Genomic DNA, 458,785 nt, shown 5'->3' on the forward strand with positions numbered 1-458,785 from the left:
GGCCCGTCTGGAAGCTGGAGAGCGTTTCCGCCCAAGGCAAGAACTACTTTCATGAGCACTAATCTCCCATTAACAAGGCCAAAATGGCTTTATGTGCATGCAATCTGTTTTCTGCTTCATCGAAAATGGCAGACTGAGGGCTGTCGGCTACTTCATCCACTACTTCTTCACCGCGATGGGCAGGCAAGCAATGAAGGAAGATGGCATTTTTGTCAGCATGACTCATCAGTTCTGGGTTAACTTGATACGGTTTAAAAATCTTAAGTCGCTCCTCGTGCTCTGCTTCTTGGCCCATGGAAGCCCAAACATCAGTGTAAACAGCGTTGGCTCCGGTAACCGCCTCTACAGGATCTCTTAGCACTTGTACAGAGCTACCATGCCTCGCAGCTAATTCCTTTGCTTTTTCCACATAGAAGGACTTTGGTTCATAACCCTGTGGTGTGGCAACCGCAATATCCATACCCACTAAACCTGCAGCCAGCAGTAACGAATGGGCGACATTATTGCCATCACCCACGTATGCCAACTTAAGCCCCTTCAAAGTGCCGAATTTTTCCCAGATGGTTAAGAAGTCTGCCAAAACTTGGCTGGGGTGCTCCTCATCCGACAAACCATTGATGACTGGTACACTTCCGTACTTTGCCAAATCCACTACATCTTGATGATCAAATACTCTTGCCATGATGCCGTCTACAAACCTGCTCAAAACTCGAGCCGTGTCAGCAATGGTTTCACCACGTCTGAGCTGCATATCGTTGGAAGACAGATAAAGCGCGTAGCCACCAAGCTGGTACATACCCACTTCAAAAGCCACACGCGTTCTTGTGGAAGGTTTCTGGAATATCATGGCAAGTGTTTTCCCCTTCAAGTACTCGTGCCTCTTCCCTGCTAAGGTCTCCAACTTCAGCAATTTAGCGAATTCCAAAAGCTCCCAAAACTCTTCCTCAGTGAGATCAGCAATGGAGAGTAAATCCCTTCCCTTAAGTTTTACAGACACGTTACCACCTCATTTTCTCCATGATAACGTCTTTGAGTGTGGGCTTCCCAATTTCTTCAAGCTCGTACATGACACGTACGATGGGTTTGTTTACCTTAACCAATCTGCTTATGTTTATGGGAGTGCCAGAAACGATGACATCAGCAGGAACTCTGTTCAAAGTCTCCTCAAGATCTTTGATTTGTCGTTCACTGTAACCCATGGCAGGTAGAACCTCTTCCACTTGTCCGTACTTTGCATAGGTTTCAGCAATGGTCCCCACAGCATATGGTTTTGGTGAAACAATCTCAGCTGCACCATACTTTATAGCAGCAATGTATCCGGCTCCATAGGACATGCCACCGTGGGTCAGCGTGGGTCCATCTTCTACTACTACGACACGCTTATTTGCAATTTGGGAGATGTCCTCAACAAAAAGTGGGGAAGCTGCATCGATAAAGATGGCTTGTGGATTGACGTGCCTTACATTTTCCCTGACTTCTTCAATATCTTCAAAGTTTGCCGTGTCTTCCTTGTTTATGACCACCACATCAGCCATGCGCACATTCACTTCACCTGGGTGATAAGCGATTTCGTGTCCAGGTCTGTGAGGATCAACAACGGTAATCATGAGATCCGGCTTATAGAATGGAAAGTCGTTGTTGCCTCCATCCCATATAACAACGTCCGCCTCTTGCTCAGCTTGTCTGAGTATGGCTTCATAGTCCACTCCCGCATAAACTATTGCGCCGCGGTCAATATGTGGCTCATACTCTTCGCGCTCTTCAATGGTGCACTTATGATAATCAAGATCATCATAGGTGGCAAAACGCTGCACCTTCTGAGCCACCAAGTCACCGTAGGGCATGGGATGCCTTACCACAACGACCTTTTTACCCAGATCACGAAGTATTTCAACAACGCGGCGGGTAGTCTGGCTCTTTCCAGACCCGGTTCTGCCAGCGCATACGGCAATTACGGGCTTGCTGGATTCAACCATGGTCTGCTTAGGCCCGAGAAGCATGAAAGAAGCTCCTGCAACCATGGCTTGCGAAGCCTTGTGCATAACGTATTCGTGTGCAACGTCAGAGTAGCTAAACACTACCAAGTCCACATTGAATTTCTTAATAAGCTCATCCAACTGAGACTCTGGATAAATGTCGATACCATTTGGATAAAGAGAGCCTGCCAATTCTGCAGGGTACTTCCTGCCTTCAATGTTGGGAATCTGAGTAGCTGTGAAAGCGACTACTTCGTATTCTTCGTTGTCCCTGAAAAACACGTTAAAGTTGTGAAAATCGCGTCCAGCAGCCCCCATGATAATGACTTTCTTCTTCATGTGAACACCTCCTATGTAGTTACTACGGACTCAATGATGAAGTTTATTCCGATGTTAAAATTATATACAATGAAGAGCTTTTTTTTCTGCGGTATTCGCGTGGACAAAGTGGACTTTTCGGAGATATACGACAGTATACAAGATGATGCTTCAGTATACGTAGTTAAACAAGTAATCACATTAAATCCTGAAATCGCCTATGACAGCTGGCATAATGAAGAACTACATAAAGCACTTTTTGATGCCTCTTTCGTTATTCCCGATGGAACGGGGATTGTGATGGCAGCAAAAAGAAAAGGCTATTATCTACAAAGGCAACCCGGTATTGAGCTTGCGGAATACCTCCTCTCTAAAGGCGAAAACCTGTCTTTCTTTTTCTATGGAGCTCAGCCAGGTGTGGCTCACAAAGCTGTGGAAAACCTAAAAAAACGCTACAAGTTCAAGTTGGCTGGCATTGAACACGGCTATTCAAGTGAAGCCGAAGCCCTAAAAAAGATACAAGAAAGCGGTGCAGATGTACTGCTGGTGGCCACGGGCGCCCCGAAGCAAGATCTGTTTATATATAGGAATAAAGAAAAACTTGGAGTAAAATTGGCATTGGGAATTGGCGGTAGTTTTGACGTATGGGCAGGAATAAAAAAGAGAGCACCCAAATGGATGAGAAAACTCCATCTGGAATGGCTATGGAGAGCAGGATTAAACCCGAACCGCTGGAAACGGCTGGCAAAGGCATTTCGGTTTACTCTGATATGCAGATAGGGTTCCTGTGCACTACGCCATTCCACTACTATTTATTTGAGCCTGTTAAGAAACTCTTGAGCAATAGTAACTACGTTTTGGTAGAATCCAATCCTCGTCAATACAGATCTGCACGAGAATTCTTTAGAGACAGGCATGTGTTTGACGCAGTGGAAAACCCGCAAGTGATAAAAGATTTTGACGTATTGGTTTGCCCTTTTCTGATGCCTCTGGTTTACAAAGAAAATCAAGAAAAAATATTTGTGCGCATGGTTTATGGTTTGAGTAAAGCCACTTGGAACTACGGTTGGTGGAATATGTTGTTTGACGAATTTCTAGTTTATGGTAACTACGATGCAAAGATTCTGTCTTTTTATGGACCAACGGTGAAAATTGGCAATCCGAAATTTGACGATTGGTTCAATGGCAACGTTGAACCATACCCAGTAGAGCCAAACAAGAAAACCATATTGTACTTACCCACTTATGATGATTTGTCCACATTGTCTTGGGTGCTACCTGTTTTAAGCAAGATGGCAGAAAACTTCAATGTGATACTCAAGACCCACCATGGGACAAACGCCTCAGAACTAAAGAAAGTCTTTTCAAGAGTGGAAATACTGGGAGGCGACGTGGACATCTTGCCCCTACTAGCTTCGGCCGATGTGGTAGTCTCCGATTACTCTGGCGCCATTTTCGATGCTATCTTGGCCGAAAAGCCCTTGGTTTTAGCTGATATACCGGGAGCTGAAACGTTCCCAAGTACCACGCCTAGCAGCTTGGAGCACGTAGTGCGTAACTACGCACTGCACACCAGCGACCAAGCTTTACTACGTGATTACATAGTGCAGGCGCTGGAGGAAGATCCTTACTTGGAAAAGCGTAAGGAAGTAGCTCAAGAATGGTTTGCTGTACGTGACGGAACGAGCGGGCAAAGAGCCGCTCAAGCCATAGTCAATGCACAGAAAGATCAGCGTGAAGAAAAACGTTTTGTACAAAAGGCTTTGCTGACATCAACTGAGTTCAACAAGGACCTTTATAAGAAAAAAGCTGAGCGCTTCCTGGGAAAATATTTTTCTTGGCTATAATGTTAAAATGAAAGCGTGTTTTCTTAAGTTAAGGAAACTGAGGAGGTGCAAAACAAACTATGGTAAGAGTGATTATAAAGAACGAACTGCAGAAAGAAGAAGATTTTAAAGGCGCTTGCCAAACAGCCTGCAAAACGTCAGCAACTGTGAGCAACGTCACCTTCGAACCTGAGCAGTGAGTCTTTACCCATTTTCTCTTTTAGGCCGTTTCTTCGTCGTCCACGAAGAAACGGGCTCTTTTTTTGAAGTTGACCAGGAAGTTTTTGAAAACGTTCAGCAAGGCGAATGCCCTGATGAGCTCACAGCTGTGTTACCTGAGCAGCCCACCTTGGAATGGCTCAGAAACCAACTTGAACAGAGACCAAGGCAGCTTAGTGCGTTGTGTCTGAACGTAACTCATACTTGCAACATGGCTTGCAAATACTGTTTTGCTCAGCAGGGAAACTACGGTGGTCAGCAGGCTGTCATGGACTTTGCCGTTGCAAAGGATGCTGTGGACTTACTCATGAAAAGCTCTTCTTCCTGGGCAGATATTGATTTTTTTGGTGGTGAGCCGCTTATTGCTTGGGACACCGTTGAGCAAACCCTAGCTTATGCCACAGAAAGAGCCATGGCAAAGAACAAGAAAGTAAGGTTTTCTCTGACCACTAATGGACTGCTACTAACCCCGGATAAGCTGGATGTACTTGATCGGTACAATGTAAATCTGACATTGTCACTGGATGGTCCAAGGGTGGTTCATGACAAGTTTCGCGTTGACAGAGCAGGAGATGGCACCTTCGACAAGGTCATTGAAGCTTTCAAAGAGGTAGAGCGGAGACGCCAAGGGAAAAACTACTACGTACGAGGCACTTTCACCCATGACACACTGAATTTCTCAGAGTCTGTCACGTTTTTGGTGGATCAGGGTTTCAAGACCATTTCTATGGAGCCAGTAACAGGCGAAGGGCTACCATGGAGCATAAAATGGTCTGATTTGCCCATAATTGAGCAGCAGTACGAAAAGTTAGCAAATTTCTATTTGATGCGCGCTAAGGAAGGAAATGATAAGAGATTTTACTTTTACCACTTTGAGCTCAACCCAATGAATCCACCCTCAGTGTTAAGGCGTTTTACTGGTTGTGGAGCTGGTGTGGAATACCTCGCGGTAAACCCAAAGGGAGATATCTTCCCCTGTCACCAATTTGACAACGTCCTGTCATACAAAATGGGTAACGTTGGACAAGCTGCGGTAAAGCCACATCCTGATTTTGTGAAAGCCCACGCACTCAACAAAAAACATTGTCAAGGATGCTGGGCAAGAGCTTTGTGCGGTGGCGGTTGCCATGCAGATAGCTTTTTCACCACGGGGAACATATGGGGCCAGAACCCCCTAAGCTGTGAAATTGTAAGAATGAGGCTTCGGTACGCCTTGGCAGTTAATGCTGTCTTGCAGGACTTTACCTAGAATGAGCGATTGTCACTAAGTGACAGCGTCGTTATCCACAGTTAGTAAAGCTGAAACCACAGCATTCTTTAGCTCATCCAGATTAGTTCCCTTTAGGGCAGAAACGGAAATACCGTCTTGTAATACGGGGCCCTTGTACAGGTCTAGCTTGTTATACACCTTAATCACGGGTCTGTCGCCCGCACCTAGTTCTTCGAGAATGCGCATGACTGTTCTTTCCTGCTCATCCATGATGGGGCTGCTAAGGTCAATAACATGGAGTATGAGGTCGCTGTAACGAATCACTTCTAAGGTGGACTTAAAAGCGTCTAATACTTTTTCAGGCATGAAATTGACAAAACCAACAGTGTCTACCAAGATTACTGGTTTGCCTTCCAGGTTAAGAAACCGTCGGTGTCGAGTGTCCAGCGTGGCAAAAACTTTATCATCAGCGTAACTAGGCTTTGACGTTTTCGAAAAGGCGTTAAGCAAGGTGGACTTACCAGCATTGGTGTAACCCACAATCGATACTTGCATGGTATTACGAACTCTTTGTTTGCTCGTAGTGACTCTACGAGCCTCAGCTTCCTTGAGCTCTTTTTCCAGTTTCCTTATGCGTCCTCTGATTACACGTTTTAGGATCTCCAGCTTGGTTTCACCAGGTCCTCTGGTACCAATTCCTCCACCCAAACGAGACATGACTCCACCTAATCCGTAAATCCTTGGATACAAGTAATTCAACCCAGCCAATTCCACCTGAAGTTTACTTTCTTTTGTCACAGCACGCCTTCGGAAGATTTCCAAAATGACCTGTGTTCTGTCCCACACCTGAGCAGGTTCAAGCATTGCCTCCAATGCCCTTACTTGCCTTGGGGAGAGTTCTTCATTAAATATGACCGCATCCACACCCAAATCCTTAACCATGGCAGAGAGCTCCTTTACCTTGCCCTCCCCCATAAAGTACTTAACATCAGGCTCCCTCTTTTGAATGACTACTGACTCAACCTCAAATCCGATAACTTTTGCAAGTTCTTTGATCTCCTGAATGTCGTAATCCAGAAGGGCGCTGTCTATGTGGTTATGTAGCAAATAAGCAATAACCGCTTTCATCTGTTAAACAACCTCTCTATGAGTGCTTCATCCAGTTTGACCACCGCAGGTCTGCCATGTGGATCATAGCTCACGTCCAGTACTTTCAAACCCTCAACAACCAGTGCTTCTATTTCCATGGGTGAAAGCTTCTGCCCGGCTTTCACAGCTGATTTGCATGCTAGATCAGCTCTTGTCTTCTCAATGTTGCCCTTTATGCTTTCCAAATCGTCAATTATTACGTCTAAAGAACGGCTCAAAAGGAGTAGAGAAGGCACAGCTTTAATAAGATAACCTCCCCTAACCTGCTGAAGTTCAAAGCCCATCTCTGTTAAAGCTTGCGCTGTTTCCTCATCCACGCTACAAAACAAAGGTTCCAGCAAAAACTGCACTCCATAAAGGCTGGATAACCTCCAGTAATTTATCTTTTCGTTTACTGCATGCTGATCCCAAAGTTCGTAAACACCATCTCTTTTAATAAGAATGTATGTATCATACAGATAATCCTTGATTTCAAAACCTTTTGAAACTGCAGAGCCCACGTCCTTCTGGTTTTGCAACACTTCTTTTTGGAACAGCATGTAGTTCTCACGCATTGTTTCACTAACTACGGTAGGCGCGTCATTTGGCGTGGTAGTCCACGCTTCTGATTGATAATGCGGCATTCCACCATTAGTCTTAAAATCAATGCCAAGCCCTCCAGCTTCACCCCTAACTTGAGTGATAAGCTCTTGAAGTGCCTGCCTAAGCCATACTTGAGATTTAAACCTAATATCCAGTTTTTGAGGATGCACGTTCACATCCACCTGATCTGGTTCAACGTTAAGACGAAGAACCATTACGGGCAGATTAGCTCCTCCCCACATGTCTTTGAGTATGCGAAGCACTTGGAAGTAGGCAGAACCTTTAATGAGTCGGCCATTCACAGACAAAATCAGTTCTCCAACTATGTTGGGGTTTAAATAAATGTCCAATTCGCCCTGCGAAGCTGTGAAAGCACGAAATTGGGCTTTTTGACCAAATAAGCTGTAGAACCGCTCCTCCGCAGATAACTGCGGTGGGACATGCCAAATGACGCCTTTTTCGCTGGTGAAAGTCCACTGAACATTTGGGTAAATGAGTACCATGGACTGCAGGAACTTCTGGATATGGGAAAATTCTGTGGAAGCAGACCGAAGAAATTTCTTACGGGCTGGCAGATTAAAGAACAGATCACGAACGATGACACGAGTACCTTTAGGAGATGCCACAGGCTTGCATAGTAAGAGTTCGCCGCCTCTTATGCGTAGCTGACCTGAAGTTTCCCCGTCACAGCTGAAAATGGTCAAATCAGCCACATCAGCAATACTTGCCAAAGCTTCACCCCGGAACCCAAGTGTAGCAATGCTATCTAAATCCTCAACTGAGCCAATCTTACTTGTGGTAAAACGCTTTACAGCCAATGGCAACTCTTCAAAAGGCATGCCACAGCCGTTATCGCTGACCATGATTTCATCCAAGCCGCCGTTAATCACTGAGACCCTTATGTCAGTGGCACCTGCATCCAGCGCGTTTTCTACCAATTCCTTGACCACAGATACTGGACGTTCTATGACTTCTCCAGCTGCAATCTTTGATCTGACTTCCAATGGCAGTTCTCTAATCATTAAAACAACCTCATCTGTTTCGCCTCAGGTTTTTGAAATAGATCCTGACTACTTAGTTTTTGAAACACCTTACTTGCCTCGCTTAGGACATTAGGAGGTACGCCAGCTAAAGCTGCCACCTCCAGACCGTAGGCTTTATCTGAGACGCCTTGTTCGATTCTGTAAAGGAATGTGAGTCCCTCTTCAGTCTCAGCCACTTGTGCTGCCAAAAAGAGCACTGGCAGGTCAGCAGAGAGCTCAGCTATTTCAGGGTAATGTGTGGAGATAAGCGCGAAAGGCTTATGCTTCCTCATGGAAAGCTCCTTTATGACAGCCCACGCGATGGCTAATCCGTCAGCCACAGCAGTGCCTCTACCTACTTCATCCATGACCACCAAGGAATACTCGTCGCTCTCACGCAAAATGCGTGCTATTTGCGTCATTTCCACCATGAAAGTACTACGGCCGTAGATAATTTCGTCAGCAGCACCCATGCGAGCAAATATTTTCTTGGTTAAGGGAACAACAGCTTCCTGAGCTGGCACAAAACTTCCCATGTGCGCCAACAAAACGATTATGGCAGTTTGCCTCAGGAACGTGGACTTCCCAGCCATATTAGGGCCGGTTACCAAAGCCGTACGCACACTTCCATCAAGCTCCACACTGTTCGGCACAAAAGGAACATCGCTGTACCATTCCACCACGGGATGTTTGCCATTCTTTATCCTTAGTATCCTCTCTGGGACAATTTGCGGCTTTGTCCAACCCATTTTTCTCGCTGCCAGACTCAGCGACGCAGCAACGTCCACGTAAGCTATCCACTCCGCCGCACGGCGCAAATACGAAAGGCTATCAGCCAGTTTTTTTACTAATTCAGCAAACAGTTCTTTTTCTTTTTCCTCAATACGGCTGTAAGCGTCTTGTACTCGAGATTCAAATTCTAAAAGCTCCTTGGTTACAAAGCGTTCTGCATTTACCAAGGTTTGCCTCTTCATGTAATAGGGAGGTACATCCTTAGATCTGGATTTTGGCACCTCAATGTAGTAGCCAAAAGTGTCATTGTATCCAACCTTGAGATTCTTTATACCCGTTCTTTCTTTTTCAGTGCTTTCAAACTCTGCTAACCACTTTTGACTTTCCCTAGCAAATGATAGCAATTCCCCAAAATCTGCGTCCCAATCAGGCTTTATTACATCGCCAGAACCTATTTCTGCATCTACGCCGGTCAAGCTCTCATTCAAAAGCTCTAGAACATTGCTAACATCGGACACCGATTTGCTCACTAAATCCCGTACCTGAGAAGATAAAAGCTGCTCATACCGCTGCAAGCCCTCTTTGATGTCCAGAAGATGTTTCACCTTAACGTTGCTGCCTTCCTGAATAACACTGCAGATCCTCTCAAGGTCGGCAATCCCTCTAAGCTTCACGCGAACGTCCTCTAAAACCGAAGGATGCATCACAAAAAACTCTACCAAATCAAGGTGACTATTGATTTTTTCAATGTTTGACCAAGGTGCTATGAGGCGCCTGTAGAGTTCACGGTGCCCCATGGCGGTTAACGTACTATCGAGCAGTTCAAGAAGCGACCCTTTTTTCGAGTTAGTCACAGGATTGTAAACCAGCTCCAAAGCTCTAACCGCTTCAGGTGGAATTTGAATATGATCCTGCTCTTCACTTCTTAAATGCAGTTCGGGACTGGCTTTTAGCTCCATTAGGTAGCGCTTGCCTATTTCCTCTAAGCTTGGAGCATCATCCACTACCGTGACCACCAAGTTATATAGCTTCTCTAGAAGTTTCTTGATTAATGGGTGGTCAGCTGATGTGTTGGGTACTAGTAGTTCCCTGGGCATGAACGTATAAAAGTAGTCCTCCACTGTATTGGTGCCTTCAGTAACGGGGATCTTCTCCAACATGAAATCGCCAGTACTGACGTCCAAGAACAAAAGTTCAAACATTTGATGTTTTACCCGTAGTATGGCTAACCAAACATGTTCTTGTGTCCCTTCCACAAAGGTGCTAGGCGTGTAAATGCGTATGATGTCTCGTTTCACCAAACCCTTGGCTTTTCGGGGATCTTCCATTTGCTCACAAACGGCCACTTTAAACCCTTCACTCACCAACCTGCTCACATAGGATTCAAAAGCATGGTGAGGCACACCGCACATGGGCACTTTGTTGCCCTTGCCAAACTCTCTGGATGTTAAGACAATCTGCAATACTTCTGATGCTTTCACAGCATCGTCGTAGAAAAACTCGTAGAAATCACCCAGGCGGAAGGCTAAAAGTATGTCATTACCCACTTCCCGCTTCAGTTCCCAGTACTGAGCGGCCATGGGTGTAAGTTCTCTATCCTTCATAATCGTCTGTTTATATTCTAAACGTTTTTCCTCCCTTTACTGGCACTTTCCAATACCACGTATGATGCTCTTGTTTTCCCTTTCTCCTTTCAAGTAGTTGCCACTTTTCACTTACACTTTTTATTACCTACACCTATTAGATTATTAGAATAAATTCGCTAATAGGCTATCTCCAAGATTTTCTCTACATCTTCTTGGGCAAGCTCTTTCACGGTACCCAATTTACCCAGCTGCGTAGCGTTTTGAGCAATTGCCGGAATTTCAGATTTTTCAAGATTCAATTCCCTAAGACTGATTGGTAGCCCCCACCTCTTGTAGGTTGATTTTAGTCTTTCTACAGCCGTCAATACATCGTCAGTGTCCCAAACGTTTCTTGCCCAGCGTCTAAAAGTGGGCTCATTTTCTTTCCAAACATGGGTTATCCACGCAGGAAAAACCACAGCTAAACCGGCACCATGCGCCACCTCAGGATGCAAGGCACTTATGGCATGTTCAATATCGTGGCTAGCCCAGTCGCCTTTAAGCTGAGCAGCACTCACACCATTTAAAGCCAGCGTGGCTGCCCAAGCTAAGTTTGCTCTTGCCTCCAAATCATCCTCATTGAGCATGAGTTTGTCAGTGGCATCGATGATGGCTTTGGTCAGTGCCTCATCCACGTAGAGTGTGGTTTCATTGCCGCCACCACTGAAATAGCTTTCCATGATGTGAGACAAAGCATCGCAAGCACCGTTAGCTGTTTGGTTCCAAGGAAGGGTTCGCTGCACAGAAGGGTCAATAATGCTCACTTTGGGATAAACCAGTGGACTGTGATTACCTAATTTTTGCTTGGTCTCCTCGTTCGTTATGACAAAGTTACCGTTGCATTCAGACCCCGTAGCAGAAATAGTTAACACAACAAAAAGGGGAAGTGCTTGCTTGATTTTCTCTTTTCCCAAGAAGGATGCCCATACATCATCCAAGTAAATGCCAGAAGCGATAGCTTTTGCAGTGTCAATAACACTACCACCACCTACAGCCAGGACTCCATCGACTCCACTTTCTTTAGCCAAAGATATACCTTCCATGACCTTACTGAGCACTGGATTTGGGACTACACCCCAAAGCTCAACCCAATCAATACCTTGTTCCTGAAGAGATGCTATGACGGTGTCGTAAACCCCATTTTTCTTTATGGAACCACCACCAGCAACGAGTAGCACTTTCTTTACATTGGACTTTTTAATCTCAGATCCGACTTCTTTTATCCTACCCACACCAAAGAGAACTCTTGTTGGGGTATAAAACGTAAAATTGATCATGTAAGTGTTCACCTCCAACAGTGATATACCTTACAAAGCTTAAGTATATTCAATTAAAACAGTTGATTGCGTGTGTGTTTCTTTTCAGAAAGCCACATGGTAAACTGAGCTTATGAAGACTAAGGTTGTCGCTCTTTTGTGTTTAGTTGTGTTCTTTTTGGCAGGATGCAGCCCCGCTGCAAATGGTAATGTCACCAGTTCTAGTAGTGCAAGAGCTGAGGGTGGAAAATACGAAGGGCAACCACCATTACCCGAAACGCCCCAGCAAACGTTAGAGCGGTACATCATCAACACCTATAAACGCAACTATGAAACTTTTTACCAAGTGGACAGCGTTTCTTTGACCTTCGTGAGCGAAAACACAAACAAAAATACCTATACAGCTACTGTTTTAATGAAAGCAGTGAAAACGCTAAAGTACAAGACAGTGGATGAGCTTCCCTTCATAAAAGGTGCTCTAGGTGCTTTAGGTCTGCAAAGCTACCCATACTTAGAGGAGCAGAACCAAAAAGTGGAACTTATAAAGCAAAAGAACAAGAATCTTTCAGCCTCGACACTGACAAATGTGGTTACTTACCTGGATAGAACATATGATGAACTCGCTCGGTACATAGGCAAGAAATACGACAGTTATATGTTTCTGTACGTGACCGCATCTCTGACCGCATCAAATACCTTGAGCGAAAACAACCTTAAGGTACTGGTGGAACAACCACAATACCAGCGAATAGAACTTAAAGACTTCAAACCACTATCTGCTCAAACCATGTACGACCTTGGAAAACAGAGCATGCAAAGAGTCCTAAACGGAACGACCATACCTCTAAAGAACATGTACTACGACCCTTGGAAAGTGGTTGAGTACGCTGATAAATACACCAGCAACGCTACCACAGTGTGCCCAGGAACCGTCATCGCTAACGATAAGACAAAGTGGAATAACGAGCAGTGGCCTTACTACGATTTCTTGTGCAGCACCGATTGCGCAGATTTCGCTTCTCAAGCTTTGAACTATGCAGGATTGCCGGTAGAGCCTGGTAAATGGCAGCGGCTAAAAGACGCTGCAAACGGCTGGGCGTGGACAAGTTCTTCAGGGCTTAGACGTTACTTACTTCAACAAAAGAAGGTAGTTCGCTCAGTAAAAAGCTGGGAAATAAGAGCGGGTGGCCTTATGATGGCTGACCAAGGACACACCATGATAGTAGTCAGGAATGATACCATTGAGATACTCACTAACGCTCACACCAATGATCGCTATCATGAACCTGTTTTGCCGCAAGATAACTGGTATTACTTAAACAGTTGGTAGTGCAGTACAACACAGTAGCTATTCAAACAGAGATACCAAACACACGTCGTGCCAGTTCTCCTATGCCAAAGGAAATTAGAGAAACTCCAAATACGACTAAAAGCATCTGCAGAAAAGTGCCCTCAAAAGATTTTTCATGTATTACGGAAGCGAAACCAGCATAGTAAACTACTACAAGTAGTCCGATGCCCACTGTAAACACAAAAGCGGTAACAGCGTCACCTATAAAGAAGTATGGTAGCACAAGAGCCAACACCACCACGAAGTAGGCAATTAAAGTGTAAATGGCAGCCTTCATTGGGTTAGGCTTTCCATCAGCAACTTGAGACAAATACTCCGATGCTGCCATGGAAAGTGAAGCAGCAACCCCAGTAATTAATCCCGCAATGCCAACAGTTTGAGATACCCGCAAAGCGAAACTCAGCCCTGCCAGTGTACCTGTAATTTCCACCAGTGCATCGTTCAAACCCAAAACAATGGAACCTAAGTAGGACAGTTTCTCTTCCTCGATAAGCTTATACAGGGTTTCTTCATGCTTCTCTTCGTCTTTATAAATGGCTTCTGCTTGAGTATATTGGGAAGCAATACCTTTGTAGGCGAGCTCTGCGCTTTCCTCTCCCTTTTCCATGAGTTTTATGGTAAAGGTGACACCAAATATGAGTGCCAGCAAGGAGTAGTAAAACACTTTTAGCCAGTTTATGTTCACATCTTGACCGCTGATTTCACGCCACATTTGGTAGTGCTTAAGTTCGTCATTTCTGATTCTGTTTAAAATCTCTTTGTTCTTCCCCTTCGCCAATTTACTTAAAAAACCGTAAACCTGCGCCTCAGTAATCTCATTGCGTTGAAAATTCAAAACCACATCTAAGCCCTCTTTCATAGCCTATAAAGCACCTCCTGTCTTTGGATATATTCTCGCATGCATAGTAAAGAATAAGTGTGCAGGATTTTGGGTATTCCCTTTTTAGAGGTGATAAAAATATGTTAACAGTGGGAAGTTCAGCACCAGACTTTGAATTAACCGATCATAATCTAAAAAGAGTTAGACTGTCCTCGCTCAAAGGAAAAGTTGTTCTGGCTTTTTACCCTGGAGCATTTACTGGCGTATGCACTAAGGAAATGTGCACCTTCCGAGACATGATGGCTAGATTCAACGAACTTGAGGCAACAGTCTTAGGAATAAGCGTAGATACACCTTTTGCTAACAAAGCCTTTGCAGAGCACAACGGCATTGAGTTCTCCTTACTATCGGATTTTGGCGGAGAAGTAGCAAAACAATACGGTGGAGTTCACACTGATTTTGCCGGTGTTCCTAACTATACTGCGGCGAAAAGAGCAGTGTTTATTGTGGAAGACGGAAAAGTGACTTACGCATGGGTGAGCGAAGACCCAGGTAAGGAACCACCTTACGAAGAAATTGTGAAAGCCTTAGAATAGGCAGGGAGGTAGATTAGCTTGCTTACAGAAACAGTAGAAAAAGCTTTAAACGAACAGATTAATAAGGAACTCTTCTCAGCTTACTTGTATTTATCCATGGCTGCTGACTTTGAGTCTAAGAATTTGGCTGGGTTTGCTAAATGGATGAAAGCACAATCCGCGGAAGAGCTCAACCATGCCATGAAACTTTTTAACTACGTGCTGGAACGTGGGGGGCACGTGGAGCTTATGGCCATCGAGAAGCCTCAGCAAACATGGGAGTCGCCTTTGAAGGTTTTCCAAGACGCCTATGACCATGAAAGGTTTATCACCCAGTCCATCTACAGCCTTCTTGAAATAGCACAGTCGGCGAAAGACTATGGCACCATGGAGTTTTTGCAGTGGTATGTGAAAGAACAAGTGGAAGAGGAAGCTCAGGCTGAGCATGTAATGAAAAAGCTTGAAATGATAAACGATGCACCAGCAGGTTTGCTCATGCTGGACCATGAACTTGGCCAAAGAGAATAAACCACTCGCACCCAATAAACGTTATGACAAAGAGCCCCCAAATCAACGGGGGCTCTTTGTTTTTCACATGACAAAATAAAAATGGCTCCGGAGGCAGGACTCGAACCTGCAACCAACGGATTAACAGTCCGCTGCTCTGCCGATTGAGCTACTCCGGAACCGACTGTTATTATTATAGCATTGACACGGAGCTTGTCAATAGAGGCTGACAAACCAACGCTTGAAGTACAAAGAACCTATTGACTTAAGCATGCAGCTTCTTCACAAAATGAGGTTCGCAATGCTAATAAAAGCTCTGTAAACCAAGTTAAAGTAGCCGTTGAAGAAGTTCAGCGCGAGCAATAAGAATACGATGAAAAACCCGTACCGATCAAATGCCATTGCTCTTGCTCTGGTTTCAAAAGAGAAGAAGCTGAGAAGAATCTTGCTGCCATCCAATGGTGGCAAAGGAATTAAGTTAAAAGCCATAAGCCAAAAGTTGACCAACGATAACTGCAGTAGCACCGACCACGGAATAAACTTGTACAGTACCAACAAAAGCAAGCTTAGGACAAAATTCGTAAAAACACCAGCAACACTTACTAAGAAAAGACCCTTCGAGTCAAGCTTATACAAATTTATGGGCACAGGTTTTGCCCAACCAAACAACACTGGAGACCCCATGATGTACAGAAGGAGCGGCAAAACAACAGTTCCCATCAGGTCGATATGAGCTAGCGGATCAAGCGTTAATCTTCCGCTCAGGTACGCAGTGTCATCACCAGAGATACGTGCTGCGTAGCCATGAGCAACTTCATGCAAGATTACACAGTACATGAACAGAACAAAAAACAAGATTTGATTTAACAGGTTCATTCCATCACTCCCGCAGTACCAGCCATGAGCTGGGTGGTGTAAAGTTCATAGTAAAATCCTTTCTTCGCTATTAATTCTTGATGAGTTCCCGATTCTATCACCCTTCCATGGTTAATTACGATTATTTTATCAGCTTCTTGAATGGTGCTCAGCCTGTGAGCAATGACCACAGTTGTGCGCCCGGCCATTAGCCGCGGCAATGCGTTCTGAATTAAACGTTCTGTATCGGTATCGATGTTTGCAGTCGCTTCATCTAGCAAAAGAAGCTTTGGTTTGTGGTACAGAGCCCTGGCAAAAGCTATAAGCTGCCTTTGGCCCTGAGAAAGGTTGGCGCCTTCAGGAGCCAACATGTAGTCCAAACCGCCCGGTAAGTTCATAACGAAGTCAGCATTCACTATTCTTAGTATTTCTTCCAGTTCCTCATCGGTGGCGTTGTCCCATAGCGTTATATTGTTCCTTACGGTATCGTGGAAAAGCTGTACTTCCTGAAGTACCAAAGCCAAATTATGACGGTACTCCTCGATATTCCATTCCCTTAGTTCTACATCGTCCACGAAAACATTTCCGTCATAGTTATCATAGAAACCAATAAGTAAATTCAAAATGGTTGATTTGCCAGCACCTGTTGGCCCAACAATGGCTAACGTTTGCCCCTGCCCAAGATCAAAGGAAACATCTTTAAGAACCGGTTCTTCACCATAGGCAAAACTCACTGAATCGAAAGCAACGTCCCCATGGAGTGGTCCAGCATAGTCTTTTCCTTTGTACTCCACTTCCTTGACTTCCATGACGTCCATGATCTTTTCTAGAGACGCGAAGGCTGTTTGGAAAAGCGTAAACTTATCGGAAAAATCTGCAATGGGGTCGAACATCATAGGCAGGAGCTGGAAGAAAGAAACCAGTGTGCCCACGGTAACCAGTCCCCTTGAGATGAGGTAACCGCCATACAATAGAACCAGTGCACGACTGAGCTCTCTGAGAAAACTCACTGAGGGGTAAAAGAAAACTCTTAATCGAGCTGCTTGCAACTGGTATTTGTAGTGTTCCTGGTTTATGACATCATATTCCTCTTCACACAGCGGCTCTCTGGTAAAAGCCTTTACTACCACAAAGCCCGAAAGCATTTCCTGAGTATATACATTCATACGCGAGACCACACGTCGAATAACACGCCACACACGCCTAAGAGCAAAACCCAGTACTTGCAGCATGATGCCCACAGGTACCACAGCTAATAACACCACCAAAGTAAGGCGCCAGTTCATAAGCAGCATCATGATAAAAATGCTGACCAACAGGAAAACGTCTGCAATTAAAGACACGAAACCGGCACTTATCATTTCGTTGAGGTTTGCTACGTCATTAGTTACACGCGTTACCAACTTTCCAACAGGATTTCTGCTGAAGAAATCTACTTTCAAAGACATGAGGTATTTCATTAAATCCACACGAAGCTGCCAAGTAATCTTCTGACCAAAAACACTGCTAAGATACATCTGAGTCCAGCTGAAAGCAAAGTAAGCGCCCAATAGTACGAGGTAAATAATTAGTAAAGTGCCTAAGCCGTTGAAGTTCATAACTTTTATGTGATCGTCAATGATGATTTTAAAGATATAAGGCTGGAGTACAGAACTTATTGCCGAACCGAGGGTAGCTAGCAGTGTAACAATTATAACTGCCAAATGTGGTCTTATGTAAGGCCACAGAAACGCTAACAGTTCCTTGTCGTTGTGGTGCCGCGTCTGTTCTTCTTGTTCTAAAACATCATCCATGGACTAACCCCTCCAGCACTTGAATTCTATAAAGGTGAGCCAGATACCCCTGTTGTTTTATGAGCTCAGCAGGAGGACCAAATTCTTTGGTGCTACCGCTTATTAGCACGTAAACTCTGTCCGTGGGTAGCAGAGCGCTAATTCTGTGGCTAACTAAGATTACACTCTTATTGTTTAAACGAGCATAGTCCACCAGATTCTTGACCAACTGTTCCTCAGTAACCGTATCTAGAGCAGAAAAAGCATCGTCCAGCATGAGAACAGGCCTGTCAGCTAACAAGGCACGTGCTATTGCCATGCGCTGTTTTTGACCACCGGACAAAGTGAGTCCTCTTTCACCAATGAGGGTGTCCAGACCTTGCGGTAGCAGCCTAATATCCTCTGCCAAGCAAGCTACTTCAAGGGCCTCCCAGATTTGCTCATCTGTGGCTAACGGATTCCCAAACTTTAGGTTGTCACGAACCGTCATGGAGAACAGGTAAATACTCTGAGGTACGTAGGTTACCAAAGATCTGAGTTCCTTGAGTGGTATGTGCCTGACGTCTACGCCATTTACAAAAACCGTATTTTCCGGTGGTTCCAGCACTCTTATAAGAAGTTTTGTAAGGGTGGATTTTCCACTACCAATAGGACCAGCAATACCAATTAACTCACCAGCATTTACCTCTAAATGCACGTTCTCAAGAACTTTGCGATCACCATAAGAAAAATGCAAGTTTTTGACTTCCAGCTTTTCAAACTTATCAACATGGTGACAGGGTTCAAAACAAGGAACCTCTTTGGGCGCCAATATGATGTCCTCTATCCTCTTCATAGAGGCGTTGGCGCGTTGCAGGTTCGACAAACCAAATCCAATCGCCATCATGGGCCACAAGAGCAATCCAATGTAGTTAACATAAGAAACCAATGTTCCTAACTCCAGGCGTCCCGTCTGAAGCTCCCTAATGCCTACCCAGATTACCAAAAGCGTGGAAATACCTGCAAAAAGGCCTGTTATGGGCCCAAACAGAGCATCTAGACGCACTTCTCTTAAGTAATACTTGTAGTAATCAGCATTCACTGATTCAAAAATACCTATGGCTTTGTGGCCTTTTCCAAAAGCACGCAGCACTCTAATATTAGTAAGAAACTCTTGGACACGCTCGGTAAGAGAGCCAAAAGTATCTTGAATTTTCTTGAAGAAAACAAAAATATACCGGCTAAAGAAAATAGTGAAAATGGTCACACCAATTAGAGGAACAACTGCATACCAAAACAGCATCCTATCTAGTAAGAGCATCATCACAATGGTGCTAACACCTAATACTAAAACGTCTATTAAGCTTATAAGGCCCATTTGCATAAATTGTCTAATCGCATGCAAGTCGTTGGTGAGTCTGCTCATAAGGTCTCCAATATCGTAATCATAAAGGAACTCATTAGGTACCTTCAAAAGTTCGCTGAAAGTCTTCTTTCTTAGGTCATAGTCAAATACTAGTGCCATGCGCTGAAGTATGTAGCGATACGCATAACGCATAAGCGTCATGCACACTACAAGCGCCAGGTATATGTAAGCATAACGAGCCACATTAGATTCAAGGGCCGTAACAGCATTAACGAAGTCACCCAAGATCAAAGGAAGATAGACCTGCACTGCATCAACGCCGATAAGCAAACCTAAAGCAATTACATAAAACCAGACATGCTCTTTGACAAATCGCAAAATTCTTCTCATATACTAATATTACATTAACATGGCTTGCGAATATATAGGTACTTGTCCTAGATTTATGGACAAAACATCAGTGAAAAAGATATGGAGATCAGCAGGAAGATTCCTTTCCTATGACCACCAATGCTGGCCTCAGCAGTGTATCGCCAATTTTGTAACCCTTTCGCACCACTTTTATGATTTTATTTTCTGGCCCTTCTGCATACCCAAGGAATTCATGCCAATTAGGATCAAAAACTTCGCCTTCCTTACCCACTTCAACGACGCCGTACTTTTCTAAAACTGAAACAAGCTGGCTTCTAATCAACCTTAACCCGTTGTTTTCGCCATCATGCTCCAAGGCGTGATCTAAGGTATCAAGTATGGGAAATAGATCTCGAGCCATGGATTCTGCTAAGAGTCTCTCCTTTTTCTCTTGGTCGCGCTTAAGGGCTTCTTTTGCCAATGCAAATTCATGTTTCATTTTCAGGAGAAATTCCTCAAGCTCCCTATGCTGCTGCTCCAAAACTGCAATCTTCTCTTGAAGTGTCAACCTTTCAGTTTCAAGTTGCTCCAGTTTTTTAGAAAGCTCATTGTTATTCGTGTTGGTTTGGTCCTTGCTTGCCTCTTTAGCCTCACTGTTTTGTTTTTGCGCGGGATTAGATCCATTATCATGTTGAACGTTCTGAAAACCTTCAGCAGGTTCTTCAGTGTTTTCGAATGCCTGATTCTTACTACTCTTCTCTGAGTCAAAAGAAGAAGCTTTTACTTCCTCGTTTGTTTTCTGCTTATCGTCCAATGTAGTTCACCTCCGCGAAGGGTGCCTTCAAAATACCTTGTTCTGTGATGTACCCATCAATCAAAGACGCTGGCGTAACGTCAAAAGCGTAGTTCAATGCCCGACTGCCTTTAGGAGCAATCCTTACACCGTGAATCTGTAAAACCTCTTCAGGGTCTCTTTCTTCCACTACGATGCCATTACCATTAGCTATGGTCATGTCAAAACTGCTGGTAGGAGCAGCAACGTAAAAATCTATGCCATAATGCTTGGCAGCAATAGCGAGCATAAGCGTTCCTACTTTATTGGCGGTATCCCCATTTCTAACCACACGATCTGCACCAACCACCACAGCGTCCACCTTACCCAAAGACATTAAATAGGTTGCTGCATTGTCAGTGATTATGTAGTGGGGAACGTTCTCTTTAAGAAGTTCCCACGCAGATAATCTTGCCCCCTGAAGAACAGGTCTGGTTTCGCACAGGTAAGCTACATCCAGATCACCTTTAGAATGTTTCACTTTTATGATGCCCAAGGCAGTGCCTATGCCCCCAGTTGCCAGTGTTCCAGTATTACATATGGTCAGTATGCGGCGCTTACCCTTAAGCAGGTCTGCCCCATGCATAGCTAGGCTTAAATCATCGTTTCTTAACCTGCTTTCCAAAGAGAGTACCTTCTCGTAAACTATGGCAGCCACTTCATAAGGCTCGGCTGTCATGGGGATATCCTCCAAAATGGATTCCACTTCTTTTTTTAGGTTCACGGCAGTAGGCCTTGCGTTAACCAGTAAGTCTACCCTTCTCTGCAGTTCTTCCCAGAAGAGTGCAGACTTTTCACTTTCAAGAACTGCAAAGAGTAGACCATATGCGCCTGCTAAACCCAATAGTGGAGCTCCTCTGACCCTCAAAGCCTTTATAGCTTCGATAAGTTCGTCCAATGTTTTTACTTGAACATAACGCTCCTCATCGGGTAATAATGTTTGATCCAGCAAGAAAAGTGTTCCAGTTTCCCTATCGTATTGCAAAGGTTGAATCACTTTAGTACCCTCCCTTTTATGGTCCTAATAAGTGGTATACCCAAAAAAGCTACAACGCAAAACTCCTCTATGAAAATGGTTGCAGCGTAGGACCAGTAAATACTACTTACAAACACTCCGCCGATGCTTGAAGAACTTAACCCCATAGCTCCAATTAGAATGATAAACGGAACGGCAAGTGCATTTACCACCGACACTGCCAAAGCAGCTATCCACTCAGAATAGCCTTTCTTACCTATCCATCTAACCGCACTTAAGGCAACAAAGCTGGCCAACGTGCCAAATACCCAGTCAATGATGCCGTAGGGACTACCAAGATTGCTGAGTAATGTGCCCACCGTCAATCCAAAAACGGTTTCACCCCAAATGAGAGGTAGTAACGTTAAACTTTCTGAGACTCTGAATTGCAATGGGCCAAAAGCTAAATTGAAAACACTGGAAAGATAAGTAAGAACGACATAAAGTGCAGCCACAAGCCCTGTTCTAGCTACTTTAATTAGCCAACTTTCTTGACGCACCAGCGGCTTTTCGGACTCGCTCATTGTAGGCAATACCAATACCCTCCTCGTCCATGAGCTGTACATAAGCAGTTCGGCCAAATTGTTCGGCTTGCCGTAAGGCCATGTAAATACGGGCAGCAGCGGAATGCTGATCAGAGCCCAGACTGATGAATATGATGTTGGGTTTTCCAGACAAAATGGAAGCCAGACCATCTAAAGCGATCACTGTTATGTCTTGGTTTGGCGGGAGTTCGTCAACGTCACGGAAAAGAAAAACTGGTACGTTTGGGGCATAGTGCCTGTATTTCATGCCAGGAGAGGGCACTGCGCCATTTTCCTCAATTTTTCCTACGTATTCAACTGAAACATGGCCATGTGCTTCAAGCATTTCGCGAGTTACCGCACCGGGGCGGTATATTTTCCAAGGTTCCTCCCTTACATCAACCACCGTAGATTCAAGACCAACTAAGGTTGGACCAGCATCCAAGATGAGCACATCGTCACCAAAATCTTGGTAAACATGCTCAGCGGTTGTAGGTGAAGGCCTACCACTCTTGTTTGCGCTGGGCGCCGCAATTGGACCGGCACATCTTATGAGTGATAAAGCCACAGGATGAGCAGGCATTCTAATTGCCACGCTTTCCAATCCTCCTCGCGTAACCAAAGGCACGCTCTCTTTTGCTTGCAGAATGACACTAAGAGGGCCGGGCCAAAAAACTTCCATAACTTTTCTTGCCTTTTCAGGAACCTCCGTCACTAAGTCGTAAACTTGGCTTAAGTCAGAAACGTGCACAATTAGGGGATTATCCGTAGGGCGTCCTTTCAAGTGAAAAATCTTTCTTACTGCCTCCTCATTGGTGGCAATAGCACCTAAGCCATAAACGGTCTCGGTGGGAAATGCCACCACAAAGCCATCAAGCAGAACTTGACATGCCTTTCTAATTAAGCTTTGCTCTGGTTTCAAAGGATCGACTTTCAAGACCACGCAAATACACCACTCTCTTTAATGGCGCGCCCGAGAGGACTCGAACCTCCAACCTTCGGCTCCGGAGGCCGACGCTCTATCCGTTGAGCTACGGGCGCGTTTAATTCGCAGTGCTACACAATACGTTGTTCGTACAAAAAACCTCTTACGCGCCAAACTAGAAAAGTCAAAAGACTTAAATGCGTAAGCTTCTCTGCCCGTTCATCCTTATTATATTAAAAACTCAATACTGTTACAAAGTTACCTGCTTAATCTAGCTGTCGCCAGCGCCAATAAACAATAGTGAACCACACGGGGCTTTGCGGCCATTTGCGGCAGCAGAGCCTTACTTCCAAGACAGGTGCTACTGATCAAGCTCCGTGATTTCTACCACGGCTTCCGTGGACTTCGGCCTTAACGTGGGGAACCAAATCACGTCTTTTATGTTCTCTGCCTCTGTTAGTAGCATGACTAACCTATCTATGCCCACGCCAAGTCCTCCTGTGGGCGGCAGACCATATTCCAGTGCTACTACGAAATCCTCATCCATGAGTATGACTTCTTCTTCACCTTGTTCCTTTAGTTTCATCTGCTCCTCAAAACGTGCCTTTTGGTCAAATGGGTCTTGAAGCTCTGAAAAAGCGTTCGCCATTTCCATGCCAGCCACAAAAAGCTCAAAACGATACACAAATCGCGGATCGTCTGGCTTTCTCTTAGCAAGCGGGCTTATCTCCACAGGATAATCGAGAACAAATGTGGGATCAACCAAATGAGGCTGAACAAGTTCATCAAACAGCTTTTGTATGATATTCTCCCAGGTTGGCGTTTTCGTCATTTCTATGCCATTTGCCTTCATAACGGCCGTGGCCTTTTCCAGTGTATCCAGATCGCTCCAGTCCAAATTAGCAATGTGTTTAAAAGCTTCTTTAAACGTAAGACGCTTAAAAGGACGGCTTAAGTTGACCGTCATTCCCTTAAAACTCACGCACTCGGCCGCACCGCTAACCTGAGCTGCAGCGCTGAATATGTCCTCAGTTATTCGCATCATGTCTTCGTAGTCACCCGGGGTTTGATAAAGCTCCAGCATGGTGAATTCAGGATTGTGATTCTGGTCAATGCCCTCATTTCGGAAGTTTTTGCCCAGCTCGAAGACCTTATGAACACCACCCACTACAAGACGTTTCAGATAAAGTTCCGGAGCAATGCGCAAGTAAAGATCTATGTCCAAAGCATTGTGGTGCGTGACGAATGGCTTAGCACTGGCACCGCTGGGTATGGGTTGAAGAATGGGCGTCTCCACTTCTACAAAACCTTTGGACCACAGCAGCTCACGAATGGCTTTTATGATATCAGCTCTTTTACGAAAACGTTCACGAGAATCATCGTCGATGATAAGGTCCAAATACCTCTGACGATAACGCACTTCTGGGTCCTTTACACCATGCCATTTTTCTGGTAAAGGCCTAAGGCATTTGCTCTGCAGCCTGAAGTCTTCTACATCCAACGTGAGCTCTCCACGGCCCGTATGATAAACACTACCCCTAACGTAGATGACGTCTCCCACATCAATAAACTTCTTGAAAAAGTCGTATTTGTCACCCAACACGTCTTTTCGGAAGCTAATCTGCAACCTTCCAGTGAAGTCCTTGAGGTCAGCGAAGGTGAGTTTGCCATGCTGACGTATGCTGGTAACACGAGCCATAACGCTGAAATTATCACCATCTGACGCCTGTCGCACCTTGGAAATAGGCACAACATCTCTGATCACGACGCCAAAGGGATCAATACCTAACTGTTTTAGTTGCTCAAGCTTACTAAGTCTGACCTCACGTTCTTCCATGGCTACGGCACCACTATGTCCAGGATTTCATAAACTGCCTTGCTTCCATTACGAAGCTTAATTTCAACACGGTCGCCTCTTTTGCGGCCAAGAAGTCTGCTACCCAGAGGGGACTTTGAGGAAATCTTCCCCGAGAAGGGATCGACTTCTTCAGAATTACCCACAATGATGAACGATTCTTCTCGACCAGCACTTTCATCAAGCACCAACACTTTAGTGCCAACAGAAACTTGATCCAACGCCAAATCCTCCGCCTTCACTACTCTGGCATTGTAAACGAGCGTCTCAAGGCGAGCTATGCGCTCTTCCAACAAAGCCTGCTCTTCCTTAGCCGCCTCGAACTCGGAATTCTCTGAGAGATCGCCCAAAGCTCTCGCTTCCTGAATCTTTTCAGCAACTTCTTTTCTCTTTACTTCCTTGAGGTATTTTAATTCCTCTAAAATCTTCTTGTATCCTTCCTCGGTCAAAATTGCTTCTTCTTCTACTCTTCTCATGTCAAGAAACCCTCCTAATAGCCCTTATTCTATCTAATTGTGCTTCTGTCACTGGACGGTCAAATGACCGCATCCAAATAACCTCAAATCCGTGCTTTTTTGCCCACTGACCAGTCAACATTACTTGCTCTTCCTTCAAGTCTCTACCCAGACTGAAGTCCGTTGTCCAGTCCTCCAAAGCAAGCATCATGGTTTCGCTCATGCAAGCATAAGCTGTTTTGGGCTCAAACCCGAAATTAAAGTTAAATTCTACATCACCGGGCACGCGAACTACGCCGCCGTCCAAGACCAGCACGTCAGATCGCTTCTTCGCAACAGACTCCGCAACATTCCGAGGCCTAGACACGTCCACAACAATGGCACCTGGCTGCAAATCCTCAGCATCGATTATGGCTTCTGGAGCCGAAGAGACAGTTATCAAGAGATCAGCCTTCCTAACTCCTTCACTGACGTTGCTGGTGTAGTCCACATCGTAGTTTTTCAAAACCTCAGCCAATGACTGCAAACGGTCCATATTTCGTGCAACCAGGATGACTCTGCCTACCTGGGGAGCCAATACTTTAGTAAGTACGCTCCCAATGGAGCCTGTGGCTCCCACCACTGTCAACGTACAACTCTTGGGATCAATGCCTACTTCTTTAGCTGCCAGAAGTAATGCTTCCCCAGCAGTGTAAGCTGTATAACTGTTACCGGTAGTCACACCTATATCCAGTGCTTTTGCAATGGAAATGCCGGCATCTTTTACTACTGAGGTATAGGCACCTAAGCCCATGATCTGAGCACCTTCCTTTTCAAGTAGCTTGCCGGCTTTTATTATCTGCTTTACTGCATACTCTTGGTCCTGCATCATCATTTTTGGTGTCATGGGAACTACTGCAAACCAACCATCTACTTCTTTACCAGTAAGAGACCTTACTCCAGTAACATGAGAAGCTATGTACGGACTGGCATACTTGCCTGCCCATTCCACGACGCTGTCTGGTAGGTATCTAGTAAATCCTATATGACTCTTTATGTCCTCGATGGACAATGGATGCAACACAAAACCAAATTTAGCCATGCAACTATTCCACCTCCGGCGCTATGGCCACAGCAAAAATAACTTTGCCGCGATTCATTCTTCATCTTTTCCATTGTTAATTCTTTTACCATATCTGCGATATTTTAATACTTTAATCTTCGTTAAGAACTCGAATAGTGGGACCTAAGTTAAGTTGGGCTATCAGTTTTTCGTATTCTGGATAATGAGGAGGGGTACCAGGTTTGCCCAGCAGAGCAGTGAAAACGCCCTCCAGAACATTGGTTCCAAAACTTCTTCCCTCGATAACAGGCGTGGTAGTTATAAGAAGCGAAACACCACGCTTTTTAAGTTCCTCCACGTTCTCAGAAGTGGTTGTATTTGTCAAAATGATCTTGCCCCGCAAGTCCTCCGGCATGTACTTGTCAATGTAAAGATAGTCGCCTGCTATGACATCAGCTTGTTTAAAGTATTGTACAAACTTCGGAGTGCGCTCCAGTTGTTTTGATCCGGTAGGGTATAACACAGTAAAAGGTAGATTTGCAGCTATGGGGAGTATGACAGATCCAAGAGCACGCAGGCTGCCAATGGAATGAAGTGGTATGGCTATGTTTAAGGCGAACATGAGGTCACCGATTATTAGCTTTCCGCCATTCTTACTAATGGCTTCCACCATACCCCAGCGGTCCACACCACTGGTTATGAAAAAGGTCATTCCAGGACGGAAAATTCCTCTGAAAAAAAGATCATCCACTACTTTCCTTTCCAAGGTATGTTTTAGCCCTGAGCCGTCTACCACGGGAGTTATCTTAGCTGCTTGTTTTAACTTCTTTGCATCCCTGATAACGTAGCGCTTCTCACCCAACCACAGGTAAAGATCTATACCCCCCAAACCAATGGCGTCGACCTTCCCGTCGAGCTCTCCAATCTTCTGAACAGCTTTTTGCATGTCACCATCGGTTCCCACACGCTCCAATATAAACTCTTCTCCCAAGAACACGGCTTGCGCTGTGCTATCTCTTTTGGAAGAACCCAAACTAACCGAAACCACATGCTTCACAGCAGTAGCCTCCTTTTGTTTAAAAGAAATAGGCTTAAGTATTATAAACCCTAAAGAGCCTGCTACAATTGTTTTATGGAAAACAATCAAATGAAGTTTGCAGACCTTCACCTTCATGCGTGGACTTACAGCGCACTTAACCTGTTTCCAGACCTTTCCAAGTGTACTAGCTTCGAAGAAATAGAAGAAACGCTGAGAGCACATCCTTTGAACAATTGGTACGTTGGAGTCAGGTTTAATCAAGAGTTCCTAAAAGAGAAACAAATCCCGTCAAAAGCCATGCTCGATTCATGGTTCCCAGACCATCCTGCCCTTTTGGTGAGGACATGCCTTCACTTAGCAGTACTGAACACAAAAGCCATGGAACAGCTTGGGTTTAATGCACCTTCAGGCGTGCTCTTAGAGGAAGAAGTCTTTAATCTTATGGAGAAGTTTATTGAAGTAAATGCTATTCCAAAGCAGGAAGTGCTGGAAAAAGGTGTTCGTAGGCTCAGTGAATTTGGCATAACAAAGTTCGTTGACATGCATGTAACCAAAGAAAACGTGAGTCTTTTAGCTGGATTCCCCTTCTACACCTCAGATCCCGAGCTGTTAAGTGATGCTTTGGGACTAAAGGTATTTTTAGACGGTTCACTAGGAGCACGTACAGCTGCTTTAACAAAGGAATACAGTGATGATCCACGAAATTATGGCAAGCTAAACCACACTGATGAAGAGCTTTTTTCCTTGGTGGAGCTAGCCCACAAGAAGGACAAACCAGTAGCACTACATGCCATCGGAGATAGAGCCATAGATCAAGCCTTAAGTGTACTAAAGAAATCAAGACACCCATTAGATAGAATAGAACACCTGCAAATAACACGTTTAGATCAGATAGAAGAGCTGGCCAAACTCGAGATAGCAGCATGCATACAACCCATTTTCTCAAAGGAACTCCCTTGGGCTACTGAGCGTGTGGGCAATCGGATTGAAACAAGCTATGCGTGGGGACTTATGAAGGATTATGGCGTAAAACTACTAGTGGGCAGTGACGCTCCTGTGGACGACGTGAGCCCTTTCGAAGCTGCTAAAGTGGTAGACGAACTTCAAGGCCCTCACCACTTGGATAAGGATTTTGTGCTGAAACTCTATTCGTCAGATAACTTCGATTTCTATGGGTGGGAAAGACAAACCTAACCCAAAGGTACAGCTTCTAATCTTCATAGTAAAGGCACTAACTTTAGCAATCTGGTTTGCTACATTGGTTAGCTTTCTTTTAGCAAAACCAGGTGCACAAAACAAGAATGTACTTACTTACTTGCTTACAGGTAGTACTCAGCTAAAGCTCACCGAAATGGAAATGCTTCACATGCAAGATGTAAGAACCTGGTTTTTGGTGCTCGAGCTTGCATCATTTGTGTGGGTCATACCACAAGATGTCTACCCTGGACGAAGAACAAGCGTGATCATTTTATTGCTTACGCTGGGCTTTGTCACTATTACCCTGCTACGTTTTGACACTGTCTGGAACTATATACATCATGTCCTATTTAGAAATCAGCTTTGGATTCTTCCTATCGATTCCTATCTTATTGAACATTTTTTTGACACATTTTTTCCAGCCGTGGTCTCAGGCTTTGGCATTTGGATTCTTCTTTGGTTAAAAACACTTCTACCTATCTCTGGCAATAGTAGAATGTAATCACCATGCCGGTGCAGGGGTGAGGAAACTGAAAAAACAATTCGCTTCGCGCTTTATGATCTCTTTTGCTGCTTTGCTAGTATTCTTCTTGTTTATTGTGGCTAAACCCGCTTTTGGTATAACCATAGGCGTTCCTGACGAACTTTTAACAGGCTTACCGTTGGCCGAGCTGCACACTTTTGGCAAAGGCGTTCTAACGTTGTTTGCCGGGTATACGGGCGTTGAACCAAACATAGTTGAAGAACCACTAGATCAGTTAATGCAACAGCTCATACAGGGTGATATTGATGCAGTACTGAGCAGGCCCCGAACAGGTATTACAGAATCCGATGCTTATTTTGAAGGTTCCCCACTGGCTACAGTCTCTACAACCCTACCTGCTCACGGCGGCTTTATTTGCTTGCCAACAACTTCAGAAAACTTAAGAATAGCCAAAAGCTTACAACTGGGGCTTTCAGCTACCTCTGCGTGCACAGCATCAATGGATGTGGAATTAACTCTGGTCCCAGTTTACGCAAAGACTCAGCAAGGGATTCTCTTCCAAAACAAATTTGAAGAGTTCCTTGTTCGCAATTACGATGCTGTTTCATTGGTTGCCAAATCGGCGGGATTTACGCCTTTAAAACCTACTCTGGCAAACCTGTTCTGGAGCAGTCCGTGGTCATGGCTTCTTTTGTTTTTATCAGTGCTTCTTTTGTTCATACTGGGAGTCCTGCTTTTTGAGCTCAGGAAAGAAAACCGACATTACAAAGATGAAAATCGTTTGCAGCTTGAAAAACTGTCAACCGTGCAATCACGACTACTTGATTTACAACATCAAATGAGAATCCTGGTTGATGATAATACTTTACTTACGGAACAGAAAGAAAAGTGGGCACAGGCACAAAAAGGCTTGGAGATTTACATAAGTGCGTTCAAAGAATTGCTTAAGCAGTTGGAAGTTTTAGGAAACATTGGAAAAGCAGATTCCTTATCTGCTGAATTCATTGATCAGATGTGTAATAGGATGAAAACTTCCTTTTCAGCGAAAGAAGTAGCTCTTTACCTCTACAACCCAAAGGAATACAAGTACATTCTCGCTGGCGGACACGTAGAGGGCATCGAGCCAGTTTTAGCCATGACTGATCCCATGGTTTATGTTTCCTCCCAGCCAGGCAATGTGGTTGAGAAAAATGTTGCAGAAGAGAAAGTACTCATAGGTACTTTGGGAAGTTTCGAAACCGAGAATGGCTTTGTCATAGTAAAGGATCCAGCCATTCCTAATCCAAATCAGCTACTTTCAGCGCTATGTAACACATTGTACTTGGTTATAGCCCTCCATAGGAGCAACTCCAGAGTCTCCAACATGGAACAAGCACTATCGCAGCTGGAGAAACTTGAAGGAGCAAGGGCACGTGAAGATTTCATCGCTACGCTTAACCATGCTGGATTCACCATAATTGAAGATTTATCAGATACAAACGTGGGCAACTTCAAGGGGCGCCTAATACATTTGGATAGTGCCAAAATAGCATTGGTTGCCCCGGAGAATTGGCCAAATGAACTCGACTTCATACTACTGCACCTGGTAGAAGAGGCTTTATCGAATACAGCTGAGTAGTTATGAAGATTAACTTTAAACTCTTTTCAGTTTTTCCACAACTGGTATTAGAAGGTTATAATAGGTGTTAATGTTTACAGAACAGTGGAATGAGTGTTGATGTTGTCAACATTTAATTCATTCGGAGATGCGAGAACAAGGAATAGAACGTATGCCAAGAAGGTATTACCTCTGCTGCAAAGCCACTGGTGGGTAAGCCCATAAACACTCAGAGGCATACGTGTGGTGCACAGCAATGCAAGGAAGAGAGGAAAAAAATAATGCCCGAAATTATAAAAAGGTGGTGCCATGTCCATACTGATTGTTACTGAAAAACCTTCTGTGGCGCGTCAAATCGCGGCTGCACTGGGAAAACCTAAAAAAGAAGGAAATCATTTGGTAGTGGGTGAGTATGTCATAGCCCATGCCATGGGACATTTGCTTCAGTTCGCATACCCGGAACATTATGGCGAGCGATATAAAAAGTGGCGCTTGGAAGATTTACCCATAATGCCAAAGGAAGATGAATGGCAACTAGTGCCCATCAGCAAAACAGCTGTTAAACAACTCGAAGAAATAAAGACGCTGTGGGCGAAAGCCGATATGGTTATAAGTGCAACTGACGCCGGACGGGAAGGAGAACTCATATTTCGCCTGATCCAGCAGTATGTGGGTATAGAAAAACCCATAAAGAGGCTATGGCTTCAATCCTTAACCAAAGAAACCATTAGAGAACAGATAAAGCAACTTCTGGATTTATCTGAACTTGATAATCTTTACGCCTCTGCTTTGGCTAGAGCAAAAGCCGACTGGCTCGTAGGTATAAATGCTTCAAGAGCTTTCACGGTGGTCTCCAAAAAAGAAGTGTTTTCCATTGGCAGGGTGCAAACGCCTACTTTGGCCATTCTAGTAGACAGGGAAAAAGAAATACAGAGCTTTGTACCCCGTATTTACTACAAGGTAAAAGTTCGTTTTGAAGTAGAAGGGAAAAGCTTCTGGGCAGAGAGTGTTAAGGAGTACGATCAAGAAGAAGCCGAAAAGCTTGCTGAAGAGCTAATAGGAAAAACTCTCATTGTTACTGAACAAACTGAAGAACAAGCAAAGATTAATCCACCTTTACTGCCTGATTTAGGCGATTTACAAAAATTCACTTCCAGATCGTTCAAATGGTCGGCTCAAAAAACGCTCAAAATATTGCAGAAGCTATACGAAAACGCTCTCATCACCTACCCTAGAACTGACTCACGCTACCTGCCTACGGACATGAAAAAGCAAGTGATAGGAACAGCGAATCAGCTGGAACCGTTATTTGCAAAAGGCAACTGGGAATACGTTAAAAAACTAAACAACCGTGGACGCATTTTTAACAACGCTCGAGTCACAGACCACTTCGCTATCATACCCACAGGAAAAATCAAAGAACTAAAAGGTGACGATGAAAAAATGTTTAACTACGTGGTAGATCGTTTCCTAGCTGCATTTTATCCACCAGCTCTAGAAACTCATCAAAAAACCGTATTTAGCTATGGAAACCACCTCTTTGAATATGCAGCCGTCAGGGTCGATGACCCTTCTTGGTACACAATACTGGGTGGTAAAGAAAGTCAAGAACTGCTACCAAAAATCGCCGAAGTTATGGTTTTGGAAACATCAGCAGAAAAAAGACAAACAAGGCCGGCACCCAGGTTTACAGACGGTATGCTCATAGCAGCCATGGAAACAGCTGGAAAACTAGTGGAATCAGAAGAATTGGCAGAAATACTAAAGGAAAAAGGCATCGGAACACCAGCCACACGCGCAGAAATCATAGAACGGCTCATAGAAATGGGTTATGTGCAAAGAAATGGACCTCAACTAATTCCCACCTCCAAGGGGATTATGTTAATCGATGCCCTGCGCGAAGTAAAACTTCAGAGCTTAACTGAACCTGAGTTAACTGGCGAGTGGGAACGGCGACTGGGTCTCATCGAAAAAGGAAAAGAGACACCTGAAAGCTTCATGTGGTCCATTGAAGAATATGTCAAGGACGTTGTGCAAACCTTGTCTAAGGAAGAAAGCTCAAAAACCTTGAAAAGCAAACAGAACATGCCCATTGCCAAGTGTCCCTTCTGTGATGGCTATATCTTGGAAGGCCAAAAATCGTATTATTGCAGCAACTGGAAAGAAGGCTGCAAATTCAGGGTGTGGAAGAACATGAACGGAGGAGTCATTACTGCTGACGATGTTAGACGCTTAGTCGCAGAAGGTAGGACAAGACTAAAACGGTTCAGGTCAAAAGCTGGTAAAGCCTATAGAGCTTTTGTTGTGCTAAAGGACGGAGAAGTGGTAATTGAATTCCCAACTAGGAAGAAAAAAGATGGTGAGTGATGAGATGGTAAAGGTGAAATTCTTTGGGAAATTTGCTGATTCACATGGAACGGAGCTACTGCTAGAAAATGCTAAAGGGAAAACGATTCAGGAATTACTTATAGAATTAAATGTGGAAGGTGCTTATATGCTAGCCGTGAATGGAGCACTGGTTTCTTGCAATGTTACACTTGAAGACGGCGATGAATTGGCAGTTATGCCACCTGTGGGAGGTGGATAGATTGGAAAAAGCCATCATAACCAAGGACCCATTAGCAGTGCCAACTATGGAAGATACAAACATGGGCTCTTTCATAGTTTTTCAAGGAAAGGTAAGAAACCATTCTGAGAATGGTGAAGTTCAAGCCATAGAGTATTCAGCATACGAAGAGTTAGCGCTTTCGCAACTGCGAAAAATTGTGCAGGAGACTGAAGAAAAATACAGCGTTACAGTGTACGCCGCGCACAGAATTGGTAGATTGAATGTTGGAGAAACGGCTTTGGTTGTTGCAACACTTTCGTCCCACAGACAAGAGGGCTTCTTGGCAACCATGGAGATCATCGACCGTATAAAAAAAGAGGTACCTATTTGGAAAAAAGAAATATTAACAGATGGGAGGGCGGTTTGGCTTTGATAACAAGGGAAGAAGCACTTCAAGAGGTAAGAAAACATATCAAGAACGAGAACATGATCAGACACATGCTAGCTACGGAAGCTGCCATGAAGAAGCTTGCTCAGTACTTTAATGAGGATGTAGAGTTGTGGGGACTGACAGGCTTGCTTCACGACATCGATACTGAAATCACCAACGAAGACCCCGTTGAACACAGTAAAGTGGGATACGACATGGCAAAAAATCTAGGCTTACCAGAAGAAGCCGCAAGAGCCATTTTAACTCACAACGAGGCACATGGTATTGAGCCCGATAGTTTGATGGGCAAGGTGTTAAAAGCCGTAGACCCATTGACAGGCCTGATCACGGCGGTAGCCTTAGTAATGCCTGACAAGAAGCTATCCAGTGTTACACCCGAAAGAGTGCTTAAAAGATTTAAAGAGAAACGTTTCGCTGCTGGGGCAAATCGAGAACAAATTGCCACATGCGAGGAGTTTGGCCTTAGTTTGGGAGAATTTGTGAGTCTGGTATTACAAGCAATGCAAGAAATATCTGAAGACCTGGGTTTGTAGAGGGAGGTAATTATGAAGTCTAGAAGAACAATCATTGTCGTGATTTTGCTGGTTGCAATTGCCGTAACGTTAACAGTAGGCATCATTTTGCACCAGAGCAAGAACGTTGTCACTGCTCAAGACCAAGAGAAAATCCTTAGCTCTTTGAAAGGGAATCTAACAGCAACGGTACCCATCAATGCTGTTACTGACCCAGACAAATCGGTGGTCCTAAAGGTAAGAGATGTTCTCTCCGAAGGAACTTCAACATCCTCTCTGGAAGAACTCACTGGCAGCCTAACAGTGGATGACATCTTGAATGGTCACCTGTATTTCTACAGCGCTATGATCACACCTTCAGCTGACAAAACCAGCCTGCAGAAAGAACTATCCAGCATGACTCTGAAAACACTTAAAGAGCCTACCTCAGCTGACAAAAACACATTGATGGCTTACTTAGTGGCACAAGAACGCCTGAGCAACCTTTATTACGCAATGCAGATACCCTACCCTTCAGACGTGTTGCAGTTCCTAAGTACGGCAACTGCTTCCACCGACATTCAGACCGCAGCAAGCGCTGTTGCAGTCATAAAAGCATATAACCAAGTGGTTGACATTTATGAAGAAGTCCTAGAAGGTATGGCAAAGCCAGGTGAAGCACTAGAAAAGATGGCCCAAACTGCAAGCAAAACCATCGCGTCACTTACCGATACTTACCCGCCTTCAGCTAACACCACAGAGTTGCAGACTTCCATGCAGAATGAGATCATTAGCGACCCTTCAAAAGCCGTAAACATTCCTTGGCTTTTTAAGGCTGAACGGCAGTTTGTTTCCACAAACTTACATAGCGGCGGCAATATTTCCACTCTTCAGAAGATATTAGTAGCCGCAAAGTTCGATGCGGATGCTGAACTATCCAAAGAGCTGGGAGATATGAGTGTCTTTACTGACCTTTCTTACACTGACCAAAATAGCGCGACGGTTTTAGTCACACTGAACGAACGAGACTTAACTACCTTTGTTGAAAAGGTTCGCTCCGATATAGAGTCTTTAGCAAACGTGTCAAAAGACACACCTGTTTCTTCTATATCACATGATCTGTCTTTAAGATACATGAATGACATGGACACAATTACATCGAGCACAGGTTATGCGAACGCGATGACAGATCTCATGGTAATGATGGAAAACGCCCGTAAATGGAATACACTAATGGAGTGGTTAAGCAGTTTGTAATAATAGTAGAAGTTTCTTACTCTAACAAGCCAACCAACAAAAAAGGAGCCGCCAAAAAAAGTCGGCTCCTTTTTTACAAACTTGGTCACCCCTTACATGGCTTCGTCAACTAAAGCACCCATGAATTGGCTCATATAAAGGTTGTAATAGAACCCTTTCTTTTCCATGAGCTGTTTGTGATTACCTTGCTCCACTATCCTGCCATGATCCATAACCACAATGTTATCAGCCTCTCTAATAGTCGATAGTCTATGTGCAATGACAAAGCTGGTACGTCCTTTCATCAGGTTCTGCATAGCTTTCTGAATGAGCATTTCAGTTCTGGTGTCCACAGAGCTTGTAGCTTCATCCAAAATTAGAATTTTAGGATCAGCTAAGAAGGCTCTTGCAATGGTTATGAGCTGCCTCTGCCCCTGAGAAATATTTGTAGCATCACCCGTTAGAACCGTATCATAACCATCAGGCAATGTCCTAACAAAATGGTCCACGTACGCCGCTTTTGCTGCAGCAATTATCTCTTCTTCGGTTGCATTCTCTTTGCCATAGGCAATGTTATCCCTTATGGTGCCACTGAACAGCCACGTATCCTGGAGCACCATGCCAAAAATCTTGCGCAAGTCCCTTCGACGCATTTGCTTTATGTCCACCCCATCAATGGTGATCCTCCCACTATTAACGTCATAGAATCTCATGAGAAGGTTCACCAATGTGGTCTTTCCAGCTCCGGTGGGCCCAACAATGGCTATCATATCTCCTGCTGGAACATCCAAATTGAAGTCTTCAATCAATGGAACATTTGGATCATAGCTAAAATAGACGTGCTCGAAACGTACATTACCCTTTACGTCCTCTAAAACCACTGGATTGTCCACATCAGGCACTTCTTCCTCCTCATCAAGTAGTTCAAAAACCCTTTCGGCTGAAGCTACTGTGGATTGAAGCACATTCATAATACTGGCAACTTGCACTATGGGCTGAGTAAACTGTCTGGAGTACTGTATGAATGCTTGTACGTCACCCAAAGAGATTACTCCGTTTGCGACGTTAACTCCGCCCAAGACTGCAATAGCTACGTAGTTCAGGTTATTAACAAAGTTGATCACAGGATGAATCAAACCTGATATGAATTGCGCTTTAAAACTTGATTCATATAGTTTTTCATTCTGCTGACGAAACCTTTCAAGAACATCTTTTTCTCGGTTAAAAGCTTTGACAAGGTTATGACCCGTAAACATTTCTTCCACATGAGCGTTAACTGCACCCGTACTATTCCATTGTCTAATGAATTGTTTCTGAGACTGTCGAGCAATTAGAAGCGTTATTACTAGCGATACAGGTATGACTGCCAAAGATATCCAAGAAAGCAATGTACTGATCTTGAACATCATAATAAGTACTCCTATTACGGTAACAATGGAGCTTAGCATTTGGGTTATTGTTTGCTGAAGCGTATGTGCAATGTTATCTACATCGTTGGTAACTCTACTTAGGATGTCTCCATGAGGATGACTGTCATAGTATTTGAGCGGTAGCCTTTGTAGTTTTTGGTCCACATCGCGACGTAGCCTATAAACTGTACGTTGAGAGACGCCAGCCATAATGTACTGCTGAAGCCATTGAAAGAGAGCAGCTAAAAGGTAAATCACAGCCAGGGTAAGCAAAATCTTACCGATGGCTGCGAAATCTACACCAGCACCTGGAACCAAATCCATGTTGGATATCATTTCAGCGAACTGATCTTGGCCACGAGCCTTAAGCATGGCAATTACTTGATCTTTGGTTACTCCAGCAGGAAGTTGTTTGCTTATGATCCCTTTGAACAACTCATTGGTGGCATTGCCGAGAATCCTTGGAGCATAAACGGTAAAAACCACACTGGTTATGGTCAATATAACTACGATAATAAGTCTAATCATTTCGGGCTTAAAGTAGGCTAGTAAACGCTTAACTGTACCTGAAAAGTCCTTAGGCTTTTCTCCAGGCATCATACCACGCCTACCGCCTTGGCCCATCATACCGCGCGGTTGTGTGTCACTTGTAGGACGTTTTTCGTCGCTCATGCTATTTCCTCCTTTGAAAGCTGTGAGTAAACAATTTCCTGGTATACCCTACAGGTCTTTAACAGTTCATCATGGGTTCCAATACCAGCGATGGTACCATCGTCGTTTAGGACAACAATCTTATCGGCATCCATGATACTGCTCACCCTCTGGGCAACTATTATCACTGTGGCATCTTTGAGTTCTTCTCGAAGAGCTGAACGGACTAGCGATTCGGTTTTGAAGTCTAAAGCGGAGAAACAATCATCAAATACATAAACGTCGGCTTTTTTAACCAAAGCTCTGGCAATGGAGAGCCTTTGACGTTGACCGCCGGAAACGTTGGCACCAGCTTGATCAATGAAAGCTTGAAGCTGGCCAGGCATGTCCATGACGAATTCCTTAGCCTGAGCTATTTCCAAAGCATGCCAAAGCTCCTCGGTAGTTGCGTTTTCATTTCCCCATTTTAGGTTCTCTTCGACAGTACCTCTAAATAGGAAAGCTTTTTGTGGAACCAAGGATATTCTTGCTCGTAGGTCTTCCACAGGTATGTCGCGTATGTCAACGCCATCTAGCAAGATCTGACCATCAGTAACATCGTAAAAACGCGGAATCAAGTTGACTAGGGTACTCTTACCAGCACCCGTACTTCCAACAATCGCAGTAAACTGACCTGGCTCTGCACTGAAACTTATATCCCTCAACACCGGTCTCTCTGCCCCTGGGTAGCGAAACTCCACGTCTTTGAACTCCAGTAGACCTTTGGAAAGTGGAACTTGGCTCACCTTCACATCTGGACCAGACTCAATAGAAGGGTTAGTTTCAAGCACAGACAGTATTCTTTCAGCGGAAGCCTCGGCACGTGGCACCATGATAAACATTCCCATGGCGACCATCACAGAAATCACGATTTGCATGACGTATGTCAGAAAAGCGGTCAAGTTGCCAATGGGCATAGCTCCGCTGTCAATGCGTATGCTACCGAACCAGACTATGGCAACCATGGCCAAATTCATGATGGCCATTAATGATGGAATACCAAAAGCCATCAATCGGTTCACCTTTAATGTGGTCTGCATAAGGTCCTTATTTGCCTGATCAAACCGCCTCGCTTCGTAATCGTCTTTGACAAATGCCCGTATGACTCGTACACCCATGAGCTTTTCACGAAGTACTTGGTTAACACGATCTATTTTCTTCTGCACTGACCTAAAAAGAGGAGTAGCTATCCATAGCATTATGCCGACTACAGCTCCCATCAGCGGAACAATGATAAGTATTGAATAAGAAAGTACTACGTCTTGCCTCAGAGCCATTATGATACTTCCAGCAGCCATAATCGGTGCAGTCACAATCATTGTGAGCCCGATCTGGACCATCATTTGAATTTGATGTACGTCGTTAGTATTCCGGGTTATGAGCGTTGGCACCCCGAATTTCTCTAGCTCAGCCTGTGAAAAACTTAAAACCTTTTCAAAAACTGCATTCCTTAAGTCACGGCCAAAACTCATAGCAGTTTTAGATGCAAAATAAGTGGATATAACGGATACAATGATGACCAAGAATGTTGCTGCCAGCATTAATCCTCCTGTTTTCCATATGTAGTCCACATCCCCTTTAACAACGCCATTGTTTATAATGTCAGCATTTAAGTTTGGTAAATACAGGTTCATGACTGCTTGAAACGTAAGTAACAACACCACTAGCAGAACATATTTCCAATAGGGTTTCAAATACTCACTGAGCAGTTTTATCATCTTTACTTGCACCTCCTAAATTGTTCAAGTGCCGCATCATGTTTTCAGTTATCTTGCTAAGCAGATCTATCAAAACTTGTTTTTTCTCATCATCCAATCCTTCCAAGCTCACTTCACAGATTTCAGAGAAGATTTTATCGACATTTTCAGCTGCATTGACACCCTTTTCTGTGAGCTGGAGGCGCACAAACCGCTGATCTACCGAGTCAATCTTTTTTTCAACAAAACCAGCTTTTTCAAGACTTTTTAACATGTTAGCCACGGTGGGAGGAGCCACATGCAAACAATCAGCCAACTCTCGCTGACTTATTCCTGGCTTACGTGCAATAGCAGATACCGCCACGGCTTGTCCCGGGAAAAAGCCCTTCTGGGCTGTCATTCTAAAAACAAGCTGACCGTGAACTCTTATCAGTCTGAACAGGGCTCTGAAAACCTCCATAGAAGCGCTGTCTGTGCAAGCTAACAGCTCATTAGTCGACTTAGATGTCAAGTCGTTATTATCTTCCAACACTTTCCAACCTCCTTTTCGTATAAAATATGCCTTTATTAGTTAGCAAGCTAATAATTAGGTTGCTAACGTACGCCAAAGAATTATACATTAGCGTGGTCACGTAATCAAACACGCTACTTAAACAGCTCTTAAAACAGTTGGGATTACTTGAGGCTGTCCAACTTGATCTACGCCCATATGTTTCAGAGACGCGGTAATGATAATATGTTATTAACATGACTGAGTCGTTCAAAAGGACACGTAGCATTACTGTTGCTGCCGGATTATCGGCTTATTTCTTTGTGTTCTTCGTACGGACTGCGTTAACCGTAGTTCAACCTGATTTGCAGTCTAGTTTTGGCTTGACTGCTTCTCAGTTTTCTCTCCTAGCCTCTTTGTACTTCTACACATATGCACTCATGCAAGTTCCTGCTGGTGTACTCATAGACTATTGGGGACCAAGAAAGTCTATTTCCTTGGCAATGATTTTAGCTTCCGTCGGATCTTGGATTTTTGCTTCTGCACCCAGTTTCTTGGTCTTGCTATGGGGTAGGTTTATTTCCGCCCTTGGAGTGTCGCCCGTCTACATAGCCGTTCTAAAACTAAACAGTTCATGGTTCTTACCTGTGGAATTCATAGCACTAACAGGCATTACTACTTTCATAGGCAACTTGGGAGCGCTGGTTTCTTCAGGTCCTCTGGCAGTACTTGTTTCCAAGGTAGGTTGGAGGAACTCCTTCTATGCTGTGGGCGTGATAACAGCCATCATAAGCGTGGCAGCTTTTTTCCTTATTAAAGACAAACCTTCATTAGTTGGTTTTGAAGACTTAAAAGAAGAGACACAGCTTACTTGGAAAGAGACCTTGGAAGGCCTAAAAAAGGTTCTGCGAAACCGCCAAATTTGGTTTCCAACACTCATTTATTTCTTTTCTTTGGCGCCCATAATGACATTGCAGGCAGCTTGGGGTGTGCCCATGGTCCAAAACTTGGCACACGCAGGCAAGATAAGCGCAAGCTATTCTGTAATGCTAATAGCGATTGGGTTCATGACCGCCGCTCTGCTTTCAGGCTTGTTGACAGCTAGAATGGGTGAATTCAAGTTCGCGAAAATCTTTTTAGGAATGAACATGATATTAATGTTTTCATTACTCACCGCCAGCATGTGGCCTTTTTGGTGCTATCCCCTATGGTTTTTCTTATCGGGATTCACTTCTGCTGGTTACATGCCCGTATGGAATTGGGGTAAGGAAATAGCCGGTACCAAGTTCTCTGGTATAGGTATGGCCTTAGTAAACGGAGGCGGCTTCTTAGGAGCAGCTTTTGGCCAGCTCTTTTATGGTGTTGTCCTTGATCTGCTAGCGTGGGAACAACAACCCGTATTAGCTTTCAATATGAGCAATTTGCTGCTGGCACTTTCATCGGTTCTGGCTTTTATGTCGCTTGTCCTGTTTGAAAGTGCTCAACGTTCAAAAAGGAGGCTATAGAATAGAATTATGGCTGGTCCAAATCACATCGGATTCATAGTAGATGGAAACAGACGCTGGGCAAAAGAACATGGATTGCCCACGTTTCAAGGTCATGAAGTTGGTTTCAATAAGGTGCTCCTTGTAACTGACTGTTTGTTAAATACTGACGTCAAGCAAGTCACTTACTACCTTTTCAGCACAGAAAACTGGAAACGAACACAGGAAGAAGTTAGTTATTTGATGAACTTAGGAGTCAGAATGGTAGAAGCCATTCTGGAACCATGGGCCAAGAAAAACATAAGAGTGCGCCACATCGGCGAAAAGGATGGGCTTCCACTTAGTGTTCAAAAAGCTGTTCAAAGAATGGAAGAAAGAACCAAAAGTAACACTGGCCTCTTAGTGAATCTGGCCATAAACTATGGCGGTAAGCTAGAAATAGTTCAGGCGGTAAACGCCTTATTGCAGCAAAAGGAAGGTTTACATCAGATCAGTGAAAAAGACATTGATGAACATTTGTATAACCCTGATTCCAACCCAGTGGATGTGATTGTACGTACCAGCGGTGAACAGAGAATATCTAATTTCCTACTTTGGCAATCAGCATATGCCGAACTGATCTTCCTGAGTAAATACTGGCCTGACATAGAAGAAAGTGATGTGCATTATGTGCTCGAAGAGTTCAATAGGAGGCAAAGAAGGTTCGGCGCGTGATGATTATATCCGTAGCTAACCAAAAAGGTGGAGTGGGCAAAACCACCACCGCATTGAACTTGGCTTTTGTTTATTCCCAAAACAGAAAAATTTTGCTGGTGGACATGGATGCACAAGGTAATGCCACCACTGGCTTAGGAGTAACAAAAAACGAACTCAAAACAACCACCTATGACGTTCTCATAAACGATGCGTCTCCCAGAGAAGCTGCTATGATGGTTCGAAAAAACCTCTACTTGCTTCCAGCAAACCTGGATCTAGCAGGTGCTGAGGTAGAGCTAGTAAACGTTTTGAGTAGAGAAACCAGGTTAAAGGGCGCACTGGAACCTTTAAAAGAAGACTTCGACATGATAATAATAGATACACCACCTTCTCTGGGACTATTAACGGTGAACGCGTTGGTTTCTTCTGATTGGGTATTGGTACCCATTCAGTGTGAATTTTTCGCTTTAGAAGGTGTGGGTCAGCTACTGAAGACGGTTAACCTCGTCAAGAAGTACTTAAATGCAAATCTGGATGTTTTGGGATTCTTGCTAACCATGTATGACAGGAGAACTAGACTGAGTCAGGAAGTAGAAGCTGAACTCAGAGCCTATTTTAAGGATAAAGTCTTCAAAACAGTTATACCGAGAAGTACTCGAGTGGCGGAAGCCCCAAGTTACGGCCAAAGCATTCTGGAATACGACAGGCGTTCTCCGGCAGCAAGAGCATATAATGACTTAGTAGAGGAGATAGAGGAGCGTGTCCAAAAACAAACTTGGTAAGGGGCTAAATGCACTTCTTGGGGACAATTTACTGGGTGAAGAAATACTCCAGCTGGATCCTAGCTTAATTACAACATCTCCATTCCAGCCCCGATCCGCGGTTGACGATGACGATATTGACGATTTAGCAGAATCTTTGAAGAAAACTGGTGTCCTGCAACCCATCTTGGTACGAGGTTCTGGGGACAAATACGAACTCATAGCAGGTGAAAGGCGCTGGAGAGCAGCCATAAAAGCCGGATTGGAAAAAGTCCCAGTTATAGTAAAGAACGTTGCCGATGAGCAAGCCATGATTATGGCCTTGGTTGAAAACCTTCAAAGAAAGGATCTCAATCCTATTGAGGTGGCGCGTGCTTGCAAGCAGATTATTGACAGTACTGGTATGACCCAAGAAGAACTAGCCGAAGTGCTGGGCATGAGCAGATCAAATTTTACAAACCTACTAAGGCTTTTGGATCTGCCAGAAGAGGTTCAAACTCTCATACAAAAAGGCGACATCACAGTAGGACATGCTAAAGTTTTACTTAGTTTGAAAGACGGAGATGAAACTCTTAAGCTAGCAAAAGTCGTGGCTCAAAGGAATTTATCAGTCAGAGAGCTGGAGCAACTTTGCAAAACTTCTAAGAAAGACAACACTTCCAAGAATAGTATGGACCCCCATGTAAAGAAGCTTAAGCAGGTTTTTGCCGAAATAAAGAGCATACCAGTTAAGGTGTCCAAGAATAAAAGTGGCTATTCTGTAACCATTAGCTTTTCGAACCCTGATAAAGCTGTCCAGCTGGCTGAATATTTGAAGCAATGGGAAACGTTACAGTAGTATTGGTTGACATTGGTAACACCAGAACAAAACTAGCCTTCAGCGATGGTGAGAGCCTATTAAGCGTGACAGAGCTTCCCACAGGCGAATTTGACTCACATTTACTTAGTAAACCCATGGACGCATGGGTGCTTAGTTCTGTGGTACCTGCTGTGGGAACAATGTGGACAGAACTGCTTTCAAGAAAAGCTCCAGGACTGACCCTAAAAGAAGTTGATAATTTCGATATTATCTTCGACGTAAGGAGGAAAGCAGAAGTTGGTGAAGATCGCCTAGCAGACATTGAAGGCGCTTTCTACTTAGGATTAAAACCTCCTTTTATTACTATTGACTTTGGTACTGCCAGCGTTATAAACTTGGTCACGCCACAACATGAGTTTGTCGGGGGTGTAATTGGACCAGGCGTCATGTCATCATATGAATGCCTAACTTCTAAAGCGGCTTTGTTAAAAGAGGTGCCTCTGGATGTGCCGGAAGACCTTATCGGCCGTGACACAAAGACAAATCTGGAATCCGGGTTTATTCTTGGTTTCGCCTTCTGGGCAGAAGGTTTTTATGCCAGGCTTAAAAAGCAATACCCTGATTTATCAGCGGTGCTAACAGGTGGCGCAGCTAAAATCATTCACCAAGTGATTGATTTCCCTGCACAGTACGAACCGCATTTGAGCCTATTGGGATTACTCCGTGTCCTTGAACTGAACAAACACTTGTTATAGAATAGAAATATGGAGGCTTTTGGATTCATATTTGCTCATGATTGGATTCATTCTTTAGACCCCTTAACCTTAGTACGGCCAGCCGCCTCTTTGCCAGTACTCGGGAAATACAGAGCTATTGATTTTTCCTTGTCCAGCTTTGTGAGAGCGGGTATTGTGCGTATTGGTGTTAGTTTAGATACTGAAGCAGTATCTCTGCTGGATCATCTTCGCATTGCTTCCCAATGGGACTTGGATAAAAAAGAAGGCGGTCTTTTCATTTTGCCTGGCAAGTACTTAGGTACATTGGATGCCCTGTTCAAGAACACTACTTTTCTAAGAAGAGCTAATGAAGAACTTGCCATAATTGCATGGGGAGATTGTGTTTATAATATCGATTTTCATGAGCTCATGCGTTATCACATTGATAAGGCTGCTGATATAACATTCATTGGAGACCCCGAAGACCCCTACATATTTGTCATAAACAAGTTTCTTCTCCTGGAAATACTCTTTGCTTACAAAGACCTTAGAGACTTCTGGCGTGATGCTGTGGCAAGCATAAGGAGCGATTTACGGATTGAACAGTTTGCAACTGATATTCCCATGTACAAATTATCTGATGGCTTAGAAACCTTCTACAGACTTCACATGGATGCTCTCGATCTTAATGTATACAAAGCTTTAACTCAGAACATGATCTTGACAAAACTTCGTGATTTTCCCCCAGCAAAGTTTTCCACTACATGCCGTATTACTGACAGTATCGTTTCTGATGGCTGCATTATTGGAGGGCATGTGATTCACAGCGTAGTTGGTAGAAACTCCATCATACGTGCTGGAGCTTATGTTGAGAACTCCATACTCATGCAGGACGTCGTGGTGGAAGAAGGAGCACGTTTGATCAACGTAATCGCTGACAGATATACGGTGTTTAGGGCTAATCGCGAGGTTATAAGTAGCGAATTAACGGTAATACCCAGGGAGCATGTCATATGAAAGTATTAGCACTCATACTTGCAGGAGGAACAGGTACAAGATTAGGCGTACTTACTGAAACCTTGGCAAAACCATCGGTATATTTCGGCGGCAAGTATAGAATCATCGATTTCGCTTTATCAAACTGCGCCCACTCTCAACTGGAAGGCATAGCAATTCTTCCACAGTACAGGCCTGTGGAACTGATTAGCCACGTAGCCATGGGCAGACCGTGGGATTTTGTTAGAAGAACGTCTTACTTCGCAGTGCTTCCCCCTCACAAAGAGTGGTATCAAGGTACAGCGGATGCAGTTTTTCAGAACATTGAATACATTGATTACCTCAAACCTGATACGGTACTCGTATTGTCAGCGGATCATGTGTATTTGATGGATTACAGACCTTTGCTCAAATATATGGATTTGAAGAACGCTCGTGCAGTTTTAGCAGCAACGACGGTTCCTTGGGAAGAAGCAAGCAGATACGGTACTGTGATTACCGATGAACACGAGCGCATCATGGAGTTTCAGGAAAAACCAGCAGAACCAAAATCGAATTTAGTGAATATGGGTATATACGCCTTCAAGTGGCATTACCTTAGAGACCTTTTACTAGAAGACAGTGTTAGAGAAGAATCCAGCCATGATTTTGGGGCTGACATATGGCCACGCGTTGTTGGCTCAGGCGAACCAGCCTATGCCTATAGGTTCGATGGGTATTGGCTTGATGTAGGTACAATAAAGTCTTTCTGGGAAGGTCACATGGATTTAGTTGCTCCATTCCCCAGGCTTAATTTGTACGATCCGCGATGGAAGATTTACACCAATCCGGCGGACCTTCCTTCCCCCATTTTCCTCGGATCTGGGAGTGCTAGAAGTGCATTGGTAAGCGAAGGCAGCGTTGTAAAAGGCAACCTTTTACGCTCTGTAGTGGGACTTCAAACTTTCATAGATGACGATGCCGAAGTAGTGGAAAGTGTCATAGGTCCAAGAAGTTACGTTGGTAAAGGTGCTAAGTTGTATAGAGTGATTACTGGAGAATCTGTTTGCATCGAAGAGGGCGTTGTTATTGGAGAAGGAGAAGATCTGCCAAACGAAGTAGCTCCCCAGATTTACACAGATGGAATAACAGTAATTGGCAGGAACGCCAGTATTGTAAAAGGCAGTCATTTGGGAAGACAAGTAGCAGTTCAGGAAGGCGCTGTGGTCAATGGAGTCTATGGCAGCGGGGCATTCATCTACCGGCAATGAAAACAGCGGCACACAATTGATAAATTTCTCATCAGACGACCGCTGGTTCATGGATGGAGATATTTTCTTTGCTTTTACCGGCGCACACTTTGATGCTCGCACCCTCATACCAGAGCTTAAAAACAAGGCAAAACTCATCATAACGGAGAAAGAAGCCACAGGATCTAACGTCATATATCGTCCTGATGCTCGTCAAATCTACAAGAAATTCATAAAGGCAGGAGCAAAAGTTTATCCTTTGCATGTTCTTGGCATTACAGGTACCAAAGGTAAGAGCACCATTGCATGGTGGTTATCCTCTTTGCTGGGATTTGGCTATATGGGAACACTTGGCATAAGAGCTAAGGATGTTAAATTTGTCTTGCCTACCACGACTACGGGTGCTGATGCTTTGTTTAACACTTATCGAAGGACTGGAGAAGATCACTGGGTAGTGGAACTCTCTTCCATTGGTTTGGCAGAAGACAGGCTTCCACTGCCGCTGGAGGGTCTAGTATGGACCACATTTGAACCAGAACACATGGACTATCACAAAACCACATACGCATACTTCTTGGCTAAGAAAAAAGCCTTTTCTTACCTAAAAAAAGGTACTTTCGCGTTACTAGGACAAAACGTGCCACAAGCTGACATTGGTACACCTTACTTAACTCTGAGGTATGGTGATACTGGCAACTTCTACATTTTGGACAGAAGAGAATACGAATGGGAACAAGAAGTGAAAATTTACACACCTCAAGGACCCTCTGTGGTACATATCCCCATGCCTGGGAAAGTTTTTGCTCACGACGCTGTGGGCACCGTGGCAGCGGCTTTTCTTTGGAAAGGTACTAAACTAGAAGGTGAATTTCCTTCCGTTCCGGTTCGTATGAACCACGTCATCATAAATGGTATCGAAATGGTCATAGATTTTGCTCACACGCCAGAGAGCATAGATGCATGTTTGCAAACAGTTGCCCAGCGCTGGGGTAATGATTTTGTGGTCATACACGGAGCTACCGGTTACGAACCGCAAAACAAGAGCTACGAAATCATAAAAGTTATAAACCGGTATGGCATCCCAGGAGCAGCTTCCATCATAAAGTCCCTTGACCAGCGCCAATCTGAAGAAACGCTGAGAAGGTATGAAAACGCTGGTTTCATAACAGGAAGTAGCACCGAAGTATTTCAGCTCTGCAGTAAGAAGTTCAAGAAATGGGTCATCGTGGGAATGAGAGATGCCTACGACAGGCTAAAGGAGGCTGGTATTTATGGAACTTGAGAAAGCCATTAGTGCAGTTCAGTATGCCCTGGAGATGGAAAAAGAAGGCGTACGTTTCTATGGTGAAAAAGCAGATGAAGCAACTACTCCTTCTGTAAAAGACCTGTTCACTGGACTAAAACGCATGGAGGAAAATCATGTTGATTATTTGTCCAAGGTATTGGGACATCTGAAAGATGAGAATACCTTCCTCGACGAAATGCCCCCTGAAGAAACACCTTTCGAAAGATTGAAAGCAGAAGAATCAGAGTTTAACTTTGGCGAAATAGCGGCATTGAGAATGGCTATGCTGCTGGAACATGACTTTGCTCAGTTTTACAAGAAAGCTGCCGAGCATACCGATGATGACATAGGCAAACAGATTTACTTGAAGCTAGCAAAGTGGGAAGAGGAACATGAGGCAGCTATCCGTAATGAGCTGGATAACCTGATGAAGGAGCATTGGTATGATATGGGTTTTTCTCCCCTTCTATGATGAAGACGTGCCCAAAAATCTACTAAGGATGCGATAGGAAAACAACCCCAGCAGTGCAGTAATAAGTGCTGCCATCAAGAACCACATCTTATGAGGAGTCGAAAGCACCAAAGTAAGGTAGAAGAGTGTTTCTAGAAAAGAGGAAACCATGAAGTGTGCAGTTACGAAGTACGGTTTGCCAAAATCTGCTAAAGCAGCTATGTAAAGCAAAACGAAAACAACCTGTATAACAAGGTCAATCCAATTTCCAGCTAAGAACCACAGTGATGCCACACTTACTATTAGGCAAACAATAAGTAAGACAGGTAGTAAGCCCCAATGCTGACTAGGTACGCCACTATTAGCTGAACTAGTAGCTGAACTACGGTCCATTTCACTCCTACCTCCTTTCTTAGAGCTGCCAGAGTGGCAATACAGGGTACATAAAGCACAAAAAACACCATAAAAGCGATCCCTGAAGGTACACTAAAAGCACCTGAAAGCGTAGAAACCAATGCAGAGCCACTAGCTTGATACAATTGGCCTAATGATGAAAGCACCGCTTCCTTCGCTGCTAAGCCCATGAGCAACGCCGACGACATTTGCCAGTTGAAACCGAGCGGCTTAAAAACTGTCTGGCTTAAAAACATCCCGATACGAGCAACGTAACTTTGGGACAAGTCTTCTCCCAAAGGAAAAGTAAGCAATATCCAGAATACAACGGTTGCCAGTAGAACAACGGTAAACGCTTTATGGAGAAAATCCTTTGTTCGAAACCAAGCCAGTTTAGTAGTCATCTTTAAGGATGGCATCCTATAGGGCGGCATCTCTAAGGCGAAAAACGTGGGCATGCGCTTGAAGGCCACACTTCTAAATGCAAATGCCAGTAGCAAACTGAAGAAAACAGACAATACGTAGCAGAAAAGCACAACGCCTAATGCACGAGGTCCAAAAAGAGCAGCCCCGAGAACCGTAAGGACTGGTAGACGTGCATTACAGGGAATCAGCGGTATAACCATGGACGCAATCTTTCGCTCTACTGGATCATCTATGGCTCGAGTAGAAAGTATGGCGGGCACATTGCAGCCAAACCCAAGTATGAGAGAAATGAAGGATTTGCCGCTTAATCCGAAGCGGGACAATGGCCTGTCCATGATTAGTGAAGCACGCGCCATGTAACCAGAATTCTCTAGTAACCCAACCGTAAAAAACATTACGAATACCAAAGGAACAAAAGAAATAACGTTCCCCACTCCACCGAACAAAGCATTTTGTATGAAGTCTTTTATCAACCCAGAGGGCAAATAAGCTGTTACCACGGCTGATAGCCAAGAAATGGCTTCTGCTACTAAATCTGTTAGTGGTTGCCCCACAGCAAAGATTATCTTGAAGAGCAGGTAAAGGATAATAACAAACGTGGGTATACCAACCAAGGGATGAAGTAACACATGATCTAGCATATCGGACCATTTCCACTTTTCGGGTAATTTTTTCATAACAACCGTAGCGATTTGATGAGCTTTTCGATAGCGTTCCATGGCGATATGTTCTTGAGGATGAAGCCCGTCCAGATGACCCATTATCTCGTCCATGTCAGTTTGCTCATTGGAAATAGTGCTTATAGCTTCGAAACGTCCTAAACTATCTTTGTTCTGCAAGGTAGCTATGAGGTTCTCCAAAGAACGATTAAATGGAACTAGCTTTGGGACACGTGCGTTTTTCAAAGCCTGCTTCAATCCGTCAATGTTGATCCCCTTTAGTGCGGAAATCAGCACAACTGGGAGTCCCAGCTCTTCGGACAACTTCTCGGCATCAACAGTTGCTCCAGACTTCTCCAACTCATCAATGAAGTTCAAAGCAACCACTAAAGGCTTCTGTAAGTCCAAAAGTTCCAAGGTAAGCATGAGGGAACGCTCCAAAGACGTTGAATCCACCACATTTAAGATGACATCGTATTCTTGTGATAACAAAAAACTACTGGTGACTTGTTCGTCAGCGTTTTTGCCCAATAAAGAATAACTACCAGGTAAGTCTACTACTTCCCATATTTCACCGTTCACTTTCCACTGAGCCATTTTCACATCCACGGTAACTCCTGGCCAATTTCCCACATGAACGCTCATGCCCGTGATCAAATTGAACAGCGTGGATTTTCCACAATTGGGGTTGCCAACAAGTACAATCCTTTTTATACCTGAACTTACCTTAGCATCGGCATTCAGCGTATCGTCACCAGAGGCATCATGACAAGACATCGACATGAATCCAATGAGCCTCCTTACGTGAAAGTGCAAGCCTTTGAGTTAGGAACTCCACAACTACGGGTCCTCCAAGAGGAGTCTTTTTTACAACTGTGACCGTAATGCCTGGTAGCAGGCCAAGCTCTAAGATGCGCTCTCTGAACCACTTAGGACCAACTATGGACCTGACTTTCGCCGTAGTTCCTTCCCTTAGATCACTAAGGTGAACATTCAATGTTTGCACAGTAAAACTATAGCATGTCTCTGTTTTACCTGTCAATAAGGTAAAATTGTGTTCATGGAGAAAACAAACGTCCGCCTATTCGGTAGAAGGCACAACGAGGTGTGCAAAAGTGCGTAAAATCCTTTCTATATTGCTGATACTTGTTTTACTTTCAGTGGGTACGGTGCAAGGAGAAACCTGGTCTTCCGCCCTGATTGTAACTCAAATCAATGCGAAACAACTTTACATAGTAACCAACAGTTTCACATCATACAAGTTGGATGGAAATACTGTCACATTCTCCAGTAAATGGAACGGTGGCTCTATGGAAACTGGAGTTTTCCAAGTCACAGCAAACCCGTGGCTTTCTGTAAAGAGCTCCACTCCATTTACTATTAAGATGCTTTCACCAAGAGAGTTCTTGATTAGTGCCATAGATGAAAGCGCTGTTGTTTTACCAAATGTGGACGTGGACGTCCACACAACCACCGAAGTAATCACTCCTACCTTACCTGAAACACCAACCTTGCCTGAAACTCCTACCTTACCTGAGACCCCGACTTTACCGGAAACCCCGACGGAGGTAGTCCCCACGCCATCAGTAGTTACACCTTCCATTCAACCCGGGACAGGGCTATATGATCCCCAAACCCTTCAGCTTGCCATTCAGTTTCGACTCGATAAAATCAACAGACAAGTGCCAGCTGCTACAGTAGTTGAGATTAGCACAGCAGTGAGTCGTTGGGCAAATTACTTCAACTTAGATCCTTTCTTGGTTATTGGCCTAATAGAAATGGAAAGCGGTTTCAATCCCAACGTAGTTAGTACTTCCTCTGCAGTGGGGCTGATGCAAATTCTGGAATCCAATTTTTACAACTATGCCGCTCAATTAGGTGTTAAGAGTGACCCATTTGATGTAGACAGCAATGTTGCTGTAGGCTGTAAGATGCTTTCTAACAGCATGACCATATGGCAACGACCTTTCATGGCGTTAAGATCATATTTGTTAGGCTCCACGGGTCTTATGAACAGTATTCTTGCCGGTAATGACGCTGCTGACAGTAACGGCACTCGGTCAATAAACTATGCCAATGTGGTTCTCAACATACGTAACTCGATTTACCAGTACTTCAACTTGACTCCTCCAAAAGAGCAGTATGTGGTGGTTTTGGATCCAGGACATGGCGGATACAACCCTGGTAATGGTATGTACAACATGGGCGCTATAGGGCTTAACGGCATATATGAAAGTGAAGTTGTACTGGACATATCCCTAAAAGTTGCTGACATTCTCAGGAGTAATGGCGTTACGGTCCAACTTACCAGAACAAGAGAAAGGGATAAATCGAATCCGTACGATTTGGAGGATCGCTTAAGATTAGCAGAGAATTTCAAACCCAACCTTCTTTTGAGCATTCATGCTAACTCGTTTACCTCCTCCACCGCTAATGGTGTGGAGACCTATTGGCGCACTTGGCAGTCTAAATGGTTTGCCACAACCGTTCATAATGCTTACTTGAAGCAGGCTCAACTCAGAGACAGAGGAGTAAAACAGGATACCACACTGTTTATCCTGAAAGGCACATCGTATCCATCAGCCATGATAGAAGTTGGGTTCATAACTAATCCGGTAGACTACGCCCTTTTGTCAACGCCAGAAGGCAGAACAAAAGCCGCTCAAGGAATTGCAAAAGGCATTTTGGAATTTATGGGAATCGATGTTAAACCACTAGATCGCTAAAGGGATTCCAATAGCCCTTTACCACTAAGAAAAACTCCTTGTCAGCACTGATCTGCTGAATCGGTTGAGCTACTACATTGGAGATGGGTGGTACAGCATATTCTGACCAAAAAACATGTTCAAGTTCCCACTGGAACCCCTTTTCTGAAAGCACCGCAGCCCCAGTAGGCAGCACTGAGATGACCCTGCCAACCGGCAGATGCAAAGTAAAATTCCTGCCGAACACAATTGTTTCGTTAATACCATAGGCTACTGCAGGTTTATTAAATGAATACGCGATTTTTAACAAAGCTAAATTCCCAAGCAGGTGGTCTATTTCCTTTCCCCAAGTACCGATGAAAACAACAGGCACGCTTTCACTAAGCTGCAACGCTCTCTCGCCATCTGTAAAATCTTTATCGGGGTAACTTATCAGCATAGGGACTTTTAGAGCGAAGACCTCTCCAAGGTAAGGACCGATGGAATCTAGATCGCCAATTACCATGTTTGGTTTTATACCAGCCTTAAGAAGGTGCCGGGTGCCACCATCCACACCCAGCACCTGACTAAAGCCAAAGTTTTCATGAAGAAATTCGAATAATTCAGGCTCCACGCATCCGTTTAGGCTAATCAGAGTTGACATTCGCAGCCTTCTCCAGAGGTGGCCAAATAATCAGAATAACTACCAAAGCCAGTAACGTAGAAGGAGCAACTACCAAGAAATTAACTATTAAGGAATAAACCCACGGATTCATTCCTTCGGGAGCATACTGGCTAAAGAACACGTAGCCACTTAAAAAGTGGCTTAGGAAGCGTCCTGCACCCCCTAACAACGCACCAAGCTCCACTGGTATGGCATAAGTTCTTTTCCATGAACCATAACCAATCGCAAGAAATGCAATCACACTAGAAGCAAGAACTACATAACCACCAACGGGAAAAAACTGTGCCTTGCTCTTTAAATCTTGAAGTTCTTCTTCTAGTTGTGGTTTTTCATCAGGGCTGGCTACTAAGAGCTGCTGCTCCAATTGCGCTATCTGCGTCTTAACTTCTGCGGTGCTCACCATGGTGTAGTGGAAAATTATCACTCCACTCACTAAAACGGCAATGGCCAAAAGAATACTAACAACGCGATTCACACGTAAATTCTTTACCAAACCAGCAAGCCCGATCAAACCGAATGCAATGGGATAATCCAGCAAATACTGAAGTGGATGAAGCACGAACATGTCTTGTAAGCTGTGAAGAAAACCATAAGCCATGCCTACTACAATACCTGGACCTACTCCCCATCTAAGAGCAAAGACGAGAAGTGGAAGCATCTGCAGGGAAATCGAACCACCTTGTGGCAACTGGCCCACATTAAAGTACCACAATGCCAATGCTAAACCAACCATGATGCCGGCTTCCGCCAGCATGCGAGTGTTTTTAAACATTCAAACCAAACCTCCCTCCGCCGGTATTACCCGGATCAGGTTCCTAGGGTCGGCAGCTCACAGCTACCCTCTCAGCCCCTCGCCGACAGGGACTCCCCTGGTCCTGTACAACCCCTATTGTACTACTAATAAGGCGTATTAGAGAAAATACATCACCAGTAACAGCGCCCCAAGCACTACACGATAGATGATGAAAGGCTTATAACTCCTTTTGCTAACAAACTGCAAGAATGGTTTAACTACTAAGTACGCACTCAAAAAGGAAAATAAACAGCCCACTAATAGCACAGCCCACTCCTGCATGGTGAAAGAGAATCCTGATTTTAACAGCTCATACCCACCAGCAGCTAGCAAAGTTGGTGCACCAAGCAAGAAGGAAAACTGAGCAGCTGTTTCCCTTGTAAGACCAGAAAGCATGCCACCACCGATACTTGCTGCCGACCTGCTAAAACCGGGAAAATAGGAAAGCAGCTGGAATAAACCGATTTTTAGCGCCGTAAGAGCATTTATGCTCCCCACTTTATGCACTGTTCCTGAGCTGTTCCTCTCTGCATACCAAAGGAACAGAGCACCCAAGATAAGTGCAATTGACACAGTCAAGACGGAAAAAAGATACGTCTGAATAACATCACCAAAGGTAGCCCCAACAATGATGGCAGGGATTATGGCTACAATGATGTTTCTGTAGTTTATAAGCACATGCTGTTTTTCCTTTGAATTAAAAACATTGTACTCATTCCAAAAAAGCATTACCACTGCCAAAATAGCTCCCATCTGCACGATGACATCGAAAGACGCATTGAATGGTTCGGGAAAACGAATCCATTGATTGACAATGATGAGATGACCTGTTGATGATACAGGTAAAAACTCAGTCACACCTTCAACTACACCTAGCGCTGCAGCTTTCAAAAGAGACAAATAAAACATTAAACAAACACCTCCTACAAAGGCCTTTTTTCTGGGATCCCTGCTTTACGTGGAAAACCATGTGGAGTTGGAGCTTCTTTACTAAGCACTACAAGAGTTCTAAAACGGTCATCCAAAAAATAATCATGATTTTCTTTGAAGGCCAATCTCAACTTAGCCAAGGCATTCTGTGCAGTGCGTAGCTCCTCAACCCAAGACGGACCCTTCCAAAGCACTGCCATGCCGCCAACCTTCAAAGGTGCAGCCACGTATTCTGCCAAAATTCTGATCTCTGCCACAGCCCTGCTAATGGCAAAGTCGTACTCCTCACGATGAACTTTTCCGAAATCTTCTATGCGCTCATGCAAGACCTGTACATTTGTTAATCCGAGAGCAGATGTGATTTCCGTCAAGAATTTACAAGATTTTTGCGAGCTGTCCACCAAAGTGAATTGCACATCTCTTAATACGATTGCCAATACGATTCCGGGTAAACCGCCTCCTGGTCCAATGTCTAGAACCCTACCACGAAGCTCCACGTGATTTAACACAGCTAAACTGTCTTCGATACCGAAAGTCCACAAATCCTCTGGAGTCCGGTAACCATGTAAATAATCTGTTAACCAAAGCTTTGAAGCAAACTGTTTAAGGTGTTCCTCCTGACTCATCCACCAAAGCTCCGGAACGATACATTCATGGGGTTGAAAAGGCTAAAAAGTGCTTCTTGAAGTTCAGCAGTGAAAGAAACCCAATAGCTGTTTGGTAACAAAACACGGTAAATGGATCCATCCAAATGGACTGTAAATTCAACGGGGGTCGGTCCTTTATGCTGCTTCAAAAGAACCTTTAGTTTCTTAAGTTTTTCCACCGACACTTGTTCCGACCTCAGGACAATGCGCAAAACACCTTTACCATCGAGCTCTTTGAGTTTATCATCTAGTTCACTAAGCGGAGAAAACGAGATCAGTGACTCAGCGATGAGGCGACTCTTCTCGTCTTCAGATTCTACGCGGGCACTTAATGTAATAATGCCAGGTTTTGAAATGATTGGCTTAAAAGCATCGAATTTTTGTGGCAACACTGTTACTTCTACTTGCGACGTTAAGTCCTCCAGGGTGAATGTCATGTATTGATTGTTGTTTCTACTCTTTCTCACCCTGGTGCTGGAAACGAAGCCTCCAACTTGTACCAAGCCATCTATTTCTCCCACTGAATCCAGAGCAGTCAAGTTTTGATTACTCAGAATAGCCATGTACCGCTCTAAAGGATGCGTAGTGATATAAAGCCCCAAATATTCACGCTCGTCTTCCATGGGATCTAAGGATAAGTCGTCGTTCGAAGTGTCCTCAATTTGGAAAAGAGTTTGAGTAGTTATCCCGGTAGAAAGCTGACGCAGTAAACTTTTCCGATCGCCCAAACTATCAAAAGCCCCAGCCCTAATAAGGCTTTCGGTTACCTTCTTATTTACCACACGATCATTCACACGGAGCAAAAAATCTTGAAAAGAGCTAAATGGTCCTCCTGTTGCTCTGGTCTTCAGAATTTCTTCCACCGCTGCTAAGCCCACGTTTTTAATACCAAGCAAACCAAAACGTATTTCGTTTTCACCTTCCGGAATGAAGTAATGCTCCGATTTGTTCACATCAGGAGGTAGTATTTTTATGCCTAACCTCCGTGCTTCAGATATGTAAACTTTGAGCTTTTCCGTGTTGTCCACAAAACTTGCCAGAAGAGCTGCAAAGTACTCTGTAGGATAGTAAGACTTTAACCAAGCTGTGTAGTAAGTCACATGGGCATAGGCTGCTGAATGGGACTTATTGAATCCGTATTCGGCAAAATGTACTATGGTCTCGTAAATCTTTTCAACAGTTTCTCTGGCATATCCTCGTTGCACACCGCGGCTTACGAAATCTTCTCGTAACTTAAGTATTTCTTCTTCTTTTTTCTTACTAATAGCTCTACGCAGGACGTCAGCTTCGCCTAAAGAATAACCTGCTATGACTGAAGCAATTTGCATTATTTGTTCCTGATAGACGATAATACCGTATGTCTCTTCCAAAATGGGCTTCAGGTCGTCGTGAAAGTAGTCCACGGGTTCCCTGCCGTGTTTCCTATCCACATAAGACTTAACCCCACCACTGCCCAATGTACCTGGCCTGTATAAAGCCTCAGCAGCTATGATCTCTTCAAATCTCGTGGGTTTAAGATCTTTTAGGAAGGAACGGAATCCAGAACTTTCCAGCTGAAACACTGCCACTGTTTCTCCAGCTGAAAGCATCTCGTAAACTTTCGAATCATCTTTGGAAAGTTTATTAAGGTCTACATCTATGCCATAGCGCTCCTTTATCCACCTAAGTGCGTCGCTAATCACAGTCATGTTCCTAAGACCAAGGAAATCCATCTTAAGCAAGCCCAGTTTCTCCACATCGTCTTTTGCTAGTTGAGTGGTCACATTGATGCCAGCTTCATCTGAGGAAGCCTGCAAAGCCACGTATTCGTAAAGGGGCTTGTCAGCGATCACCACACCAGCAGCATGAGTGGAAGCATGTCTTGGAAGACCTTCTACCTGTTTTGCAATCTCTAAAACTCTTGCTAGGTCTGGGTTTTGACTTATGAGATTTTTAACATCGTCTAGTTTCTCTGCGTGCGCCAATTCCATGTTTTGAGGAATACTTTTTGAAAGCCGGTCCACCAATGCTAGAGGCACACCAAGAACTCTCCCCACATCTCTTATGGCGGCACGGGCAGCCAAGGTACCAAACGTCGCTATCTGTGCCACGTTCTCCTCACCGTATTTATTCCTGACATACCTAAGGACTTCATCGCGCCTGCGAGCGCAGAAGTCTACGTCAATATCAGGCATGGAGATGCGCTCTGGGTTCAAGAATCTTTCAAAAAGAAGACCATACTGCAGGGGATCCACATCAGTTATACCGGTCAGGTAAGCTACTAAGGAACCTGCAGCACTGCCTCGTCCAGGCCCCACTGGAATACCTTGGGATTTTGCCCAGTTTATGTAATCCTGCACGATGAGGAAATAGCCAGCAAATCCCATTTTTTCAATAACTGAAAGCTCATATTCCATCCGATCCAAAACTTCTTTACTGGGGTTATCGCCGTACCTCTTGAGCAGTCCATCTTGAGTAAGCTTTCTTAAATAGGAATTCTCCGTATAACCTTCAGGCACGGAGAATTTTGGTAAATGTTGCTCGCCTAGCGGCAACATGAAATCCACCATCTCAGCAATGGCAAGCGAATTAAGCAGTGCTTCAGGAGTTTCAGAAAAACGTTCCCACATCTCGTCGGCTGACTTTAAGTACATTTGGTCAGTCTCATACTTGAATCTGTTAGGATCGTTTAAAGTGGCACCAGTGGCAATTGCCATGAGCACATCTTGTATGGAGTACTCTTCAGGTCTACCATAGTGCACATCATTTGTAACCAGGAGCGGAATACCGGTTCGCTTTGAAAGCTCGACAATGGCCTTGTTAACTCGCTGCTGATCTGCCAAATTGTGGTCCATTATTTCCAAATAAAAGTTGCCTTTGCCGAAAATGTCTTGGTAGCGCCCCGCTAGCTCCAGAGCTTTTTTCTCGTCACCCTCAAGTAGAGCACGGGGTATTGCTCCAGCTAAACAAGCAGAGGAAGCTATAAGACCTTCATGGTATTGCTCTAAAAGCTCCCAATCAAATCTGGGTCTGTAGTAAAAGCCTTCTAAATAGGCTTTCGTAAGCAATATGTTCAAGTTTCTAAAGCCAAGGGCGTTTTTAACAAGTAAAACGAGGTGAAATGGTTCTTTATCCTTATTGCCTTCTCGTTTCTTTCTATCCCGTTGCGCTTGATAACCTTCAACCCCAACGATCGGCTTTATTCCCAACCTTTGAGCTTCACTGACGAACTCTACCAACCCATAAGTAACTCCATGGTCAGTTATGGCTATCGCTGGCATGCCAAGATCTTTAGCCCTCTGCACTAACTTTTTAGGCAGAGTAACACCATCCAGAAGAGAATAAGCACTGTGAACATGCAAGTGTACAAACTGATTTGCCATACCAACGTTTATTATAATAGAGTTATGGGTGGGAAGCTTAAAATTATCCTTGTAGAAGACGATGTTTCTTTTGCTGAGCTGCTTGCCAACCGTTTAGAAGAATTCGGCTTCCAAGTCGAACATTATGAAGATGGGGCCTCTTTTTTGGATTTGAAACCATCGGGACATTTGATTCTTCTTGATCTCATGCTTCCGAATCTAGACGGATTCAGAGTTCTAGAAGTTTTGAGACACCGAAAAGACAGAACACCGGTCATTGTAGTTTCTGCTCGCAGCGCAGAAGAAGATGTGGTAAAAGCGTTGGAGCTTGGAGCTGCTGATTACGTATTTAAACCAATTAGAATGAAAGAGCTAATCGCACGTATAAACCGACTATTAATGGAAGAAGCCAAAGATGCTCCAGAGGCTAAGGTGGAAAACCACTTTCTTATCACTACAGAGGGACAACGTGTTGAGCTTACAGCAACCGAAGCGCGTTTGCTGCAGCTCCTTCTTGAAAACCCCGGCCAAGTTTTTAGTCGCGAGGAACTGCTCGAAGGCATAAGTGAGAAGGCTGAAACCCCCAAGGCTGTTGACGTACACATACACAACCTTAAGAAGAAAGCACCCTGGCTAAAAGAGAAAATCAGGGCCATAAGGGCATTAGGATATGTTTACCAGCCGTGACATACAAATACTCGAACGCTTAGGTATGGCAGCTTTTGTTATTGACAGCGACAATGTGGTATTGGCCACTAAGCAAATATCAGAACTTCCTTTTTTTTCTTTTGTGCCTGATGCTCCAATTTCTGTAAACGTTAGGCGCACTGACATTAGAGAAGCTCTTCTAACGCGTGATTCATTTGCTATCATGAGCCCCACCAGAGAACGCAACTTTCAAGTAGATCGCTTCACAGAAGAAAACACCCTAATCGTGGTGCGTGAAACAACGTCTAAAGTTGAGCAAACGGAGCAAGTAAACATACTCATATACCATGTGGTGCATGAAATCAGAAATGCTCTGAACAATCTTTCATTATCGCTGGACTATCTTAATGAACCATACATGTCAAAGGTTGAAGAAAGTATTGATAGGTTGGATAGGCTTTCTCAGCAGCTTACAGATTTCGCAAGTCTGAGTCAGTTAGAGCCAGAAGATGTTCACCTTGATGAAGTAGCAGAATACATAAAGGGAGTATTTGATGTCCCAGTAATTATGCAGCGTGAAGGAACGTGGACAGTAAACAAGAAATTGCTTCTCATGGCTATTAAAAATCTCCTTGACAACGCAGTTACCTACGGAGAAGATCCCGTGGTCTTCATCGATGAGCACCAGATAAGCGTAGAAGACCATGGGCCCGGATTACCACCACAGGTACTGGATAGGCTTTTCACACCTTTTAACACCACTAAGAGTGTTGGGCTGGGTTTGTTTATAGCTAAGAAAGCATGCGAATTAAACAACTTAACCCTTGATTACAAGCCGAACGTACCCCACGGTGCCATCTTTACCATTTCTTTACCAATGGTTCCTAGAATGTAGTTAGTTACACAAATAAAGGAGGGAAATACATGAGAAGAAGGTACGTTAGCGTTGTAGGGTTTATACTTGTAGCAGCGCTGCTTTTAGCAGGATGTACTACACAACCTGAGAATGCTGGGAATACAGAAAGTAAAAGCATCGTGATAAAGGGCTCAGACACAGAGGTAAACATGGTGCAAGCGCTCGCAGAAGAATTTCGTAATCAACATCCAGACATAACCATTTCTGTTTCCGGAGGTGGAAGCGGCTCAGGTATAGCTGCTTTAATCAACGGTGAAATAGACATTGCAAATTCCTCTAGAGAGATTTCTCAGGAAGAACTAGATCAGGCAAAAGCAAATAACATTGAAATAGGAACATTCATTGACGCAAGAGATGGCATAACTGTTATTGTCCACCAGAATAACCCTGTTGAGAAACTCACTTTGGATCAAATTGGGAAAATATATCGTGGAGAAATAACGAACTGGAAAGAAGTCGGTGGAAAAGATATGCCGATAACATTGTATGGACGCCAGAGCAACAGTGGTACATTCACATTTTTCAGGGATGTAGCTGTCAAAGGAGATTATGCCTCTAGCATGAGATCCATGAACGGTAACAGCGATATTATAAATGCCGTAGCTCAGGATGAAACGGCCATAGGATACGTAGGTGTGGGATATTTCAAACAGGCTCAGAACCAAGTAAAACAAGTTTTGGTTTCCACTGATGGCAACAACTACTACAGCTCCACTGACCTTCAAGCTATTGATCAAAAACTATATCCGTTGGCCAGACCATTGTACCAGTATGTTAAAATGCCCCTAACACAGGCTGTAAAAGATTTCCTATCCTTTGAAATTAGCGAGGAAGGTCAAGCCATTGTGGAAGAAAACGGATTCTACCCCATTGGACCTGAGGAGAGAGCTATCAGTGAGGCATTACTCAACCAATAGTCGTGCGGAAAAAGTATTCAGATTTGCCAGCACCGCAGCTGCGGTGCTGGCAAGTTTTACTGTGGCCCTCATAATCTTCTTTATGTGCATGCCAGCACTTAAGGCGTTAAGCCAAGTTCCTTTAAGCGCTTTTTTTAGTACTACATGGAATCCCAGAGGTTATTCAGGAAGCAGCTGGGGCATTCTTCCCTTCATAGCCGGGTCCCTTTGGACCACCGTAATTGCCTTGGTAATATCCGTGCCACTCTCATTCTTGGCAGCTGTTTTTTCCAGCCAGTTCATGTCGAAAGCACTACGTTCTGCTACAGATGTCTTCTTTAGCCTATTGGCTGGAATCCCGTCTGTAATCATGGGATTTCTCGCACTGACCGCTATTGCCCCACTAATCGCTAAGGTATTCCACCTTAGTAGCGGTTTAACCATGCTCAACGGTGGAATAACATTGGCCATTATGGTCTTACCTACCATGGTAAGCGTATTAAGCGATGCTTTCCAAAACATCCCTGAGATTTACAAAGAAGGAGCGTTAGCGCTTGGAGCTTCTAAATGGCAGGCTGCCATAGGAGTTTTGTTTCAATTTGTTAAACCCGCTTTTATTTCCAGCGTCTTACTTAGTTTTGGCAGAGCCATTGGTGAAACAATGGCAGTGATTATGGCTGTTGGGAACGTCGCAATGGTACCTAAAAGTCCCCTACAGCCTGGCGAGACAATGACAGGTGTCCTAGCCATAGAAATGCCTGAAACCGTAGCTGGCTCAACACACTACAATGTTTTGTTTTTAATTGGTTTGATACTTCTCTTGATTGCACTTCTGGTAAACTATCTTTCTGGCCTCATAACGTCTAAAGTTAGGGTGAAGATCCAATGAGGAAGACATCAGATTCAGCCTGGGTTGTAGTTAGCGGAGTTGCATATTTTTCTGCAGTCATTTTTGTTATTTGGGTCGCTGTTCACCTTTACATACTCTCAGAAGGAAAGCTGTCTTTAGAGTTTCTGTTTACCAACCCCACTAATGGTATGACAGCTGGCGGTGTATTTGCACCACTCTTCGGTTCTCTTTACTTGGCCCTTTGGGTTTTAGTTATATCAACTCCCTTAGGTGTGCTTGCTGGTGTCTATTTCGCCGAATTTGCACCTGATAACACTTTGACTCGCTTGCTTAGAAGTTCAATAAGGACATTAAGCGGCGTACCTGCCATTGTATTTGGTTTGTTCGGCCTAGCTTTCTTCGTCCGTCTTATGAACTTAAGACTTTCTCTTTTATCTTCAGCGCTTACACTTTCTGTGATGAATCTACCTGTAATCATTACCACAACCGAAGAAGCACTACGCCTGGTTCCCAATGCCCAGAAAGAGGCAGCAATAGCGTTGGGTGCAAATGCTTGGGAGGTTTGGAGAGACGTTTCATTTAAGTACGCCTCAGGTGGTATGCTTTCTGGTCTCTTTTTAGCATTGAGTAGAGCACTCGGCGAAACAGCGCCCATACTTTTAACTGGAGTGGTGTTTTACCAACCCACTGTGACTCTTGACCCGAGCAAGAGTTTTATGGCACTGCCGTATCACATCTTTATTTTGGCAACACAGCACAGCAAATTTGCTGAAGTTTTGCCTATTGCTGCTGCTTCCGGGTTTATTTTGCTCATCATAGTTTTGCTGATTAGAATACTTGCTTACATTTACAGTAGGAGGATTCAACGATGGCTTTGAAAATTGAAGCGCGCGACGTGAGTGTTTATTTCGGAAACGCCCAAATACTGCACAACGTAAACTTGGGCATAGAGGAAAAAACAGTAACTGCCATCATAGGCCCCTCAGGATGCGGGAAAACCACGTTCCTTAGAACACTTAATAGGTTAAACGACCTATCTCCGGACTTTAGGATGGAAGGTGAAATCCTTTTAGGCGGTGAAAACATCTACCAGATGGACCCCATTATTCTGAGACGCCGCGTGGGTATGGTTTTTCAAAAACCAAACCCCTTCCCTATGAGCATTTTCGACAACGTGGCTTATGGTCTTCGCTTACAGGGCATAAAGGATAAGCGCCTCCTGCAAGAGAAGGTCAAAACAGCCTTAATAGCAGCTGGATTGTGGGAGGAAGTACAAAACAGACTAAGCAGTAACGCCTTCGACTTGTCAGGAGGACAGCAACAACGACTGTGTATTGCAAGAGCCATTGCTGTGGATCCTGAGGTCTTACTGATGGACGAACCAACCAGCGCTCTGGATCCTGCAGCTACATCACGAGTAGAAGAACTCATTCTGGAATTAAAGAAGAACTATACCATAGTCTTAGTTACTCATAACATGTACCAAGCAGCTCGCGTTTCCGACTTTACGGCCTTTTTCCTAAGTGGTTATCTAGTAGAATTCAACAAGACAGACATCATTTTCACAAATCCTAAAGACGAGAGAACTCAAAGGTACGTAACAGGTAAATTCGGCTAGGAGGCTGATTGCCATGCTAAATGAAAGAGTATCAGAGATAAACAGCTTACTTTCTGAAATGGGAGGATTAGTTGAAGACGCCATAGTAAAAGCAATAAGAACTATGGTGGAGAAAGATCCTACCGATGCTGATCAAATTATAGAGGACTTGGAGCCACGGATAAACGAACTCGAAAAGCGCATAGATGAAGAATGTTTGATAACCTTAGCCAGATATCAGCCTGTCGCCCACGACCTTAGACGCGTCGTAGCAGTACTGAAAATTGACAAAGATCTAGAGCGCATGGGAGATCATTGTGAGAACATTGCTCGGCGGGCAAAAGAGATCATAAAAGAGCCCCTACTGAAGCCTCTCATCGATTTACCACGCATGGCTGAAACAGCTCAGGAAATCACTAAGGAAGCTCTGGATAGCTTCTTTAAAGAAGACACGCATCTTGCAAGACAAGCCATCGAGAAAGATGTCTTGGTGGATCAGCTCCAGGAGCAGATAATTAGGGAGCTCATGTCATACATATTGGCAGACCCGAGGAACATAAACAAAGCACTAGACCTCATATTCACTAGCAAGGATCTAGAACGCATTTCCGATTTGGCCACCAACATTGCTGAAGAAACCTTCTTCCTAGTAGAAGGCAGTGACATAAGGCACATGGGGCCAAAAGACCAAAGAAAAGAATGAGAATTTGTAGAACTGATCATTTTTAGAGAATGACTATCTCCGGCTCCAGCCAAATGCCAAAACGGTTGTAAACCCGTGCTTGTCCCAATTTAATGAGACCTAGAACGTCCTCTCGGGTAGCACTTCCTAAGTTTATTATGAAGTTGGCATGTTTCGTAGAAAACATGGCATCGCCTATGCGGTAGCCAGCCAACCCAACTTCTGTCAGCAGTTCCCAAGCTTTGTATTCCTTGGAATTCTTGAATGTACTGCCTAAGCTTGGATATTCAACTGGATGTCTTCTCTTTCTGTATTCAATATTGCTTAGAATCTGCGATCTAACATCTTGCTTATCTTGAAGTTTGTAGTAGAGAAAAGCATCAACAACAAACTTTACACCAAGCTTATCCAAATGGCTGTTACGGTATTCAGCATCCACATCCCCAGGCTTTAACCATATTACTTCTCCTGTGGAGGTAATAGCTCTAATTTGGTAAATCTGGTTCCAGACATGCCTGCCAAAGGCACCTCCATTCATCCATACCAGCCCACCTAAGGTGCCCGGAATACCTGCCATAAAATCCAGTCCACCTAAGCCTTCTTCCATGGCATACTGAAGCAAATCACTGAGCCTTGTTCCACTAGATACATGAACTAGTCCTTCACTGTGCTCGATAACTGGTTCGTGGTCAACATTTAAGAACGCTTCTTCGAGCTTATTTGGAAGAAGTAGCTTTGAGCAATTGCCTAAAATCACCTTGTTTACCACGAAGGTGGGGTTATCCAGAATCTCGAGGGAGTTGTCTACGGACCAAACCCATGATTCTGGACCAATCTTTATGTGTGAAAACTCTTTAAGGTTTATCTCAGTTCTTGTTATGGCCATGTAGAATATTCTACATGGTTCCGAGTGTATCTAATGTTAGAATTATTTTATGAAGAAAATCCTTATTTCGTTTTTTTTCGTGTTTTTGCTGATGGTGCAACCTGTTAAAGCGCAGCCACTGGTTCACTTGGCCTTTTTGATCATACCAGAGACTACTACTGCTACTACGAATATGAATATGAACAATACTCCTCCACCATCGTCCTCGGGCGTGATATTCGTCGATCAGAGCAAGCCTTTCACCATTACTGTAGATGATGGATACTCCCGTCCAGCCTTAAAGAAGCTAATCACCCTTAAGAAACAATATGGCGCGTCTTTTACATGTTTGTTATTCCCGTATGGAGCGGCTCTGAAAGACAACGAAGATCTCTTTGCGCAACTGATTAACTTAGGGTGCGAGGTACACAACCACACATATCATCATATTTACTTCAGAAACACCACTGCTGAGCAGCAAAAAGAAGAGATCCTCTCTACTGACCAAGCAATAGAACATGTTTATAAACTTGCTAAACAAAAAAGACCTAACATCAAGTATTTCAGACCACCGGGCGGTTTCTATGACCTAAACACTATAAGGATTTGCAAGGAAAACGGTTATAGGATCATGCTTTGGAACGTCATAACAGAACCTAACGGTAAAAACTTGTCAGTTGATGAACGAGCAAGGTATATTTACAGCGCCCCAAAGGGGAGTATCATACTACTACACTCCAAAGAGCGGGACATGGACGCCTTAAGCAAAGCATTGCCCGTATTACTTAAACACTATGGAATACCAGCCCACTGATAGCACTGATCTGCTTATTGTTGGTGCCAGCTTTAGCGGGTTAACCTTGGCTTACTCAGTGCACAACCCAGGCCTAAGGTCGCTCATAGTCGAGAGGAAACGTCGTCTATGGAGCCCATCCACGGGTCTAATTACACCTCCCACCCTAAAGCTGCTTGAACAAGTGTTTCCCTTTGGCATACCCATTATAAGGGCTTTCACCTCTATGAAAGTGATTTTCAAAGATGTTGGAGAAGTGCTGCTGAGTTCAAGAGAACCTTTCTTATTCTTGCTAGATAAGGATTCTTTCTTTTCGGCAGCCGAGGAGCATCTGCCTTCTTCTTTTACATTGGCTTTGGGATGCTCTTTTGTGAAAACCGAAAACAAGACTGCCAAAGTCCAAACACATTATACAGAGACGACCATACGCTATGATCTGTTGGTCGGTGCAGATGGCGCGCTATCCAAGGTAGCAAAATCGTCTGGATTACCGCTAGTTAAAGAGTGGTTATACGGCTATGAATGGAAGATTAGCCGACCAGCAGAGGATGATTTTATAACCTTCGTAGTCGACCCTACCGTTTCGAGAGCTTATGGTATATGGATGTTTCCAGTAAATGGGGGTGTAAGGATAGGCTTAGCATCCAAAAAACCTCTTAGAAAAATAGATGTTCAAAGCATAATGAAACAGTACTTTTCCTTTGACGGACCTCTGCTCGATTACAAAGGAGGGGCAATTCCTATCTCCGGGCCAGTTAGAGCACCTTTCAAAGAGGATGTCATCCTATTGGGTGATGCTGCAGGATTATGTGGACCATTCCTTGGCGATGGCATACAAACAGCTGTAAAATCTGGGATTGCAGCTGCTAGGGCTGTGGAGCAGCCAAATGTAGGACCTTCTTACGTGGAACTGCTTAAAAAGACCGAAGTAACTAAATATCTAAAACAACAAGCCTTGCTGAGAAGTATTTGGGATAGATTTGTGTCCAAGAACACTTTGAAACGCTTATACAAGTTTACCTTGCGAAATCAAGATCATCTATTGGACGATCTGACAACTATCAAAGAAGACCCCTCGAGCTTTCTCCAGATAGCAAGAAAATTCTTTGGTTAGTTTTTTTATGTTTTTCGGTTAAGCAGCTTTGCCATAATACAACATCATTGCAGCAACTGCAATAAGAACAAAAACAACGTATTCACAATTGATTGAATTCCACTTAGCGCATGTAAAGTCGCTTAGTCTGCCCTGCTGCCAGTGGTTAATTTGTTAGAATAAAAACAACCATGATAAACATAATTTTGTTTCTACTTTGTTTTTGGTGCGGTGCAGTACCTTTCTCTTACCTTATAGGATTACTGTTCGGCAAAGACGTGAGAGATTTTGGCCAAGATCACAACCCAGGGCCTACCAACAGTTTCAAAGCGGGAGGGGTCGCATTAGGAATTCCGTCTTTAGTATTGGACTTCTTAAAGGGAGCTATTCCTGTATTCATGTTAACCAGCACATATGATCTTTCGCCTGTCGCATTTGTCCTTGTGTGTATCGCTCCTGTAGTTGGACACATATTTACTCCACTGCTTAAGTTTAAGGGCGGAAAAGGCATAACAACTACTTTCGGGATATGGTCTGGTTTGATGCTGTGGGAAGTACCTGTTTTCTTGGGCTCTTTCTTTACTCTTTCCATAATTCTAAAACACTTCTCCAAAGGCTCTACTAATAACGACAAACTAACTGTGGTTATTGCCTCTCTCATGTTACCCCTCGTTGTTTTTCTTACATTTCACAACCACAAGCTTTTTGCCCTAGCTGTGATCAATTCTATATTGCTTATTGCAGCTCAGTTCAGAGAAGTGTTTGGTATATGATGAGAGGCCTTTTCATATTTGTTTTGTATCAGTTCCTAAACAGCATAGTAAACGGTTTCCTAATTAGAATCCCAAGACAGCAGGAAGACACCGTTGGCACACCAAGAGTTTCGGTTCTGGTCCCGGCTAGAAACGAAGAAGAAAACATTGGTCAATGTGTGCAATCGCTTTTAATGCAGGATTACCCTAACTATGAAATCGTGGTATTGAATGACAGCTCAGAGGACGGAACAACCACAGTGCTAAAAAACATAAACAGCGAAAAGCTTAAGGTCATAGAATCAAAAGATGTTCTCCCAGAGGGTTGGACTGGAAAGAATTGGGCTTGTTACAGGTTGTTTCTGAATTCTACGGGAGAAATCGTCATCTTTACCGACGCTGACACTATTCACTCTTCGAACATGATCAGTACAATGGTACAAGAGATGGAACGACGGAATCTGAGCTTCGCATCAGGGATACCAAGAGAACTCATCACGACCTTTGGTGAACGAATTACCGTACCGTTCATGAACTACAGTATAGTTTCCATTTTCCCTATTTTTCTTAGCTACTTGTCACCAGTTTTCAACATGTTTAGTGTGGCTAATGGCCAGTTTATGACGTTCAAAAGATGCGCTTACGAGCAGATAGGCGGCCATGCTGCCGTAAAGGAAGAGATCGTAGAAGACATCGAGTTATCCAAACTTGTCTGCAAGCATGGGATGAAGGTAGGCATGTATAACCTGTCAAACTTAGTTTCTTGCCGTATGTACCGAGGCTTTAGAGAAGCATTCAAAGGCCTGTCCAATAGTTATTTCGCTTTGTCTGGAATGAGGATAATTCCTTCACTGTTTGTGTGGACATGGATGTTAATAGTTGGAATTTACCCTTTGTTCTCATTGTTAGAGCCAGCACACAGGCTTTTAGCCTTGGAGACAATTTGCATGACCATGCTCATCTGGTATGAAACATCTCTCAACTACAAACTCCCAAGGCACATCGTTTTTTATTATCCTTTGATTAGCTTAGTCAATTCTCTTATAGGATTTCACTCAATAATCGAAGGGCTCCGAAGAAACACCTCTTGGAAAGGAAGAACAATAAGCGTGAAAAAGCCTAGGTGGTTCTGAGGATAATGCAGTTGTAAATGGTCCCCTCTTACTTACCAATAAAGAAGCCCCACACCGAAGTATGTGGGGCTTCTTCTTAGGTTGCTCAGACTATCTCGATGTCTACTTTTTTACGACTTTGGCTGCCTGAGGACCTTTTGGACCATTAACGATTTCAAATTCGACCTTATCGCCTTGGTCCAGTGACTTGAATCCGTTTCCTTCAATTGCTGAGAAGTGAACGAAAACGTCTCCTTCACCATCATCGCGGGTAATGAACCCGTAGCCCTTCTTCGCGTCAAACCACTTAACTGTTCCTGTGTACATCTTTGTACCTCCTGTAACGTTTACCCCTTCATACGTAGGGGCTGAGCATATTATATAACAACACATAATAAAAAAACAAGGGCGGCCTACGCCGCCCTTTCGAGCTTCTATCGTTGCAAATGTTTATTTCTTTACAACGTGAGCTGCTTGAGGCCCCTTAGCGCCTCTGGAAACTTCGAATTCAACCTTTTCGCCTTCATTAAGCGTCTTAAAGCCATCGCCTTCAATTGCTGAGAAGTGAACAAAAACGTCTCCTTCACCATCGTCGCGGGTAATGAACCCATAACCTTTCTGAGCATCAAACCACTTAACTGTTCCTGCGTACATTTTCTTACCTCTTCTTTCTTCCCCTATTTTAGGGGCAATCTCATTATACACCTCGCAGACATTAAAGCAAGAGTATTTGCTAAAATGTATTTAACATGGTGGAAGACACAGCACCCACACAACGAGAAGAAGATATCATAGAAGCTATTTATCGCAACCCACACAGGGACCAAGGTGTTACTGTTTCCGAACTATGTAAAGCTTTGGTGTTGGCAAAACCAACGGTTAGCTTAATGGTAAAAAAGCTGCAGGAAAAAGGGCTAGTTACAAGAGAACCTTACAAAAAGATTTTCCTAACTAAGCAGGGTACTGAAAAGGCAAAAGCCATCTTAAGGAGACATGAAGCAATAAAAGAAATACTCATTAAGAGCGGTACCCCTGAGGATATTGCAGAACTGGATGCCTGCAAAATGGAACATTTTCTACACACTGAAACGCTAGAAGCTCTTATGAACTCCCTTTTCGATCCCAAGGAGAAAGAAAGACATAATAAAAAACAGCCGATATAAAATACAGAACCATGGCTGCATAGAAAGAGTAGGAATACCCTCTGTATTGAATTATGTAACCAGCGATTAGCGAACCCTAACGCACGTGATAGATTGTCCCCCATGCTCATAAGCCCGTTGGTTATAGTTCTAAAATGCACAGGCGTTATTCTCCATATTAAACTGCTGAGAAACCGGTGTAGACATGTTCATGAGGGCTTGCCTAATAAGAAAAGATGGTATAGCGTATGCCAGAGAACCGGCTTTTGCGAGAATAAACATGAACGGCAAAGAGAAAAGCTCTGTGATTACTACTGTACGTACCTTGCCGAGGCGTCTCACTACTAGTGGAACTAATAACATTCCAGCCGCCGTGGCCAACTGACCAAGAGTGTAGATGAGCCCAATCTGAGGACCGGGTAAAGTGAAAATATCCTTAAAGTAGAGATTCATGAATGGAATAATCAAACTTGCGCCGAGACCAACTAAAGTTCTTGGTACAATGAGCACGATAAGTAAAGGCGTAAACCCACGAAGGCTCCCAAGTCGCTCTCTGGTGAAAGGATTGCTCAGTGATATTCGCAATGAAGTATGCACCTTTAAGGTTACGATCACCATGCCCAAGGAAGCACACAAAACACCAGTCCACATGATTCCCCTATAAAGGGCAATAGGATCTCTTACACCCAGGAAACCAGAGATAAATGTGAGAAAAGAACCACCAGCAAAAGCAAAGGTGTGTAATGCATTGTTCAAGGAAAAAAGTTCATTCCTGTACTCCTCTTTGGTGTGGTCCATAATAAAAGGGGAAATTCCTATCATGAACAAAGCATCTGCCGTCCCCAAAAGCCCCCCTAATAATACCAACATGGGAACTGACTTTGTTAGGAGGATTAAAACCTGGACTGCGACAGCAAGGCCCATGGCAGTTAGAAAGTTATAGCGGTAACCTATTCTGTTTATTATCAGGGCAGCTGGTATGGTCATTAACACGGACCCAAATGAACGTGCACTTAGCACCGTGCCAATCACAGACTGAGTAAAACCAATTTCAGATAAGTACAAGTTAAAAACTGTGAAGTAAAACGAAAAACCCATGAAATACAAAAAACTAGCAACAGAAAACCATAGCAGCGGCGCAGGATTCTCTGTTAGCGCTGTTCTGTATCTTCTTAGGGCGGCGATAATTTGCATTAACCTTATTATACATTTCATATTTGATCAACCATGGTGTAAAATGTAAAAGTGAATGTATAAATATTCCTAATATAGGAGGTACACCATGGAACGGAGCAAGAGAACTACAGCGGAAAGACTTAAGACGCTTCGAGAGATCATCAAGACAGAACCTACATCTACCCAGCAGGAGTTAGTGGAGAAATTAAAGCAAGCTGGGTTTAAAGTCACCCAAAGTACAGTATCAAGGGACCTCAAAAAAATAGGAGCAATGAAAGTATTCTTACCTGATGGTACCTACGAGTATACCTTGCCTGAGGCAACCTCACTGACTATTGACGAACGCATTGTAACCATTGTAAAGAAAAGTATTTTGGACATGCAGTACCGCTCCCCCATATTGGTTATAAAAACGGTACCCGGTACAGCAAGAAGCGTAGCGCGTGCTATAGATTCCTTGCAGCTAAAGAAAGCCATTGGGAGCATAGCTGGTGATGATACGGTCTTTGTTCTTGCTCAAGATGATGTAGGAGCGTTCGAGATAAAGGAGAAATTGCATGATATAATGGAAAAGTAGAATGTGTTAACAAAGCCTTAAAAAATGGAGGTTTTCCGGTATGGGGTTATCTGAAAAAACGATTACTGTTGCTGTAGTGGGGTCAGTAAAGAGTGGTAAAACAACTCTTGTAGAGAACCTATTAGCAAAGGCAGGGGTGATCGACAAACCAGGCAAGGTCGAGTCGAAAAACACTGTGAGCGACTTTGATCCCTTTGAACAGGAGAGACAGATTTCCATCAACCTGACAGTGGAACCACTAGTTTGGAAAAATGTAAAAATCAATTTTTTAGATACACCAGGTTTCTTGGACTTCAAAATGGATTCCATGTCAGCAATCAAGTTTTCTGACGCAGTCCTATTCGTGGTGGACGGTTCATCTGACATCGGTGTTACTACAGAAATGCTTTGGGATTATTACCTAAACCTTGAACAAAAGAAACCGGCATTATTTTTCCTAAATAAGATGGATAAGGCCGAGGCAGATCAAAGTAGAGTAGTTGATCAAATACGTTCACTACTCTCCAATAGAGCTGCACCTTTATCTGTACACGCTAATGATAAAGTTGTTAGCGTCTTCGACGACTTATCAGGCTTACCAGAGGAATTGAGAAACGCTGCAGCTGAGTACAAAGAAATGGTTCTAGATGCAGTGGCAGAAGCTGATGATGTTGTATTAGAAAAGTACTTGTCCGGAGAAGAGATTACCCAGGAGGAGCTTAGCAGGTGCTTCAAGAGTGCCATGGCAAACGGAAATTTCTTCCCAATAATGGCAGGCTCATGCATCAATGATAGCGGCCTAGAGAATGTTCTGGATTTCCTTTCAGAGAATGTATCTCCTCTACCTGTGTCTGATTTTCCTAATGCTGACACCGTGGGCATAGTCCTGAAAACTTATATGGACCCTTATGTGGGTCGCATAAGCGTTATAAAGATGCTGAAGGGATCACTAACTACGGGATCTCAGCTCTGGAATCCAGACACAGAACAGTTGATAACCATACCCAAGGTTTCATTCATCGTGGGTAAGAAAATAGTCGATGCAGAAACAGTTGCGGCTCCCGACATCGGCGCCATAGTTAAGGTAGAGGAATTGGCAACTAACTCTGTACTCTGTACACCCAACGTGAAAGTGGATGTACCACGCCTTGATGTACCACAACCACTTCTTCCAAAAGCCATTGAACCTAAAACAAAATCAGACCAGGAGAAGTTGCTAAGTAGCTTACATAAGATACAAACAGAAGATCCTTCCTTCATAGTTTTCTACGATCGCGAAATGAAGCAAACAGTTATCGAAGTTCAAGGAGAAATGCAGTTGAACGCAATATTAGGAAAACTACATGATCGCTATCACGTTGAAGTGACTTTGGCACCACGAGAAGTACCTTATAGAGAAACCATAAAAGGGCGAGCGCAAGCCCAGGGTAGATACGTAAAGCAAACGGGCGGTCACGGCCAGTACGGAGTAGTGTTCATAGAAATTTGGCCTACTGAAAGATCAGCTGGCTACGAATTTGAAGATGCCATTTTTGGAGGAGCCATACCCAACAACTACATACCTTCGGTAGATAAAGGCATACGTGAGCGTATGAGCAAAGGCGTTATTGCCGGATACCCCGTTGTTGATGTACACGTAAAGTTGTTCGACGGAAAGTACCACCCAGTAGATTCTTCAGATATGGCTTTCCAAATTGCTGGATCTTTAGCATTCCAAGAAGCTTTCATGAACGCAAAGCCCATTCTTCTGGAACCCATTTACAAAATCACCATTAAAGTTCCAGAGGAATTGGTAGGTGACATAATGGGTGACATAAATGCTCGCAGAGGTAGAGTCCTTGGAATCAGTGCTGAAGGAAAATGGCAAGTCATCACCGCTGAAGTGCCTTACGCAGAGATTATTGAGTATGCTAAAGATTTTATGTCCATTACCGGAGGGCGTGGCATCTACAACACGGAATTTGTACGTTACGAAGAAGTACCACCCAACATTGCTGAACAAATCATCGAAAAGCGGAAAGCCATATTAGAAAAAGAAAAAGCAGAATAAAAGGTTTTTCACCAAAAAAGTAAACCCGTACCCGTATACCCCGTGGGGTATACGGGTATAATAATTTACGGAGTTATTAAAGTAGGAGGTGCCTGCATGGCAATTTTGAAAGAATCTGACAAAAAAGAGGTCCAAAAAAGACTCGCTGTCATGAACAAAACAGTAAAGGTAATTACATTTTTACCTGAAAGTGATATTATCGTGCCCGGACGTCGTGAATGTATGTACTGCAACGAAGTAAAAGAACTTATGTCAGATCTTGTGGCTACAACTGATAAACTTTCCTTAGTTTTGATCGACCCACTAAAGCAACCTGAAACTGCTCAAGAATACGGCCTAAAGAAAGATTCGCTCGGTTTCATGTACCCAGCGATAACATTCTCTGTCTTGGAAGATGATGGACAAGAAAAACACTACAACATTTGGTTCTATGGCATTCCTGCCGGATACGAGTTTGCAACACTTCTGGACGACATCATACTGCTTTCAACAGGTAATGTGAAACTTAATAAAGCTTTGCTACCTCAACTGGCTGCCATAAACACTAAGGTTACAATGGATGTGTTCGTAACACCTACGTGCCCCTATTGCCCCAAAGCAGTCTTCACAGCTCACCAGTTTGCTTATTTCAACCCAAATTTCACAGGAAATATGATAGAAGCCAGCGAGTTTGAAGAACTTACAAACCGCTGGAACGTCTACGGTGTTCCAAAGACTGTCATAAACGAAAAAATAGAGGTGGAAGGTGCCGTACCAGAGAACCTGATGCTTGACTACGTCAAAAACGCACTACTCTGAATAACAACAAGAAACATTAAGAATATAAGAAGGCTCCCAGTTTGCTTCTGGGAGCCTTTTTATATTCCTGTGATCATTAGCACTGACGAGCTATTTCTTTTATGCGGTTAGATAATGTCCAAACCTTCTCGGTGTCTACATTGTCCACTGAATGAGGATCCTCACCCATGATTTGAAACAGTTCTTGAATATTTGACTTTTCTTCTTCGGTAAGCTGATCTAGATCTACAGCCCCTGGGAAATTGGCAAGAGCCAAAGGAGGCCTATCAAATAGACCCAAGTACTGTCGGACATAGATGGGTCCGCCTATTTTTCCACCATTCCATGTTCTCTCGTCTTCGATGAGACTGATAGCCACACCGGCCCACATTCTTCCATAAAGATCACTTCTGTGTGTCTGTATAAACTCCAACATGTCTGGATTTAATTTGTGATTGTACACCCCGGCAACGAAGACAATGGCATCTCCCCAAAAAGACTCCACTTGTTCCACCGATTGAGCTTCACCATCAAGTGCTTCAGCAATGGCTTCAGCATAACGCTTTGAAGCTCCATGCCTGCTAACATAAATCACCTGTACCTGCATCTCTAAAGATCACCCCTTCCCTGATTTACTACTTCAATGTCTTTTACTCCGGGCAAGTCAGAGACTTTTTCTTTTATCTCATCGATAATTTCCTGCAAATAGGGATCATCGTGAGCAAAGGAGATTTCTATTCTGACTTTCCCATCGTCAACTCCAATGTATTTTACACGCTTCAAAGACACTATGTCCAAACCCTGAGGCGGGTAAATCACATGGTAAAGTTCCTCCCGCACTAAATCGGAGCTAAGTTCTTCTTCAGGAAGACGACCCGTTTTTCTAAGATAGTCCTTGATAGCCGCTCTTAAACCGTCCACAGCAAGCACTGAACAATGGTACTTAACAGGAGGAAGTCCTCCAAGTTCCTGGACTGCCTCTGTCCACTTGATGGACAGTGCTTCTTCTAAGGTCTTCCCTTTCGCCAAATCAGTAACAATGGAAGCTGTAGCTATGTTGCTGGCACAACCGTAAGATTCAAATTTTATGTCCTCGATGACATCGTTGTTTATCTTCAAATAAATGGCTATCTGATCCCCACATGCGGGGCTTCCCACAAGAGCTTCCGCATCAGGATTTTCTATAACCCCTTGGTTATGTGGGTTTTTAAAATGTTCAATTACTTTAGGATTGTATTTTATCGACATGCTCAAATCACTCCTTATAAACCTTTGGTGCTAACGGACTAATCTTGCGAAGCTTTGCCACAATACCTGGAATTACTTCCAAGAATTTGTCTACTTCTTCATCAGTGGTGGTCCACGTAAAGGTCATCCTGATGGCACCGTGAGCCCTTTCATAGTCTCCGTACATGGCAAGTATGACGTGGTTTGCCTCTAAGAATGGATTTGCACAGGCGGAGCCAGTATCCACCGTTATATCTTCCATATCCAGGTACATCTCCACTGATTCGCCTTCCACATATCTAAAGGTGAGACAGACATTGCTAGGCGACCTTAAGTCCCCCTCAGGACCGTTTAGCAATGTTTCTGGAACCAGTTCCATGGTTTCATTGATCAAACGATTGCGTATGTGTTTCATGTGTTCTATCTTCTGTTCCAATCCGTCTTGCATAAGCTCCAATGCTTTTGCAGCACCCACAATGGATGGCACGTCAGGGGTACCAGGGACAATTCTCGAATAAGCCTGACTACCGTATATGGGACCTTTTACAGGTACGCCTTTTTTCACCCACAAGGCCGTGACACCTTTTGGACCATGTATTCTTTCTATGCTGGCCGTAATAATGTCAGCATAGGGTGCTAAAGCAAGATCTGCCAATCTTCCCAAAGCCCAGGTCAAATCATAATGAATAAGCACTTCTGGGTTTACGTCCCTAATAATCTTACTAATATCCTTAACCGGTTGAATAGTACCTACCATGTAGTTCACAGCAGCCATGGTTACAAGCACTGTGTCTTTTCCAAGACTCTCACTTAGCGCATCTAAATCCACTAAGCCGTTTGAATCCACCGGTAAGTAAGTAACCTTGATTTTCCCGAGCTTCTCAAGTTGCTTCACCAAATCCATGGTAGTTCCGTGTTCAATAGACGTTGTTATGACGTGGGGAACCGTACCACTTTCAACGTTATTAAGTACACCCTGGATGGCAATGTTATTGGCCACAGCGTGGCTGGGTGCAAAGTGAACCTCGTCAGGTTTTCCTCCAAAGAACTTTGCGTAAGCCATCTGGCTGTTCTCAATAGCTTCTGCTGCCGTAGTTCCGGTATAGGTAAAGGAAGACGGGGCCCAGTACTTCTCGGTCCACCATGGTATCATTTCATCAATAACACTTTTATCCACATAAGTGGATCTGCAGTGGTCAAAATAAGCTCTCACCTGCTCATACACTCCTCTCTGATTTACATACACATTGTTTTACTTACTTGTTTTTTCAATCAGGACCTGCAAAGCTTTTGATAGTTCTTCGCTGCCCTTCTCGGGTAAGCATTTAGCCATACGGTCTCGGACCATAAGAGAAACTATTTTCTTCATAAGCCCCTGCACAGCAGCAATTTGAGTAGCGACCTCAGTGCAGCAAACACCATCAGAAAGCATGCGTTCCACCGCAGAAAGTTGCCCTACAGCTGTTTTAACCATTTGAAGTACTTCATCTCCATAAGCAGGTCCGTCATTTGTTTTCATAGAAGCATCACCAAAAATATTATACCCCCCATGGAGGGGGGTATATACAACAGATGAGCGCTGTTTAAACTCCAGATTACTAACTAACTTGGTAGCCTAAATCAAAAGCCTTTAAGTTGTTTTCGAGGTCTCTTGGCAGCACTTCTTCAAGCGCTTTTTCAATGACTTCTTTGGGAAGTAAGAATGACAGTACAGAAGCAGACTTTCCCAGCATGACACTGTTCACGTAAATGGTACTTCCCAGGCTCTTTGCCAAGGCCGTAGCATCAAACATATGACAAGGCCCAAACTCCTCTAGGTTTTTGCGAATCTCTTCTAACGACGGATAGACAGTGCTACCCAGGTTTGCCGATACAGGAACCATCTTAGCCTCGTTCACTATGAATGTGGTACCTTTTTTAGCATAGTTTATGTAGCGAATGGCTTCTAGTGGCTCAAAAGAGAGAAGCAAATCTGCAGTACCCTCTGGTACTGTGGAGGCAACAGGATTTTCCGAAATACGAACAAAACCAATAACTGAGCCCCCTCTTTGAGCTAAACCGTGAATTTCACCCACTGCGGCATAGTAGCCTGCCATCATTGCGGCTTTTCCCAAAACCTTCGCGGCAGTAAGTATGCCTTGACCACCTACGCCAGTTAAAACAATGTTGTATACCACTGCTGCCACCTCGCTCTCGATTCGTCACTCACAACATCAAAGTTCTTCTCCCCTTCAATGCTCTTCTCGTAAATGGCATTGTAAGGGCACACTTGTGCGCAGGCAGAACAACCCGCACAAAGATCTTCGTCAATGGAAACTTTCTTTTTGTCTCGGTCGAAAACCAAGGCTGGGCAACCCAGCAGGTTCACACACACCCTACACCCAGTACATTTTTCTTCTTCTACTGCGTACAGAGGAGCACGTTCTCCTCTTCTTTGAAGTTGCCTCTGCCTTAGCAGTGCACATGGCTGTTTAGCCACAATAACAGCCACGGTATATTCGTTTGCTTCCTTAATAGCCTCTTCCAAAGCCTGTAAATCGTATGGATCCACAGATTTTACATAATCAACACCCAGCCCACGAGCTACCTGCTCTATATCCAAGTGAGCACCAATGTCACCAGAAGCTGTTATACCCGTAGATGGGTTAGGTTGATGGCCTGTCATAGCTGTGATACGGTTATCCAATACGATGAGTGTGAGTTTGCTCCTGTTATATACTGCGTTCACCAAAGCAGGCAAACCCGTATGGAAAAATGTGCTGTCACCTATGGTAGAAATGACCCTTTCCTCCTGAGCCTTTGCCATACCGCTCCCCAAGCCTACCGATGCGCCCATAGCAATACATGTATCAATAGCTTTTAATGGATCCAATGCACCTAAGGTATAACAACCAATGTCTGAGGGTTTAACAGATTTCCTTTCCGTTTTCTTAACCATGTAAAAAACGTTTCTATGCGCACAGCCTGGACAAAGCACTGGAGGTCGAGGAGGAAGTGAAGGCACCTGAGCTATTTGTGGCTCTGTCACTGGTAGGTTCAGAATCCTTTCTAGAGCATTGCGGACTTTCCAGTAATTAAGCTCGTCAACTCTGGGGAGCACGTCTTTCCCATGCACCGGCACGCTCAACCCTGCTTCGTAAAGTATTGCTTTGATCATTTCTTCCAAAAATGGTTCTAGCTCCTCTACCACCAGCAAGACATCCAACTGTTTGGCAAACTCAACTATCAATTCTTTATCCAGCGGATAAACCATGCCCAGTTTAAGTATGTTTAACTGGGTGCCTAAGTCACGTTCCGCTTCCTTTACATAGAGATACTCCACGCCCTGTGTGATTACGCCAACTTTACCTGACCCTTCTAACCTATTGAGCTCATGGTTACGTGAAAAACTGATAGCTTGGTCCAACCGCTGCAGCACTTTAGGATGATTTTTCTTGGCGTTGGCTGGTAAACTTACGAACCTGACAATGTCGGGCTTAAAAGTTCCCTTCCTCCGGTTTCCTTGCCTAACGTTTTCACCTAACGAGGAAAACGTTACAGGACTTCGCGTATGACTAACTCGGGTTGTACTCCTTAGAAGAACCGGTGCACCAATCGATTCACTAAGTTCGAAAGCTATCTTAGTAAAATCTTTAGCCTCCTGAGGATCTGAAGGAACAAGTACAGGAACTCCTGCGAATTTGCCGAAAATTCGGTTATCTTGCTCGTTTTGTGAACTCCACATTCCTGGATCGTCAGCGGTCAAAATCACTAAGCCTGCTACCGCTCCCTGATAGGCAAGCGACATGAACGTATCTGCTGCAACATTAAGCCCTACATGTTTCATGGTTGCCATGGCTCTTAGGTTTGACCACGAAAAAGCCGTAGCCACTTCCAGGGCAACCTTTTCATTTGTAGAGTATTCCACATATACACCCGTCTCCTTCGCATATTTGCTCAACGTCTCGGTGACCTCTGTGGAAGGAGTTCCCGGATAAGCGGCTACGCATGCTACATCCGCTTCCAAAGCCCCCCTAGCAATGGCTTCATTACCTAACAAAAGATCAGAGCCCGTTTCATCTAGAAATGACATTAAGTTCACCTCCACTTAACATTGTACTACCCTTTCTTCGGCGTGTTAGAATCTAAAGTAGTTAATATAACCACCAATCAAAATAAGGAGGTACTAATGCAGCCACTGCAATATATTGGGCTCGCTCTTGGTGGCCTTTCTGTTTTCTTGTATGGTTTGCTTGCCTTCAGCGACTATTTAAAAGAATTAGCAGGCATTCGCCTAAGAACCATCATCACTCGAATTAGCGGAACAACTTGGAAAGCACTATTAACGGGTTTGATCGTAACCGCTCTCTGGCAGTCTTCTTCGGTAACAACAGTAGTTGCAGTTGCGTTGGTAAATGCGGGTATGCTACCATTTGAAGCCGCTCTAGGTTTGATTTTTGGGGCCAATATCGGAACTACTATTACTGCTCAAATAGTTGCCTTCAACATAACACAGTGGGGTTTGTTCATTCTTCCCATAGGTTTGATAACGTATTTGGTTGGCAAGAAGAAAAGAGCAAAGACTATTGGTCTATCGATTTTTTCTTTTGGACTCCTTTTATCAGGTCTATGGTTAATGGAACTAGGGCTTAGCCCATTAAAGGAATCTGCTTATCTGCAAAGTCTTTTAGTAGCGTTTAGTACTAAACCTTGGCTGGGTATATTAGCTGGTGCAGTATTTACTGGCATCATACAATCATCATCTGCGACAACATCACTAGTTGTGGCGATGGCACGTCAAGGATTAATGACGTTCGGCGCAGCAGTACCATTAGTACTGGGCGCAAATGTCGGTACCACCGTAACCGCTCTTTTGGCTTCTATTGGAACCAAACTAAGTGCTAGAAGAACGGCTGTGGCTCACCTGCTCTTCAACCTTGTCGGTGTCATCTTGATATATCCTTTTCTTGTTACAGGAATTTACCAAAACGCCGTAATAAGCATTTCTGAAATTTTCGGCGATGTTTCCTTACCACGCCTCATAGCAAATTCCCATACTTTGTTCAACGTCGTCTGGGCTTTGTTTTGGGCTTTCCAGGTAAATAACTTCGCTAAGCTCGTAAAGTGGCTAGTTAAAGGTGAGGAAAAGATTTTCACAAAGCCCGAGTATTTGCACGCAAACTTGTTGTCTGCTCCTTCTTTGGCTTTAGATGCTCTTAGAAGTACCTTAAAATACATGGCTGATGTGAGTATTAGCATGCTGAACTCTGTTGTCGAAATGATTCTCAAGGAAGAAAAGTATAATGGTGAAGAAATTTGGAATATGGAGAACTTAGTTGACGACCTTTACAGTGATGGCCTGCAGTATGCAAACAAACTAGCACAGACATCCTTGTCAGAAGAAGAAGTGGCATACTTAGCTGCCATTGTTCACAGCATGGACGATGTGGAAAGATGGGGCGACCACGCGACTAACTTGATAGAGTTCGCTGAATTCGTGTACGAAAATGATGTGCACTTTAGCCCCAAAGGTCAAGAATCCTTAAAACAGCTTTTTGGTCTAGTAAAGGCTAATTTGGACAGAGCACAACAGGTAATTGACAACGGTTTCTCAGAAAGCATTTTAGAACTTACGGTCCTTACCGAAGAACAGATTGATGCTTTAGTCAAGGAACTCAGAAACGAAAGAACCGAGCGCTTAATTCAAGGCGAAGTTTCTGTAAGTGCTGCAGTTATTTACGTGGACATTTTAACCAACTTAGAGCGTGTGGCTGACCATTGCCTTAATGTAGTGCAGAATTTTTCACGTATCCATGGAGAGAAGGTGAGCGATGAACGACGTCAATAAAGAACTTCGGAAGCAAGCCGCACTTCTGCTCAAGGTTCTTGGAATAATGATTGTATTCCCAGGATTTCTGATAACAGCGGCGCTAGCCATATTTGTGCCGCCAACGAACGAAGGCAAATATGCTAACGCTTTTGTAAGCTTAATACTATTTGTAATACTCTTCGCCCTGTTACAAGATGAAATATTCGCTTTTATCCGTAAGCTATTTGGGAAGAAGAGCTAGTAAAGCTGGAAGATTGAACGGTAAATCATCGGGAACTCGGCTACTAACAATGTTCTTATCCACCACCACTGGTTGGTTAACCCAGATGGCACCTGCGTTTTCCAAGTCGTCTTTTATGGCAGATACTGAAGTCATAGTTACTCCCTCAACTACTTTCGCTGAGATGAGCACTTGAGGTCCATGACAAATAGTTCCAATAGGTCTACCCAACTTGTAGAATGCTGAAACGAATTCCTTGACCTCGTCAAAGCGGCGAAGGCGATCGGGGGCATGCCCGCCCGGAATATAAAGCCCAACAAATTCTTCTGGCTTGTGTTTTGCCAAAGTTTCAGTTATCTGAAAATACAAGCCATTCTTTCCCTTCGCTAATTTGGGCTCAACACCTAGCACTACTGGCTCAAAGTTGTCTTCCTGCACCCTGAAATAAGGATAAAAGAACTCCAGGTCCTCAAAACCATCATCCAGCAATATGGCTATTTTCCCTGCCATGTGTGAACCTCCTTTCTTCTCAACTTAAGTTACTCACTTCTCTGCGCAACTAGCTCCATCTCAAAAAAAGCATTCATGGGCAATCCTGCTACCTGTATCATACTCCTAGCTGGTAAATCATTTCCAAAAAAGGCTGCATAGCGCTCATTAAGCTTTGCAGCATACGACATGTCTTTCATAAAAACCGTGGTTTTCACAACTGCATCTTTCGCAATACCTAAGGCCTTCAGCAATTCATTAACGTTAGCAAACATTTGTGAAAGTTGCAAATCAGGATCTTCTGGTAACGTTCCATCAGGTTTTGCACCCAACAGACCACTAACAAAAACAAGATTGCCACTTTCTACAGCATGGACATAGGGGCCTGTAGGTTTGAAAATCCCATCTACTACGTACCTTTTCACAAGCATCACCCCTTTACTAAACTTTAAAATCCAAACTTACTGTCGTGACTCGGCCAATAGCCTATATAAATGCAAACTGAACCACATCAACACTGACGAAAGCAAGAACAAGACTATTGGTCCTGTATTATAAATGTACCCACCTACAGCCGAAGCTAAACTGTTAAAGGCAGCAATAGTGGCCGTAAGGAGAGCAAAACCAATGTATGAGTAATCCTTAGGAACACGATGCGACACACCGCTGGTTATCAGCGAATACGTGTTCATGAAAGCGCCTCTAAAGAAAAACGCTACCCACAAAAACCACCTATTACTGATGAGAAGCATCGTTCCCAAGATGCCGCACCAAACGGATATCCTAAGTATGATGGAACGATGGGACACACGCACAGCCAAATAGGCTAGAAGTACCGCTCCAATGGCAGAAATACTTCCCAAAAGCCCAAGCATGGTACCTGAAAGAGCAAAACGTTCCTTCGCATACAATGGGGCATAAGGTACAGTGATCATCATGGCAAAACTCATCACAGCCGCCCATAGCAAAGCTTGATAATATGAACGATCTTTTGGAAGCATCAGACTTTTCTTCTTTGGCTCATCCTTTTTCAGAAAAGCCAGAGGAACCGCAGAAAAAACAAAAGAGATCGCTGTTACAATCATCAATAATTCATATCCACCAATATCTTTAAGCACACCTCCCACAAAAGGGCCTACCATCATCCCAATACTGTAAGTACTTGATGTATACATGCTTCCTTTCATAAACTCATCACCAAGTTCGTCTAGAAAGTATGAGTTTATCAGTGGACTGGAATAACTGCTTATGAACCCAAAAAGCGCACAACCGAGGTAAATAGTCCAATCGCTGCTGCCAAAAGCCCAGAGCAGTGGAGCAATAGCACTACCACCCCAACTGAGCATAAACAAAGGTTTCTTAGGGAAATGGTTACCCATCCAAGCACCTATAAAATAGCTAAGCACCGCAGTAGCACTTATGAGCCCGTTAGCCAAACCAACTTGCCCAGGATCACCCAACTTATACAGCAGAAATACTGGCCACTGAGTAGTGTACAGCCCAATGGAAAACCCCCAAAGCAAGTATCCCATCCCAAGGGCTTTTAGTTCTCTACTCATGTTTGAATAGCGCAACTCCGTCGGTTTGAAGTGTATCCAAAACTGCGGTTCCCACACACAGTAAGGGTGCTTCCGTATAACTTATGGGTTTTTCCGTGTTGTTCCATACAAACATTGCACCTTTGTGTTTCACCATTAATGGTTCGTTGCTACAGATTTTAGCCATGGCATCGTAATGTGTAACCCTGAGTCTGTTAAGTTTACCAATTATGTACGTTAGATCCTTCTCGCTATCCCAGTGAAGTGCGTAGTGGTCAAAAAAACTAAGCTTACCGTAGAATTCGTCATCTCTTGGAAGCACCCACTTATCGTCGAAGGTTGCATCCAAACCTAAATTCATGGGCTGTTTCTCCAAGAGTTCCAACCCGGCGTTTACAACAAAATAGCTGTTGGGGAGAAAGGCAGACATTACCAAACGCTGCAGTGCTTCATGATACGGCAGTCTACCAAAAATCCTTGGTGTGTCAGGTGTCTCCACAGCTGCCCACAAAGGCAAAACCCTTCTTGTACTATCAGTAAAAAGTTCTACGATCTTTTCTCGACGTGGCAACATCCACCAACTATTACCTATAATTGCTCCATAATTTGACTCTTTAGCCCTAACATCACCCTCAGGATTAAGTTCTTCAGCAATGAGCATGAAATCAGCCTTCATCTTAAGGGCTTTTTCCATCATTCGCTGCTCTAGTTCTTTGGGCAAAGCATGACCCATATCAATGCGTGCACCGTCAATGTCAAATCTCTCAATGTAGTACGCAATAATGCCTGATAAATAGTCCCAAAGTTCGCCGTTTGGTTTCGAACCAGGGAAGCGACTTGCTTTAATAACGTCAAAAAGCACGTAAGGTGGCTGATCATCCCCCACAAAGGGTTTTGCTACATCGGGATGGTCCAAGAATAGACGATAGAACGTTACATCGTCCCACGTTGGCTGAGGATCATTAAGCCAATCGCTAAACCCTGGAGGAGTTATGACGCCGAAGGTTTTCACCAGCTCGGGAAGAAAATCCTTTCCCCTGTTAGCTTTAACAAAGTTATCCCATTTTTCCGGCTCAGTATAGGAAGGGGACCACCGAAAACAGCTAAGAAAGTTCCTTACATCCTGGCGCTGATACAAGTAGGCCATATCCTCATCGGATAACTGCCTAAAACCCAGTTCAGGCGCTTTGGGTGGAGCATATTTCCCTACACTGGCAACATCAACCCAGTAGAACCACTCGGGATGCTCCAAGATAAGATCGCTGTCACGGGCACCAGTTCTTGGAACAAAATCCAAGATTACTTTCATCCCTATGCGGTGGCAGAACTCGACGAAAGCACCAAAAAGCTCTTCTGCACTCAAATCCAGTAATGGATCTGCTAAGTAATCAGCTATGCGCAGTGGATCACTCACAGCATACGGAGACCCCACAGTTCCTTTCTTGAACCTATCACTGTGCATACTAACCGGTAATAAATACATAGTGTCAAAATGCATTCGTTTAGCATGAAGAGCAACAGCCATCATCTTTAGGAATGTACCTGATTCCCTATATCCTAGAGGATCTTCCGGTTCAAAAAGACCAAAGCCTTTATGGTTGTAAGCACTTGTGGTTCGTGGAAATGCAACGTAAATACTATCTGACTTCACGGAAAAGCTGTACGCATCAAGGTCGTTAAGCATTTCCTCAAAGAACTCATATGGGTCAACTTTGAACCTTACACCATCAAAACAAACACGCCCTTTGTAACCACAAGGCATCCAATGCTTGGGTATGTGGTAGTTTACTCCCGCTCTTTTGTCCCTTAACTCATTTTTGACTTTTTCCAAGTACACGCCCTATTCTCCTTTCTCAATGTTCACAAAAGTCCACATAATCTGTGATCCCCCACTATATTCTTGCAGAGTAGGTTCTACTAAGTCATTCACATTTGGCTTCTCCGCATCAGCCCAGAACCCATGCTCCAAACGCACAACTCCAGGTGGCACTTTGTCTGTCACTTTACACACTACCTCAAGAGATCCCCTATTGTTTTTAATGTTAACTTGTTCTTTGTTGCTTATGGACAACTTTTGAGCATCTTTAGGATTTATCTCCAGTAGCGGCACTTCCTTAAGCACATTAGCGTACTGACTATGAATCCTTAACCTGCCAACTGGAGTCAGTAACATATAGCTTCCCTCTGCTGTCTTATATGAAGAGTGCCTGATCTGGGCAATTTCAGGCCAATTTACCGGACCTGGTTTTGCTGGATCAGGGAGTCTGTAAATTTTGTGCTCTTTCATAAATTCGTAGTCGATGCCCAGATTTCTCAAAGCACCGTTAATGACTTCCCTATCAGTTTCATAAAGTTCACTTTGCTCCAGCTTTAATTGACGTGCCAATTCTCTTGCAAGCTCCATATTGCTCATAGCATCTGGAGGAGGCTCCAAACCCTTTTCGTTAAACGCCAAGAACCGATGACCGTAGGAAGCAACCAGATCTTCAAACTCCAAGTAATGCTTCGCTGGCAAAACTACATCCGCTACTTGAGCTGATTCTGTCATAAACATGTCGTGCACTATGACCGTATTCCTGCTGTTTTGAAATGTTTCTACGAGTTGTCGACGACCTGGAAGCGTGTTTACAGGATTGGCATTCAAAACCAAAAATGTGGCATCTGTTACATCTTTTAATTGCTTGCTTAACAGTGTCCAGTTTAGGGTTTCTTTGCTTGGTTCCTGACCTTTAAGCCTTATATAATCAACATCTATCCCATGATAAGGCCTATCAAAGTAGAAGCGGTCAGATTGATCAATTACGCTGAGAATAGAAGCTACAAGACGCACTGCCATGGCACCGTTCCACTGCCGCTGAAAGCCATAGCCTATAAAAACAAATGGACGACTGCTATTCGCAAGCTTAGAAGCTAACAAGTGAGCCGTTTCGCTACTAACACCTGATATGTGCTCCAAATTGCCAAAGTCATCAACACAAAAAGGTACCTCGTATCCCATAGCGTCCAGTTCTCTGAGTATTTGAAGTGATAACGCTACGTCACCTCCAGGGTTTACTGGAACATGGAAAAATGATTCTGCTGTTGGTGTTTTGACTGGATCGATGACAAAGACTTCACCAGCCTGTTTAGCCCAGGTGTAAGCATGAATGGAAGAGTACGCCACATTGGCTCCCCAGATGATCACAAAATCACTGTCCTTTATAGCATCTATGTCACAACCCCATATGGAACCAACACCATCCATCAGAGCAACATCGCCGGCAGTGGAGCAAATGTCCCAAACCAGCTCAGGTGCGCCCAGCCTTCTTAGCAGACGCTGGTGGAAAAACCTTGAAAGTAAGCCCATATGTCCTGAATAGTCAATTCGATAAACTTTGTTCGAAGAGAGTTTCTCAGCTGCTATGCTTATAGCCTTATCGATGGAAATCTTTTCAAACCCTTTCTTCGTTCTTACCAGCGCCTTTGTAATCCTCTCCGGATAACTTACTTGCCTCAAACTAAGAGCGGCTTTGCCGCAAGTGAATCCCGAGGTAAAAGGATGATTTGAGTCACCGACTAATCTTCCGTATTGAAGAACCATGCCGCAGGAATCATAGCAGTCTCGCGGACAGACATGATAGCTCATACCACATATGATAGCAAAAGACCGCACCGAACAAAGCCACCGCTCGCAGCGAATATTCGCCCCTTGATAGCGGCTTTTCCATATATCTCTGTGCATAGAGAACGAACAGTATTAAAATGTAAACAAGATAGGGAGGTGTTTATCGGTATGTTGAGGGGCATCATAGTGCCGTTAGTAAGTTCATTTAATGAGGATTTCTCTCTGGATTTGCAGAGTATGAGAGCCCATATACAATATCTTCTCAGCCAAGGAGTGAATGGTATTTTCGTGAACGCATCGACTTCAGAGTTTTTTTCCATGTCTCCTGACGAACAAATACAGATAATGAGATTGGCGGCAGAGGAGTTGGAAGACGCTTCAAGTGCTTTGGTTACGGGTGTAACGAGCAACAATACTGAACATTCAGTTAAACTGGCAAAAATAGCTCAAGAAATGAACTTTGATGCAGTAGTTGCAGCTCCTCCATATTACGGTGCGTTCGGTGAAGAAGCCCTGTATCAACACTTTAAAGCCATTGCAGAAGGAAGTCGGCTACCCTTAATTTTGTACGATATTCCAAGTGCTACTGGCAACCCCTTGCCTCCCAGTCTGGTAGAAAAGCTCGCTAAAGAAAACCTGGCAGCCGGCATAAAGGTTACCAGAGATAGCCTTACCTATTTACTGGACATCCTTGCTATTAAGGAAAAGTACCCTTCTTTTTCGGTACTGGTGGGTTTTGACCATTATTTGCCCACGAATCTACTACTCGGGGGAGATGGCGGCATTGTAGCCGGTGCAAACGTAATTCCATCAGTTTATTTAGCACTCATGAGAGCTTACGAGCAAGGAGACATGGAAGCCTTCGCTGGCTTTGCCAAACAAATAGCTGTTTTTAGCATGATATACAGCCGTTGTAACTCATTTGCGGGAGCTATTAAAGCTGCTGCGCAGTGGTTTCAACTTCCTGTAAATCTTCCGTGCAGACCACCCTTACTAACAGACGAGCCAGCTAAAGTGGAAGAAATTCTTTTGCGTGCGGAGCTGATTAAGTAAGCAGTATCTCCCGCTCTAGCAACATTCAGCAATAATTAGCTTGAATAGCTAGACAAAAGCTTCTGCAGCTCTATTAAAGAAAAGCCAGTTCTTCACTGTGATTTTATTTGGTTCTATATTCAAAAAAGCGTTACCTTCAGCTTGGCTGAGTATTATGCCCCACGCCCTTTCACCAAAACGTTTTTCCACATCCTCTTTTCTAATACCTTCACTAAGAAGCCTTAGGTTCATGATGGCATATTCTGAAAGCTGCTCTTCCCAAGATAAGGCCACATACTCCTCATATGTGGGTTCACCAAGCTTAGCACTTTCCACATAAAGCCTTAGATTTGACACCCATTTATACCTTACACCATTTACGTACCCTGCAGCCGAAGGTCCTAAAGCGTAGTACTCCTCGTCGTGCCAGTAGATTTTGTTGTGAAGACATTGGTGCCCCGGTCTGGCATAGTTTGAAATCTCGTAGTGTTCATAACCGTGCTCCGTAAGGAATTTCTCCACCATGAGTAACAAGTCAGCATCGTCCCAATCCCACCCGCGGTAATACCCCCAAAATGGGGTTCCCTCATGCACTTCCAAAGGATATACAGAAATATGCGGTACACCAAGCGCAACCACAGAAATCAAATCCCGCAAGACCTCGTCACGGGTTTGACCTGGTACACCCACCATAAGATCCACACTTACATCCCAATGACTTAGTAAATCCAGCAGTTTTTCATAATCAAGCTTGTCACGCCCCAGTGTCTTAAGTACAGAGTCTGAAAAAGACTGCACACCCACTGAAAGGCGTGTAAAGTGCGCAAGCAAAGGAAAATTCTCCTTCTTCACGTCTTCTGGGTTGAGTTCGATGGTCCTTTCCCTTGCTTCGGGTAAGTTTTGGAGTATTCTTTCCCACCTGGACTGCCCTAAAACCAAAGGCGTTCCTCCACCAACATAAAGCGTATCCAGTTTTGTCGGGAGTTGCCTAAGCTGATAGACTATCACATCAGTGAATGTGTCCAGCCACGTTTCTGGAGCATTGGAAATACTGTAATAATCACAGAATGGGCATTTTCTGTAGCAGAAAGGAATATGAAGATAGAGGCCTTTGTTCATTACTCAGTATCAGCCTTAAGCACCGACAAGAATGCTTCTTGTGGTATGTCCACCTGATTGAACTGTCTCATGCGCTTCTTTCCAGCCTTCTGTTTTTCTAGAAGTTTCTTCTTTCTACTAACATCTCCTCCGTAGCACTTTGCTAAAACGTCCTTACGAAGCGGTTTTATGGTCTCACGGGCAACTATTCTGCCCCCTGCTTTTACCTGAATTACAACTTCCACCAGCTGCTTTGGTATGGTATGTTTCAAGTTTGACGCTACTTGCCTAGCAACCCTTAGTACTTCACTCTTTGGAGCAAGCAACGTAAGGGCATCTAGTTTTTTACCGTTAATAAAAACCTCTATTTTGTCGACATCGGCTTCCTTGAAACCAATGTGCTCATAGTCAAAAGACGCATATCCACGTGTTACGCTCTTTAGTTGATCGTAAAAATCAGTTATGATTTCTGCAAAGGGTAAATCGTATTCGAGTAAAACACGCTGCTGCGATATGTACTCCATGTGAAGCATTTTTCCACGTCTGCCCTCACAAAGTTGAATAACAGAGCCCACATACTCTGATGGAACTACTACGGTCCCCCTCACATAAGGCTCCTCCACCAGCTCCACTTCAGAAAAGTCTGGGAACTGCGAAGGATTGCGCACCTCAATGTACTCACCACTCCGTGTTAGCACATGATATTCCACGTTGGGTGAGGTTAATATGAGATCCAAATCAAATTCTCTTTCAAGCCTTTCTCTAATGATGTCCATATGAAGAAGCCCCAAGAACCCACACCTAAAACCTGGGCCAAAAGCTTCGCTACTTTCCGGTTCAAACACCAAAGCTGCATCATTGAGCTGAAGCTTCTTCAAAGACTCGCGAAGTCTTTCAAAATCCTCGTTCTCAGTAGGATAAATGGACGCGAAAACCATGGGTTTCATTGCAGAAAAGCCCGGTATGGGAGCATCGGCAGGTCTCACCGCTGATGTCATTGTATCTCCCACCGGAACTTCGCGGATGTCTCTTATGTTGGCAGCCACATATCCCACGTCTCCTGCCTCTAAACTCTCCGTGGGCACCATCTTCAAGGAAAAAACACCAACCTCAGTCACTTCAGATTCCAAACCGCTTGCCCAGAATCTAATGCGATCTCCTACTCTAACCTGTCCATTGAAAATGCGAACAACGGAAACTACTCCTTTATAAGTATCGTAAAAGGAATCGAACACAAGAGCCTGTAAAGGAGCATTTTCATCCCCATTCGGAGCAGGGATTTCTTTTACGAGCCTATCGATAAGCTCTTCAATGCCAATTCCTTCTTTAGCTGAAACCAACACTGGATCAATATCGTCCTTTCCTAGAAGTTGGGACATGGCTCTCTTAGTACCTTCCACGTCAGCAGAAGGTAAATCGATTTTGTTAATGACGGGGACAATGGCTAAGTTGTGCTCCATGGCTTTGTAAGCATGTGCTACTGTTTGTGCTTCCACTCCCTGAGTTGCATCCACTAAAAGAATTGCACCTTCACAAGCAGCTAAGGACCTAGAAACTTCGTAGGAAAAATCAACATGCCCAGGCGTATCTATGAGGTTGAACACGTAATCACCAATATGCAATCTAACTGGATGGCTTTTAATGGTGATCCCACGTTCGCGTTCCAGATCCATACTATCAAGCATCTGTTTCTGTAGTTTATCTCGTCTCACTAACCCAGAAAGCTCCAAGAAACGGTCAGCTAACGTGGACTTGCCGTGGTCAATGTGTGCTATTATGGAGAAGTTTCTGATTTTGCTTCTATCAGCCATACAATTCTCTCACTGAGCCACCATGCCAAATCAACTTTGGACTGCAAAGGTGCTTCTTCCACACCTCTTTCTTTGCTTATGAACCAACCACTGTTGGTGTCTACAGCAAATCCCGTCTGGGAAGTGTCAATACGGTTGGCAAATATGGCATCCACGTGTTTACGTTTTAGCTTTTCCTCAGCATCTTTGATAACATCGGCACCCCCAGCTGCAAAAGCAACGTAAACAGGCTTCGCGTATTTCGCTGCAAAGGAACCTACAACATCTGGTGTGGCTTTCAAAGTCAACGCTAGTTCCCCTTGTCGTCTTAATTTACCTTCTCTCCTCTCAGTGGTGAAGTCACCTACTGCAGCTGCCATTACAACTGCGTCCGCCTCCGGCAGGAAGTGTTCCATAAGCTGCATAAGCTCGCTAACAGATTCAAACTGCAGCAGACGAACACCTTGAGGTACATCTAAGGTTACAGGGCCACTTAGCAAAGTAACATCAGCACCTCTGAGTGCTAAAGCTTGAGCCAAGGCATAGCCCATTTTGCCGCTGGATGGATTCGATATGAACCTAACATCATCAATATACTCTCTGGTAGGTCCAGCGGTCACTACTATGTTCTTTCCTGTTAGATCCTGGGGCACAATGGTTTTCGCAACGTGAAACAAAATCGTATCGATCTCAGGGAAACGGCCCTTACCCACTTCTCCATCAGCCAGATGTCCCACCTCGGGTTCTACTACAATGTACCCCAGGTTCTTAAGCGTTTTTAGATTCTCCTGAGTGATCTTGTTTTCATACATGCGCACATTCATAGCCGGGACCAATACTAGGGGCTTATCAGAGCCCAATATGGTGCTGGTTAAAAGATTATCAGCCAATCCATTGGCTATTTTTGCGAGCGTGTTTGCCGTGGCTGGAGCAACAACCAACACATCAGCCCAACGACCAAGTTCAATGTGTAAACTGCGTATATTTGATGACCAGTAATCCTGATCGGTGTAAACCGCATCATTGGTAAGTGAAACGAAGCTCGCTGACCCCACGAAATTCAAGGCCGATGGCGTCAAAACCGTTCGAACGTGTGCCTCATATTTGGACAGTGTAGAAGCCAAAGCGCAAGCCTTAAAAGCTGCAATAGAACCAGTAACTCCCAAGAGAATGTTCTTTCTTCGAAATACGTTACCTGAAATCCACATAGAATTCACTATATGCGTAGAGCGACTGTGACCTTTCTCTCTGCTATGTCTCGAATGGCTCGTTCTACAGGGACCTCATAGGTGGGAGATTGAGATAATATTTCTTTCTGTATTTTCTTAGCCGTTAAGCCTACTGCAACCACCACGGCATACCTAGGGAGTCCAGTAATTCTCTCCAGCTCTTCTAATGTCACCTGCTTCATCAAAAATACCTCCTTTTCTTAGAGATTCCACCATGGTGCGTGCCCTGTCCTCAGTAACTACGAAGTCCACCAAGGACAGAATCTTCATTATGTTTTCCACGGCTTGATTTACCTCCACATTGACCACGAAAAAATGGTATTCCCTGAGGTAATCAAGCTCTTGTAAGCTACGAAGCAGCCTAAGCTGCTGCTCGTCCATCTCTTCAGTGCCGCGCTTCATCAAACGATGCTTAAGCTCGTCCAAAGAAGGAGGCAACAGAAATATCAGAATAGCATCTGGGAACCTCCTTCGAACTTGCATGGCTCCCTGCATGTCAATTTCCAAGATCACCTTTCTGCCTTGCTCCAAGTGCTGCATCACAAAGTCTTTAGGAGTTCCATAGTAGGAACCATGAACATAGGCCCACTCGAGCAATCTATCCGTGGCAACCATCTTCTTGAATGTGGAGTAATCGACAAAATAATAATCTTTGCCGTCAACCTCACCAGGCCTAGGGCTGCGAGTGGTCACAGAAATAGAGAGCACAAGTTCTTTATCTCTGTTTAGAAGCTCGCTTACCACGGTTCCCTTCCCTACACCGGAAGGGCCACTGATGACGATGAGTCTACCGCCCACTTAAACGTCCTCTCCTGATTCCTCTTCCAGCTCTGCTTCTTGCTCAGTGATGGGCTCTGTTCTTTCTTCTTCTTCCTCCTCTTCCTCCAGACGACTCACCAAAGTATCTGGAAGCACAGCAGAAAGCACGATAAAGCCGCCCTCTGTCAAAATGGCCGCCCTGGTTCTGCGCCCAAAGGTGGCGTCCACAAGTCGTCCTTGCTCCTTAGCAAGCCTTATCATACGCCTTATGGGAGCAGAATCAGGGCTGACGATACCAATTATTTTCGATACAGATATGTATGAACTAAAACCAATATTAAGAAAACCGCTCTCCACTTTTCAATTATAGCATTTACAGGCTACTTATCACGAGGGCCAAGCGCCGCCTATTGACTTATGTTCAGAACCACCTTCCCAGAATTACCAGACATCATAGTAGAAAATGCCTCTTCATAGTCCTTGAAGTCAAATTGGTGCGTGATCACCTTTTTTAAGTCCACTTTGCCACTGCTAACCAATGACACCCCTAAGTCCCATGTCTCCCATAACCGGCGTCCGGTTATACCTTTAATGGTTATGCCCTTGGAGACCACATCGTTTGCCAAATCCAAGGAAACTCGGTTATCAGGAAGACCTAATATGGCCATTTCTCCTCCAGGTATGATCATCTCAAGCCCCTGATTCAAAGCTTTTTCACTACCACTCATTTCTAGAACTACATCCGCACCACCTAAGTCTTGCACAACCTTAACCGGATCCTGTTCCTTGACATTAATGACAACGTCTGCTCCCACCTCAGAAGCCAACTTTAGCCTGTAATCAGACAGATCCGTGGCAACAATCTGTACAGCACCCAGCGCTTTAGCCACAGGTATGGCCATAACCCCTATGGGCCCCACTCCAGTAACCACAACCCTCTTTCCCCTGACATCTACGGCTTGTACCGTGTGCACAGCATTGCCAAAAGGTTCTAATACTGAACCTGCTTCTAAAGGAACACTCGGTGGTAGCTTCACCAAGTTTTCTTCAGGAATGGCAATGTACTCAGCAAAAGCTCCATCCATATGAACTCCTATGATCTTTGTATTCTCGCAAGCATGGTACATGTTTCGTCTGCACATCCGACATACGTGGCATACCACATGAGATTCAGCCGAAACGATGTCTCCTTCGTGAACTCTACCAGAACCTTTGTTGACCTTAAGAACTTCACCCACAAACTCGTGACCTATGGTCACAGGCGGTTTCATTCGCTTTTGGGACCATTCATTCCACTGGTAAATATGAACGTCAGTCCCACAAATTGAAGCCTTTAGGACTTTAACTAGAGCCCAACCTTCAGGTGGCTCAGGCTCGTCAATTTCATACATGGCAACACCCTTAGTAGCTGAACCTTTCCTTATCGCTAACATATGCACACTCCCTTCATATCGCTTTAATTATAACTTAAAGTGCCAAAAGGTTATTGAGAAATTTTTAGCCAATAAATTATGGTAAAATGCAGCCAAGAAGCTCTAAGGAGGTGTTTCCTCGGTGAAACTTGGCATAATTGGTGCAGGACCCGGTGGTTACGAAGCAGCACTGTATGCAGCACAGCGCGGCATAGATGTAACCTTGTTTGAAAAACAGTTTGTGGGTGGTACTTGCTTAAACTTGGGATGCATACCCACAAAAACCATACTTGCAAGTACCGAGCTGTATTCCCATATTAAAGAAGCATCTCAGTTTGGCGTAACAGTAGAAGGCGCACAGATTAGCTGGCAACAAGTTCAACAACGCATGCTAAAGACTGTTGCTCAACTTAGAAGAGGAGTAGAATTCTTGCTAAAGAAACGTGGAGTCCATTTGGTTCAAGGTGAAGCGTTCTATCGAGGCAATCACCAAGTAGAAGTCGCTGGAGAAACATATGAATTCGACTATGTAATTATTGCCACCGGTTCACGACCAGCAGAATTGCCTGGTCTCTCCACAGATAAGAAATGGATCATAAACAGCAATCACTTCTTTACACGAAAAGAGCTGCCCAAAAGAGCTTTGGTCGTAGGTACAGGGGCAATTGGTTTAGAGCTGAGCGATATTTTAAGAGCTTTCGGTACCGAAGTAACTGTGGTGGAATTAGTGCCACAAGTAATGCCACTGCTAGACAGTGATGCCTCCACTAACTATGCCAAAATACTTTCTAAGAAAGGTATAAAGTTCATTGTGGGTAATTCAGTGAAAAACATTGACCATGAGGACAGTCATTTGAAAGTGACTTTAACAAACGATCAAGAACTGGAAGTAGACCAAATCGTTGTAGGAGTAGGACGTACAGCGAACGTCGAGGTTATCAAAACAGACAGAATTCAGGTGGAAAAAGGAAAGGTCAAAGTAGACAAGAGCTTACTCACTTCCGAGGAAGGCGTCTATGCCATTGGAGATGTAGCCATGCCCCCTATTGCCAGAGGGGCCTTAGCTCATGTAGCCTCTCATGAAGGCATTTTCGCCGTTAAGCACATCTTAGGGGAGGCAAAGGAAATGGATTGGCATGCAGTCCCCTGGGTGGTATTCACTGATCCACCACTGGCAGCCATAGGACAAACGGAAAAGGAAGCCACTCAAGCCGGAACAGCGGTAAAGACCTATACATTACCTTATCGTGCCTTGGGAGCCGCCGTGGCAAAGAACAGAACAGAAGGCTTCTGCAAATTCATCGTGGCAGCAGACACAGGAAAAGTGCGTGGCGTACAGATGGCGGGCGTGGGTGCCGATCTCATAATCAACGAAATGGCCGTAGTCCTTCAACAAAACATGACGGTTAAAGAACTATCTGAGGTCATTCATGCACACCCCACCTTATCAGAAGTAGCAAAAGAGTCTGCTTTCGCATTACTTGGCTACCCTATCAATACAATGTGAACCCATTAACAAAGATATTAAAAAAGGGCCCCCGTTGCGGGGGCCCTTTTTGCTAATTCCTCCATGGTACTAATGTTATCTACTTCACCAGTTTCGGTAGGTACTTCTCCAGTTGATCTAGACCATGTCTACCATTGCTAACTCGATTTAACTTTCACACACCTAAGCTCTTGACAAGTTTGCTGTATACTTCGTAAACCATATCGTTATTATTCTTTGGGACGGCTTCTGTGTTAGGCGAAGCGAAAATATTCAAATCGAAGCTCTTACCCTCTAACATCTTAGCAGTTTCACACAGCAGGGACATAGAGATAAAAACTGTTGCGAGTGTAGAAGTTGCACCAACTTTAGGCTTCCCATCCTCTACGGTGACCACGGCGTCTTCCAAAGGACAACAATTGTCAATCACCACGTCAGCTAAGTCAGCAAGTTTTCTTCCACTGGAGTGCATGGGTTTACTATGCCTGTAATTGTCCATGGAGGTAATAGCCACTACTTTCATCCCAAAGTCCTTTGCGTACATAGCAGCCTCTACTGGAGCAGCGTTCACGCCTCCATGCGAGTAAACTACAAAGGTGTCTTCTTTATAGAAGGTAAAGCTTTGAAGAAAGTTTCGAACGTACCCTTCTTGGCGTTCAATCCAAAGCAGTTCTCTTGCTCCACCTGGTCCAATCACATTGAACCAAACTAGTCTAGGATCAATCAAAGGGTGAAACCCCACGTAACTACCGTATCTTGGGAAGATGTCTAATGCTGGCAAAGCAGAATGACCACTGCCAAACAAATGGACTAAATGACCTCCACTTATGCTTTCAGCCATTAAGGTACTCGCTTTTTCAATGTTTTCTTTTTCCTTAGCTGAGATATTTCTCAATATCTCTAGTGCTTCATCCTGATACGTTTTTTGTGACAAATCAAACACCTTCTTTCTCTAAAAAATATGCAAAAGAACACCCACAAAACTCAGGACAACTAGGAAGCCCATCACCCACAACGGAGATTTTTTCTTAGCAGAAAGCAAGTACCAAACCAAGCCTACAACGCCTAAGGAGAGCAGCCCAGGAAATATGTTGTCCAATATATTCTGTAGCTCTATAACCATTTCTCCTGAAGTGAACTTTAAGGGAGTGCTGAGACTAACATAGCTTGCAGAGAGAGCCCCCATAACTAGCAGCCCTAACATCTTCAAGGCGTCTGTTAACGTTTCTATTTGTCCACTTTGCAAAATCTCTTGAAATCCACCAAGCCCAGCATTGTATCCCAGCCTAAATAAGTACCAGGAAAGCAATGCTATGACTGGTATATAAACAACAGCGTAGAATAGTGGGCCTGCAACCCCAGCCACGTTAGTGATACCGATAGCAATAGCCAAAAGAATAGGTATCAACGTCCCAGGAACAAGAGTATCACCGATGGCTGAAAGAGGGCCCATAAGAGCAACTTTCACAGCATTTATGGCGTCATCGGAGATATCAGCGCCGTTAGCTTTTTGTTCTTCCATAGCAGCTGTTATACCGTGAATTACAGTGCCTACTTGAGGCTCAACGTTGAATAGAACCATGTGCCTCTGTAGGGCCTCAACTTTTTCCTCTTTAGTTTCCCAAAGTTCATCAATTATGGGTAACATAGAATGGCAAAAAGCTATACCCTGCATACGTTCACCACTCTGAGAAGAACCGTTAAAAAAGAACCATGTTAGCCAAGACTTAAACAGTGCTTTTGGACTTAACTTCTTAACCTCATCAGTCCCGTTAGACATGCTGCCCACCTCCCTGGAACCTAAACAACAGCAGTGAGAACACTATTCCCATAACAGCCACCGCGATTATGGGTAAGTGGAGGTAAGTAACTAACATAAAACCTAGTACAAAAATACCAAGATATATCTTGTCTGTGACTATCATGTTTAGCAAAAGACCAATGCCCAACGCAGGTAACATCCCGCTAAGCACGTTAAGAAAACTTGTAACAAACGGTGGGATGATTGTGGAGAGGTTTTGAAGGAAGCCTTGACCATAATACAAGATTAGAAAAGCTGGTACAAACCTCATTAGAAAATTCACGACTTGAGCTCCAATATTCATAGCTTTTATACCGTCACCATTGCCTTCAGCAGCGTATTTATCAGCTCTGTGAGCAAAATAAACATTCACTACCCATATAATGTTCCAGATTGTTACACCGATCAGTCCAACTGTTACAGCAAGTGCTGAAGAAATCCCGGCTTCGGCACCGGAAAGTATTATCAAAGCTGGTGTCAAATATCCAATGTAGTCAACGTCAAAAGGCATGACAGCACCAGGAGTAATTACTCCAATGTACATTGCCTGAATTACTGTTCCAATTTCTAAAGCAGTTTTCATGTCGCCTAAAATCAGACCAACAAGAGCCGAAGCAACTAGCGGCCTACCAAGAGTGTAAAAGCCACCAGTTGTTCCGAAAAACCAAGGTGCTCCAATGGCACCCAGGTAAGACAGCAAAGCAATCAAACTTATCTTCCAAAGCACGGCTTTATCCCCCTTTTACGCCATTCAAACTGGCTTTTACATTTTTCCACGAGTACAAAGGTGTCTCGGGTAAAAGTTGGAAATCTACATCGATACCAGCATTTTCAATCTCCAACAAGCTCTCTATGTCTGAACGAGTTATGAATATGGTGTGAGTAACCTCGAATACCCCTTGAGATACGTCCCTCTTCTTAGCTACATTCCCGATGTTTACCCTCGCCGGTTTAAGGCCAGACCTAACAAGCTCCCAGGCCGCTGGAATGTACCTTACAATCACCATTATCTTCTCTTTCTCTCCGTCCATGGCCTCAACTACAGAAACAGCCTCTTCTAGACTACAAACTGCACATTTTACGCCTTTTGGTACTGCCATCGCCGCAATTGACTTAAGAGCTGGGTTCTTGGCTGTTTCATCATCCACCGCTACTACTGAAGTTGCATCTGTGTACCTTATCCACTTAGTTATAACCTGGCCATGGATAAGCCTATCATCTACCCTGATAAGTTTAACCAACCTTCCCCTCCTCCCTCGGACTAAGATCCACAGAGATAGAATACTTGTCACCCCTCAGAATTGAAACAGCGTATTCGAAAGCTATACCAGCTTGATCATAAGTTGTCCTCTTGACTAAAAAAGCTGCTGCATTAAGTTCTACTCCAAGCTTTTCAGCAGTAGTTTTACTTTTGATGTTTATCGCGCTATAAACTTCTGATGCCCTGTGAGGAGTAACACCGTACTTATCGCTTAGAATGGCGTACAACGACTGGCTATCGTCGAAAAAAGCTGGATTGAAATCGCTGAACAGTTTAGAAGGCAAATAGCTGGTTTGTAGTGCAATCGGTTCACCGTCGCCATACCTAAGCCTTTCTAGAACCCACACACTTTCACCTTCAGCCAGCCGTAGTCTTTCAGCTATTTCTCCAGACGCACTCTGTTGCTCTGATGTCAGCAATTCTGTCGTAAGTTTTATTCCCTTCTGCTTCATCTCTTCCGTAAAGCTTAAGAGAGTTAAAGTCCGTTGAATCTTAGGTCTTGCGACAAAAGTCCCTTTACCCTGAACGCGATACAAAACATCTTTTTGCACTAGATCAGATAAAGCCTTTTTTATTGTAGTAATACTGACGCCGAAAATCTTCTGCAACTCTGCCTCGCTGGGTAACCTGTCGCCTTCCTTGTACACTCCCTTCCTAATCGCATCTAGGATTTGAGATTCTACCTGGTAATAGAGTGGAACCGGCTGACTTCTGTTGATTACCAGTTGACCCACCTCCTTCTTCTGGGTTATCATGTCATAGTGTCAACGTGTTAACACTATGACTTCAACCTCATTTTACTCCATATCGGACTCTTTGTCAACAAAGAAAGTGTTTTTCTTTAAAGAAACGTACCCTAGAAGAGGGCCACAAAAGACAGTAAGCAGCAAAAAGTCTAGATTGTTTTATAAAAAAGAGCCCCCGCACTGGGGGCCCTTTTTACTAATTCCTCCATGGTACTAATGTTATCTACTTCACCAGTTTCGGTAGGTACTTCTCCAGTTGATCTAAACCGTACTTGATATCTTCCATGGATGCTGCATAGGACATACGCAGGTAGCCTTCTCCGGACTCTCCGAAAGAGGTGCCTGTTAGCACAGCTACCCCCGCTTCGTTAAGCAAGTACTCAGCTACTTCGTTTGAAGGCCTATTCAGTTTCTTTATGTTCAACCAAGCATAGAAAGCACCCTGAGGTTCTACGCAGTGCACCAAATCCATGGAATTCACTCTGGGGACTATGTAGTCTCTTCTTCTCTTAAACTCCTCTACCATGGCTTTTGGAGCATCCTGAGGGCCGTTGTAGGCTTCAATACCAGCTACCTGCACAAAAGCCGGAGCATGGCTATAAACATTTGTCTGGAGTTTGCTAAACCATGGAACTAAATCAGGGGGAAGTACACCATAACCCAGCCTCCAGCCAGTCATGGCATAAATCTTTGAAAAGCCTTCCATGAGGATGACTTTTTCTTTTGCTTCAGGGAATTCATACATGGAAGGAGCCATTTCACCGTTGTAGTAAATGCGGTGATATAACTCGTCACACAAAATGAACAGGTGCTCCCCATCAGCCAAATCAAGGATGGCTTTGAGCTCTTCCTTGTTGAGTACACTGCCTGTTGGGTTATGAGGGCTGTTTACGATTATGACCTTAGTCTTAGGTGTTACCATCCTTTTAAGTTCATCCACATCGAGTCTGAAATTGTTCTCTTCTCTAAGCACGATAGGCTTTGGTACACCACCAGCAAACCTCACTGCCGACGAATAAATGGGATAACCAGGATCAGGATAAATTACTTCGTCACCTGGGTTTACAAGAGCCATCATGGTGTAGAAAATGAGAGGCTTTGCACCTGCTGTCACAATGATCTGTCCTGGGTCCACTTCCACATTTCTGGTTTTGGAAACATATTTTGCATAGGCTTCTCTGGCTTCAGGAACGCCCAAAGAAGGAACATAGTGAGTATAGCCTTTCTCCAAAGCTTCATAGGCAGCCTTCTTTATGTTTTCCGGTGTGTCAAAATCAGGCTCGCCTATTTCAAAGTGCGCTATCTTTTTCCCCTGAGCCTCAAGTACCTTCGTTTTCGCTAAAACCTCAAAAGCTCCTTCACTACCCAGATTATTAAGCCTTTCCGCTAAGTGTGCCATGTGCGTCTCCTCCTGTTTGTGTTAAGATTACTTTAAGCTGACAATATTATTCTAACACTTATGAAGGGAGAATTGCATACACTCATAAGCCTTCTTCTGGCGTTTCAACCGGACCCAAACTGGTGGCCCGGAAGTTCATCATTTGAGATAGCTGTATCAGCTGTGCTTACTCAGAACACCAGTTGGAACAACGTGTCAAAAGCCATGGAACGCCTCGCAAAGTCGGGCATCAACAATTGGGAACAAATTCTTAAGGCAAAAGACTTGGAAACCATAATAAATCCTGCCGGCTTTTACAGAAGAAAAGCTACCACCTTAAGAGAGTTAGCGATGCTGATGCAAAAAGATCCCATACCATCACGGGAGGAGCTTTTGAACGTGAAGGGCATCGGACCAGAAACAGCAGATAGTATCTTGCTCTACGCACTTGGGAAGCCAGAAATGGTTGTTGACTCATACACGTACCGTGTTTTAAGAAACTGTGGCTTAGTGAATGGTCCATTTAACTACGAGCAGATAAAACAGTTACTGATAACTACTTTGGGCCAAGATTCTACCAACGTAGATATTCTTAAAAGGCTTCACGCTGCGTTCGTGGAAGTAGCTAAGAACTATTGCAAGAAAAAACCCCATTGTGTGGAGTGTCCACTCAATAAAAAGGAGGGGCTTCCTAAAGAGTCCCCTCCTTTCAACTGCTAAAGCCTTAATTTCAACGGTACTACAAAGTCTTACTAAACTCTTCTTTCTTTTGTAACAGTTCCCACTTGCTATTAACCCAATCTTGAAGTTCTTTAACTCTGTCTTGATTTCCAGGTTTCATCAGATGCGAGAAACGTCCCTGAAGCTTTAGCCATTCCTCGATGGGCTGGGGCTTACGAGGCCTGTAGGTTATTCTGTATTTGCCCTCTTCAATCTCATACAGTGGCCAATAGTTTGTTTCCACAGCCATTCTAGCTACCTTTATGGAAAGAGCCGTGTCATTTCTGTGTCCCCTGTTGCAGTTAGAGTACACAGCCAAGAACGTGGGACCATCATAACTTAGAGCTTTCTGAACCTTGGTCATTAAATCCACGTAGTGGCTTGGAGATGCAGTGGCCACATAAGGTACACCATGAGCAGCAACAATTTCCACAATGTTCTTCTTAGGCTGCGTTTTTCCAGGACTTACCTCACCCACGGGAGATGTGGTTGTCCAAGCAAACTTGGGTGTTGAAGAAGATCTCTGAATTCCTGTGTTCATGTAGGCTTCGTTATCTAGAAGTACATAAAGGAAGCTGTGACCTCTTTCCAAAGCGCCTGACAAAGCTTGAAGACCAATATCGTAGGTCCCTCCGTCACCAGCAAAAGCAATGAACTTTATCTGCTTATCTTCAGGAATTTCCCCAAAACGTTTCAGCGCTTTGTAAGCAGCCTCTGCACCACTGGCTGCCGCAGCTACATTCTCAAAAGCTTCGTGAAGCCAAGGCACGTTCCACGAGGTGTAAGGATAAACCGAAGTGGTTACTTCCAAACAACCAGTAGCATTTAATACAACCACTTCGTATTCGTGTGCCGCTAGCAAAACCTGACGAACAATGGTTCCCTCATTGCAGCCAGCGCACAGACGATGGCCACCTACGAAACGCGGCTCCAAATCAGTGAGGTTCTTTATATTTATCACCGCCATGCTCTCATCACTCCCTTACTCCGACCCAGCTGACCAAAGGCTCAAAGTTACCTTTCTCCAAAGCCTTGAAGCCAAGGTCGAAAACGTGTTCAATGTCTTCCATGGTGATATCTCTTCCGCCCAACCCGGCAATCACATTACCAAGCAATGGCTTATTCGTCTCATTAACCAGAGCAGTTGCTATCTCCTCGAATAATGGACCCGATGGGCCGCCGTAAGTGTACGCTCTGTCCATGACGACAACAGATTTAGCATTGCCCAAGGCACAGCGAATTTCTTCTACGGGGAATGGCCTGAATAGTCTTATCTTCAAAACTCCCACTTTCTTGCCTTGTTTACGCAGCAAATCCACAGTCTCCTTGGCCGTACCGGCAGCACTGTTCATGGCGACCAGAACAACATCTGCATCGTCCAGCTTGTACTCCTCCAGTATGCCGTACTTACGACCCGTTAGCTTAGCATAATCCTCTGCCACTTCCAGGACCACATCCTTCACGTTTTTGTAAGCTTCCGCTTGTGCTCTCCTAAACTCCATGTAGTAGTCCTGCAATGCCAATACACCAAAACTGACAGGGTTTTCAGTATCTAGCAAGCTGTATTTCGGCTTAGGAGCAGCACCCAAGAAACTCCTCACCTGTTCATCTTCAAGTATTTCCACGGTTTCTACTGCGTGGGACGTGGTGAAACCATCGTAGTTCACTAACATGGGAAAACGAACCCTGGGATCCTCAGCAATCTTTATGGCTTGGATGGTATTATCGTAAGCTTCCTGAGCAGTTTCAGCCCAAAGCTGTAACCATCCGGTGTCCCTGGCGCCCATAGCATCAGCATGGTCACCATGAATGTTAATAGGCGCACTAAGTGCACGGTTAGCCACTATGGTAACAATGGGAGCCCTGGAAGCTGCAGCGATGTGAAGCATTTCCCACATGAAAGCCAGTCCTTGAGATGCTGTTGCCGTCATGACACGAGCACCAGAAAGCGACGCAGCTAAACATGCAGACATTGCAGAGTGTTCACTCTCTACGGGTACAAATTCAGTCTTAACGTCACCATTAGCTACGTACTGAGAAAACTCTTGAACAACTTCAGTGGAAGGAGTGATAGGATATGCCGCAACCACATGTGGCTCGATCTGTTTCATTGCCAAGGCAATGAGTTGGTTGGTTTCTAAAGCTACCTTCATGGTTATCGCTCCTCCTTCACCATCTCGATTACCTTCACTGGACATACCTCTGCGCAAACACCGCAGCCCTTGCAAGCCAGGTAATCGAATCCAAGCATTTTTCCACCCTTCACGTTCACTGCATTGTCTGGGCACATAACCCAGCAAGTCATGCAATGCGTGCATTTCTCGAGATTAACGACAGGCTTAAACGTTCTCCACCCCTCAACTATGTAAACATCCTGAGAATTTCCGCCTTCAGGAACAATCACACCTTCTGGAAGTTCATTCCACTTCTGCTCATTCACAGTATTTTCACCTCCTCGTAACCTCGCTTCAGTGCTTTTACGTTCCCCTCCACTACCTGCTCGCTGAACTTTGCACTGAATTTATGGCGAAGCCTGGGTTCCAAATCTTCCAAAGAAACGATTCCGGAAGCTCTTATGAGAGCACCCATGATGGGAATGTTTGGTATGGGTCTGCCGATGCAGTCCAATGCTATTTGCGTTGCATCTACGGTAGCAATCTTCCCATGAAATGAAGGGAGTTTCTGTCTGTAGATCTCCGGAGATTGGTTGCTGTTCACGAGTAAAATCCCATTTTCTTTCAAGCCAGAAGTCACATCCATGGCGCCTATGAGTGATTCGTCCACTACTACCACAACATCTGGAGTTCTAATACCATAATGAATTCTGATGGGCTCATCGCCAATTCTGGTAAATGCAGCAATGGGAGCACCTGATCTTTCAGCACCGTATTCTGGAAAAGCTTGTATGTACTTACCTGTATCCATGGCAGCTTCTGCTAGCAAATATGCGGCAGTCTTCACACCTTGTCCCGCACGTCCGTGCCATCTAATCTCTAACAACACAGTCACCTCCTAAACAAATTTGAAAAACTTCCTTTTACCTACCCGAAGCACACTTCCAGGTGTGAGCTGCAGGGGAGCCATGGGATCATCAACTCTGGTGTCATTGAGCTGTACGCCTCCTCCTGCTACTAATCTTTTTGCCTCACTTCTGCTGGACGCGGCACCGATGAATACCAAAAGGTCTGTTATTGTTCTCACTCCTTCATTATATAACGTTTCAATTTCATATGCATCCATGTATTCAGGAAGCTCACGACGCGAGAAAACTCTTAGGAATTCTTCTTGCTCGTATGAGGCTTCTTCTTCACCATAAAAGAATGAAGTTATGGTCCATGCAAGTTTTAACTTTGCATCTCGTGGATGTCCAGACAGTATTCTCTTAATCTCGTTTTCAGAATAGTCAGTAAGTAAATTAAAGTAGCTGGGCATGAGATCATCCGGAATGCTCATTAGCTTGCCAAACATGTCCTTGGGCGGATCGTTAAATGCCACATAATTTCCCAAGGATTTTGACATCTTCTTTTCCCCATCAAGTCCAACAAGTAGTGGCAGCGTCATCACAACTTGAGGCTCCTGCCCATGGCTTTGCTGGAGATCCCGTCCAACCAGTAGGTTAAAAACTTGATCCGTACCGCCTAGTTCCACATCGGCTCTGATGGCAACAGAATCATAAGCCTGGAACAGGGGGTACAGAAGTTCGTGCACATAAATGGGGATACCGCTTTTGTACCTCATGTTGAAGTCGTCTCTTTCTAAAAGCTTAGCCACTGTGTAACGCGAAGCCAAATTTAGTATGACATCGCGCGCGCTCAATGGTGCGTTCCATTCACTGTTGAACTTTATGTCCACCAATTCTGGGTCAAGAACTTTGAAGACTTGCTCCTGGTATGTTTCAGCGTTCTTCCTTACTTCCTCCTCAGTAAGAGGCGGTCTGGTCTTGTTTCTACCTGTGGGATCACCTATGCAGGCAGTGAAATCACCGATAATAAAAACAATGCGATGCCCGAATTCCTGGAACTGTCGAAGTTTCCGTAAGACCACTAAATGACCCAAATGCAGATCAGGGGCCGAAGGATCTGCACCCAACTTTACCCTCAAAGGTCGTCCTTCTGCTTTTGTCTTTTCCAGCTTGCTTTTTAGGTCTTCTTCAGTGATAAGATCAACCACATTCTTCTTAAGGATTTCAACCTGCTTTGATATGTCCAATTTGAGAAAACCTCCTGTTGTGAAGTGCGTTATAATGTTATTCTACTATGGCTAAATCAAAGAATAAGCGCCGTATTAGGTGGGCAAGGGTTTTTGGAGTAATTCTTCTTATCTTCGCCATAATCGCGTCAGCGATAGCAGTTTATGCAGTGAACATAATTAGAACTTTAGCAGCTGATTTGCCCCAACCTGACGAAGTAAAGCTCGACATACAGGAACCCAGCACAGTATACGATCGTAATGGCATAGTACTAGGCTATTTAGGTAGTAGCGCTCCATACAAATATGTTTCCTTAGAAGAAATGGGTCCCCTGGTAAAGACCGTATTTGTGGGGTCGGAAGACCACAGGTTCTACAATCACGGCCCAGTAGACTGGGTAGGTATCGTAAGAGCAACCTTGACCAACCTCATGCATGGATCTATACAGCAAGGTGGAAGCACTATAACCCAGCAGTTAGCTCGTGTCATGTTCAACCTGGGCATGGAGACATCCATGGATAGAAAACTAAAGGAATTTGTACTTGCTTACAGATTGGAACAAAGGTACACCAAAGATCAAATACTGGAACTTTACCTGAACATGGTTTATTTTGGCGATGGATGCCATGGTGTTGAGACTGCTGCTCAGCACTATTTTGGCAAGCACACTAGTGAGCTAACATTGTCAGAAGTTGCGTTACTTGCAGGAATTCTACCTGCGCCATCTGTACGGGCCCCTACAAGTAATTTGGAGGCTGCCATAAATGGCAGAAATGTTGTCCTAAATAAACTGTTATCCCAAGAAGCCATATCTGAGGAGGAATACGAAGAAGCAAAGAACCAAACAATTGAGCTTTCCCAGACTTCTCTGGTGGAACTTGATGCTAAAGGTTACGCAATGGATTTCATTAGGAGCTTTTTAGTTGAGAATTTTGGGGCGGATCTCACATTTAGCGGTGGATTGTCTGTATACACCACCTTTGACGTAAAACTCATTGAAGGACTGCAAAGTTCCATAGAACAATACTTAGACGAACGTGATAAATCCATAACTGGGACAGTAGTCTTGGATGACAAGGGCGTTAGGCAACCCCAACCAGGAGCAATCATAATAGATCCGCGAAATGGTGAAATACTCGCCATGGTAGGTGGAAGAAAATACTCAGAAACCCAATACAACAGAGCGATGGCACCACGATCAACGGGTTCCTCATTTAAACCCATTGAGTATGCGGCAGCAGTTCAAATGAACATGCTTACACCATTCGACACATGGGTTTCTGAACCGATTAAGGTGCCCATACCAGGTGACACCTGGAGTCCCCACGAATTCAACAACACTTGGTGGGGGCAAATTACCGTGAGAGAAGCTATCGTTAGATCATCAAACATAGCCGCTGTTAAAACAGCACTGTTGGTGGGCATCGACGCAGTACAGTACTATGCAAAGAAATTCGGCATCACTGAAGAGGTCAGGCCGGTTCCAAGCACTGCCATTGGGGTAAATGAAATTACCCCCCTTAACCTGGCACTGTCCTATGCACCCTTCGCCAACGGTGGATACGCCGTGGAACCTGTTTTCATAAAGGAAGTGAAGAACAGCGTAGGAGTAACAATTTACAAACAAACACCCTGGAAATACAAAGTTATTGACGAATCCACAGCGTATGTGATGAGTGACATGCTTCACAGCATGTTTATGGGCAATGCCTATACGCCTAAAGCTGCTGTTGACGGCAGGTTCTTAGCTGGTAAGAGCGGTACAACGAGTTCGTGGAAAGACTCGTGGTATGTGGGTTATTCCACCAACTTTGTGTACGCTCTCACAGTGGGCATAGATGCTGACATACCAGAAGTCAAGGGAGCCTATAAAAACATGACCACAAAACATCCTGGTATGTGGCTATGGGGATACACTGCACGAGATCTGTTCAAGGCAAAACTTATCCCAGTTGGACCAGCTTTGAGTAAACCCAAAAACATAGTAAGCGTAACGGTGAACCTTAAGGATTCAGAGCTACTAGGTGGAGGTAGCCAGAAACCCGTTAGCAGCATCACAAAACCAGAAGCAGTTCCCTTACAAACGTCTCCTGTGAGTTGGGAGACGTTGTCGCTTAGTGCAGATCTAACAGTGACTTACAATGCAGACTGCTCCACATTTCAGCCTGTAAGAGTTTTATGGCCAGTACCCACGAAACAGGAACCACCTTTGGAAGAGTGTGAATTCATACCTGAACCGCTCCCAGAAGAAGAAGAACAGCAAGAACAGGAGATACCAACTTCACCAGTTACTCCGAACCAAACCCCTCAGTCTAAGAAACCAGAAAAGAAAGACCAAAAGAAAAACTCAACTTAATTCTGGAATATTCGCGGGGCTCAAAGTAGACGCTACAGTAGTACTACTCAAAAGCCCCGCCCTTTTGCTCCTTAATCTATGTTGTAAACGGTTCTAAGCTTAGCTGCTAAGTAATCCACAAAATACTGAGGGTTAAGTGGCTCCCCTGTAACCATTTCTACTAGCTCAGAAGGTGTGTAGACAGCACCATGTTTGTGCACTTTGTCTTTTAGCCACTGGTGAATGGGTTCTAAATTCCCTTCTCTAAGCAGCTCTTCCACATCCATATCCTTCTTCATTGTATTAAGGAACTGTGCCGCATAGAGGTTGCCTAGTGCATAGGATGGGAAGTATCCTACCATGCCACCAGACCAATGTGTATCTTGAAGTATGCCGCTACTGTAGTCTTTTGGACGTATGCCTAAATACTTTTCATACTTTTCATTCCACACTTCGGGAGCTTCATCTACAGTGATTTCGTCATTTATGAACGCCTTCTCCATTTCATACCGAATTATGATATGCATGGCATAGGTCAGCTCATCTGCTTCTGTGCGTATGAGCGAAGGCTCCACAGTGTTCACTGCCTTGTACATGTCTTCAGGTCTGGCACCAGAAAGATTCGGAAACTCTTTAACCACCGTTGGGAAGAAATACTCCCAGAAGCCCTTACTCCGACCAATCATGTTCTCGTAGAACCTGCTCTGCGATTCATGAATACCCATAGAAACTCCAGTAGCGAGTCCCGTACCATAAAGTTCGTCAGAAATGTCTTGTTCGTACAGAGCATGACCTCCCTCGTGCATGGCACTAAAGAATGAAGACAAGAAATACTCTTCATCGTAGCGGTTAGTTATACGCACATCCCCGTTGAAGAAAGACGTGGTGAACGGATGAGCGCTTATGTCTACTCTGCCTCGATTAAAATCGAATCCCATAAGCTTTAGGACTTCCCTATTCAATGCCTTTTGTTTGTCTGCTGGATAATGTCCTTTCAAGAAATCGTTATTGGGCGCTTTACCCTGTTCCCTTAGCCCAGTAAGCAGCTCTACCAATTTATCCCTGAGGTCGCCAAAAACCTTGTCCAAGACAGCTGTAGTCATGTCCGGCTCATATTGATCCAGTAATGTGTCGTATTTGTTCTGTTTGTATCCCAGGTAACCGACAAATTCCTTTTCAAAATCCATAATTTGCTTAAGGTATGGCTTGAACATTTCGTAGTCATTTCTTCTTCTAGACTCAGCCCACACTGCTTGCGCTTCTGAAGTGAGTCGTGAGAAAGCTACGAACCTGTCAGCAGGGATCTTTACCAGACGCTCGTAACTTTTCTTCATTTCGCGCAACATGCCCTTATGAACTGGATCGGTAAGATTTTGCTGCTCAAGCCACGCAATATACTCTCCAGCTTCGGGTGCAGTTATTAATTTGTACATCTCTCCTGATAAGTAGCCTAGGACTTCTGCCCTACCCTTCACTCCTCCAGGAGGAACATTAACTTCGAGATCCCAGTTTAAGACCCCCATAGCGTTGCCCAAAAGTTCGATGCGCCTCAGATAACCTTTGATCTCCTGCATCTTCTCTTCAAAACCCACGTGTATCCCTCCCATTATTTGATACCAATGAACGGTCTTGGGTCCATTGGTTTGCCACCAATCCTTACCTCGAAGTGCAAATGGGGACCAGTAACAAAACCTGATGCTCCTGTATATGCAAAAACCTCTCCTTGAGTGTATTCCTGTTTTTGCGGTAGTCTAAGCAAGTGAGCATATACGGTAGCACACCCTGAATGCTTGAGCACAGCAAAATACCCCCATTGACTTCTGTAGCCCGTGTAAACCACCTGGCCATCGGCAGCTGCTCGGGCAGGGTAGCCAGCCATGGCTAATATGTCGATACCACTGTGAAGCACAGTGGTACCTAATAGAGGATGCTCTCGTTCGCCAAAATAGGATGTGACAATGGGGTTCGGAATGGGTGAGATAAGGTCGCATGACCTATCATTTGGAGAAACAAATTGAGCTAAGAGCGCCTCCGTATCCTCTCGGTCTTTAAGCCAGACTTGAGAAAAATCTTTGCTCAATTCCTCTATTTCTAATTTCAATGTATTCACATGCGCGTAAACTTCACGAGCACGAGCGTCTTTGTCAAAAGTAGCTTTGTCCAGAAGATAGATGCCAAACTTATCGATGTACTCGAAGATTTGTACTGGACTATCTTCAACGGTAAAATATCCGCGATGTAAAACAAGACCAACTTGAGGAAATGTCCTAGCTCCAAGAGCCGAAGTAACCTGCTCTGGCAGGGGTATAACTACTCCTTCTCCTTTAACAGCTCCATTCTTGTTTATTTCAAAAGTTCCACTCAGTGGTAAGGCGTAATACAAATCATTATATTTTCTTGATGAAAAACGAATTTGCCTTGCTTGAACATCCAAAGTAACTTTTATCTGTGAATCCAAATCCCAAGAAATGGAAGTTGCGTCCCCTTGCACTTCAAAACCATAATTCTTTAAAATGGTAAGCGGAATAAAGCCATCCTCTGCTGTGGCAGTTCCCACTACTTTGAATGTGGGATACCCTTCGGGCCTCTCATACAGGTTTACTTTTCCCTGATAGTAGGAGCCCATCACGTAAACATCCTTCAAGGACACACCCAGTCCCACATCAATTATCGTGCTAGTACGCAAAAAAGCCACGTTAGCTTTTAACGTGCTTGGTTTATCAACGGTAAAAGGAACGGTAACATCCTTATGATTCCAAACGAAGAACACATCACGACTCACCGTAGCAGTGGAACTCGTACTTTGATCAATTAGGGTTACGCTTACCAAGCCTGGCTTGTTCACACCGATTCTGAGAGAAGCCTGGTAGTTCTTCTGTACCCCTTCTACAACAGGCACCACAACAAGTTCGTTTAATACGTTAACCTTCCATGGGCTGAGGAAATAAAGAGCTACAACGGCTAAAAGCAAAATCCATAACAAAAACCAAGGAAATTTGGCTTTATTCTTCTTGCGAGGCAAGTAATGGTACTGTGTCATCATACATGTATTATTGTATTATGGAAAAACCAATATGGTATCACTCAGAATACAGTTTCGAGCTTTTAGAGAACATTGCCATCTTTAGGTTGAAACCTATTTTGTGTATTGGTTTGGATCACGTGCTATTTCTTAAAAAAGGTGACAGCCTTGTCATCATTACACCAAAGAGCCAACAGCGCTTAGTAGCTAGATCTATTATGGAGCTTGCAAACGCGAAAGAACTGCAACTTTACTTGGAGGACTTATCGTTTAGTCATTCGTGCGTAAGGAAGACAGTCAAAAGTAGCGAAAACGACATAATTTATCCTTGGGATCTCATTCCCAACAGTGCGTTAGAAGGGCTACCCATTTCCAAAAGACTAAATGGAGAAATAGTTATTCAGTAACAAAAAGAAGAATTAACCTGCCGTCAGCCGCGAGCACTGATGATTCTCCGCAGTAGCAGCTCAATACCCTTTTCTGCTAAAAAAAAGGCTCTATGTAGCGACCAAGAGTATATCACTTTAAACCAAGTGTTTCCCTTACCTTATTGACTTTATCTTCTGTCAAAGGTATGAAGCCCTCCGAATTGTATGGCCAGTATAGAGGTCTATCCACAGACGTATTGTCCAGAATCTTTTGCAGCTCACTTTTTTCCACATAACCTATCCACAGAGCCAGCAAATGGTCTTCCCCATCAGTAAGAACCACTACGGGGGTAGGAGCACTGCAATCTCCAGCAGCTAAAACTGACCCAAGTATGCAAAACTTTTGCAGATTGGCTTCCGTTCCAGTAATGGCAGGGTTAATCTCCGCAAAAATGGTATTGGTTGCACCAAACATTTCGATGGATAAATCTTTCATTCGCTGGCAATAAGGGCACGACTCGGTCCCGTAAATCCTCATCTTATAGGTAACCTGGGCATTGCCATTGTCACCTTGGCTGCTGTTAGTGCAGCCAGCCAATGGAACTGCCACAGCTATAACTAAAACCAATATGGCGACTAGTTTTCGCACTTTACTAAACACCTCCGCGTCTTGAAGTTCGCTCAACACAAAACGACTGCTTTAGATTATACAACGCTACAAAAAACAGCCAATAGGACACAGATAAACCACCTATAACGTAGCAGCCTTCCTAAAAGACAAAAAAAACTCACTGCTTAGTCCAGAGTCAGACGTAACCTATTGATTGGTTAAATGTGTTTCATTCATCCAACCACTGCAGGTTCCACAACAAGAGCGCCTTTCTTAAAGCGTCCAGGAGCCAAAGGCGTTAGGTCAATATCCATGGAGCTACCAGTCATCCATTTGCTAAGCTGCTCCGCCATGACAGGACCGAACATGAATCCATGACCAGATCCACCTGCTGCAACCCAAAGTCCTTCAACCTCATCAACGGGACCAATTGCATGATGGTGATCTGGAGTCATCTCATAGAGCCCAGCCCATTGCCTTACTATGTTCACACCCTGAAGGAAAGGAAGAACATGCGTTGCCTCCTTGGCCATCCGCATCAAGAAATCCATGCTACTTGAGAAATCAAACGCTTCTGGCTCATACCAATGCTCTGGATCTACTGGAGGAAGTCCCATAATAAATGACCCATGGGGACGTTGCTGTATGTAAAAACCTCTGGAGAAAGATATGACCATGGGACCGAGTACTCGTTCCCAGGGTTCTGTTATCAGAATCTCGTGTTTTTCACCCCACAGAGGCAAGTCTACACCAGCCGTCTTAAGCAGCGCTGTAGTCCAGGCACCAGCGGTTACTAGAACTCTATCAGCGTACTCTTCAGAACCGTCTTGAAGTTTCACGCCACGCACTTTACCATTCTCCACGAGAATCTCTGAAACAGGAGTCCATTCCCTTATCTCCACTCCCAGCTTTCGTGCAGCTTCTGCGTAGGCAAACGTAACACGAAACGGATCTGCATGACCATCCCGGCTGTGATACGTGGCTCCAACTACACCATCTATGTTGACACGTGGGAAATCTTTCTGAACTTCTTCAGGAGACAGTATGGCTGTATCCAGGCCGAATCTATGCTGAACCTCTGCATTACGTTTCAGTCCTTCAAATTCTTTTTCCGAGTAAGCCAACACTAAATACCCACCTTGCCACAGCTCAAGATATTCTTTGCTGTAACCGAGTTCTTCATCCATGTGTTCAAATATTTCCAAACTTCGTGCCATGAGGCGCACATTGAATTCGGAGCCGAACTGGGCTCTTATACCAGCCGCACACGAACCCGTTGACCCACCAGTTAGAATTGTTTTCTCCAGAAGCAAAATCTTACCAGCACCTCTTTTTGCTAGCTCATACGCTGTCGCTACACCTTGTATGCCACCACCTACTATGATCACGTCATAAGTCATAAGCTCGCCTCCTTCTCCAGGGCATTGAAAGGTACACTTCTTATGGGAGGCCTAACTACGGTTTTTCGCACGTAAAGCTTGGATATAGGCACATTTTTCACCATGGCCAATTCTCGAAACACTAGAAGTCTGCAAGTCTTGCCGCCACAAGGGCCCATACCGATTCTTAAATAACGTTTTAGTTTATCCCAAGAGTCATAACCTTCCTTTATGGCTTCTCTAAGTTCTCTGAGGGTGATATCCTCACATCTGCAAACTACAATGTTTTCTTCATTCATCCTTAATCATCTCCTTCTAAAGGAGCGCACGACAGGCAACAGTTCTCTTGGAATCTCCAGCGTCACCAAAGTAGTTTTGCTAGTTTTATCCAGAGAAGGGAGTTTAACTACGCGAACCACCTGGGCATCACAAACTTTCTTTCCATATCGATCAAGACCGTCCACTTTTTCTCCTTTTTCGGGAACGTTAATCATCTCGTAAGGTATGGTTACCTGTGCGTCGCCATTCTTCAAAGAAAGTAAGAATATGGCTAGCCCTGGGCAAGAAGCCACACAGTTGCCACAGCCAGTGCATTTATCAAAATCGATCACCGGCGGTGAGGTAAGTTTTTCCATGGAAATTGCGTGCACGGGACAAGATTCTACACATGGATTGCAAGGGATATCTTGATAGCATTCATGTACAGCCACAAATCCCTTAAGAAGGCGTTCTTCACTAGGGAAATTCCCCATGACATCATCTAAAGTGGGGACACCGTCCATCTCAAGCATTGCTATCACCTCTCATGCGTTCAATCCCCTCAAGCACTTTTCTACTTAGGGAGCTTTCCCTGAAACTACTAAGAGCCTGTAGGTATTCGTCAATCCAGTTTTCATTAATTGGAAAACCAAGCTCCTTTGCAGCTACTAAACCAGCGATACTTCCCGCTAAACTTGCAGTGGTAGCTTCCTCAATACCTCCTGCATCTCCAGCAACATAAATGCTTGGATTAGTAGTGTGACCCAACTCGTCATGCCACGGTACAAAGCCACCCAGCTCAGGAATATAAACTGTCTCAACCTGGAGCATTTGGAACAAATCCGCCATAGGCATTAATCCCACCGCCAGTGCCACTACATCAACCTTGTGATGCATTTCGCTGCCAGGAATTGGTTCCATGTTCTCACCAACTTCAACAGTAACGGCTTCTTCGACATGCTCACGGCCATAGACACCAAGTACCGTACGCTTTAACAAAAGGGGTACCCCTAACCTTTGAACCTTAGCAGCGTGTACCCAGTATGCACCGCCAAGCTTGGGTAATACGTCAATGATGGCATCCACATTAGCTCCTGCCTGAAGCAACTGGTAGGCTAATATGACGCCAACATTTCCACTGCCAACGATGAGAAAATTTTCACCTGGAAGCACACCATACTCGTTCATAAGGGTTTGGACCGCACCTGCACCCATTACTCCAGGCACGTCATTGTTTTCAAATAATATCATCCGCTCAGCAGCACCCGTGCAGACAACAACTTTTTTGGCAGATATCTTTACGTGATCCTCCCAAGAAGCAGCCAAGTACGTCTGATCTGGGTATGCACCTACTACTTCGTACCCCAACAAAGTCCTAATATTTGGTTGGGCATTCACCTGAGCTGCAAGCTGTTTCGCCAAGTTAAACCCACGGGTACCGGCACCTCGCTGGGCCCAACCAAAAAACTTGTGTGTCTGCTTGACCAATTGACCACCAAGTTTCTGAAATTTATCAACCAATAGGACCTGCGCCCCGCTCTCAGCTGCCGCCAATGCTGCGTTCATACCCGCTGGACCACCGCCTATTACCATGACGTCTGTTTGAATCATGGCATCATCCCCTTATCTCGTTGACGCTGCACAGTCATGCCTTCGGTAACAGGGGTAACACAAGCCCTCGTGTTGGGAACTCCGTTGATAACCATTAGACAACTACTGCAGTTTCCAATAGCACAAAAGAGTCCTCTGGGTCTATGTAGGTTCATACTCTCTCGTAAAACGTCAATACCGTTTGCAATCAGCGCTGAAGCAACAGTGTCTCCCTCATGCGCGATTATCTGGCGCCCTTCAAAGAAGATGGTAACCTCTTTAGTACTGGGGAATTCGAGAATAGGATGTTCTTGAATGCGACGCGACAAAATTTTCGCCTCCCCTTTCTTCCCTTAGTATTAATATTCTTATGGTAATAATTTAACACAAGCCTGGGCTAAGATGAGCTTCAATTTCCCAAACACATTAGTAAAGGCCAAGCAGATACGTGCAAGATTGAAAAAGAAAGTGACAAGCAGAGCACTACGTAAAAGATAAAGGAAGAAAGCGGGGCCTGTACTTAGCTAGGATAGCTTTCTTCCTTTGACAAGTCCACCCTAAGATGTCGTGTCATACGCAAACATACTGAGATCAGTCTACTCGTAACGCAATGCCTCTACGGGGTTCAACAGGCTTGCCCTGTAAGCTGGGTAAATACCGAAGAACAATCCTACTAGGAGCGCAAACGAGACTGAGAGTAACAAATTCTGCCAAGTTACCAGCATGGGTATCGATGCAGCACTACTAGCTGCAGAGCTGAGTGCCCAGCCCAATGCTATGCCGATCACACCACCACTGAGTGTCAGAATAAGGCTCTCGATAAGAAACTGAATTAAAATGTCCCTTCTTCTAGCTCCCAACGCTTTACGTATGCCTATCTCACGAGTCCTCTCAGTAACTGAAACCAACATAATGTTCATGACACCGATACCACCTACTACTAGAGAAATGCCCGCTATGACTGACAAAACTAGGCTAATTACATTAAGAATGTTATTAACAGCATCCAAAGCTGATACCAAAGACGTTGCTTGGAATCCTCCACGGACGTGATGAATGTTGTTTAACAAGTTCACTGCCAACTTACCGAAAGGCTCAACTTCTTCTTGAGAGGATAGCGAAACAGCCAAACTGGTAATTTCAGTGGATAAACCAGCATTCTTTAGTGCAGTATAGGGTACATAAACGGTAATAGGAATATTCCTTTCATCAATACCTACACTAACCATTGACCCATTGCCTCCTCCAATGCTAACCCCACTCTTTACCACACCTAGCACTCGAAGAGAAAAAGTACTTCCACCAACATTTACCTGGAGCCTTTTGCCCACTATATCAGAAGGCAGGATGCCTTGTTGTAAAGCCATTTTATCAACCACTGCCACGAGGTCACCGTTTCGAACGTTTGCATCAGTAAATAACTGCCCCTGATCCAATGTTAAGCCGAATGAACCAAAGTACTCTGAGTTAGTGCCAAAAACCATGGCGATACCACTGCGGCCTGCAACGCTGTAATAACCAGTCACATTCTGTATGGGCACAATGGATTTCACAGACGGTGATGCGTTTCTTAGCGCCAGCATGTCCAGCTCAGTGAAACTTGCATTCCCTGCAGCTGGACTGACTGTCAGCTGAAGTACACCGCTTCCCAATCGTCCAAGTTCGCTGTTCACAGTACTTGTCACACCGGCGCTCAATGTCAGAATAGTGAACACAGATGCAATGCCAATGACAACACCAAGAACCGTTAAAAACGAACGTAATCGGCCTCTTAATATGCTCAACCACGCTTCTTTAACCTGCCTAAGCAACAAGTTCATGCTTTCGACTCCTCATATTCGATTAAGCCATCCTTCAAATGGACAATTCGCTTGGCTCTGGATGCTACATCTATTTCGTGTGTAACTAACACTACGGTGCTGCCACTCTTGTTTAGCTCCTGAAAAATATCCATCACTTGATCTGATGTAGCTGTATCCAAATTGCCTGTTGGCTCATCAGCAAGTAAGAGTCCTGGATCCATGACAATTGCTCTAGCAATGGCGACTCTCTGCATTTCTCCTCCTGAGATCTGTGTAGCATGCCGATGCCATTTACTGGATAGACCTACCCGGTCCAAAGCTTCCATGGCTTTGTTCTTTGCCTTGTTGCCGGTAATGCCAGCGTAGTACATGGGAACCATGACCTGTTCCAAGAGATTCAAATGAGGTAAAAGGTTAAAAGCCTGAAAAACAAAACCTATCTTTCTGTTCCTGATCCTTGCTAGATCGTCGTCAGACAGCTTCGATACGTCTTGGCCCTCCAAATAGTACTTTCCATCAGTAAGTGAGTCCAGACAGCCAATGACATGCATGAGTGTAGATTTACCCGAACCAGACCGCCCTGTTATAGCAATGTACTCGCCTTTCTGCACTTCAAGATCAATACCTTTGAGGGCCTCAAAAGCCGCTTCTCCTTTTCCATAGACTTTTCGTACACCCTTCAGTTGTATTTCTACGTCTGCCATCTTCTTACCTCGTTACAACCTTCTGGCCCTCGGTTAAATCTAGATGATCCATTAAAACTTTTTCTCCTTCGGAAAGCCCAGACTCAACAAGAACTTGGCTCGCATTTTGTGCACTTATCTTTATGGCTTTTTGCTTCACTGTGCCATCTTCAGCAACCTTTACATAAGCCGTCCCATCTTCTGCATAAATGACAGCCGACAATGGAATAATGAGACCGCTTTGTTGAGCAGTTTTTATTTCCACATCTACAGAAGAGCCTATTGGGATTTCAGTACCATCACCTAAAGTGACTTCTAAACTAACGGCATTGTTCATACTGACAGGGCTCACAAAAGACACCTCGGCATCGAATGTTTGATCACCAAAATAAACGCTAGCGGTCTGACCAACGCTTACGGACATTGCATCTACAGGATTCAGCATCATGGAAACTTTCCTCTGAGAAACGTCATATACAACTGCAGCAGGTTGCCCCATGGGAGAAGGCATACCAGGACTAACCAGTAGCTGACCTACAATGCCAGCTACTGGTGCTTTTACCGTAAATGATTTTAATTTGCTCTGTAGTGATGTTATGTTCAGTTTTTGATTTTTGATTTGGATTTCCTGCATCGCAATTTGATCATCCAAAGACGTACCAGCACTCTGAGTTCCCCCCAAGCTACCACCGCTGTCTTTCATCTTCTTATAGCTGTCAAGTTGAATCTGCAATATGTCAAGCTGGTTTTGCGCTACGGAAATCTGCGTTTTTATATCACTATCATCAAAGGTTACTAAGGTCTGTCCTTGTTCAACACGATCTCCTAACTCTACTCCAACGTCCTTTACGCTAACTCCAGATGGTCCATAAAGGGGATACTCGCGTTTAGCCATAACTGTACCACTGGCATAAGCAGTTTGTTCCAAAGTACCATTTTGAACCAGAGCTGTCTTTACTTCCACCGGCCCCGTGGAGCAACCAGCTAGAACAACCAGCGCTCCTAAAGCCAGAGCTACAAAAGGCAGAATTCTCTTAAAAATCCTATTGCTCACATTAACCTCCCTAAGACCATGCAAAACTGAGCTCCCTAAAAAAGCTTTGACCTAGATAGACTTATTACCACTCTTGCTCCACCACGCGGGGCGAGTAATTCATTAACATAAACCATACCATGCTCAGCATCAATTCAACCATCCACAATGTCCATATTCCGCTCATCTAATCACCTCATTCTTTCAAAATAATTCTTTCCTACTATTCATATACCCAAAATGAGCTTGTTTAGTTGCTATGCATAGATCGTTTTTGTTTGTGGTAATATTTCTTTAGATTCACTTAAAAAGGAGGGGTCGTCTGTGAAGACGTATGAAGTTCAAAATGACACCAGTAAAACAGAAAAACACACTCCTTACATTGAAATTCCATCTGAAGTAAAACCAAACGAACCATTTCAGGTAACAGTACAAGTAGGGAAAGACATTCCACATCCGAATCTGGTGGAACACCACATTAAGTGGATCCAAGTGTTTTTCGAAGAAGAAGGACGAGCTTTTAACCCCATTCACATTGCCACCTTTGACCTCGGTCCTACCTACGCTGAACCAAAGGTCACTTTCACTATGAAAGTGCCGAAGAATGGAAAGCTTATCGCACTAGAGTATTGCAACATTCACGGACTTTGGGAAAATTCGGCAGACGTTAAAGTAAGTGAGTAAAAAAGGAGGTAGATACACATGGGTGAGTATGCAAGGAAGTACACAAAAGGAAATGTGGACGAACTGATTGACCTCCTAAACAAGGCTTATGCAGATGAGTGGATAGCTTACTACTATTACGAGGTAGGCGCAGAGCTTGTAAAGACACTAGATGGAAAAATAACCGCTGACCAGCTTAAAGAAATGGCTGAAGACGAAGAGGAACACAGAAAGGAATTAGCCGAACGTATTGTGGAACTGGGCGGAGAACCTATTCATGATTGGGAAGAGATACTAAAACAAGCAAATTATCCTAAGATAACTTATCCTGCTGATAGATCAGATTGGCAAGGCTTCCTAAAATCAGTTTTGGAGGCCGAGCGTGGAGCCATCGAAGTTTACGAGAAACTTGTTGATTTCTTGCATGCGGGTAATGGCGACCCTGTCACTTTCCACGTTATAAGGCACATCCTGCAGGAAGAAATGGAGCACGAAGAAGAAGTAGAAACCCTTCTAGGACTCTAATCATAACGCCATTAAGAAAACGCCCCGCGACGACGGGGCGTTTTCTATTGAATGATTCAATCTATTAGGCAAGCCTTTCTAATCCTCATCACTAAACCAAGTTGGGTCAAACCATTCATTTACTCGCGGTCCTCCTGATTTCATTCGTTGGAGCACCAAATTGCTTATAGGAGTCCCTAAATTCGCCAAACGAATTTCTGTATCCCCTGAGCCTTGCAACACTTTTAGGGCATCGCTCATGATGTTTTCAAAATCTCCCAGCCATGGAGCATCATCGGGAACAGACAAAATAAGCTCATCCCATATATCCAGTTTTATACTAACAGCTATTAGTTGTTTCAGAATGAGCAGAGTGTCTCCGGAGTATGTCTTGAGTCTGTCAAGCACATGCTCCATGGTAGCTATGGCCACATCCAGGTCTTTTGTTCCCGATAGAATCCCGAGCAACGCATAAAGTCCGTTTTCACCAGGCAATTCTTTTAGCAGTTCCAAAGCTGCCTTTGGATATTTTGACCCGAGTTCTCGTCCCAAAGCCTGAGCCTGCTTCACAGTAAGCGTGTGTCCCTCTTTCTCCCAAAGCACCTCTTTAGCAAAATCAAAGTCTTTCCTTTTAACAACCTCGGAGATCAAAACAACAAAGAGGTTAAATCTGCCAGGACTCTTGACACTCTCTAGGTCGCTATAGACACTTCTAAGGTCGTCGCTAACGGAGAGTAGCTCTTTAAAAACCTCTAAAGCCTTTTCCTCATCTACACCTAGGTAAACCCTAAATGCTTTCTTCAAGTAGCTTATATCAGAGGTCCTTTTGTATAAAACCACATATAGATTCGCCAAATCCTTCGCAGAGATTAAGTCCTTAGTAGTAGCAAAATCCACCAATTCTCCTAATCTCGTAACTGGAAGGAATTGTGCTAATGCAATTACAAGTGGACCGATTTTCATTTTCCAATCGTACTTCTGTATGGCCGAAAAAATCTTTCCAGCCTCGTGCCGCCTTCTACTAAGAACATCCATCAATGAATAAAGCAGAACCAGATCCGAGCTTTCACCAAAAATGGCATCAGCGTCATTTTTGGCTCGTATAAGCCTTAGGTCTTCCACCAAAGAGTGAATATAAGCAACTCCAGCAGTCATACCGAGCACGGCTTGACGCTTCCAAATTTGCTTTATCAGTTCCACTATTCTATTGAGGATGGCATCAGGTATGTCCACTAAGCCGTAGTTAGCAAGCAGAGACAGCAATGCCTCAAAACGTGCCTCTAAATCTCTGTCGCCAACAGCTTCGCCAAGGCGTAATGCACTTATGTAGTCATCCTTTGGTTTTACAAAGGATTTCCTAAACTCATCCTTACGATTCTTCCAACTGTTTAGTAAAGATTCAATCGATACTTCCATATATTAAGTCTATCATAAAAACTCGACCTGAAAATAGAGGGGGTTACCAAATTACCAAGTTACGGGTGGGTAAAAAGCGATCTCATCACCGTCCTCGAAAACAAAACTAAGGTCCGAAATAACTCTCCCCCGGCAAAAAGCAAGAAAATCAGACTTAATACCTTCAGGCTCATCTAGAAGATATTTTGACAGACCTGGACAATTATGAGCCACCTTTAAAACCAAATCAGCGTAGTTAGAAGCTTCTAACTCTAAATCACCACAACCAAGCTCAGCAAAACCGCCCATAAAATGGACCTTCACTAAAGCCATCAAGACCCACCTCCTTGACAGAGATAGATCTTTTTAGCTCTTCAAACAAAGAGACATTTGTCTCTCCAATGGCTTCCGTGCTAACGCTACTGCTAGCAGCTGCTGAGCTCACTAACAATGCTTTTTTCCAGTCTTTCTCTGCCCAGTAAACATGTAGCAGATAGGCAAGAAAAATGTCTCCAGCGCCCACCGAATTAACGCAAGGTACCTGTGGTACTTCTGCCTTGAGTGCAAAACCATTTTCACTCTTAAAAAAAGCACCAGATTTCTCACACGTTATTCCCAAATTCCCTCGAAATTGCTGTACATTCAAGCCGCGAGCTTCAAACTGGTTCACCTTTATGAGCCATGCATAAGGCAGAGAAACTTGTAGGAAGCTTGGCTTAGCATCTACAATGACCTTTGCCCCCGCTTCCTTTGCAGTTCTTACCATGTTCTCGTAGTCGTCCAAACCTACACCTTTAGCCACAGAACCAGCAAAGATAACAAACGGAAAATCATTTACTATGTGACCGTAATGCTCCTGTAAGACGTGCAACTCGTGATCGGTGACTTCTTGCCACCTGTCAGAAATAACATACTCTTTGCCCGCTCCAATTATGGTAACGTTAATTCTGTTGTCATCATCACAATGAATGGGAAGCACACTCACACCCTCGGCGCGACATTGACTCAATAACCACTGACCAATGTAATCGCCAAAGAAACCAATTAGATGAACTTCATGCCCTAACCTGGCTAAGAACCTTGCTACATTCAAGGACTTGCTACCCGCACTTCTGTATCGCCTATCAGGTCTGAATATTTTTTCCTCTTCAACCGATTCGCCCAAGACCAGCACCTGATCCAGAGCCGGACTCAAGCCTACTACTAAAACCTTCATGGTAGTGTTACTTCCACCTTTCTAAGATTCGGATCCCATAACACGTTTAAGCCCATGGACTCGACAATGAACCTAACAGGGACCAACATCGTACCCTGCACAATCGTGGGTGGAGCGTCAATTTCCATGGGAGCTCCATCAACAAATGCAGTTGGTTTCCCGTTGAACAGCTCAATGCTGTGACCAAGGCCTGTAATGGTTACTTTCTTTTGGCTATCATCCCATTGCACGCTGTAGCCAAAAGCTTCCGATATTACCCTTATGGGTACCATCGTTCGGCTGTTAATAATAGTAGCCGAGACGTCCATGGTCTTTTCGACGCCGTTTATAGTGTATGTGTTCTTTCCAACATGTAACACAACATGAACCTGTGGAAGCAATGTGTAAATGCCATCACCAGTAAGTAAGAAAACACGATCCCCCTCCGTAGCCACATCGAGCACTTTACCCGCAGGATAGTTGGGAAATACTTGGCCCAGATCCTTTACATCACTCGATACCAGATACAACGAGGAAGCTGTAACGACCAGAACACCATTTTCTGATGGTACAATCTCTGTTATTGCGTCTGAGAATTTATAAACCAAAGGGCCCACCAGATATTCTCCATAGCTGTAGTACACAGACCCGTTCCATTGAACCACATCTTGGGGTGGTACCTTAGCTTCGAAACTCGTAATGGTTCCTAAAGAAAGGAGCTTGATTTCACTGGATGTTGACACGTAATAACCTTCACCCGTGTAACCATAAGATAGGATTGGTTTTACACCCATACCAGCAAGTGGTTTACCTGTAACAGCATCTACCACTAAGAGATTCTTACGCCCCATATGGTCGCCACTGACCACCAGCAGATATCCTTCCTGATCGTCCCCAAAACCATCGATGATGGTACCTCTAATTGTTCTAGAAGTCTCTCCCCACGAGTAACTCTGACCACCAGCTTCCCACATCAAGAGACCATTCACTTTTAAACCATTAGCGTCTTGAATTTCCTCAGTCCAACCTTTATCAGTGAACACCAACCGGTAATTATCCGAAATGAACGTAGGACCAGGACTTATACTACCCAAAAGTGGCAATCTGACCTTACTAGAAACCTTTTGTAGAGTCTGCCCTTTTAGTTGGAATGTACCGGCCGGAGTGATCAAAAAATCACCACTGAGTACGGAATTAGCAGCAACTTTGGATATTTGTGTAGCAGAAGACTCTAACGCATACAGTTTGTCTCCTTGTAGGAAATACAGTAAACCGTTGGAAAAAGATGCACCTGATACGTTGTCGAAAAACTGCTGTCCCAAACTTAGCACGTTTCCTTTTAAGCAGGCAACATCACCATTCTTTAGTTCCCAAGCTTTATCACATGAGCGCAGGTCAACCCGCTCACAGGAATTCTCAGTGCACTTGAAAGCACCAAAATTAGTAGAAACCAGCGCATTAGCGGGCAAACCACTAACATATGTAACCTCGTTAGGTACTGAAGCAAAAACTCTTATATTTTTAGGATCTTTAGTTATTAGGCTAACAGTATTGCCCTTCCATAGCCAAAGGTTATCCTCATAGGAAGCCATACCGTTGTAAATACCTACATTCGTCCATTGACCATTTGCAAAATACTTAACATTCCCAGACACATCTTGGACAAAGAAAGTAGATGCTGTGAAATAAAAAGAAACCATATCCGTAGAAAGCTGTACAGTAGCTCCCGTCGGCAATACGCCAACAAAATCGGTGGTTACATAGCCGAGTTTATCCCCTGTGGAGAAAGCTGAGTAGACGTAATCAGAAGGAAGAAAGTTAAACCATCTTTGTTCCACAGGAGCTTGCCCTTGGACAGCGCTCGCTAGTAGCACTAGAAACATCAGAACAGACGCCAAAAACTTCTTCATGGGTTAAATTTTACCCCACATCTTCGGGATGTAGTGCTCTGTACAGCTGCTGTGCAACTTTAGGTGGTAAACCGCCTTTTACCGTAAGCTCTTCAATGCTAGCAGCTTGCAGGCCTACCATACCACCGAAAGTCTCTATAAGTTTGCGTCGTCTAGCTTTGCCTATGCCAGGTACACCGAGCAGAATGTCGCCAAAATCTTCGCGTAACTTCCTATGATAGGAATTAACCCATCGGTGAGCCTCATTTCTTATAGTTTGAAGTACTTGTTTCCCGACATCCTCGGGCGGCAAATATATGGGGTCTTCTTTCCAACTCACGAATAGTCTATCATCAGGTTTAGCTATGGCAACTGCAGGTACAGTAACACCAAGCTGCTCCATGGCTTTCTCAACAACCGCGAGATGTTGCCTACCCCCATCAATAAGCATGAGGTCAGGCAGTCCCGTTTTCTCGTCCTGCAAACGCCTAATTAACACCTCGTACATGAAGGAAAAATCGTCTTTGTAAGAACCTTTTATGCGGTAGTGCCTGTACCAGGGTGTATAGAATTGACCATTAACGTAAGCCACTTTTCCACCGACGCGTTCAGAACCAAAGAGTTGAGCCATATCGAATCCCTCAATACGCGTAGGGATATGCTCTAAGCGTAGCACTTCCTTTATTCTGAGTAGTCCACGTTTAATCCTCTCAGTCCCTTCATCTCTTTCTAAGATGCTCTCAGCATTCTCTTCAGCAACCCTTAGCAAAGCCTTCCAGTGATCCGGAACAGCTTCCACCTGAACACCATGCAACGATCCTAATGGTTTTAGCGTTTCAGCTACAGCGCCATTCACGTAGGCAAGTACGCCTTGCTCGTGATAGAGTCGCACATAGTCTCTAAAAAAGCTCTCCATGACTTCCGAAGGCTCAATAGTGGCTCCTGAAGAATACTTTAGGCCAAACACATTGGTTATCATGCCATCTCGAACAGAGACCACAAAACCAGAGGCCTGATCTTCTTTCAATGCAAAGGCAATAAGGTCAGCGCTGCCATCGACGTTGGCTTCTCTCTGCATACCAATCCTCTTCACCGTGTAAAGAAGATCGCGAAGTTCGGCAGCTCTCTCAAAGTTCAAATTCTCAGCTTCTTCCTTCATCATCTTAGTTAAGCGATTCTCAACCTCTTTCGTATCCCCTTTTAGAAACTTGATGAACAACTGAACGCGATCTTTGTACTCCTCAGGACTTATCTTGCCTATGCATGGGCCAGAGCACCTGCCGATCTCGTAATAGACACAGGGACGCATCCTTCGCTTGAGCGGACCCTTACAGGACCTAATACCGAAAACCTCTTCAGCTATCTGTATTAAGTTCTTCAAGTCACCCCTTACTTTGCCAGGCATGTCAGGCACACGAAGTGGAACAAACGGGCCAAAGAGTAATTGTCCAGGCTTTGGTTTTCTCTGCTTTATGCGTACAATCTCTACAGCAGGATATTCCTGGCTTAAGTCAATGCGTAAATAGCTATAGCCCTTACCATCCTTGAGAAGAACGTTATAAGGTGGAGCATATTTTTTTATAAGTGTTTCTTCCAGTTCAAGAGATTGCCTTTCGTTGGCAACTATGATCCAACTCACCTTAGAAGCATTGCTCATTATAAGGTGTTCTTTCTGGCCTGGCTGGCTACGAGCGTAGTCAGCCAGGCGATTGTGCAAGTCACTAGCTTTACCTACATAAATAACCTGTCCAGAATTCCCATAAAATAGGTAAACACCCGGACTGTGCGGTGCTTGCTCAATGGATTCTCTCAACGTCATCTTGCTGTTACTTGCATGGCACTCCTTGCGTAAGTTTTAACCTTATTCAGGTAGTTGCTCACATAGTTGTTCCCATCGTAAATTCTACCGCTGTAACCAGAATTCTTAAGCTTGGTAACACCAGTAAGGTAAGAGGCAACTGCTAGATCAATGGCTTTGGACCTGTCCTTTACATGCCCGACCCATGCCTCATAGTTGTCATTCAGGTAGAGTAAACCAGCACACGCATTTTCATAAGGGTCAAAAATGTCTCCTTTACTAAAAAGGGAAGGGTATGCCTTTAGATAAATTCTAAATGTGCTTGGTAATAGCTGCATGATCCCCTTTGCTCCAGCATATGAAACATCTTTGGGATTGAAATTGCTTTCTGTCTTTATCACACCGATAAACACTTCAGCTGGCAACTCGTTCGGATTACAGTCCCTGTAAGCATTTCCAAGTGCTAAAGCTACAGTTGCACTAGCTCCAGCTTGGATTGCCATCTTTTCTACTAGGAAAGGAGCACTTCGAGAAGGTTCTCCAGTCCATACTCCGGCATTCAGACTTATTTCACAATACTTTGCTGGCTTACTCATGATAATTGTTTCAGCCGCTACGGGATCCACACTCACCGTAACCGGCAGAACTACCCAAAGGATCAAAATGAGAATTGTCAAGAGAACCAAGAGCGACCACATTTGCAACGACATAGTGCTAACACCTCCTCAGCGATAAATCAAGCTAAAGGATTATAGCACACAGTAGTTTGAGAATTGTTAAATTGCTGACAAGTTTTTATTTGTTTTCCTACCTAGATAGGAAAAACTCTACCTTGCTCGCAGGCTAATATGCTGTATGGTCTGCCCAAATCAGCCTTCTCCCAGGTTTTCGTAGTAGCAGCAATGATATGCCTTTCAGGCAGAAGTTCGAGAACTTTTTTCCAATGAAGTTCATCAATGTTCGCATTGAAGTCATCCATAAGAAGAAGAACGTAACCCTGCTTTTCATGAATGAGTTCTGCCGTTCTTACAAAGACAAAGGTAAGCAGAATCTTCAAGAAACCTCTAGATGCGACAGTACTTACTTCCTTGTTATTAACATCCAACAAGATTTTGTCACGCTGAAAACCAAATAACGTCGTCTTCTTCAACATCTCCAAAGAGAGGTTTTTGATGTCAGAAGTCTCCACGGAAAACTTAAAACTGTAACTACTATCAAATACTTGAGGAAAGCGTAAATTCAAAGATGCTTGTACCAGCTGTAAAAACGCTTGTCGCTTTTCTCTCCATTTCTGAGAAATCTTGTCAATACGATCAGAAAGTACTTCATCAAGCGGCTCATTGTAAAAACCTGATGACAGCATGGAGTTTCTCTCAGAGACTAGTTTCCTGTACTGCGCAGCCAACCGCATATTTTCTCTGTCACTAAGTTCAAGCAGTCGATCAAAAAGACGTCTGGTCCCTGAAGGAGTGGATACTAGATCTAAATACTCATCACTGTAGTAAAGTACCTTTCCCGCTAAAGGACTTTCAAAGCTGGAGATGCGTTCACCGTTGAGGAGTAGACTTCTTGCCTTGGGCTCCAAAGAGACGCTAAAAACGACATTTGCCCCATCTACCGAAAGCTCAATTTGGGCTTGGTTCTCACCCCATCTCACTATGTCACCAATGTTTCTTGTCCTGAAGGATCTTCCAGTAGAAACTATAAACAGAGATTCCAGAAGCGATGTCTTTCCCTGCATGTTCTCCCCCATTAGAACTGTTAATCCATCAGGAATTTCTATTTCTTGGTTCAATAAGTTGCGAAAATTATAAAGCTTAATCGAGCGAACTCTCTCCACGTACCACAACCGATAGATCCTCACCAAGCAGATTGCTTACTTCTTCATAAAGAGCAAAAAACCGACGCGCTACCTCTCCATTATCAAACTTAAGTTCAACGTCCCTTATAAACTCCTCCTTAGTTATGAGCTCATCTCCTGAAGCCAAATTGTCCACTGCAGCTAGTATCTTTTCTTCAAGCGCTTCCGGCATGTAAGACCTCTCTGGCAGTCCGAAACTACGAGCTTCCTCCAGGGTAAGGCCAGCACCCAAATGACGCTCGATCAACAAGCAAACTCTTTCTGAGAACCCTTCTTCTCTGGCAATGGTCGAACCAATAACCCCATGAGAGATGTCATGAGTCACACTGCGACCAATGTCATGCAGAAGGGCTCCCAGTATGAGTGAATTAACGTCTACTGTTACATCCCGCTTCTGCAGTTTTTCTACAACCCGGGCAACACCTAAAGTAACAGCCTCAATGTGATGCCTTACGTTTTCTGGTAAATTGTATTTCTCGTATATTTGTTCGATCTTCTTCCAGTCAACAGAAGCCCCAACGTCTTCCAGCATCTGGCTTACCGATTGGCTTTTCAGAAAGAAACCTCCCGGCCCAATAAATTGCCCAGCACATCAGAAAGAGTGAACTTGTCTTCACCCTGTTGAGACAGAAAATCTTGCAGTTCTTCCCTTTCCTTATCTACGTGAATGGCTTTTACAGACAATGAAATGCGACGTCTCTCTTCATCAATACCAATGACTTTTGCAACAATCTCATCACCCTCAGACACGGCATCCCGAGGATCGTCAACTCTCCTAATGGATAGCTGAGAGATGTGTATGAAGCCCTCAACGCCATCAGCAATTTCCACAAACACCCCTTGAGGAATTATGGTAACAACCTTACCTCGCACAAGCTGTCCTGGCTGTATGTTTTTAACCACTTCTTCCCAAGGGTCTGGCCTTGTGTCACGCATTGACAACGTAATCTTTCTGTCAACTATGTTGATACCCAGAACCACTACTTCCACCTGATCACCTATGTTTACAACCTCGTTTATGTCCTTAAACCGCTTCCAACTGACATACCTTCGCGGAACTAAGCCCTCTATTCCAGGTGCTAATTCCACAAAAACGCCAAAGTCCGTTATATTTACTACAGTTCCCTCAGCTTTCGAACCAACTGGGAAGTCCCTTTCCACGTTTTCCCATGGATCTCCAAGAGCTTCTTTGACACTCAAAATGAGGTCCTGTGCTTCAGGGTCAAACCTCAAGATTTTCGCTTTTACGTGATCACCTATTTTATACAGGTCTTCCACCTTTGCCCCACGTTTCCACGATACTTCCTGGGCAGGCACCAGTCCGGTAACACGATCCACCAACAGTAAAAGCCCTCCTCTGAGGTACCGCAGTACGCGCCCACTAACTACGTCTCCCACATTGTGCTTCTCGGCAAAGAGTTGCCATGGATTGGGTGTTGCAAGCCTGATGCTGAGCACCATTTCCTTCTTTTCTTCATCCACAGAAAGCACCTTTGCCCTAACCACATCGCCACGTCTGAAAACCTTGGCAATATTCTTGATTGGTCTCCAGTCAAGTTCGTCTTTGGGTACGAAACCCTCAATTCCGTCGCCCAAATCCACAAAAATGCCTTCATCAGTAATCCGACTGACATGACCACGTACGATGTCACTGTCTTTAAGCCTTAACCAAGCTTTCTCTGCTCGTTCTTTTTGCTCCTCTTCAAGCACCTGTCGTTGTGTAAGTATGATCTGATTTCGCTTCCGGTTAACACGAAGTATTTTTACTCGCAATGAGCGTCCCACGTACTTCTTCGTATCGCGTACAAACCTTATTTCCAATTGAGATGCGGGTACGTAACCAAGAATTCCAGCGCCAAGGTCCACGAATACACCTTTATCATCAGCGCCCACGGCTTTTACCTTTCTAGACTCTCCGCTCTTTTCCCATTCTTCTACATCTTTCCAAAGTTTTCTGTAGGCAGCTCTCTTCTGAGAAACTGAGATATATCCCTTATCGTCATTTGTTCTGGTAACAACAACCTCCACGCTGGTCGGCACGTTACCTTCCTGCACCTGACGTGCTAACTCACTAGTACACTCGTCCAGTGGGAGAAAAGCATCATACTTACTAGCAATGTCCAACCACAATCCATCTACGTCAGCGCGCAAAACTGTACCTTCTACGAGATCCCCTCTTTCAGCCATTTCTACGTCGAATTCTTGATTGAAATTCTCTTCACGGGGTTCCACCTTTCATTACCTCCTCAAACTATGCATAGAATTTTTGTTCTAACTCGAACGAAGTAAAACTTCGAAAAACACACAACATTACATTTTAACATTTAAACCTCATTCTCCTATTTCTTTAAACTGCACATCCCTAACTACATACCCGTCACCTTCACGTACTGTGTCGAATGTAGCATCTACTATGGCAACGTCACTAGTAAGAGATGATGTCCCACCTATGCCAACTCTGGTGTAACTTACGTGAACCTTTCCTGCCCCGTCTGCATCATACAAGGCCGGAAGGAGAAAGAGCCCCCTAGTGGCATAACCTCTGGTAAACTCAAGACCCATACTGGCTAAAAAGTTCGCTAAACCTTCATCAGGCTCGTTCGCTACAGTTTTTTCCACATAGAACATGTTCCTTGACATGAGAGCATCCATGAAGGTCCAAACTGCCTCCATGGGATTATCTGCAATGATCTTCACACCACTAACTAAATAATCCGAGCCTTCTTTCGTGGTACTGACGATCCAGTGTATGTTCCTTGAAACAGTGGTGGTCTCCTCATACGCATTGTATACGTAGTTGACGGTTCCTTTTACCTCCACTACCCCATCATCCACCACACTGTAATTAAGCTTCCAATTCTCCCACCTAAGCGGATACTCCACAGAGGCAACAGGTATTCCTTCAACATCAGCAGTAATCTGTCTCATACTTTCTAAAGAGTTCAAGAATGATCGAAAGTAAGCATTCACCATACCTTCGCTCATTTCCTTTGTACTCACTGACTTCATACCTGAAAGATCATAGTTTGCCCAAGCCTCTACAAATTTTCTAGCCGCCTTCTGAGGAGTCTTTTGTCCAGAGAAAAACCATGTAGTTAAAACAATTACCAAAACAACTATGACAGCAATGACAATGTAAAGTAAGCCTAAATTTCTTTTCCTGCTACTCCGACTTTTCAACTTCTGCACCTCCTAGTTTAACTTCCCACCAACCAAGGTCGTTTCCAAGTCTTATCAAAGCTTCCCAGTAATCTTTACCTCCTCGTATTCCTTGTTTTTCTATGTTTCTAAGTTCCTCCACTAACTTTGAAAAGCTAGTCTCCGAGCTTATTCTCTCTTTTACACGCTGAATATCTAATTCAGGGACAACGAAGTCATATTCTTTTATACGTGCCGTAGGTACCATTTTCATCTTGCTGGAGTCAACAATTTCAACCAGCCCTCTCTTTTCTAAGTCCTTGACCAACGCCTTGAAATTGGGATAACCCCAATCATGTTCAGTAAAGTCAGGCATAACCATGGTAAGCAGTTCCTTTAGAATGGACGGAGAAAGTTCATAGTTCATAAAATCAACAAACTTGATGATGCCACCAATGGTCTTGAAGAATTTCTCAAAGTCCTTTCCAGCCCTGTTCTTGCTTAAACTCTTTAATCCACCCGCAAGTTCGTTGAGTGACACAAAAGCGTCGGCCGTATTCTTTAACGCTTCCGACGTTATTTGTTCGTCTCCTATGACTACTACTTCTTTACCCAGCCCCTGAAGAGCCTTAATAACCGGTATGAAATCACGATCAGCGGACACAAACACAAAGGCATCAATACTGTCCCGCTCATACCCTAACTTTAGAGCATCCACTGTTATCTGCATGTCTGCCATGTTCTTTACAACGCTACCACTTCTGTGAGCGTATACAAATACCACTTCATACCCCATATCCACAGCAAAAGGTATGAGTGATGCAAAAACACCCCAACCTGTATAAACTCTTGCCACATCGATCTTACCCATACTAACAAAAGTATCTAAGATCTTTTGTAGAAGCTCTTGGGGGGTCTTATCATATTTCTCCAAACTTTTAGCCAGATTCTCTAGATCCAGGAAAATTGCGAAATGTTTGCAAGGTTGCACTTTTTACCTCCTTAACTTTGTATGACAACTAAGCAGCAATTACTTTATTAATAATAACATCAGCCAATGCCCACAGGGTTATAATAGCTCACGTATGAGTAGATTAATGCCCTGGATAAAGCGGATAATTGCCATAGTTTTAATTGTACTTCTTTGGCAAGCGCCATCTTTTAGTATGTCAGGATCCATCACCGGAGATGAGCAACAAGAAGCTTTCTACAGGGGCTCTGTGGAAGCGGTTGAACAAGTACTTCCACAGGAATCCAGTACAATACAACTTGTTTCGGTAAAAATCTCCGAGGGACCTTTAAAGGGGCAGGTTATATATGCGCAGAACATTTACGAAAGCTCCATGTACGGATCATTCTTAGTCTCGCCAGGAGATAAGGTCTTTGTTTACGTAATCATGGACAACGGAAAGGTAACTGATGCATACATTCAAGACCTAGACAGACTTTCTGGAACCATCTCAACCGTATTGATCTTTTCCTTGATAGTGCTCTTAATTGCTCATCTTAAAGGCCTGGATGCTTTGCTAGGGTTGTTTTTAACTGGATTGTTTATGTGGAAAATGTCTATTCCAATGATTGCTCACGGCGAAAACCCATTAGCAGTTGGAATCCTAACAGTCATTGTAGGCACAGTGGCTACTATAACCTTGGTTATGGACAGCTTGGATAAAATCATGCTCTCCAGTGCTGGTACAGTTTTAGGCGTAGTAAGTGCTTATGTGTTTGGGCTTGTGGCAGCAAAGATGACTTCCATTCACGGTATTACATCCGAGATCTTCTCTTTCTTTCAGTTTTCTGCACTGAAAAATGTTAACGCTTTAACTCTGTTTTTTAGTGCGATCATGATAGCAGCACTCGGCGCAGTCATGGATGTAGCAGTTTCTATTGTTTCCGCTGCTAGAGAACTTAAACTGCAAAATCCTGATATAAAATTCTTGGCACTTTTCTCCAGCTTGACCCGTATAGGACGAGACATGATCGGTACGATGGTCAACACACTCATCTTCGCATATGCCGGTTCTGAGTTAGGGCTCCTGGTGTATTTATACAGTTCTGGAGAGAATACCGCTTTTAAGTACATTACAGGAGAGTTTTTTGTGGGAGATGTAGTTAGAGCACTTTCAGCTTCAGCTGGCCTCATTCTGACGATACCTTTAACAGCTCTCATGGCAAGCCTTTTTTATGCAAAACACAAAGGCGTAGGCCGTGAAAAGTTTAAACACGTAGATTAGCCGTTCTACACGGTGGTACCCGAAAATACACACGAGTATTTCTGAAGAGTCCAATAAGAATTGTTCTGCTTTTTTCTTAGAGCAAGTACATTGTCGACATTGTTATACTATTTCACAACGCATACGACGGGAGCATGATCTGAAGGCTTCGGGTTACGTCTCTTCCTTATCTCTTCAACCACGTAGACATCCTCAATTGAGGGCATAAGTGTTTCACTAGAAAACACATAGTCGATACGCATACCCTGGTTTTTCCACATCCTACCTTGCCTGTAATCCCACCACGTAAATTGTACTTTTTCTGGATAAATCGCCCTAAAGACATCAACAAAGCCCACTGACAAAAGAGCTTTTAAGGCTTCCCTTTCTTCAGGAAAAGTTCCTACTGTATCTTTCAAGAGAATGGGGTCCCATACATCATTATCCTTCAGAGCAATATTAAAATCCCCTACAATTAGAACCTTCGGATATCTGCGTAAAAGCTCTTCCATACGCTTTGAGAACGCTTTGTACCACTGGATTTTTTGGAAAAACCTGGGGGAGCCACGAAGGTCACCATGGGGTGCGTAAACATTCACTATTAAGGTGTCGCCTAAAACTAGACCCAACGTTCGGCTTTCTACCTCTTCAAGAACAACCACAGGGACGCCTTCCTTGCGGGAACAAATAGATACTCCGTTGTAAGCCTTTTGTCCATTAACATAGCACTGATAATCCTTGAAAAAATCGTACGGGAAGAGGTCGTTTTCGCACTTTATCTCCTGCAAGCACAACACATCAGGAGCTTCCATCTGCATAAGCTCCGAGATAGAATCTAGACGCGCTCTTATACCATTTACATTAAAAGTGGCAACCTTCATACCTTCATACAAGTACTCTGGGTACTCTTGGATTAATGCTTGTCAAAACCTCATAGGGAATAGTCCCAACAAGCTGCGCCATCTCATCGGCCCAAAAATGCCCTCCTTCCCACTCCCCCATGAGAACAATCTCATCACCTACTGTAACATTCTTCGGAGCTTCAAACATTGTAAAATCCATTGTCACTGTCCCTATCTGCTGAAGGTTACCAGCTTTCGAACCGGCAATTGCCTTATTGCTTAGTTTTCTGTTATATCCATCGCCGTAGCCCACAGGAACAGTAACAACGTGAGTGGGCTCTGTTGCTCTCCAAGTCCAACCGTACGAGAGTCCTTCACCAGGTTCCAAGATATGCTCGTGAATGACACGAGCCTTTAGAGATAGCACAGGTTTTAAACCAGGATAACCATAGCCGTAAAGCGATATGCCAGGTCTGAAATGAGTGGCATAAGGAAACTTAGCGTTATAAAGTGATGCAGAATTGGACAAATGCACCATCAATCCCTCTGGTGCAATACTTAAAACCTCTCTAAACCTTTCTTCTTCGGTAGCCAACGCCTGCGAATCGGACAGCCCGTTTGATAGATGCGAACAAATGCCTTCCAACCTATTGCCAACCACCTTACATATTTCTCTTATCGTATTTGTCTCATACCACGGTACACCTTCACGGTGCATCCCAACGTCCACAAAAAGATGAAACTTAATAGGCAATTCCAGTAATCCGTCGCTAAGCCATTTTGAATCTGTTATGCAGAATCTAATACCTCTCTTCTCATATTCAGAGCACATGTTGGACAGAGGTGGATCGTCTAACACTAATATCCATTCTGCTCCAAACTCGGACAACATGAGTGCATCTTTTGCATAAACCACTGCAAACTTTGTTATACCATTTTTCAAAAGCTCTGGAACAACAACAGCAGCATCATGACCGTAAGCGTCGTCCTTGACCACCGCAATTGGTTCCAAGTCAGGTAGTTTTTGCCTTATGAGCTCCACATTGTTCTTCAAGTTCATTCTGGATACTTCAGCCCATTTATTCCACACTTCTAAATCCTCCTTCATTGACCAAACAAGAATTACAAAAAGTAGCGTTTCAAGAAATGCGTAAACTGTGTAGCTAAATAAGGATCAAACTGTGTACCGCTGCACCTTAGAATCTCTTCGATAGATTCTTGAATATTCTTACCTTTACGGTAAGGTCTATCAGTACTCATAGCGTCGAAGGAATCAGCGAGGGACAAGATCCTACCTTCCAATGGAATCTCTTCTCCCATAAGACCTTTGGGATATCCTTTACCGTCCCACCGTTCATGATGTGATTCTACCCACTTGGCGTATTTTCTAAGGGTTTCACTACCTTCCAAAATTTCTTCAGAAAACACGGGGTGTTTCTTCATCTCGGCGTATTCCTCAGGCGTCAAACTCCCCGGTTTCTTCAAAACAAAGTCAGGTATGCCCACCTTCCCAATATCGTGCAGGATACCAGCCCAGTAAATATCTTCGGAGGTGCTTCCTGTGTAACCAATAAAAGAAGCAAAATCAGAAGCTATCTTTGCTACCCTTTCAGAATGACCAGCCGTGTATGGATCCCTGTATTCCAAAGCCTTCACCAAAATGAGAATAATCTCCTTTAAGAACCTGTTTGCTGTTCGTTCGTGAACTTTCAAAGCTGTAAACGCACTAGCTAAACTGGTTAAAGATTCAAATAACTCAATGGATTGTTCATTGAAATCTACTTCCTCAAAACTATCGACAAAAACTGAACCATACCACTGCTTATTCACAATTAAGGGCGCAGCCAAAGATACTACAATGGGCGAAGGTCTAGCACTGCTAAATACTGCAGCAATCTCTGGGGGCATAGCACTGTCTCGAAGTTCTCTAACCACCTCCACTCCCTGAGGTCTGTAGACCCATTCAGGTCTAAGGTCCAGAGTGCTTAACAAGGAGCTATAGCCCCTGATTGCTCGGAACCGCACATAACCATCATCATCTCTTACCAATATCGAACCAGCTTGAGCCTCAGGAACCAGAGACAAAGCCAATTCCAGAAGGTAACTGTAAAAAGACTCGTCCTCAACATCTGGTCGCAGCTGCCCCATAAGTCCTAAAAGGCTTTTTTCTTTGGCTCTCATATCTTCCAGTTCTTTGTTCGCGTTCAAGATTTCCTCATAAGACGCCAAAAGCTGTTGATTTTCTGCAGCCAGCTGCTCATACGCAGCTGCAAGTTCTCTTCTGTTGGATCGAAGCATTTTTAATACCCAATAGAAAACTAAAGCAACAACAATGGCACCAATAGCAGCTCCTATGGCAATATTCCGTACCAACGTATTAACGAAAGCTGGGCTGAGCTCGTTTTTTCCAAGCCAGCGTTCTACAAGCTGATCGTATACTCCAGAAACTTGGAGCTGCCTAATCGCATCGTTCAGCCGAACGCGAAGGATACTGTTTTTTTCGCTAACGCCAATGGCATACTGGGCTAACTGAACCTTTTCCGGCAGAAGTATGGTGTCACTAATCTCAAGCTTCTCGGTTAAGTAGCCATAAGACTGCTCTACCATGAAAGCACCGTCAACTTGTCCGCTTTCAAGTGCTTCTAAGACTTCTTCATGACTCGCAAGCGACACGACATTTTTAAACCCATTGGAAATCAAGTACGACTCAAGTGCACTCCCTCCAACCACTGCCACCGATTTTTGTTTCAAGTCATCTAGTTTGAGGTTGGATCCCTTCCTTACAGCCATCACATAATACGGATAGAAGTAAGGATCAGTTGGCACCAAGGAGTTACCTGCACCTTCGTAGAATCCCATAACAAGTACAGCATCTGCTCTTCCATCTTTCACTGCTTCAATCGCTTCGCTCTGATACGAGGTAGGTAGAAAATCCACCTTTTCGTTTAGCACCTTTCCAATTTCTTTGGCCAGATCCACCGCAAATCCCTTTAGTTCTTTGCCTTCAACATACACAAAAGGTGGATTGTTGGCGTGCACAGAGAAAACAATATCCGCTTTTGCCTGCAACGGCAAAAGGAGTAGAAAGACTAATAAGACGCAGATTTTTTTAAACGTATGTTGCACCTTTACATTTTACAGCGATAATATAGAAATATGCATGATAAGAATATGAAAGAGCTTGCTTACTTCGGGGAACAATTGGTTAAAGCCACCCGTCAAAGTGCAGGATTTGACGTTCCTTTAGCACAGGAGGAATACATTCCAGCACGCGGCATCGTAGTAGCCTCCACAGGGTTAAGAGTAGCATTGCCAGAGGGCTCTTTTGGACTAGTTGTACCGCGCTCAAGTACTCCCATAAGATGGGGCATTACCTTAGCTAACTCCCCTGGAATCATAGACGAGGATTATAGGGGAGAAATAAAACTCATACTCCTCAACCTTAAAGACGAAGACGTGAAAATACCCAAAGGAACAAAGATTGCACAGCTCATAGTACTGCCTTTTATGAACTTAGAGCCCACACCATTTCAGGGAACACTAGAAGAATTTGAACAGTCTTCAGAACGAGGGACTAGAGGGCTTGGAAGCTCAGGAGTTTAACCTAGATGGCATGCATTGAAATACCTTAAAACAGGACCAGCTAAGTAGAAAGAGCCTGCTACTAAAGTCGGCGTTGGTTCCTCTAAAGCTTCGTAAAGATTAGGCAGCGTAGGTATTCCAGGCAACTCAGTTAAAGCGCGGTCAGAAAACGGTGGGTAGTAAAAGATCTGACCACCAAGCCTTTTCAAATAACTCAACGCCACTTCATGGTCTTTCCCCTTAACCAAACCCAGAATGATACGCATTGGGTTTACTCCAAGATCGTTGATCGTTTCAACCAGACTCTTGAAAGCAGGTGCATTATGCCCACCGTCAACAATGAGAAGTGGATCTTTCCTGACTACTTGTATCCGTGCAGGCAACACAACATCACTCAATAATGAAAACTCAGGTTCTTTACCGGTAGCTGCTCTATAAGCTTCTCCAGCGAGCAGGGCGTTCCATATTTGATGCAAACCAAGCATCCGTGTCCGAACTGTCCCCATTCCAGTCACGTATGCTTGTGTGCCATCCAGCGTAATTTGAGAATCTTCAATGCCGTATTTTGCCTGAACCACAACGTCAGCATCCACACCTGGCAAAGGTTCCAACGAGATTACTGGACCTGATAGACTATTGAGAAGTTCCCTTAAGTAGAAATCATAATCAGGAAACAGGTCAAAGTGATCCATACCTAAGGCTGTTACCACACTTATATCGTGTTTTTTTACGTTTGTTGCGTCGTGCTGTGATTCAATACCTGTTTCAACCACGGCCCACTCTTTTTTCGCCTTTTCGAAAGCCAAGTAAGCCGCACCAGTAAGCACTTCAAACGGGGTCAGTTCCACATTAAGATCTTTAGCCACGGAGAGAACTTGCTGCTTGAAACTGCTTAGGTCTGCTTGCTTTCCGTCGATCATAACCATCTCCGCCGACGTACAAACAAAGGGAGACAAGAAAAGACCTACATTATTGTTAAAAAGCGCTGCAACCATGGCGGCTACTGAACCTTTTCCAGAAGAACCTGTAACATATATGGTTTTTACTTTTTCGTGGGGATTGCCCAGAGCCCCTAAAACTCTCCGCAAATTTTCGTTCTTAAAACTTGTTGGCATGCGCGTGGTTAAGTCGTCGAGTAGTTCACAAGCGTTTTTCTTAAGTACTGGATGAGACCACTCAGGAAAAAACTGACAGAGAAGCTTCAAAAGAAAATCTCTGTTGTGAAGATCAGGATGAGGCACAGTCAAAACTTCGCTGTGCAAAACAAGATTATCATAGGTTAATATGTCGAGGTCTATTATGCGAGGCCCCCAGCGAATTTCTCTTGTTCTACCAAGCTTTTTCTCCACATCCAAGAGCGCCCTCAAGAGTTCTTCAGGCGTCAGTCCTGTATCACCTTTTCCTACAGCGTTCAGAAAAGTAGGCTGATCAACTTTGCCATATGGTGCTGTCTCTACCATCGGTGTTATGAACTGCCAACTTATAAATTCAGAGGTTAAATCAATTGCATTTCTTATGTGAGAAGCTCTATCCCCTAAGTTAGAACCAAAAGAAACATAAACGGTTGCCATGACGGTTAAATTCCTTCTCTTATAGCCTCGACAGCCTTGACGGCATCCACATTAGGCTTTGTATCATGGACACGAACGATGTGGACGCCTTTCCACGTCAGGTAGGAGGTCCAAGCTACAGTTCCGAAAAGCCTTTCCTCAGCAGGTACTCCTCCAAGGATTTTACCCATTGTACTTTTCCGGCTGTGTCCCACAAGCACTGGAAAACCCAGTGTGAATAGCTCCTCGATGCGACGCAAAACTTCTAAGTTATGTTCAGGCAACTTTGCAAACCCAATGCCTGGGTCAAGGATTATTTGATTTTCCTTAATCCCCTTACTCAGCGCGTATTCAACCCGTTCAACAAAATACGTATGTAATTCCTTCATCAGATCATCGTAAGAAGCGTACTCCTGCATAGTAGCTGGAGTCCCTCTCATGTGCATTATTACCACCGGCACACCGTAATCAGCAATGACGTTGGCCATTTCTTTGTCAAACTGCAACCCGTAAATGTCATTGATTAGGTCTGCACCGTTCTCCAAAGCTTGTTTTGCTACTTCTGCACGGTACGTATCAACAGAAATGAAAAGCTTCACGCGTTCTCGTACTTGACGGAGCAACGGGATTACACGTCTTAGCTCCTCATCTTCGCCAATCTCTGCAGCACCAGGTCTTGTGCTTGCTCCTCCTATGTCAATGAAAGCCGCCCCATTTTCCTCAGCATCTACGGCGCGCTCCAGTCCTGTGTGAAGATCCACTCGAGAACCAGGGAAGAAAGAGTCAGGTGTAGCGTTCAATATGGTCATTACTTTAGTTCTTCTAAGCTCTAGAGTCCCATTTGGCATTGTCAAAACAAAAGTCCTAGCCTCTCTGTCCTCGAGGACAGACTTAATTTCGTCGGCAATTTGATTAAGACCCCAGTATGGCATCCTTCTAAGTTTGTCAACTAGGCATTTGAGCTGCCGCACATTTGCCAATATGAGCACCGAAGATTTTTCAACCTTTCCAGTGATGACATGTTTATGGACAGCGGCATCAGCTCCACAGGAAAGACACTCTTGTTTTATCACCGAAGCCGCTGGATAATACACTTCGTCAATCCACACTCGAAGGTGACTATCTTTATCAAGGAAGATGCCATAGCTGGCAGGATCGCTGCCAATCTGATTTAAGAGCTCCCTAAGGTCAACATCCTTGGAAATCAATCGAACCATGGCTACTATTATATACAAGACCGCTGATAAAATAAGAACATATGGTGATCAATTTTCTAGGTAGGATTTTGGATTTTTTCGGTTTCAAACGCAAAGCCATGGCACTTTTCTCATGGGATCCAGGTAATGATTACACTAGCTTCTGGGGAGCGATTTACCTTGTTTTGAACAATCGGTCCGACTTGGCAATGGAAATATTGGAAAAGAAAGTCCAGAGGAACAACTATTACAGATGCAAGAGGCTTTTAGCCACACTATATCTAAGAGAAAACCCAAAAAAGGCAGAAGCTTTATACCAAAGACCGTCAAATATGTGGGAAGAAATTTACTTAGGAGATATTAGATATTACTTTCTAAATGATGTTGGCGGTGCTCTGGATGCATGGCAAAGCGCTTTTGAAAAAGTAGATTGGAATACTGCCCGAGAATGGGACAACCCAGCGAGGAATCTTCTTAAACGACTGTACATGGTAACGAAAGACGCAGAATTCTTAGAAAAATGGGCTGAGCTGGATGTGGATAATTTTAGGCAATCACAAATGGCCGACTACATAAAACTTCTTTACAAGAAGGGCGAAAAAGAAAGAGCTCAAGAAACGCTCAACGTGTGCATGTATCTGTACCGAGAAGATCCTATTTTGACCAGAGTAGCCGAAGAACTGAACTTAGAAGTTCCTTACTACAAAAAGAAGAAACCTCAGGTAGAAAACGCCGTTAGAAAACCATTAAACGCAGGGCTTCTAAAAGAAGATACTGACCCTGAAACCTTAATAAAGGCTATCCATGAGCTTCATCCAGATGCGATTATTACATTGGCTTCTTCAGTTCTGACTATTATGCAAGGAACCCTCCTTTGGGCAGGCACGTTTAAACCTTGCTGGCTTGCACGAACTCTGGGCCCATTTACGGAGCACGCGAAAGGTCCATTGATCCACTTCTATACATATCCCATAGTTGCCGATTGGAAATTGCAAGCATATTTGGAGCTCAGTGGTACCATTCCTGTACTGTTTGGCACCTTGATAGCTGCTATTGGAAAGCTTTTCGGGCAATCTGGATGGTTTTACAGAGTCATAGGACCAGTAGCCAAAGCAGTAGACAGCGACAAAATAGCACCTTACGATAGCTGCTTGGTACCTGGCCCATTGAATGCAAAGGTCTTCACATCGCAGCTATGTAGCCAAAACATACCTTTTGCCATTGTTGATGTTAACTCAGTATTCGGAGCTGAAGTAGTAGAATGCTGCAAAGGGTTAGACAAAAGATGGATTGAAGGTGCCTTATCGGACAACCCTGCGGGTAACGATGAATCCATGACCCCCGTAGTACTGCTCTGGCAGAAAGACCACGTAGAGGAATTGGAACATGAAAGCTTTTAGGGCCATTGTAAGAGGTTATGTACAAGGGGTTGGTTTTAGATACTCTGCCGTAAGAATGGCCGATAAAATCGGCAACATAACAGGTTATATAAGAAATTTACCCAATGGCACTATTGAAGTAGTCGCAGAGGGGCCAGAAGAAGAACTCAAGGAGTTTCTAAACTGGTTACACCACGGACCAAGCAGTGCTATTGTAGAACGTGTGGACGTTGAATACCAACCTTATACAGGGCAATACAAAAGTTTTATAGTGAAATTTTAATATGTGGGAGGGGTGTATGTGAACGGTAATCTTATGATTCTCGTAAGTTTGTTAGTTGGATTAGCGTTTGGCTTATTGTTAGGGTTTTTGATTTGGAAACAAAGAGTACCGAAAGACATTTCCACTTATTTCAACTACCTTGGTAATCTGGATTTAACTCTGCACAAGCCAGTAACTACCACGTTTTGGAGTCGTTTCTTGGACTCCCTTGACAAACTAGTCCAAAAAATCAGATTGTTTGTGAGAGATACATTCTTCGCCTTCAGAGATGCCACGTCCAACGTTCACCAGGCACAGTTTCTGCTGGAGGATTCTATGAAGCTCGCTTATGGAAATATGGAAGCGGCAGAAGAGATAGCAGACAAAGTACAAGCGCTGGCAGCAAGTGGGGAAGAGTTAAGTGCTAGTACTGAGGAACTGGCAGCTTCAAGCAGTAATGTGTACGATAGCACTGTTCAACTGGACGGGCTATCTCAAAGAATAAAGGAACACGTAGAAGAACAAATCAAGAACATTTCTAATACCATTGAAAGTTTCGATCAAGTTTTTTCCAAAGTTACTTCGGTACAGCAGGAAATTGATCAATTGGAAAATCTCTCCCAACATATTTCTGGCATAGTTGAAGCTATTTCAGATATTTCGGAACAAACAAACCTTTTGGCACTAAATGCCGCTATTGAGGCGGCAAGAGCTGGAGAAGCTGGAAAAGGCTTTGCAGTAGTTGCTGATGAAGTAAGAAAACTGGCAGAAAAAAGTAAGGACGCAGCTGAAGAAATCGCAACTCAGCTAAAGAACTTTTCAAATACTGTTGGCTCAGCAGTAGAATCCGTGCAAACCGTATTAGAGTTAATCACCAACATGGGCGATACCACAAGAGTTCTTTCTAACAGCCTCAACGTCATACTCTCTAGCGTGCAGGAAATTTCAAGTTCTGTGGCTGAAGTGAGTAATAACGTAAAAGAACAGGATAGAGCAACTTCCCAAGCTGCCATAACTGTTCAATCGTTAGCGGAAGACACGGCCAAAGTTGCCGAGCTTTCGGAAGCTCTGAAGAATGCCATGACACAACTGCAAAGGCACTTGCAGACTGTGTACAAACAGAATTCCACTGCGGCAACCCGGCTCAGAGATGGCATGTTAAGTTGCCTTGATTTCAAGGCTCTTACCGAGGAAGAAACCAAGCAAATGTTTGCCGAAGCCGTCCAATACCACAAAGATTGGCTAAACCAAATCCTAGACACAATAACATCTGGGAAAGTATGGACCTCCATTGTTGACCCTCATTTCTGCATATTCGGGCTATTTTATGACGTGGCCACACCGAGATCTCAATACGAAGATCTATGGCCACGCATCGGTGAAGCACATGAAAAACTACACAGCACGGCTGCTCAACTGAAAAAAGCGTACGAAGATGGGAACAAGGAAATGGCCTTGTCGCTTCGCAAACAACTTGAAAAGGAGTCCGAAGAACTTACAAGACTTCTTAATGAGGTCCTTAAGCGTTTCTAGCTAGAAGATTCTTATGCCTGAAATAAACTGGCAGCATTTGTTCTCAGATGAGGTCTTGTATCAACGTATAAAGTTTTTTCTCCTTGGGTCTGTCAAGAATATGGATGTTGCAGAAGAGCTCACACAGGAGACCATGGCAAAGGCATGGGAAAAGCGACTCACTCTAAAGAATATCGAAAAAATGGAAGCCTGGCTGTTTGCAATTGCTAGGAATGTGCTCATGGACTACTACCGTCATAAAGGCCTACTTATCGAGGAAGAAGATGAACAATGGGAAAGCAACGTTGCAGCTTGCTCATCTCAAAATCAAGAAGAATTCATGGATCTGCATGATGCTCTAGATAAGTTACCAGCGCCTCAAAAACTAGTCATCGAACTGAGGTTTTTTAAGAACTATACTGTGCAGGAAACGGCACAGATAATGGGAAAAACTCCTCAGGCGGTGAAAATGCTTCAATACAGAGCCCTAAGAGCACTTAGGGACTATGTGAAACCTTTTGATGAGTTGGAGCGTCTTAACAATGATGGAGAATATTAAGGCATTTCTACTCAACACAATCTTAGAATCCATAGAAAAACACCAGCAAATCGTATTGCCCTGGTGGTGGGTATTCTTACCCACTTCATGGAAAAAAGAATTCAGCGAGCTCCTAATAGTAGCTATTCCTCTAATAAAAACTAGCCCAGAGCAAAGTTACGGTAGAACAGTTCAATACAGCACAGGAGTACTTGGGACAATTATTGCCACAACGCTTGCATTGTTTCTCTTCACCAATACCTTCGCTCATATGACCCCACTGACCATGGTTTACAAAACAGCAGGGAACGGACAACAGCGGCTAGAAAGCACTTTCGAATCGCCCTTTGAAACTTCCGGACTTGGCTTACAGGAAGTAGTAATACCCTCAACCTTATATCAAATAAATGCACCTACAAACGAACTTCAAGCATTACTCGAGGAACTGAATGCTATCCCAGTTCCAGATTACCTTAACCATGAGGGATGGATCGTAGATCAAAAAAGGTTACTTGGGGCATTACAGTACCGCACCTTAAGTCCAGGCTGGTATTTCTCAGCGACGTCAACTTCCATAGACAGTGTTTTCAACTCGTTCTTAACAAACACTGGATTTGAGGATCCTGTTTTAGTAGTTGAAACAAAAAGGCCTTAATCTATGTATACAAAAACAACTTTTAGTTATTTAGAATAAGGACTATTCAGCAGTTCTTTGCAATCAACGTGAATAACTAACATATTTAAGGGTATATAATCCATAAGAGAGGTGGTGAAGAGTATGTCATTGAAAACATCAGCTATGGGTACTGCTTTGAAATATACATTAAGGTATGTGAAGCAGAACCCAGAGGAGAATTTAACGAAGATCCTTAACCTGGCGGAATCACTTTTCCCAGAGAGGTATAAGGAGAATTTGCGGGTTGCAAGAACTTATCTCGAACCAGGTGGAGTATACCACCCTCTCATTATGAGAGTGTTCAATGAGGTCGATCCTGTTTTCTTGGAACGTCTTGCTTACAATTTCTTTATTAACCAATTAGCTATCGGCGTACAAAAGCAAATTGACACCGAAAAGAAATATGGTTTTCCTGGCCCTTTCACGATTTTGATAAGCCCTACTATGAGATGTAATTTGTCTTGTGTAGGCTGTTATGCCGGCTTGTATACCCGCGAGGACGACATGCCCCCTGAATTATTTGACCGCATAATCAGGGAAGGCGAAGAACTTGGCACTTACCTGTATACCATTTTGGGTGGAGAGCCATTTGTTTACCCTCACTTGTTTGAAGTGGCCAAGAACCATCCAGATGTGGTATTTCACACGTTCACTAACGGTACTTTGCTTACGAACCCCAAAATGATCGAACAACTTAAGGAAGTTGGCAACATTGTTCCCGTTATATCCATAGAAGGTTGGGAAAAAGAAACTGATCAGCGCCGAGGTGCTGGCATGTTTGCTAACATTGTTAAGGTTATGGACACACTTAAAGCCAATGGTATCCCCTTTGGTGTATCGATTACTTATACCCGCCTCAATGCTGACACAGTTACCTCCGATGAGTTTTATGATTTTCTTATCGACAAGGGAGCCTTGTTTGGATGGTATTTCCTGTTCATGCCCGTAGGCAAAGACCCAGATACCAGCTTGATGCCCACGCCTGAGCAACGTAAGAAACTTTACGAAACTGTTCAGCGCGTTAGATTGGAAAAACCTTTGTTCATGATGGACTTCTGGGGCGACGCACCTTACGTTGGCGGTTGTATCGCAGGAGGACGCCGCTACATTCATATTAACTCTAAGGGGGATGTGGAGCCGTGTATCTTTGTTCACTTCTCCACTGACAACATCAAAGAAAAATCACTCAAAGAGGCACTAAGTAGCGATTTCATGAAAGCCATAAGAGCACACCAACCCTTCGACGACAACCTACTTCTACCGTGCCAGATCATCGACAACCCGGACAAACTCAGAGAAATTGTTGAGAAAACACATCCAAAGCCAACTCACGAGGGTGCAGAAGTTATAGTAGTTGACGACAGTATAAAGAGTTTCCTTGACGACTACAGCAAGCAGGTAAAAGAAGTCTTTGACGGAATTTGGAAGGAACGCTATCTAACTAACCCTGCTATTAAGGGTTACGCGGAGAAACTTTATCAAGAACGAGAGCAAAAGCTAAAGAAGTTTGAGGAAGAGCACAAAGAAGATACATAGTTCAAGCAATGTGTTTGGCGAAGCCACCCAAAAAGAGGGTGGCTTCTTTTTTGGATGTCCCTGCTTAGCAATTCATTCAATCGAATGCTTCGCGTAGAACCATAAATGCTAAAATAGGCAATGAACGTGAAACCGATTTCACATATACGGAGGCTCATGCATGTACGAATTAGTTGATAAGGAACTCGTAGCACCAGACATATGGAAGATAAAAGTAAGAGCACCCCATATTGCAAAAGCATATAAACCAGGCAATTTTGTTATCGTGTTACCCCATGAGCGAGGCGAACGCATACCTTTGACGGTGTTTGACACCGATGAAGAAAACATACACATCGTGTTCCAAGAGGTGGGTAAGAGTACAAAATTGCTGGGTAAGATGAAAGTCGGTGACCAAATTCAAGACATCATGGGGCCAACTGGTCATGCCTTCCCCAGTCAAAAGTTCGGAAATGTTGTTCTCATAGCAGGCGGCGTAGGTGCTGCCACTGCAGTCCCTCTGGGAAAACACCTGCATGCCTGCGGCAATAACATTACCATCATACTGGGTGCCCGCAGCAAGAATCTGGTGCTCTTCGAAAAAGAACTCCAAGACATATCGGAAAAGCTCATCATCACAACAGATGACGGTTCCTACGGTGTAAAAGGTTTTGTTACCGATGCCTTGAAAGAAATATTATCCAATGAAGTTGTAGACTTGGTCCTTGCCATCGGCCCGGCCGTAATGATGAAAGCAGTATCAGATCTTACCAGACCACTTAAAGTCAAGACGTTGGTTTCACTAAACAGTATCATGGTTTGCGGAACAGGAATGTGTGGAGCTTGCCGTGTAGGTTACAAAGACGGAACCGTACTCACTTGTATTGAGGGGCCCGAACTTGATGGCCATATGGTAGACTGGAACACGCTTCTCCCCCGCTTAAGCATGTACAAGGAAGAAGAAGCTATAAGTCTATCCTTGCTGGACAACGAAAGTCGGTGAGATTATTATGCCCTTAAAAGATAGGATTCCCATGCCAGAGCAAGACCCAAAACTAAGGATCACCAATTTTGATGAAGTGGCACTGGGCTACACAGAGGAACAAGCTCTTATGGAGGCCTCTCGTTGCTTGCAGTGCCCCAATCCGACCTGCATACAAGGATGTCCTGTAAACATTGATATAAAAGCTTTCATTGGGTTGATACAAGAAGGGAAATTCACAGAGGGGTATTACAAGATAAAAGAAAAGAATAACTTCCCTGCCATGACTGGGCGAGTCTGCCCTCAGGAGACCCAGTGTGAAGCCTCCTGCGTCTTGGCTAAAATGGGAAAACCTATTGCCATAGGTAGACTTGAAAGATTTCTAGCAGACCACGAAATGTACAAGCCACAGCAAATAGAAACAGAAAAAAAGAACCACATTCCAGTAGCTTGCGTAGGTACGGGACCTGCCAGCTTAGCTGCAGCAGCTAATCTAGCCAAAAAAGGCTATGAGGTACATTTGTTCGAAGCACTCCATTTACCAGGTGGCGTACTTAGTTATGGCATACCAGAATTCAGACTACCAAAGAAAATAGTCAATCATGAAATCATGCTTCTTAGCGACTTAGGCGTCTTTATACATACAGACGTTATCGTAGGAAAGACTTATACCTTACAGCAGCTGCGACGAGAATTCAAAAGCATTTTTTTGGGAACCGGTGCTGGTGCACCATTGCTTTTGGGAGTACCTGGTGAGAACCTTAATGGCATTTTTACAGCCAATGAATTCCTAATCAGGGTCAACCTCATGAAAGCTTACCGATTCCCAGAATTTGACACACCCATAAAAAAGGGTAAGGAAGTAGTAGTAGTCGGTGCAGGAAATGTTGCCATGGATGCCGCCAGAACCGCAAGACGTTTAGGCGCCAATGTGACCATTGTTTACAGACGGAGTAGAGCTGAAATGCCCTCGCGAGCTGAAGAAGTTCAGCATGCAGAAGAAGAAGGTATACACATGAAGCTTCTAACAAATCCGGTTGCTTTCCACGGCAAGGACGGTTGGGTACAGTCAGTAGAAGTTGTTTCCATGCAGCTTGGATCACCAGATGAGCGAGGCAGAAGAAAGCCTATACCCATTGAAGGAAGCAACTACGAAATTTACTGCGACCAAGTTATAGTAGCCATTGGGACAACGCCAAATCCCATACTTAAGTACAGCACGCCAGAACTTCTACTCACGCCCCATGGCAACATTGTAGTAGATGAGCAATACCAAACCAACATACCTGGTGTGTTTGCTGGAGGCGATATTGTAACAGGTTCAGCAACCGTCATAGAAGCTCTGGGAGCAGGAAAAAAAGCTGCCATTTACATTGATAAGTTTATAAAGGGAGCCTAATACCCTAGGCTCCCCTGACATTGTGCACTAAAAAGGACGCCCAGGTACCTTTGACCAATCAGCTAAGAATTGTTCCAATCCCCTGTCAGTTAGCGCGTGTTTAAAAAGCTGTTCCATAACTTTGAATGGAACCGTGCAAATATCAGCACCCATGCGAGCTGCATCAAGGACGTGCTTAGGATGTCTAATACTGGCAACTATGATCTGGGTTTCAAAGCCGTAATTATCGAATATGTTTTTAATGTCAAACACCAGATCCATAGCATCGTGTCCAATATCTTCCAAGCGTCCCACAAATGGCGAAACATAGGTAGCCCCAGCTTTAGCAGCCAACAACGCTTGAAGCGGTTGAAAGATAAGCGTCACATTTGTCGGTATACCTTCTTGGGAAAGCACCTTCACGGCCTTTATGCCTTCTTGCGTAGCTGGAATCTTAATCACCACCTGTTCACCTAAACGACGCAGCTGCTGTGCTTGCTCCACCATCCCCTGAGCATCTTGTGCCACTACCTCTATACTGACTGGCCCCTCCACAATGTTAAGTATGTCTTGAACCACTTCCATGAAACCTTTGCCTGTCTTGGCAACCAATGTTGGGTTAGTAGTAACTCCATCTAGAATACCCCACTCTTTTGCAGCCCTTATCTCTTCAACAAAAGCGGTGTCCAAAAAGAACTTCACGAATAACTCACCCCCGTTATTTCATCTTGTTACAATATTACCAACAACCTCGGGAACAATAGCATACAGATCTATTCGAGAACAAAACTTTATATCAGCGTCTTTGCCGTATCTCAATATGTTTCCTCCACTCTCTGACTGCATGAGTACATCTAGTGGGTCATCAGTTACTTTAGCCCAAGATAGAGATACCTTTGCTGCATCATCAAGTTCCATGTTTGCGTTGCTCAAGGTTAGTAGTCTGCTTACTATAAGACCCGCACAGTAAAAATCGTCTCCAACGAGTCGACCTTCCTTCCCCGCACAAGCCACCCCAATACCATCAAATTGCTCCTTTTGGACAATGTCAAAGGCTTCTCGCACCACAGATGATAGGTTTAGCAGCGATCCAACCAGAATTCTCGTAGTGGTATTCTGGAGCTTTATTAACAAATTGGTGCCGTTTGTGGTAGTCATAATGGCTCTGGCATCTGTTAGTTGATCAGCATGTTTTACCAAACTCACAGGAGAGTTATCAAAATCGAAACCATCTATTTTGATTCCGCCCCTCTCCCCAATGAGAATAACCGATGGATCTTTCAGTTTTTCTCTAGTAGCCAAGTCAATAGAATCTGTAACAAGAACCGATTTACCACCCTGAGCAAGGAACGTAACAATGGTACTCGTGGCACGGATGACATCCAACGCAATCCATACAAAATTTCCTTCAGGAATCTGCTCGCTTACAGATGAAAGTACCGAAATCTTCATATCTACATTGTAACAGCATAGAACCGCTGTCTTTGAATAAAGGATCTGTGTCTTTAGCCTTAAATTTATTTACCTTGTGTTATAATTCTTTCAAGTTGACCTACATAAATATCAAAGGGGTGGTACTCGATGACAAGACCTTCAGGCTTGAAAGGATTCGCCACAATAACAATGGGCCAAGTAGCTTCGATAACAGGCACTGCAATGACTCAATTCGGTCTCTCTTATTGGGTTTGGCAAGAATTTGGTAGAGCCACCCCATTTAGTATTATGAGCATTCTCTTCTTTGGTGCACAAGTGATTTTCGGCTTGGCGGCTGGTAGCTTAGTTGACCGTTGGCCTAGAAAAATATCGCTCATACTACCCGATATAGCTTCAGGTGTGCTTACGCTAATAGCTCTTTTCCTCTACACGCAAAATGCACTAACTTTATCCTTCCTTTATACCATGTCCTTTGTTAATGGCATTTTTTCAGCTCTTCAATGGCCAGCCTACTCCGTAACACTAGCTAGCATGTTAAAACCAGATCAATACACCAAGGCAAACGCACTGTTCAGCATTACTGACTACGGTCCAGCACTAGTTGCACCCATACTTGCAGGTGGGCTACTAGGTACTATTGGCCTGGAAGGTATCATGACCATAGACCTTCTGACCCTAACGCTAGCTGTGTTAATAAACCTATGGGTTTTCATACCTGACATAAGAAAAAAGGAAACTACCGGTAAAGGAGATATGTCAGCCAGCTTCTGGCAAGACATATTGTTTGGCTTCAAGTTTATTTCACAAAGGAAACCACTGCTTATGCTACTGATGGTTTTCCTCGCTTCTAATTTCTTTGCTGGATTTGGAAACAGTTTGTTCTCACCCTATGTACTTGCAAGAACCAACAACAATGCCTTAGCATTAGGAACTATTGAAACGTTTTTTGGAGTCGGAGGCCTAATCGGTACACTACTACTCTCTCTTTGGGTCCTGCCAGGTAGAAAAGTCACAGCGCTGCTTATTGGTCTGATCATAAGCGATGTCGGATTCTTAATATTAGGTTACTTCAGATGGATACCGACTATGTGCATAGGTGCTACGCTAGGTTCTTTCGGTGGAGTTATGGCAAACACTCATAGCCAAGCCATATGGCAAAGTATTGTTCCCATAACCATGCAAGGTAGAGTGTTCTCAGCGCGCAGATTCATAGCTCAAGCCCTTAGTGGAATACCCATGTTTCTTAGCGGTCCACTGGTTGATAACGTCTTAGTCCCTTATTTCAACCAAAAGACCATGCTATCTAACGTATTGGGCCAAGGTCCTGCAGGTGCCATCAGCTTCTTAATGATTTTGGGCTCAATCCTTTCCATTGCGGTTGCGCTCCTGGCGTTCGCCAATTACAACGTCCAACATGTTGAGGATCTTGCCATGGCCAGCTTAGAAGCTGACAGCACCCAAGAAACCATGTCGACGCTACCTTAAATTCTATCGGAACTAGGCTTTGAATTTGACGCTCCTACAGGTTTCCCTACGTACCTTACTACAGCAAGCACACTTACAGCACCAATAAGAAGCAATACCCACCAACTGGAGATAAAACCACCCAAGACGTATAAGATCAGACAAATAACCTGAATTGCCAGGGCGTAAGGTAACTGAGTTTTAACGTGCGCAATGTGGTCGCAAGCAGAAGACATGGAAGCCATTATGGTAGTATCTGATATGGGTGAACAATGATCACCAAAAATGGCCCCACCGAGCACGCTACCAACCACCAAAGTAGTTATGGTCGGACTAACATTATAGGCCAGTGGTATGGCAAGTGGCATCACAATAGCCATGGTTCCCCAGCTTGTACCAGTGGCAAAACTCACTAAAGAAGCCACCAAGAAAACTAGCGGAGCCACTGCGAACACAGGCAAATGCTCGGACAGAACACCAACCAAGAACTGAGCAGTCCCCACATCAGCAATGACCCCAGATATTGTCCAAGCCAACGTCAGAATCATCAACGCTGGAACCATTGATGCAGCACCTTCAGTAAAAGCGTCCATGGTTTCCTGCAAACTGAGTATGCGCTGCCCTACAGCCAGAAGAACTGTGACAATGGCTGTGAATACGGTAGCCCATAGAATAGCAATAGACGAATCAGCATTACTGAAAGCCTGTCTAATAGCATCAAATGTGTAACCCAGGTTTGGACCGCCACCGTTGTACCAAAGCGCAATCAGGGAAGAAACAATCAGGACCACAATTGGTATCAATGCGTTATATGCCCTTGCTTCTTTGTTCCCTAGGTAAACTTGCTCCATTTTTATGTTAGCCGCTATGGGTCGTGCATCATCGTCAAGTAACTTCCCCGTAGTTCGAGCCCTGTGCTCTGCGTGCCACATGGGTCCAAAATCCCTACCAGTGAACGCAATTAGCAGCACAAAAAGTAACATGAGAATCTCATAGAATCTAAAAGGCAGACTTGAAAGGAACACATCATATGGTGCAGCAGCAATACCTAAACTGGCATAGGAGTCCTTTATCAAAGAAAGCTCATAGCCAATCCAGGTAGAGATTATGAATAAACCCGTAACGGGAGCCGCAGTAGCATCAACAATGAAAGCCAGTTTTTCACGGGAGATGTTGTATTTATCGAACAAAGGCCTCATTGTAGGGCCCACCACCACAGCATTGGCGTAGTCATCAAAGAAAACCACAATGCCCAGTAACCAAGCGGCAAACTGCGCTGTTCTTTCATTTTTGGCCAGCCTTCCAATAAAATCAGCCAAAGCTTTAGTCCCACCCATGCGGCCTATTATCCCTACCACAGAACCAAGTACCATGAGAAAGATAAGTATGCCAGCGTGGAAGCTATCGGTAAGTGCTCCTACAAGATACTTGCTAAGAAGTGTTAAGAAAGCACTGAAGACGTTACCACCTTCCAGCATGACAACTCCCACAAAAGCTCCCAAAAATAGGGAAAGTACAACCTGGCGAGTGACAAACGCCAGAACAATTGCTAAAAGAGCTGGGAGCAATGACCAAATGCCGAAATTTAGCACCGTAGAATCTTCGGCCATGACGTAGCCTGGCAAACATAAAAAGATGACTACAATCAGCGCAAACCAAAACCAGTGTCGATCTTTCATTTTACAACACCTCCCGTGATCAATTAAACAAAACAGATGATTCTGGTCATTATAGGTAGAAAACTATCGTAATTCAACATATGCACTTTAATATGCACATAACATTGAAAAGAGAGCCTTAACATTTCCCATCCTCTTGACCCCGGTGTGCGCAAAACTTACCGGAGCAATCTTTCTATATTTGAAAGTAACATATTGACTTTTCTAACATATGTGTTAATATTATTAAAGGAGGCGATGAAAATGATTACAGTGTGCCCAAATTGCGGTTCTCAACTTCATATAACTGGACTAAAATGCCCTGACTGCGGAACAGCCATAACGGGGGATTTCCCCATGGATGAACTGTTTAAGCTAACGCCTGAACAGTTGGACTTTGTAAAACTATTCTTAAAGAAACGAGGCAATTTATCTGAAGTGCAGAAGGAATTGGGACTGTCTTATCCGACAGTGAGAAACCGGTTGGAGAGCATACTAAAAACCTTAGGATACGACGTACAAGAAGAGATCACAGAGTGGGACATACTTGAACAACTAAGAGAAGGTTCACTGGATGCAGAAACTGCACTTCGTGTACTAAAGGAGTTAAAGGGACATGAAAACAACTAAGCTGTTTACCATACCCTTTTCAGAAAAGAAGCTAAAAATATTAGCGGTCTCTGCTGATCTTGAAATTAAAAGCGGTAAGAACTCGCAAGTAGTTTTAGAAGTGGAACTTGAGGGCGAAGCTGAAAAAATACAAGTTTACGAGCCCAAGGTAAGACGCACTGACGATGAACTTGAAATTACTCTAGAGTACGAGGCAAACCACATGGCGCTCGTGTCCTTTGGGCGATCTAAGTCGCTTCGGGTGGATAAAGCGACCATTACACTACCTTCCACAAAAGAGTTTTCCATTTCCACCGTGTCCGGAGATGTAAACTTATCAGCACCTAATTGCCAAGACAGGCTAACACTAAAAGCCATAAGCGGTGATGCAAACATGTCCGATGTGGAATGCCAAGAAATCGATATAAAAACTACTTCAGGTGACATTAGACTAAGGAATGTAAAGGCAAAAAACCAGCTAAGGGTGTCCTTGGTAAGTGGGGATCTATTGGCTCAGGACATTAGCTTCAGAGAAGCGCGCATGGAAACTGTGTCTGGTGACATAGTCATACGAGAGCTTACCGATACTTTTCGTTCGATCCAGTTCAAATCAGTTTCAGGCGATCTTGTGATAAACATGGCAGTTCTACCTCCAAGCAGAATTGAATTCAGCACATTGTCAGGTACCATAAAAGTGGGCCAGCGATTGCTAAAAGGGGTAAAAGGCTCAGTGGATACGGCTCCAAAACCTGTAGCGACGGTTAGAATCAATACAGTGAGCGGCTCTGCTACGCTGCAAGCTGCCAGAGAAGAGCAACAAACCCCCGAAGACGTTGACTTGTTCGTCGATCTAATAAAGAGTAAAAAGGCCACACCTGAGCAAGTCGCGGAGATGATGCGACTATTAGGTTTTGAAGACGAAACAATACAAAAAGTAATACAGAGTTGATACAATAACAGCCAAGGAAGCCAAAAGGAGCTGATACAATGCGCGACAAACTGGTGAAGCGTTTTCTTAAGTATGTATCATTCGATACCCAGTCAGACGAGAACAGCAGCACTTACCCCAGTACGGCAAAACAGCTGGAACTAGCGAACTACTTAGTAGAGGAACTAAAGTCATTGGGACTTGCAGACGCAGCCGTAGACCAATACGGCTATGTCACTGCGACACTGCCAGGTAATGTGCAAGGAAAAGATGTCCCCGTAATTGGTTTTCTAGCTCACATGGATACCAGTCCTGAATTCCCCGGTGCTAATGTTAAGCCAAGGATTATTGAGAACTACGATGGGCAGTCGACCATCGAACTAGGCGCAGGGCGTGTCCTATCTCCTGAAGAATTCCCGCATCTAAAGAACTATGCTGGTAAAACACTGATAACCACCGATGGAACGACGCTACTTGGTGCAGACGATAAAGCAGGTATAGCAGAAATAGTGACTGCAGTGGAGTACCTACTTGAGCATCCCGAAATAGAACATGGCACCATAAAGGTAGGATTTACACCTGACGAAGAAGTAGGCCGAGGCGTAGACTATTTCGACGTGAAAAAATTTGGCGCTGATTTTGCTTTTACCCTAGACGGTGGGGAATATGGAGAATTGAGCTACGAAACGTTCAACGCAGCTCAAGCTAAAGTGATTGTGCACGGTAAGAGCATTCATCCTGGCGAGGCAAAGAACAAAATGAAAAACGCCATTCTCATGGCAATGGATTACATAAATCAAATGCCCCCTGCTGAAGCACCTGCCCACACAGAAGGGTATGAGGGTTTCTATCATGTTTACCACATTGAAGGCAGTGTTGACCGCGCAGATCTAACATGGATCATACGCGATCACCATAGGGACCGTTTCGAGGAAAGAAAGACATATATGGTAAACGCTGCCCAATGGATGAATAAGAAATATGGTGATGGTACCTTTGAAATAGACGTGAAAGACCAATACTACAACCTGTATGAAGTTCTAAAGGACAAACCAGAAATTATCGAGCTTGCGAAAAAAGCAATGAAAGATGCCGGTATCGATCCAATTATTAGGCCCGTGCGAGGCGGAACCGATGGCTCACGCTTAACCTTCATGGGACTACCCACACCAAATTTGTTCACCGGAGGCCACAACTACCACGGTCCCTATGAATACATAGTTGTGGAATCCATGGAAAAAGCAGTGGAAGTCATAGTTAACATTGTTAAACTAGCTGCACAAGGTAACTAAAACATTAATTAACTAATCAACATGACCCGGTGAGGAGGAACCAAAGTACTTGCGTTTCTGGTTCCTCCCTTTTATTTCTCGATGTTCTCGTCTTTGTTGTTCTTTGATTTATTTTCCCTGCGCTTCTTCTTCACTCCCATGAGATGCTCAAGACGTTGCCCGTATTTGCTCTCCAATCCCTGATCAGAAGGCAAGTAGTAGCGCTTTCCCAGCAAGTTGGGAGGGAGGCATTCCATATCTGCAATGTGTTCTTCATAGTCGTGACTGTACTTGTAATCCTTTCCGTATCCAACCTCTTTCATGAGCCTAGTAGGGGCGTTTCTAAGATGCAATGGAACTGGTTCCGCCATGGTTTCCAGAGCATCTTGTTTTGCCTTTTCATAGCCCACATACAGGCTATTGGACTTCGGGGCTAACGAAAGATAGACAACTGCTTGAGCCAGGTTGGCTGTGCATTCTGGCATTCCAATGTAATTCGCTGCATCAAAAGCAGCCACCGCTTGCATGAGTGCTTGGGGGTCGGCCATGCCAACATCTTCAGAAGCAAAACGGACAATACGGCGTGCAACATACAAAGGATCTTCTCCAGCTTCCAGCATCCGAGCAAGCCAATACAGTGCAGCATCAGGATCGCTATTGCGCATGGATTTGTGAAGCGCCGAGATGAGATTGTAATGCTCTTCCCCTGCCTTGTCGTAAAGCAAAGTCTTCTTCTGAAGGGCCTCGCTGATGACCTCGTCACTAATCACCCTAATCCCTTCGCTGTTGGGATCAGTGCCAAATACAGCCATCTCCAATGTATTCAAGGCAATACGCGCATCACCATCGGAATAAACAGCAATACGCATCAGCTGCTCATCTGTTATGACCACACGCTCATTGCCAAGCCCCCGCTCTTTATCAGCTAGCGCTCTGTAAAGTATGGTCTTGATATCCTCTGCCTCCAAGGGCTCAAGCACTACCACCTTCGACCTGGACAATAGAGGACTTATGATTTCAAAAGAGGGATTCTCCGTAGTGGCACAAATGAGAACTACAGCTCCCTTCTCCACATAAGGGAGGAATGCATCCTGCTGCGTTTTGTTGAAATGATGTATTTCATCCACGAATATTACAGTTCTTCGTCCCATGTTAAACTGAACTTCAGCATCTTCCAGTACTTCCTTTATCTCTTTAATGCCTGAGGTAACAGCGCTAAACCGTAAAAAGCGTGCTTTCGTTGTATTGGCTATCACCATGGCAATAGAGGTTTTCCCAACTCCAGGCGGGCCCCATAATACCAAAGAGGTGAGCTTATCTTCTTCGATTAATTTGCGAAGCAGCGTTCCCTTTCCAAAAGCTTTATCCTGCCCCACTATTTCGTCTAGGGTACGTGGACGCATTCTCTCTGCTAAGGGAATCCATTTGCTACTAGGCTTGAAAAGTGAATCCTGAAACCTATTATCTGTCATTGCCTACTATCTCCATGGGTTTAACCCCATTAACCAGTCTTCCAATGCCTTCTATTTCTACCACCACTTCGTCTCCTGCACTTAAAGGACCTACTCCCGAAGGTGTTCCAGTGAGTATGATATCGCCAGCTTCCAGGGTCATTATCTTTGAAACGAAACTGACAAGATAGAATACATCGAAAATTAAGTCAGCTGTGTTTCCCTCTTGACGTACTTGCCCATTTACTAGCGTCCTGAGGCGAAGATTCATTGGGTCCACATCAGTTTCAATCCAGGGCCCCAAAGGCAAAAACGTATCAAATGATTTGGCTCTAGTCCACTGACCATCCTTGCTCTGAAGATCTCGTGCAGTAACATCATTGGCAATGGTGTAACCTAGCACATGTTTATGCGCTTCCTCTTCGCTTACCCAATACGTACGATCTTTGATGACTACTGCGAGCTCCCCTTCATAATCTACACGTTTTGATTGAGGGGGCAGTAAGATACTGTCATTTGGCCCTATCACGGCCGTACGCGGTTTTAAGAACAATGTAGGCTCTTCAGGGAGCTTTTCACCCATTTCTTCTATGTGGCTTCTGTAATTCAGCCCCACACAAACGGCTTTACTTGGGATTATTGGCGCATCCAGATCTTCATAGCTGAACCTCTTCCAGTTCACACCATTTAAACCGGATACAGCTGCTTCTCCTTCTTCCCAGGAAAAACAAACATTGCTCAGCCCTTTTAATCTTAGGAGTCGCATCGAGCTATCACTTCCTTTTTATATATTGTACTCGCATTTTTAACATGTGAATTCATGGAGCCAACTATGCATTTAACTAACAAAAAGTGTATTCCGTTTATTCATACTTGATTCTGGTTATACTGTAAGTGAGAACGTTGTTTTGGATGGTGAAAAATATGGCAAAAAAGAAAGCGGTAGTAGAAGTAAGAGGAATGTCTTGCGCTTCCTGCGTTAATACAGTCAAGACAGCCATTGCACATACACCAGGTGTTGTCAGTGTAGAGGTGAATTTAGCCACTGATCAAGCCTTTATCGAATACGAAGAAGAAAAGGTGGACTTAGTTGAGATTGCCAAAAACGTGTCAAAGGTTGGTTACGCACTAGATATTGAGCAGGCAAAAACCAACGAGGAGTTGCAGCGTATAAAAGAGCAATTCATTGCCTCAACGTTATTCATGGTTCCCGTGACCATTCTCATGGTCATGCATATGAGTGGCATCATGTTCCCAAACATGGAACTACTTCAGCTTATTCTTTCTGCTTTGGCTGTGGCTACAGCTGGTCAGGAGACCGTATCAAGAGCCTTCAAAGCTCTGTTCCATGGACAATGGACCATGGATGTTCTGGTAGCTTCTGGCATTGTCATGGCAGTGCTATCGGGAGCTATAAGTTTAGTCTATCCATCGGTATACAGCTTTGCGTCTGTGGGAGCAATGATATTGTTCTTTAATTTGCTGGGCAAATACTTAGAAAGCTCAGCAAAGAAACGTGCTGCAAAATCCATAAGGGCGTTATTGGATCTTAGGCCACAAACTGCACGCATTATCGTGGACGGTATAGAAGTAGAGATACCTGTTCAACAACTAGACCCAGGAGACATTATGGTAGTAAGGCCTGGCGAACGCATACCCACTGATGGCATTCTTTTGGAGGGCGAATGCTACGTTGATGAATCTATGATTAGTGGCGAATCCATGCCAGTGCAAAAAAACATAGGTGATAGTGTCATAGGGGGAAGTATAAACCTGGGGAGCCCCATAAAGGTAAAAGCAACAAGAGTTGGAGAGGACACATTTCTTAGCCACCTAATAGATCTAGTACAGCAAGCGCAGGCTGCTCGCATGCCCATACAAGATAACCTGGATAAGGTTATAGCGATTTTTGTGCCTGCTGTGATTTCCTTAGCGGTTTTCACCTTTATATTCTGGCTTGCCTTCCCAGGGCTTGCTGCTAACGTTAATAATTACCTTTCCTCAATCTTACCTTGGGTCCCCAAAGGACTTACTGGATTCTCCTTGGCAGCTTTCGCCTCAATAGCCACTCTAGTGATCGCCTGTCCATGCGCCTTGGGTTTAGCTACGCCCACAGCTGTCATAGTTGCTTCTGGCTTAGCAGCTAAGCACGGTGCTTACTTCAAAGACGGATCAGCTTTCCAGCGACTGGCATCTGTGAACACTGTTGTTTTCGACAAAACCGGTACGTTAACAACCGGTAAACCCACAGTGAGAAGAATAGTAGCGTTTGAAGAAAACGCGGAGCAACTTATGTACAGTATGGCAAAGCAGTCACAACACCCACTATCCAGAGCCATAGTTGCTTACTTCGAAGAGAACAAGAAGATGGACTCAGCTCTACAGCTAGAGAATGTTAAAGAGACTCCAGGATTGGGTGTTCTAGCAACGTTCAGTGGCAAAACCTATTCATTAGGTAAGCCTAAAAGAAGACAAGACGTTCAGCAGTTCATAGACCCAACAGATAGCACGGTGGCACTTTACGATGAAACTGATCAAGTTTTATTAGCCGTTTGTGCACTTTATGATCCTGTGAGGGAAGATGCTGCCATGGCCATAGAAGAACTAAAAGCGATGGGTATCGAACCTGTACTTTTGAGCGGAGATAGAGAAGAGGTTGTGAAAGCCGTAGCTACTGCAGTTGGTATAAAAACGTTCAAAGCGAACGCACTACCAGAGGACAAACTAGACTTCATAAAACGTCTAAAGGCAGAACAGCCCGAAAGCATCATAGCTATGGTAGGAGACGGCATAAACGACGCGCCCGCTTTGAGACTTGCCGATGTAGGCATTGCCATGGGGAGCGGAACCGACGTAGCTATTGAATCTGGTGATGTAGTTATTTACAAGACCGACATAGGAACCATTGTAAAGACTGTGAAAATAGCCAAGGCCACAGCGAAAAAGATCTCACAAAATCTGTTCTGGGCGTTCTTTTACAATCTCCTTGCTTTGCCCTTGGCAATGATGGGAGCTATCCATCCAGTAATAGCTGAAATTGCCATGGCCTTCAGTTCAGTAAATGTGGTGACCAACTCGCTCAGACTAAATCGTATTAAACTTTAGAGAAAGGAGGTGTACACAATTCTTATGAAGCACATCGACCCCGTTTGCGGTATGGTAGTCAAAGAGGAAACTGCAAAAGGCACCTATGAGTACAAAGGAACCACATACTACTTCTGTTCCGAGTCGTGCTTGAATGCTTTTAAAGCTGACCCAGAAAAGTACCTAAAAGAAGGACCCATGGGACACATGCCACAGGAAGAAAAATAGGCTAAGGTATGGCTCAAGACAAAGTTAAAATCGGCATCATTGGTGGTATGGGCCCAGAAGCGACCTTGGATTTATTTAGAAAGATTTTGCGGAATACGCCTGCTAACAAAGACCAAGATCACCTACACCTAATCATTGATAATAATACGTCCATACCAGACAGAACTGACTACATTCTTGGCAAGGGAGAAAACCCCTTGCCTTTTATTTTAGAGTCAGCACGCCTTTTGGAATCAGCAGGAGTAAATGCTATTTGTATGGCTTGCAACACTGCTCACATTTTTGAAAGCGACATCAAAGCTCACATTCATGTAGACTTCATAAGCATTGTAGACAGTGTATTGAATGAACTAAAGGGGACATTTTCGCAAGCTAAATCGATAGGTTTAGCTGGTACCATGGGTGTTTTTTCATCGCATCTGTACGATGAACCACTCATGCAGAGAGGGTACAAGCTAATTCTGCCCACAAATGAGTTACAAGAAGAGCTCATGAAGGTGATTTATTCCATAAAGCAGGGATGTATAAAAGAGGTTATTGACAAAGCAGAAGAACTTCTGCAGTGGTACAAAGATCAAAAAGCTGACGTGCTTATAATGGCATGTACTGAACTGCCTTTAGTTCTAGACTACTTGGTGCCTCCCATTCCGGTGGTAGACTCCACTGAGGCGCTAGCGAAAAGTGTTGTTAGGTACGCTTTAAAAGGCTTTGTAAAACTACCCAATTAAAAGCGGCACGCAAGCATTCTGAGAACTTGTGGGCTTTATCTCTTTATAGCAATAGAACTTAAGTAAGGTAAAAAGGCGCAGTTACCACAAAATAAAAAGGGGGACTTAGCACCAACCTACTCTCCCGGCAGCTCCCGCACACCAGTACCATCGGCTTCCCTGAGCTTAGCTTCCGGGTTCGGAATGGGTCCGGGCGTTTCCCCAGGGCGTGGGCACTAAGTCCCTTTTTACACACTAAACAACTGTTGGAGAAGGTTTTTAAAGGCTTTTTACTTAAGCACAATCATCTTGCCATGTAAGCGCTTTTCTTCTACCCATCGCTTATTACTACAAACGCTTATTTTGGTATTCAAGGCCTTCTTATAAGTGAAGCAAGACCTCGGGCTATTAGTACTGGTCAGCTACACCCATTACTGGGCTTCCACTTCCAGCCTATCTACCGGGTAGTCTTCCCGGGCCCTTACCAGATCATCTCTGTGGGAGTTCTTATCTTGGGATGGACTTCGCGCTTAGATGCTTTCAGCGCTTATTCCTCCCAGGGTGGCTACCCAGCTCTGCACCTGGCGGTACAACTGGTACACCAGTGCCTGGTCCCTTCCGGTCCTCTCGTACTAGGAAGAGCTCCCCTCAGAACTCCTGCGCCCGCGGCGGATAAGGACCGAGCTGTCTCACGACGCTCTGAACCCAACTCGCGTGCCTCTTTAATGGGCGAACAGCCCAACCCTTGGGACCTGCTTCAGCCCCAGGATGAGACGGGTCGACATCGAGGTGCCAAACGGATCCGTCGATATGGACTCTCGGGACCCATTAGCCTGTTATCCCCAGGGTAACTTTTATCCGTTGATCGGTGGCCTTTCCACTCAGCACCACCGGGTCACTAAGCCCGTGTTTCCACTCTGCTCGAGGTGTCCCTCTCGCAGTCAAGCACCCTTATGCCTTTGCACTCTTCAGCGGGTTTCCATTCCGCCTGAGGGTACCTTTGGACGCCTCCGTTACCTTTTGGGAGGTGACCGCCCCAGTCAAACTGCCTACCTGACACTGTCCATGTGCCGGCTTCACGGCTCCATGTTAGAGTTCCAACACGTGCAGGGTGGTATCTCACCGTCGGCTCCAGTACCCCCGAAAGGGTACCTTCTCAGCCTCCCACCTATCCTGCGCAGCACATGCCAAAACCCAATATCAGGCTACAGTAAAGCTCCATGGGGTCTTTCCGTCCTGCCGCGGGTAGAGGGCATCTTCACCCCCATTGTAATTTCACCGAGTCCCTCGCTGAGACAGCGTCCCAGTCGTCACACCTTTCATGCGGGTCGGAACTTACCCGACAAGGAATTTCGCTACCTTAGGACCGTTATAGTTACGGCCGGCGTTTACTGGGGCTTCAGCTCGGAGCTTCGCCCATTCCTGGGCTAACCCCTCACCTTAACCTTCCAGCACTGGCCAGGCCTCAGCCCCTATACTTCGGCTTCCGCCTTCGCAGAGACCTGTGTTTTTGGTAAACAGTCGCCAGGACCTATCCTCTGCGGCCTGCCTCGGCTCATCAATCTCTTGATTCACCTATCGCAGGCACCCCTTCTCCCGAGGTTACGGGGTCAGTTTGCCGAGTTCCTTAGCGAGGGTTCTCTCGCGCGCCTCGGTAGTTTGTCTACCAGTCCACCTGTGTCGGTTTCGGGTACGGACACTAACTATGTCTCCCTGACGAGGTTTTTCTCGGCAGTGTAGGATCACTACCTTCGCATCCTTACGGACACTCCTCCTAGCCGCTAACCTGCATCGGGTGCGGTTTTCCCTACACCCAGGCCTCGCTGCTAAGAACGTGCTATTCCACTAGCACGCGTAGCTACCTTCCTGCGTCTCCCCTTCAGGTCAATCGACATAATCAGTGGCACGGACTATTAACCTGTTTCTCCATCGGCTACGCCTTTCGGCCTCACCTTAGGCTCCGGCTTACCCTGGGCGGACGAACCTTCCCCAGGAACCCTTGGACTTCCGGCGGACAGGATTCTCACCTGTCTTATCGTTACTCATGCCAGGATTCTCACTTCTGTGAAGTCCAGCTACATTCACATGTAACCTTCGCCCCTCACAGAACGCTCTCCTACCACTTACTTCAGCCTTGGCTAAAGTAAGTCTATGGCTTCGGTGCTACGCTTAGCCCCGTTACATCTTCGGCGCACATCCGCTCGACCAGCGAGCTGTTACGCACTCCTTAGATGATGGCTGCTTCTGAGCCAACATCCTGGCTGTCTTTGCAGACGTACTTCCTTTAGGTTGGAACACTTAGCGTAGCTTCGGGACCTTAGCCGATAGTCTGGGATGTTCCCCTCTCGCCTACGAAGCTTGTCCCCCGTAGACTCACTCCTTGGGCTAGCTACCATGGCATTCGGAGTTTGACAGGGTTCAGTAGGCCTCACGACCCCCTAGCCCTACCAGTGCTCTACCTCCACGGTCTACTACCCAAAGGCTGCACCTCAATGCATTTCGGAGAGAACCAGCTATCCCCGGGTTCGATTGGAATTTCTCCCCTACCCACACCTCATCCCACAGGTTTTTACCCCTGACGGGTTCGGGCCTCCAGACAGTCTTACCTGCCCTTCACCCTGGACATGGGTAGATCACCCGGCTTCGTGTCTCAATCCAGCAGCTTGTCGCCCTATTCAGACTCGGTTTCCCTTCGGCTTCAGTGCCTCAGCACCTTAACCTCGCTACTGGAATGAACTCCCTGGCTCATTCTTCAATAGGCACACGGTCGGCAACCCATGGGTCGCCTCCCGTTCCTTGTGGACGCACGGTTTCAGGTTCTATTTCACTCCCCTCACCGGGGTTCTTTTCACCGTTCCCTCACGGTACTATGCGCTATCGGTTAGCAAAGGTGTTTAGCCTTGGAGGGTGGTCCCCCCTGATTCCACCAGGATTCCTCGTGTCCCGGTGTACTTGGGGTCACATACCAGCTAGTCTTGTACATTTCGCCTACAGGACTTTCACCTTCTTCGGTCTGCCTTCCCATGCAGTTCGGCTATGTACAAGTTTTGTAACTAGCTGAGCCTGTTGCCAGCCGGCTCCGTATGTGCCCCGCTACCCCTAAACTGCAACGCCTGGCCGCTATCACACAGCTTAGGTTTGGGCTCTTCCCCGTTCGCTCGCCGCTACTTAGGGAATCTCTCTTGATTTCTCTTCCTGAGGCTACTGAGATGTTTCACTTCGCCTCGTGCCCCTCGCTTAGCTACTATCTTCACTAAGCGATGCATGGATTTCCTTCCATGCGGGTTTCCCCATTCGGATATCCCGGGATCTTCGGTTGTTAGGCACCTACCCCGGGCTTTTCGCAGCCTGCCACGTCCTTCTTCGGCCTTTGCTACCAAGGCATCCCCCGTGCGCCCTTTATATCTTGCTTCACTTACTATTTCCTTCTACCTCTTACGCGCTTGTCTTTTTTACAATGGGCTTCCAATTGCTCTCACACGGCTTACTTTATTGTGCCTTTGTATTTGTATGCCTTCTCTACCTTCTCCCCAGTTGTTTAGCGTGCATTACCGGGATCAGGAAGAAAGAAGAAGAAAAAGGAGTTTCTTTTTTTCAATTCTCCTTAGAAAGGAGGTGATCCAGCCGCACCTTCCGGTACAGCTACCTTGTTACGACTTAGCCCTCCTTACCAGGCACACCGTCGTCCGGCCCTCTTCGGTTACCGGCCTTCTGGTGAACCCGACTCGGGTGGCTTGACGGGCGGTGTGTGCAAGGCCCGAGAACGTATTCACCGCGGCTTTGCTGATCCACGGTTACTAGCGACTCCGACTTCACGCACGCGAATTGCAGCGTGCGATCCGAACTGAGCAGGGCTTTTGGGGATTTGCTCCACCTCGCGGCTTCGCTTCCCGTTGTACCCTGCATTGTAGCATGTGTGTAGCCCAGGGCATAAAGGCCATGCTGACTTGACGTCATCCTCCCCTTCCTCTGGCTCTTCGCCAGCGGTCTCCCTATTGTGCTCTGACCCTTTTACCTGTCAGGAGCAATTAGGGATGAGGGTTGCGCTCGTTACGGCACTTAAGCCGACACCTCACGGCACGAGCTGACGACAGCCATGCAACACCTGTGCTGGCTCCCTCCCTTACGGTTGGGTCGTCCCCCTTTCAGGTTCCTACCACCAGCATGTCAAACCCTGGTAAGGTTCTTCGGGCAGCATCGAATTAAACCACATGCTCCGCCGCTTGTGCGGACCCCCGCCAATTCCTTTGAGTTTCAACCTTGCGGCCGTACTCCCCAGGTGGGATGCTTATCGCGTTGGCTTCGGCACTGAAGGGTCTTTACCCCCCAACACCTAGCACCCATCGTTTACGGCTAGGACTACCCGGGTATCTAATCCGGTTCGCTCCCCTAGCTTTCGCGCCTCAGCGTCAGGATCGGCCCAGAGAGCCGCCTTCGCCACCGGTGTTCCTCCCGATATCTACGCATTTTACCGCTACACCGGGAATTCCACTCCCCTCTACCGTCCTCTAGCTGCCTAGTTTCCCACGCAATCTCAGAGTTGAGCCCTGAGTTTTCACATGAGACACAGACAACCACCTACGCGCCCTTTACACCCAGTGAATCCGAACAACGCTCGGGACCTACGTTTTACCGCGGCTGCTGGCACGTAGTTAGCCGTCCCTTTCTACTGGGGTACCGTCCTTACTCGTCCCCCAGTCCAGGAGTTTACGCCCCGAAGGACTTCTTCCTCCACGCGGCGTCGCTGGGTCAGGCTTTCGCCCATTGCCCAAGATTCCCTGCTGCTGCCTCCCGTAGGAGTCTGGGCCGTGTCTCAGTCCCAGTGTGACCGGACATCCTCTCAGACCGGTTACCCGTCTTCGGCTTGGTGAGCCGTTACCTCACCAACTACCTGATGGGCCGCAGGCTCATCCTTCAGCAGCTACCTCAACGGTAACTCTTTCTTCACCAGTATCCCTACCAGTGAACGTATGAAGGTTTAGCCTCAGTTTCCTGAGGTTGTCCTCCTCTGAAGGGTAGATTACCTACGTGTTACTCACCCGTTCGCCGCTAAGCTACAATCCGAAGACTGTAGCCCGCTCGACTTGCATGCATTAGGCACGCCGCCAGCGTTCGTCCTGAGCCGGGATCAAACCCTCCGTGATATATATATGTGTATCTCTACTTCATATACATTTCCCTTTAGGTCTAATCCCTACTCTATTTGATTCACTGTATCCTTATTGGATACGCTTTGTCGTTTCCGACCGCTTCTTCCTCTTCTTCCTGTCCCCGGTTTTTCACCTTTCGGTGTCCTGCTCCATAGCGCATCGCTCCCGCGCTGCGCCTCACCGTGCCTATCTCGTTAGGCAGGCATTGTTAAGTATAACCAGTTTTGGTAAAACAAGTCAATACTATACATTAGTATACCATAATAAGCCCCTTAGCTCTTCTTCTTTAAACGGTAAAAAGTGTTTCCACTACGCCTTATTTCTTCTATTTTGCCCTCCTCCACCAATAGAGGTAGCACAATATCCAAAACCTTTTCAGGGTCAGTGATTTTCAGTTTACGGCTACTCCAAAAGGGGCCAACAACTAAGCCATCTAGTAAGCCTGCTAAGTCTTTCTTCGTAGCTTCACTTTGTTTCTTCAACGTTTTTAGGACGACGTCCGAAGCCTTCACTACTAGCTGGTCAGAAAGTATTTTTGGTAGTTCTCTTTCTTTCCTTACACCCCACAAGAAGACCACAGCGCCAGCGATTGCTGAAAGAAAGACAGCAATTACCATGCCCCATGTTTCACTCATAGGCTCTCTTTATCCTTTAAATCGGGTTTTTTGTAATATATCAGGTTGCCATTGTACAGATAAGTAACGAATGTAACCAGCCGTGGAAACAGAGGCTCAACTTCATCTCCTAGACGCTCTTTAAGCTTGAGCCCTATCGTCTTTATATCATCTTCCCCATTAATCAATCGCCAGACTTCAGAGCCAACTTTGTCCAGATCAATGGTAATCTCTAGAGGCGTTTTAAATAGTCTGTGCATTAAAGCATCATACCAGTGATTTCTATATATCTTTAGTTTAATAATTTCTCCTTCGTCAACCCAATGGACGTGCTTTTTTTTCACAGGCACAAGATCCAGCGCATTCCTCTTCGCCAAAATCTATCCCTCACTCACCTTATAGGGGGCCCTAAAAAGGCCCCCCACATCTTATAAGCACTAGTTTCCCACACTAAGCGTTTCTAGGTTTCTTAAACGCATAGTAAACCAAGGTGCATGTGACTAATGCGAACATAACTAGAGAAGCCCAAGAAGGCATTACTGCGCCCTCAGCCAACGCCGTACTCACATCAAAGTAAGCCAACAAGGCAAGAACCAAACCCATCAAAGCCTCGCCAGCAATTAAACCAGAGCTGTAAAGTATACCGGTTTCCGTTCTAGCTTCTTGTTCTTCAGGTTTTTTCTTCAGGGCATTATCCAATATACCCCTAACAAGTCCACCAACCATGATCGGAGTAGATAAATGTATGGGTAAGTACAATCCAATAGCAACTGGTAAAATGGGAATTTGTAAGATTTCCAACATTATTGAGAGTATGACACCGAAAATGATAAGCACCCATGGGAGCTGTGCATTGAACACTCCTTCTACAATCATCTTCATCAACGTTGCCTGAGGTGCTAGTAGATCTTTACTGCCAAAGCCCCAAGCTTCGTTTAGCAGAATGAGCACAAAACCTATCACACAAGCCGACGCTGCGATTCCTATAATCTGTGCTACCTGTTGACGCCAGGGCGTTGCACCAAGCAAGTAGCTGGCTTTTAAGTCCTGAGATATGTCACCAGCGCTAGCTGCAGCTGTGCAGACTACGGCAGCAACTGCCAAAGAAGCAGCCATGCCCTCAACTCCGGTCCACCCAGAGGCTTTCATTATGAGTGCTGTCAACAAGATTGTTGCAATAGTCATACCTGAAACAGGGTTAGATGAGCTACCCACCATACCCACAAGCCTAGAGCTGACTGTGACGAAGAAAAAGCCGAAAATCGCGACCAGAACCGCACCGAGCCATCCCACGGGAATTTGAGGCAACAATGCCATGAAGATGATTAGTGCAACTATGCCAACAATGAGCCACTTGGGATCCATGTCCGCATCTGTTCTAAGCACCTGAGTTGCTTTCTGCCCATATCCTTTTAGGGCATCCCTAAACGAGGTAATCATCATAGGCAACTCTTTTATCAAGCTGATAACACCGCCACCCAACATGGCTCCTGCTCCTATGTATCTAACATAGTTAGCCCAGATTTCTGAATACGACATCTCACCGAGTGGTACACTGCTAGGGAATATGGCAGTTGTTACACCACTTCCAAAGAACGTAATCAAAGGCGTTAGTATGAGCCAGCCAAATATTGCTCCCACGAACATGTAAGAAGAAATCTTTGGTCCAACAATGAAACCCACACCTAACAATGAAGGATAAACATCCATTCCTATAGCAGCGTTTTTCAAGCCAGGGATCTGCGTTTCGATTTCGTAAGGGAAGAGCTTTAGCCCATCAGTCAAGAATTTGTAGATGAAGCCTACTAAGCCGCCTACAACAATGTAATAAGCGCTGACACCGCCCTCTTCACCAGCCACCAACACTTCTGCACAGGCTACACCTTCAGGATAGGGCAGCACACCATGCTGGCCAACGATTAGATACCGCCTCAATGGAACCATAAACAGGACGCCCAGAGTGCCACCTATGAACGTGAGTGCACCCATTACCCATGGACTCGGGTTCAAACCCCACATAAAAAGTGCTGGAAGTGTGAAGATAGCTCCAGCAGCAAGCGACTCTCCCGCAGATGCTACGTTCTCAACAGTCATGTTTTCAAGTATTGAATTCCTATGCAGCAATCCACGTGTAATTGCCATAGAAATCACAGCTGCCGGGATGGAAGCAGAAATCGTCATACCTACTTTTAAACCCAGGTACGCATTAGCTGCACCAAAAATGACGGACAAAATAACGCCCAAAACGATGGAGTAAACCGTAAACTCAGGCATGACCTTCTCTGCGGGGACATAAGGTACGTACGTTTGTCCAGGCTTAACTCCATAAGCTCCTTCAGGAAGACCACGTTTTTCCACGAAAAATCACCTCCCTACGACGAGTTTTTATAGAAGATATTCTATCACAGACGAAACTACGATAACCTTGTAACTACCTATATCGGACTAATTAGCTCTCTAAGATCCTTTGGAACCAGTAACTAATAAAAGACGTCACACAAGACAGAACCAATGCAACTAGTAGCACTGCCCCAAAAGGCATCGAGAAGAAAAACGTGTGCAACCATAGAAGAGATAAAAATGTTACTAAAAAAGCCCTCCATAGCAGCGAATCAGCCCCGGAACCAAAAGGAAGCAACAAGGCGACTAGCATGAAAATCATGGGTATGGGTAAAACGTTGTAAAGCAGAGAGCCCTTTTCAGCGAGCACTGCAAGCTGGGTGAAATCTAGTGTGTCAAGCGTGACAAACACTGTCAAGTAGCCCAGTACCCACAAAGCTAGTATGAGCACTGTCCATACGCGAGACCATGTATGGTGTATGTCCTTAAGAAGCAATCCAAAACTCATGGAAACAACAAGGGCAATAAGCACAACGTTTATGGGTAGTACCCAAACAAACGTCCCTTCAAATGCCATGCTTGAGAGCATTAGCCACAGAAAAGCAACACCTACAACAAATTTGTTGTCTCGAAAAACAAAATCACTACGGCCAACAAGTTTCCCATCTTCTCGCCTCTGCTGTAAGATGAATCTCACGGAAAAGAAATGAACCACTAATACCCCTAACGCAAACAAAAGCCATACAAGTAACATCTTCCACATACAAGCTAACTCCCTTCACCGAAGAATACGTAGCTGGCTAAGATAGCAATTACAAATGGTATAAGCATGTTAATGATGTCCAGCTTAACATTTGCCCAAGTATTTGTTGCATTAAAAACGTTCTCAATGGCAAACAACGCTCCACTGCCCCCGTAGAGATTAACAGCAATTTTCGATGCAAAACCAGTCAAAATTCCACTAAATAGCAAAATGGCGCTAACAATTATGGACAGAACACCTTTTCTACTACTCTGCAACGCGACCTGGTAACACAACCCTACTAACAAGAAAAGCATGTAGACCCGCACTATGGCCACAGTAGATGCCGTTATGAACATAGAAGCCAATCCAGCAGTCTTAAAAAGGAAACCTACCGAAGGAGGAAGACCACTTGAGACAACCGTTTGTACAGCGGGAATAGCCATATTACCTAACAAAGCCCATGGGAATGAAACCAACGCTAGTAAAGCAAATTCGAAACTACCACCTCGAGGTGGTGCAAAAAGCAAGGAATACACCACAAGAAAAAAGAAATAAAAATCTGACTCCACCGGTTCTGATTTGCCTAATACACTTAGCAAGTACGCTACCGCCGGTATGAGCCCGATTATCCAGAGTACTCTATCAAGATAGGAAGGTGTTAAACGCACCTCAAACGTGGGATACCACAGAAAGAACATGAACATATACATGACTGACACCGAAAATAGTCTGGAAAGGACTGACGAGAGATATTTAGAACTGAACACTATTAAGGTAATAGCTCCTACGTCAAGTAACATAGCCAAGTTTCTTGTAAGATCTGTGTTGTTGGCAAAGTCGCTTCCTCTCTGAGCCATTTTCTCTGGCAAAAGCCACCAAAAACTTGGCTTCTCAGGCTCGCCCACAGCTAGATAAGTTCTAAAGGCAGTAGAACCAATTAGTAGCACAAGACCGACCCAAAATGTCAAGGGTATGCTTTTCTTAGAAAGTACAAAAAGTGATAAATAGGAAGCACAAAGAAGTACCAAACCTATCCAATATGTGGTCCTAAAAAAAGGTACTAACCAAAGAGCTCCAAGTGCCGCTATAAACAGGAACCTATAATCTTTCGATTCCAGGAACTCCCATACAGCAATTACCAAAGACGGCATAACCATTAAAAAATCCATAAACCCAGCCTCCTTAGAATAGAGATTGTTCTACGTACAGATAAAGGTTAGCCAAACCAGTGATGTCATAGTAGTTATGTCGCAGAACTTTTTCTAAACATTCCCAGTCCCCACCAAGCAAGAACTCTTGGTAGTATTGTGGCACGAACCGAGATGGGACATCGTCAGATCTTTCTATGCCAAGTAAATGTTTCTCCAAATACGACTGCTTTAAAGAGGGTAGCTTTCCTTGAAACTTACGCTTTGCTGTGAGATACAAATCCACGTGAGCTCTTGGGACAAACTGTCCTAGCCCGTGGTGAAGAAGCCTTTGATTAATAAAAGGAATATCAAAGTTCGCACCATTGTAAGTTACCACCTCAGCATCCTTTGTGAGCTCCAAGAAACGTAAAAGTAATTCCCTTTCACCTTCTTCTTTCAGCAGGAAAAGTTGCGTAGCTGTTGGTTTTTCGCCACCTTGAAGTAAGCCAATAACCGTTAAGGGTGTCCCCACCAAGGAAAGTGTCTCAATATCTAGAAACACCTTCGACGTCCAAATGTCACTATTGACTTCGTAGCATCTTTCAGCAAATCCGTCAAACTTTAGCTCTGACAACACCGTCATGTGTATATGATACAATGAACTTCGTTATGTGGCTTGCATTTTTGTTTTTTGTTGCTGCCTTTAACAGCTTTCACAGGCAGAAATTTGTTACCTGCGTTGCTCTCGCTTTAATAATATTAGGTTATCTATACCCTGGTGTGTACTTCCAGTTTGTGGATTTGGGATTATTGGTTTTGCTGTGGATTCAGAGACCTACGCGCATGCTCATAGGCGCTATTATTTCACTTGTGGTAACGCTTTTTACTTTTACCTTAATGCCTTACAGCACAATGCCTGCCTATCTTTCATACCCCCATTATTTTTTGTCCTTGACCCTAGCCCTTTCTTTCTCTGAAGACTCTCTAGTTGGCATAGCAGTGTTGATTTCTGTCTTTAACAATCAAATTGCTGTTGCTGTTACCTTACTATATGTTTTGATAACGGGTTTTCAAGCCCTTAAGAAGGCTGATCTTCTTCCGAAATTTCCCGTTCGATAAGCACTTTGTCAATGCGCTTGTTAGTAACGGAAAGCACTGTAAACTTTGTCCCGTCTAGCCGAAACTTTTCTCCAACCTCAGGGAAATGCTGAAGTTGAAGTAGAACAAATCCAGCGATAGTGTCTACCTCTTCTGCTTCAAGATCAAGGTCCAACACATCATTTACATCTCCCAATGAAACATGACCGAGCACTATGGCTTTCACGTAGTTTTCAGACTTTTCCACAATGCGGATGGGTTCTTCTTCTTGATCATACTCATCGCGTATTTCACCCACGAGCTCTTCCAAGATATCTTCCAAGCTCACAACACCGGCAACTGCACCATATTCATCTACTACCACGGCTAAATGGTTGCGTAAACGCCTCATTTGGAAGAAAACCTCGTTGATCATCTCTGTCTCAGGAACAAAAAGAACATCTCTCTTTATGCTTTCCAAGCTTCCTTCACTATCACCTTGAACATGTAGTTTCATTAAGTCTTTAATATGAATGACTCCAAGAACGTTATCCAAAGAACCATCACATAGCAGTGCCCTTGAGTAGCCAGAGTCCAACATTAGTTGAAGTGCTTCGTTAACACCCACATTCTTGTCCAGCCAGAAAACAGCGAGTCGAGGAGTCATGATTTCTCGCACAGTAGTATCGCTGAACTCCAGTACCGACTTAATCATTTCCTCCTCTTCTTGAAGAAACTGCCCTTCAGACCTACCTCTTTCAACTATTCTTAGCAATTCTTCATCAGTAACGACCTTGGTGTATTCTAAACTTCCCACACCAACCATATTCAAGACGGCTTTTTGTATGACAGATAAGAACCATACAAAAGGATAGAGAATATAAAGTGTTCTTGCCAAGTTAACTAATGCCCATGGGGCAAAGTAGTCTCTGTACCTAACCGCAAGCGATTTTGGTATGAGTTCACCGAATATGATAGATATAAAAGAAACAAAGGCCGTGATAAGTACTGCTGCCAATGTGGAACTATTGGGAATACCTAGTCTGCTTAAGGCTTCACTAAATGGGCCAACCCAGTCCAAAGCAGAGAAGGACGACATAAGGAATCCAGCTAACGTTACACCAATCTGTACAGAGGAGAAAAAGAACGTAGGATCGTCCAACAACTTCTTAACAAGACCACTTTCAGCTCTAGGCCCTAATGCCTCTTCAATGTCATCTTTATCAGTGGAAACAACGGAGATCTCAGTGGCAGCGAAATAGGCATTTATTAGGACTAAAAAGAGTAACACCACAACCACATTCATGTGAAGCTATCCCCCTCCATTACTACCCGCGGAAGAAAACTGTGCGCCAATCTGCTCCAACAGGCCTCTCTTCCACTTCTGTGTCCATGATCATGCCTTCAATGTAAGTTGTATGAAGCAAAACAGCAGATGAATCAATGATCATAACGTCAGGCACTGTGACGCTGTAGTTTTCAGCAGACCCCTGTCTCTGAGGAACGAATGCTTCACTGAACACCTTTGCATTTACATCATTGAACAACTTTTCCAGCGCAGCATCAAAAGTCTGAACATCAAATCCGAAGGAAGCAGCGACACCAGGACCCCAAGGCAAACTCGCCCTGGAGTAATCTTCCTGAATTGACTGCCTAACTGCTCTAAGAGCGTCTTTGTGCTTCGGTGACATCCTTTCTAAGGCTTCTAAAGCACCAACAGTTCTTTTAAAAGAGTTATAGGCAGCACTTACTGCTAAAGGGCTAACGTCGCGGGTTATGGGTTCCACCGACTGAGGATGCCTTTCAAGCAGTTCAAGATAACCTAAGAGTACATCAACATCCAGAGGTAAGTAGCGATGACTTTCATCCACGGGATTCCAAGGTGTGTTAATTGAACCCCACCAAAGGCCCATTTCACCGGTCTGTGTAAAACACAAAGTCTCAGCCCCACAGGCTACTAGGTTAGTTCCACCGAAACACGGACCGTTTACCACGAACTTAAATCCGCGCTTTAATCTGTATAAATGATCAACGACTCGTAAACCCAGTTCGGGACGAAAAGAAGTGGCAGAAAGGGAAAGAGTTAAAGGACTCGCACCTCTTTGTACAGCTCCTAACAAGTACCCAAGTATGTCATCCCCCACCTCAGTTTGCGGGCGGACAAAAACCACCACGGGCCAACCGCCCATGGTTTCACCAATTGCTTTTACTATGTCCGATAATAAATGATAACTTTCACTATCCATTTTATTTTCTTAAAATTATTATATCATGGTTGCTACTCACAAAGGAAATCCACTTCTCATTCCAAGAGAAATCCAACACTTCCACACCGGAGAACCAGTTGCCATCTGAAGAGTAGAGATACTTTTCACCCTTTACATAAGGTATGTAATCAGGCACTTCAAATCTTGGATTGGACGTTTCCTCGCCTTTGGCGTAGTCCCAGAATACCACTCCATCATCGGTCAGAAACACTAGGTTGTCCCCATTAACATCTACAAGTTTGCCAGGAGGCTGATGCACCCATAGCCATGCTCCGTTATCTTTGTAAGCCCAAATCTTTTCCCCAGCGAAAACAAAACCAGAGTCACTTTTGTACCACGTACCTACAGGTTCAGGAGCTTTTAAGGTCCATATGCGCCAACCAAACGCAACGTTATATTGGCTCACCGAGGTGGGTGTAAAAGCTAGCATGACTTCATCGTTGGCTATTTTCACGTCTGTGAAATCACCCGGAGCTGTTCTCAAAACTGTTCCCGTGGTAAACGCATTGCTCAATACCACCACATTACCATCCAAAGAATACTGTAAGTCCGCGCTTAAGGAACTTGTAGTCACCGAGGGTAAGATGATGCTGCCCGTTACGGTGGAAACTGTTGACCACATGGGTACAGAAAGGTAATAGCTCCCCTCTAAAGTGACTACGGTTCCTTCTTCGTAGGCCAATGTAACAAACGCATGTTCGCCTACGTAAAGAGGCAATAAATCCCCGTTAATCATCACTATGGCTTTCCCAGCGAACGATGGCAGCCATAGGTATTCACCTTTTGCGTTATATGTGCCTTCCGCTGTCTTCACAGCAAAATAGGAGTTGGGTGGACCATAAAGCAAAAGACCTTCCGCTGAAAAGTTTACGCGTGTATTCTCCTCCGGTTTTACATAGACATCCTGTTTCATTAGTACTAGATTACGATACTTGGCTTCTACCACATGCCTCCCTGCAGCCACAGTACCTGATTCGAAAGGTTTCCCATCCACAAAAACGCTAAAGTTTGAAGGAGCAGAAACAGTCAACTTTCCGTACGGAGCAGGCACAACGAGAGAAAAAATCAACCAAACACCTGCAATAATCCCAAGTATGCTCAAGACAAGGAAAAACCTCCACTTCATAAGATCACCCTAAGACAAAGATGCAATGATTTTGATAATCTTTTCAATTTCTTGCTCCATGTCTTCGCCTTCAGAAGTCCGTTGGCAGATGTGTTGCTTAGCTATTTCCACTCCCACCCTTTTCAAAGCTTCGCGGGCAGCGACAATTTGATACAAGATTTCGCTACAGCTTCTTCCTTCACTAATCATCGATTCGATACCCCGTATTTGTCCATCTATACGTCTCAGATTTTTGAGCACGCGATCTTTTGTACTGTCCAAAGAGTTTTCACCTCACTGCTATTATATAGCCTGGAAAAACCCCATAAGGCTTGTGTAAAATATCTAAGCTAGAAGTTTATCAATGTTCTACATAATGAGTAGTAGGTTAGGAGTGATGATAAGTTGGTTGAGACTCTATTGGCTACCATTGTCGGGTTCTCGGTAGGGTTCTTGTTTGCATTTCTGAAATTGCCGGTTCCTGCCCCGGCTACCCTGTCTGGCGTAATGGGTATTGTGGGTATTTTTTTGGGATTTGTAGCAGCAAAAGCCTTACTTGGACGTTAGAGAAATGAAGAGCGGGCTTCTCCAAGCCAGCTCTTCATTCTACTAAAACCCAAACTGACGCAAAATTTTTTTGATTCAGCCATGCTACTTTAGGAGATTTCTTTCTTCTGCTAAAGTGACACATTTTCGCGGCGCCTTCTCGTAGAATGAAAGCATGAAAGTTCACATTGTAGCAGTAGGAAAGCTGAAAAACGGGTATGTAGCCGAAGGTGTAAAAGACTACTACGAGCGCATTAAACACTACATACCAATAACTATGGTAGAAACAAAACAAGAAAACCCGTTCAACATGACTACTAAAGAGGGGTTTCATATAGTATTAGACGCCCAAGGTAAGTTAATGACATCGGAAGAGTTTGCTTCTTTCATTGAAGATCTGCTCACCACTCAATCAAATGATGTCTATTTCTATATCGGTGGCCCAGAAGGTTTTTCTGAAGCGTTCAAGAATAATGCACAAATGCGAATTTCGCTGTCTCTTATGACCTTTCCACACGAACTGGCAAGGTTGTTTTTTCTTGAACAGTTATACCGCGCACTAACGATTATCAAAGGAGAGAAATATCATAAATAAATGAAAAGAGGCTGCTATTTAGCAGCCTCTGGATTCATAATAGCTGGATTAATGAATTCTGGTGTCCATGCAGGTTCAAAAACCAAATCCACATTAACCTCAGGCCTTATAGCTAAAGACTTTAGTACTTCTCTAACCTGCGAAACCATGTAATCCATTAAGGGGCATCCTGCAAAAGTCATAGTCATTTTCACATTGACACTTTGGTCGGTTACTTCCAAGCCATAGATCAGGCCAAGATTAACCACATCAAAGCCAATTTCAGGATCTATGACTCCTTCTAGTGCCTCAAGAACCTTCTTTTCTTCTTCACTTTTAGCATCCTGTTTATATAATGGTTTAAACTCCACTACGTACACCTCCATGGTTATAATATACCCCCTCATAGGGGGTCCAGTACAACATAGTATAATATGTTTTACCATGAAAATTGCAGTAGGACTATCAGGTGGCATCGATTCCACCGTAAGCTTACTACGCCTCAAGGAAGAAGGCCACCATGTGACAGCTGTTTTCTTAAATATGTTACCAGAGGGAGAATACCAGGAAAAAACCTGCTGCTCTGTGGACAGCCAGTTACTAGCCAAACGTGTCGCTATGAACCAAGGCGTTCCTTTTGAGGTCTGGGATCTAACGGAAACCTTCCAGAAACACGTAATTAACATATTTAAAGCCATGGTGAAAAAAGGTCTTACCCCAAACCCCTGTGTGTTCTGCAATCGCTGTGTAAAAATCGGTGCTTTTGTAGAACTAGCCATGCAAAAAGGCTTTGATGCTGTAGCGACTGGTCATTATGCTCGTCAAAGAGAGGGAAACCTTTACAAGGCAATAGACTCGTGGAAAGATCAATCCTATATGCTTGCACTTGTAGAAAAGCAGGTTTTGGCAAAGGTCTTGTTCCCATTAGGCGAACTGACGCGCGAAGAAGTGATAAGCTACGCTCACTCACATGGGATAAAGCACGTCCCAAGAAGCAGCCAAGACATATGCTTCATGCCTCACGGAGGCATGGAACAATTCATAACGCAGAATATCAGTGAAGTAACAAAGCCGGGACCCATAATCTTTCGTGGTCACATCATAGGAGAACACAGGGGTTACCCTTATTACACTGTGGGGCAACGACGTGGCTTAGGCGTTGCTCACAGAGAGCCACTCTATGTTAAAAAGATAGATCCTATCAGTAACACCGTTCACGTAGGAACGTCCGAAGAGCTTTTCTCCGAACATATGACCGTGGTAATGATGAATCAATTCTCTGCACTTACCCGGCAAGTTGAAATAAAAATCCGATACAGAGCACATTCTGTACCAGCTTTCGTAGAGCAGAGTAATGAACCCATCCTAAGCGTAAGATTCAGTCAACCAGTAAGGGCTATAACCCCTGGCCAGATTGCTGTGGCTTACGAGGGTGATAAAGTCCAATGGGCAGGTATCATATTGAATGCACGCACTACTAAAGAGTGAAAGTCGGAGGGAGTAAAGAGTACGATGTCTTATGACGTGATTGTAGTGGGAGCAGGCCATGCAGGCTGTGAAGCTGCTCACATAGCTGCAAAACTAGGCGCAAAAACTCTCTTAATAACGAGTTTCATTGATACAGTGGCACTTTTACCCTGCAACCCAGCTATTGGAGGTCCAGGTAAATCTCAGCTGGTCAGAGAAATAGACGCCTTAGGCGGGCTCATGGGTAGAGTAACAAACCGTTCTTACATTCAAGCGCGTGTACTAAACAAGAGCAAAGGACCCGCTGTTTGGGCTAACAGAGCACAAGTGGACAAATATCTTTACCCCAGTGAAATGCTCAATAGATTGAGTCAAACAAAGAACTTGGAGCTCATGCAAGCCCATGTGAATGGCCTACTTTATGACCAGAATACTGTTTACGGTGTAAAAACGGAAGATGGACGCCACATAGAAGGAAAAACAGTTATTCTTACCACAGGAACCTTCTTAGAAGGCAGAATCTACATTTCAAGCTGGAGCAAACCAGCAGGTAGATGGGGAGAATTTCCTGCCACAGGCATTTCGGAGGATCTTAAAAAGCTTGGTTTCTCCATGGGCAGATTTAACACTGGAACCACTCCAAGAATTGATGAGAAAACCATAGATTACTCAAAAGCTACCATACAGGAGAACGATCCAGGTCTATCATTCTCATTCTGGGAAGAACCAAATCCCCCTGGTTACAAACCCGTGTACATGGTAAGAACTAACGCCAGAACCATGGCTTTAGTAAGAGAGAACATAAACCTTACAGCCTCTCGTGCTAGCACCATGGTGCGTGTGGGACCACGCTACTGTCCTTCCATAGAAGAAAAAGCTGTTTGGTTTCCCGAGAAAACAGAACATCTCATTTTCCTTGAACCTGTGGGTTTGGGTACATCAGAGATATACCCAAATGGCCTAGCTATTTCACTGCCTGTAGATATTCAGCAGAAAGTATTAAGGACAATTGAAGGTTTGGAAGAGGTAGAAATCATAAGACCAGGTTATACAGTTGATTATGACATGGTTTGGCCAATGCAACTAAACATCACGTTGGAGGCAAAACATGTGAAGAACTTATTCTTAGCTGGCCAGATAAATGGCACCACAGGTTACGAGGAAGCAGCTGCCCAAGGCATTATCGCTGGTATAAATGCTGCATTGAAGGCCTTAGGAGAGCCACCATTCACCATACTGCGTCATGAAGGTTTTATTGGCACCCTTATTGATGAACTCACCACCAAAGAACTAGCTGAGCCGTATCGGATGCTAACAAGCAGATCAGAATTTCGTATGATTCACAGGCAAGATAACGCCATATGGCGCCTGGCAGAAAAGGCTCATTCTAGAGGCATTCTCACTCAAGCCGAATACTCAAAGGTCCAAGAACGAAAGACAAAAATGGATGAAGTATTCAACAAACTGAAAGAAACTAGCGTCTCACCTACATATTTCCCATTTTTAAAACAACCTGTGAAAGCCGAAACCGTACTTAGAAGACCTGAGGTTCATTTAGGTGATATGGAGCAGTTTATACCGGAAATTGCTGTATTGAGCGATGAAGAAAAACTCACCGTGGAAATAGAAGTCAAATACGAGGGGTATTTGCAAAAAGAGATGAGCTTACTAAACTCTATCAAGAAGCTCGAAAACCTGAACATACCGCAAGATTTTCAATACGACGGTTTGCCTATTAGCCGAGAGGCTTTGGATGTCCTCAAAAAGACAAAGCCATCCACCTTGGGTCAGGCCTCCCGGCTAGCAGGCGTTCATATGAGTGATCTTGCAGTAATCCTATCTGCTCTCAGAAAAGGGTCAAGTGGCAAGGACCGATCTTCTAACCAGTAACTGTTATGCCATCCAGTGCTACCAATGGACTTACTAGCCACGTGCTAGAAGGTACCGCCTCTTCCTCGGGAGTAGCCGCTATGATATTGTTAAGGACATCCCAAATGTTGCCACTTAGAGTAATACCGCTCAAAGGAACACGTTCTGCTCCGCTTACCAAGGTGCCATCAGCTCCTATGGAAAAAGCACCACTTACAGCGTTTAATCCAGAATGTATGCCCTTCAAGGAAGTAACGAGCAAATACTTATCCAGTGAATCAAGAGATGGTAACCCCTGCACTTGCACGTGACAAATGAATGGAACGTCGTTTGGTTGTGTTCGGAAGGAAAATCGATGTCCAACACCCGTAGGCTCTTTGCCGAATTCAGCGGCGGCAGCTAGGCCGTAGTAAGGCTCAACAAATGTACCATCTTTGAGTAAGAAAGCAGGTTTTACGCTTACACCTTCATGGTCGAAGAAATACTTACCAAGCACCTTTGGATGACTGTTTTCCAGCTTCAGGCTGAGATGCTCCGATAGGACTCGTTGCCCCACCTTTCCAGAAAAGCAACTCTTCTGCCTCTCCACGTTCTTGCCACCGAAGGAATCCAACAAAAATCCTAACAGCTCAGCCCACTCCAAGGAGTCAAAAACTACTGGTAAGCCCTTGAAACTCATACTTTTCCCATCCAGAGAACTGTAAGCGCGGTTCAACGAACGCAGAACTATTTCATTCAAGTCAAGGGTCTGGGGATCATTTGTTACAGAAAACCAATAGTTGGCGTTTTCACCTTCACCTGACACCACCGGCATGACCACAACCGAATAACCACTCTCACTAGAGGTCACATCTGTCCCCGCAGTGTTAACCAATTGCCAAAAAGAAGTTTCTATTCCAGCAGTGGCCTCGAATTTCTTAACGCCTTTAGAAAGAAAGATTTCGCTAATCGTTTCCAAGATTTCATTGAGATCCCTTTCCGACTTCGCAGATTCCTCTTGTTTCCCTTCGTTACGGGGTAATTCCACAGCTAAAGGCTCCCCAAGTTGTGAAGCTTGTTCAGCATAGTCAATAGTTTGCAGAACGCTCTCTTCATCGGTCTTGTTACCAAAGCTGAAACCTGTTCGCCCCTCTTTAAAAATTCTCACGCCGTATCCTGAAGTTTCCTTTGACGAAACCTCCTCCAAAAACACTTTTCCATCTAAGCAACCCATTCTTATAGTTTTGCTTGTGGAATGCGTGTAAAAGATGTCACCATCACCTTTGTCTTTTGCTATGTAATCAATGTACTTTTTTAGCTCCAAACTACTCACCTCCTATGAGAATGCGAGAAACCATAACGTAGGGTTCTCCAATTCCAGCCGGAACCGATTGCCCTTCCTTGCCGCACATGCCTGGCATGAAATCCATGTCTTCCTCACCGCTCACTGCCTCAATGTTTTCCAATATGGTTAAACCGTTGCCAACCATGCTCACATCCTTGATAGGTGATGTAACCTTGCCATCTTCAATAAGATAACCTTCAGTAACACCGAAGATGAAGTTACCAGTAACTGGGTCCACTTGACCTCCACCAAATTTCAAGGCGAGCAAGCCCTTCTTAATAGAAGTAAGCATGTCTTCGAATGTGTCTTTTCCAGGTTTTATGAAAGTGTTCCTCATGCGTGGGTAAGGAATGTATTCATAACTTTCACGACGACCGTTAGCGGTATGGGGAAAACCGGTAAGCAAGTGCTCCAAGTAGTCACTCATGTAGGAGACTAAAATGCCATCTTTTATTAAGACAGTTTCCTGATTGGGAAATCCCTCATCGTCGAAGGCATTGGAACCCCATTCGTCAGGTACTATACCTGAATCAATCAGTGTTACTTTAGGACTTGCCAAGCGTTCACCTAGTTTTCCTCGCATGACTGAAACTTGTTTTCTTATACCGTCAGCTTCTAGACTGTGTCCAATAGCCTCGTGGAATATGACACCACCGAATCCGGGGCCCAATATGACAGGAAACTCCCCACTGGGAGCAGTAACAGCGCTTAGTTTAGACACAGCTACCTTAGCAGCATTTGCCGCTAAGGACTCAGGAGGATAATGGGCGAGTAGCTCTAACCCCCCTATTTTGCCTTGATTGTCAGAGCCAACTTCCACAGCAGTTCCATCACTGGCGTACACAAGGCAAAAAGCCCTAGTACGACTACGCTCTTCCTCAGCAAAGTTACCCAAACTGTTTAGTATTTGCACACGGGAAACTTCTTGATTAATGTAAGAAGTAACTTGAACTACCTTTGGATCGTAGCTTCTTGCACATTCGTCAGTGGCTTTCAAATAATCGGCAACTTCACCAAGTTCTTGCCATGGTGTCCACGGATTTTTCTTTAACGGTGGCTCAACAGTCTTTATGGTAAATACTTTACCCGGTTCTGCAACTGTATGCTTCACGCTACTTTTAAGTTCTCTCGCTGCATTAAACATGCCCTCCAACGTCGGATTATCTACCACGGAGAAATAAGTCGCCCCGTTGACAATAACCCTTAAACTGGCACCGAATACAGTGCCCGCAGATGGCCTTTCCAACTTCTGGCTTTCTAGAACCAAAGACTTGTTACTTCTTTCCTCTATAAAAATGTCAAAAAAATCAGGGGTTATATCTGATAACTCCTGGGCTACCTTTTGCAAGTCATCCTTAGCAAACAAGGTACCACCTCCCTATATGCTATAATGTAGCATAACATTTTCTTAGACAAGTTAAATCCTGCAAATTGTGAGGTGGATCGGTTATGAAGATTATTGCTTGCGTCCTGCTACTGTTTTCTTTAACCTTGGTGCCTGCCAAGGGCTTTACTACGCTACCTATGCCCACCCAAACGGTAAAAATGCAAGGCAAGACCTTAAAGCTTACCACTCCTTATTCGGACAAAAATATTCTTAAAGTCATAAGTGCCACAGGCAGTAATTTTGAAGTTAAGAAGCAAGGCAATGTACTGCTAGTGCAAAGCGTTGAGGTTACTACAAATGTGAACTACGTTTACATTCCCCCAAAAGTCATAGTACAGCCATCCAACACGGTAGCTCGCGGTAGAAGTGCTGTTCTAAGCTCTGGCGCTCCCACAATAAAACAACAAACTTGGCAGATTAAAAAAGTAGATGGCAAAGTTGTGGAACGCAAACTGATTAAAGAGCAGATCGTGCAGCAAGGAAGAGATAAGGTGGTAGCACTGGGACAAGGAACTTACAGAGGTGAAGCGCAAGAAATACTCATGGTAGCTACCGCGTACAGCGCTGAAGAACCAGGCATTGGCACCCGTACCGCCATGGGAACCCGTGTGCGCTACGGAGTAGTTGCCGTAGATCCAAAGGTAATCCCTTTAGGTACAAAACTTTACATTGAAGGCTACGGTTATGCTGTGGCAGAAGATGTAGGTGGCAAGATAAAGGGAAACAGAATAGATGTGTACTTTAACACTGTGAAGGAATGCTACCAGTGGGGCCGCAGAGTGGTAAAAGTTTACGTCCTTGGCAAGGATTAGACATTCCTCAACTTCTTAAACAGTTTTCCATTAGCCCTAAGAAAACATTGGGTCAGTCTTTCTTGATCTGCGATCACGTAGCAGACAAGATCGTTGCTGCAGCTGGACATGACGATGTGGCTGTGGAAATAGGCGCAGGCACTGGCATGCTCACAGTAAGACTTGCTTCACACTACAAGAACGTCATAGCTATTGAGATTGATCAGCGTCTGAAAGCACTGCACAACATGATCACAGCTGATTTTCCAAATGTGGTTTTTGTTTATGAAGACTTCTTAAAGTGGATACCTCGGCCGACAGAGATTCCCACAGTAGTTGGTAATCTACCTTACTACATAACAACACCCATATTGGAGAAAGTATTCTTTCAAATGAAGCCCAAAACCATGGTATTCATGGTTCAGAAAGAACTGGGCGCACGCATGGTAGCAAATCCTGGATCAAAAACCTATGGAGCCTTAAGTGTGTTTGTACAGAGTTTTACCAAGCCTGAAATGTTGTTCCATGTCACTAAAAATTGTTTTTATCCAGCACCTGAAGTTGACTCAGTGGTAGTCAAACTAGAAGGAATCTACGGATATGAGGAAGTCGTTGATCCTGAAGTGTTGGAACACGTAGTAAAGAGAGCATTCCAGCAGCGCAGGAAAATGTTAAGAAGCGGATTAAAGAAAGAACCTTTATTACTAAAAAAAGCAGAAGAGGCTGGTATTGATACCAGCCTCCGGCCAGAACAAATTACAGTAGAACAATATGTTAGATGGGCTACTTTGGTCAAACGTCAAAATACAGCTTGAATTCCAAGGCATTTGGGACACGATTTACTTCTCGCTCTTCCTGAAGCTTCTTCTGGGTCCACCTTTCAATGAGTGCTTCAGGGAATACACCACTTAGGTAACCGTTATCTTTAAGCAATGCATCACATGCCTCACTTAAAGACGTAGCTAGCTGTTCTCCCCTACCTTCTGCAGAGTCCTCAACTGGGCCATAACCCAAAGATACGGGATCAAGCCCACGACGTATTCCGTCCACACCAGCCAAAACCATGGCAGCAAATCCCAGATACGGATTTGTAGTCGCATCGATGGTTCTAAACTCGATTCTTACCTTTGAAGGATCTTTCACATAAGCTGGAATCCTCACAGCCGCAGTTCGGTTACCCAACCCAAAGACAGCTGTAGTGGGTGCCTCAAAACCTGGAGTAAGTCTTCGATATGAGTTTGTAGTAGGGTTTGTAAAAGCCATTAAAGACTTGCCATGAGTGAGGACACCAGCAATGTACGAAAGTGCCGTGCTGGACAATCCAAATAGCTCCTGACCACTAAAAATGTTCACACTATTTTTGACAAGGTACTGGTGCACGTGCATACCATTTCCAGCTTCGTCGTACAGTGGTTTTGGCATAAAACTGACCACGTAACCCATCCTTTTTGCCACGTTTCTTGCCACATACTTGATAAGCATGGTATAGTCAGCAGCTTTCAAAGCATCGCAAAAATCCAGTTCTATTTCCACCTGACACGTGCCCACCTCATGATGGTGATATTTCACTGGTACTCCTAAGCTCATTAACCTCTCCACAATGGCTCCCCGCAGGGTAGCCAAAGTGTCAAATGGTGTAACTTGGTGATAGCCACCTTTCTTACCAATAATGTATTCTCCAGTTACACCTTCGTTCCAGAAACCCTCTTCACCGTCTACACCATAGAACACTTCGTTAGGTGCCAAGTTAAAAGCCACGCTGTTGAATACATGGAACTCATACTCGGGTGCCAACATGACGTTTTCAGCAACGTCTGAAATAGAACTAACCGCTTTACGCAAGATCCCTCTGGGATCCAGCGGGCTGGGTTTTCCATTATCAACGCTGTAAACATCACATATCATGGAGATAAGTCTTTGCCCTTCTCGTTCCTCAATAAAGGCCGTACTGGGGTCTGGAATCATGAGCAAGTCACTTTGGACCACATTTCCATACCCCAGGTTCGAGGCATCAAACCCCACACCCTCGGTAAACGTTTTTTCACTAAAATACGTACTGGCCAAAGTCACATGCCGCCATCTTCCCCAAATGTCAGTAGTCTTCAGATCAACCTGAGAAATTCCCTCATCCTTGATGCATTTCATTACCTCGTCGATAGTCAAGGTTTGCACCTCCCATGTATGTATAATAGCATTATCAAGACATTGCTAACAAAACCTGTTCAGTAGAGAATGTACTAATAGGCAATGAAGCTTTCATGAGAAACGCGCTGTTTTCTTGAGGGAGAACAAAATGCCGGAGCTTAGAAAAATAAGAGGGAAAGTCAATTTGACCTTGGATATAATCGGAACACAGGGAGAAGTGCATCTTATAAGATCCTTATTCTTAAAAATACCCGTAGAAACTAAGGGGCTTTTCTGGAGGGATCCTGGACTTTTTCGCATAGAAAAGCTTGATATACCTTACACAAACTCAAAAGCCTATAAAACCTATTTAAGAAAACCTTGTTCTGCGTACATCTTCCAGTCCATACCCACAGGTTATGGTCTCGGAGGCTCAGCAGCAGATGATGCATTGATTGCATCATACACTGGGGTAAGGCCCTCCAGCCGTGATGCTTACTTTCTGCTAGACAGCAGTAAGCTAGCTTTGGTAGAAGGAGACCAAACAAATATAAAACCTTTGGAATTACCTTTTCCTTTAGAGCTTCTGGTCGTGTTTCCACCTTTCCTTGCTGAAACTAAAGAGTTGTACCGTAGGTGGGATGCTAATCCAGTAACAACTGATTATACAGAACAAGCTTTGAGAGCTTTAAAAGAGGGTGACAAAGATACTTTCGAAAGCTGCTTTGGCAATGTGTTTGAACATTATTTGGATGCAACTTTAAGGGATTTGCGTGAGCATTTAATGTCCTTCGGGCCCTTTATCATGACGGGTTCCGGCTCTGCATTCTTTGCACCTTTGGCGAAGGTAAGGAAGTATCCTGATTTACCCTTTAGAATATTCTTAATAGAAAGGTGGTCGCCAAAATGATGGACATTGGCATATTAGTGTTAGCTGGTTCATCCAAGGAGGATTGGGTGGAAAAGTACGGTGTACAAACCAAATTGGAGCTGCCAGTGGAGAATGAAACGCCTTTAATTGTTCACACTTGGAACGGTGTCAAAGAGACAAACCTTCCTTGCGTTATTGCTACCGATTCATGGTTAGCCGAAAAGTACCATTTAGAACCACATGTTGATGCCACATCCAACATTGCCGAAACTTTGACAAATGCAGCTCAAGAACTTGACACAGAATTCCTGCTCGTTCTGTCAGCTGACATGCCTTTTGTTACAGCAGAAAGCATTAAACAGCTCATAAAAGAAGCTGAGGAGGGGGGAGAGCGCGACATCTATGTGCTCATTGTACCCAAAGAGAGTATCGAACAAGCATTTCCTGGAGCTCCTCGTACCTACGTGAAACTAAAAGAAGGCTACTTTAAACTGGCCAATGGGGTTCTCATTAGAAAAGACTTTTTTATGAGCGAAGTGAAAAGAGCAGATGATTTGTTGGGAAACCGCAAAAGCCCTTTAAAGGTGGCAACCATTTTGGGGCTCGGGACAATATTCAAAGCAGTGACTGGTACTCTGGATGTACCCTACATCTGGAAAATGATTGAGAGTCGTTTTCATGTTAAAGCGTATCCTGTGTTTACCTCTCGCCCGGAATTTGGGTTCGACATTGACAAAGAAGAACATTACTTAAAAACACTGGAACTCATAGAAAAGGAGGCAAATTAAATGGCAAAAAAAAGTCAGCGCCGCACTTCTGAAGGTCCAACACCTCTACTTCTTGTGACCCTGAGTTTGATTCTTCTTGTTTTTCCACTTGTTTTCTACTCTCGTGCAGTGACTAGAGCCTTTGATTTGACGAAATCTGCTGTTTTTACATGGCTTTGGCTTGTATTGGGCTCTTGGATACTTTTCCTGAGTTTGTGGAAAGACCAGAAATGGCTTAAAACTCCGTTGCTTATCCCCATCATCGGCTATGCTCTATCCCTAGTATTCTCCACGGTATTTTCTATAACACCTATAATATCCTTTTTGGGCGTTTACGAGCGGCAAATTGGACTTATCGTACAACTACAAGCCATATCGCTAGCGTTCATATTGGCTGGAGTTGTAGACAGGAAGAATCTACTTAACATCGTTGTGGACACCCTAATTGTCTTTGGAACAGTTAATGCCCTAGTAGGTATGTCGCAGTTTTTCGGCTTCGACCCACTAGGATTTACTTCGGGTTACGGCACAGAAGCATTCGGATTTATGGGTAACCCTGACTTTTTTGGCCCCGTAATGGTGATCACAACGTTTCTCACATTCGGAAGGCTACTAAGCGATCTTGGCAGTGACAACACCTGGATATGGCTAACCAGCTTTGCACTGCAGTTTTTCAGTCTCATGGTTACAGCTCAGGGTGGTGTCATGGGCGCTTTCGGAGGTCTAACCATGGGTTTTCTTACCTTCCACACGTTCTTTACAGGTGACGACAAGAAGAAAAATGAGAAATGGCTGTACGCTCCCTTAGGCGTTGCATTAGCACTCTTTGTTCTTACGCTGCTAGTTTTCCCAGCAAACCGCATGACAGATTTGCTTTCAGCTGTCTTGGGCATAGGTGTTGGGTTAACATTGTGGGCTTTTATAAACTTGGTCTTCTTAGATAGACGCGAGCATGCAAAACTGTGGCGCTTTAGCGCCATATTAGTTGTGGTTGTGCTAGCCGTCGGCATATTTGGAGTTTACGAAATCTATTCTCTACCACCTGTAACCATAGCTGAGAAACTCGGTTTCACAGTTGGTACTCGTTTGGTTTTGTGGAAACACACTATTGGTTTTTCTATTGAGAATACTCTTGATGGAAAGCTATTTGGTATCGGCATTGAAAGTTTCAGGCGAGGGTTTATGCCGTACAAACCCTTAGAGCTTTCACAACTGGAACCAAACGTTAACTACGACGACCCGCATAACAACTTTTTAGGCGTGCTTGCAAAAGTGGGCATTATAGGTTTTGTCTTCTATGCATGGATCTTCATAGCAGCAGCGGGAATGCTTTATAAAACACTTAGAGTGGCTGAGCCCAAAAAAGAAAAGATGCTTATTATTGGCATAGCTGCCGCCTTGGTGGCATACGCTACGAACCTGGTAACCATTTTTGACATGCTACCTTCCTTGATGATGTTCTACGCTTTACTCGGTCTGATTATGGCTTCTTACAACATCTATGTCAGGCCAACTGAGGAAATCAAACAGACAAAACCATGGGTAAAACCGACCACTTTGGTAGCTTGGGCTCTTTTGCTGGGACTTTCACTTTACAACGGTTACTATTACTTCAACGCATGGAAAGCCGAGTCGTATTTTAGAAGCGGTTTGGGGAACATGCGGTATTATGAATCCAACCAGGCTTCTTTAACTGACGAACAAAAGCCACAGGTCATTGCAAGCTCTCTATATTTTCTTGATAAAGCTATGGCTTATAACCCAAACGAGTCCTACTATGCCATAAACTATCTTAGGGCTGCTTCTTACTATTGGGATCTAACACAAACCGCTAGTCCAGATGAAGCAAATAACGTGGTAGCCACAGCCATAGCGAAGGCTCAGCAGTATGAGTCCACTACCTGGGCACCTGAAAACTTGTATGCAACTATGGCAAACGTCTACGCAAAAGTGGGTGGGTTAGATAAGTCCATTGAGTATTTTGAGAAAGCTGTAAACTGGGATCATCAGTTCTATTCAGCACGCATGAATCTAGCCATTCTTCTGTCAAACCGAGCACAACTTTACTTAGCGCAAGGGAACAAAGATGCTGCACGCACGGATTTAAACACAGCTCTAGAGCACATAAAACATGCTCAAGAAGTCCTTGCTATTACAACAAACGAAGAGTTGGTCAAGATGCGTGACCAAATGGCAAGTATTCAAAAATCCATAGAGAGCTTGCTTGCCAGCATAGAGTAAGAGCTTTTGCGGTATGGATAAGTTAAAGGAGGTGTAAGTCTGCATGGGTACGTTAAAAGTGGAAGTCCATGAAGTCGAAGGAATGCAGCTTTTAGCACGCACAGGGAGTGGATTTGCCTTTGTTATGGACAGCCCCAAGGACAACGGTGGACTGGAGCAGGGGCCAAGACCTAAAGAAATGCTACTAGCTGCATTAGCAGGTTGCACCGCTATGGACGTGATTTCCATTTTAAAGAAAATGCAAGAACCTTTAGAAAAACTAGTAGTGAATGTGGAAGGAGAAACCGCTGAAGAACACCCAAAATACATAAAGAAGATCATATTGACCTATGTAGCATACGGAAATGTAAATGAGGATAACCTGAAAAAAGCCATTGAACTTTCTCAGCAAAAATACTGCGGCGTATCAGCAACTTTAAGACCTGATATTGAAAAAGAAATTCGCTGGGAGATACGCCATGATTGAGCTGTCAGTGAGAACACCTTCTAGGCGTGCAGCAGTTGACATAACCCGGGACATAGAAGATGTGGTCCATAATTCTGGCGTGAGTGAAGGCATCTGTGTAGTCTACGTGCCCCACACCACAGCAGGGATCACCATAAATGAGCATGCAGACCCATCGGTCATACATGACATCATGAATGCTTTGGTCAAGCTGACAGCTGGAATGGAATGGACACATTTGGAAGGGAACTCCGATGCCCACTTTTTATGCTCAGTAGTAGGTTCATCGATAACTGTGCCTATTCACCAAGGCAAACTTTCATTAGGAACTTGGCAGGGCATCTTCTTTATGGAGTTTGACGGGCCTCGCCAACGAAGAGTTTTTGTCCAAATCTCAGAGTCAGTACGTACATAATTCCACAAAGGACTATAATAACCAGCGACAGCAGCTGTGCCGTATGGAGCCCCCACAATGATGGGGGCTCTATACGGAAAAACTCCACAACAAACCTTATTAAACTGTAAAGCATGAGGTATTCCAAAACAATTTGACCCCTGAACCTTCTTTTATGTAAGAACCTGTATGCAAGAATGGTCGCCCCCAGCAAGCACAAGAACCCCTCGTAGAAAAACGTGGGATGATAGAAAGCTTGATCATAATATCCAGCCAATCGGTGTGCTGGGTCGATGAACATTTTCCAGGGCACACTGGTAGGGTAACCGTAAAGTTCCTGGTTAAAGAAATTCCCGAAGCGACCAAAAGCTTGACCAATAAGCAGTATAGTAGCACCTAAGTCGCCTAAATCCAGTGTTCTAAGACCAACCCATCCATAGAAAAGCAGCAAACAAAGGACACCAGCAACAATGACTCCATGTATGGATAGTCCCGAAAGGCCAAAACCATCTGGAGTTATTCCAATAACTTCCAACGGATGATTTTGGTAGTATTCAGCGTTTTGCAAGACAAATCCAAGCCGCGCTCCCACTAAGCCAAAAGGTATGGCAACTAAAGCAAATTTGTCGATGAGCTCTTCCTCTATGCCCTTCACTGGGCCAAGAAGCAATGCCGCTAAGTAAGCGAATATGGCTCCCATCGTTATCATGATTGCATATAGCTGAAATGGCCCCAACTTGTTTGGAATTGTCTTGGTTCCGGGGAAAAACGTGAAAACATATGCGCTTAGTAGAATAAACACCAGCCAAAGAAAGCTGTAGAATAGCCTTATTTTTCTCATGAGTCATATTATACTAAATGAAGATTAAGGAGGCGGTAGCACTATGATGCCTGTGGAAGAATTCGAGAGAGAATTAAACGAACGCAGGGAACAAGGGCTGTACGTGACCATCAGAAAAATTGGCTCGCCCCAAGGTGCATGGATCATTGTGGACGGCAAAAAGGTTCTGAACCTTTCCTCTAACAACTACTTGGGTTTTGCAAACCACCCCAGATTGAAGGAAGCGGCAAAGAAAGGCATAGATGACTATGGGGCTGGGCCTGCAGCAGTGAGAACTATTGCCGGCGATCAGCTACCTCAGGAAAAATTAGAAGAAATGCTGGCAGAATTCAAGGGAGCTGAAGCGGCTGTTCTTTATCAATCGGGCTTTTGCGCAAATTTAGGCACCATACCTGCCTTGGTTGGTGAAGGAGATGCCATCTTTTCGGACGAGTTGAATCACGCTTCCATAATCGACGGTTGCAGACTTAGTCGAGCTAAGATCATACGATATCCTCACCTTAACGTTCAAACCTTGGAAGAACTTTTGAAGCAAGAAAGGCAAAACTACAAGAAGGCAATGATTATCACAGACGGTGTTTTCTCCATGGATGGAGACATAGCACCCATGGATAAGTTGGCTGACTTGGCAGATAAGTACCAGTGCATCCTTTACGTTGATGATGCACACGGTGAGGGAGTACTCGGTGATTCAGGGCGCGGCATAGTGGATTACTTTGGTTTACAGGGCCGTGTTGATGTGGAAATAGGTACATTATCCAAGGCTTTTGGCGTGGTAGGTGGTTTTGCCGCTGGTAGCAAACTCCTAGCAGAACTGCTCAAACAAAAAGCTAGACCCCTACTTTTCTCTTCTGCTCCCACTGCTGCTGATGTTTATGCTTCCATGGAGGCAGTAAGAATTCTTCAGGAGTCAGACGAACTAGTAAAGAAACTTTGGGAAAATGCCAACTATTTTAAGGAACACATGAGAAAAGCCGGTTTCGATTTGGGTAACAGCCAAACACCCATAACGCCTGTTATGATTGGCGATGAAATCACAACGCAGGAGTTTTCAAAGAAACTCTTTGAAAGAAACGTTTTTGCTCAAGCCATTAGTTACCCCACTGTCCCGAAGGGCAAAGCCCGCATGCGTGTCATGATTTCAGCTACTCACAGCCGAGACGATCTTGATTTTGCTGTGGAGCAATTTACTGCTGTGGGGAAAGAACTGGGCGTAATCCAATCTTAGCCACATACCCTAATTAACCCTTTGGCGGAGGGGGTGGGATTTGAACCCACACAGCCATAAGGCTGCCCTCGGATTTCGAGTCCGGGCCCTTACCAGGTTCGGGCACCCCTCCGCTTAAATGTTAACACAGAGCTGAAAGTCTTTACAAAGGCCTTTATGTTTTGCAGTGCGCTTCATGCTAACATATAAATGCCTATGGAAAACCAGCCAAGCTTGAGAAAAGCAACGGGGCAAGTAACCGTTGCTGTGCTAATTAGCCGCGTAACAGGCTTTCTTCGGGAAGTCGCCTTGGCTTCACTCTACGGTCTAAGTGGTATTCGCGATGCATACAACATTTCTCAATACATACCTAACCAGCTAGGTAGCTTATTAAATGCCTCTACTTCAGCAGGGTTAATTCCTCTTTTTATGAGACTTAGACACGAAAAAGACGAACAAAGCGCTTGGCAGGCTGCCAATGCAATTGTAGGCACTACGGCGTTTGCTTTGTTTATTTTTTCTCTGATCTTATCCATTTTTCCACAGCCTTTTGTTGCAGTATTCGCACCCGGTTTCTTGAGCGAAAGCGGAGCACGTTTTAATTTAGCTGTTTACTTTCTCAGGTTTACTGCTTTTTCCACGCTTTTCATTGTCATGAATGGCATGCTCACAGGATTAAGTCAAGCCTACAAAGACTTCGTTCCTTACATGGTTTCAGCCCCGATGCAAAACATCATCATACTTCTATTCATAGTACTAGCTTACTTCGCTTTCCCCCATCAAAGTATTTTTCTTCTGGCATTAGGAACCATCTCAGGAGCGGCTGTTTTTGTTTTGATACCACTACTCAGAATAGCTAGCAAGAACACAGGTTTTTTTCGTCCCTTTGTTGATTTCAAAAATCCCTATGTCAAAGAGTTTTTGGTATTAGCTTTTCCCATATTACTTGGAAGCTCGGTACAGTACATAAATGTGCTTGTAGACCAGATAATGGCTTCATTTCTACCTGTAGGAAGCATTGCCGCACTTAACTACGGTAACCAGCTCATGACTATGGTGGTTGGTATTTTTGCTGCCAGTGTTTCTGCGGCTTACTATCCTTACATCATTGAGGATTTTCATAGTTCAGCCTACCAAGACCTCAATCGGCGCGTTCAGAAAGCATTTAATGTCATACAAGCCATCATGATACCCTCAGCTATTGGATTGATCATACTAGGTTTCCCACTGGCAAAACTGCTGTTCCAGCGTGGCAATTTCTCGCTAAGAGATGCACAAGTTACAGGAACCCTTATAAGAGCCTACGGGATTGGCCTCTTTGCTGCTGGTTTGAGCATGCTTTACCCACGGCTCTATTACACCACTGGAGACACATCTACCCCAATGAAAATAGCTAGTGCTGGCGTAATATTTAACATTGCACTTAACTACATACTTGCTTTTCCCTTAGGCCTAGGAGCACTGGGTCTTGCTCTGTCAACATCCATAACCATTTGCTTAAATGTGATCCTGTATCATGTGTTTATCAGAGGCAAAATACCACACCTCACATTAAGACCCTGCTTGCAGCCCATGATCAAGTCTTTTATTGCCGCAACGATTATGGGCATAGTTACATACTCGCTATATAGATTCTTGCCAATGAGAAACATGTACACACTCTTGAACGTATTCATATCAGCCGTTGTATATGGCCTCTTGATGGTCGTAATGAGGCATCCTGTTGCTGAAGACCTACTCAGACGTGAAATCTAAAATACAGCACGTCTCCTTCTTGTATGATGTAATCTTTTCTTTCTAGGCGTACTAAGCCTGCCTGCTGTGCTTCCTTCCATCCTCCAACCTTAACCAAATCTTGCCAGTTTACTACTTCAGCTCTGATAAAGCCACGGGCAATATCACTGTGAATTACTCCAGCAGCTTCGACAGCTGTGGCCCCTTTCTTCACAGTCCAAGCTCTGGCTTCCTTCTCTCCAGCGGTAAGAAAAGATTGAAGCCCCAAAAGGTCATACAAAGTCTTGGCAAGCCTTACCACAGCTGGTTCAGCGATGCCGTACTCCTCAAGAAACGCTTTTTGCTCCCCTGGTTCTAATGATGAAATCTCAGATTCTAGTTCTGCATTCACTACTAAAGATAAACGCCCCTTCTCATGTGCAAACATTGTAAAGTCATCAATTAATGATTTTGATGTACTTTCTTCTATATTCAAAACATACATCTGAGGCCGTGCTGTTACAAACCCCATTTTCTTAAGTTGCTCCTTCTCTTCTTCTGTGAGGGAATCTCCATAAACCAGTAGCTGTTCTTGTTCAAGCACCTTGGACGCCTTGTCAAGAAGTACCTTTTCTTCTTGCGGGATCTTTTTAGCCGACAAACGTTTCTCAGCCATTTCCATATCAGCAAAGATGAGCTCTGTATCCAGTATTTCTGCATCTTCTTTGGGATTTATTCGACCCATAGGATGTGGCACCAAATCGCTCTCAAAACCCCTTACAACATGTACCAAGGCATCAACGCTTCGAGCACCTTCCAAAAAGCGTGACGTGCTCTTTCTGTCGTCAGGATCCACTCCCGGCATGTCCACCACATTAATGGATGCATAAACCACTTTTTTGGATTTAAAAACAGCAGCCAAAGCATCCACTCGCTCATCAGGTACCAATGCAGCCCCCATGTTTATTTCCTTATCTTTCACCGGTATTTTATTTCCTGTTAAAGCTTTAAAAAGTGTGGTTTTGCCGCATAAAGGTAGACCAACAATTCCAACCTCCATGATTACACTACACTCCTTCCTGTTTAGGTAACGTCCTTTGGAACATCTTTTCCAGTTCAGGCAAGGCGGATTCTGCCGCCTCTTCACCTTTTTTGATCATGGCTGCTGCTCTCTCTTTCACTGACAAACTCTCATCATTAGCACAAGACAAATCAGGCTCAATGGTGATGAACCAAAACTCTTTTTGACGCTGTGCAGTAGCCCACAACATGGCATCTGAGGTCCTCATCAGAGTCGCCACAGGCTTTTTTACCCTGTTCCTTGGCAATTCCCAAGCAACGTAGTTGTCGTAACTGTAAAGGTTTACAGCCACCACAGGCACATCGCTACTCTTAAACACATCCACAGGTAAAGGCTCAAGTATGCCACCGTCTGCTAATACAACACCGTCTTTTTCTAGCGCAGGGAAAACACCAGGAACAGCAATGCTAGCACGTACTGCTGTAACCAAATCCCCCTCGGAAAACCAGACAGTCTTAAAACGAACTAAATCCGTGGCACATATGAATGTGGGTATTTTAAGCTGAGAAAAATCTTTTACCCAGATTAGATCTTCCACAGCTTTCATCATTTTTTCTTCGCTCATGTGATTCGATATTACGGAAGTCCAGGACCTATAGGTAAAAAGCGTTTCCGCAAATTCCAAAGAGGCCTTCTCCATTTCATCAGCGCTCAGGCCCTTAGCATGCAACACAGCCATAATGCTTCCCACAGATGAACCAGAAATAGCTTCTACTTTAATACCTTCTCGCTCAAGCACCTTAAGCACACCGATATGGGCAAAGCCAAAGTAACCGCCAGAGCCCAACGCTAGTTTTATTGCCTTGTAAGAATTCATTCTAACCACCTCGTTCTCCTTTAATATTAATAGAGTTAGGAGGATTTCATGCATGTGTAGAATAGCTTTGTTTAACAAAGAAAGTTTTGCCTTATTCGGCAGTGTATTGCCAAATTTGTCTGAGTTTTTTAGTTTTTTAGAGAAAAAACGTGGCGGGGATGGGAATGGCTTTGCCGTAAGGACAAAAGGCTCCTCTTTTGTTTGGAAAAAAGGGCTACCCGATAAATTGCCTGCAAGTAAAGCTGCTCAAGAAATGCAAGATTTGAGAGATGTGGGAGAATGGTTTCTTTTCCACACAAGAAAAGCATCTCCCGGGCTGCCCAGCGATGCTAGCCAAGTTCACCCCTTCAAAATGGGCCCGTACATCCTATGCATGAACGGTACCGAAGAAAACCTAATTTCGCTGGTGTCGGAGATGAATATTAGTGACACACAGCTCATACTTACCGAACTGGTACTTAAGAATCTGCCACCCGTTTTCCTGCTAAAAAGGAAAAGCAACTTCGCTGGCTTTTATGGTAGCAAAGCGTTCTTGGTCAGGAACAATGGTGTGGACATGAAACTTTATTTTGACGAATCGCTAAATGCTGTTGTATTTGCTTCCGAATTCCCAGAAAACATTAAAGCCCATACGCTACCTGAAACATTCTACTGGGAAGAAGGCTACCACGTCAAAGATATTGTGACCGATTAGTTTTCCCTTTTCTCAAGTACTGAAAAACGTCCCCGCATCGGCAGGGTGGACATGCGGCAGTAAAACATCAATTCTTACGAACTACGGCCTGTTTAGCGTGATTGGAACAAAGGATGCAAAAACGTTATACATTAATGCGGTAAATTTCAAGAAACCCCTCGAAAATTAAATCAAAAAGACACATAATAATGTGCGTTCACACGTCGCTTTCGCAAATGATAAATTGATTGGAGATACCGTCAATGAGTATTGTTACAGGCAACAGACTAAACTGGAAAATTCCCACACTTGATGAAAAAAAACGTGTGTATGCTAAAAATAGGCTATTCTAATTTGCCTTTGAACATAATATCTACGAATGGATAAATTGTGAGTTCAAGTGTAATATGAAGGATATATGAAAGACATTAAACCTATAATTGATAGCTTCCGTAGAGCAAATGGTTTGGATTTTTCTTTTGTGTCTGATGATGTGTTCAGTGGTTATAAAACAGCCTACGGTACTTATGATGTTACAATCAACAAATTGTTTGTAAATGTTAATTTACTTGAGAACGCTCCCGTATATAAAGTTTTATTTTATCTCTATCACGAGATGCGACACGCTCTTCAATATGCCCACCCCGAACAGCTCGATAAAGAAATCAGAGAGAGTCTGCCATATGTCCTACTATACAATGGCATTTGTTTTCGGTTGCTTGACAATGCATGGGTAGAGTGCAAACTTGATGGTGACGAAGATTATTTCACTCAGGCTTATTTGAGCTTTCCCTATAAACTAGATGCAAATAGCTTTGCTCATTCCATGGTGAAGGCAACACTTAGCGAAAGCAAGGAACTTAATGACTTATATACTTCCTGGCTACCGAATAACAAAATACCATTTCATAAGCTCGCTGAGCTATTTAAGACAATTGACAAGCAGATAAAGATATGAAGAAAAGAAAATTCGATTACTTCTTGTTTGATAATTTTGATTCTGCAAGCGTGCCCACTGGCGATAACCCTCGCAGCTATCTGAATAGTTCCAGTGATAACATATTGTCTGATGTGGTAAATACAACGCCCTTTGCGTGCGACTACCATAAAATGTGCAGTCAATACACACCCCAGCAAATCAACGACTTAATTCATATTGATTTGTTTCGGGTTGAGAATGATATGCTTTTGTTGGACTCTACCGTCATTGTGCATGAGGATATCCAGAGCATTTTTGACTGTTTAGGAACTGAGATCTCAAGTTTAGCTGACAAACTTTGTGAAAAGAAATCAGAAATTTATGCCTGTGTCAGTTCCATTGAGAATGGATTTGATGAAAAAACAAATCTGTATCACTTGTTGTGTGGAGCTGTATTTGACGGTAGTCTTTTTGACTATTTAAGCAAACATAATCAGCTTGTGACTTCTCGCTTCCATTCCTCTGGCATTGACTATATTATCACGGTGTATGAGAAATGCCCGGAGTTGGACAGCTTCTCAAACCATCTGCTGTGCTCCTATAACCGCTTTTCCGACGGCACACGAGCATTGCAATCTTTCGGGGATACTGATGGAAGTAGAATCGACTTTTACCGCTTCTATTGTCAAAAACTGTTGGGCGCAGTTCCTCCTGTATCAAAGCAGCTCGAAATGATATGGGATGCTGCTACCTGCAATGACTATAGGGCACACATCCTAAACGAACTGCAGATTTTCGATGAAACTGGAAGTTGTGATGAGAATTGTATGCGACTGTTTGAAGCCTTTGGATACATATCTGGTGGTCAATACGCCGTGCCCGTTTTTCACCAGAGTGCCAAGAATGTTGTTGAGGAACTGACTAAAATAGTGATTGGCTGTATTGGAGACGACATAAAGAAGGTGCTAAGCAACTCTCCTATCATGTTCCAACTCTATTGCCGTCAACATGGTGTACCCAAAGAAGAAGTTGCCAATGAAGTGTACCACATTCTCTTTGGTATGTTGAATGAAGAACTTGTGTCCAGAGGAATCGTCCAAGAACCGAACTTACATGTTGGCGAGGGTAGATACTTAAAATCTATTGAGTTGTTCACAAGATAAGTATAGGAATTTCAATGGCAGACAACCTCAAACCGCCAACACCCCATATTGCAAGTGGCATTTCCTAAATGGAAATCAGTGGTAACCGCCGCTCGTGCTAATCCTCTTGCAGTTCTTGCAATGGGAGAAGAAAAGAAAGAATGAATGAGGCGAAGTAGTCTCAACACTGAGAATAAAAAAGCCGAGGATGAGCTGATAAAAGTGGAACAGGCATGACCGAAATCATGCCTGTTCCACGAAAACTCAATTTACTGTCTTACCAGCACTGCCCCTTGTAGGCGGCACTTTTCTCCTGAAGCATCTTTTTTCTATTTGTCATGTGCATGTACGTACTGCCTTGTTTCACTTATAAGGTAAGATATCTCCTTTTCGCGTCAAATAAATAGGATGTTCTTCATCGAGTATAGGGCCAGGCTCATCAATAGCCTCTCTTATGTTCTTTGGTAAATAGAACATGTGCCAATGAGATTCAGCATCATACATCTTAAGTTCCCCACTTATTCTTTCTCTTATGGCACCATGCAATTCTTCGCTCGTCCAGTCCATGGGGTCTTTACCTTTCGAAGCAATGATAAAAGACCAAGGTGTATCAAAAGATTCCACATAAACAGCGTATGATCTCACCACAGGGAAAACAGCCTGCAAGGTCCTTCTAATAGCAGCGTGCATGGTGTAGATCAAAGGTCGCAAAATAGAAGATTGCACCACGTAGACCCCTTGGTCATCGAGTTTATCGTAAACCACTTGTGCAAACTGCTTAGTGAAAAGCGGAAATGAAGGGCCCATCTCAAAAGGTTCTGTAAGGTCACTTATAACCACATTCAGCGAACCATTCTCGAAATTCTCAACGACCTTTCTTGCGTCATCGAATATGAGATGCATGCGTGGATCATCGAAGGCTCCTTGATGCCAAGAGATGAGAAACTCTCTTGCTGCCGCTATCATATCTTCGTCTATGTCCACCATGTAAAGCTCTTCCACTGTTTTGTGCTTAAGCACTTCACGGGCAGTCGCACCTTCTCCTCCGCCCATAATCAAAACTCTTCTTGGATGCGGGTGGAGTAGCATGGCTGGATGAACCATGGCTTCGTGATAAATGAATTCATCCTTTTCGCTGGACTGAACGTCTCCATCGATGATAAGCATGCGACCAAAGAAAGGCGTATCGACTATGTCAATATCTTGAAAGCGTGTAGTTTTCTCCAGCAAATGCTCGGTAAACCCGTGCAAGTGTACCTCAGAAGAGCTGAAAAAATCAGAGAACCACAGCCAGTTTTTCACCCTCATCTTCCCTCTCTTGTGAAGTTGTCATCACATGCGTAAATGCATCACTTTGTTCAACACCTCTAAGAACGAAGGTTTCCACGACTTCCTTCGCACCTAGAGAGTTAACTACGTAATCCACGGCTTTCTGAGGGTCCGTGGTGTCGCCGCACGTATAAATGTCCAGAGCAGCATAACCCTTCTCGGGCCAGGTATGTATGGCCAGATGAGACTCGGAGACCACTACTACACCACTCACACCCTGCGGGTAGAAATGGTGAAAGGTAGAAGTCACCACGGTTGCATTTGCCTGGCGAGCTGCTTCCACCAAAATGCTTTCAATTCTGTCGATGTCATTTAGCACGTCAGGATTGCATCTTGATGCTTCAACAATAAAATGACGACCGATGGTGTTCACCTACCACCACTCCCTTCTAATTTTGATGTTTTTCAATGCAGCTTAGTATTTTACCATACTTAGTCCACAATGCAAGTACAAAAGCTATACATTTCGCGATTTTCCGCGAAAAAACTTAAGAATGCTATTTCAATCTTTACAAATCGTAATGGTTATCAGCTTTTTGGCCTCTCTCCCAAAGTTACCGTAATATCTAAGTTTTGTCCTGATCTGTTCACCCTAACAACTATCTTCTCACCGGGATTCCTCTTCCTAATCAAGCTATTAAGATCTTGTTGATTTCTGACAGCCTGTCCATCAAGAGCCACTATTTTGTCACCAGTTTTTAAGCCAGCTTTGTACGCAGGGCCGTTTACATCCATGTCCACCACTACAACACCGTCCTCGGTGGACGTTTCTCGAGTAACCACACCCAGATAAGCCCATCTTACGTAACCATGCTGAATCAGATCGTTGACTACCTTTACGGCTGTGTCAGCAGATACGGCAAAACCTATGCCTTGGCCTTCAGTACTAATAGCAGTATTAATACCTACTACCTTACCATTCAGATCCAAAAGAGGCCCTCCTGAGTTTCCGGGATTAATGGCAGCATCGGTCTGGAGCATGTCAACAATAAGCGCACCATTGGGCTCTTGGATACTTCGCTCTTTTGCGGAAAGCACACCAAATGTAACTGAATGGCTAAGTCCCAGCGGGTTACCAATAGCCACTACAAATTCGCCTACTTTTACTGTGTCGGTACTCCTAAAACTTAAGAATTTGGCGCCCGAAATATCTACTTTTAACACGGCTAAATCAGAAAGCTGATCGCTGCCTACTACTTTCGCTGTGTAACGCTTGCCGTCTCGCGTAATTACGGTTATGCTTCTAGCTCCCTCAATCACATGATTATTCGTGAGTACGTAACCATCACTACTTATGAAGAACCCAGATCCCAATCCCTGAGAAGGAACCGCCTGAAACCAAAGATCATAGGAGATTGATTCTGTTTGAATATTGACCACGGCGTCCGATGCCCGATCTGCTACAAGTTCAATCTGGTTTTGTAAACTAACCAACAGATTGCTGGCTGTACTCGAAGTTTCTGACGTGGTAACCACCACTGGGCCTGCGGTTACATCAGGTTTTTGGCTATAGCCGTAAGCATAACCTACCAATCCTGAAACAAACACTACTGCTACTAGCAGAGCTGCAGTCAAAACCCTGGCCCAAATGCTTTTTTTCCTCTTCGGAAAATCCGGTTGCACTTGAGGTTCCTCATATAAACTTTCCATATCCTTGTTCACCTCCATACCGTATATACATAGCAAGACAGAGTTATTTAAGCAAGAGTCTTGATAAGAACTGAGAAAAAGTACTGCAACAAGGCATTATCAGCAACCGGTACTGCGTATCCCAGAGCTTTGAGCGACAAGCCGCATATGCCTACGAAAACAAAACCCACTACAAATCCCACAATCAAGCTAACCAACGTGCTAGACCACGTTCTTGGGCTTTTTGTGTGAACCTTAAACGCACAGGCTGCAAAAAACAAAATTAAAACGGCAATCACAGACACAGCAACAAAAGCTATTAAAGCATAAGCTACAGCTGACCTGATTTCAGGAGCCATCGACTGCACCACGCCCAATGGAAGCTTTGAAAAAAACTCGGCCTGATTTTGGAATAGGCCAGTATCGACAGCTATTTCGACGGCTACCCCTTTCCAGGCCCAGCCGGCCACACATCCGAGGAAAGTAATGACAGCTATGGGTACACCCCAGTAGCCCAAAAACAACGAGCTCAAGGCCCACAGAAGTGTACCCATCCACGTTATCATGCGTTCTTCAAAAAGGTCTTCAGTTCAGTAATAATATGTACGGGCATAGCATCAATGCCTTTCTTCTCAGCCATGTAAATGGAAGCAAAGTCCCCGACTAGAACACCATAAAGAAGTCTTTCCAATCTAGTTTCACCTTTTAGCCCTATTTTAACAGCAGGAGAGCCATTTTCCTCTGCCTTTCTTAGCAAGAAAGAAGATTGCAGTTCTATGCGTTCATACTTTTCAGTGTCTTCATAGACAACTATGCCCACTTTAGGACTGGCCCCATGTTGAAACCCCTGTAAAAAGTTGTGGTTTGCTTCAGTCATGTAAAGAAAACCTGCCACCTCTTTGGCGTTCTCAGAGATCTCTCCAGCGAAACGCATTGACAAAACATAGTCACGTTGGGACGAAAACACGTAAACAGCATCAGTATTTGCCAACTTCTCAGCAATAGCCTGCGCTTCGTCCTTCATAACGTTCATGTTTTTCTTAAGAAACGCCACTGCTTCTTTCCAGGGCAGCTTAATGCCATGGAGGTTTTCAACAAAAACAGATATGACCCGGGCCGAGTAAGGCAAAGCCATACGTGGAGGCAGACCAGCAGGTAGTTTTACGAAAGGTCTGTTATGCTCCAAACAGTATTTCTCTACTTCCCCATCCGATGAAACACCTACAATCTGCAGCTTACGCTTTACCGCCTCGCTCATCAGTGTAAGTGTCTCTTCTGTGTTGCCGGAATAACTTGAGGCAATAAATGTCCCATCGCCTATCCAAAAGGGCAGTCGGTAGTCCCTAATCACTGGTATGGGCGGTAGCACGTCATAGTAGGCAGTGTTCACAAAATCAGCTCCAATCGCCGACCCACCCATGGCACCAACTATGAGTTTTCTACTCATCTCCTCAAAAGGTAAGTGTTTTGTAAGTTCCTCGGCTTCTAAAAGCCACTCTGGAAAAGATTCTGCCATTTCTTCCATGGTCATTGCTCTTAACACCTCCTGTCAACTATAGGCTCACTTAGGAACTGTGGAACTTCTTCCTCCATGAGTTCATAGATTTTCTTTAAATTCTTTCTAAAGAGCTCATCAAAAATTGGCTTATCTGGGGACTCATTCGGTTTTCCATACCACCAGAACCAGTCAGAGCCCTCAGCAATAAGCAGTTGTTCCATAACTTGATCCTTCAATTCTTCATCCAAATTAGTGCACTTCTTAAAGGCAAGCTCCACTTGCATCCTAGCAGCAATAAGATAATCCCAAGCCTTATTCTTGCATGGGTCTCCTATCCACATGTCAAAATTCGCATTTATCCAAGACCCCGTTGTAAGGTTAGAAAGCCTGCCAAAATTATCATGCTTTTCAATGAAATCGCTTATGGTCACTGTTTCTACCCACTCAGTATCGCTAAGCACAGAATAGAGCCTTGAAAGGAAATCATAACCGTCATTTTCGTAATACTCCCAGCAGTTCTCTCCGTCTAAGGCAACCGCGACCAAGTAATCACCATCTAAGTGTTTCACTTTCGCATAAATAGCTTCCAGCCTGGACATGAAATCATTTACAGCATCAACTGCTAACCACTTAGCATATTCAAACCCAATAAGGTCTGACAGCACTTGGTCTCTAAATACTATTATCATTTCTTTACCGTTGGATAGCGATAACTTGTAAGGCCTGTAAAGTAAGGCTGCCTGTTCAGGCACGTCCCTTCCTGCCCTTGAGAAATATGACATACCAAGAGTTTTTGCAAGAATACGTTCGTCGGTAACAGCCCATGCAATGCCCAAATCAGATGCAATCCCAAGCACTTCTGTAGAAACCGACTGTTCCGAAGGCCAAAAACCTCTGGGCGCTCTCCCGAAAAACTCCTTGTGTTGATTCCACCCTTTTCGAAGCTGCAGTTCTACATCCTGTGGAACGTTCAGAATCAAGTGAGGCAACAGCACATCTTCCCTAGCTCGTCTTGCACTTCGCGTGTCATAAATCAAGGGCAAAATGGGATGGTAGTAAGGCGAAAAGATAAGGTCGACGTCACCATTTGCGTTAGCTTCACGGTAATCGTTAATCAATCTTTTTATGATCTTCATTTGTACATCAACAACAGCTAGTACGTCCTCGTGTGAAAAATTCTGCCCTTTATCCCTTATACTACGCAGATTGGGATATTCTTCGTAATAAAGGGGGTCTATCCAAGCTAAATTAAATAAAAGCTGTAAGTCACGAAGTTCTTGGGTAGTCCAAAGGTGCAAGTTTTCATTGATATCCTGTGAATAGCGCTTGGTATAAAGTTCCACGTATCGCGGGAAATTGGATATTTTCCTCCGAAAATCAGATTTAAAAAAGTTTCTAAGTATGAACAGTTTTTCCCCATCAGTTAAAGATTCTGCTGGCTTCATTGTAAGATCCAAATACGTATCTGTTTTGCCTTCACAGTATTCTTCAAGTTGCCGAACTAGTGAAGGAACCATATTAAATGTAGCTTTTACATTCGGATACTTACTTTTCAAAAGCAACATATCCAGATAATCCTTCGTTGCATGAAGCCTAACCCAAGGTAGAATCATCTTCCCCGTGTCAGGGTCTTTGTAGTAAGGTTGATGGTTATGCCAGATAAAACTTAAATAAAGATTTCCCATTTCTCATCCTCTCTCTGTTTTTTCAGACACATACAGCTTAGCACTAAATTCTTCCCCGCCACGGGCATTAAATTGAGCTGTAACAATTGTACCTTGATAAGTTACCTCCTTAAAAAGCCCACTTTCGTGAAGTATTTGAATGGGCTCCAATTTAATGTTTATTCTCTTTGAGAAAACCAAATCAATGTGTTCCACCCCAACATCCCAATGCAAGTCTTGGACATTCATAATTTGAGCTTCTTCATTTAATGGCAAAGCTTGGTTACCTGCAGTGATCTCGGCACTTGGATTCCAAAGATTCACAGGAATCTCTACTACAAATTCACTTTCCTTCAAAAACTTGTAGGTTACTTCCAAGAAACCTGACTCAAAGGTGAAAACCTTTTCCAACAACAGATCGTTCTCAGGGTGAAAGACCAGTTTCGCAGGTTTTAACTCTCGTGTAGCGATCGTGTAATTTACAGCATGTCCATGCCACTTGTCCAAGAATAAACCGTGAACTTCGCCTTTGGGGTCAAGCACGTCCAGCATATTCTCTTCCGCCCGCAACAGATCAAATTCCCTTATAGAAGCTGTTTGTGGCTCTACAAAAACATGATAAGTATCATTGGCAACCTTAAGTTCTTCACTTCCATCCAAATCAAAATCCTGCAGATCAATGTAACTCTTCTTTGTTCCGTCTGCAGTAGTTATTGCTCTTATGAGTCTATGGTACAGGTTCCGACGGAGATGACTTAAATACAGCCCACCGAAAACACCGTGCCAAAAAACATCGTTAGCTTCCGCTCTATAAAGTTCCATGAGCGCCTTGTTTTTCCTTGGATGCCGAGGGGCAAGGTTGTTCAAATAGCGGGAAAGTGAAACCACTCTACCATACATCCACCGAGACTCAGGATGGCTCTTAAGAAAACGCCGCCAAAAACCACCATGAAGCCATATGGCTTCAGACTCTGTCAGTTTTTCTTTTACCTGTCTGTAACGCTCGTAAGATACCTCATCTAAGCTCCATTCAGCCATTTCAGGGTATGTGCATGTAGGTAAGTAAACTAATCCACTACAATTTGTTTTCTCCAAAACTTCGCCAGGTAGTATTATTTCCACACCACCCTGCAAAAGGGTAGACAGGAGCTTATCTAAGTATTTTTCTTCATAACATAGTTCATGTGTTCCTTGCCACAAGCCAAATTTTTCTCCATCGTCCGCGTAAAGTATGTAAACATCCCCGCATTCACTAGAGAATGACTTCAAGTAATTCAGCACTTCCTCAGGACTGTGCCAAGGTATCAAATACCTAAGTTTCTTGTCAATGGGAAATACAAAAAGCTGGTAACCTTGATCTTCAGTAAGGTAATAGCCCTGCAGCGGCATAGGTTCGCCTGCCTGCGTGAAATGATAATCATCCAAGAACACATAATGGTAACCAGCTTCGTTGTAAAACTTTGGAAAGTGAGGTTCCCAAACCCTTTCAGTGACCCATGCTCCATTTACGGGAGTCTGAAACTTTTTCTCCACGAAATCTCTTAGAAGCTTTAACTGATTAACCTTGTCATCATCAGGAATGGTAGATAGTATGGCTTCAAAAAACGTTCCTCCAATAAGTTCCAATTGACCTTTGTCAACCATGCTAGTGACGTCATCAACATACTCTGGAGCATGCAAGTCAAAATACTCCCAAAGAGTGCCACTGTTATGCAAAGCAGCCTTGAGCCCGGAGTGCTTCAAAAAATCTAGGAATGGTTTGTAAGATTTCTCATAGGCCTCATCCATTACCCAAGTGAAATTCCCTTCAGGTTGATGGTTATGAATGACCCAGCTAAAGTAAATCTTACCCAAGATCCACCAGCTCCGGAGAAAGGAAATAGAAAAGACTATCCCTGTCTTGGAGATCCATCAAACGCTCTTCATCAAACGGCTCCTTGTTCAATATGGCGCTAGCTAAGTCCATCACATTTGCCAGATGAAAGGCAAAACGTTCTTTGGCATAATCCACAGCACCGCCCGTAGTAATAAGGAACTGCCAGTCAGAGGCAGTTAGCAAAAGAACTTCTCTCATAAGCTGCTTCAAAAGTCTATCATCAGCAACGTTTTTGCCAGCTTTCAGGGCTCTATATGCAATGTTCTCAGCTTCGTAAATCTGCGGCCACATCCACTCCACATCTGGGTTGAACCAAACGCGGTAGTGTCCACCTTCACCCCAAGAGGTCTCTCCAAGAAAACAACGAGCATCTACAGAATAATTGTCCAAATAATCCTCACCAGAAGTCCATCCCACAGGTGCCTCAGCAAGCTCCTTAACGAGAAACTCCAAGAATTTAGGACCTTCAAACCACCAGTGTCCAAAAAGCTCCGTGTCAAATGTGAGCGTCACTATGCCCTCCTTACGTGACTCACTGTAGTAATCAGCCAGTTCACCAACGATGCGGCTAGCATAATGATGGGCATGACCGCCTACTGTTTTCAAAGCTGCCAAAGGATCATAAGGCTGCTTGTCCTTGAAGTCTATGTTCTTGTTGGTTATCTTCCAGAATCTTGCACCGCTGTAGGAGCTTCTTTTATGAAATTCCATGTAACTACCGTCCCCCGGATAACCAAAGTCTGCGGACCACACCTGCGAGCACAACAGATCATGGCGTGGAAAACCGACTACGTTGCTGTTATTCAGACGGTAAGCCTGGAACAGGTTGCACTGACCAGATTTTCCAGTCATCCACGGCTCCGGTGAAACATAGTTCTCAAAAGGTTTGCTATCAAGAAAAGTGTAATCAATGCCGTATTTATCCAAGAATTCTTCAATGCCCGGCCTTAACACTACAGCTCCACCTGCTACATGGTACGTTCGTGGCCTGTAAGCACATTCAGGAAGCCAAAACCCCCTGGGTTTCTTGCCAAAAGTGCCGTTATGGAACAGAATTCCTGTCTTCACCTGTAAATCGATTGTCTCATCACGTCCTAACAGTGGTAAAAAACCATGAGTAGCTCCACTAGTTATCAGCGTCAAGTAACCTTGGTCCTGGAGTTCCTCCCAAATGCCTGGAAGATCTCTCTCAATTGACTCAAAAAAGTTTAGACGCGTTTTTGCCAAATCAAGCCAGTAATGCTTCAAATCTTCTGACACATCTGTCTTGTCTGTTTCAAGGGACTTTATAAACTCTTTAGCATAATCCACAAAGCCCTGCTGTAGATACTCATCCAAAAGCATCTCTCCAAGCACGGGTGTTATGTTCATGGTGAACTTAAAGCTGTACCCTTGGTCCCTGAGCTGCAGGAATGTTTGCGTTAGCGGTATGTAAGAATCAAAAATAGCTTGGTAAAGCCATTCTTCGCCGAAGGGCCATTTTCCAGCTTTTTTTACCCAAGGCAAGTGAGTGTGAAGAACAATGTTAACATGCCCAATCAAAAAAACCACCTCCCCATTATTCCTGACTTTCCTTTCCTCATAAAGCACATACGCTTTTTATTGCACGATAAATGCTCATCTACGAAACTCATGCTTGATGTTATTTTATAACCTTATATGCTCTTTTAGGGTACAAAGAGACCTTAAGAAATATAAATAAGCGCCCACGGCTTTGCAGAACCAAACCGTGGGCGCTTAAGTTGCTCAAAGGCAACATGCAGTCAAAGATGTAGGAGATGAAAGCGCTAGCCTTTACGCATAGCGATACTCAAGAAAAATGCTAATCCACCATAGATAACCGTGCAAATAACCACTAACATGGCTATGGAAGCTGTGCTCACTATACTCCCCCCTTAGAAGTTGTAACAGATCCTTTCGGTTTCATTTTGGTCAATAAGAAAGCAACTACAAGTACCAAAGCTACTACTAGCCAGCCCAACAAGAATAGCGCCAAGAAAGGATATCCTTCATAAGGTTTTTGAATTTCAGCGACGAAATTCACAAGCCCCATAACAATCATAATGAGCGGCGCCCAATATTTTATCAGAAAATCCCACCATGGACCAATTCTGAAATCCGAAATGGCATTGAAATGCTGCCTGAGTTTCTCTGGGCCAAGGAACCAGCCAATGGCAACTGCCTCTGCCAAACCTGCCAGTACCACACCATAAGCGTTAATGAAGTGGTCAACGATATCAAGGATGTAAAGGCCAGCACCAGTAGCAAACACCATACTCACTAACCAACCAAGAAAACACGTCCAAGTTACTACTGCTTTGCGGTTGTACCCCGTTTTGTCTATGATACCTGCCGAAAAAGACTCCACCATGGAAATACTTGAAGTGAGCCCGCCAAAAAGCAGGCAACCAAAGAAGAGTAAACCAAATAGCCATGGTACAACAGGCATCATACCTATACCTTGAGGAAAAGCTACAAAAGCAAGGCCAATGCTCTGGGTTACAACTTCAGTGAATGGCACACCCGACTGAGTTGACATGAAACCAAGTATGGAAAATACAGCTAATCCGGAGAGGAATGCAAAACCAGTATCAGCGAAACCTGTAATAAACGCATTGTTTGTAATGTCTGATTTCCTCGGCAGATAGCTTCCATAGGCACAGTAGACACCCATGGCCACGCTCAAACTAAAGAAGGCTTGACCAAAGGCGTCAATCCACACCTGAGCATTCAGAATCTTCGAAAAATCTGGATGCAGATACTGCTCCAAGCCCACAGCAGCTCCGGGCAACGTGACACCACGTATCATCAAAACTAGCATCATGAGAAACAGCAAAGGCATCATAATCTTGTTGGCTCGTTCGATTCCACTTTGCACGCCGCTGTACACAATGAACCAATTCAGGAACCAAATTACGGTCATGGCAATTAATATGGGCCAACGAATGCCTCCTATGTCAAACGGTCCACTTGTTATGCCCAAGAAGGACTTGTAGAAGAAACTATTAGTGTCACTTCCCCAAGCCTGCGTAAAAGAAAACACAATATAGTTCAGTGCCCATCCAATAATCACACTGTAGTACACAAGGATTACCAATGAATTCAGCGGCTGCCACCACCCGAGCCACGAAAACCTCTTGTCAGCCTTGCTAAAGGCAACAGGAGCTGAGCCCTGACTTTTATGCCCCAGAGAAACCTCAAGCATGATCAGAGGAATACCCACAGTGAGAACGGCAATCAAATAAGGGATTAAAAAAGCTCCACCACCGTTCTTGTAGGTAAGATACGGAAAACGCCAAATGTTGCCAAGACCCACAGCAGATCCAATTGCAGCCAACACAAACCCGATGCGAGAACCCCATTGTCCCCTCGCTTCACTTTCCATAGACGGCCTCCTTCGCTCATCAGAATCCCCAGAAGTTAGATGAAAATAATGTCAAATTATACCTAAACGCTTTCAGATCATGGAAGGGAGAAAATGGTCGAAAAATTAGCTCCAACAACCACTTACTAGCTGTGTCGCAGCTATTCTATATTAATCGACGCCAAGGTCTTCGCTGCTTCTTCAGGAAGCGTGTGATTAATGAAAAGGCCACTTCCCAGTTCAAATCCTGCTAACTCACTTAGCCTGGGTACCAGATCAATATGCCAATGAAAAAAGCTTGTATCATATTCTTGCCACCAAGGGCTGTTATGCAACCACAAATTGTAGGGCACTAGCCCACCTACAGCTGAATGCAAACGTCGAAAAACACTCCAAAGTATCTTGGAAAGATCTTTTATCTGGACAGGGTTGAGTTCTATGAACTCAGAACTATGCCAATTCGGGACAATCATGATTTGATAGGCACTCATAGAAGCGTAAGGACAGTAAGCCGTAAAGCTTTGATTCTGCTCCACAATCCTTTTCTTTTCGGATTTCTCGGTGTTTAGCATCGCACAAAGCAAACATGCGCCCTTTTCACCGTAGTAATTTCTCATGTTTTGTACTTCTTCCTCTATTCTTTTAGGGACCATAGGAGTAGCAATAATCTGGCTGTGTGGATGCACTAAAGAAGCTCCAGCTCTGTGTCCGTAATTCTTAAAGACTAAAGCGTACTTTATGCGTTTATCAGCCCTAATCGACAAAAGTCTATCTCGCCATGCCCATAAAACATCTTCGATTTCATCAAGTGCCATGAATGAAAAATCACGCGAGTGCGATGGGGTTTCAATAATCACTTCATGATATCCAAAGCCCACCATACTCCTATGTAAGTCATTTCCTGTTACTGTGTTTAGCTCTAAATCTGGTGAAAGTGCAGGGTACTTATTTCTAACCACTCTTAGTGTCCATCCTCGTTGGTTGGATCCAGTACCTGGGCTCCTGTATGCCAGTACTTCTGGTGGAGTCATTAGTTCATTCCCGGAACAAAAGGGGCACTCCTCGCTCCATTCGGCAAATTCTTCCACTTGAGCAGTTCTGTGATTAGCATCTATGGGCCTTTGGGCTCTTTCGGGGGCTATTATGACCCAGCTACCGGTAAGTGGATCTTTCCTGAACTCTGGCATGTATTACGCCCTCGGTTTCAACTGATAAGAGCTTTCTCATAAAGTTTCACGTACGCTTTAGCCGAACTATCCCAAGAGACATCAGAAGCTATGGCTCTGTTGAAAAGGCTCTTGTGCATTTGTTCATCCTTGTAATAAGCAACTGCTCTCTTAACAGCCCCTAGCAAACCATCAACAGTAGGCTCGTCAAACACAAAACCGTTGCCGTTTGGTTCTTTTTCAGCATCAAATACCGTGTCTGCCAACCCACCTGTACGCCTTACTATGGGAATACTGCCATATCTTAGCGCTATCATCTGCCCAAGACCGCAGGGTTCAAACCTGGAAGGCATAAGAAAATGTGTGCTACCAGCATAGATTCGCTGAGCCAACACAGGATCGAAGGTTATGTTTACTGAGACCATGTTATGGTACTTACCGGCTTTCTTAAAGAGCAATTCTTCGTATTTCTTATCACCCGTACCCAGAGCAACAAGCTGCGCACCCAGCTCCACGATGGAGTCTAAGGCTTCAGCTACCAAATCAATTCCCTTTTGCTCCACAAACCTACTAACCAAACCAATCACTGGATACGGTCCATTTTCCAAATTCAGTTCTTTCCTCAGAGCTTCTGTATTTGCAAGTTTTTTCTCCCACTCGTTAGTAAAGTTTACATAAATGTGTGGGTCGGTAGCCGGGTTATAAAGCTCCACATCGATGCCGTTGAGAATACCTATGAGCCTGTCTTTTCTTTGGACGAGCACGTTCTCTAATCCCACGCCGTATTCTGGTGTTAGTATTTCCTTCGCATACGTGGGACTAACAGTGGTAACATAGTCGGCACATAAGATGCCACCTTTCATGGGGTTCATCGTGTTGTCATCTTGTCTTATCAGGGCATCCATGTCAGGTGTCAATTTCAGAAAACCCGAAAGCGACCGACTACATAAACCTTGGTAAGCAAGGTTATGTATGGTGAATACGGTTTTAAAAGGAAGTCCATCCTGTCGTACCAACACAGGCACTAAGGCAGTGTGCCAGTCATTAGCATGAAGAATATCAAATTTCTCACGTTTCGCAAGTTCCAAAGTGCCCATACTAAATGCGAAAAACCGTTCTGCATCGTCTTTCTCTCCATAGATATTGCTTCTGGAGAAATACTTTTCCTGCTCAAGAAAATAGTGCAAAATGCCATCTTTGTCTACACATTTGAAAACTCTAAAAAGCATCGGACCAACACCTGTCTCCACGTTCAGGGCTGTCTCTTCTTCTAAAACGAACTGCTCTCTATCGATGCTCTGGTAAAGGGGTACAACAGTAGCGGCATTCACACCTTGGCGACTTATGTATTTGGGCAAAGCACCCAACACGTCGGCTAGGCCCCCAACTTTCACAAATGGTGCACACTCAGCCCCTATTAGCAGTACTTTCAATGTTTTCACGCTCCTTATCACAGTACTCTAATAAAAACTACGAAAGCTTATAAGCACTAGGAAGCCTATCCTTGAAAAGGTCGTTGTAACTGTTTATACTTTTCTGCAAAGCCAATCCCGGATCAATGTCAACCGCCAGTGCTTCCTCCTTAGTTTTCGTAGCTCTGTGTAGAACTATGCCTCCAGGCGCAGTAATTTGACTAGCCCCTGTAAACTTGAGGCCTCGCTCTACACCTATTCTGTTGGCTGTTATCTCGAACACCCTATTCTCGATGCACCGAGTAACCATGGCATCCTGGCAATAAGGCAAAACAAGATTAGCTGGATGAAGCACAATCTGAGCTCCCATGAGAGCCAAGGTGCGCATAGCTTCAGGAAAAATCCAGTCGAAGCAGATCATGACCCCAAACACCGTGTCGTGCCAAGTAAAAGTGAAGAACTTATCGCCCCTATTGAAATAAAGCTTTTCTTCATTAAATAAGTGCACCTTCTGATAGATCTTTACCTCACCTTCAGGAGTGACCACAGCTGCAGAATTGTAAAAAACATCTCCAAAGCGCTCAGCAAAACCAAAAGCTAGTAGCGCTCCTTTTCTCTTGGAAAACTCCTGCATTCTCTTAATTGAAGGACCGTCATAAGGTTCGGCTAAAGTGACTATCTCTTCCTTGCTTTTGAACACATAACCAGTATTTGCAAGCTCTGGAAACACGATAACTTCGGCATCCAACGTTGAAGCCATATCGATCATTTTAGAAACGTTATATTCTTTATCACCAAACTTTGGTCTAAACTGCACATATCCGACTTTCACAGGTGCACCTCCCTTTTATCAATGCCCTTGCCTGCGCACTTCGTACTTATCAGTATAATGCCACGCTTTCTGTCAGAGAAGTACAGCTCAATCAAGGCTTATAATAATGAAAGAAGAAAGTGTACGTTACATCGCAATAGGAAAACCTAAAAACACACACTTAGGAGGTGAGCCCGTTGAAGAATTTCGACGAGCTATTGGAGTCCGTAAAGAAGGCAAACCCCGTGAAAGTCGCAGTGGCCCAAGCCAACGACATGGAAGTCATTGAAACAGTAAAAATGGCAACAGAAAAGGGCATTGCCCAGTTTTATTTGGTAGGCGATGCCAAAGAAATTCAGGAGAAATGTCAGCAGCTAAATGTGGACATGAATAAGGTTGAGATCATCGATGAACCCGAGCTTGAGAACGCACCCAGAGCAGCTGTATCACTGGTGAGCAGCGGAAAAGCGCAGGTTGTAATGAAGGGCTTAATTCACACAGCTGACTACCTCAGAGCCATTTTAGACAAGGAAATTGGGTTGAGAAAAGACAAGAGTTTGCTTAGCCACGTGGGAGTATTTCAAGTTCCTGCATTTGATAGATTTATCATCTTAACTGATGCAGCTATGATCATTGCACCAGATCTCCAGCAAAAAGTGTCCATCATAGAGAATGCTGTCGTGGTAGCTCGTGCATTGGGAATTGAGATGCCAAAAGTAGCAGCTTTGTCAGCAGTAGAGACGGTCAATCCAGACATGGTTTCCAGTGTGGAAGCCGCTATTTTGGCAAAAATGAGTGAAAGAGGCCAGATAAAGAATTGCATCGTAGATGGTCCTTTGGCTTTTGATAACGCCATTTCAAAGGAAGCAGCCGAACACAAAGGTATCAAATCACCAGTAGCTGGTGCTGCCGACATTTTACTGGTACCTGATATTGAAGCGGGCAATATCCTCTATAAATCATTTACTTATGCTGCGGGAGCCAGCATGGCAGGCATTGTGGTGGGAGCCAAGGCGCCCGTAGTTTTAACTAGCCGTGCAGACACAGCCGAAAGCAAACTGTATTCCATTGCTTTGGCTGTTCAAGTAGCAAATTCCCAGAGCCAGTAAAGTCTAATAAAATAAGTTCTGTAGTAAGTAAAAAACAAAAGGGCCCTGCTTTCACAGGGCCCTTACCTTTCTCAAGCTTCGAGGGCTTGGGGTTAGCCCCGAAGGGTGGATAGGGAGGTGTAAGGTGTTCTTTTCGATATGTATTATGCCAAAATTTATGCCTTATGACAACATACAATGTTAAGTGTATTTAACAAACTTTTGTATGGTTTTCTACACCCGCTGGTGCATAATATGTTCTCTTCTCACCAAATCCCTTAACGATCAAATGCCTTATGCTATAATTGTCCTAGCAAAGGTCCTTTAAATCCGGTCCCGTGAGGCTGGAAAGGGCAAAACCCTTCTGTCTTGCTGGTCTGGGGGACCTCACAAAATAAGGAGGTGCTCCCAAGTGTCACAGTTAAAAGAAAAAGCCAAAATCATGAGCGCCGATGATATGAGGCGCGCACTAGCACGTTTGGCCCACGAAATTTTGGAACGGAACCAAGGAGCAGACAACCTCATGTTAGTTGGTATTCGGCGACGTGGTATCCCCTTGGCAAAAAGGCTAGCCCAGGCGATTCAATCCATTGAAGGAGTTCAAGTACCAGTAGGTGAGCTGGATATTACATTGTACAGAGATGACCTCTCAGCTCTGGGTCCGAACCCCATTGTCCATCAAACCATAATCCCGAAACGCGTTGATGACGCCATCATAGTTCTCGTTGATGACGTGGTTTACACAGGTAGAACGGTGAGAGCTGCCTTGGATGCCCTGTTTGACCTTGGACGGCCAAGGGCTGTACAACTCTGCGTACTCATCGACAGAGGGCATCGTGAGCTTCCCATTCGACCAGACTTCACTGGAAAAAATGTTCCAACATCCAAGAAGGAAGTTATCGAAGTTCACGTCGAAGAAATAGATGGCGAAGACGCCGTCTACATCATGGAAAAAGTAGATTAACAAGCAGAACAACAACATTGGGCATCCATGTCCCTTTAAAGTCAGTCCCGTGAGGCTGAAAAGGGTGCCAAAGAAAGGGGTGCAACAAATATGAAACATCTTTTGGGGTTAGAAAAGCTTTCCCGCGACGAGATTTTGTCCATACTGCATCTGGCAGCTCCCATGAAAGACATTATTCTAAGAGAAGTTAAAAAGGTCCCCACTCTTCGAGGAAAAATAATTGGCACTTTGTTCTATGAGCCTTCCACCAGAACCAAGAACTCCTTTGAACTGGCAGCAAAGCTTTTAAGTGCTGACGTAGTCAGCGTCAGTGTGGCTACCAGTTCCGTTAAAAAGGGAGAAAGCCTTAAAGACACTGTGCTCACGTTGGAGGCTATGGGCATTGAAGCCATCGTCATAAGGCATAGTAGGAACGGTGTGCCAGCTTACTTGTCCAGCTGTTCAAAGGCTTCTATTATTAACGCAGGTGATGGGCAGCATGAACATCCCAGCCAAGCACTTTTGGATTTGTTCACCATTCAGCAATACAAAGGACGCATAGAAGGCTTAAAAGTACTCATAGTGGGGGATATTATGCACAGCAGAGTAGCAAAATCCAATATCTATGGCTTGAGTAAGTTAGGAGCAGAGATCATTGTTTCAGGCCCCCCTACTCTGATTCCAGAGGAAGTTAAGAATTATGCCCAGGTAGAATACGACTTGGACAATGCAATCAAGAAAGCAGATGTTGTTAACGTGCTTAGGCTGCAGCTGGAACGTCAGGAAGCTGGGCTCATAACGTCATTAGAGGAATACCATCGGTTCTACGGCCTTACCAAAGAGAGAATGGCAAAAGCAAAAGAAGACCTACTTGTACTCCACCCAGGGCCCATGAATAGAGGGGTGGAAATCGATGAAGAAGTAGCTTACTGCGACAAGAGTGCCATACAAGAACAAGTGTCCAACGGTGTTGCCGTAAGAATGGCAATTTACTATACGCTGATGGGAGGTAGGGAGGAATGATCATTAAAAACTGCACTGCTTTTGTGAACGACGAATTTCAAAAAATGGACCTAAGAATAGAAAACGGCACAATTGCTGAGATCGGAGTAAATCTTGTAGGTGACGATGAAGTGCATGATTGCAACGGGATGATTGTTTCTCCAGCATTTGTGGATCTGCATACCCACCTAAGAATAGGGCAGGAGTACAAAGAAGACCCGCAAATTACCGTAGAGAAAGCAATTAGAGGTGGTTACTGCGCCATAAATGTGATGCCGAACACTGTTCCACCCGTAAACACCGCTCCCATGGTCGAATACATAAAAGAGCTAAAAAAACCGGAAGGTTTCTCCATCATGGTCACAGGTGCCATAACCTGCGATGGCTTACTTGCAGAAATAGAAAACATGTCAGAAGCTGGTGCAATTGCCATCAGTGACGACGGAAATTGGACCGAAAATAGCTTTATCTTCTATCAAGCACTTAAGTACGCTAAAAGGCACGATCTTTTGGTCATAGACCATGCTCAAGACACGGTACTTTTCAAGTCGGGACGCATTTACGAAGGTCAAGTAAGCTTTCAAACAGGATTAAAAGGATTTCCCAAAGCAGCTGAAGCGCACGCAGTCTACAGAGACGGTACACTAAACCTGACGGTGGGAGCAAAACTACACATAACACACTTGTCAACCGTTATGGGACTAGATACCATAAGTTTTCTTAAGCACCTGGGCAGCCATATTACAGCTGATGTTACACCACACCATCTGCTATTCGACGACACCGCTTACCTCGAATATGAAACCAAGCTAAAAGCCAACCCACCTTTCGGCGATGACAGAGACAGGAAAGCACTCATTCATGCATTAAGAAGTGCTGAAATAGCAGCCATTGCCACAGACCACGCCCCTCACTCCGAACCCGAAAAAGACCAAGAATGGGAAGATGCGCCTTATGGCATTGCCAGCATTGACACAGCCTTTGAAGCTCTTTATGAAGGATTAGTAAAAACAAATCTTGTGCCCCTGGAAATACTGCTCAGTGCTTTGAGTACAAGACCAGCTCAGATTCTTGGTATGAAGCATGGCATAGCGGTGGGCAATAATGCCAATTTAGTCTTCATAAAAGAAAACGAGCCTCATGTCATAAGCAGCTGCATGGGGGCAAAGAATAATCCCTATGTGGGAAAAGATTCCTCTGCAAAGATCATGGGCTTGATGCTAGACGGCACGATGGTGTACAAACATGCTCAATGAAACCTTTAAGTTGGAAAAAACCGATCTGGGGCATTATGTAGTTGTTTTTTTCGGGCCGGTTGCAGAAGAAAACCTTCCGCAACCGGGGCAGTTTTACATGTTCTACAAAGAATATGTGAAAAAACCCTTCTCTGTAGCATTTCTTAAGGAAAACCGCCTCTTCTTCATCATAAAGAAAGTTGGGCCCTTCACTAGTAGTATTCCTGATGAAGTCAGGGTTGAGGGCCCTTACGGAAAGCCTTTCCCTGCCGTGGTAACCAATACTTTCCTCATTAGTGGGGGCGCCGGCATAGCACCCATATGCTTCCTCGCAGAGAAGCTTACAGAGCAAAACTTACCCTTTACGTGGTTGCACGGTGAAAGCAAGGCAGAAAATCTAATCTTGCTAGATTACTTACCAGTAAAACCAAATAAGGTCTCGGTGGAACCCACTCTAGTCACAGATCTTCTACCCAAAGAAGCACAGTTCTATTGTGCTTGTGGCCCAAAGCCCATGCTTAAAGGGCTACACAGTAAATGGGGCACAAATGGCTTTGTTTCCTTGGAAGAACGCATGTCGTGTGGTTTCGGAGCTTGTTACGGCTGCGTAATTCCCACCACATCTGGATACCAAAGGGTTTGTAAAGAAGGACCCGTCTTCGAGGCAGGTGAACTGTTATGGCAGGAGCTGTGCGTTTAAAGAAGCTTACCTTGAAAAATCCTTTCATAGCGAGCTCAGGAACGTGCGGCTACGCGGACGCCGATCTCATACCGCTAGACAAGTTTGGTGCTGCAGTGACCAAAACCATAACCCTGCTGCCGCGTCAAGGAAACAGGCCTCCGCGATTGGTGGAAACGCCAGCTGGTCTCGTTAATAGCATAGGCTTGCAGAACATGGGTTTGGAAGCCTTTAAACAATTTCTCACAGATTTCAAGAAGCCCACTACCCTGATTGTGTCCGTCGGTGGTGAATCACCCGAAGACTTTGCCACCATAGTTGAGGAACTGAACACCTATGACCTTATTGACGCGTTTGAGCTCAACCTTTCTTGTCCAAACGTAAAAACAGGAGGAGAAGTGGTCGGCAAGGATTACGTTACCGTATCTAACATACTGGAAGCATCCTTGAAAAGCACAACAAAGCCGCTTTTAGTCAAACTATCACCCTTCACAGAACAGTTAGATAAGATTCTGCAGCACTGGGAAAGCAAGGTAGAAGCGTTTGTGCTCTTTAATACATTTCCCGCCATGGACATCGACCCCCGCTCTGGCAAACCCGTTCTGGGCGCAGTAAGCGGTGGACTAAGTGGCCCTGCCATATACCCCATCGTCCTCAATAGCATTTACAAATACTCAAAGGCACACACCTTAGTTGCTTCAGGAGGCATTGCCACTACCGATATCGCAAAGAAGTTCATAATGGCAGGTGCCAGAGCACTTGAGATTGGTACCGGAAATCTGTGGAATCCTGCTTTCATAGAAATGCTTCTTAAGGAGGTGTAACAGCATATGAAACCCAATTTGGTACTGGCATTGGATTTTCAAAAAAGAGAGTGCATTGACTACTGGATAGAGCAAACACAGCACTTATTCGACTGGTACAAAGTCGGCATGGAGGCCTTCTACGCTCAGGGTGACTACACCATCGCTAAACTGTTTGAGCGCGGCAAACACATTTTTCTGGATCTTAAGCTCTCAGATATTCCTAACACCGTTTACAAGGCCACAAAAGCCCTACTATCTCGCTATCCCATCGACATGATAAACGTTCATGCACTTAGCGGTAGAGATACTTTGTCAGCTTTCAAAGAAGCCTTAATGGAGATGGCCGATCTTTACAAAAAACCCATTAAAGCTATTGGTGTTACCCTGCTCACTAGCTTATCTGAAGAAGATCTGCAAATGCTTGGACTTACCAATATAGAGCAAACTGTAATGACCTTGGCTCACATTGTTAAAAACGCAGGCTTAGACGGTGTTGTTTGTTCCACAAAAGAGGCTCCACGGATAAAACAAAAACTAGGCGAAGAATTTCTCACAGTCACGCCAGGTATACGCTTTGACCAGCTTTCACCTCATGACCAGAAACGTACCGGTACTTTGCAAGAAGCTGTAAAAGTATCTGATTTCATCATTATTGGTAGGGCCTTAACCGAAGCCCAAAATCCTCAAGAGGCTATAAGAACTCTGCAAGAAAGGTGGGAACAACTCCCATGAGAGTCTTGGAAATTCTTGAGAAACGTGGAGCTATTTTACATGGGCACTTTTTACTTGCCAGTGGCAAACATTCTGACGTTTATGTACAGTGTCAAAGGGCTTTTGTTTATCCTGAAGACACCGCGTTCATAGCCAAAGAACTTATTGGTAAAGCGCAAGAGCAGTGCGACATAAAGAACATTGCAGGCGTAGTTTCGCCTGCGCTAGGTGCAGTAATCATTGGCTACGAAGTAGCAAGGCAGCTAGATAAACCCTTCCTCTTTGCCGAGAGGGAAGACGGAAAGCTCACCTTCAGAAGAGGGTTCGAAATACAACAAAACGGGCATTACCTCACAGTAGAAGATGTGTTCACCACGGGCGGTTCTACCTTGGAGCTCATAAACTTGGTAGAAAACATGGGTGGCCTCGTTGATTATGCACTAGCCGTAGTTCAGCGTCAGAAAGAAATAGCCCTGCCCGTTCCACATGACAGTCTTATATTCTTGGATCTACCCCTCTATGAGCCAGAGAACTGCCCTTTGTGCAAAGCTGGTATACCTCTAGTCAAACCAGGAACAAAGCAGCAACAAAAAACCTCATCATAGAGATCCTAAAGCACTAACTATATCAGCATAAAGGCGATCTGGGGACTCCATGCCCACGTAAAAACGGATCAAACCGGGATTAAGTCCCCAGCTTTCAAGTACTTCCACCCTGTAGGATGCCAAAAGAGGAGTGACCACAGGAATACTTCCGCCCCAGAATACGCCTTTTTGGAACAAACTTAGGTTATCGATGAAACGCGCTATATCCAAGAGACTTATGTTTAATTCCAGGGTGACAAACCCGCCCATTTTAACGGACTTCCCATTAGTGTCCCGTGGGTAGTAAACTTCTTTCACCATTGGGTGTGCACTAAGCATGCTTTGCAGCTGGTAAACATTAGATCTAATTACCTCCAACCGTTGGCGCATACTTTCCATTTCCCCGATGAGGGCGTTGGCATCCCAAGGCATCATGATACCCCCTAAAGTGCTACGTGCCATTTCCACAGGCTCTTTCCATCCTTCACTGCCCAGGAGAGCGCCACCAAGGATCCCACTATCCCCTGCCGGGTATTTACTCAATGAAATAGCAACTAAATCAGCAAATGGGGTAATTTTCTCATAACCAAACCCAGCACTGTTGTCTACCATAACGCTAACCTGATACTTATCTGCTAAGCCCTTAATCTGCTCCAAGGGAGGGCAGGTAAGCGTAAAGGGTGCAGGCATTTCTAAGTAAATAAGTTCTGTATCTGGAGTGATTGACTCCTCGAGAGCGTCCACATCATTAACGTCCGTGAATGTGCATGAAACACCAAAACTCGGCAAATACTCTTCAAACAATAGGCGCGTAGGGCCATAGATTTCCTTTTGGACAACCACGTGGTCTCCTTGGCTAAGCAAAGCCAAAAGTCCAGTACTTATGGCCGACATGCCACTAGAGAAAACCCACGCAAAATCTGCTGGTTCACAGCTTAGTAGAACCTGCTCCAATGCTTCCAGGGTAGGGTGACCATCTCGAACGTAGAAATAATCTTTCGAGTCACCGTAAAGTGCTGCCTGCATTTCTCGGAAGGAGTGGAAAACGAAAGACGTGGTTTTGAAGAGAGGCTCTCTTAAAGGTTTTGACATAACTCAAGAACTCTCTTCTCGCACGTCCCAATCTGGACCGCCTGTCAAGATCACGGTTTTTAGCTTCCGCTTGCTTTCCTCACTTATGGGCATTCTGCCGATCTTTTCTGCAGTGGAAACCCTGTCATAGTCCAAACGTCTAAGAGACACGGAACCATTTTCTATAACCGCATAAGATGCCATGGGAATGTAATCACGAGGTTGTCCAACCGAACCCGGATTAAGAAATAGCAGCCCATCAACGTTAACAAAAAACTGTTCATGGCTATGCCCTACCAAAACAAAATCGTACTCGTTTTTCTCATCAGTGGAGAAAAGGTTGACCAAGCTGTGAGGATTTACGTTCCTAGCAGCTTCAGCCTCTCCTTCGAAGCTACCTTTATCACAAGCCCTCAAATACTTGTAAAGTGGATCAGAGGGTGCTGCATGAGTAGCCAAAAGTTTGTACTTGCCGACTGTCCAAGATTCCATTGCCCTAAGGCTTTTCAAGTACTGCTTGTTCTCTTCAGTCAGTGTTTTGACTGTGTAATTCATGCGCGTTTCCACGCTTAATTCATAGAACATCAGACCACACTGACAACTGACGCCGTATACTGCAGCATAATCGTGATTTCCTATTAAAACCTTGGAAGTAACATTCTTTAAAGTATCTATTACCTCGTTCGGAGACGGCCCATAGTCCACGAAATCCCCTAAAAAGATAACCTCGTCTGCGTCAGACTCCTTATCAAGAACCGCGCGCAAGGCTTCAAGATTGCCGTGCACATCACTCATTACCAGTATTTTCATACCCATACCTCACAAGGTAGCTAAGTATTATCATTATTCTAATTGACAATCTGTCTTCATAAAACACATTTGAAAGAGTTTCATTTAGTATGATTGCTACTAAGCTGTCTAGAAATATGTTACAATCTTAATTTGTTTAGCGCTTGGAATTCCTTTAGGAGTTGAAAGACGACTGTGAAAACTGTACGAGATTATCAACCTGCAGAGCAGACTAGAAAATCGTATGTAAAAGCCTTCTACATAACTATAATTGGAAACCTGCTGCTAGTCGCCGTAAAGGCGGTAGTAGCAAGCTTGACAGGAAGTGCCGCCCTGTATGCAGAAACTGCGAATTCTGCATCCGATGTGGTTTATTCGCTACTAATGGTATTTGGGCTGTGGATCTCTCAGAAGCCACCTGATCATTCCCATCCTCAAGGACATAGCCGTTTCGAACCATTAGTTGGACTCTTAGTCACATTCTCCATGGCCTTTGCTGGTTACCAGGCAGCATCCACTTCAATTTTGAAGCTGTTAGCTGGGGGCATTGCTGTCAAACCAGGCTTACCTACTTTGGTTTTAGTGATGACCGCCATCACAAAAGGCGTAATGTACTATGCCATCTTGCAGTTATCACAAAAAACACAAAGTCCAGCACTGCATGCCACAGCACAAGATAACCTTACCGATGTCATGACTTCGTCAGCAGCTTTTCTGGGTATCCTTGGTTCATATTATGTTTCCCCACTGTTAGATCCCATAGCTGGCTTATTGGTTTCAGCATGGATATTTAAGGCAGTCATAGGATTGATATTGGAAAACATAAAGTACATCACAGGTGGGTCAGCTGACAAAGATGTAGTGGAGCAAATTCTTCATATAACTAATTCAGTACCGGGTGTGCTTAGGGTGCACGAGTTGGTAACTGAATATGTTGGACCTCGCCTAGTGGTTGAGATGCACGTGAACGTTAGAGGCGATTTGCCTCTAACAGAAGCTCACCGCATAAACGACGAAATTGTTAACAGAGTTCTGCACAACGTCCAGGATGTGGATAGGGTTTACGTACATTTAGAACCAGAAAACGAAAGTTAGCCTATAGTTAACACTCCTTTTAAACCTTAAATAGAAATCAGTCATACAATGTGGCTATGCAGATATATTTACTCAGACACCCCGAAACCGAATGGAACAAACAAGGACGATTCCAGGGACAAACAGATATACCAATAAATGAGACAGGTATGGATCAACTTGAGCGAACCCTCCCCTTCCTTGCCACCTTGCCAGTGCAAGTTATTTACAGTAGCCCCCTTAAGAGAGCAAAAATCGTAGCACAAAGAGTGAGCCGCGCTACAGGACTGCCAATGTTCGAAGATACACGCATTATGGAAGTGAACTGTGGCAGGTGGGAAGGAAAAGTTGCTCAAACTCTGGCAATTGAAGAACCTGAACTATTCAGTTTGTGGAAATCAAACCCCTACGATTTTAGGATCCCTGGAGGAGAAAGCTATCAAGACGTCGAAAACCGTACTAGTGCCTTCTTAAAAGACATTATTAGTGATGAGAAAAACGCTTTAGTAGTTAGTCACGGCATTGCCATAACTACTATGCTCAGATTCGTACTCCAGATCCCTAAAGAGCATGTCCGCGTACTTCACATCGAGAATCTTGGGCTAGCAAAACTGGAAGTAGATGCAAACGCCATTGCATACACCATAGTAAACCCTGCGCTTGAACTTAAAGTGGCTTCTCTTTTGCAGCAAGTGTGAGACACTCATCAAACACTGTAAAAGGTGCCACACCACTCGGAGGTTCGGTATAATTTACCCATGAAGATATTCTTACTCAGACATCCAGAAACTGATTGGAACGGTGAATGGCGTTTTCAAGGTAGGACGGACATCCCGGTTAGCAAGAAAGGTAAAGAAGCCTTAGAAAAGGCTTTGCCAGTCTTATGCAAATTACCCATTGACATTATCTACACCAGTCCTTTACAAAGAGCCAGGATTGTTGCTGAAATGATCAATGAGAGAACAGGCATCCCGTTTGAAGTAGATGAAAGAATTATTGAAGCAAACTGCGGCGAGTGGGAAGGAAGAAAGGTTCCTGAACTTATGAAGGAAGAGCCAGATTTTATGGCAAAATGGTGGGCAAATCCTTATGCTGTTCCCATACCCGGAGGAGAAAGTTACCAAGACGTTGAGAAACGTACCAGTGCACTGTTGCAGGAAATCATCGCCAAGAACACGAACGCCTTGCTTGTGAGCCATGGCATTGCCATAACCACCATGCTCAGATATATATTGGAGCTTCCTTACGAAAAAACATCCATTCTGAGAATCGAAAACCTTGGACTCGCCAAAATTGAAGTAGATGACTTTGGAAAGGGATTTGTCATATCCAACCCAGCAGGTATTCTTGATTTGTTGTCCTTCCCTTTGTAGCTGCTGCCGTAGGCCCCTAGCGTAGCCACATTCTCACCTGTCGATTTGCGTTCCTTATCTCATACTAAGATCTTGACGAAACTGTAACTGTGTTTCCCTTTCTATTTGGTCTCACAGAAACATACCCCAAGTTCCTCTTTTTGAGGAAAACTTTAACCTTTTCCTACCTATTGCAGTGATGTTGTGTACAAAGTTGATAACCTTGCCAAATTGTTTTAACGTCCCAGACCTCTTCGCCCATTTTTGGGGTTAAAAAGCATACTATTTATCATTGTTCGTTAGCTTTCCCGTTATTACTCCTTTTCCACCACCACTGGCACCTTTCTCCCTGAACGCCTCAAAGTGCATGTTAGCATTCGGTCCTCCCATGGCGAAATACCCTTCTTGGTTCACGAGCACAATATCTTTATCCTTCTCATTACAGTACGCAGCTATTTGCTTCATACTTTGCATATCCAATGGTAGGTTTTTCCAAAAGACTTCATCGCTTTGAGCGATTTGGACTTTCACAAGTTCCAACAGATTCTTTTTCTCGAGTTCCAGCTGTTTCTTCTGCTCGAGCAGTTGGAATACCCTCTCTTCAACGTCCCCGGTAAGCAAATTCTTTAGTTTCTGCTCCCTTTCTATGTAATTCTTGGCTATGCGAGCTAACCGGATTCCAGCAGCAAAAATCACTCTGACATAGCGTGTGTTCTTCCTTTCCACCTTTAGTATGGCGAAACCGCCAACGTAGCCAGTATTGGTAACATGCGTACCGCCGCAGGCACACTTGTCAATCCCCTCGATTTCCACAATGCGAGGATGTTCATAGTCTGTGTGTTTCCTAAGCTTTTCATCGACTTCTTCAGTTACATACACACGTACTGGGATTTGCCTTAAGATAACTTCGTTAACCTGACGTTCTAGCTGTGCGTATTTTTCTGGATCCTCATCAGCACCAAGAAGTTCAATTTTTGACTCATCGTCAAAAATCGCAAAACCCTCTGAGGGCCATCCGTAAAGCTGCTCTGCCAAAGCCGAAAAAATATGCTGTGCCGTATGCTGCTGGCTCACTTCTAAGCGCCAAAGCTCGTCTATAACTACGTCAACTTCCACTTCTGTTTTTGGCACTTCACCTGATATGCTTCTAACCTTCCAAAAAGTACCGCCCTTCTCCTTGAATGCCTCATCACTTTCTATGTAAAAACCAGGCCCTTTTACCTTTATTCGGTCGGCAGGCTGCCCACCGCCTCCTTCATAAATGCAAGCCTCAATTTGAAATAGCCCTTTCTCAGGATCGTAATTAAGTAGTTTACCTTTCACTCCAGCACCTCCACGCTAACTTCTAAAAGAGATTGTACCCATGAATCTGCCTCAGGAATACGTATGCCCACAGCCACTGCTTTAGCTCCTGCAGAGTGTGCCATCTGAACATCACCCAAGCTATCACCGAAAACCACTAAATCCTCACAGGGTATTCCCATGAGACTAGAGACCTTTAGAAGCATGTCTGGAAACGGCTTACCTCTCTTCACATCTTCAGCTGAAACTATGATCGGCAACTCTACTTGCCAAAACTTAAACATTTCTTCCACATTTGACCTTGAATCAGAGGTTGCTATCGCCACAGGTACATGCTGGCTTAACAATGTAAAAAGTTCTTTGGCTCCTGGCAAAGGAGAATAAACCATTTCTGGAGATATAACCCTTTGCGCTTCTTCTACAATTTCCTGTGACAGTTTTCTGCACGTGGCCCAATCAATTTTGTGCATGAGCCATATAGCTGCAGCTAGTAAACACTTAGCCTCTTCCATAGTGCACAAAGACAGCGGTGCAATTGAAGGATCTTCATCGACGCCAAAAAGGTCAATTGCCACCTTTTCAACGCATAAACCTTTCTGAGAGGCTACTTTCATATAAAGAGAGAATATCTGTTTCCAAAGGTCAAAGCCTCCCGTTAGAACCCCATCTTTGTCAAAAACCACGCCTTTTACAACAAACTCGTCATTGCCGCAAGTGATTTTTACCTTTCTTGAATTCGTGACCATAGTATTTATTTTAGACTTAAATTGTGATACCATATGATACATGAATGCCATAGAAGATAAAATTGAAAATCTCAAAAACATTATAAAAAGAAACGGCGACCGTATTACCAAGCCAAGGCTTGCTGTGTACGAGTTTCTAGTAAGTAATCAAGGGCATTTTAGCGCCCAACAAATTTATAATGCTATAAGAGAGACGATTCCAGACATCACACTAGCCACTGTATACAATGTTCTTCGATACTTGGCCGATATCGGTGTAATCCAGGAGATCCCAACGCAAACCGAGACACTATATGACGGTACTGAAGTACCTCATGCGCACCTTATCTGCATGGAATGTGGAAAAGTTCAGGACGTCGTGGCAGTCAACATTAATCCACTTATCAAGGCTGCCAAAATTTACCATTGGAAACTAACTCAAAACCCCGTGTCCGTATTCGGCATTTGCCCAGAATGTCAGAAACGGTCTAACGGAAGCTTACTCTGATAGAATTTGCTAAGCTCAGCCTGGAATCGAAAATCCCGTGGCTGTCGCACCCGGTTTAGGCGTTCATAATCCAATACAGCTGTAACAAGTTCCTCTTGATTGTATTTCTTACTCAAAGCGACGATGCCACTTAAATCTTCTGTGTAATCATGTGGAGCATAAACCCCAGCTTTCCCTTCAAATACGTAGTCCCCTAGTTTCCCTACTAAGAAAGATTGAACCGTGAAAACCTGACTAGTCTGAGCCCTTGCCCAAGCACCTCTGATTTGTTCTCCTAAATAGAACGGTGCAGGGTTTGCTGAAGGCACTAAAAGCAAACGTGCCCCCATGTTTTCTAGTATGCGTGATTGCTCATAGTAAGTAGCATCCATGCACACCAAAACACCAGCCTTTTGAGTTCCTAAATCAAATAGTCCTAAGCGAGAACCTCTACTCATACCCCATTTCTCCTCCATAGGCATGAGATGTGCTTTATCCTGAGTTAAAATAACATTCCCTCGTCTGAACACAAAGGTGCGGTTTACCAACTTACCATTCTCCACAAAGGCTAACGTACCAGCCACAATCGTAGCATCAGTTTTGGCTGAGATCTGCGAAAAAATGTCAACATAGGTGGAGTACAGAATTGGAGAAATCATGCTAAGTAACTCCAGGGTGCTGGGGTCATCCAGATCAATAGGCTCACCAGCAATGCCCATTAAAAGGTTTCCGAAGTATTCAGGGAAAAGGATCACACCAGCGCCCTTATCCAGGGCTGCCGTCATGTAACTAGCCACCGAATGAGCAAATTCCAATGCATTATCGTAAAAACGTAAGTTTGTATTGAAGGCAGCAACAATATTTGGATTTTGACTGTTCCTAAGCAGAAGTTGATCAAGAAAACTTCTATAAAGATTTGGGCTGCTGCTTCGGCTAAGCGTCACTTTTAGTCGCTGACGCCTCCACCAGCTAATCATGATTCAGACCCTCCAATAGGTAGCGCTCATATTTAAGGTAAAGATCAGTATTCATGAGCTTTGGCAACATGTATTTCGCCCTAATCTCGTAAACAGCATTCATGGAAATGGATAAAGAACTCTCCAGAGGCTGTATGATACCAGTCCTGTCAGGACTAAGCTCCACAGGCACAATGCCAACAATAAAATTCCCTTCCTCGTGGAAGAAAACCTCAATAGCAACGAGCTGGTTTTCTTGAACACCTATCCACGTTCTATTAAAGAGTTCAAAACTATTCCCGTTCCATGGCCCAAAGCAAACAATTAGGTTTTTCCCTACATACCGTGCATATCTGTAGACAGACATGTCCATAGCAGATTTATGTCCGATAGCAAACCCCCAAGGTTCTTCCCGCACGTCATGTTCAGGATCGACTAAAAAAACACTACTATCATCAACTGTAATATAAAGCTGTTCACCATCAAGCTCAGCGGATATTGTGCCCATCACCATGCATTCATTTTAACGCATTGTTTATAATAGAGCACAACTTCATACGCCACTAACTTGTATAACGCTAACTGTTGAGTTCTTCTTCCAGATCATATGTCTTCTCAGCGTGCACATAAAAGTAGAACAGAGCTTTCCCCAGACTATAACGGTCATCGTCTAGCAAATAAGCATAGGAACTTTCTTCTAAAGGCGAAGAACAAACCTGTCTTTTTTGCTCCCACCAATTGCGCACCAAATCTGTTATGTCTTCGGCTCTTAAGCAAGAAAACCCGGCTTCTACCATTTCTTCTACCAAATAATGTGATTTTGACTTTCTAGTATATGTAAAGCCAATCCTAGCCAAAGACTTTCTCACATTTCCTGGTACTGACCTGGTCATCAAAACATCCGTAGTCAACAACTCTCCACCTAACCTGAGCAATTTATTAGCTGTCTTTGGCGTTAATTCAATACATGTATCGGTAGGCAAAATATGATCAACTAATAACAGATCCAAGGAACTCATATTAAGGACGTTCTCATTGAGTATGATGGTACAGCCATTTACATTAGGAACGACCTTTTGTACCAGCAAACTACTGCCCACAACACCAATGCGTTTAGGGTTCATCGATACGATATCCTTCTTCATCCTGTCGAAGACAGGAGATAAGGCAGCATATTCATCACCATGGCAAGTCAACCGAGTTATCACCTCCTAAACGTACAGTCCTCTTGGACCAATAACAAAAGCACATTCAGTAACTATCAGAAACAGTGCAGAGAGGTAAATCTATGTCCAGTCCTACACTTTCCAAGGGTGCTCTACTAGCCGTTATCCAAAGGTCCTCAAGCGGGATATTAAGCTTGCGGGACAAGCTGATTACACCGTCTTTTAGATTGGTAGCGCTCCCCATTAGAGTATTATCCTCATAGACGGCTCCTTTTTCCACTCTTAGCACGTGTCCGTCTAGCTCATACACCCCATCTTCCAAGCCCATCCCTTCTGTACCATTGGACACAAAAACTACTCTTGAAAGCCCTTTCGCCTTCAGAGTAAGCCCCACAGTAGCAGGATGAACATGTACACCATCTACGATAAGTTCCACATAAGCATCTGAAAACAACGCAGTTCCAATTGGACCAGGTTCTCTATGGTGAAAGAACTTCATTGAGTTGAACAAATGAGTAACCCTGTTGGCGCCAATGGAAATGGCTCTTTGCATCTGTTCGTAAGTGGCACCCGTGTGCCCCAAACTGACCACAACACCATTCTTAACTAGATAGTCGATGACCTCGGCTGCACCTGGCGCTTCTGGTGCCAAAGTAACAATGAGTGGCAATCCTTGGGCTGCTTTCACAAGTTTTTCAGCCTTTTGAAGTGAAGGCTTGATAATGTATTCTACTGGTTGCGATCCATGAAAATCGGGGTTCAGGAATGGTCCTTCTACATGAACACCCAGAATCCGAGCTTCAGCACTTGACTGCTGACGCGAAGCAATTACAATACTGTTTACCGCTTCAAGGATGCCATCCCATGGTGCGGTTCTTGTAGTAGGAAACCAGCCATATATACCGTTAAGTGCAAGGTATTCGCCTATTTCTTTAATGGCATCAATGCCATCCATAACAGACTTTCCAACAGCTCCGTGGACATGACTATCAACCAGACCGGGTAGTCTTCTGATCATATCAGCCTCCTAAGAAGTTTAATTCAATGTTAATAGCATTTCTTTAATATTATAAACTACCGCTTTACTCTGGTTGACCTTCTCCTTTCTGTTCGTTCTCATTGTTGGCTTTGGTTTCAGGCCTAACTGTTTTTAGCAGGTCCTTTGTCAGATTCAGGTCCTCCTGCAGTTTTGATTTCTCGTCCTGCAACTGCTTTATCTCATCTCGCAGGTTCTTCACTGTGCGCCCACGAGCATTGAAACTAGGCATGACGAGCAGAACACCCAATATGACACCAAGGAGCATAGAAATAACCAAAATCAGAGCTGCTGATCCCTGAAAACTCCAAAACAGAAAACTTATTGTGAGTGGAGTAGTGTTCTGCATACCAAACACTACGGCAACTACTGCAATTACCAATATAAGCAATACAGTCCCAGCCAAACCTCACACCCCCTTTTGCTGTTTCATGTATTCATGTTCCTTAAGTACTTCTTCAATAAGCTCAGAAACCTTCCACTGCATGTTCGTCTCAGTAGTTACAGCGAAAACCAAATCTTTGTCGGGAAAGAGTGTCTTGCAGGTCTTTATTAAAACGTGAAGTTCTTCCTCAGTGAATCCGTGAAACAAAAGAAACCTCTCAGATGCTACCATTTCTAACTATCCCTCCTCCAAAATCAAGAAGCAATCGATCTTTACTTGTGTTCTTCAGCGAAAGCCTGAGCGGTTATTTCAAGCCCTTCTTCTAAATCGACCCTTGGTTCCCAACCAAGCACATCTTTTGCTTTCCCGTAGTCCAAACAACTTCTTTGTAGCTCGCCTGGTATGGCAGGGCCATGAACCTTTGGGAAGTCTTTTCCCACGTACTGCTTGAGAAGCCTAAATATGTCTAGCACACTGCTTTCCCTGCCAGTACCAATGTTAAACACACCCACTGCATCGCTACAAGCTGCCTTTATGTTAGCATCCACCACATCTTCAACAAACACAAAATCTCTGGTTTGAGTTCCGTCTCCGTTAATTACGGGGGTTTCGCCAGCAAGCATTTTTTCTAAGAAAATTGCAACTACGCCAGCTTCACCCTTCGTACTTTGCCCAGGTCCATACACATTGCTGTAACGGAGGGCCACGTAGGGCAAACCATGCACCACATGGTAATAATAAAGGTACTTCTCCACAGAAAACTTAGCCACACCGTAGGGCGATAAAGGATTAGGCTCAACGGTTTCTGGCGTAGGCAAAATATCCACATCGCCGTAAATAGCACCCCCAGTGGAAGAAAAAACAAACTTGACCTTGCTTATGTCTTCAGCACTTTCCACTAAGCTCTGCATGACATTTATGCTACCCAAAATGTTTATGGAAGCATCCTCCAACGGCTGCTGAAGGCTTCTCCGAAGGTTTATTTGAGCTGCCAGATGAAATACTACATCCGGCTTAAAATCCTTTATCACACGGCTAGCTTCCAAACTTCTAACATCTAAAGCTATGAGTTGAGCTCCCGAATCCACCTTTGATGCATCGCCCATGGATAAATCGTCTATGACGACTACTTCAGCTCCTTCTGCAACAAGCCTCTTTACTAAATGACTACCTATGAACCCTGCCCCACCCGTTACTAAAGCTCTCTTTTTCAAATTGTCCGACCTCCTAAGAACACTTTTTTAAAAGATCTCCTTGCACAAACGTTCATCAAGTTAAGTATAATTCAATATGCCGTGAATAATCAGCCATATTCCACAGGTTGCATTCCAAACGCCTAGCACTTAAGAAATATTCTCTCCTTTTATGCTGCGATAAAGCTTGGCGACCTCGTCATCAGTAACCTGTTGAAAATTCAAATAAAATTGGCCCACTGCCATGAAATCTTCTGGAATCAACAGAGCCTTAACCTCATCCGCAAGACCTCTTAATTCTTCAAAGGTTTCCGGTGAGATAACCGGTACGGCAACCACTATCTTTTGAGCATTGTTGTTCTTCACAAAGCTAATCGCGGCTTTCATGGTAGCGCCAGTTGCCACGCCATCGTCTGTGACAATAACAATCATACTATTCAAGTTCCCGTAGCTGGAGGAGCCCCTAATGTAATTTAGTTGATCACGCAGCTCGACTAATTTCCTCGCCTTTGTGCCCTCAATGTAATCATCGCTGACTCCATAATGTTCTTTTATCCACCGGTCCACGTATATGCTTCCGTCAGGCGCAACAGCCCCGACAGCCAATTCTGGATCAAAAGGAGCACCTATCTTCTTTATGCCCAGCACGTCCCACGGCAAACCAAGGCACCTGCTTAGCGTGTGCGCCAGCACAGCACCTCCACGTAATATGCCAAGTACAATGGTTTCGTCTCTGCTCTTGTACTCAGAAAGGATATCTGCCAACTTTTGAGCGGCGTCTGTTCTTGAGGTAAACAATGCTACCACCCCACTCTCTAGGTAATACAGGTAGTACAAGTTCATTTTAGTTTAAAACCCAACAAATCAAACTCAATTTCTACTGATATAATGCTAAGCGGAGAAAAATCGGAGGGAGCTATCGTATGAAAACATCTGATCTGACGCACATAGCCCTAGGTACAGCTTTTTTGTGTGTAGCTGCTCAAATCTCTTTGCCACTACCAGTTTTTCCTGTACCCTTTACACTTCAGGTATTTGCGATATTTTTCTTATCCGTACTAATGCCACCACGCCAAAGCCTGATGACAGTCCTAATGTACATCCTGCTAGGAGCTCTTGGTTTACCTGTTTTTGCAGGTGGGAGTTCGGGGATTGGTATTCTGATGGGTAAAACAGGCGGCTTCTTACTGTCTTTCCCTTTCTGTGCGTACTTGATAAGCTGGATGCACAAAAGATTTGATACATACGGATATTGGGTAGGTATTACTGTTGGGCTATGCATTACCTATACTGCAGGAGTATTACAGCTAAGCTTTATATCGAACACACCTTTTAGGGTCATCCTATGGGGTATGCTCCCATTACTGTTAATGGACCTTCTTAAAGCCATAGCTGCCTATACTGTTGCTTACCCAATAACCAAAGTACTAAAGCAACTCATTCCGAGTACATCTGCTAAGGAGGGATGACTGGTATGAGCCAACTCGGAAAAACCTTAGTCATCTTCGGCATCTGCCTAATGATTCTAGGTGCAATTCTATGGGCACTGTCGTCCCTTAACATAAAGGGGATTCCCTTCGGCAGGCTTCCTGGTGACATTTATATCAAGAAAGACAACTTTGTCTTTTATGCCCCCATAGTCAGTTTCTTACTACTTAGCGTGTTGCTCACTGTGGTTATCAACATTATCGTTCACATCTTCTTCAGATGAGTCACGGTTGTTCTTGTACCTGTGCCAGGCTCCCATAACCACCGTCAGACTTGCAAAAGCCAGACCCCAACCAATCAGCATGGCGATGAGCCAATTCTGGCTAGCGTTTGCGCCAAGAATGGTAAGCAATAGTTTTGACCCCTGCCAAGTCGCCCAAAGCCAAGCGAAATTCCAGCTAAACGCTCCCATGGAAGAAAACAGCGTATAAACAGGTAAGTTCATACCCAAAGTACCAGCTAACAATATGGTTGGTGTTCTGATGGGACCAAACCACCTTGAAATAACTACAACCCATGGTCCATACTTGTTAGCAAGGCTACGTAAATCCTCTATATCTTCTGGCTCTAGTCGCAAGAATTTTAGCTTTAGCACAAATGGCTCACCAAGTTTGTTCCCTATTAGATACCCAAGCACGTTTCCAAGAAGATTGGCAAGGCTGGCAAAAATCCAACACGGAACAAAAGGAACTTGCCCTTGTGTTATGAACATCGCCACGGCAAAAAATGCTGGCTGAAAGGGAACCCCGGGCATGCCAGTACCTTCCACGATGAGTAACAAATCAAGCACCAAATTTGCGATCCAAGCGCTACTAAACATAATGACTCCAACTAGTTAGCGTTTCTTTAAATTCTTCAAGCATGCTACCAAAACCTGAATTTCGTATCAAGCCCTTTCTACAGAATAACAACTCTTAAAAACCAACTGATAACGCCATGGTTGGAAACACTGCTCTTTGAAATATCCATTCACCATGACATGAGTACGCAATCCTCATTAAACTATTCTAACAGCTCAGCCAAAAACTTAACAAAAAGAGACAGTGTAATTCTTTTAACCACGCTGACAACTGAAAAGTTACAGCCTAAATCAACCCTGTCCACAGGACAAAAGATAGCGGGTACAAAACCGTGCTCAACACTACAGCTTTGGAGATAAAACTAGTGTCCAGTCCCATTTGTTCCCCATAAATGGTGGAAACCACCATGGTTGGCATGCTACTCTGTAGTATCACCACGCTCTGATCAATGAGTGGTAGCCCCATAAGTGAAGAAAATCCCCAAGCCAGTGCTGGTAAGATAAAGAATTTCACCAAGAGTGCTGGTATTACTCTGTAATCCCATTCTAGCGTCAAGATGTAACCCGTATAGATCATAGCTAGCGGTGAGGTTGTTTTTGCCAACATCGAAATGACATCCATGAATGGCGTTGGAATCTTCACAAACTTCAGTAGTAGTCCCAGCATAGCCCCTACCAAAGGCGGACTAAAAACACTTTTCATCCCTTTCTGCAGCCATAGCAGGATGACCATTATAGTATTACTCTGGTCAAACACCACGGCACGAGAAAGTCCCTCTGCTCCAAATAGACCCTCCACTACCGGGTAACCCATGAAGGCAGTGTTTCCAGCCCATCCAGCGAAAACAACCTCCTTAAGCGATTTTTTAGACAACCTAAAGCTCACATAACCCACAATGTGCAGCAAACCAACCAGCGCAGCAATAAGAAAGAAACTGCTATTAAACGTGCTACTGTACATGGCTTGAAACGCCATACAAGGAAGGCATACGTTGAATACAAACTTTCTTAAAGTATCAGCGTCCGCTTGTGATAAAAACCCTATTATTTTTAGCAAATAGCCCAACACAAGCAAGATGAGAAACGTGATAATAGAATCCATAAAGGGAATTCTACACTAAGGTGATCCCCTGTCACTTACAAAATCGTGGAGTTTCCCAGTGCTGCCTCGTGAAAGAAACTGTTTAACCAGCTCCCACAGAACTTCCGCCGGCACCCCCACCCACACTAGCTCCAGAGCCAAAACCGCCTCCTCCTCTAATTCCACTCTTACCACCGCCCATACTTAGAAGTGCAGTAGTGGGCATCCCGTTCAACTTATCAACGATGAAGGGTCTAACATAGAGAGTCCCTGCTACTGGAGTTTCAGGTGGCGCAGTGGGATAGAGCTGACGCAAGTTTTTAAGGGTCTGTTTGGCAACGCCCAAAGCCGTACCATACACCAGCAGTTCGTCCCACATAGCCAAGGCCTGCGGTGGGTTCTGAGAAAGCAAAGTGAAGTCTGTCAAGTATTTCCGTAAAGCTTGCCACTGCTTAACGTACAACAATCCTTCTTCCGTCCAATGAGAGAACACTGCTCGGTTCATGAAAAGTACTATAAGCGCCATGATAAAGCTTACACCCATTCCTGCCATCATGAAGGTTCTTGCATCCATTAGAGGAAAATCAGTGTTCGCCGAAGCAGTAAGCATTATAATAGGCAGAGCTATGCCGCCTACCACTGCCACCGTTTTCGCTATGGTGTTTCCTGTGCTATTGAAGTACTTACGTTTCTGCGCCAAGACAGTAACGCTTTCCTCCCATTTCGTTAGATTATCCCAAAACTTGTCTACTAAGCTTTTCTTCTTAAAGGTTTTCTCCAGACGAGAAAAAATTATCTCTCCTTCTTTGTTTGCGATAGCTTCCAAAGCTCCGCTAAGATAGGGGCGGCTTGTATCATCGTCTATTAGCTTCAGCCCTACCACTTCACCCGACTTTTCTATGAACGACAAATGTCCTTTACGCACCATGTCCAGCACAGCAGCAGAAAAACCATCATTATCAGGCTCCTTGCAAACCCTACTGACAATTGCATTGACAAGCTCTGGGGGGTCTTGCGTAGGTAAATCACGTTCATACAGTGCATCATACTTTATCTTTCGTTCCCTGCCGTATAAAAGGTAGATACCTAAGAAGATTACAAAAAGCAGTATGGGGTAGAACAAACCAAGCATTTTAGTCCTTTGGTAAATACTTGTGTACTGTCTTTCAATTTCCTCCACGTCTGCCAAAGAAAGAACACTGTTCTTGTAATTTGTGCCTGTGCCAAGCAGTCTTGGAAAGACAAAACGACCTTCCACGTAAGTGTTAGCAGGTACCTGCTCAAATACGTAGTGGAACACGTACCTGTCATTTTGCAATCCCTTAGTAACTTCCTTTTTTAACCCCAAGGGATGCACATATACGGAGGAGGGTTCACCAAATACTGATGGAAATGCAATCATTACCACCAGTTTATCAGTCTTCACTGCAGTACCTTCGCCTATGAACTTTACAAATAACTGCGAAAAATCATTGCATTCCATCATTATGTTACGGAGGTAGTACGAGAATTTTACTTGAACAATCTGTCCTTCTTTAGGAACATTTACATACACGCCCTGCCCACTAGAACTAGGACTTCTTGGTGCGAACCACAGTTCCAGAGAGACCACATTGTGTCTATTCATGACATAATTGATTTCAGGTGTTAGGTTTGGCCCCTGCAAAACAGCAACTTGCAGATCTTCTATGTCTACCTCGCTTGGGTATTCTACACGCCAAGTAACATATCTAAAAGGATCCTTTAATAGCCATGTTACAGTTTCCTCTACCAGAGCAGAGCCGTCTTCTTCTACAACCATAGAGAAGGTTCTCTCCGGAAGCTCAAAAGTAACAGCGGCTACAGAGCTCGGTAACAAGAAAACACTAACACACTGAAACAAAACTCCGAAACACAGAAAAACTAGGAGCCATAGGGTTATTCTTGTTTTCATGAGCCCATTATATATCACCGAAGATATAAAAGTGCTTAATGCACAGTACTTCATAAAGCACATCGACACAACTAGGGATTCCTACAATGGTAAAATGGCTATGATGAGGTTTCCGAAAAGATATGGGTAGCTTTAAAGAAGCATTACTAAAAAGCATGAACAAACTGTTTCCACTACCTGTTCATCCTTTTAACCTGCAAAAAGATGGTGTAAAAACTTATGCCGACTGGGAATTTGAAAAAGGTTTAAGCACTCTGCAATATTTTTTAGATTTTACTGACTTGGACCAACTTTTTAAAGACAAAACAGTGCTGGACATTGGGTGTGGAGCCGCAGGCAAAACAGTATTTTATGCCACTTGCGGAGTAAAAGAGATTTACGGAGTAGACAAGGTTGAAAAATACAAAGAACAGGCAGAGAGACTCGCTAAGAGCAAAGGTGTTGAGGACAAGTTTCACTTTGTTATTGCGGATGCAGCAACCTTGCCCTTTTCTGAGAACACCTTCGACACCATAATCATGAACGACTTCATGGAGCATGCGTCACAGCCTCAAAACGTTCTCCTAGAGTGTTATAGAGTTTTAAAGCCTGGCGGTATGTTATATGTGAATTCTCCACCTTATTACCATCCCTACGGAGCACATTTGAGTGACTTGATTGGTGTCCCTTGGGTACACGTGTTTTTTGACGAGCAAACGCTCATAAATGTTTATAAAGACCTTGCCAAAGGACTACCCGACGCTGAGGATCGGATTAAGCTACGTTTTTCCGTTGATAATACCGGAAAGCCTTACATTTCCTACATTAATAAGATGACCATCAAAAAGTTCCGCCAGTGGATAAAAAGTTCTCCATTCAGGTGCGTGTACTACAAAGAAGTTCCCCTACGTAAAAGTTTATCGTTCTTAGCTAAATGGAGCCTAACCAAAGAGTACTTTGTTAAGATGTTAGTAGCCGTACTAAATAAGCCAATAGAGAAAACCTAGCAAGCAGGTTTTTTGGGAAAGCATTGACTAAGCCTTAGATTGGATTTTGTTTGGTTATAATAGAGTGTTATAAGTTTGAAGTTAAGAGGCAAAAGGAGGTAGCTTTAGTGCTTACGACAAAAGATAACATTGAAAAAAAGTTGCCAGAAAATCTTAAAGACCTGGCAGCTGTAGCATATAACTTTTGGCACACGTGGTCACGTTCTGCCATGAAACTTTGGAGCAAAATAGACCCTGATCTCTGGAAGGCTTACCAAAACCCTGTTAAGCTCCTTTTAGAAACACCCAGCGAAAGGCTTGAAGAGCTTTCAAAAGACGAAGACTTTTTGTCCCTGTATGAATTGGTCACAGAAAGATTCCACAGTTACATGAAGGAGAGCAACACATGGTTCAATGCTAATTACCCCAACTGGGACACAAAGTTTGTTTACATGTGCATGGAATATGGAATAAGTGAAGCACTGCCCATTTATTCAGGGGGCTTAGGTATTCTTGCTGGCGACCACCTAAAGTCTGCTAGCGATTTAGGAATACCACTAATTGCCGTTGGGCTTCTGTACAAACACGGTTATTTTGTGCAAGAAATCAGCTCCGATCTTACGCAACAAGAATTGTTTCCTCAATACAGTCCGGAAGACTTACCCATTACACCTTTGCTTGATGCAGAAGGCAAACCTGTATTAGTCCAAGTCCCTCTGGATGACCAAATGATTACAGCCAGAGTTTTTCAAGCTGACGTAGGACGCGTTAAGCTTTACCTTTTAGATCCAGATACACCAGAAACTCCTCCTGAGTACAGGCTTATATGTGATTACCTCTACAATCCGGGTATGGACATACGAGTTGCACAAGAAATACTGCTGGGTGTAGGGGGCATAAGACTTCTCAAAGAGCTGAATATAGAACCCGGATTAGTTCATCTTAATGAAGGGCATCCAGCATTTGCAGCTTTTGAACGCATAAAAGACCTTATGCAGAAGGGCTTGTCTTTTGAGGAATCACTGGAAGTGGTCAAGGAAAGTACCGTTTTTACCACCCACACACCTGTACCAGCTGGTCATGATAAGTTTCCAGTGGACTTTATCTATGGTCGTTTTAGGTCATTTTTTGAAGGTTTGCCAGCGGATAAATTTCTAAGTTTGGGCAAAGAAACAGAAGATTCTGGTGAGCTGAACATGACAGTTTTGGCCATACGCACTTCCGCCTACGTCAATGGTGTGAGTCAGTTGCATGCACGTGTGTCCAGAGAAATGTTCCGCAATCTTTGGAAAGGTTACACGTTGGAAGAAGTACCCATAGAGGGCATTACGAACGGAGTCCATACATTAACATGGATTTGCTCAGAGTTTTCCAGAATCTATGACCGTGCACTCAGCAGGGTATGGCGTGAACACACAGATTTAGAAGGCATGTGGTACGGCGTTGAACGTATTTCGGACGCCGATTTGTGGGAAGCGCATTTAAAAGCAAAAAAGAACTTTATATCGCTCATGAAGGAGAAAATTCAGAGTAGAAACAAGCGCCTTAATCTGAGTGATCCGTTACCCGAAATTGATGAAAATAGCCTCATAATAGGTTTTGGCAGACGTTTTGCTACTTACAAACGCGCCATTTTGATTTTCCGTGATTTGGAAAGACTCAAGAAAATCCTGAACACACCAGGCCGACCGGTTTATCTGGTATTTGCAGGTAAAGCTCATCCAAACGATGGGCCAGGCAAAGAATTTCTTAGCCAAGTTCTTCGGATGACAAAGGAACCAGGATTCGCCGGCAAAGTGTTCTTCTTAGAAAACTACGACATTTCTTTAGCCAGAGCCATGGTATCAGGCGTTGACGTTTGGCTCAACACGCCACGACGTCCACAAGAAGCTAGTGGCACCAGTGGCATGAAAGCAGCCATAAACGGTGTTTTAAACCTTAGTATTTACGATGGATGGTGGGTAGAAGGTTACAACGGCAAGAACGGATGGGTTGTGGGAGATGAATCTTTGGAACCTGAGCACGAAGAGAATGATCAAAGGGACTCAGAAAGCCTGTACAACATACTCGAAACTCAAATAATCCCAACCTATTATGAAAACAGAACCAAATGGCTTTCAATGATGCGTGAGAGTATTAAGAGCATTGTTCCGCGCTTCAGTACACATCGCATGGTCAAGGAGTACATGGACAAAACATATGTAAAAGCTTTTATCAATTCGGAACGTCTCTCCAAGAATGATTTTGAGAATGCTAAGCGCGACGTTAATTGGGAAAGTAGAGTCGTTGAAGCGTGGAACGGTGTTTCAGTAAAGAACGTTGCTGTGGAAGAAAACGGAGCAAGCTTACGAGTCACCGTTAATTTGGGGCAACTTTCCCCTGAAGATGTCAAAGTTGAACTTTTTTTAGGCAGAGAAGGTACAGAACTAGAGAAAGTACGAACCGTTGAACTGCGCAGATATGTATCAGAAGGTGACAGCACTTTTACTTACTTTTACACCGATGGTTTCTTGCGACACCTTGGTAACCCTTGCTGGAAGTACTTTGTTAGAATCCTGCCTGACACTTCTGACACAGACATAATTCAGCACGTACCTATAATCTGGTACGTCATCCAGTAGGAAATTTCGAAAGAAAAAAGGCGGCCGCCTATGCTAAAGCGGCCGCCTTTTTTGCAATTGCCTGAGCTTCTTCGTTATTTGTAGATAGAACAACCTTTTTCACTCTGGGAATGCTTGAAGGTGTCATACTAAACACTTGTAATCCAAGGCCAAGAAGTATTTCTGTGGCTTTATCATCACCTGCAAGCTCACCGCACATGGCAACCTCTTTTCCAAAAGCGTTTCCCACATCAATAACCCTCTTTATGAGTCTAAGAACTGCAGGGTGAAGCGGGTTATAGTATTCTCGCACTTTTTCGTTATCCCGGTCCACAGCAAGAGTGTACTGAGTCAAATCGTTTGTACCGATGCTAAAAAAGTCCACCTCTGGTGCAAGTAAGTCAGCGGCTACCGCGGCCGATGGAATTTCCACCATAATGCCTACCTTTACATGCTCATCGAAAGGCTGGCCTTCTTCACGAAGCTCAGCTTTTGCTTCCTCTAGAACTTCCTTGGCTTTAACTACCTCTTCCACTGAACTGATCATGGGAAACATAACGGCAGCTTTACCGTAAGCACTAGCTCGCAAGATGGCCCTTAGTTGAGTCTTAAGTACATCTCTGCGGTCTAAACAGTATCTTATAGCTCTCCAACCCAAGAAAGGGTTGTTTTCCCTTTGCAAGCCCAGATAAGGTAAATCTTTATCTCCTCCAATGTCAAGGGTACGTATGGTGACCACTTGTCCCCGCATGCCCTCTAATGCCTTCTTATAGGCCTCAAATTGTTCTTCTTCTGACGGCAACGTGTTTCGGTCCATGAAAAGAAATTCCGTTCTAAAAAGCCCGACCCCTTCCGCACCGAATTTCAAAGCTATCTCAACTTCTTCAGGTCTGCCAATGTTAGCCTCCAGCTTAACCTGTGCGCCATCTTTGGTCACGCTTGGCACAGTAATCAATTCCCCCAGATCACTCTGCTCTTTTTTCCATTGCAACTGCTTTTGCTCGTAGTTTTTCAGCGAATCCTCTGCAGGGTTAACTTCAACTATGCCTTCGTTTCCATCAACCACGAGGAGGTCACCATTCTTTATCTCCCCAGTAGCATTCTTTGTGCCTACCACAGCAGGAATTTGAAAAGATCTAGCCATGATTGCCACATGCGAAGTGGGACCACCTTCATCAGTGACCAATCCAACTACGTGTTCTCGATCGATTTGAGCAGTGTCTGATGGGGCCAAGTCCCTGGCAACGAGAACAGTATTCTGTGGAAGCTGAGAAAGGTCTAACAAAGTGCCCGTGAGGTTCCTAATGATACGCTCTGTAATGTCCTTTAGATCCGCAGCACGAGCTTTGAGGTACTCGTCGGTCATTTGTTCAAAAAACTGAATGTACTCTTGCCCTACGGACCAAACGGCGAATTCTGCATTCAACTTCTCATTCTCAATACTTTCTTTCACCTTCGCCAAGAACTCAGGATCATCAAGCATCATTAAATGGGCTTGCATAATATCTGCCACATCTTTGTTACCGTTTTTGCTTGCCCTCTCGAGTAGTTGAGAAACTTGCTGCTTGCTCTGATCCAGTGCCCTGTAGAATCTATCTAGCTCCTCTTTTGAATCCTCCAACGCAAAGCGCGGTATATCCAACTCTTTCTTCAACACTTGTGCTGTCCCAATACCTATGCCGGGTGCACCCGGTATACCTTTTAGCGTCATGATTCCACTTCTCCAAAATTATCGTGGATCAAGTCCAATAGAGCTTTAAGTGCTTCTTCAGCGTCTTCACCTTCTACACTGATTTTTATCCTACTTCCCTTGTCAGCACCTAGAGAGAGTACTCCCATGATGCTCTTAGCACTAACACTGCGTCCTTCTTTCTCAAGAGTAATATTGCTCTTGAACTTCGCTGCCGTCTGCACCAACAGCGATGCAGGCCTTGCATGCAGACCCGTTGGGTTAGTCAAGATCACTTCTGTCTCAACATGCTGTGCTTCCATTCTCTATAACGCTCCTTCCAAAGTTAGACTAAAACGACAAACCCGCCTGTTTTACATAAGGTACATATTGGATATCCGTCTTAGTAACGTGGTTTATTAACCAATCTACAAGTACTTTGTTCAGCTTCACTGTCAAAGTCACACCAACACCCTTATTCTGTACCTCTTCTTGAAAGCTTCTTATCTGTTCTTTAAACCACTCGTGTTGCTTTTTGTGTTCTTCTAAACCAGGGTACTTTGCTCTACTCATGAGGTCTTGCTCAGCATTGAAATGGAAAATAGTGTAATCTTGCAAAAAATCAAGCATCTCCAAAACCGCATCTTTGCTTCCCTTGGGAATCTCATCAAAAAGCTTGTTGATTCGAGCAAATAACTCTTTATGCTGTTCATCCACTGTCTTGATGCCCACAGAGTATTCTTCCTTCCACGTGATAGCCGGCATTTTTAATCACCTCTTTTTTGCTAATTAGGTCTCATCATTTAAATATTCTAAATTACTAATGCAATAACTTGCCATTTCCTTTTTGCACGCTATACAGCCTCTTCCTTAAGATAGGGAGCAAACTTAACATCGGTCTTAGTAACATGGTTTATGAGCCAACTGACTAGTAGCTTGTTCAGTCTCAGTGTTAAGCTTACACCAAGTCCGTTTTTCTCTACTTGTTCCCTGATAGAAAGTATCTCCGACTTAAACCATTCATGCTCATTCTTGTGCGACTCAAGTTCTGGATAGTTCGCTTTTGCCATGAGTTGTTCTTCGGCTGAGAAATGATAAATAACATAACTGTTTAGAAAATCAAGAGTTTCCAAAACGGTAGTTACATTACCTCTGGAGACATCATCGAAAAGCTTGTTTACCCGTCTGAATAATTCCTTGTGCTGATCATCTATAACTTTTACACCCACTGAATACTCATCTTTCCAGACAATGGCAGGCACTAAAACCACCTCACTCAAACAAAGTAGTTACTCACGCAGTTATCTGTTATGACTTCAGTTCTGTCTACACTACATTTCTATTGTATTACTAAACACTCCAAGTACATAGCCCAGTCAAAGAATGTTAAGAACAGTACAGAAACCCTTGATAACAGATGAGTAAAACGGTGCTACAATAATAGACTAAATAGAAATGGCATATACGCATTTCAAAACGCATAAATCCCAAAAACTAGCCAAGAAAGTCTGGTATGTTACTAGAAAAAGAACGTTCAGGTGATTTTAGAATTTTGGTAGTAGCTCCTCATCCTGATGATGAGGTAATAGCAGCTGGTGGATTAATAACCAGAGCTTGTAAACTCGGTATTGACGTAGGTGTTGTCCTAATCACTAACGGCGATGCCTACCAAAGAGCTGCAAAAGTGTTAGCACGAGGACAAGTTCCCACTGCAAAGACCTACTACCAACTGGGTTTAACTCGGCAAAGAGAAAGCATAAATGCACTTACCTATTTGGGAGTACAACCGAAGAATATTATCTTTCTTGGTTTTGCAGACGCCAGCTTAAAATTCCTTCTTGACAAGTATTGGGAACAACCATGCAACATTGGTGGAATAGGCACAACTTATTGTCCATATAAATCAGGTGTATATAATCCGGGTGTAGCGTACACAGGTGAAAACCTGTACAGGGCAATGCAGACAATAATAAAGAGCTTTAAGCCCACCCACATCATTTATCCACATGAAAAAGACACTCACGATGATCATAAAGCGACGAACCGCTTGATAAATCAAATTGTTACAAGAAGCCGAATTGAAGCTGTCCTTCTAAACTACTTAGTACATTTTCCCCAGTGGCCAGTTCCGAAGGGACTCTATCAGGATCTAGACATGCCGCTGCCTCCATTGGAAGAACCTGAAAACTGGACCAGGCTAAAACTGACCACAGATGAAATAAAGCGAAAATACCAAGCTATTTTGCTATATAAGTCCCAACTTTACACCCTAAAAGATTTCTTGCTGTCTTTCGACCGTAGCTCAGAAGTATTTGCACATCACCACATCAAGTATGAGCGTTTGCCATCTTCAGCTAAGAAAAGCAACTATTAACTAGGATTCTGCAAATTTTTCAGCAAAAGCTACGTCAGCCGCTGCCATCATCCACAACACGTCTTCATCAACGTTGAAATAAGGACTATGGTTAGGTGCAGTAATACCCTTTTCCGGATTGTTCGTATTGAAGAAGTAGAAAACCCCAGGCACCTTTTCCAAGAAGTAAGCCATGTCTTCCCCACCCATGTTTGCTTTTTCTGTTAGAACAACATGGCTCTCACCTAAATACTTTCCAATGGCTTCGACCATGAGATCAGTCATTTCTGCATCATTAATCATTGGTATATAGCCAAAATTATAGGTAAAATCAGCTTCCACTCCATAGGCTTCTGCCAGACCATGAGCTATGTCACCCAACCTTTCTGAAAAGTGGCTTCGGTCGTCGTTTACTACTGTCCTTACTGTGCCTGTAAGGAACACTTCCTCAGGAATGATGTTGTTCGCCGTGCCACCATGGACACTTCCTATTGATATGACCGTTGGGTTATTTGGATCACTTTCTCTACTTTTTAGAACCTGCGTAGTTAGGATAAAAGTTGCAGCGGCCATGAAAGGATCTTTGCCTTTGTGTGGCTGGGAGCCATGGGTACCTGCTCCCGTAAAAACCACCTCGAAATTGTCAGTGGCTGCTGAGGCAGTTCCCTTCTTAATCATGAATGTGCCCGTGGGTACCTCTTCAAATACTGGACCAACATGTCCACCAATGGCAGCATGCACGCCCTCCATAGCGCCATGCTCGATCATGTCCACCGCACCAAAGTAACCTTCCTCTCCTGGTTGAAACAGGAGGCGAATACGACATGGCGGCTCGTGCACACTGAAATACTTAGCCACTCCCAACAACACGGCTGTGTGAGCGTCGTGACCACAAGCATGCATGTATCCCGGATGCTCCGAGGCATAATCCAAATTTGTCAGCTCCTCAACAGGCAGAGCATCCATATCTGCTCTAATGGCTAAACACTTTTCCCCATGACCCACGTCACAGATCAGCCCATGACCACACGGTTTGGGCTCAAAACCAAGTTCAATCAACGCTCTTTCCACGTATGCTTTCGTCTTAGGAAGTTCTAATCCCACCTCTGGAATGCGGTGCAGATCACGCCGGTATCTAACAATGTCTTTGTTCAAACCTCTAAGGAATTCCAACTCCATTACAGGTAGCCTCCCTTTCTTGCTTCATATATGACTTCGCTACGTAAAGCAAGAACTTCATAATAACAATAATAAAACCAACTATTCCTTGAGTGAACTTCTATAATATGCTCAAAGATGTTACAGTATTGAATCCGAACAGGTAAGGAGTGTGAAGCTAATGGAGTTACATAGGGTAACAGTAACGCCACTTAAAAGTAACTGTTACATACTAAAATCAGGTACTGACATCGCAGTAGTTGACCCCGGAGGAGACCCAGAGAAAATACTAGAGCGACTGGCAAAGCTTGATGGCCAAGTAAAATTCATAATAGCAACCCATTACCACTTTGATCACGTTGGAGCTCTAAAAGAACTCAAAGAAAGCGTAAGCGCGCCCTTTCTCATCCATAAAAATGATGTGCCTTTCCTTGACAACATAATCCCCGATCAAACCCTAACGGAAGGTGATGAAATCTCTTTGGGAGAAGAAACGCTCCAGGTGATACATACCCCAGGGCACACTGCTGGGAGCATTTGTCTTCTTGGAGACGGATTCATACTTACCGGGGACACGTTATTCCAGTTTTCCTATGGAAGAACAGATTATCCTGGAGGAGACGATTTTCAGATGCAGCAATCTCTAAAAAGGCTTCAGGACATACTTGTGCCGGGCATGACCGTGTATCCAGGACATGGGTTGCCTTTTGTCATCAAAAGTTAGGTGATAAGAGTGGTCAATTTGCTTTTTTGGGATGGCGTGGGATGCATTGGTGGTAACAAAATACTTGTGCAGGACAGTTCGAAGGATGAGTCACTTCTCCTCGATTTTGGGAAGAACTTTGGCGAGGAAAACAAGTACTTTGATGAATTTCTAAAACCACGCGACCGCCTTGGCGTTTATGATCTGCTACGTATGAGAATGCTACCACCCATGCTTAATCTTTACAGAAAAGATCTCATTCCTGCGAACTTCGACTTTTCAACTGATCTGCAACAAGGAGTAAAACCTGTGGGAGGACTGCTCCTTAGCCATGCTCATTTGGATCATGCCGGATACCTGCCTTACCTTCGTGAAGATTTGCCTGTGACAACTTCTGTCATTTCAGGAGCACTCCTAAAATCCCTGCAAGATACAAACAGACAACTTTACTCAGAGCTTATTGCCGTGGTTGCTAAGGAACTCTTGGACACCGGCATACTTAAAACAGCTAAAGGTAGCCCGCTCCAACCAAGGCCTTTTCACCTTCTTCAAAGACCAAAGGACGTTAATGGCTTCAATGACAACGTTTGGAACTGCAATTACACAAAAAAACCCTACTTGCCAGCCACACCAGACTACTTGGAAAACTCTTGCCAGATTGCCAAGTACAACATAAAGGCTTGGCCTGTGGACCATTCCATACCAGGTGCCATGGCACATGGTGTTGAGACCTCAGAAGGCTGGATAGTTTACACAGGCGATTTAAGGCTACATGGAAGCAAAGGCAACCTGACAAGAGCGTTTTTTCAAGAGGCAGCTCAATTGCACCCGCTTCTGCTAATCACAGAAGGTACACACCCTGAAGAAACGAATCCTGTAACTGAGGAACAGGTAAAACAGCGCTCAATGGAAGTAGTAGCAAAAACTGAAGGTTTAGTAATTGCCGATTTTGGTGCAAGAAACGTTGAAAGGTTACTCTCCTTCCTCCAGGTCGCTTCCGAAACCCAACGGTACTTAGTTCTCACGCCCAAAGACTTCCTCATGCTTGAATACCTTAACTACGCCACGCCTGAAGTTCCCAATCCACTTCGAGATCCGTGGCTACTCATGTATGTGGCTCCAAAGGGACGCACTGACGGCTGGGAAGACCACGTTCGTTCTTTAGTGCCCGAGGAAAAAACAGTAGATGCTAGAAGAATACGCTCTCATCCCGATGATTACATATTGTGTTTTTCTTATTACGACTTTGCAAACCTTTTGGATATTGATGTTCATAAAGGTTCCTACATTTACTCTTCCAGTGAACCTTTCAACGAGGAGATGGCAATGGATCACGAAAAAATTAAGAACTGGATTGACTTGTTCGGTTTTCATATTTACGGTCGCTTGGGACAAGCCGCAGGTGGGAAGGACGAGCGCGATCCATTCCATGGCAGTGGTCACATACATGCTCAAGGCCTTCAAGAAATGATTGAGACCATTAGACCAAAGTATTTGATCCCTGTACACACAGAAAAATCGGATTTCTTCCAACAATTCCAAGGCTTAACTACGGTATTGACTGTACAAAGAAACAAACTGCTGAGATTGGACTAAGCTGTTTTGACAGATTTACTGTTACTTTTCCTCTGGTGAGGAAGTAATATACAATTAATGGGGATGATGGTTCTTCATAAAACCAGAAGTGCACAAATAACAAGAAGGCCGAAGTGCAAAACAAGATATGACTTACAATAGCGACTTTGTAATTTCTCTAGTGGAACCAGTTTCGGCATTAGCAGAAGTGGTGGACCTATCAGATCCTAGGTTGGTTAGACATCAAGAACAGGTAGCTTACATCGCCCTTGCCATTGCTGAAGAACTCAGGCTTCCAAGTTATGAACAATGTCAGATAGCCTTAGCTGGTGAACTTCATGACATTGGTTTTCTATCTTTGGAGGATAGGCTAAAGTTTACCGAGCAAACTTTTGAAGTGAATGAAACCTATAACCATGAGCTCATTGGGTACGCTCTGCTGCGAAAACTGGATCCACTAAAAGAAGCGGCAGACATGATTCGTTTTCACCACTTGCCCTGGAATAACGGGAAAGGCAAAACTGTTAACGGCATCGATGTACCTCTGGGCAGTCACATCATAAATTTGGCCGACAGAATAGCCGTTTCCATTGATAGAAGAAAAGACGTGCTAGGGCAGGCAGATGCAATAACTGAGAGAATCTCTAATTACTCGGGAACACTGTTTCATCCAGATGCAGTTAAAGCGTTCTTGTCTTTATCAAGAATGGAATATTTCTGGCTGGATGCTTCGTCTTCATACTGCGGACGCATTGTGCAACGTAAACTTGAACCACTCAATATCTGGTTAAACATGAGAGACCTGATAATGCTAGCCGAGGTTTTTGCGCAGATTATTGATTTCAGAAGTCCATTCACAGCTCAGCATTCTAGCGGCGTTGCCGCAACAGCTGGTGCACTAGCTCGTTTAGCCGGTTTTTCTGCTAATGAATGCCAGCTCATACAAGTTGCAGGATACTTGCATGACATTGGCAAGCTTGCCATACCTGGTAATATACTTGAAAAACCTTGCGAATTAGACGAAACTGAGAAACGCATTATGAAAAGCCATGTCTACTATACCTACCACACACTTGAAAACATTCACGGGTTTGAGACCATAAATACTTGGGCTTCTCTGCACCACGAACGACTTGATGGCACAGGCTATCCTTTCCACCTGACAGCTGTCGACCTTCCCTTAGGTTCAAGAATCATGGCTGTTGCTGACGTCTTCACAGCAATCATGGAGGATAGACCATACAGAAAGGGTATGCCTTCAGAAAGCGCTCTGGAACTCTTGGACAAGATGACCAAATCAGCTTTAGATCCCCATGTGGTTTCCATTCTCATAGACAACTTAGAAGAAGTAAATGCCATAAGAATGGCAGCTCAAACGTTGGCAGAAAAACGTTACCATTCTTTCCGCACTGAAATATCAAAATCGTCCCCTATTTCATAAAATGAAATAGGAGGAGTAGTAACTCATCCTTGCTTTTTTGGAGCGTTTAGCAAGAGAATATCGATAATAAGGAAAGGGGGAATGTGCAACATGGTGAGTTTGAATCCGGAACTAGAACAGAATGTCCTAATTGAGGTAGCAAAGAGGATGTGCATTGCCGCTAGAACTGCTCCCAAAGCAAACGGAAAAGATTTCTTGATTACCGCTATACTAAGCGGTGAAGAGCTAAAGCCTTTGCAAGAAGAAATGAAGCGATATGGCGAAGAAAATCATTTTCAGTACTTTATCAGAGATGCAGAAAACATTGAAGGAAAAGTGGTTGTCCTCATAGGAACCAAACTGAAAAACCCCGATGAGAGCGTAGAAAGTTACACATCTTCGGCCGTAGACCTTGGCATTGCCATAGGTTCAGCTGTGTCCGTTGCTGCCGACCTCCGGGTAGACAACCGTGTTATGTACTCTGTGGGAAAAGCGGCCCTAAACATAGGGATTTTGGGAGAAGATGTAAAAATTGCCTATGGTATCCCGCTAAGTATTAGTGGCAAGAATCCTTTTTTCGATAGGAGATAGGAGGTGTCAATAATATGAAAGAATTACTTTTGATTCCAGGTCCGACTCCGGTAAGTGAAGAGGTTCTTAGTGCACTGTCCAAGGAAACCATTGCTCATACTGATGACCGTTTTGCAAGCATCATGACAAGTGCTCTAGACAAAACAAGAAAACTATTCGGTGCCGAAAAAGGATTCCCTTTCATCATTGCAGGATCTGGTACCCTAGGTATGGAAATGGCTCTTACCAACATATTGAATGAAGGAGAAAACCTATTGGTCTTGTCTCATGGATTCTTTGGCGATCGTTTTGTTGACATTGGGAAAACTCTCGGTGTAAACGTGGAGGTTTTAAAAGCTCCTGCAGGCGAAACAGTGCCCTTGACTAGCATCGAGAGTACTCTTAGAAAACACCATTTCCACGCAATCACCATAACGCATGTGGACACTTCTACTGGAACATTAGCCGATGTGGAAACAATTGCCAACATGGTTCATGAGGTTAGCCCAGAAACCATCATCGTGGTGGATGGCGTTTGCGCCACCGGTGGAGTTGAACAGAAGTTTGATAAGTGGGGTATTGATGTCATTTTCACAGGATCGCAAAAAGCTTTAGCTGTACCTCCTGGTTTAACCTTACTTGCTTTCTCTGAGCGAGCCATTGAAAAAAGAAAATCTATGGCAAAAGTTAGAACCTACTACGGCGACATTCTCCGGTGGATGCCTGTCATGGAAGATCCACATAAGTACTTTGCCACGCCAGCAGTGAACATGGTTTACGCATTGGAGAAAAGTCTTAGCATCATTACAGAATTCGGGCTTCCGGCTTATTATGAAAAACACACTCGCATGGCGGCTAAAGTCAGAGCTGCTCTCACTACCGTGGGTTTTGAACTGGTTAGTAAACACCCAGCACCCACACTCTCAGTATTCAAGTACCCCGATGGCATAGAAGATGCTGCTTTTAGAAGTAAGCTTGCCGTTAAAGGAGTAATCGTGGCTTCAGCGTTAGCAGAACTTCAGGGCAAAGCGTTCCGTATGGGACACATGGGCAGCGTAACTGAAGATGAACTGCTTGTAGCTCTTAAGAGAATGTTGGAAGTATGTCAAGAACTAGGCGTTAAAGTGGATAAAGGTCAGGCGCTAAATGCCTTCCTGGAAGCATAATGGTCCAAAGCCTATCAAAAACTTCTTAAATTCGTAAGAAATGAGCTCGCACCAGACAAAAAAGGGGCTGGCAAAAACATTGCCAGCCCCTTTTCAAGTATTTATAGCTGCTTCATAGCCCCATTTCGTTCTTCCTAAATATCTTTGCAATCTCAGAGATGGTAAAAGGTACCAGAGCCAACACAATGATGTAAGCAAATTCTGTCGATGTGGGTGGAACGTTTTTGAAAACAGCAGCTATGGGTGGTACGTAAACCGTAACAAGCATGAGTGCAATGCCTATCAACGTAGAGTACGCCAAGAACCGGTTAGAGAACAGCCCCATCTTGAAAACATAACCTTCGAAGGAGCGAGCAGAAAAAGCTCTTATAAGTTCTGATAGAACTAGTACCATGTAAGCAATCGTACGTGCTTCTTCCACACTGCCTACCCTATTTAGGCCAATTACAAAACCGATCAGAGTAGCTGCAGTAATAGCAATACTTTGCACCGCAATAATCCCATAGTGATACCTTGTAAGTATAGGTTCCTTATGTCCTCTGGGCTTGGCACGCATAAGGTGTGGTTCCCCCGGTTCCATCCCCAGTGCTAATGCCGGGAAACTATCAGTGACCAAGTTCAACCAAAGTAGTTGTAGTGGTATAAGCGGAGGAGGAAAACCAAGCAGAATGGCAGTGAACATGATAAGCACTTCTCCTACATTGCAGGACAGTAGGTAAACAATGAACTTACGCATGTTTTCGTAAATGGTACGCCCTTCAAATACTGCATCTACGAGAGTGGCAAAGTTATCATCCATGAGAACCATGTCACTGGCCTCTTTCGCTACCTCGGTGCCTGACTTACCCATGCTTACGCCAATATCCGCTTTCTTCAGTGCGGGAGCGTCGTTAACGCCGTCTCCAGTCATGGCTACCACTTCGTCCCTCTTCTGCAAAGCTTCCACAATTCTGAGTTTGTCCAAAGGATTAATCCTGGCAAATATGCTAATATCCTGCACTGTCTGCTGAAGCTCTTCATCACTCATGGTAGCAAGTTCAGCAGAAGTGATTACTTTGCCTTCAGGGAAATCCAATTCCCTAGCAATGGCATATGCGGTTACTGGATGGTCTCCAGTAATCATTATTGGTCTAATACCTGCCTCACGGCATTTGTCCACAGCATCTTTAACTTCAGGTCGAAGTGGGTCCTTCATAGCTACAAATCCCAAGAAGGTAAGATCCTTCTCTATTTCTGAGTCTTCTTTGGGCAAGGAGCCTTCTATGACTTTCTGAGCAAACCCCAGTATTCTCAAGCCCTGAGAAGCTAACTCCTCAGATTGTTGTAAAATAAGTCTCTTTCTTTCTTTTGGCAGTGGTTTGACCTCACCATCTAGGAGCTCGCTGTTGCACAATGACAAAATCACTTCAATGGCGCCTTTAGATACCACTAGGAAGCGGCCGTCAACTTGATGCACTGTGGTCATGCGTTTGGTTTCTGAAGTGAACGGAATCTCATGCACACGTGGTAGTTTGTTTCTAACATCTTCTACGAGCCCTTCGTCCAAGAAGCTTATTAATGCGATTTCTGTGGGGTCGCCAGCACTGTTTGTGGCATCGTTGCAGAGAATCATGGCACGAAGGAGCTCCTCTTCCAGTGCCTGCTGGCTGACTTGTTCCTCTTCTACATACTTATCGGAAAACCATGCTCCTACCAAGGTCATCCTGTTTTGCGTCAAGGTTCCCGTTTTATCGGTGCAAATGTGTGTCACCGCTCCTAGAGTCTCCACAGCTGGGAGGTTTCGTACTACTGCGTTTCTTTCAGCCATATCTGCCACACCAAGAGCCAAAACAATGGTTACTACTGCCGGTAATCCTTCTGGAATAGCTGCTACTGCCAAACTTATAGCGGTGAGTAGCATGTCCGTTACGGAGGCTCCCTGAAGGAAAACGCCCATTGCAAAGACCACGGCTGAAACAATTAAGAACAGCACACCAAGCAAGCGTCCCAACGTATCCAGTTGCCGCTCCAGTGGTGTTTTCTCCTTTTTAACCTCTCGTATTTTTGTTGCTATCTTTCCAAGCTCAGTCTCGGCGCCTATTGCGGTAACCAAGACCTTTGCTCTGCCTTTTGTGACTGCGGTTCCCATGAATACCATATTCTTTTCAGTGGGTTTGTCGCTACTGGGATCTACCGCATCCTTCTTTACCGATACTGATTCACCAGTTAGAGTTGATTCATCCAAATAAAGGGAACGTTCTTCTAGAATGATGCCGTCGCAGCTTACCTTATCACCGGCTTCTAACACCACCAAATCGCCTACTGTAACTTCCTCAGAATCAATGACTTGAAGTTTCCCGTCACGTATGACTTTTGTAGTGGGGTTTGCCAGTTTCTTAACTGCCTCTAAAGCAGCCTCAGCACGTCTTTGCTGGGTCACCCCCAAAATGGCATTCAGCAACACCACAGCGATAATGGCGAGCGTATCAATGAGTTCACCGAAGAACGCAGAAATAACAGCGGCCGCTATAAGCACGATAATCAGGAAGCTCTTGAATTGGTCGATAAATTGTTGCAGTAGCGTTTCCTTTTTTGCCTCAGGAAGTTTGTTAGGTCCGTATTTTTTCTGTGCCTCAGCAACTTCTTCGCTACTTAAACCTCGTTCCAGGAAATCTTTGTTAAGTAACACTAAAGACTACCTCCTCTTTTCTACGGGATTAGATTACACAGCACAACTACGTTTCCTTTGACCCACACAATACACTTTTCAAAAGTGACATCCCTCAGCAAAAATGATACCAAATGATTAGCTTCAGTAAACCTATGTGTTTTTAAGTCAAACTAATAAAGGGTGAAAGTGACACATCACCCTCCATACATACACAATTCTGTTTATGTGTTTATTTCTCTAATCCTTCTGCGACGACTTCCACGGCTATTTCTAGCCCCTTCACAATGACCTCCAGAGGCATGCTCGCCCTGGGTGGTTTTGCACCTGCTGCCTGCTCTAATATGAACGGGATGTGAATAAAACCGTTCAAAACCCCGGGCTTATTATTTCTCAAGTAATGTGAGACACCATAGAATACCTCGTTACAGCAGTATGTCCCAGCCGTATAAGAAACAGAAGCAGGAATTACCTTTTCCACTAGTGAGTCAGCAATCTTCTCTACGGGTATGGTAGCAAAGTAGGCATCTGGTCCACCTTCCACCACAGGTGCATAACGAATTTGGTTGCCCTCATTATCGGGTATGCGGTAGTCTTTAACATTTATAGCTACCTTCTCTATGCTCAGTTCTACACGTCCACCCGCTTGCCCCACGTTTAGTACAGCCACAGGTTCATACTTCTCAATTAGTTTTACCGCCTCGTCAATACATTTAACTGTGACCACTGGTAAAACTCCTGCTACCACTTCTAGCCCAGCAATGGTCTTGCCTTCCAGCTGCTTTACAGCAAGCTCGGAAGGATTTACTTTTTCTCCACCAAAAGGCTCGAAGCCTGTCAGTAAAATCCTCGACATCATGGATTCCTCCTTTCTTCCTTAAAACAAGATTATGTACGCAAAAATCAAAATGGTGATCCACATCACCACAGCAACAGGAGCCTGCCGCTTTATAACCCCGAAATTGTCCTTCATTTCTAGCAAAGCCACTGGAACAATATTAAAGTTCGCAGCCATTGGACTGATCAGTGTTCCGCAGTAACCTGCGAGCATACCTAATGTACCCAAAATCGCAGGATTTGCACCGTGCATTTCAATAACCAAAGGTATGCCTATACCTGTAGTGATCACAGCAAAGGCAGCAAATGCATTCCCCATTATTATTGTGAACAAGGACATACCAATAAAATAGGCAGCAAGAGTACCCAAAGCATATTGCGTTGGCACCACTGCGGATATGAGCGAAGCCACCACCGCACCTACACCAGCAGCATTAAAAACAGCACCTAGCGCAGCCAAGAGCTGAGGCAACGTGGCTGCTGCACCCACAGCATCAATGAGTCTACGTCCCTCCTGCATGGTATTGCCAAAACCTTCCCGGAACATTATCATGGCGACGATTATGGCCGCTATAGATGCCAGCCCCAGTCCCATCAAAGCACCTAACTTTGTAAACTGAGCAACCGCAAACGTTACAATGGGTATGATCAGAATAGGTATAAACAGCTTGTTTCCCCACTTATCCCTTTGCGCAGTTCTGTACTCCACGCTTGATTCTTTAGCAGATCCCACTCTAATTTGCTTAAACCCTGACAACAAAGCCATAACAACGAGAAAAGCTCCGACTACGGTATCAGGAAGGTGAATAATCGGTGCCATGAACGTCAGCCCAAAAAGTGTCCAAAATAGCGCCGTGGTATAACGTGCAGGATTCCCTTTATCAAAAACTGTGTAAACAGATACAATGATAAGAACTAATCCAGTAAGAAAATATATGTTGTCCAAGGTAACTATGCTAGCCACTTGCATTCACCTTCCTTTCACTAAAATACTTCTGAATCTTTCGGTCCAGCATAAGGTACTGCAGAGTTCCATAGATGATGGCAAAGATACCCACTGGTATGGCATACCTTGACATGGTCAAAAGGTCCACTTCAATGCCAGCCTCTTTGAAAACGCCTTGAATGAGAAGTAACCCACTGGCAGCAACAAAGATATTCTGACCATAGAAGTTTCCGTAATTCTCAGAAGAAGCGGAATAACCCATTAAATCTTCGTAGAGATCTTCTGGTATTTCTTCAATCCCATACTTTGCCTGAACAGCGCCCGTGACCATTGGTGCCACCAAAGGTCTTACAAACTGAGCATGTCCTCCTAACCTCAGCCCCAAGGCTCCAATAAGAACCCTAAGAGCCAAGTACAAAGACATAATCCTTCCTGCAGTAGCAGCCTTTATGGAGCTAATCAGCTTGGCAGCTTGCTCTCTTAAACCATGTTTCTCCGCCAAGCCTATAGCAGGTAACGTCAGCACGAACAAAGACATGGCACGATTGTCTACAAAAGCTTTCCCCATAATACTTAGAATCTCCATAAAGTTGAGACCAGATACTAAACCCGTTATCACACCAGCAATTAGAACAATGAGCAAGGCATCTACTCTGAATACGAACCCTACGACAACAATCAAGATACCGATAAGCTTAATCACTCACGCTCACCCCATTTCGCATAATGTATGCTTCGAAGGAATAAAGGAGGTTACTAATTCAACTTTAGCACCGTGTGAACTCCATAACGTTATCGTAACTTGAAATCCAAGCAAGAACGTTCATCGAATATCAATGCAGAATCAGTCTTTTTCAGAATATGTCGGCAATAAAAGTAATTTTCGTATACGGTAATAGTAAGTATGGGGAGTAGCTTCCTTCCTCACAGTCAAAAAACAGCATTACTCAAAATACAAAGAAAGCTCGTTTACCAGGAACAGCTCAAAAAACCTTCCTCCTTAGTGGAAGTAAATCGTTTATTGCTTCTCTGCCCTCCCTATTATCGGAAACTCAAGCTAAGCGTTAAACATGGGCTTATCATTAACCCCGCGCGCTGCTCAGATGCTTTACTCGGAGCATCCCTATGACAGTTACCTAACTCGATTGGGCGTGTCTCGTTTGAAGTTCTTGGAAGAATCAAATACAATAGCCACATTAGTCAAACCGTCACTTTAAAGGAAGAGTGGCGGCAAAAATGCCGCCACCCTGTTCTTCATAATTCTTTGGAATTAGCTGTAGTTACTGCAATACTTCTCTAATAGCCCTCGCTATTTTGTCCTTGTCAGGCATAACTTCTCTTTCAAGTACGGTTGTATATGGAGGTGGCACCTGTGCTCTAGCAACTCGCTTTACAGGAGCTTTCAAGAATTTAAATCCCTCATCAGCGGCAATGGCAGCTACGTCCGAAGCAAAAGAACTATCCCTGTAATCGTCTAAACAGACTACCAATCTTCCAGTCTTCTCCAAAGAGCTGAGGATTAGTTCTTTGTCCAAAGGTTTTATAGTCCTCGGATCAACGACTTCTACGGAAATGCCTTCTTTAGCCAGTTCGTCAGCAGCCTCCAGGGCCATTGTGTTCGTGGATCCAGCAGCTACTACTGTGACATCTTTACCTTCTCTTTTTATGTCGCCTTTGCCTATGGGTACTAAGTATTCCTCATCTGGCACCTCACCTTTCACCATGGCAGATCTTATGTCATAGGCAAAGACTACTGGGTTATCATCACGTATGGCACTCTTAAGCAGTCCCTTTGCATCATATGGTGTGGAGGGATACACTACTTTGAATCCCGGATAGTGAACAAATAGTGAGCATATGTTATCGGAGTGTTGAGGTCCAGCACCTCCACCACCCATGCTCATAGCCAGGTAAGTAACTGGCACGCATACATCTCCCCCGGTTGCGTATCTGAGGCGCCCAGCAACTGAGATCATTTGGTCTGCTGCCACGTACATGAAACTCGCTGCTCCATATTCCACCACAGGTCTCATCCCTAATAGTGACGCACCTGTGGCAAGCCCCGTAAACCCAGCTTCAGAAATAGGTGTATACCTTATCCGCTCGAAGCCAAATTCTTCATATAGCCCTGCCTCAGCACCAAACATGCCCAACTCCAAGTTCTCACCCATCATAAACACATTAGGGTCTCGCCGGAGTTCCTCTCTTAAAGCTTCATTTATTGCCTGCACGAACATCTTCTGACTCATTACAATCCCCCCTCGTATAATATGTCTTAGAAATTATCAAGAAGTTTTTATAGCTTCTTGATAATAAGGTGTGCCTTTGCGAAAATTAATTTGGGTTGGTCTGGGGTCACTCTTAATCCCCCCCTGTAGCCCACAAATATGGCCTACTCAGTTAAGAGTGAGACCCCTGCGGTGCAGTACTAGTTTCTTACTCGTGAGCCGAGCCAGCAGGCCTTCCGGCCCCTGGAGTCAGCAGGCCAGGGGTGCACCCCCGGTTGTCCTGTCAAGCTCTTATCGCCCGCGAGGCTGTTAGGTACTGCACCCGCAGGGCACGCCCCTACTCCTGGCCAACTCAAGGAGGGATATCCGTTGGCTCAGGTCATCTTCGCAGGCATCGATGTCAGCACCTCTAAGCTGGACATCATTTGCATCGATGAAAATGGTAATCAGCTTTCTCCCGCTAGGTCTTTCCCTAATAATGCCGAGGGCGCAAATGAGTTGATAAACGCTGTAGTTTCCCTAGCAGCTAAGTCCAATGTCTCCCAGCTTAATCTCGGATTAGAAGCTACTTCCATCTTCAGTGTCCCACTCCGAGATTTCCTTATGGATGCCCCTCAGTTAAAGCCTTTTTCGGTCCAGGTGTATGAAATTAACCCTTCTCTTGTGGCTGGCTTTAAAAAGGCTTTCGGCTCCAGACTTCCTAAAACCGATGCTATTGACGCTTATATAATCGCTGAAAGGTTACGCTTCGGACATCTTACACCCTACAGCCATGAGGCTTCTGTTACAGCACCTTTGCGCCAGCTTACAAGGCTCAGATTACACCTTGTCGACCTCCTCGTTGAGGAGAAAAATCGGGCTTTGAATCTCATCTTTTTGAGGTTTTCTAATTACAAACAGGACAACCCTTTCAGCAATGCCTTCGGCAAGGCTTCTGTTGAGGTCCTGAAAGAGTTTACTCCTGATGAGATAGCTCAAATATCCGTAGAAGAACTGGCGGAGTTTATTCAGTCCCACGGAAAAAACAGGTTCGCTAATTCTGAGGAAATCGCCAGTGCCTTAAAGCAAGCCGCAAGGCGCGCTTACCGCCTAAACTCTAAAATGCAGCAGGTCTGCGAGATAGCTCTTTCCCTTACTCTTCAAAACATTGAGCATCTCAAAAGGCAGATTAAAAGCCTTGATAAGGTCATTTCCAGAGAGCTTAAGGCTATTCCTCAAACTCTCACTACGGTTAAGGGTTTAGGCGAGGTGTCGGCTGCAGGAATAATCGCTGAAATAGGCGATATCAAGCGTTTCAAGAACGAAGCCTCTCTTGCTCAGTATGCCGGCCTCACCTGGACCCGTTATCAGTCGGGCGATTTTGACGCTGAAGAGCGTCGTTTGACAAAGAGCGGGAACAAATACCTCCGCTATTACTTGGTCATGGCCGCAAACTCGTTGCGGGTGCACAACGAGGAATACAAGGCCTATTACCAGACCAAGTATCAGGAGGTGCAAAAGCACCAGCATAAGAGGGCGCTGGTATTGACTGCCCGCAAACTGGTTAGGCTGGTCTTTGCGCTGCTGAGCAAAGGCCAAATCTACAAGGGGACGGTGAGGAGTTAATTTTGTTTTTAAAACTTATTTGACCTCTTCTGTGCCAATTTTTCCCATACTAATTGGCTAGGGATATTATTGTCTTTTTTTGCCCTGATAATTTTATTTTCCAGTTTTAGGGTATTGACATATTACCGTGAGTCTTAATTTTATGATTGGAAAATACGTTAGTTAATTTATATTCTATCGCCGTTTTTAAAGTTCCTGCACAAAAATAAAAAGCCTTCCTTGCAAAAGGAAAGCTTTTTCAGTCATTCATTTATTTTATCATATAATAAAAAGATTCGAGTTCTTCGCTGTCAGCTCGCGGAAGCTTCACCTTTAACTCCTGAATAACCTCATCGTCAACTTGGATAAATTTGTCTCCCAATAGGCGAGCGCATATATTGATGCTTGCCAGGGAATTTTTATGGTGGCTCACAAAGTCCAATATTTCCTCTATCTGCTTCTGCCGTTCGTCCACCCAAATGCACCTCCATTATTATTGTGAGCCCGAAAATCTCTATTTATTCCCTGAGCGACACATCGCCGCTTAAAACCCTTTCTACAGTGCCCCCATCGGTTTTAACCAATAATGCGCCATCGCTATCCACATCTAGGGCTATCCCTTCTAATTCGGAATTCCTGCCAATTATCCTGACGCGCTTTCCCAGATTGCAGGAAAGTTCCCTCCATTCCCCCAGTATCTTTTCAAAATCACCGTTCTCAAGGTCTCTGTAGAATCCCTCAAATTGCGAAAGAAATTCGGTTAAAATTTTCAATCGGTCCACATTCTTTCCGGACGCAAGTTTCAAGGACGTAGCCGTTTCTTTAATTTCCGCCGGAAAATCCGTGTTATTCACATTGATACCTATTCCAGTTACCACAAAATTGATACTGTCCATGTCGGCGCTCATTTCCGTCAAAATCCCAGCCACTTTTTTGCCCTCCACCAGAAGGTCGTTCGGCCATTTTATCCGGCAATCTATTCCGGCGACTTTCCTTATCGCTTTTGCAGCCGCTACCGCACAGGTCATGGTAATCCGGGGCGCTTCGTAGGGTTCCAGGGAAGGCCTTAGAATTATCGACAACCATATTCCTTCCCGGGGCGGTGATATCCAGGTCCTTCCCAACCTCCCTTTTCCCCCGTCTGCTCTTCCGCAATCACCAGCGTCCCGTGGGGTGCTCTATTCTGAGCTAACTTTTTTGCTTCATCGTTGGTAGAACCTATCGAAGGGTAGTAGTAAATTTTGCGGGCCAGGAATTCGAGGCGGCTATTTTGTATAATTTCTTCAGGCAAAAGCAAATCCGGCGACCTCTTCAGGCAATATCCCACCCTCGGCACCGAATCTATTTCGTATCCGAGCTTTCTTAAATGGTTTACCTGCTTCCATACGGCGGTGCGGCTGACTCCAAATTTTTCGCTTATTTCCTCACCGGAAACGTAACTGCTCTTTTTCGAAAGAAGCAACAGCAAAAGCTCGTTTAGAGAACCGTCTCTCGTCATGGCTTAAATCCACCTTTTTCCAAAACCATTTTAAGCTACTTATAGTTTAATTTACCCGCTCATTTGTGTCAATGTCAAAAAGCCTGCCGGATTAAACTCCGACAGGCTTCGGACTTTGAATCTTATTTTTCGATAACCATATCGCCGTTAACTGGAACACCTTTTAAAGTGTCCTTTACGGGGCATCTTTCCTGTATGAGCTCGTAAAGTTTTTTTACGTTTTCCTCCGGGGAATCGGAAACTATGTGCATTTTATAACGTATCTCGGAAAAACCTTTCCTTACGTTCGGGTTTTTCCCAAGAAAACCATCTGGGTCGAGGTCCCCTTCAAGGTCCACGGAAAATCCTTTCAACTCCACGCCGCACATCGGAGCAAATGCGCTGGCTACTATCGCCATGCAGCCTCCCAAAGAGCAAAGTAGCATTTCCACAGGATTCATGGCGGTGTCGGTCCCGCCGAGCCCTTTGGGTTCGTCAACGGTGACTTTGAATCCCCTGGCGGTTCCTTCGGCTACCATTCCGCCTTTCCACTCCGTTTTAGCTTTGAAAGTAACTTTTGCCATAACGATACCTCCCGGCCTAATAATGTCAGTTATCATCTAATCGAAATTATACCCTTTTGCATTACTATCTTCAACTGTTGTGACCCTCCTTCTATCCAACGGTGGCACCAGCTTTCCTTTCGATTCTTCCCCTTTTTTCCGAACACTTCCCATTCGCACTTTCCTCCCCTTTTTTTGTCTTCAATCTTAGTATCTTCAATTGCAGCGTTCGATATTTATGAATCAATTAAAAAAGCCCCCTTCAAGGGGCTTTTTTCAATTCCTCTTCCAGGTATTTTATGAACTCACCGCTCACGTCCATCACCGTAATGTCTATATCCTTTACATCACCGAGAACTTCCTTATAAACTTTTGCCACATCCTTTTTGGGGACGCCTCCGACGCCTGTAGCCAGCGCCGGCAGAACCATGGATTTAACTTTCATTTCCCGGGCTTTCTCGAGGAGCGACTGAAGGCATTTCCTTACAATTTCTACGCTGGACGGCTCCGCCGGCCTCTTCATGGTCACTGCGTGAAAGATGTACTTGGCTTTCAATCCGCCGGCGGTGGTAACGTAAACGTCTCCCGGCCGGGGGTCGAGCTGGCTGCAGACCCTTATGGCTTCGTCTTCAATCACTTTCCCGCCGGCTTTCTTTATTGCCAGGGCTACGCCGCCGCCCATGGGTCCGATGCCATTTGCCGCATTTACTATAACGTCGGCCTCGGCCTTCGTTATGTCTCCCATAACAAGCTTCACTTTATCACCCCTTCGACCTAACATTTTGCAAGTTCGGACAGCTCTTCCAGTTTCTTTTTCCAGTAATCCCTCTTAGCTTTCAATTCCCCTATTAACTTCAGGTCGTGCTCGATGCAAAGTCCTTCCTGGACCCTGTTTTCGGCAAAATGAATGGCCTCATCAAAAGTTTCAAGAGCTCTTTTAAATAAATCTTCGGCATAACAAGCTCTCTCCCTTTCGTGAGGCCAGTTGGATTTTTTTGAATCCCTTATGACGGCTTTTAACACATCGAAGAACTTTTCCCCCTCCGTGTAAAGATTTATGGAAAAATCAAGATGTTTAATCATTTTAAAACCTCCCGGCCACTTTTATATTATAATTTCCACAAAACTTTCAAAATTCCTCCTCAATTTTAAAATATATTTTTCACAGGACCGCACCCAGCCCGGAGAGGGCCAGAATCAAAAGCCACATTTTTCCATCAAGCGGCACGGTGTGGAAGATAACCTGAAGCGACGACACGTAGACAACTCCAAAAAGCATTGCCGCCGAAATTATTACAGCCAGCGTGAGGAAGAGATTCGAGAACGGATTTTTCCCCCATAAGGTGGCGTTTTCTTCCCTGCATTCAAAGGCAAATATGAGCTGGGACATCACCAGGGTGGAAAAAGCCACCGTTCTTGAGAAGTCTATCCCGGTGCCGCCGTAATACCAGGATATCAGGTATGAAGCCATGGTGGCAAGGCTTATAAAAAACCCCCTGTAAAATATTTTCCGTCCCATGCCGCCGGAAAAAATACCTTCCTGTCTTTTTCGGGGTTTGCGGTTCATCACATCCCTCTCGGGCGGGTCCGCTCCCAATGCAATGGCCGGCAGGCCGTCGGTTATAAGGTTCATCCACAGTACCTGTATGGGCAAAAGCGGCAGCGGCATCCCCAGGAGCGACGACCACACCATCGTCAGCACTTCTCCGATATTGCAGGAGAGCAAGTAACGTATGAATTTTCGGATGTTGTCGTAAATGATACGCCCTTCTTCCACGGCGGATACGATGCTTGCAAAATTGTCATCCAGCAGTATCATCGCCGAAGCTTCCTTCGTCACATCGGTGCCTGTTTTGCCCATTGAAATACCTATATCCGCTTCCTTTACCGCAGGAGCGTCGTTCACTCCGTCACCGGTCATGGCAACCACATGGCCCTTCTTTTTTAGCGCTCGAACTATTCTCAACTTGTGCTTGGGAGTCACTCGGGCGTACACCGAAATATCATCTATACATTTTAAAAACTCGGATTCGGACATTTCGTCAAGTTCCTGGCCCGTTATTATCCTCCCACCTTTGCCCATCATGTTCAGTTCTTTTGCCACAGCCCAAGCGGTGGCGCGGTGATCACCCGTTATCATTACAGGCTTTATCCCTGCGGCAAAGCACCTTTCGACGGCTGAAGCCGCTTCGGGTCGCGGCGGATCTATCATTCCCATCAAGCCTAGAAAAATCAAACCGGTCTCGATATTTTCGCTTAAGTCCCGAGTACTGTTTAATTTTCTGTAGGCAAACGCCAGGACCCTCAAGGCTTCCCTTCCCATATCCTCGTTTATCCGGGATATTTTTCTCTTTTCTGATAAAGTCATCTTTTTAACATTTCCATTTTCTTCTATACCATCGCAAAGTTCCAGAATTACGTCCATAGCTCCTTTTATGAACAGGAATAGCTCCCCCTTTTGGTTTTTCACCACCACCGACATTCGCTTCCGTTCCGAATCGAAAGGAATTTCCCTTATCCTTTTGTAAGTCCTTTCAACGTCATTTTTAAAAATTCCGGCCTTTGCAGCCGCAACCAAAAGGGCAACTTCCGTAGGGTCTCCGGCGGGCACCATCTCCTTTGGCCTTCCAAAGCCAAAAATTCCGGACTTTTGCTCACCAAGTTCAGCGTTATTGCATGAAACCGCAACCCTGAGCAGTTTTTCCATTGAAGGAGAAGTTTTTTTAAGCAGCCGGCCATCGTTTGTAATGAAGTCCCCTTCAATTCTGTAGCCGCTTCCTGTTACCATCACCGTTTCGCCATCCACATAGATTTTCCTCACGGTCATCCTGTTTTCCGTAAGGGTGCCGGTTTTATCGCTGCAAATAACTGTAGCACACCCCAGGGTTTCTACGGCCGTAAGTTTTCTCACCAGCACATTCTTTTTCACCATCCGCTGAACTCCCATAGCGAGCACCATCGTGACCACGGCGGGCAATCCTTCGGGTATTGCAGCTACGGCAAGGCTTACACCAAAAAGGAACATCTGGTAAATCTCCTCGCCCCTCAGAACCCCTAACATCGCGACCATAAAGCATAACAAAAGGCAAAGGACGAGGAGCTGCTTGCCAAGGTCATCCAGCCGCCTTTGAAGTGGGGTTTGCTCTTCCTCGACGCCTTCCATCATTCCGGCGATTTTGCCCATTTCCGTATTCATTCCTGTTTGCGTCACCACCATTTTACCCCTGCCGCTTACCACCATGGTCCCCATGAATACCAAATTCGAACGGTGGATTTTCAAGGTTTCCAGCTCCCTGCTTTCTACGCTTTTTTCCACAGGTACCGATTCTCCCGTAAGCATGGATTCGTCCACTTTAAGATTTTCAGCCTCAAAAAGTTCCCCGTCGGCCGGTACTTTATCACCGGTCTCCAGTATCACTACATCGCCCGGCACCACCTCTTTAGCCGGGATTACTTGTATCTTCCCATCGCGCACTACCCTGGCTACGGGAGCCGCCATTTCTTTCAAAGCCTCTAGAGCTCTTTCGGTGCGGTATTCCTGTATGAACCCCATAAAGCCGTTTAATACGATAATTGCAGTGATGGCCGCAGCATCGGCCATCTCGCCCAAAAAATACGATACTATTGTTGCTCCTAAAAGCACCAGGGTGATGGTGCTTTTAAACTGGTTGATGAAAAGGATTGCGGGTGATTTTTTCCGACTTTCATGGATTACGTTTTCTCCGAAGAGTTTTTTCTTTAAAGGTATCTCCCTGCTTGACAAACCTCTTTTTAGATCGGTGTTCCACGATGCCGTCATTTTTCTTCCCTCCAAGCAATGATCCACTTTAAATTTATTCCGGCATTTTGAAGGTTATGTCTCTTCCTTTATTCGAACAATCGTTTTACTATGTATACCGATGCCAGCAGGCTTGCAAAATCCGCCATAATTCCCACGGGAACGGCGTACCTCGTCTTTTTGATGCCTACCGAACCAAAATAGATTGCTATTATATAAAAGGTGGTATCGGTAGACCCCATCAGCGTGGACGCCAGCCTTCCCATGTACGAATCTGGACCGTAGGTGTCAAAAATTTCTACCATCATGCTGAGTGCCGCCGGTCCCGACAGGGTTCTCACTATAGACAAGAAGAGGGCATCGGCCGGAATCTCCAAAAGCCGGATGACAGGATTTAAAACTTTCACCATCAAATCTACGGCTCCCGATTCCCTAAAGATGCTGACGGCAACGTAAATCCCCAAAAGATAGGGAACAAGCTTTACGGCAAGCTGCAAACCTTCCTGGGCTCCTTGTGTAAACACTTCAAATACCCTGACGTTATTTATCAAACCGTGTAAAAAGACCGCCGCCATCACAACGGGAATTATCCAGGAAGAAATTGAAATTTGCTCCGCCAAATTCCTTACCTCCTTCTTTCGATTTTCCGGTAAAGGAGCCTGAAAGCATAGTCGGCAACAACTGCAACCAGGGTGGAACAGGTAGTGGCAAAGAGAATGGCCCCCAGCACTTCCGATGGATTTTTAGAACCGGCCGCAGCCCTTAGAGCTATTATCGTCGCGGGTACCAGCGTCACGCTGGATGTATTTATGGCAAGGAATGTGCACATGGCCTCCGTTGCGGTATCGGGATTGGGATTTAGGGTTTGCAGTTCCTTCATAGCTTTAAGTCCGAAAGGCGTCGCTGCGTTGCCGAACCCCAGCATATTGGCGCTCAAGTTCATCAATATGCTCCCCATGGCCGGGTGACCTTTGGGTATGGAGGGGAAAAGCCACCTGAATAAAGGCGCGATAAACCTGCTGATACTATCTATAAGCCCTGATTCTTCCGCCACTTTTGCTATCCCAAGCCAAAAACCCACGACTCCCATGAGACTTATCGCCCTCTCAATGGCGGTTTTTGCAGCTTCCAGTGCAGCGGGAGTTATTGAATCCAGCTTTCCGTTCCAAGCGGCGGCTAAAATCCCTCCCAGTATCAAAAAAGCAAAAATCCAGTTCACTTGAATCCCCCTCGTATAATATGTCTTAGAAATTATCAAGAAGTTTTTATAGCTTCTTGATAATAAGGTGTGCCTTTGCGAAAATTAATTTGGGTTGGTCTGGGGTCACTCTTAATCCCCCCTGTAGCCCACAAATATGGCCTACTCAGTTAAGAGTGAGACCCCTGCGGTGCAGTACTAGTTTCTTACTCGTGAGCCGAGCCAGCAGGCCTTCCGGCCCCTGGAGTCAGCAGGCCAGGGGTGCACCCCCGGTTGTCCTGTCAAGCTCTTATCGCCCGCGAGGCTGTTAGGTACTGCACCCGCAGGGCACGCCCCTACTCCTGGCCAACTCAAGGAGGGATATCCGTTGGCTCAGGTCATCTTCGCAGGCATCGATGTCAGCACCTCTAAGCTGGACATCATTTGCATCGATGAAAATGGTAATCAGCTTTCTCCCGCTAGGTCTTTCCCTAATAATGCCGAGGGCGCAAATGAGTTGATAAACGCTGTAGTTTCCCTAGCAGCTAAGTCCAATGTCTCCCAGCTTAATCTCGGATTAGAAGCTACTTCCATCTTCAGTGTCCCACTCCGAGATTTCCTTATGGATGCCCCTCAGTTAAAGCCTTTTTCGGTCCAGGTGTATGAAATTAACCCTTCTCTTGTGGCTGGCTTTAAAAAGGCTTTCGGCTCCAGACTTCCTAAAACCGATGCTATTGACGCTTATATAATCGCTGAAAGGTTACGCTTCGGACATCTTACACCCTACAGCCATGAGGCTTCTGTTACAGCACCTTTGCGCCAGCTTACAAGGCTCAGATTACACCTTGTCGACCTCCTCGTTGAGGAGAAAAATCGGGCTTTGAATCTCATCTTTTTGAGGTTTTCTAATTACAAACAGGACAACCCTTTCAGCAATGCCTTCGGCAAGGCTTCTGTTGAGGTCCTGAAAGAGTTTACTCCTGATGAGATAGCTCAAATATCCGTAGAAGAACTGGCGGAGTTTATTCAGTCCCACGGAAAAAACAGGTTCGCTAATTCTGAGGAAATCGCCAGTGCCTTAAAGCAAGCCGCAAGGCGCGCTTACCGCCTAAACTCTAAAATGCAGCAGGTCTGCGAGATAGCTCTTTCCCTTACTCTTCAAAACATTGAGCATCTCAAAAGGCAGATTAAAAGCCTTGATAAGGTCATTTCCAGAGAGCTTAAGGCTATTCCTCAAACTCTCACTACGGTTAAGGGTTTAGGCGAGGTGTCGGCTGCAGGAATAATCGCTGAAATAGGCGATATCAAGCGTTTCAAGAACGAAGCCTCTCTTGCTCAGTATGCCGGCCTCACCTGGACCCGTTATCAGTCGGGCGATTTTGACGCTGAAGAGCGTCGTTTGACAAAGAGCGGGAACAAATACCTCCGCTATTACTTGGTCATGGCCGCAAACTCGTTGCGGGTGCACAACGAGGAATACAAGGCCTATTACCAGACCAAGTATCAGGAGGTGCAAAAGCACCAGCATAAGAGGGCGCTGGTATTGACTGCCCGCAAACTGGTTAGGCTGGTCTTTGCGCTGCTGAGCAAAGGCCAAATCTACAAGGGGACGGTGAGGAGTTAATTTTGTTTTTAAAACTTATTTGACCTCTTCTGTGCCAATTTTTCCCATACTAATTGGCTAGGGATATTATTGTCTTTTTTTGCCCTGATAATTTTATTTTCCAGTTTTAGGGTATTGACATATTACCGTGAGTCTTTCTAAGGAAGAACAAGATCCGTGTAAACATCTGTGAAAGCTTCACTCGGATCCGGGAATGGACTGGACTCCGCGAACTCTACGGCTTCTTCAACCTGCTTATTCACTTTGTCCCAAATCTGTGTTTTCTTCTCTTCGGTAAGTATTCCTTGAGCCATCAGCTTTTTCTCAAAATTCGCGACAGGATCTTTTTTCTTCCACTCTTCAACTTCTTCCTCAGGTCTGTAGATCCACCCCATTTGTTCGTCGGCTCCCGCCCCCGCATGATGGCCGTACCACCTGTATGTGATAGCCTCAATTAAAGTAGGACCTTCACCTTCTTTTGCTCTCTTCAACGCCTCGCTAACCGCCTCATAAACGGCCAGTACATCGTTTCCGTCAATTGTTACTCCCGGTATTCCATAACCTTTCGCTCTTTCAGAAATGTTCTTCACGGAAACTGCGTAAGAAGCTGGGGTTGACACGGCATATTGGTTATTCTGAACCAAATAGACTACAGGTAACCTCCATATAGTGGCAAGGTTAAGACCTTCATGGAAGACTCCCTGGTTAGAAGCACCATCACCAAAGAAACAAATCGTAGCTCCGCCAGTATTCTTCATTTTTTGCGCCAGAGCAACACCTGCAGAAACAGGAATGGACTCGCCTACAATACTCAACATAGGAAGCACTTTAGCTTCAAACGCCTCAACGTGCATGTTGCCGCCTTTACCTTTACTGTACCCGGTAGCTCGCCCGTGTACCTCGGCAAACAAACGTTTCAGATCAACACCATCCCGTGCCGCAGCGTCACTAGTACCCCTGTGTGAAATCTCCCAGTAGTCTTCTGGTCCTAACGCCTTCACAGTTCCCACTGGAATTGCCTCTTGTCCTACGCCAGCCAACAGTGTCCATACCTTTCCTTTAGAGGATTGTTCTACAAGTTTTTCTTCAGCCTGGCGCAAAAGAACCATCTTCTCATACATTTCAATAAGATCTTCATTGGACAACATTTAATTACCCCCTTTACTTTTTGCTTTTAACTTTCGCAGGCATCAGATCATAGGCAAACATCTCCTTTCCATTCTGGACAATCTTGTGCTCAAGAAAAAACTTGTTCTCTCACCAAGCAAAAGCCAGGATCTCAGTAATCCGCTAACGCTCGAGATCTCACTTTCCCCGTTCAACAGAACAGCTTTTATAAGAACATTATCGGAAGCTTCGAAAGGTACTTAAAACACAGCAGGGATCACAAGAAAGCCAAGGACTTGAACATATAAGAGCATAGTGACAATACTTAAACCAGCATCAATAACAGCATTCTAAATCTCACCCACACCGCAACGCAACGACTATGATTACAATTACAGCATCCTGTACATATCTCATGTGCAAAACCCATGAAGGGAGCATGTAACAGTGCGTCAAACATTTCTACTCCCTTCATGGCTATCTGCCTAATTCCTTACTGTAGTATTTCCTTAACTGCTTTGATCAGTTTTTCTTCGCTTATGAGCATTTCCCTTTCAAGCACAGGAGAATGCGGGACAGGTACTTGAGCTCTAGTTACTCTTCTAATAGGAGCTTTTAAATATACATATCCTTTTTCCGCAACCACAGCAGAGACTTCCGAAGCAAAGGAACATTGCCTCCAATCATCGTCACATACAACCAATCTACCAGTCTTTGCAACCGACCCCAGGATTACATCTTCGTCAAGAGGGGTAAGTGTCCGCGGGTCCACAACTTCCACTGATACGCCTTCGCCCGCCAGTTTCTCAGCTACCTGCATGGCTAGGTAATTCGCGTAACCAGCACCAACAATGGTAACGTCTTTCCCTTCTCTTCTTACAATTCCTTTTCCTATGGGTACTGTGTAATCTTCATCTGGTACTTCCTCTCGATTCATGAACACTTTAAATTCCATAAAGTAAATGACTGGATTATCATCACGTATGGCACTCTTGAGCAGTCCTTTGGCATCATAAGGGGTTGAAGGCATAACCACCTTGAGCCCTGGTGTGTGCACAAAATAAGCAGCAGTATTGTCGGAGTGCTGACCTGCAGCCCCCCCACCCATGTTTAAAGCCATAAAAGTAACAGGAATCGTAGCTTGTCCACCTGTCATGTACCTGGTCTTTGCTGCTTGGTTGACAAGCTGATCCATGGCAACAAACATGAAATCTGATACCATAAACTCAACTACTGGTCTCATACCTCCAATGGCTGCACCTACGGCAGTTCCCGTAAAACCACTTTCCGAAATTGGAGTGCTCATAACTCTTTCAGGTCCAAATTCCTCAAAAATCCCTTTGGTTTCGCCGAAGGTACCGGTATGGACGTCTTCTCCCATTAGGATTACTTTTTCGTCTCTTCTAAGCTCTTCTCTGAGAGCTTGGTTTATGGCTTGAAGAAACATTAATTGGCTCATTACTCGTCCCCCCTTATGAAGGTATATAGTCAGTGAACACGTCAGTGTACACTTCTGCGGGATCTGGCCATGGACTGGATTCTGCAAACTGTACTGCTTCTTCAATGTAGGCATTTACTTCGTCCCATACGACCTTCTTCTTGCTCTCGTCAAGTACACCTTGTTCCACAAGCTTCTTTTCAAACCTGGGTATGGGATCTTTTGCTTTCCATTCTTCAACTTCCTCCGCAGGTCTGTAGATCCATCCCATTTGTTCATCAGCCCCTGCCCCAGCATGGTGGCCATACCACCTATACGTCTTGCACTCAATCAAAGATGGACCTTCACCTTGCCTTGCTCTTTTCATAGCTTCATCAACAGCTTCGTAAACAGCCAAAACATCATTGCCATCCACAGTCATTCCAGGGATGCCGTATCCTTTTGCTCTTTCTGATATGTCCTTTACAGACACCGCATATGAAGCTGCAGTAGTCATTGCGTACTGGTTGTTCTGTACTACATAAACAATTGGTAACTTCCAAACAGCTGCTAAATTCAAAGATTCGTGGAAGGTACCTTGGTTGCTTGCTCCGTCGCCAAAGAAACACAGAGTTGCTCCACCAGTCTTTTGCTTTTTCTGAGCTAAAGCTGATCCTGTTGCTAGAGGAATGCCTCCACCTACTATGCCAACCAGATTCAACACGTTGTCTTTGTAGGAAGCCAAGTGCATTGACCCACCTTTGCCCTTGTTGTAACCAGTCGCTTTACCATAAACCTCAGCATAAACGTATTTGAGCTCCACTCCGTCCTTCACCACCATGTCACAGACTCCCCTGTGAGACGGTGCCCATTTGTCGTCAGATCCCATGGTTTTTACAGCACCAACTGGAATGGCTTCCTGACCTACACCAGCTAGAAGTGTCCCAACCTTACCTTGATTGGACAGCTGAACTAATCTCTCCTCTGCTTGGCGGAGGAGAACAAGTTTTCTGTACATCCACATTAAGTCTTCGTTTGAAAGCATTTCATTACCCCCTTCACTGTTAGTTTCCGTTCTCTCCAAAAGATCTCACCATTCGCTACCCCTCCGTTTCAATCTCTGCAATCTTCTGCTGAACAGGAATTTGGTCCCCCTCAGCACCATACAATTTCTTCACAATACCAGTAGCCGGGGCTTCAATATCAGTAGTGATCTTTGAAGTAATTACCTGAACTAACGGCTCACCTTTTTCTACCCTTTCCCCTTCTTTCTTGTAGAACTTTACAATTTCCACTTTCTCCACACCCAAGCCGAGTACGGGAACCAAAACCTCCACTACCAAAAGAACCACTCCTTTCTAACGGTTTAGCTAAGAATCAATTTGAGGTGACATCGAATGTATGCAACAAGGCTGCACATTGTTTTGTTGGAAAAACTAGACTTTAAGGTTCTAACTAATTAAATTCTCTAAGTCCTACCGAGAATGTCAAACTACTTCACCTCACTTTACATTTTATACCACGATTGTGTAATTTTATAAACTTTTTTGCCTAGAACAATTAGATATAATATTCACATTTGCGTGATTGGATAAGTGAAATATGAATGCATATAGACAGCATAATCGCTACACAATTCAAATTGAGTTAAGTTTTAGTTCAACATTTGGTAACATGTGAACAGGGTGGTGAAGACACTAACCTTTAAAAGGAGGTAATAACCAATGAGCGATGCTGGTTTTCACATTCCATTTCCGAAAAATGAGCCTGTTCTTTCCTACGCCCCAGGGAGCCTAGAAAGGGCACAGCTTAAAGCAGAGTTAGAACGTCAAAGCAACACGACCATAGAAATTCCCCTCATAATTGGTGGAAAAGAAATTTACACAGGGCGTACAGGCAAAATAGTAATGCCTCACGACCATGGTCACGTTCTCGCTACTTATCACAAAGCTGGCCCAGAAGAAACAAAAATGGCCATAGAAGCTGCTCTAGAAGCAAAAAAAGATTGGGCGAACATGTCTTGGATCGACAAAGCATCCATATTTTTAAAAGCAGCCGAACTTCTTAGCACCAAATACAGGCATTTAGTAAATGCTGCTACCATGCTTGGCCAAGGTAAGAACGTCTATCAAGCCGAAATCGACGCTGCATGTGAGAGTATAGATTACCTTAGGTACAACCCTTATTTTGCCTCACTTATCAACCAATGGGAACCTGTATCCTCTAGCGACAGTTTCAACAGAATGGATTACAGACCACTGGAAGGCTTTGTCTTTGCAGTCTCACCTTTTAACTTCACTGCCATTGCATTGAACTTGGCTACTGCTCCTGCGCTTATGGGTAACGTAGTGGTTTGGAAACCCGCGTCCACAGCAGTGCTGTCCAATTACTACCTAATGCAACTCTATAAAGAAGCTGGTCTTCCTGATGGAGTTATAAACTTTGTGCCAGGCTCAGGCCCCGACATTAGCAACGTTGTTTTCAATGATCCGTACTTTGCAGGTTTGCATTTCACGGGTTCAACTTCCACCTTTGATGGTTTCTGGAAAACTATTGTAGAACACATGGACACATACAAAACCTATCCACGCATTGTGGGCGAAACTGGTGGTAAAGACTTTGTAGTGGCACACCCTTCTGCCGATCCGAAAGCTCTTATAACTGCACTTATACGCGGCGCTTTTGAATACCAAGGACAAAAGTGTTCTGCTGCCTCCAGAGCATACATACCACAATCCCTGTGGAAAGAAATAAAACAAGAGCTTGTGGACCAAACTGAATCTATTCTCATGGGTGATGTTCGTGATTTCCGCAACTTCGTTAATGCTGTAATCGACGAAGCCGCCTTTGATAAGATCATGGGCTACATAGAAAAAGCGAAGAACTCCAATGTAGCAAAAATCATCGCAGGCGGTCAGGGAGATAAAACTAAAGGGTACTTTATAAGACCCACCATAATTGAAACCCAGGATCCGCATTTCGTAACCATGGAAGAAGAAATATTTGGACCTGTGCTAACTGTGTATGTCTATGAAGATAACCAGTATGAGGAAATTCTTCAACTTTGCAATGAAACCTCTCCTTACGGACTCACTGGTAGCATATTTGCCAATGACAGAAAAGCTATTAATAAAGCCTATGAAGTGCTACGCTTCGCAGCAGGTAACTTCTACATAAACGACAAGCCCACTGGAGCCGTAGTTGGTCAGCAGCCTTTCGGAGGCGCTCGCCGCTCCGGAACCAACGATAAAGCTGGCTCGCCCTTTAACTTACTCCGTTGGATTTCGCCAAGAACCATAAAAGAAAACTTCATACCCCCCACGAGCTGGACATATCCTTTCCTACAGGAAGAATAATAGAGCTACAAACATAAATAGCATTAGGGAGAAGCATCTTCTGGGTGCTTCTCCTTTTTTGTTTTTTCGTTATACGGTATCATTTTTGCATGGAAGAGCAAAAGTCTATGTCCGTATATCGCTATGCCATTTTGTGGGCCGTTCTTATAGGGAACATCATAGGTCCCATAGATGGGAGCATGATTAACGTTGTTCTTCCCACATTAAGCGACGCTTTTAGTGTCCCCATGTCTGTAGTGCAGTGGGTACCAGTTGTAAACCTAACAGTGGTGAGCGCTACTATGCTTCTCTTCGGCAAAATAGGAGATGCTGTTGGCTATAGAAAACCTTTCCTGTGGGGGTTATGGCTGTTCTGCGCTGCATCTTTCATGGCAGGTTTTGCTCCATCCATCACTTTACTGATTATTCTCAGAGCTCTTCAAGGACTAGGCGCTTCAATGATCATGTCTGTTGTCTTCGCCATTATTACCGCCGTTTTCTCACCTGATGAGCTTGGTAGAGCCATGGGGATAAATATTTTCACTGTGTCCTTGGGACTGGTAATAGGACCATTGTTAGCAGGCTTGTTAACAAACTATTTGAGCTGGCGCTGGGTATTCTTTGTCGATGGCATTGTAGCTTTGATTGGCATGTTCCTTACAGCCAAATACATACCTAACTTCAAAGGCACAGTTGCAAAAGTTGATTACCTGGGAGCTGCATTGTTCTTCTTGTTTTCGTCAACACTTTTACTGTTTGTCAGCCTTTTTTCGACTCATGGTTTTAGTCCATTTAATCAGGCTCTGCTAACAGTTTCTGTTTTGGCACTAATACTGTTCATTTACCTCGAGCAAGTAAACCCTCATGCTTTAGTTAACCTAAAACTTTTTAGAAATCGTTCCTTCTCTTTTGGCTTAATAGCTTCCTTTTTTACCTTTGTTTCTCAGTTTATGATGACCTTTGTCCTTCCATTTCACTTACAACGCCTACTTGGCTATCCGCCACACATTTCAGGGCTCATAGTCACTGTTTTTCCACTTATGAGTATGTTCAGTTCCTTGCTTAGCCAGTTTGTTAATGCTAAAGTATCAGACAACATTCTGTGCTTCATATCATCTGTTATATCTGCTTTAGGCATAGTTGCGCTTGCGTTTTCAGGCTCAGATAGTAGTTTTCTGCTCGTTACTTTTGCCCTTGTCATATATGGCTTTGGAACAGGTTTGTTCCAATCCATAAATAGCAAATCGGTAATGGTTACACTACCTGACAGGTATTTGGGCATAGGCTCAGCCATGCTTTCCATGATACGCAACATGGGAATGGCTTTGGGCGTCGCTTTCGGAAGCCTAACTCTTTACAGCTTTGTTCCCCACACCATTCTTGGTCAGTCCACATTCTCAATCTCCGATGGCCTTCTCTTCCTAAGAGGGTTGCGTTACACCTACCTTTTAAGTGCAGGCGCTTCAGTATTAGCTGCATTGTCTTCGCTACTTGCCACCAGCGAAGCTGTCGAGTAAAGGACAGCCGCTACTTTTCACCATGTGAGTGCATAACATCTAGAATTCAGTGATTACATTTTTGAATCAAACAAACAGGCGTTCGTCTATCCTGGGAGTAGCAATTCTGGGTACTGCAGTGTCTGTTCATCATGTAACAGTAACAAATACAAAAACACTGCCCCATTAACAAGGATTAGCGCATTAGCACATGAAACTGCCTGCTGCTTAGCACCAAACCTCGCCAAACGTTTATATCTTTAATAGGAGGTATAGTACTGGAAATGGTATTGCTTATTCTGTGTGTGTTCATTGCAACTCTCCCTATATGGTCACAGTATTCCTGATTTCCGCAACACTGATTCCATCAACCAAACCAGGACAACTGCACAATTGTCGAACTTGGAAATGGCAATTCTACCTTTTTTGCTTTTGTCAATCTTGCTCACGCTTTGCAGGTTCCATCAATCTACGTGGTTACGATTAATTAACGGTGCCTGATTTAGAGTACTGTAATCAAAAAAGACACGATCATATTATTTGCAAAAACTTTCGCCGTGCATCGCCCTAATACGTCTAGCCGGCTTCTTTTCGAGTTTATGTATGTTAAGTACATTTCTAAACAGACAATAGTATGTTGACAATTACACAAAATTGATTTAAAATTACATTGTTATGTGATAGGTGACTCACCTATCAAAAACACGTGTGAGGAAGGAGGTGCTTTTTGTGGAACTTCCGTCAGTTCTCGAGGGTATTGAAGCCACATTTGTTGAAACGGAACGCATCAACATGCACGTCCATTTCAACAAGAACCGCGATGCCACTCCAATCATGTTTATTCACGGAAACTTATCTGGAGCAACCTTTTTTGAAGAAGTGATGGTAGACCTGAGCGATCAGTTTTTCTGCTTCGCTCCTGACCTAAGAGGGTATGGGCAAACCGAAGATAAAGTGGTCGATGCTACCAGAGGAATGTGTGATTGGTCTGATGATCTATCGTCCCTTCTGGACACCATGAACATCGAAAAGCTGCACATTGTCGGTTGGTCCATGGGAGGAGGAGCGGCAATGCAGTTTCTCCTTGATCACCCCGACAAAGTGCTCAGTTTAACACTCATTTGTCCTGTCTCTCCTTACGGTTTTGGTGGCACCAAAACCGAGAATGGAATTCCTTGTTATGAGGACTATGCTGGTTCAGGTGGGGGTACTGTGAATCCGGATTTCATTCAGAGAATAAAAGAACACGACACAACAGAGAAAGACCAAGCTTCCCCATTGTTTATCATGAATAACTTCTACTTCAAACCACCTTTCAGAGCAAAAAGAGAGAAAGATCTGCTCCTTTCACTGTTGCTAATCAAAACCGGGGAGAAAGCTTATCCAGGAGATTTCGTACCATCACCGAATTGGCCATTCACTGCTCCGGGAAAATTTGGCCCACTGAATGCTATGTCTCCTAAGTACTTTAACGCAAGCTCCATTGTGGATTTGCCAGTTAAACCACCCATACTGTGGATCCGAGGATCTCACGATACTGTGGTAGCTGATGAATCGTTTTTCGACATAGCAACGCTCGGTAAGCTGGGACTTGTACCTGGTTACCCAGGCGTCGAAGTTTGTCCGCCACAGCCCATGCTTAAACAGACACGTAAAGTTCTTGAGGATTACAAGTCAAATGGAGGTAAGTACTACGAAGTCGTTGTCAAAGACGTGGCTCATTCTCCTCACATTGAAAAACCAGGAGAGTTTGTCGCCACGTTGAGGAATTTTATCTCGGACAACATGTAACTATTGGAGGTGGATTGTAAATGGAACAGCGGTACGCAAAAATACTGGCCACGGGCATGTATTTGCCTGAGAAAGTTATTTCTAATGAAGAACTCAGCGAACGCTATGGATTCGACGTAAGCACATATTTATCTGGAATCACCCTAAGGCATATTGCTGCCGAGAATGAATGCGCCTCAGATATGGGAGTAAAAGCAGCAGAAGCAGCTTTGGAAAAAGCCAACATGAAACCTGAAGATATTGACTTGCTTATAATGACAACTGACACTCCCGACTACGTTACACCGCCCACTGCACCTGCCATTGCTTACAAACTAGGCGCTTCAAATGCCGGAGCGTTCGACATAAACGGGGCATGCGCCGACGCCACCATTGGGCTCAGCATTGCGTCTCAGCATATTATGTTGGACAAAACCATAAACAATGTACTTGTGGTCGCCCCATATGCCATGTCTAAGTGGCTTGACTGGGACAACAAGGTGCTGGCCCCCATGCTTGGCGATGGCGCTTCAGCGGCCATAGTAACAGTGAGCAATGAGCCAGGTTACATCACTTCAACCATTGTGGCTGACGGACAGTACTGGGATGGATACGGTGTATATGTGGGGACAAAGTACCCAGTAACGAAGGAGATGGTGGAAAAGAAAGAACACTTACTCAGGTTCCACCCAAACTTTCACAAGTATCCACCTGATGTAAACTACGGCCACTGGCCTGACGTGATTAGGAAGAGTCTCAAAAAAGCTGGGTACACTGAGAAAGACCTAGATATGGTAATTCTTACCCAGGTTCGCCTAGCCGATATTGAACAGACCATGGAAAACCTAGGCTTACCACTTGAAAAAACACACTGGATTATGCATAAGTACGGGTATACAGGTTCTGCTTGTGCCTTCATGGCACTTGAAGACGCGCTAAATGAAGGAAAGATAAAGAAAGGTGACCTGGTAGCGTTCTGCACTTCAGGAGTGGGCTACGTAATGAGCTCTGCCTTGTTCAGGTGGGTATGAGTAAAACCAAGTAAAGGGGGAAAACGCATGGAACGTGTAAGAGACAAAGTCGTTATCATAACTGGAGCCAGTGGTGGTATCGGCAGAGAAACAGCACTAGCTGTGGCTCGCGAAGGAGGCCATGTAGCTCTATTTGACATTGACGAAACAAACTTAAAGCCACTTGAAGAAGAGATAAAGAACCTTGGCGTACAATGCAAATCCTACAAAGTAGATGTATCGAACTTTGAACAGGTCTCGAATGCAGTCGAACAAGTCATAAACGATTTCGGCAAAGTAGACGCCTTAACAAACATAGCTGGAATAACCAGGGATAACTTCTTAACCAAGATGCCTATCGAGGATTGGGACAGAGTCATAGCCGTAAATTTAACAGGTACTTTCTACTGTACCAAAGCAGTTGCCCCTCACATGATGGAACGAGGTTCCGGCTGCATAGTAAACATTTCTTCTGTAGTAGGAGTTTACGGCAACATTGGACAGACCAATTACGCAGCCAGTAAAGCAGGTGTAATTGGACTCACCAAAACTTGGGCTAAAGAGTTCGCAAAAAAGGGTATGAGAGTGAATGCTGTTGCACCAGGCTTTATAAAGACCCCCATGACTGACAAAGTACCTGAAAAAGTTCTCGACCAGATGATAGGTAAAACACCCATGGGGCGCATGGGCGAACCAAAGGAAGTCGCTAACGCGATTCTGTTCCTCATTTCTGACGAAGCTTCCTTCATTACCGGACATATCCTCCACGTCGACGGAGGATTGGTTCTCTGAAAAAGAGTAAAGAAGAAAGGCGGGAAAATAAAATGAAAAGAGTCTTAAAGACTCTGTTAGGAGAGAACTTCAGTAACTTAAAGAAACTGTTCGCCTCCCTTCTCGTAGTGGCACTCTGTATGGGCTTCCTTGTTGGAATTCCTAAAGCAAAAGCCCAAAAAGAGATGTTCTTGGTCATGGCGGTGGGGTTTAAATGGTATCAGCTTAACGGCATGAGCTATCAAATGGAAGTCGCTCCAGAGATCATAAATGCGAGAACATTTGTCCCCGTGAGGTTCATAGCCGAAGCATTCGGAGCAAATGTGGGATGGGATCCAGCAACCAAAACCGTGACCATCAAATCTGACGGAAAAACCATACAACTCACTATAGGCAAGACTTCGGCAACTGTGGACGGGAAAGCATACACCTTAGACGCTGCCCCCTACATAAAGAACTCTAGAACCATGGTACCCGTACGTTTCATCTCAGAGGCTTTGGGCCTTAATGTTTACTACGAAGCGCAAAAGAAAATGATCTATGTTAGTGCAAAACCAAGCTATGCCATCCCCGGGATCACTGACAAGGAAATCAAGATAGGTTCTTTTTCGGCACTATCTGGGCCATTAGCAGTAATTGGAATCCCATTTTATCACGGTTTACAATCCTACATCAACTGGATAAATGACCAGGGTGGTGTTAACGGAAGAAAAATAAAAGTGATCATTGCTGACGACCAAATGAATCCAGCGCTTACTGTTCCAGCAGTAAAGAAATTTGTTGAAGAAGATAAAGTATTCGCCGTAGTAGGCGGTCTTGGCACCCCAGGTTGCCTAGCAGTCATGGATTACCTCAATGAGAAAGGTGTTCCCTTCGTGTATCAAGGTGGTGGTGCTTCTGCCTTCGCCTATCCACCAAAGAAGTACGTCTTTGCAGTGCAGCCCAACTACATGACCGAAGGTCAAGCATTTGTGAAATTCGCTAGGCAAAACCTGAACACAAGTAAATTTGCGCTCCTGTACCAAAACGATGATGCCGGCAAAGAAGGTGCTCAGGGCGTACAAGAAGGCGTAAAGAAATATGGTGGAAGTCTGGTCTACTCATCCTCTTTCCCTGGCACAGAAACCGACTTCACTTCTTATTTAACCAGGATTAAGAATTCTGGTGCTGAAGTTATTTTCCTCTATGCACCTGCGAATACATCTGCTGGAGCAAACGCCGTTAAAACTGCAAAATCACTGGGTCTCACTCAGAAAATCATCCTGCCATATTCTTATGCGGGAATTACTGCCATGGCTGGCGATGCTGCTGAGGGCGTGTACATAACTGGTTGGGTGGACTTTTCCAACTTAAACGATCCTGGAGTACAAAAATTCTTCGAGATCTGGGGCAAGTATTATCCAAATGACGACCCACTCACCTTCTCTTATGCTGTTGCTGGCTTCGTAGCAGCAGAGATATTCGTGGAAGCGTTACGCAGAGCTGGGCAATATCCCACACGAGACGCCATAGTATGGGCGTTAGAAACATTCAATGGCTGGAACGGTTATGTGGCCAAAGACATTTCTTACGGACCTAATGAGCGCGCAGGTAAGTATTCACTTTATTTCATGACAGTGAAAAACAAGGAACTTGTAAAGATTAGCGATTGGATATCCGTGCGGGAGTAATTTAGTGAATACCCCAAACAGAATAGAGGGGGCTATAGCCCCCTCTGCACGGGAAAGCATAGCCATGCATGTGCATGATGACTTGAGGAAAGGAGATATTCATGCTAAGGATTGAAAACTTAACCGTGAAATTCCAAAGCCTTGTCGCTGTTAACAACTTATCCATGAAGGTAGAACAAGGAAATATTCATTCACTCATTGGGCCTAACGGCGCTGGCAAGACCACAGTTTTCAACGCAGTCTTCAAATTAGTTCCATACACGGGCAGAATAACTTTCCTCAACCAAGACCTCAGGATGAAGAGCACCCATGAATTACTATCCTTGGGTCTGTCGAGGACTTTCCAGAATCTGAACATCTTCTATTCCATGACTGTTGAAGAAAACATAAAAATGGGATTACACCCTTTCCTTGAAAGCCACCTTTACCAGGACCTACTTGGTTTCGATGTGTATTCTCAAAAAGAAGTCAACGACAAGATCTATGAAGTGGCTGCTCTTACTGGACTTCTACCCTATCTAAAAGCTTATCCCCTATTTCTTCCTTACGGTGTTCAAAAACTTGTGGAACTAGCAAGGGCATTGGTTTCAAATCCCAAATTGCTCTTGCTGGACGAACCAGCGGCTGGCTTAACTTCAGCTGAGAAGGAAAATCTAAAGAACTTGATGAAGGCCATTAAAGCAAAAGGTTTAACGGTTCTCATAGTGGAGCATGACATGGGTGTTGTTATGGACATATCTGATGTGGTTACGGTTATGAATTTTGGACAAAAAATAGCTGAAGGAAAGCCACAAGAAATTTCTGCTGATCCTCAAGTCATTGAAGCTTATTTGGGGGTGGACTAATGCTCAAGATCATAGACCTTACCACAGGATATGGACCCGTTGAAGTGCTTCACGACGTTAACCTGGATTTCAAAGACTCCCGCATTGTTACTGTATTAGGAGCTAATGGTGCTGGGAAATCAACATTAATTAAAACAATTTCAGGCATATTGAAACCTTGGAAAGGTTCGATATTATTTGACGGCAAAGACATCTCCAGAATGAGTACTTCGCAAATTGCCAAAATGGGAATAGTCCACGTACCAGAGGGACGGCACATCTTTCCGAACCTTACAGTAAGAGAGAACCTGCTCTTGGGAGGTTATTTCAGAAGTGACAAGGAAAACAAGGAGACTCTCGACCAAGTACTAAAACTCTTCCCAGCACTTAAAGAACGCATCAATCAAAAGGGCGGGAATTTATCAGGAGGGGAACAACAAATGCTAGCCATTGCAAGAGGCCTCATGGCAAAGCCCAGGCTCCTTCTGTTGGATGAGCCATCTCTTGGCTTAGCCCCCATACTTGTTTCTGAAATCTTCCAAACAGTGAAAAGTCTTGCTCAACAAGAAGGGGTGCAGGTCTTGTTAGTGGAACAAAATGCCCGTAAAGCCTTAGATATTTCAGATACTGGTTACGTCATGGTCTTAGGACGAATAGTTCTTTCTGGTACTTCTGACGAACTTAGAGAGAACCCCGAGGTAAGAAAACTTTATTTGGGAGGGCAAAATGTTTAATCTCGTTCTTAGAGGTTTAGCCACTGGTTCCATCTACAGTTTGACAGCAGTGGGCATCGTACTCATTTTGTCTACTACAAACGTGATGAACTTCGCTCAAGGGGATACTGGCATGTTTCTTACCTACATTGCTTTTTTCTTCATTTTAAGAGGCATCGCCCCATCACTCACTCTGCCCATCGTTATTGTTGCGGGAGCCGTGCTAGGATATTTGGTTTACAAGGGGCTTATCTCTAAAGCAAAGAAGAGTTCGCATCTGGGAATGATGATCATCACACTGGGACTGACCATGATTTTTGAAGGCATAGTGGCCACATTCTTTGGGAACATTCCGCTGTTATTCCCACCGCTCATACCAGGTGACCCCGTGCATTTCGGATCGGTGATTCTGGATCGTCAGGATATCTTGTGCTTGGTCACAGCTCTTGTTGTTTTTGGCATACTTTCCTTCATACTGTACCGAACAAAAATCGGTATTGCGGCTCGAAGCATAGCTGACGACGAATATGCGTCCCGCGTACTCGGAATCCCCATTGATCGAATTCATTCATTCATATGGGCAATAAGTTTTGGACTGGCTGGTCTAGCTGGAATAATGACTGCCCCCAGACTTTCCCTTCAACCGCTCTTCATGGTAGTAGTACAACTAAAAGCATTCACAGCGGCTGTTCTCGGTGGCATGAATTCAGTAACTGGTGCCATTTGGGGAGGTCTGATTCTGGGTGTTATGGAGAACTTAGTTGCCTACTACGTGCCAGCCATAAAGGAAAGCTTTTCCTTGCTTCTCATTGTTGCCATACTGCTTTTCCTTCCAAATGGGCTGTTTGGAAGCCGTGAGGCAGGGAGGTCATGATGAAAAAGAAAATTCTTCCTTTCTTACTTTTGATCTTGGCACTCCTCATCCCCTTAGTATTCAATGCGCGGCCCTCCATTGTTGCCTATATAAACCTAGCCATCATTTACGCCGTTTCTGCAGTTGGTCTGAACTTGCTACTTGGGGTAGCTGGCCAGATCTCTTTAGGTCATGCAGCCTTCATGGGAATTGGTGGCTACACCTCTGCCATCCTCATGATCCGGTATGGAATTCCATCCATTGTTAGTGTGTTAGCAGGTGGTCTTTTGGCAGGTCTTTTCGGTTTGATCATAGGCTTTCCAGCCCTAAGACTCAAGGGATTCTATCTTGCCATTGCAACCATGGCCCTTGGAACTGCCGTAACCGACGTCATAAAAAGGATGGAAATTCTTGGAGCTGACAGGGGTCTCACCAACGTCCCTCCCGTCACCATTTTTGGCTACCAATTCAGCAGTGAATTTGCAAAGTATTATCTCTATCTGGCTATCTTGTTACTAACCATCTTTTTGGTGAACAACCTGCTCAAAAGCAAGACAGGTATGGCTTTTAGGGCAATGAGAGATTCGGAGGTTGCAGCAAAAGTGTTTGGCATAAACATTTCCTACTACAAGGTCCTAGCTTTTGTCATCTCTTCTTTCTTGGCCGGCGTCGCTGGTGCCATGTATGGTCATTCTCTTTCATATTTGCACCCAGACATGTTCGGATTTGGCTTGTCCATTGAGTTTCTTGCTATTACCATCATTGGAGGTATTGGTACCTTGTGGGGCCCTGTGCTCGGTTCCGCCCTGTGGGTCATTGTCCCCAGACTATTTGGTACAAAACTGGAAGCCATGGCTGGAGTCCTCTTCGGTGTCATCCTCATCTTAGTTGTGCTGTTCCTGCCTCGAGGACTCTCTGAGCTTATAATGAGGATTAATAAATTATTCAAGAAGGAAGAAGGAGAACGAAGCTAATGGGGAAAGGCAAGAAGACCAGGGACCTAATACTGGGAACCGCACTGGAGGTATTCAGAGAGCGTCGCTATGGCAACAGCTCGGTAAATGAGATTGCTAAACGTTTGGGTGTCCGAACTTCACTGGTTTATTACTACTTTGCAAACAAAGAAGACATTTTCAACGAGCTGGCCGTTACCTATCGTGACGGACTTGAAGAGGAAATCCGTCAGCATATATCCTTCGAAGGAAGTCTTCTGCAAAACGTTATCAATATCCTTGTAACCTATAAAGATTACATAAGAAGCCACAAAGACCTTTATGACACCTTCAGAGAGGTGGAATTTGTCGAAAAAGATTTGATCAGAGATTACTATCAAAGAATCACTCACCTCATTGCTCAAGTTCTTCCAACAGATTTTTCAAAACTGTACGACTTGGAGACTCTGGCTTTTGCCATTTTAGGCAGTGTTTACTTTGTGGTGATAAAGAATCTAATATGGGAGAACAAAGAAGACATCGACCAAGAATTAGAAACAGTAAAAGTCTTTCTAGATAAGGGAATTGACATTGACGGAACTTTTACCCCATTCATAGTTCCCGAAAACCCCATGGAGAGCCAGGAACCCCAATTTGCTTCTCGCGGGGAACGGACGAAGTACCAATTACTCAAGGCCGGAGAAAAACTCTTTGGGGAAAAGGGGTTTGAAAAAACACAGCTAACAGAAATCACGTCTGAAGCCGGTGTTGGCCTAGGTACCTTTTACCTTTACTTTGAAAGCAAGACGGAACTCTTAGCAGAAATTGTCAAGTACGTAAACCACACGCTCAGGAAGACCTCACGCATTTACCAAGATGGTTTAACAGACCGCAGAACCATAGAAAACGTGGGATTCCAGGCTTTTTACCACCTATTTAAAAACATGGGGCCAGCATACCGCATAGTTCGAGAAGCAGAGTTCGTCGAACCTAGCATCGGTATTTGGTATTACACACGATTGGCTGAGGGCTACACAAAAGGTCTAGCCCAAGCCATGGAAAGCAAACAGATAAGACCAATGGACCCAGAAGTGCTTGCTTACATCCTCATGGGAGTCTCACACACTACTGGCATTAAGTGGTTTGTTTTGGATGAATGCAAAGAAATTAACGATAATTCAGTTTTAACGGTTCTCGAGCTGGTAATGCATGGCCTTTCTGGTATGGAAAGGAAGGTAACGAATGAATTACAAAGAAATCTATAACCAAAAATTATTGGACATAGAAGGGGTTCTTTCCAAGATAGAATCAGGTGACTCCCTGGTTGTGGGGATGGCAGCCGCAGAGCCAGTTGGACTACTATCTAACTTACACCTCATAAAAGACTCGGTTCAAGATGTAACAGTGGTTTCCTGTCTCCTGCTTATGGAGTACGAATACTACAAGCACGTTGACAAAGAACATTCACCCTTTAGGTCAGAGACATGGTATCTGGGAAATTATGAGAGAGCTCTGTTTAAAGAAGGCAAGGCCACTTACATTCCCAATAACCTGCACATGGCTGCAACTGACCTAATGCAAGCTAGAAGAGTGAACATTTATTGTGGTTCTGCCACCCCCATGGACAACAAAGGCTGCATGTCCTTGGCCCTGGGCAATGTCTACGAAAAAGATATCTTAGAACATGCAGACATGGTCATATTAGAAATCAATGAAAACCTACCCAGAACTCATGGGGATACTGTTGTTCACATAAACGACGTGGACTTTCTTTATGAGTACAATGCTCCACTCATCGAAGTCCCTTCGGCTGAAGCTAGTGAAGTAGAGAAAAAGATTGGTGAATTCATAGCAGATCTCATAGAAAATGGCTCCACCATTCAGCTTGGTATTGGAGGAATACCTAACGCCATTGCCCAGTTCTTAACCGATAAGAAGGAGCTTGGGGTCCACACCGAGTTGATGACTGAAGGCATAGTTGATCTTATTGAAGCTGGAGTCATCACAAACTCCCAGAAGTCTTTATGGAAAGACAAGTGCATCGCGTCATTTGTCATGGGAACACAGCGGCTTTACGATTTTGTGGACAATAATCTGGCCGTAGAAGTACATCGTGGTCGTATTGTTAACGACCCTTACATAGTAGCCAAGAATAAAAAAATGGTAAGCATAAATACTGCATTAAGTGTGGATCTTACTGGACAAGTGTGTTCAGAGGCCTTCGGCCATCAGCAGTACACCGGTACTGGTGGCCAATTGGACATGCACCGTGGTGCAATAATGTCAGAAGGTGGAAAAGCCATTATTGCCATGAGATCCAGTGTGAAGAACGACACCATTTCTACCATTGTTCCCACATTAGCTCAGGGAAGCTTTGTCACCATTCCCAGACATGATGTGGACTACATAATCACGGAATACGGGGTAGCACATTTAAGAGGTAGATCTCTCAGAGAAAGAACATTGGAAATGATCCGCATAGCGCATCCGAACTTTCGAGATTACCTGAAAACAGAAGCCGAAAAACTTGGCTTCATCTGAAAAGGGAGGAAAAGCTCAATGAACGAAGTTTTTATAAGTATGCCGCTTCGAACAGCTATTAGCAAATTTGGAGGAAGCTTGAAAGATATACCGGCACCTGAGATTGCAGGCAAAGTCATAAACGCAATTCTTGAAGAAACACATCTACCGCCTGACGCTTTTGATGACGTTGTACTTGGTAACGTCATCCAGGCTGGGGAAAAAATGAATGCTGCCAGACAAGCCGCCATTTATGGTGGAATAAGTGACTCGGTACCCGCCATGGTGGTGAATAGAGTTTGCGGCTCCGGGTTGCAAGCTGTGATAACGGCAGCCATGGAAATACAATCTGGCTATGCCTCTTGCGTTCTTGCAGGTGGCATGGAAAACATGGATAAGGCGCCTTACATCCTCTCAAACGGAAGATACGGTGCTCGTATGGGCGACACAACACTATATGACGCCATGCTCATGGATGGACTAAACGACGCCTTCACTGGGAAGCACTCAGGTCTAATTACCGATGAGTATTTAGTCCCCAAATACGGAGTGACCAGAGAAGAACAAGATCAATTTGCATATGAAAGTCACATGAAAGCCGCCAAAGCCATACAAGAAGGTAAGTTCTCCTCACAAATTGTCCCGATTCAGGTATCAAAAGAATTCGTTTTCCAGGTAGACGAAAATGTGCGCCCCGATACCACATTAGAAAGACTTGCGAAATTAAGACCGGCTTTCAAAGAAGGTGGCACCATAACCGCAGGTAACGCACCATCACTGAACTCTGGGGCAGCTGCCATGGTCTTGTCCACTGAAAAAGTTGCTAATAAGTTCAACTTGCCGGTCTTTGGTAGGATTTTGTCCTGCGCTGTTTCCGCAGTGGACCCCAATTTCTTCGGCATAGCACCCATACCTGCCGTGAAAAACGCATTAGAAAAAGCTTCTCTTTCTATTAATGATATTGATCTATTTGAAATAAACGAAGCTTTCGCAGCCATTGCCATTGTGGTACAAAGAGAGCTAAGTATTCCCGAAGAAAAACTTAACGTCAATGGTGGTGCGGTAGCTTTAGGCCACCCCATTGGAGCGTCGGGTGCCATGCTCGTCACAAAAATACTTTATGAGCTACGAAATCGCCAAGCCAAACTTGGTTGTGTTTCTCTTTGTATCGGTGGCGGACAAGGAATTGCTCTGATTGTAGAGAGAGTCTAATCACCTCCTATGTTAAAGAAGTGGGACTCCCGATGTCAGGGTCCCATTTCTTTTTAAGGTTTTGATAATTCCCCCATGAATTAGAAAAAAGAGACTTTGACTTCTGCTTTGTACACAACTTAAAAGCCCTCCGGGTTTTCTCCCTATCAGGAAACGTACAGAACAGCACTAAAAAGTGTTATCTTTAATAGTAGTTTAAGCAACAAGTCATAGGGAGGTAGGTAACTGTGAAAGGCACATTGGGTAAGGTACTTGAGGTCGATCTTTCCTCTAAAACAGTGGAAATGCGACCTATCGAAGACAAAACAATGTACGATTATCTTGGGGGCTTGGGCCTAGCAACACGTTTGCTTTTTGACCAAACCAGACCTCAAATAGATGCTCTTTCAGAGGAGAATGTTCTTGTCATAGCACCAGGACTGTTGGTTGGCAGCGGTCTTCCCACTGCTTCTAAAACCACTCTTACCTTTAAGTCACCTCTCACTAACGGTTTTGGGAGAAGCGTGGCGGGTGCATACTTGGGAGTCGAGCTTAAGAAAGCCGGCTACGATGCATTAGTCATAAAAGGGAAAAGCGACAAACCTGTCTACTTGTTTATTGACGACGACCACGTTGAAATAAGAGATGCTTCCCATCTTTGGGGAAAAGACGCCATAGAAACACAAGAGCTTTTAAAGGCAGAACTTGGAAACGTAAGAACTGGCGCTATTGGTTATGCTGGCGAGAAACTTTCTAAGATTTCCGGCGTTGATTTTGAAGAACGGCAAGCAGGCAGAGCTGGTGGCGGAGCTGTGATGGGCAGCAAAATGCTAAAAGCCATAGCTGTGAGAGGAACTAAGAACATTCCCTATGCCAACGTGGAAGCTTTGCGAGAAACCATAAAGAAATGGAACCAAAAAATAGTCGGCAGCCCCGTACAGGAGCTTGATATGAAATATGGGTCTGGTGAATTCTACGAATGGGTGAACAAAATAATGGGTGTTTTCCCTGTTAAAAATTGGCAACAGAGCTACTTTGAAGACAGCTTTAACGCTCACCCTGATGGCAAGTCACCCTTAGATCCATATTACTGGGCTCCTCTGTATACAGAAAAACACCATCCTTGCCCTAACTGCAATAAACCCTGTGGTAGACATATTGTCTTTAAAGAAGGCAAATATGCACCACTCCGAGTCGAAGGAGTGGAGTACGAACTTCTCTATTCCTTAGGTGGTGCACTGGGCATAGATGACATAGAAGTGACAGCAAAACTCAATAGCATATGCGATAGGGCAGGTCTCGATGGTATTTCTGCTGGAGTCACTCTTGCATGGGCCATGGAAGCCTATGAAAGAGGTCTGCTCACAAAGGAAGACACCGACGGCCTTGACTTAAGATTCGGAAACAGTGATGCTGCCGTAGCAGCCATGGAAAAACTCGCTAATCGAGAAGGAAAATTGGGAGAACTTCTATCCAATGGTGTCAAAGAAGCTTCTCGTAAGCTTGGTAAAGGTTCTGAGAAATTTGCTTTGGAAGTTAAAGGTTTAGAACCACCTGCATACGATGTTAGAGGCCTCAAAGGCATGGCGTTGGCCTTAGCAGTTTCGGTCAGAGGTGCTTGCCATCTCACAGGTGGAATTTATGCTCCCGAGCTTACAGGTTCTTTCTGGGAATTTAGCAACATTGACAGGCTCTCTTCAGAATGGAAAGGCTACGAAGTAAAGACCGGTGAAGATTTCATGACCGTATACGATGTCCTTGGTTTATGCAAATTCTCACGTAGCCTTTTCTGGTTGGAGGAAGATGTTGTTGATGCCATAGAAGCAGTAACAGGCATAAGGTTTACGATTGAACAACTCATGGCCATAGGTGAAAGAATTTACAACCTGCAGAGACTCTTCAACATACGAGAAGGTTTTACAAGAAAGGACGATTATCTACCATATCGCGTTACCCATGAACCCATATCCAACGGTGTAACCAAGGGGAGTTATGTTTCTGAAGAAGAACTTCAGGACATGCTGGATCAGTATTACATGGCAAGAGGCTGGTCTAAAGAAGGTGTCCCTACAAAAATGCACCTAAAGAGGCTTGGACTTGTGGAAGAAGCAGAAGTTTTCGGAGCACCCATATAAAGAAACCTGCCCTAAGAAACTAGAAGGGGCCACTACTAAGTGGCCCCTTGCCTTTTACACGACTAATTGGCTTTCAATAATGTCTTTGTAGACGCAAGAGCTAGCCATGAGTTCCTCATGTGTTCCTTCTTCTACCACGCGTCCTTCATTAAGTACTAGCACTCTATCCGCTTTTCTTATAGTGGAAAGCCTGTGAGAAATGATTATTAAGGTCATGTCTTCCTCTTTTAGTTCATCAAATATCTCTTCTTCTGTTTGTGAATCCACTCCCGATGTTGCTTCATCAAGCACCAAAATCTTTGGCTTCCTTATTACGGCTCTCGCTATGGCAATTCTTTGCCTTTGCCCATCAGACAGCTTTCCACCTCTTTCCCCGACTACCGTATCGTATCCGTTCTCTAATAAGTAAACGAACTTGTTCACCTTTGACTTCCGTACCGCGTCAAAGAATTCTTCTTCTGTAAATTCATCATCTAACAAAATGTTCTCCTTTATAGTCATGTTGAATACAAAATCATTCTGCCTAACGTTTCTCTACAATACCCGTATATTTTGACTAGTATTTGAGCATAGAGAGTATTAGGAAGAAAGAGTACTATCCAATGAGCTACATACCAACAAATCCTGATTTTGTATTTAATCATTATCGCTGCTGTACTTGCCTCAGGGTCTTTCATGACCCGTTTCGTAACGAAGGAGCGCATAGTATTAACTAGCAGTGACCAAAGGTGAAAAACCGTTGGATTTCGCCACCGGGAAGAACTTTCGGTGTTGGGCAACCAGACAACCTGCACAGCAACGGGATTTGGTAGCCTTTTAAGGCTACTTATGAGAAATAAAAACCTTCTGCATAGACCACATAAGTAGCATCTAACTAGGTTTTTAGTTTGCCCATAAGTCATTAGAAAACTGTTGTTACAATTGAATAGATTTGGGCCAATGAAAAGACTTAGGGAATTTGATGTTTTAAAAGGGCTTAGTATTACAGCGGTAATACTCATACATGTCACAAGCCATGGCGTGGGTACCTTTGACCCCACCTCAACCTCTTATTTTGTTTATCTTATCCTAAACAGGCTTTCGCAGTTTGCTGTTCCCACCTTCATTTTCGCAAGCTGCGTCCTCCTTTCATACATCCATGGGGATGATTTCCGAACTATTACTGCTGGAGGATTAAAAGCCTTTTACTCGAAACGCTTTGTTCGAATAATCCCGCCTTACCTAATATGGACGCTGGTATACCTTGTCGTGAAGCACATCGAGTCAAACGGCACAGTGCGAGTTACATGGGGAAACTATTTGAACCTCCTTCTTAGGGGTGATGGGTATTACCACCTTTATTTCGTTGTAGTTATACTGCAAGTGTACATATTGTTGCCTTTCATAATGTACGTAGTGTCACACTTAAAAGTAAGGTTCCGACAGATTCTCCTGATTTCCATAGGAGTTCAGGTAGCTTGTTATTACTTATACGAGTTCTACATCATACATTACTTCCCCAGAGGTACACGCCTGATGATCTGGTACTTAGCGGTTATACTCGTAGGCGTCTGGATTGGTGAAAATTACGAGGAATACTGCAAAAGAGAGAGACACGTTACCATATTTCTGCCCGCTGCCTTGGTTTCAGGTGTTTTATATACCTATTTTTATCATCTTTCAAATATAGGTCAGCCCGTTTCATCAGGCATAGTTAACCTGTGGTGGTACATATATGTTTCGTCCACACCTTTGTTGCTTCTATACATATCTAAAAAAGTCAACATCAGGTTTTTTGAAAGAGCTGGACAGCTCTCCTTCGGTATATTTCTCATGCATCCACTGTTTTTGTTCATCATGAATCGCATCTACGCCACGGTAAACGTCATACTTTACGACATATTCGTCTTTTTCATCATCTATTCGTTGTCCTACATAATAACCAAATGGCTGGAAGCCACTCCTTGGGGCAAATACATCGTAGGATAAAGATGTTAAAACTGCATATCAAGTTCTGCAAAGTTCCCACTCAGCATTCCTTTTTTCCTACAAATTATCAACATTATTGTCTCCATTTTAAGCTTTAAAGTTAATTTCCTCGCAGTAGCATGTCATTCAACTAACTCAAATTGACATAAACATATATCTCATACCTGCCCCCGACAAGATATGCAATCGTGTCATATGCAGTCGCTTACATATCAACTCACAGCGACAAGTTTTTTGCAAAGCGCCCTTCTGTCAGAGAAATAGATTAAAGTACATCTAAAGTTGTAGCTCAGACCTCAATATCTTTACGACCTCTTCAGCACTCAAAACTCTTCCGAAGGAAACAACCTTTTCATTGATAACAAGAGCCGGAGTGCTCATGATTCCATAAGCTGCAATTTGAGAAAAATCTGTAACATGGTTAAAATCTGCTTTGAGGCCCAGCTTGTCCAAAGCCGACTTGGTATTGGCCTCCAGCGCTTTGCATCGCGCACATCCCGGACCTAACACCTTAACAGACAGAACGGCCGGATTTGAATCGTTACGAACACAATTCTCCTGCTCGTGATCTAAATTTGGAGTTCCTTCACTGAAGCTGCTCGTTTGATTCTCTGGTTTCTCTTGATGCATCTCCACAGTTTACACTCCCCTTTCGTTCTGAAATGTTTTCGAACAATATGTCAAATCAACACCGCTTGGAGCGCATTAAAAATGTAGCCTACAACCATGATGCCACCGGTTACTATGGCGATGAATAAAACCAGTAATTTGAGTTTTACAACCTTGCTTAGCATAACCATAGAAGGTAAACTAAGTGCCGTCACCGCCATCATGAAAGACAATACAGTGCCCAAACCTGCACCTTTTGCAAAGAGGCTCTCAGCTACAGGAATGGAACCAAAGATATCTCCGTAAATGGGCACACCCACAAGAGTTGCAAGAATCACAGCTCCATTGTTCTTACGACCGAGGATAGAAGATATCCAAGTAGCAGGAATAACGTTATGGATAACAGCACCGATAGCTACACCGATTACAACGTAACGGCCCACGCGGTGCACAATGTCCCTTACCTGATCTCGTGCGAAGATAAGGCGATCAGTCACGGTTAAGCTTGGAGGATCAATGTCCGCTGCTTTGGTATCTTTTACAAACGAGTAAACGTGCTTATCCATACCAAAAACCTCGATAAGAGTCCCGCCTACCACAGCAAGAAGAACGCCAATAACCACATACATTACCGCCACCCTTAAGCCGAAAATACTCATTAGCAACACCAAAGATCCGAGATCCACCAAAGGTGACGAAATAAGAAAAGAAAAAGTAACTCCAACGGGAAGGCCTGCGTTAGTGAATCCAATGAAAAGCGGTATAGAGGAACAAGAACAAAAAGGCGTAACAGTACCAAGTAGAGCCGCAAGTATGTTAGCCCATATTCCGTGGGAACGTCCGACAATTTTCTTCGTCCTTTCCGGTGGGAAATAGCTTTGGACATAGGATATTACAAAGATAAGGACTGATAAAAGCAGAAAGATTTTCGCCAGATCATAAACGAAAAAATGAATCACGCCACCAACCCTTGTATTCATGTCTAGACCCAGGGCGTTAAGAGCGCTATAGACAACACTGCTGAGCCATTTCATGCCGAGTATTTGATTCTGAAAAAATGACCAGACGGCCGCCAATACCTGCATAGCGATCAACCCTTATTCTCCTAGGTAGTTGAGCTTTTAGAACAACACACTGGATCCGCTATGTTAAAGCGGCTCAATTGCCCCAAGAATTGTTGAGCTAAGGCGAAGCCAGCAGGGTCGATGGAATAGTGGACCCACTTTCCCTCGTTTCTGCTTTTCACCAAACCGGAGTCACAAAGGATTTTCATATGATGAGACAAGGTGGGTTGGCTAATAGAGAGTTTTTCAAGTAGTTTGCACGCACACTTTTCTCCATCATTCAACAAGCTCAATATTTCTAGACGTGTCCTGTCAGAAAGTGCCCTAAAGACTTTAAGGTATTCATCATAATGTTCCGTAGTTGAACCACCTCACATAGATAACCATCGATATAACGAACATGATTCCAGTTTATCGTAAGAGCCTACGGCTGTCAACATTCTGATAACATTCATCGTGGTTTCATGAGGCTCAACAGTCCAGACTGTCAGATAGTGCGCGCTGATGAAGCGGTTTGCCCCAGACCTATTCAGGACATGCTCAATGCTTGCCAGTTGAGTCGCCAAAAAAGTACTTCATGATCTCATAAATGGCTATTGCGATGAGCCAATGGCGGCAACATAACGGAAAGCGCTGAAAGTAGCTGTGAACAGGGAACTTAAAACCACTAATGCAATAAAGATACCGGAGGAGAGCAGAAGCCAAAGCACATTTCCCAATCTCGGTTGAAGCTATTCTATTGGCAACCTCTCAGCTTCTTCAAACATCAATCTATTGTCTTTAAAGAAGCAAAGTGCGCTGGGCTACTAATCATAAAGGCAAGTTTGGCACGTGCTACTTCTTTGGTCATGTCTGACTTTGGTTCACCCTTATACTCTCGGAAAGCTTAACTTCCTTGAGTACTGCTAACTAGTTTGATAACAGTTAGCTCAGGGTGATTAAAAAGTCTTAACGGTAAAGGAAAATTACCCAGTCCCGGTGAAACGTAGAGATACTTATCTCCCAGATTGAACAAACCTTTATCGTACACAGGTCCGTTGTAAGACAATTTTGGAAGTGTTATGCCATTGTATTTCAAAGGTCCAAGGAAGGGCAATCTAATACTACCGCCATGTGTGTCTCCAGAAAGTATAAGATCGCCTTTCCACTTATCGAACACCTCTTCATAGAAGATATGGGCCAAAAGAATGTTGTAATTATTGCTTTCTTCAACCTTAATTGCTTCCAGCACATTGTCAGCTGAGGAATAATAACCCGTAGTAGGGCAACCATAGATACTTATAGGAGTTTCGCCTACCTTTACATCTACCCTTTCATATTCAAGCACTGTAGCACCTGCATCGCCGATATCGTCTACGCTGGATGATCCTTCGTGTTCGCCGCGCACATAGTACACAGGGTATTCTTCAGACAACACCTTTATCAAGTTGAGTGCCTTTGCCTTTCCTCTGTTGTCTCCACGGTTAAACAAGTCACCAGTTACAGCTACAATGTCTGGCTGCTGCTTTTCAATAGCTCGCAACAAATAGTTGTTATCTAAACCAAAACTGTATCCGTGAAGGTCCGAGATCTGTACAATGGTGACCGTGCTCCTAATTTTCGGACTGCTTATGGTGGTTACAGACACAACAATTTTGAAATTTTCAAAAAGCCAAAAGAAAAACAACGCAAAAAACACAACCAAAACCTTTCTTCTTTTTCTCAAAGTTATCCCTTTTCCTTTCAAGAATGTCTAATTACACAAGACTAAACATACCCCAAGCATGTTCCAATGACCAGGCACCTACTTCAGCTAACTTACAGCTTACTACTCACAAGTTACTCAACCCACAAACCGTTTAGCCCACTCGGTTCACTTCTTCTAACGAGTTTTATTCCTTCAAGTTTTTGAATGAATAACTCACCGTTGAAAAATGTTCCGTCCATTAAGTGGCCGCCAATTAAAGAATAGTCAGGTAGCCCTAAGACGCAGTGAGCATGGATAACAACCTCAGCCCCATTTTCAGCCATGCTTATGTTCCCTTCCAAGGAAATAACTTCCATCAGTTGCTGATAGAAACTCTTGGTCACATACTCGTGTCCGTTAAAGTAACCCAGCTCAGCGTTCTTAAACAGCCCTATCCCATGCAAAACTGCACTATTGACACCACAATCTTTGGCGACTGCTTTTAGGCTTTCCATGAATTTGTCTCCATCATGGAGCCTCACAGCAATTATCCCGTTGTTTTCCTTTATAGTCATACTCTCACTCCTTTTCCGGATATAAAGTTCGCTAAGCCCAGTTTAGACCAGAAATGGCAACTTTGCAACACTTTCGGTCAAGCAAAGTACGACACATTACAACACCACATGCATACTACATATAAGGTCCCATGTTAGCCTGAAAAAATGCAACTACTATCGACTGCATTCATATGACAAATGGCAACTAGTTGTTATTGAAAATGAATGTCCGTTATGCCGCGAAAAGTGTTCGAACCAATTTGAATAACAACTGGTAATTCTCAACAAAAGAGCTTGCCCATTGCATTTATCAAGAATGGGAGTTGTTTTACCAGAAATACTGCTCCCTAAAAACATCTGCCATACTGTGCATATCATTCCAATAGGCGCGCAACCTGGGACCTGCCTACTGTAATTCATTCTTCCCTCTCCCACTTACCAAATACAATTACGCCTGCTTCATTAAGCTTCATCGCAACGAACTTTGGTAAATGGTGCCACTCGAACTCATCTTCTGGAACGTGTTTACTGAATTCTTCTGTAGGATTCATAAACACCTTACCTGCTTTAGCTTCGATCTCAGGATCTACTACCTTTCTACACCCACCTTTTTTAAGTAACAATTAGCATCTCCGATGAACTGCTCTTCGCTTATCTACTCACGCCCTTCACAGATCTCCAGAATCTTCTACCTGTACGTCATTTCGCACTTCACCGTTCAGCTCAACCGTGAAAGAAGGGGGTTTCAATCCCTTGTAGGTAAGCTAGAAACGCTTTCTTCGAGTCAATGGACTCTGTAACACGTTCCTTGAGTTTCAAACCCTTGTAGGTAAGCTAGAAACAAGCCTTGCTGTGAGAGAAGACTTTATATGCCAGGGGCGTTTCAATCCCTTGTAGGTAAGCTAGAAACCAATGAGTCTGGGGTTGAAATGAATAAGAGGAGCATGTTTCAATCCCTTGTAGGTAAGCTAGAAACCACGCTATGTCTTTAACACGCTGTTCCACCATCATAGTTTCAATCCCTTGTAGGTAAGCTAGAAACATGGCAGGAATTGTATTTCGTAGTGGCGAGCAAAAAGGTTTCAATCCCTTGTAGGTAAGCTAGAAACTTTTCAATTCCTGGTTGTACGACTCACCAATCTTCAGTTTCAATCCCTTGTAGGTAAGCTAGAAACTTTTTAACTGGAGGACTAATCCTCCAGTTCCTCCAAGTTTCAATCCCTTGTAGGTAAGCTAGAAACTGGATAGTTATGGCGATTCAATGTACAGCAATCATAAGTTTCAATCCCTTGTAGGTAAGCTAGAAACTTTAATTAGGCCGAAACAAGGATTTAAGGAATTGATGTTTCAATCCCTTGTAGGTAAGCTAGAAACCCGACGAGGTATTGTTGGGAAGAGTTAGGGAGTATAGTTTCAATCCCTTGTAGGTAAGCTAGAAACTTTTTTACGGTGAGAGAGAAGTGCTAAGGGGACATATGTTTCAATCCCTTGTAGGTAAGCTAGAAACTTTGCTTTTCAAAATGCCGAACGCAGACATAAGGCCGTTTCAATCCCTTGTAGGTAAGCTAGAAACATTTGCGAGAATGGTGCTTGCGATGTATTCACGATGTTTCAATCCCTTGTAGGTAAGCTAGAAACTACCTACACAACTGCTATGCTCACAAAACGACATGCCGGTTTCAATCCCTTGTAGGTAAGCTAGAAACTCTAAATTTTTTACACCTTCCTTACTCACGAAGTTTGTTTCAATCCCTTGTAGGTAAGCTAGAAACACTGAACCTTCACCGCGCCGAACTACCTCTTCATCGAGTTTCAATCCCTTGTAGGTAAGCTAGAAACATTTGCGAGAATGGTGCTTGCGATGTATTTGCAAATGGTGGTGAAGTTGCAGAATACTCTTCCATAGGACCGAGCTTAAATGGAGAAATACAGCCTGACTTGCTTGGTTACGTTGGTTATCCAGCTACGTTTATGCGGTATTACAACATGTTTGGTGGCACTTCCTGTTCAGCACCTTTTGCAGGTGCTGTAGCTACACTGGTTAAGCAGGCACACAAAGATTGGACTGCTGAACAAGTTAGAGCTTCTCTTATGAATACAGCAAGCGTCTTATACAACAAAGTTACTGGTGAGCCTATAAGCGTAATGATACAAGGTTCAGGCTTGATTGATGGAGTAGCTGCTGTAAAAACACCTGCTTTGATAAGTCCTTATGAAATAGATATGACTGCTACAGGCTTGCACCCTGTAGTATTGACAGTAAAGAACGTTAGCGATGCGACGCTAACATTTACAGTAACGGTGCAGCCTACTTTAGGTAACTTTGAATACGGTCAAAATGATGGTTTGACGCTGTCTTTAACAAGCAGTAGGATTATTGTCAGTCCACGCTTAAGTGCTACCTTAGGTTTAACAGCAAAAGCTGATTTAAGCAAACTTACCAAAGGATCACATGAAGCGCTCATTTGGTTTAGCAATGGCACTGCTACCTTACATGTGCCCATGCTTATATGGAATGATCTTAATACTATTTGGTGGGAAAGAAGCAATCCGTTTGATGCAGGTTACAACAGTAAGCTACCACCAAAGCTGATCAATGTCAGAGCTACTAAGCTACCTAACAGTAGTGATGTAGCCATAGATTTTACACTTAACAGAGGTTCTATCTCAGGTTCTTCATGGGGGTCCCCTGAGCCTTACTGGAGCAACTATGCCGATGAAATACGTGTAGACATCGTTAATCAAAGCGGTGCTACAGTTGCTACAGTGTTTGACAAAGGACACTTGCTTATAGGGCACTACAGAGCTGTATGGAATGGTAAAGACAGCAATGGTCAGCCTGTGCCTGCAGGTGAGTATAAGTATGTAATAACTGTAACAGACTACTTTACCAACTTTGATATTCCCATAATTGATACAGATACGCAGTATACAGGCTACATCACAGTAGGTAACAATGCTACATTAACGCCTTCTTTAACTGTAACAGCTTCTTCATTTGCTTATATTCCTGCTAATTACCAATCAAAAAACTCCTACAGTGCCTATCACACCTGCACCGCTTAGCATTATAGAACTGCAAATAGGCAACCCAGTATTTAAGCTGAACAATCAAGCTTTGCTTTTAGACAGCCCGCCTGTGATTAAAAATGACAGAACACTACTGCCTATAAGGGCTGTTGTAGAAGCTATGGGTGGACAAGTTAATTGGAACGCTGAAGAAAGACGTGTAGACATAGAATACAGAGGCAAAACTGTTACTTTGTGGATAGGTAAGAACACAGCAAAGGTTAATGGTAAGGAAGTAATGATAGATCCAAGTAATCCTAATGTAGTGCCAGAGATTATAAACGGACGCACCATGCTTCCTTTAAGGTTTGTAGCTGAAGCATTAGGTTGTGAAGTAAAGTGGGACGATGCTACTAAAACGATAACAATCCTCTTTCCCTCCTATTGATTAATAAAATGGAAGAAAACAACTTAAACATGATGTTTATGTCAAGTAAAGACAAAAACACTTTTTCTTATTGCTCATTTTTTATTAAGCTTGTAGACAGAACAGCACCTGTTACTGTAAGCTTTTCCGACTTTTTCCCAGCAAATGATTTGTTCACACTCAGCTTTAGTGGTAAAAGCATTGCAGATATTGTAAGTGCCTTCTACATACCTTAAAATGGTTTATTTTGTGGATCTATGAGCAGTATAAACCTGCTGTGCTAAATCGCTTTGCACAGTGCTAACAACTTCACTGTAAAAAGCTTCTAACTCTTCTTCAGTATTTAGGAATCGCTTAAATTTAGATTCGCTACCGTTCATTCTAATTATTATAATCAAATGAATGCTCGTGTAAAAATTAACACTGGGAATTTATAACATCCCAGTGTTTTTAAGCTCATCTTCAGACAGTTCCAGTTTACACACAAAACACCTGCCTACAGTTAAAAATTGCCCGCTCAGGTCGTCTTCCGATTCTGTATAAAGCTTAAGAACGCAAAAAGAAGCATTACCACAGGCAGGACATTCCATACTGTCACGTACAATCTCCCTTTCATCATAGGAAGAACGGATGTTTATTTTTTTCTTTCCTCAATTAATTCAGGATTTAGTTCGCTATATTCTTCCTTCTTTTCCCTTATTTTTTGGCTTAGGGTATCAGATTGCTGTCTTGTGAGTTCTTCTTCCTTTGCCTTAAGTTTCTCAAAAACAGTCTCATTAAAAATGTCTTCATATTTGTACGCATCAGATACTTCCTGAATCATTTCCCGGATAAAGGGTAATATTTCATTAAGAATAAACAAACCCTCATCTACAGGGTTAAAATAATACTCGAAATAGTGGACAATATTGTTACGCATGTTGCCTAATCGAACTAGGGCCGCTTTTCTTCTGTCCCGCTCTTCGCGAATTCTTTTCAATTCGTGCTTATCCGTAACAGCCTCGTCCTCTTCAATGTTTAGATTAAACATCGCTTCGTATCGTGAAATAACTTCATTGTACGGAATGGTAAGAAAGGTCTCGCGCCTTTCTTTACGGGTCATAAGGTTTTGTCTCGACTGGATATTTTTAACTTTATCCTGAAGCTTCTTAAACCTGACCAGGTGTTCTACACTGTTATTTTTATCCAGCACCAGCACATCGTCAAGCTCACATAAACGCTGTTTCATAAGCCGCTCAACGGCCACAGCAAATAGTACAACCGACAGCTCAAAATGCTCGCTGTCAATAAAATATCTCAGCGCTTCGGACAGGATAACCGAGGTGTGCATTACTCTCCAAACACCTCCCTGTCCAGAATCATTTTTATGGTCTGTTTTGCGTTTTCCTTTAGCCTTCTGATATTGGTCAGCGTTTCAAACTGAACGTTAAGGAAATCCACTATTTTCTGCTGTTTTTCAATTGGAGGAAGCGGAACTTTCAGTGAACTTATTATACTTTGTGATATATAGGGCTGACCTGTCACATTTGCATATTTTCCCAAATCTTTGCTCAGGAGAAAGTAATAAAGATATTTGGTTTTTAGTTTGTCCTTGTTGGTAACAGTAACAACAATAGCATTATCGGTTACCCAAATTGGCACATCATAATAATGCACATTTCCACAGTAAGCTCCAACTCTGCCAACCACAATAGTTTCACCAAACAGTAATTTATCGTTATTATCAGTATATCCATAAATACCGTTGCTACCACAAACTGGATATTTTCCTCTGTTAGAAACAAGCGTATTTGAGATGCTTATGCCATTTCGTAACGCTATTAGTTCACCTAACTCCACCCATTCCCAATCTCCTTCAAAAATACTGTCGTCGATTCCAGCTTCAAGAATGGTCTTTTCCATAGCATTGCACTGCTCAATAATAGCCTGCTGCTTGTCCAAGCGGGCAACCAGTTCCTGTTGAACGGGAAGAGGTGGGAGAGGGATTTGGATATTGGCCAGATCATTCGGGTAAACATGAGGTTGCCCTGCTCCTCGTTGGAGCTTATATAAATCTTCTTGACGCGATTTAAGTATATAAAAAATATATTTAGTTAATGCTTTTTCCTCATCATTAGACTTAATTGTTGTACAGTCGGAGGCAAATATTGGAATATCGAAATAGTTGACAAACCCAGCATAAGCACCTGAGGCACTGACGGTAATTATGTTGCCGTCTCTATTGCTTTGGTTATGGTAATATGCAGGCTCCTGTCCTCCAGCTATCACAGGTACATTACCTTCAACTGTATCAGCTTTAGTTATGGAAGTTCCTTTTTGAATATCACATATTTCCCTTAGACTAACAACCTCCCACTTTTGCTTTCCTTTTATCGTTTTTCTGTACAGCCCCGGGTTAAGGTTATAATCTTTCGTCTTGATTTCCTCAATCGTCGCCGTCCAGCAGAAATCATTATCTATAAAATCAGGCAGTTCCTTTGTTGGGTTATTAAGCCAATCTATCCATCTTCTAAACACTTCCACCGCTTTAGGCAGGTTCCCACAAGGCGGTTCGTAAATGTTCGGGTCATCACCCTGGAAAGCTCCGTTAATTGGCCTTCTCTGGGTTGTTAAGGTAAATCCGTCTTCTTTCACATCAACAAACAGTACCTGCTTTGTGGTGTAAGCATTTTGTTTCTTTGTCTCGTCCCATTCTTCTTTTGTGGGCTTTTCAAAATACAGCACTGTCGTTTTGACACCGGAATACGGCTGAAAAATGCCTGCCGGCATGGAAAAGACAGCTTTCAAATCAAACTCTCGTAAGAGCTTCATGCGTATATTCTTGAATACAGAGGAATTGTCAAACAGAATCTTGTCCAAGATTATAACTACTGCTCTGGAACGCTTTTTACCTGGTTCAGAAGGTCTCAACGCTGCCATAATATGCTGGATGAACAATGCTTCGTAGCGTTTGGCATGGAACTCAAAAGTGCCAACCCGCGACTGAGCAAGTGGACCATACGGTGGGTTAGTTAACACTACATCATACTTTTCTTTATGTTCTAACTGTGCTCGGTTGTCTAAGCTGTCAGCCTCAAAGAGGTTGGATTTGCCGTCATTGTGCAATATCATATTCATGAGGGCAAGCTTGTAAACGTCTGGAGCCTTCTCCACAGCATAAAGAGACTCTTCCTTCAGTTTTCGGTAAAGCATTTCAGCTTCATCAAATTGAACCCCATTATATGCGGCAGTAGACTCGTTAACTCTCATCCCCGCTTTTACAAGATTATCAATTTTACTCTTTACTACTTCGAAGGCACGCAGAATAAAGCCTCCCGTACCAGCCGCAGGGTCATATATTTTTTCCCCAATTTCCCGGGTCAGCAAGTTCCACCATGAAATGAATGATGTGGCGAGGAGTAAAATACTGACCGTACTGTTTTTGTTCGCCAAGCTTTTGAACAACAAATTCGTATGCTCTGCCCATAACGTCAAAATTTTGTTCAAGCTCAAGGTCTTTCAGCCGTTTTATCAATTCTTTAATGGTCGGGCTGTACCTTATACGCCATATATGATTTTTAAATAGCCGTCTGAAAAGGCTTAAATCCCTGCCATCGTGGTCCTTAACTTCGGCCAGTTCGGAAAATATGTTTCTAACATAATCGACTATAGTAAACTCTCCATCGTCAGTCTTTACGGTTTTTCCGTCACTTGCCAAAATCTTTTCTGCCCATGTGGAAAACCTCAGGTGATTTGGTAAATCAGGCACAAATTTAGTTCCATCCAAACGGGCGAGTTCTTCTCTTTGTTTTTCTCTCTCGTCAAAGAGCTTTAGAAACAAAAAATAGCTAAATTCTTCCAGATACTCGGTGGTTTTGAGAGTATCGTCTCGAAAAATATTGGCAATATCCCAAAGCTCAGAACCAAGCCTGTGAAAATCTACTTTGTTATTGTTTTGCGCCATTAATATTCCCTCCGTTACACATCAAGAAATGATACTGCTTTTATCTCGTCATAAAGCTGAACAAATTTGTCCAGCGAACCGAATAGTCCCTTTATCCGGGCAATTCCACCCTTTTGTTGAAGAAGCTGGCTGTTAGAAAACTGGGTAAAGGTAAGAGCGGGATTGCGTTTCTTAAAATCGTAGAACATCATAATAAATTCCACTTGTTCATCGTTCAAATGCTTTTTCTCCTTCAAATGAGCAATAACAGCATCCCTGTTCTTTTCTTCAACAGTCTTAAACCTTGTTTTACCAAGGGCGACATCAATAAAATCTTTGTAAGTGGCAGTGACTTCGCCGTAAATATCCCTTAAGGTACTGATGTCAAACCCAAAAGCCTCAAGATATTTTTCATCAACCGGAATACCAGGATTCAAAGCTTCCCATGATAAAACTGCCTGAACAAATCTTTCTTTTAAAACAGTCTTTTCTTTAATAGCTTTAAGTTGCGGCTCAATTTGCTTTCTAATATGGTCAAAAGCAGATGAAGTAATAACCTCTGACTTGACTATCCAGACGGGGACGTCAGCAATCACCATTTCGATTTTTTCAGTTTCCTTAGGTTCCTTACCCTCACCATCTTCTTTATCTGAAGGTATCTTTTCACCGTCAGAAGATACCTCTGTTTCTTCAGTAGTATCAATTATTTCATCAGTTTCTAAGGTTTCATCGGTGACGACCTCTTCAATACCTGCAAGGTCTACAAAGTCGATGAGTTTAAAGCTTTCCTTTGTCTTGCCGTGTTCTTGCTCGTTACACTTGCGAGTGGCACGTCCTTTCATCTGAACATAGAGAATTTTTGACTTTGTGGGCCTAGCCATTACCAGAACTTCGATGTCAGGGGCATCAATACCGGTGGATAGCATATCTACGGAAACGGCAATACGAATTTCACTGTCGATTTCCTGAAACTTTCTAATCAATTCAGAGGCGTTTCTCACCTGATTATGTATTACAACTATAAAGTCTTCTGCTTCGCTTGAGTCCTTTGGGAGTTTGTTCAGTTCGTTGTATTTTGTTATCAACGCATCGCGCAAATGATTGGCATGCGCTATGCTTGCCGCAAAAACCAGTGTCTTTGGAATCGTATGCGTCTGCTCATATCCTATCACTTCAAAATATTTTTCGGCTATTAATTCATTCCTTCGCGGGACATCCACACGTCTGCCAAGGTCTTCCGGCTCAAAGTCAAAACCCATGTCATGAATCCCACTGAGGTCTACATTGGTCAGGAACTTATATCTCTCGGTAAAAGCCAGTATGCCGTCTTTAACTCCCTGATAGTAGCTGTATCTGAATACCGGCTCTCCAAAATAATCGTCGGTACTCTGCGTTTCCTTATCAGAAGGAGTTGCTGTTAACCCTAAAACTTTGGCCTTGCCAGTCCTGAAATGCTCAATAACCGTGTGCCAATCTCCAAAATATGACCGATGGCACTCGTCAAGAATTACCAAGTCAAAAAAATTATTCGGGTATGCACGATACTTATCATTTACATACAAAAACTGAATTGTTGAAACAGAAATATCGTTATATTTATCCTCTTTTGTGCCGGTCAAGCGGTTTATTTTAAAGGTATCACCTAATACCTTATTGAAAGAACGGACTGTCTGTTCAGCAAGAGAATCCCTATCTACTAAAAATAAGACTCTCCGAACAAGGCCGACTTTGTAAAGCTTGCTGATTATTCCCGCCGCTGTTATCGTTTTTCCTGTTCCGGTAGCCATTTCGATATAGGTTCTGTCTCTGCCTAATTGAAATGCGCTTACCACCTGTGAGACGGCAATTTTTTGATAATTCCTTAAACCCGCCAAAAGAATATCAGTTTCCGGGTTTAGAAAATCTTTTATCTCTGCATAGGTCATTAGCCTGCTGATTTTTTCTGGTCTGGTATTTGCTTTAAGATTCTGCCGGTAAAATACCTTGCCGTCTGAAGCAAAAATTAAAAAGACTTCCTTGCCACTTTCATTTAGTTTTTTTGCGTAATTTTTAGCCTGTGCTAAAGCTGCGTTTAAATCCATACCCTGTTTTTTGGCTTCAATAATTGCAACAGGTAGGCTGTTCACTAAAATAGCATAGTCTGCTCTTTCTCCGCCCGGTATAGGATACTCCTTAGTTATTTGAGTAAAATCAGCCAAATTCCAATTTAGTGCTCTTAAATGTTCGTCAATTAAGGACTTTGCATTTTCCTCCGTATTCACTATTTCTTTCCATAATGCCATTTGTTTAGCTTCCTTTCAATTCATTACACTATTAGTATGATACATTGTGACAATTATGTCAACACTACTAACACTATCTACCACATGCAGGGCTGCTTTCTAAGATGTAGCCTGTAGGTGTTTTGGTGTAGCTTATACTGCCTTCTTTGTCTGTAAGCGTAGCTGTAATAACAAGTGATTTATTGGTATATGGGTTAATCGGTTCTGTAGTAAAATAAGTTGCACTTGTTAAAAGGGTATTTAATTCATCTAACGTAGGATAGCTGTCAGTTAATTTTTCTGCACGCCAGCGGTATAGCAGTGTTTCTATGTTATGGACTGTTGCACAAAAACTTGCTTGCTTAGCTCTTTCTGTATAGTCCCTATACATAGGAATAACCACGGCTACCAGTAGCACGATTACTGCTACTACAAGCATGAGTTCTATTAAAGTAAACCCTTTATTTATCCTACACATGGCTTAACTGCTCAAGCCCAGCTTTTACTTTCCTCTCTTCTTTAGTAATTTCACTGGTAAGTTTTTTCTGCACAAGTTTATAAGCATCTGCAAAGGTGAAGCTTTCTCCTAATTGTTCTACGTATTCTGGATATAAAGCAAACTGCAAGTCATACTGAGAACAGCTGTTGTTTGTTAAAGGTTTTACAAACATGTGCGCTACATCAATGTTTCAATCCCTTGTAGGTAAGCTAGAAACTACGTCAACCAATTGTCAGCACCATCCCAGGCTTAATGTTTCAATCCCTTGTAGGTAAGCTAAAAGCTGAAATGAGTAATACTCGCTTTTTTATTCCTTTTGATAAACATTTTTTTGCTTGCAGCGGACCATATGGTCCTCAAGCATACCACCTTTGAGTTTGACCACTAATAGCGCAAACATTTCATGTATCAAGCTTGTCCATGCCGCCCTCCATTTTCTTCCCAGCAGACATGGCCTTCTCAAACTGCCCCAAAAGCTATTTTTTAAATATAAATAGATATTCGTGCGCTATTAGCAAAAAATTATATTTTATGCTCTGCTTTTTCCAGTAGCCTGTTGAAGTACAGTTGTGCTGTTCCTTTATGACGATCTCCTTTAGAGTAAGCCCCGCTTTGCAAAATACTTCCATAACTCTAAAACCAAGAGGTATAATGTTACCCTTTCTGCGCGTATCACCCATAAGAACAGCGCAGAATCTACCTCTTTTTAGGACCCTATATGATTCTGACGCTACTTTATACATTTCTTTTAAAAATTCAGGTATGTCGTAATGTGAAAGATCTCCCTCTATATTATCGCTATATTTGATAATATTGCTATATGGCGGATGAGTGCAGATAAGATCAATGCTACTATCTTTTACGAAATCGAGGTTTCTTGCATCTCCAATATGTACGTCAGCCAAGCCGCACTTATGTTCAAAATTAACATTTGACAGCGCAAGTTTTACTGCATCGGGGTTTATATCGACGCCTAACCCCCTTCTTCCCAATAACTTTGCCTCCACAAGTGTAGTCCCACTTCCTACAAACTGATCCAGTACAACATCATTTTCATTTGAATATCTCAATATCACATTTCTGGGTATATAAGGTGACCAGTTACCCCGGTATTTGCCAGAATGAGTTGCCCAATCACCTCTGTCAGGAAAACCCCATACAGTAGTTGTTTCCAAAGAAAAATCCTCAGGCTCCCATATTTCAGTTTTTGCTTTGCTAACATTATAATTTGTCATTTCTTCTTTTACTAATGTCCTATAACCAAGCACACCTTTTACGAACCTTTCAGTCAAGGAATTCTTTTGCGCTACATCTTTTATGCTCATGCCATTCTTTATATCTTTGTTTATTTCGTCTACGATACGCTGATAATCTTCAACGTGGTACGATTCAAGATGTTTTGCATACTCCGTCTTGGTGCATTTATAGCCACATATAGGACACTTCACTTTTAGCGACATACCTTTATAGTCCTTCCAATATAATGTTCTCCAACACTCCGTTTTCCAGCATGGAGAGGTTTAATATATAATCGACTTCATCAAACGCTTCCCTCAATGGTTTTTTTGCCGTCTTCCAGCCCAAGCCGTCTGTTATCCAAATAAAGGTATGCTGCGGCGTTTCTCTTTTTAAAAACCTACACAAAGTCACAAATTCTCCTGCCACTGCTTTTAACTTAGAGCCTCCTCCACCGTAGTAGTTCGTCTCGACAAGATAAAGCTTATCCCCATTGTCTATGGCGAAATCGAATGAACGCTCCGATTTATCAACTTTTACCTCATAACCAAACAATTCATTTATTTTATGAGCAGTAGCTTGTGAAATATAATTATAGCGATTCTTGGCGCAAATCCTTTTTATCAATAGCTCGGTTATCATTTCCATAGCCGCACCACTTCTATTCTTCCTTGCATTCGTATCAAGGCCAACTTCGACACCAGTAACATAATCTACGACGCTTTTTATATTCTCATTTTTAAACATAGCAAGCAGGCCTGTCTTATCTGCAAATTCGGTCAATGATGCTATTTCTTCAGTTGTGTATGAAGACTTTTTCTCAAAAGAGTATTCTTTGTAATTAAAGATATTATCATCAAGAGGGTCGAGCACTTTAACGTTTTTCGCTCGCCATGCAACAAGTACTGGCAAAACATCAATTACCTCCGGATACTTTGAGACAAGCTCTGCAAACTTTTCGGTTATATTCTCTTTCCCAACGAGATAGTTAAGCAAGTTAAGCGAGATTTCTATATCCTCCACCTTGTTAATCACTTTTTCCCATGCTACAAAAAAATCCCAGCTTATAATAGTTTCTTTCAAATTTCTTATAAGGTATTCAAATACATCATCCTCATCCTTGCAACTTATAAGTTTATAAAATAGGTTGCTATATTTCATATACTCCTCTTTTTACTTTATAATTTGTCACAATCAGCTCACTAATGCTCGCCCTTCCATCGGCCTTAGCATTGATGCTGCGCTTAGCGTAAACTCTATAAATATGAAAATCCTTATATAATTCGTCAAAAAAGCTATCATTTAAATCAACGTTTTTCGGATCAGAGTTGCTGAGCATTAGCAAAGCACCCATCTTATTCATCTCTCTAAAGACTTGAGCTAACTCGATTTGATCGTCATCGGTAAAGTCATATCTGCTATATGATGTAAAACGGGCTGTAGCAGTAAGCGGCCTGTATGGCGGATCAATGTAGACAAAGCTATCCTTATCTACATAATTCAAGCTCGCCTTATAATCAGCAGCGAATATACTAACTTTTTTAAGCACATTGCTAACCGAATATAGGTTTTCTTCGTCGTAGATTTTAGGATTTTTATAGCGCCCCGCCGGCACATTGAAAAGTCCCGCCTTATTTACTCTATACAAACCATTAAAGCATGTGTGATTGAGAAATATGAATTGAGCGGCTCTTTCCACATTCAAGCCCGGCTGTTTATTGGCATTGTTGTATAAATTCCTAATATCATAATACATATGCTTACGTTCTTCTTCATCCGCCCTCAAGTATTCCCGTTCCAAAAATGAAAGTATCTCAATGAGCTCATTAACGCAATATTTTACAACATTATAAGCATTTATCAAATCTTCGTTAATGTCAAAAACAAAGGCTTCCTTAACATTATAGCTTTGCAGAATGTCAAACAGCACAGCGCCTCCACCAACAAAGGGTTCGATATATCTTTTAACCCGGCCAGTCTGAAGTGCTCTGGGATAATAATCCCTAAAGGTATCCAATAGTTGAGCTTTACCGCCAGCCCATTTAACAAACGGGCGTGCCAGGGTTACCGACACATCGTTGAAAGCAGTTTTTCTCATTCATTCCTCCATTCTTCTAAATATTGCTCTTCTCACGTTTCTTTCCAAAGTTTCAATCCCTCGTAGGTAAGCTAGAAACTAAACTTGTCGCTTTCCTTCAATTACCTTTGTGCTGGTTTCAATCCCTTGCAGGTAAGCTAGAAACGAAGATCTGGGTCCATAGCCTCGTCGCTCAAGGATCGTTTCAATCCCTCGTAGGTAAGCTAGAAACACCCACCGTCCCTGCAGTAAAACGCCTCTTGCACAAAAACTTTGCCTGCGATGACGGAAAGCCTTTTCTAAAACATTTTACCATGAAGTATTGGATTCCTCGATGCCGTTGCTCAATGAGTGCATTCTGTCAAAGTCCCGGGTTTTTTGCATTATCTGGGGTCGACAGATTTTTATATGATGTTAGAGGTGTCATGCTTTTCTCGACCAATAATCTCTTTTTTCGTCAAGTAGGCTTCTCTAAGTTTGAAGAATATGATACTATCCTTTTCTGGCTCTATTATTTTCTTAAGTTCCGTCTTGAGTTTCTCCAACTTCGATTCTGTAATTTGTCCCTCAAAAACAGAATTCTGAATCCATGTAAGATACTTCCTCCCCGTCTTTAGAACCTTCGCAACGCGTTCTTCTCCAACATCGTAGACCATTATCACATACATATCAACTGGTCACCACTCTGCCACAAAAGGCCTGTAAATATCTTCACCCATGAAGTGCTTCTCGAGTTTATAAAGTTCTAGTCTTATCAACGTCTTGTAGGATACATTTCTCTTGATCTTCTTGTAGTCCAACGTAGACTGCAGTTTTTCGTCAAACACTTCAACAAACTTTTTTAGGTCTGCTTTCGTTTAGGTAAATGCCATTCAAGCGTTTTTCGAAGTCGGGTATACCTTTTGTTTGCTTGTTGACTGCACAAACATTTGCTACTATGAGCTGCATGCACGTTTTATGTGCAATAAGTTCTTGTAAGATTAGCTTATGATAGATATATGCGGCCAAAAAAGAGGTCCCAAGTTGAAGGACCCCAAGCATTTGCATAAAGGGGCTGAATGAAGTGAAGAACTCACGTTTTAGAAGGATTACGGTTGTTGCAATATGCGCCTTTCTTCTTTGCACGCTTTTAGGAACATCTACCCAGGTTATAAACGTGCAAGCCCAAACCAGCAACTCTCCCATACCTATTTACATACAGGGGCAGAAGAAGAGTTTTGATAGCCTTCCTATCTTAAGAGATGGGCGTGTCTTTCTGCCAATACGTTATATTTCTGAATATTTCGGCGCTCAGGTGACATGGAACGATCAAACTAAGACCGTAACGGTAAAGCAAGGTTCAAAGACTATTTCTTTGCAAATTGGTAACTCGATAGCGCAAATTGATGGGAAAGAGGTTTCTCTGGATGTACCCGCCTTTATAAACGGGGCACGAACTTACGTACCGCTGCGGTTTATTGGCGAAGCCTTTGGTAGGTATGTAGATTGGGATCAAACAGAGCGTGCTGTGTACATAGATACAGATGCCGTTTCCAGCACTATGCAAATGTCTTTTGGCGGAAAAACGTTCAATGTAAAGGTTGTGAAGGTTTTTCTTAACAACCCTCATGTAGATCTAAAGATTGCTTATGGTCAAAACCAGATAGGCCTAACAGAATCACTTCTAAGCATGGCACAGCGTAGCAATGCTATTGCTGCTATAAATGGAACGTTCTTCAGAGCTTATGAAACCACCAACCCGAAGGAGCCCTCTGGGAACCTGATCATAGATGGTAGAATCGAACATTTGTGCTTCCGTGACAAACCAGCCACTACTTTTGGCTTTACAAAAGATGGTAGAGCAGACATAGGTCTGATTGGCATGAAAATAGAAGGACTGTACGTCGAGCTCGCGCCTGACATGGAACCATGGATAATGGACATGGGTTGGTACGTCGGAACCATAAACAGGTCCCCTCAGTACTGGAGTACGGTAGGGTCGATAAACCTGTATACGCCCAAGCGTGGCTCCACGACACGTGCGTACAACGGTGGCACGAACGTCATAGTAAGAAACAATACAGTAACGCAGGTCATACACGGGGACAATGTGAGCATACCCAGAGATGGTTACGTAATCAACATCTACGGCAGTGAGAAAAAATACGAGGACAGATTCCATGTAGGGACTGTGTTAAGGTACATTGACAATTACTACGTCTACAATGGGAACCCGGATATCTGGCAGCAGGGTGTAATCGAGGGCGCCTTGAGTGCAGGTCCACACCTCATTACCGATGGCAAGATAACGGTGAACCCGGAAGCAGAAAACTACACCATACCCAAAATCACAGAATATTCCATGTCACGCAGTGCGCTTGGTCTGACAAAAGATAACAAGCTCCTCATGGTGACCGTAAGCAGTGCGAAAATAGAGGACTTAGCAACAATTATGCAAAAACTGGGTGCTTACAATGCCATGAACATTGATGGTGGAGCTTCCAGTGGTTTGTATTACAAAGGGAAACTGCTTACAACTCCTGGCAGAGATCTTAGCAATGCACTGGTGGTAATCAGGAAATAAAAAGCGCCCCACCAAGGGGCTCTGGTGAGGCGACATTGTTTTTTATTTAATCCTCTATTCTTTTGCGTTCGCGTCCTCAACTTTACTTCTGCGTTCCGTCACCAAAACAAAGGCAATGAGGAGCACCGCAACAAGGCTTGCCATGATAGCAATTATGAGGCTCTGACTTGTTGGTCCACTCGCTCCTGTTTGTGCCACGGCGCCAAACGTTATGGCAGAGTTTCTGGGCAAATTGTCAAAATACGCTTTATTTGAAGAAAGGTAACTTAGCATCGTCTGGCCAAATGCTTCATCAAACGGGGTGTCTTTGAACTGCTGCTGCGCGCTTGTAATCTTCCTTATCTCCAGGCTCAGGTCAGCTAAACCCATCTCCAGCTCCGGCGTGCTGGCTACATAAGATTTGATCACTGCCAACTTCCCATTTTCCAGCATTACATTGTCAAGAATTTTTCCAAAATAGCTGCTAAGTAGCTTCGCCGTTTGGGAGTCGGGAGCTACATCAAAGGCACCGTTGCCCAGCTGTGTTAAGGTCTCCTTGACGCTCGCAAACTGCGATTCTGTTACGCCTTTAGGGAACGTCACAGTCACTACATAACCGTACGGCGGTGCTTTCTCCAAGGCACCCACGATGCGGTAGTCTTTAGGAGGATTTTGATCGTTGTTGCTATCAAAATCTTCTAAAGCTAGACCAAGGTCGTAAGGAACATCGTAATGCACAGTCAGCGTTTGATTCTTCAAGGAGACAGAAGGAATAAAGCACTGCGTAAAGGGAGGAGAGACATATTTTGTCATGCCTTTCCCTATGATGTTTTGCATAGCCATACTGAGCACTGGGGAAACACTGTAATAGGTATCTTTGTCAAAATATCTGTCAGCAAGCTCCAAAAGCTGATCAAAATCGGAAAGTGCTTGAGTGGGCCTGTTCTGTTTAAGATCTGCAGCCACAGCATATTCCATGACGTAACCGAGGATTTTGCCCTCAGTGGCATTCTCTATGGAACCAATGTTTTCCCTCAAAATATCCAAAGAAGTGGAAGGCAAACTCACATGATTACCATCAAGCTTCAAAACAGCGTCTAACCCTTCTGCAAAACTTGCAGGGGCTTCATAGTGAGCACTATAAACCTCTTGAAGAACTACCTGCTCCGGAGAACCCTCCTCTTGCAGGCTAACGGCTTTTTTAAATACACTTTCCACATAGTCGCTGAAACCAGGCGTGCGATACCAGCCCACAAACTCATCCATGGAACCTATGGGATTCTCGGGGAAGAAAGCCATGGCGTAGTTGAACCAATCGCTGGCGTTGTCGCTTGCTTCCGCTTTTATCCTAAGCGGGTTTACCTTTTCATACATGTAGTAAGGAAGAAACTCCACTTCTATGTTCTGCACAGGTTCATAGTTTACGAGGTGATAGACAACTTCGTTCCCATCAATCTTATATCCGCCTGGCGTAATACTAAACACGTTGAGAGCGGCCGCTTTATAAGGGAACTTGAAGGTCATATCAAGCGTTCCGATAGGGCCCTTCCAGTAAGAGCCTGTATTCAAGACATATAGGAAATATCCCCCAGCTGCCTTCCCCTCATAGCTAACCTGAATTTCTTTCGTTTCATTCTTATCGAAAGTGACGTCAAAATAGATGAGCGGAGCATATTCTCCCTGCTGACCCGGCGCAACAAACGTGGGTGTAATTTGATTACCATCCACTTTCACCTTCACTTTAAGGGATTCCAAAGTGCTCGTTGTGTCAAAACCAGGTCTGCTGGCTAAACTGAAAGGAAAACCAACCTTAAGCGAGACTTTATCCCCCGTATTCACAAAGATAAACTGAGCATTCACGCTTGCAGTACTGTTTCTCATGTCGTCACTTTTGTTAAACGTAATGGTTAGGTTTTCTTTTGAAAGTACAATGTTGCTTTCCTGGTACGGCTTTATATTTACGCCCCCTATGAAAAAAGGGGCAGTATCCGCGTAAATGTTGCTTGCTGGCAGCAGGAAAACGACGAATGCAGCTAAGAACACAAAAAACGGCATCTGTAAACCTCTAATAACTCTCACAAATATCCCTCCTCCTTTCTAATCGACTTGTATTACTTGAGGGTTGCCTCCCTGCTTAGAAATTCACCATTTTATCGCCCTCATAGAAAAGACGCAGAAAGGACGAAAAAGTTTCAAATCGTCTATTACTCATTCTGTTTTGGGTAACATTAGCTGCGCGCCTTGTCCAAGTGATGCTTTAGAAAATACCTTCCAATCTTCATTTAGTATTTCTACGTTGCCGTCGTCATAAGTAAGTTGAATTCCTGAAGCAGCTACTCTAACCCCATCGATGGCAAAAATGTAACCTTCCAAGTTTGAACGTTACTCAAAGATGACGTTACCCTTATAGCTTCCAAGTACAGAAAGGCAAAAAATTGGATGCAAACTTTAATACTTCTTCGCTAAATTTAGGCATTGACTGCTCTGGTACTTTTTGCATCCCATTTGTCGCCCTTCGCTGTCACGACAGACCCCATCCTAGGCGTTAAGGAAAAGAGAGCAATCAAATTCTTGTTCGGTTCGCTACCAATCGAACTTGCACATCACACAAGAGAAATCGCCCCCACTGCAATGGTCAATGGAACACCTATGTAGTATTTTCCCCTCATGTTGTTTACCCCGCGCCATCATTTCAGCTACTTCCCTGCTTTCTCTATGGCCTCTTTAACAGCATTTTGTCCATTTCGATATAAGGTCTCCTCAGAATCAAACATTGGGTCGGGAACTGGATAAAACTCAAAACCACTTCCGGTTGTGGAAGGCTGTTCAATATAGAACTTCACAGTATCTTTATCTATATTCCCGCTATCGTCAACCCTCGCTACAACCTTATAAGTTGCATAAGAAGTAGGCTCTGGCTTGCCAATATAACCACTAAGTTCCGACTTCCAGTCGTCGATGACATCATTTGCAGCATCTAGCTGAGCATCTGTAAGAGTAGATCTTACACTCTCGAGATAATCCAGCATACCTTTTACAAAAGGCATGTCTTCAAGTTTTTCTGCTTTCAATGTCGCAGTAATATTGGCGTCTAAAATAGCACTGGCAACGCCATCCTTCACTGTGAAAGAATCAGCTCTTGGGTCAAGTGTTAAATGGATACCTATGTCCTTGTAATATGGGGAATAATTTGCTACAAGCGCTTCTCGCAACGCATTGGACAGCTGAGCAAGTATTACCTTATCTACATCCAAACTGTTTTCTAATTCCTCTTTAAACTGCTGAGAAGCATCGGCATCAAACTCGAAAACTTGAGCATCCATATTCCATCGATAGGCTTCAACGTCTATGTTGCTGATAGCGTCACTATCATCTCTGTCAACCTGATATTGATAAACGTAGAAATTAAGCGGAGATGCGTTGTACACGCTAAGTCTTACCTCATGCTTGACAGATGCACCTTCGGCAAACACATGGGGTCCGACAGCTCCGTCTTCATCTTTAAAGTTTGCCAACGCCAGTTTATCATCCTGACCTATACATAAGGTGTAATAGTCCACATAAGCACCACCCGTACCCATGTAAGCAAGCGCAATTTCTTCTTCGCTACCATCAATCAGAGGCCACGTAGCTACAATAAAAGGCTCACTTTGTGATCCAGCTTCTGGTAAAACGCTTTGAAGCATCTTAGTCAGCTCCTCTGTGTCATAGAACGCATATTTGTTACTGAAGGCGTTGTCAATGAGAAATTTACCTGTTGAAGAATCTTTCTTTACAAAGAACACAGCAGGAACTTTAGCTGTAACTTTAAGCCCATTTTGCCCACCACTGGCAACCCAGACCACATAGCCTTGAACCTTTATCCTGTCGCTATCAACTTTCTCCATAGAGTCTACTTCTATTCGGTCAGGCCAAGGGCTTGACGTCGTCCTTCCCATTGCCAGAGAAGGATCAAGAACCCATTTTGATAGTAGGTTAGATGTCAGATAAGGCGTGTAATGCTCTTTTATCTGCTCAGCTACAACATTCTCTGGGTCTATTATTGTTACATTCGTCAGCTCACGACCAAAGTTGTCAAGGAGTTCTGTAATCTGAGCTTTTTCTTCCGCGGTAAGTTCTGCTGCTGTGCTACCTCCACAGGCAACCAACGCACCAATGACGATAACCGCAGCTACTACAAGGCATAAAGCAACAATGCCTCCTCTTTTTCCCCCTCCATCAAATATGTTTCCCAGCCTCTCTTTCATGGTTTTCACTCCCCCGTAAAAATAAGTGGAAAATACTGTCTCTCTTTCCCTTCCCTTATGTATAGCCGACAGTATCGTCTCACTGTACTGCTTTCTAAACTCTGTGCCCGTCCCCTCTACTAGCTCACTGTCACATGCCATCTCAATGTCCGCGTTGCTTCTGTACCGCATTACATACACTAGCGGGTTGAACCAATGCACTGCATTTGCTACTACCATAACCAATTTGTTCCATATATCTTTGTGCTTGTAGTGGATGAGCTCATGCTTCATGATCAGTTCTAAGTCCGCTTCACTGTACTCAACATACGGTAGTAGAAAAATAGGCTTAACGAATCCTGTTATCATGGGACTCTGTACCTTCTTACTCCTGATTAGTTCTATGTTCCCTTTTGTGCCCATCTCTTGTTTCATTTGGCTAAAAGTAGCTAATGTTTGCTCGTCCTCTACAATTTCTGAAAAACGCATTGCCGACTTTCTAAACACTATGTAACCTGCAAAGTAGTAAGTCATGAACAATATTGCTCCAATCAGCCAGATCACAGGCAGTAGGTCTGCCAGCGTGATTGTGCGCACCGCTGAACTGTTTGGCGTTACCACAGGAGTGGGTTGCGTCGGTATAATGTTTGTTTGCTCACTCAAGTTTGTATTAGCTGGTAGTGGAATAGGAATCTGCACATTCTGACTTACCGATGGTATGGTTACAGGCGCTTCACCAGCTATGCTTGGACTAAATGGTATAAGCAGTCTGACAGCTATAATGAGCCATACTAAATAGCGCCACTTAGCACTGTAACTACGGTTTATAAGTGGCAGTAATAGTAGTAGCACGCCTATAACTATTGATGTGCTCATAGAGACCTGAAGTACTTTCTGAAATAAGGTCTCAAGCATACTCATTCCCCCCTTGTAAGCTCCTCTATGAACTCCTGGAGCTCCTTTAACTCATCCTCAGCTATGGCGTTGCTGTTATAAAGCGATGCCACAAAATTCGTTAGAGAGTTGTTGTACAACTTTTCCAAGATGCTCTTACTTTCTTTCTCTAAGTATTCCTGCTCACTGATCAGCGGTCTGTAGATGTTTACCTTCCCTTCTCTCTTGCACTCAATAAACCCCTTCTCTGTTAACCTCGCAAGAAACGTAAGTATAGATGTAATCTTCCAATCCTTTTTGCCCTTCAGCTTCTCGCTTATGTAAGCAGATGTCACAGGCTCTTTTGCATCCCAAATGATCTTCATGATCTCCAGTTCAGAATCCGGGAGACGCCTTATGGACTTTTTCACTTTTTCCCCTCCTTCTACAGTTGACGAACACCTGTGATATCATTCTACACCTGTAGAAGAACTTTGTCAACGTATTTTGTATTTGATAGACTATGTTTATCTAATTATCTCAAAGGCCACGCTAAACATGTCTACTTGATGCTAGGTGTATTACCACAAAGCATTCACCTTGGACTATTACGATCCCAAGTAGTTTTAAGTTCATTGTCCTTCTGCAGCAGTTCTTTATTTCATTAGAGTTTACATGGATACAATAAGGTACTATATGAATCAAAAGACTCACGCTCACACTACACAAGTAAGTTGAAAACTCCCAGAACATATGCACAGCAGCTACAAAGATGTTGCTACCCATGATGAACCCTGAGCGGGGAATGAAACGTTCCTAATACTGGTAAAATATTATAAGAAATAAGAAAATTGGTAAATAGTGCTTAGCTGTAGCTCATGAAAGTAACAGTGATAGTGTGAGATCAGTTTCTTATTGGGGTCCAACACATGTACAACTAACGTCTTGGTAGCAAGAGAGTAACATCCACTGGGAACAATTCCCAAAAAGGCCGAAGTGGCAACCAATTTAAAGGCCTTACTCTACCTTATTGTCACATTCTTTAGGACGAAAGAGAGGAGGTAGCTAAATTGAGCAAGTTTTTAGCAAAACTCAAAGAAGTCAGCTTTTCTGTAATACCTGTAACAGTGATGGTACTAATTCTGCATTTCACGGTAATTCCCATGGAAACGACATTGGTTTTTAGATTTCTTATAGGTGCGGCACTGATAATCTTGGGTTTGACGTTTTTCCTCATGGGTGTCGATAGTAGTATTACACCTATTGGTAGCATAACTGGGTCCACAGTTTCTAAATCAAATAAGATCTGGGCCGTTATTATAAGTGGCTTGCTACTGGGTTTCTTCATATGCATTGCGGAACCCGATCTACACATTTTGGCTGGACAAGTACACAGCATCACAGCAGGATCAATCGCAAAGAGTAGCATCGTATTAATTGTTTCGCTGGGTATAGCAGCCATGCTTGCTTTGGGCCTAGTTAGAATAATACGTGATGTTCCCCTTCAAAGAGTACTTTTAATACTCTGTGGCATCATATTCGCTCTCGGTTTGTTCGTTCCACCAGAGTTTCTTGCCATTGCCTTCGATGCTTCGGGGGCTGCCACTGGAGCTACTACGGTTCCTTTTATACTAGCTTTGGCGGCAGGAGTATCCAGCCTAAAGAAGGACCGAGAAAGTGCTGATAAAGAGCGCTTCGGTCTGGTCGCTATAACTTTTGCAGGACCGACTATTGCCATTATGCTAATGAGCATTCTGTCTAAAGCTGATAGAATCACAGGTGCCCTTCCAATTGCTGCTGTTGAATCTTCCTCGGTATTAGGTCTCTTTATTGCAATGCTGCCTTCCATAGCACGGGAAGCCCTAATAGCAATACTTCCCATATTTGTTGTGTTTCTGGTCTTCCAAGTAGTAGCATTCAAACTACCAAAGGCTTCTGTGAAAAACATCTTATCTGGCATGTTGTTAACCTTTATCGGCTTAGTTATGTTTCTGTTAGGAGCCAATGCGGGTTTCATGGAAGTTGGAAACGCCGTGGGCTACAACATCGCCTTGCTAGACAACAAAGGCCTGCTCATCCTTATTGGTTTCATTATTGGCGTGGTTACAGTGCTTGCCGAACCCGCTGCTTATGTTTTAGTGGATGAGGTCGAGCAAGTAACCAACGGCAACCTAAAGAGAAGCGCCGTATTGTTTACCTTGTCTTTGGGCGTGGGAGCTGCCGTGTCTTTGTCCATGGTGCGGATTCTAATCCCGCAGGTGCAGTTGTGGCACTACTTGCTTCCTGGATACATCATTTCCCTCGCTATGACCTACTTTGTTCCTGAACTTTTCTACGGTATTGCATTTGACTCTGGCGCGGTAGTGTCAGGTCCAATGACAGCAACATTCATTTTGGCATTCGCACATGGCGTAGCTGATGCTGTGGAGCACGCCAGTCTCCTGGTTGATGGATTTGGCATTGTTGCCATGGTAGCGATGACTCCCATCATTGCACTACAAATACTTGGCTTCATTTACAACAGAAAACCTAACGTAGAAGAACCAATAACTGAACAAGAGCCTATATGCATCACATTTGAGGCTGACGTCTAAACGATTGACGAGTACGCATGAAGTTGATACTCAACAAACACAGTTTTTCACTAATGGGGTTTGTAAGTGCGATAATGAAAGTATAAATGCGATGAGAACCATATTAGGGAAACAACATTGGTTCTCGCATATGGCATGTTACAGGGAGGATAAGTAAATGTCTGAAGTGCTTTTCAATCAGGTGAGTTTCCCCGTGAAAAAGCTGGTGCAGGACATAGAGGTAGGGCAAATCGGTTTGCCAAACATACAGCGTCCCTTCGTTTGGCCCACTATCAAGGTCCGAGATCTTCTTGATTCAATGTACAAAGGCTATCCCATTGGTTATTTGCTTTTCTGGAAAAATGGTTTTAGCGGAGACCATAGAGTTATTGGAATGGATCAAAAGCAGGTGAGTCCTGAACTACTCATCGTCGACGGTCAACAGCGTTTGACTTCACTTTACGCCGTAATGAAAGCAGTACCTATTATCGATAAGGATTTTCGCACAACGCGTATACGCATAGCCTTTAACCCCATAGAAGAAAAGTTTGAAGTAACTAACCCTGCAATTGAAAGAGACATACAGTGGATACCTGATATTAGCGTACTGTGGGATCCAAAAACAAATTCCTATGCCTTCATAACTGAGTATCTTCAGCGCCTACGTTCGCAATATGAGTTAACCGACCAACAAGAGAAAACTATCCCGGATGCTATAAACAACGTAATCAAATTAAGCGAATACCCGTTGACTGCATTAGAAATTTCTTCCAGTGTAAACGAAGAAGATGTATCGGAAATATTCGTTCGCATTAATAGTAAAGGGACAGCATTGAATCAAGCCGATTTTATATTGACATTGATGTCAGTTTTCTGGGACGACGGTAGAAAAGAGTTAGAAGATTTTTGCAGACGCGCAAAGTCTCCTCCCTCCGGTAGAGAAGCATCACCGTTCAACTACTATTTCCGGCCAAGTCCAGATCAATTGCTTCGCGTAAGCGTGGCACTGGGCTTTCGTAGAGCCAGACTTGAATACGTATACTCCATATTACGAGGAAAAGACTTACAGACCGGAGAGTTTTCTCCTGAGCGTCGCGACGCCCAGTTCGCCGTACTTAAAGAAGCTCAATCATACACACTAAATCTTCAAAACTGGCATGATTTTTTCAAAGTTCTCTTGTACGCCGGTTATCAGAGTGATCAACTCATCTCCTCCGAAATGGCTGTAGTTTACAGTTATGCCTTGTGGCTCATAGGAAAACGCGATTTTAGAATTGACGACAATGCCCTTAGAAGAATCATAGCAAAGTGGTTCTTTATGTCTTCCTTGACTGGTAGATACAGCAGTTCGCCAGAAAGCCGAATGGAACAAGACTTAGCGCTGCTCAGGGGGAAAACTACACCACAAGAATTTGTGGACGTTTTGGAACAGCAAATCAACGCTGTACTAACATCAGACTACTGGAGATTCACATTACCAAACGAGTTAGAAACTTCAGCAGCCCAAAACACTGGACAATTCGCCTACTATGCAGCTCTTTGTTTACTTGACGCACCTGTACTTTATTCAAAGCTGAAAGTCGCTGACCTACTCAAGCCCGGTATCAACGCCAAGAGGAAAGCGATAGAGCGCCACCATCTATTTCCGCGTAAATACTTAGAAAGAACAGGCATAAGAGACCGAAGGCTGATTAACCAGGTTGCAAACTATGCTCTGGTAGAATGGGGTGACAATGATAAAATTTCTGACCTTCCACCAAAAGAGTACGCGCCCAAGTACGAGAGTGTCTTAACTGATGAGGAACTAGAGAGAATGTACGATTTGCATGCTCTTTGGAAAGGCTGGTACGAAACAGACTACATAGATTTCCTAAAGGAACGCAGAAAACGCATAGCAGCAATTGTAGAGAGAGGATTCCAAAGTTTGTAGCAAAGTTCTGTTCGACATTAAGAAACACCGTACCTACCCTACAATATCTATAAAAGAAGCGGCCCCTACTTACCAAAGGGGCCGCCATGCTTTCACCTACAATGTTGTTCTTCAGTCCAATGTATCCACGTTATCCTTTGTGATCAGCTTTAAGTCGACAGGCACGTAAGTTGGTACCTCTTCACCTTTGAGCACTTTGTCAGCATATTCAACGCCCAGAGATCCTATTCTGTCCGGCTGCTGAGCCACCGTTGCTGCCATCTTTCCGTCTTTTATAGCCTGCAAAGCGTCATCAATTGCGTCAAAACCAACTACCATGATCCCCTGCCGTCCAGCAGACTCGATTGCTTGGACAGCACCCAGTGCCATTTCATCGTTTTGTGCGAATACGGCATCTATTTCAGGTTGCGCTTGCAAAATGTTTTGCATAACAGTCATCCCTTTGGTCCTGTCAAAGTCCGCCGGCTGGGAGGCCACAAGCTCAATTTCTGTGCCTTCTATGGCCTCCATGAAACCCTTACCCCTGTCTCTCGCAGAAGACGCACCAGGTATGCCCTCGAGTTGCACAACTTTGCCTTTCCCACCGAGCTGCTGAACAATGTATTCACCAGCCATCTTGCCACCTGCTACATTGTCAGATGCTATGTGGGTCACCACTTCCCCGCCGTTGGCTCCTCTGTCCAAAGTAATGACAGGTATATTAGCATCATTTGCCAGCTTTACAGCATTGGCTACAGCATCGCTGTCAACGGGGTTTATGAGCAGTAAACTGATTCCTTGCTGAAGAATATCTTGAACATTTGAATACTCCTTGGAAGAATCATTTTGAGAATCAAGTACGACGAGTTCATAGCCTAACTCATCAGCTTTCTGCTGAGCTCCGTCCCTTAGAGTCACAAAGAATGGATTGTTCAAAGTGGAAATCACAAGTCCAATCTTCTTCTGCTCTTGCTGACCCTGTTCAGGCTTTGTACCTCCTGTACAACCCACGACCAAACCTGCCACAAGGAACAATGTCACCAGTACTCCAAGTACCCTCTTCACGCTCTTCCTTTCCATGCTTCCGTACCTCCCTTTCATCTTTTATCAACTTTTTGAAGCCGCAATGGTACTACATCCTGAAAAGGCATTGCTACCTTCTCCTCCTGTCGATTAACACTGCAACCAGTATTACGATGCCCTTTATTAACTGCTGATAGTACGAGGAGACGTCAAGTAAGTTAAGTCCATTGTTTAACACGCCAATTATTAGAGCTCCGATAATAGTCCCAACTACACCTCCTTGTCCTCCAGATAAACTAGTACCGCCTAGTACAACAGCAGCTATGGCATCAAGCTCCGCGCCAGTCCCAGCAGTAGGTGAGGCAGAATCAAGCATAGACGTAACTACCATACCTGTCAATGCAGCAGTGAAACCGGACACAGCATATACTAGAAGCTTTATGTAATCAGTTTTTATTCCAGATAATTTAGCTGCTTTCTCATTACTGCCTGTGGCATATATGTAACGCCCGGTAGCTGTCTGGGTCAAAACATAGTAGGCGATAATAAAAACAAAGAACAAAATGATTACAGGAACTGGTATAGATAGTATTTTGCCCTGCCCGAGAAAACCGAAAGCTTCACCTAAGTTTGATTTTGGACGCCCACTTGAGTAGACCAGCGTCGCCCCTCTAGCCATAGTCATCATAGCCAACGTAGCAATAAACGGTGGGACATTTCCTTTTGTTACCGACAGGCCGTTAACCAAGCCCAGAACAGTTCCTATAACTAGGCCAATAAGAATAGCAATCCATACGTTAAGTCCAGAATGTATCATACCAGCCGTTACCATTCCAGAGAACGCGAGTATTGAACCCACGGAAAGATCTATGCCACCGGTTAGAATCACAAATGTCATTCCGATGGCCATAACTGCATTCAACGATGTTTGAGTCAAAACGTTTAGGATATTACCCCATTTTAGAAAGCGTGGAGAGAGTATACTCAAGACTATACAAAGACCAAGAAGACCGATAACCGATTGCATTCCCCTCAAGAAAACTGACCAGTCTCTTTTCTTAGTTGGCTTCAAAATACATACCTCCCGTACTGATGGCATAACGCATAATTTTTTCTTGCGTGGCCTCGTTATCTTCTAAACACCCTGTAATTCTTCCTTCGTGCATTACCAGAATTCTGTCGCATATTCCCAATATTTCAGGTAGTTCGGAAGAAATCATGATTATCGCAATGCCATTTTTCTTGAGTTCGTTGATCAAGTTGTAAATTTCCACCTTGGCACCTACGTCTATTCCACGCGTCGGTTCATCCAAAATCATTATCTTGGGTTGAGTCATGAGCCACTTCCCGACGAGTACTTTCTGTTGATTACCACCACTCAAATTCTCAACTGTCTGAGAAATAGAGGGGGTCTTAATTCTCAGGCGTTGCACATAATCACTCACGGTTTGAGCTTCCTTCCGCGTATCCACTTTGCCAAGTAAACCAGTGAACACTTTGAGGGTTGCCAACGTCATGTTGTAGGAAACACTTTTATCCAAGAAAAGTCCTTCCTCTTTTCTATCCTCTGTCAGATAAACAATTCCGGCTTCTATGGCAGCGCTTGTGGATGTAAGCTTTAATTTCTTTCCCTCTACGAAAACATCACCGCTGTATTTGTAAACACCAAATAATGTTTTTGCAAGCTCAGTACGTCCTGCTCCCACAAGCCCCGCTATGCCAAGAACTTCGCCTTTTCTAAGTTCAAAACTTATATCATGTAACAATCCTGGGACACTTAAGTTACGCACTTCAAGAACAACATCACTGACAGGAACTTTTACTTTGGGAAACTTTTCTTTTAATTCTCTACCAACCATCATCTTGATGAGTTCATCAGTATTAGTTTCAGCAACGACCTTTGTTCCAATGTATTTACCATCTCTCAGAACTTCAACTCTGTCAGCAATCTCCATTATTTCCTCTATCTTGTGGCTAATCAGTATGATTCCTTTGCCTTCACACTTTAATGCTCGGATGACCTTGAAAAGGTTCTGAACCTCATCAGTAGTCAAAGCGTCTGTGGGTTCGTCCATGATTATTATTCGGCAGTCCATCGAAAGGACCTTGGCTATTTCTACCATTTGCTGCTCTGCAACACTAAGCGTTTTGACAATTCTTTCAACATCAATGTCGACCCCGAGCCGATTTAATAACTTCTTGCTTTCTTGCTTCAAATATGATTTATCAATACGCTTGGTAACAGAATTTCTCTTCTCCCTACCCAAAAAGATGTTTTCGTAAACTGTTAAGTCAGGTATGAGGTTCAACTCCTGATGTATTATGCCTATGCCAAGCTTCATGGCATCCCATACATTTCTGATGTCCACGATGTCACCATTTATTTTTATTTGACCCTTATCCATGGTGTATACGCCGCTCAAGATTTTCACCAGAGTGGACTTCCCGGCTCCGTTTTCTCCCAGCAATGCCAAGACTTCTCCACTGTCAAGCGTAAGACATACATCATCAAGAGCCATCACACCGGGAAATTGCTTGCAAATGCCCTTCATTTCGAGAAGTGGCATTTAGAAGACCACCCCTGATCTGAGGATGATGTTGCAATAAGGCGTGTATTCGCCAGTACGGACCACTGCCACACATTCCTTAGTCATAACCTTTAACTCTTCATGAGAGACTTCCTTAATCGGTATATTGCCTAAAATCTTGAGCAATTCTGCATAAGTCTCAGGACTCTTTTCCTTCATCTCAGTGGCTATAATGGCTTCTTCCACGCAAAGTTCGGAGAGTATAACTCTTAAAGTATCCAGGAATCTTGGTATGTCACGAGTTAAAGCCAGATCTATTCTTTCAACACCTTTAGGTATTGGCAAGCCACTGTCTGCAATAGCTATGGTGTCTGTGTGCCCCATGGAGGCAATGACTTCTGACAGTCTCGAGTTGATCAAAATTGTCTTTTTCACGGTTCTCTCCTCCTGAGAAATTCCTCCACTTCCTCATATGTGGGTATGGATTCCTGGGCTCCGGGCCTAGTTACCGTTATTGCACCAACCGCGTTTGCAAATTTCATAGCAGTTCCAATGTCTTCGTGCCGACCTAAAGCCGTTAGCAAACCACCGATGAAAGCATCCCCTGCGGCCGTTGAATCTATGGCATTAACCTTAAAGCCCTCCACGGAGATCTCCTGATTTGCATCTTTGTAGAAACAACCTTCTGAGCCCAGAGTAACAACAACTGCATTCGCTCCCATCTGTAGCAGTTTTCTTGCCCCTTCAACTATGTTGGTCTCCCCTGTTAATAAAGCAAGCTCAGTTTCATTCGGGATTACTAAATCGACCATAGTATAAACATAATCAGGGAGAGGCAAAGCAGGTGCAGGGTTCAATACCACTTTCGTATTCAAGTTATGTGCCAGTTCAATAGAAGCTATAACGGTTTCAACAGGGATTTCCATCTGCAAAACTACAAAATCTGCTGACTCAATTTCACCTTTGAACGATTCAACCCAATGCATATCTAACTTGTAATTCGCACCTGGGTAGACAACTATGGTGTTATTTCCCTGTGAATCCACAGTAATGAAAGCATTGCCAGTGGAATCATCCACCGTCTTTATGGCGAAATCTGGAATACGGTCTTTAGGCAGATTGCCAAGGAGTACTTTGCCTGAAGCGTCGTTGCCCACCGCTCCCACCATTAGTACCTCAGCACCAAGCCTTGCTAAAGCAACAGCTTGATTTAAACCCTTTCCTCCCGGACTCGTACGTAAGCGAACTGCTGGAACAGTTTCGCCCTTTGAAGGAAGATGGTCCACATCCATGGTAAAGTCCATATTCATACTGCCGATAACGACGGCTTTCATTAGATCACCTTCTTAACAGAATTTCTAATTATCAACTTTGGTTTTAAGGTGATAACCGTATCTTCAACTGTTTTTCCCTCTATGAGTTTGATTAGCAGTTCAGTTGCTACCTCACCCATCTTGTAGCAAGGTTGCGCCACAGTAGTTAGCTTTGGTTCTACATATTTGGCCATGGGTATGTCATCAAATCCAGTAATAGAAACGTCCTCAGGAATTCGAAAACCTGCCCCTTTAAGTACCTCCATGGCACCAATAGCCATGAGGTCATTAGCACAAACTACAGCAGTAAAGTCCCTTCCCCTTTTAAGAAGCTCTAATACGCCTTCACTACCTCCAGAAATCTTGTAGTTCCCTTCTACCATAAGCTCTTTATCTAAGACTAATCCAAAATCTTTCAAAGCCTGCTCAAAACCTGCATATCTGTACATGGAGTTAGGGCTCTCATGTGGTCCACCTATGTAAGCAATTTTCCTGTGACCCATTTCAAGAACATAGCGTGTGATTTCGTACATGCCTTCATAACCGTCGGTATACACGCCAGGCAATTTCTCATCATAAAAGTGGCGATCCAGTAAAACAAATGGCATCTTGTAATCTCTTAATTGTTTCACGTGCTTGAACACAGGCATGCTGCTACTTGTGAAGACTATGCCGTCGACACATTTCGACTTCAGTACCCTGATATAAAGTTCTTCTTTATCACTGCGGTCATCAGTGTTGCAAAGGATAATATTGTAGCCGTGTTTATTTGCTGTGTCTTCTACGGCTCTTGCAATCTCTGGGAAAAAGGGATTTGTAATATCTGGAAGGATAAGGCCTAAAGTGTTCGTTCTTCTGGTTACTAGACCTCTGGCAACCCTGTTGGGTTGGTAATTCAAGTGCTCCATTACCTGCAAAACTCTTTGTCTGGTCTCCTCACTGACCCCTTCGGGCTTGTTGTTAATGACTCTGGAGACCGTGGTAATGGAGACATTTGCTAATCTTGCAACGTCCTTAATGGTCGCCATTCTTGCCCGCCCTTCTCCCATTTCTTTACGAAAACGTTAAACGAAAACGTTTAACTACATTTTAAAGTACCGTTCACCTACTTGTCAATACCTCAGAGCAAGTAACAAGCATTAGTTGTTTTGTTTGTCTTTTTCCTAAGTAAATACTTTCCTTAGGTTGCGAGGGACACTGGGACGATGAAAGCAGGAACACTGCCTTAAAAGAAGTTATCCGTGATAGAGCAGAAAAACCTGTTACGCAAGAAGAGTTAGAAGCTTTTTACAGTGAAGTTGTTAGCACTGTGCAAAGCGATTTAGCACAGCAGGTTTATACTGCTGCTTATGAGGTTTATTTAAGAGAATGCAGTAAAATAGTATGTAAAGTTGGGAAACTCATATAAGGTAAGGAAAGGGGTGTAAAAGAATGAAACTAAAAGGTTTACGTAAACTAAGCAGTGCTGTATTAGTAGCACTGATGCTGTTAATAACACCTGTATCGCTACCTGCTACCAATCCACAAGTTTTAGCAAACACTGTAGAAACAGCTACTGTTCCGCAGTTGCCTCTTAAGTTTGAACAGCTACCTACACGTTTTAATTGGGCTGACTACGGCATTGTTCCAGAAGGCAGAGATCAATCACCTTACGGCACTTGCTGGGCTTTCGGGTTAACAGGAGCATTTGAATCAGTAATTGCTTTGCAGTATCACGAAAAAGTAGACTTATCAGAAGCATGGCTTGTAAGAGCAACTGGTAAACTTGCACCTGTTATGATAACTTCTACATCGCCTTGTGCATTAAGAGAAGAAGGCAATACAAAATGGGCTGCAGCAGAAGCACTAATTAGAGTTGGACAAGCTTCAGAAGACTGTTTACCATATCTTTCAGCTACAGCTGCTATGTGCTGTGTAGGTTCAAGTTGCACGCTTCCTTCATGTCCTGTAAAATACCGTGCAGACAGCTTTAAAGTAGTAGCTGTAAGTGATCAAACAGAAGAAGAAATTATTAAGGTAAAACAGGCATTATTAGAACACGGACCTATGGAAGTTGGTTATTATACTGCACGTGAGGATTATACAGATGTGAGTCGTAATGCAACTGTTATTGCAACAGCTTCTGTTGTCTTTATCAACCACGAAGCACTGCTAACTGGATGGGATGATAGCCTTGGAGTATGGATAGTTAGAAACAATTATGGAACTTCTTGGGGACGAAACGGCTATGGCTACATAAAGTATGGAAAAGCGGGTATTGAAAAGAATTTTGCTTATGTAACAGCAACAGTATTTGATCCTAACGACATTGTTTTAGCAGGCGATAACGGAACAGCACTTGGCTCAGAATCGTTTGGTAGCAATACTGCTTGGATGGGCATGCAGTGGACTGTTACTACACCGATTTACTTAAAGAGCGTTGAGTTTTGGACTGCTACTTTTAACAGCCAATACACTGTATATGTAGCACCTGGGAAAATTACAGAAGCAGGCGAGCCCATCTTTTCTACTTCTGGAACAGCACCAGAAATAGGATACTACAGCATACCAGTAGGCATGATTCCACTTGCCCCTGGTTATTGGAATGTGCAGATAAAGATTACATCTCCAGATAGTAGGTATGTTCTTCCAACAACTGGCAAACCTGAAATTTTACCCAATCTTAAACTCCAACCAGACACCGTATTTATACGCCGCTCAGACAATGCTCCGTGGGAAGATACGCTGAACATAGGCAATTCTAAGCCAATACGCATACGCTTAAACACTGCTGGAACTTATCCAGTGCTTGAACCTTCACCAACACCACTACCATTACCAACACCACAACCAAAGCCTACGCCAGAGCCAGAGCCAACACCTACTGTTAGTTTAGCTATCTTTGTTACTCCTTCTCAGGGTGGCACTGTAAAAACTGTTCCTTCTGAACCTTTTAGACAAGGACAGCAAGTGCAGTTAACAGCAATACCCAATGCTGGTTACCATTTTGTTTCATGGGAAGACGGAAGCACTAACCCTATTCGCATACTAACCTTAAACAGTTCAGCTACTGTAACTGCAAAGTTTGAAGCTGATGCAGACAAAGAATATGAAATTGTTTACTCAGACAACTTAGGAAACAGCTGGACAAAAACAGTAACAGAAGGCGACACAATTACCATACCTTTACAACGGACTGACGGCTGGACATTAAAAAGCGTCACAATAAATGGACAGCTTTCAGGAGTAAAAGATTCTTTAACGCTGTCTAACATTCATTCTGACTTTAACGTTGTTGTTAAGTATGTGCTAAAGCACAATATATCTTTGCAAGTTGGTTCAAAGGAAATGCTTCATAACCTGTCTCCTATTCAGTTAGATGCACCACCTATCATAGTAAGCGATAGGACACTTGTGCCTTTGCGTGCTATAGCAGAAGCATTTAATGCACAGGTAAACTGGAATCCTGATACAAAGCAGGTAACTGTAAAAATAGGCGATAAGACTATCTTGCTAACCATAGGTAATCCTAAAGCTTCAGTTAATGGGCAACCAGTTTACATAGACCCACAAAACCCACAGGTAGTTCCTATCATCTCCAATAGTAGAACGATGGTGCCGCTTAGGTTTATAGCAGAAACTATGGGTGCTACTGTTGAATGGGACCCTGTGTTTAAGAACATATACATTAGCTACGAAGAAGAACCTTAAGGACAGAAAGCGTAAAAGAGAGAGACATGGAGCTCAACTATTACGTTTCCATGTCTCTCTTCGGTTTTATTTTCTTTTGCTGTTACGGCATTGAGCTGAACACACTACCGGTTACTACTATCCAAGAGCTTAGCAGCGTCACCATGGTTGTTGCACACGCTTGCTTTAGTCCACATTAGAACATATGGTGAGCTACTGCAAGCGGTTTTACCAGGTGTAATAGCCACACAGAGCTACCCTTTTTAAGCATCCTTCTTCTTCAGAAGCATTAAAATATGAATAGGGGCATAAGCCCTAGTTTTGATAGAGGGAGGTTTTGGAGGTGAGGAAAGGTTTTAAACAGCTTAGCAGTGCTATAAGCCTGCTCTTGGTTCTCCTTTTGCTTATCCCACTCACAAATTCGTACGCTTCTGCTAATTCGAATGTGAACACGCAAACATTGGATCGTATTAAACAAGCTTACGACATTGCTGGTGTTACCACGCTTTGGAATATGGGTCTTACAGGTTCAGGTATGAAAATTGGTATCATCGATGATGGAATAGATTATAAAGTTCCAGACTTAGGTGGTTGTTTAGGTAGCGGTTGTAAAGTAGCTGGAGGCTGGAACTTTGACGAAAACTCACCAGACATCATGCCCCGAAACCGTGATTATTCTCATGGAACACTTCTTAGTGGACAGATGGTCGCTAATGGCAGTATGAAAGGTGTAGCATACGAAGCCACTATTTACGGCTATTCAGGACAATCGTTCCCAGATGTAGGCTTTAAAGGGTTAGAGCGTGCCATAGAAGATAAAATAGACTACTTAAACTTTTCCTCTGGTTTTACTGTAGGAGGTAGAGAACCCAACTACACAAGAGAGTTTACAGACCCTTACTTTAAGTCTTTGTATGAAAAAGCAGAAAAACAAGGCATGGTAATTTTTGTATCACCAGGGAACTTTGGTAGTGCCCTTTTAGAAGATGCACGCCATTACTTCTTACACTTCCGTGGTGGCACGTTCTTTTCACCAGTAGGCGAGCGTGTAGCTGAACCTACTACGCTTTCTATAGGTGCTTACGATGTATTTGCAAATGGTGGTGAAGTTGCAGAATACTCTTCCATAGGTCCGAGCTTAAATGGAGAAATACAGCCTGACTTGCTTGGCTACGTTGGTTATCCAGCTACGTTCATGCGGTATTACAACATGTTTGGTGGCACTTCTTGTTCAGCACCTTTTGCTGGTGCTGTAGCTACACTGGTTAAGCAGGCACACAAAGATTGGACTGCTGAACAAGTTAGAGCTTCTCTTATGAATACAGCAAGCGTCTTATACAACAAAGTTACTGGTGAACCTATAAGCGTAATGATACAAGGTTCAGGCTTGATTGATGGAGTAGCTGCTGTAAAAACACCTGCTTTGATAACTCCTTATGAAATAGATATGACTGCTACAGGCTTGCATCCTGTAGTATTAACAGTAAAGAACGTTACCGATGCGACGCAAACATTTACAGTAACGGTGCAACCTACTTTAGGCAACTTTGAATACGGTCAAAATGATGGTTTGACGTTTTCTTTAACAAGTAGCAGGATTGTTGTCAGTCCACGCTTAAGTGCTACCTTAGGTTTAACAGCAAAAGCTGATTTAAGCAAACTTACCAAAGGATCACATGAAGCGCTCATATGGTTTTACAGCGATACTGCTACCTTACATGTGCCCATGCTTATATGGAACGACCTTAATACTATTTGGTGGGAAAGAAGCAATCCGTTTGATGCAGGTTACAACAGTAAGCTACCACCAAAGCTGATTAATGTCAGAGCTACTAAGCTACCTAACAGTAGTGATGTAGCCATAGATTTTACACTTAACAGAGGTTCTATCTCAGGTTCTTCATGGGGGTCCCCTGAGCCTTACTGGAGCAACTATGCTGATGAAATACGTGTAGACATCGTTAATCAAAGCGGTGCTACAGTTGCTACAGTGTTTGACCAAGGACACTTGCTTATAGGACACTACAGAGCTGTATGGAATGGTAAAGACAGCAATGGTCAGCCTGTGCCTGCAGGTGAGTATAAGTATGTAATAACTGTAACAGACTACTTTACCAGCTTTGATATTCCCATAATTGATACAGATACGCAGTATACAGGCTACATCACAGTAGGTAACAATGCTACATTAACGCCTTCTTTAACTGTAACAGGTTCTTCATTTGCTTATATTCCTGCTAATTACGCTGATCAAAACACACCTACAGTGCCTATCACACCCGCACCGCTTAGCATTATAGAACTGCAGATAGGTAACCCAGTATTTAAGCTAAACAATCAAGCTATGCTTTTAGACAGCCCACCTGTGATTAAGAACGACAGAACGCTACTGCCTATAAGGGCTGTTGTAGAAGCTATGGGTGGACAAGTTAATTGGAACGCCGAGGAAAAACGTGTAGACATAGAATACAGAGGCAAAACTGTTACTTTGTGGATAGGTAAGAACACAGCAAAGGTCAATGGCAAGGAAGTAATGATAGATCCAAGTAATCCTAATGTAGTGCCAGAGATTATAAACGGACGCACCATGCTTCCTTTAAGGTTTGTAGCAGAGTCTTTAGGTTGTCAAGTGGAGTGGGATGACAAAACCAAAACGATAACAATCCTTTTCCCCTCCTATTAGGACAACCTATCAAGACTAATCTAACAGCTCATAGCTATTTTGGGGAGAGGACTTTCCTCTCCCCTTTTTTGTTCTTTAAAAAACACATTGAACCTGGATGTAATGCTAAAATGCTCGCATACCATACACAAGGAAGAGAGGTAAAGGGGGATGAAATCAATTATTAAGAGAGGGTTAGCATCACTCCTCATTATGGTGCTTGCGTGTTCATTTGTGGCACTACCATCTAAGGCAGATACGCTTTCGAAGCTTTCTTCTGATCTTACCCAGGAGATGCTAACCTCCACTGCATTTCAAGATGTCATGGTTGTTCTAAGGGATGAACCCGTCATCGAACATACTAAAAACAGAACTGGAACTGACAAGTTGGATACTAATAGCATTAAATCTGATTCCAATAGTTCTTCCTATGAGAACAAACTCATAATGACTCAAAGCACGGTGGTTAATAAGATCAAGCAAATGTCACCTGATGCAGAAATAGGACATAACCTCACCTGGACACTGAATGGATTTACTATGAAGGCGAGAGGTGTAGATTTAAGCAAGATTGCAGACATTAAAGAAGTAAGAGCAGTGTATCCCATACCTATGGGTCAAATGCCTGAACTAAGTGCCATAGTAGCCGAGACTCCAACTGCAGGCTCTGAAGATTTAGTGCTTGCACACATGAACGAAGAAGTCCTCACGGGACTCCATGTAAAAGACGTATGGCAGATGAAGGATGCAAAAGGCAATCCCATTGAAGGAAGCGAGATTGTCATCGCAGTAATTGATACTGGTGTGGATTATACTCACCCAGACTTAGGCGGCTGTTTGGGACCTTCTTGCAAGGTCATCGGAGGTTACGATTTCGGCGATGACGATAGCGACCCCATGGATCAAATGGGGCATGGAACGTTAGTAGCAGGTACAATTGCCGCTGATGGTCGACTAAAGGGAACTGCACCAAAAGCAAAACTATTGGCTTACAAAGTGTTGCCCACATTGACAACCACAACACCAACTAGTGACATACTTTTAGCCTCTGGTAACATTTATCCGGCCATCGACCAAGCAGCTAAAGATGGTGCAGACATAATAAACATTTCCTTAACCGACGAGTCCAGACTAAAAACCGATTACGGCAAGGAAATAATAGAAAATCTGGAAACCTTGAACATAATCGTTGTGGCCGCAGCGGGAAATTCGGGATCAGCTGTTTATTGCGACGATCCTTTTTCACCAGACCTCTGCCCCAAAGGCTATTCAGCACCACTGCTAACAACTTCTACCGAACCGAATGTGATCACTGTGGGAGGCTCTGTCTCCACAGATATGCCCGTAGCAAGAGTTGCGCCCTTTTCTTCCATGGGCCCATCAATTGACTTTCGTCTCAAACCAGATTTAATAGCTCCTGCCTATACGTTCAACACAGCTACTGGAAGCAGATATGTTTATGAAGAGGGAACTTCCTTCTCGACGCCTTTAGTTTCTGGAATAACCGCACTCATTAAGCAAGGTCATCCAGATTGGTCAACAGAAGACGTAAGAGCGTCGCTTATAAACACAGCCACTGTTTTCTATAATGACGACAACAAAGAGCCTGAATCGTCACTCATGCAAGGTTCTGGCCGCGTAGATGCGTTAAGAGCCTTGGAAACAAGCGTTTTAGTAGAGCCCTACTCTATATCAATGACAGCAACTGGGCTAAAAACTGCGGATCTGGTCGTAAAGAATGTTAGTGGGACTACTCTGACTCTCTCGGCATCAGTGGAACTAACGTTGGGCAATTTCGAACTCGGTGCTAATGATGGGCTGAAGCTATCTATTTCCCCAAGCACATTGACAATACCAAAGGGGGGCTCGGCCACAGTAACATTGATCCCCTCAGCCGACCTAACGAAACTTTCAAAAGGACCTCACGAAGGCTTAATTTGGCTTACTAATGGAGATACAAAGGTACATGTGCCTGTACTTATTTGGAATGATCCATCAGCTTGGTGGTTCCCTGTTACTGAAACTAGGCCATCAAAGCTTGCCAACGTGAGAGCATCTTCTACTGTTCTTGACTTCAGCATCCCTGAGCAACGGACGGTGACAATTGATTTCACATTGAGGTTTGGCTCTATTGATGGTCCAGCCGCGCTTGTGGACACCCCTACCACAATTCCATATGGATATTTTATGAACTCGGTCTCATTGGTTGAAGTGTCCATACTTGATGAAAACAATGCCACGGTAACCACTTTTTACTCTGAGAGAGGACTGTTAATAGGACATTACAAAGCTGTCTGGAACGGCTTAGGCGAGGACAAGTTTCCTGTGAAGGATGGAAAATACAAATATGTTATAGCTGCTTCTGATTCCGGCATATCGGTAAAAGAACAACAATACGTGTACATAAATGTGGAGACTGCATCGGGCTACATTCAAGTAAAGAACAGTCCAGATACAACTCCCCCATCGTTAACAGTGAATATTCCTGAGGAGTATACCGTTACAAAGTACGTATTCGAACCAGATCCGGTGTTGGTTCTGAGCGGAAAAACAGAAGCGGGCAACTTTGTGGAGATAAACGGAGAAAATGTCCCCGTAGACAGTAGTGGAATGTTCAAAGCAAACATCCCACTAACAACACAGGTGAACAAAGTCACAGTAATCGCGCGGAGAAAGGTTTTGGATGAATTAACAGTGGAAACTTGGAAACTCATAACTATCCAGTTGGTTCCACTCAATCTCATTGAACTCCAAGTCGGAAAGCCGCAGTTCAAGGTAAATAATCAAGCCAAAATCTTAGATGCACCACCAATCATAAAGAACAGCCGCACTCTGCTCCCCATTAGGGCCGTTGTTGAAGCCATGGGTGGGCAGGTTAAATGGGACTCTGCTGACAGGCGCGTTGATATAACCTATGAAGGAAAGTCCATAAACCTTTGGATAGGAAAGAACAAGGCTAAGGTTAATGGCCAAGAAGTAATGATCGACCCATCTAACCCCAATGTGGTACCAGAAATCACAAACAGCAGAACCATGGTTCCTTTAAGGTTTGTAGCAGAATCTCTTGGTTGCGATGTAGAATGGCTACCTGATACAAAGAGCATCAGAATAACATACCAAGCAGGTTAAAACAACTACTTATAAGGGGGCTGGCCGAAAGCCGGCCCTTTTTCACCAAGCCTTGTTTAGAAAATCTTTTCCAATATGTAAGTGTTACTTTATGCAGAGGAGCACCAAACAACAAAAAGTAAGCTAACATACATGTAGGGAATCCACACTCATACACGAGGTGGAAAAAGGAGGGGGACTAAATGTATAAGAGTGGAAATAAGAGAATGTTTCGGATAACCGCTCTGAGCTGTTTGCTTCTAGTTTGCCTGTCAATGATGGGTTGTACTACACAACAAAGTAAACTGGAAGACGGACTTTACTTAGCAAAGTGGGAAGGTTACACAGGCATTACCACAGACGAAAAAGCTATAGCGTACATACCCATAATGAGTGTCGGTACTGAAGAGGACTATGAGTACCCCCAACAGTATACACAAGCCGCGTTCAATGTAGTCATGGATGGAGAACCTACCTCTAAAAACGCTTGGATATACTGGCCCACAGATTTCATCCAGACTTACGGTACAAACCGCCAATACAAATTCTCTTATCTAACAGTGGAGTTATCAAACTTAACAGAAGGCATCCATGAAATAACAAGTGTGAAAGTTGCAGGAACGAAAAATAATTTCGTTTTCCCAGTCCACTGGATCATTGAAGTGCGAGAGCCATCAGACGCGACACCTTGCCTTAAAGCAGAAGAGCGATCTTGGCACCCCTTTTTTCTCGATCCCACCAAACTTTTCGGTCTTCGAAACACATGCAGTACGGAAGTGATTGTTGATGGGGTTAGTCCTACTGGCACAGATTTAGATGCGAAGATGTATTTACCTCCCGACGCTGCAGCTTCTTCAACGTCTACAGTTAGTACAAACAGGAGAGGACCTTACCAGCAAGTCACGATAGCGCCTAACTCAGTAGAATCGATAATAGTCACTTTTTCTCCAAAGACACCTGACAGGGAATTGGCACCTTTTACCCAATTCAATCCATTACTTATTTATCATGTTTCAGGTGATTCAAGCGAACATTTTGTAACACCTCCTGAACCTGAAGTGTCTACGTGGGCTCCGAAAGACGAAGAAGGTTTTAAGGCAACAGTACAACAGTTTTCGATCAAGGGCAAAGAGGTCGACTAGCCCTAAAAAGAGCACCAACCATGTGCTATCTTATGTAATAGTCTAAATGCGACTAACCGATGTCTTTTAACAGCGTTGGGATTTTGCTGGGAGGCCCAGAGACTTCCCAGCGAGTGTATAAACAAGTAAGGGTTTTAAAATGGCGCGTTCGGGACATGTGAAGACAGAGCTTAGGCACATGCATCATCGCTATCGTGGTTATCCTTCTTGTATTAACTGGACCAGCCTGATACCTGCCGCCAGCACGGGCGCAGGGTGGCTCCGCTGTTAATCCATGGGTACAAAAAGGTGTGCTCAACTACCTATTTTGGACGGCCGATCCACAGTGGAGCCCTTCTTTTACAGTTCAAGTGGAAGACAATTCTAAGCCGCTCAGAAAAGCGAAGGTCTCCAGTGCTAACTTGATTTCCCTTTCCTCACCCATAGCTGCTGCTCGTTCTCCACTGGCATAGTCGTTGATGCTCTGCTCCAAAATTGCCGTCTTTTCAGTTACCACGTTTAGTATAGAAGCCGTTCTGACTTCTCGCAAACGTCCTATGACAAACAAAGCTGCTGTCTCCATATCAGCAGCCAATACGCCTCTCTCGCTCCAGTAATTGTCTATTTCATTCTCTCTGTCTGTGTAAAAGCTATCGTGGCTTCTTATGATGCCGCAGTGATGTCTATAGTTCAGCTCCCTGGCACACTTCAAAATAGCGAACATCACATCAGGATCCGGAACTGCAGGATAACAAGGATCTATATATGTTTTCGATGTGCCTTCATCGCGTACAGCTGCTTGAGCAATTACAAGGTCGCCCACTTTCATATTGTCCTGAAGGGCACCACAACTCCCAATGCGTATCATCGTTTTTACGCCTGTCTTGTTAAGTTCTTCAACAGCTATCCCCGTAGAGGGGCCGCCAATGCCAGTAGAAACAATCAACACTGATACCCCTTTGTATTTACCACGAACGCTACAGAACTCGCGGTTGTATACAAGCTCTTCCACATCATCTAAAAACGCAGCAATGCGTTTAACCCTACCCGGATCGCCCGGTAAAAGAGCATAATTAGCTGACTGATTTCTGCCCAACCTGATGTGAGGCTGCAGATCGGTTTCCAACATCATAGTCACCTTCCCTTTTGCTGAGCGTGAGCTCACTGATACCTGCCACGTTCATATTGTTTTGGATATCCCACGTCCGCCTTTAGGAAATGAGCGGCATACAACGGCCAATAAGGCTGCCTTAAAAGGACCCTACCCAGCAAAACTAAGTCTGCTCTCTGGTTACCTATGATTTCTTCAGCCATTTCAGGACTTGTTATTAGGCCTACAGCAGCAGTAGCTACACCCGTTTCCCTTTTTACTGCCTCTGCAAACCCGATTTGATAGCCTGGATAAAGGTCGATGCGTGGCGACAAGAGCCCGCCCGAGCTACAGTCCACAACATCGACCAAATCCTTCACCATGTTCACGATGGCTATGGTCTCATCAATATCGAGCCCACCTTCCACATAATCGGTTGCCGAAACGCGCATGAAAATGGGCATATCCTCTGGAACATTGCTCCTTACTGCCTCCAGAACTTCCCTGAGAAATCTCACCCTGTTTTCTATTCCCCCGCCGTATTTATCAGTTCTTTTGTTTGATAAAGGTGACAAGAATTCATGGATAAGGTAACCGTGAGCAGCATGGATTTCTAACGCGTCAAATCCAGCCTTTACTGCCCTTTTCCCTGCCTCAGCGAAAGCCTGAACAATTTTCTGTATCTCAGCCATAGTTAGTTCCTCTGGTACAGGGTAGCTGTCACTCCAATGCATGGCTGACGGAGCCACAATGTGTTTCCCCTCGACTTCGCATTTTCTACCAGCATGCCCCAGCTGAACACCTATTTTGCATTCAACGCTGTGCACAAAATCCACAATATGCTTCAATGGAGCAATTTGGTTATCATCCCAAAGCCCAAGATCATTAGCCGTGATGCGGCCTCTTTTCTCCACTGCGGTAGCTTCCTGAAGTATTAAACCCACCCCACCAACAGCCCTAGTAGAATAATGGACAAAATGCCAGTCAGTGGCTAACCCATCTTCACCTGCACAGTACATGCACATGGGAGACATCCCAATGCGATTCTTTAAACTAAGTCCCTTAATCTGCAAAGGGGTAAAAAGCTTGCTCATCATTTGCACCTCTTCCTTCATGCACTAAACGTGCGTATACCATTATTATGGTGCATAGCTTGCCACTTAGCTATTCGTGATGCTATTTCAATGCGAAGTATTGTTTATAAATCTCTCCTGCGTCGGTGCGGGAAAATCAGTGCTCTGTTATGCTTGCTTCTAGTCAGTCCATTGTTCACTTCCTGCACAACAGCAGAAAGTACTTCTGGAAAACTTGAAGACGGCGTCTAATTAGAAGAATAGGAATGCTACACACAGGAATTGCCACTCCAGACAGAGCTGAAGCACGACAATTAAGGAAGTATAATTACAGCTACATAAAAGAAGGTGAGAAATGAAAGCGAAAATTATTTCAGCGGTAATTTTGGTTTTCATGGTAATGAGTCTTGGAGGGTGTAGCAGTTCTGGTGAATCAGTTTGCACTGTGGTCCCCATTGATATGAGTGAAGCCCACGCTTTACAGCAGGAAGCAGACCAGGGGTATAACACCAGTTGTCTGAATCCCTTGCAAGTCATACAAGAGTTTCTAACAAATGAACTGGGAATTGGATCAGCTACCATCCGACGGGAAGACCCGCCGAGCAACGATGCACAGGGCAAAGCTGAATACTTAGTTGAAGCCAACAACGGGAAAATATATAGATTTCATCTCACCAAACCTACAAGAATCCACCCAACAGGCATATGGGCAGTCGAAAAGTACTGTAAAGAAAAGTGAAACTACTTAGGCGCTAATGAAAGCCTTTCTCCCTTTTCTTGAATACGCCTAGCTTTTGAAAATGCCTGAAGCGGTTATAAAAATCCCGCTTAATGCTCTGCTCTTAGTAGCAAACTTATTTACCCTTAAGCTTTATGGTGTGAACAAAAAGAAATCCGAAAAAGCTTAAAATAGATAATATCGCAGAAAAGGGGGTAAGACTGTGCTGAGAGTTCTTGTATACGATAATCAGACTTCGAATTTAGAAGAAATGACAGACCCAAAACAGGTACTTACTGCCATAAGTGACACGCAAAAAACAATTTGGGTCGATTTGACAAAACCCAGTCAAGAGGAAGCAAAGTTACTTGAAGAAGGGTTTCACTTTCACGCAATTGCCGTAGAGAGCGCCCTGAAGGAAGGAGAAAGACCGAAGTTCTACAGTTACGGAAACTACTCGTTTCTCCTAATGGAAGCGACCGCAGCATCAAACAAAGGAAGTGTTGTCAAACTATCGCAGTTTTCAGCATTCATCTCTAAGAACTACTTGGTCACAGTACATCAAAAAGATGTCAATTTCATAGAAGATACCATAAACACTATTAAAAGTGAGCCCGAATTACTCAATAGGGGTGTCGGTTTTTTGCTTTACAACCTGCTTGATGGACTCATAGCAAACTACTTCCCCATACTTGATAAGATTGACAATAAACTGAAGACAATTGAAGAACGAATATTTCAGCGACCAAACCAACAAGTGCTAAATGAGATTTTTAAATTGAGGCAAGAAATAAACCAAATGAGAAAGAGCGTGTCAAACAACCTGGATGTACTCAGCTTAATGATGAGACATGATTCCATGCAATCTTCTGAGGAAAACAGAATGTACCTCATGGACCTCTATGACCACCTGATGCATCTTCTGGACATGATTGACATGTACCACGACATGGTTTTCACCTCCATGGATGCTTATCTTTCCAGCGTGTCAAACAATATGAACAACATAATGAAGGTGCTAACAGCTATAACCACCATAATGATGCCACTCACCGTGATCACTGGTATCTACGGTATGAATTTCGATATGCCTGAATTTCATTGGACATACGGCTACGTTTGGGCGTTAACACTCATGGCTGTCTCTGTAATTGCCATGACGCTCTTTCTTAGAAGTAGAAAATGGCTATAAACCATAATTTAAACCGTTTTATTGTTAAGTGCTTTTGTCAGGCGCACAAATAGTTTTTGCTTTTCCGGTAATTGCTGCTTAGATATACTGCGGTGTCATGTTCCCGTTTTGTTAAAAAAAGTTTATTATGACCCATTCTAATGTGTGAATGACATTTGTCTTGAATGGTTATAATTCTAATCGTGAAACAGATAACACTTTGTAAAGCTATGAGGAGGTTGAAAGAACATGGCAAAGGTGCTTTATGTCAAGGCTAACCCAAAAAACAACGAGGAATCACGTACATTCAGAATTTCAGAGCATTTTATTAACGAATACAAAAAAGCTCACCCAGAGGATGAGATAATCGAATTGGATTTGTACAAGGAAAACATCCATTTCTTGTCAAAAGAAGAGATCAACACCATAATGTCTAAAGACAAATCCAACCTAAAGGATCATCCAGTTCTCAAATACACATACCAGTTTGCAGAAGCAGACAAATACGTCATAGCAACTCCCATGTGGAACCTAAGCATTCCAGCCATATTAAAGGCTTACTTTGATTACATCACAGTAACCGGCATTACGTTTAAATACACAGAAAATGGAGCCGTTGGTTTACTTAAGAACAAGAAAGCCGTGGTTATCATGAGCACAGGTGGCGAATACCTTACTCCGCCTTTTGACCAATGGAACTTTGCAAGCACATACGTAACCACCATGTTTAAGTTCTTCGGTGTGGAAGATGTTTCCTTAATAGCTGCGCAGCGACTTGACATCATAGGTGAAGACGTGGAGAAGCGGGTTTCCGATGCCATGAAGGAAGCCGAGCAGTTGGCAAAGCAATTCTAAGCTAGCAACCGCAAAGCAGAAGCGACTTTTAAAGGAGGAGCCTGATGGCTCTTCCTTTTTTCGTAATAACAAGTTAACTGAAACTTAATTAATGCTTCTCCTTTTCTCTTCACATAGTGCCATTAAGCCACTATAATTGCCTTCATACAAAAAAGTTGGGCATGAGAGAAAGGGGTGCTGGGATTGCATACAGGTTTGGAAATGGAAGCGAAGAGCAGACTGAAATTACCACGATCTTACTCCCCCTACCTTGATGTTAGGGAAACAGAAGTAGCCATAAAGCTGATAAAAGACTCATTTCAAAGGAAATTGAGCAAAGCACTCAATTTGCAGAGAGTATCTGCCCCGCTCATGGTCAATGCCCACACAGGCTTAAACGATAACTTGAACGGTGTTGAAAAACCCGTCAGCTTTACCTCAAAAGACGGTAGCCAAGTGGAAATTGTCCAATCTTTAGCTAAATGGAAAAGAGAAGCCTTGCACAGGTATGGCTTTCTACCTGGTGAAGGTATTTACACTGATATGAACGCCATAAGACCTGATGAGGTGGTAGACAACCTTCATTCCTTTTACGTGGATCAATGGGATTGGGAAATAGTAATCACAGAAGCAGAAAGAAACCTACCATTCCTCAAACGCGTGGTCAGGAAAATATACAGAATAATCAGAGACACTGAACGTGACATATGCAAACGTTTCCCTAGTTTGCCAGGCCCTTTTCTGCCTTCAAGGATTCATTTCATCCACAGTGAGGAGCTGCAGAAGATGTATCCTGATCTCTCCCCTAAAGAACGAGAAGACGCTGTGGTGAAAACCTTTGGGGCCGTGTTTATTATAGGTATTGGCTATCCACTTAAAGATGGGCTTCCGCACGACGGGAGAGCAGCAGACTACGATGACTGGATCACCATAACAGAAAAAGGTTATCATGGCTTAAATGGTGACATCATTGTGTATTATCCTCTTTTAGACCAAGCCGTGGAACTTTCTTCCATGGGCATAAGAGTGAATTCTAAGTCCCTACTTGAACAGTTAGAGTTCAGAGGTGAACTTCACAAGAAAGACCTCCCCTATCACAAAAGATTGCTTAGTGGTGAACTTCCTTTAACCATGGGTGGAGGCATTGGCCAATCACGCCTCTGCATGATTTTTCTTAGAAAAGTGCACATTGGCGAAGTACAAGCAAGCGTTTGGCCCCAGGAAACAATGGAGGAATGTCTAGCTGCAGGCATCCCTATGCTATAATAACCAGCATAAATACACACACAAAGGGGAGGCGATTTGTTATGGAATCACGTTTTGACTGGACCAATTTGCTTATTGGCATTTTGATGATTATTGTGGGCATTTTGGTTTTAACTAATCCAGCAGCTACTATGACTACATTAGCTATTTTGGTAGGTATTGCAGTCTTAATAAGTGGCGTTATTTTTCTCTTCAAATACAAAGAGTCTACTGCCAACCTAATATACGGAATAATAGCCATAATCTTGGGGATTATTCTCTTGACGCGACCAGCCTTTGCTGTAAGCGCTCTAGGATTCATCATCGGCATATGGTTTTTTATTGAGGGTGTGTTAGGACTTACCAGAGCTGGCTTCTACAAACTCATAAGCAGTGCAATGTACATCACTAGCATAATCCTTAACGTACTACTCCTAATAGCGGGATTCTTAATCATACTTAACCCGTTTGTTGCAGCTTTGTCACTACCTGTCTTAACTGGTATCGCTTTGCTCATTGCCGGCGTGATGCATATTGCCGGAGCGTTTAGTTCTAAGCAGCAACCACCATCATTACCTTATTAGCTTAAGTGCTGCAAAAGTTAGGTAAAAAGTGAATTTCTCTAAAGAAAACCTGTTCGACAGATGGGCAAAAAAATACGATAGAGATGTATTTGAATCTGACCACAATAACGAATACCCTTTTGCCGGCTACAGCAAAGTACTTTCATTTATTTGGGACCGAGTGAATCCTAAGAACGATGCCAAGATTCTTGACTTGGGAGTAGGTACAGGTGTACTTTCTTCAATGCTTTATGAAGCCGGAAGCAGCATAACCGCATTAGATTGTTCTCCAAATATGTTAACAGCTGCCAAAGAAAAGATGCCAGATGCAACCTTTATCCAGTGGGATTTCTCTAACGGGCTGCCCGAACGTTTACTGGAGCAAGCAGGCAATTATGATTATGTAATAAGTACGTACGCGCTACACCACTTAAATGAAGAAAAACAGATTGAAATACTCCTAAGTTTGGCCACACTTCTTAAGCCGCAAGGAACAGTATTCATAGGCGACATATCCTTCGAAAAACGGGTTAATTTGGAAACCTGCAGGAAGCATTACCAAAGCCTATGGGATGATGAAGAATTCTATATCGTAGCAGAGGAAATTATCAATGTACTTTCTCATGTGTATGAATGCACGTATGATCAAATCTCTTACTGCGCAGGTGTATTAACGTTGAAACCTTTACTTTTACCTTTAAAGCCGTCATAGATCACGCAAGTGTTTCTTTAACTTCCTGGTTATGTCGCTAACAATGGCAGCTTTAGTTTTCTCATACCAGCGCTGCATACCTTCATCGTAAGATATCTTCATAGTCGGTTTGGCACGCATTTCTTCTAACATTTTTGCCTCCAACTTGTATCTCCATTGATCAAGTTCCAGTGCGGAAAGTGCTTTTACCAAGCCTTCTGGAGTATTTACCCAAAGCCACCACCGGTCTGGACTGCCCTCTTCCATTGGTAAATCGAAAAACTCTCTATAGTTTTCCGGCATGCCTAAAAGTGTTTTCACTGCCTCGTCATACTGCAGCATACCTTCACACCTCCTATTGTTAGGTCATAAAGATGTCAAGACCAGACTAATAAACGACAGAACAACCACCAAAGTATTTAAGTACCCCATGAGTTTTGCTGAAGACACCATAGAGACAAGCATGCCAATCAAAGCCGAAGGGACAAAAACCATTAGTACTTTCAGAGTAGTAACTAAAACAGAGCCGGGGCCCAAGAACAGTAGAGAATAGAGAATCAATCTCACAGCAACGTTCAAAGAAGACGTTAAGAGCTGCATCCCGGCGTATTTACTAGCACCCTTATGGAAACTTTCCAAACACTGTTGTCTGAACGGCTGAGTAATGTTTGCAAAATAAACCCCCAAAGAAACAATACCCAGCAACCCTGCTAAAGGCAGTTTACCAATTAGCCAATCTTTGAAACTAAAAGCACTGGGGCTACTACCACTTAGTATGTCTCCCCACTGCACATTCACGATGTCAGTAAGTTTAAGCGACCCCACAGTAGCTGCCACAACGAAAGCCACAAGGACCAAAGACAAATCAACAGCCCAAACGTTCCATCCATGAGCGTGCTGGCATTTATCAGAAGTTTCTACTAACGACTTTGCCGCCAGATTCATAAGCAAAGAGCTGGCAAATAACCCAAAGCTCACAACTAAAAGATCGCCGTGAACTGCCATGGTAGGCACAGAAGTGAACGGAAGCAGCCATACCAAGAATACAGGCACTGCCAAGGCAAGAATAAACAGGAGGTTTGGTAGCCAACCCAAATCGGTAGAAGGCTCCTTGAAAAAAGCTACCACATCCGTAAAAGGCTTCCAGAAAGGCACATGCTGGTCGGTTGGCTTACTTAGGTTCCTCAACCACTGAAAAACGCCAACAAGAAAAAGGCCAACAAACATGTAAAACAGCGGTAGCAGTAAAAGGACAAAGGCACCCAAAATATTCTCTATGGTCATAGGTTATCACCTTCTTTTGGAAACTCATCAGAGTCATGATCTGCAGCAGGCAAATCAGGAGAACTTTCTTCGCTATTGGAATTGGTAGATCCGCCTGCTTCCTCGCTAGAGCCAAAACTCCATACCAAGGCTGCCATGAGCACTGCCGCTATCAGAATGGCGAAAACGTACAAACTATTCCAACTACCCGCAGCGGTTTGTGTGTTGAAATCAAACACAAAGAATTCCGACAAGGACTTGAGAGGTTTGCTTAGTAGTTTTTGTAAGCTGGTATTGAAAACACCTAAACCCAGAATTCCGACGCTGATCAAAATGCTTACCAACATGCTCACAATGCCTCTTTCGCGAATGCCGCTGGGTTTCTTAACGAGAAGGAAGCTACCAAGATACTTTATCGTGCAAAGTAGTAAACACAAGGTAACTAGCAGGAGCAAACCAGGAAGCACATAAAGATCCATCTCGAAGAAGGCTGTGTAAATCATGTATAAAGCACCGAACCCAATTAAAGGTGGCAAACCAGTGGCAGATAAACCACTGATCAAAGACAAAACACTGGTGTAAGGCATCCTACGCCATAGAGGTAATTGCTCCACTGACTCTTTAGTCTCTTCACCTTCACTAGACAAGCTATTTTCCGTAGACCAGCCAGCTGCCACATACAAACCAGTCTGGGACAAACTGTGAGCATAGGCCATCATAACAGTACCTATGAATGCAGCAGGCAAATAATCCACTTCCATGGGCATGAAGGGCAATATGATCGCAACATAAGAGAGCTGTAGGCTGGAAATGTAGCTGAGTAAGGTTAGATAATCGTCAGATTTCAAAGCCTTATGGGTGAAGTATACCGCTCCAGCTATTACCACGCCGCCAATTACCAAACTTCCAACAGGCAAAGAAACCAAAGACCCAAAGTGCGAAAGCCATTCTGCTCCGGTAAACAAAGACATGGATAACATACCGAAAAGCCCTGCCTTGGTTGTAGCTCCCGAGAGGTAAGCAGCAGCAACAGGATCCACACTTTTCAATGTGCGTTCCATTGAAAAGTGGAACGGGAACACGCCCATATTACTAAGGAACACCAAGAAAAGAAGCAGTAACCCAAGCACTGACGGCATATTGAAGGAAGTTAACTTTTCTGCAACAGCGCCATAACTGGAATCCCAACCGTATGCAGAAAGCAAAATGACTGCAACCAAGAACAAGGTTGACCAAAAAACATTACTAACCAAGCTCGCTTTCACAACATCTTTTTCATGTGTGGTTAATCGCACAATGAAAAATCCAGACCAAAGCATGATTTCCCACGCCAAAAACATGGAAAGATAAGTCCTGGAGGTGAGTACTAAGAAGACACCTATGCTGCCAATTAAACTAAGTGCAACGAACTGCTCGATCCAATGTTTCTCCTTGATGTCGAACAAAGCCAGATAAACTAAGATCAGCGTAACGAGCACTGTGGGCCATAAAACTCTAGCAATACCAGTCCAGATAAAAGATATGTTAGCTTTGTACACAGAAAACTGAATGTGTTCCGCTGCAATACCCAATTCGTAGAAACAGCCATAGCCCGTAGCAAATAGGCCGATTAGCAAACTTAAAACCCGACTCCAACTCGTACGTATAACAGATAACAGCCCAGAGGCCACAGCGCACAGAACAAAAACCAATACAAGTACAGTCATCAGACTCCAACTCGTACGAATAACAGATAACAGCCCAGAGGCCACAGCGCACAGAACAAAAACCAATACAAGTGCAGTCATCAGCCTTCACCTCCTGCAAAAACTTGCTAGCGCACTACAGTTAAGAATTAATATCGCCCTACACTCTTAGCTGTAAGAACTCATTTTGCCACAAGCATTTCCATTTTAAATTACATCTTCACGATCGTTGCTATTCCTGAAGAGGCTATTGAATAAAGCAAGCTTACACAATGACAAGTGTTAGACCATAGGAATTACCTCCATAGTAGAATGGACTTTGGGAGGTGTTTTAGTTGGATAAAAGCTTTTTCGACCAAGTGGTAGACCGTAAAGGTACCAACTCCAGCAAGTGGGATGGCCTTAAGAACGTTTATGGTACCGATGATGCGATTCCCATGTGGGTAGCGGACATGGACTTTAGAAGTCCTCCCGAAGTGGTGGAAGCAATTAAAGAGCGGGCTCAGCATGGCATATTTGGTTATACCACCGTAGACGAGCAGTACTACGCAGAGGTAGCCCGGTGGTGGCAAAGGCGGCACGGCTGGGACGTGAAGCATGATTGGATTGTTACTTCACCAGGTACCATCTCTGCTCTTAGCGTAGCTGTAAGAACGTTTACCTCGCCAGGAGATGGTATTATCATCCAGCCACCCGTTTACCCACCTTTTGAAAGAACCGTAAGGCTAGCAGGGAGGCAAGTGCTGTACAACCAGCTAATGCTAAACAACAGTGGTCGTTACACCATGAATTTGGAAGATTTGGATAAACAGTTAAGTCAAGGAGCAAAAATGTTCATTTTTTGCAGTCCACATAATCCCGTGGGACGTGTTTGGAACAAAGAAGAACTCAAAGAACTTGCAGCCGTACTCAGCAAATATGAAGATGTAGTGATTTTTGATGACGAACTCTGGGCAGATTTTGTTTTTCCTCCCAACGTTCATTATCCACTCTTAAATGTAGCGCCAGAGCTAGCGAAACGCACAATCACTGCAACATCAGTTAGCAAAACCTTCAATTTGGCAGGTTTAGAAAACACAAACTTGTTTATTCCGGATGAACAGTTAAGAAAAACATTTGAGGAAGCCATGTTCGCTTTAGCATTGAACAAAACAAATCTGTTTGCGATTGTGGCTACTAAGGCAGCCTACAGTTGCGGTGAGCCATGGCTTGATTTGCTTCTTGACTATCTGCAGGAAAACTTGCAGTTCATAAAAACATTTCTACAGGAAAAAATGCCCACGGTAAGTGTAATAGAGCCAGAGGGAACCTATCTAGCGTGGTTTGACATAAGGCAGCTCCATATGAGCTCTGCTGAAGTAAGCCAGAAGCTACTGCATGAAGGAAAAGTTGCCGTGGAAGAAGGAACCATGTTCGGTCCCGGTGGAGAAGGATTCCTAAGAGTGAACTATGCTATGCCTCGCACACTACTTAAGCAAGCTCTGGAAGGTATGTCAAAAGCCTTAGCATAGTAGCAATGTAAGGAAATAAAAAGGGCTCCTCATCTTTGATGAGGAGCCCTTCCCCTGCATCTCAACGCACACCAAAACGTTGTGCAAAAAGCTTACCAGCCTTTAGCTAATTATCTTAGGATTTTTCTCAATCAGGTCTACAATGCCTTCGTAGTCCACCACATTAGCGTTTACAGTGCTTGGATCATAACCTCGCGCAATCAAGTCGTCTTTGCAAGCGTAAACATTCACGCCGCGCTCTTTTAGTTCGTCCACAAGTTCTGGCTTAGCTACAGCATAAAGCACGCCGTCCTGTATGAGTAGCAGATCGTCCCCGTCCATGGCAGCATCAAAGAGCAGCGAGTTCAGCATTTTTCCGTTTGGGCTGAATTTCACCATTATTAGCGACATCACTGGCACCTCCTTCTTAAAACCACAGCACGGTATCATACTCGTGCAAAAGCTTTGGCAAGTCCTTTTCTGATATGAGTTCAGCATGCCACCTAGGATCGATGTCCTCTTCTTTTATCTTTCGCCAATCCAAGCACTCTTTTACAGCGTAAACCTTTGTCCCATAACGCTCAATGTACTTAAATGTGGTATTTAGTGGAAGCAAACCAAGATGTTCTGGTTTGGTTTCTTTGTTCAAAGCAATAACCGCGTCGCGTACCAACAAAACGGCAGGCTCTATGTCCTCAGCATACATACCAAAGACGCACCTAAATGCCTCATTGACCCAAATGGAGCCCACAGGGGATTGATAGACTGCAAACAACACTTTTCTCATTCTAGCCACCTCCTACACTGCGAAGTTGACGTAGCGATCTGCTGTGGCCAGTAGCGTAGCCATCTCAGGCACGCCGCTAAGCTCAGCACCTGGCGTAGCCGTTTCAATGTCAAGTCCACGATATTCAAAACAAAGTCCACAGATATGGATCTCTGCTCCCCTGTCAGCCAAGTCTTTGAGCAGATTTGGTATATTCCTATCTATTCTGATTGGCCTAACTTTGGTGTTCACGGAAAGCACAGAATCAGCGAATAAAAAGATGGATACCTTGTGACCTTTCTTCAAAGCCGCATCAGCTATCTTTATAGCGCTATCCATATCCTCATAGCTGTAAGGCGGATTAATTACCTGTAAAACAATGTGCATTACTAATCCCTCCCGTAAAGCAACCAGTACATGAACCAGTTACCAAGTATGAAGAATGCAGTAGCCAGAAGAGAACTGATTGCCAAGTGAGGCACACCGCTCAAGAAGTGCCCAATATTGCAACCTCCGGCCACACCAGCGCCCCAACCCATCAAAGCGCCACCTATGACAGCATACACATAAGCTTTGGGATCTTTCGGGAATCGGATCTTGAACTCCTTGAAAATTAAAGCAGCAATAAATGCTCCAATGATGATGCCGAAAACTTCCATACCGATCCAGTTATAAGGTGCATCAGTTAAAGTAGCAGTAAATAAGTTAATCCAACCACCGGTAATACCTAAACTGTAGCTCTGGTTAGACCAGTAAGCCAGCATACCCACAAGACCAATTAGAATTCCACCCACAGTCCAGTGCATGGGTGCTTTCCTCTGAGAAGTCTTGGTGAAGAACAAATATGCAAAGATGATCAAAGCAAAAACAATCGCAACAATCCATGGATCGATACCCAGTAAATTAGCAACTGTTGGGGCTACCTGTCCATCTTTGGCAGCATAAACTCCTGGGTTCTCCATGGTAACAGTGATGGGTTTGCCAAACAGAGCAGTAATGGGTTTTAGTTTTCCATTTCTAGCAGCTCCGGCAAAAAGGGCGTAAAAAGTGGCAGCAATAATCGCTACGGCATTCCCCTCACCTATTCTGTAAGTAACACCACTAGCGCAGCCTCCTGCTAGAACCATACCCATACCAAATGCGAAACCACCTACAATCTGAGCAGCAGGAATGAATGCTGATGGGTTCAGCTTAATTACACCTATAGCAGCCATCAGCTGAAACCCAATGGTTTCCACTGCAATTGCCATTAGTCCTTGTTTCCACAACCAATTGTCTTTAAAATAGCGAACATCTCTAATAGCAGAGTTAAAACACATTCTAGAGCGCTGAAGCAGGAAACCAAACAGAAGACCAACAATGAGTCCACCAATCAACGTGCCTTGCATAGTCGTACCTCCTTTTCTAAAAGTGATTCACAATTAGCGTGTGCTACTACTTTTTCTTGATGACGATGCGCCATTCGCTGGGGCCAGTTTCTTCAATGCTTAGTACTTCTCCTCCTTCTTTCGGCGCGCTAGCCGGGATACGTTCCTTAGAGAGTGGGTAATCAATAAGAACCTCTAGAACTTCGCCACTCTTCATACTTTTTAGTTTCCTTCTGGTCTCCACATCTGGAACTGGGCAAACTTCTCCCCTCATGTCCAACGTGTAATCTGGTTTCACCTCTGCCAAGGTTAAACACCTCCTAAATCGTGAATGGTTTCTTGTATGGGTTCTTTTGTTGAACCCATCTAAACAGTATATTACCAGTTCTTTGGGAAAATATTCTACAAATTAGTACATTCAGCTCAGTGGAATCAAGCAATTCTGCAGAAAAACACTAGAACAATGTTTTTAATCACCATATATATAGAAGACGCTACTGTACAATCAAAGCAACTAGGAGGTGCAAAATGGAAAGAGATCCCTTGAACGACTATTTGAACGTTGTAAGCAACATCCTTACACAGATTAGCAGTACCCAGCGCGAGAACTTGCTAAAAGCTTCGGACATCTTAGCCGCATGCACAAGAAATGACGGTATCATACACACTTTTGGTGTTGGACACTCGCACTTGGTAGCTGAAGATGTGTTTTGGCGGGGAGCAACGCTGGCAAACATTCACGCCATCTTAGAACCAAGTTTGACTGGACATCAGGAAATAACAAAGTCAGAGTATTTAGAAAAGGTAGAAGGCATTGGCAGAATTGTCGTTGATTATCACCGCATAGCGCCACCAGATGTCCTCATAGTCATCTCCAATTCCGGTAACAACGCTGTCCCTATTGAAGTAGCTAAAGCTTGCCAAGAAAGGGACGTAAATGTTATAGCCATAACGTCGACGCAGTATTCAGATTATTTGCGATCTTTGCATTCCTCTGGAAAGAAATTGAAGGATTATGCCACTGTGACCATTGACAACTGTTGCCCCATTGGCGATGCCGCATTGACTTTTGAAGCCTTGCCCATGGGCGTTGGTGCTTTATCTACTATTGCAGGATCTTTTATAATGCATTCGCTAGTTGTTCAAACCGTAAAAAACCTTCTTGATGGGGGCTTTACTCCAGATGTCTACTTCAACGGTTCCCTCATGGCGAACAAGCAAGAGGTTGATGAATATAACCAAAGTGTAATCGAGAAGTATTTAACAAAAATAAGAAATTTATAACGTGAACTTAGCGTGCATTCGTATTAGAATTACTAATGGAGGTGGGAAAGCAGTGTAACGCCTCCAAGGAGGTGGATCCTGACACACATATGTGGTTTAACGCCTGCATCGGGGCGTAATCGATTCACAGGGAGGTGTAGTATCAATGGAAGGTTACAGTGTAGGAATTGCATTACTATTAGCACTTTATGGTTACTTTGCCATTCTTGCTCATCTAGGACCTGCATGGCAGTTCGCTGACCCCATTGTTGCCGGTTTGTTCACTGGACTCATTGTTGGAGACGTTCCTCTTGGCTTAGCCATCGGAGGTACTCTGGAACTCATGTCTTTGGGCTTGTGGACGTACGGCGGTGCCACTATTCCCGACTACATGACTGGTGCTATCGTAGGTACAGCTGTAGCTGCATTATCTAATGAGCCCCTTTCAGTTGCCATCACTCAAGGAATCGCTGTCGCTGTACCTGTCTCATTACTCATGACTCAACTTGACATCTTAGGTAGAACCATTACTACAGTATTTATTCACGGTGCTGACCATTATGCAGAAACTCACAATGAAAGAGGTATTGTTTGGATGCACTGGCTAGGTCAGTTGCCTTGGGGATTAAGCCGAGCCATACCGCTGTTCTTTGCTATCTGGCTTGGAGCAGGACCCATTCAAAACTTGGTTTCTGTCATTCCTGCTTGGTTGACCAACGGCTTTACCGCCATGGGACACCTATTGCCAGCTCTAGGTTTTGGCATACTGCTTACATACCTGCCACTGCCTAAGTACTGGGGATTCTTCGTTCTTGGTTTTGTCCTATTCGCTTATCTAAAGATGCCACTTATTGGCATCATGCTTGCCGTACTCGCTGTGGTAGCTATTTACAACTACTTGTCTTCTCGCATTGAGCGAGTAGAAAGCGTACAAGCCGAAGAAATGGGTGAAGAAGAACTTGTTACAGGGCCTCAACCCCTGGAAGAAACTAATGTGACACGACGTGATCTGGTAACAGCTATGCTACGGCATAATTTCACTCTTCAGCTGTCTTGGAACTACGAAAGAATGCAAGCACTCGGCTTCGCTTATTCCATAATGCCAATACTCAAGAAAGTTTATCCCAGCGAAGATGAATACTTCGAAGCCATCAAAAGGCACCTTAATTTCTACAACACCAATCCATTTATTGGTTCTCCAACAATTTTTGGGGCCGCTTGTGCTTTGGAAGAACAGAAACAGCCAGAAGTGGCAGACAGCATCAAAGTAGCATTAATGGGACCTTTGGCTGGTATAGGAGACACTATTGCGGCCATTCTTATGAAGCCTATCTTCGCGGTGTTTGCTGCCAGCATGGCCTTAAGTGGAAATTGGTTTGGAGCTGTTCTCATGCTGATCTTAGGATTCATCTATTTCTACGTAATGTTCCCCGGTTTTTGGCTAGGATACAACCAGGGCATAAACTTAGTGAAGACTGCAGGCAGCAGAGCACTCACTACCATTACAGACCTTGCAAGCATGTTCGCTTTGGGAGTCATGGGTGGCTTTATTCCATCCATCTTAGCTTCGGTGAAGACGCCACTTAAATTTGCTAGAACCGTGGTCGTTGAAGGCAAAACCGTTGAGCAAGTAGTAGAGATACAGACATTCCTCGACCAGCTACTGCCCTATTTACTGCCACTGACCTTTGTCTTCTTGGTTTATTGGCTGCTACGTTCCAGAAAATGGAGCATTCTGCAGATACTGTTCCTGTTAGTAGTTATTGGTATTGTGTGCGGTGCTCTTGGAATCTTAGCTTAAAGAGAAAGGAAAAGTGAAACATGGTAGGAATGTTAATTGTGACCCATGGCAGACTCGGAGAAGGATTATTGGATGCTATGCAGATGATAGCTGGACCCCAAGAAAAGGTGGATTTTGTATCTTTAAAGGAAGGCGACAGCATCGATGAACTCAAAGAAAGAATCTTAAGTGCTGTTAAGATGCTTGACGACGGTAGCGGCGTACTGGTTTTTGTAGATATGTTTGGTGCCTCCCCCAGTAACGCTGCAGCTTATCTACTAAACGAAAATGTGGAAGTAATTACGGGTGTTAATTTGCCCATGCTACTGGAGATAGTAAGCTTTAGAGAAAGTAGCTCTCTTCAAGAGCTTTCAGCTAACGCTATGACTGCGGGCGTTGAATCCATAAAAAATCTCACCCAACTGCTCAGAGCTTCACTTGAAAACAGCTAAAATTCGCTCAAGGAGGTTGGTATAAGTGAAACTACATCTTCACATTGACAACAGACTCATACACGGTCAGGTAACAGTTACGTGGTGTTCTTTCTACGGGGCGAATATGATCATAGTAGTAAACGACAAAGTTGCCGTTGACCCCATACAAAAGATTATGCTGCCTCAAGCTGCCAGGGGTCTTCCTACCAAAGTGTTGGGAGTGAAAGAAGCTATAGATTATTTGAAGACACTAGAAAATCAACCTGGTGCAGCGCTAGTCATTGCCAAAACACCTGAGGATGCCTTAGGACTGCTAGACGGCGGGCTGAAGTTTGAATCGGTGAACGTGGGAAATCAGGCGCCTGTTCCAGGCACAAAGCCTGTGATGGTATTCCCGTGGATAGCAGTAACGTCAGAAGATGCTCAAACATACCAAAAGATTACAGCCTACGGCTATCGCATCACTCCAAAAAGGACACCTGCAGACAGAGATATCGATCTAGTGGAAGAGTTAAAAAAGAAGAAGCTGCTGGTCTAGTGCCAGCAGCTTCTTTACCCACTCCATTTGGCGCGGGTTGGGTTTTTATTCGCCCCGTACAAAGAGAAAGGAGAATACTACAATGAAATACTTTCAAGTGATTAAAGATTTGATTCCCTTATTGGAAAGAGAAGAGGAACACATGAAACAAGCTGGCCACTTGATGGCGCAGAGCATCATGAATGGTGGCATTATACAGGCTTTTGGCAGTGGCCATTCCTATGCTGCTTCCATAGAAATTGCTGGCAGAGCTGGTGGCTTGCTGCCAGCGAAAGCTGTCATGGAAGAAACCTTCGGGCGTTACGAAACCATTGAAGGTGTAGGAACAAAGTTCATAGAAAGTTGGGATCTAAGAGAAAAGGACTGTGTAGTGATCATATCAAACTCGGGAAGAAATCCCTTCATTATAGAAATGGCATCCTTTGTGAAATCCAAGAATGTACCTTTAATCGCTGTGACTGCCTTAGAAGTGAGTAAAAACAGCACATCCAGGCACTCTAGTGGGAAAAGACTATTCGAACTTGCAGACGTGGTGCTAGATAACCATAGCATACCTGGAGACGCTGCAGTGGAAATAGAAGGACTCTACACAAAAGTGGGTGGTACATCCTCCATTGCTGCAGATTTACTTCTGAACCAAACAGTAGTTTTCGCCATCGAGGAAATGCTTGCAAATAACTTTGAGCCACCAGTACTCATGAGTGCAAACATTGACGGTGGCCCGGAGTTCAACGATAAATTAAAAGAAAAATACAGAGACCTATACGGGTACCGCATCTGGATCAACAAGTAAAACAGGAGTTTTAGGAGGCACGCCATAATGACCATTGAAATTAAAAGTAATCACTATGTGATAAAGACAGACCACTTTTACGCACCAGAGCCCATTGACGGCACTGTCTACATTGAAGTGAACAATTCACGCGTCGAGCAAGTTTCATTTGAACCACCCGAAAGCGGGGTTGAACTGGTAGATTTAACCGACTACGTAGTAGGGCCTGGTTTTGTCGATGTTCACATTCATGGATTCGCAGGCCATGACACCATGGAAGGCACATTGGAGGCCATAGGCAGCATGGCAGAAAAGCTTGCCTCTACAGGTACCACAGCATTTCTTCCTACTACCACAGGTGCACCTGTTGAAACACTAAAGCCCATAATGCAGCTTTCTAATAGCTTTGCCCAGGTAAAAGGGGCGAAACCACTTGCACTTCATCTGGAAGGGCCATTCATTAGCAAGAAAGTTCCCGGTGCCATGGATCCAAATCTATTTAGGCAAGCCAACAGAGATGACATCATGGAGCTTCTTAGTGAAGGCAAGGCTCTCATGGTTACCATGGCTCCTGAGATTGAAGGACATCTGGACATGATAGAACTTTTCGCCGGGTATGGCGTTAGTGTTTCTTTGGGCCACACGTCCACAGACTATGAAACAGCTGCCAAAGCCTATGCAAAAGGAGCGACCTCCATAACACACTATTTCAACGCCATGAGCCCCTTTCAACACAGGCAGCCAGGTCTCATAGGTGCGGGTTTACTTTATCCATTCTATTTACAGTTCATCGCAGATGGGGTTCACACGCACATTGCTACCATGAAAATCATGTGCAAGTACGTCAAAGATCGGCTGGTACTCATCACTGACGCCACCATGGCAGCAGGTTTAGGGAAACCAGGCAAGTACACTCTGGGGAATAGGACAATAATCGTCGACGAAACCTCAGCTAGGTTAGAAAATGGAACACTAGCTGGTTCAGTACTTACCATGGATAAGGGCTTTAGAAATCTTATTAACATCGGTGGGCTTTCTCTGCCAGAAGCTTTCACATGTGCATCGCTACTGCCTGCAAAGTCCATAGGCCTGAAGGATCGCGGAACCATAAAGAAAGGGTCCATGGCTGACATGGTAATTTTGAATAAAGAAACGCTCCAGGTGGAAGCCACCATAGGAGAGGGAAATCTCATCTATGCAAGAGCAGATTAGCAACGACAAGATCTTAGAGGACATAAGGGATAGGCTCAAGGACGTCAAGAAACTTATCGTTACAGACTTGGATGGCACCTTGCTAAACAATAACTCTGAGCTGCCGCAAGAGTATGTAGAAGAGATAAAGGGCATGCTAAGTCCAGAAGTGAAGTTAACAATCGCTTCTGGACGAGGCTACCCCTCGGTGAAAACCTTCGCATATAGATTCCCCATAGATGTGCCAGTCATATGCGAAGCTGGAGCAGTTGTTGTTGACCCCGTTACGGAGGAAATCATTTATCAGCAGTTTATCGAGGAAGATGTAGTAAAAGCTATCATAGACCATTTGGTAAGAAAGAGATACCGCTGCAACCTTTACCTATATCGGGGCAACAGCATGATTTGCTACAAAAGACCAGAAGTACCTGTGTTTACAGAAAAAGAGCCCGCTCCTGTGGTAAACACTGATCTTTCTGACATACCACCAGAAGCCATAGTCGGTGTAAGAAAAGTATCCATCATACTTGAGGAAGAGTATCTAAACCAATTAAAAGAAGAGCTCAGAGAACTTCTCGGTGACAAGATCGATGTTATGCGAGCAGATGATGGTTGTTTGGACATAATGGCAATTGGCGTCACAAAGGGCAGTGCTCTACAGCACATGTTGCAAATTTGCGGCATCGATCCTGAACATGTCATGGCCATTGGAGACAATGAAAGCGATGCCACCATGTTCGACGTGGTCAAGTTCTCTGTGGCCGTGGCTAATGCCGACGATTTTACGAAAAGTAAGGCTTCTTTTGTTACAAGTTCCAATGAAGATAAAGGAGTCTTGCTCGCTATAAAGCACTTCTTGGAGGCACAGAATGATTAAATACGGATATTCTCAAAGAACTATTACACCCCCACTGGGAATACAAATGGCAGGATTTCTTGGGCAGAGAAAAGCAGAAGGTGTTCATGACGATCTTTACGCAAAAGCACTGTATTTGGAATTTGCCGAACACCAAAAGTTTTTCCTCATTGCGCTTGACACACTTGCCGTTTCTCTGGATTTCTCTCAAGCTGTTACTTCACAACTTGAGAGCCACACAGGCATTCCCAAAGACCATATTCTCATAGCTGCAACCCATACCCATTCAGGTCCTGAAGGGCTTCAAAGCACAAAACTCCTAACTCCTGATGGAAAAGTGCAGGCTGTGGGAAATATCGACAGCACTCTTTTTGAGTACACGGTGGAGCAGACTGTAAATAGTGCTTTGGAATCAATGAAAGATGTTAAATCAGGAAAGCTACTGTTTGGAGAATGCCCCTTTACTCAAAGGGTGTTTGGTAATCGCCGAGAGCTTAACACAGAGGAACTACTACCCACTTTCAAGATGCTAATAATACAGAGTGAAGACGGTAGCAAGGCATTGCTTTATAACTTCGGATGTCATCCCACCGTTTTACACGAGCAAAATCACTTAATAAGCGCTGATTTCCCTGGAACAGTTGCATCTTTGCTCACTGAGCAGGTAAATAACTTAAAGTTTGCCGTGTTCTTCAACGGCGCAGCAGGTGATGTCAGCACGCGCTTTTATCGGCAGAAATCCGATTTTGATGAGATAGAACGCGTCGCAAAGGTCGTACAAGACAGCTTGATAAGATGCATACCAAACACTAAAGAAATTGATTTAGACCCTGATAAGTTCCAAGCCATCACCATACCGGTTCAGTTGAAGATAAAGCAAATGCCACCCATGGATGTTCTTCGAAATATGCTAAGGCAGGCACAAGAAGAACTCCAGCGCGCCAGAGCAAGAGGAGAACAAAACCTTCGACCTTGGGAATCAAAGGTTGAAGGCATAGAGAGCTTAATAAGAACAAGCACTGCTGTAAATGGCGCTCAACTTATCCAAACAGCCTTACACATTCTGGATTTTGGAGAAGTAAGCTTTGTTGGTGTGCCAGGAGAGTTATTTTCCACATTGGGAAAGCAAATAGAAGAAGCACTAAAACCTAAGAAGGTTTTTGTTGTGGGGTATGCGTCTGATTACATTGGCTACATTCCCGACATGAGCGCCTATGATGAAGGTGGGTATGAAACCCTTTCCACCCTGCTGCAGCGTGGAGAAGGAGAAAGGATAGTTGAAATCATAATTGAGGCATTAAGAATGCCACCATCATAGTTAGCAACCATGTAGTAGCAAGGAGGTAAATACAGTGAACGAACAAGAATTTAGAATGTTAGCAGAAATCGAGGAAGTCCCTGAAGTACTAAGAAGGCTAATTGATCGGGAATCAGATAACGTTAAGGCAATTGCATCACGCATAAAACAGTATGCTCCAGAGTTCGCCTTGTTATCTGGCAGAGGTAGTTCAGACAACGCTTGCATTTATGGTCAGTATGCGTTTCAACTCATAGCGAACCTTCCTTCTGCGTTAAGTACTGGTTCTGTGTACACCCTGTACAAGAATCCACCTCATATATCCAAAGCTTTGGTAGTAGGCGTTTCGCAATCTGGAGAGACCGACGACGTATGTGAAACCGTAAAGCGTGCAGAAGAAGAAGGCGCTCTAACCGTTGGCATAGCAAATAACCAAGAGAGTACACTCTATAAACTAGCTGGTGAAAATGCCATCTACATGCAGGCGAACAAAGAGGAAAGTGTGTGCGCTACGAAAAGCTTTACCGCTTCTATGGCCTCTCTCCTCATGTTAGCTTATGCCTTGGCAGATAAACCCTTAGATGATGTATCGCTCCTTACTTCAGTAGAAACTATCTTAAGGCATAAAGAGCAAGTATCAGCCTTGGCACAAAGATACATGCTGGCACAGAACCTAGTGATTCTTGGCACAGGTCTTTCATACAGTGCCGCAAAGGAAACAGCTCTGAAACTTAAAGAGGCTTGTTACATAAATGCATGGGGCATGTCATCTGTGGACTTTTTGCATGGACCCATTGCCATTTTGAGCCACATGTCGCCCGTTATCATATTTGCACCAGCCGATGCCACATTACCTGCCAGCCTAAACGTCATAGAAAGGATTAAACAGGTGGGAGCACATGTGCTTGTAATTTCAGACAACGAAGAAGCTTTGAAGCTCGGTGATGCTTGGTTTGAACTGCCCTCTAACCATGACCTGCTCTATCCTTTCTCTGAAGTTACTTTTGCTCAGCTATTTGCGTTCTATTTGGCTCGCTTAAGAAACATTAACCCGGACAAACCTCGTTACCTAAGCAAGGTAACCCAGGTGGAACTGTGAGGATTGAAAACATGAAGATCAATTACGGTTTAGCTGGATTAGGAACCATAGCCAAAACCCACCTGCTTGGGCTTAGGAATTTACCTCTACTGAATGTTCCCGTGGATTTTAGCATTAACTTGAAAGCACTTTATAGCACTCACCCCATGGAAAACGTGGAAACAGCCAAAAGCTGCGGCTTTGCAGAGATAGTCGATACCATGGAGAAGCTAGTCTCGCTAGAAGATTTAGACGTAGTAGATATATGCACCCCGAATTTTCTCCACTGCCAGCAAACCTTATTGGCTGCTCAAGCAGGGAAACACATCTACTGTGAAAAGCCACTTGCAAACAATAGTGAACAGACAAAGCTCATGGTTGAAGAGGTTCAAAAGAGTAACGTCGTAAATCAAGTAGCATTCGTAATGCGGTTCAACCCAGCTGTGGCTTCCGCTCATGCTGCCATAAAACAAGGTGTTATTGGTCGCCCTTATGCTTTTCGTGGGGAACTGCTACACTCAAGCTACCTCATGCCAGAAAAAGCAATGACATGGAGATTACAAAAGAATAAAAGCGGTGGCGGTGCCTTGGCAGACCTCGGTATCCACTTAATAGACCTGGTTCGGTTCCTGCTTGGAGAAATTCATTCAGTAAGCTGCTTGACTGACACCATCGTAAAGCAGCGTAAAAACTCAGAAGGCATATTCCAGCAGGTAGATGTAGACGACTGGGCTTCTTTAAGCTTGCAGGTACAAGGCGACGTTAAGGGAACCATTGAGGCATCCCGGCTCGCCGTGGGCAACGATGCTAATCGTATGTGGATTTACGGTGACAAAGGCTCTCTGTTTATCGATTTGGACCACAACCCCTACTCCCCCATCTTTTATGATGAAAAAGGGCAACGCATTTACCCAGATTCCCGGTTCTTAGCTAACGATCCATTCTACAAAAGAATAGTAAAACTTTACCCAAACTCGAAGCTTTCTCAGGGTTTTATGGTAGACACGCACCTGACAAGTTTGCTTTGGTTCTTAAGCTCGGTAGCAGATGGAAAAATTTTAGATCATACCCCCACGTTTGAAGAAGGCCATCGCGCTCAGCTCGTTTTGGAAGCTGCTTACCAATCCAGCTCACAAAATGGCTCCTTCGTAGCTGTAAATCCCAATCAACCTTAGAAGGAGGTGGAAACAACATGAGAATCAGATGGCTTGGACATTCATGTTTCCTTATTGAAACAGGAAACGTGAAGATACTTACTGACCCTTACAACCCTTCCACTGGCTACAAAGCTTCCTTCCCCGAAGTGGATTTAGTCCTTGTGTCCCATGAACACGGCGATCATAACTGTGTTAAAAAAGTAAAAGCGTTCAAAAAAGTGCTTAAAGAAGGTACAGAAGAATTTGATGGGGTAAAGATCACCGCCATTCCCTACTTCCACGACAATGCCCAAGGAGCAAAAAGAGGCAAGATCTCTTTGTTCCGCATCGAAGCCGAAAATATGGTTTTGGCATTCTTAAGTGATTTAGGTACTCTGCTAACAGAAAAAGAACTCGAAGCGCTGGGCCAGCCTAATGTCATATTTCTACCCGTAGGGGGATTCTTCACAATTGGCCCTGATGAAGCATGGAAGGTCATTGACCAACTAAAACCTAACATTGCTATTCCCATGCACTACAAGACGAAGTATGCCAGCTTCTTTTTAAAAACTGTACTACGCGATCTTGATGCATTCGTCAAAGACCATCCTTATGAGCAACTGGACGTGCTGGAAATAACAAAAGAAAACTTACCAGAACCAACAAAAATAGTCTCTTTGAATTTCAATCCCATTTTAGAAAAAGCTTAGACCTTAGGTGATTAACATAATTCTGGTTTAGAATATTACACTGATGTTACCATTGGCAACTTCTATGCAAAGGAGCACTGACTGATGAATCCAAAAGTTAAGTTCTTGACGCTGACCGCGTTGCTTATCGCTGTGGGTGTTCTATTACCCATGGTTTTTCACATACTTTCTTTTGGTGGCCCCATGTTTTTACCAATGCACATACCCGTTTTAGTTGCTGGTTTTCTGCTGCCATGGCAGTTTGCCGCACTAGTTGGCATAACCACTCCACTTCTTAGCTTTTTCCTTACAGGAATGCCTCCAGTGCCCACGGTTTTTACAATGACCGCTGAACTATTCACTTATGGTATTACTACGTCGCTCTTATACAGAAACTTTAAGAAAAACACGTATGTTTCCATGATCTCAGCAATGCTCATAGGCAGATTGGTCTCTATCTTGGCAAACTGGATTCTTTTCAACTTTGTTCTTGGGCTACCATTCAAGCTAACAGCTTTTCTTTACAGCATGTTCGTCATAGGTCTACCTGGAATTGTTATTCAAATACTTACCATTCCTCCCTTGGTAACACTATTAGTGCATAGACAGGCGAACGTGCACGAGAGAAGCCGAAATCCTGTTACTTTGAAAGGGTGAAAAACAGGTATGGATCTGAACCAAAAAGCATTCTTTGATAAAGTAGCCACCGAGTGGGATAGCAAAAACCACCACGACCCCAGAAAAATAAAGGACATAATGAACATTCTTAAACCTAAGCCTGGTGACCACGTGCTGGACGTAGGCTGTGGCACAGGTGTGCTAATACCATATCTTCTTGAGTCAATTGGCCCAACAGGTCGGGTAGTCGGTTTGGACTACTCCAAGAATATGCTTCGCCTTGCCAGAGAAAAGTTTCCAAAACAAACCTATCCGAACGTAGATTTTGTTTTAGCTGATGTCATGGCTTTTGAAACCGATGACCTTTTTGACCTAGTGATTTGTTACTCCTCTTTCCCCCACTTTCCTGACAAAGAGGGCAGTATAAAGAAAATGGCAGAGTTGTTAAAGCCGCGCGGAAAACTGGCTATTTGCCACTCTCAGGGGCGCAATCACATAAACAAGATGCACAAAGACATGGGAGGCGACATGGCAAAAGTAGAACTTCCCAGTGTTGATATAGTGAGTCAGTTCATGGTGGAAGCCAATTTGAATGTGCAAATAGCCATAGACGATGATGAAAAGTACGTCTTAGTGGCAGTTAAATGAGTAGTTTATTAGTAAAGAGTTGATATAACCGCCGCATACATGCGTAGATGAAATAAGGCTAAAAACGTTGCAGAATAATATTGCTCAGCCGCGAGGCGATAACTCAAACGGGGCAACGTCCTATGCAACCAAAGAAGGTAGCGGGACGGGAGGAAGAAAAAGAACTTGAACAAAACTGCCTTCATTGGAGAAAATGAAAAAAGTTAACAGAGTGGCATTAGTGGTACTGGTCGTGTCAGCCTCGATCTTGGTTATCACCTTTATGGCTGTCTCCCTTGGAGGATGCTCAAATTCTGTCACCGATCAAGGTCTAGAGGATTCTATCCCCTTCTTTGGGCTCGCATCTCGAACGTGGTCTGTTATGGAAGCTTATCTCAATTATTGAGATGTAGCTTATGGCAACGTAGTAAAAACCGATAAGGTAGTTTATAGCGCTTCTGTATTGCCACCTATTACTTCGGCTACGGATATGACAGAAGCTTTGAGTTTAGTCCAAATCACTGGCCGTTCGGCTGGATTAGGTACAACACTGTCAATTTTTGGAAAAGATGTAGAGATGCTAAGAGTACTTGATGAAAAGAGCTACACAGAAAAGCATTCGCTTGGGATTTTCCTAAAGCGTTATAATAGATTTAACCATTTAAAAAATTTGAGATTTTTTAGGGGGTGACAAGGTGGAAAAGGAACTATTTACCTTCATAGCCGGAGGCACGGCTGGGGCCGGTATAAGAAAGGCAGGAGCCGTAGCCGGTTACATCTTTACAAGAATGGGCAGAAGAGTTTTCGAAATGGAAGATTACCAAAGTCTTATAAAAGGCGGACACAATTTCGCAGTGGTTTCCTCAGCTACTTATCCCATAAAAAGCCATTACATGAGAGCAGATTTGGTAGTTGCCACTGACAAGCGCAGCTACGATATGCACAAAGAGCATCTTCGTGATGGTGGTATCATGGTTTTCAACTCAGATGCCATGAAAGACGAAACAGTCCCAAACGGTATAGGAATACCGTTTTCTACCATTTCAAAGAAATACACAAACTCTGAACTTAGGTTAGGCGTGGGCGCTGTCACAGTCCTTGCCGTAAGTATTGGCATGTCAAAGGACGAATTGGCAGATGTCATCCGCGAACAATACAGAGATGCTGAAAACAACATCAACTTCGCCATGGAGATCTATGATGCCGCAGCTCCACAGCTTTTTGGAAAATTCGCACTGAAGAAAACTAATGAGAAACCACTTCCCATGATCAGTGGCAACGAAGCCATCTCACTAGGCGCTGTAGCTGGCGGTCTAGATTTCTTCTTTGCCTATCCCATGACACCTGCTTCTTCCATACTGCATTTCTTGGCTGCTCATGCGAAAGAGTTCCAAATTGGTGTAATGCATCCTGAAAGTGAGCTGGCTGCCATAAACATGGCGCTGGGTGCTGCCAGCATGGGGCTAAAAACCATGGTGGCTTCAAGTGGAGGTGGCATGGCACTCATGGAGGAAGCATTCTCACTTTCCGGTATGGCAGAAGTACCTGTACTTGCAGTACTTGGTTCTAGGCCTGGTCCTTCCACAGGTGTGCCTACTTACACAGAGCAAGGAGACCTGCGCTTTGCCATAAACCAGGGGCATGGAGAATTTCCTCGGGTGGTGGCTTCCCCTTACAGCATGGAAGAAGCTTTTTACCTTGCCGCTGAAATGCTTGGTCTGGTACAGGAATTCCAAACTTTGGGCATTTTGCTAACCGAAAAACATCTTGGTGAAAGCCGCATGACCGTGGATATAGACCCCACTAAAGCATATTGGGCAGAGCCTATCATGTATCAGGGCGGTGACGAGAAGTATTTGAGGTATAAGATAACAGAAGATGGCATATCTCCTCTGCTTTTCCCACCTTCTGACCAAGTGATAAAGTTTACCAGCTATGAACATGATGAATACGGCGTTTCCACCGAAGACCCACAGATGATAGCGAAAATGCATGAAAAACGTGCCAAAAAACAAGAGACACTGGTGCAGAAGCTTATGCAGATGCACACCGTAAACGTATTTGGACATGGTGAACCAGTCATCTTTACCTACGGTTCCACAACCATGTCAGTGCTGGAAGCACTGCAGTGTGCTAATTTGGAAGCAACAGTGGTTCAGCCTATTTACTTAGAACCGTTCCCTACGTGGGAATTTGAAAAATTCAAAAATGTTAACCCCATCGTAGTAGAGCAAAGCGTTATGGGAGCTTTTGAAACCCTGATAAAAGAGAAAACGGGCATAAAAGCTAAAGCTTCCATTAGGAAATACGACGGAAGACCCTTTGATCCAGAAGAACTCGCCCAGCAAATAAAGGAGGTGATATAGTATGCCTGATGACCTGACCACTTATGCAGAAAACACATGGTGTCCAGGATGTGGTAACTTCGGCATTTTCAATGCGTTCAAGAATGCTGTTAGAAGATTAGAACAAGAGGACGGCATAAGCAGAAATAACATTCTCATCACCGCTGGAATAGGTTGTCACGCAAAGATTTTCGACTACTTGGATCTGTCAGGTTTTTATTCCCTACATGGCAGAGAAATAGCCACAGCTCAGGGCATGAAACTGGCTAACCCCTCGGTTACCGTTGTTGCTTTTGCCGGTGATGGTGACGCTTTCGGGGAAGGCATCGAACACCTCATTTTTGCAGCCAAGAGAAACGCTGATATAACAGTAATAATACATGATAACGGCGTTTACGGTTTAACCACAGGGCAGTTCACTCCTACTTCGCCAGAAGGTTTTAGAGGACCGTCCACACCTTTTGGTAGCCCAGAAGAGCCGCTTAATCCAATAAAGCTCATGCTTAGCGTAGGAGCCACCTTTGTTGCGCGGGGTTTTTCAGGGAAGCTTAAGGAACTTACGGATGTTTTCTACCAAGCTATGAAGCACAAGGGCTTTTCTTTCGTTGACGTGCTCCAGCCGTGCGTTTCCTTTAACGATACTTACAAGCTCTACAACAGCAAAGTAGAAATCTTACCGCAGCCAGTTAGTACAGTGGAAGAAGCCATGAAACTTGCAGAGCAGACAGAAAAGCTTCCCATCGGGATTTTCTACCAAGTAGAGCAGGTTCCAACTTACCATGAGAGATTACTTGGAGATTTAAACATTGCTACCCAGAGAGCTCCCAAAGAACAGCGCTGGGAATCCATTAGAACCTTGCTGCAGCAGAGCACCTAATTTGCACAAAGAATAAGGGTTCTTACCTCCTGCAAAAGGAACGTACAATCTTTGTAAAGGAGGTAAGAACCCATATGAATCAGAAGCGTTTAGAAAAAGTACTGGAAGGGATGACCCAAGCTGGTCTATCCCAAATGATCATTTCCGACCCCACAAACATTTTCTACCTCACAGGTAAGTGGATAAACCCAGGAGAACGGATGTTGGTACTCTTGATCAGAAGTGAACAAATCCCCACACTTTTTGTAAATGAACTGTTCCCTATCAGGGAAAAACTTGGTCTGGATGTGGTAACCTACAACGATTCTCAGGATCCCATTGCTTTACTCTTACCCCACATTGCCCCTGACAAGCCTCTAGGGGTTGACAAGAACTGGCCTGCCCGTTTCCTTATAGAGCTCATGCACCAATCCCCTATTCCCATAAAGGATTTTGTGGACATCTCCAGTATTGTTGATAGTGTACGTGCCATAAAGGATGACATGGAACAACAGCTTATGAGAGAAGCATCACATATAAACGACCAAGCCATGGAAAGGGTTTTGCACCTAATTCCCAATTTGCATACAGAGAAAAAGGTGAGTCGCTTGCTGCTGGACATTTACGAAGAACTAGGAGCAGATGGATATTCCTTTGAACCCATTATTGCTTACGGCCCTAACGGCGCTGACCCGCACCACGAAAGTGATTCAACTACTTCGTTAAAGGAAGGCGATAGTGTCATCATTGATATTGGCTGCCGTAAGAATTTCTACTGCTCAGATATGACTAGAACAGTTTTCTACAAGAAAGCAGACGACTTGCAAAGGAAAATTTACAACATCGTTTTGGAAGCAAATCTAAAGGCCATTGAAACTGTGAAACCAGGCGTAAGATTCTGCGACATCGATGCAGCGGCTCGCAATCACATTGAAAACTTCGGCTTTGGTGGTTATTTTACTCATCGCACAGGTCACAGCATCGGTCTGGATGTACATGAAACTGGCGATGTATCTTCAGTCAATACGGATATAGTACAGGAAGGTATGATCTTCTCTATTGAACCGGGCATCTACCTGCCCGGTAAGTTCGGCGTTCGCATTGAAGATTTAGTATTGGTAACACCAACTGGCTGCGAAGTGTTAAACCATTTCCCCAAGGAGCTCCAAATAGTAGACTGAACCCGTTCAGTAAATGCTTTCTGTTAAGCTTCTTGTTCGAGAGTATAGTTAAAGGGGAAAGATGTAAATAGGAGGTGTTGCATTTTGGATGTCTTAGATTTACTTTCCAGCCTGGTTTCATTTCAGACTGTAAATGACCCAAGCAAAGGTGAGATGCCTTCCAGGGAGTGCCCCGCGTTTGTACAAAGCACTCTGCAATCTTGGGGCATTGATAGCGAGATAATCGAGCACAATGGCGCCTATGCTGTTGTTGGTGAAATAGGCGAAGGCTTGCCAAAAGTCATGGTCATGGCACATTTTGATGTAGTACCTGTAAGTAAAGATGAATGGCACTATGAACCTTTTAAATTGACCGTGGAAGGCGATAAAGCCTACGGCAGAGGTTCCGTGGATGATAAAGGCAACGTCGCCTCCCTCATGTTTGCCCTAAAAGAGCTCAAAGAAAAACCACTAAACGGCAAAGTACTGTTTGCCTTCACAGGTGATGAAGAAACTGGAGGAGCCACCGCTCTGTACATTGCAGAGAAACTCCATGAGATTAATAAACTGCCTTCTTTCTTGATAAATGCGGATGGTACAGGCATGATCCCCATAGTTCGAAGGAGAAAAGGTTTTAGCGTAACCATTTCTGTCCCTACTGCAAAGAAAATGACAAAGGGCAAGCTTGAAGAACAAACCTTTGAGATTCGTACACCCGTTGTGGAAACGAGACATGCTGCCTACTTCTTGCCGGGCGTGGACACCCACCCTTTAATAGCTGCGTCTCAGTTCCTACGCGAAACTGATTACGAAGCTGTCTCCCTCACTGGAGCCTTTCTCAAATCCAACGTGGTACCGGGAACAGTCACTCTAACATACGTAAAACCAGAGCAGGGAACGCAGTCAGAAGTAGAAGTAGATGAAAACCTAACAAAGCTTATAAAAGCTGTTGTCCCTTTAGTAAGAGCTCCCATAAAAGCTGAAAAATACAGCGATTTTGGTGTCTCCATAACACCCAATATGTATACCTTTGATGGCGAAAGGCATTCTCTTTCCTTGGATATTAGAGCCATGAGCCATGACAATCAGGACATTGAACGTACCTTAAAAGAGGTGCTTTCTTATAATCTGCCTGACGCCGAGGTAGACTTTGGCAACAAGGAAAAAGCTGGCTTCCTCTTTACAGATCCCAAAGAACCATTTGTTCAAACAGTACTCCAGGTTCTAAAGGAAAACGGAGAACGTGCCAAGGCAGTTGAAGGTGCAGGCGCAGCAGACTCACGCTACTTCACACCCCTAGGTGTGAAAGCTATCGATTTTGGACCCAAAGGCGGGAACGTGCATGGACCCAATGAATACGTTGAAGTATCTTCACTGAAAAAACTACCTCACGTTTACGTGCAAATTATTGATAAACTTCTAAGCTTGTAGTAAAAAAGCCATACCACATTTTGTGGAGCCAGCCAAAGCAACACTCCTGCTGGCTCCTTTTGCATTACAATACTGCTATGTGGTGGTTCTTGATTGGTTTGGCAGTGGGCATAGTCATCCTACTGTTCTTCAGGTTGGCTTTTGAGCGAGACCTAGAAAGAACACGAAGAGAACTCTACCAGCAATATGAAAACCAGTTACGTGAAAATCAACTCCGCGCGGAAGCATACTGGAAGGCGCAATTTGAAGACTGGAAAAGCCGAGAAATAGAGACCTTGAAGCAGTCCATAGATCAGCAGTATAAAGCAGCCCTGGAACAGTGGAAGCTGGAAGTGGAAGAAGAAATTAGGCAAGATGCCACTAAACGTAGCAAATCAGTCATGCTGGGTCAAATAACAGAGCATCTGGTACCTTTTTTGCCTGACTTCAAGTACAACCCAAAAGACGCTCGCTTCTTAGGAACGCCCGTGGATCTGATCGTGTTTGACGGCCTTAGTGACGGACAGTTGAAACAGGTTGTGTTCATTGAAGTGAAAAGTGGTAGTTCTAAACAACTTACTCAGCGAGAAAGACAAGTTCGCGACATCATCTTGGACAAGCACGTTTGCTGGGAACTATTCTACCAACCGTCCACAGAGTTACTCACACAAGAAAACCAGATCACCTTCGACATTGACATTTTCAGTGATACGGATAATGACGCTGGCGAGAATCCTACGGAACTATGACCTCTTCATTCCTTGTTATTTCGCTGGGCAGTCCAAAATGGCCCCAATATTCTTCTATGGAATATCCGTCTATTTCGCCTTGTGTCTTACCTTCAATACTGAGCTTTACCCTTTGAATTTCTGAAAATTCAGTCAATGTATTGCCTATGGCGTTAATACTCATAGCTTCGCCACCAGCAGACACAGGACAGTATTTGTAAGCCTCTGTTATCGCTTCCCGGCTTAAATCCACATAAGCTGTACCGTTTTCCACAGTAAACCCCAGTATGCGAGTGGTTGGAGGTAATGGCATACCCATACTTAAATCTTCGGGTCCCTCAATAAGTGATTCTAAAGCTCTAAGCGGCTTGTTCTCGTCCACCACATAATGCTCTTCAGCTTTAACAGCCCAGTCAGGATCGGCCACAATGAAATAAACCTTCACAGGAACCAGCTTTACAGGTATGGACCTATCACGGTTATACTCTTTAACCAGGTTCAGAAAGGTGTCGGTCTTATCACCCAAAGCAGCTCTAATCACATCCACAGCTGATGCAGTAGTACTTTTCAGTTCCGAAGCAATAGCGCTCTCAGCCAACCCCTCCTGTGTCAAAGCCTTCCTTTGCGAAAGCTCAGCCTTCAGTGCGAGCTGCACCACCTCTTGCTGCGTTGCAGTAAGCTCCAACTCTTTGGAAATGTTGTTGACATAAATAGAATCCATGTTGGACAAGTAACCAGGCTTTATGCTGGAACCGAAAAACCCCGTGCCATATCTGGAATACAAGAAACCCGCAGCAAAGCCAACTACGACAACCAAGATTACTATTAATATCCAGCGTGCCGCACTCCCTCTCACGCTACTGCTTTTCTTTGCCATGGTGGTGCACCTCCAACGCATTAGATAAAAACTACAGAACTTGCAGCCTTTCTCTCTCTTGTTACAGTAGAATATTAACATGAACTTAATTGAACACTACGGCCTTAAAGACGTCTATCTAACCGTCATACCAAAGCTAAATCGGGACAAAGAAGCAGGAACTCTGTGGAGCCATTCCTTGGATGTGGCGGAGCGTTTTAGAGAGCTCACTGAAAAACTATGGCGTCCGCCTGTGGGCCCAGACGCTCACCGTGTTCTACGTTACAGCCTTGATATGATGCAGAGTTTAGTGTACCTACATGATGTAGGTAAAATCGATGCACGTTTCCAAGAGCAGTTGAAAAACGGCGAGCTCATCTCCAGACACACTCTTTTGGGCTTGAATCTTGTGGTAGACGCCGCAGAAAAGCTTTCACAAAACTATCCGAAGGACTTTAGACCCACGCTGGTTTATCTAACATCCTTGGCCACCACGCTGCACCATGCTCCACTAATGAGAACCACCTTTACTAATGTTAAAGAACACCCTGACGCAAGCCTTTTGCCTGCGCACCTAAGAAGTTTGTGGGAAGAAGAGCTTAGCCAAACCATAAATCGTCTTAAACAATACAGAAAACAACTTATGATAAGCGGGTGGGAACTTCACTGGGTCTACACCTATCTCAATGGTCTTGTAGCTTTGGCTGATGAAACCTCCAGCGCTCATTATCCTTTGACCTTTTCTCACACATTCTACGTAGACTATCAAGTACCTGATCAGCCCTGCACCCATGAAGTCGGTGTATACGCTCCACAGTTATGGGCAAGACAGCTAAAGAAAGGCGTCCTTACTCCATCAGTTAGCGAAGCATTCCGATTGATGCAACCACGCATTTACACCAGCTTCTATGACATACTTCCTTTTACAATGGGCTTAGGAAAGTACAACGTAAGAATGCTCAGCTTGCTGGGCAGTACCGTTTACACCCCAAGAAAAGACTGGGCAGCATTGTTCTCAGACCTATTTAGAGCCCGAGTTATTATCACAAACCCGGCAAGGGGCCCTATAAACATTGTGCGTGCCGAGGATTACGAGAACAAACTCCCCTATTACTTACAAAGCAACGATGAAGAAACAGACGAAGTAGACGAATGGACTGTGGTTACACAAGACTACAACGACTTAGTGCCGCCATATGATTGGCTATCACTGGTGAAAAAAGTTTGGAATCAACTTGGAGAGTACGCACTAATGAACATGGGAGTGCATAACATCAAACAGCCATTTATTAAAGCTGACGTAATCCAACCCAAAGATCACATTCACAATTTAAGAAAACAGCTCCCTGAGCACATAAAGCTTTGGCCCAAGGTCCCGTTAGAAACCTTGGTTAACAAACTTGCCAGCACCCCAGTCCCACTTTATGAGGCGACCAAGGGCGCCATCATTAATGAATCCCACATACTGCTTAAGCAAAGTAACCGCGTAAGCAGGTAGCAAAACAGTTTGCTTTAATTTACTGTCGCCGCTTATAAACATAGTCATAAAGCCCTTTTTCTTTCAACCACTCAAGGACGTCCGACGCCAGCCATTCTAGTGGCACAGCAGGCTCTTTCGGATTAAGAAAGTTCTTTTGTTAGCTAAACACTCAGTAGGTACGTGGACCAAAATTACCTTAGTTCTTTCTTCATTCTATGGAAGTGGAGAACCACTTCCTGAGTCAAATTTACTGAAAACGTTCTTTCTATTCTATAACCGCGCTTTTGGTAAAAACGAACTGCATTTTCGTTTTCTGTTTCCACGTCCAGGCAGATAAACTTCGCACCGCACGAAACTGCGTCCTCTTCAGCGCGCTTCATTAATGCTGTGCCTACACCCCGTGTTTGCACTTGCTGATAAACAGCCAAGAAGGCTATGTAATAGTCTTCACGCGAAATTCTACTAACCTGTGCATCCAATTTGAGAAGTGCTGGCAGGGCTTTGAAAAACTGAAGTCCCAAGTGCTTGATCATGAGGTAACCGGTACTCAGCTGTTCGTTCTGTTTAGTTTGCCAATCGTAGCCCACTACCAATCCAAGGATGTCATCACCATCTTGAGCAAACAAGCAATGAGAGAAGCTGAACAAATTCCTATCATGCTCGTACAACAGCTGCAAAAGCTCCACTGCCCTTTTTTCTCCGAACAACTTTGAGAAAAATGGAGCTGCAAGTAGCACCAGCTCAGAGAAATGGTTCTTGTCTTCCAAAGTTCCTTTCCTGACAACCATCAACTTCTCCAGTGTTTGTTAACTAATACTAGTATGAGAGCTAGATAGTCTGACCATATATAATTGAAACATGCTGCTTCTAGGCGCACATACTTTTTCAAAAGGGCTATTTGTCCTGTGAGTAACCCCAATTACAAAATTCCGATAAAGGAATGGATTGTTTCTGAACGCCCCAGAGAGCTGCTTCTTTCTAAAGGACCTGAGCACCTGCCTGATGCAAAACTGCTCGCTATCATACTACGTACGGGCAATAAAGAGGAAACAGCGGAAGATTTGGCACGACGCCTGCTGAACACCTTTGGTGGCTTCACTGGACTGTACCGAGCCAGCGTAGAAGAACTTCTACAAATCAAGGGAATGGGAAAAGCCAAAGCCGCTCAAGTAAAGGCGGCATTGGAAATAGGTAAGCGGTTTCTCCAAAATGAAACTGTGGAAGAAGCAAGAATTACTACCCCTGAAGATGCCATCGAGTATGCAGCACGTTATTTCTCTTCCATGCTAATGAACGAAGGTAAGGAACACTTCTGGATACTGCTGCTAGATAGGAAGAATCGCCCCATAAAACACGTAGAAATCAGCGTAGGCAGTTCAATACAGACCACGGTTGACCCTAAAGAAATATTGAAACAGGTAAGCTTGACTTCAGCTCAAGCGCTCATTTTGATACATAATCACCCCAGTGGAGATCCTAGTCCCAGCCGAGAAGATGTGGCAGTGACAAAACAACTAAAGCAAGCCTGCGAATTGGTAGGCGCTCAGCTTCTTGACCACATCATTGTGGGCAAGAACCAGCATGTAAGCTTAGCCCGAGAAAAGTTGATTTAGAAGTCCCACAGCTTTTTACATGGTGTAGGTGCTACTTTACTATATGTATGGTATACAATTGTTTGCTATAATATGGTTATGACAGTCATGGTGCTTTACCATGGTGCAGAATTTAAGCCTTTAGCTTTCAGAGACGGGCAACGCTGGCAAAAAGTAAAAACCTTGCAGCAAAAATGGCAGCAACCGCAGGGTAATCGCCAGCTTTACCACTTCGTAATATCCACAGAAGAAGACCAAATCTGGGAACTCGTTTACCTGTGGCCCGACGGTTATTGGAGAGGATGGTGCTTGCCATGAGATGGATCATGCACGTGGACATGGACGCCTTCTTCGCCAGCTGCGAACAAGCCATCAATCCAAAACTAAAAGGTAAACCCATTGGAGTCATGGCTGACCCCTATGGCAGAGGGAAAAAACGCTCCGTCATAGCTGCAGCATCTTACGAAGCTAAACGCAAAGGCGTAAAAGCTGGCATGCCTCCCAAGGAAGCTTTTAACCTTTGCCCTGACCTTATTCTGGTGCAAGCTCATCCATCATTCTACGGTTACGTGCATAACCAAATGCTCAAATACGCAAGAAGCATTTCTTCTGAGGTAGAAAATTACAGTATTGACGAATTCTTCATGACTTACTACGGCAAAGATCCAGATAAGGTAGGTGAAGAAATCAGAAGATACGTAAAGAAGCAGTTTGGTATTACTTGTTCCGTAGGCATTGCTCCGGGAAAAATCTTAGCAAAAATGGCAACAGAGGAAGGCAAACCTGATGGACTCACTTGGTGGAAACCACAGGCCATACCCAGTGTTTATAAGTACTTGCCCGTATCAGCCATACCAGGCATAGGTTCCCGCAGAGAAGCTCTACTCAATAAAAATGGTATATATACCTTAGAAGATTTAGCCTTAACGCCAAAACCCATAATCAAAAACCTTATGGGCATACTTGGCGAGTACTACCAAAAAATCGCTCAAGGCATTGACGAAACGCCTCTTATTACTCAGGAGTCACCTTTAAAAAGCATTACTCGCAGTGTTACTTTGGACGCAAGCACCTTAAGCCCACTGGTAGTAGAAGCAGTGGGACGTCTGCTTTGCGATTCTCTTGGTAAAGGTTTGGAAGAAATTAACTCCCGTGCAAAAGAACTTTTCATATTTTTACGCTACGATGATATGAGTGCAGAATCAACAGGCATGAAACTGGAATTTTACACTAATGACCCCGACGTAATTTTTCATAACTTCAAAATGCTAAACAAAGAACTCAGACCGTATAAGCAAGGCGTACGGTTGGTTGGCGTAGGCATGACTGACATAAGGCAGCACTACACCCCTAGCCTTTTCTACCAAGAAAAACCAAATCCATTAAAGCCCGTAGTAGAAAAGATACGCCAGCGTTATGGTTACGACAGCATCATACCTGCTAATTTGCTACTGGCAGAGCCTTACACCAGCATTATTGCCGAGTAAATACGGCTCTTTAACCATACTTACGGACTGAACCTGCTCGGCAATGAATTGAATGGGTTGGAAACCAGTTCACACAAGCCATTATTTTGATTGTTTCAATTATCCTGGAGAGAGTTCGAAAATGGACACTAGATACTTATGCTTTTATCCAGTGAATTAAAATCGCACAAGTCCTATACAAAAAAACCACTCCTATTAATCTGCGCTTAATCAAACTCAGCATAGCTACAACACTGAATAGTGTATAAACAAACCATGAATAAATTACAAACAAGCAAAAATAAAGAATTAACAATCTTGAATAAGGTCATTAACGTTTCTTCCACTTCTTTGGCTTGGGCTCTAATATTAGGCGTTGTAACATGGGTTATAGGTGCCCTCGGATGGTATGCTGTTGGTACTATCTGGAATCAGCATCTTTTTGTACCTCAAAGCGTTAGAAGTACAGCTGTTACCGTACTATTACTAAGTGCTTGGCTCCTTATTTTGTTTGCTTTATTCTCGGCATGGAAAGCTTACAACCAAAATCGATATTTTAGAAACAACAAGAGGAGTATAGAGCCTTTAAGATCCGCTAATAAACCTATTGAATGGGCAGAAATTACTATTGACCCTGAAGAGGGGAACTTTCTAAAAAGCGAGCAAGTGAGCAATGAGTCTTAACTACTGGCAACTTTTTAGTTATTACGTATTTCTATTCCCACTCGTTATGAGTGTTGTGTACGCTGTTGGCGGAGTTTATTTTTGGTTCCGCCGTGAAAAACGTTCTGAGGCAACAGAACGTACAATCCCAACCGAACAATGGCCTCACGTTACAATACTTGTACCTGTCCACAATGAAGGCGCAACCATACAAGATACCATGCAGAATCTTAGCAGTTTGGATTATCCAGATTACGATGTGGTCTTCATAGATGACAACTCGGTCGATAATTCTGCTGACATCATCAGAGAGCACTTAAAAACTGCTCAGAACTTTCATCTCATCCATTTGAGCAAGAACGTGGGGAAGGCAGCTGCTTTGAATAATGCCTTGACTAGAATTGGCGACACGCCCATTGTGGTAGTGCTAGACGCAGATACCACGTTGAAAAGTGACGCTTTAAAATGGCTAACTTTACCTTTCACTTACCAACCACGCCTTGGTGCTGTTACAGGTAATCCCGTAGCAAGGAATAGAAAGAACCTTCTTGAGAAAATTCAGACAGCTGAATTCGCCTCCATTATTGGACTACTTAAGAGGTCTCAAAGGGTCATGGGGAGAGTGCTTACAGTATCAGGTTGCGCTACGGCATACAGAACAGACGTTCTTATAAAAGTGGGCGGTTTTTCTAGTAATTCTGCTACTGAAGATATTGACATAACATGGAAATTACAAAAAGCTCATTACGAAGTATGGTTTGCTCCAAAAGCAGTTGCGTACATAGAAGTACCTGCGTCTTTTAGTTCTTACTGGAAACAAAGAGAGCGTTGGGCTTTAGGTGGATGGCATCTGCTAAGGACGCACAAAGACATCTTTCAACGTTGGGAGCACAGAAGACTTTGGCCCATATACGCTGAATTCTTTCTCAGCTACATTTGGTCATTACTGTTCGTTTTTGGCACCGCTACGTGGATTGTTACTTCAATATTTCTGGCCGAGCCCGCAGGGCTTAATCCAGTACCCGCATGGACTGGAGCAGTCCTAATTTTCGCATGTTTATTCCAATTTGGAGCAGCACTTTTGGTTAATCGCCAATATGACAAAACGCTTTGGCGAGCTTTCTTCTATGTACCTTGGTATCCACTGTTCTTTTATGTTATAAACGCTTTAACAGTGGTTTGGACAGCACCAAAAGGGCTAATGGGAAGCTTAAATAATGTAGGGAAGTGGCAAAGCCCTGCGAGAAAAACAGTGAAGCCCTTAGTACAAGGGTAAATATTTGAATACTTTAATAAAACAGGTCACTCCATGAACGGCAGTAGCTTGGGTTTCAAAGCAGTGTAACCATATTGGCTACCCCATCAGCTCCATTGCTACTGCTTCAAACTATACATATACATATAGCCTATACCAAGAATCATGAAGAACTCAGAGTCTAATGTTACACACTGAACTTCAAGATCATTAGTATCCCCTTTTTAGCTAAAACAACTTTGTCTGTAATATTTCATAAAGTAGCCAAAACACAATAGAACACCACGAGAGGGTTTGCAAAGTTTCGTCAAGTAAAAAACTTCCGTAAAGTACACACGTATTCTTGCATATAGATACCCAGTCAACAATGTTAAAATACATTTCATCCGGACCCACAGGAGGGGTGTCATGAAGACAAAATCTTTGAAGCTTAAACTATCGCTAACCATAGTAGTAACAGCACTTATCCCGTTATTGCTTCTTGGTGTTGTTGTAGCCTACCGCACTGCTGGCAACATTAGGTCCTTAGTAAGCAACCAGTTGCAGACTCAAAATGCAGCAGATGCTTCTAGTATTCTCGCGTTTACCGATATTCATGGTTATTTAGCTTCTTATTTAGCCTCTAGCGATAGCGTAATAAGCTTGGCAGAAAGCGGCGACTTCACTATCCTCCAACAAGTACTGGCCATGTTCGATACAGCTCTAAAAGAATATCCATCCACAATGAACGTCTACGTCGGCACTAAAGATGGATTGATGTTCATACGACCTGAGCAAGAACTGCCAGCTGATTTCGACCCTCGCACCAGACCTTGGTATGAGGAAGCAATTGCAAACCCAAACAGCTACATCGTAACAGAGCCCTACACAGACGCTGGCTCTAAGAAAACGGTTATTTCAGTAGCTAAGGCGATCTCGTCTAATGGCGAATATGTAGGAGCAATAGGAATTGACTTCGAAATCAACAAGGTTGTAGAAGAGATTTTTGGCGACACAGGTGACACCCAGAAATACTTGATCAATGGAAGTGGCAAAGTTTTACTAGCCAGTAAAAATGCCTCCATAAAGGCTGACACTGACTTGAATACTGAGAACTTATTCAAACAGGTCCAGGAAGCCTCTTCCAAAGGAGGATTGTTCGAGTTTTCATACAAAGGCAACAACAGTTACGCGTTGGCAATGCAACTGCCCAATGGTTGGTATTTTCTTTCCCTAGTACCTCGCACAGTGGTATCTCAGCCCATAAGCTCCATAATATTCACAACTCTGATAATTGGTGCTCTTGCTCTCATCTTTGCAATTCTGTTAGGATTCATATCAACCCAGAACATGCTTATTAAGCCAATTGAAAAGCTTAGAACAAGCGTATCAGCAGTCGCAAAAGGAGATTTAACGTCAACAGTTGAAGTAAGTAGCAAGGACGAGATTGGAGAAATGGCTCAAGACATCAACACCATGATTCAGGCGCTGAACGAAATAATGACTACTAGTACTGAAGCTGCAAGAAAGTTATCAAACGCTGCAACGAACTTAGCAGCTCTCACAGAAGAAACGAGCGCTTCAGTAGAAGAAGTCACAGCACAGTCCGGTGAAGTTGCAACAAACGCCGAAGCCACATACAGAGCCATTGAAGACTTTACAGGAGGCGTGGATCAGGTTTCTAGAACAGCACAAAGCATAGCTTCAGATGCTCAGAATCTTGCTCAGCAAACAGGGAATATTAGACAATCGGCTGAAGAAGGTCAAATGCGCATTGCCCAAGTAGTAGAGAACTCTGAAAAAGCGCTCCAAAATACAGACAGAACAGATAGAACCATGCAGAAACTAACAGAAGATGCCAAGAGTATTAGCTCCATAGTAAAAACCATAAATCAAATTGCTGAGCAAACAAATCTACTTGCGTTAAATGCTGCCATAGAAGCCGCTAGAGCTGGAGAAGCTGGAAAAGGTTTTGCAGTAGTCGCAGATGAAATAAGAAAACTAGCAGAGAAGAGCCAGCAAGCAACCGAAAACATTGCCCACATACTTGACATCATCCAGAAGAGAATTTCAGCAGTAAGTGGTTCTGTTGGTGAAAACCTTTTATCTGTACAGGAAGCCGTACAAAGGGCAAGAGAAACACAACAGCAATTCTCTACTATTCTCCAAGAAGTAATAAAAGTAGCATCCACAGCAGAAAGCTTTGCTGCAAGTGCGGAAGAACTTAGTGCGTCTACGGAAGAATTAAATGCTGCAGCTGACACAGCGATTAAGCCAGTGCAAACAATTGCTGACCAAGTGCACCAAATCAGTGAAGTCTTGAAACAGCAATCGCAGGCAGTATATCAAGTAGCTCAAGAGGCATCCTCTATTGAAGAATTAGCAAACCAGCTAAGGCAAATAGCGGAAAAGTTCGTGCTGCAGTAAGCATAACTTGAGCAATTGCATGCAAAGAAGGGGCAGCATTTCTGCTCCTTCTTTTTTGCTGTCCATGTTCTTTTCTTCACTTCCGTATTAGACTTTTTATTATGTATGCAGGAGGTGGAAGGTTTTGGACATGGGCTTTTGCATAAAACCAGCAGGCGATTCTGCGCTTTTAGTGCAACTAGGCAATAAAATTTCACCAGAACTAAATGCTAAAGTTAGGGCGCTCAACGTAGCACTGCAGCATAATCCCATTGAAGGCGTCATTGAAACTGTGCCAGCGTATTGCTCACTGCTGGTGTGTTTTGATCCTCTTAAGTTGGAACCGGCAACGCTTGAGAAACACCTTGAAAGAGCTATGGAAACTACCTGCGAGGGAAACATTTCACAGCCATCAGTGACTGTGATACCAGTATGCTATGGCGGCGATCTTGGACCAGACCTTGAGTTTGTTTCTGCCTACTGCAAGCTTGACCCCGAAGAGGTCATAGCACTGCACAGTGCACCGAACTATCTCATTTACATGCTGGGTTTCACTCCCGGCTTTCCATACTTAGGAGGCATGGATCCGCGCATTGCCACGCCACGTTTGGAGAATCCGAGGATCAAAATCCCTGCTGGCTCCGTAGGCATAGCAGGAGAACAAACTGGTATCTATCCTGTGGACAGCCCTGGTGGTTGGCGCATCATCGGGCGCACACCCGTTAACATATATGATCCTTTCAGGACCCCGCCAGTACTGTTCAGCGCTGGCAATTACATAAGATTCCAAGCTATTACAGCTGAACAGTATCAAACCATTAAAGAACAGGCCAAAATCGGTGCTTACAAAGTTCGAACATATAACCTTGAAGAGGAGAAAGGTATGCTGTAACAAATGCCTACGTTTTTTGAAGTTGTTTCACCGGGTTTTCTAACCACTGTACAAGACAGTGGCCGTTTTGGTTACCGAAGCATTGGCATGCCCGTTACAGGAGCTTTGGACCAGTACAGTTATAAAGTAGCAAACTTACTCGTCGGCAATGATGAAAGCGCTGCCTGTTTGGAAATTACTTTACTAGGACCCACTCTTAAGGTACATGGCTCAGCCGTCATTGCTCTAACTGGTGCACTGTTTCAAGCTACGTTAAATGAACAGCCCTTACCACAGTGGCAGGCAGTTGAAGTTAAAGAGAACGACATCATTACAATATCGGAAACAAAAGTCGGTGCAAGAGGATACCTGGCAGTAGCCGGGGGATTTTACGTGCCCATGGTAATGGGTAGCAGGTCTACCTACATCCGTGGCAAGATTGGTGGCTTTCAAGGCAGACCCCTCCAAAGTGGAGACAAACTGGAAATTGGCTCGCCTTCAAAAGAACCATCGCAGTATGTAGGCAAGCTTATTCCCATGGAGTACGTTCCAAAGTACGTTATAAACGCTGATAATGACATCATCACATTACGCGTTATTATGGGACCACAAGATGATTACTTTTCCAAAAAAGGAGTGCAAAACTTCCTCAATAGCACGTACATAATTACTGCTGACTCCGACCGCATGGGTTACCGCTTGGAAGGCGAACGCATAGAACATATCAGAAAAAACCACACCCAGATCATATCCGATGGCATTCCACTCAGCGCTGTGCAAATACCAGGTGATGGCATGCCCATTATCATGCTCGCTGACGGACAAACCACTGGAGGTTATCCCAAGATAGCCACAGTCTGCTCAGCTGATCTTCCCCTCTTAGCTCAGGGTAAGCCAGGAAACAAAGTTCAGTTTGTGGCAATCAGCATGGAAGAAGCCGTTTATCTTCTAAAAGAGCAAGAAGATAAGCTTTGCAAGCTCCGGCTTGTGCTTAGCCCTAATGCTTCCGCTAGTGCCAAGCATTTCCGTGTGGCAGTGGGCAATCGGTATTTCGATGTATGGGTGGAAGAACGCTAAGTAATGAAAGGAGGAACAGCTAATGCCACTCAAGGTTGATTTAAATGCCGATATGGGAGAAAGCTTTGGCGCCTATAAGCTGGGATTGGATAGAGAACTATTAAACCTTGTAACTTCTGCTAACATAGCGTGCGGGTTCCATGCAGGCGACTACATGGTCATGCAGAAAACAGTAAACATGGCAGCTTCTAAGAATGTGGCAGTGGGAGCCCATCCCGGTTTTCCAGATCTTCAAGGGTTCGGACGCCGTAACATGCAACTTTCACCTGAAGAAGTGAGAAACTTAGTTATCTACCAAATTGGAGCATTGCAACCTTTTGCAAGAGCTGAAGGTACGGAGCTGAAACATGTTAAACCTCACGGAGCACTTTACAACATGGCGGCAGTAAATTATGAGCTCGCAAAAGCTATTGCCGAAGCTGTAAAAAAGACAGTACCTGACGCCATCTTGCTTGCTTTGGCAAATTCAGAAATGGTTAAAGCAGCTAATGATGTGGGCATTAGAGTGACACAGGAAGTGTTCGCAGACCGTGCCTACAATGAGGATGGCACGTTGGTGCCCCGTTCCATGCCGGGTGCAGTCATAGACGACCCATTGCAAGCCACAGAGCGTGCATTAGAAATGGTTCTGGAAGGCAAAGTAACAGCCATAAACGGCAAAGAGATACCCATTGTTGCACACAGTATTTGTGTTCACGGTGACAACCCGAAGGCCGTAGAACTGGCTTCAAGCATACGTAAGCAACTGGAAAAAGCCCACGTAGAAGTGGTAGAGCTAACCTACGTGCTAAAAGCGGCATATTCGTAACAACCAAAATAAAAAGTGGTATTACACAAAACATGTATGTTCTTTCAGACAACATGTGCTAAACTACCTTCAATAAACGGGGGAGTCAACCTAAAAGACAGTGCAAGGTTCCAAAAAAACTGTGTTGAGCTCCTCTTGGGGGTGAGTAGTTTATGATGAAACGTTCATTTGGACTGTTGGCTTGCCTTCTAACAGTGACTATTTCCCTACTTGGCTGCACAGGAACCACAAGTGAAAACACTGTACCGCTGCTGCTGGAATACAACAACGAAGAGAAAATCAGTTATGTGAAAGCTCTGTGGGCACCAGAAAAAGGCACCGTGGAAATTGGCAAGGACCCCGTGCTTTCCTACCCTAACAACGACAAGCAAGTAGTAGCTCTGCACTGGGAAGGTCCTGACAGTGTTACTGTTTTTACCAGAGAAGCTACAACTAACCTTGCACAGATACAAACAAATGGAGTAAAAGTAAATGTGATCAGCTTAGCCAATTCCTTACCAATCTATTACGACCCATTGGTCGCATATACCACCAACGAAGCGATCTATGCTGCTGGAGTAGGCGCTGCTGCAACAACTATTTCTAAGATAAGTGCGACTGGCATGCAACAATACCAGGTAGCCAACGGAACCTTTTTAGGCTTAGGTGCCATGGACGACAAGATCTACGTGCTGGTGGGGAAACAGCAGCCCTACGTGCCACCCGAGACAGGGACAATCCCCGGCTCAGCAACCATGTCAATAATTCTTGATATCATCAACCCTGATGGAAGCATGACGGTAAAGACGGTCACAGACAACTACGATGCATCCATATTAACATTGGCAGAACTTGACATACCTTTTGCCAATGGCTGTTTCTACTTAGACAGTTTACGGTTGGATGTAACTTCTACGGAACCAAAACTTGTTGAAGTAACATCTATTACCAAAGGTCTTAAAACCGTAGGAACTGCCACAAAGCTTGAACCCTTCACATTTTATGAAGAAACGACTTTCCCATCTTACACCAAATACAAAGACTATCTTGTAGCCGTCGGACAAACCGTTGGACCGAATGAACTCACCATAGCAGCGTTCAAAAATGATGAACTCGCAGGTTTTACATTAATCACTCCATACAGCAGGCTTAGACCCATCCCAGAACAATTGAAAACTACTAAAGTATACACATACGACGCTCACGGAAAGCAGCTCAATAGTTATGCAATAAACACTCCTGAAAGCGTTGTAGTTCCAATGACTCCGTAAAGGTACAAGCAAAAACAGAGAGATGAATAACACATACTCTTTGAAGAAACGCCTTCAATAATGCACTAGAGAAGTAACCTAACCGTGAGAGGAAACAGAGAAAAATCTAATACCTGCAATAATCTTAGTTGCAATACCTTTTGTTGCTTGCTTGCTCGCCGACAATAGACTGCCTGAGTCGGCTCTTCATCACTGGGCGCTTCTGGTTAACCAAACAGCTACAGCAAAAGGTTTTCTGCCGCTTTCTTTCTTCCTTTCATAGTACCGGGAATTAACACACTGCACTGCTCATACCAATCGCTGGCCCATTAATGAGAAACATCATGCAGTTCATGGATTATTACCACGGCTTTGCTGCACCATTCCTTAAACTGCTCTTTGCATGCTCACGCCAATCAAAGTAAGCTCATAAGATATAATTCTTGAGGTGAAAAAGAAATTCAGTTTCGCAAATATTCTGATCGTCATCAGTTTGGTAGCTGTTTTCTGTGTATCTTTTGTTGGCGGTGTTTATGCTCAGAAAATCTTGCTGCCGAAAACTGGTAGTTTAAGCATTTCAGACATCTTGGGCTCTGCCACAAACACATTGTCAAGCATGACAGGTTCGAAAAATGACCAAGTTTGGCTCTTAGCTGGGCTCGATACGGTAGGTAAGATGAACCAAGGTGGCTCAGTGGGTCATAACGACACGCTCATACTGGCATTCATACACGGTTCTACAGTGAATTTGCTTTATATTCCCAGAGATTCTTTGGTCGACATACCAGGTGAAGGCATAACAAAGCTCACGCATGCCTCCATGTATGGTCAGGGGCAAACATATGGTGGTTTGAGCAAACTGGTGCAAACAATTAAGGATAATTTTGGAGTGACCGTTGATCATTACGTAGTTGTGAATTTCACAACCATAACAGAGATGGTGGATTTAATGGGTGGACTCACAGTGGATGTGCCGCAAAGATATTGCTATGAAGGTGTCGGTGTTCCCGATTACACATGCCTAAGCCCAGGTACTCACACACTTAATGGCACGCAGTTCTTGGTATACTGGCGTGTGCGTGACTTTGGCACCACCCACATGTCCGATTTAGATAGAATTTCTAGGCAAATGTCACTGATAACAGGAACTAATCTTAAAGACCAAGTCATTTCTAAGCTTTCACCATCTTTTCTGTCCAGTGCCGTGAACATATGGAACGACTACGTCATTTCAGATATGAATCTGGTTGAAGTGGCGCAACTGGCTACAAAGATGAAAAATGCTCACCTTGTTGTGGATGTACTGCCTGGCGATTTTCATGTAAGACACGTTTTTGATCTAAGCGTACCTGTTGATGTTTACAAGTGGGATGCCGGTTGGCTAAGGAATTGGTACATTACAACTCTGGGAAATGTTGGACAAGCCTTTGCCTCAGGCGTAAATCCAACAGATTTTGGCACTTCCCAATGAATTACCGTTAGTTCAAATCATTGAGCTTCACATGAACGTTTTATTCGCTCTTTGATCTATCCACCCCATATGTATGTAACATGGCTACACTTGAATGTTTCTATGTGCAGCAGCAACCCTTTCAAAGATTGCAGGTTATGAAAACACGAGAATAGGTCCGATGAGCGATGGACTCTCCACCGAACCTATTCTCTGTTACCCTTGGTTTACTTTTTTATTTGCAATTGCAGTCATTACTTGGAATGGCAACACGTTCGAATATTTCTTTATATACTTCTTCTGGACTTGTACCCCAATGCACCAATAGATTGGGTTGGCAACTTGTTATCTCGCCCTCCGGTATTTCCTCTAAGGCTGTCCAGAATCATACGTCGTAGTTACCCTTGCTCGCTTCTTCCAAAGATGGGCTATAAAGCTTGTACCCCAAATAGCCTGATCCTGTTGATGGATGACTTGCCTCAATATCGTCATGAGCTGCCTGAATTTCTATCCAGTTTTGTACTGCACTTATCTGATCATCGGTCAAGTAATACTTATTTCTGTCCAGCCACGCCTGAGCTTGCTTTATGGTCCAGTCATCACTTGCCGTTACGTTCAAGTCCTCTTCAAACCACAGTTCTGCTCTTATATAACCGCTGTTTTGTTTCACTTCGAATGTGGGGTTGGTTGATACCGGGTTGGATTTCATAATCTGGTCAACTTCTTCCCAGCCTTTCGGGTAAGCATAATTGTAGCGAGCAGGCAAAGCAAAAACATAACTGTCATTTTCAGCCAGCTTAGTGGGTGGCATTGGAGCAGCGCTCACTGAAAGCTCTTCGCTTTCAACCTAATGAACCCACAATCATGATGACCAACAGCAGTCACGTTAATCTTTTTGTACCTATCTTCTTATGCCTCCCTGCTCCATGGATACGGTGTGATTGTACGCCTATGAAGCCTTGTCATCGCATCTGGCGGTTTAATCGTATTGACCAAATTGTTTGCTTGCCCATGGTCTGCATTGATCTCTTTGTGCATATCCACAGAATGAACAGCAACATACTATAATGCGAAGAGGGAGAAGCACAGAACATCCCGCTAAGGAGGGAAAAATGACAATCTTTGGGCCGATACCATCCAGAAGACTGGGCGCAAGCCTTGGTGTTAATAACATCCCGTACAAAATATGCTCTTACAACTGCGTTTACTGCCAGGTAGGACGCACGCTACACATGCAAGTGAAGCGTACCTTATACAGTAATCCATCAGAAGTTTTCGACGAGGTTAAGAAAAAAGTAGAAAGGATAGGGGAAACTCAGCAAAACGTTGACTACATATCCATTGTCCCAGACGGTGAACCCACTTTGGACTCAAGCTTGGGTGAACTCATAGAAAGGCTCAAAGATTTAGGCCTACCCGTAGCAGTTATAACTAACAGTTCTCTCACCTGGGATAAATCAGTCCAGGAAGATCTTAAAAAAGCTGACTGGGTCAGTGTGAAAATTGATGCCGTCTCGCCTAACACTTGGAAACAAATAAATCGACCTCATGCTTCCCTTTCCTTGGACGAAATCTTACAGGGCATGCAGGAGTTCGCAGGCTCGTACACAGGAACCTTGTGCACAGAAACAATGCTAGTAAAAGACTTAAACGATAATCCAGAAGAACTTACTGCCATTGCAAACTTCGTTAAATCTCGCATAAGCCCTTATAAAGCCTACATCGGAGTTCCCACTCGGCCACCAGCGGAACCATGGGTTAGCCGCCCGGAACCTGAGTCAATCACTGCCGCTTACGCCATCTTCACAAAAGAGGGCTTAAACGCTGAAACTCTAACCGGTTATGAAAGCAGTGGTTTTGTTGTCACCGATAACCCCGTAGAGGAAATACTGGAAATAACAGCCGTCCACCCTATGCGAAGAGACGCAGTAGAAGACGTACTCAATCGCTTTGGCGTGGGAGAAGAAGTACTCCAGCAGCTCGTAAAAGAAGGAAGAATTAGAAAAGTCCATTATGAGGGTTGGGATTATTACATAAGAGTTATGAGGTGAAAACAAATGGCAAAGTTCTCCTTTGAAGTTATGCAGGAGTGTGTTTACCCTTTCACTGTAAAGGAAAGCGAAGATCCTGATGTAATTCTGGGTTCAGCCTTCGGCGAAGACGTTGCTGTTACGCGAGTGGGAGACGATTTGCTGCTCTCACATGTCGACCCCATTGTCGGTGCCGTAAATGGTATCGGCTGGCTTGCCGTTCACGTGGCATGCAACGACATTGCAGCAAGCGGTATAAAACCACGGTGGGTGCAGTTATTGGTCATGCTTCCATCGCTAGACCAGCCTGAGGAGTTAAAACAGATAATGTCAGATGCAGCGAGAGCAGCAGACAGCTTGAACGTTACTATTATAGGAGGGCACACAGAAGCCTCCAATGGCCTCAGACGGCCCTTAGTCGCAGCCACTGCACTAGCGCCTGCCTGTGGCAAAAGAGTCGTAAGAACCAGCGGTGCTAAACCAGGGGACATCATCTATGTAACACGCGGAGTGGGGCTCGAAGGAACAGGCATTCTAGCTTCTGACTTCGCCGTTGAAGCAAGAAAACGCGGCCTAACTGACCAGGACCTAAACGAGGCTCTAAAACTACTTTCTTCTGTGAGCGTGGTGTCAGAAGCACTGAAGCTTGCAGACCTAGGCGCTACTGCCATGCACGATGTGACACGAGGTGGCATACTTGAAACATTGTTGGAAATAGCTTCCTGTTCCGGTGTATGCATGGAAGTAGATCGATCAAGAATTCCTGTGCCAGAAGTTGTCAAGCGCTTTGCTAATGCTTTCGAATTTGATCCACTAAAAATGATTTCCTCAGGCACCTTGGTGGCTACATTACCCCCTGAAATGTGCGAAACAGCCGAAGCGTTATTTGAAAACCAACCATGCAAACTCTTTCGTATAGGCGTTGTGACAGAAGGAAGAGGTGTTCTTCTGCGTTCTGGCTCTGAAAGCCACCTTTACACACAAATAGCCTGTGAACAAGACGAATTAACTCGCATGTGGGCACTTCTAAGACCCGAAGGCAATTAAACATGTAACAGGCAGAAGTATTATGAAAGGCTGTTTCCGCTGCTCGCCGCAGTTCGAGCAATACATTCTAGGCAGCACGGCGCTCTTTTCACCCATTCTATTCGTAAAGAAGAGCAGTTTCATGAAAAAGTGATATACTAGGCTTACAAATGGGGGTGTTGTCCTCGGGGGTGTTGTCCTCGGGGGTGTTGTCGCCCGATGGGAGGCGTAAGATTATGAGAAACGTTAGGTTCTCAAGAGATGGATGGAAGGTTATGTTGGTTACAGTCATTATTCTTGCTCTTATCCTCACAGGTATGTTTACGCTAAGTTTTAAGCAACCCGCTGTGGCAAAAGCAGAAGTTGAGAAGACTGAGGTAGAGTCATTGGTTAAGAAAGCAGCCCTGATTTTTGCCACTGCAGTTCCACATGATAAAACACTTACATCTAATGCAACAGTTACTGAACTAAACATTACAGATGGCGGCATAGAGGCCATCGTAAACACGGAATGTACCTTTCTCCTCGATTACAAGAGCCCTTATGATGAGCCTCACTTAAAAGGGAAAACACAGTGGCTTGCGGAGAATAAGTCCAGACTCACAACAGAAGAGATAAACGTTGCTGAAACAGAAATAAAAATACATGAGGACTGGGTAAAGTGGGAAATGGAGGTTCCGTTCGGGTCCAGTGCCACTTATAAACTAACTGCTGCGAATTTACAAGAAGCCCGAAATGGAAACTTTACTGTGTACTTGTGGACTGATATCGACAGAGTAAAAAACGGCACAGTACAGAACTGGATACCAAACAATATTTTTATACCAACTGACGAAGAAGCAACAAACAGAGCTTATGAAACATTTGGTGACTACGTAAAACAACTAACACCAATTTACGCAGAAGCAGAGCAAACCGCGATAGAGAGGTTTGACAGTAAGGACTAAATAAAGGGGGTATTATTATGAAAAAAGGTAAAGTTTTAAAACGGTTATTTCCCATTTCTCTATGTGCTGTCTTACTTATACTTTCAGTCGGTTGCACCAGTACCACACCCACATCAACCTCCGTTGAATCGATACCGCTTTTTTTGCGCTACGTTGACGCTGTAAATAATCAGGAACAACTGCTAAAGCTAACATGGAACACCAAAACAGGCACTGTGGAAATGGACACATCAACAACGCTAATGTTTCCCAACTACGCAAACGAGAGCAACTTTTGGGTAAGATTGAGTCCTTGGATCGGACTATCCTCGCAACCACCGAAACCTGTTTCAAATACTGCCATTTACTGGGATGGTTCGGACACTGCCACATTATTCACCACAGAAAAAGATCTTTTCGTCGGACTTCAGGAGAACAATCTTAAAGCGAATATTGTTAGCCTTACATCTACGTCGATGTGTAACCAGTACTTTAATATGACAAATTGCTATACTACACCAAACAAACTATATACCTTCGAGCAAGACCTCTCTAACTCAACTATTTACAGATTCTCATCCACAGAAGCTGTCAAAACGACAGTGAGTGGTTACGCCATGGGCGTTGGCGCAGAAGGCAGCACTACCTATGTTCTGTCAGCCTCTGAAACACAATCGTCAACCGGACCTAATTCTTTTCTTAATATCCAGTTTATCAACGCTGATGGCTCTCTAATAGAAAAGAAAGTTGCAAACAGCGAAAGGAAAGAACCATACTCACTTCTGTCTGACGCAGGTGGTTGGGCAGCATTTGCAAACGGCAATTTTTACTCAAACACTGCTAAGGTAAATGCAAGCTCTGACAGCCCTAAATTTGAACTGGTGCAGTCGTTGGCTGACGCTTTCGAGATTATTTCTACGTCCACATCACTTGGATCATTTGGCGGGCCTTACCCATCCCCAGCTTTTTACGGATATAAAGGCTACACGATTGTTGTAGGAAGCACATTCAGCCCGGATGAAATTACCGTTGCTTTGTTAAATGACGAAAAATTGGTCGCTTTTGTGCTGATTACGCCGATTGATACTGCTGAAACAAACTTTGTCACCTACGATGCCACAGGTAAGCAGCTCAATACCTACAGCATCCAAACGCCGCTTCAAGTTGTTGTGCCTCAATCATAACAAGGTTCTTAAGGGGGCTGGCAACCCATGCGTTGTCAGCCCCCGTTTCTAATTTTTTGTTGTTATTCCTAAAGGGCAACAGTTTCATAAAAATGTGGTGCATTCCTTTTACAAATGGGGGTGTTGTCCTCGAGGTGTTGTCGCCCGATGGGGGGCGTAAGATTATGAGAAACGTTAGGTTCTCAAGGGATGGATGGAAGGCTATGTTGGTTACAGTCATTATTCTTGCTCTTATCCTCACAGGTATGTTCACACTAAGTGTTAGAACACCCGCTGTAGCAAAGGCGTCTACTCCTGAAAAATCTTCAAGTGCAGTAATATTGGTTGAACAAAAACATTATGCCGAGAGCAGCCATGACTAACAACGCCGTAGGCGAAAAAGAAAGAAACGACTTTGGGTCAAATCAAAAACCAGGTTCGGACTTGCGTTACAGAATATTAGATCTGGATACCCAGTACATGCAAGAACTTACAGGTAACCCTTATAACTTAGTTTATGGTAGGACATGGCTACAGGTGACTCAATACAATCCAGAATAGAACACGAAGCTATGAGGGCAATGTTCAAAACTACGTATAAAATTTTAGTCACAGTAGCTTTAGTGCTGTGTATAAGCTGCGCCAGTCCAGTGGCGCATAGATCTGCAGAGCATGAATGGATACTATGTACCACCGTAATTTCAGAGGAAAAATCAGGGCAGCGCGAGGCGGCCGTTTTCATTTGGGATGTACAAAAGTTAATTAATAAAGAAGCTCCTGAGCTCCATCTTTTATGGCATGGATTGCGAGGAGCAAGGCCTGAGGCTGCTTTGTCGCCTGATGTCAAGACGTTGGCGGTTGCCTATTGGAACTATCAAATGGATGCTAAAATAACTTCGCTGGTGAATCTCAATACAGGACACATAGAGGATCTAACTAAAACACCAGGTGAAGAGTACGATCTAATTTGGCTAAATCAGAATGAACTTTTCTTGTACCATGCGCCACATTCACCAGATTTGCCCGATGTTTTGCAGGTATGGAACACAAAGGAGAAAAAACTATTGAAAGAGTTCAAATGGAGCGATATCTTTGCGCCGCCAAGTGGTGCTATTCCATCTTTCTTTTCTATTGCACCTTCTGCAATTGGTAATGAAATAAAGGTAGTAGGATGGGTAAAAGAAAATAAGTCGCAGTTCTATTTCTCTAACGAGGAGAACGCCACAGTTATCTACTCGCCAACTTATCCTTATCAAATTGCGTCACTGGACAAACATACCTTAAAGATCACTTCTACGGTGTCATACCCCGCAGAGATAAACAATCTTCCTTCTCCTCCCAGACAAGACTTGGACTACAATGGAAAAGACATTTATGCTTTCATCACACAAGTATCTCCAATAAAAAGCACTTGGGATTCCGCGATAAATGAGATTGTCGTAGTGAAGCAAGGAGAAGATGGCAAGTTTACTAAAATCTATGAAATTCCTAACAGTGATAAGGCTGTGACATTCGATTCGGTGCTTTTCATAAATGAGGATTACCTCATCTACAATTTTATGAGTTACAAGAATGGAAATCCTGTGTATAACATCGGCATACTCAACGTCAAGAACTTCAACCAATGGTCATTTATACCTACATGGCATGGTGAAAACATAATGCTAGTAAACTACAGAACAACACCAGCTGGTTGGTCTCCTGATCTTAAATGAATTTCCAGAAGGGTCAGTAGCCACGCTTGTAACCCTTGACTTCATAAACCATAACCGTGCTAAGCTGACAGAGTTAGCCATAACACGCGATATTCTTCTTAGCTGCAATGCTAAACAGCTCAAAAATTATCCCATAGACACACCTGACAAAGTTATTGTCCCTGATTCACCGTAAAAGACAAAAAGCTCGGCAAAAGATAGATGCCTGTATCACAGAGCTATGACCAATAAGAAACACTTGGGACTACTCTAAAAATGAGACTACTTTTCATGAAACAGGAAAAAACGAGGTAAGTCAACTAAGTCGCATATATGTCGCTTTGGTTTCTCGTGAAAAATTTTAAGCAACTGTTCTTTACGCCAATGTGGCAAGGTGCAACACAGCTACTTCACTTACTCTTTAAAACATGTTATTTTTAATTTGCTCCTTGAGAAGGTAGACAAAGTCAAGACAGGAGTAGGTGCACAGTTACGAACTAATCATACCTTCTTTTCAGATTTTAACTTGGTAGCGCGAATAGATAACATCTAACCAAATAATTAACGCCGCGAACGCACAATACACAATCAGGCTATCTGGGAACAAAACTACAACAAAACCGATGAGAGCACAGACATAAAACAAATTGATCAATGCTTCCACGTTTTCTTTATATAAAAGAGAAAGTGCAAATATGTTGAACATCATAGTCGTAGCCCCGTAGCCCACAAAGCAATTTCTGAAAACCTCAACGGTATTTAACGGACCTATAATTCCTCTGTCATTGAGATAAGCTATGAGAAACGCAGTTCCCACACCAGCAAAGAAGAGCAATATCATAAATACGAAACCTTTTGCTATCGCTTTGTATTCACTCGCTTCCACAGGTAATGAATCGGTATAGTTCCTCCTCTCAAAAAGTAGAACAGAATAGATATCACATAAGAATGCCACAATTACTAATGCAATAGTGAAAGCATTAGGATCCTTGGCAGCTGCATAGGCAGCAAGGCCAACTAATGAAAATCCATTTATTGAAGTAATCCTTCCCTTAAAATCGCCTCTTTTTTCCATAGACCCTCCCTTTTGTCAATCCAAATTGTATTTCACTCTTTCTGTGAATCGAAATCAAACAACAGAAATAACAAAAACCTGCAAAACCACACTTGCTGACAATACCTTCTTAAACCCAGCACTTTCGCTCGCCCTCACTATTACCCCCTTTATAGGCTCCCCACTCCGAAGCCCATTTAATGGCAAGTTTAACACAGGTCAGTATGAACATAAACTACAAGCAGGTGATCCCAACCCATCTCTAAAGGACTCAACCTTCTCAGCGGTTTCGTACAAAAAAGCTCGGCAAAGAATGAATTCTCTGCCGAGCCGGGTTATAAACAATTTCTGATTTACTACGGTATCTCGTCTAGGGTGCCAAAACGGTAACCTTGGGCTTTTATGTCTTTAATGAGCTTATCTAGTATCTGAATGTCATCGGGCGATACAGCATGCAAGAGGATAACCGCTCCATTGTGCAGGCGGCTCATAACCGTGTTATAGGCTTCATCTGGTCCACCTTTTAAGGGTACCCAGTCTGCCATGGCAATGCTCCAAAAAACAGTTCGGTAACCAAGAGCGTTTGTCACACATAGTGACCTTTCACTGTATTCGCCGCTAGGTGGCCTAAGGTATTTCATCTGTTGGTTTGTGATCCCAGCATACATCTGAGCAAGCCTGTTTATTTCATCAGCGGCTTTCTCGTAGCTCACGGTTGGCAAACTCACGTGGTTCACCGTGTGGTTCCCCACGATGTGCCCTTCATCTACCATGCGCTTGACTAAAGCAGGCTCGCTCTTTACGAAGGCGCCTGTAATAAAAAACGCAGCTTTAACATCATTGCCTTTAAGGATATCCAGTATATTTGCTGTATTACCTGCTTCATAGCCCTCATCAAAGGTGAGGTAAACCACCTTTTCACTGGTGTTGCCTGTAAAAATGGCATGGTATTTATCTAACAGCTCTTTTGCCTTAGCTCCAATATCAGGTATTTGGTGGTTGGGTAGTATCCTCATGCCCCATCCGTACTTTGTATTATCCAAGGAACCTGGGCAGGCTGTCTCAAGCTCGCTCACTTCCACTGTCTCCTCGGGTGGCGATTCCGTTGGCTCAGTCTCTTCACTAGTGCCTGTAGACTGCTCTGAAGGAGTCTCTGTGTGAGGCACTGTTGGCGTAGGCGGTGTAGTGGGCGTGTTATCTACCACGTTGCCACCTGAAGGAGCAGGCTTTGGCGTTTCTCCAAAATAAGAGCCCAAAGCGAAAGCACCAACCAACAAAGACAAAACTATGAGTGCCACAAGAACCGCTTTCCCTTTCACCTTATCACCGCCTTACCACAATACTATACCCAACCCGCATTGCATGGCACATAATTAAGGTAAATGGGTATACTAAGAGTTGATATGGCTAAATTGCATGTTTCAATTTTCGAATTCTCTTTTTCACATGAAGGAGGCTTTTAAAGCAGTGGAAAATAAAGATTTTTCCGAGTTAGAAAGAAAAGTCATGTTCGAGAAAGCCACTGAACTGCCTTTCACTGGGGAATACTACGACTTCTTTGAAGAAGGTATTTATGTGTGCAAGAACTGTGGCTTACCTTTGTACCGCTCTCAGGACAAGTTTCATTCTGGATGCGGCTGGCCAAGTTTTGACGATGAAGTACCAGGAGCAGTCTTACGCCAGCCCGACAAGGACGGAGTAAGAACGGAACTTGTATGCGGCTACTGCGGTGCGCACTTGGGACATGTATTCACAGGCGAAGGTTTTACTAAGAAAGATACGCGTCACTGTGTAAACTCAGTTTCTTTGAAGTTTCTCCCCAAAGGCCAAAAACCGGAAAAGGAACAGATATTCTTTGCAGCAGGTTGCTTCTGGGGCGTAGAACATCTTTTCAAGCAGTGCGAAGGCGTGTTAGACACACAAGTAGGTTTCATGGGCGGACACACAGACCACCCCACTTACGAGGAAGTTTGCACTGGTACTACTGGGCATGCTGAAACTGTGAGGGTGGTCTACGACACAAAAGTTGACGTGGAAAACTTAATCAAGTATTTCTTTGAAATACACGATTTTACACAAGTTAATAGGCAAGGTCCAGACTGGGGTAAGCAATACCGCAGTGTGATTTTCTACACCAGTGAAGAACAAAAACAAAAAGCAGAAAAAATAAAAGCATTACTTTCCCAAAAGTATAAGGTAGCTACCAGCATAGAGAAGGCGTCCACTTTTTGGCCAGCCGAGGATTACCACCAAGACCACTACGACAAGACAGGTAAGACCCCTTACTGCCACTACAGAAGAGCAATTTTCGGCAAAGACATTCCCATTTCTTTGGATTAACAAAACTCCGACCTTCCTGAACTTTCACAGTTAGGAGGGCCGGAGTGCCCCGTCCTCATCTTCCCTTTATGGCCTCGCTGTATATTTTAACACAACCATAACATTGGCTTTCGGTTAAAATAAACTACGTAAGTAGTTGAAAGGAGGAAACATGAGCATGCGCATGCCAGAGCCTTATCGAATCAAAATGGTGGAACCCATACGCCTTCTTGCGAGGGAAGAAAGGGAAAGAAAACTAAATGAAGCAGGATTGAATGTGTTTTCTTTGAAAGCCGAAGATGTTTTCATTGACTTGCTCACCGATAGTGGCACTAATGCCATGAGCGATAACCAATGGGCCGGGCTCATGCTGGGTGATGAGTCATACGCAGGATGCAAAAACTTTTACCACCTGCAGGACACAGCTCAAGGAATTTTCGGCTACAAGTACATTGTGCCTACCCACCAAGGCAGGGGCGCAGAAAACCTGCTGTTTAGCATCCTTGTAAAACCGGGGCAATATGTGCTTGGAAATGTGCATTTTGACACCACCGAAGCTCATATAACCCTGAAGGGTGGTAAACCCGTTAACTTGGTTATTGACGAGGCTTATGATACCTCAACCTACCATCCATTCAAAGGAAACATTGATCTCCAGAAACTTGAGAATTTCATAAAAGAACATGGCACAGACAGTATTGCTTTCATGCTCATCACTGTCACATGCAACACCGTGGGTGGACAACCCGTGTCCATGGAGAACATAAAACAAGTGTCAGAAATATGCAGACGTTATGGCATAAGAGTTTTCATCGACGCTGCGCGTTTTGCAGAAAACGCCTACTTCATAAAGACCCGTGAAGAAGGCTACCAGGATAAGAGCATACCAGAAATCGTGCGAGAAATGTTCAGTTACGCCGATGGTTTCACCTTCAGTGCCAAGAAGGATGCTTTGGTGAACATTGGAGGCATGATCGGCATTAAAGATGATGAAGAACTTTACATGAGACTTCGCGAATTAGTCATCGTCTATGAAGGTTTTCCCACCTACGGCGGATTGGCAGGCAGAGATTTGGAAGCTATGTCCAGAGGGCTCAGGGAAGTACTCAGCTTTGACTACCTACAGTCCCGCATCAGCCAAGTGCAGTATTTGGGTCAACTGCTCTCCGAAGCTGGCATTCCCATCCAAACACCCGTAGGTGGGCATGCCGTGTTCGTGGATGCAGGTAAAATGCTCCCACATTTGCCATGGGACAGTTTTCCCGGTGTTGCCCTAACAGCAGAACTGTATTTGGAAGGTGGTGTGCGTGCAGTGGAAATTGGAAGCCTGCTCATGGGCAGGCAAGCGCCAACTGAACTGGTGCGGCTTACCATACCACGCCGCGTTTACACCGACAATCACATGGCATATGTGGCAGAATGCCTTAGTAACATAAACAAACGCCGTGACCAAGTACGCGGAGTAAAAATCACCTACGAGCCACCCGTCCTAAGACATTTCTTAGCCCGCTTTGAGTGGGCTTAAACACATCTCCTAGTGGGGCGTAAGCACACCATGGCTGCGCCCCTTTTTGTTAATGCCTCTTATGTGGGAACAATTCCGGGGCTGCCCCGCGTGGCAAACAAGAAACAGAAAAAGCCAAAACTCCTGTAAAAATTGAAACGGTAGTAGCGAAATAAGTGCCAATCTAGTTGTAAAAGAGCCCTGCAGCACAGCTTTACAATCCACACCTTCTCCTCTTTAAGATATGTATTACTATCTGACCAAGCCCCTTAGCCTTTTCCACTAACTTGTAACACCATCGCACAAAAACACGGGTTAAGTAGGAGACGGGAGTCAGCGACCAAGCTACAAAAAACACTTCTTTGGTGCAGTTCCTTATGAAAAAGCACGCGCTACATCCGGTCTCACTTACCTTTTTCAAGTCCAAGAGCAGATAAACGAATTTGCGGAATTGTTGAAAAACTACCTAATGTTCAAAGGGAACCATTTAAAGGATTGGGTAGCTTTCAGTCAAGAGCTAGCACATCGAACTTTCAGTAGAACCAGAAGCGATACGACATGAAAGACATGATAGTTTCACAGACAAATGAATTCTCCTAGTTGGCTTCTGATTTACCATGCCTGGCGAATATACGCAGGGCGTCAGACTAGTAAAATCTAAATTGGAATTCTAAGAAAAATACCAGTTGGTGCACACTGAAAACCGAATAGGGAGATTTTTCAATTCACCTTCGCACTGCCTATAAATTTCACTACCCAGAATTTTTAAGAGGTCATTAACACAACGCAAAAGCGATGCTATAATATTCCGTGTGGTAACAAGGAGGTGAACTTTATGGGTAGGAAATCCCGGAACTTGTTGACTTTGGCAGTTGTCGTCATGATTATAGCCACGGTAACTTTGACAGGCTGCACTACTCCAGCTCCACAAGCAGAAAAAACAACAATTGTATTTGCTGTTGGTGGCGCATCAAACGAAATCGACTTTTGGCACAAAATCATAGATGATTTCGAAGCTAAGAATCCTAACATTAAAGTGGATTTATTGTTGCAGCCAATGGATACTGGCCCAAGAATGCAAACTTTGGTAACGCCACTCAGTGGAAAAGAGTCCACACCTGACGTGTTTTTAATGGATGTTGCGTGGATTGGTCAGTTCGCTTCATCTAACTGGCTAGCTCCTTTAGATGAATTCGTCTCAAAAGACAACTACGACCTCTCAGTATTTTTCCAAAAAACGCTGAATATGGCAGATAAGTACAATGGGCAGCTTATAGGACTCCCCGTATATATTGATGCAGGTCTGCTTTACTATAGAACAGATCTCCTGGAAAAGTACGGATTCTCTAGCCCACCACAGACATGGGATGAACTTGTGCAGATTGCACAGAAAGTCCAAGAAGGCGAAAGAGCATCCAACCCTAACTTCTGGGGATTTGTATGGCAAGGGAAGCAGTACGAAGGACTCATTTGCGACTTCCTTGAGTTCATCGCAAGCAATGGTGGAGCCATTCTTGACGAAAATGGTAAACCTGTTCTAAACTCCGAAAACAACATAGAAGCACTGACATTCATGAGCGATTTGATCAACAAACACAAAATTTCACCACCAAGCACTTACACAGAGATGGACGAAGAAGGAGCCAGACTTACATTCCAGAGTGGAAATGCCATGTTTGAGAGAAACTGGCCTTATGCTTGGGGTACCCACAATGCAGAAGATTCTCCTGTTAAAGGCAAGGTAGCCATAGCTCCACTGCCGCATTTCCCGAACCATGAAAGTGCTGCCACGTTAGGTGGATGGCATATCGGTATGAATGCATTTTCAGAGAATAAGGAGGCAGCATGGGAGTTTATAAAGTACGTTGAATCTTTTGATGCACAAAAAGACTTTGCCATGAATCTTGGCTGGAACCCTGGTAGGCAAGATGTATATGACGACCCTGAAGTTGTTGCAAAAGCGCCTTATCTTAAAGATCTAAAAGACGTATTTGTCAACGCTATACCTAGACCAATGGTTCCTTATTACACGCAGCTCAGCAATGTACTCCAAAAATATGTAAACGCAGCTATTTCCGGCAAAGAAGACCCAGCTAAAGCATTGAATGAAGCTCAAATAGAGGTAGAGAAGATTATCAGCCAGTATGGAGGCTAATACCAAAAATGGGAGTGGGGAGCGATGAAGAGGAATACTCGCAGCTACAAATCTAGCGAGGTAGCCTTAGGATATCTGCTCCTCTCTCCCGTTATCCTTCTGGTTGGCTTTTTGGTTTTGGCTCCGGTCATCGGAACGTTTGTTTCAAGCTTTTACAGAGACATTACATTCATGCCGCCTGTGAAGTTTATTGGGTTGGGCAACTACAAACGTATGCTCGCCGACCCAGCTTTCTGGCAGTCTGTTCTTTTTACTTTGGGATTCACTGTTGTATCAGTTTTTTTAGAATCTGTTCTTGGCATGTTTTTCGCATTGGTTATAAATGAGAAATTCAAGTTCAGAGGCATTATGCGAGCTGTGGTACTCATTCCGTGGGCCATACCCACGATTATTTCCGCTAAACTGTGGCAGCTAATGTATAACTACAACTACGGATTACTTAACTACATTCTTGTTCACCTACATCTTGTTTCTCAGCCCATTAACTGGTTCGGCAGCCCAACTGGTGCATTTGCTTCAATCGTCATCGCTGATGTGTGGAAGACCGCACCGTTCATGGCTATACTTTTCTTGGCCGGACTTCAAGCGATTCCTAATTCCTTGTATGAAGCAGCCACCGTTGATGGCGCAAGTTTGAGTCAACAGTTCTTCAAAATAACGCTACCTCTCTTGGCCCCCATCATTGTCATTGCACTTATATTTAGAACAATTGACGCGTTCCGTATATTCGACTTGATTTATGTACTCACAGGTGGCGGCCCTGGCGGTGCAACATCATCGCTATCCATCTATGGATTTAACGCTTATATTCTTGGTGACTTTGGCTTTGGTTCTGCTGTTTCTGTAATCACATTCTTGCTCATTCTTGTGTTCACCATAATTTACTTAAGAGTGGGACATTTCCAAGAGGCGTTGAAAAATGGATGCTTCTAATTTCTTTTACCAAGTATCCTAACTTTTTAGCGTCAAAAGACGTTCCGTTCATACTGACGCTGTCCAATTACCAGCAGATCTTAGCTGAAGCAGACCTTCATATTTTGGATTATTTTAAAAATAGCGTTATTATTGCTCTCGTTGTAACTGTCTTAACGGTTGTAGTGGCAAGTTTTGCTGCGTATGCTGTCTCAAGAATACAATTCCGAGGTAAAAGCATTATTATAATGGTTATTTTGGCTGTTTCCATGTTTCCGCAAATAAGCATCGTGGGTTATCTTTTCAAGATCATGACAAGTCTGGGATGGATCAACACGTATCAAGCATTAATCTTCCCTTATACAGCTTGGACAATGCCTATGTCTCTGTGGATTCTCATAAGCTATTTTACTCAACTTCCTAAAGATTTGGACGAAGCAGCTATGATTGATGGGGCCTCCAGGATACAAACACTAACAAGAATAATCATCCCATTAGCTGCGCCAAGCATTTTCTCTACCGCTTTGTTAGTCTTTATATCGTCGTTCAACGAGTTCATGTTCGCCTTGATGCTTACGACGGATTATCACGCTCGTACCATTCCTGTTGGAATAGCTATGTTCCAAGGATTACATGGAGAAATACCGTGGGGGCAAGTCATGGCAACTTCAGCTATTGCTGCGGTACCCCTTGTTATCCTCACTTTAATTTTCCAAAGATATATTGTGCAGGGACTTACGGCAGGAGCATTAAAAGATTGAGCGAGCCGTTAATAGCTCGCTCAATCTCTCTTTTATAGCATTACTGTTGATTCACCTGAAGAGAACAACGAAAGAAACGCTAACATGTATTCCTTCATGTGTCTCGTTATTAGGAAGTTATTCCGTACGTATTCCTTTCCGTTCTTGCCAAGATAGTTTGCATACTCTGGATTTTGTATCAGCTGTTTAATCCAGTAGGCTGTTCCTTCAATGGTATGTGTCAAAATACCTGATTCTTTATGCTTTATTTGCAGGGTAATTCCACCTACTGCCGAAGCGACTACAGGCCTAGCCTTCCACAGCCCTTCAGTTACCGTTAATCCGAAACCTTCCTTAATAGATTTCTGCAGAATTACTGTCGATCCTCTCTGCAACGCATTGATTTCAAAGTCGCTGTTTGGTGGAAGTAGAAGAATGAATATGTCTGGATCGCTGCCTGCCTTTTCTCTAACCTCCGCTAGAACTTTCTCGCTTTCCGGATCATCCGTAGCCGTCCCGCCAGCTAACACAAGTTGGCAATCCACATGCTTTTTGACGTGTTTATAAGCCTCGATAACACCCACAGGATCCTTCAGGTAGTCAAACCTGGAAACTTGGGTTATGGTCGGTCGATTCATATCGATTCCAAACTTATCAAATACTGCCCTGATCTCTTCCTTTGACAAATCCTTATTCTTATCACTTAATGGGTCAATGGACGGTGAGATGAAAAACTGGTCAATAGGAAGCTGTTGAGCAAACGCTGGAGCTGAGAAAACAGCCGCATCATATTTTTCCACATAAGGCTTGAGGAAATTCCACGCCCACTCCTGGGGACGAGACACGTCTATGTGGCACCTCCACAGCCATTTATTATTGAACTGAGACCGTTTTTCAACAAGAGCAATGGGCTGCGGATCATGAACAAACATTACGTCACCATCTAAATTGATGTTCTTAGCATTTTGTCGGTTAATCTCAAGAAAGTATTCTAACTGTTCCTCTGTCACAGAAACATTGACGCCGTGAAGTGCGTTGTGCATGGTTTTAGTTATATTGAAAAATTCATCCGTTCCTTTAATCACTTCCCATGTTGCATCTACCCCTAGCTCATTCAAGAGCGGTATCATCCTTGACAGAATCTCTGCAACGCCTCCACCTACCGCAGTAGAGTTTATGTTTATTATTCTCTTTCCCTCAAGCTTTTCAGCAATCTTAAAGAGCTGATCTATTACCTCTTCACCAACTATCGGCGCGTATTCTCTAATTCTGCTCATAGATCCTCTCCTCAACCATCTGACATATTTTGTTTCTTAGTCCCTCCACACTCCATGTGTACGGATCCAGTTTAGAAATGCGCTCCGCAAGTTCACTTTCATGAAGTTGTTCCGATAGCCACAAGGAAAAATCATTGGTAGGGTTTCCTAAAAGAAGCCTTGATTGTACCATGTGAAAATACACTGAACGACTCGGCACTTTTTTAACGCCTTCATAAAACTCCTGCAAATTCCTTGCTTCGACGCCAGTATCAATGACAAAAGTTTTGACACCCATGAAGTGAAACTCCATTCCTTGAGGTGCTTTTCTTCCGCTTTCCACATCCATGTTGTCTTCAATGGTCCTAATAATCGCATCCTTAAGGTCTGAAATAGTTGCGTAGTCAATAATGTCTAACGCAGCCACCCTTTCCGCTATGACCTTTTCTAGTAGCACGTCTCTGATCCAATTTGCAAAGTCATTTGGTAGTTCCGTCGCTAGCTGAGAAATCTGCGTAACAAAGTGGTGAGTGTGGTAATAAACAACTGAATCCGGCAAAGTTTTTAAGCCATTGACCAACTCCTTCAGGGAATTTGCTTTTCTCCCCGTAAGAAGAACCAAGTCGCAACTTTCACGGAATCTAAAAGGCTCTATTTTCATAAGCACCTCCCACTTAGATCCTTCTTTCCTTAAATTGACACGAGACCATTTTTGAAAAATTGTAACAGATAGACCTCTTAATTATGCTTCCAAACTCGCTTAGGAAGCTAAAACAAATTAAGAATTGCTTGGTTTCCCCAGCATTGGCTGAACCACTTTATAATATCTGCAAAAGAGACAAAAAGAAACTCCGAGAGATCGTTAGGACGATTGAGCGCTTCAAGTCCATCGGTACTTAAAGAGCAAAGTCCCTTTGCTAACTGCAATTCAAGAGTTTTGTTATTATTGTCATTCTGCTAGAATATGTAAAAAAGGGGGAGTTATGAAACGGTACAAAAAGCTATTAACTGCAGTGTTGGTTATTGGGATAATTTTGGTAGTTTTTGCCATCGTTCTTCTACTCTTTGGACTAATCCCTTCTAAGGATATAAAAATAGCTACATATTATATCCTGGTTGCGGATTTCTCACTGCCTTTTATATTGTTAGCTCTACCATTAGCCATAGGTTTTGACATAATTGCTTGGACAATTGGTGTCATAATATGGCTCTTCGGATACGGTTCATGGCCTGGCCAAGCTTTAGAGATTGTCCTTAGCGCTCATCCTGTAATCCACCATGTTTTCTACGTCGTTTTCTTGCTTCTTGGCTTATTTGTAATGGTAGTCTTGCCATATTGGATCTTCTCAGCTGTAAGAAAAGCTATGAACACTCAGAAACATCTTGATTGGGGAAGCAGTATAGTCGGAACTATTACATTGGTTATGGGAATGCATATTCTTGCGCACTTCTTATCGCCCCGAGGGATAGCTACATCGATCATTGAGTATGTAGTAGGAATACCAGCTCTGGCTACTGGCATTCTTTTACCTCTAAAATACAAACGAATTGATTACAATTTTCTCGCTGGGCTCATTGGTATAGTCTATGGCATTTTACTTTTTGCTACCCGCTTTAACCATCCATCTTTTTCCATTTACAGTATTTGGTTCATAATCTATGCTGTTAGAGGCCTTTTGCAAGCACGCACATATAGAACTACAGCGCCTTCACAATATTCCGTGCTTATGGCCTTGAACTTCCTCCTCTTGGTTCTTGGTATGTTAGGCGTAATACTTCCATTCTTCACATTAAACAGCTTGCCCCTTGTTGTTGCCATAGCCTTGATGATAGAGAGTGTAATAACATGGCTAGAGTAAACGCATTGCCATGCTACAATTTCGCTGTGTGAGGGGCTATTAGGACACAAAAGAAGGCGAATGCATTAAGGAACAAAGAAGTCCGGAGGCCAGCAAACTATCAATAGTGTAAATGCAAATTCGCCGTATGTTTCATCTACACTACCCCAATATATGTGTCCAACTAATCAAGCTATAATGTCTAAACGAATGTATTTATCCGAGTTACATTAGGGGGTGTACTATGAAACGTTTTAGAGTACCAGTAATCGTGGGCCTTCACATTCCTATTTTGCGAAGATCCACCTTCTGTGGCTAGGATTTTGGGCATTGTCAGTTTATTTAGTCATGCTGCCTCTTAGCATGGTTTGCTCCAAATCTTCATAGGTCAGCGGGTGAAGCCCATTTTGGTCCAGCAGGTAAAGCTGGTCGCACACTTCGGAAATGAACTTTCTATCATGGGATGCTGCTACTATGCCTCCCTTAAAGGACCTTAGTGCCTTCCTGATCTCAGGACCCGACAATGGCGAAATATTCCTGGTAGGTTCATCTAAAACGAGAAGCTCAGGACGCCTAAGAACCATCCTTAGAAAATACAGTTTTGCCCTTTGACCACCTGACAACTCCTCAATGGGATGTACCATTTCTTCTCTAGTGAATTTCATACTTCCAAGGTGGGTGCGGATCGCAGTCTGCTCTTCCTTTGTACCATCCACCGTCAAAAATTCTATGGCTGATTGCTTAGGTTCCATTTCCTCTGCGTAGTCCTGAGGCATGTAGCCAAAACGAATGGTATTCTGGTTACTTAGGTAACGAAGTACTTCTTTTAGCAAGGTCGTTTTGCCAGCGCCGTTCGCGCCCACGATGCACACCTTTTGTGGACCCATAACAAACAGATTTATGTCTCTGCTCAGCAGTTTATCGCCTGCTCTTAGTTCACTCAGGTGAAAATCAAGAAGCACTTTTCCCTTAGGAACCGTAACGTTTTCGTCGAAGGTAACAAGGATGCTTTCTTCAAAAGCCGGCAGCGGCGTCATGTTCTCTTTCTGCTTTTCAAAACGGCGCCCCATGGCTTTCACAGAGTGTATCTTGTCTTTCAAATTCTTTGCTTCCGCAGGCGAGCCTCTGGAAACTGTGCGCAAGGCATATTGAACACTACTGTAGATGCGCCTGTACTTTTCCATTTTCTTTTCATACTCTTCCCGTTCCTTCTGCGCCAGCTTAGTCTGCCTGCTTATGCGGCTCTCTCTACTGCTCACGTAATCAGCGTATCCTTGCCCCGCAATGGTGTAAAAGGGTTTCGTTTTCTTAATGAGCTGTTCAATGTGGATTATAGTGTTGGCGCAGTTTTCCAGGAGTACTTCATCGTGAGAGACGAAAATCACAGGAATCCTGGCATCCCTTATAAACTGCTCCAGCCATCGAACCGACCATATGTCCAAATCGTTGCTCGGTTCATCCAGCAGCAGAAGTGTTGGATGCTTCATCATCTGGCAGAGCAGTTGGAATTTGATCTTTTCTCCACCCGAAAGGTTTTTAACAAAGATATCGGAAGACATGAGTTCAAGTGGAAAGCCCATACTGCTGGCAAATTTGTGGAGCTCAGAATAGTTTATTTCTTCCATGTTGATATGGCTATTAAGGTAATCCAGCGTTGTCATGGAAAGATCCCTATCTGGCATCACCTGCGGAAGGTAACCAATGATTTCGCCTTTTTTGTTTATTTCGCCCGTCACTTTCACGTAGTCTGCCACTAAGTCTTCATCTACGATGACCTTTAGCAGCGTTGACTTGCCGTTTCCTTCTTCCCCTATCAAAGCTACCTTCTGACTTTTTTCCAACGAGAAGTTAAAATCATCCAGCAGCGTTCTTAAGTCTTTAAGCAGGTACAAAGTCAAGTTTCTTATTATAAGCATGGCGTTGCACCTCCCACAATTGACGCACCGTCAAAGCTGAACCCTCCCACCCTTAGTAGTGTGGCAACAATAAGCGCCTTCATTATGATGGACACAAAACCATATAAAAAGTAATAAACCTTATATTCTTTGAGGATTTTGTTCCATAAGAATTTGAACCCGTGCACAGCTTCCATGACTGAAAACGCCTCCTTCTTACTTTTCTTCGCCCAAAAGCGAATACCAAGAAAACATCGCCAGGGCTGAACCACGGAAAATTCTTTAGGCGTTACTCAGTCACTAATGCATCTCTATGCTATACCCTCCACTGCATATTTTAGCATTGGGCCGTTTAGTTAACCGATCTTACAACCCAGAGGTACTTCTCTATCTGGCTGGAGCAATACCACACCGTTTTCTGTGTATACGCCAAGCACTAGTACCTCAGAAACAAAGTCAGCAACCCGCTTCGGCGGAAAATTCATTACGGCGACAACCTCCTTGCCCACCAAGTCTTCCTTCTTGTAAAGTTCCGTAATCTGTGCGCTGGACCTTTTCACACCCAAAGGACCAAAATCAATGGTGAGCTTGTAAGCAGGCTTTCTCGCCTTAGGAAAATCCTCTGCGTTTATCACTCTTCCCACCCTTATGTCCAAATCCATGAATTCCTCAAAGGTTGCCATTAAGCTGTTACCTCCTGTGAGAAAAAAACAAATTTACCAATTTTCCTCTGGATCTTCATCCTCATAGAGTTCATTAAGTATGTCGCAAAGCTCATACTCAGCTTCAAGTGGAATGTAGTCACTCACTACCCCATTCCTGTAGTCACTTAACAGAAGCCGTGCTCTGAGGATTTTGTCATCGCCCCATTTTCTAGGTTTTTTGTCACCAAAATACCATCGAGGATTCATTAGGTAATCCCACTCATTTTCTGCGAATTCTTCGTCGCGACTGTTCCGTCGCCCTATCTTGTAAGTTTCACTTCCATAAGCCCCTTCATGTTTTTGTGAAGTCTTTTGGATTTGTACATTAGAAGAACCCAACCGACTTTTCTGCCTTGTCTGCGCGCCATCAACACGGTTGGTTTTATGGAATGATTGGAAATTCCATGTTGTCCGCTTTTCATTGTTACCGCCTTCTCTTACGCCTTCTTTCGACTCAAAAGCTTCGATTATCTCATCCAATTGCTGCAAGAGAAGATTTTGCTCTAGCTCTTCAAGGCTGCCCTTATAATCAGGGTCACCCTCTCCATCAAACATCCTCGCTCACTTCATTTCAGGTCGAGCCTGTACTCGTTTGCCTTCATGTGCTAACATGGTCTTGCTTCACCACGATGTCGGGAATAGCAGCTTTGAATTCAGGATCCATAAGATGGATTTGCCTCTTGACAATGGCACGCTTCTCCAAAGCAGGCTTCAGACAATACGTCTCGAACTCCTCTTTAGTTATTTGGGAACTATCAGTAATGTGCGGAAAAAGGATCTTCAGATAGGCCGTACACAATCTTTTTACCGCGGTTACATCTCTGGTATCTGCTTTAGGTGGTATATCTAGCAGCTCATCAACTATGGCCGCATATTCGCTACGCTCTCTTACTTTGTGTAGTATCTCGGAGAAAAACTCCACATTTAGTGTGTACCCGCTAACTTTCATATCCTCATTTATGCGGGGTAAATGCCACCCCTCGATGAAACCATGAAATCTGTCAAGTAAAGCAGAATCGCGGAAGAAGTCAGGCAAATGACTAAAGTAAATATCGTTTATGGGCTTATGTTCACTAGTTAAAGGAATATTGCCAAGAAGCATGAAACCGGCCTCAGAGGTCTTGGTAACATCTGCAATGGTAAACTTCCCAAGCTCCAGATAGTTCTTGAGCGCACCTTTAAGTTCTTCTTCCTCCGCGAATTTTAAAGTTTCTATTTCATCCAGAGCAACAAAATCGTACCTGGTAATGTAGCCAAAAGACCGACGTGAGATATCGTAAAACATCTTTGCTCTGGTCACTGTGCCTCCACTTATGCACCAACCGTATTTTGTTAAGTTGTTGAAAATGTATGACTTCCCCGTACCTTTTGGAGCAAGTTCAATCATGTTCAGCCTTGGCTCAACGAAGACGAGCAATCTGCTAAGGAATAGCAGTTTTTGCTGGGCACTCTCGAAACCTGTAGGCATGTATTCCATGGCTCTTATGAGAACATCAATCCACTCCTCCAAGGTGAACTCCTTACGCCCTTCCTTAAAGTAATCCAAGTCCACTTCATAAGGTTTGAAAGGTTTAAAATCCATAACCGAGATATGTCCTGGTGTGTGCTCATCCTCAGGCTCGTAAACCAACGTAAATATGCCCCATATTTCATCTGCCATTAGCTCCGGATGAGCTTCTATAAGAGATCGAGGTATTATGCCTTCCCCTGGACCTATGCCGAAATCTGGTATGGAAAAGCGTATGATGCCCTTCTTAATGTCTGCTTGTGTCTGTACGCGCGCCAACACCGTATATGGTTCTTGAGTCTGAACAAGCTGTTTCTTGATAATCTGTGCTTGCTTCTTATCTGGGAGAAACCTGTCAAGGTAACTAAGCAGACCTTGCTTATCCAGTGTGCCGTCTTCATCAGTGAACTTTTTTATGAGCCAATCTTTTATGAAGGATGGTATGTTTCTACCACTAAAGACGCCATAATTTTGTGGCATTTTGTAAACGGATTCATCCGGGAAAACGTCCCTTATCTTCCTGTCTAAGTCCTCGCTCATCATAAGCCCCTTTCTTCAATCCCACCCTTAACTTTGAATTGTACTTCCTGTTCAAATCCGGGTACTGTGATTTTAGCCACATAATCACCTGATCGGAGGTTTTTCAGGCTAACTTCGAACCAATCCTTTGTTCGTGTTGCTTCATACCTGTTAGACCCAATGACTACCTCCGGAACAGCTTTGGGTTCGGGTTTTAACCGAAAACGAAGTACACGGTTTCGCACAGATATGCTAGGTGTCTCCAACTCTACTTCGTATTCTACTTTCTTAGCCACTCTGGCGAAAATGACCGGAACCAAAACTTCTTCAGGTGTTGCCCCACCATGGGACTCTCTTTTTGGCGTTTGCGAAACGGATATGTGCCTTAACGCAAGTACGAATTTTCTCTCACTTTCTGGATCCTCGTAAACAACAACATCCTCATCGTGTGGCACCTTCTGTCCCGGGTCAAGCTCGGCGTAACGCCCTTCGTCGCGAACCTTCTCGAACTTAAACTTATGTACTTTTTGAAACTTATTGCATGCAAAAACCGTAAACCCATGATCAGAAACCAGGCAAAAGTCCTTCTTCAAAGAAGCCAAAGGCGGGAGGATTTCGTCTGCGACCAACTCCAGCTCCTTAACTAAATCATCCGGGTATTGGTATGTGGTTTTGCCATGAATGTAGCTGTCCAGTGCATCAATTCTTTCAATACCTTGAAACATATTAGAACCTGTGGTGCTTGGCAAGTTCGCTCTGGCAAGATGAACTTCCGCTTCGTATCCCATTTCCTCCAATTTTTTGCACACCAATGATGCAAACTCCATGCCCAAACCATCTACCCAATGGAGTGAGCCGCAAATATCACCACCAATTAACTTTGCGGCCGTAGGTAAAGAGTAATACCAATCGTAAAAAGAAGATTCATCCTTGTTTAAGTCTTCCAGCAAGGATTCTAATTCGTCAGTAATTGTATTTCTTAACTTGCAGCGCTTGTATTCATTTATGTAGGCAAGTAGTTTATCAGTAAATGGCGAATCGCTAACCACGTTCACATCTGAAAGGTAGTAGTGAAGAGCAGAATACTTATCTTTTAAGTCATTCACTAACTCCCAGTTTCTAACTAGCCATTTCCTCTCAGCAAAGGTAATTCCGGTTACCAAGGGCGCTAAAGTCGATGGATCACCCGTGCTTAGCTTCTCTTCCAGCTCACGTTCTATTTGAATCGGAACCCGTTTGCCTAAGAGTGTATGTATGTCGCGAAGAACAACGAAGCGCTGAGCCAACAACTCTTTTGAAAGCGTTTCTTGAAAAGGACTCATCCAACACTGTTCAACAAACTCCTCAACCGACATACCACGCATGGCTCCAAATGTTAATCTAACAAACTCTAACGCATCGTCATCAGTACAACGCACAACGAAGTTCTTAATGACCCATCTTTCATAATCATTTTTCGATTTACTAACAAAAATATCTGTCCAATTAGCTTCTTCTGCATTGTTGAGGTTGTATTTTTTCTCCAGCAGCGTCCTCACTGAATGTAATTTAGTATTTCTAAACTCATTAATTAGCTCGGTCCAAAAGCCCTCTTCACCCTTTTCGTATGGAATACAGCTAACATCGATGTGCATTACCTTTTGTAAGAATTCAGGCGGCGTATCTAAATCAATAAAGGATACAACGTCGTCTGAGCAATAACAGGTTTTCGTGCGCAAAGTTTGAGAACAACATATGAACTCGTTCTGCTTGGGTCCTTGCCAAAGTCCAGCTAGCGACTTGACATCGGGCAAAACATTTCTTCCGTTGATTTGGTAGTCAAACCGCAGCATGTTAACACGAACCGTACTTCTTGGGCTGTCCAGTACCCATCTGGGATCAATACCAATATGCCTTCTACGTTTGTCCCAAAACACCGCATCAAAACGCTCAGCCAAACCCTCCAGGATTACGTATATACGGCGGTTAGGTGTTCTAAGCGAATTCTCAAACTCCATGAGACTGCTCACAAGGAGGCCAAACTCATCATCTGACCAAAAACGAATCAAGTTCCCTGCAGAGACAACGACTAAGTCTCCGTCTTGTGTGCTTATCTCCTGTAAAAGAGTACTAGCTGTAGGAAAACCGTCTGAGCTGAAATTCAGCGGAAAAACATTGGACACATCAACTACCATGGCCGACCTTTGTTTCAACATTTCCACAATGTTCTTTACGGTCCACACATCTTTCACAAAGATGAAGCGAACAGGGTAACGCGTTGCAGAAGGAATATTTGACGCCTTATCCTGGTTAACCAAAGCAGCAAGTTCATCAAAGCCAGTCACATTCATGTTATTCACCTAACCCAAGTTCACGCACTAGCCACTCACAAACCTCAGGATATTCCTCAATCAGGCGTAACATTATCTCTTTAAGATCGTGAGAGCCGCTCTCTATGGTTTCTCTTAGTTTGTTCTTCTTTTGTTCACCTTTCAAAACGTCAATTCGTCGTTTCAGTTGTTCATTAAACTTCTCTTCATTCCAGTAAAAATCAGTATCTTTCAGTACTTGCCTTACTTCTCGTAACAACTGCCTCACTGTAGCATCGTCCAAGTCATATAGGCTAAAGCTTTCCTCCAACAAAATCTTCATGTACAAGCTAGCGCTTTCTGGGGTTAAAAGCTCTTTCAGCTGGGGCTCAGAAGCTTTTATTCGTTTGGCTAAATTCCCTAAGTGCTCAGCGTCTTGCTTTGAACCTGCACTCCTAACAACATCGGCAATGTCAGACAGTAAACTTCTTAAATTAGAATCTTGTGCGATCTTTTCAAAAAACCAGTATGGGTAACCAACTCTGTCCAACCATTCCTGTATTCCAGAACTCAAATCAGTCATGTTGCTAACCGATTCGAGTCCGAATAAACGCGCCGTAGTAAGGAGGAAGTCCTTAATAGTAATAACTTCACGTAACTGGTCTTCTGTTATTTTCCAAACTTCGCCTCCAGCCAGCCGCACTAAGTCTTGGCCAACATTAGCAGTGGTATCACAATTGCATCGCTGTGCCCAAATACTGAGTGCCTTCGAACCCACAACGGGACTGAAATTGCTTGCCAGTACGTCTTCCTTGCCCCTAAGCAAGTTAACGTATTTACCGTAATCAAACATGGCGCCAGAACCTTCACTACTAACTACCAAAGTGTTGAGTGCCATAACTGCATCACTGAAGTCTTCATCATTGTAAAAATACTTAAACAGCCAGATAGGATAACCTACTTCGTTGTTTATTTTTTGGCGGACCGCTTTTACAGTCGTACCCACCTCCGGCAAGTCTTCCTCAAGCCTGAAAATCTTGCCTATTATTTTCGCCAGTTGCTTTTCTGTTTCTGAAGCTTCTTTCTCCTGGCCCCATTTTTGTAGCTGTAACCTCAACTTGTCTTCTTTCCAAAGTGCTACTTGTTCCTGCATATTGCGAGTCAAATACTCTTTAACAGATGGAATGTCATCGGGCAACACAGTCGCAACGTCGTCTTGCTGTTGAAGCCATTCTTCAAATGCTCTATTAAGCTTTTCTATGTCCAAAGCTCGTGTGAGAAATGGCTCAAACCTTTGCAGCAATTTATAAAAACTTGAAATCGATTCTTGGTTCAATTCACTGTCAGGCGAGCTTACCAGCTTATCAATCACCGTTACGATGAAATTGGTAGTATTCTCTTTAACGTTATCCAGACCTTTGAGCTCATCCACATACTTTAGAACCCACACTGGCACTCTTGCTTTTTCAGTAAACCACTTTCTTACACCCCATCTCACATTGGTCAAGTTTTCATTCTCTTGTAAATCAAAAAGCTTGGTAAGCAAACTTACTAAAGAGCTCTCTTCTTCGGAGCCAAGTCTGACACGAAGCTCATCTGAAGCAACCCCACCGTTATCGAAAGAATCTAGAAGTTTTACCACCTTGCTACCCATTTGGTCGGGCGTTATTTTTATTCCGCTGTTTGCCTGGAATATTTTGTTTATGTAAGGACGCAAGGCAAAAGCAAGAGCAGCGGTGTTTACCTCGTTCGCATAAAGCCCGTACGGTTCATAAGCCAAGAAACCCAGGACAGCTCGCAAACTGAAAGTGGATCCTCTGTTATTCTCTAATGCTCGTTCTACTTCTTTGCATATTTTTACTAGTGGGTGGTCACCATCCGTCAAGTCCTTTTTCAAAAACAGCTTGTTATCTACAATGTATTCCCCATTTGTCCTGAACATGGCCATGATCATGTTGTACCTGGCATTGTTTCTTGTTCTTTGCACTAGATCCTCATAGCTTTGAGCAGCACAGAAAATCTGAGCCAATTTTTCTGCCCTTTTCTTCTCCCAAATGTTCTTATTCTGTGTAAGGTCTTCTATGTTTTCCAAACCAAATTCAAAGATATCTTTACTGTGGTTGTTTAGAACTGTGGGCAGAGAACTAAAGCTCACGTTCTGCTTGCCCTGTTTACTGAAAACCATAGCTGTACCTTTTTCTATGGAACTAGCAAAGTTTTCTGCGAACTTGCGTGCCCACTTCTCATTTTCAATAGCTGATTCGTACCCATGTTCCCTTGCCACAGCCGATTTCGCCTTGTATGTTATGAACTTGTCAAACTCCTTTTCGCCCAGGGTATTCCGAGCTACCACAAAAACCACGCTATGCGGATTAGATTCTTGCGGAGTCTTCATAATTTCGTCAATGACGCTCTCTATGTTCCTAAGCTCATCTTCAGATCTCCCAACAAAAATGGCAACTTTCAGAGCATATGGCTTTTTAAAATCCTCGCGTAGTACTTTTTTCACTTCATAGTTTCGGGAATTAGCCCCGTAAATTCCGATATCCAACTCCCTTAGCACGTTCTTGCGTAAGCCAGACAGCAAATTATTGTAAAGATCGTCGTATTCTTTAATGAGTTTTGAGACGTCCTCGTATTTCTTACCAAATTCTACTTTCTTTTTCTTTACCTCATCCTCAGGCAAATTACTAACAGCCACCTCGTAAAGCCCATCAGCAGTCAAATCAAATATTTCTCTGTCCACAAGATAACCTAATACATCCGTAACTGCCTCTTCTAAGGTCGTCCCTGCAAAAGCACCTCTTATGTTTTCTTCAGAGGGCAAGAGTAGGTTAACTCCAGCCATGGCGGAGCTCCCACCCACAAACGTGTACAAAACATTTAGCAGGAGAATAACGCGAAATACGGCGCCATAGGCGGAGCCCCTATTGTCAAGATCATCTTTGTACTGAGTGAACTTTTGTAGAATGGAGCGCATTTTTTCTGATTCTGAGTTCTCAAATTCCTCTACAAAGAAATCCCATAGCGTGGGTGCAGTGAGAAAGTATTCCGTACTTCCATGGAACTCCTTAGGGTATTCCTTCATGAAACCATTGAATCCCTTTTCCTCATCGTACAAAAAGCTGAATATGGTTCTTTCCGCGGAACCTACATGGTCAGCCAGTTTGGCTGCCAAGAAAGCCGTGTAAGGATGAATGGGAAATACATCGCTCACTATTCTCTTGATATCGGCCCCATCAGTACTGGTTAGCCTTAGTATGAGGTTAGTTATTGATGTGTTCCGTAAACACTGATCCCTTAGTATTTTCCACTGCTCCGGATCTTTTTTCTTGATGGCATGGGCAATGATATCGTAAGTTGTAATTTCTTCCATTCTGTAAGTTTTGCTAATGAATCTGTCGAGAACCTTTTTCTCGTCTTCGGTATAAGCAATTTGTTCAGGATCCCTATGACTAACCACGAACAAATATATGTCTGATGAGAATGTCTTCTCGGCGATGTTTTGCAGTAGTGTGAGTATTTCAGGAGCCCTTCTCTGTATGTCCAATACGGACGTAAATTCGTCCCAATAAATAGCCATAGAAGTTGCAACATCCTGCGCTTTTAATTCCTTTACAACTTCTTCAAGCCATGTTTCGATATCCGCAGTAGGCAACAGAACATCGCCAAGAGCCTTACGGAAAGCCTTTAGCACCTCTACGTTACCATGTTCAAGTGCTGTTATTAGTCCATCTCTGTTACCCACCATGGCCCGCAACTGCGGTTTCTCATTTAGGAATACGTCCCAATCATGCCCGTATTTTTCCTGCTCAAGAACGTGCCTCTTGTATTGCTCAAACTCCGTTAACGGTGTAATGTCTAACCCTTCTTGGTTCAATGCTCTTTTCACAGCATTCTGTATTGCCCACTTGAATGAGAGTCCATCATTGATAGAACCACTACCTTTAAGGACAACCGGAAATACACGGTTCCTATGACGGAAGTTCTCCAATTTTTTCTGTAGCTGAGGTTTAACATTGCCTAGTTGGTCAACAAACTCTTCTATGTCCTCCCACGGGTCCCACAGCAGGTGTTTTACAACGCTTGTAGCGTGACTCTTTCCAACACCATACTTACCTTGAAGCCAAATGGATCTCTTTGTTCTTGGATCCGACGATTCTAAAGCCTCCAAAAAACTACTTAGCAGGTCAATAAAAGAATCCACTGGAATGAACTGTTTCCAGCCATTCTTGATTTCATCAGTTAGGTCATAAGCTGGCTTGAAGTTTTCGTAAAGCCCCAAAATCTCTGAGTATCTCACTGTTACCCACCCCCTGTGGAAATACACATTTTTAGCACGTCAACCTCATTAAGCCCTTCATCCAAATCCAGGTAAACTTTGTCATTGGTCCAGGTAACCTTGAAGAGCTTTTCGCTTTTGCTACTCCCCAACACATCTGCCAACTCTGCCGATGTTATGCAAAAAATCTTTTGCGGTGACTCAACATATGGTTCCATATCTTCAATGGATATGGAGAACATTTCATGTTTCCTAGCAAACATGTAGAAAGCATAGATAACTTCCACTAAGTTGAGCTTTGGATGTCCAATTTTCTGAACAATTCTGCTTCGGCCCGATTTAATGACCTCTCCTTGGCGCAAATCCTTCCCAATTGGTGTGGACTGAAGGGTACTTATAAGGGAATTAGTAATGTTTGTCAAAGTTCTCTCTCGTTTATCAGTTTGTCGCAACTCCTGAAGCATGCTCTCTCTCGTATAATTACCGGGTGGTTGGTTTGCCCACCATAGAAAGATTCCCGAGTTATGACAAAGATTTGCCCATATAATCGCCCACACGCTCAGCACAGAAAGTGAACCTAAAGAATAACCAAACCTGACAACATCACATAACTCCGTGCTTTTTCTGTTTCTTTCTATGAAACCAGCATCCCTCAAGTATTCATTTAAGGCTGTCTTTTGCTTGGGCCCTAATGTGTTATTACGAAGATAGTCTTCTCCAAGATTCAAGAATGATGTCATCCATTCTTCTCGAAGACCAAAATTAGAGTACCTTTCCCTTATAGCATCAACCAATTCGTCATAGGAGTCAAATGTCCACATTTTCAGATAGCAGCTCCTTGTAGTCCTTGACCGAAGGGTCCAAGTGAATGTTGTCCAAGTCCGCTACCAAATCCACGCTGACAAGTCCTTTGTAGTATTCTTGCATCCCACGAAGCAGCCGCTCTAAGCTTTGCCTTTCTACGCCAAAAATGACGTAGGGCCCACCATAAGCACTGTTGGATTCGTTATAAAGCTCCTTTACCGTAAGGTTGTAATACCCTTTGCGTATTGCATAGCGGTAAAGCGAATAAAGGACTGCTGCTGGATGCACATCGTTCGTACCCATCTTTAAAGCCACTCGTTCTCGGTCATGTCTCACCACAGAAACAACACCGAGCTTTTGCAGATATTGATTAGCTTCGAAAGTGTTAAACAACCCATCGATACCGTTTGATATTGTTCTTTTGGTTATGGTAAGCCCCTCGTTTTCCACCATTTGCTTGAGCTCGTTTGAAGAGTAAGCTTTACCCCATGGGACTCTGCTCAGGTACCAAAACACTGGAGCAGAATTGTAAAACAGATTAACCCACACTAGTTCAAAAGCCAGCAGCTCGTCCTTTTCAAATATGCCCTTTAGGTGCTCATAAAAGGGTGTTACTGTTTTCCTCTTACTATCGATAAGCTCTGCATCACGTAACCAATAAAGCATGGCTTCAACTTGTTTAGGGCCAAGAATGTTGTCTGAAAACCAATTGTTTCCCTTCATCATGAAATCCTTTAACCATTCGCTTCTCAGCCCAAAAGTCAAATAGTTTCCAAAACCAGACAGCGTCGACATGGTATTGCCTCCCTCCTTTTGACTTACCAAAGTTGCCACAGATTTTGCTCTAAGGCAACCCTTTTCAACAAAATCCAAACAGCTGTAACAATGAATGCATTTGCTTGTGTTCACCAAAACCGATGGGATAACAGATAATGCACCCGTAGGGCATTCAACTTCACATACTCCGCAGTGCGCACAGTAAGTCGATTTATAGGCAACTTTGTTAAGTCTTCCAAGAAGTAGCTTGTCGCCTTTTATTCCATCAATGTCAACTATGGCACGTCCAGCAGTGTTTTTATCGACAGAAAAATGCAGCGTTCTATTTGATACCAGAAGATCTCCTTCCAACTTCCCATTGTCACTCGCAACCCTCACAGGACCAAGTACTTTTATCCATTCTTCAAATCTGTCGCCGGGATCATTTAGAACAAATCGTTGACCTTCTTCTTTCTGGATGATGTCCAAGCGTGTTTTCCCCGTGTCGACGCCCTCACCGCCACCGCGTTTTTTCCAGTTACCCTCGGAGATGTACTTTCTTACTTCAGCCTTATCTTCTATGCCGAGGGATTCTACTGTTTTCTCTACTTGGTTGATAAAGCTCTTTACAGTTTCTAAGTAGCCCCTTCCTATCATGTACTCTGTCCATTGCGAGGCAAACGGACAAACACTGCAACCAACTCTGTCTAACCCGAGGCGATATGCCGTGTTCAAAGGAAGTTCTCTAGCAAGTATGTACGTGTAAACTTCTGTTGTCGTCCAGCGCTTAATTACCTCAGCATTTATTTGCGTAAAATGCTTCACGTTCTCAGCAAGCCTGGAGTAACCTTTTCTTCGTGTGCTTTCTTCTTCCCTAACACCATCAAAAACCACAATCCGCACACCATCGTTTCTGCCAACTATTTCACGAACTAACCTTATCATGGGCGCACTCTTATGCACTGAACAGCACCACCTCAAGAGTCGACTAGGTGGACCAAATTCCTTCCAAGTTGCCTCCGCCGGTTTCCAGTTCCTTGCCGTGTAGAACTTTAGTTCAGGGTACGTTTCCCTGTATTTCCTCTTTGTTTCTTCGAAAGCTTCGTAAGTGGGGGGTATTTCCATGGTAGTGTCCGTAAAAATCACAAAATAATCCTCAGGTGGAATAACTTTGGAAACAATGTCCAATATGACTTGCGAATCCTTACCAGCACTAAAGGAAACCACGAAAGCGCTGACCTTTCCTTTATATCTTTTATATATGTGGTTCACGAAGTCAATGGCTTCATTCTCCAAAACTTCCAACTGCTCTTTGTTCTTTTCAAGCATAGCTTGAAGTTTTACCGGCTCAAGACCAAGTCCTTTTCCTGCATCCGTAAGTTCTATGCGGGGCCTCTCGTAAATACCGCCACCTTTTGCCTCAGCTACCATGGTACCTTTGTAGTAGTATCTTCGACCAGTACGCCACAAAAGTGGTTCTTTGGTATGCGGATATTTCCAGAACTCATTGAAGCCAAGTAGCTCCAATTCCTCAAAGAAGACCGGACGAGGACTTACAATTAGTGTGTTTTTGCTTTCGGAAGTTAGTACGATTCCGTTAGTTTCCAAATCCCAGTTAACGTTGTACATGTCCACCCCTTAGCAAATTACAAATTATGTAAAACGGTCTAAATTTTACATATTTTATCATGTTTTGTGGAAATATGTAGATATTTTTCATGTTTTTTACCAAAACAAGCTTTAAGTTTGTATAGTGCACAAAAACCACGATTGGTACGCCCGCTAAAGTATAATTTTCTAAAGAGGATTTTTTGAGTCCTTGGAGGTGAATAAATTTGACGGATTCTAATAATCAACCTGATGCCGACAAGACCACATTGACCATAGAGCAGGAAATCCAGAAGCGCAGAGAAGCTGTTAGGCCCATAAATGAGCGCATAGCTCGGCTCAGAGAAGAAAGTGTAAATGCCCAAGTAAAGATTTCTACGGAGCGAGCACGGTTAGTCACAGAGTTTTACCAGAGCGGAGTGGCAGACAACCTGAGCATACCAGTGCAGCGAGCCATGGCATTTAAGTACTTGCTGGAGCACTGCAGTTTACCGGTGGAAGAGGGCCAACTCATTGTAGGCTTAAGAGGAACAGGCCCCAAAGAGGTGCCCACTTACCCAGAGATATGTGCTCATTCACTGGAAGATTTGGACATACTAGATACCCGAGAAAATATGCCCTACCACAACACTGCTGAAGACAAACAGCTTTATGAAAGCACCATACTGCCTTTTTGGCAAGGTAAAACCATCAGGGAAAAACTGTTCCAACGCATGCCCGAGGAGTGGCTACAGTGCTACGAAGCGGGTATTTGGACAGAGTTTATGGAACAGCGCGCACCGGGTCACACTGCTGGTGGCGAGCGTATCTTCCAAAAGGGCATTCTGGATATTAAGGAAGAAATAAAACGGCGCATGGCACAGCTTGACAAGAGCGATTCCGCATATGAAGAAAAACTGGAAGAGCTTAAAGCCATGGACATTGCAGCTGATGCGCTGCTTATCTATGCTCAGCGTTATGCAGAGAAATTGGAACAATTAGCACAAGAAGAAACGAATGTGGATAGGAAAGCAGAGCTTTTACATATGGCTTCCATTTGCCGCAAAGTACCTGCTCATGCGCCAGAAACCTTCTGGGAGGCACTTCAGCATTACTGGTTCATACACGTGGGCATAACTTATGAAACCAACCCCTGGGATTCTTTCAACCCAGGGCGGCTGGATCAGCACTTAAGGCCCTTTTATGAGAAAGAAATCAGTGAAGGAACGTTAACTCGGGAAAAAGCAAAGGAACTGCTTGAAGCTTTTTGGGTGAAGTTCAACAACCAGCCAGCAGTACCTAAGGTGGGCGTCACGGCTGAAGAAAGTTTTACCTACAACGATTTTACAAAAATAAACATTGGTGGCTTAAAGGTGGACGGCTCGGACGGCACCAGCGATGTTTCTTACCTGCTACTGGAAGTACTTGATGAAATGCGCACACTGCAGCCAAACACGGCAGTTCTTATAAGCAATAAAACACCTGATAGACTGCTCAGGAAAGCACTAGAGGTTATTGGCCCAGGTTTTGGTGAACCACCCCTGTTCAACGCTGATGGCATCATTGTGAAAATGCTTAGGCAAGGGAAAACCTTGGAAGATGCAAGGACTGCAGGGGTAAGCGGTTGTGTGGAGACAGGTTCCTTCGGCAAAGAATCCTACATACTGACAGGGTATTTTAACCTGCCAAAGATACTGGAAATCACCCTTAACAATGGTGTGGACCCAATAACGGGCAAGAAAATAGGTTTGGAGACAGGAGACCCTATCACTTTCCAAACTTATGAAGAACTTTGGGACGCCTACTTAAAGCAAATAAAGTACTTCATGGACATAAAGATGAAGGGCAACGACATTATCGAGGAACTTTACGCCACTGAGCTGCCTGTACCATTCATGTCGCTGTGGATTGAAGATTGCGTAAAGCGTGCAAAGGATTACAACAGTGGCGGGGCTCGTTACAACACGCAGTATGTACAGCTTGTTGGTTTGGGCACTGTAACTTTGAGTCTGAGTTCCATAAAATACCACGTGTTTGAAAACCACACATTCACCATGGAAGAGCTGCTCAAAGCACTCACGAACGACTTTGAAGGTCCATATGAGATGATGAGGCAGGTCATACTTACGCGCACCCCTAAGTTTGGTGAAGACAACGATTTTGCCGACAGCATAGCAAAAGCCTTAGTAGATGAAACAGTGTGGCTCATTGAGAGTTACCCACCTACACCAGTAAGGAAAGCCTCTCGCAGAGCTTATTGGTTGCCCACTACTGTTCATGTGTACTTCGGCAAAGTTATGGAAGCCAGTCCAGACGGAAGGAAAGCTGGTATGCCCGTATCCGAAGGTGTTTCGCCGGTACAGGGTAGTGACAGAAAAGGCATAGCCGCCGTGTTCAGGTCGGTGAGCAAGTGCGATTGGGATAAAACAGGTGGGGCACTGCTTAACCAGAAGCTCACGCCAGACATAGTGGAAGACCCAGAAACCCTTAGGAAGCTGGGACAGCTCGTAAGGAGCTTTTTCAACATGGGTGGGCATCACGTTCAGTTCAACGTAGTCAGTGCAGAATTGCTCCGTGAAGCACAGAAGAGGCCTGCAGATTTTCAGGACCTCATGGTCCGCGTTGCTGGTTACAGCGATTACTTTGTGAACCTGCCAAAGGGTTTGCAGGAGGAAATCATAGCTCGAACTGAGCACGAAACGGTGTAAAAACGTTGCTCGGAGAAGGATTTGTGGATTGGGACGCTCAAGGCACAGTTTTTGATGTGCAGCGTTTTGCTGTGCATGATGGCCCCGGCATAAGAACGCTGGTGTTTCTAAAAGGCTGCCCACTAAGCTGCTGGTGGTGTCAAAACCCTGAAGGCATAAGCCCTATTCCTGAGCTGATGCATTTTGAGTTCAGGTGCATGAGATGCGGTACCTGCCAAGAAGTATGCCCACAGGATGCTTTAGAGCTTACCCAAGGCGGCGTAGTGATTGACAGAACACAGTGCACACGTTGTGGCGTGTGTGCACACTACTGCCCAACCACTGCTTGGCAAATGGTGGGTTTCACGTTGAGCGTAAAAGAGCTTATGCAGGAGCTGGAAAAAGACCGGCTGTACTACGATCAATCAGGTGGAGGAGTGACCTTCACCGGTGGTGAACCCTTCATGCAAGCTCATTTCTTGCAGCATGCTCTAAAGGCATGCAAGGAACTAGGCATTCACACAGCCGTGGAAACCTCTGGTTTTGTGCCCAAGGACATTTTTTCTCAATTAGCACCTTTAATAGACGTTTTCTTGTATGACCAGAAATTGGCAGATTCACAGCAGCATGCGTATTTTACTGGTGTGCCAAATGAACTCATAAAGGAAAACTTAAAGGCTCTTGCAGGCAGTGGAAGGGCAAGTGATGTAATTATCAGAATACCACTCATACCTGGTATTACTGATACTCCTCGAAATATTGAAGGTTTGATTTCCTTCTTGAAAAATGACATAGGTAGCGTGAGGCGTGTGGATCTGCTACCCTTCCACGACGTTGGAGAAAAGTATGTGCGTCTGGGGAAACCCTACAGAATGCCCACCCATGAATCACCTGATGCAGACCACGTTGAGCACATAAAAGCCTTGTTTGAAAACAGCGGCTTTACTGTAAAAGTGGGCGGGTAAATAAAAATCTTGGCGCAAAACCAGCCTAACTGTTTCAGTTAGTAGTAATAGACCCTGACTTCATGGAGTACGGGTGTGGTGGAAGTATCAGAGGTGCTTAACGTAGCACGCCATTGTTTGTACCTACCAGAAGGCAGATCAACTGACGCACGGTATGAGTTATTTGAGACAGCTTCAGCTTCTACTGAAGTCCAGCCTGGAGTAGCGCTGTCTCGTGTAAAAAACGTATCTGACGCTCTCACTTCAAAAGTAATAGTGGCATTCATCGATAGCGTGGCCTCCCAGCAAATAGAATCCCACTGTGCATTCTCTACTCCGCTGTCAAAGACCATTGAGGCAATGCTGCCTGAAGTGTGGTAGGCAGCGTACGTAAGTTCTACTTCTTTTACTGCAGGCCTCATAAAACCCAGCAGCCCGCCACCGTCAAACGCCATTCTGTAGTAAAACTCTGACACGCCAACCCAATTTAGGTTTGATAAATCAATGTCGTGAGAACCTTCAGACAGTTTGTCCCAGCCGTCTAAAGTTCCTGCAGAGCTGTACCAGTTTACACCGTCTTTAGAAAACTGTACTTTTACACTGGCTCGCCAAGGGATAGATGCTTCATAGTTAAAGGACTCCACACGTACTATGTGCTGAGGAAATAAATTCTTAGACACCAAAACGCCCTCAGATCTCAAAGGCAAAAGCTCCACTTGACCATCTTCTACGCTTATGTTCTGACTTTCCTCGGAGTTGATGTAGCGCTGGTCGTTAAATTGGTCCAGTACGGTCTGCATTTTTATAGCGAGCACAACATCTCCAGGGCTTGCCGAAGTATCCACTTGATAAATTAGGCCGCGGTCGAAGTCGTATTTACTGGTTTGAGTCCAGACAGAAACATCTTGGGCAATGGCTCCTGAACCTGTACCTTGTCCATTACCAGGGGGCACATTGGCAGCTTTTTGGACAATTTGATTGATACCGAACAAAACTGTTATGACTACAAGGCCCAAAATTGCCATTATGGTCAATCGTTGACCCAGTGTTCTCACAACTTGTTTACTGTCGCTTTTCGTGTTCATGCCCCTCCTTTTCGAGGTAACTGTATATGCTTCTTCTAACCACCCAAGTGCTCCCCAGTCCGTAGCTCGTTAATATCATAATCCATGAGTGCTTTCTGCGAAACTATTTACGGCTCTGCACAGAAAACACATGGCTTGCGCAAGCACTTAGACGCTTAGTGCTTAGAAAAGAGTGCACTAGCACGAACTGTTGGAATTTCGAAAGAGCAAGCGGATATGAAATATAGCTTACCCATGATTTACTGTTGAACAGTCACGTTTTATGTTCTATAATGGAGCTAAGTACCGGGTCAGGTGACTATGCCTTTTTTGAGGCATGGGCCAAAAGGGAAGTCCGGTGAGAATCCGGCGCTGTCCCGCAACCGTGACCGGGGAGCGAAGTCCAAGGTAAGAATGCCACTGGCACCAATAAAAGGCTGCTGGGAAGGCAAGGACCGAGCGTTGATCCGGAAGCCGGGAGACCTGCCTGATCTGTTACTTCCGAGCCTCTTTTGCGAGGACAAAGGAGGTGATCTCATGAGGACTCGGTTTTTGCGTGTTGTTGCACTGCTGCTAATGGCTACTATGCTCGTATTACCTGCTTCCGCAGCGGTGAAAGTAACAGATGATGTGGGTAAGAATTTAACCTTCGCAGCTGTGCCTAAACGTGTTATCTCGTTGGCTCCCAATGTTACGGAAATCATGTACGCCATTGGAGCACAGGGCAGTCTAATGGGACGCACGCCCGTGGATGATTACCCACCTGAAGTGAAGAACGTGCCTGTGATGGGCGACTACACGCAGCCCAACATTGAACTACTACTGACCAAGAAACCCGATCTGATTATTGGCACTATTAGTTTTAGGAAAGAAACCTACGACATCATGGAGAAGTACTGGAACGTATTCATTGCTGACCCACAGTCAGTAAGTGAAGTGTCATCGCTAATTCATCGCATGGGGCTCATTTTCCAGAAGGAAGCCCAAGCCAAGAAACTTGAAGAACAAATTAGGCTCATGCCTGTAGCGCTAAAATCACTGGGCGGCCCGCATCCCAGGGTGCTTCTTCTTATGTGGCATGATCCGCCCATGAGCGTGGGTAAAGACACCTTCGTTAACGATGTTCTCAATCAGGTAGGCTTAGTATCAGTTACAGGCAGCTACACCCAACCATGGCCCACGTTGGGCGAGGAAACACTGCTCAAACTCAACCCAGATTACATCCTTTATCCTGAGAAATCCATGGGTGGAGAAACAGCTTCTTTCAAAGGCAGACCGTGGACTGATTTAAAAGCTGTGCAGCAAGGTAAGCTTGTTTCTTTTAATGACGACTGGGTATTTAGAGCAGGACCCCGTCTTACGCAAGGCATGGCAGAACTTTATCTGAAAGTGGTCCAGCAAAAACCCAATGCTAAAGTGCTTTTCATATCAAACAAAGCAAAAATAGCGTCATTAAATGGTGCATTGGTAGATTATTCCAAGTTCTCCCTTAAGGACGGACGATTCCTAGTGGATCCAGCTTACGCCAAGACACTTGGCATCACATCTTACAAAGGAAACCTAAGAAGCAGTTCTTTGCAAGCCCAATGGGTTGATGCAGAAAAAATGGGAGTGTTCTTGCTCCCATGACAACTAAGCTGCTAGCGCACCTCCCACGTTGGAAATAGACAGTAGCCCTTCTAACCTGCCCTCGTGCACCTCTCACAGTGGGTCGCGGGGGCAGGCCCTCTCTCTTTTTTTGTGATGGACCTATTTAGAACAAAACAGGCTTACCAGTAGCGGCAGACTGGTAAATGGCATCAATGATCTGCGTTACCACCAAAGCGTGCTCCGGTTTTACTAGTGGTTCTTTGTCTTCCCTTATGGCTTCTATCCAAGACTGCATTTCTAACTTCCCCGGATCTACCACCTGCGGCTCATAGTAGGCAGCTCCGTGAAGCTGTGTTTCTATCATTTTTACATAAAGACTGCCCATATCTTCCCCGTTTACACGCAAGCCACAAAGGTTATCCGCACCTGCTTTACTGCCACAAAGAATCGTCTGCGCTTCACCTTCATCCAGAGTGTTTAAAGCCCAGCTGGATTCCACCACCACCGTGGCACCATCTGCCATGGTAATAAAGCCAAAAGCAGATTCTTCCACCTGGAACCTACTTGGGTCCCAAGGTCCCCAAGGGTTTGCTGCGTTTTCCTGCTTAGACAGCACATTGTAGGTGGTTCCAAGCACAGCTTTCACCTGGTAGTTATCCATGAGCCACAATGTTAGATCCAAAGCATGGCTTCCAATGTCTATTAAGGCTCCCCCACCCTGCATGTCTTTGTTCAGGAAATTGCCCCACGTAGGTACGCCTCGGCGACGCAGTGCCCTAGCTTTTGCAAAGTAGATCCAGCCTAAGTCGCCCCGCTCCACAATGCGCTTAAGCATCATGTTTTCTGGCTTAAACCGATTTTGAAATGCCACAGTGAGCTTCTTACCGCTCTTCCTTGCTGCATCCACCATCTTCTGGGCATCCTGCGCGTTAGTTGCCATGGGCTTTTCGCACATGACATGTTTGCCAGACTCCAATGCGGCAATGGTCATCTCTGCATGAAACTTGTTAGGTGTAAGCACATGCACCACATCAATGCTGCGATCTTCAAGCAGGTCCTGCCAACTTTGGTAGATTTTTGCATCTTTTGAACCGTACTGTTCTTTTGCCCGCCTCGCCTTTTCCTCTGTCGGATTGTAAAACCCTACGATTTCTACGCCACTAATCTGTGACAAAAAAGGCATGTGCTTTGCAAACGCGATGCCGCCGCAACCTATGATACCAACACGAATCGTGTCTTTAAGCAAACCCATCGCCTCCCGTGTAATACATTGCACATACAATTCTATAGTGTGTCCAGCGGTACATGTTCCATAAATTAAGAGCGCAGCTTAAGGGAACAAAACCTACCTATTACAGGCAAATATAAAACCCTAGGTATGAGTAACAGCGTGCTTTTTTCATTACTACAGAAAGAACATTAGTAGCATATCCATGCAGCTATACTATTTATTATTCTTAGCTAAGACGCAGGGGAGGCAGATAACTAGACATGGTAGGCATTCTTGCAGATTTCAGGTTTATCTTAGATTTTTTTAAGCCTTACTATAGTAAACACCGCATGTATATAGTTTTGTGTGTACTTTTTACGGCGTTTCACAAGCTTGTGGCTGTAGCACTGCCTATTCTTATTAAGTTGCTGGTAGATACTATTGAAAAGGGCACAAACTTTAAGGAATTTGTTTTCTATGCAGAGCTGAACATCCTTGGCTTAGTTGTTTTTCTTGTAGTTCTTTTCCTGCGCTACTACTTTGAAAAGCGTACTGAAACTTCCATCAGCGCAGACCTTAGGCAAGACATGCTGCAGCACATCTTAGATGCTGATTATCTCTCCGTGACGAAGGAAGAAACAGGATACTTTCTTGAACGTCAATCGGCAGATTTACAAAACATAAATGATTTGATCGTTCATGACCCGGTCTTATTTTTTATAGACTTTTTTTATGTCGGTGCTATCGCAGTCATCATGATCAAGCTGAATGCTGTCCTTTTTGTAGCCCTATTGGCCCTTTTTCCATTATTCTTTGTTATAGCGCGGATAATCTTACCAAAAATGAAGGCAGTAAAATCACATGTGCTTAAGACAGAAGAAGAGATTAACAGCTTTACCGAAGAGAGCGTATCAGGAGCCTACCACATCAAAGCAAATAACGCAGAAAACATTTTTGAGCGCAGACTTTCAAATCTTCTAAGTAAATACCTTGGGCTTAACCTCAGTTACGCCACTTTAGACATTCTCTACGATCTTATTCTTTTTACAGGCATTATGAACGTAGCCAATCTTATCGTATACATCCTTGGCGGTTACTACGTTTTCAAAGGTACGTTTACCGTCGGTAGTCTTTTTGCGTTTGCCATTTACTTTTCAAACCTGTGGGAAGCAATGGAGTTTTACACCCAGTTTCCAAAAGAGCTTAAGATAAGCATGCTTTCTGTTAACAGAATAAGGGAACTGCTTTCAATCCCGCAGGAACAGGAAGGGAAAGTTACTCTGTCTGAGCCTATAGAGAGCATTCAATTTGAAGACGTTTCTTTTTCCTACGATAGCCGGATGGTGCTTAACAATGTCAACTTAATCATACGTAGAAGAGAAAAAATAGGCATCGTCGGACCAAACGGTAGTGGAAAATCGACATTTTGTAATCTTCTCATGCGTATTATTACTCCGAGCCGTGGCAACATTTTTATCAATGGCATCGACTACAAAACATTTACGAAGGAATCTCTCCGCAACAAGATCATCCTTGTTCCCCAAGAACCTTATATATTCAGCGGCACGCTCGAGGAAAATGTGACTCTTTTCGGAAGTGGCGCCAAAAAGCGCTTCGGCAGTATTGACGTAGAAACAATTTTAAGAAATAAACACTGCACTATTCTTACGAAAAACCTCGGAAGCAAACTATCCGGTGGAGAAAAAAAGCTCATACAACTCTTACGCGGCATAAACCGCAACGGAGACGTTTACATTTTAGATGAACCCCTTGCTTTTGTAGATAAGGATTATGCAGATTTGGTCCTACAGCTTATTAAGTCTGGATTTGATGACAAAACCCTAATAATCATAAGCCACCTAACAAACCTGAGCGATTTTTGTGATAGAACGTATGTAATTACAACAGAAGGATCTTTTCTCCCAATGTGTTAGAAACCAGCTAAGGGAAAACCTTATTCGGTATTAGGGGCATGTTCCAAAAGAACAGTGAGAACTTACCTTTTAAGAAACAGTATTAAGTCATATCGAAAACAAATATAACATTCAACTCAGTTCTGGTCAAAGTAGCTTTGGTTTTATTCTTATATGAAGCTGAAATAGAACGGTTTGTTTTGCTATACTAAACTAGAATAACTGTGTGGGTGATGACATAAAGAATGAAGGAAATACTCCATGGAATGTTAACGTGGGGTCCGTGGGTCTTCATTGGAGTTCTATTTGCTACAGTATCCGTGGCTATTCCAATCATATGTATTAAGAAACCTTATAACTTCATGGTAGGTGCCTTAGGTGGTGTGGCTGGCTATTTTGCTTTTCATTTCATCTACGAAAACTACCACATATCGTTTGATACTTTCTTCTCTACTTATGTTACAGACATGTTATTAACCGATATCTTCATAAAAGAAACACAACCAGTCCTAGCAATGCTGGTTCTTTTCCCTATCTACATGGTAGGATATAAGGTACTGGAACAGATTATTTGTAAACCGATTTCACTTCTTACAAGCTCGTATGGTACTTTATTCTTTAACATCCTGCGAATTCCTCTATTACTTTGCTTCGTAGCCCCAATACTACAAGGAGCGCTTCTAAAAGCTAATACTGCATACCTAGTTGCACCAGTAGCATTCGCAGTAGCGTGCTTCTTTCTAGATCCGCTCAGCCTATTCCTGGTGGCTATATCAGTGTTTACGTTGGGTATTTCCATATTATTGGCAATTATTGCCGTGTTTGCCCCTAGACGTGATGACAACTAGCAAAAGAAGATGCCACTCCATCTTCTTATCGAAATAAACACCTTCATGAACTAGCGCCTATTTCGTTATTTCAATGATTACTAAGAAACTAAAATAGAAATAGCCGAACATAAGCATTCGCATGTTCAGTTGTCATAATTGCTAAAAGAAGTGCACCATGATTCCTTACACAAGGATAGCGATAAAAGCAGTACGGCTCTATACAGTATCCTACCGTGCCTGCTGTCACCACGGCACACAGCATGGTTTATGGTAGATAGCCACTCAACCATTTCTTACGTCACACGTTTTGGTTCAACTTTTCACGGGCAATACGTATTACAAGCCGATACAACATGCAAATTTGGCATTATTGTGTCAAATAGAAAAGACCAAAGTAGTGATTGAAGCCGTAAGATTGCCAAAAACCAAAGGCCCTTTCGCTATGACTTTGGTTACGACAAGGTTGTCCACTTCACTTCAAGCCCGGCACATAACATATAGAATCCGCATGCACATAGTAGTTGTATTCATTCAACAGTGATGCGCCTGCTATTGAGCTCAAGGCATGTAAACAACTCACAGCTCCAAACTTAAAGGAACCAATTTGACTTACGCATAATGCTTGAGGTCTTACATTGTTTTGTTATGGACCTTAAGCAATAATGCCTAGAACAAAGGGGAAGAACATTTTCTTGAAACTTTCTTAAACTATTCGGGGGTAGTTACTAGAACTGGCCGCTAGTAGCATTGAAAGCAAAATTGGTATTTGTACTTGTAGCTACCCCTAACAACTCAATAAAACAACACAAAGAGCATTCAATTTGGCCCAACACCACTTAGCGGATACTGTCCCCATTTTCAATTGCATAGATTTGGACCAACACCTCGCCTGATGAGCCCGCTCATGTTTCTTTTTACTCCTCTAAAACAGTCTCGTTCTACTTACCGTTTACAAGAAAAACAACATGATAGCCGCACATATTATCTAGATCTGAAGGAATGCTAAGCAAAAAAAAAACAGTATGTACCACAATGAGAAGAAAAACATTTCCTAAAACCAATAACGGCAAGGGAGAGTCTCCCTTGCCGTTATGCCGTCTTGCGTAGTTAATGAGGTATATCAGATAACTTCATGTCAATTAAAGAACCCCTGCTTTCACTTGTAATGCGTAGCGTATAATCAAAGGGATTGGCTCCTTTAGGTATTGCCCAGTATAGCTGGGCTCTCCACCATTGTCCTATAGCATCCATCTTACTAAAGTTTGTCACATATTGAGGCTTATGTCCAACCTGATTTACAACAAAGCCTTCCTTGTCCAGGAGAGTAAACCACGAGGTCTTAGGTAAATCTTCTGACATACCCCAGAATAATTCAGGCGTTGAAGTCAGAGTAAGCTTAACGTCGATCAGTAAATACTGTTGGTTAGGATCTCCTAGTTCATTCTCTCCTTCTTGAGGCAATGTCTTTATACTGCAAATGTCAATTTTGTATGGTGTAGTACTGGTTGTATAGATAGGCGAACTATCTGCAGCAATTTTCCCTAGGAGGGGCACGCTCCAATAAGCATCCCAACCCTTGTATGTAAGATTGTAAACATCGAGTGGACGATCTTCTGGAAGGGTCACTCTGAAATGACCTTTCGTCTTTGCTTGCGGCGGTACAGGATCAGTATCAAGGTTAGCATTTGCGCGGTAAGAAATACTATATTGACTATCTACAAGATAAAGTTCCCCAAGAGTTTGGTCTTTAGTATATGTATTGGTATATACAAAATCCCCTTGTATTTCAAGAACACCTGGGTTGCTCGGCGACTTAATAACTCTTATACTGGTTGCAGTAAGCCGTTCGCCGTATTGAGCTATGTTTACATCAATATTAGTTTGAACTAATTCTTCTTTCGGTTCTTGGCTCACAGGTTGAACCACGGGCTCATTAGTATTCTCGCTTCCTTTATTCTGACTTGATTCTTCTTCGCCTTCTTCCCCAGTGTTCTCATAATCAGGGTTCTTATCCAGGCTCCCTTCACCACCATATCGCTCATATACGGCCACTACACCTTCGCTGGATGCGTCCAAGGACAAAAACTCAAGGCTTTTCAGTTTTGGAATTTTATTTCTGTCATTGAAGAAGTAGATGGTCAAGTAATCTACGTTTTTATCAAAATTATCTCCAAAATTCTGAAGTTTTTGCCATGTAGCATCTTCATTCTTAAAGTTACTTACGTAGGCAGTAACAATCTCATCACCCAAAATGTTTTGCTTCTCAATAACTTTAATCGATACTCCACCACAGCCAATAAGTACTGATAAAGTGAACACAAAGACAATTCCTAGCGACACTAGCTTAGCTACTCTGATTCTCTTCCTCATTGCCATTACCCTCCTTTTCCTCATTTTTTGGCTTTACTTCCTGTTCTGCTGTCGACTTTGATGTTGTCTTATCAGACCGCTTAGCTATGCTCTGCCAAATAACAGAGTTGCGGTACAAGTCAAGTATCTCACCCTTATGAACCCCTTCCGTGTAATTGTTGAGCATGTACCAGTTGTAGGCGAATGACCCCACCGCAACTATCCAGGCAATGTAGAAAGCAGGTTTATACTGAACTGTGCTCATATCATCAAGGTACATCCCGCTACCAAAGGTATTAACTGCATCAGCTACTATTGAACGAGTACCAAAGGTCACAAAAAGCATTGCCAGTGTGGTTACACCCGAAATAAATACGCCTGAGAAATAAACAACACGTTCCTTCTCAACAATACCAACAATAATACCTACCACAAGCAAAATGACCGCCAGCATGAGCCCCAAATCCATTCTTGCTAAACTAAAACCAGAGTAACTAGCCACTACCATTCCACTGCAGGACACTGTAACCCAAGGCATCATGAAAAGAATGAACAGAACCAAATAAGTTAGACTACTAACATGTTTCCCATGTTGACTCAAAAAGTCTTTAGCTGCCGCAGGTACTTCAAACTTCTTTTCTTTACGCTCTACATCATCCTCCATCCTTCTCACCACCCCTTCCAGCGAACATCCTTGTCTTGTTAACTTCATAGAGAACAGCCAAAAACATTCCCATCGCTTGTCACACCTCCCTTCATAAGCATTACACATATCCAATTATATAAAAACCATAGAGCTTAAAGACGTCCACCCAGCACAACAAAAATGGTTATGAAGAAAACTACCAAACACTGCGTTACTGTCTGTCTGTACGCCTGCCTAGCCGCCAACGTACAAGAAGGGCGGCCAACACACCACAGATCATTCTTTCACTTTCGAGAGTCGCTACACGAAAATCCACCACTTTCGCTTCCCATCAAAGCACAACAAGAGCCAGATAAACGGCCCAGAAAACAATCTGCCCTTGCTAAATCCCTGAGTTTCAGGGATTATACTCACGTCACATCTATGCATTTGTATCTGTTCCTAACATTGTGCATGCAAGCTCCCACTTGAATATAAACCTGCACCTGTGAAAGATTGCACATCAAGGATTACAGACATCTAAGGCCCTTTCTTAGAATCCAAGTTTTTTAGTAGAACCCAATTTGTTTGCTGGATCTTCTGCTTGGCCATTTGTCGCATAAGAGTGACGAGCTGTCAAAACACGAACGCGAGACATTGCTCACAAGCTCTCACAAAAACTGTTCTCGAATCTCCAAGTATTGCTCAAAAGACCAGCTTAGATATTGGTTTTTTTGCCAAAAGGTTAATTACTAAAGATAGCAAAACTCTGGTTCTATATCCCGCAGGCGGATAAGAATCCAGCTAGATCTCCTCGAAAAAAGACAAACTCTAATGGCATCCAATGAAAGACCATTGTGCTACGCATCAAACACATAACGCTATTGAATAGATAGATAAACAAACTAAACAAGGAGGACATTTAGTACACCACAACTGAACTAAACGATCTCTCTCGTGTTTCAGAAGTAAAGTTTGGGCACCACGAAGTCCTAGTTCAATGCGGTTGTAGTTGTGTGGGTGCGCTCTCATACAATGGGGGTTAACTAAGCTAAGCATGCCTTCAAGTCTGAACGTCACAACAACTCCTCACAAAGGAACAACCCAAAAATAACATTTTTATGGACATTATACTCATCCTTAAACTAGGTATACAGGTGTATTCGCCAGTAGCTAGACCTATATAATTCAAATATATAGTTTTGCCGTATTAACCTCTTTCGAATGGGGGTGTACATCTTGAGAAAACTTTTAGCTGTCATGAGTGTAACCTTGTTGCTCCTTGTGTTTCTGTGTGGCTGTCAGAACATCTCTCTTGACCAGCAAAAGCGTAATGACGCAGGGCAAACCGCCTCAGTAACTATTCAAGAACTTAATGCCTATGATACTTTCTTGGACGGGACCTTGCTTATAACTTATGAAGGAGTTTACGGTTTTGCTAAAACCAAGTATACAGATAGAAGACAGGTGACTACTAGCATGCAAGTTACAAATATCACAGGTTCAATACGAAAATTACAGCTGCACAGTTTGCTGTTACATTCAGCCGATATATAGTAGATTACGCTTCAAAACGCGAGTATGTCAATGAATCTTTCCCATGTTTTTGCTCATTGTTTCCAGGTGCGTCACAATAGTCCAGTCTAGTTTAGCCAACACAATTATCCCAGGTAGAATACTACTTCAACAAGAAGTTATTAACTAGCTGGTAATATTACTCAAAAGAGCAGCCTAGATGTTTGGTTATTTTTATGAAAAAGTCAATTACTAAAGAGAGTAAAACTCTGGTCGCGTTGGCGGTTTTTGGCGTAGCCATGGGGCTACTGGAAGCGGCCGTAGTAGTCTATTTAAGGCAACTTTACTACCCGGAGGGGCTTACGCTTCCTCTGAAACCTGCATCGTCAACGATACTACTCATTGAGTCATCGAGGGAGTTAGCTACCCTTGTAATGCTCATCACTGCGGCAATAGCTGTAGGTGAAAACGCCCTTCAAAGTTTTGCTTACTTTCTTTACATGTTCGGTTTTTGGGACATCTTTTACTATGTTTTCTTAAAAGTGTTCTTAGACTGGCCAGCATCAATTCTGACTTGGGATGTGCTGTTTTTCGTACCGGTGCCCTGGGTCAGCCCAGTGCTTGCGCCAATTATATGTTCTTTGACCATGATCGTATTTGGATGCATTGCGGTGCTTCTACAACAGAAAGGCGCACACATAAAAATAAAAGGTGTTGACTGGGCGCTTTTTATCAGTGGGGCTGCAGTTATCTTTTATTCATTCATCAAGGACTACGTGACATTTCTTTTGAGTGAAGGTTTGCCCATCAATATATGGGCGCTAGCTAGGAATCCCAACTTCCAGCAATTAATATCTCAGTATGTCCCAACCCATTACAGCTGGTACTTGTTCTTTGTTGGAGAACTATTGATGGTGATTGGAATGTTCCACGTATTTAGGTGCTCACAACCTAAATCTTAAGGTACTGCCCAGCGTAACAGCAGAGCTAGGTGCAAAGAAACACTCCTTTTCGAAGTCTTACAGGTACTAATTATCTTGTATAAACCTTGATTTGTCATGCCGTCTAAGACCCTGTCGTCGTAGAAATCCCTACAAATAAGCTAGCGAGAATGGATATACTGACCGCCTACGGGTAAGACTCTCCCGTTTCTTAGGAATAGAAGTTACTCCGATAACCAGAATGAAAGCCAAGATTCTAGTTCATATTGAATTGTGTTCCAGTCATACGTAACCCCAGAGAAAGCTGCGGCTTTTCGTTGCTGCTTTGAGGCTTGACATGTCTCCTTTGCTACCAACCCGTGTCCACGCGGTAACTCCGACAGGCCTTTCAAAAAGTCAACAGCATAGTAGATTGTAACTTTACCCGACAACTTTCCGGCCATTTGTCGAATACCCCTTATCCTGGGCGCATCATTATAAAAAGTCGTCAACGCCAGTGTTCTGTTTAGGTGTAGCGAAACCCCGCAATTTTACCCCCCAACAGCGTTCAATTCTCGCCAATTCAATAATGGGCACGTACCAGCAGCTTCTTTTACCAATGTGTCAATGCGCTTTCTAAGTTTGGGCAACTCCATAATATGCGAGGCTTGATCACAAAGTAATGCCATGCAACAGAATAGTTATGTGTACCTACAAGCGTTCGTAATTTGGGGACTAAATAACTCTTAAAATGAAAGTCATTATAAATTCATGCACTAAGAGATTTTTAAGTGACCTGCATGCTTAGACAGGTTCTATTATGTCTCACGAAAGTGTTTTTGAGCTAGGCCATTCCATTTTGAGTCGCGTTGTGCTTTTCTTTTTCGAGTGCCATAGATCAGCTCCATAATCGTGCCGATTATTCTCTGTAAATGTGGTTGACATCAGCAGATTTTAGTCCTATAATGTTAAAGTAGGATGTAGTAATACTTTGTATTACTACATTAGAGGAGGTGAAATAGAGTGAATCAAACGAAAGGAAAAAACAATCGAAAAGTAATTAAGGCGATTTCTCCTCATAAAACGAAAAGGAGTGGCACTAGGAAAACAGCGGTACTGACTTTCTCCGTACCACCAGAAATGGGAAAAATGATAGACGACCTAGCGAAACAAGAAAATAGAACAAGAAGTGAGCTCATAAGAGAAGCGATAAGAAGATACATAGCGGAAGAAAAATGGGCACAGATTTATCGTTATGCGGAACAGAAAGCTTTAGAAAAAGGAATAACCGAAGATCAGATTGAAGAAATAATAGATGCCGAAAGGGAATAGACAACAAAACCTGAAAGTAGTTATTGATACAAACGTTTTTGTTTCCGCTCTTCACTTCGGTGGTACTCCTAGAAAAGTTGTAGATTTAATGTGGAAAGAGGCAATTGAGGTTTACATTTCTCCATTCATTGAGGAAGAGATAGAACGCGTGCTCGTCAGTCGCTTTGAATGGGATAAACACATGGTTGATCAAGTAATAAATAGCATAAATGAATACGCAATTATGGTAGAACCAGAAGTAACGGTATCAATCATTGATGCCAAAAAGACAGATAACCGCATATTAGAATGCGCAGTGGCTGGAAAGGTTGATTGCTTGGTCTCTGGAGATAAAAAACACATACTACCGTTAAAAGAGTTCCACGAAATTAAAATCATGTCGCCCGCCGAGTTTCTAGACTACTTCTATACAAAGAGAAAAGAGTGGCTAGAAAAAAAGTAATTTTCTGTTTCATATTTGAAGGAGATTGTTAATGCGTTTAACTACCGATCCTCCTTTCCTCCTTTTCCGAGCTTCTGCTAAATACCTAAACAACTTGCTATTTTTGCCTGAACACAATAACCAGAAAGGGAAAATTGTGTCCTCAGCATGAAATCTGCATTAATCGAAATCACAGAAGTGAGAAAAAGAAAACCAGCGGCCTCACTTTCTTAGAGATAACAAAATAACAAGAATTGAAAAGGTGGGCTTGCAACACATGGCAGATGGAGACAACAATGATAATGGATAATTGAACGCCGGTCGCGGTGACAAATCCAAGGACATCCCCAAAAACCGATGCAATAGCCCCCCTTCTTTAAAACCAAAGAACAAAGAATAGAAAGCCATAACTTGCAACGAAAAATGAGCTGCCTACGGCTTCTAGCTTGGCATCTCCATACGCCAAAAGATTTTGTCTGTAATTAATAGCTGTAAGAAAACGGTTAGGACGGCACCGACGGCAAAACCAAAGTAACCCCAGAGAAAGCTCTCAGTCGGAATACCGATAAGCAGGGCAATGAGAATAGCAGGAGCCATGGACAGAGCAAAGACAGCAAAGCGTAAATAGACCGTAAGCACATTCCCGGAATCGAACGTGGGAAAAATGACATTCACAACACTCATGCCAAATAACACTAAAACGTCTGCTGACATTATGAACAGAAACACTGCCAGCGCTTCCGAAAAGGTTAGACCTGACAAGATCCAAATCGGCAAAACCAAAGCCATTGCCCTCATGCCAGCTCTCAAAGAAAGCAGAGCATTTACAGCTGAAATTTTCTGCCACGGTCTGCCTGGTAGTAAATAAATGTACTGTTTATGTAACTCATACTGAACCCCTACAGGTAAAACTTGAACCAACATAGCATACATAACAACGTAAATTAGTGCGAACACAGTGATCGAGGAAAAACCCTCACTGAAATATCCGACAATCGCTCCAAGAATAAGCAGTAGAAGCTGATCCCAGCCGAGTATGATAAACTTCTGACTTCGCTTGTTTCCAATAGCCTGTTTCCATGTAAAAGCCCAAGGTCCCTTAAGGTTCCAATCAAGATCCATTTCCTTAGATTTCTTCTGCGGCTTTTCGCTGCTGCTTTGGAGGCTTGACATGTCTCCTTTGCTAACAGCCTGTGCCCACTCTGCAACAGTGACAGACTCTTCATAAAAGTCAACAGCATAATAAATGGACAAGGCAACTACGGCCAAAGTTGAAGCTAAGAGAACTGAGAATAATGGCGGCGAAATTCTACTCATGAATGGCGCCATTATGAGTGTTTTTGCCCATCCAATAATGGGAATAGAACCAAGCAAAGGACCATTCAAAGTAGTAAGCAAACCTTCCCAAACGTTGTCACCGCTTAGCATGCCCCAAGCTACATAAGCAAGGACCGCTATGATAAGTACCTTGATAAACCTCTTAATCAATCTGCCAATGTTGAACCTGTGTGCGATGGAGAAAACGAAGAAGTTTAAAGATGATACAAGTATTGAGAGGACCATGATGGTTAAACCGGAATAAACTAGCCTGATATGATTCATGGGCAAATTGAGCATCCGTCCAAATAAAGGAAGATAAATGATGGCTAAAACCGTCGTATACAAAGAACTCCAGAACTGACGTATCATTGACCATGCATAAACACTGCGCTGATTAATGGGTGAAGGAAATAACAAGTTAGCATCAGCCATGGTATAAGTACCAGGAGCATAGCTGACAGAAGCTTTATTTAGCCCTCCCAAAAATATGAGCAGCAAGAGCGCCATAATTACGGAACCGATAACGTCTAGGCTTAAATACCATGGCGATTCCAGAGGATCGCTTCTCTTAAACAAAAAAGGCAAGATCCATATGAACTGCAAGCCGTATTGAACAACCAAACCTGCGAGCTTTGCCGGATGGTGAATAGCATCGATAACATAGTTTTTGTACTTCGTGGAATCCAAAAAATAGAGAGCTCTGAAACCGCCGAGAATATTACTTGTTTTCATCGGATGTAATCTCCAGGAAAAGCTCTTCCAAAGTGCTTTCTTGAGCCGCCTGCACCCGCTTTCTCAAGTCATCAATCGTGCCCTCGGCAATCAGTTTACCGCTTTTCATTACAAGCACCCTGTCACATAGATTTTGGGCTGTATCCAGCATATGCGTGCTTATCAGAAGTGATTTCCCAAGGGCTTTTAGATCCATAAATACCTCTTTTAACTCGTGCACTGCCTTTGGATCAAGTCCAATCAATGGCTCGTCGAAAAGTAGAACATCGGGATCATGTAGTAACGCGCAGCAAATCATGGTTTTTTGCTTCATTCCTTTGGAAAGGTGCATACCCAACTCATTACGCTTCTCCATTAAATCAAATCGATGTATTAAATCATTAGCTCTCTTTTCCCAATCATGAAGGTTATATGCTAAAGCGATAAACTTTAAGTGGTCCCATACGGTCAAACCTTCGTAGATATCTGGAACCTCAGGTATGTAAGCAAGCTTTGCACGTGCCACATCGGAACGGTGGTCCATACCATCGATGGTTATCGTGCCTTCCGCCTTTCTAAGCAGCCCGACTATGCATTTGAGTGTGGTTGTCTTGCCTGCGCCATTTGGGCCAAGAAGACCCACCACTTCGCCCTCACTTAGGGAAAAGGACAAGCCGTCTACCGCTTTTGTCTTTCCAAAATACTTTTTCAGCCCATTAACCTCAAGAACCGTCAACTAAATCCCCTCTTCCTGGTAGTCTAATAACATTGTAACTAGCTTACTGGAAATCCATGTCACTAACAGTATACAGAAGATTTTCATTTCAAGGAGGTTCAGTAACAAAAAAGGCTCCACACTTAGAAAAAATGAGGAGCATTTTTATGCACTTTACACTTTTATTCTACTTCGCCCGCCAACCTCCATCCACACGCAGAGCTTCACCAGTTATGTAGCTGGACGCATCGCTGGCTAAGAACAAGATAGCTTCTGCGATTTCTTCTGGTTCACCCCATCGTCCAAGCGGCGTGGTTTGTTTTATCAACTGATCCGTTTGCGGATCAGACATAAGATCTCTGGTCATCCCTGTAACTATGCCCCCTGGACAAACAGCATTTACACGGATACCTTGGCTGGCATACTCGCATGCAATTTGCTTAGTTAAACCAACAACACCATGCTTAGATGCGGTGTATGCCGTGCCACCAGCCATGGCTCCTAAGCCTGCGACGGACGCAGTATTTACAATAACCCCACCATTGCCTTGAGAAAGGAACTGCTGGATAGCGCGCTTGCACCCGTAGAACACACCTTTAAGGTTGATGTTGATGATGCGCTCCCACAGCGCTTCATCTGACTCCAAGCAAGGCTTGAAGCCGTCGAATACACCTGCGTTGTTAACCATGATATCAAGTTTTCCATAATGCTCCACAGCTGCCTCTACAGCCTTGTTAACATCGTCCCAGTGCGACACGTCCGCTTTAACTGCTATAGCCTCCCCACCCTTTTCATTGACCATCCGCACTGTTTCTTCTGCCGTTTCTCCTACATAGTCCACTGCTACAACTTTCGCACCCTCTTGAGCAAAAATAATGGAAGCAGCTCTTCCCATACCAGAACCTGCTCCGGTTATGACTACTACTTTGCCGTATAACTTCCCATCCATTTCTCAATCACACCCCTTGTCCTCAGGCGTGCCGTTATACGAGAAGACAAAAGACTATCTTACCTGATTAAGTGAGGCAAATCCCCCGCCAATATAACTCTTTGAAAATCTACTTATTCTAAGCTGACTCACAACCTCATGCGTAGCAACTTCCCAAATAGTGTGCTAACACGCTTTCAGGTTTTAATGAGTGATATTATACGCCACATAAATGCAAACTGTTGCCGTGAAACATGATACTTATTCTTTCTAATTTGCTAACGCTACAAGAGAACTTTTGCATTCTCTACTTCGTGGTTTGCCTTCTCTGTAGATTTACATAATAGTCATATCTCTTAGTCTTTACAAGTCTTCGTTATAGTGAAACCCCATGCGCCATGCATCAGTGGTATGCCTTGGATACTGATGCTTAGTTTGGCATAACCGCCAACTATCTTTCTTTGTGGAGGACAGTAATTTTAAGTTTGAAAGCGCCATTCCCTCAGCATTTACTTCCATAGCTATTGCTAATAATTTTCAAGCAAAGCATAAAAAAAACTAAGGCTTTCTGTATTATTATCCTTTTTACTTGGTAATAGAAGATCGATAGATTTCGTAGTTTGTTCAGGATTTAGGCCCAAAACATCACCTCTATGTTCAGAAAGTTGATGTATTGTAAAAGATTTCCATTATTCGCACATTTAATGTTATTTTAATCACAATTTAATAATTACTTGACAATTTAATTTTGTTGTGTATACTTATAAACATTAGTTTCAAAATCTTGTTTCACGGGGGAGGCAGATTGATGAAAAAGATACTATTAACACTGGTTATCGCAGTACTTTTGTTGTCAGGTTTTGCAGGGGTAAAAAGTGCAGAACTACTGTTTGTGAGCAATTCCACAACCACTAATCAAGAGGATCCAGAGAATGAAATCATCGTCGGTTATAAAGAGAATACTGACGTTGCAGTTCTCTCTAAGCAAGTGGAAAAGACTACTGGCGCAAAACTTTCTAGAAAAGGCTTAAAGAACTTTGCAGTATTCAAACTACCTCAAGGCAAGGCCGCCGATGTGGTGATGAATCAATTGAAGAATGATCCGAATGTGGAGTACGTTGAGCCAAATTACATTGCTCACGCTTTTGACGTTCCGAATGACACTTTCTTCAACCCATACCAATGGAACTTCTACGATTATGGCATGACAAGCAACGGCTATGTCTCTAACTACGGCATTCAGGCTGTTTCTGCATGGAATATTACAAAAGGTGCAGGCGTTAAAGTAGCAATAATCGATACAGGTGTAGCCTACGAGAACTACGGTGCATATACCAAGGCTCCAGATTTAGCAAATACACTGTTTGATACTGCAAATGCGTATGACTTTGTTAACAACGACACTCACGCTAATGATGACAACAGTCATGGAACTCACGTAGCTGGAACAATTGCTCAATCGACAAATAATGGCATGGGAGCCGCTGGTATTGCTTATCAAGCAACCATATTGCCTATAAAAGTACTCGATAGCGAGGGCTCCGGAACATACGACGCCATTGCCAACGGCATTATATGGGCTGCTGACAAAGGAGCCAGGGTCATCAACATGAGTTTGGGAGGAAGTTCGGGGTCTACAACACTTCAGAACGCTATACAATACGCATACAACAAAGGCGTCGTGATTGTGTGTGCTTCTGGAAATGATAGAAGATCTACAGTAAGTTACCCTGCGGCCTATACTCAGTGCATCGCTGTTGGATCAACTCGCTTTGACGGAACGAGAGCTCGTTATTCTAACTATGGTAGCGCGCTCGATATTGTTGCTCCTGGTGGAGATACATCCGTTGACCAAAATCATGATGGCTATGGCGATGGCATCTTACAGCAGACTTTTGCCGAAGGATCACCCACAGACTTCGCTTATTACTTCTTCCAGGGAACTTCAATGGCGTCTCCGCACGTGGCTGGAGTAGCTGCTCTTGTTTTATCGGCACATCCGACGTACACAAACGAACAAGTGAGAACTGCACTTCAGTCCACAGCAAAAGATCTTGGCACAGCAGGATGGGATAAATACTATGGTTATGGCCTAGTAAATGCGTATGCTGCAGTAAACTGGACACCATAAAAAACGCACCCCATTAAAACAAAAAGACCCTCTGAAAAAGAGGGCCTTTTTGTTTTACAACTGAGAAAGTTTACTCATGTTCTTAGCCTTAAAAAAATCAGATCTTGTTTGAGTAAAGTTTCTCAGTATTTTGCTGTCTTTCTTACCTCTCCCCCTGTTGGGTCGCTGCCTCTCAATGCATGGCATCATCAAGACGTGCGAAACCAATGATGATACCCCTAAATAAGAAAGCGACAAAGCCAGTAAAACTCAACTGCAAAATAGCAAAAATAGCCCGTTTCCCGATTTTCGCGACCAGATAAAATTGGGTTCTTGATGGTTTTCTATAAAGGGGCTGCCGTTGACATTGAGGTGATTCACACCTTAACATACCGACGAGACTGCCCAGCTCACTGTTTTCGCCATTGCCATAACTTTACTGAAAACTACCACAATAGTCTATCTGAATCAGCTTTACTACGCAGAGGGACTCTCGCTTCTTTTCAGAACAGCGTTGCCAGGAGAACCTCTCGTTGAGTCATCAGGAAAGCTAGCCTCTGATGACTCAACGAGCATGATGCCCTGTTCCCATGGCATCCTTCTTTAAGCTATAGTTCTATTTCAAATTACCTGAGGTTAAGCCTACGCACTTTGAACATTGCCTTAGTGCATCTTCAAGCTCTTAAACCTCTCAGCGTTAGCCTTGATTGCTACTTCCACAGGAATTCTCTCCATGCTTGAAGCGCCGAAGAATCCAACGATACCTTTTGTGTGGTCGAAAATGTACTGTGCATCCTCAGGCTCGGCAATAGGGCCACCGTGGCAAATAACCATGACATTGGGGTTCACGCTCTTTGCCGCATCATGTATGGCTTGAATACGCTGTGCACAGTCATCCAGTGTTAATGCTGTTCTTGCTCCAATAGCACCTTTGGTTGTCAAGCCCATATGAGCTACAATAACGTCTGCACCTGCTTTGGTCATTTCTATGGCATCGTTTTCATTGAAGACATAAGGACAAGTGAGAAGATCCATATCGTGTGCCATGGCGATCATCTCTACCTCTTTGTAGTAACCCATATCTGTTTCTTCCAAATTCTGACGGAATTGACCATCAATTAGACCCACTGTTGGAAAGTTTTGAACACCGGTAAATCCGATATCTTTTATTTGTTTGAGGAAATTCTTCATTATTTTGAATGGATCTGTCCCGTTAACACCAGCCAAAACCGCTGAATTTTCTGCAATGGGTAGCACTTCATTTGCCATCTCCAGAACGATCTGGTTCGCATCACCGTAAGCTAATAGACCTGCCAAAGAGCCTCTGCCAGCCATTCTGTAACGACCTGAGTTGTAAATGATAATTAAATCAACACCACCTGCCAAAGTAAACTTAGCAGAAATACCTGTACCTGCACCCGCACCGATGATGGGGCGCCCACTCTTAACTTGTGACTGCAATCTTTCTAATGCAGTCTTCCTGTCAATTGCCATTCTGTTTCCTCCCTTTACTTACTAAACCTATTTCGAATCAACTGGAGCAAGGCATTTGCCATGGCTTCAGCAAATTCCGGATCGTTAATGTGGTAATCCAGTTCTCTAACTTCAATATCAGTTCTTAAGTTTTTCTTTAGCGTCTCAAACAAAGCCGTATCAGCTTCAGGGTCATAGAAAGGCATGCCTTCTTTATCTATGCCAGACACACCTTTAAGCGGCAGGAATACCACAATAGGCCCTTTGGCCTGATTCAGCTTTTGCGCGATTATTTCCCCAAGTTTGCGGTTTTCTTCTACTGTTGTCCTCATCAGTGTGACTGAAGGATTGTGCACATGCAGTTTTCTTGACCTAAATTTCTCTGGAACGGTGTCCATGGGACCAAAATTGACCATGTCCAAGGCGCCTACAGAAACAACTTGTGGTATCCCTTTTTTAGCTGCAGCATCCAGCCTGGTAGGCCCAGCTGATAATACCCCTCCAACCAATTCATCAGCCCATTCTGTGGTAGTTATGTCAGCCACTGCATCTATAAAACCACTCTCTATCAAACTTTCCATTGCCCTTCCACCAGTTCCTGTGGCGTGGAATACAAGTACTTCACAGCCATTTTCTTCCAGAACGGAGCGAACTTTTTCTACACAAGGAGTAGTAAGTCCAAACATGGTTGCTGCTACGAGAGGTTTCTCTTCTTTGGTGGATTCAAAATCCTTAGGTACTTCTGCCTCCACCATTCCACATATGGCACCTGCGGCATTAGCAAGTATGCGTGATGAAAGCCTGTTTATGCCTGAAATATCGACGACCGAGTACATCATGGTGACATCCTTAATGTCCACGTAAGGCCTGGTATCACCAGAAGCCATAGTAGAAACCATTAATTTTGGAACTCCAACAGGTAGCGCACGCATAGCTGGTGTAGCCAGAGAAGTCCCGCCTGAACCACCCAAACTTAAGATTCCATCGATTTTACCTTCCTGGTAAAGCTCTTCGACTAAAACAGTTGCACCTTTGGCCATTGCTTCAATAGCGACACCTCTGTCAGTTTTAGCAAGCTCCTCAATGGTGTAACCTGCTTTCTTTGCTACCTCATCTCTGGAAATATCTGGCGTAGTTTTTGGTTCACCAATAATGCCTGCATCAATTAAAAGCGTATTATGTCCACGGCTTTCTATAATTCTCTTAACATACTCGAATTCCTTGCCTTTAGTGTCAAGTGTCCCCAGTAAAACAATTGTCTTACTCATCGCGTCACATCCTTTGCAGGCTTTATTAACCCCCGAAAGCCTCAATAGCTTAAATTCTATCACTCAAATCGGAAGAATTTATAATGGTCCTATTAGATCATCATAAAGACAAACCTTCGCACTGGTGCTTTATGCACTCCGGCAAGTTATTAGGAAAACCAATGCTATAATCGAATTGCATAAATGCTGACTTGAGCTATGTTTCATGGCTATGGAGGATTACTTTGGAAAGCGAAAGAAGTAGCGCTTCAGTATTACTAAGTGGTCTGAGTAAACTCAAATGGAATTTGCTTGTCAAAGGTCTTCTTGTGGGCGCGGTTTCGGGTATTTTGGCTGTTCTTTACCGCATTGCCATAGAATACGGTACGAAAACGTCGTTAGGTATTTACGCTTATTTGAGAGCGCACCCCACTTATATCGCATTATGGATTTTCGTCGTGCTAGCAGGCGGCTTGTTCGTAGCGTGGTTAGTAGCACTTGAACCCATGGCATCAGGAAGTGGTATTCCACAAGTTGAAGGTGTCGTTCTATTCGGCCTAAAGATGAAATGGCATATGATTTTGGTAGTACGTTTTCTCGGTGGCATCTTGTGTAGTTTTTTTGGCTTGTCGTTGGGACGTGAAGGGCCATCTGTTCAGATAGGTGCTGCGGGAGGGCAAGCTGTGTCGCGTTTGCTTGCTGAGCATGACGCAGAGGAAAATTACTTAATTACCAGTGGTGCAGCTGCAGGTTTGTCAGCAGCATTTAGCGCGCCACTGTCGGGTGTAATGTTCGCTCTCGAAGAAATTCACAGAAGCTTTTCACCGTTAATACTTGTTTCAGCTTTCGCCGCATCAATTGTTGCCGATTTCATATCCAAGTACTTCTTTGGTTTAAGACCTGTCTTGCACTTTTATCCCATACCCCAGCTGCCCGTATCTTATTATTGGTATTTGCTACCCGTAGGAATTATCGCTGGGTTGGTAGGTGCCCTTATGAATGCGACATTACTGAGTTTTCAGCAGTTCTACAAAGGAATTCCTCGACGTATAAGACCATGCGTCGCTATGTTGATTGCGCTACCCTGCGGCCTTTTTCTGCCACTTGCTTTAGGTGGAGGAAGCGACTTAATTGCTTTGGCAGAAGGAGCAAAAAGCGGAGTTGTAGTGCTAATAATTTACTTGGTAGTAAAATTGCTTTTCACAAGTGTGAGCTTCGGCAGCGGAGTACCAGGCGGTATCTTCATGCCCATACTAACAGTGGGAGCCCTTTCTGGAAGTATCTTGTCGCTTACTGCCACCAGGTTTGGCTTCCCCATAGAGTATGTGCCTGTGTTTGCCATATGTGCCATGGCTGGTACCCTTGCTTCATCCGTTAAAGCCCCCATCACTGCAATCCTTCTCACCGCCGAAATGAGCGGGTCATTGGTCCATACGCTGCCCGTTGCTGCATGTGCTTTCATAGGCTTACTGGTGTCAGATATTCTAAAAATTGACCCCATATATGAGACATTGCTACAACGTTTCATCGACAGAAACGGCACTACTATGACTGCCAATCGCAGAGGCGGAATAGTGGAAGTGCCCGTAGAATTTGGGTGTGAAGTCGTAGGCAAAGCCATTAGGGATGTTCAATGGCCACAGGGCATTCTAATCGTAGCAATACGTAGAGGGGCAAAAGAATTAGTACCTCAGGGTAGTACCGTCATTGTTCCTGGTGATTATCTTATTGCTTTGTGTCCACAAGGTCGCGAACATGAAGCCAAAGAAGCAATGAGAAAACTCTGCTTAGTACAAAAGGAAAATTAAGCAAGCATCGGTGTCTTTACTAGTACCTCTTAACACGGGCTATTTAAAAGAACAAAGTTAACAAATTCTAAAAAAAGAAAACATATAAAGAACTATCGACAACGTAAACTATCTGCTTATCTGCATATGGTTGCGCCCTCTATTCTTATAACAAATAGCGCAAAGTCCATCCATTCACCGTGGTCTTACCCTACTTGTATTTGGAATTTTATTCTCAAGAACTGCTTCAATTTGTATTACCATATAACTAACGCAAAAGAAAACGGGTTCTTGACAAAAACTTAATCAAAATTGCTTACAAACAGCATTATTCTGTAATTGTGAAATAAATAACGCTTGGGAGGTAATCGTAGTGCCCAAAATACTGAAAGTGAAAAACATGAACAAATGCATCGGATGCTTTGAATGCATGATAGGTTGCGCATCATTGAACTTCCATAGTCACACGTTAACAAAGAGTGCCATCAGGGTCAAAACAAAGGGTGGACTTCAGAGCCAGTTCGCAGCTGTCATCTGTGTGGGATGCTCAGATCCCGCCTGTGCAGAAGCGTGCCCCACACAGGCACTAACGCCCCGACCAGGAGGTGGCGTCTTATTTGATGCGAAGAAATGTATTGGCTGCGAGAAATGCGTGCCAGCGTGCATTGTGGGAGCCATTGCCATGGACAAGCAAGCTAAAAAACCCATCATTTGCAAACAATGTGGAGCATGTGTGCAGCTTTGTCCACATGAATGCTTAGCCATGGAGGAGGCGTAAAAACATGCTCGGAGCTGATTACATAAGAGTCTTGTATGTGGACTTAACCAAAGAAAAAGTCTCTGTTGAAGAACGAAAAGATCTATTTCATCTGTTAGGTGGAACCGGAGTAGCAGCAAAGCTACTTGAGGAAAACATGCATCCAGAACTGCCAGCGCTTCATGAGGACCAACCTATCGTGTTTGCCATAGGACCTCTGTCGACGATTTTCCCCGTCGCCACAAAGACTGTTGCCACATTCATTTCTCCGCTAACAGGCGAATACGGTGAAAGCCATGCTGGTGGTCGCTCCGCTATGGCTATCAGGAATGCTGGCTACGATGCCATAGTAATAACTGGTAAAGCAAGAAGACCAACTTACCTGAGCATTTCTGATCATTCTGTTGACTTCAAAGATGCCCGTGGCTTGTGGGGCTTGGGTGTTGATGAAGTAGGAAGGATTATTAGAGAGCGTGAAGGTATACCAGGCAAACGCAGCATCATGCGTATTGGTGTGTCGGGAGAAAACTTAGTTAGTTTCGCTGGGGTAAACGTGGACACTTACAGACACTTTGGAAGGCTAGGCCTGGGAGCCGTATTTGGAAGCAAACAGTTGAAAGCCATTGCCATCACAGGCGAAACAGACATTCCCGTAAGTAACTTCAAAGACTACTACACCACCTTTCGTTGGCTCTATAAAAAGGTAGTAGAAACTGATCTCATGGCGAAGTATCACGAGATTGGAACTCCCATAAACATTAAGGTGCTTAACGCAATTAACTCTCTACCTACTAAAAACCTACAGCAGTCCACATTTGAGTACGCTGATGCCATCTCTGGCGAAACTTTCGCAGAGCAAACACTGGTGAGAAAAGTATCCTGTGTGGGTTGTCCTATTGGCTGCATTCACGTAGGTCAGTTCAGAAGGCTATTTGATAAAGGCTATGAGTATGAATCATTGGCGGTATCCTACGACCACGAACTCATATATGCACTAGGCAGTTTGCTGGGAACAACCTCAGCTAGTGAAGTTTTGGAGCTTATCGATGAGGTAGAAGAAACCGGTTTGGATGCTATGAGCACTGGTGTTGTCTTAGCTTGGGCAACTGAAGCCTTACAAAAAGGGCTGATCAGCATGGACCAGACCATAGCGCCCTTGGAATTTGGAAATACGGACAGTTACAAGAAAGCTATACACTACCTCGCCGAAAAAACTAACGATTTTTACAGCACTCTGGGAATGGGCTTAGCTAAAGCCACAGAAGTTTATGGAGGCAAAGATTTTGCATTGGTTTATGGTGGCAACGAAATGGCTGGATATCACACAGGCTACGCCTTTACACTTGGACAAACAGTGGGAGCAAGACACTCACACTTGTGCAACGCAGGTTACCAGTACGACCAAAGCGCTAAAGAGTTAAACGATGAAGAAATTGTAGATTATTTGATAAAGGAAGAGAAAGAAAGATGCATGCTCACATCTTTGGTGATCTGCTTGTTTGCTCGGAAGGTATACGACAGAGAAACAGTGCTAAGAGCCCTAAACTCCATCGGCATACCATTCACTAATGACGATCTAACCAAGACCGCCGAAGAAACGTTCTTTACCAGATTACGCATAAAACAAAAACTGGGTTACTCACTGGAGAACGAAAGATTTCCTAAAAGGGCCTTTGAAACACCTACGCGTTGGGGGAAAATGGACGAAGAGCGCATGAACAAACTGCTTAAGATGTATGTACAAAGGCTTCAATCAGAATATGAGAATTACAGTTCAAATAAATGATTACTTTAATCGCTACGGTGTCCGCTCTGGAGAAATAGAACTTCCAGCTGGCGCCACCGTAGCTGATCTCTTAAAAAGTTTAGGCATACCGCTCTCGGAAATAGGCTTTGTAGTGCGTAATAGTACCGTACTAAAAGAAACAGAACAGCTACGAGATGGCGACGTAGTACTAATACTTCCTTTTGTGTTAGGCGGCTAAGTCACAATTTTTGGCTTTTTGACAAATAGTTCTCAAATACTTCTTCGGGTACCATGCTACCGCCTGTGAGCCAGACCATGTGAACACCATCACCTACGATGCCATACAACCCAGCATTGGCCGAAGGTTCAGTTTTTATGCCTTCCTTGTCCCAGAGCCAGCGTACCATGTCAAGCATGAACTCATCAGGGACCGTGAACACTCCATCGATGAGATGCATCATCCAAGAAGTAGTCAGCTTTGATGCTCGACCCACGGCCAAACCGTCAGCCACGGTTATTCCATCCAGGCCAACGTCGCTCACGCTGATGTCACTTAGCTTGCCAGTAGCCAAAGCAAGTAGCATGCAGGGGCTGTGCGTGGGCTCAGCAAAATAGACTTCTACTCTGTCGCCCAAAGTTGCCTTCAAACCGAAGGCTATGCCGCCAGGAGCACCGCCCACTCCACAAGGAATGTACACCTTTAGGTTTTTGCCTGTTTCATCTAGAAGTGGTCGAATCTGTGGCGCCAGTCTTAAACCAGCCACGGCATAACCCAGGAACAATATGACAGACTCCTCATCATCCACAAAGTGCGCTTTTGGATTACTGCTGGCTATTTGGCGTGCCTGAGCTACTGCTGAAGAATAATCGCCTTCGTGTTCCACAACGCGTGCTCCTAGACTGCGAAGTTTTTCCTTTTTCCAAGCGGCAGCTTCCTTGGACATATGCACTTCCACATTGAAACCAAAGGCACGCCCCATGATTCCAATGCTGAGCCCCAGATTTCCTGTGGAACCCACAACTAGTGAGTAGCCGCTGAAAACGTTACGCGCCTCTGGAGTAAGCAAAGCACGGTAGTCGCTATCTAGGGTTATAACGCCCTCCTGTAGAGCCACCTGCTCAGCAAACCACAGTACCTCGTATATGCCACCGCGGGCTTTCACAGAGCCTGATATGGGAAGGTAGTTATCCAACTTTGCGTAAACGGGGCCTGAAAAGCTCTCCAGCGTTATACCCTTTAACTCCTCTGCGTGCTTCAGTTCTGTATGCGAACTTTCTATGATGCCATCATTTGTTTCTGGAAAAAGCTCCTTTATGGCTGGTGCAAAACGCTGCAAACGTTTCTCTGCATCTTCAATGTCCATCAAGCCCAAAGGGATATGCTTCAAAGCTTTTGTTGTTTCTTCTTTGTTCGGGTTACGCCAGAAAACTGGCTGGTACGTTTTTATCTTGTTTAACAAGAACTCATCAGCATTCATGATCCTTTCAGAAATACCTCCTTTCAAAATCGGTAGCAACCCACCTGCTGGCTTCCGCTGAAGCCTTTCGGCAAGCTTCTACCAAGGCTGCACCCTTTGAGACCTCAGCTATGAAGACGCCGTTAAAGCAGTCTCCTGCTCCCAAGGTGCTTACCACTTCCACTTGAGGCGCTTCAACATGGACACCATCCACAGTGGCTCCTCTGCTACCTTGCTTCACCACCACGTGCTTGTAATAGTAGTCAGTTTTTGCTAAGATTTCCATTTCATGTTCATTAGCAAAGAGAAAGTCGTAACCGCGTGTCATCTGCAAGAAGGTACTTAAGTGCTGCTTAAGTGGCTCATAGGAAGCGGCATCCACAGAAAGAACGGCTCCATTGCTTTTAGCTTTAGCAGTCAGCTCCTGAACCACTTTAGAACTCTCAGGGTGAAATAAAGCATAACCGCTGATGTGAAGCCAATCAATGTCCACCTCAGGAACACTTATGTAACTGCGAGCCACATTGGGAGAACTCCACATGTTTCGCTCGCCTTTCTCATGACGCACCAGCAGTGTACCCGTGAAGCCCTCCTTTTGCGTGAGCAGCATATTGATACCGTAGCGCTGCCCAGCCTCCATAAAAAACCCATAGCCACCATCAGTGCCCACACAGCCTAAGATTCCCACATTAGATCCCCAGCGTGCAGCATGACGAGCAGTATTGAACGCGGAACCGCCAGGAACCACCAGAGCCCTTGCTTGTGCATCTGACGCATAGACTTTTGGAGCTTCCTCAAAAATTAACACATCCATGAGCACATCTCCGTAAATTAGGACCATACTATAATTGTAGTGCTTAAAGAGGAGGTATGAAAATATGTTGCAAATCGCACCACACGTAAAAGAAGCCATAGAGACGCTAAAACCCGTAGTTGCGTTGGAATCCACCATAATAACTCACGGCATGCCCTATCCTGCAAATTTGCATACGGCATTAGAAGTGGAGCAAGTCATAAAAGAAGCTGGGGCTGTGCCAGCTACCATAGGTGTCATAAACGGCATCATAAAAGTAGGTTTGAGCGAAGAAGAAATAACATACCTAAGCCAGGCAAAAGACCTTCATAAAATCAGCCTGAAAGACTTGTCAGTGGCAGCAGCCAAGAAACTCTCTGGCGGCACAACAGTTTCTGCAACCATGTTTGCTTCCTACAAGGCCGGCATTCAAGTTTTCGCCACTGGGGGCATCGGCGGAGTTCATCGCGATGCACGGGAAAGCTTCGATGTGAGTACCGACTTGGAAGCCTTGGGGTCCATCCCCATAACCGTGGTATGCGCAGGCGCTAAGGCCATATTGGACCTACCAGCCACATTGGAGTATTTGGAAACCAAAGGGGTACTAGTAGTGGGTTACAAAACCGATGAATTCCCCGCTTTCTACTACGGCCGCAGTGGACTGAAGCTGGAACACTCAGTTACTACTCCTGGAGAGTTGGCTCAAATCATACGTGAGCGTGATGCACTGGAGATCAATAAAGCCATATTGGTGGGAAATCCACCTCCTGAAGAGATGGCTCTGGAAAAAGGCAAAGTAGAGCAACTCATTGAAGCAGCTTTACAGCAAGCAAAAGTAAACAACATTAAGGGTAAAGATGTTACGCCATTCTTGCTGGATTACTTAGCCAAAAACTCCAAAGGTGAGACTCTGGAAACCAACATTGCCCTGGTAAAGAACAATGCCTATGTGGGTTCTCTGATCGCAAAAGCTCTGATGGCTGCTAAGATATAGAAAGAGCGCAAAGGAGGGGATAAGCCATGCCAGAGTTTTCAAGTCCATTTAGCGGAAACAAGTACGACCGCAAGCTCACACACGAGGAATTAGTGAGGGCTATTCGGTTCATGGTCGCAGCTGAGTATGAAGCCACACAACTTTACATGCAGCTCGCAGAAAGCATTGACAACGCGCTTGCCAAAGACGTTTTGGTGGACATAGCCAACGAGGAAAGAGTTCACGCAGGAGAGTTCCTCCGCTTGCTTTTAGAGCTGGAACCTGATGAGAAAAAGTTTTACGAAGAAGGCAAAGATGAAGTAGAGGAATTCATAAAGAAACACCAAAAGAAGTGAGGTAAAAAGAAATAACGGAGGCGTCCGTGTTAGAAAGGGGCTTACCCATTACGGGTAAGCCCCTTTTGCTTAAGTCATGCCATTTATCGTGATTAACTTGAACGCTATTTTTTTACTTCACCATGACACGCGTTAAGAAAGCAGCCACTTGGTCACGGGTTAGCGTTAGGTCTGGCCCAAACGTGGTTTCTGTCATGCCCTTTACTACTCCCTTTTCGTAAAGGTAAGCCACATAGATCTTCGACCAGTGCCCGAAAAGATCAGTAAATGGCGACTTGGGGATAAAGTTCTGACCAGGCTCTAACGGAAGCGTCAAGGCGATCAACTTCGCAGCCTCACCTCTGGTTAGATAACCAGCTGGACGCAGTGTCCCATCAGGATAACCCTTTACAATGTTAGCTTTGTAGAATGCCCAATAATAAGGAGCTACAGCACTCTTAGGATCTACATCTTTAAACGGGTTCTTTCCATCTAATTCCGCCAACGTAACAGGCTTAACACCTGTAGCTAAAGCCAGTGCATACATGAATTCACCGCGAGTAATGGGTTCTGTGGGTCTGAACTTGTTGTCAAGCACCGTCAAGAATTTCTTCTCTACCACAGTGGTAATGTTGTCTTTTGCCCAAGAATTACTAATGTCAGTGATTTCAGGTACAGAGCCGAGCACAAATGAACCTGAAGTGGAAACGTTTTGGCCCACTAACCAAACCTTGTAAGTGTAGCTACCTGCAGGAATGTTAGGCAAAGTGATGAATCTAATCAGCGTGTTCCCAGTGGGGAATGTTTTCTTCATTATTGCTTGGGTGTAGCTCTTGCCTTGAGAATCCTTGTAATGGAAGTTACTGCCAGTAATCTCTACATCGTAGTAGTAACCGCTGCTGAACTGCATTGTTACTGACGAACCTGGGTTCACCACGTAAACCATCAATTCTACCCCACCAGTGGGAAGTTGCATTACATCCAACTTGATTGTAAGTGTGCCTGCTGCCGATGTTGCCAAAGGTGCCATGACAACAAACAAGCTGAGGCACAGCAACACCGGAATGATTTTCTCTACCAACTTTCTCATCCTTGTTTCACCTCCTTAACCAGGACGTACTTAAACCCCTGTTAGTTTCTTATTGTAACATTGTATCAGCCTATCAAGTGTAAATTGTGCTTTAATTAATCCATGGAAGAAAAAATAACTCTGCCAAGAATTGTTTGGGGACTCTGGAGAATTAAAACTTGGAATAGAACACCAAAAGAACTTGCTAGAACCATGAACAAGCTTTTGGACCTGGGTGTAGACACTGTGGATTTAGCGGACATTTACGGAGACTATGAAGCCACAAAGATGTTCGGTGAAGTGCTGCAAGCAGACCCAACACTCTCCAATCGCATAAAAGTGGTTACAAAAACAGGCATTGTCCTGCTTTCGGAGAAACAACAACAGGTCTACGTAAAACATTACGATACTTCAGCTGAGCACATCATTGCCTCGGTGGATCAATCTTTACTTGACTTGGGCAGGGATCACATTGATCTACTGCTCATACACAGGCCTGACCCGTTCACGGATCCGCTGGAAGTGGGCCATACCTTTGATGAGCTCTACAAGGAAGGAAAGGTGCTTTCTTTTGGCGTATCCAACTTCATGCCTTATCATCACTCACTACTCACAAAGTACGTGAAACAACCATTATTTGTGAATCAGATAGAAATCTCTCTTGCACATCCACAACCTTTTTTGGACTGGCAAATTCCATACATGATGGAAAACGACATAACCCCCATGGCTTGGTCACCCCTGGGCGGAGGAAAACTGTTCACCAGTGATGAACCCAACATGGTTAAGTTAAGGAACGCGCTGGAACAAGTCGCTCAGAATCACGGCGTCACACCTGAACACATTGCTTACGCATGGCTACTTAGCCATCCGTCAAATATTGTTGTCATAGCAGGCAGCAGCAACTACGATCGAGTAAAATCTGCAGTGGAGGCAAAGGACATAGTCCTTGACCGACAGGAGTGGTTTTATCTTTTAGAGCAAGCCACCGGTGAGCCCGTACCTTAATAGACAGTAGAGAAAAAGAAAAGCAGAAGACAAACGATGGAAATCCTTGAAATTACAGACCTCACTGTGGAAGGTTTTGGTGTTGCTAAGTCATCTGGTCTTGTGTATTTTGTAAAAGGCGTGGTGGCTCCTGGCGATGTGGTAAAAGCCGTAATTACTTCTCAACATAGAAACTATGTTGAAGCTGAATTTGTCGAACTGGTTCAGCCGAGCCCTTACAGGATAGAACCCTTGTGTCCACATTTCTCTCAGTGCGGCGGGTGCCAGCTTCAACACATATCCTATCAAGAGCAACTTCAATGGAAGAGCAATTTTGCAAGCCAAAACCTATGGAAACTCGCCCGTGAAAAAGTGGACAACGTACACATAGTTCCTTCTGATCTACTTTATGGTTACAGAGCAAAAGCTCACTTCACTTTTGGCGAAGAAAACAATATTTTGAACATTGGGTACTTTAGTAAATCCGACAAATGGTTCGCTTTGACTACTTGTCCCATACTCAAAGAAACACTTTGGGTGACAGCTCAAGACGTATTGAGTGTTTTAAGGAAGCATGACCTAAAAAGCTATTTCACCAGCAACGGAACACTTAGGCATCTGCAGGTTAGAGTGTCGCTGCTGACGGGAGAAAAACAAGTTCTCGTAACCTTTACGCAATTTCCCAAAAATTTTGAAAACGTGGCAGAGGAGATTCTTAGTGCTGGCATAAGCAGTTTGGCTTTGCACCAGAACACAGCTCAAAACAAAACAGTTATCGGTAAAGGTGCCACTTTGTACAACGGCAATCAATACGTGCAAGAACAGCTCATGGGTAAGGTTTACAACATTACCCCCGTTTCCTTCTTCCAAATAAACCCAGTGCAAGCAGAAAAGCTCTTTTCTATTGCTTTGGATTACTTAGAGCCTCAGCCCGAGGATATCGTGTTTGAAGGCTATTCAGGCGTAGGCGCTTTCACTTTGCTGTACGCCCAGAAAGTTAAAACTGTCATAGCAGCAGAAGGTGTAGAAGAAGCTGTACAGCAGGCATGTAAAAATGCTGCATTAAACAACGTAGACAACGTGCAGTTTTTAGCCAAGCCCGTTGAAGAAGCCGCTGGTTCCCTACAACAGAAGATTAACAAAGTAGTAGTTGATCCACCAAGAAACGGTATGACTCAGGAAGCATTGAACGCTGTAGCAAGGCTCCAGCCAGAACGTATTGTCTACATAAGCTGTGATCCATCAACTCTTGCTCGGGACATCAGCAGGTTTCAGCCCTTTGGCTATTCCTTAAACCACATCCAAGCCATCGACATGTTTCCACAAACCACACACGTTGAGTGCGTGGCACTACTGATAAAAGAAAAACTTTGAGCATTCCAGCAAAGGGCAAACCCGAGTCAAAGCGCTACAATGAAAAGGCTTTAAGATTAGATTGCAAATTACGCGATGTATTGGTATAGGAGCAAAACATTAGATTATTCTCATGGGCAGGAGATAAACCATGCATTTTAGGCAAGTAACGTTGATGGTCGACAAACTCGAAGGATTTATTGAGTTTGTAAGAATTTACCATTAGGCAAGTCCACAGCTTTTTTGAAATTATTTCCCCCTTAACAAAAATGGCTGACGTGTATGGCCTTTGCTTTGTTTACAGTGTCTACAGGTTTGCTCCTATTTGCTCTTGCACAGATAATACCTACACAAAAGTAAACTAAAGCACACGACCAATTGCCATAAATTCAAGGCAAAAAAGAACTCTTCCCATGCAAAAAAACATCTCATATGACGCGATTATCAACTCACTCTATATAGAACTGCAATAACTGTAAATATTGAATCAATATTTATTCAAGAAAAATGAGCTAATGGTTCTGCTAAAGCATAGGTAATTGCTGCCGCTTTTATGTTTGTTTTCAGGGTATTCTTTGCTATAATATAATCCGGTGCAAAGGAGAAACTTGGACGATATTTATCCTCTATATAAGAGAAAACAATTCTCCGAGAATTCGTTCATAAAATGAGCGTATCAAGAATTTCACGTACTCCAGCCTAAATAAGCCTACGATCCCTGTCTACAAACCTTGAAGCCCTTTTGCACTGAGTTTTCACAGTAAGGAGGTAAGTCATATGTGCTGTACATATGCGCAGAGAAAATCAAGAAAACAAGATAAGCAACTGAGGAGGTACATAAGATGAAAGTAAATGGAAACCCTGAAGGCATAAGCGAGCTTATTAAAGCGTTGCTCGCTGTGCAACATGAAGTCAAAAATCCAATTGCGACCAGTGAGAACCCATATTTCAAATCTAAATACGCACCACTGGACCAAATTGTCGATCTACTCCGCCCTTTACTCACAAAAAATGGTTTGATAATGGCGCAAGAAGTTTTATCCAACAGTTCGCAAGAAATCTCTATTGTTACTTACCTGTTTCACACGAATGGATGCTGGTTAGAGTTTGGACCTGTGACGGCTAATCCTCAAAGAACACGTGTTCAGGTAGGCGTTGATGAAGAGAGAAAACCTATTTACGAGACAACCGATGAGGTATCCGTACAAACGATAGGTAGTACTATATCTTACTTGAGAAGGTATGCTCTTTTGTCGCTGTTCAATATGGCAGCAACCTCTGAAGATGATGATGCAGAAAGCACAATGCCAGAACATCAAACTGTATCTAACGCACTTCTCATAGCCAACCCCAAAAGAATTTCTTTTGTGCTTACCCTTGCAAAAGAAGTTGGCTTAAACGAAGAACAGATTAGAACAATGGTGGAAAAGAAATACAACGTCCCACTGGAGAAGCTAAATAACGAGCAAGTTGATGCACTGATAAACTACCTACGTAGCAAGAAACAAGAACGAAGCTTGTAGAATAGACTTTCTTAGCAAGTCAATACAAAGAGGAGGACCGCCCCGTAAAAAGTGTGGTCCTCTTCATTTATTACTGTAGGTTTTCTTCTGCTTCTCTGACCAGTTCGCTTATGAGTTCATCCACATGAACAATTTTGTCTACTCTGTAGACATTTTCTCCACAGAAAGCGAAACCTTCGTCTAAATTGCCCTTTTGCGCGTTTATCAAAGCTTGAGAAATGCAGTAAGGTGCTTTTTTGGGATCACACGTCTTTAGGCAATTGTATCGGCACATGTCCGGCTTCTTTGCGTTGTTCTCAACATCAATAAGGAATTGATTTCTTATGGCTCTCCCTGGCATACCCTCGGGGCTCTTTATGATTACCACATCTTCCTTTTTCGCATTTATGTAAGCCTGCTTGAACTCCATTGCCGCATCACATTCATAGGTCGCCACAAACCGCGTCGCCATCTGCACTCCACTGGCACCAAGCTTTATGAACTTAGCAATGTCTTTGCCATCAAAAATGCCACCAGCTGCAATTATAGGTATTTTCTTACCATACTGTTCTTCAAAGGGCTTCACAGTTTCAATGACCTGCGGAACAATGTCCTCAAGCTTGTAATTGTCCATGTTAGCCAACTCTTCCAATTTAAAACCGAGGTGTCCACCTGCTTTTGGCCCTTCCACAATGATGGCGTCTGGTATGTAGTTATGCTTTTGAATCCACGATTTGCAGATGGTCGCTGCCCCACGAGCAGAAGAAACAATGGGCACAGCCTTTGTGTGGGTGCCCTTTACAAACTCCGGTAAACTTAGGGGAAGTCCAGCACCAGAAATAATAAGGTCTGCACCTTCCTCCACGGCAGTTGCTACAAGATCCTCATACTCCGTCACGGCTACCAATATGTTTACACCAATGATGCCCTTTGGTGAAAGCTCCCTAGCCCTTCTTATTTCATGCCTTAGTGCTTCAATGTTACCCTTTCTAATGTTAGGACCCCACTTAGGGTCGCTAAGAGACAGATGCAAACCGGATATGACTCCAATGCCACCAGCATTAGCCACAGCAGATGCCAAGCCCGACATGGATATCCCTACACCCATTCCACCTTGAATTATGGGCACTTTTGCTTCCAAATCTCCTATTTTAAGAGATGGCAATTTCAAGTTTTTCCTCCTGCCTTCTTATGAAATATCTACGTTGTTCATCATAGCATAAGTCCAAGAAGTTGCTGCAAGTATCAGAGAGTAGCAGGTTTAACCTAAAACAACAGATAGCAATGGAGCACCTTACACGACGATTCTCAATGTATG

General features: G+C 43.9%; 427 protein-coding genes, 3 tRNA genes, 3 rRNA genes, 3 pseudogenes, 1 CRISPR repeat array and 2 riboswitches (1 of these 439 only partly in view). Of the genes and pseudogenes, 199 read left to right on the top strand and 237 right to left on the bottom strand.

Annotated features, from left to right (window positions below):
• The 3 genes in view from COPRO5265_RS05145 to COPRO5265_RS05155 are tightly spaced (at most 5 nt apart) and all read right to left on the bottom strand, a layout consistent with a single transcriptional unit that may run on beyond the window.
• A protein-coding gene (locus COPRO5265_RS05145; protein ID WP_012544869.1) for a carbamate kinase crosses the window boundary here: on the bottom strand, positions 1–53 show its start. Its footprint begins 883 nt before the window's first position; only the first 53 of its 936 coding nucleotides appear in the window; it begins with the start codon at positions 51–53; its stop codon lies off the left edge, out of view.
• 5 nt (positions 54–58) lie between these two features.
• Complete coding sequence (argF, locus tag COPRO5265_RS05150; protein ID WP_012544822.1) at positions 59–997, bottom strand: ornithine carbamoyltransferase; 939 nt, start codon at positions 995–997, stop codon at positions 59–61.
• Position 998: 1 nt separating this feature from the next.
• Positions 999–2,315, bottom strand: a complete 1,317-nt coding sequence (locus tag COPRO5265_RS05155; protein ID WP_012543835.1) for a cyclic 2,3-diphosphoglycerate synthase — start codon at positions 2,313–2,315, stop codon at positions 999–1,001.
• A gap of 69 nt (positions 2,316–2,384) precedes the next feature.
• Here COPRO5265_RS05155 and COPRO5265_RS05160 point away from each other — a divergent pair, with 69 nt between their 5' ends.
• From COPRO5265_RS05160 to COPRO5265_RS05170, 3 genes are all read left to right on the top strand, one after another.
• A complete protein-coding gene (locus tag COPRO5265_RS05160; protein WP_143708108.1) occupies positions 2,385–3,074 on the top strand; it encodes a WecB/TagA/CpsF family glycosyltransferase in 690 nt (229 codons plus the stop codon).
• Complete coding sequence (locus tag COPRO5265_RS05165) at positions 2,969–4,141, top strand: CDP-glycerol glycerophosphotransferase family protein (RefSeq protein WP_236608191.1); 1,173 nt, start codon at positions 2,969–2,971, stop codon at positions 4,139–4,141. Before COPRO5265_RS05160 ends, COPRO5265_RS05165 begins: the two co-directional genes overlap by 106 nt.
• A 175-nt stretch (positions 4,142–4,316) precedes the next feature.
• Positions 4,317–5,588, top strand: a complete 1,272-nt coding sequence (locus COPRO5265_RS05170) for a radical SAM/SPASM domain-containing protein (protein ID WP_012543847.1) — start codon at positions 4,317–4,319, stop codon at positions 5,586–5,588.
• A gap of 15 nt (positions 5,589–5,603) precedes the next feature.
• On the opposite strand, the gene hflX is transcribed toward COPRO5265_RS05170, so the two are convergent.
• The 4 genes from hflX to COPRO5265_RS05190 all read right to left on the bottom strand — a co-directional run bounded on the left by hflX (position 5,604) and on the right by COPRO5265_RS05190 (position 11,936).
• A complete protein-coding gene (gene hflX / locus COPRO5265_RS05175) occupies positions 5,604–6,677 on the bottom strand; it encodes a GTPase HflX (RefSeq protein WP_049750683.1) in 1,074 nt (357 codons plus the stop codon).
• Positions 6,674–8,302, bottom strand: coding sequence for a DNA mismatch repair endonuclease MutL (mutL, locus tag COPRO5265_RS05180; protein WP_012544028.1), 1,629 nt, complete (start codon positions 8,300–8,302; stop codon positions 6,674–6,676). Before mutL ends, hflX begins: the two co-directional genes overlap by 4 nt.
• A complete protein-coding gene (gene mutS / locus COPRO5265_RS05185; RefSeq protein ID WP_012543523.1) occupies positions 8,302–10,638 on the bottom strand; it encodes a DNA mismatch repair protein MutS in 2,337 nt (778 codons plus the stop codon). The genes mutL and mutS overlap by 1 nt, the downstream gene beginning before the upstream one ends.
• Before the next feature lie 158 nt (positions 10,639–10,796).
• On the bottom strand, positions 10,797–11,936 hold the full coding sequence (locus COPRO5265_RS05190; protein WP_012544512.1) for an iron-containing alcohol dehydrogenase: 1,140 nt from the start codon (positions 11,934–11,936) through the stop codon (positions 10,797–10,799).
• Between the two features lie 112 nt (positions 11,937–12,048).
• Here COPRO5265_RS05190 and COPRO5265_RS05195 point away from each other — a divergent pair, with 112 nt between their 5' ends.
• Positions 12,049–13,245 (top strand): amidase domain-containing protein, encoded by a 1,197-nt coding sequence (locus COPRO5265_RS05195; protein ID WP_012543510.1) that lies wholly within the window; start codon positions 12,049–12,051, stop codon positions 13,243–13,245.
• A gap of 22 nt (positions 13,246–13,267) precedes the next feature.
• Here the strand turns inward: COPRO5265_RS05195 and COPRO5265_RS05200 are convergent, their stop codons facing one another.
• Positions 13,268–14,125, bottom strand: a complete 858-nt coding sequence (locus tag COPRO5265_RS05200; RefSeq protein ID WP_012544411.1) for a VIT1/CCC1 transporter family protein — start codon at positions 14,123–14,125, stop codon at positions 13,268–13,270.
• Positions 14,126–14,226: 101 nt separating this feature from the next.
• Between COPRO5265_RS05200 and COPRO5265_RS05205 the strand changes: the two genes are divergently transcribed.
• Complete coding sequence (locus COPRO5265_RS05205; protein ID WP_012543765.1) at positions 14,227–14,682, top strand: peroxiredoxin; 456 nt, start codon at positions 14,227–14,229, stop codon at positions 14,680–14,682.
• Positions 14,683–14,700: 18 nt separating this feature from the next.
• On the top strand, positions 14,701–15,189 hold the full coding sequence (locus COPRO5265_RS05210; RefSeq protein ID WP_012544235.1) for a ferritin: 489 nt from the start codon (positions 14,701–14,703) through the stop codon (positions 15,187–15,189).
• An 82-nt stretch (positions 15,190–15,271) separates the two neighbouring features.
• Here the strand turns inward: COPRO5265_RS05210 and COPRO5265_RS05215 are convergent.
• The 13 genes from COPRO5265_RS05215 to COPRO5265_RS05275 form a co-directional block, all read right to left on the bottom strand.
• A tRNA-Asn gene (locus COPRO5265_RS05215) sits at positions 15,272–15,347 on the bottom strand.
• A gap of 103 nt (positions 15,348–15,450) precedes the next feature.
• Positions 15,451–16,044, bottom strand: a complete 594-nt coding sequence (locus tag COPRO5265_RS05220) for a site-2 protease family protein (RefSeq protein WP_012544329.1) — start codon at positions 16,042–16,044, stop codon at positions 15,451–15,453.
• A complete protein-coding gene (locus tag COPRO5265_RS05225; protein ID WP_012544312.1) occupies positions 16,041–17,816 on the bottom strand; it encodes an ABC transporter ATP-binding protein in 1,776 nt (591 codons plus the stop codon). Before COPRO5265_RS05225 ends, COPRO5265_RS05220 begins: the two co-directional genes overlap by 4 nt.
• Complete coding sequence (locus COPRO5265_RS05230; RefSeq protein ID WP_234397940.1) at positions 17,809–19,530, bottom strand: ABC transporter ATP-binding protein; 1,722 nt, start codon at positions 19,528–19,530, stop codon at positions 17,809–17,811. Before COPRO5265_RS05230 ends, COPRO5265_RS05225 begins: the two co-directional genes overlap by 8 nt.
• Before the next feature lie 88 nt (positions 19,531–19,618).
• Positions 19,619–20,305 (bottom strand): nucleotide exchange factor GrpE, encoded by a 687-nt coding sequence (gene grpE / locus COPRO5265_RS05235; RefSeq protein ID WP_012544530.1) that lies wholly within the window; start codon positions 20,303–20,305, stop codon positions 19,619–19,621.
• Positions 20,295–21,320 (bottom strand): S-methyl-5-thioribose-1-phosphate isomerase, encoded by a 1,026-nt coding sequence (gene mtnA, locus COPRO5265_RS05240; protein WP_012544679.1) that lies wholly within the window; start codon positions 21,318–21,320, stop codon positions 20,295–20,297. Before mtnA ends, grpE begins: the two co-directional genes overlap by 11 nt.
• The gene (locus tag COPRO5265_RS07405; protein WP_012544837.1) at positions 21,317–21,862 is read right to left on the bottom strand and encodes a QueT transporter family protein; all 546 of its coding nucleotides are present in this window, start codon (positions 21,860–21,862) and stop codon (positions 21,317–21,319) included. Before COPRO5265_RS07405 ends, mtnA begins: the two co-directional genes overlap by 4 nt.
• The gene (locus COPRO5265_RS05250) at positions 21,813–22,805 is read right to left on the bottom strand and encodes an L-threonylcarbamoyladenylate synthase (RefSeq protein ID WP_012544059.1); all 993 of its coding nucleotides are present in this window, start codon (positions 22,803–22,805) and stop codon (positions 21,813–21,815) included. The genes COPRO5265_RS07405 and COPRO5265_RS05250 overlap by 50 nt, the downstream gene beginning before the upstream one ends.
• Before the next feature lie 22 nt (positions 22,806–22,827).
• A tRNA-Arg gene (locus tag COPRO5265_RS05255) sits at positions 22,828–22,903 on the bottom strand.
• Positions 22,904–23,148: 245 nt separating this feature from the next.
• Positions 23,149–24,624: a lysine--tRNA ligase gene (gene lysS / locus COPRO5265_RS05260; protein WP_012544633.1), complete on the bottom strand. Its 1,476-nt coding sequence runs from the start codon at positions 24,622–24,624 to the stop codon at positions 23,149–23,151.
• A 2-nt stretch (positions 24,625–24,626) separates the two neighbouring features.
• Positions 24,627–25,118 carry a transcription elongation factor GreA gene (greA, locus tag COPRO5265_RS05265; protein ID WP_012543628.1) on the bottom strand — a complete coding sequence of 164 codons (492 nt, stop codon included), beginning with the start codon at positions 25,116–25,118 and terminating at the stop codon, positions 24,627–24,629.
• Position 25,119: 1 nt separating this feature from the next.
• Entirely contained in the window at positions 25,120–26,178 is a 1,059-nt protein-coding gene (locus tag COPRO5265_RS05270) for a shikimate 5-dehydrogenase (RefSeq protein ID WP_012544232.1), read from the bottom strand.
• Between the two features lie 112 nt (positions 26,179–26,290).
• Positions 26,291–27,196 (bottom strand): hypothetical protein, encoded by a 906-nt coding sequence (locus tag COPRO5265_RS05275; RefSeq protein ID WP_012543749.1) that lies wholly within the window; start codon positions 27,194–27,196, stop codon positions 26,291–26,293.
• 75 nt (positions 27,197–27,271) lie between these two features.
• On the opposite strand from COPRO5265_RS05275, the gene COPRO5265_RS05280 reads away from it, so the two are divergent.
• From COPRO5265_RS05280 to COPRO5265_RS05315, 8 genes are all read left to right on the top strand, one after another.
• Entirely contained in the window at positions 27,272–28,372 is a 1,101-nt protein-coding gene (locus tag COPRO5265_RS05280; protein ID WP_143708110.1) for an amidohydrolase, read from the top strand.
• Positions 28,350–28,877 (top strand): lipoprotein intramolecular transacylase Lit, encoded by a 528-nt coding sequence (locus tag COPRO5265_RS05285; protein ID WP_083760231.1) that lies wholly within the window; start codon positions 28,350–28,352, stop codon positions 28,875–28,877. Before COPRO5265_RS05280 ends, COPRO5265_RS05285 begins: the two co-directional genes overlap by 23 nt.
• A gap of 19 nt (positions 28,878–28,896) precedes the next feature.
• Positions 28,897–30,477 (top strand): hypothetical protein, encoded by a 1,581-nt coding sequence (locus tag COPRO5265_RS05290; RefSeq protein ID WP_143708111.1) that lies wholly within the window; start codon positions 28,897–28,899, stop codon positions 30,475–30,477.
• A 288-nt stretch (positions 30,478–30,765) separates the two neighbouring features.
• On the top strand, positions 30,766–32,823 hold the full coding sequence (topB, locus tag COPRO5265_RS05295; protein WP_012544366.1) for a type IA DNA topoisomerase: 2,058 nt from the start codon (positions 30,766–30,768) through the stop codon (positions 32,821–32,823).
• Complete coding sequence (locus COPRO5265_RS05300; RefSeq protein ID WP_012544050.1) at positions 32,813–33,043, top strand: MoaD/ThiS family protein; 231 nt, start codon at positions 32,813–32,815, stop codon at positions 33,041–33,043. The genes topB and COPRO5265_RS05300 overlap by 11 nt, the downstream gene beginning before the upstream one ends.
• Positions 33,006–33,437, top strand: a complete 432-nt coding sequence (locus COPRO5265_RS05305) for a molybdenum cofactor biosynthesis protein MoaE (RefSeq protein ID WP_143708112.1) — start codon at positions 33,006–33,008, stop codon at positions 33,435–33,437. The genes COPRO5265_RS05300 and COPRO5265_RS05305 overlap by 38 nt, the downstream gene beginning before the upstream one ends.
• The gene (locus COPRO5265_RS05310) at positions 33,437–33,988 is read left to right on the top strand and encodes an HD domain-containing protein (RefSeq protein ID WP_041736142.1); all 552 of its coding nucleotides are present in this window, start codon (positions 33,437–33,439) and stop codon (positions 33,986–33,988) included. The genes COPRO5265_RS05305 and COPRO5265_RS05310 overlap by 1 nt, the downstream gene beginning before the upstream one ends.
• Positions 33,989–34,000: 12 nt before the next feature.
• A complete protein-coding gene (locus tag COPRO5265_RS05315; RefSeq protein WP_012544239.1) occupies positions 34,001–35,203 on the top strand; it encodes a hypothetical protein in 1,203 nt (400 codons plus the stop codon).
• Positions 35,204–35,295: 92 nt separating this feature from the next.
• On the opposite strand, the gene COPRO5265_RS05320 is transcribed toward COPRO5265_RS05315, so the two are convergent.
• The 3 genes from COPRO5265_RS05320 to COPRO5265_RS05330 are packed head-to-tail and all read right to left on the bottom strand — an operon-like array spanning position 35,296 to position 39,510.
• Positions 35,296–37,263, bottom strand: coding sequence for an ABC transporter ATP-binding protein (locus tag COPRO5265_RS05320; protein WP_012544720.1), 1,968 nt, complete (start codon positions 37,261–37,263; stop codon positions 35,296–35,298).
• Positions 37,260–38,999 carry an ABC transporter ATP-binding protein gene (locus COPRO5265_RS05325; protein ID WP_012544090.1) on the bottom strand — a complete coding sequence of 580 codons (1,740 nt, stop codon included), beginning with the start codon at positions 38,997–38,999 and terminating at the stop codon, positions 37,260–37,262. Before COPRO5265_RS05325 ends, COPRO5265_RS05320 begins: the two co-directional genes overlap by 4 nt.
• Positions 38,980–39,510 carry a MarR family winged helix-turn-helix transcriptional regulator gene (locus COPRO5265_RS05330; protein WP_012543701.1) on the bottom strand — a complete coding sequence of 177 codons (531 nt, stop codon included), beginning with the start codon at positions 39,508–39,510 and terminating at the stop codon, positions 38,980–38,982. The genes COPRO5265_RS05325 and COPRO5265_RS05330 overlap by 20 nt, the downstream gene beginning before the upstream one ends.
• 215 nt (positions 39,511–39,725) lie before the next feature.
• Between COPRO5265_RS05330 and COPRO5265_RS05335 the strand changes: the two genes are divergently transcribed.
• From COPRO5265_RS05335 to COPRO5265_RS05375, 9 genes are read left to right on the top strand one after another with little or no spacing between them, the layout of a single operon-like run.
• Positions 39,726–40,973, top strand: coding sequence for an MFS transporter (locus COPRO5265_RS05335; RefSeq protein WP_012544696.1), 1,248 nt, complete (start codon positions 39,726–39,728; stop codon positions 40,971–40,973).
• Between the two features lie 9 nt (positions 40,974–40,982).
• Positions 40,983–41,666: a polyprenyl diphosphate synthase gene (gene uppS / locus COPRO5265_RS05340; RefSeq protein ID WP_012543430.1), complete on the top strand. Its 684-nt coding sequence runs from the start codon at positions 40,983–40,985 to the stop codon at positions 41,664–41,666.
• Positions 41,666–42,430: a ParA family protein gene (locus COPRO5265_RS05345; RefSeq protein WP_012544719.1), complete on the top strand. Its 765-nt coding sequence runs from the start codon at positions 41,666–41,668 to the stop codon at positions 42,428–42,430. Before uppS ends, COPRO5265_RS05345 begins: the two co-directional genes overlap by 1 nt.
• Positions 42,408–43,247 carry a ParB/RepB/Spo0J family partition protein gene (locus tag COPRO5265_RS05350; RefSeq protein WP_012543558.1) on the top strand — a complete coding sequence of 280 codons (840 nt, stop codon included), beginning with the start codon at positions 42,408–42,410 and terminating at the stop codon, positions 43,245–43,247. The genes COPRO5265_RS05345 and COPRO5265_RS05350 overlap by 23 nt, the downstream gene beginning before the upstream one ends.
• Positions 43,229–43,963, top strand: coding sequence for a type III pantothenate kinase (locus COPRO5265_RS05355; protein WP_012544208.1), 735 nt, complete (start codon positions 43,229–43,231; stop codon positions 43,961–43,963). Before COPRO5265_RS05350 ends, COPRO5265_RS05355 begins: the two co-directional genes overlap by 19 nt.
• 9 nt (positions 43,964–43,972) lie before the next feature.
• Positions 43,973–44,941, top strand: coding sequence for a GlgC family sugar phosphate nucleotidyltransferase (locus tag COPRO5265_RS05360; RefSeq protein WP_012544361.1), 969 nt, complete (start codon positions 43,973–43,975; stop codon positions 44,939–44,941).
• A complete protein-coding gene (locus COPRO5265_RS05365; RefSeq protein WP_012543882.1) occupies positions 44,938–46,170 on the top strand; it encodes a glucose-1-phosphate adenylyltransferase family protein in 1,233 nt (410 codons plus the stop codon). The genes COPRO5265_RS05360 and COPRO5265_RS05365 overlap by 4 nt, the downstream gene beginning before the upstream one ends.
• Entirely contained in the window at positions 46,130–47,431 is a 1,302-nt protein-coding gene (locus COPRO5265_RS05370; protein ID WP_012544193.1) for a Mur ligase family protein, read from the top strand. The genes COPRO5265_RS05365 and COPRO5265_RS05370 overlap by 41 nt, the downstream gene beginning before the upstream one ends.
• On the top strand, positions 47,421–47,906 hold the full coding sequence (locus COPRO5265_RS05375) for a ferritin-like domain-containing protein (RefSeq protein WP_012543745.1): 486 nt from the start codon (positions 47,421–47,423) through the stop codon (positions 47,904–47,906). The genes COPRO5265_RS05370 and COPRO5265_RS05375 overlap by 11 nt, the downstream gene beginning before the upstream one ends.
• On the opposite strand, the gene COPRO5265_RS05380 is transcribed toward COPRO5265_RS05375, so the two are convergent.
• The 3 genes from COPRO5265_RS05380 to COPRO5265_RS05390 are packed head-to-tail and all read right to left on the bottom strand — an operon-like array spanning position 47,901 to position 50,369.
• The gene (locus tag COPRO5265_RS05380) at positions 47,901–48,278 is read right to left on the bottom strand and encodes a hypothetical protein (RefSeq protein WP_143708113.1); all 378 of its coding nucleotides are present in this window, start codon (positions 48,276–48,278) and stop codon (positions 47,901–47,903) included. The two genes, COPRO5265_RS05375 and COPRO5265_RS05380, sit on opposite strands and share 6 nt — an antisense overlap.
• On the bottom strand, positions 48,188–50,146 hold the full coding sequence (gene feoB / locus COPRO5265_RS05385; RefSeq protein ID WP_012543560.1) for a ferrous iron transport protein B: 1,959 nt from the start codon (positions 50,144–50,146) through the stop codon (positions 48,188–48,190). The genes COPRO5265_RS05380 and feoB overlap by 91 nt, the downstream gene beginning before the upstream one ends.
• The gene (locus COPRO5265_RS05390; protein WP_041735748.1) at positions 50,127–50,369 is read right to left on the bottom strand and encodes a FeoA family protein; all 243 of its coding nucleotides are present in this window, start codon (positions 50,367–50,369) and stop codon (positions 50,127–50,129) included. The genes feoB and COPRO5265_RS05390 overlap by 20 nt, the downstream gene beginning before the upstream one ends.
• 130 nt (positions 50,370–50,499) lie before the next feature.
• Between COPRO5265_RS05390 and COPRO5265_RS05395 the strand changes: the two genes are divergently transcribed.
• A complete protein-coding gene (locus COPRO5265_RS05395) occupies positions 50,500–52,089 on the top strand; it encodes an N-acetylmuramoyl-L-alanine amidase (RefSeq protein WP_236608193.1) in 1,590 nt (529 codons plus the stop codon).
• Here COPRO5265_RS05395 and COPRO5265_RS05400 read toward each other — a convergent pair.
• From COPRO5265_RS05400 to COPRO5265_RS05420, 5 genes are all read right to left on the bottom strand, one after another.
• On the bottom strand, positions 52,070–52,711 hold the full coding sequence (locus COPRO5265_RS05400) for a thiamine diphosphokinase (RefSeq protein ID WP_012544388.1): 642 nt from the start codon (positions 52,709–52,711) through the stop codon (positions 52,070–52,072). The genes COPRO5265_RS05395 and COPRO5265_RS05400 overlap by 20 nt on opposite strands.
• Positions 52,695–53,504, bottom strand: coding sequence for an energy-coupled thiamine transporter ThiT (locus tag COPRO5265_RS05405; protein ID WP_012544083.1), 810 nt, complete (start codon positions 53,502–53,504; stop codon positions 52,695–52,697). The genes COPRO5265_RS05400 and COPRO5265_RS05405 overlap by 17 nt, the downstream gene beginning before the upstream one ends.
• Positions 53,500–53,613: riboswitch (TPP riboswitch) on the bottom strand. It overlaps the preceding gene by 5 nt.
• A 29-nt stretch (positions 53,614–53,642) precedes the next feature.
• Positions 53,643–54,434 (bottom strand): undecaprenyl-diphosphate phosphatase, encoded by a 792-nt coding sequence (locus COPRO5265_RS05410; RefSeq protein ID WP_012544079.1) that lies wholly within the window; start codon positions 54,432–54,434, stop codon positions 53,643–53,645.
• Between the two features lie 14 nt (positions 54,435–54,448).
• A complete protein-coding gene (rsmG, locus tag COPRO5265_RS05415) occupies positions 54,449–55,081 on the bottom strand; it encodes a 16S rRNA (guanine(527)-N(7))-methyltransferase RsmG (protein WP_012544715.1) in 633 nt (210 codons plus the stop codon).
• Positions 55,078–58,464, bottom strand: a complete 3,387-nt coding sequence (locus COPRO5265_RS05420) for a DNA polymerase III subunit alpha (protein WP_012543871.1) — start codon at positions 58,462–58,464, stop codon at positions 55,078–55,080. The genes rsmG and COPRO5265_RS05420 overlap by 4 nt, the downstream gene beginning before the upstream one ends.
• Before the next feature lie 24 nt (positions 58,465–58,488).
• Here COPRO5265_RS05420 and COPRO5265_RS05425 point away from each other — a divergent pair, with 24 nt between their 5' ends.
• Genes COPRO5265_RS05425 through phoU form a run of 7 tightly spaced genes read left to right on the top strand, consistent with a single transcriptional unit; the run spans position 58,489 to position 64,053 of the window.
• Positions 58,489–59,130, top strand: coding sequence for a response regulator transcription factor (locus tag COPRO5265_RS05425; RefSeq protein ID WP_234397933.1), 642 nt, complete (start codon positions 58,489–58,491; stop codon positions 59,128–59,130).
• The gene (locus COPRO5265_RS05430) at positions 59,114–59,986 is read left to right on the top strand and encodes a sensor histidine kinase (protein ID WP_012544294.1); all 873 of its coding nucleotides are present in this window, start codon (positions 59,114–59,116) and stop codon (positions 59,984–59,986) included. Before COPRO5265_RS05425 ends, COPRO5265_RS05430 begins: the two co-directional genes overlap by 17 nt.
• 29 nt (positions 59,987–60,015) lie before the next feature.
• A complete protein-coding gene (locus COPRO5265_RS05435; protein WP_012543428.1) occupies positions 60,016–60,924 on the top strand; it encodes a PstS family phosphate ABC transporter substrate-binding protein in 909 nt (302 codons plus the stop codon).
• Positions 60,851–61,792 (top strand): phosphate ABC transporter permease subunit PstC, encoded by a 942-nt coding sequence (gene pstC, locus COPRO5265_RS05440; RefSeq protein WP_236608194.1) that lies wholly within the window; start codon positions 60,851–60,853, stop codon positions 61,790–61,792. The genes COPRO5265_RS05435 and pstC overlap by 74 nt, the downstream gene beginning before the upstream one ends.
• Entirely contained in the window at positions 61,789–62,631 is an 843-nt protein-coding gene (gene pstA / locus COPRO5265_RS05445; RefSeq protein ID WP_012543629.1) for a phosphate ABC transporter permease PstA, read from the top strand. Before pstC ends, pstA begins: the two co-directional genes overlap by 4 nt.
• Positions 62,622–63,371, top strand: coding sequence for a phosphate ABC transporter ATP-binding protein PstB (gene pstB / locus COPRO5265_RS05450; RefSeq protein WP_041735752.1), 750 nt, complete (start codon positions 62,622–62,624; stop codon positions 63,369–63,371). Before pstA ends, pstB begins: the two co-directional genes overlap by 10 nt.
• Before the next feature lie 13 nt (positions 63,372–63,384).
• A complete protein-coding gene (phoU, locus tag COPRO5265_RS05455) occupies positions 63,385–64,053 on the top strand; it encodes a phosphate signaling complex protein PhoU (RefSeq protein ID WP_012544566.1) in 669 nt (222 codons plus the stop codon).
• Positions 64,054–64,075: 22 nt separating this feature from the next.
• Here phoU and murB read toward each other — a convergent pair whose 3' ends face one another.
• Positions 64,076–64,918, bottom strand: coding sequence for a UDP-N-acetylmuramate dehydrogenase (gene murB / locus COPRO5265_RS05460; RefSeq protein WP_012544558.1), 843 nt, complete (start codon positions 64,916–64,918; stop codon positions 64,076–64,078).
• Between the two features lie 49 nt (positions 64,919–64,967).
• Here murB and COPRO5265_RS05465 point away from each other — a divergent pair, with 49 nt between their 5' ends.
• The 4 genes from COPRO5265_RS05465 (at position 64,968) to COPRO5265_RS05480 (ending at position 68,668) form a co-directional block, all read left to right on the top strand.
• A complete protein-coding gene (locus tag COPRO5265_RS05465) occupies positions 64,968–65,711 on the top strand; it encodes a polysaccharide deacetylase family protein (RefSeq protein ID WP_012544088.1) in 744 nt (247 codons plus the stop codon).
• Complete coding sequence (locus COPRO5265_RS05470) at positions 65,692–66,804, top strand: geranylgeranyl reductase family protein (protein ID WP_012544781.1); 1,113 nt, start codon at positions 65,692–65,694, stop codon at positions 66,802–66,804. The genes COPRO5265_RS05465 and COPRO5265_RS05470 overlap by 20 nt, the downstream gene beginning before the upstream one ends.
• A gap of 170 nt (positions 66,805–66,974) precedes the next feature.
• Complete coding sequence (locus COPRO5265_RS05475; protein WP_012543610.1) at positions 66,975–67,556, top strand: glycerol-3-phosphate acyltransferase; 582 nt, start codon at positions 66,975–66,977, stop codon at positions 67,554–67,556.
• Positions 67,553–68,668, top strand: a complete 1,116-nt coding sequence (locus tag COPRO5265_RS05480) for a glycosyltransferase (protein WP_012543540.1) — start codon at positions 67,553–67,555, stop codon at positions 68,666–68,668. The genes COPRO5265_RS05475 and COPRO5265_RS05480 overlap by 4 nt, the downstream gene beginning before the upstream one ends.
• A 102-nt stretch (positions 68,669–68,770) precedes the next feature.
• Here the strand turns inward: COPRO5265_RS05480 and COPRO5265_RS05485 are convergent, their stop codons facing one another.
• On the bottom strand, positions 68,771–68,974 hold the full coding sequence (locus tag COPRO5265_RS05485) for a cold shock domain-containing protein (RefSeq protein WP_041735753.1): 204 nt from the start codon (positions 68,972–68,974) through the stop codon (positions 68,771–68,773).
• A gap of 123 nt (positions 68,975–69,097) precedes the next feature.
• Positions 69,098–69,301, bottom strand: coding sequence for a cold-shock protein (locus COPRO5265_RS05490; protein ID WP_018963422.1), 204 nt, complete (start codon positions 69,299–69,301; stop codon positions 69,098–69,100).
• Between the two features lie 95 nt (positions 69,302–69,396).
• On the opposite strand from COPRO5265_RS05490, the gene COPRO5265_RS05495 reads away from it, so the two are divergent.
• Positions 69,397–69,810 carry a metal-dependent transcriptional regulator gene (locus COPRO5265_RS05495; protein ID WP_012544495.1) on the top strand — a complete coding sequence of 138 codons (414 nt, stop codon included), beginning with the start codon at positions 69,397–69,399 and terminating at the stop codon, positions 69,808–69,810.
• A 129-nt stretch (positions 69,811–69,939) separates the two neighbouring features.
• On the opposite strand, the gene COPRO5265_RS05500 is transcribed toward COPRO5265_RS05495, so the two are convergent.
• Positions 69,940–70,983 carry an MFS transporter gene (locus tag COPRO5265_RS05500; protein ID WP_158300394.1) on the bottom strand — a complete coding sequence of 348 codons (1,044 nt, stop codon included), beginning with the start codon at positions 70,981–70,983 and terminating at the stop codon, positions 69,940–69,942.
• Positions 70,984–71,071: 88 nt separating this feature from the next.
• Here COPRO5265_RS05500 and argR point away from each other — a divergent pair, with 88 nt between their 5' ends.
• The 3 genes from argR (at position 71,072) to pdo (ending at position 74,369) form a co-directional block, all read left to right on the top strand.
• Positions 71,072–71,542: an arginine repressor gene (argR, locus tag COPRO5265_RS05505; RefSeq protein WP_012544318.1), complete on the top strand. Its 471-nt coding sequence runs from the start codon at positions 71,072–71,074 to the stop codon at positions 71,540–71,542.
• A 40-nt stretch (positions 71,543–71,582) separates the two neighbouring features.
• Positions 71,583–73,571, top strand: a complete 1,989-nt coding sequence (locus COPRO5265_RS05510) for an elongation factor G (protein ID WP_012543451.1) — start codon at positions 71,583–71,585, stop codon at positions 73,569–73,571.
• A gap of 96 nt (positions 73,572–73,667) precedes the next feature.
• Positions 73,668–74,369: a protein disulfide oxidoreductase gene (pdo, locus tag COPRO5265_RS05515; protein WP_012544434.1), complete on the top strand. Its 702-nt coding sequence runs from the start codon at positions 73,668–73,670 to the stop codon at positions 74,367–74,369.
• 76 nt (positions 74,370–74,445) lie between these two features.
• Here pdo and COPRO5265_RS05520 read toward each other — a convergent pair whose 3' ends face one another.
• The 6 genes from COPRO5265_RS05520 to iorA all read right to left on the bottom strand — a co-directional run bounded on the left by COPRO5265_RS05520 (position 74,446) and on the right by iorA (position 79,647).
• Positions 74,446–74,955, bottom strand: coding sequence for a flavodoxin domain-containing protein (locus COPRO5265_RS05520; RefSeq protein ID WP_012544020.1), 510 nt, complete (start codon positions 74,953–74,955; stop codon positions 74,446–74,448).
• A gap of 2 nt (positions 74,956–74,957) precedes the next feature.
• A complete protein-coding gene (locus COPRO5265_RS07660) occupies positions 74,958–75,596 on the bottom strand; it encodes an iron-sulfur cluster assembly scaffold protein (RefSeq protein WP_012544224.1) in 639 nt (212 codons plus the stop codon).
• Between the two features lie 7 nt (positions 75,597–75,603).
• Entirely contained in the window at positions 75,604–76,788 is a 1,185-nt protein-coding gene (locus COPRO5265_RS05530; RefSeq protein ID WP_012543830.1) for a cysteine desulfurase family protein, read from the bottom strand.
• Between the two features lie 39 nt (positions 76,789–76,827).
• The gene (locus COPRO5265_RS05535; RefSeq protein ID WP_012544779.1) at positions 76,828–77,094 is read right to left on the bottom strand and encodes a metal-sensitive transcriptional regulator; all 267 of its coding nucleotides are present in this window, start codon (positions 77,092–77,094) and stop codon (positions 76,828–76,830) included.
• Between the two features lie 79 nt (positions 77,095–77,173).
• A complete protein-coding gene (locus COPRO5265_RS05540; RefSeq protein WP_041735759.1) occupies positions 77,174–77,752 on the bottom strand; it encodes an indolepyruvate oxidoreductase subunit beta in 579 nt (192 codons plus the stop codon).
• A complete protein-coding gene (gene iorA / locus COPRO5265_RS05545; RefSeq protein ID WP_012544805.1) occupies positions 77,731–79,647 on the bottom strand; it encodes an indolepyruvate ferredoxin oxidoreductase subunit alpha in 1,917 nt (638 codons plus the stop codon). The genes COPRO5265_RS05540 and iorA overlap by 22 nt, the downstream gene beginning before the upstream one ends.
• Before the next feature lie 96 nt (positions 79,648–79,743).
• Between iorA and COPRO5265_RS05550 the strand changes: the two genes are divergently transcribed.
• Complete coding sequence (locus COPRO5265_RS05550; RefSeq protein WP_012544297.1) at positions 79,744–81,402, top strand: Na/Pi cotransporter family protein; 1,659 nt, start codon at positions 79,744–79,746, stop codon at positions 81,400–81,402.
• On the top strand, positions 81,386–81,625 hold the full coding sequence (locus COPRO5265_RS05555; RefSeq protein ID WP_041735762.1) for a hypothetical protein: 240 nt from the start codon (positions 81,386–81,388) through the stop codon (positions 81,623–81,625). The genes COPRO5265_RS05550 and COPRO5265_RS05555 overlap by 17 nt, the downstream gene beginning before the upstream one ends.
• On the opposite strand, the gene COPRO5265_RS05560 is transcribed toward COPRO5265_RS05555, so the two are convergent.
• Genes COPRO5265_RS05560 through COPRO5265_RS05580 form a run of 5 tightly spaced genes read right to left on the bottom strand, consistent with a single transcriptional unit; the run spans position 81,605 to position 87,256 of the window.
• Positions 81,605–82,114, bottom strand: coding sequence for a type 1 glutamine amidotransferase domain-containing protein (locus COPRO5265_RS05560; protein WP_012543484.1), 510 nt, complete (start codon positions 82,112–82,114; stop codon positions 81,605–81,607). The genes COPRO5265_RS05555 and COPRO5265_RS05560 overlap by 21 nt on opposite strands.
• 29 nt (positions 82,115–82,143) lie before the next feature.
• The gene (locus COPRO5265_RS05565) at positions 82,144–82,524 is read right to left on the bottom strand and encodes a RidA family protein (RefSeq protein ID WP_012543831.1); all 381 of its coding nucleotides are present in this window, start codon (positions 82,522–82,524) and stop codon (positions 82,144–82,146) included.
• Between the two features lie 30 nt (positions 82,525–82,554).
• Positions 82,555–83,652, bottom strand: a complete 1,098-nt coding sequence (locus COPRO5265_RS05570) for an MFS transporter (RefSeq protein ID WP_049750684.1) — start codon at positions 83,650–83,652, stop codon at positions 82,555–82,557.
• Positions 83,645–85,468, bottom strand: a complete 1,824-nt coding sequence (locus tag COPRO5265_RS05575; protein WP_236608195.1) for an alpha-amylase family protein — start codon at positions 85,466–85,468, stop codon at positions 83,645–83,647. Before COPRO5265_RS05575 ends, COPRO5265_RS05570 begins: the two co-directional genes overlap by 8 nt.
• 3 nt (positions 85,469–85,471) lie before the next feature.
• Positions 85,472–87,256, bottom strand: a complete 1,785-nt coding sequence (locus COPRO5265_RS05580; RefSeq protein ID WP_012543700.1) for a molybdopterin-containing oxidoreductase family protein — start codon at positions 87,254–87,256, stop codon at positions 85,472–85,474.
• Positions 87,257–87,403: 147 nt separating this feature from the next.
• Here COPRO5265_RS05580 and COPRO5265_RS05585 point away from each other — a divergent pair, with 147 nt between their 5' ends.
• Entirely contained in the window at positions 87,404–88,288 is an 885-nt protein-coding gene (locus COPRO5265_RS05585; protein WP_143708115.1) for a dihydrodipicolinate synthase family protein, read from the top strand.
• 48 nt (positions 88,289–88,336) lie between these two features.
• On the opposite strand, the gene COPRO5265_RS05590 is transcribed toward COPRO5265_RS05585, so the two are convergent.
• Genes COPRO5265_RS05590 through tdh form a run of 7 tightly spaced genes read right to left on the bottom strand, consistent with a single transcriptional unit; the run spans position 88,337 to position 94,576 of the window.
• A complete protein-coding gene (locus COPRO5265_RS05590) occupies positions 88,337–89,386 on the bottom strand; it encodes a coproporphyrinogen-III oxidase family protein (protein ID WP_012544465.1) in 1,050 nt (349 codons plus the stop codon).
• Positions 89,386–91,176 carry a translation elongation factor 4 gene (gene lepA, locus COPRO5265_RS05595; protein WP_012544151.1) on the bottom strand — a complete coding sequence of 597 codons (1,791 nt, stop codon included), beginning with the start codon at positions 91,174–91,176 and terminating at the stop codon, positions 89,386–89,388. The genes COPRO5265_RS05590 and lepA overlap by 1 nt, the downstream gene beginning before the upstream one ends.
• A complete protein-coding gene (gene coaBC, locus COPRO5265_RS05600) occupies positions 91,140–92,363 on the bottom strand; it encodes a bifunctional phosphopantothenoylcysteine decarboxylase/phosphopantothenate--cysteine ligase CoaBC (protein WP_012544011.1) in 1,224 nt (407 codons plus the stop codon). Before coaBC ends, lepA begins: the two co-directional genes overlap by 37 nt.
• Positions 92,364–92,371: 8 nt before the next feature.
• On the bottom strand, positions 92,372–92,566 hold the full coding sequence (locus tag COPRO5265_RS05605) for a hypothetical protein (RefSeq protein ID WP_041735768.1): 195 nt from the start codon (positions 92,564–92,566) through the stop codon (positions 92,372–92,374).
• Positions 92,517–93,182, bottom strand: coding sequence for a guanylate kinase (gene gmk, locus COPRO5265_RS05610; protein WP_012543859.1), 666 nt, complete (start codon positions 93,180–93,182; stop codon positions 92,517–92,519). Before gmk ends, COPRO5265_RS05605 begins: the two co-directional genes overlap by 50 nt.
• On the bottom strand, positions 93,183–93,500 hold the full coding sequence (locus COPRO5265_RS05615) for an extracellular matrix/biofilm biosynthesis regulator RemA family protein (RefSeq protein WP_012544498.1): 318 nt from the start codon (positions 93,498–93,500) through the stop codon (positions 93,183–93,185).
• Positions 93,501–93,550: 50 nt separating this feature from the next.
• Positions 93,551–94,576 carry an L-threonine 3-dehydrogenase gene (gene tdh / locus COPRO5265_RS05620; RefSeq protein ID WP_012543637.1) on the bottom strand — a complete coding sequence of 342 codons (1,026 nt, stop codon included), beginning with the start codon at positions 94,574–94,576 and terminating at the stop codon, positions 93,551–93,553.
• Positions 94,577–94,697: 121 nt separating this feature from the next.
• On the opposite strand from tdh, the gene lpdA reads away from it, so the two are divergent.
• On the top strand, positions 94,698–96,062 hold the full coding sequence (gene lpdA, locus COPRO5265_RS05625; protein WP_012544259.1) for a dihydrolipoyl dehydrogenase: 1,365 nt from the start codon (positions 94,698–94,700) through the stop codon (positions 96,060–96,062).
• A gap of 154 nt (positions 96,063–96,216) precedes the next feature.
• Here lpdA and COPRO5265_RS05630 read toward each other — a convergent pair whose 3' ends face one another.
• The 6 genes from COPRO5265_RS05630 to COPRO5265_RS05655 all read right to left on the bottom strand — a co-directional run bounded on the left by COPRO5265_RS05630 (position 96,217) and on the right by COPRO5265_RS05655 (position 101,248).
• Positions 96,217–96,984 carry a sugar isomerase domain-containing protein gene (locus COPRO5265_RS05630; protein ID WP_012544840.1) on the bottom strand — a complete coding sequence of 256 codons (768 nt, stop codon included), beginning with the start codon at positions 96,982–96,984 and terminating at the stop codon, positions 96,217–96,219.
• Positions 96,985–96,993: 9 nt separating this feature from the next.
• On the bottom strand, positions 96,994–97,821 hold the full coding sequence (locus COPRO5265_RS05635; RefSeq protein ID WP_012544034.1) for a PTS system mannose/fructose/sorbose family transporter subunit IID: 828 nt from the start codon (positions 97,819–97,821) through the stop codon (positions 96,994–96,996).
• Entirely contained in the window at positions 97,814–98,569 is a 756-nt protein-coding gene (locus COPRO5265_RS05640) for a PTS mannose/fructose/sorbose/N-acetylgalactosamine transporter subunit IIC (RefSeq protein WP_012544569.1), read from the bottom strand. The genes COPRO5265_RS05635 and COPRO5265_RS05640 overlap by 8 nt, the downstream gene beginning before the upstream one ends.
• Positions 98,570–98,573: 4 nt before the next feature.
• The gene (locus tag COPRO5265_RS05645) at positions 98,574–99,083 is read right to left on the bottom strand and encodes a PTS sugar transporter subunit IIB (RefSeq protein ID WP_012543786.1); all 510 of its coding nucleotides are present in this window, start codon (positions 99,081–99,083) and stop codon (positions 98,574–98,576) included.
• The gene (locus COPRO5265_RS05650) at positions 99,076–99,858 is read right to left on the bottom strand and encodes a GntR family transcriptional regulator (protein ID WP_012543561.1); all 783 of its coding nucleotides are present in this window, start codon (positions 99,856–99,858) and stop codon (positions 99,076–99,078) included. The genes COPRO5265_RS05645 and COPRO5265_RS05650 overlap by 8 nt, the downstream gene beginning before the upstream one ends.
• A 214-nt stretch (positions 99,859–100,072) precedes the next feature.
• Positions 100,073–101,248, bottom strand: a complete 1,176-nt coding sequence (locus COPRO5265_RS05655; RefSeq protein WP_012544317.1) for a pyridoxal phosphate-dependent aminotransferase — start codon at positions 101,246–101,248, stop codon at positions 100,073–100,075.
• Positions 101,249–101,308: 60 nt separating this feature from the next.
• Here COPRO5265_RS05655 and COPRO5265_RS05660 point away from each other — a divergent pair, with 60 nt between their 5' ends.
• Positions 101,309–101,947: an endonuclease III domain-containing protein gene (locus COPRO5265_RS05660; RefSeq protein WP_041735770.1), complete on the top strand. Its 639-nt coding sequence runs from the start codon at positions 101,309–101,311 to the stop codon at positions 101,945–101,947.
• 19 nt (positions 101,948–101,966) lie between these two features.
• Here the strand turns inward: COPRO5265_RS05660 and COPRO5265_RS05665 are convergent, their stop codons facing one another.
• Genes COPRO5265_RS05665 through tyrS form a run of 5 tightly spaced genes read right to left on the bottom strand, consistent with a single transcriptional unit; the run spans position 101,967 to position 106,156 of the window.
• On the bottom strand, positions 101,967–102,914 hold the full coding sequence (locus COPRO5265_RS05665; protein ID WP_012544356.1) for a thiamine pyrophosphate-dependent enzyme: 948 nt from the start codon (positions 102,912–102,914) through the stop codon (positions 101,967–101,969).
• Between the two features lie 7 nt (positions 102,915–102,921).
• The gene (locus COPRO5265_RS05670; protein WP_012544673.1) at positions 102,922–104,100 is read right to left on the bottom strand and encodes a transketolase C-terminal domain-containing protein; all 1,179 of its coding nucleotides are present in this window, start codon (positions 104,098–104,100) and stop codon (positions 102,922–102,924) included.
• A gap of 2 nt (positions 104,101–104,102) precedes the next feature.
• Positions 104,103–104,387, bottom strand: coding sequence for a 4Fe-4S binding protein (locus COPRO5265_RS05675; RefSeq protein WP_012543817.1), 285 nt, complete (start codon positions 104,385–104,387; stop codon positions 104,103–104,105).
• Entirely contained in the window at positions 104,384–104,956 is a 573-nt protein-coding gene (locus COPRO5265_RS05680; protein ID WP_012544830.1) for a 2-oxoacid:acceptor oxidoreductase family protein, read from the bottom strand. The genes COPRO5265_RS05675 and COPRO5265_RS05680 overlap by 4 nt, the downstream gene beginning before the upstream one ends.
• Before the next feature lie 3 nt (positions 104,957–104,959).
• Entirely contained in the window at positions 104,960–106,156 is a 1,197-nt protein-coding gene (gene tyrS, locus COPRO5265_RS05685; RefSeq protein ID WP_012544057.1) for a tyrosine--tRNA ligase, read from the bottom strand.
• Between the two features lie 47 nt (positions 106,157–106,203).
• Here tyrS and COPRO5265_RS05690 point away from each other — a divergent pair, with 47 nt between their 5' ends.
• Positions 106,204–108,492, top strand: coding sequence for a transglycosylase domain-containing protein (locus tag COPRO5265_RS05690; protein WP_012544287.1), 2,289 nt, complete (start codon positions 106,204–106,206; stop codon positions 108,490–108,492).
• 71 nt (positions 108,493–108,563) lie between these two features.
• Here COPRO5265_RS05690 and COPRO5265_RS05695 read toward each other — a convergent pair whose 3' ends face one another.
• Both COPRO5265_RS05695 and COPRO5265_RS05700 read right to left on the bottom strand, forming a co-directional pair.
• Positions 108,564–110,063 carry a carboxypeptidase M32 gene (locus COPRO5265_RS05695; RefSeq protein WP_143708118.1) on the bottom strand — a complete coding sequence of 500 codons (1,500 nt, stop codon included), beginning with the start codon at positions 110,061–110,063 and terminating at the stop codon, positions 108,564–108,566.
• Between the two features lie 14 nt (positions 110,064–110,077).
• The gene (locus COPRO5265_RS05700; protein ID WP_012544231.1) at positions 110,078–111,514 is read right to left on the bottom strand and encodes a M23 family metallopeptidase; all 1,437 of its coding nucleotides are present in this window, start codon (positions 111,512–111,514) and stop codon (positions 110,078–110,080) included.
• 17 nt (positions 111,515–111,531) lie between these two features.
• Between COPRO5265_RS05700 and COPRO5265_RS05705 the strand changes: the two genes are divergently transcribed.
• On the top strand, positions 111,532–111,900 hold the full coding sequence (locus tag COPRO5265_RS05705; protein ID WP_143708119.1) for a hypothetical protein: 369 nt from the start codon (positions 111,532–111,534) through the stop codon (positions 111,898–111,900).
• Between the two features lie 112 nt (positions 111,901–112,012).
• On the opposite strand, the gene COPRO5265_RS05710 is transcribed toward COPRO5265_RS05705, so the two are convergent.
• The 9 genes from COPRO5265_RS05710 to COPRO5265_RS05750 all read right to left on the bottom strand — a co-directional run bounded on the left by COPRO5265_RS05710 (position 112,013) and on the right by COPRO5265_RS05750 (position 119,237).
• Positions 112,013–112,510 (bottom strand): thioredoxin domain-containing protein, encoded by a 498-nt coding sequence (locus tag COPRO5265_RS05710; protein WP_012544484.1) that lies wholly within the window; start codon positions 112,508–112,510, stop codon positions 112,013–112,015.
• Positions 112,511–112,704: 194 nt separating this feature from the next.
• Positions 112,705–113,871, bottom strand: coding sequence for an NAD(P)/FAD-dependent oxidoreductase (locus COPRO5265_RS05715; protein ID WP_012544339.1), 1,167 nt, complete (start codon positions 113,869–113,871; stop codon positions 112,705–112,707).
• Positions 113,868–114,149 (bottom strand): (2Fe-2S)-binding protein, encoded by a 282-nt coding sequence (locus tag COPRO5265_RS05720; protein ID WP_012543595.1) that lies wholly within the window; start codon positions 114,147–114,149, stop codon positions 113,868–113,870. The genes COPRO5265_RS05715 and COPRO5265_RS05720 overlap by 4 nt, the downstream gene beginning before the upstream one ends.
• 6 nt (positions 114,150–114,155) lie before the next feature.
• Complete coding sequence (locus COPRO5265_RS05725) at positions 114,156–114,641, bottom strand: NADH-quinone oxidoreductase subunit I (RefSeq protein ID WP_012544482.1); 486 nt, start codon at positions 114,639–114,641, stop codon at positions 114,156–114,158.
• Positions 114,634–115,719 carry an NAD(P)/FAD-dependent oxidoreductase gene (locus COPRO5265_RS05730; protein WP_049750685.1) on the bottom strand — a complete coding sequence of 362 codons (1,086 nt, stop codon included), beginning with the start codon at positions 115,717–115,719 and terminating at the stop codon, positions 114,634–114,636. Before COPRO5265_RS05730 ends, COPRO5265_RS05725 begins: the two co-directional genes overlap by 8 nt.
• Positions 115,716–116,027, bottom strand: coding sequence for a (2Fe-2S)-binding protein (locus COPRO5265_RS05735; protein ID WP_041735777.1), 312 nt, complete (start codon positions 116,025–116,027; stop codon positions 115,716–115,718). The genes COPRO5265_RS05730 and COPRO5265_RS05735 overlap by 4 nt, the downstream gene beginning before the upstream one ends.
• Before the next feature lie 267 nt (positions 116,028–116,294).
• Positions 116,295–117,518, bottom strand: coding sequence for an ABC transporter permease (locus COPRO5265_RS05740; protein WP_012543855.1), 1,224 nt, complete (start codon positions 117,516–117,518; stop codon positions 116,295–116,297).
• Complete coding sequence (locus COPRO5265_RS05745) at positions 117,515–118,204, bottom strand: ABC transporter ATP-binding protein (RefSeq protein WP_012544904.1); 690 nt, start codon at positions 118,202–118,204, stop codon at positions 117,515–117,517. The genes COPRO5265_RS05740 and COPRO5265_RS05745 overlap by 4 nt, the downstream gene beginning before the upstream one ends.
• 4 nt (positions 118,205–118,208) lie before the next feature.
• Positions 118,209–119,237, bottom strand: coding sequence for an efflux RND transporter periplasmic adaptor subunit (locus COPRO5265_RS05750; RefSeq protein ID WP_236608196.1), 1,029 nt, complete (start codon positions 119,235–119,237; stop codon positions 118,209–118,211).
• Positions 119,238–119,540: 303 nt separating this feature from the next.
• Between COPRO5265_RS05750 and COPRO5265_RS05755 the strand changes: the two genes are divergently transcribed.
• Both COPRO5265_RS05755 and COPRO5265_RS05760 read left to right on the top strand, forming a co-directional pair.
• Complete coding sequence (locus COPRO5265_RS05755; protein WP_012544722.1) at positions 119,541–119,900, top strand: class II SORL domain-containing protein; 360 nt, start codon at positions 119,541–119,543, stop codon at positions 119,898–119,900.
• Positions 119,901–119,918: 18 nt separating this feature from the next.
• The gene (locus COPRO5265_RS05760) at positions 119,919–120,404 is read left to right on the top strand and encodes a ferritin-like domain-containing protein (protein ID WP_012544467.1); all 486 of its coding nucleotides are present in this window, start codon (positions 119,919–119,921) and stop codon (positions 120,402–120,404) included.
• A 78-nt stretch (positions 120,405–120,482) separates the two neighbouring features.
• Here COPRO5265_RS05760 and COPRO5265_RS05765 read toward each other — a convergent pair whose 3' ends face one another.
• The 11 genes from COPRO5265_RS05765 to COPRO5265_RS05815 all read right to left on the bottom strand — a co-directional run bounded on the left by COPRO5265_RS05765 (position 120,483) and on the right by COPRO5265_RS05815 (position 132,650).
• Positions 120,483–121,799 carry a hypothetical protein gene (locus COPRO5265_RS05765; RefSeq protein ID WP_012544517.1) on the bottom strand — a complete coding sequence of 439 codons (1,317 nt, stop codon included), beginning with the start codon at positions 121,797–121,799 and terminating at the stop codon, positions 120,483–120,485.
• A gap of 51 nt (positions 121,800–121,850) precedes the next feature.
• Complete coding sequence (locus tag COPRO5265_RS05770; RefSeq protein WP_143708121.1) at positions 121,851–122,111, bottom strand: MoaD/ThiS family protein; 261 nt, start codon at positions 122,109–122,111, stop codon at positions 121,851–121,853.
• The gene (locus COPRO5265_RS05775) at positions 122,071–122,994 is read right to left on the bottom strand and encodes a 1-phosphofructokinase family hexose kinase (RefSeq protein ID WP_012543834.1); all 924 of its coding nucleotides are present in this window, start codon (positions 122,992–122,994) and stop codon (positions 122,071–122,073) included. The genes COPRO5265_RS05770 and COPRO5265_RS05775 overlap by 41 nt, the downstream gene beginning before the upstream one ends.
• Complete coding sequence (locus COPRO5265_RS05780) at positions 122,991–124,883, bottom strand: copper amine oxidase N-terminal domain-containing protein (protein WP_012543681.1); 1,893 nt, start codon at positions 124,881–124,883, stop codon at positions 122,991–122,993. The genes COPRO5265_RS05775 and COPRO5265_RS05780 overlap by 4 nt, the downstream gene beginning before the upstream one ends.
• Positions 124,884–124,893: 10 nt before the next feature.
• Positions 124,894–126,681, bottom strand: coding sequence for an excinuclease ABC subunit UvrC (uvrC, locus tag COPRO5265_RS05785; protein WP_012544039.1), 1,788 nt, complete (start codon positions 126,679–126,681; stop codon positions 124,894–124,896).
• Positions 126,678–127,370, bottom strand: coding sequence for a transglycosylase SLT domain-containing protein (locus COPRO5265_RS05790; protein ID WP_012544887.1), 693 nt, complete (start codon positions 127,368–127,370; stop codon positions 126,678–126,680). The genes uvrC and COPRO5265_RS05790 overlap by 4 nt, the downstream gene beginning before the upstream one ends.
• Before the next feature lie 101 nt (positions 127,371–127,471).
• Positions 127,472–128,455, bottom strand: coding sequence for a DNA replication/repair protein RecF (locus tag COPRO5265_RS05795; RefSeq protein WP_236608197.1), 984 nt, complete (start codon positions 128,453–128,455; stop codon positions 127,472–127,474).
• A 22-nt stretch (positions 128,456–128,477) separates the two neighbouring features.
• A complete protein-coding gene (locus tag COPRO5265_RS05800; RefSeq protein ID WP_012543672.1) occupies positions 128,478–129,053 on the bottom strand; it encodes an HD domain-containing protein in 576 nt (191 codons plus the stop codon).
• Between the two features lie 20 nt (positions 129,054–129,073).
• Entirely contained in the window at positions 129,074–130,753 is a 1,680-nt protein-coding gene (locus tag COPRO5265_RS05805; RefSeq protein ID WP_012544689.1) for a 30S ribosomal protein S1, read from the bottom strand.
• 99 nt (positions 130,754–130,852) lie between these two features.
• A complete protein-coding gene (locus tag COPRO5265_RS05810) occupies positions 130,853–131,710 on the bottom strand; it encodes a hypothetical protein (protein ID WP_012543854.1) in 858 nt (285 codons plus the stop codon).
• The gene (locus COPRO5265_RS05815) at positions 131,685–132,650 is read right to left on the bottom strand and encodes an NYN domain-containing protein (RefSeq protein WP_012544749.1); all 966 of its coding nucleotides are present in this window, start codon (positions 132,648–132,650) and stop codon (positions 131,685–131,687) included. Before COPRO5265_RS05815 ends, COPRO5265_RS05810 begins: the two co-directional genes overlap by 26 nt.
• Before the next feature lie 94 nt (positions 132,651–132,744).
• Between COPRO5265_RS05815 and COPRO5265_RS05820 the strand changes: the two genes are divergently transcribed.
• Positions 132,745–133,893, top strand: coding sequence for a YibE/F family protein (locus COPRO5265_RS05820; RefSeq protein WP_143708124.1), 1,149 nt, complete (start codon positions 132,745–132,747; stop codon positions 133,891–133,893).
• A 107-nt stretch (positions 133,894–134,000) separates the two neighbouring features.
• Here COPRO5265_RS05820 and xth read toward each other — a convergent pair whose 3' ends face one another.
• From xth to COPRO5265_RS05835, 3 genes are read right to left on the bottom strand one after another with little or no spacing between them, the layout of a single operon-like run.
• Entirely contained in the window at positions 134,001–134,753 is a 753-nt protein-coding gene (xth, locus tag COPRO5265_RS05825; RefSeq protein ID WP_012543522.1) for an exodeoxyribonuclease III, read from the bottom strand.
• Between the two features lie 4 nt (positions 134,754–134,757).
• Entirely contained in the window at positions 134,758–135,804 is a 1,047-nt protein-coding gene (alr, locus tag COPRO5265_RS05830) for an alanine racemase (protein WP_012544188.1), read from the bottom strand.
• A gap of 32 nt (positions 135,805–135,836) precedes the next feature.
• Positions 135,837–137,840, bottom strand: coding sequence for an HD domain-containing phosphohydrolase (locus COPRO5265_RS05835; protein WP_012543733.1), 2,004 nt, complete (start codon positions 137,838–137,840; stop codon positions 135,837–135,839).
• 30 nt (positions 137,841–137,870) lie between these two features.
• On the opposite strand from COPRO5265_RS05835, the gene dut reads away from it, so the two are divergent.
• Positions 137,871–138,317, top strand: a complete 447-nt coding sequence (dut, locus tag COPRO5265_RS05840; RefSeq protein ID WP_012544691.1) for a dUTP diphosphatase — start codon at positions 137,871–137,873, stop codon at positions 138,315–138,317.
• Here dut and folK read toward each other — a convergent pair.
• Positions 138,314–139,867, bottom strand: a complete 1,554-nt coding sequence (folK, locus tag COPRO5265_RS05845) for a 2-amino-4-hydroxy-6-hydroxymethyldihydropteridine diphosphokinase (protein WP_012543868.1) — start codon at positions 139,865–139,867, stop codon at positions 138,314–138,316. The two genes, dut and folK, sit on opposite strands and share 4 nt — an antisense overlap.
• A gap of 5 nt (positions 139,868–139,872) precedes the next feature.
• A complete protein-coding gene (gene folP, locus COPRO5265_RS05850; RefSeq protein WP_012543571.1) occupies positions 139,873–141,063 on the bottom strand; it encodes a dihydropteroate synthase in 1,191 nt (396 codons plus the stop codon).
• A gap of 41 nt (positions 141,064–141,104) precedes the next feature.
• Here folP and COPRO5265_RS05855 point away from each other — a divergent pair, with 41 nt between their 5' ends.
• The 8 genes from COPRO5265_RS05855 (at position 141,105) to gltA (ending at position 149,305) form a co-directional block, all read left to right on the top strand.
• Positions 141,105–142,442, top strand: coding sequence for a tetratricopeptide repeat protein (locus COPRO5265_RS05855; protein WP_236608198.1), 1,338 nt, complete (start codon positions 141,105–141,107; stop codon positions 142,440–142,442).
• Positions 142,429–142,704, top strand: a complete 276-nt coding sequence (locus tag COPRO5265_RS05860) for an acylphosphatase (protein ID WP_012543482.1) — start codon at positions 142,429–142,431, stop codon at positions 142,702–142,704. Before COPRO5265_RS05855 ends, COPRO5265_RS05860 begins: the two co-directional genes overlap by 14 nt.
• Positions 142,705–142,722: 18 nt before the next feature.
• Complete coding sequence (locus COPRO5265_RS05865; RefSeq protein WP_158300395.1) at positions 142,723–144,216, top strand: methyl-accepting chemotaxis protein; 1,494 nt, start codon at positions 142,723–142,725, stop codon at positions 144,214–144,216.
• A gap of 13 nt (positions 144,217–144,229) precedes the next feature.
• A complete protein-coding gene (locus COPRO5265_RS05870) occupies positions 144,230–144,754 on the top strand; it encodes an RNA polymerase sigma factor (protein WP_012543872.1) in 525 nt (174 codons plus the stop codon).
• Positions 144,738–145,388, top strand: a complete 651-nt coding sequence (locus COPRO5265_RS05875; RefSeq protein WP_012544825.1) for a hypothetical protein — start codon at positions 144,738–144,740, stop codon at positions 145,386–145,388. The genes COPRO5265_RS05870 and COPRO5265_RS05875 overlap by 17 nt, the downstream gene beginning before the upstream one ends.
• A gap of 123 nt (positions 145,389–145,511) precedes the next feature.
• Entirely contained in the window at positions 145,512–146,945 is a 1,434-nt protein-coding gene (locus tag COPRO5265_RS05880; protein WP_012543992.1) for a radical SAM protein, read from the top strand.
• Positions 146,946–147,105: 160 nt separating this feature from the next.
• Positions 147,106–147,927: a sulfide/dihydroorotate dehydrogenase-like FAD/NAD-binding protein gene (locus tag COPRO5265_RS05885; protein WP_012543527.1), complete on the top strand. Its 822-nt coding sequence runs from the start codon at positions 147,106–147,108 to the stop codon at positions 147,925–147,927.
• A gap of 7 nt (positions 147,928–147,934) precedes the next feature.
• Positions 147,935–149,305 carry an NADPH-dependent glutamate synthase gene (gene gltA, locus COPRO5265_RS05890; RefSeq protein WP_012544175.1) on the top strand — a complete coding sequence of 457 codons (1,371 nt, stop codon included), beginning with the start codon at positions 147,935–147,937 and terminating at the stop codon, positions 149,303–149,305.
• A gap of 27 nt (positions 149,306–149,332) precedes the next feature.
• Here the strand turns inward: gltA and fsa are convergent, their stop codons facing one another.
• On the bottom strand, positions 149,333–149,986 hold the full coding sequence (fsa, locus tag COPRO5265_RS05895; protein WP_012543533.1) for a fructose-6-phosphate aldolase: 654 nt from the start codon (positions 149,984–149,986) through the stop codon (positions 149,333–149,335).
• A 21-nt stretch (positions 149,987–150,007) separates the two neighbouring features.
• Positions 150,008–150,736 (bottom strand): 2-phosphosulfolactate phosphatase, encoded by a 729-nt coding sequence (locus COPRO5265_RS05900; protein WP_012544454.1) that lies wholly within the window; start codon positions 150,734–150,736, stop codon positions 150,008–150,010.
• 129 nt (positions 150,737–150,865) lie between these two features.
• Between COPRO5265_RS05900 and COPRO5265_RS05905 the strand changes: the two genes are divergently transcribed.
• Complete coding sequence (locus COPRO5265_RS05905; protein WP_041735781.1) at positions 150,866–152,203, top strand: MFS transporter; 1,338 nt, start codon at positions 150,866–150,868, stop codon at positions 152,201–152,203.
• Here the strand turns inward: COPRO5265_RS05905 and COPRO5265_RS05910 are convergent.
• Positions 152,200–153,861: a Na+/H+ antiporter NhaC family protein gene (locus COPRO5265_RS05910; RefSeq protein ID WP_012544333.1), complete on the bottom strand. Its 1,662-nt coding sequence runs from the start codon at positions 153,859–153,861 to the stop codon at positions 152,200–152,202. The genes COPRO5265_RS05905 and COPRO5265_RS05910 overlap by 4 nt on opposite strands.
• A gap of 243 nt (positions 153,862–154,104) precedes the next feature.
• Here COPRO5265_RS05910 and COPRO5265_RS05915 point away from each other — a divergent pair, with 243 nt between their 5' ends.
• Genes COPRO5265_RS05915 through pepT form a run of 3 tightly spaced genes read left to right on the top strand, consistent with a single transcriptional unit; the run spans position 154,105 to position 156,669 of the window.
• Complete coding sequence (locus COPRO5265_RS05915; protein ID WP_012543673.1) at positions 154,105–154,470, top strand: DUF2089 domain-containing protein; 366 nt, start codon at positions 154,105–154,107, stop codon at positions 154,468–154,470.
• Positions 154,457–155,398: a DUF4097 family beta strand repeat-containing protein gene (locus COPRO5265_RS05920; protein WP_012544519.1), complete on the top strand. Its 942-nt coding sequence runs from the start codon at positions 154,457–154,459 to the stop codon at positions 155,396–155,398. Before COPRO5265_RS05915 ends, COPRO5265_RS05920 begins: the two co-directional genes overlap by 14 nt.
• A 38-nt stretch (positions 155,399–155,436) precedes the next feature.
• Entirely contained in the window at positions 155,437–156,669 is a 1,233-nt protein-coding gene (pepT, locus tag COPRO5265_RS05925; protein WP_012544582.1) for a peptidase T, read from the top strand.
• A gap of 71 nt (positions 156,670–156,740) precedes the next feature.
• Here the strand turns inward: pepT and COPRO5265_RS05930 are convergent, their stop codons facing one another.
• Positions 156,741–158,120: a replication-associated recombination protein A gene (locus COPRO5265_RS05930; RefSeq protein WP_012543821.1), complete on the bottom strand. Its 1,380-nt coding sequence runs from the start codon at positions 158,118–158,120 to the stop codon at positions 156,741–156,743.
• Positions 158,110–158,865 (bottom strand): fumarylacetoacetate hydrolase family protein, encoded by a 756-nt coding sequence (locus COPRO5265_RS05935; RefSeq protein WP_012544711.1) that lies wholly within the window; start codon positions 158,863–158,865, stop codon positions 158,110–158,112. Before COPRO5265_RS05935 ends, COPRO5265_RS05930 begins: the two co-directional genes overlap by 11 nt.
• Positions 158,866–159,023: 158 nt before the next feature.
• Here COPRO5265_RS05935 and COPRO5265_RS05940 point away from each other — a divergent pair, with 158 nt between their 5' ends.
• From COPRO5265_RS05940 to cuyB, 3 genes are read left to right on the top strand one after another with little or no spacing between them, the layout of a single operon-like run.
• Entirely contained in the window at positions 159,024–161,204 is a 2,181-nt protein-coding gene (locus COPRO5265_RS05940; RefSeq protein ID WP_012544877.1) for a heavy metal translocating P-type ATPase, read from the top strand.
• Between the two features lie 24 nt (positions 161,205–161,228).
• On the top strand, positions 161,229–161,411 hold the full coding sequence (locus tag COPRO5265_RS05945; protein ID WP_041735784.1) for a YHS domain-containing protein: 183 nt from the start codon (positions 161,229–161,231) through the stop codon (positions 161,409–161,411).
• Between the two features lie 8 nt (positions 161,412–161,419).
• Positions 161,420–162,139: a cysteate racemase gene (gene cuyB / locus COPRO5265_RS05950; RefSeq protein WP_012544891.1), complete on the top strand. Its 720-nt coding sequence runs from the start codon at positions 161,420–161,422 to the stop codon at positions 162,137–162,139.
• A 103-nt stretch (positions 162,140–162,242) separates the two neighbouring features.
• Here cuyB and rrf read toward each other — a convergent pair.
• From rrf to COPRO5265_RS05995, 9 genes are all read right to left on the bottom strand, one after another.
• Positions 162,243–162,359 (bottom strand): 5S ribosomal RNA (gene rrf / locus COPRO5265_RS05955).
• 147 nt (positions 162,360–162,506) lie between these two features.
• Positions 162,507–165,530, bottom strand: a 23S ribosomal RNA gene (locus COPRO5265_RS05960).
• A gap of 196 nt (positions 165,531–165,726) precedes the next feature.
• A 16S ribosomal RNA gene (locus COPRO5265_RS05965) occupies positions 165,727–167,262 on the bottom strand.
• Together the 16S, 23S and 5S rRNA genes form the textbook arrangement of a ribosomal RNA operon.
• 278 nt (positions 167,263–167,540) lie before the next feature.
• Entirely contained in the window at positions 167,541–167,903 is a 363-nt protein-coding gene (locus tag COPRO5265_RS05970) for a hypothetical protein (protein ID WP_107689460.1), read from the bottom strand.
• Positions 167,900–168,259: a PqqD family peptide modification chaperone gene (locus tag COPRO5265_RS05975; protein WP_234397916.1), complete on the bottom strand. Its 360-nt coding sequence runs from the start codon at positions 168,257–168,259 to the stop codon at positions 167,900–167,902. Before COPRO5265_RS05975 ends, COPRO5265_RS05970 begins: the two co-directional genes overlap by 4 nt.
• 73 nt (positions 168,260–168,332) lie before the next feature.
• A complete protein-coding gene (locus tag COPRO5265_RS05980; protein ID WP_012543633.1) occupies positions 168,333–170,240 on the bottom strand; it encodes an OPT family oligopeptide transporter in 1,908 nt (635 codons plus the stop codon).
• Between the two features lie 91 nt (positions 170,241–170,331).
• A complete protein-coding gene (locus tag COPRO5265_RS05985) occupies positions 170,332–170,985 on the bottom strand; it encodes a hypothetical protein (RefSeq protein WP_012544688.1) in 654 nt (217 codons plus the stop codon).
• Positions 170,986–170,990: 5 nt separating this feature from the next.
• The gene (locus COPRO5265_RS05990) at positions 170,991–172,136 is read right to left on the bottom strand and encodes a hypothetical protein (RefSeq protein WP_012543885.1); all 1,146 of its coding nucleotides are present in this window, start codon (positions 172,134–172,136) and stop codon (positions 170,991–170,993) included.
• 13 nt (positions 172,137–172,149) lie between these two features.
• Entirely contained in the window at positions 172,150–172,740 is a 591-nt protein-coding gene (locus tag COPRO5265_RS05995) for a ribonuclease H-like domain-containing protein (RefSeq protein WP_041735786.1), read from the bottom strand.
• Between the two features lie 26 nt (positions 172,741–172,766).
• Between COPRO5265_RS05995 and COPRO5265_RS06000 the strand changes: the two genes are divergently transcribed.
• Entirely contained in the window at positions 172,767–173,216 is a 450-nt protein-coding gene (locus COPRO5265_RS06000; RefSeq protein ID WP_234397915.1) for a hypothetical protein, read from the top strand.
• On the opposite strand, the gene COPRO5265_RS06005 is transcribed toward COPRO5265_RS06000, so the two are convergent.
• The 4 genes from COPRO5265_RS06005 to COPRO5265_RS06020 are packed head-to-tail and all read right to left on the bottom strand — an operon-like array spanning position 173,176 to position 176,828.
• On the bottom strand, positions 173,176–174,480 hold the full coding sequence (locus COPRO5265_RS06005; RefSeq protein ID WP_012543883.1) for a hemolysin family protein: 1,305 nt from the start codon (positions 174,478–174,480) through the stop codon (positions 173,176–173,178). The two genes, COPRO5265_RS06000 and COPRO5265_RS06005, sit on opposite strands and share 41 nt — an antisense overlap.
• A gap of 22 nt (positions 174,481–174,502) precedes the next feature.
• Entirely contained in the window at positions 174,503–175,420 is a 918-nt protein-coding gene (locus tag COPRO5265_RS06010; RefSeq protein ID WP_012543813.1) for a hypothetical protein, read from the bottom strand.
• A 1-nt stretch (position 175,421) separates the two neighbouring features.
• Positions 175,422–176,543, bottom strand: a complete 1,122-nt coding sequence (locus COPRO5265_RS06015) for a hypothetical protein (protein ID WP_234397914.1) — start codon at positions 176,541–176,543, stop codon at positions 175,422–175,424.
• Between the two features lie 33 nt (positions 176,544–176,576).
• Positions 176,577–176,828, bottom strand: a complete 252-nt coding sequence (locus COPRO5265_RS06020; RefSeq protein ID WP_012543607.1) for a metal-sensitive transcriptional regulator — start codon at positions 176,826–176,828, stop codon at positions 176,577–176,579.
• 123 nt (positions 176,829–176,951) lie between these two features.
• Here COPRO5265_RS06020 and COPRO5265_RS06025 point away from each other — a divergent pair, with 123 nt between their 5' ends.
• A complete protein-coding gene (locus COPRO5265_RS06025) occupies positions 176,952–177,113 on the top strand; it encodes a XapX domain-containing protein (RefSeq protein WP_012544442.1) in 162 nt (53 codons plus the stop codon).
• A gap of 154 nt (positions 177,114–177,267) precedes the next feature.
• Positions 177,268–177,687, top strand: a complete 420-nt coding sequence (locus tag COPRO5265_RS06030) for a 23S rRNA (pseudouridine(1915)-N(3))-methyltransferase RlmH (protein ID WP_012543729.1) — start codon at positions 177,268–177,270, stop codon at positions 177,685–177,687.
• Between the two features lie 14 nt (positions 177,688–177,701).
• On the opposite strand, the gene COPRO5265_RS06035 is transcribed toward COPRO5265_RS06030, so the two are convergent.
• Positions 177,702–178,052 carry a metal-sulfur cluster assembly factor gene (locus COPRO5265_RS06035; protein ID WP_041735789.1) on the bottom strand — a complete coding sequence of 117 codons (351 nt, stop codon included), beginning with the start codon at positions 178,050–178,052 and terminating at the stop codon, positions 177,702–177,704.
• 58 nt (positions 178,053–178,110) lie between these two features.
• Between COPRO5265_RS06035 and mnmA the strand changes: the two genes are divergently transcribed.
• Together mnmA and mnmG are read left to right on the top strand one after the other, a co-directional pair.
• Complete coding sequence (gene mnmA / locus COPRO5265_RS06040; protein ID WP_012544385.1) at positions 178,111–179,154, top strand: tRNA 2-thiouridine(34) synthase MnmA; 1,044 nt, start codon at positions 178,111–178,113, stop codon at positions 179,152–179,154.
• A gap of 24 nt (positions 179,155–179,178) precedes the next feature.
• Positions 179,179–181,023: a tRNA uridine-5-carboxymethylaminomethyl(34) synthesis enzyme MnmG gene (gene mnmG / locus COPRO5265_RS06045; protein ID WP_012543539.1), complete on the top strand. Its 1,845-nt coding sequence runs from the start codon at positions 179,179–179,181 to the stop codon at positions 181,021–181,023.
• Here the strand turns inward: mnmG and COPRO5265_RS06050 are convergent.
• Together COPRO5265_RS06050 and COPRO5265_RS06055 are read right to left on the bottom strand one after the other, a co-directional pair.
• A complete protein-coding gene (locus tag COPRO5265_RS06050) occupies positions 181,013–182,314 on the bottom strand; it encodes a TldD/PmbA family protein (protein ID WP_012544102.1) in 1,302 nt (433 codons plus the stop codon). The two genes, mnmG and COPRO5265_RS06050, sit on opposite strands and share 11 nt — an antisense overlap.
• Positions 182,307–183,692 carry a TldD/PmbA family protein gene (locus COPRO5265_RS06055; RefSeq protein WP_012543494.1) on the bottom strand — a complete coding sequence of 462 codons (1,386 nt, stop codon included), beginning with the start codon at positions 183,690–183,692 and terminating at the stop codon, positions 182,307–182,309. Before COPRO5265_RS06055 ends, COPRO5265_RS06050 begins: the two co-directional genes overlap by 8 nt.
• Positions 183,693–183,775: 83 nt before the next feature.
• Between COPRO5265_RS06055 and COPRO5265_RS06060 the strand changes: the two genes are divergently transcribed.
• Both COPRO5265_RS06060 and rsmA read left to right on the top strand, forming a co-directional pair.
• Positions 183,776–184,525: a G5 and 3D domain-containing protein gene (locus tag COPRO5265_RS06060; protein ID WP_041735792.1), complete on the top strand. Its 750-nt coding sequence runs from the start codon at positions 183,776–183,778 to the stop codon at positions 184,523–184,525.
• Positions 184,471–185,319 carry a 16S rRNA (adenine(1518)-N(6)/adenine(1519)-N(6))-dimethyltransferase RsmA gene (gene rsmA / locus COPRO5265_RS06065; protein WP_407636602.1) on the top strand — a complete coding sequence of 283 codons (849 nt, stop codon included), beginning with the start codon at positions 184,471–184,473 and terminating at the stop codon, positions 185,317–185,319. Before COPRO5265_RS06060 ends, rsmA begins: the two co-directional genes overlap by 55 nt.
• Here rsmA and glnA read toward each other — a convergent pair.
• Positions 185,297–186,667 (bottom strand): type I glutamate--ammonia ligase, encoded by a 1,371-nt coding sequence (glnA, locus tag COPRO5265_RS06070; RefSeq protein WP_012544540.1) that lies wholly within the window; start codon positions 186,665–186,667, stop codon positions 185,297–185,299. The genes rsmA and glnA overlap by 23 nt on opposite strands.
• Before the next feature lie 130 nt (positions 186,668–186,797).
• Here glnA and COPRO5265_RS06075 point away from each other — a divergent pair, with 130 nt between their 5' ends.
• From COPRO5265_RS06075 to COPRO5265_RS06095, 5 genes are read left to right on the top strand one after another with little or no spacing between them, the layout of a single operon-like run.
• On the top strand, positions 186,798–187,538 hold the full coding sequence (locus tag COPRO5265_RS06075; RefSeq protein ID WP_012544643.1) for a 4-(cytidine 5'-diphospho)-2-C-methyl-D-erythritol kinase: 741 nt from the start codon (positions 186,798–186,800) through the stop codon (positions 187,536–187,538).
• Positions 187,535–188,287 carry an NTP transferase domain-containing protein gene (locus COPRO5265_RS06080; protein WP_012544301.1) on the top strand — a complete coding sequence of 251 codons (753 nt, stop codon included), beginning with the start codon at positions 187,535–187,537 and terminating at the stop codon, positions 188,285–188,287. Before COPRO5265_RS06075 ends, COPRO5265_RS06080 begins: the two co-directional genes overlap by 4 nt.
• Entirely contained in the window at positions 188,288–190,507 is a 2,220-nt protein-coding gene (locus tag COPRO5265_RS06085; RefSeq protein WP_012544459.1) for an O-antigen ligase family protein, read from the top strand.
• Positions 190,508–190,550: 43 nt separating this feature from the next.
• Positions 190,551–190,973, top strand: coding sequence for an OsmC family protein (locus COPRO5265_RS06090; RefSeq protein ID WP_012544220.1), 423 nt, complete (start codon positions 190,551–190,553; stop codon positions 190,971–190,973).
• Positions 190,966–191,367 carry a secondary thiamine-phosphate synthase enzyme YjbQ gene (locus COPRO5265_RS06095; protein ID WP_012544666.1) on the top strand — a complete coding sequence of 134 codons (402 nt, stop codon included), beginning with the start codon at positions 190,966–190,968 and terminating at the stop codon, positions 191,365–191,367. Before COPRO5265_RS06090 ends, COPRO5265_RS06095 begins: the two co-directional genes overlap by 8 nt.
• Here COPRO5265_RS06095 and lgt read toward each other — a convergent pair.
• Positions 191,300–192,187: a prolipoprotein diacylglyceryl transferase gene (gene lgt / locus COPRO5265_RS06100; protein WP_012543993.1), complete on the bottom strand. Its 888-nt coding sequence runs from the start codon at positions 192,185–192,187 to the stop codon at positions 191,300–191,302. The two genes, COPRO5265_RS06095 and lgt, sit on opposite strands and share 68 nt — an antisense overlap.
• 43 nt (positions 192,188–192,230) lie before the next feature.
• Here lgt and COPRO5265_RS06105 point away from each other — a divergent pair, with 43 nt between their 5' ends.
• The gene (locus COPRO5265_RS06105; protein WP_012544702.1) at positions 192,231–193,415 is read left to right on the top strand and encodes a glycine C-acetyltransferase; all 1,185 of its coding nucleotides are present in this window, start codon (positions 192,231–192,233) and stop codon (positions 193,413–193,415) included.
• Between the two features lie 22 nt (positions 193,416–193,437).
• Here the strand turns inward: COPRO5265_RS06105 and COPRO5265_RS06110 are convergent.
• Positions 193,438–193,527, bottom strand: a tRNA-Ser gene (locus tag COPRO5265_RS06110).
• An 83-nt stretch (positions 193,528–193,610) separates the two neighbouring features.
• Here COPRO5265_RS06110 and murJ point away from each other — a divergent pair.
• Positions 193,611–195,149, top strand: a complete 1,539-nt coding sequence (gene murJ, locus COPRO5265_RS06115; protein ID WP_234397912.1) for a murein biosynthesis integral membrane protein MurJ — start codon at positions 193,611–193,613, stop codon at positions 195,147–195,149.
• Here the strand turns inward: murJ and ychF are convergent.
• A complete protein-coding gene (gene ychF / locus COPRO5265_RS06120) occupies positions 195,133–196,167 on the bottom strand; it encodes a redox-regulated ATPase YchF (protein ID WP_012543860.1) in 1,035 nt (344 codons plus the stop codon). The two genes, murJ and ychF, sit on opposite strands and share 17 nt — an antisense overlap.
• A 7-nt stretch (positions 196,168–196,174) precedes the next feature.
• Positions 196,175–197,005: a patatin-like phospholipase family protein gene (locus COPRO5265_RS06125; protein WP_012544360.1), complete on the bottom strand. Its 831-nt coding sequence runs from the start codon at positions 197,003–197,005 to the stop codon at positions 196,175–196,177.
• Between the two features lie 52 nt (positions 197,006–197,057).
• Between COPRO5265_RS06125 and COPRO5265_RS06130 the strand changes: the two genes are divergently transcribed.
• From COPRO5265_RS06130 to COPRO5265_RS06140, 3 genes are all read left to right on the top strand, one after another.
• The gene (locus COPRO5265_RS06130; RefSeq protein ID WP_012544265.1) at positions 197,058–197,699 is read left to right on the top strand and encodes a hypothetical protein; all 642 of its coding nucleotides are present in this window, start codon (positions 197,058–197,060) and stop codon (positions 197,697–197,699) included.
• Between the two features lie 397 nt (positions 197,700–198,096).
• Positions 198,097–198,636: a hypothetical protein gene (locus tag COPRO5265_RS06135; RefSeq protein ID WP_012543565.1), complete on the top strand. Its 540-nt coding sequence runs from the start codon at positions 198,097–198,099 to the stop codon at positions 198,634–198,636.
• Positions 198,633–199,760 (top strand): hypothetical protein, encoded by a 1,128-nt coding sequence (locus tag COPRO5265_RS06140; RefSeq protein WP_012544407.1) that lies wholly within the window; start codon positions 198,633–198,635, stop codon positions 199,758–199,760. Before COPRO5265_RS06135 ends, COPRO5265_RS06140 begins: the two co-directional genes overlap by 4 nt.
• Positions 199,761–200,102: 342 nt before the next feature.
• Here COPRO5265_RS06140 and COPRO5265_RS06145 read toward each other — a convergent pair whose 3' ends face one another.
• The 13 genes from COPRO5265_RS06145 to COPRO5265_RS06200 all read right to left on the bottom strand — a co-directional run bounded on the left by COPRO5265_RS06145 (position 200,103) and on the right by COPRO5265_RS06200 (position 214,509).
• A complete protein-coding gene (locus COPRO5265_RS06145) occupies positions 200,103–201,047 on the bottom strand; it encodes a fused MFS/spermidine synthase (RefSeq protein ID WP_012544533.1) in 945 nt (314 codons plus the stop codon).
• Positions 201,016–201,441, bottom strand: coding sequence for an adenosylmethionine decarboxylase (gene speD, locus COPRO5265_RS06150; protein ID WP_012543918.1), 426 nt, complete (start codon positions 201,439–201,441; stop codon positions 201,016–201,018). The genes COPRO5265_RS06145 and speD overlap by 32 nt, the downstream gene beginning before the upstream one ends.
• A gap of 155 nt (positions 201,442–201,596) precedes the next feature.
• The gene (locus tag COPRO5265_RS06155; protein ID WP_012544792.1) at positions 201,597–202,718 is read right to left on the bottom strand and encodes a S1C family serine protease; all 1,122 of its coding nucleotides are present in this window, start codon (positions 202,716–202,718) and stop codon (positions 201,597–201,599) included.
• Between the two features lie 47 nt (positions 202,719–202,765).
• The gene (locus COPRO5265_RS06160; protein ID WP_234397911.1) at positions 202,766–203,230 is read right to left on the bottom strand and encodes a hypothetical protein; all 465 of its coding nucleotides are present in this window, start codon (positions 203,228–203,230) and stop codon (positions 202,766–202,768) included.
• Between the two features lie 29 nt (positions 203,231–203,259).
• Positions 203,260–204,228: an SIS domain-containing protein gene (locus tag COPRO5265_RS06165; protein WP_012544084.1), complete on the bottom strand. Its 969-nt coding sequence runs from the start codon at positions 204,226–204,228 to the stop codon at positions 203,260–203,262.
• A gap of 5 nt (positions 204,229–204,233) precedes the next feature.
• Positions 204,234–205,880, bottom strand: a complete 1,647-nt coding sequence (locus COPRO5265_RS06170; RefSeq protein ID WP_012544813.1) for a glycoside hydrolase family 57 protein — start codon at positions 205,878–205,880, stop codon at positions 204,234–204,236.
• A gap of 3 nt (positions 205,881–205,883) precedes the next feature.
• A complete protein-coding gene (locus COPRO5265_RS06175) occupies positions 205,884–207,713 on the bottom strand; it encodes an alpha-amylase/4-alpha-glucanotransferase domain-containing protein (protein WP_012544393.1) in 1,830 nt (609 codons plus the stop codon).
• Positions 207,706–209,286, bottom strand: coding sequence for a glycoside hydrolase family 57 protein (locus COPRO5265_RS06180; RefSeq protein WP_012543467.1), 1,581 nt, complete (start codon positions 209,284–209,286; stop codon positions 207,706–207,708). Before COPRO5265_RS06180 ends, COPRO5265_RS06175 begins: the two co-directional genes overlap by 8 nt.
• A gap of 236 nt (positions 209,287–209,522) precedes the next feature.
• Entirely contained in the window at positions 209,523–209,618 is a 96-nt protein-coding gene (locus COPRO5265_RS07690; RefSeq protein ID WP_012543711.1) for a MetS family NSS transporter small subunit, read from the bottom strand.
• Positions 209,618–211,120, bottom strand: coding sequence for a sodium-dependent transporter (locus COPRO5265_RS06185; RefSeq protein ID WP_012544793.1), 1,503 nt, complete (start codon positions 211,118–211,120; stop codon positions 209,618–209,620). The genes COPRO5265_RS07690 and COPRO5265_RS06185 overlap by 1 nt, the downstream gene beginning before the upstream one ends.
• Before the next feature lie 140 nt (positions 211,121–211,260).
• On the bottom strand, positions 211,261–212,286 hold the full coding sequence (galT, locus tag COPRO5265_RS06190; protein WP_012544368.1) for a galactose-1-phosphate uridylyltransferase: 1,026 nt from the start codon (positions 212,284–212,286) through the stop codon (positions 211,261–211,263).
• A 17-nt stretch (positions 212,287–212,303) separates the two neighbouring features.
• On the bottom strand, positions 212,304–213,707 hold the full coding sequence (locus COPRO5265_RS06195; RefSeq protein WP_012543751.1) for a glycogen synthase: 1,404 nt from the start codon (positions 213,705–213,707) through the stop codon (positions 212,304–212,306).
• A 28-nt stretch (positions 213,708–213,735) separates the two neighbouring features.
• Entirely contained in the window at positions 213,736–214,509 is a 774-nt protein-coding gene (locus tag COPRO5265_RS06200; RefSeq protein WP_012543575.1) for a nitrilase-related carbon-nitrogen hydrolase, read from the bottom strand.
• 176 nt (positions 214,510–214,685) lie between these two features.
• Here COPRO5265_RS06200 and ptb point away from each other — a divergent pair, with 176 nt between their 5' ends.
• From ptb to pyrE, 8 genes are all read left to right on the top strand, one after another.
• Positions 214,686–215,597 (top strand): phosphate butyryltransferase, encoded by a 912-nt coding sequence (gene ptb / locus COPRO5265_RS06205; protein ID WP_012544381.1) that lies wholly within the window; start codon positions 214,686–214,688, stop codon positions 215,595–215,597.
• Between the two features lie 391 nt (positions 215,598–215,988).
• Positions 215,989–216,540 (top strand): bifunctional pyr operon transcriptional regulator/uracil phosphoribosyltransferase PyrR, encoded by a 552-nt coding sequence (pyrR, locus tag COPRO5265_RS06210; RefSeq protein WP_012543761.1) that lies wholly within the window; start codon positions 215,989–215,991, stop codon positions 216,538–216,540.
• Positions 216,541–216,630: 90 nt separating this feature from the next.
• Positions 216,631–217,542 carry an aspartate carbamoyltransferase catalytic subunit gene (locus COPRO5265_RS06215; protein WP_012544430.1) on the top strand — a complete coding sequence of 304 codons (912 nt, stop codon included), beginning with the start codon at positions 216,631–216,633 and terminating at the stop codon, positions 217,540–217,542.
• Positions 217,539–218,777 carry a dihydroorotase gene (locus tag COPRO5265_RS06220; RefSeq protein ID WP_012544616.1) on the top strand — a complete coding sequence of 413 codons (1,239 nt, stop codon included), beginning with the start codon at positions 217,539–217,541 and terminating at the stop codon, positions 218,775–218,777. The genes COPRO5265_RS06215 and COPRO5265_RS06220 overlap by 4 nt, the downstream gene beginning before the upstream one ends.
• Positions 218,767–219,456 (top strand): iron-sulfur cluster-binding protein, encoded by a 690-nt coding sequence (locus tag COPRO5265_RS06225; RefSeq protein WP_012543940.1) that lies wholly within the window; start codon positions 218,767–218,769, stop codon positions 219,454–219,456. The genes COPRO5265_RS06220 and COPRO5265_RS06225 overlap by 11 nt, the downstream gene beginning before the upstream one ends.
• Positions 219,435–220,259 carry a beta/alpha barrel domain-containing protein gene (locus tag COPRO5265_RS06230; protein ID WP_012544768.1) on the top strand — a complete coding sequence of 275 codons (825 nt, stop codon included), beginning with the start codon at positions 219,435–219,437 and terminating at the stop codon, positions 220,257–220,259. Before COPRO5265_RS06225 ends, COPRO5265_RS06230 begins: the two co-directional genes overlap by 22 nt.
• Before the next feature lie 6 nt (positions 220,260–220,265).
• A complete protein-coding gene (gene pyrF / locus COPRO5265_RS06235) occupies positions 220,266–220,973 on the top strand; it encodes an orotidine-5'-phosphate decarboxylase (RefSeq protein ID WP_012543627.1) in 708 nt (235 codons plus the stop codon).
• Positions 220,970–221,557, top strand: coding sequence for an orotate phosphoribosyltransferase (pyrE, locus tag COPRO5265_RS06240; RefSeq protein ID WP_012544302.1), 588 nt, complete (start codon positions 220,970–220,972; stop codon positions 221,555–221,557). Before pyrF ends, pyrE begins: the two co-directional genes overlap by 4 nt.
• Here the strand turns inward: pyrE and COPRO5265_RS06245 are convergent.
• Positions 221,552–222,628 (bottom strand): trans-sulfuration enzyme family protein, encoded by a 1,077-nt coding sequence (locus COPRO5265_RS06245; protein ID WP_012543457.1) that lies wholly within the window; start codon positions 222,626–222,628, stop codon positions 221,552–221,554. The two genes, pyrE and COPRO5265_RS06245, sit on opposite strands and share 6 nt — an antisense overlap.
• Positions 222,629–222,631: 3 nt before the next feature.
• Positions 222,632–223,417, bottom strand: a complete 786-nt coding sequence (locus COPRO5265_RS06250; RefSeq protein ID WP_012544607.1) for a metallophosphoesterase family protein — start codon at positions 223,415–223,417, stop codon at positions 222,632–222,634.
• A 174-nt stretch (positions 223,418–223,591) separates the two neighbouring features.
• Here COPRO5265_RS06250 and COPRO5265_RS06255 point away from each other — a divergent pair, with 174 nt between their 5' ends.
• The 3 genes from COPRO5265_RS06255 to COPRO5265_RS06265 are packed head-to-tail and all read left to right on the top strand — an operon-like array spanning position 223,592 to position 225,843.
• A complete protein-coding gene (locus COPRO5265_RS06255) occupies positions 223,592–224,491 on the top strand; it encodes a cation diffusion facilitator family transporter (RefSeq protein WP_012543620.1) in 900 nt (299 codons plus the stop codon).
• A 56-nt stretch (positions 224,492–224,547) separates the two neighbouring features.
• Positions 224,548–225,168 carry a histidine phosphatase family protein gene (locus tag COPRO5265_RS06260; RefSeq protein WP_041735803.1) on the top strand — a complete coding sequence of 207 codons (621 nt, stop codon included), beginning with the start codon at positions 224,548–224,550 and terminating at the stop codon, positions 225,166–225,168.
• 60 nt (positions 225,169–225,228) lie between these two features.
• A complete protein-coding gene (locus COPRO5265_RS06265) occupies positions 225,229–225,843 on the top strand; it encodes a histidine phosphatase family protein (RefSeq protein ID WP_012543828.1) in 615 nt (204 codons plus the stop codon).
• Between the two features lie 261 nt (positions 225,844–226,104).
• On the opposite strand, the gene COPRO5265_RS06270 is transcribed toward COPRO5265_RS06265, so the two are convergent.
• A complete protein-coding gene (locus COPRO5265_RS06270) occupies positions 226,105–227,145 on the bottom strand; it encodes an alanyl-tRNA editing protein (RefSeq protein WP_012543499.1) in 1,041 nt (346 codons plus the stop codon).
• Entirely contained in the window at positions 227,142–227,870 is a 729-nt protein-coding gene (locus COPRO5265_RS06275) for an HAD family hydrolase (protein WP_143708127.1), read from the bottom strand. Before COPRO5265_RS06275 ends, COPRO5265_RS06270 begins: the two co-directional genes overlap by 4 nt.
• Before the next feature lie 40 nt (positions 227,871–227,910).
• Here COPRO5265_RS06275 and COPRO5265_RS07495 point away from each other — a divergent pair, with 40 nt between their 5' ends.
• Positions 227,911–228,357, top strand: a complete 447-nt coding sequence (locus tag COPRO5265_RS07495; RefSeq protein ID WP_083760233.1) for a Fur family transcriptional regulator — start codon at positions 227,911–227,913, stop codon at positions 228,355–228,357.
• Here COPRO5265_RS07495 and COPRO5265_RS06280 read toward each other — a convergent pair.
• The 8 genes from COPRO5265_RS06280 to COPRO5265_RS06315 form a co-directional block, all read right to left on the bottom strand.
• Positions 228,327–229,313 (bottom strand): carbon-nitrogen hydrolase family protein, encoded by a 987-nt coding sequence (locus COPRO5265_RS06280; RefSeq protein WP_012543675.1) that lies wholly within the window; start codon positions 229,311–229,313, stop codon positions 228,327–228,329. The two genes, COPRO5265_RS07495 and COPRO5265_RS06280, sit on opposite strands and share 31 nt — an antisense overlap.
• The gene (locus tag COPRO5265_RS06285; protein WP_236608199.1) at positions 229,306–229,806 is read right to left on the bottom strand and encodes a hypothetical protein; all 501 of its coding nucleotides are present in this window, start codon (positions 229,804–229,806) and stop codon (positions 229,306–229,308) included. Before COPRO5265_RS06285 ends, COPRO5265_RS06280 begins: the two co-directional genes overlap by 8 nt.
• Before the next feature lie 64 nt (positions 229,807–229,870).
• Entirely contained in the window at positions 229,871–230,488 is a 618-nt protein-coding gene (locus tag COPRO5265_RS06290) for a hypothetical protein (protein ID WP_041735805.1), read from the bottom strand.
• A gap of 55 nt (positions 230,489–230,543) precedes the next feature.
• The gene (nagA, locus tag COPRO5265_RS06295) at positions 230,544–231,476 is read right to left on the bottom strand and encodes an N-acetylglucosamine-6-phosphate deacetylase (protein WP_012544420.1); all 933 of its coding nucleotides are present in this window, start codon (positions 231,474–231,476) and stop codon (positions 230,544–230,546) included.
• A gap of 64 nt (positions 231,477–231,540) precedes the next feature.
• Positions 231,541–231,900: a LapA family protein gene (locus tag COPRO5265_RS06300; RefSeq protein ID WP_107689501.1), complete on the bottom strand. Its 360-nt coding sequence runs from the start codon at positions 231,898–231,900 to the stop codon at positions 231,541–231,543.
• Between the two features lie 3 nt (positions 231,901–231,903).
• Positions 231,904–232,110 (bottom strand): DUF3783 domain-containing protein, encoded by a 207-nt coding sequence (locus COPRO5265_RS06305; protein WP_012543528.1) that lies wholly within the window; start codon positions 232,108–232,110, stop codon positions 231,904–231,906.
• A gap of 41 nt (positions 232,111–232,151) precedes the next feature.
• Entirely contained in the window at positions 232,152–233,093 is a 942-nt protein-coding gene (locus tag COPRO5265_RS06310; protein WP_012544119.1) for an NAD-dependent epimerase/dehydratase family protein, read from the bottom strand.
• A gap of 129 nt (positions 233,094–233,222) precedes the next feature.
• Complete coding sequence (locus tag COPRO5265_RS06315; protein WP_012544758.1) at positions 233,223–233,915, bottom strand: phosphoribosyltransferase; 693 nt, start codon at positions 233,913–233,915, stop codon at positions 233,223–233,225.
• An 80-nt stretch (positions 233,916–233,995) separates the two neighbouring features.
• On the opposite strand from COPRO5265_RS06315, the gene COPRO5265_RS06320 reads away from it, so the two are divergent.
• Both COPRO5265_RS06320 and COPRO5265_RS07695 read left to right on the top strand, forming a co-directional pair.
• On the top strand, positions 233,996–234,541 hold the full coding sequence (locus tag COPRO5265_RS06320; protein WP_012543921.1) for a biotin transporter BioY: 546 nt from the start codon (positions 233,996–233,998) through the stop codon (positions 234,539–234,541).
• A gap of 50 nt (positions 234,542–234,591) precedes the next feature.
• The gene (locus COPRO5265_RS07695) at positions 234,592–234,783 is read left to right on the top strand and encodes a DUF2905 family protein (protein ID WP_407636608.1); all 192 of its coding nucleotides are present in this window, start codon (positions 234,592–234,594) and stop codon (positions 234,781–234,783) included.
• Here COPRO5265_RS07695 and COPRO5265_RS06325 read toward each other — a convergent pair.
• The 3 genes from COPRO5265_RS06325 to COPRO5265_RS06335 form a co-directional block, all read right to left on the bottom strand.
• The gene (locus COPRO5265_RS06325; RefSeq protein WP_012543934.1) at positions 234,724–235,380 is read right to left on the bottom strand and encodes a DedA family protein; all 657 of its coding nucleotides are present in this window, start codon (positions 235,378–235,380) and stop codon (positions 234,724–234,726) included. The genes COPRO5265_RS07695 and COPRO5265_RS06325 overlap by 60 nt on opposite strands.
• Before the next feature lie 265 nt (positions 235,381–235,645).
• Positions 235,646–236,461 (bottom strand): AEC family transporter, encoded by an 816-nt coding sequence (locus COPRO5265_RS06330; RefSeq protein ID WP_012544095.1) that lies wholly within the window; start codon positions 236,459–236,461, stop codon positions 235,646–235,648.
• An 82-nt stretch (positions 236,462–236,543) separates the two neighbouring features.
• Entirely contained in the window at positions 236,544–238,373 is a 1,830-nt protein-coding gene (locus COPRO5265_RS06335; protein ID WP_158300396.1) for a DUF2207 domain-containing protein, read from the bottom strand.
• A 122-nt stretch (positions 238,374–238,495) separates the two neighbouring features.
• Between COPRO5265_RS06335 and COPRO5265_RS06340 the strand changes: the two genes are divergently transcribed.
• Positions 238,496–239,359, top strand: coding sequence for a class I SAM-dependent methyltransferase (locus COPRO5265_RS06340; RefSeq protein ID WP_012543476.1), 864 nt, complete (start codon positions 238,496–238,498; stop codon positions 239,357–239,359).
• A gap of 107 nt (positions 239,360–239,466) precedes the next feature.
• Positions 239,467–241,959 (top strand): maltodextrin phosphorylase, encoded by a 2,493-nt coding sequence (gene malP, locus COPRO5265_RS06345; RefSeq protein WP_012544521.1) that lies wholly within the window; start codon positions 239,467–239,469, stop codon positions 241,957–241,959.
• Between the two features lie 28 nt (positions 241,960–241,987).
• Here malP and ptsP read toward each other — a convergent pair whose 3' ends face one another.
• The 4 genes from ptsP to COPRO5265_RS06365 all read right to left on the bottom strand — a co-directional run bounded on the left by ptsP (position 241,988) and on the right by COPRO5265_RS06365 (position 244,869).
• Positions 241,988–243,649: a phosphoenolpyruvate--protein phosphotransferase gene (gene ptsP, locus COPRO5265_RS06350; RefSeq protein ID WP_012544444.1), complete on the bottom strand. Its 1,662-nt coding sequence runs from the start codon at positions 243,647–243,649 to the stop codon at positions 241,988–241,990.
• Positions 243,646–243,930: an HPr family phosphocarrier protein gene (locus COPRO5265_RS06355; RefSeq protein ID WP_012544706.1), complete on the bottom strand. Its 285-nt coding sequence runs from the start codon at positions 243,928–243,930 to the stop codon at positions 243,646–243,648. The genes ptsP and COPRO5265_RS06355 overlap by 4 nt, the downstream gene beginning before the upstream one ends.
• Positions 243,931–243,958: 28 nt before the next feature.
• Positions 243,959–244,372, bottom strand: coding sequence for a bacteriohemerythrin (locus COPRO5265_RS06360; RefSeq protein ID WP_012544076.1), 414 nt, complete (start codon positions 244,370–244,372; stop codon positions 243,959–243,961).
• A gap of 89 nt (positions 244,373–244,461) precedes the next feature.
• The gene (locus COPRO5265_RS06365) at positions 244,462–244,869 is read right to left on the bottom strand and encodes a bacteriohemerythrin (RefSeq protein WP_012544761.1); all 408 of its coding nucleotides are present in this window, start codon (positions 244,867–244,869) and stop codon (positions 244,462–244,464) included.
• A 251-nt stretch (positions 244,870–245,120) separates the two neighbouring features.
• Between COPRO5265_RS06365 and COPRO5265_RS06370 the strand changes: the two genes are divergently transcribed.
• The gene (locus COPRO5265_RS06370; RefSeq protein ID WP_012544747.1) at positions 245,121–245,981 is read left to right on the top strand and encodes a PIG-L deacetylase family protein; all 861 of its coding nucleotides are present in this window, start codon (positions 245,121–245,123) and stop codon (positions 245,979–245,981) included.
• Here the strand turns inward: COPRO5265_RS06370 and COPRO5265_RS06375 are convergent, their stop codons facing one another.
• Positions 245,982–247,139: a M20 metallopeptidase family protein gene (locus tag COPRO5265_RS06375; protein ID WP_012544555.1), complete on the bottom strand. Its 1,158-nt coding sequence runs from the start codon at positions 247,137–247,139 to the stop codon at positions 245,982–245,984.
• Between the two features lie 160 nt (positions 247,140–247,299).
• Here COPRO5265_RS06375 and COPRO5265_RS06380 point away from each other — a divergent pair, with 160 nt between their 5' ends.
• The 5 genes from COPRO5265_RS06380 (at position 247,300) to COPRO5265_RS06400 (ending at position 252,552) form a co-directional block, all read left to right on the top strand.
• Positions 247,300–247,842: an MBL fold metallo-hydrolase gene (locus COPRO5265_RS06380; RefSeq protein ID WP_012544303.1), complete on the top strand. Its 543-nt coding sequence runs from the start codon at positions 247,300–247,302 to the stop codon at positions 247,840–247,842.
• Complete coding sequence (locus tag COPRO5265_RS06385; protein ID WP_236608200.1) at positions 247,843–249,417, top strand: MBL fold metallo-hydrolase; 1,575 nt, start codon at positions 247,843–247,845, stop codon at positions 249,415–249,417.
• A 127-nt stretch (positions 249,418–249,544) separates the two neighbouring features.
• Complete coding sequence (locus tag COPRO5265_RS06390) at positions 249,545–250,837, top strand: HD domain-containing phosphohydrolase (protein ID WP_012544491.1); 1,293 nt, start codon at positions 249,545–249,547, stop codon at positions 250,835–250,837.
• Between the two features lie 90 nt (positions 250,838–250,927).
• Entirely contained in the window at positions 250,928–251,407 is a 480-nt protein-coding gene (locus tag COPRO5265_RS06395; protein WP_012543693.1) for a ferredoxin domain-containing protein, read from the top strand.
• A 14-nt stretch (positions 251,408–251,421) separates the two neighbouring features.
• Complete coding sequence (locus tag COPRO5265_RS06400) at positions 251,422–252,552, top strand: pyridoxal-phosphate-dependent aminotransferase family protein (RefSeq protein ID WP_012544531.1); 1,131 nt, start codon at positions 251,422–251,424, stop codon at positions 252,550–252,552.
• A 112-nt stretch (positions 252,553–252,664) separates the two neighbouring features.
• On the opposite strand, the gene COPRO5265_RS06405 is transcribed toward COPRO5265_RS06400, so the two are convergent.
• The 5 genes from COPRO5265_RS06405 to COPRO5265_RS06425 form a co-directional block, all read right to left on the bottom strand.
• Positions 252,665–255,220, bottom strand: coding sequence for a calcium-translocating P-type ATPase, PMCA-type (locus tag COPRO5265_RS06405; protein ID WP_012544601.1), 2,556 nt, complete (start codon positions 255,218–255,220; stop codon positions 252,665–252,667).
• Positions 255,221–255,431: 211 nt separating this feature from the next.
• On the bottom strand, positions 255,432–256,055 hold the full coding sequence (gene pcp / locus COPRO5265_RS06410) for a pyroglutamyl-peptidase I (protein WP_012543980.1): 624 nt from the start codon (positions 256,053–256,055) through the stop codon (positions 255,432–255,434).
• A gap of 21 nt (positions 256,056–256,076) precedes the next feature.
• Entirely contained in the window at positions 256,077–257,006 is a 930-nt protein-coding gene (locus COPRO5265_RS06415) for a DUF979 domain-containing protein (protein WP_012544847.1), read from the bottom strand.
• Positions 256,993–257,685, bottom strand: a complete 693-nt coding sequence (locus tag COPRO5265_RS06420) for a DUF969 domain-containing protein (protein WP_012543995.1) — start codon at positions 257,683–257,685, stop codon at positions 256,993–256,995. Before COPRO5265_RS06420 ends, COPRO5265_RS06415 begins: the two co-directional genes overlap by 14 nt.
• Before the next feature lie 577 nt (positions 257,686–258,262).
• Positions 258,263–259,231 (bottom strand): alpha-ketoacid dehydrogenase subunit beta, encoded by a 969-nt coding sequence (locus tag COPRO5265_RS06425; RefSeq protein ID WP_012544875.1) that lies wholly within the window; start codon positions 259,229–259,231, stop codon positions 258,263–258,265.
• A 348-nt stretch (positions 259,232–259,579) separates the two neighbouring features.
• On the opposite strand from COPRO5265_RS06425, the gene COPRO5265_RS06430 reads away from it, so the two are divergent.
• Positions 259,580–260,815 (top strand): IS110 family RNA-guided transposase, encoded by a 1,236-nt coding sequence (locus COPRO5265_RS06430; protein WP_012544580.1) that lies wholly within the window; start codon positions 259,580–259,582, stop codon positions 260,813–260,815.
• Positions 260,816–261,065: 250 nt separating this feature from the next.
• Here COPRO5265_RS06430 and COPRO5265_RS06435 read toward each other — a convergent pair whose 3' ends face one another.
• The 9 genes from COPRO5265_RS06435 to COPRO5265_RS06470 form a co-directional block, all read right to left on the bottom strand.
• The gene (locus COPRO5265_RS06435; protein ID WP_041735814.1) at positions 261,066–261,269 is read right to left on the bottom strand and encodes a hypothetical protein; all 204 of its coding nucleotides are present in this window, start codon (positions 261,267–261,269) and stop codon (positions 261,066–261,068) included.
• A gap of 43 nt (positions 261,270–261,312) precedes the next feature.
• Positions 261,313–261,876 (bottom strand): biotin--[acetyl-CoA-carboxylase] ligase, encoded by a 564-nt coding sequence (locus COPRO5265_RS07580; protein WP_236608203.1) that lies wholly within the window; start codon positions 261,874–261,876, stop codon positions 261,313–261,315.
• The gene (locus tag COPRO5265_RS07585; RefSeq protein WP_201763822.1) at positions 261,867–262,292 is read right to left on the bottom strand and encodes a biotin operon repressor; all 426 of its coding nucleotides are present in this window, start codon (positions 262,290–262,292) and stop codon (positions 261,867–261,869) included. The genes COPRO5265_RS07580 and COPRO5265_RS07585 overlap by 10 nt, the downstream gene beginning before the upstream one ends.
• 122 nt (positions 262,293–262,414) lie before the next feature.
• Positions 262,415–262,855: an OsmC family protein gene (locus COPRO5265_RS06445; protein ID WP_012543773.1), complete on the bottom strand. Its 441-nt coding sequence runs from the start codon at positions 262,853–262,855 to the stop codon at positions 262,415–262,417.
• A gap of 241 nt (positions 262,856–263,096) precedes the next feature.
• Positions 263,097–263,615 (bottom strand): macro domain-containing protein, encoded by a 519-nt coding sequence (locus tag COPRO5265_RS06450; RefSeq protein ID WP_012544773.1) that lies wholly within the window; start codon positions 263,613–263,615, stop codon positions 263,097–263,099.
• A complete protein-coding gene (locus tag COPRO5265_RS06455; protein WP_012543944.1) occupies positions 263,609–263,917 on the bottom strand; it encodes a hypothetical protein in 309 nt (102 codons plus the stop codon). Before COPRO5265_RS06455 ends, COPRO5265_RS06450 begins: the two co-directional genes overlap by 7 nt.
• Positions 263,918–263,996: 79 nt before the next feature.
• Positions 263,997–266,633: a cation-translocating P-type ATPase gene (locus COPRO5265_RS06460; protein ID WP_012543543.1), complete on the bottom strand. Its 2,637-nt coding sequence runs from the start codon at positions 266,631–266,633 to the stop codon at positions 263,997–263,999.
• Between the two features lie 68 nt (positions 266,634–266,701).
• Complete coding sequence (locus COPRO5265_RS06465; RefSeq protein ID WP_012544203.1) at positions 266,702–267,232, bottom strand: spore maturation protein; 531 nt, start codon at positions 267,230–267,232, stop codon at positions 266,702–266,704.
• Between the two features lie 5 nt (positions 267,233–267,237).
• Entirely contained in the window at positions 267,238–267,831 is a 594-nt protein-coding gene (locus COPRO5265_RS06470) for a nucleoside recognition domain-containing protein (protein ID WP_012543614.1), read from the bottom strand.
• A 346-nt stretch (positions 267,832–268,177) separates the two neighbouring features.
• Here COPRO5265_RS06470 and COPRO5265_RS06475 point away from each other — a divergent pair, with 346 nt between their 5' ends.
• Positions 268,178–269,413 carry an IS110 family RNA-guided transposase gene (locus COPRO5265_RS06475; protein WP_012544580.1) on the top strand — a complete coding sequence of 412 codons (1,236 nt, stop codon included), beginning with the start codon at positions 268,178–268,180 and terminating at the stop codon, positions 269,411–269,413.
• A 137-nt stretch (positions 269,414–269,550) separates the two neighbouring features.
• Here the strand turns inward: COPRO5265_RS06475 and COPRO5265_RS06480 are convergent, their stop codons facing one another.
• The 4 genes from COPRO5265_RS06480 to COPRO5265_RS06495 all read right to left on the bottom strand — a co-directional run bounded on the left by COPRO5265_RS06480 (position 269,551) and on the right by COPRO5265_RS06495 (position 273,253).
• On the bottom strand, positions 269,551–270,540 hold the full coding sequence (locus COPRO5265_RS06480) for a thiamine pyrophosphate-dependent dehydrogenase E1 component subunit alpha (protein WP_012543806.1): 990 nt from the start codon (positions 270,538–270,540) through the stop codon (positions 269,551–269,553).
• A gap of 452 nt (positions 270,541–270,992) precedes the next feature.
• Positions 270,993–271,958 (bottom strand): alpha-ketoacid dehydrogenase subunit beta, encoded by a 966-nt coding sequence (locus COPRO5265_RS06485; protein ID WP_012544197.1) that lies wholly within the window; start codon positions 271,956–271,958, stop codon positions 270,993–270,995.
• Positions 271,959–271,971: 13 nt separating this feature from the next.
• Complete coding sequence (locus COPRO5265_RS06490; protein ID WP_012543536.1) at positions 271,972–272,961, bottom strand: thiamine pyrophosphate-dependent dehydrogenase E1 component subunit alpha; 990 nt, start codon at positions 272,959–272,961, stop codon at positions 271,972–271,974.
• 55 nt (positions 272,962–273,016) lie between these two features.
• Positions 273,017–273,253, bottom strand: coding sequence for a biotin/lipoyl-containing protein (locus COPRO5265_RS06495; protein WP_012544462.1), 237 nt, complete (start codon positions 273,251–273,253; stop codon positions 273,017–273,019).
• Between the two features lie 387 nt (positions 273,254–273,640).
• Here COPRO5265_RS06495 and pruA point away from each other — a divergent pair, with 387 nt between their 5' ends.
• The 14 genes from pruA to COPRO5265_RS06565 all read left to right on the top strand — a co-directional run bounded on the left by pruA (position 273,641) and on the right by COPRO5265_RS06565 (position 291,136).
• Positions 273,641–275,272, top strand: a complete 1,632-nt coding sequence (gene pruA, locus COPRO5265_RS06500; protein ID WP_012543572.1) for an L-glutamate gamma-semialdehyde dehydrogenase — start codon at positions 273,641–273,643, stop codon at positions 275,270–275,272.
• A gap of 89 nt (positions 275,273–275,361) precedes the next feature.
• Positions 275,362–276,768: an MFS transporter gene (locus COPRO5265_RS06505; RefSeq protein ID WP_049750696.1), complete on the top strand. Its 1,407-nt coding sequence runs from the start codon at positions 275,362–275,364 to the stop codon at positions 276,766–276,768.
• 708 nt (positions 276,769–277,476) lie between these two features.
• Entirely contained in the window at positions 277,477–278,538 is a 1,062-nt protein-coding gene (locus COPRO5265_RS06510) for an alpha/beta fold hydrolase (RefSeq protein ID WP_012543789.1), read from the top strand.
• Between the two features lie 20 nt (positions 278,539–278,558).
• Positions 278,559–279,548, top strand: coding sequence for a 3-oxoacyl-ACP synthase III family protein (locus COPRO5265_RS06515; protein ID WP_012544824.1), 990 nt, complete (start codon positions 278,559–278,561; stop codon positions 279,546–279,548).
• 27 nt (positions 279,549–279,575) lie between these two features.
• Complete coding sequence (gene fabG, locus COPRO5265_RS06520; RefSeq protein ID WP_012543783.1) at positions 279,576–280,319, top strand: 3-oxoacyl-[acyl-carrier-protein] reductase; 744 nt, start codon at positions 279,576–279,578, stop codon at positions 280,317–280,319.
• Positions 280,320–280,351: 32 nt separating this feature from the next.
• On the top strand, positions 280,352–281,968 hold the full coding sequence (locus COPRO5265_RS06525; RefSeq protein ID WP_012544717.1) for an ABC transporter substrate-binding protein: 1,617 nt from the start codon (positions 280,352–280,354) through the stop codon (positions 281,966–281,968).
• Positions 281,969–282,069: 101 nt separating this feature from the next.
• Positions 282,070–282,813, top strand: a complete 744-nt coding sequence (locus tag COPRO5265_RS06530) for an ABC transporter ATP-binding protein (protein WP_012544842.1) — start codon at positions 282,070–282,072, stop codon at positions 282,811–282,813.
• A complete protein-coding gene (locus COPRO5265_RS06535) occupies positions 282,813–283,526 on the top strand; it encodes an ABC transporter ATP-binding protein (protein ID WP_012544018.1) in 714 nt (237 codons plus the stop codon). Before COPRO5265_RS06530 ends, COPRO5265_RS06535 begins: the two co-directional genes overlap by 1 nt.
• Positions 283,519–284,379, top strand: a complete 861-nt coding sequence (locus COPRO5265_RS06540) for a branched-chain amino acid ABC transporter permease (protein ID WP_012544881.1) — start codon at positions 283,519–283,521, stop codon at positions 284,377–284,379. The genes COPRO5265_RS06535 and COPRO5265_RS06540 overlap by 8 nt, the downstream gene beginning before the upstream one ends.
• Entirely contained in the window at positions 284,376–285,332 is a 957-nt protein-coding gene (locus COPRO5265_RS06545; protein WP_083760235.1) for a branched-chain amino acid ABC transporter permease, read from the top strand. The genes COPRO5265_RS06540 and COPRO5265_RS06545 overlap by 4 nt, the downstream gene beginning before the upstream one ends.
• A complete protein-coding gene (locus COPRO5265_RS07410) occupies positions 285,332–286,555 on the top strand; it encodes a TetR/AcrR family transcriptional regulator (RefSeq protein WP_012544347.1) in 1,224 nt (407 codons plus the stop codon). Before COPRO5265_RS06545 ends, COPRO5265_RS07410 begins: the two co-directional genes overlap by 1 nt.
• Entirely contained in the window at positions 286,533–287,831 is a 1,299-nt protein-coding gene (locus COPRO5265_RS06555; RefSeq protein ID WP_012543726.1) for an acetyl-CoA hydrolase/transferase family protein, read from the top strand. The genes COPRO5265_RS07410 and COPRO5265_RS06555 overlap by 23 nt, the downstream gene beginning before the upstream one ends.
• Before the next feature lie 18 nt (positions 287,832–287,849).
• Positions 287,850–289,022 (top strand): thiolase family protein, encoded by a 1,173-nt coding sequence (locus COPRO5265_RS06560; RefSeq protein WP_012544507.1) that lies wholly within the window; start codon positions 287,850–287,852, stop codon positions 289,020–289,022.
• A 227-nt stretch (positions 289,023–289,249) separates the two neighbouring features.
• Positions 289,250–291,136 carry an aldehyde ferredoxin oxidoreductase family protein gene (locus COPRO5265_RS06565; protein WP_012543863.1) on the top strand — a complete coding sequence of 629 codons (1,887 nt, stop codon included), beginning with the start codon at positions 289,250–289,252 and terminating at the stop codon, positions 291,134–291,136.
• Between the two features lie 54 nt (positions 291,137–291,190).
• Here COPRO5265_RS06565 and COPRO5265_RS06570 read toward each other — a convergent pair.
• A pseudogene (locus tag COPRO5265_RS06570) lies at positions 291,191–291,664 on the bottom strand (ATP-binding cassette domain-containing protein); the annotation flags it as partial.
• A gap of 411 nt (positions 291,665–292,075) precedes the next feature.
• Between COPRO5265_RS06570 and COPRO5265_RS06575 the strand changes: the two are divergent.
• Positions 292,076–293,104 (top strand): acyltransferase, encoded by a 1,029-nt coding sequence (locus COPRO5265_RS06575; RefSeq protein ID WP_041735826.1) that lies wholly within the window; start codon positions 292,076–292,078, stop codon positions 293,102–293,104.
• A 276-nt stretch (positions 293,105–293,380) separates the two neighbouring features.
• On the opposite strand, the gene COPRO5265_RS06580 is transcribed toward COPRO5265_RS06575, so the two are convergent.
• The 6 genes and pseudogenes from COPRO5265_RS06580 to COPRO5265_RS06600 form a co-directional block, all read right to left on the bottom strand.
• Positions 293,381–293,734 (bottom strand): thioredoxin family protein, encoded by a 354-nt coding sequence (locus COPRO5265_RS06580; protein WP_012544683.1) that lies wholly within the window; start codon positions 293,732–293,734, stop codon positions 293,381–293,383.
• Positions 293,735–293,784: 50 nt separating this feature from the next.
• Positions 293,785–294,798: a permease gene (locus COPRO5265_RS06585; protein ID WP_012544024.1), complete on the bottom strand. Its 1,014-nt coding sequence runs from the start codon at positions 294,796–294,798 to the stop codon at positions 293,785–293,787.
• A 20-nt stretch (positions 294,799–294,818) separates the two neighbouring features.
• Positions 294,819–295,100 (bottom strand): annotated as a pseudogene (locus COPRO5265_RS07640) (ArsR/SmtB family transcription factor); the annotation flags it as partial.
• Positions 295,101–295,663: 563 nt separating this feature from the next.
• On the bottom strand, positions 295,664–296,482 hold the full coding sequence (locus COPRO5265_RS06590) for a metallophosphoesterase (protein ID WP_143708129.1): 819 nt from the start codon (positions 296,480–296,482) through the stop codon (positions 295,664–295,666).
• Between the two features lie 113 nt (positions 296,483–296,595).
• Entirely contained in the window at positions 296,596–297,018 is a 423-nt protein-coding gene (locus COPRO5265_RS06595) for a PPC domain-containing DNA-binding protein (RefSeq protein ID WP_012543599.1), read from the bottom strand.
• Positions 297,019–297,416: 398 nt separating this feature from the next.
• A complete protein-coding gene (locus tag COPRO5265_RS06600) occupies positions 297,417–297,623 on the bottom strand; it encodes a hypothetical protein (RefSeq protein ID WP_012544369.1) in 207 nt (68 codons plus the stop codon).
• Positions 297,624–297,742: 119 nt separating this feature from the next.
• Positions 297,743–298,839: direct repeats of the CRISPR family, unit length 30 nt; unit sequence GTTTCAATCCCTTGTAGGTAAGCTAGAAAC.
• Between COPRO5265_RS06600 and COPRO5265_RS07510 the strand changes: the two genes are divergently transcribed.
• A complete protein-coding gene (locus tag COPRO5265_RS07510) occupies positions 298,840–300,066 on the top strand; it encodes a S8 family serine peptidase (RefSeq protein WP_269077303.1) in 1,227 nt (408 codons plus the stop codon).
• Positions 300,041–300,457 (top strand): copper amine oxidase N-terminal domain-containing protein, encoded by a 417-nt coding sequence (locus COPRO5265_RS06610; RefSeq protein ID WP_012543825.1) that lies wholly within the window; start codon positions 300,041–300,043, stop codon positions 300,455–300,457. The genes COPRO5265_RS07510 and COPRO5265_RS06610 overlap by 26 nt, the downstream gene beginning before the upstream one ends.
• 221 nt (positions 300,458–300,678) lie before the next feature.
• Here COPRO5265_RS06610 and COPRO5265_RS07540 read toward each other — a convergent pair whose 3' ends face one another.
• The 12 genes from COPRO5265_RS07540 to COPRO5265_RS07545 all read right to left on the bottom strand — a co-directional run bounded on the left by COPRO5265_RS07540 (position 300,679) and on the right by COPRO5265_RS07545 (position 311,258).
• The gene (locus tag COPRO5265_RS07540; protein WP_158300397.1) at positions 300,679–300,816 is read right to left on the bottom strand and encodes a hypothetical protein; all 138 of its coding nucleotides are present in this window, start codon (positions 300,814–300,816) and stop codon (positions 300,679–300,681) included.
• Positions 300,817–301,070: 254 nt separating this feature from the next.
• Positions 301,071–301,766 carry a hypothetical protein gene (locus COPRO5265_RS06620; RefSeq protein WP_012543490.1) on the bottom strand — a complete coding sequence of 232 codons (696 nt, stop codon included), beginning with the start codon at positions 301,764–301,766 and terminating at the stop codon, positions 301,071–301,073.
• Positions 301,766–303,883, bottom strand: a complete 2,118-nt coding sequence (locus tag COPRO5265_RS07415) for a restriction endonuclease subunit S (protein ID WP_322785168.1) — start codon at positions 303,881–303,883, stop codon at positions 301,766–301,768. Before COPRO5265_RS07415 ends, COPRO5265_RS06620 begins: the two co-directional genes overlap by 1 nt.
• Positions 303,768–304,379 carry a type I restriction-modification system subunit M N-terminal domain-containing protein gene (locus tag COPRO5265_RS07620; RefSeq protein WP_012543438.1) on the bottom strand — a complete coding sequence of 204 codons (612 nt, stop codon included), beginning with the start codon at positions 304,377–304,379 and terminating at the stop codon, positions 303,768–303,770. The genes COPRO5265_RS07415 and COPRO5265_RS07620 overlap by 116 nt, the downstream gene beginning before the upstream one ends.
• 14 nt (positions 304,380–304,393) lie before the next feature.
• Positions 304,394–306,640, bottom strand: coding sequence for a DEAD/DEAH box helicase family protein (locus tag COPRO5265_RS06635; RefSeq protein WP_012544350.1), 2,247 nt, complete (start codon positions 306,638–306,640; stop codon positions 304,394–304,396).
• Between the two features lie 73 nt (positions 306,641–306,713).
• Positions 306,714–307,058 carry a hypothetical protein gene (locus tag COPRO5265_RS07420; protein WP_201763824.1) on the bottom strand — a complete coding sequence of 115 codons (345 nt, stop codon included), beginning with the start codon at positions 307,056–307,058 and terminating at the stop codon, positions 306,714–306,716.
• A gap of 31 nt (positions 307,059–307,089) precedes the next feature.
• On the bottom strand, positions 307,090–307,290 hold the full coding sequence (locus COPRO5265_RS06645; protein ID WP_012544431.1) for a hypothetical protein: 201 nt from the start codon (positions 307,288–307,290) through the stop codon (positions 307,090–307,092).
• Between the two features lie 304 nt (positions 307,291–307,594).
• Positions 307,595–308,578: a TRM11 family SAM-dependent methyltransferase gene (locus tag COPRO5265_RS06650; protein ID WP_012544199.1), complete on the bottom strand. Its 984-nt coding sequence runs from the start codon at positions 308,576–308,578 to the stop codon at positions 307,595–307,597.
• A gap of 4 nt (positions 308,579–308,582) precedes the next feature.
• A complete protein-coding gene (locus tag COPRO5265_RS06655) occupies positions 308,583–309,515 on the bottom strand; it encodes a type II restriction endonuclease (protein ID WP_012544252.1) in 933 nt (310 codons plus the stop codon).
• Positions 309,505–310,452, bottom strand: a complete 948-nt coding sequence (locus COPRO5265_RS06660; RefSeq protein ID WP_012543803.1) for a DNA adenine methylase — start codon at positions 310,450–310,452, stop codon at positions 309,505–309,507. Before COPRO5265_RS06660 ends, COPRO5265_RS06655 begins: the two co-directional genes overlap by 11 nt.
• Positions 310,453–310,835: 383 nt before the next feature.
• Complete coding sequence (cas2, locus tag COPRO5265_RS06665; RefSeq protein ID WP_012544435.1) at positions 310,836–311,099, bottom strand: CRISPR-associated endonuclease Cas2; 264 nt, start codon at positions 311,097–311,099, stop codon at positions 310,836–310,838.
• Between the two features lie 9 nt (positions 311,100–311,108).
• On the bottom strand, positions 311,109–311,258 hold the full coding sequence (locus tag COPRO5265_RS07545; protein ID WP_012543976.1) for a hypothetical protein: 150 nt from the start codon (positions 311,256–311,258) through the stop codon (positions 311,109–311,111).
• A gap of 236 nt (positions 311,259–311,494) precedes the next feature.
• Here COPRO5265_RS07545 and COPRO5265_RS06675 point away from each other — a divergent pair, with 236 nt between their 5' ends.
• Positions 311,495–312,994, top strand: a complete 1,500-nt coding sequence (locus COPRO5265_RS06675) for a stalk domain-containing protein (RefSeq protein ID WP_143708131.1) — start codon at positions 311,495–311,497, stop codon at positions 312,992–312,994.
• Positions 312,995–313,048: 54 nt separating this feature from the next.
• On the opposite strand, the gene COPRO5265_RS06680 is transcribed toward COPRO5265_RS06675, so the two are convergent.
• From COPRO5265_RS06680 to COPRO5265_RS06690, 4 genes are all read right to left on the bottom strand, one after another.
• A complete protein-coding gene (locus COPRO5265_RS06680) occupies positions 313,049–315,052 on the bottom strand; it encodes a hypothetical protein (protein ID WP_143708132.1) in 2,004 nt (667 codons plus the stop codon).
• Positions 315,053–315,181: 129 nt separating this feature from the next.
• Complete coding sequence (locus tag COPRO5265_RS07550) at positions 315,182–315,346, bottom strand: hypothetical protein (RefSeq protein WP_012544769.1); 165 nt, start codon at positions 315,344–315,346, stop codon at positions 315,182–315,184.
• A 323-nt stretch (positions 315,347–315,669) separates the two neighbouring features.
• Positions 315,670–318,114, bottom strand: coding sequence for a M56 family metallopeptidase (locus COPRO5265_RS06685; protein WP_143708133.1), 2,445 nt, complete (start codon positions 318,112–318,114; stop codon positions 315,670–315,672).
• Positions 318,115–318,116: 2 nt separating this feature from the next.
• Complete coding sequence (locus tag COPRO5265_RS06690) at positions 318,117–318,503, bottom strand: BlaI/MecI/CopY family transcriptional regulator (protein ID WP_012544000.1); 387 nt, start codon at positions 318,501–318,503, stop codon at positions 318,117–318,119.
• A gap of 639 nt (positions 318,504–319,142) precedes the next feature.
• Between COPRO5265_RS06690 and COPRO5265_RS06695 the strand changes: the two genes are divergently transcribed.
• Together COPRO5265_RS06695 and COPRO5265_RS06700 are read left to right on the top strand one after the other, a co-directional pair.
• Positions 319,143–320,666: a DUF1538 domain-containing protein gene (locus COPRO5265_RS06695; RefSeq protein ID WP_012544042.1), complete on the top strand. Its 1,524-nt coding sequence runs from the start codon at positions 319,143–319,145 to the stop codon at positions 320,664–320,666.
• A 157-nt stretch (positions 320,667–320,823) separates the two neighbouring features.
• A complete protein-coding gene (locus COPRO5265_RS06700) occupies positions 320,824–322,575 on the top strand; it encodes a GmrSD restriction endonuclease domain-containing protein (RefSeq protein ID WP_012544572.1) in 1,752 nt (583 codons plus the stop codon).
• Between the two features lie 111 nt (positions 322,576–322,686).
• Here COPRO5265_RS06700 and rbsB read toward each other — a convergent pair whose 3' ends face one another.
• The 6 genes from rbsB to COPRO5265_RS06730 all read right to left on the bottom strand — a co-directional run bounded on the left by rbsB (position 322,687) and on the right by COPRO5265_RS06730 (position 328,446).
• On the bottom strand, positions 322,687–323,634 hold the full coding sequence (gene rbsB / locus COPRO5265_RS06705; protein WP_041735839.1) for a ribose ABC transporter substrate-binding protein RbsB: 948 nt from the start codon (positions 323,632–323,634) through the stop codon (positions 322,687–322,689).
• 73 nt (positions 323,635–323,707) lie between these two features.
• Positions 323,708–324,604 (bottom strand): ABC transporter permease, encoded by an 897-nt coding sequence (locus tag COPRO5265_RS06710; protein WP_049750697.1) that lies wholly within the window; start codon positions 324,602–324,604, stop codon positions 323,708–323,710.
• 31 nt (positions 324,605–324,635) lie between these two features.
• Positions 324,636–326,144: a sugar ABC transporter ATP-binding protein gene (locus COPRO5265_RS06715; RefSeq protein WP_012543951.1), complete on the bottom strand. Its 1,509-nt coding sequence runs from the start codon at positions 326,142–326,144 to the stop codon at positions 324,636–324,638.
• Positions 326,145–326,540, bottom strand: a complete 396-nt coding sequence (rbsD, locus tag COPRO5265_RS06720; RefSeq protein ID WP_012544589.1) for a D-ribose pyranase — start codon at positions 326,538–326,540, stop codon at positions 326,145–326,147. It abuts the gene before it with no gap.
• The gene (gene rbsK, locus COPRO5265_RS06725) at positions 326,537–327,439 is read right to left on the bottom strand and encodes a ribokinase (RefSeq protein ID WP_012544127.1); all 903 of its coding nucleotides are present in this window, start codon (positions 327,437–327,439) and stop codon (positions 326,537–326,539) included. Before rbsK ends, rbsD begins: the two co-directional genes overlap by 4 nt.
• Entirely contained in the window at positions 327,439–328,446 is a 1,008-nt protein-coding gene (locus COPRO5265_RS06730; RefSeq protein ID WP_012544132.1) for a LacI family DNA-binding transcriptional regulator, read from the bottom strand. Before COPRO5265_RS06730 ends, rbsK begins: the two co-directional genes overlap by 1 nt.
• Positions 328,447–328,849: 403 nt before the next feature.
• Between COPRO5265_RS06730 and COPRO5265_RS07425 the strand changes: the two genes are divergently transcribed.
• The 4 genes from COPRO5265_RS07425 (at position 328,850) to COPRO5265_RS06750 (ending at position 337,999) form a co-directional block, all read left to right on the top strand.
• Positions 328,850–331,108, top strand: a complete 2,259-nt coding sequence (locus COPRO5265_RS07425; RefSeq protein WP_012544092.1) for a stalk domain-containing protein — start codon at positions 328,850–328,852, stop codon at positions 331,106–331,108.
• 322 nt (positions 331,109–331,430) lie between these two features.
• The gene (locus COPRO5265_RS07515) at positions 331,431–333,770 is read left to right on the top strand and encodes a stalk domain-containing protein (protein ID WP_012544299.1); all 2,340 of its coding nucleotides are present in this window, start codon (positions 331,431–331,433) and stop codon (positions 333,768–333,770) included.
• A gap of 150 nt (positions 333,771–333,920) precedes the next feature.
• On the top strand, positions 333,921–336,878 hold the full coding sequence (locus COPRO5265_RS06745; protein ID WP_041735843.1) for a S8 family serine peptidase: 2,958 nt from the start codon (positions 333,921–333,923) through the stop codon (positions 336,876–336,878).
• A 182-nt stretch (positions 336,879–337,060) separates the two neighbouring features.
• Positions 337,061–337,999: a hypothetical protein gene (locus COPRO5265_RS06750; protein WP_012544693.1), complete on the top strand. Its 939-nt coding sequence runs from the start codon at positions 337,061–337,063 to the stop codon at positions 337,997–337,999.
• A gap of 346 nt (positions 338,000–338,345) precedes the next feature.
• Here COPRO5265_RS06750 and COPRO5265_RS06755 read toward each other — a convergent pair whose 3' ends face one another.
• Complete coding sequence (locus COPRO5265_RS06755; protein ID WP_012543645.1) at positions 338,346–339,107, bottom strand: nucleoside phosphorylase; 762 nt, start codon at positions 339,105–339,107, stop codon at positions 338,346–338,348.
• A 32-nt stretch (positions 339,108–339,139) separates the two neighbouring features.
• Entirely contained in the window at positions 339,140–340,162 is a 1,023-nt protein-coding gene (namA, locus tag COPRO5265_RS06760; protein WP_012543846.1) for an NADPH dehydrogenase NamA, read from the bottom strand.
• Between the two features lie 334 nt (positions 340,163–340,496).
• On the opposite strand from namA, the gene COPRO5265_RS06765 reads away from it, so the two are divergent.
• From COPRO5265_RS06765 to COPRO5265_RS06790, 6 genes are all read left to right on the top strand, one after another.
• Positions 340,497–340,880 carry a hypothetical protein gene (locus tag COPRO5265_RS06765; RefSeq protein WP_041735846.1) on the top strand — a complete coding sequence of 128 codons (384 nt, stop codon included), beginning with the start codon at positions 340,497–340,499 and terminating at the stop codon, positions 340,878–340,880.
• 202 nt (positions 340,881–341,082) lie between these two features.
• Positions 341,083–342,051 (top strand): magnesium/cobalt transporter CorA, encoded by a 969-nt coding sequence (gene corA, locus COPRO5265_RS06770; RefSeq protein ID WP_012544227.1) that lies wholly within the window; start codon positions 341,083–341,085, stop codon positions 342,049–342,051.
• A gap of 228 nt (positions 342,052–342,279) precedes the next feature.
• On the top strand, positions 342,280–342,885 hold the full coding sequence (locus COPRO5265_RS06775) for an FMN-dependent NADH-azoreductase (RefSeq protein WP_012543705.1): 606 nt from the start codon (positions 342,280–342,282) through the stop codon (positions 342,883–342,885).
• Positions 342,886–343,086: 201 nt separating this feature from the next.
• Positions 343,087–344,130 (top strand): aspartate--ammonia ligase, encoded by a 1,044-nt coding sequence (gene asnA, locus COPRO5265_RS06780; protein ID WP_012544853.1) that lies wholly within the window; start codon positions 343,087–343,089, stop codon positions 344,128–344,130.
• Positions 344,131–344,171: 41 nt separating this feature from the next.
• Positions 344,172–344,693 carry an HdeD family acid-resistance protein gene (locus COPRO5265_RS06785; protein ID WP_012543826.1) on the top strand — a complete coding sequence of 174 codons (522 nt, stop codon included), beginning with the start codon at positions 344,172–344,174 and terminating at the stop codon, positions 344,691–344,693.
• Positions 344,694–344,721: 28 nt separating this feature from the next.
• Entirely contained in the window at positions 344,722–345,384 is a 663-nt protein-coding gene (locus COPRO5265_RS06790; RefSeq protein ID WP_012543504.1) for a class I SAM-dependent DNA methyltransferase, read from the top strand.
• Here COPRO5265_RS06790 and COPRO5265_RS06795 read toward each other — a convergent pair.
• Genes COPRO5265_RS06795 through COPRO5265_RS06805 form a run of 3 tightly spaced genes read right to left on the bottom strand, consistent with a single transcriptional unit; the run spans position 345,379 to position 348,413 of the window.
• The gene (locus COPRO5265_RS06795) at positions 345,379–345,705 is read right to left on the bottom strand and encodes a hypothetical protein (protein ID WP_012544342.1); all 327 of its coding nucleotides are present in this window, start codon (positions 345,703–345,705) and stop codon (positions 345,379–345,381) included. The genes COPRO5265_RS06790 and COPRO5265_RS06795 overlap by 6 nt on opposite strands.
• Before the next feature lie 24 nt (positions 345,706–345,729).
• Positions 345,730–346,647, bottom strand: coding sequence for a hypothetical protein (locus COPRO5265_RS06800; protein ID WP_012543647.1), 918 nt, complete (start codon positions 346,645–346,647; stop codon positions 345,730–345,732).
• A complete protein-coding gene (locus COPRO5265_RS06805) occupies positions 346,644–348,413 on the bottom strand; it encodes a proton-conducting transporter transmembrane domain-containing protein (RefSeq protein ID WP_012544775.1) in 1,770 nt (589 codons plus the stop codon). The genes COPRO5265_RS06800 and COPRO5265_RS06805 overlap by 4 nt, the downstream gene beginning before the upstream one ends.
• A 233-nt stretch (positions 348,414–348,646) precedes the next feature.
• Here COPRO5265_RS06805 and COPRO5265_RS06810 point away from each other — a divergent pair, with 233 nt between their 5' ends.
• The gene (locus COPRO5265_RS06810) at positions 348,647–349,822 is read left to right on the top strand and encodes a MalY/PatB family protein (protein ID WP_012544371.1); all 1,176 of its coding nucleotides are present in this window, start codon (positions 348,647–348,649) and stop codon (positions 349,820–349,822) included.
• 102 nt (positions 349,823–349,924) lie between these two features.
• Here COPRO5265_RS06810 and tusB read toward each other — a convergent pair whose 3' ends face one another.
• Genes tusB through COPRO5265_RS06835 form a run of 5 tightly spaced genes read right to left on the bottom strand, consistent with a single transcriptional unit; the run spans position 349,925 to position 352,208 of the window.
• Complete coding sequence (gene tusB, locus COPRO5265_RS06815) at positions 349,925–350,212, bottom strand: sulfurtransferase complex subunit TusB (protein WP_012543866.1); 288 nt, start codon at positions 350,210–350,212, stop codon at positions 349,925–349,927.
• Positions 350,213–350,228: 16 nt separating this feature from the next.
• A complete protein-coding gene (locus tag COPRO5265_RS06820) occupies positions 350,229–350,588 on the bottom strand; it encodes a DsrE family protein (RefSeq protein ID WP_012544510.1) in 360 nt (119 codons plus the stop codon).
• Between the two features lie 12 nt (positions 350,589–350,600).
• Positions 350,601–350,954 (bottom strand): DsrE/DsrF/TusD sulfur relay family protein, encoded by a 354-nt coding sequence (locus COPRO5265_RS06825; RefSeq protein ID WP_012543679.1) that lies wholly within the window; start codon positions 350,952–350,954, stop codon positions 350,601–350,603.
• Positions 350,955–350,956: 2 nt separating this feature from the next.
• A complete protein-coding gene (locus tag COPRO5265_RS06830) occupies positions 350,957–351,955 on the bottom strand; it encodes a YeeE/YedE family protein (protein WP_012544311.1) in 999 nt (332 codons plus the stop codon).
• Positions 351,956–352,001: 46 nt separating this feature from the next.
• A complete protein-coding gene (locus COPRO5265_RS06835; RefSeq protein WP_041736189.1) occupies positions 352,002–352,208 on the bottom strand; it encodes a sulfurtransferase TusA family protein in 207 nt (68 codons plus the stop codon).
• Positions 352,209–352,462: 254 nt separating this feature from the next.
• Here COPRO5265_RS06835 and COPRO5265_RS06840 point away from each other — a divergent pair, with 254 nt between their 5' ends.
• The 18 genes from COPRO5265_RS06840 (at position 352,463) to COPRO5265_RS06930 (ending at position 370,733) form a co-directional block, all read left to right on the top strand.
• A complete protein-coding gene (locus tag COPRO5265_RS06840; RefSeq protein WP_012544879.1) occupies positions 352,463–353,218 on the top strand; it encodes a sugar isomerase domain-containing protein in 756 nt (251 codons plus the stop codon).
• 145 nt (positions 353,219–353,363) lie between these two features.
• Positions 353,364–354,998, top strand: coding sequence for a PTS system mannose/fructose/sorbose family transporter subunit IID (locus tag COPRO5265_RS06845; protein WP_012544107.1), 1,635 nt, complete (start codon positions 353,364–353,366; stop codon positions 354,996–354,998).
• 20 nt (positions 354,999–355,018) lie between these two features.
• Entirely contained in the window at positions 355,019–355,429 is a 411-nt protein-coding gene (locus tag COPRO5265_RS06850) for a PTS sugar transporter subunit IIA (RefSeq protein WP_012543587.1), read from the top strand.
• A 25-nt stretch (positions 355,430–355,454) separates the two neighbouring features.
• The gene (locus COPRO5265_RS06855) at positions 355,455–355,949 is read left to right on the top strand and encodes a PTS system mannose/fructose/N-acetylgalactosamine-transporter subunit IIB (RefSeq protein ID WP_012544733.1); all 495 of its coding nucleotides are present in this window, start codon (positions 355,455–355,457) and stop codon (positions 355,947–355,949) included.
• 82 nt (positions 355,950–356,031) lie between these two features.
• Entirely contained in the window at positions 356,032–356,742 is a 711-nt protein-coding gene (locus tag COPRO5265_RS06860; RefSeq protein WP_012543931.1) for an SIS domain-containing protein, read from the top strand.
• Positions 356,743–356,769: 27 nt separating this feature from the next.
• Entirely contained in the window at positions 356,770–357,933 is a 1,164-nt protein-coding gene (gene nagA / locus COPRO5265_RS06865; RefSeq protein ID WP_012543818.1) for an N-acetylglucosamine-6-phosphate deacetylase, read from the top strand.
• Complete coding sequence (locus COPRO5265_RS06870) at positions 357,917–358,789, top strand: Cof-type HAD-IIB family hydrolase (protein WP_012544656.1); 873 nt, start codon at positions 357,917–357,919, stop codon at positions 358,787–358,789. The genes nagA (COPRO5265_RS06865) and COPRO5265_RS06870 overlap by 17 nt, the downstream gene beginning before the upstream one ends.
• Positions 358,782–360,086 (top strand): neutral/alkaline non-lysosomal ceramidase N-terminal domain-containing protein, encoded by a 1,305-nt coding sequence (locus tag COPRO5265_RS06875; protein ID WP_012544327.1) that lies wholly within the window; start codon positions 358,782–358,784, stop codon positions 360,084–360,086. Before COPRO5265_RS06870 ends, COPRO5265_RS06875 begins: the two co-directional genes overlap by 8 nt.
• 34 nt (positions 360,087–360,120) lie before the next feature.
• Complete coding sequence (locus COPRO5265_RS06880; RefSeq protein ID WP_143708134.1) at positions 360,121–361,164, top strand: SIS domain-containing protein; 1,044 nt, start codon at positions 360,121–360,123, stop codon at positions 361,162–361,164.
• A gap of 11 nt (positions 361,165–361,175) precedes the next feature.
• Positions 361,176–362,318: a Gfo/Idh/MocA family protein gene (locus COPRO5265_RS06885; protein WP_012544823.1), complete on the top strand. Its 1,143-nt coding sequence runs from the start codon at positions 361,176–361,178 to the stop codon at positions 362,316–362,318.
• Between the two features lie 17 nt (positions 362,319–362,335).
• Positions 362,336–362,989: an MBL fold metallo-hydrolase gene (locus tag COPRO5265_RS06890; protein ID WP_012543432.1), complete on the top strand. Its 654-nt coding sequence runs from the start codon at positions 362,336–362,338 to the stop codon at positions 362,987–362,989.
• An 84-nt stretch (positions 362,990–363,073) separates the two neighbouring features.
• Positions 363,074–363,625: an ECF transporter S component gene (locus tag COPRO5265_RS06895; RefSeq protein ID WP_012543956.1), complete on the top strand. Its 552-nt coding sequence runs from the start codon at positions 363,074–363,076 to the stop codon at positions 363,623–363,625.
• A gap of 9 nt (positions 363,626–363,634) precedes the next feature.
• On the top strand, positions 363,635–364,234 hold the full coding sequence (locus COPRO5265_RS06900) for a class I SAM-dependent methyltransferase (protein ID WP_012544486.1): 600 nt from the start codon (positions 363,635–363,637) through the stop codon (positions 364,232–364,234).
• A gap of 674 nt (positions 364,235–364,908) precedes the next feature.
• Complete coding sequence (locus COPRO5265_RS06910) at positions 364,909–366,579, top strand: 2-oxoacid:acceptor oxidoreductase subunit alpha (RefSeq protein WP_012543488.1); 1,671 nt, start codon at positions 364,909–364,911, stop codon at positions 366,577–366,579.
• 1 nt (position 366,580) lies between these two features.
• Complete coding sequence (locus COPRO5265_RS06915; protein ID WP_012544270.1) at positions 366,581–367,435, top strand: thiamine pyrophosphate-dependent enzyme; 855 nt, start codon at positions 366,581–366,583, stop codon at positions 367,433–367,435.
• 74 nt (positions 367,436–367,509) lie between these two features.
• Positions 367,510–368,595, top strand: coding sequence for a M24 family metallopeptidase (locus COPRO5265_RS06920; RefSeq protein WP_012544767.1), 1,086 nt, complete (start codon positions 367,510–367,512; stop codon positions 368,593–368,595).
• A gap of 84 nt (positions 368,596–368,679) precedes the next feature.
• A complete protein-coding gene (locus tag COPRO5265_RS06925) occupies positions 368,680–370,005 on the top strand; it encodes a M20/M25/M40 family metallo-hydrolase (protein WP_012544878.1) in 1,326 nt (441 codons plus the stop codon).
• 77 nt (positions 370,006–370,082) lie between these two features.
• Positions 370,083–370,733: a Holliday junction resolvase-like protein gene (locus COPRO5265_RS06930; RefSeq protein WP_041735851.1), complete on the top strand. Its 651-nt coding sequence runs from the start codon at positions 370,083–370,085 to the stop codon at positions 370,731–370,733.
• Here the strand turns inward: COPRO5265_RS06930 and COPRO5265_RS06935 are convergent.
• Positions 370,720–371,589, bottom strand: coding sequence for a GerMN domain-containing protein (locus COPRO5265_RS06935; RefSeq protein ID WP_012544469.1), 870 nt, complete (start codon positions 371,587–371,589; stop codon positions 370,720–370,722). The two genes, COPRO5265_RS06930 and COPRO5265_RS06935, sit on opposite strands and share 14 nt — an antisense overlap.
• A 79-nt stretch (positions 371,590–371,668) precedes the next feature.
• Between COPRO5265_RS06935 and COPRO5265_RS06940 the strand changes: the two genes are divergently transcribed.
• Positions 371,669–373,066 (top strand): CRISPR-associated endonuclease Cas3'', encoded by a 1,398-nt coding sequence (locus tag COPRO5265_RS06940; RefSeq protein ID WP_012544678.1) that lies wholly within the window; start codon positions 371,669–371,671, stop codon positions 373,064–373,066.
• A gap of 173 nt (positions 373,067–373,239) precedes the next feature.
• Here COPRO5265_RS06940 and COPRO5265_RS06945 read toward each other — a convergent pair whose 3' ends face one another.
• Positions 373,240–373,836: a GNAT family N-acetyltransferase gene (locus COPRO5265_RS06945; protein ID WP_012544414.1), complete on the bottom strand. Its 597-nt coding sequence runs from the start codon at positions 373,834–373,836 to the stop codon at positions 373,240–373,242.
• Positions 373,837–373,899: 63 nt separating this feature from the next.
• Between COPRO5265_RS06945 and radC the strand changes: the two genes are divergently transcribed.
• The 11 genes from radC (at position 373,900) to COPRO5265_RS07000 (ending at position 385,865) form a co-directional block, all read left to right on the top strand.
• Positions 373,900–374,661 (top strand): RadC family protein, encoded by a 762-nt coding sequence (gene radC / locus COPRO5265_RS06950; RefSeq protein WP_236608209.1) that lies wholly within the window; start codon positions 373,900–373,902, stop codon positions 374,659–374,661.
• Positions 374,662–374,739: 78 nt separating this feature from the next.
• Positions 374,740–374,958, top strand: a complete 219-nt coding sequence (locus COPRO5265_RS06955) for a hypothetical protein (RefSeq protein ID WP_234397892.1) — start codon at positions 374,740–374,742, stop codon at positions 374,956–374,958.
• Entirely contained in the window at positions 374,955–376,127 is a 1,173-nt protein-coding gene (locus COPRO5265_RS06960; protein WP_012544021.1) for a DNA polymerase Y family protein, read from the top strand. Before COPRO5265_RS06955 ends, COPRO5265_RS06960 begins: the two co-directional genes overlap by 4 nt.
• A 255-nt stretch (positions 376,128–376,382) precedes the next feature.
• Positions 376,383–376,790, top strand: a complete 408-nt coding sequence (locus COPRO5265_RS06965; RefSeq protein WP_143708136.1) for a hypothetical protein — start codon at positions 376,383–376,385, stop codon at positions 376,788–376,790.
• A 46-nt stretch (positions 376,791–376,836) separates the two neighbouring features.
• Positions 376,837–378,045, top strand: coding sequence for a glycosyltransferase (locus COPRO5265_RS06970; RefSeq protein WP_236608210.1), 1,209 nt, complete (start codon positions 376,837–376,839; stop codon positions 378,043–378,045).
• A 387-nt stretch (positions 378,046–378,432) separates the two neighbouring features.
• Positions 378,433–380,430: a methyl-accepting chemotaxis protein gene (locus COPRO5265_RS06975; RefSeq protein WP_012543777.1), complete on the top strand. Its 1,998-nt coding sequence runs from the start codon at positions 378,433–378,435 to the stop codon at positions 380,428–380,430.
• A gap of 130 nt (positions 380,431–380,560) precedes the next feature.
• Positions 380,561–381,301 carry a 5-oxoprolinase subunit PxpB gene (gene pxpB, locus COPRO5265_RS06980; RefSeq protein ID WP_012543594.1) on the top strand — a complete coding sequence of 247 codons (741 nt, stop codon included), beginning with the start codon at positions 380,561–380,563 and terminating at the stop codon, positions 381,299–381,301.
• 3 nt (positions 381,302–381,304) lie between these two features.
• Complete coding sequence (locus tag COPRO5265_RS06985; RefSeq protein WP_012544387.1) at positions 381,305–382,357, top strand: 5-oxoprolinase subunit C family protein; 1,053 nt, start codon at positions 381,305–381,307, stop codon at positions 382,355–382,357.
• 22 nt (positions 382,358–382,379) lie between these two features.
• Positions 382,380–383,165: a LamB/YcsF family protein gene (locus tag COPRO5265_RS06990; protein ID WP_012543685.1), complete on the top strand. Its 786-nt coding sequence runs from the start codon at positions 382,380–382,382 to the stop codon at positions 383,163–383,165.
• 152 nt (positions 383,166–383,317) lie between these two features.
• Entirely contained in the window at positions 383,318–384,415 is a 1,098-nt protein-coding gene (locus tag COPRO5265_RS06995) for a hypothetical protein (RefSeq protein WP_012544667.1), read from the top strand.
• A 427-nt stretch (positions 384,416–384,842) separates the two neighbouring features.
• Positions 384,843–385,865 carry an LCP family protein gene (locus COPRO5265_RS07000; protein ID WP_143708137.1) on the top strand — a complete coding sequence of 341 codons (1,023 nt, stop codon included), beginning with the start codon at positions 384,843–384,845 and terminating at the stop codon, positions 385,863–385,865.
• 364 nt (positions 385,866–386,229) lie between these two features.
• Here COPRO5265_RS07000 and COPRO5265_RS07005 read toward each other — a convergent pair whose 3' ends face one another.
• Positions 386,230–386,655, bottom strand: a complete 426-nt coding sequence (locus COPRO5265_RS07005; RefSeq protein WP_012544343.1) for a hypothetical protein — start codon at positions 386,653–386,655, stop codon at positions 386,230–386,232.
• Between the two features lie 301 nt (positions 386,656–386,956).
• Here COPRO5265_RS07005 and COPRO5265_RS07010 point away from each other — a divergent pair, with 301 nt between their 5' ends.
• The 7 genes from COPRO5265_RS07010 to COPRO5265_RS07040 all read left to right on the top strand — a co-directional run bounded on the left by COPRO5265_RS07010 (position 386,957) and on the right by COPRO5265_RS07040 (position 392,704).
• The gene (locus COPRO5265_RS07010; protein WP_012544596.1) at positions 386,957–387,895 is read left to right on the top strand and encodes a radical SAM protein; all 939 of its coding nucleotides are present in this window, start codon (positions 386,957–386,959) and stop codon (positions 387,893–387,895) included.
• A 6-nt stretch (positions 387,896–387,901) separates the two neighbouring features.
• Complete coding sequence (locus COPRO5265_RS07015) at positions 387,902–388,921, top strand: AIR synthase-related protein (RefSeq protein ID WP_012544134.1); 1,020 nt, start codon at positions 387,902–387,904, stop codon at positions 388,919–388,921.
• Positions 388,922–389,136: 215 nt separating this feature from the next.
• Positions 389,137–389,847, top strand: a complete 711-nt coding sequence (locus tag COPRO5265_RS07020) for a hypothetical protein (RefSeq protein WP_012544242.1) — start codon at positions 389,137–389,139, stop codon at positions 389,845–389,847.
• A gap of 17 nt (positions 389,848–389,864) precedes the next feature.
• Positions 389,865–391,010, top strand: coding sequence for a hypothetical protein (locus tag COPRO5265_RS07025; RefSeq protein ID WP_012543764.1), 1,146 nt, complete (start codon positions 389,865–389,867; stop codon positions 391,008–391,010).
• Positions 391,011–391,174: 164 nt separating this feature from the next.
• Entirely contained in the window at positions 391,175–391,372 is a 198-nt protein-coding gene (locus COPRO5265_RS07030; RefSeq protein WP_041735855.1) for a hypothetical protein, read from the top strand.
• On the top strand, positions 391,350–391,550 hold the full coding sequence (locus tag COPRO5265_RS07035) for a hypothetical protein (protein ID WP_143708138.1): 201 nt from the start codon (positions 391,350–391,352) through the stop codon (positions 391,548–391,550). Before COPRO5265_RS07030 ends, COPRO5265_RS07035 begins: the two co-directional genes overlap by 23 nt.
• Complete coding sequence (locus tag COPRO5265_RS07040; protein WP_143708139.1) at positions 391,517–392,704, top strand: hypothetical protein; 1,188 nt, start codon at positions 391,517–391,519, stop codon at positions 392,702–392,704. Before COPRO5265_RS07035 ends, COPRO5265_RS07040 begins: the two co-directional genes overlap by 34 nt.
• 493 nt (positions 392,705–393,197) lie before the next feature.
• Here COPRO5265_RS07040 and COPRO5265_RS07045 read toward each other — a convergent pair whose 3' ends face one another.
• Both COPRO5265_RS07045 and pdaA read right to left on the bottom strand, forming a co-directional pair.
• Positions 393,198–393,758 (bottom strand): hypothetical protein, encoded by a 561-nt coding sequence (locus COPRO5265_RS07045; protein ID WP_012544422.1) that lies wholly within the window; start codon positions 393,756–393,758, stop codon positions 393,198–393,200.
• Positions 393,759–394,093: 335 nt separating this feature from the next.
• Complete coding sequence (gene pdaA / locus COPRO5265_RS07050) at positions 394,094–394,903, bottom strand: delta-lactam-biosynthetic de-N-acetylase (protein ID WP_407636609.1); 810 nt, start codon at positions 394,901–394,903, stop codon at positions 394,094–394,096.
• 280 nt (positions 394,904–395,183) lie between these two features.
• Between pdaA and COPRO5265_RS07055 the strand changes: the two genes are divergently transcribed.
• From COPRO5265_RS07055 to COPRO5265_RS07075, 5 genes are all read left to right on the top strand, one after another.
• On the top strand, positions 395,184–396,077 hold the full coding sequence (locus COPRO5265_RS07055; RefSeq protein WP_041736198.1) for a bifunctional methionine sulfoxide reductase B/A protein: 894 nt from the start codon (positions 395,184–395,186) through the stop codon (positions 396,075–396,077).
• Positions 396,078–396,234: 157 nt separating this feature from the next.
• Entirely contained in the window at positions 396,235–397,581 is a 1,347-nt protein-coding gene (locus tag COPRO5265_RS07060; protein ID WP_012544862.1) for a tryptophanase, read from the top strand.
• 814 nt (positions 397,582–398,395) lie between these two features.
• On the top strand, positions 398,396–399,715 hold the full coding sequence (locus tag COPRO5265_RS07065; protein WP_012544074.1) for an ABC transporter substrate-binding protein: 1,320 nt from the start codon (positions 398,396–398,398) through the stop codon (positions 399,713–399,715).
• A gap of 24 nt (positions 399,716–399,739) precedes the next feature.
• Positions 399,740–400,648 (top strand): carbohydrate ABC transporter permease, encoded by a 909-nt coding sequence (locus COPRO5265_RS07070; protein ID WP_012544697.1) that lies wholly within the window; start codon positions 399,740–399,742, stop codon positions 400,646–400,648.
• Entirely contained in the window at positions 400,639–401,388 is a 750-nt protein-coding gene (locus COPRO5265_RS07075) for a carbohydrate ABC transporter permease (protein ID WP_012543524.1), read from the top strand. The genes COPRO5265_RS07070 and COPRO5265_RS07075 overlap by 10 nt, the downstream gene beginning before the upstream one ends.
• 32 nt (positions 401,389–401,420) lie before the next feature.
• Here the strand turns inward: COPRO5265_RS07075 and COPRO5265_RS07080 are convergent, their stop codons facing one another.
• Positions 401,421–402,644 carry a glycosyltransferase gene (locus COPRO5265_RS07080; RefSeq protein ID WP_012544180.1) on the bottom strand — a complete coding sequence of 408 codons (1,224 nt, stop codon included), beginning with the start codon at positions 402,642–402,644 and terminating at the stop codon, positions 401,421–401,423.
• Complete coding sequence (locus COPRO5265_RS07085) at positions 402,631–403,284, bottom strand: DUF5752 family protein (RefSeq protein WP_012544838.1); 654 nt, start codon at positions 403,282–403,284, stop codon at positions 402,631–402,633. The genes COPRO5265_RS07080 and COPRO5265_RS07085 overlap by 14 nt, the downstream gene beginning before the upstream one ends.
• Before the next feature lie 322 nt (positions 403,285–403,606).
• Here COPRO5265_RS07085 and COPRO5265_RS07090 point away from each other — a divergent pair, with 322 nt between their 5' ends.
• Positions 403,607–404,482 (top strand): hypothetical protein, encoded by an 876-nt coding sequence (locus COPRO5265_RS07090; protein ID WP_012543838.1) that lies wholly within the window; start codon positions 403,607–403,609, stop codon positions 404,480–404,482.
• Positions 404,483–404,799: 317 nt separating this feature from the next.
• Here the strand turns inward: COPRO5265_RS07090 and COPRO5265_RS07095 are convergent, their stop codons facing one another.
• From COPRO5265_RS07095 to COPRO5265_RS07135, 9 genes are all read right to left on the bottom strand, one after another.
• On the bottom strand, positions 404,800–406,377 hold the full coding sequence (locus COPRO5265_RS07095; protein ID WP_012544685.1) for an ATP-binding cassette domain-containing protein: 1,578 nt from the start codon (positions 406,375–406,377) through the stop codon (positions 404,800–404,802).
• Entirely contained in the window at positions 406,368–406,553 is a 186-nt protein-coding gene (locus tag COPRO5265_RS07100; protein ID WP_041735861.1) for a hypothetical protein, read from the bottom strand. The genes COPRO5265_RS07095 and COPRO5265_RS07100 overlap by 10 nt, the downstream gene beginning before the upstream one ends.
• A gap of 159 nt (positions 406,554–406,712) precedes the next feature.
• Positions 406,713–407,039: a tRNA-binding protein gene (locus COPRO5265_RS07105; RefSeq protein ID WP_012544478.1), complete on the bottom strand. Its 327-nt coding sequence runs from the start codon at positions 407,037–407,039 to the stop codon at positions 406,713–406,715.
• 33 nt (positions 407,040–407,072) lie between these two features.
• Positions 407,073–407,615 carry a hypothetical protein gene (locus COPRO5265_RS07110; RefSeq protein WP_012543466.1) on the bottom strand — a complete coding sequence of 181 codons (543 nt, stop codon included), beginning with the start codon at positions 407,613–407,615 and terminating at the stop codon, positions 407,073–407,075.
• Between the two features lie 43 nt (positions 407,616–407,658).
• On the bottom strand, positions 407,659–409,107 hold the full coding sequence (brxL, locus tag COPRO5265_RS07115; protein WP_012544181.1) for a BREX system Lon protease-like protein BrxL: 1,449 nt from the start codon (positions 409,105–409,107) through the stop codon (positions 407,659–407,661).
• A complete protein-coding gene (pglZ, locus tag COPRO5265_RS07120; RefSeq protein ID WP_012543746.1) occupies positions 409,107–411,416 on the bottom strand; it encodes a BREX-4 system phosphatase PglZ in 2,310 nt (769 codons plus the stop codon). Before pglZ ends, brxL begins: the two co-directional genes overlap by 1 nt.
• 1 nt (position 411,417) lies before the next feature.
• Positions 411,418–415,677, bottom strand: coding sequence for a hypothetical protein (locus tag COPRO5265_RS07125; RefSeq protein ID WP_012544415.1), 4,260 nt, complete (start codon positions 415,675–415,677; stop codon positions 411,418–411,420).
• A 2-nt stretch (positions 415,678–415,679) separates the two neighbouring features.
• Entirely contained in the window at positions 415,680–416,477 is a 798-nt protein-coding gene (locus COPRO5265_RS07130) for a hypothetical protein (RefSeq protein ID WP_012543771.1), read from the bottom strand.
• Positions 416,464–418,845 (bottom strand): phosphoadenosine phosphosulfate reductase domain-containing protein, encoded by a 2,382-nt coding sequence (locus COPRO5265_RS07135; protein ID WP_012544267.1) that lies wholly within the window; start codon positions 418,843–418,845, stop codon positions 416,464–416,466. The genes COPRO5265_RS07130 and COPRO5265_RS07135 overlap by 14 nt, the downstream gene beginning before the upstream one ends.
• 206 nt (positions 418,846–419,051) lie before the next feature.
• Between COPRO5265_RS07135 and hypD the strand changes: the two genes are divergently transcribed.
• Both hypD and COPRO5265_RS07145 read left to right on the top strand, forming a co-directional pair.
• The gene (hypD, locus tag COPRO5265_RS07140; RefSeq protein WP_012543841.1) at positions 419,052–421,511 is read left to right on the top strand and encodes a trans-4-hydroxy-L-proline dehydratase; all 2,460 of its coding nucleotides are present in this window, start codon (positions 419,052–419,054) and stop codon (positions 421,509–421,511) included.
• Between the two features lie 23 nt (positions 421,512–421,534).
• Positions 421,535–422,455: a glycyl-radical enzyme activating protein gene (locus tag COPRO5265_RS07145; RefSeq protein ID WP_012544895.1), complete on the top strand. Its 921-nt coding sequence runs from the start codon at positions 421,535–421,537 to the stop codon at positions 422,453–422,455.
• 38 nt (positions 422,456–422,493) lie between these two features.
• Here COPRO5265_RS07145 and COPRO5265_RS07150 read toward each other — a convergent pair whose 3' ends face one another.
• Positions 422,494–423,519 (bottom strand): hypothetical protein, encoded by a 1,026-nt coding sequence (locus tag COPRO5265_RS07150; RefSeq protein WP_012543631.1) that lies wholly within the window; start codon positions 423,517–423,519, stop codon positions 422,494–422,496.
• Between the two features lie 275 nt (positions 423,520–423,794).
• Positions 423,795–424,003: riboswitch (cobalamin riboswitch) on the top strand.
• Positions 424,004–424,035: 32 nt separating this feature from the next.
• Between COPRO5265_RS07150 and COPRO5265_RS07155 the strand changes: the two genes are divergently transcribed.
• Complete coding sequence (locus COPRO5265_RS07155) at positions 424,036–425,127, top strand: ABC transporter substrate-binding protein (RefSeq protein WP_012543759.1); 1,092 nt, start codon at positions 424,036–424,038, stop codon at positions 425,125–425,127.
• A 124-nt stretch (positions 425,128–425,251) separates the two neighbouring features.
• Here COPRO5265_RS07155 and COPRO5265_RS07160 read toward each other — a convergent pair whose 3' ends face one another.
• Positions 425,252–426,334, bottom strand: coding sequence for a Gfo/Idh/MocA family protein (locus tag COPRO5265_RS07160; protein ID WP_041736213.1), 1,083 nt, complete (start codon positions 426,332–426,334; stop codon positions 425,252–425,254).
• A 245-nt stretch (positions 426,335–426,579) separates the two neighbouring features.
• Between COPRO5265_RS07160 and COPRO5265_RS07165 the strand changes: the two genes are divergently transcribed.
• Together COPRO5265_RS07165 and COPRO5265_RS07170 are read left to right on the top strand one after the other, a co-directional pair.
• Entirely contained in the window at positions 426,580–428,232 is a 1,653-nt protein-coding gene (locus COPRO5265_RS07165) for an ABC transporter ATP-binding protein (protein ID WP_012544858.1), read from the top strand.
• A 224-nt stretch (positions 428,233–428,456) separates the two neighbouring features.
• A complete protein-coding gene (locus COPRO5265_RS07170; protein ID WP_041735865.1) occupies positions 428,457–429,059 on the top strand; it encodes a hypothetical protein in 603 nt (200 codons plus the stop codon).
• Between the two features lie 1,089 nt (positions 429,060–430,148).
• On the opposite strand, the gene COPRO5265_RS07175 is transcribed toward COPRO5265_RS07170, so the two are convergent.
• Positions 430,149–431,411 (bottom strand): hypothetical protein, encoded by a 1,263-nt coding sequence (locus COPRO5265_RS07175; protein ID WP_012544214.1) that lies wholly within the window; start codon positions 431,409–431,411, stop codon positions 430,149–430,151.
• Positions 431,386–432,054 (bottom strand): MgtC/SapB family protein, encoded by a 669-nt coding sequence (locus COPRO5265_RS07180; protein ID WP_012544621.1) that lies wholly within the window; start codon positions 432,052–432,054, stop codon positions 431,386–431,388. The genes COPRO5265_RS07175 and COPRO5265_RS07180 overlap by 26 nt, the downstream gene beginning before the upstream one ends.
• Positions 432,055–433,254: 1,200 nt before the next feature.
• On the opposite strand from COPRO5265_RS07180, the gene COPRO5265_RS07185 reads away from it, so the two are divergent.
• The 4 genes from COPRO5265_RS07185 (at position 433,255) to COPRO5265_RS07205 (ending at position 436,224) form a co-directional block, all read left to right on the top strand.
• Entirely contained in the window at positions 433,255–433,572 is a 318-nt protein-coding gene (locus COPRO5265_RS07185) for a hypothetical protein (protein WP_041735869.1), read from the top strand.
• A 194-nt stretch (positions 433,573–433,766) separates the two neighbouring features.
• Complete coding sequence (locus COPRO5265_RS07190; RefSeq protein WP_012544787.1) at positions 433,767–434,492, top strand: hypothetical protein; 726 nt, start codon at positions 433,767–433,769, stop codon at positions 434,490–434,492.
• A gap of 981 nt (positions 434,493–435,473) precedes the next feature.
• On the top strand, positions 435,474–435,782 hold the full coding sequence (locus tag COPRO5265_RS07200; protein ID WP_012544106.1) for a CopG family ribbon-helix-helix protein: 309 nt from the start codon (positions 435,474–435,476) through the stop codon (positions 435,780–435,782).
• Positions 435,766–436,224, top strand: coding sequence for a putative toxin-antitoxin system toxin component, PIN family (locus tag COPRO5265_RS07205; protein WP_012544266.1), 459 nt, complete (start codon positions 435,766–435,768; stop codon positions 436,222–436,224). The genes COPRO5265_RS07200 and COPRO5265_RS07205 overlap by 17 nt, the downstream gene beginning before the upstream one ends.
• Before the next feature lie 420 nt (positions 436,225–436,644).
• On the opposite strand, the gene COPRO5265_RS07210 is transcribed toward COPRO5265_RS07205, so the two are convergent.
• From COPRO5265_RS07210 to COPRO5265_RS07220, 3 genes are all read right to left on the bottom strand, one after another.
• On the bottom strand, positions 436,645–438,255 hold the full coding sequence (locus COPRO5265_RS07210; protein ID WP_012543606.1) for a putative ABC exporter domain-containing protein: 1,611 nt from the start codon (positions 438,253–438,255) through the stop codon (positions 436,645–436,647).
• The gene (locus tag COPRO5265_RS07215; RefSeq protein WP_012544739.1) at positions 438,242–438,970 is read right to left on the bottom strand and encodes an ABC transporter ATP-binding protein; all 729 of its coding nucleotides are present in this window, start codon (positions 438,968–438,970) and stop codon (positions 438,242–438,244) included. The genes COPRO5265_RS07210 and COPRO5265_RS07215 overlap by 14 nt, the downstream gene beginning before the upstream one ends.
• A gap of 166 nt (positions 438,971–439,136) precedes the next feature.
• Complete coding sequence (locus COPRO5265_RS07220; RefSeq protein ID WP_012544240.1) at positions 439,137–439,898, bottom strand: SDR family NAD(P)-dependent oxidoreductase; 762 nt, start codon at positions 439,896–439,898, stop codon at positions 439,137–439,139.
• A 787-nt stretch (positions 439,899–440,685) separates the two neighbouring features.
• Between COPRO5265_RS07220 and COPRO5265_RS07225 the strand changes: the two genes are divergently transcribed.
• Positions 440,686–442,008, top strand: a complete 1,323-nt coding sequence (locus tag COPRO5265_RS07225; RefSeq protein ID WP_012544358.1) for a S8 family peptidase — start codon at positions 440,686–440,688, stop codon at positions 442,006–442,008.
• 642 nt (positions 442,009–442,650) lie between these two features.
• On the opposite strand, the gene COPRO5265_RS07230 is transcribed toward COPRO5265_RS07225, so the two are convergent.
• Both COPRO5265_RS07230 and COPRO5265_RS07235 read right to left on the bottom strand, forming a co-directional pair.
• The gene (locus tag COPRO5265_RS07230; RefSeq protein ID WP_012543487.1) at positions 442,651–443,481 is read right to left on the bottom strand and encodes a phosphoenolpyruvate hydrolase family protein; all 831 of its coding nucleotides are present in this window, start codon (positions 443,479–443,481) and stop codon (positions 442,651–442,653) included.
• 14 nt (positions 443,482–443,495) lie between these two features.
• Positions 443,496–444,728, bottom strand: a complete 1,233-nt coding sequence (locus tag COPRO5265_RS07235; protein WP_012544577.1) for a Tm-1-like ATP-binding domain-containing protein — start codon at positions 444,726–444,728, stop codon at positions 443,496–443,498.
• 224 nt (positions 444,729–444,952) lie between these two features.
• On the opposite strand from COPRO5265_RS07235, the gene COPRO5265_RS07240 reads away from it, so the two are divergent.
• From COPRO5265_RS07240 to thiS, 4 genes are all read left to right on the top strand, one after another.
• Complete coding sequence (locus tag COPRO5265_RS07240) at positions 444,953–446,515, top strand: ClC family H(+)/Cl(-) exchange transporter (RefSeq protein WP_012543666.1); 1,563 nt, start codon at positions 444,953–444,955, stop codon at positions 446,513–446,515.
• A gap of 352 nt (positions 446,516–446,867) precedes the next feature.
• Entirely contained in the window at positions 446,868–447,272 is a 405-nt protein-coding gene (locus tag COPRO5265_RS07245; protein WP_041735876.1) for a 4Fe-4S dicluster domain-containing protein, read from the top strand.
• A gap of 4 nt (positions 447,273–447,276) precedes the next feature.
• Complete coding sequence (locus tag COPRO5265_RS07250) at positions 447,277–449,037, top strand: aldehyde ferredoxin oxidoreductase N-terminal domain-containing protein (RefSeq protein ID WP_012544628.1); 1,761 nt, start codon at positions 447,277–447,279, stop codon at positions 449,035–449,037.
• The gene (thiS, locus tag COPRO5265_RS07255) at positions 449,012–449,236 is read left to right on the top strand and encodes a sulfur carrier protein ThiS (protein ID WP_012544124.1); all 225 of its coding nucleotides are present in this window, start codon (positions 449,012–449,014) and stop codon (positions 449,234–449,236) included. The genes COPRO5265_RS07250 and thiS overlap by 26 nt, the downstream gene beginning before the upstream one ends.
• 1 nt (position 449,237) lies before the next feature.
• Here the strand turns inward: thiS and COPRO5265_RS07260 are convergent, their stop codons facing one another.
• Positions 449,238–450,476 carry a D-serine ammonia-lyase gene (locus COPRO5265_RS07260; protein WP_012544812.1) on the bottom strand — a complete coding sequence of 413 codons (1,239 nt, stop codon included), beginning with the start codon at positions 450,474–450,476 and terminating at the stop codon, positions 449,238–449,240.
• Positions 450,477–450,483: 7 nt separating this feature from the next.
• Positions 450,484–451,296 (bottom strand): carbohydrate kinase family protein, encoded by an 813-nt coding sequence (locus COPRO5265_RS07265; protein WP_143708140.1) that lies wholly within the window; start codon positions 451,294–451,296, stop codon positions 450,484–450,486.
• 37 nt (positions 451,297–451,333) lie between these two features.
• Between COPRO5265_RS07265 and COPRO5265_RS07270 the strand changes: the two genes are divergently transcribed.
• Positions 451,334–452,242 carry a pseudouridine-5'-phosphate glycosidase gene (locus COPRO5265_RS07270; protein WP_012544056.1) on the top strand — a complete coding sequence of 303 codons (909 nt, stop codon included), beginning with the start codon at positions 451,334–451,336 and terminating at the stop codon, positions 452,240–452,242.
• Positions 452,243–452,268: 26 nt separating this feature from the next.
• Positions 452,269–452,577: a ferritin family protein gene (locus COPRO5265_RS07275; protein ID WP_012544880.1), complete on the top strand. Its 309-nt coding sequence runs from the start codon at positions 452,269–452,271 to the stop codon at positions 452,575–452,577.
• Positions 452,578–452,689: 112 nt separating this feature from the next.
• Here COPRO5265_RS07275 and COPRO5265_RS07280 read toward each other — a convergent pair whose 3' ends face one another.
• Positions 452,690–453,646 (bottom strand): S-layer homology domain-containing protein, encoded by a 957-nt coding sequence (locus COPRO5265_RS07280; protein ID WP_012543852.1) that lies wholly within the window; start codon positions 453,644–453,646, stop codon positions 452,690–452,692.
• Positions 453,647–453,748: 102 nt separating this feature from the next.
• Between COPRO5265_RS07280 and COPRO5265_RS07285 the strand changes: the two genes are divergently transcribed.
• From COPRO5265_RS07285 to COPRO5265_RS07295, 3 genes and pseudogenes are all read left to right on the top strand, one after another.
• The gene (locus COPRO5265_RS07285) at positions 453,749–454,633 is read left to right on the top strand and encodes an aldo/keto reductase (RefSeq protein WP_012544723.1); all 885 of its coding nucleotides are present in this window, start codon (positions 453,749–453,751) and stop codon (positions 454,631–454,633) included.
• A 33-nt stretch (positions 454,634–454,666) separates the two neighbouring features.
• Positions 454,667–455,986 (top strand): annotated as a pseudogene (gene rlmD, locus COPRO5265_RS07290) (23S rRNA (uracil(1939)-C(5))-methyltransferase RlmD); the annotation flags it as partial.
• A gap of 821 nt (positions 455,987–456,807) precedes the next feature.
• Positions 456,808–457,488: an ERF family protein gene (locus COPRO5265_RS07295; RefSeq protein WP_012543753.1), complete on the top strand. Its 681-nt coding sequence runs from the start codon at positions 456,808–456,810 to the stop codon at positions 457,486–457,488.
• 70 nt (positions 457,489–457,558) lie between these two features.
• Here COPRO5265_RS07295 and COPRO5265_RS07300 read toward each other — a convergent pair whose 3' ends face one another.
• Positions 457,559–458,638 carry an NAD(P)H-dependent flavin oxidoreductase gene (locus tag COPRO5265_RS07300; protein WP_041735879.1) on the bottom strand — a complete coding sequence of 360 codons (1,080 nt, stop codon included), beginning with the start codon at positions 458,636–458,638 and terminating at the stop codon, positions 457,559–457,561.
• Positions 458,639–458,785 lie beyond the last annotated feature (147 nt).

Source organism: Coprothermobacter proteolyticus DSM 5265 (genome assembly GCF_000020945.1).
GTDB classification, from domain to species: domain Bacteria; phylum Coprothermobacterota; class Coprothermobacteria; order Coprothermobacterales; family Coprothermobacteraceae; genus Coprothermobacter; species Coprothermobacter proteolyticus.

Bases quoted from the DNA above. Each gene is read 5' to 3' on its own strand.
- COPRO5265_RS05155 (WP_012543835.1), bottom strand. From the start codon at position 2,315: ATGAAGAAGAAAGTCATTATCATGGGGGCTGCTGGACGCGATTTTCAC.
- COPRO5265_RS05160 (WP_143708108.1), top strand. From the start codon at position 2,385: ATGAAGAGCTTTTTTTTCTGCGGTATTCGCGTGGACAAAGTGGACTTT.
- COPRO5265_RS05165 (WP_236608191.1), top strand. From the start codon at position 2,969: ATGGATGAGAAAACTCCATCTGGAATGGCTATGGAGAGCAGGATTAAA.
- hflX (WP_049750683.1), bottom strand. From the start codon at position 6,677: ATGAAAGCGGTTATTGCTTATTTGCTACATAACCACATAGACAGCGCC.
- mutL (WP_012544028.1), bottom strand. From the start codon at position 8,302: ATGATTAGAGAACTGCCATTGGAAGTCAGATCAAAGATTGCAGCTGGA.
- mutS (WP_012543523.1), bottom strand. From the start codon at position 10,638: ATGAAGGATAGAGAACTTACACCCATGGCCGCTCAGTACTGGGAACTG.
- COPRO5265_RS05190 (WP_012544512.1), bottom strand. From the start codon at position 11,936: ATGATCAATTTTACGTTTTATACCCCAACAAGAGTTCTCTTTGGTGTG.
- COPRO5265_RS05195 (WP_012543510.1), top strand. From the start codon at position 12,049: ATGAAGACTAAGGTTGTCGCTCTTTTGTGTTTAGTTGTGTTCTTTTTG.
- COPRO5265_RS05200 (WP_012544411.1), bottom strand. From the start codon at position 14,125: ATGAAAGAGGGCTTAGATGTGGTTTTGAATTTTCAACGCAATGAGATT.
- COPRO5265_RS05205 (WP_012543765.1), top strand. From the start codon at position 14,227: ATGTTAACAGTGGGAAGTTCAGCACCAGACTTTGAATTAACCGATCAT.
- COPRO5265_RS05220 (WP_012544329.1), bottom strand. From the start codon at position 16,044: ATGAACCTGTTAAATCAAATCTTGTTTTTTGTTCTGTTCATGTACTGT.
- COPRO5265_RS05225 (WP_012544312.1), bottom strand. From the start codon at position 17,816: ATGGATGATGTTTTAGAACAAGAAGAACAGACGCGGCACCACAACGAC.
- COPRO5265_RS05230 (WP_234397940.1), bottom strand. From the start codon at position 19,530: ATGAGAAGAATTTTGCGATTTGTCAAAGAGCATGTCTGGTTTTATGTA.
- COPRO5265_RS07405 (WP_012544837.1), bottom strand. From the start codon at position 21,862: ATGAGCGAGTCCGAAAAGCCGCTGGTGCGTCAAGAAAGTTGGCTAATT.
- lysS (WP_012544633.1), bottom strand. From the start codon at position 24,624: ATGGAAGAACGTGAGGTCAGACTTAGTAAGCTTGAGCAACTAAAACAG.
- greA (WP_012543628.1), bottom strand. From the start codon at position 25,118: ATGAGAAGAGTAGAAGAAGAAGCAATTTTGACCGAGGAAGGATACAAG.
- COPRO5265_RS05270 (WP_012544232.1), bottom strand. From the start codon at position 26,178: ATGGCTAAATTTGGTTTTGTGTTGCATCCATTGTCCATCGAGGACATA.
- COPRO5265_RS05280 (WP_143708110.1), top strand. From the start codon at position 27,272: ATGGAAAACAATCAAATGAAGTTTGCAGACCTTCACCTTCATGCGTGG.
- COPRO5265_RS05285 (WP_083760231.1), top strand. From the start codon at position 28,350: ATGGGTGGGAAAGACAAACCTAACCCAAAGGTACAGCTTCTAATCTTC.
- topB (WP_012544366.1), top strand. From the start codon at position 30,766: ATGTCCATACTGATTGTTACTGAAAAACCTTCTGTGGCGCGTCAAATC.
- COPRO5265_RS05300 (WP_012544050.1), top strand. From the start codon at position 32,813: ATGGTGAGTGATGAGATGGTAAAGGTGAAATTCTTTGGGAAATTTGCT.
- COPRO5265_RS05305 (WP_143708112.1), top strand. From the start codon at position 33,006: ATGAATTGGCAGTTATGCCACCTGTGGGAGGTGGATAGATTGGAAAAA.
- COPRO5265_RS05315 (WP_012544239.1), top strand. From the start codon at position 34,001: ATGAAGTCTAGAAGAACAATCATTGTCGTGATTTTGCTGGTTGCAATT.
- COPRO5265_RS05320 (WP_012544720.1), bottom strand. From the start codon at position 37,263: ATGAGCGACGAAAAACGTCCTACAAGTGACACACAACCGCGCGGTATG.
- COPRO5265_RS05325 (WP_012544090.1), bottom strand. From the start codon at position 38,999: ATGATAAAACTGCTCAGTGAGTATTTGAAACCCTATTGGAAATATGTT.
- COPRO5265_RS05335 (WP_012544696.1), top strand. From the start codon at position 39,726: ATGACTGAGTCGTTCAAAAGGACACGTAGCATTACTGTTGCTGCCGGA.
- uppS (WP_012543430.1), top strand. From the start codon at position 40,983: ATGGCTGGTCCAAATCACATCGGATTCATAGTAGATGGAAACAGACGC.
- COPRO5265_RS05345 (WP_012544719.1), top strand. From the start codon at position 41,666: ATGATTATATCCGTAGCTAACCAAAAAGGTGGAGTGGGCAAAACCACC.
- COPRO5265_RS05355 (WP_012544208.1), top strand. From the start codon at position 43,229: ATGGGAAACGTTACAGTAGTATTGGTTGACATTGGTAACACCAGAACA.
- COPRO5265_RS05360 (WP_012544361.1), top strand. From the start codon at position 43,973: ATGGAGGCTTTTGGATTCATATTTGCTCATGATTGGATTCATTCTTTA.
- COPRO5265_RS05365 (WP_012543882.1), top strand. From the start codon at position 44,938: ATGAAAGTATTAGCACTCATACTTGCAGGAGGAACAGGTACAAGATTA.
- COPRO5265_RS05370 (WP_012544193.1), top strand. From the start codon at position 46,130: ATGGAGTCTATGGCAGCGGGGCATTCATCTACCGGCAATGAAAACAGC.
- COPRO5265_RS05375 (WP_012543745.1), top strand. From the start codon at position 47,421: ATGGAACTTGAGAAAGCCATTAGTGCAGTTCAGTATGCCCTGGAGATG.
- COPRO5265_RS05380 (WP_143708113.1), bottom strand. From the start codon at position 48,278: ATGGACCGTAGTTCAGCTACTAGTTCAGCTAATAGTGGCGTACCTAGT.
- feoB (WP_012543560.1), bottom strand. From the start codon at position 50,146: ATGTCGATGTCTTGTCATGATGCCTCTGGTGACGATACGCTGAATGCC.
- COPRO5265_RS05400 (WP_012544388.1), bottom strand. From the start codon at position 52,711: ATGTCAACTCTGATTAGCCTAAACGGATGCGTGGAGCCTGAATTATTC.
- COPRO5265_RS05405 (WP_012544083.1), bottom strand. From the start codon at position 53,504: ATGTTTAAAAACACTCGCATGCTGGCGGAAGCCGGCATCATGGTTGGT.
- COPRO5265_RS05410 (WP_012544079.1), bottom strand. From the start codon at position 54,434: ATGTTTTATTTGTCTCTTTTGAAAGCTGCAGCGCTAGGTGTAGTTGAA.
- rsmG (WP_012544715.1), bottom strand. From the start codon at position 55,081: ATGAGTCAGGAGGAACACCTTAAACAGTTTGCTTCAAAGCTTTGGTTA.
- COPRO5265_RS05420 (WP_012543871.1), bottom strand. From the start codon at position 58,464: ATGGCAAATCAGTTTGTACACTTGCATGTTCACAGTGCTTATTCTCTT.
- COPRO5265_RS05425 (WP_234397933.1), top strand. From the start codon at position 58,489: ATGGGTGGGAAGCTTAAAATTATCCTTGTAGAAGACGATGTTTCTTTT.
- COPRO5265_RS05430 (WP_012544294.1), top strand. From the start codon at position 59,114: ATGTTTACCAGCCGTGACATACAAATACTCGAACGCTTAGGTATGGCA.
- COPRO5265_RS05435 (WP_012543428.1), top strand. From the start codon at position 60,016: ATGAGAAGAAGGTACGTTAGCGTTGTAGGGTTTATACTTGTAGCAGCG.
- pstA (WP_012543629.1), top strand. From the start codon at position 61,789: ATGAGGAAGACATCAGATTCAGCCTGGGTTGTAGTTAGCGGAGTTGCA.
- pstB (WP_041735752.1), top strand. From the start codon at position 62,622: ATGGCTTTGAAAATTGAAGCGCGCGACGTGAGTGTTTATTTCGGAAAC.
- phoU (WP_012544566.1), top strand. From the start codon at position 63,385: ATGCTAAATGAAAGAGTATCAGAGATAAACAGCTTACTTTCTGAAATG.
- murB (WP_012544558.1), bottom strand. From the start codon at position 64,918: ATGGCCATAACAAGAACTGAGATAAACCTTAAAGAGTTTTCACACATA.
- COPRO5265_RS05465 (WP_012544088.1), top strand. From the start codon at position 64,968: ATGAAGAAAATCCTTATTTCGTTTTTTTTCGTGTTTTTGCTGATGGTG.
- COPRO5265_RS05470 (WP_012544781.1), top strand. From the start codon at position 65,692: ATGGAATACCAGCCCACTGATAGCACTGATCTGCTTATTGTTGGTGCC.
- COPRO5265_RS05475 (WP_012543610.1), top strand. From the start codon at position 66,975: ATGATAAACATAATTTTGTTTCTACTTTGTTTTTGGTGCGGTGCAGTA.
- COPRO5265_RS05480 (WP_012543540.1), top strand. From the start codon at position 67,553: ATGATGAGAGGCCTTTTCATATTTGTTTTGTATCAGTTCCTAAACAGC.
- COPRO5265_RS05485 (WP_041735753.1), bottom strand. From the start codon at position 68,974: ATGTACACAGGAACAGTTAAGTGGTTTGACGCGAAGAAGGGCTACGGG.
- COPRO5265_RS05490 (WP_018963422.1), bottom strand. From the start codon at position 69,301: ATGTACGCAGGAACAGTTAAGTGGTTTGATGCTCAGAAAGGTTATGGG.
- COPRO5265_RS05495 (WP_012544495.1), top strand. From the start codon at position 69,397: ATGGTGGAAGACACAGCACCCACACAACGAGAAGAAGATATCATAGAA.
- COPRO5265_RS05500 (WP_158300394.1), bottom strand. From the start codon at position 70,983: ATGCAAATTATCGCCGCCCTAAGAAGATACAGAACAGCGCTAACAGAG.
- argR (WP_012544318.1), top strand. From the start codon at position 71,072: ATGGAACGGAGCAAGAGAACTACAGCGGAAAGACTTAAGACGCTTCGA.
- COPRO5265_RS05510 (WP_012543451.1), top strand. From the start codon at position 71,583: ATGGGGTTATCTGAAAAAACGATTACTGTTGCTGTAGTGGGGTCAGTA.
- pdo (WP_012544434.1), top strand. From the start codon at position 73,668: ATGGCAATTTTGAAAGAATCTGACAAAAAAGAGGTCCAAAAAAGACTC.
- COPRO5265_RS05520 (WP_012544020.1), bottom strand. From the start codon at position 74,955: ATGCAGGTACAGGTGATTTATGTTAGCAGGCATGGAGCTTCAAAGCGT.
- COPRO5265_RS07660 (WP_012544224.1), bottom strand. From the start codon at position 75,596: ATGTCGATAAAATACAATCCTAAAGTAATTGAACATTTTAAAAACCCA.
- COPRO5265_RS05535 (WP_012544779.1), bottom strand. From the start codon at position 77,094: ATGAAAACAAATGACGGACCTGCTTATGGAGATGAAGTACTTCAAATG.
- iorA (WP_012544805.1), bottom strand. From the start codon at position 79,647: ATGTCATTTCTAGATGAAACGGGCTCTGATCTTTTGTTAGGTAATGAA.
- COPRO5265_RS05550 (WP_012544297.1), top strand. From the start codon at position 79,744: ATGCAGCCACTGCAATATATTGGGCTCGCTCTTGGTGGCCTTTCTGTT.
- COPRO5265_RS05555 (WP_041735762.1), top strand. From the start codon at position 81,386: ATGAACGACGTCAATAAAGAACTTCGGAAGCAAGCCGCACTTCTGCTC.
- COPRO5265_RS05560 (WP_012543484.1), bottom strand. From the start codon at position 82,114: ATGGCAGGGAAAATAGCCATATTGCTGGATGATGGTTTTGAGGACCTG.
- COPRO5265_RS05565 (WP_012543831.1), bottom strand. From the start codon at position 82,524: ATGCTTGTGAAAAGGTACGTAGTAGATGGGATTTTCAAACCTACAGGC.
- COPRO5265_RS05570 (WP_049750684.1), bottom strand. From the start codon at position 83,652: ATGAGTAGAGAACTAAAAGCCCTTGGGATGGGATACTTGCTTTGGGGG.
- COPRO5265_RS05580 (WP_012543700.1), bottom strand. From the start codon at position 87,256: ATGAGCTATCATGTCTGTCCGCGAGACTGCTATGATTCCTGCGGCATG.
- COPRO5265_RS05585 (WP_143708115.1), top strand. From the start codon at position 87,404: ATGTTGAGGGGCATCATAGTGCCGTTAGTAAGTTCATTTAATGAGGAT.
- COPRO5265_RS05590 (WP_012544465.1), bottom strand. From the start codon at position 89,386: ATGAACAAAGGCCTCTATCTTCATATTCCTTTCTGCTACAGAAAATGC.
- lepA (WP_012544151.1), bottom strand. From the start codon at position 91,176: ATGGCTGATAGAAGCAAAATCAGAAACTTCTCCATAATAGCACACATT.
- coaBC (WP_012544011.1), bottom strand. From the start codon at position 92,363: ATGTGGATTTCAGGTAACGTATTTCGAAGAAAGAACATTCTCTTGGGA.
- COPRO5265_RS05605 (WP_041735768.1), bottom strand. From the start codon at position 92,566: ATGAAGCAGGTGACATTAGAAGAGCTGGAGAGAATTACTGGACTCCCT.
- tdh (WP_012543637.1), bottom strand. From the start codon at position 94,576: ATGTTAGCGATAAGGAAAGGTTCAGCTACTAAGGGTGTTGCCATGTAT.
- COPRO5265_RS05635 (WP_012544034.1), bottom strand. From the start codon at position 97,821: ATGTCTAACGGGACTGATGAGGTTAAGAAGTTAAGTCCAAAAGCACTG.
- COPRO5265_RS05650 (WP_012543561.1), bottom strand. From the start codon at position 99,858: ATGATAACCCAGAAGAAGGAGGTGGGTCAACTGGTAATCAACAGAAGT.
- COPRO5265_RS05655 (WP_012544317.1), bottom strand. From the start codon at position 101,248: ATGGCACACTTAGCGGAAAGGCTTAATAATCTGGGTAGTGAAGGAGCT.
- COPRO5265_RS05660 (WP_041735770.1), top strand. From the start codon at position 101,309: ATGAAGGGAGAATTGCATACACTCATAAGCCTTCTTCTGGCGTTTCAA.
- COPRO5265_RS05665 (WP_012544356.1), bottom strand. From the start codon at position 102,914: ATGGCGGTGATAAATATAAAGAACCTCACTGATTTGGAGCCGCGTTTC.
- COPRO5265_RS05670 (WP_012544673.1), bottom strand. From the start codon at position 104,100: ATGAAGGTAGCTTTAGAAACCAACCAACTCATTGCCTTGGCAATGAAA.
- COPRO5265_RS05690 (WP_012544287.1), top strand. From the start codon at position 106,204: ATGGCTAAATCAAAGAATAAGCGCCGTATTAGGTGGGCAAGGGTTTTT.
- COPRO5265_RS05700 (WP_012544231.1), bottom strand. From the start codon at position 111,514: ATGATGACACAGTACCATTACTTGCCTCGCAAGAAGAATAAAGCCAAA.
- COPRO5265_RS05705 (WP_143708119.1), top strand. From the start codon at position 111,532: ATGGAAAAACCAATATGGTATCACTCAGAATACAGTTTCGAGCTTTTA.
- COPRO5265_RS05715 (WP_012544339.1), bottom strand. From the start codon at position 113,871: ATGACTTATGACGTGATCATAGTAGGTGGTGGCATACAAGGTGTAGCG.
- COPRO5265_RS05720 (WP_012543595.1), bottom strand. From the start codon at position 114,149: ATGAATGAAGAAAACATTGTAGTTTGCAGATGTGAGGATATCACCCTC.
- COPRO5265_RS05725 (WP_012544482.1), bottom strand. From the start codon at position 114,641: ATGCTTGAGATGGACGGTGTCCCCACTTTAGATGATGTCATGGGGAAT.
- COPRO5265_RS05730 (WP_049750685.1), bottom strand. From the start codon at position 115,719: ATGATTCAAACAGACGTCATGGTAATAGGCGGTGGTCCAGCGGGTATG.
- COPRO5265_RS05740 (WP_012543855.1), bottom strand. From the start codon at position 117,518: ATGAACTTGTTGCTTAGGCAGGTTAAAGAAGCGTGGTTGAGCATATTA.
- COPRO5265_RS05745 (WP_012544904.1), bottom strand. From the start codon at position 118,204: ATGGCAGACGTAGAAATACAACTGAAGGGTGTACGAAAAGTCTATGGA.
- COPRO5265_RS05760 (WP_012544467.1), top strand. From the start codon at position 119,919: ATGGGTGAGTATGCAAGGAAGTACACAAAAGGAAATGTGGACGAACTG.
- COPRO5265_RS05765 (WP_012544517.1), bottom strand. From the start codon at position 121,799: ATGGAAGTATCGATTGAATCTTTACTAAACAGTTGGAAGAATCGTAAG.
- COPRO5265_RS05770 (WP_143708121.1), bottom strand. From the start codon at position 122,111: ATGGCTTTAGTGAAGGTCCATTTTATGGGCGGTTTTGCTGAGCTTGGT.
- COPRO5265_RS05775 (WP_012543834.1), bottom strand. From the start codon at position 122,994: ATGAAGGTTTTAGTAGTAGGCTTGAGTCCGGCTCTGGATCAGGTGCTG.
- COPRO5265_RS05780 (WP_012543681.1), bottom strand. From the start codon at position 124,883: ATGAAGAAGTTTTTGGCGTCTGTTCTGATGTTTCTAGTGCTACTAGCG.
- uvrC (WP_012544039.1), bottom strand. From the start codon at position 126,681: ATGACGTTGAGAGAATCCATTGAGCAAGCACCGCACAGTCCGGGTGTT.
- COPRO5265_RS05790 (WP_012544887.1), bottom strand. From the start codon at position 127,370: ATGTCGTTGCAAATGTGGTCGCTCTTGGTTCTCTTGACAATTCTCATT.
- COPRO5265_RS05800 (WP_012543672.1), bottom strand. From the start codon at position 129,053: ATGCTGGAAGACGTTGGGGCTTCTGTTGACTGGAAGAAGATCGAACAA.
- COPRO5265_RS05820 (WP_143708124.1), top strand. From the start codon at position 132,745: ATGAGTAGATTAATGCCCTGGATAAAGCGGATAATTGCCATAGTTTTA.
- xth (WP_012543522.1), bottom strand. From the start codon at position 134,753: ATGAAGGTTGCCACTTTTAATGTAAATGGTATAAGAGCGCGTCTAGAT.
- dut (WP_012544691.1), top strand. From the start codon at position 137,871: ATGCATGATAAGAATATGAAAGAGCTTGCTTACTTCGGGGAACAATTG.
- folK (WP_012543868.1), bottom strand. From the start codon at position 139,867: ATGGCAACCGTTTATGTTTCTTTTGGTTCTAACTTAGGGGATAGAGCT.
- folP (WP_012543571.1), bottom strand. From the start codon at position 141,063: ATGGTTCGATTGATTTCCAAGGATGTTGACCTTAGGGAGCTCTTAAAT.
- COPRO5265_RS05855 (WP_236608198.1), top strand. From the start codon at position 141,105: ATGGTGATCAATTTTCTAGGTAGGATTTTGGATTTTTTCGGTTTCAAA.
- COPRO5265_RS05860 (WP_012543482.1), top strand. From the start codon at position 142,429: ATGAAAGCTTTTAGGGCCATTGTAAGAGGTTATGTACAAGGGGTTGGT.
- COPRO5265_RS05870 (WP_012543872.1), top strand. From the start codon at position 144,230: ATGCCTGAAATAAACTGGCAGCATTTGTTCTCAGATGAGGTCTTGTAT.
- COPRO5265_RS05875 (WP_012544825.1), top strand. From the start codon at position 144,738: ATGATGGAGAATATTAAGGCATTTCTACTCAACACAATCTTAGAATCC.
- COPRO5265_RS05880 (WP_012543992.1), top strand. From the start codon at position 145,512: ATGTCATTGAAAACATCAGCTATGGGTACTGCTTTGAAATATACATTA.
- COPRO5265_RS05885 (WP_012543527.1), top strand. From the start codon at position 147,106: ATGTACGAATTAGTTGATAAGGAACTCGTAGCACCAGACATATGGAAG.
- gltA (WP_012544175.1), top strand. From the start codon at position 147,935: ATGCCCTTAAAAGATAGGATTCCCATGCCAGAGCAAGACCCAAAACTA.
- COPRO5265_RS05900 (WP_012544454.1), bottom strand. From the start codon at position 150,736: ATGAAGATTTCGGTACTTTCATCTGTAAGCGAGCAGATTCCTGAAGGA.
- COPRO5265_RS05905 (WP_041735781.1), top strand. From the start codon at position 150,866: ATGACAAGACCTTCAGGCTTGAAAGGATTCGCCACAATAACAATGGGC.
- COPRO5265_RS05910 (WP_012544333.1), bottom strand. From the start codon at position 153,861: ATGAAAGATCGACACTGGTTTTGGTTTGCGCTGATTGTAGTCATCTTT.
- COPRO5265_RS05915 (WP_012543673.1), top strand. From the start codon at position 154,105: ATGATTACAGTGTGCCCAAATTGCGGTTCTCAACTTCATATAACTGGA.
- COPRO5265_RS05920 (WP_012544519.1), top strand. From the start codon at position 154,457: ATGAAAACAACTAAGCTGTTTACCATACCCTTTTCAGAAAAGAAGCTA.
- pepT (WP_012544582.1), top strand. From the start codon at position 155,437: ATGCGCGACAAACTGGTGAAGCGTTTTCTTAAGTATGTATCATTCGAT.
- COPRO5265_RS05930 (WP_012543821.1), bottom strand. From the start codon at position 158,120: ATGACAGATAATAGGTTTCAGGATTCACTTTTCAAGCCTAGTAGCAAA.
- COPRO5265_RS05935 (WP_012544711.1), bottom strand. From the start codon at position 158,865: ATGCGACTCCTAAGATTAAAAGGGCTGAGCAATGTTTGTTTTTCCTGG.
- COPRO5265_RS05940 (WP_012544877.1), top strand. From the start codon at position 159,024: ATGGCAAAAAAGAAAGCGGTAGTAGAAGTAAGAGGAATGTCTTGCGCT.
- COPRO5265_RS05945 (WP_041735784.1), top strand. From the start codon at position 161,229: ATGAAGCACATCGACCCCGTTTGCGGTATGGTAGTCAAAGAGGAAACT.
- cuyB (WP_012544891.1), top strand. From the start codon at position 161,420: ATGGCTCAAGACAAAGTTAAAATCGGCATCATTGGTGGTATGGGCCCA.
- COPRO5265_RS05970 (WP_107689460.1), bottom strand. From the start codon at position 167,903: ATGAGTGAAACATGGGGCATGGTAATTGCTGTCTTTCTTTCAGCAATC.
- COPRO5265_RS05985 (WP_012544688.1), bottom strand. From the start codon at position 170,985: ATGTGGAAGATGTTACTTGTATGGCTTTTGTTTGCGTTAGGGGTATTA.
- COPRO5265_RS05990 (WP_012543885.1), bottom strand. From the start codon at position 172,136: ATGGATTTTTTAATGGTTATGCCGTCTTTGGTAATTGCTGTATGGGAG.
- COPRO5265_RS05995 (WP_041735786.1), bottom strand. From the start codon at position 172,740: ATGACGGTGTTGTCAGAGCTAAAGTTTGACGGATTTGCTGAAAGATGC.
- COPRO5265_RS06000 (WP_234397915.1), top strand. From the start codon at position 172,767: ATGTGGCTTGCATTTTTGTTTTTTGTTGCTGCCTTTAACAGCTTTCAC.
- COPRO5265_RS06005 (WP_012543883.1), bottom strand. From the start codon at position 174,480: ATGAATGTGGTTGTGGTGTTACTCTTTTTAGTCCTAATAAATGCCTAT.
- COPRO5265_RS06010 (WP_012543813.1), bottom strand. From the start codon at position 175,420: ATGGATAGTGAAAGTTATCATTTATTATCGGACATAGTAAAAGCAATT.
- COPRO5265_RS06030 (WP_012543729.1), top strand. From the start codon at position 177,268: ATGAAAGTTCACATTGTAGCAGTAGGAAAGCTGAAAAACGGGTATGTA.
- COPRO5265_RS06035 (WP_041735789.1), bottom strand. From the start codon at position 178,052: ATGGAGGTGTACGTAGTGGAGTTTAAACCATTATATAAACAGGATGCT.
- mnmA (WP_012544385.1), top strand. From the start codon at position 178,111: ATGAAAATTGCAGTAGGACTATCAGGTGGCATCGATTCCACCGTAAGC.
- mnmG (WP_012543539.1), top strand. From the start codon at position 179,179: ATGTCTTATGACGTGATTGTAGTGGGAGCAGGCCATGCAGGCTGTGAA.
- COPRO5265_RS06060 (WP_041735792.1), top strand. From the start codon at position 183,776: ATGAAGATTATTGCTTGCGTCCTGCTACTGTTTTCTTTAACCTTGGTG.
- rsmA (WP_407636602.1), top strand. From the start codon at position 184,471: ATGCTACCAGTGGGGCCGCAGAGTGGTAAAAGTTTACGTCCTTGGCAA.
- COPRO5265_RS06075 (WP_012544643.1), top strand. From the start codon at position 186,798: ATGCCGGAGCTTAGAAAAATAAGAGGGAAAGTCAATTTGACCTTGGAT.
- COPRO5265_RS06080 (WP_012544301.1), top strand. From the start codon at position 187,535: ATGATGGACATTGGCATATTAGTGTTAGCTGGTTCATCCAAGGAGGAT.
- COPRO5265_RS06085 (WP_012544459.1), top strand. From the start codon at position 188,288: ATGGCAAAAAAAAGTCAGCGCCGCACTTCTGAAGGTCCAACACCTCTA.
- COPRO5265_RS06090 (WP_012544220.1), top strand. From the start codon at position 190,551: ATGGGTACGTTAAAAGTGGAAGTCCATGAAGTCGAAGGAATGCAGCTT.
- COPRO5265_RS06095 (WP_012544666.1), top strand. From the start codon at position 190,966: ATGATTGAGCTGTCAGTGAGAACACCTTCTAGGCGTGCAGCAGTTGAC.
- lgt (WP_012543993.1), bottom strand. From the start codon at position 192,187: ATGAGAAAAATAAGGCTATTCTACAGCTTTCTTTGGCTGGTGTTTATT.
- COPRO5265_RS06105 (WP_012544702.1), top strand. From the start codon at position 192,231: ATGATGCCTGTGGAAGAATTCGAGAGAGAATTAAACGAACGCAGGGAA.
- murJ (WP_234397912.1), top strand. From the start codon at position 193,611: ATGGAAAACCAGCCAAGCTTGAGAAAAGCAACGGGGCAAGTAACCGTT.
- ychF (WP_012543860.1), bottom strand. From the start codon at position 196,167: ATGGAGGTTGGAATTGTTGGTCTACCTTTATGCGGCAAAACCACACTT.
- COPRO5265_RS06125 (WP_012544360.1), bottom strand. From the start codon at position 197,005: ATGAATTCTTACAAGGCAATAAAACTAGCGTTGGGCTCTGGCGGTTAC.
- COPRO5265_RS06130 (WP_012544265.1), top strand. From the start codon at position 197,058: ATGTGTAGAATAGCTTTGTTTAACAAAGAAAGTTTTGCCTTATTCGGC.
- COPRO5265_RS06135 (WP_012543565.1), top strand. From the start codon at position 198,097: ATGAAAGACATTAAACCTATAATTGATAGCTTCCGTAGAGCAAATGGT.
- COPRO5265_RS06140 (WP_012544407.1), top strand. From the start codon at position 198,633: ATGAAGAAAAGAAAATTCGATTACTTCTTGTTTGATAATTTTGATTCT.
- COPRO5265_RS06145 (WP_012544533.1), bottom strand. From the start codon at position 201,047: ATGAGGGTGAAAAACTGGCTGTGGTTCTCTGATTTTTTCAGCTCTTCT.
- COPRO5265_RS06155 (WP_012544792.1), bottom strand. From the start codon at position 202,718: ATGGAAAGTTTATATGAGGAACCTCAAGTGCAACCGGATTTTCCGAAG.
- COPRO5265_RS06165 (WP_012544084.1), bottom strand. From the start codon at position 204,228: ATGACCATGGAAGAAATGGCAGAATCTTTTCCAGAGTGGCTTTTAGAA.
- COPRO5265_RS06170 (WP_012544813.1), bottom strand. From the start codon at position 205,880: ATGGGAAATCTTTATTTAAGTTTTATCTGGCATAACCATCAACCTTAC.
- COPRO5265_RS06185 (WP_012544793.1), bottom strand. From the start codon at position 211,120: ATGGAAAGTGAAGCGAGGGGACAATGGGGTTCTCGCATCGGGTTTGTG.
- galT (WP_012544368.1), bottom strand. From the start codon at position 212,286: ATGCCAGAGTTCAGGAAAGATCCACTTACCGGTAGCTGGGTCATAATA.
- COPRO5265_RS06215 (WP_012544430.1), top strand. From the start codon at position 216,631: ATGAAACATCTTTTGGGGTTAGAAAAGCTTTCCCGCGACGAGATTTTG.
- COPRO5265_RS06220 (WP_012544616.1), top strand. From the start codon at position 217,539: ATGATCATTAAAAACTGCACTGCTTTTGTGAACGACGAATTTCAAAAA.
- COPRO5265_RS06225 (WP_012543940.1), top strand. From the start codon at position 218,767: ATGCTCAATGAAACCTTTAAGTTGGAAAAAACCGATCTGGGGCATTAT.
- COPRO5265_RS06230 (WP_012544768.1), top strand. From the start codon at position 219,435: ATGGCAGGAGCTGTGCGTTTAAAGAAGCTTACCTTGAAAAATCCTTTC.
- pyrF (WP_012543627.1), top strand. From the start codon at position 220,266: ATGAAACCCAATTTGGTACTGGCATTGGATTTTCAAAAAAGAGAGTGC.
- pyrE (WP_012544302.1), top strand. From the start codon at position 220,970: ATGAGAGTCTTGGAAATTCTTGAGAAACGTGGAGCTATTTTACATGGG.
- COPRO5265_RS06245 (WP_012543457.1), bottom strand. From the start codon at position 222,628: ATGTCAAAACCTTTAAGAGAGCCTCTCTTCAAAACCACGTCTTTCGTT.
- COPRO5265_RS06250 (WP_012544607.1), bottom strand. From the start codon at position 223,417: ATGAAAATACTGGTAATGAGTGATGTGCACGGCAATCTTGAAGCCTTG.
- COPRO5265_RS06260 (WP_041735803.1), top strand. From the start codon at position 224,548: ATGCAGATATATTTACTCAGACACCCCGAAACCGAATGGAACAAACAA.
- COPRO5265_RS06265 (WP_012543828.1), top strand. From the start codon at position 225,229: ATGAAGATATTCTTACTCAGACATCCAGAAACTGATTGGAACGGTGAA.
- COPRO5265_RS06275 (WP_143708127.1), bottom strand. From the start codon at position 227,870: ATGGTCACGAATTCAAGAAAGGTAAAAATCACTTGCGGCAATGACGAG.
- COPRO5265_RS07495 (WP_083760233.1), top strand. From the start codon at position 227,911: ATGAATGCCATAGAAGATAAAATTGAAAATCTCAAAAACATTATAAAA.
- COPRO5265_RS06280 (WP_012543675.1), bottom strand. From the start codon at position 229,313: ATGATTAGCTGGTGGAGGCGTCAGCGACTAAAAGTGACGCTTAGCCGA.
- COPRO5265_RS06285 (WP_236608199.1), bottom strand. From the start codon at position 229,806: ATGGTGATGGGCACAATATCCGCTGAGCTTGATGGTGAACAGCTTTAT.
- nagA (WP_012544420.1), bottom strand. From the start codon at position 231,476: ATGATCAGAAGACTACCCGGTCTGGTTGATAGTCATGTCCACGGAGCT.
- COPRO5265_RS06305 (WP_012543528.1), bottom strand. From the start codon at position 232,110: ATGGTAGCATCTGAGAGGTTTCTTTTGTTTCACGGATTCACTGAGGAA.
- COPRO5265_RS06315 (WP_012544758.1), bottom strand. From the start codon at position 233,915: ATGAACTTGTACTACCTGTATTACCTAGAGAGTGGGGTGGTAGCATTG.
- COPRO5265_RS06320 (WP_012543921.1), top strand. From the start codon at position 233,996: ATGAAAACATCTGATCTGACGCACATAGCCCTAGGTACAGCTTTTTTG.
- COPRO5265_RS07695 (WP_407636608.1), top strand. From the start codon at position 234,592: ATGATTCTAGGTGCAATTCTATGGGCACTGTCGTCCCTTAACATAAAG.
- COPRO5265_RS06325 (WP_012543934.1), bottom strand. From the start codon at position 235,380: ATGTTTAGTAGCGCTTGGATCGCAAATTTGGTGCTTGATTTGTTACTC.
- COPRO5265_RS06330 (WP_012544095.1), bottom strand. From the start codon at position 236,461: ATGGATTCTATTATCACGTTTCTCATCTTGCTTGTGTTGGGCTATTTG.
- COPRO5265_RS06335 (WP_158300396.1), bottom strand. From the start codon at position 238,373: ATGAAAACAAGAATAACCCTATGGCTCCTAGTTTTTCTGTGTTTCGGA.
- COPRO5265_RS06340 (WP_012543476.1), top strand. From the start codon at position 238,496: ATGGGTAGCTTTAAAGAAGCATTACTAAAAAGCATGAACAAACTGTTT.
- ptsP (WP_012544444.1), bottom strand. From the start codon at position 243,649: ATGACGCTAAAAGGTATACCGGGTGCACCCGGCATAGGTATTGGGACA.
- COPRO5265_RS06355 (WP_012544706.1), bottom strand. From the start codon at position 243,930: ATGGAAGCACAGCATGTTGAGACAGAAGTGATCTTGACTAACCCAACG.
- COPRO5265_RS06360 (WP_012544076.1), bottom strand. From the start codon at position 244,372: ATGCCGGCTATCACGTGGAAGGAAGAATACTCTGTGGGCATCAAGACA.
- COPRO5265_RS06370 (WP_012544747.1), top strand. From the start codon at position 245,121: ATGTTACTAGAAAAAGAACGTTCAGGTGATTTTAGAATTTTGGTAGTA.
- COPRO5265_RS06375 (WP_012544555.1), bottom strand. From the start codon at position 247,139: ATGGAGTTGGAATTCCTTAGAGGTTTGAACAAAGACATTGTTAGATAC.
- COPRO5265_RS06380 (WP_012544303.1), top strand. From the start codon at position 247,300: ATGGAGTTACATAGGGTAACAGTAACGCCACTTAAAAGTAACTGTTAC.
- COPRO5265_RS06390 (WP_012544491.1), top strand. From the start codon at position 249,545: ATGACTTACAATAGCGACTTTGTAATTTCTCTAGTGGAACCAGTTTCG.
- COPRO5265_RS06395 (WP_012543693.1), top strand. From the start codon at position 250,928: ATGGTGAGTTTGAATCCGGAACTAGAACAGAATGTCCTAATTGAGGTA.
- COPRO5265_RS06400 (WP_012544531.1), top strand. From the start codon at position 251,422: ATGAAAGAATTACTTTTGATTCCAGGTCCGACTCCGGTAAGTGAAGAG.
- pcp (WP_012543980.1), bottom strand. From the start codon at position 256,055: ATGTCGAGGATTTTACTGACAGGCTTCGAGCCTTTTGGTGGAGAAAAA.
- COPRO5265_RS06415 (WP_012544847.1), bottom strand. From the start codon at position 257,006: ATGCAAGTGGCTAGCATAGTTACCTTGGACAACATATATTTTCTTACT.
- COPRO5265_RS06425 (WP_012544875.1), bottom strand. From the start codon at position 259,231: ATGAGTCAGAAGATGTTCGTGCAGGCAATAAATGAAGCTTTAAGAGAG.
- COPRO5265_RS07585 (WP_201763822.1), bottom strand. From the start codon at position 262,292: ATGACGAGAGACGGTTCTCTAAACGAGCTTTTGCTGTTGCTTCTTTCG.
- COPRO5265_RS06445 (WP_012543773.1), bottom strand. From the start codon at position 262,855: ATGGCAAAAGTTACTTTCAAAGCTAAAACGGAGTGGAAAGGCGGAATG.
- COPRO5265_RS06450 (WP_012544773.1), bottom strand. From the start codon at position 263,615: ATGTTAGGTCGAAGGGGTGATAAAGTGAAGCTTGTTATGGGAGACATA.
- COPRO5265_RS06455 (WP_012543944.1), bottom strand. From the start codon at position 263,917: ATGATTAAACATCTTGATTTTTCCATAAATCTTTACACGGAGGGGGAA.
- COPRO5265_RS06460 (WP_012543543.1), bottom strand. From the start codon at position 266,633: ATGACGGCATCGTGGAACACCGATCTAAAAAGAGGTTTGTCAAGCAGG.
- COPRO5265_RS06480 (WP_012543806.1), bottom strand. From the start codon at position 270,540: ATGTTGTCCAATGAAGATCTTATTGAAATGTATGAGAAGATGGTTCTT.
- COPRO5265_RS06485 (WP_012544197.1), bottom strand. From the start codon at position 271,958: ATGAGCCAATTAATGTTTCTTCAAGCCATAAACCAAGCTCTCAGAGAA.
- COPRO5265_RS06490 (WP_012543536.1), bottom strand. From the start codon at position 272,961: ATGCTTTCAAACGAAGACTTAATGTGGATGTACAGAAAACTTGTTCTC.
- pruA (WP_012543572.1), top strand. From the start codon at position 273,641: ATGAGCGATGCTGGTTTTCACATTCCATTTCCGAAAAATGAGCCTGTT.
- COPRO5265_RS06505 (WP_049750696.1), top strand. From the start codon at position 275,362: ATGGAAGAGCAAAAGTCTATGTCCGTATATCGCTATGCCATTTTGTGG.
- COPRO5265_RS06515 (WP_012544824.1), top strand. From the start codon at position 278,559: ATGGAACAGCGGTACGCAAAAATACTGGCCACGGGCATGTATTTGCCT.
- fabG (WP_012543783.1), top strand. From the start codon at position 279,576: ATGGAACGTGTAAGAGACAAAGTCGTTATCATAACTGGAGCCAGTGGT.
- COPRO5265_RS06525 (WP_012544717.1), top strand. From the start codon at position 280,352: ATGAAAAGAGTCTTAAAGACTCTGTTAGGAGAGAACTTCAGTAACTTA.
- COPRO5265_RS06530 (WP_012544842.1), top strand. From the start codon at position 282,070: ATGCTAAGGATTGAAAACTTAACCGTGAAATTCCAAAGCCTTGTCGCT.
- COPRO5265_RS06535 (WP_012544018.1), top strand. From the start codon at position 282,813: ATGCTCAAGATCATAGACCTTACCACAGGATATGGACCCGTTGAAGTG.
- COPRO5265_RS06540 (WP_012544881.1), top strand. From the start codon at position 283,519: ATGTTTAATCTCGTTCTTAGAGGTTTAGCCACTGGTTCCATCTACAGT.
- COPRO5265_RS06545 (WP_083760235.1), top strand. From the start codon at position 284,376: ATGATGAAAAAGAAAATTCTTCCTTTCTTACTTTTGATCTTGGCACTC.
- COPRO5265_RS07410 (WP_012544347.1), top strand. From the start codon at position 285,332: ATGGGGAAAGGCAAGAAGACCAGGGACCTAATACTGGGAACCGCACTG.
- COPRO5265_RS06555 (WP_012543726.1), top strand. From the start codon at position 286,533: ATGAATTACAAAGAAATCTATAACCAAAAATTATTGGACATAGAAGGG.
- COPRO5265_RS06560 (WP_012544507.1), top strand. From the start codon at position 287,850: ATGAACGAAGTTTTTATAAGTATGCCGCTTCGAACAGCTATTAGCAAA.
- COPRO5265_RS06575 (WP_041735826.1), top strand. From the start codon at position 292,076: ATGAAAAGACTTAGGGAATTTGATGTTTTAAAAGGGCTTAGTATTACA.
- COPRO5265_RS06580 (WP_012544683.1), bottom strand. From the start codon at position 293,734: ATGCATCAAGAGAAACCAGAGAATCAAACGAGCAGCTTCAGTGAAGGA.
- COPRO5265_RS06585 (WP_012544024.1), bottom strand. From the start codon at position 294,798: ATGCAGGTATTGGCGGCCGTCTGGTCATTTTTTCAGAATCAAATACTC.
- COPRO5265_RS06595 (WP_012543599.1), bottom strand. From the start codon at position 297,018: ATGACTATAAAGGAAAACAACGGGATAATTGCTGTGAGGCTCCATGAT.
- COPRO5265_RS07540 (WP_158300397.1), bottom strand. From the start codon at position 300,816: ATGAACGGTAGCGAATCTAAATTTAAGCGATTCCTAAATACTGAAGAA.
- COPRO5265_RS06620 (WP_012543490.1), bottom strand. From the start codon at position 301,766: ATGCACACCTCGGTTATCCTGTCCGAAGCGCTGAGATATTTTATTGAC.
- COPRO5265_RS07620 (WP_012543438.1), bottom strand. From the start codon at position 304,379: ATGGCGCAAAACAATAACAAAGTAGATTTTCACAGGCTTGGTTCTGAG.
- COPRO5265_RS06635 (WP_012544350.1), bottom strand. From the start codon at position 306,640: ATGGCATTATGGAAAGAAATAGTGAATACGGAGGAAAATGCAAAGTCC.
- COPRO5265_RS07420 (WP_201763824.1), bottom strand. From the start codon at position 307,058: ATGCTTGTAGTAGCAGTAATCGTGCTACTGGTAGCCGTGGTTATTCCT.
- COPRO5265_RS06645 (WP_012544431.1), bottom strand. From the start codon at position 307,290: ATGTTTGTAAAACCTTTAACAAACAACAGCTGTTCTCAGTATGACTTG.
- COPRO5265_RS06650 (WP_012544199.1), bottom strand. From the start codon at position 308,578: ATGTCGCTAAAAGTGAAGTGTCCTATATGTGGCTATAAATGCACCAAG.
- COPRO5265_RS06655 (WP_012544252.1), bottom strand. From the start codon at position 309,515: ATGAAATATAGCAACCTATTTTATAAACTTATAAGTTGCAAGGATGAG.
- COPRO5265_RS06660 (WP_012543803.1), bottom strand. From the start codon at position 310,452: ATGAGAAAAACTGCTTTCAACGATGTGTCGGTAACCCTGGCACGCCCG.
- cas2 (WP_012544435.1), bottom strand. From the start codon at position 311,099: ATGTATGTGATAATGGTCTACGATGTTGGAGAAGAACGCGTTGCGAAG.
- COPRO5265_RS06685 (WP_143708133.1), bottom strand. From the start codon at position 318,114: ATGCTTGAGACCTTATTTCAGAAAGTACTTCAGGTCTCTATGAGCACA.
- COPRO5265_RS06700 (WP_012544572.1), top strand. From the start codon at position 320,824: ATGTCTGAAGTGCTTTTCAATCAGGTGAGTTTCCCCGTGAAAAAGCTG.
- rbsB (WP_041735839.1), bottom strand. From the start codon at position 323,634: ATGGAAAGGAAGAGCGTGAAGAGGGTACTTGGAGTACTGGTGACATTG.
- COPRO5265_RS06710 (WP_049750697.1), bottom strand. From the start codon at position 324,604: ATGCAATCGGTTATCGGTCTTCTTGGTCTTTGTATAGTCTTGAGTATA.
- COPRO5265_RS06715 (WP_012543951.1), bottom strand. From the start codon at position 326,144: ATGCCACTTCTCGAAATGAAGGGCATTTGCAAGCAATTTCCCGGTGTG.
- rbsK (WP_012544127.1), bottom strand. From the start codon at position 327,439: ATGAAAGCCGTCGTTATCGGCAGTATGAATATGGACTTTACCATGGAT.
- COPRO5265_RS06730 (WP_012544132.1), bottom strand. From the start codon at position 328,446: ATGGCGACCATTAAGGACGTTGCAAGATTAGCAAATGTCTCCATTACC.
- COPRO5265_RS07425 (WP_012544092.1), top strand. From the start codon at position 328,850: ATGAAACTAAAAGGTTTACGTAAACTAAGCAGTGCTGTATTAGTAGCA.
- COPRO5265_RS06745 (WP_041735843.1), top strand. From the start codon at position 333,921: ATGAAATCAATTATTAAGAGAGGGTTAGCATCACTCCTCATTATGGTG.
- COPRO5265_RS06750 (WP_012544693.1), top strand. From the start codon at position 337,061: ATGTATAAGAGTGGAAATAAGAGAATGTTTCGGATAACCGCTCTGAGC.
- COPRO5265_RS06755 (WP_012543645.1), bottom strand. From the start codon at position 339,107: ATGTTGGAAACCGATCTGCAGCCTCACATCAGGTTGGGCAGAAATCAG.
- namA (WP_012543846.1), bottom strand. From the start codon at position 340,162: ATGAGCAAGCTTTTTACCCCTTTGCAGATTAAGGGACTTAGTTTAAAG.
- COPRO5265_RS06765 (WP_041735846.1), top strand. From the start codon at position 340,497: ATGAAAGCGAAAATTATTTCAGCGGTAATTTTGGTTTTCATGGTAATG.
- COPRO5265_RS06775 (WP_012543705.1), top strand. From the start codon at position 342,280: ATGGCAAAGGTGCTTTATGTCAAGGCTAACCCAAAAAACAACGAGGAA.
- asnA (WP_012544853.1), top strand. From the start codon at position 343,087: ATGGAAGCGAAGAGCAGACTGAAATTACCACGATCTTACTCCCCCTAC.
- COPRO5265_RS06785 (WP_012543826.1), top strand. From the start codon at position 344,172: ATGGAATCACGTTTTGACTGGACCAATTTGCTTATTGGCATTTTGATG.
- COPRO5265_RS06795 (WP_012544342.1), bottom strand. From the start codon at position 345,705: ATGCTGCAGTATGACGAGGCAGTGAAAACACTTTTAGGCATGCCGGAA.
- COPRO5265_RS06800 (WP_012543647.1), bottom strand. From the start codon at position 346,647: ATGACCATAGAGAATATTTTGGGTGCCTTTGTCCTTTTACTGCTACCG.
- COPRO5265_RS06805 (WP_012544775.1), bottom strand. From the start codon at position 348,413: ATGACTGCACTTGTATTGGTTTTTGTTCTGTGCGCTGTGGCCTCTGGG.
- tusB (WP_012543866.1), bottom strand. From the start codon at position 350,212: ATGTCGCTAATAATGGTGAAATTCAGCCCAAACGGAAAAATGCTGAAC.
- COPRO5265_RS06820 (WP_012544510.1), bottom strand. From the start codon at position 350,588: ATGAGAAAAGTGTTGTTTGCAGTCTATCAATCCCCTGTGGGCTCCATT.
- COPRO5265_RS06825 (WP_012543679.1), bottom strand. From the start codon at position 350,954: ATGCACATTGTTTTACAGGTAATTAATCCGCCTTACAGCTATGAGGAT.
- COPRO5265_RS06830 (WP_012544311.1), bottom strand. From the start codon at position 351,955: ATGCAAGGCACGTTGATTGGTGGACTCATTGTTGGTCTTCTGTTTGGT.
- COPRO5265_RS06835 (WP_041736189.1), bottom strand. From the start codon at position 352,208: ATGAGGGGAGAAGTTTGCCCAGTTCCAGATGTGGAGACCAGAAGGAAA.
- COPRO5265_RS06840 (WP_012544879.1), top strand. From the start codon at position 352,463: ATGGAAAGAGATCCCTTGAACGACTATTTGAACGTTGTAAGCAACATC.
- COPRO5265_RS06845 (WP_012544107.1), top strand. From the start codon at position 353,364: ATGGAAGGTTACAGTGTAGGAATTGCATTACTATTAGCACTTTATGGT.
- COPRO5265_RS06850 (WP_012543587.1), top strand. From the start codon at position 355,019: ATGGTAGGAATGTTAATTGTGACCCATGGCAGACTCGGAGAAGGATTA.
- COPRO5265_RS06860 (WP_012543931.1), top strand. From the start codon at position 356,032: ATGAAATACTTTCAAGTGATTAAAGATTTGATTCCCTTATTGGAAAGA.
- nagA (WP_012543818.1), top strand. From the start codon at position 356,770: ATGACCATTGAAATTAAAAGTAATCACTATGTGATAAAGACAGACCAC.
- COPRO5265_RS06870 (WP_012544656.1), top strand. From the start codon at position 357,917: ATGCAAGAGCAGATTAGCAACGACAAGATCTTAGAGGACATAAGGGAT.
- COPRO5265_RS06875 (WP_012544327.1), top strand. From the start codon at position 358,782: ATGATTAAATACGGATATTCTCAAAGAACTATTACACCCCCACTGGGA.
- COPRO5265_RS06885 (WP_012544823.1), top strand. From the start codon at position 361,176: ATGAAGATCAATTACGGTTTAGCTGGATTAGGAACCATAGCCAAAACC.
- COPRO5265_RS06890 (WP_012543432.1), top strand. From the start codon at position 362,336: ATGAGAATCAGATGGCTTGGACATTCATGTTTCCTTATTGAAACAGGA.
- COPRO5265_RS06895 (WP_012543956.1), top strand. From the start codon at position 363,074: ATGAATCCAAAAGTTAAGTTCTTGACGCTGACCGCGTTGCTTATCGCT.
- COPRO5265_RS06900 (WP_012544486.1), top strand. From the start codon at position 363,635: ATGGATCTGAACCAAAAAGCATTCTTTGATAAAGTAGCCACCGAGTGG.
- COPRO5265_RS06915 (WP_012544270.1), top strand. From the start codon at position 366,581: ATGCCTGATGACCTGACCACTTATGCAGAAAACACATGGTGTCCAGGA.
- COPRO5265_RS06920 (WP_012544767.1), top strand. From the start codon at position 367,510: ATGAATCAGAAGCGTTTAGAAAAAGTACTGGAAGGGATGACCCAAGCT.
- COPRO5265_RS06930 (WP_041735851.1), top strand. From the start codon at position 370,083: ATGTGGTGGTTCTTGATTGGTTTGGCAGTGGGCATAGTCATCCTACTG.
- COPRO5265_RS06935 (WP_012544469.1), bottom strand. From the start codon at position 371,589: ATGGCAAAGAAAAGCAGTAGCGTGAGAGGGAGTGCGGCACGCTGGATA.
- COPRO5265_RS06940 (WP_012544678.1), top strand. From the start codon at position 371,669: ATGAACTTAATTGAACACTACGGCCTTAAAGACGTCTATCTAACCGTC.
- COPRO5265_RS06945 (WP_012544414.1), bottom strand. From the start codon at position 373,836: ATGGTTGTCAGGAAAGGAACTTTGGAAGACAAGAACCATTTCTCTGAG.
- COPRO5265_RS06955 (WP_234397892.1), top strand. From the start codon at position 374,740: ATGACAGTCATGGTGCTTTACCATGGTGCAGAATTTAAGCCTTTAGCT.
- COPRO5265_RS06960 (WP_012544021.1), top strand. From the start codon at position 374,955: ATGAGATGGATCATGCACGTGGACATGGACGCCTTCTTCGCCAGCTGC.
- COPRO5265_RS06965 (WP_143708136.1), top strand. From the start codon at position 376,383: ATGAATAAATTACAAACAAGCAAAAATAAAGAATTAACAATCTTGAAT.
- COPRO5265_RS06970 (WP_236608210.1), top strand. From the start codon at position 376,837: ATGAGTGTTGTGTACGCTGTTGGCGGAGTTTATTTTTGGTTCCGCCGT.
- COPRO5265_RS06975 (WP_012543777.1), top strand. From the start codon at position 378,433: ATGAAGACAAAATCTTTGAAGCTTAAACTATCGCTAACCATAGTAGTA.
- pxpB (WP_012543594.1), top strand. From the start codon at position 380,561: ATGGGCTTTTGCATAAAACCAGCAGGCGATTCTGCGCTTTTAGTGCAA.
- COPRO5265_RS06985 (WP_012544387.1), top strand. From the start codon at position 381,305: ATGCCTACGTTTTTTGAAGTTGTTTCACCGGGTTTTCTAACCACTGTA.
- COPRO5265_RS06990 (WP_012543685.1), top strand. From the start codon at position 382,380: ATGCCACTCAAGGTTGATTTAAATGCCGATATGGGAGAAAGCTTTGGC.
- COPRO5265_RS06995 (WP_012544667.1), top strand. From the start codon at position 383,318: ATGATGAAACGTTCATTTGGACTGTTGGCTTGCCTTCTAACAGTGACT.
- COPRO5265_RS07005 (WP_012544343.1), bottom strand. From the start codon at position 386,655: ATGCCACCCACTAAGCTGGCTGAAAATGACAGTTATGTTTTTGCTTTG.
- COPRO5265_RS07010 (WP_012544596.1), top strand. From the start codon at position 386,957: ATGACAATCTTTGGGCCGATACCATCCAGAAGACTGGGCGCAAGCCTT.
- COPRO5265_RS07015 (WP_012544134.1), top strand. From the start codon at position 387,902: ATGGCAAAGTTCTCCTTTGAAGTTATGCAGGAGTGTGTTTACCCTTTC.
- COPRO5265_RS07020 (WP_012544242.1), top strand. From the start codon at position 389,137: ATGAGAAACGTTAGGTTCTCAAGAGATGGATGGAAGGTTATGTTGGTT.
- COPRO5265_RS07025 (WP_012543764.1), top strand. From the start codon at position 389,865: ATGAAAAAAGGTAAAGTTTTAAAACGGTTATTTCCCATTTCTCTATGT.
- COPRO5265_RS07030 (WP_041735855.1), top strand. From the start codon at position 391,175: ATGAGAAACGTTAGGTTCTCAAGGGATGGATGGAAGGCTATGTTGGTT.
- COPRO5265_RS07035 (WP_143708138.1), top strand. From the start codon at position 391,350: ATGCCGAGAGCAGCCATGACTAACAACGCCGTAGGCGAAAAAGAAAGA.
- COPRO5265_RS07040 (WP_143708139.1), top strand. From the start codon at position 391,517: ATGGCTACAGGTGACTCAATACAATCCAGAATAGAACACGAAGCTATG.
- COPRO5265_RS07045 (WP_012544422.1), bottom strand. From the start codon at position 393,758: ATGGAAAAAAGAGGCGATTTTAAGGGAAGGATTACTTCAATAAATGGA.
- COPRO5265_RS07055 (WP_041736198.1), top strand. From the start codon at position 395,184: ATGAAGGAGGCTTTTAAAGCAGTGGAAAATAAAGATTTTTCCGAGTTA.
- COPRO5265_RS07060 (WP_012544862.1), top strand. From the start codon at position 396,235: ATGCGCATGCCAGAGCCTTATCGAATCAAAATGGTGGAACCCATACGC.
- COPRO5265_RS07065 (WP_012544074.1), top strand. From the start codon at position 398,396: ATGGGTAGGAAATCCCGGAACTTGTTGACTTTGGCAGTTGTCGTCATG.
- COPRO5265_RS07070 (WP_012544697.1), top strand. From the start codon at position 399,740: ATGAAGAGGAATACTCGCAGCTACAAATCTAGCGAGGTAGCCTTAGGA.
- COPRO5265_RS07075 (WP_012543524.1), top strand. From the start codon at position 400,639: ATGCTTCTAATTTCTTTTACCAAGTATCCTAACTTTTTAGCGTCAAAA.
- COPRO5265_RS07080 (WP_012544180.1), bottom strand. From the start codon at position 402,644: ATGAGCAGAATTAGAGAATACGCGCCGATAGTTGGTGAAGAGGTAATA.
- COPRO5265_RS07085 (WP_012544838.1), bottom strand. From the start codon at position 403,284: ATGAAAATAGAGCCTTTTAGATTCCGTGAAAGTTGCGACTTGGTTCTT.
- COPRO5265_RS07090 (WP_012543838.1), top strand. From the start codon at position 403,607: ATGAAACGGTACAAAAAGCTATTAACTGCAGTGTTGGTTATTGGGATA.
- COPRO5265_RS07095 (WP_012544685.1), bottom strand. From the start codon at position 406,377: ATGCTTATAATAAGAAACTTGACTTTGTACCTGCTTAAAGACTTAAGA.
- COPRO5265_RS07100 (WP_041735861.1), bottom strand. From the start codon at position 406,553: ATGGAAGCTGTGCACGGGTTCAAATTCTTATGGAACAAAATCCTCAAA.
- COPRO5265_RS07105 (WP_012544478.1), bottom strand. From the start codon at position 407,039: ATGGCAACCTTTGAGGAATTCATGGATTTGGACATAAGGGTGGGAAGA.
- COPRO5265_RS07110 (WP_012543466.1), bottom strand. From the start codon at position 407,615: ATGTTTGATGGAGAGGGTGACCCTGATTATAAGGGCAGCCTTGAAGAG.
- brxL (WP_012544181.1), bottom strand. From the start codon at position 409,107: ATGAGCGAGGACTTAGACAGGAAGATAAGGGACGTTTTCCCGGATGAA.
- pglZ (WP_012543746.1), bottom strand. From the start codon at position 411,416: ATGAATGTGACTGGCTTTGATGAACTTGCTGCTTTGGTTAACCAGGAT.
- COPRO5265_RS07130 (WP_012543771.1), bottom strand. From the start codon at position 416,477: ATGTGGACATTTGACTCCTATGACGAATTGGTTGATGCTATAAGGGAA.
- COPRO5265_RS07135 (WP_012544267.1), bottom strand. From the start codon at position 418,845: ATGTACAACGTTAACTGGGATTTGGAAACTAACGGAATCGTACTAACT.
- COPRO5265_RS07150 (WP_012543631.1), bottom strand. From the start codon at position 423,519: ATGAACACGAAAAGCGACAGTAAACAAGTTGTGAGAACACTGGGTCAA.
- COPRO5265_RS07155 (WP_012543759.1), top strand. From the start codon at position 424,036: ATGAGGACTCGGTTTTTGCGTGTTGTTGCACTGCTGCTAATGGCTACT.
- COPRO5265_RS07165 (WP_012544858.1), top strand. From the start codon at position 426,580: ATGGTAGGCATTCTTGCAGATTTCAGGTTTATCTTAGATTTTTTTAAG.
- COPRO5265_RS07170 (WP_041735865.1), top strand. From the start codon at position 428,457: ATGAAGGAAATACTCCATGGAATGTTAACGTGGGGTCCGTGGGTCTTC.
- COPRO5265_RS07175 (WP_012544214.1), bottom strand. From the start codon at position 431,411: ATGAGGAAGAGAATCAGAGTAGCTAAGCTAGTGTCGCTAGGAATTGTC.
- COPRO5265_RS07180 (WP_012544621.1), bottom strand. From the start codon at position 432,054: ATGGAGGATGATGTAGAGCGTAAAGAAAAGAAGTTTGAAGTACCTGCG.
- COPRO5265_RS07190 (WP_012544787.1), top strand. From the start codon at position 433,767: ATGAAAAAGTCAATTACTAAAGAGAGTAAAACTCTGGTCGCGTTGGCG.
- COPRO5265_RS07205 (WP_012544266.1), top strand. From the start codon at position 435,766: ATGCCGAAAGGGAATAGACAACAAAACCTGAAAGTAGTTATTGATACA.
- COPRO5265_RS07210 (WP_012543606.1), bottom strand. From the start codon at position 438,255: ATGAAAACAAGTAATATTCTCGGCGGTTTCAGAGCTCTCTATTTTTTG.
- COPRO5265_RS07220 (WP_012544240.1), bottom strand. From the start codon at position 439,898: ATGGATGGGAAGTTATACGGCAAAGTAGTAGTCATAACCGGAGCAGGT.
- COPRO5265_RS07225 (WP_012544358.1), top strand. From the start codon at position 440,686: ATGAAAAAGATACTATTAACACTGGTTATCGCAGTACTTTTGTTGTCA.
- COPRO5265_RS07230 (WP_012543487.1), bottom strand. From the start codon at position 443,481: ATGGCAATTGACAGGAAGACTGCATTAGAAAGATTGCAGTCACAAGTT.
- COPRO5265_RS07235 (WP_012544577.1), bottom strand. From the start codon at position 444,728: ATGAGTAAGACAATTGTTTTACTGGGGACACTTGACACTAAAGGCAAG.
- COPRO5265_RS07250 (WP_012544628.1), top strand. From the start codon at position 447,277: ATGCTCGGAGCTGATTACATAAGAGTCTTGTATGTGGACTTAACCAAA.
- thiS (WP_012544124.1), top strand. From the start codon at position 449,012: ATGAGAATTACAGTTCAAATAAATGATTACTTTAATCGCTACGGTGTC.
- COPRO5265_RS07260 (WP_012544812.1), bottom strand. From the start codon at position 450,476: ATGAATGCTGATGAGTTCTTGTTAAACAAGATAAAAACGTACCAGCCA.
- COPRO5265_RS07265 (WP_143708140.1), bottom strand. From the start codon at position 451,296: ATGGTCCTAATTTACGGAGATGTGCTCATGGATGTGTTAATTTTTGAG.
- COPRO5265_RS07270 (WP_012544056.1), top strand. From the start codon at position 451,334: ATGTTGCAAATCGCACCACACGTAAAAGAAGCCATAGAGACGCTAAAA.
- COPRO5265_RS07275 (WP_012544880.1), top strand. From the start codon at position 452,269: ATGCCAGAGTTTTCAAGTCCATTTAGCGGAAACAAGTACGACCGCAAG.
- COPRO5265_RS07280 (WP_012543852.1), bottom strand. From the start codon at position 453,646: ATGAGAAAGTTGGTAGAGAAAATCATTCCGGTGTTGCTGTGCCTCAGC.
- COPRO5265_RS07285 (WP_012544723.1), top strand. From the start codon at position 453,749: ATGGAAGAAAAAATAACTCTGCCAAGAATTGTTTGGGGACTCTGGAGA.
- COPRO5265_RS07295 (WP_012543753.1), top strand. From the start codon at position 456,808: ATGAAAGTAAATGGAAACCCTGAAGGCATAAGCGAGCTTATTAAAGCG.